Annotated in this window: 324 protein-coding genes, 1 tRNA gene, 1 pseudogene and 2 riboswitches (1 of these 328 running past the window's edge); of the genes and pseudogenes, 140 read left to right on the forward strand and 186 right to left on the reverse strand. The window is 42.9% G+C overall.

Annotation, left to right across the window (positions count from 1 at the left end):
- The 4 genes from BGP76_RS06790 to BGP76_RS06805 form a co-directional block, all read left to right on the forward strand.
- Window positions 1-125, forward strand: the final stretch of a protein-coding gene (locus BGP76_RS06790) for a hypothetical protein (RefSeq protein WP_255416071.1). It extends 451 nt beyond the left edge of the window; the window shows 125 of its 576 coding nt (coding positions 452-576); its start codon lies off the left edge, out of view; the stop codon is at window positions 123-125.
- Complete coding sequence (locus tag BGP76_RS06795; RefSeq protein ID WP_119844072.1) at window positions 122-958, forward strand: hypothetical protein; 837 nt, start codon at window positions 122-124, stop codon at window positions 956-958. Before BGP76_RS06790 ends, BGP76_RS06795 begins: the two co-directional genes overlap by 4 nt.
- Entirely contained in the window at window positions 945-3,368 is a 2,424-nt protein-coding gene (locus tag BGP76_RS06800; RefSeq protein ID WP_119844073.1) for a leucine-rich repeat domain-containing protein, read from the forward strand. The genes BGP76_RS06795 and BGP76_RS06800 overlap by 14 nt, the downstream gene beginning before the upstream one ends.
- A 253-nt stretch (window positions 3,369-3,621) precedes the next feature.
- The gene (locus BGP76_RS06805) at window positions 3,622-4,350 is read left to right on the forward strand and encodes a metallophosphoesterase (RefSeq protein ID WP_119844074.1); all 729 of its coding nucleotides are present in this window, start codon (window positions 3,622-3,624) and stop codon (window positions 4,348-4,350) included.
- 126 nt (window positions 4,351-4,476) lie between these two features.
- On the opposite strand, the gene BGP76_RS06810 is transcribed toward BGP76_RS06805, so the two are convergent.
- Genes BGP76_RS06810 through BGP76_RS06850 form a run of 9 tightly spaced genes read right to left on the reverse strand, consistent with a single transcriptional unit; the run spans window position 4,477 to window position 11,306 of the window.
- Window positions 4,477-4,848 (reverse strand): methylglyoxal synthase, encoded by a 372-nt coding sequence (locus BGP76_RS06810; RefSeq protein WP_073123167.1) that lies wholly within the window; start codon window positions 4,846-4,848, stop codon window positions 4,477-4,479.
- A 30-nt stretch (window positions 4,849-4,878) separates the two neighbouring features.
- The gene (pgi, locus tag BGP76_RS06815) at window positions 4,879-6,528 is read right to left on the reverse strand and encodes a glucose-6-phosphate isomerase (protein ID WP_073123169.1); all 1,650 of its coding nucleotides are present in this window, start codon (window positions 6,526-6,528) and stop codon (window positions 4,879-4,881) included.
- Window positions 6,529-6,566: 38 nt separating this feature from the next.
- Entirely contained in the window at window positions 6,567-7,226 is a 660-nt protein-coding gene (locus BGP76_RS06820; RefSeq protein ID WP_119844075.1) for an HAD family phosphatase, read from the reverse strand.
- Window positions 7,223-7,957 (reverse strand): hypothetical protein, encoded by a 735-nt coding sequence (locus BGP76_RS06825; protein WP_119844076.1) that lies wholly within the window; start codon window positions 7,955-7,957, stop codon window positions 7,223-7,225. The genes BGP76_RS06820 and BGP76_RS06825 overlap by 4 nt, the downstream gene beginning before the upstream one ends.
- 3 nt (window positions 7,958-7,960) lie before the next feature.
- Window positions 7,961-8,707 (reverse strand): LVIVD repeat-containing protein, encoded by a 747-nt coding sequence (locus BGP76_RS06830; RefSeq protein WP_119844077.1) that lies wholly within the window; start codon window positions 8,705-8,707, stop codon window positions 7,961-7,963.
- A gap of 1 nt (window position 8,708) precedes the next feature.
- Window positions 8,709-9,266 (reverse strand): hypothetical protein, encoded by a 558-nt coding sequence (locus BGP76_RS06835; RefSeq protein ID WP_147407397.1) that lies wholly within the window; start codon window positions 9,264-9,266, stop codon window positions 8,709-8,711.
- Window positions 9,267-9,325: 59 nt separating this feature from the next.
- Window positions 9,326-9,505: a hypothetical protein gene (locus BGP76_RS06840; RefSeq protein ID WP_073123180.1), complete on the reverse strand. Its 180-nt coding sequence runs from the start codon at window positions 9,503-9,505 to the stop codon at window positions 9,326-9,328.
- Entirely contained in the window at window positions 9,502-9,960 is a 459-nt protein-coding gene (locus BGP76_RS06845; RefSeq protein ID WP_119844078.1) for a nuclear transport factor 2 family protein, read from the reverse strand. Before BGP76_RS06845 ends, BGP76_RS06840 begins: the two co-directional genes overlap by 4 nt.
- Window positions 9,960-11,306 (reverse strand): nodulation protein NfeD, encoded by a 1,347-nt coding sequence (locus BGP76_RS06850; RefSeq protein WP_119844079.1) that lies wholly within the window; start codon window positions 11,304-11,306, stop codon window positions 9,960-9,962. The genes BGP76_RS06845 and BGP76_RS06850 overlap by 1 nt, the downstream gene beginning before the upstream one ends.
- A 94-nt stretch (window positions 11,307-11,400) precedes the next feature.
- Here BGP76_RS06850 and BGP76_RS06855 point away from each other — a divergent pair, with 94 nt between their 5' ends.
- From BGP76_RS06855 to BGP76_RS06865, 3 genes are read left to right on the forward strand one after another with little or no spacing between them, the layout of a single operon-like run.
- Entirely contained in the window at window positions 11,401-12,171 is a 771-nt protein-coding gene (locus tag BGP76_RS06855) for a hypothetical protein (protein ID WP_147407398.1), read from the forward strand.
- Window positions 12,155-13,429: a LysM peptidoglycan-binding domain-containing protein gene (locus BGP76_RS06860; protein WP_119844081.1), complete on the forward strand. Its 1,275-nt coding sequence runs from the start codon at window positions 12,155-12,157 to the stop codon at window positions 13,427-13,429. Before BGP76_RS06855 ends, BGP76_RS06860 begins: the two co-directional genes overlap by 17 nt.
- Before the next feature lie 7 nt (window positions 13,430-13,436).
- The gene (locus tag BGP76_RS06865; RefSeq protein WP_119844082.1) at window positions 13,437-14,201 is read left to right on the forward strand and encodes a TIGR02757 family protein; all 765 of its coding nucleotides are present in this window, start codon (window positions 13,437-13,439) and stop codon (window positions 14,199-14,201) included.
- Between the two features lie 66 nt (window positions 14,202-14,267).
- Here BGP76_RS06865 and pyrE read toward each other — a convergent pair whose 3' ends face one another.
- Window positions 14,268-14,918, reverse strand: coding sequence for an orotate phosphoribosyltransferase (gene pyrE, locus BGP76_RS06870; protein WP_073123192.1), 651 nt, complete (start codon window positions 14,916-14,918; stop codon window positions 14,268-14,270).
- A 92-nt stretch (window positions 14,919-15,010) separates the two neighbouring features.
- Here pyrE and BGP76_RS06875 point away from each other — a divergent pair, with 92 nt between their 5' ends.
- The gene (locus BGP76_RS06875; RefSeq protein WP_119844083.1) at window positions 15,011-15,694 is read left to right on the forward strand and encodes an NUDIX hydrolase; all 684 of its coding nucleotides are present in this window, start codon (window positions 15,011-15,013) and stop codon (window positions 15,692-15,694) included.
- A gap of 9 nt (window positions 15,695-15,703) precedes the next feature.
- Here the strand turns inward: BGP76_RS06875 and coaD are convergent, their stop codons facing one another.
- The 4 genes from coaD to BGP76_RS06895 all read right to left on the reverse strand — a co-directional run bounded on the left by coaD (window position 15,704) and on the right by BGP76_RS06895 (window position 18,216).
- On the reverse strand, window positions 15,704-16,162 hold the full coding sequence (gene coaD, locus BGP76_RS06880; protein WP_119844084.1) for a pantetheine-phosphate adenylyltransferase: 459 nt from the start codon (window positions 16,160-16,162) through the stop codon (window positions 15,704-15,706).
- Between the two features lie 11 nt (window positions 16,163-16,173).
- Window positions 16,174-17,061 (reverse strand): DUF3822 family protein, encoded by an 888-nt coding sequence (locus BGP76_RS06885; RefSeq protein ID WP_073123198.1) that lies wholly within the window; start codon window positions 17,059-17,061, stop codon window positions 16,174-16,176.
- Window positions 17,062-17,067: 6 nt separating this feature from the next.
- Entirely contained in the window at window positions 17,068-17,658 is a 591-nt protein-coding gene (locus BGP76_RS06890) for a hypothetical protein (RefSeq protein ID WP_073123200.1), read from the reverse strand.
- 66 nt (window positions 17,659-17,724) lie between these two features.
- Window positions 17,725-18,216, reverse strand: a complete 492-nt coding sequence (locus BGP76_RS06895; protein WP_119844085.1) for an NUDIX domain-containing protein — start codon at window positions 18,214-18,216, stop codon at window positions 17,725-17,727.
- A gap of 47 nt (window positions 18,217-18,263) precedes the next feature.
- Here BGP76_RS06895 and BGP76_RS06900 point away from each other — a divergent pair, with 47 nt between their 5' ends.
- From BGP76_RS06900 to BGP76_RS20250, 3 genes are all read left to right on the forward strand, one after another.
- Complete coding sequence (locus BGP76_RS06900) at window positions 18,264-19,661, forward strand: ATP-dependent RecD-like DNA helicase (protein WP_073123205.1); 1,398 nt, start codon at window positions 18,264-18,266, stop codon at window positions 19,659-19,661.
- 180 nt (window positions 19,662-19,841) lie between these two features.
- A complete protein-coding gene (locus BGP76_RS06905; RefSeq protein WP_073123207.1) occupies window positions 19,842-20,267 on the forward strand; it encodes a DUF1573 domain-containing protein in 426 nt (141 codons plus the stop codon).
- A gap of 171 nt (window positions 20,268-20,438) precedes the next feature.
- Window positions 20,439-20,615, forward strand: a complete 177-nt coding sequence (locus BGP76_RS20250; RefSeq protein WP_158584111.1) for a hypothetical protein — start codon at window positions 20,439-20,441, stop codon at window positions 20,613-20,615.
- 2 nt (window positions 20,616-20,617) lie between these two features.
- Here the strand turns inward: BGP76_RS20250 and BGP76_RS06910 are convergent, their stop codons facing one another.
- The 4 genes from BGP76_RS06910 to BGP76_RS06925 all read right to left on the reverse strand — a co-directional run bounded on the left by BGP76_RS06910 (window position 20,618) and on the right by BGP76_RS06925 (window position 22,200).
- On the reverse strand, window positions 20,618-20,881 hold the full coding sequence (locus BGP76_RS06910; RefSeq protein ID WP_073123209.1) for a hypothetical protein: 264 nt from the start codon (window positions 20,879-20,881) through the stop codon (window positions 20,618-20,620).
- Window positions 20,881-21,318 (reverse strand): VOC family protein, encoded by a 438-nt coding sequence (locus BGP76_RS06915; protein ID WP_119844086.1) that lies wholly within the window; start codon window positions 21,316-21,318, stop codon window positions 20,881-20,883. The genes BGP76_RS06910 and BGP76_RS06915 overlap by 1 nt, the downstream gene beginning before the upstream one ends.
- Window positions 21,319-21,416: 98 nt before the next feature.
- On the reverse strand, window positions 21,417-21,797 hold the full coding sequence (locus tag BGP76_RS06920; protein ID WP_119844087.1) for a nuclear transport factor 2 family protein: 381 nt from the start codon (window positions 21,795-21,797) through the stop codon (window positions 21,417-21,419).
- A gap of 16 nt (window positions 21,798-21,813) precedes the next feature.
- The gene (locus BGP76_RS06925) at window positions 21,814-22,200 is read right to left on the reverse strand and encodes a VOC family protein (protein ID WP_099600683.1); all 387 of its coding nucleotides are present in this window, start codon (window positions 22,198-22,200) and stop codon (window positions 21,814-21,816) included.
- A gap of 114 nt (window positions 22,201-22,314) precedes the next feature.
- Between BGP76_RS06925 and BGP76_RS06930 the strand changes: the two genes are divergently transcribed.
- Window positions 22,315-23,307 (forward strand): GlxA family transcriptional regulator, encoded by a 993-nt coding sequence (locus tag BGP76_RS06930; protein ID WP_119844088.1) that lies wholly within the window; start codon window positions 22,315-22,317, stop codon window positions 23,305-23,307.
- 200 nt (window positions 23,308-23,507) lie between these two features.
- On the opposite strand, the gene BGP76_RS06935 is transcribed toward BGP76_RS06930, so the two are convergent.
- The 7 genes from BGP76_RS06935 to BGP76_RS06965 form a co-directional block, all read right to left on the reverse strand.
- Entirely contained in the window at window positions 23,508-24,503 is a 996-nt protein-coding gene (locus tag BGP76_RS06935; protein ID WP_221409851.1) for a family 43 glycosylhydrolase, read from the reverse strand.
- Window positions 24,504-24,516: 13 nt separating this feature from the next.
- Window positions 24,517-26,655, reverse strand: a complete 2,139-nt coding sequence (locus tag BGP76_RS06940) for a family 43 glycosylhydrolase (protein ID WP_119844339.1) — start codon at window positions 26,653-26,655, stop codon at window positions 24,517-24,519.
- Window positions 26,656-26,681: 26 nt separating this feature from the next.
- A complete protein-coding gene (locus BGP76_RS06945) occupies window positions 26,682-28,271 on the reverse strand; it encodes a glycoside hydrolase family 30 protein (RefSeq protein WP_119844090.1) in 1,590 nt (529 codons plus the stop codon).
- Complete coding sequence (locus BGP76_RS06950; protein ID WP_119844091.1) at window positions 28,268-31,387, reverse strand: glycoside hydrolase family 2 TIM barrel-domain containing protein; 3,120 nt, start codon at window positions 31,385-31,387, stop codon at window positions 28,268-28,270. The genes BGP76_RS06945 and BGP76_RS06950 overlap by 4 nt, the downstream gene beginning before the upstream one ends.
- 185 nt (window positions 31,388-31,572) lie before the next feature.
- Window positions 31,573-33,132: a RagB/SusD family nutrient uptake outer membrane protein gene (locus tag BGP76_RS06955; RefSeq protein ID WP_119844092.1), complete on the reverse strand. Its 1,560-nt coding sequence runs from the start codon at window positions 33,130-33,132 to the stop codon at window positions 31,573-31,575.
- A 9-nt stretch (window positions 33,133-33,141) separates the two neighbouring features.
- A complete protein-coding gene (locus BGP76_RS06960) occupies window positions 33,142-36,234 on the reverse strand; it encodes a TonB-dependent receptor (protein WP_119844093.1) in 3,093 nt (1,030 codons plus the stop codon).
- Between the two features lie 267 nt (window positions 36,235-36,501).
- On the reverse strand, window positions 36,502-40,548 hold the full coding sequence (locus BGP76_RS06965; protein WP_119844094.1) for a hybrid sensor histidine kinase/response regulator transcription factor: 4,047 nt from the start codon (window positions 40,546-40,548) through the stop codon (window positions 36,502-36,504).
- A gap of 336 nt (window positions 40,549-40,884) precedes the next feature.
- On the opposite strand from BGP76_RS06965, the gene galB reads away from it, so the two are divergent.
- Together galB and BGP76_RS06975 are read left to right on the forward strand one after the other, a co-directional pair.
- Window positions 40,885-43,629 carry a beta-galactosidase GalB gene (gene galB / locus BGP76_RS06970; protein ID WP_119844340.1) on the forward strand — a complete coding sequence of 915 codons (2,745 nt, stop codon included), beginning with the start codon at window positions 40,885-40,887 and terminating at the stop codon, window positions 43,627-43,629.
- Window positions 43,630-43,649: 20 nt separating this feature from the next.
- Window positions 43,650-46,316, forward strand: coding sequence for a sialate O-acetylesterase (locus BGP76_RS06975; protein WP_370453778.1), 2,667 nt, complete (start codon window positions 43,650-43,652; stop codon window positions 46,314-46,316).
- Window positions 46,317-46,603: 287 nt separating this feature from the next.
- Here BGP76_RS06975 and BGP76_RS06980 read toward each other — a convergent pair whose 3' ends face one another.
- From BGP76_RS06980 to BGP76_RS07000, 5 genes are all read right to left on the reverse strand, one after another.
- Window positions 46,604-46,861, reverse strand: a complete 258-nt coding sequence (locus BGP76_RS06980; protein ID WP_119844095.1) for a Txe/YoeB family addiction module toxin — start codon at window positions 46,859-46,861, stop codon at window positions 46,604-46,606.
- Window positions 46,858-47,115, reverse strand: coding sequence for a type II toxin-antitoxin system Phd/YefM family antitoxin (locus tag BGP76_RS06985; RefSeq protein WP_119844096.1), 258 nt, complete (start codon window positions 47,113-47,115; stop codon window positions 46,858-46,860). Before BGP76_RS06985 ends, BGP76_RS06980 begins: the two co-directional genes overlap by 4 nt.
- Before the next feature lie 71 nt (window positions 47,116-47,186).
- Window positions 47,187-47,357, reverse strand: coding sequence for a carbohydrate porin (locus tag BGP76_RS20600; protein WP_119844097.1), 171 nt, complete (start codon window positions 47,355-47,357; stop codon window positions 47,187-47,189).
- Between the two features lie 18 nt (window positions 47,358-47,375).
- Window positions 47,376-47,639 carry a hypothetical protein gene (locus tag BGP76_RS06995; protein ID WP_147407399.1) on the reverse strand — a complete coding sequence of 88 codons (264 nt, stop codon included), beginning with the start codon at window positions 47,637-47,639 and terminating at the stop codon, window positions 47,376-47,378.
- An 88-nt stretch (window positions 47,640-47,727) separates the two neighbouring features.
- The gene (locus BGP76_RS07000; protein ID WP_073123240.1) at window positions 47,728-48,108 is read right to left on the reverse strand and encodes a response regulator; all 381 of its coding nucleotides are present in this window, start codon (window positions 48,106-48,108) and stop codon (window positions 47,728-47,730) included.
- Window positions 48,109-48,245: 137 nt separating this feature from the next.
- On the opposite strand from BGP76_RS07000, the gene BGP76_RS07005 reads away from it, so the two are divergent.
- The 19 genes from BGP76_RS07005 to BGP76_RS07095 all read left to right on the forward strand — a co-directional run bounded on the left by BGP76_RS07005 (window position 48,246) and on the right by BGP76_RS07095 (window position 65,165).
- Entirely contained in the window at window positions 48,246-48,683 is a 438-nt protein-coding gene (locus tag BGP76_RS07005) for a heme-binding protein (RefSeq protein ID WP_119844099.1), read from the forward strand.
- A gap of 34 nt (window positions 48,684-48,717) precedes the next feature.
- Window positions 48,718-49,545 carry a S1 RNA-binding domain-containing protein gene (locus BGP76_RS07010; RefSeq protein ID WP_119844100.1) on the forward strand — a complete coding sequence of 276 codons (828 nt, stop codon included), beginning with the start codon at window positions 48,718-48,720 and terminating at the stop codon, window positions 49,543-49,545.
- Window positions 49,546-49,640: 95 nt separating this feature from the next.
- A complete protein-coding gene (locus BGP76_RS07015) occupies window positions 49,641-50,252 on the forward strand; it encodes a response regulator transcription factor (RefSeq protein WP_119844101.1) in 612 nt (203 codons plus the stop codon).
- A 125-nt stretch (window positions 50,253-50,377) separates the two neighbouring features.
- Window positions 50,378-50,475: riboswitch (TPP riboswitch) on the forward strand.
- 29 nt (window positions 50,476-50,504) lie between these two features.
- On the forward strand, window positions 50,505-50,711 hold the full coding sequence (gene thiS, locus BGP76_RS07020; protein ID WP_073123248.1) for a sulfur carrier protein ThiS: 207 nt from the start codon (window positions 50,505-50,507) through the stop codon (window positions 50,709-50,711).
- 10 nt (window positions 50,712-50,721) lie between these two features.
- Complete coding sequence (gene thiC, locus BGP76_RS07025) at window positions 50,722-52,593, forward strand: phosphomethylpyrimidine synthase ThiC (protein ID WP_073123250.1); 1,872 nt, start codon at window positions 50,722-50,724, stop codon at window positions 52,591-52,593.
- 3 nt (window positions 52,594-52,596) lie between these two features.
- On the forward strand, window positions 52,597-53,184 hold the full coding sequence (locus BGP76_RS07030; protein WP_119844102.1) for a thiamine phosphate synthase: 588 nt from the start codon (window positions 52,597-52,599) through the stop codon (window positions 53,182-53,184).
- Window positions 53,165-53,914: a hydroxymethylpyrimidine/phosphomethylpyrimidine kinase gene (locus BGP76_RS07035; protein ID WP_119844103.1), complete on the forward strand. Its 750-nt coding sequence runs from the start codon at window positions 53,165-53,167 to the stop codon at window positions 53,912-53,914. The genes BGP76_RS07030 and BGP76_RS07035 overlap by 20 nt, the downstream gene beginning before the upstream one ends.
- Window positions 53,911-54,546 (forward strand): thiamine phosphate synthase, encoded by a 636-nt coding sequence (locus BGP76_RS07040; protein WP_073123254.1) that lies wholly within the window; start codon window positions 53,911-53,913, stop codon window positions 54,544-54,546. Before BGP76_RS07035 ends, BGP76_RS07040 begins: the two co-directional genes overlap by 4 nt.
- Window positions 54,533-55,306, forward strand: a complete 774-nt coding sequence (locus BGP76_RS07045) for a thiazole synthase (RefSeq protein WP_119844104.1) — start codon at window positions 54,533-54,535, stop codon at window positions 55,304-55,306. Before BGP76_RS07040 ends, BGP76_RS07045 begins: the two co-directional genes overlap by 14 nt.
- Window positions 55,296-56,411, forward strand: coding sequence for a 2-iminoacetate synthase ThiH (thiH, locus tag BGP76_RS07050; RefSeq protein ID WP_119844105.1), 1,116 nt, complete (start codon window positions 55,296-55,298; stop codon window positions 56,409-56,411). Before BGP76_RS07045 ends, thiH begins: the two co-directional genes overlap by 11 nt.
- 15 nt (window positions 56,412-56,426) lie before the next feature.
- Window positions 56,427-57,425, forward strand: a complete 999-nt coding sequence (locus BGP76_RS07055; RefSeq protein ID WP_119844106.1) for a glycosyltransferase family 2 protein — start codon at window positions 56,427-56,429, stop codon at window positions 57,423-57,425.
- A gap of 117 nt (window positions 57,426-57,542) precedes the next feature.
- Window positions 57,543-57,788, forward strand: a riboswitch (cobalamin riboswitch).
- 85 nt (window positions 57,789-57,873) lie between these two features.
- Window positions 57,874-59,769 (forward strand): TonB-dependent siderophore receptor, encoded by a 1,896-nt coding sequence (locus tag BGP76_RS07060; RefSeq protein ID WP_119844107.1) that lies wholly within the window; start codon window positions 57,874-57,876, stop codon window positions 59,767-59,769.
- A gap of 8 nt (window positions 59,770-59,777) precedes the next feature.
- The gene (locus tag BGP76_RS07065; RefSeq protein WP_119844108.1) at window positions 59,778-60,875 is read left to right on the forward strand and encodes a DUF5074 domain-containing protein; all 1,098 of its coding nucleotides are present in this window, start codon (window positions 59,778-59,780) and stop codon (window positions 60,873-60,875) included.
- Window positions 60,876-60,926: 51 nt separating this feature from the next.
- Complete coding sequence (locus tag BGP76_RS07070) at window positions 60,927-61,430, forward strand: bifunctional adenosylcobinamide kinase/adenosylcobinamide-phosphate guanylyltransferase (RefSeq protein WP_119844109.1); 504 nt, start codon at window positions 60,927-60,929, stop codon at window positions 61,428-61,430.
- Window position 61,431: 1 nt separating this feature from the next.
- Window positions 61,432-62,472, forward strand: a complete 1,041-nt coding sequence (gene cobT / locus BGP76_RS07075; protein WP_119844110.1) for a nicotinate-nucleotide--dimethylbenzimidazole phosphoribosyltransferase — start codon at window positions 61,432-61,434, stop codon at window positions 62,470-62,472.
- Window positions 62,472-63,245 (forward strand): adenosylcobinamide-GDP ribazoletransferase, encoded by a 774-nt coding sequence (locus BGP76_RS07080; RefSeq protein WP_119844111.1) that lies wholly within the window; start codon window positions 62,472-62,474, stop codon window positions 63,243-63,245. The genes cobT and BGP76_RS07080 overlap by 1 nt, the downstream gene beginning before the upstream one ends.
- A complete protein-coding gene (gene cobC, locus BGP76_RS07085) occupies window positions 63,230-63,790 on the forward strand; it encodes an alpha-ribazole phosphatase family protein (protein WP_158584113.1) in 561 nt (186 codons plus the stop codon). The genes BGP76_RS07080 and cobC overlap by 16 nt, the downstream gene beginning before the upstream one ends.
- Entirely contained in the window at window positions 63,787-64,503 is a 717-nt protein-coding gene (locus BGP76_RS07090; protein ID WP_119844113.1) for an ATP-binding protein, read from the forward strand. The genes cobC and BGP76_RS07090 overlap by 4 nt, the downstream gene beginning before the upstream one ends.
- 170 nt (window positions 64,504-64,673) lie before the next feature.
- Complete coding sequence (locus BGP76_RS07095; RefSeq protein WP_119844342.1) at window positions 64,674-65,165, forward strand: hypothetical protein; 492 nt, start codon at window positions 64,674-64,676, stop codon at window positions 65,163-65,165.
- Between the two features lie 57 nt (window positions 65,166-65,222).
- On the opposite strand, the gene BGP76_RS07100 is transcribed toward BGP76_RS07095, so the two are convergent.
- The 6 genes from BGP76_RS07100 to BGP76_RS07125 form a co-directional block, all read right to left on the reverse strand.
- Window positions 65,223-65,843: a response regulator gene (locus BGP76_RS07100; protein ID WP_073123280.1), complete on the reverse strand. Its 621-nt coding sequence runs from the start codon at window positions 65,841-65,843 to the stop codon at window positions 65,223-65,225.
- On the reverse strand, window positions 65,830-68,877 hold the full coding sequence (locus BGP76_RS07105; protein WP_147407400.1) for a two-component regulator propeller domain-containing protein: 3,048 nt from the start codon (window positions 68,875-68,877) through the stop codon (window positions 65,830-65,832). The genes BGP76_RS07100 and BGP76_RS07105 overlap by 14 nt, the downstream gene beginning before the upstream one ends.
- Before the next feature lie 590 nt (window positions 68,878-69,467).
- Window positions 69,468-70,772, reverse strand: a complete 1,305-nt coding sequence (locus tag BGP76_RS07110) for a sodium:proton antiporter (protein WP_073123284.1) — start codon at window positions 70,770-70,772, stop codon at window positions 69,468-69,470.
- 974 nt (window positions 70,773-71,746) lie between these two features.
- Window positions 71,747-72,061: a hypothetical protein gene (locus tag BGP76_RS07115; protein WP_073123286.1), complete on the reverse strand. Its 315-nt coding sequence runs from the start codon at window positions 72,059-72,061 to the stop codon at window positions 71,747-71,749.
- Window positions 72,062-72,200: 139 nt separating this feature from the next.
- The gene (locus tag BGP76_RS07120; protein ID WP_073123288.1) at window positions 72,201-72,830 is read right to left on the reverse strand and encodes a response regulator transcription factor; all 630 of its coding nucleotides are present in this window, start codon (window positions 72,828-72,830) and stop codon (window positions 72,201-72,203) included.
- Window positions 72,820-74,547, reverse strand: coding sequence for a sensor histidine kinase (locus BGP76_RS07125; protein WP_084190562.1), 1,728 nt, complete (start codon window positions 74,545-74,547; stop codon window positions 72,820-72,822). The genes BGP76_RS07120 and BGP76_RS07125 overlap by 11 nt, the downstream gene beginning before the upstream one ends.
- A 221-nt stretch (window positions 74,548-74,768) precedes the next feature.
- Between BGP76_RS07125 and BGP76_RS07130 the strand changes: the two genes are divergently transcribed.
- A complete protein-coding gene (locus BGP76_RS07130; protein WP_073123292.1) occupies window positions 74,769-76,079 on the forward strand; it encodes an ammonium transporter in 1,311 nt (436 codons plus the stop codon).
- 138 nt (window positions 76,080-76,217) lie between these two features.
- Here BGP76_RS07130 and BGP76_RS07135 read toward each other — a convergent pair whose 3' ends face one another.
- The 6 genes from BGP76_RS07135 to dnaG form a co-directional block, all read right to left on the reverse strand.
- Window positions 76,218-77,522 carry a hypothetical protein gene (locus tag BGP76_RS07135; RefSeq protein WP_073123294.1) on the reverse strand — a complete coding sequence of 435 codons (1,305 nt, stop codon included), beginning with the start codon at window positions 77,520-77,522 and terminating at the stop codon, window positions 76,218-76,220.
- Between the two features lies 1 nt (window position 77,523).
- Entirely contained in the window at window positions 77,524-78,342 is an 819-nt protein-coding gene (locus BGP76_RS07140) for a hypothetical protein (RefSeq protein ID WP_119844115.1), read from the reverse strand.
- On the reverse strand, window positions 78,332-78,937 hold the full coding sequence (locus BGP76_RS07145) for an RNA polymerase sigma factor (protein WP_073123298.1): 606 nt from the start codon (window positions 78,935-78,937) through the stop codon (window positions 78,332-78,334). Before BGP76_RS07145 ends, BGP76_RS07140 begins: the two co-directional genes overlap by 11 nt.
- A 110-nt stretch (window positions 78,938-79,047) precedes the next feature.
- Window positions 79,048-79,659, reverse strand: a complete 612-nt coding sequence (locus tag BGP76_RS07150; RefSeq protein ID WP_073123300.1) for a hypothetical protein — start codon at window positions 79,657-79,659, stop codon at window positions 79,048-79,050.
- On the reverse strand, window positions 79,656-80,858 hold the full coding sequence (locus BGP76_RS07155; RefSeq protein WP_119844116.1) for a bifunctional 3,4-dihydroxy-2-butanone-4-phosphate synthase/GTP cyclohydrolase II: 1,203 nt from the start codon (window positions 80,856-80,858) through the stop codon (window positions 79,656-79,658). The genes BGP76_RS07150 and BGP76_RS07155 overlap by 4 nt, the downstream gene beginning before the upstream one ends.
- 2 nt (window positions 80,859-80,860) lie before the next feature.
- A complete protein-coding gene (dnaG, locus tag BGP76_RS07160; RefSeq protein WP_119844117.1) occupies window positions 80,861-82,867 on the reverse strand; it encodes a DNA primase in 2,007 nt (668 codons plus the stop codon).
- A gap of 126 nt (window positions 82,868-82,993) precedes the next feature.
- On the opposite strand from dnaG, the gene BGP76_RS07165 reads away from it, so the two are divergent.
- From BGP76_RS07165 to BGP76_RS07175, 3 genes are all read left to right on the forward strand, one after another.
- Entirely contained in the window at window positions 82,994-84,082 is a 1,089-nt protein-coding gene (locus tag BGP76_RS07165; protein ID WP_119844118.1) for an Mrp/NBP35 family ATP-binding protein, read from the forward strand.
- A gap of 22 nt (window positions 84,083-84,104) precedes the next feature.
- Window positions 84,105-84,368 (forward strand): NifU family protein, encoded by a 264-nt coding sequence (locus tag BGP76_RS07170; RefSeq protein ID WP_073123308.1) that lies wholly within the window; start codon window positions 84,105-84,107, stop codon window positions 84,366-84,368.
- Between the two features lie 98 nt (window positions 84,369-84,466).
- A complete protein-coding gene (locus BGP76_RS07175) occupies window positions 84,467-87,433 on the forward strand; it encodes a T9SS-dependent choice-of-anchor J family protein (protein WP_147407401.1) in 2,967 nt (988 codons plus the stop codon).
- Window positions 87,434-87,732: 299 nt separating this feature from the next.
- On the opposite strand, the gene BGP76_RS07180 is transcribed toward BGP76_RS07175, so the two are convergent.
- A complete protein-coding gene (locus BGP76_RS07180; protein WP_073123312.1) occupies window positions 87,733-87,927 on the reverse strand; it encodes a cold-shock protein in 195 nt (64 codons plus the stop codon).
- A gap of 360 nt (window positions 87,928-88,287) precedes the next feature.
- On the opposite strand from BGP76_RS07180, the gene BGP76_RS07185 reads away from it, so the two are divergent.
- The 6 genes from BGP76_RS07185 (at window position 88,288) to BGP76_RS07210 (ending at window position 96,222) form a co-directional block, all read left to right on the forward strand.
- On the forward strand, window positions 88,288-92,637 hold the full coding sequence (locus tag BGP76_RS07185; RefSeq protein WP_119844120.1) for a PAS domain S-box protein: 4,350 nt from the start codon (window positions 88,288-88,290) through the stop codon (window positions 92,635-92,637).
- Window positions 92,638-92,730: 93 nt separating this feature from the next.
- On the forward strand, window positions 92,731-93,108 hold the full coding sequence (locus BGP76_RS07190; protein WP_073123314.1) for a response regulator: 378 nt from the start codon (window positions 92,731-92,733) through the stop codon (window positions 93,106-93,108).
- A complete protein-coding gene (locus BGP76_RS07195; protein WP_073123316.1) occupies window positions 93,101-93,373 on the forward strand; it encodes a hypothetical protein in 273 nt (90 codons plus the stop codon). Before BGP76_RS07190 ends, BGP76_RS07195 begins: the two co-directional genes overlap by 8 nt.
- A complete protein-coding gene (locus BGP76_RS07200) occupies window positions 93,370-94,131 on the forward strand; it encodes an MBL fold metallo-hydrolase (RefSeq protein WP_073123318.1) in 762 nt (253 codons plus the stop codon). Before BGP76_RS07195 ends, BGP76_RS07200 begins: the two co-directional genes overlap by 4 nt.
- Entirely contained in the window at window positions 94,131-95,693 is a 1,563-nt protein-coding gene (locus BGP76_RS07205; RefSeq protein ID WP_119844122.1) for an NFACT RNA binding domain-containing protein, read from the forward strand. Before BGP76_RS07200 ends, BGP76_RS07205 begins: the two co-directional genes overlap by 1 nt.
- 172 nt (window positions 95,694-95,865) lie before the next feature.
- Window positions 95,866-96,222: a DoxX family membrane protein gene (locus tag BGP76_RS07210; RefSeq protein WP_119844123.1), complete on the forward strand. Its 357-nt coding sequence runs from the start codon at window positions 95,866-95,868 to the stop codon at window positions 96,220-96,222.
- 23 nt (window positions 96,223-96,245) lie between these two features.
- On the opposite strand, the gene BGP76_RS07215 is transcribed toward BGP76_RS07210, so the two are convergent.
- From BGP76_RS07215 to BGP76_RS07245, 7 genes are all read right to left on the reverse strand, one after another.
- The gene (locus BGP76_RS07215) at window positions 96,246-97,502 is read right to left on the reverse strand and encodes a 4-vinyl reductase (protein ID WP_119844124.1); all 1,257 of its coding nucleotides are present in this window, start codon (window positions 97,500-97,502) and stop codon (window positions 96,246-96,248) included.
- A gap of 118 nt (window positions 97,503-97,620) precedes the next feature.
- Window positions 97,621-98,229, reverse strand: a complete 609-nt coding sequence (locus BGP76_RS07220) for a vancomycin high temperature exclusion protein (protein ID WP_073123326.1) — start codon at window positions 98,227-98,229, stop codon at window positions 97,621-97,623.
- Window positions 98,226-98,936, reverse strand: coding sequence for an RNA methyltransferase (locus BGP76_RS07225; protein ID WP_119844125.1), 711 nt, complete (start codon window positions 98,934-98,936; stop codon window positions 98,226-98,228). The genes BGP76_RS07220 and BGP76_RS07225 overlap by 4 nt, the downstream gene beginning before the upstream one ends.
- Window positions 98,908-101,595, reverse strand: a complete 2,688-nt coding sequence (locus tag BGP76_RS07230; protein ID WP_119844126.1) for a DNA gyrase/topoisomerase IV subunit A — start codon at window positions 101,593-101,595, stop codon at window positions 98,908-98,910. Before BGP76_RS07230 ends, BGP76_RS07225 begins: the two co-directional genes overlap by 29 nt.
- Before the next feature lie 3 nt (window positions 101,596-101,598).
- The gene (locus BGP76_RS07235; protein WP_099600723.1) at window positions 101,599-103,461 is read right to left on the reverse strand and encodes a DNA topoisomerase IV subunit B; all 1,863 of its coding nucleotides are present in this window, start codon (window positions 103,459-103,461) and stop codon (window positions 101,599-101,601) included.
- A gap of 189 nt (window positions 103,462-103,650) precedes the next feature.
- Window positions 103,651-104,115, reverse strand: coding sequence for a hypothetical protein (locus BGP76_RS07240; RefSeq protein WP_119844127.1), 465 nt, complete (start codon window positions 104,113-104,115; stop codon window positions 103,651-103,653).
- Between the two features lie 54 nt (window positions 104,116-104,169).
- Entirely contained in the window at window positions 104,170-104,991 is an 822-nt protein-coding gene (locus tag BGP76_RS07245; protein ID WP_119844128.1) for a DUF4197 domain-containing protein, read from the reverse strand.
- A 78-nt stretch (window positions 104,992-105,069) separates the two neighbouring features.
- Here BGP76_RS07245 and BGP76_RS07250 point away from each other — a divergent pair, with 78 nt between their 5' ends.
- On the forward strand, window positions 105,070-105,900 hold the full coding sequence (locus BGP76_RS07250) for a mechanosensitive ion channel family protein (RefSeq protein ID WP_073123337.1): 831 nt from the start codon (window positions 105,070-105,072) through the stop codon (window positions 105,898-105,900).
- 155 nt (window positions 105,901-106,055) lie between these two features.
- Here the strand turns inward: BGP76_RS07250 and BGP76_RS07255 are convergent, their stop codons facing one another.
- The gene (locus tag BGP76_RS07255; RefSeq protein ID WP_119844129.1) at window positions 106,056-108,296 is read right to left on the reverse strand and encodes an ATP-binding protein; all 2,241 of its coding nucleotides are present in this window, start codon (window positions 108,294-108,296) and stop codon (window positions 106,056-106,058) included.
- 61 nt (window positions 108,297-108,357) lie between these two features.
- A complete protein-coding gene (locus BGP76_RS20255) occupies window positions 108,358-108,528 on the reverse strand; it encodes a hypothetical protein (RefSeq protein WP_158584116.1) in 171 nt (56 codons plus the stop codon).
- Between the two features lie 450 nt (window positions 108,529-108,978).
- Between BGP76_RS20255 and BGP76_RS07260 the strand changes: the two genes are divergently transcribed.
- From BGP76_RS07260 to BGP76_RS07270, 3 genes are all read left to right on the forward strand, one after another.
- A complete protein-coding gene (locus BGP76_RS07260) occupies window positions 108,979-109,584 on the forward strand; it encodes a thioredoxin family protein (protein ID WP_119844130.1) in 606 nt (201 codons plus the stop codon).
- A gap of 67 nt (window positions 109,585-109,651) precedes the next feature.
- Window positions 109,652-110,221, forward strand: a complete 570-nt coding sequence (locus BGP76_RS07265) for a peroxiredoxin-like family protein (protein WP_119844131.1) — start codon at window positions 109,652-109,654, stop codon at window positions 110,219-110,221.
- A gap of 84 nt (window positions 110,222-110,305) precedes the next feature.
- Window positions 110,306-111,124 (forward strand): alpha/beta hydrolase, encoded by an 819-nt coding sequence (locus BGP76_RS07270; RefSeq protein ID WP_119844132.1) that lies wholly within the window; start codon window positions 110,306-110,308, stop codon window positions 111,122-111,124.
- Between the two features lies 1 nt (window position 111,125).
- Here the strand turns inward: BGP76_RS07270 and BGP76_RS07275 are convergent, their stop codons facing one another.
- On the reverse strand, window positions 111,126-112,289 hold the full coding sequence (locus BGP76_RS07275; RefSeq protein WP_119844133.1) for a DUF5009 domain-containing protein: 1,164 nt from the start codon (window positions 112,287-112,289) through the stop codon (window positions 111,126-111,128).
- Window positions 112,279-113,382, reverse strand: coding sequence for a family 20 glycosylhydrolase (locus BGP76_RS07280; protein ID WP_255416075.1), 1,104 nt, complete (start codon window positions 113,380-113,382; stop codon window positions 112,279-112,281). The genes BGP76_RS07275 and BGP76_RS07280 overlap by 11 nt, the downstream gene beginning before the upstream one ends.
- 290 nt (window positions 113,383-113,672) lie before the next feature.
- Here BGP76_RS07280 and BGP76_RS07285 point away from each other — a divergent pair, with 290 nt between their 5' ends.
- Entirely contained in the window at window positions 113,673-114,014 is a 342-nt protein-coding gene (locus tag BGP76_RS07285; RefSeq protein WP_147407402.1) for a T9SS type A sorting domain-containing protein, read from the forward strand.
- Window positions 114,015-114,962: 948 nt separating this feature from the next.
- Here the strand turns inward: BGP76_RS07285 and BGP76_RS07290 are convergent.
- The 4 genes from BGP76_RS07290 to BGP76_RS07305 form a co-directional block, all read right to left on the reverse strand.
- Window positions 114,963-115,433 (reverse strand): nucleoside triphosphate pyrophosphohydrolase family protein, encoded by a 471-nt coding sequence (locus BGP76_RS07290; RefSeq protein ID WP_073123353.1) that lies wholly within the window; start codon window positions 115,431-115,433, stop codon window positions 114,963-114,965.
- Window positions 115,434-115,507: 74 nt separating this feature from the next.
- Window positions 115,508-115,615, reverse strand: coding sequence for a MetS family NSS transporter small subunit (locus BGP76_RS07295; protein ID WP_119844136.1), 108 nt, complete (start codon window positions 115,613-115,615; stop codon window positions 115,508-115,510).
- Entirely contained in the window at window positions 115,612-117,105 is a 1,494-nt protein-coding gene (locus tag BGP76_RS07300) for a sodium-dependent transporter (protein WP_119844137.1), read from the reverse strand. The genes BGP76_RS07295 and BGP76_RS07300 overlap by 4 nt, the downstream gene beginning before the upstream one ends.
- Before the next feature lie 97 nt (window positions 117,106-117,202).
- Entirely contained in the window at window positions 117,203-117,796 is a 594-nt protein-coding gene (locus BGP76_RS07305; RefSeq protein WP_119844138.1) for a YceI family protein, read from the reverse strand.
- A gap of 107 nt (window positions 117,797-117,903) precedes the next feature.
- Here BGP76_RS07305 and BGP76_RS07310 point away from each other — a divergent pair, with 107 nt between their 5' ends.
- Complete coding sequence (locus BGP76_RS07310; protein WP_119844139.1) at window positions 117,904-119,373, forward strand: Na+/H+ antiporter NhaC family protein; 1,470 nt, start codon at window positions 117,904-117,906, stop codon at window positions 119,371-119,373.
- Window positions 119,374-119,434: 61 nt separating this feature from the next.
- Here the strand turns inward: BGP76_RS07310 and BGP76_RS07315 are convergent, their stop codons facing one another.
- On the reverse strand, window positions 119,435-119,869 hold the full coding sequence (locus tag BGP76_RS07315; RefSeq protein ID WP_119844140.1) for a hypothetical protein: 435 nt from the start codon (window positions 119,867-119,869) through the stop codon (window positions 119,435-119,437).
- A gap of 196 nt (window positions 119,870-120,065) precedes the next feature.
- Between BGP76_RS07315 and BGP76_RS07320 the strand changes: the two genes are divergently transcribed.
- Window positions 120,066-120,710 carry a hypothetical protein gene (locus BGP76_RS07320; protein WP_139281021.1) on the forward strand — a complete coding sequence of 215 codons (645 nt, stop codon included), beginning with the start codon at window positions 120,066-120,068 and terminating at the stop codon, window positions 120,708-120,710.
- Between the two features lie 26 nt (window positions 120,711-120,736).
- Here the strand turns inward: BGP76_RS07320 and BGP76_RS07325 are convergent, their stop codons facing one another.
- Window positions 120,737-121,513, reverse strand: a complete 777-nt coding sequence (locus BGP76_RS07325; protein ID WP_147407403.1) for a hypothetical protein — start codon at window positions 121,511-121,513, stop codon at window positions 120,737-120,739.
- A 302-nt stretch (window positions 121,514-121,815) separates the two neighbouring features.
- Between BGP76_RS07325 and BGP76_RS07330 the strand changes: the two genes are divergently transcribed.
- The 6 genes from BGP76_RS07330 (at window position 121,816) to BGP76_RS07355 (ending at window position 127,162) form a co-directional block, all read left to right on the forward strand.
- Complete coding sequence (locus BGP76_RS07330) at window positions 121,816-123,072, forward strand: asparagine synthetase B (RefSeq protein WP_073123364.1); 1,257 nt, start codon at window positions 121,816-121,818, stop codon at window positions 123,070-123,072.
- Window positions 123,073-123,150: 78 nt separating this feature from the next.
- A complete protein-coding gene (locus tag BGP76_RS07335; protein ID WP_073123368.1) occupies window positions 123,151-123,975 on the forward strand; it encodes a prohibitin family protein in 825 nt (274 codons plus the stop codon).
- Window positions 123,976-124,042: 67 nt separating this feature from the next.
- Window positions 124,043-125,329 (forward strand): citrate synthase, encoded by a 1,287-nt coding sequence (locus BGP76_RS07340; protein WP_119844141.1) that lies wholly within the window; start codon window positions 124,043-124,045, stop codon window positions 125,327-125,329.
- A gap of 115 nt (window positions 125,330-125,444) precedes the next feature.
- Window positions 125,445-125,894, forward strand: a complete 450-nt coding sequence (locus BGP76_RS07345) for a hypothetical protein (protein WP_119844142.1) — start codon at window positions 125,445-125,447, stop codon at window positions 125,892-125,894.
- 17 nt (window positions 125,895-125,911) lie between these two features.
- The gene (locus BGP76_RS07350; RefSeq protein WP_119844143.1) at window positions 125,912-126,499 is read left to right on the forward strand and encodes a hypothetical protein; all 588 of its coding nucleotides are present in this window, start codon (window positions 125,912-125,914) and stop codon (window positions 126,497-126,499) included.
- A gap of 3 nt (window positions 126,500-126,502) precedes the next feature.
- Window positions 126,503-127,162, forward strand: coding sequence for a DUF3575 domain-containing protein (locus BGP76_RS07355; RefSeq protein WP_119844144.1), 660 nt, complete (start codon window positions 126,503-126,505; stop codon window positions 127,160-127,162).
- On the opposite strand, the gene BGP76_RS07360 is transcribed toward BGP76_RS07355, so the two are convergent.
- A complete protein-coding gene (locus BGP76_RS07360; protein WP_073123384.1) occupies window positions 127,146-127,724 on the reverse strand; it encodes a Maf family nucleotide pyrophosphatase in 579 nt (192 codons plus the stop codon). The genes BGP76_RS07355 and BGP76_RS07360 overlap by 17 nt on opposite strands.
- A 13-nt stretch (window positions 127,725-127,737) precedes the next feature.
- Complete coding sequence (locus tag BGP76_RS07365; protein ID WP_119844145.1) at window positions 127,738-129,219, reverse strand: acetyl/propionyl/methylcrotonyl-CoA carboxylase subunit alpha; 1,482 nt, start codon at window positions 129,217-129,219, stop codon at window positions 127,738-127,740.
- Window positions 129,220-129,472: 253 nt separating this feature from the next.
- On the opposite strand from BGP76_RS07365, the gene BGP76_RS07370 reads away from it, so the two are divergent.
- From BGP76_RS07370 to bshB1, 14 genes are all read left to right on the forward strand, one after another.
- A complete protein-coding gene (locus tag BGP76_RS07370) occupies window positions 129,473-132,016 on the forward strand; it encodes a DUF5686 and carboxypeptidase regulatory-like domain-containing protein (RefSeq protein ID WP_158584118.1) in 2,544 nt (847 codons plus the stop codon).
- Window positions 132,017-132,258: 242 nt separating this feature from the next.
- Window positions 132,259-132,591, forward strand: a complete 333-nt coding sequence (locus tag BGP76_RS20155) for a hypothetical protein (RefSeq protein WP_147407404.1) — start codon at window positions 132,259-132,261, stop codon at window positions 132,589-132,591.
- A gap of 103 nt (window positions 132,592-132,694) precedes the next feature.
- Window positions 132,695-133,420, forward strand: coding sequence for a CPCC family cysteine-rich protein (locus tag BGP76_RS07375; protein ID WP_221409853.1), 726 nt, complete (start codon window positions 132,695-132,697; stop codon window positions 133,418-133,420).
- A 571-nt stretch (window positions 133,421-133,991) separates the two neighbouring features.
- The gene (locus tag BGP76_RS07380; protein ID WP_073123424.1) at window positions 133,992-134,177 is read left to right on the forward strand and encodes a hypothetical protein; all 186 of its coding nucleotides are present in this window, start codon (window positions 133,992-133,994) and stop codon (window positions 134,175-134,177) included.
- Window positions 134,165-134,470 carry a type II toxin-antitoxin system RelE/ParE family toxin gene (locus tag BGP76_RS20605; RefSeq protein ID WP_119844343.1) on the forward strand — a complete coding sequence of 102 codons (306 nt, stop codon included), beginning with the start codon at window positions 134,165-134,167 and terminating at the stop codon, window positions 134,468-134,470. Before BGP76_RS07380 ends, BGP76_RS20605 begins: the two co-directional genes overlap by 13 nt.
- Window positions 134,471-135,055: 585 nt before the next feature.
- Window positions 135,056-135,775, forward strand: a complete 720-nt coding sequence (locus BGP76_RS07390) for a hypothetical protein (RefSeq protein WP_073123404.1) — start codon at window positions 135,056-135,058, stop codon at window positions 135,773-135,775.
- Between the two features lie 623 nt (window positions 135,776-136,398).
- Window positions 136,399-136,584: a hypothetical protein gene (locus BGP76_RS07395; RefSeq protein WP_073123424.1), complete on the forward strand. Its 186-nt coding sequence runs from the start codon at window positions 136,399-136,401 to the stop codon at window positions 136,582-136,584.
- 619 nt (window positions 136,585-137,203) lie between these two features.
- The gene (locus BGP76_RS07400; RefSeq protein WP_119844148.1) at window positions 137,204-138,103 is read left to right on the forward strand and encodes an FkbM family methyltransferase; all 900 of its coding nucleotides are present in this window, start codon (window positions 137,204-137,206) and stop codon (window positions 138,101-138,103) included.
- A 464-nt stretch (window positions 138,104-138,567) separates the two neighbouring features.
- A complete protein-coding gene (locus BGP76_RS07405) occupies window positions 138,568-139,362 on the forward strand; it encodes an alpha/beta hydrolase (RefSeq protein WP_119844344.1) in 795 nt (264 codons plus the stop codon).
- Window positions 139,346-139,936, forward strand: a complete 591-nt coding sequence (locus tag BGP76_RS07410) for a hypothetical protein (RefSeq protein WP_119844149.1) — start codon at window positions 139,346-139,348, stop codon at window positions 139,934-139,936. Before BGP76_RS07405 ends, BGP76_RS07410 begins: the two co-directional genes overlap by 17 nt.
- A 312-nt stretch (window positions 139,937-140,248) precedes the next feature.
- Window positions 140,249-141,112: an RNA polymerase sigma factor RpoD/SigA gene (locus tag BGP76_RS07415; protein WP_073123453.1), complete on the forward strand. Its 864-nt coding sequence runs from the start codon at window positions 140,249-140,251 to the stop codon at window positions 141,110-141,112.
- A 117-nt stretch (window positions 141,113-141,229) separates the two neighbouring features.
- Complete coding sequence (gene trxB / locus BGP76_RS07420) at window positions 141,230-142,177, forward strand: thioredoxin-disulfide reductase (RefSeq protein ID WP_119844150.1); 948 nt, start codon at window positions 141,230-141,232, stop codon at window positions 142,175-142,177.
- Window positions 142,178-142,195: 18 nt separating this feature from the next.
- Window positions 142,196-143,218: a peptidoglycan DD-metalloendopeptidase family protein gene (locus BGP76_RS07425; RefSeq protein ID WP_255416076.1), complete on the forward strand. Its 1,023-nt coding sequence runs from the start codon at window positions 142,196-142,198 to the stop codon at window positions 143,216-143,218.
- A gap of 22 nt (window positions 143,219-143,240) precedes the next feature.
- Entirely contained in the window at window positions 143,241-143,957 is a 717-nt protein-coding gene (gene bshB1 / locus BGP76_RS07430) for a bacillithiol biosynthesis deacetylase BshB1 (protein WP_119844151.1), read from the forward strand.
- A gap of 398 nt (window positions 143,958-144,355) precedes the next feature.
- Here bshB1 and BGP76_RS07435 read toward each other — a convergent pair.
- Together BGP76_RS07435 and BGP76_RS07440 are read right to left on the reverse strand one after the other, a co-directional pair.
- Window positions 144,356-145,093: pseudogene (locus BGP76_RS07435) on the reverse strand (site-2 protease family protein); the annotation flags it as partial.
- A complete protein-coding gene (locus BGP76_RS07440; RefSeq protein WP_158584120.1) occupies window positions 145,086-145,703 on the reverse strand; it encodes an HAD family phosphatase in 618 nt (205 codons plus the stop codon). The pseudogene BGP76_RS07435 and the gene BGP76_RS07440, both read right to left, overlap by 8 nt.
- A gap of 79 nt (window positions 145,704-145,782) precedes the next feature.
- Between BGP76_RS07440 and BGP76_RS07445 the strand changes: the two genes are divergently transcribed.
- Window positions 145,783-145,856: transfer RNA gene (locus BGP76_RS07445), tRNA-Ile, on the forward strand.
- A 259-nt stretch (window positions 145,857-146,115) separates the two neighbouring features.
- Complete coding sequence (locus BGP76_RS07450) at window positions 146,116-149,613, forward strand: P-loop NTPase fold protein (protein ID WP_119844152.1); 3,498 nt, start codon at window positions 146,116-146,118, stop codon at window positions 149,611-149,613.
- Between the two features lie 689 nt (window positions 149,614-150,302).
- On the opposite strand, the gene BGP76_RS07460 is transcribed toward BGP76_RS07450, so the two are convergent.
- The 4 genes from BGP76_RS07460 to BGP76_RS07475 all read right to left on the reverse strand — a co-directional run bounded on the left by BGP76_RS07460 (window position 150,303) and on the right by BGP76_RS07475 (window position 153,329).
- Window positions 150,303-150,692, reverse strand: coding sequence for a hypothetical protein (locus BGP76_RS07460; protein ID WP_147407405.1), 390 nt, complete (start codon window positions 150,690-150,692; stop codon window positions 150,303-150,305).
- Window positions 150,693-151,136: 444 nt separating this feature from the next.
- On the reverse strand, window positions 151,137-151,712 hold the full coding sequence (locus BGP76_RS07465; RefSeq protein WP_073123463.1) for a DUF4136 domain-containing protein: 576 nt from the start codon (window positions 151,710-151,712) through the stop codon (window positions 151,137-151,139).
- Between the two features lie 51 nt (window positions 151,713-151,763).
- A complete protein-coding gene (locus tag BGP76_RS07470; RefSeq protein ID WP_119844155.1) occupies window positions 151,764-152,912 on the reverse strand; it encodes a BamA/TamA family outer membrane protein in 1,149 nt (382 codons plus the stop codon).
- A 207-nt stretch (window positions 152,913-153,119) separates the two neighbouring features.
- On the reverse strand, window positions 153,120-153,329 hold the full coding sequence (locus tag BGP76_RS07475; RefSeq protein ID WP_073123467.1) for a hypothetical protein: 210 nt from the start codon (window positions 153,327-153,329) through the stop codon (window positions 153,120-153,122).
- Between the two features lie 149 nt (window positions 153,330-153,478).
- Here BGP76_RS07475 and BGP76_RS07480 point away from each other — a divergent pair, with 149 nt between their 5' ends.
- The 3 genes from BGP76_RS07480 to BGP76_RS07490 all read left to right on the forward strand — a co-directional run bounded on the left by BGP76_RS07480 (window position 153,479) and on the right by BGP76_RS07490 (window position 156,467).
- Window positions 153,479-153,985, forward strand: a complete 507-nt coding sequence (locus BGP76_RS07480; RefSeq protein ID WP_073123469.1) for a peptidylprolyl isomerase — start codon at window positions 153,479-153,481, stop codon at window positions 153,983-153,985.
- 306 nt (window positions 153,986-154,291) lie between these two features.
- Entirely contained in the window at window positions 154,292-154,813 is a 522-nt protein-coding gene (locus BGP76_RS07485) for a lactoylglutathione lyase family protein (RefSeq protein ID WP_073123471.1), read from the forward strand.
- A gap of 253 nt (window positions 154,814-155,066) precedes the next feature.
- Window positions 155,067-156,467: a BspA family leucine-rich repeat surface protein gene (locus tag BGP76_RS07490; protein ID WP_119844156.1), complete on the forward strand. Its 1,401-nt coding sequence runs from the start codon at window positions 155,067-155,069 to the stop codon at window positions 156,465-156,467.
- A gap of 302 nt (window positions 156,468-156,769) precedes the next feature.
- Here the strand turns inward: BGP76_RS07490 and BGP76_RS07495 are convergent, their stop codons facing one another.
- Genes BGP76_RS07495 through BGP76_RS07505 form a run of 3 tightly spaced genes read right to left on the reverse strand, consistent with a single transcriptional unit; the run spans window position 156,770 to window position 160,820 of the window.
- Window positions 156,770-157,180 carry a bifunctional 2-polyprenyl-6-hydroxyphenol methylase/3-demethylubiquinol 3-O-methyltransferase UbiG gene (locus BGP76_RS07495; protein ID WP_221409855.1) on the reverse strand — a complete coding sequence of 137 codons (411 nt, stop codon included), beginning with the start codon at window positions 157,178-157,180 and terminating at the stop codon, window positions 156,770-156,772.
- Window positions 157,170-158,366, reverse strand: a complete 1,197-nt coding sequence (locus tag BGP76_RS07500) for a glycosyltransferase family 4 protein (protein WP_119844157.1) — start codon at window positions 158,364-158,366, stop codon at window positions 157,170-157,172. The genes BGP76_RS07495 and BGP76_RS07500 overlap by 11 nt, the downstream gene beginning before the upstream one ends.
- Before the next feature lie 9 nt (window positions 158,367-158,375).
- A complete protein-coding gene (locus BGP76_RS07505) occupies window positions 158,376-160,820 on the reverse strand; it encodes a YfhO family protein (RefSeq protein ID WP_158584122.1) in 2,445 nt (814 codons plus the stop codon).
- A gap of 237 nt (window positions 160,821-161,057) precedes the next feature.
- Between BGP76_RS07505 and BGP76_RS07510 the strand changes: the two genes are divergently transcribed.
- Complete coding sequence (locus BGP76_RS07510) at window positions 161,058-161,558, forward strand: hypothetical protein (protein WP_119844159.1); 501 nt, start codon at window positions 161,058-161,060, stop codon at window positions 161,556-161,558.
- A 549-nt stretch (window positions 161,559-162,107) separates the two neighbouring features.
- Here the strand turns inward: BGP76_RS07510 and rplT are convergent.
- The 3 genes from rplT to infC form a co-directional block, all read right to left on the reverse strand.
- Window positions 162,108-162,452 (reverse strand): 50S ribosomal protein L20, encoded by a 345-nt coding sequence (gene rplT, locus BGP76_RS07515; protein WP_073123482.1) that lies wholly within the window; start codon window positions 162,450-162,452, stop codon window positions 162,108-162,110.
- A gap of 97 nt (window positions 162,453-162,549) precedes the next feature.
- On the reverse strand, window positions 162,550-162,744 hold the full coding sequence (gene rpmI, locus BGP76_RS07520; protein ID WP_073123484.1) for a 50S ribosomal protein L35: 195 nt from the start codon (window positions 162,742-162,744) through the stop codon (window positions 162,550-162,552).
- Window positions 162,745-162,760: 16 nt separating this feature from the next.
- Complete coding sequence (gene infC, locus BGP76_RS07525; RefSeq protein ID WP_073123486.1) at window positions 162,761-163,321, reverse strand: translation initiation factor IF-3; 561 nt, start codon at window positions 163,319-163,321, stop codon at window positions 162,761-162,763.
- An 895-nt stretch (window positions 163,322-164,216) separates the two neighbouring features.
- On the opposite strand from infC, the gene BGP76_RS07530 reads away from it, so the two are divergent.
- From BGP76_RS07530 to nadE, 4 genes are read left to right on the forward strand one after another with little or no spacing between them, the layout of a single operon-like run.
- Window positions 164,217-164,453, forward strand: coding sequence for an acyl carrier protein (locus BGP76_RS07530; RefSeq protein WP_073123488.1), 237 nt, complete (start codon window positions 164,217-164,219; stop codon window positions 164,451-164,453).
- Window positions 164,454-164,487: 34 nt separating this feature from the next.
- Window positions 164,488-165,741 (forward strand): beta-ketoacyl-ACP synthase II, encoded by a 1,254-nt coding sequence (gene fabF / locus BGP76_RS07535; RefSeq protein WP_073123490.1) that lies wholly within the window; start codon window positions 164,488-164,490, stop codon window positions 165,739-165,741.
- A gap of 26 nt (window positions 165,742-165,767) precedes the next feature.
- Window positions 165,768-166,484 carry a ribonuclease III gene (gene rnc / locus BGP76_RS07540; protein ID WP_073123492.1) on the forward strand — a complete coding sequence of 239 codons (717 nt, stop codon included), beginning with the start codon at window positions 165,768-165,770 and terminating at the stop codon, window positions 166,482-166,484.
- Window positions 166,485-166,496: 12 nt separating this feature from the next.
- Entirely contained in the window at window positions 166,497-168,359 is a 1,863-nt protein-coding gene (gene nadE / locus BGP76_RS07545; protein ID WP_119844161.1) for an NAD(+) synthase, read from the forward strand.
- 13 nt (window positions 168,360-168,372) lie between these two features.
- On the opposite strand, the gene BGP76_RS07550 is transcribed toward nadE, so the two are convergent.
- From BGP76_RS07550 to BGP76_RS07590, 9 genes are all read right to left on the reverse strand, one after another.
- Entirely contained in the window at window positions 168,373-168,906 is a 534-nt protein-coding gene (locus tag BGP76_RS07550; protein WP_147407406.1) for a hypothetical protein, read from the reverse strand.
- A gap of 176 nt (window positions 168,907-169,082) precedes the next feature.
- Complete coding sequence (locus tag BGP76_RS07555) at window positions 169,083-169,808, reverse strand: YoaK family protein (protein ID WP_073123498.1); 726 nt, start codon at window positions 169,806-169,808, stop codon at window positions 169,083-169,085.
- Entirely contained in the window at window positions 169,792-170,280 is a 489-nt protein-coding gene (locus BGP76_RS07560) for a hypothetical protein (protein ID WP_147407407.1), read from the reverse strand. The genes BGP76_RS07555 and BGP76_RS07560 overlap by 17 nt, the downstream gene beginning before the upstream one ends.
- Window positions 170,281-170,288: 8 nt before the next feature.
- Window positions 170,289-170,813: a hypothetical protein gene (locus tag BGP76_RS07565; RefSeq protein WP_073123502.1), complete on the reverse strand. Its 525-nt coding sequence runs from the start codon at window positions 170,811-170,813 to the stop codon at window positions 170,289-170,291.
- Window positions 170,814-170,903: 90 nt separating this feature from the next.
- Window positions 170,904-172,274 carry a HAMP domain-containing sensor histidine kinase gene (locus BGP76_RS07570; protein ID WP_119844164.1) on the reverse strand — a complete coding sequence of 457 codons (1,371 nt, stop codon included), beginning with the start codon at window positions 172,272-172,274 and terminating at the stop codon, window positions 170,904-170,906.
- Entirely contained in the window at window positions 172,271-172,960 is a 690-nt protein-coding gene (locus BGP76_RS07575) for a response regulator transcription factor (protein WP_073123506.1), read from the reverse strand. The genes BGP76_RS07570 and BGP76_RS07575 overlap by 4 nt, the downstream gene beginning before the upstream one ends.
- Before the next feature lie 217 nt (window positions 172,961-173,177).
- On the reverse strand, window positions 173,178-174,167 hold the full coding sequence (mgrA, locus tag BGP76_RS07580; protein ID WP_119844165.1) for an L-glyceraldehyde 3-phosphate reductase: 990 nt from the start codon (window positions 174,165-174,167) through the stop codon (window positions 173,178-173,180).
- 20 nt (window positions 174,168-174,187) lie between these two features.
- A complete protein-coding gene (locus BGP76_RS07585) occupies window positions 174,188-174,694 on the reverse strand; it encodes a histidine phosphatase family protein (RefSeq protein ID WP_119844166.1) in 507 nt (168 codons plus the stop codon).
- 2 nt (window positions 174,695-174,696) lie between these two features.
- A complete protein-coding gene (locus BGP76_RS07590) occupies window positions 174,697-176,418 on the reverse strand; it encodes a DNA polymerase/3'-5' exonuclease PolX (RefSeq protein ID WP_119844167.1) in 1,722 nt (573 codons plus the stop codon).
- A gap of 84 nt (window positions 176,419-176,502) precedes the next feature.
- Between BGP76_RS07590 and BGP76_RS07595 the strand changes: the two genes are divergently transcribed.
- Window positions 176,503-177,990, forward strand: coding sequence for a lipopolysaccharide biosynthesis protein (locus tag BGP76_RS07595; RefSeq protein ID WP_158584124.1), 1,488 nt, complete (start codon window positions 176,503-176,505; stop codon window positions 177,988-177,990).
- A gap of 21 nt (window positions 177,991-178,011) precedes the next feature.
- Here BGP76_RS07595 and BGP76_RS07600 read toward each other — a convergent pair whose 3' ends face one another.
- Window positions 178,012-179,304 (reverse strand): glycosyltransferase, encoded by a 1,293-nt coding sequence (locus BGP76_RS07600; RefSeq protein ID WP_158584126.1) that lies wholly within the window; start codon window positions 179,302-179,304, stop codon window positions 178,012-178,014.
- Between the two features lie 221 nt (window positions 179,305-179,525).
- On the opposite strand from BGP76_RS07600, the gene pfkA reads away from it, so the two are divergent.
- Window positions 179,526-180,497, forward strand: coding sequence for a 6-phosphofructokinase (pfkA, locus tag BGP76_RS07605; protein ID WP_073123513.1), 972 nt, complete (start codon window positions 179,526-179,528; stop codon window positions 180,495-180,497).
- Between the two features lie 79 nt (window positions 180,498-180,576).
- Here pfkA and BGP76_RS07610 read toward each other — a convergent pair whose 3' ends face one another.
- From BGP76_RS07610 to BGP76_RS07620, 3 genes are all read right to left on the reverse strand, one after another.
- Window positions 180,577-181,191 (reverse strand): porin family protein, encoded by a 615-nt coding sequence (locus BGP76_RS07610; protein ID WP_119844170.1) that lies wholly within the window; start codon window positions 181,189-181,191, stop codon window positions 180,577-180,579.
- Window positions 181,192-181,285: 94 nt separating this feature from the next.
- Complete coding sequence (locus BGP76_RS07615) at window positions 181,286-181,816, reverse strand: porin family protein (RefSeq protein ID WP_119844171.1); 531 nt, start codon at window positions 181,814-181,816, stop codon at window positions 181,286-181,288.
- A gap of 180 nt (window positions 181,817-181,996) precedes the next feature.
- Window positions 181,997-182,953: a lipid A-modifier LpxR family protein gene (locus BGP76_RS07620; RefSeq protein WP_073123519.1), complete on the reverse strand. Its 957-nt coding sequence runs from the start codon at window positions 182,951-182,953 to the stop codon at window positions 181,997-181,999.
- A 76-nt stretch (window positions 182,954-183,029) separates the two neighbouring features.
- Here BGP76_RS07620 and BGP76_RS07625 point away from each other — a divergent pair, with 76 nt between their 5' ends.
- The 3 genes from BGP76_RS07625 to bioA are packed head-to-tail and all read left to right on the forward strand — an operon-like array spanning window position 183,030 to window position 186,048.
- A complete protein-coding gene (locus tag BGP76_RS07625; RefSeq protein WP_119844172.1) occupies window positions 183,030-184,166 on the forward strand; it encodes an 8-amino-7-oxononanoate synthase in 1,137 nt (378 codons plus the stop codon).
- Window positions 184,163-184,768 (forward strand): dethiobiotin synthase, encoded by a 606-nt coding sequence (gene bioD / locus BGP76_RS07630; RefSeq protein WP_119844173.1) that lies wholly within the window; start codon window positions 184,163-184,165, stop codon window positions 184,766-184,768. Before BGP76_RS07625 ends, bioD begins: the two co-directional genes overlap by 4 nt.
- Window positions 184,765-186,048, forward strand: a complete 1,284-nt coding sequence (gene bioA / locus BGP76_RS07635; protein WP_119844174.1) for an adenosylmethionine--8-amino-7-oxononanoate transaminase — start codon at window positions 184,765-184,767, stop codon at window positions 186,046-186,048. Before bioD ends, bioA begins: the two co-directional genes overlap by 4 nt.
- Before the next feature lie 176 nt (window positions 186,049-186,224).
- On the opposite strand, the gene BGP76_RS07640 is transcribed toward bioA, so the two are convergent.
- The 29 genes from BGP76_RS07640 to BGP76_RS07820 form a co-directional block, all read right to left on the reverse strand.
- Complete coding sequence (locus BGP76_RS07640) at window positions 186,225-186,695, reverse strand: hypothetical protein (RefSeq protein WP_073123527.1); 471 nt, start codon at window positions 186,693-186,695, stop codon at window positions 186,225-186,227.
- Window positions 186,696-187,617: 922 nt separating this feature from the next.
- Window positions 187,618-188,163: a hypothetical protein gene (locus tag BGP76_RS07645; RefSeq protein WP_119844175.1), complete on the reverse strand. Its 546-nt coding sequence runs from the start codon at window positions 188,161-188,163 to the stop codon at window positions 187,618-187,620.
- Window positions 188,163-188,495, reverse strand: coding sequence for a hypothetical protein (locus BGP76_RS07650; RefSeq protein ID WP_119844176.1), 333 nt, complete (start codon window positions 188,493-188,495; stop codon window positions 188,163-188,165). The genes BGP76_RS07645 and BGP76_RS07650 overlap by 1 nt, the downstream gene beginning before the upstream one ends.
- 429 nt (window positions 188,496-188,924) lie before the next feature.
- On the reverse strand, window positions 188,925-191,240 hold the full coding sequence (locus BGP76_RS07655) for a hypothetical protein (protein WP_119844177.1): 2,316 nt from the start codon (window positions 191,238-191,240) through the stop codon (window positions 188,925-188,927).
- Window positions 191,241-191,487: 247 nt separating this feature from the next.
- Window positions 191,488-192,129: a DUF3667 domain-containing protein gene (locus BGP76_RS20610; protein WP_147407408.1), complete on the reverse strand. Its 642-nt coding sequence runs from the start codon at window positions 192,127-192,129 to the stop codon at window positions 191,488-191,490.
- Between the two features lie 439 nt (window positions 192,130-192,568).
- Entirely contained in the window at window positions 192,569-192,868 is a 300-nt protein-coding gene (locus BGP76_RS07665; protein ID WP_119844179.1) for a hypothetical protein, read from the reverse strand.
- Window positions 192,869-193,433: 565 nt separating this feature from the next.
- Window positions 193,434-193,928 carry a transposase gene (locus BGP76_RS07675; RefSeq protein WP_370453782.1) on the reverse strand — a complete coding sequence of 165 codons (495 nt, stop codon included), beginning with the start codon at window positions 193,926-193,928 and terminating at the stop codon, window positions 193,434-193,436.
- Window positions 193,877-194,278 carry an IS3 family transposase gene (locus tag BGP76_RS20615; protein ID WP_119844182.1) on the reverse strand — a complete coding sequence of 134 codons (402 nt, stop codon included), beginning with the start codon at window positions 194,276-194,278 and terminating at the stop codon, window positions 193,877-193,879. Before BGP76_RS20615 ends, BGP76_RS07675 begins: the two co-directional genes overlap by 52 nt.
- Before the next feature lie 23 nt (window positions 194,279-194,301).
- Window positions 194,302-194,577: a transposase gene (locus BGP76_RS07685; RefSeq protein WP_119844183.1), complete on the reverse strand. Its 276-nt coding sequence runs from the start codon at window positions 194,575-194,577 to the stop codon at window positions 194,302-194,304.
- Between the two features lie 1,058 nt (window positions 194,578-195,635).
- Entirely contained in the window at window positions 195,636-196,448 is an 813-nt protein-coding gene (locus BGP76_RS07690; protein ID WP_119844184.1) for a hypothetical protein, read from the reverse strand.
- A complete protein-coding gene (locus BGP76_RS07695) occupies window positions 196,441-197,619 on the reverse strand; it encodes a DUF3696 domain-containing protein (protein WP_119844185.1) in 1,179 nt (392 codons plus the stop codon). The genes BGP76_RS07690 and BGP76_RS07695 overlap by 8 nt, the downstream gene beginning before the upstream one ends.
- On the reverse strand, window positions 197,619-198,986 hold the full coding sequence (locus BGP76_RS07700) for a DUF262 domain-containing protein (protein WP_119844186.1): 1,368 nt from the start codon (window positions 198,984-198,986) through the stop codon (window positions 197,619-197,621). The genes BGP76_RS07695 and BGP76_RS07700 overlap by 1 nt, the downstream gene beginning before the upstream one ends.
- A 58-nt stretch (window positions 198,987-199,044) precedes the next feature.
- Window positions 199,045-199,245 (reverse strand): helix-turn-helix transcriptional regulator, encoded by a 201-nt coding sequence (locus tag BGP76_RS07705; protein ID WP_119844187.1) that lies wholly within the window; start codon window positions 199,243-199,245, stop codon window positions 199,045-199,047.
- A 305-nt stretch (window positions 199,246-199,550) separates the two neighbouring features.
- Window positions 199,551-200,057 carry a hypothetical protein gene (locus tag BGP76_RS07710; RefSeq protein ID WP_119844188.1) on the reverse strand — a complete coding sequence of 169 codons (507 nt, stop codon included), beginning with the start codon at window positions 200,055-200,057 and terminating at the stop codon, window positions 199,551-199,553.
- A 211-nt stretch (window positions 200,058-200,268) separates the two neighbouring features.
- Complete coding sequence (locus tag BGP76_RS07715) at window positions 200,269-200,766, reverse strand: hypothetical protein (RefSeq protein WP_119844189.1); 498 nt, start codon at window positions 200,764-200,766, stop codon at window positions 200,269-200,271.
- A 9-nt stretch (window positions 200,767-200,775) separates the two neighbouring features.
- On the reverse strand, window positions 200,776-201,258 hold the full coding sequence (locus BGP76_RS07720) for a hypothetical protein (protein WP_119844190.1): 483 nt from the start codon (window positions 201,256-201,258) through the stop codon (window positions 200,776-200,778).
- Between the two features lie 1,350 nt (window positions 201,259-202,608).
- Window positions 202,609-203,391, reverse strand: a complete 783-nt coding sequence (locus tag BGP76_RS07730; protein WP_119844192.1) for a tetratricopeptide repeat protein — start codon at window positions 203,389-203,391, stop codon at window positions 202,609-202,611.
- A 617-nt stretch (window positions 203,392-204,008) separates the two neighbouring features.
- Window positions 204,009-204,512, reverse strand: coding sequence for a YcxB family protein (locus BGP76_RS07735; protein ID WP_147407409.1), 504 nt, complete (start codon window positions 204,510-204,512; stop codon window positions 204,009-204,011).
- Window positions 204,513-207,308: 2,796 nt separating this feature from the next.
- Window positions 207,309-208,049 carry a hypothetical protein gene (locus tag BGP76_RS07755; protein ID WP_119844197.1) on the reverse strand — a complete coding sequence of 247 codons (741 nt, stop codon included), beginning with the start codon at window positions 208,047-208,049 and terminating at the stop codon, window positions 207,309-207,311.
- A 1,003-nt stretch (window positions 208,050-209,052) separates the two neighbouring features.
- Window positions 209,053-209,526, reverse strand: coding sequence for an RDD family protein (locus BGP76_RS07765; RefSeq protein WP_119844199.1), 474 nt, complete (start codon window positions 209,524-209,526; stop codon window positions 209,053-209,055).
- A gap of 607 nt (window positions 209,527-210,133) precedes the next feature.
- Window positions 210,134-210,421, reverse strand: a complete 288-nt coding sequence (locus BGP76_RS07770) for a hypothetical protein (RefSeq protein ID WP_119844200.1) — start codon at window positions 210,419-210,421, stop codon at window positions 210,134-210,136.
- A 3-nt stretch (window positions 210,422-210,424) separates the two neighbouring features.
- Window positions 210,425-210,982, reverse strand: coding sequence for a hypothetical protein (locus tag BGP76_RS07775; protein ID WP_119844201.1), 558 nt, complete (start codon window positions 210,980-210,982; stop codon window positions 210,425-210,427).
- A gap of 60 nt (window positions 210,983-211,042) precedes the next feature.
- A complete protein-coding gene (locus BGP76_RS07780) occupies window positions 211,043-211,309 on the reverse strand; it encodes a tyrosine-type recombinase/integrase (RefSeq protein WP_119844202.1) in 267 nt (88 codons plus the stop codon).
- A 1,132-nt stretch (window positions 211,310-212,441) separates the two neighbouring features.
- Complete coding sequence (locus BGP76_RS07790) at window positions 212,442-212,921, reverse strand: hypothetical protein (protein ID WP_119844203.1); 480 nt, start codon at window positions 212,919-212,921, stop codon at window positions 212,442-212,444.
- A gap of 215 nt (window positions 212,922-213,136) precedes the next feature.
- Window positions 213,137-213,424: an addiction module antidote protein gene (locus BGP76_RS07795; protein WP_073124783.1), complete on the reverse strand. Its 288-nt coding sequence runs from the start codon at window positions 213,422-213,424 to the stop codon at window positions 213,137-213,139.
- Window positions 213,425-213,426: 2 nt separating this feature from the next.
- The gene (locus tag BGP76_RS07800) at window positions 213,427-213,705 is read right to left on the reverse strand and encodes a type II toxin-antitoxin system RelE/ParE family toxin (RefSeq protein ID WP_221409856.1); all 279 of its coding nucleotides are present in this window, start codon (window positions 213,703-213,705) and stop codon (window positions 213,427-213,429) included.
- Window positions 213,706-214,139: 434 nt separating this feature from the next.
- A complete protein-coding gene (locus BGP76_RS07810) occupies window positions 214,140-214,919 on the reverse strand; it encodes a SprB repeat-containing protein (RefSeq protein ID WP_119844205.1) in 780 nt (259 codons plus the stop codon).
- Between the two features lie 71 nt (window positions 214,920-214,990).
- A complete protein-coding gene (locus tag BGP76_RS07815; RefSeq protein ID WP_119844346.1) occupies window positions 214,991-216,241 on the reverse strand; it encodes a DUF819 domain-containing protein in 1,251 nt (416 codons plus the stop codon).
- Window positions 216,234-216,878 (reverse strand): CoA pyrophosphatase, encoded by a 645-nt coding sequence (locus BGP76_RS07820; protein WP_139281088.1) that lies wholly within the window; start codon window positions 216,876-216,878, stop codon window positions 216,234-216,236. The genes BGP76_RS07815 and BGP76_RS07820 overlap by 8 nt, the downstream gene beginning before the upstream one ends.
- Window positions 216,879-216,976: 98 nt before the next feature.
- Here BGP76_RS07820 and BGP76_RS07825 point away from each other — a divergent pair, with 98 nt between their 5' ends.
- From BGP76_RS07825 to BGP76_RS07835, 3 genes are all read left to right on the forward strand, one after another.
- Complete coding sequence (locus BGP76_RS07825) at window positions 216,977-217,690, forward strand: hypothetical protein (RefSeq protein ID WP_073124789.1); 714 nt, start codon at window positions 216,977-216,979, stop codon at window positions 217,688-217,690.
- A 16-nt stretch (window positions 217,691-217,706) separates the two neighbouring features.
- Window positions 217,707-219,200 carry a helix-turn-helix transcriptional regulator gene (locus tag BGP76_RS07830; RefSeq protein WP_119844206.1) on the forward strand — a complete coding sequence of 498 codons (1,494 nt, stop codon included), beginning with the start codon at window positions 217,707-217,709 and terminating at the stop codon, window positions 219,198-219,200.
- A gap of 82 nt (window positions 219,201-219,282) precedes the next feature.
- Entirely contained in the window at window positions 219,283-219,816 is a 534-nt protein-coding gene (locus BGP76_RS07835; RefSeq protein WP_119844207.1) for a mechanosensitive ion channel domain-containing protein, read from the forward strand.
- A 6-nt stretch (window positions 219,817-219,822) separates the two neighbouring features.
- Here the strand turns inward: BGP76_RS07835 and BGP76_RS07840 are convergent, their stop codons facing one another.
- The 7 genes from BGP76_RS07840 to BGP76_RS07870 form a co-directional block, all read right to left on the reverse strand.
- Window positions 219,823-220,866: a tetratricopeptide repeat protein gene (locus BGP76_RS07840; protein ID WP_147407411.1), complete on the reverse strand. Its 1,044-nt coding sequence runs from the start codon at window positions 220,864-220,866 to the stop codon at window positions 219,823-219,825.
- 99 nt (window positions 220,867-220,965) lie between these two features.
- Window positions 220,966-221,382 (reverse strand): CBS domain-containing protein, encoded by a 417-nt coding sequence (locus BGP76_RS07845; protein ID WP_119844209.1) that lies wholly within the window; start codon window positions 221,380-221,382, stop codon window positions 220,966-220,968.
- 102 nt (window positions 221,383-221,484) lie between these two features.
- Window positions 221,485-222,396, reverse strand: coding sequence for a flavin reductase family protein (locus BGP76_RS07850; RefSeq protein ID WP_119844210.1), 912 nt, complete (start codon window positions 222,394-222,396; stop codon window positions 221,485-221,487).
- Entirely contained in the window at window positions 222,397-223,629 is a 1,233-nt protein-coding gene (gene fahA, locus BGP76_RS07855; protein WP_119844348.1) for a fumarylacetoacetase, read from the reverse strand.
- Window positions 223,630-223,691: 62 nt separating this feature from the next.
- Window positions 223,692-224,345, reverse strand: coding sequence for a 3-oxoacid CoA-transferase subunit B (locus BGP76_RS07860; protein ID WP_073124801.1), 654 nt, complete (start codon window positions 224,343-224,345; stop codon window positions 223,692-223,694).
- 2 nt (window positions 224,346-224,347) lie between these two features.
- Window positions 224,348-225,043 (reverse strand): CoA transferase subunit A, encoded by a 696-nt coding sequence (locus BGP76_RS07865; RefSeq protein WP_119844349.1) that lies wholly within the window; start codon window positions 225,041-225,043, stop codon window positions 224,348-224,350.
- A gap of 20 nt (window positions 225,044-225,063) precedes the next feature.
- A complete protein-coding gene (locus BGP76_RS07870) occupies window positions 225,064-226,221 on the reverse strand; it encodes a homogentisate 1,2-dioxygenase (protein ID WP_119844350.1) in 1,158 nt (385 codons plus the stop codon).
- A gap of 286 nt (window positions 226,222-226,507) precedes the next feature.
- Here BGP76_RS07870 and BGP76_RS07875 point away from each other — a divergent pair, with 286 nt between their 5' ends.
- A complete protein-coding gene (locus tag BGP76_RS07875) occupies window positions 226,508-227,566 on the forward strand; it encodes a HAMP domain-containing sensor histidine kinase (RefSeq protein ID WP_119844211.1) in 1,059 nt (352 codons plus the stop codon).
- A 280-nt stretch (window positions 227,567-227,846) separates the two neighbouring features.
- Here the strand turns inward: BGP76_RS07875 and fabD are convergent, their stop codons facing one another.
- From fabD to BGP76_RS07890, 3 genes are read right to left on the reverse strand one after another with little or no spacing between them, the layout of a single operon-like run.
- Entirely contained in the window at window positions 227,847-228,716 is an 870-nt protein-coding gene (fabD, locus tag BGP76_RS07880) for an ACP S-malonyltransferase (protein ID WP_119844212.1), read from the reverse strand.
- A 43-nt stretch (window positions 228,717-228,759) separates the two neighbouring features.
- Window positions 228,760-229,182 carry a thiol-disulfide oxidoreductase DCC family protein gene (locus BGP76_RS07885; RefSeq protein WP_119844213.1) on the reverse strand — a complete coding sequence of 141 codons (423 nt, stop codon included), beginning with the start codon at window positions 229,180-229,182 and terminating at the stop codon, window positions 228,760-228,762.
- Window positions 229,161-232,055 (reverse strand): gliding motility-associated C-terminal domain-containing protein, encoded by a 2,895-nt coding sequence (locus tag BGP76_RS07890; protein ID WP_147407412.1) that lies wholly within the window; start codon window positions 232,053-232,055, stop codon window positions 229,161-229,163. The genes BGP76_RS07885 and BGP76_RS07890 overlap by 22 nt, the downstream gene beginning before the upstream one ends.
- Window positions 232,056-232,367: 312 nt before the next feature.
- Here BGP76_RS07890 and BGP76_RS07895 point away from each other — a divergent pair, with 312 nt between their 5' ends.
- From BGP76_RS07895 to BGP76_RS07920, 6 genes are all read left to right on the forward strand, one after another.
- The gene (locus tag BGP76_RS07895; protein WP_119844215.1) at window positions 232,368-233,048 is read left to right on the forward strand and encodes a succinate dehydrogenase cytochrome b subunit; all 681 of its coding nucleotides are present in this window, start codon (window positions 232,368-232,370) and stop codon (window positions 233,046-233,048) included.
- A 34-nt stretch (window positions 233,049-233,082) separates the two neighbouring features.
- Complete coding sequence (locus BGP76_RS07900; protein WP_119844216.1) at window positions 233,083-235,005, forward strand: fumarate reductase/succinate dehydrogenase flavoprotein subunit; 1,923 nt, start codon at window positions 233,083-233,085, stop codon at window positions 235,003-235,005.
- An 8-nt stretch (window positions 235,006-235,013) separates the two neighbouring features.
- Window positions 235,014-235,766: a succinate dehydrogenase/fumarate reductase iron-sulfur subunit gene (locus tag BGP76_RS07905; protein WP_073124813.1), complete on the forward strand. Its 753-nt coding sequence runs from the start codon at window positions 235,014-235,016 to the stop codon at window positions 235,764-235,766.
- 153 nt (window positions 235,767-235,919) lie between these two features.
- Window positions 235,920-236,195: a hypothetical protein gene (locus BGP76_RS07910; RefSeq protein ID WP_073124814.1), complete on the forward strand. Its 276-nt coding sequence runs from the start codon at window positions 235,920-235,922 to the stop codon at window positions 236,193-236,195.
- A gap of 1,141 nt (window positions 236,196-237,336) precedes the next feature.
- Entirely contained in the window at window positions 237,337-241,608 is a 4,272-nt protein-coding gene (dnaE, locus tag BGP76_RS07915; RefSeq protein WP_119844217.1) for a DNA polymerase III subunit alpha, read from the forward strand.
- A 159-nt stretch (window positions 241,609-241,767) separates the two neighbouring features.
- Window positions 241,768-243,366 carry an NAD(P)/FAD-dependent oxidoreductase gene (locus tag BGP76_RS07920; protein ID WP_119844218.1) on the forward strand — a complete coding sequence of 533 codons (1,599 nt, stop codon included), beginning with the start codon at window positions 241,768-241,770 and terminating at the stop codon, window positions 243,364-243,366.
- Between the two features lie 291 nt (window positions 243,367-243,657).
- Here BGP76_RS07920 and pnp read toward each other — a convergent pair whose 3' ends face one another.
- The 3 genes from pnp to BGP76_RS07935 form a co-directional block, all read right to left on the reverse strand.
- Complete coding sequence (gene pnp, locus BGP76_RS07925; protein WP_119844219.1) at window positions 243,658-245,799, reverse strand: polyribonucleotide nucleotidyltransferase; 2,142 nt, start codon at window positions 245,797-245,799, stop codon at window positions 243,658-243,660.
- Between the two features lie 119 nt (window positions 245,800-245,918).
- Window positions 245,919-246,194, reverse strand: a complete 276-nt coding sequence (rpsO, locus tag BGP76_RS07930) for a 30S ribosomal protein S15 (RefSeq protein ID WP_073124821.1) — start codon at window positions 246,192-246,194, stop codon at window positions 245,919-245,921.
- A gap of 57 nt (window positions 246,195-246,251) precedes the next feature.
- Window positions 246,252-248,051 carry an LptF/LptG family permease gene (locus BGP76_RS07935; RefSeq protein WP_119844220.1) on the reverse strand — a complete coding sequence of 600 codons (1,800 nt, stop codon included), beginning with the start codon at window positions 248,049-248,051 and terminating at the stop codon, window positions 246,252-246,254.
- A gap of 387 nt (window positions 248,052-248,438) precedes the next feature.
- On the opposite strand from BGP76_RS07935, the gene BGP76_RS07940 reads away from it, so the two are divergent.
- Window positions 248,439-250,178 (forward strand): tetratricopeptide repeat-containing sensor histidine kinase, encoded by a 1,740-nt coding sequence (locus tag BGP76_RS07940; protein ID WP_073124824.1) that lies wholly within the window; start codon window positions 248,439-248,441, stop codon window positions 250,176-250,178.
- Here the strand turns inward: BGP76_RS07940 and BGP76_RS07945 are convergent.
- A complete protein-coding gene (locus BGP76_RS07945) occupies window positions 250,172-250,816 on the reverse strand; it encodes a toxin-antitoxin system YwqK family antitoxin (protein WP_119844221.1) in 645 nt (214 codons plus the stop codon). The two genes, BGP76_RS07940 and BGP76_RS07945, sit on opposite strands and share 7 nt — an antisense overlap.
- A 142-nt stretch (window positions 250,817-250,958) precedes the next feature.
- Here BGP76_RS07945 and BGP76_RS07950 point away from each other — a divergent pair, with 142 nt between their 5' ends.
- From BGP76_RS07950 to BGP76_RS07960, 3 genes are all read left to right on the forward strand, one after another.
- Window positions 250,959-251,870: a hypothetical protein gene (locus BGP76_RS07950; RefSeq protein ID WP_073124827.1), complete on the forward strand. Its 912-nt coding sequence runs from the start codon at window positions 250,959-250,961 to the stop codon at window positions 251,868-251,870.
- 117 nt (window positions 251,871-251,987) lie between these two features.
- The gene (locus BGP76_RS07955; protein ID WP_119844222.1) at window positions 251,988-255,017 is read left to right on the forward strand and encodes an ATP-binding cassette domain-containing protein; all 3,030 of its coding nucleotides are present in this window, start codon (window positions 251,988-251,990) and stop codon (window positions 255,015-255,017) included.
- Window positions 255,018-255,194: 177 nt separating this feature from the next.
- The gene (locus BGP76_RS07960) at window positions 255,195-255,782 is read left to right on the forward strand and encodes a YdcF family protein (RefSeq protein WP_158584128.1); all 588 of its coding nucleotides are present in this window, start codon (window positions 255,195-255,197) and stop codon (window positions 255,780-255,782) included.
- A gap of 64 nt (window positions 255,783-255,846) precedes the next feature.
- On the opposite strand, the gene BGP76_RS07965 is transcribed toward BGP76_RS07960, so the two are convergent.
- From BGP76_RS07965 to BGP76_RS07995, 7 genes are all read right to left on the reverse strand, one after another.
- The gene (locus BGP76_RS07965) at window positions 255,847-256,647 is read right to left on the reverse strand and encodes an SDR family oxidoreductase (protein WP_073124833.1); all 801 of its coding nucleotides are present in this window, start codon (window positions 256,645-256,647) and stop codon (window positions 255,847-255,849) included.
- A 25-nt stretch (window positions 256,648-256,672) separates the two neighbouring features.
- A complete protein-coding gene (locus BGP76_RS07970; protein ID WP_119844224.1) occupies window positions 256,673-257,173 on the reverse strand; it encodes a dihydrofolate reductase in 501 nt (166 codons plus the stop codon).
- A 1-nt stretch (window position 257,174) separates the two neighbouring features.
- Window positions 257,175-258,092, reverse strand: coding sequence for a methionyl-tRNA formyltransferase (gene fmt, locus BGP76_RS07975; protein WP_073124836.1), 918 nt, complete (start codon window positions 258,090-258,092; stop codon window positions 257,175-257,177).
- Between the two features lie 14 nt (window positions 258,093-258,106).
- Complete coding sequence (locus BGP76_RS07980; RefSeq protein WP_073124838.1) at window positions 258,107-259,042, reverse strand: fatty acid desaturase; 936 nt, start codon at window positions 259,040-259,042, stop codon at window positions 258,107-258,109.
- A 76-nt stretch (window positions 259,043-259,118) separates the two neighbouring features.
- Window positions 259,119-259,340, reverse strand: a complete 222-nt coding sequence (gene yidD / locus BGP76_RS07985; protein ID WP_073124839.1) for a membrane protein insertion efficiency factor YidD — start codon at window positions 259,338-259,340, stop codon at window positions 259,119-259,121.
- A 59-nt stretch (window positions 259,341-259,399) separates the two neighbouring features.
- A complete protein-coding gene (locus BGP76_RS07990) occupies window positions 259,400-259,951 on the reverse strand; it encodes a 1-acyl-sn-glycerol-3-phosphate acyltransferase (protein ID WP_119844225.1) in 552 nt (183 codons plus the stop codon).
- A 3-nt stretch (window positions 259,952-259,954) separates the two neighbouring features.
- Complete coding sequence (locus BGP76_RS07995; RefSeq protein ID WP_073124843.1) at window positions 259,955-260,902, reverse strand: acetyl-CoA carboxylase carboxyltransferase subunit alpha; 948 nt, start codon at window positions 260,900-260,902, stop codon at window positions 259,955-259,957.
- Window positions 260,903-261,359: 457 nt separating this feature from the next.
- Here BGP76_RS07995 and BGP76_RS08005 point away from each other — a divergent pair, with 457 nt between their 5' ends.
- Window positions 261,360-263,138 (forward strand): OmpA family protein, encoded by a 1,779-nt coding sequence (locus tag BGP76_RS08005; RefSeq protein WP_119844226.1) that lies wholly within the window; start codon window positions 261,360-261,362, stop codon window positions 263,136-263,138.
- Window positions 263,139-263,328: 190 nt separating this feature from the next.
- Window positions 263,329-264,312, forward strand: a complete 984-nt coding sequence (locus BGP76_RS08010) for a pyruvate dehydrogenase complex E1 component subunit beta (RefSeq protein ID WP_073124849.1) — start codon at window positions 263,329-263,331, stop codon at window positions 264,310-264,312.
- A 1-nt stretch (window position 264,313) separates the two neighbouring features.
- On the opposite strand, the gene scpA is transcribed toward BGP76_RS08010, so the two are convergent.
- Window positions 264,314-266,455 (reverse strand): methylmalonyl-CoA mutase, encoded by a 2,142-nt coding sequence (scpA, locus tag BGP76_RS08015; RefSeq protein WP_119844227.1) that lies wholly within the window; start codon window positions 266,453-266,455, stop codon window positions 264,314-264,316.
- Window positions 266,452-267,537, reverse strand: coding sequence for a methylmalonyl-CoA mutase family protein (locus tag BGP76_RS08020; RefSeq protein WP_158584130.1), 1,086 nt, complete (start codon window positions 267,535-267,537; stop codon window positions 266,452-266,454). The genes scpA and BGP76_RS08020 overlap by 4 nt, the downstream gene beginning before the upstream one ends.
- Before the next feature lie 314 nt (window positions 267,538-267,851).
- Between BGP76_RS08020 and dnaA the strand changes: the two genes are divergently transcribed.
- On the forward strand, window positions 267,852-269,267 hold the full coding sequence (gene dnaA / locus BGP76_RS08025; RefSeq protein WP_073124854.1) for a chromosomal replication initiator protein DnaA: 1,416 nt from the start codon (window positions 267,852-267,854) through the stop codon (window positions 269,265-269,267).
- 38 nt (window positions 269,268-269,305) lie between these two features.
- On the opposite strand, the gene BGP76_RS08030 is transcribed toward dnaA, so the two are convergent.
- The 6 genes from BGP76_RS08030 to BGP76_RS08055 form a co-directional block, all read right to left on the reverse strand.
- On the reverse strand, window positions 269,306-270,229 hold the full coding sequence (locus BGP76_RS08030) for a glutaminase (RefSeq protein ID WP_119844229.1): 924 nt from the start codon (window positions 270,227-270,229) through the stop codon (window positions 269,306-269,308).
- 73 nt (window positions 270,230-270,302) lie between these two features.
- A complete protein-coding gene (locus BGP76_RS08035) occupies window positions 270,303-270,797 on the reverse strand; it encodes a hypothetical protein (protein WP_119844230.1) in 495 nt (164 codons plus the stop codon).
- A 51-nt stretch (window positions 270,798-270,848) separates the two neighbouring features.
- The gene (locus BGP76_RS08040; protein WP_119844231.1) at window positions 270,849-271,823 is read right to left on the reverse strand and encodes an NADPH:quinone oxidoreductase family protein; all 975 of its coding nucleotides are present in this window, start codon (window positions 271,821-271,823) and stop codon (window positions 270,849-270,851) included.
- Window positions 271,820-274,945 (reverse strand): exodeoxyribonuclease V subunit beta, encoded by a 3,126-nt coding sequence (locus tag BGP76_RS08045; RefSeq protein ID WP_221409857.1) that lies wholly within the window; start codon window positions 274,943-274,945, stop codon window positions 271,820-271,822. Before BGP76_RS08045 ends, BGP76_RS08040 begins: the two co-directional genes overlap by 4 nt.
- Before the next feature lie 673 nt (window positions 274,946-275,618).
- Window positions 275,619-276,284, reverse strand: coding sequence for an L-serine ammonia-lyase, iron-sulfur-dependent subunit beta (gene sdaAB, locus BGP76_RS08050; RefSeq protein WP_073124861.1), 666 nt, complete (start codon window positions 276,282-276,284; stop codon window positions 275,619-275,621).
- A gap of 177 nt (window positions 276,285-276,461) precedes the next feature.
- Entirely contained in the window at window positions 276,462-277,256 is a 795-nt protein-coding gene (locus BGP76_RS08055) for a thymidylate synthase (RefSeq protein WP_119844233.1), read from the reverse strand.
- Window positions 277,257-277,537: 281 nt separating this feature from the next.
- On the opposite strand from BGP76_RS08055, the gene BGP76_RS08060 reads away from it, so the two are divergent.
- The 7 genes from BGP76_RS08060 (at window position 277,538) to BGP76_RS08090 (ending at window position 289,237) form a co-directional block, all read left to right on the forward strand.
- Window positions 277,538-279,799: an RND family transporter gene (locus BGP76_RS08060; RefSeq protein ID WP_119844234.1), complete on the forward strand. Its 2,262-nt coding sequence runs from the start codon at window positions 277,538-277,540 to the stop codon at window positions 279,797-279,799.
- 347 nt (window positions 279,800-280,146) lie between these two features.
- Window positions 280,147-281,682, forward strand: a complete 1,536-nt coding sequence (locus BGP76_RS08065) for a bifunctional GNAT family N-acetyltransferase/carbon-nitrogen hydrolase family protein (RefSeq protein WP_073124867.1) — start codon at window positions 280,147-280,149, stop codon at window positions 281,680-281,682.
- Window positions 281,683-281,926: 244 nt separating this feature from the next.
- Entirely contained in the window at window positions 281,927-284,548 is a 2,622-nt protein-coding gene (locus BGP76_RS08070) for a PQQ-dependent sugar dehydrogenase (protein WP_119844235.1), read from the forward strand.
- The gene (locus tag BGP76_RS08075; protein WP_119844236.1) at window positions 284,538-285,443 is read left to right on the forward strand and encodes a sugar phosphate isomerase/epimerase; all 906 of its coding nucleotides are present in this window, start codon (window positions 284,538-284,540) and stop codon (window positions 285,441-285,443) included. Before BGP76_RS08070 ends, BGP76_RS08075 begins: the two co-directional genes overlap by 11 nt.
- 10 nt (window positions 285,444-285,453) lie before the next feature.
- Complete coding sequence (locus BGP76_RS08080; protein ID WP_119844237.1) at window positions 285,454-287,649, forward strand: TonB-dependent receptor; 2,196 nt, start codon at window positions 285,454-285,456, stop codon at window positions 287,647-287,649.
- On the forward strand, window positions 287,649-288,008 hold the full coding sequence (locus BGP76_RS08085) for a transmembrane 220 family protein (RefSeq protein ID WP_119844238.1): 360 nt from the start codon (window positions 287,649-287,651) through the stop codon (window positions 288,006-288,008). The genes BGP76_RS08080 and BGP76_RS08085 overlap by 1 nt, the downstream gene beginning before the upstream one ends.
- 65 nt (window positions 288,009-288,073) lie before the next feature.
- Window positions 288,074-289,237 carry a hypothetical protein gene (locus BGP76_RS08090; protein WP_119844239.1) on the forward strand — a complete coding sequence of 388 codons (1,164 nt, stop codon included), beginning with the start codon at window positions 288,074-288,076 and terminating at the stop codon, window positions 289,235-289,237.
- Between the two features lie 2 nt (window positions 289,238-289,239).
- On the opposite strand, the gene BGP76_RS08095 is transcribed toward BGP76_RS08090, so the two are convergent.
- The 4 genes from BGP76_RS08095 to mce all read right to left on the reverse strand — a co-directional run bounded on the left by BGP76_RS08095 (window position 289,240) and on the right by mce (window position 293,122).
- Window positions 289,240-291,042, reverse strand: a complete 1,803-nt coding sequence (locus tag BGP76_RS08095; RefSeq protein ID WP_119844240.1) for an ATP-binding protein — start codon at window positions 291,040-291,042, stop codon at window positions 289,240-289,242.
- A 117-nt stretch (window positions 291,043-291,159) separates the two neighbouring features.
- Window positions 291,160-291,588, reverse strand: a complete 429-nt coding sequence (locus tag BGP76_RS08100) for a hypothetical protein (RefSeq protein WP_119844241.1) — start codon at window positions 291,586-291,588, stop codon at window positions 291,160-291,162.
- Window positions 291,589-291,681: 93 nt separating this feature from the next.
- Window positions 291,682-292,719, reverse strand: coding sequence for a thiamine-phosphate kinase (gene thiL, locus BGP76_RS08105; RefSeq protein WP_073124881.1), 1,038 nt, complete (start codon window positions 292,717-292,719; stop codon window positions 291,682-291,684).
- A 1-nt stretch (window position 292,720) separates the two neighbouring features.
- The gene (gene mce, locus BGP76_RS08110) at window positions 292,721-293,122 is read right to left on the reverse strand and encodes a methylmalonyl-CoA epimerase (protein WP_119844242.1); all 402 of its coding nucleotides are present in this window, start codon (window positions 293,120-293,122) and stop codon (window positions 292,721-292,723) included.
- A 119-nt stretch (window positions 293,123-293,241) separates the two neighbouring features.
- Between mce and BGP76_RS08115 the strand changes: the two genes are divergently transcribed.
- The 4 genes from BGP76_RS08115 to BGP76_RS08130 all read left to right on the forward strand — a co-directional run bounded on the left by BGP76_RS08115 (window position 293,242) and on the right by BGP76_RS08130 (window position 302,502).
- Complete coding sequence (locus tag BGP76_RS08115; RefSeq protein WP_073124885.1) at window positions 293,242-293,568, forward strand: iron-sulfur cluster assembly accessory protein; 327 nt, start codon at window positions 293,242-293,244, stop codon at window positions 293,566-293,568.
- A 677-nt stretch (window positions 293,569-294,245) separates the two neighbouring features.
- Window positions 294,246-298,322 (forward strand): two-component regulator propeller domain-containing protein, encoded by a 4,077-nt coding sequence (locus BGP76_RS08120; RefSeq protein WP_158584134.1) that lies wholly within the window; start codon window positions 294,246-294,248, stop codon window positions 298,320-298,322.
- A 530-nt stretch (window positions 298,323-298,852) separates the two neighbouring features.
- Window positions 298,853-300,061, forward strand: coding sequence for a hypothetical protein (locus BGP76_RS08125; protein WP_119844244.1), 1,209 nt, complete (start codon window positions 298,853-298,855; stop codon window positions 300,059-300,061).
- Between the two features lie 77 nt (window positions 300,062-300,138).
- Window positions 300,139-302,502, forward strand: coding sequence for a TonB-dependent receptor (locus BGP76_RS08130; RefSeq protein WP_119844245.1), 2,364 nt, complete (start codon window positions 300,139-300,141; stop codon window positions 302,500-302,502).
- Between the two features lie 98 nt (window positions 302,503-302,600).
- On the opposite strand, the gene BGP76_RS08135 is transcribed toward BGP76_RS08130, so the two are convergent.
- The 3 genes from BGP76_RS08135 to BGP76_RS08145 form a co-directional block, all read right to left on the reverse strand.
- A complete protein-coding gene (locus BGP76_RS08135; protein WP_119844246.1) occupies window positions 302,601-302,876 on the reverse strand; it encodes a hypothetical protein in 276 nt (91 codons plus the stop codon).
- Between the two features lie 149 nt (window positions 302,877-303,025).
- The gene (locus tag BGP76_RS08140) at window positions 303,026-303,952 is read right to left on the reverse strand and encodes a hypothetical protein (RefSeq protein ID WP_147407413.1); all 927 of its coding nucleotides are present in this window, start codon (window positions 303,950-303,952) and stop codon (window positions 303,026-303,028) included.
- Window positions 303,953-304,091: 139 nt separating this feature from the next.
- Entirely contained in the window at window positions 304,092-305,096 is a 1,005-nt protein-coding gene (locus tag BGP76_RS08145) for a helix-turn-helix transcriptional regulator (protein ID WP_119844248.1), read from the reverse strand.
- 102 nt (window positions 305,097-305,198) lie between these two features.
- Between BGP76_RS08145 and BGP76_RS08150 the strand changes: the two genes are divergently transcribed.
- The 6 genes from BGP76_RS08150 to BGP76_RS20265 all read left to right on the forward strand — a co-directional run bounded on the left by BGP76_RS08150 (window position 305,199) and on the right by BGP76_RS20265 (window position 311,540).
- Complete coding sequence (locus tag BGP76_RS08150; protein WP_147407414.1) at window positions 305,199-307,595, forward strand: TonB-dependent receptor; 2,397 nt, start codon at window positions 305,199-305,201, stop codon at window positions 307,593-307,595.
- 39 nt (window positions 307,596-307,634) lie between these two features.
- The gene (locus BGP76_RS08155; protein ID WP_119844250.1) at window positions 307,635-308,927 is read left to right on the forward strand and encodes a hypothetical protein; all 1,293 of its coding nucleotides are present in this window, start codon (window positions 307,635-307,637) and stop codon (window positions 308,925-308,927) included.
- Between the two features lie 87 nt (window positions 308,928-309,014).
- The gene (locus BGP76_RS08160; RefSeq protein ID WP_073124898.1) at window positions 309,015-309,611 is read left to right on the forward strand and encodes a hypothetical protein; all 597 of its coding nucleotides are present in this window, start codon (window positions 309,015-309,017) and stop codon (window positions 309,609-309,611) included.
- Window positions 309,612-309,738: 127 nt separating this feature from the next.
- The gene (locus BGP76_RS08165) at window positions 309,739-310,926 is read left to right on the forward strand and encodes a PepSY domain-containing protein (RefSeq protein ID WP_119844251.1); all 1,188 of its coding nucleotides are present in this window, start codon (window positions 309,739-309,741) and stop codon (window positions 310,924-310,926) included.
- A gap of 179 nt (window positions 310,927-311,105) precedes the next feature.
- The gene (locus BGP76_RS20260; RefSeq protein WP_158584138.1) at window positions 311,106-311,249 is read left to right on the forward strand and encodes a hypothetical protein; all 144 of its coding nucleotides are present in this window, start codon (window positions 311,106-311,108) and stop codon (window positions 311,247-311,249) included.
- Between the two features lie 141 nt (window positions 311,250-311,390).
- Entirely contained in the window at window positions 311,391-311,540 is a 150-nt protein-coding gene (locus BGP76_RS20265; RefSeq protein WP_158584140.1) for a hypothetical protein, read from the forward strand.
- A gap of 47 nt (window positions 311,541-311,587) precedes the next feature.
- On the opposite strand, the gene BGP76_RS08175 is transcribed toward BGP76_RS20265, so the two are convergent.
- Window positions 311,588-312,508 carry an NAD(P)/FAD-dependent oxidoreductase gene (locus BGP76_RS08175; protein WP_370453781.1) on the reverse strand — a complete coding sequence of 307 codons (921 nt, stop codon included), beginning with the start codon at window positions 312,506-312,508 and terminating at the stop codon, window positions 311,588-311,590.
- Window positions 312,509-312,612: 104 nt separating this feature from the next.
- On the opposite strand from BGP76_RS08175, the gene BGP76_RS08180 reads away from it, so the two are divergent.
- On the forward strand, window positions 312,613-312,990 hold the full coding sequence (locus BGP76_RS08180) for a Fur family transcriptional regulator (RefSeq protein WP_073124905.1): 378 nt from the start codon (window positions 312,613-312,615) through the stop codon (window positions 312,988-312,990).
- 41 nt (window positions 312,991-313,031) lie between these two features.
- On the opposite strand, the gene BGP76_RS08185 is transcribed toward BGP76_RS08180, so the two are convergent.
- On the reverse strand, window positions 313,032-313,919 hold the full coding sequence (locus BGP76_RS08185) for a DUF808 domain-containing protein (RefSeq protein WP_119844252.1): 888 nt from the start codon (window positions 313,917-313,919) through the stop codon (window positions 313,032-313,034).
- A gap of 83 nt (window positions 313,920-314,002) precedes the next feature.
- Window positions 314,003-315,442 carry an aminotransferase class V-fold PLP-dependent enzyme gene (locus tag BGP76_RS08190; RefSeq protein ID WP_147407415.1) on the reverse strand — a complete coding sequence of 480 codons (1,440 nt, stop codon included), beginning with the start codon at window positions 315,440-315,442 and terminating at the stop codon, window positions 314,003-314,005.
- Between the two features lie 179 nt (window positions 315,443-315,621).
- Here BGP76_RS08190 and BGP76_RS08195 point away from each other — a divergent pair, with 179 nt between their 5' ends.
- Both BGP76_RS08195 and BGP76_RS08200 read left to right on the forward strand, forming a co-directional pair.
- Window positions 315,622-317,541, forward strand: a complete 1,920-nt coding sequence (locus BGP76_RS08195) for a tetratricopeptide repeat-containing sensor histidine kinase (protein ID WP_158584142.1) — start codon at window positions 315,622-315,624, stop codon at window positions 317,539-317,541.
- Between the two features lie 57 nt (window positions 317,542-317,598).
- A complete protein-coding gene (locus tag BGP76_RS08200) occupies window positions 317,599-317,799 on the forward strand; it encodes a YwbE family protein (protein WP_073124913.1) in 201 nt (66 codons plus the stop codon).
- 19 nt (window positions 317,800-317,818) lie between these two features.
- Here the strand turns inward: BGP76_RS08200 and BGP76_RS08205 are convergent, their stop codons facing one another.
- The 8 genes from BGP76_RS08205 to BGP76_RS08240 form a co-directional block, all read right to left on the reverse strand.
- The gene (locus BGP76_RS08205; RefSeq protein ID WP_119844255.1) at window positions 317,819-318,709 is read right to left on the reverse strand and encodes an RluA family pseudouridine synthase; all 891 of its coding nucleotides are present in this window, start codon (window positions 318,707-318,709) and stop codon (window positions 317,819-317,821) included.
- Window positions 318,710-318,785: 76 nt separating this feature from the next.
- Entirely contained in the window at window positions 318,786-319,355 is a 570-nt protein-coding gene (locus tag BGP76_RS08210; RefSeq protein WP_119844256.1) for a hypothetical protein, read from the reverse strand.
- 3 nt (window positions 319,356-319,358) lie between these two features.
- Window positions 319,359-320,162 (reverse strand): N-acetylmuramic acid 6-phosphate etherase, encoded by an 804-nt coding sequence (locus tag BGP76_RS08215; protein ID WP_073124919.1) that lies wholly within the window; start codon window positions 320,160-320,162, stop codon window positions 319,359-319,361.
- 114 nt (window positions 320,163-320,276) lie between these two features.
- Window positions 320,277-321,473, reverse strand: a complete 1,197-nt coding sequence (locus BGP76_RS08220) for a toxin-antitoxin system YwqK family antitoxin (RefSeq protein ID WP_147407416.1) — start codon at window positions 321,471-321,473, stop codon at window positions 320,277-320,279.
- A gap of 57 nt (window positions 321,474-321,530) precedes the next feature.
- A complete protein-coding gene (locus BGP76_RS08225) occupies window positions 321,531-322,373 on the reverse strand; it encodes a BadF/BadG/BcrA/BcrD ATPase family protein (RefSeq protein ID WP_119844258.1) in 843 nt (280 codons plus the stop codon).
- A gap of 14 nt (window positions 322,374-322,387) precedes the next feature.
- Entirely contained in the window at window positions 322,388-322,621 is a 234-nt protein-coding gene (locus BGP76_RS08230; protein ID WP_073124928.1) for a cytochrome b5 domain-containing protein, read from the reverse strand.
- Between the two features lie 119 nt (window positions 322,622-322,740).
- Window positions 322,741-325,134 (reverse strand): endonuclease MutS2, encoded by a 2,394-nt coding sequence (locus BGP76_RS08235; RefSeq protein ID WP_158584145.1) that lies wholly within the window; start codon window positions 325,132-325,134, stop codon window positions 322,741-322,743.
- A gap of 21 nt (window positions 325,135-325,155) precedes the next feature.
- Window positions 325,156-325,746, reverse strand: a complete 591-nt coding sequence (locus BGP76_RS08240) for a DUF4296 domain-containing protein (RefSeq protein ID WP_119844260.1) — start codon at window positions 325,744-325,746, stop codon at window positions 325,156-325,158.
- 47 nt (window positions 325,747-325,793) lie between these two features.
- On the opposite strand from BGP76_RS08240, the gene BGP76_RS08245 reads away from it, so the two are divergent.
- The 3 genes from BGP76_RS08245 to BGP76_RS08255 are packed head-to-tail and all read left to right on the forward strand — an operon-like array spanning window position 325,794 to window position 328,621.
- The gene (locus tag BGP76_RS08245; RefSeq protein ID WP_119844261.1) at window positions 325,794-326,672 is read left to right on the forward strand and encodes a DUF58 domain-containing protein; all 879 of its coding nucleotides are present in this window, start codon (window positions 325,794-325,796) and stop codon (window positions 326,670-326,672) included.
- A 31-nt stretch (window positions 326,673-326,703) separates the two neighbouring features.
- Entirely contained in the window at window positions 326,704-327,576 is an 873-nt protein-coding gene (locus tag BGP76_RS08250) for a hypothetical protein (RefSeq protein WP_073124939.1), read from the forward strand.
- On the forward strand, window positions 327,569-328,621 hold the full coding sequence (locus BGP76_RS08255) for a VWA domain-containing protein (RefSeq protein ID WP_073124943.1): 1,053 nt from the start codon (window positions 327,569-327,571) through the stop codon (window positions 328,619-328,621). Before BGP76_RS08250 ends, BGP76_RS08255 begins: the two co-directional genes overlap by 8 nt.
- A gap of 874 nt (window positions 328,622-329,495) precedes the next feature.
- Here BGP76_RS08255 and BGP76_RS08260 read toward each other — a convergent pair.
- The 4 genes from BGP76_RS08260 to BGP76_RS08275 all read right to left on the reverse strand — a co-directional run bounded on the left by BGP76_RS08260 (window position 329,496) and on the right by BGP76_RS08275 (window position 333,950).
- Window positions 329,496-329,948: a DUF1569 domain-containing protein gene (locus BGP76_RS08260; protein WP_119844262.1), complete on the reverse strand. Its 453-nt coding sequence runs from the start codon at window positions 329,946-329,948 to the stop codon at window positions 329,496-329,498.
- Between the two features lie 67 nt (window positions 329,949-330,015).
- Window positions 330,016-330,600, reverse strand: coding sequence for a Crp/Fnr family transcriptional regulator (locus BGP76_RS08265; RefSeq protein ID WP_099599186.1), 585 nt, complete (start codon window positions 330,598-330,600; stop codon window positions 330,016-330,018).
- A 1,115-nt stretch (window positions 330,601-331,715) separates the two neighbouring features.
- Window positions 331,716-332,732, reverse strand: a complete 1,017-nt coding sequence (locus BGP76_RS08270; protein WP_073124947.1) for a pirin family protein — start codon at window positions 332,730-332,732, stop codon at window positions 331,716-331,718.
- Window positions 332,733-332,792: 60 nt separating this feature from the next.
- The gene (locus BGP76_RS08275; RefSeq protein WP_119844263.1) at window positions 332,793-333,950 is read right to left on the reverse strand and encodes a twitch domain-containing radical SAM protein; all 1,158 of its coding nucleotides are present in this window, start codon (window positions 333,948-333,950) and stop codon (window positions 332,793-332,795) included.
- A 133-nt stretch (window positions 333,951-334,083) separates the two neighbouring features.
- Between BGP76_RS08275 and BGP76_RS08280 the strand changes: the two genes are divergently transcribed.
- Window positions 334,084-334,893, forward strand: coding sequence for a DUF3108 domain-containing protein (locus BGP76_RS08280; protein WP_073124951.1), 810 nt, complete (start codon window positions 334,084-334,086; stop codon window positions 334,891-334,893).
- 5 nt (window positions 334,894-334,898) lie between these two features.
- On the opposite strand, the gene BGP76_RS08285 is transcribed toward BGP76_RS08280, so the two are convergent.
- The 5 genes from BGP76_RS08285 to BGP76_RS08305 form a co-directional block, all read right to left on the reverse strand.
- Window positions 334,899-335,840 carry a transporter gene (locus BGP76_RS08285; protein ID WP_119844264.1) on the reverse strand — a complete coding sequence of 314 codons (942 nt, stop codon included), beginning with the start codon at window positions 335,838-335,840 and terminating at the stop codon, window positions 334,899-334,901.
- Window positions 335,837-336,859, reverse strand: a complete 1,023-nt coding sequence (locus BGP76_RS08290) for a cytochrome-c peroxidase (protein WP_119844265.1) — start codon at window positions 336,857-336,859, stop codon at window positions 335,837-335,839. The genes BGP76_RS08285 and BGP76_RS08290 overlap by 4 nt, the downstream gene beginning before the upstream one ends.
- Window positions 336,859-337,671 carry an MbnP family protein gene (locus BGP76_RS08295; RefSeq protein WP_147407417.1) on the reverse strand — a complete coding sequence of 271 codons (813 nt, stop codon included), beginning with the start codon at window positions 337,669-337,671 and terminating at the stop codon, window positions 336,859-336,861. Before BGP76_RS08295 ends, BGP76_RS08290 begins: the two co-directional genes overlap by 1 nt.
- Before the next feature lie 7 nt (window positions 337,672-337,678).
- On the reverse strand, window positions 337,679-338,536 hold the full coding sequence (locus tag BGP76_RS08300; RefSeq protein WP_119844267.1) for an MbnP family protein: 858 nt from the start codon (window positions 338,534-338,536) through the stop codon (window positions 337,679-337,681).
- A gap of 246 nt (window positions 338,537-338,782) precedes the next feature.
- Window positions 338,783-339,166, reverse strand: coding sequence for a hypothetical protein (locus tag BGP76_RS08305; RefSeq protein WP_147407418.1), 384 nt, complete (start codon window positions 339,164-339,166; stop codon window positions 338,783-338,785).
- Window positions 339,167-339,420: 254 nt separating this feature from the next.
- Between BGP76_RS08305 and BGP76_RS08310 the strand changes: the two genes are divergently transcribed.
- The 4 genes from BGP76_RS08310 (at window position 339,421) to cas2 (ending at window position 340,772) form a co-directional block, all read left to right on the forward strand.
- On the forward strand, window positions 339,421-339,663 hold the full coding sequence (locus BGP76_RS08310) for a hypothetical protein (protein WP_119844269.1): 243 nt from the start codon (window positions 339,421-339,423) through the stop codon (window positions 339,661-339,663).
- Between the two features lie 79 nt (window positions 339,664-339,742).
- Window positions 339,743-340,084, forward strand: a complete 342-nt coding sequence (locus BGP76_RS08315) for a hypothetical protein (protein ID WP_119844270.1) — start codon at window positions 339,743-339,745, stop codon at window positions 340,082-340,084.
- A gap of 48 nt (window positions 340,085-340,132) precedes the next feature.
- Entirely contained in the window at window positions 340,133-340,327 is a 195-nt protein-coding gene (locus BGP76_RS08320) for a hypothetical protein (protein WP_073124965.1), read from the forward strand.
- A complete protein-coding gene (gene cas2 / locus BGP76_RS20520; RefSeq protein WP_255416077.1) occupies window positions 340,275-340,772 on the forward strand; it encodes a CRISPR-associated endonuclease Cas2 in 498 nt (165 codons plus the stop codon). Before BGP76_RS08320 ends, cas2 begins: the two co-directional genes overlap by 53 nt.
- A 399-nt stretch (window positions 340,773-341,171) precedes the next feature.
- Here cas2 and BGP76_RS08330 read toward each other — a convergent pair whose 3' ends face one another.
- Window positions 341,172-342,971, reverse strand: coding sequence for an acyl-CoA dehydrogenase (locus BGP76_RS08330; protein WP_119844272.1), 1,800 nt, complete (start codon window positions 342,969-342,971; stop codon window positions 341,172-341,174).
- Between the two features lie 348 nt (window positions 342,972-343,319).
- Here BGP76_RS08330 and BGP76_RS08335 point away from each other — a divergent pair, with 348 nt between their 5' ends.
- The 4 genes from BGP76_RS08335 (at window position 343,320) to BGP76_RS08350 (ending at window position 346,517) form a co-directional block, all read left to right on the forward strand.
- Window positions 343,320-343,973, forward strand: coding sequence for a hypothetical protein (locus BGP76_RS08335; RefSeq protein WP_147407419.1), 654 nt, complete (start codon window positions 343,320-343,322; stop codon window positions 343,971-343,973).
- Window positions 343,974-344,170: 197 nt separating this feature from the next.
- The gene (locus BGP76_RS08340; RefSeq protein ID WP_119844273.1) at window positions 344,171-344,908 is read left to right on the forward strand and encodes an electron transfer flavoprotein subunit beta/FixA family protein; all 738 of its coding nucleotides are present in this window, start codon (window positions 344,171-344,173) and stop codon (window positions 344,906-344,908) included.
- A 43-nt stretch (window positions 344,909-344,951) separates the two neighbouring features.
- The gene (locus BGP76_RS08345) at window positions 344,952-345,908 is read left to right on the forward strand and encodes an electron transfer flavoprotein subunit alpha/FixB family protein (RefSeq protein ID WP_119844274.1); all 957 of its coding nucleotides are present in this window, start codon (window positions 344,952-344,954) and stop codon (window positions 345,906-345,908) included.
- Between the two features lie 6 nt (window positions 345,909-345,914).
- Entirely contained in the window at window positions 345,915-346,517 is a 603-nt protein-coding gene (locus tag BGP76_RS08350; RefSeq protein ID WP_073124974.1) for a bifunctional nuclease family protein, read from the forward strand.
- Window positions 346,518-346,773: 256 nt separating this feature from the next.
- Here BGP76_RS08350 and BGP76_RS08355 read toward each other — a convergent pair whose 3' ends face one another.
- Together BGP76_RS08355 and BGP76_RS08360 are read right to left on the reverse strand one after the other, a co-directional pair.
- Window positions 346,774-347,637 carry a zinc-dependent peptidase gene (locus BGP76_RS08355; RefSeq protein WP_119844275.1) on the reverse strand — a complete coding sequence of 288 codons (864 nt, stop codon included), beginning with the start codon at window positions 347,635-347,637 and terminating at the stop codon, window positions 346,774-346,776.
- 216 nt (window positions 347,638-347,853) lie between these two features.
- Complete coding sequence (locus BGP76_RS08360; protein WP_119844276.1) at window positions 347,854-349,080, reverse strand: ATP-binding cassette domain-containing protein; 1,227 nt, start codon at window positions 349,078-349,080, stop codon at window positions 347,854-347,856.
- 140 nt (window positions 349,081-349,220) lie between these two features.
- On the opposite strand from BGP76_RS08360, the gene BGP76_RS08365 reads away from it, so the two are divergent.
- Window positions 349,221-351,644, forward strand: coding sequence for an ABC transporter permease (locus tag BGP76_RS08365; protein WP_119844277.1), 2,424 nt, complete (start codon window positions 349,221-349,223; stop codon window positions 351,642-351,644).
- 131 nt (window positions 351,645-351,775) lie between these two features.
- A complete protein-coding gene (locus tag BGP76_RS08370) occupies window positions 351,776-352,345 on the forward strand; it encodes a carbonic anhydrase (RefSeq protein WP_119844278.1) in 570 nt (189 codons plus the stop codon).
- Between the two features lie 108 nt (window positions 352,346-352,453).
- On the opposite strand, the gene BGP76_RS08375 is transcribed toward BGP76_RS08370, so the two are convergent.
- From BGP76_RS08375 to BGP76_RS08420, 10 genes are all read right to left on the reverse strand, one after another.
- The gene (locus BGP76_RS08375; protein WP_119844279.1) at window positions 352,454-352,969 is read right to left on the reverse strand and encodes an outer membrane insertion C- signal; all 516 of its coding nucleotides are present in this window, start codon (window positions 352,967-352,969) and stop codon (window positions 352,454-352,456) included.
- Between the two features lie 80 nt (window positions 352,970-353,049).
- Window positions 353,050-354,546 carry a peptide MFS transporter gene (locus BGP76_RS08380; RefSeq protein ID WP_119844280.1) on the reverse strand — a complete coding sequence of 499 codons (1,497 nt, stop codon included), beginning with the start codon at window positions 354,544-354,546 and terminating at the stop codon, window positions 353,050-353,052.
- A 76-nt stretch (window positions 354,547-354,622) separates the two neighbouring features.
- Complete coding sequence (locus tag BGP76_RS08385; RefSeq protein ID WP_119844281.1) at window positions 354,623-356,044, reverse strand: HTTM domain-containing protein; 1,422 nt, start codon at window positions 356,042-356,044, stop codon at window positions 354,623-354,625.
- A gap of 129 nt (window positions 356,045-356,173) precedes the next feature.
- Window positions 356,174-356,944, reverse strand: coding sequence for a tryptophan synthase subunit alpha (gene trpA / locus BGP76_RS08390; RefSeq protein WP_119844282.1), 771 nt, complete (start codon window positions 356,942-356,944; stop codon window positions 356,174-356,176).
- A gap of 21 nt (window positions 356,945-356,965) precedes the next feature.
- Window positions 356,966-358,147, reverse strand: a complete 1,182-nt coding sequence (trpB, locus tag BGP76_RS08395) for a tryptophan synthase subunit beta (RefSeq protein ID WP_119844283.1) — start codon at window positions 358,145-358,147, stop codon at window positions 356,966-356,968.
- An 8-nt stretch (window positions 358,148-358,155) separates the two neighbouring features.
- A complete protein-coding gene (locus BGP76_RS08400; protein ID WP_073124992.1) occupies window positions 358,156-358,773 on the reverse strand; it encodes a phosphoribosylanthranilate isomerase in 618 nt (205 codons plus the stop codon).
- Window positions 358,773-359,561, reverse strand: coding sequence for an indole-3-glycerol phosphate synthase TrpC (trpC, locus tag BGP76_RS08405; protein ID WP_119844284.1), 789 nt, complete (start codon window positions 359,559-359,561; stop codon window positions 358,773-358,775). Before trpC ends, BGP76_RS08400 begins: the two co-directional genes overlap by 1 nt.
- A complete protein-coding gene (gene trpD, locus BGP76_RS08410) occupies window positions 359,558-360,553 on the reverse strand; it encodes an anthranilate phosphoribosyltransferase (protein ID WP_119844285.1) in 996 nt (331 codons plus the stop codon). The genes trpC and trpD overlap by 4 nt, the downstream gene beginning before the upstream one ends.
- A 12-nt stretch (window positions 360,554-360,565) precedes the next feature.
- On the reverse strand, window positions 360,566-361,132 hold the full coding sequence (locus BGP76_RS08415) for an aminodeoxychorismate/anthranilate synthase component II (RefSeq protein WP_119844286.1): 567 nt from the start codon (window positions 361,130-361,132) through the stop codon (window positions 360,566-360,568).
- A complete protein-coding gene (locus BGP76_RS08420) occupies window positions 361,129-362,562 on the reverse strand; it encodes an anthranilate synthase component I family protein (protein WP_119844287.1) in 1,434 nt (477 codons plus the stop codon). Before BGP76_RS08420 ends, BGP76_RS08415 begins: the two co-directional genes overlap by 4 nt.
- A gap of 537 nt (window positions 362,563-363,099) precedes the next feature.
- On the opposite strand from BGP76_RS08420, the gene BGP76_RS08425 reads away from it, so the two are divergent.
- Window positions 363,100-363,513, forward strand: coding sequence for a TerB family tellurite resistance protein (locus tag BGP76_RS08425; protein WP_119844288.1), 414 nt, complete (start codon window positions 363,100-363,102; stop codon window positions 363,511-363,513).
- 233 nt (window positions 363,514-363,746) lie between these two features.
- Here BGP76_RS08425 and BGP76_RS08430 read toward each other — a convergent pair whose 3' ends face one another.
- A complete protein-coding gene (locus tag BGP76_RS08430) occupies window positions 363,747-364,586 on the reverse strand; it encodes an outer membrane beta-barrel protein (RefSeq protein WP_073125004.1) in 840 nt (279 codons plus the stop codon).
- Between the two features lie 229 nt (window positions 364,587-364,815).
- Between BGP76_RS08430 and BGP76_RS08435 the strand changes: the two genes are divergently transcribed.
- From BGP76_RS08435 to BGP76_RS08445, 3 genes are all read left to right on the forward strand, one after another.
- Window positions 364,816-366,381 carry a type IX secretion system membrane protein PorP/SprF gene (locus BGP76_RS08435; RefSeq protein WP_073125006.1) on the forward strand — a complete coding sequence of 522 codons (1,566 nt, stop codon included), beginning with the start codon at window positions 364,816-364,818 and terminating at the stop codon, window positions 366,379-366,381.
- Between the two features lie 24 nt (window positions 366,382-366,405).
- Window positions 366,406-369,741 (forward strand): FG-GAP-like repeat-containing protein, encoded by a 3,336-nt coding sequence (locus BGP76_RS08440; protein WP_158584150.1) that lies wholly within the window; start codon window positions 366,406-366,408, stop codon window positions 369,739-369,741.
- Between the two features lie 228 nt (window positions 369,742-369,969).
- Window positions 369,970-377,831, forward strand: a 7,862-nt coding sequence (locus tag BGP76_RS08445) for a hypothetical protein (RefSeq protein WP_147407420.1), incomplete at its 3' end; no start/stop codon positions are given.

Below are 377,831 nucleotides of genomic sequence, written 5' to 3' on the forward strand. Positions count from 1 at the left end.
AAGACACCACCAAAAAGGACATCACGATCTATGTCAAAAAGAAAGAAACGCAGATCGCGGGTAGAATCATCGAATTTTGGGATGTACTCTTAGGAGACATCAAAGTAACAGAAACCACTGCATGAGAATCTTATTAGCATTCATCCTAGGGATATGCACTATACAGTCATCGGTGGGCCAAGGTAGGCTCACCGATGATATGCGTGAAACCCAGGAACAACTCAACGCCTCAACCAAACAAATCAACCAGTTTTTCAGACGCTTCAATGGTGAAGAAGACAAAAACGGCAAACGCTACTACGAAACGGACAAGCAATACCACAGTACCAACCTCCGTAATCAATACATGCCTGTCTTGTTTGACACACAGACGGGACAAATAGATCGAAAATTAGCCGAGAAATTCATCTCTACAATCACAGACAAAAAGTCTCCCGTCTTCTTAGATTTTCATCAAGACGATTGGCTCGCAGAGGTCAATACGACCTTTACTTACAAGGGGAAGAAAGTACCTGGCACCTTATATATGCGACTACAGCAACAAGGGCAGGGTTATGAGTGGATCATAGATAATGTCTCCTTTGATGTTTTTAGCAGTAAATTCGACAAGGATACCACGGAGAGTAAGAAATTTTTACATCCCATGAGTCACGAACTGGAGTTCATGACCCTGCGCAAAGCCTTTGCTGACAACCAGCACAATGAGCAGTTCACAGGAAGGGGTTTCGAAACAGACTACTTAAGTATTTTTCTCTACGAAATGAATATGGGTAATCTCAAATTCGTCACCGTAAAGGATGTGTCCTTTCACTTCTTTTCTGTAGAAGGCTATTACTTTTCACTCGCTAATTTTAACCGATCGGGCTACAACTCCGGCTGGCTCATTTCTAGTCTCGTTGCACTTGCTAACGAAGATGAAAAACAACAAATGAAGAATTACCTCTATGGCAAAAATTAATATACTGCGCTACACACTCATGCTCTTTGGTGCACTATTGACAACCTTCCCTTCAGCAATAGCTCAAGAAAATCAGCCTGTGGACTCTTCTCGCTACGATGAAGTCAGAAGTCTTGTTGGTTTCTACGAGTTCATGCTCAACTCCATCGGGTCTGCCACCAGTTCTACACGTGACAAGGAAGTCATCATTACGCAGAGTTACAAAAAAGTATTTGGCAATCCCGATGTACAGATCGAAGACGATTTAGTTCATGACCGAAAAGTCATCACTAACAAAAACGTAACCGCTTATCTGCGAGATGTAGATTTCTTCTTTCAAGGAATTCAATTTGATTTCGAGGATATCAAAATAGATAGAGTAGCGAAAGAAGGAGGAGACTTTTATTACCTCGTGGCTTTTGAAAACCGTATCAATGGCACCACTTTAGAAGGAGAAGACTACACGAGTATCAAGCAGCGTTTTATTGAAATCAACAGTGATATTGAATCTGGAGATCTCAAAATCGTCAGCGTCTACAGTACTAAAGTTAGCCGCGAAAAGGAACTGCAACTATGGTGGACAAGTCTATCTTATGGATGGGTCAAAATCTTTAAAAGCTATGTCCCATTCGAAGGAGATAGTGCCACCAATACTATCCTCAAAAGGATCGCTAACCTTGATAGTCTAGACCTCTCTGGCAACCAATTGATACAAAACATAGAACCGCTGGCTGCACTACGCAACCTGAGAACACTCAACATCAGTAACACCAAAATCAACGACCTTAGCCCTCTACGCTACGCCAGAAACCTACACACCCTCAAAGCAACCAACACCCCACTCCTAGATGTAGATGCGTTGGAGTACTTTGAGCAGCTGTATGAGCTGAATCTGTCCGAATCACAAGTCATGGACATCAGTGCATTGTCACGGTTAATGCAACTCAAAAGACTCAATCTGTCACAAACTCGGATTTATGATTTCAGTGTCTTCCAGCAAATGACATCACTCACCCATGTCAACCTAGCCAATAGCCTACTGACTGATCCAGAACTACTTTCAACTAATACGGCACTGATAGAGGCTGATATATCCAGCACGGCGATTGTAGATTTAGCTGCATTTAAAGCTATGTCGCAGCTCACCATGCTCAACGTATCTGAAACAAGCATCAGATCGCTAGAAGGACTGAAAGGACATCCAAGTTTAGAAACCTTATTCATTAATCAGACTCAAATAAAGAACCTAACACCTCTTTTGGGATTACCAAAACTAACTAAGGTCTATGCTGATCAAACCGGTATCACCGAACAAGCCGCCTCGACCTTCATGGCACAAAAATCCAATACCCTCGTCATCACCAATAGCGAGCAAATCATGAAGTGGTGGAAATCACTACCTGGCAACTGGCAAACCGTATTCAGCTCTATCATCAACCAAGAAAGCCCTAGCAAAGAACAAATCATTCAGTTGATCAACATAGACTCTTTAGACGTATCTGGTCAAAATCTACAGAATGCCAGCCCACTGCTGAAATTCAAAGGATTGAAAATGCTAGATATTAGCCAAAATCACTTCAGTGATTTTTCCTTTACTAAGGACATGAAAGAACTAACATACCTGCGTGGTGAGGAACTACCTGTCGAGTCAACTGATGGACTAGATCAAAACACGCAACTACAGTTTTTGATCTTAACACAAAGTGGGATACACGATATGAAAGCTCTCTCCTACCTCAATCAACTGGAGCTCGTTGACCTAGACCAAACTTTTGTAGACGAATCTCAAGTCAGTGAGTTCTTAAAATCAAACCCAAAAACAGTGGTCATCTATCAATCAGAAACACTCAAAAACTGGTGGGATAGTTTGACCGAAGATTGGAAAACTATATGGTCCTTGAAAAAAGTGGATACTTATCACCTACACGCCCTCATAGAGCAACAGGAAGTATCTATCAGCAATCTATCCGTCTCTACACTGTCTCCGTTGAATATATTCATCAACCTACAAAAGATAACCCTTGACCGTGTCAGCATGACGAGCCTAGACGAACTATATGTACATGTAGACCTGCGATCACTCACCTGTACCAACGGCCCCTTACAGAGCCTGAGTGGAATTACGCAGCTCAAAGAATTAACTTATCTCAACATCTCTAATACAGCCATCGAAGACTTAAAGGAACTTGATGGGTTAAAATCGCTCAAAGAGCTCAACTGCTCCGGAACAGGGATCTCCAAAATGAAAGGCATTGAAGCACTCTATGGGCTCACTACCCTCAATGTGAGCAATACCCGCATTTGGAGGCTGGACAGGCTCAGTGATTTGGAAAACCTCCAAAAATTAGTATGTAACAACACCCGATTGAGAGACTTTATCGTAGATCAATTCAAATCTGACTTCCCGAATTGTGAAGTAGTCTATTATTAACAACCTCATTTATAACAATTTGACCTTTATTAGAACTCCATGGTTTAAACCCTGCTTGCTAGTATGAAGGAAAGTAGGGTTTAAACCCTTTTAGTACTCTATCGCTCCCCTCACTACCCTTACTTATTTTCAGAAAACCCTTCGAAGTATATACTACCAATGGTAGGATGACAAATATTCAAATCGTATTATTGCAATAAAACAATACTGCATAACCAAAAAATCATCACCATCCACGCATAATAGCCATACCATGAAAATTGCCTTCTTCTCTGACATACATGCCAACTTACCAGCTCTTGAGGCCTTCTTTGAAGACCTAGATTCTGAAAATCCAGATGCCGTTTATTGTTTGGGGGACTTGGTGGGATACAACGTATGGCCCAATGAAGTCGTACATGAAATACGCAAAAGACGAATAGCCACGATTATGGGCAATCATGATGAAGCACTGTTGAGTTCCGAAATTCTGGAAGATCAGCCCTCAAACCGTGGATTGACTCGCGCATTGACAACCGAAGAGAACAGAAATTACTTGATCAACCTGCCTAGACAGTTCTCTCTGTCTTTTGCAAGAGACAATCACAACTTCAACTTTTTATTGGTTCATGGTAGCGTAAAATCCATCAATGACTACATGGTGATTGACTATCCCGAAAAAAAGGTATTGGAAATGATGGATCAAAACCAAACAGATGTTCTACTCTGTGGGCATACACATAAGCCTTTTTATCGAGTGATTGAACATGGGCAGCGATTCAAGCATGTTGTCAATATCGGGTCAGTAGGCAAACCAAAAGATGGTGACAATAGAGGATGTTACGCAATCATAGAACTGAATGATACTCTGGAAGCCAATAATCCTAACACCATTAAAGTCACCTTTCGAAGAATCGAGTACAACGTAGAAAGAGCCGCTACTGCAATAGAAGAAAGTGAATTTGACAACTCCTACGCCGAAGCGCTCAGAGAGGCTAGATAATGTAGAATCTAATTAGTACTAGATACTTCATTAAGTATCTCTATCCATTTTTGTGTAATCAATACAAGACAAACAAAAAAGGCTACTGATCATCGATCAGTAGCCTTTTTTACTTCTGGTTTGCTCTTACTTACTCTTCCCATACAATCCATCCAGCAACAACTGTGCTCCTGCAGGGTTGGTTGCCAGTGGGATATTATGCACATCACACAACCTCATCAGCATCTGAATATCCGGCTCATGTGCATGCTTTCCCAGTGGATCACGAAAGAATAGCACTAGATCGAGTTTCTTCTCCGCTACCAGCGTAGCAATCTGCGCATCACCCCCCATTGGGCCAGACAAAAATTTATGCACTTTCAAACCACCCTTTTCGGCATGTGAACCTGTGGTACCTGTAGCGACTAGCTCTGCGCCTACTAATTTATCTTCATTTTCACGTAGAAAACCAACCATTTCGGCTTTCATTCCATCGTGTGCTATCACTGCTATTTTCATTTCTATCTCGTTTAGTAGTTAATCAATAGGCTATCTCCAAGCCTTCCATTGGTTGATCAGTGCATTAGTAGATCCATCATGAGTATCAACAGTCGCATCATCTTGCAATTCTGGCAAGATTGCACCTGCCAATTGCTTTCCGAGTTCTACTCCCCACTGATCGAAACTAAACACGTTCCAGATCACACCTTGTACGAAGATTTTGTGCTCATACATTGCGATCATAGCTCCTAAGTTATAGGGAGTTAATTTCTTAATCAAAATAGAGTTAGTCGGTTGATTCCCTTCGAAAACCTTGAACGGCATCAATGCATCGATCTCTTCTTCAGTTTTGCCAGCAGCTAGTAGCTCTGCTACCACTTGCTCCTCTACTTTCCCCTTCATCAACGCTTCGGTCTGCGCAAAGAAGTTAGCCAATAATTTCGGATGATGATCCCCTACTGGGTTTTGGCTTTGAGCTGTAGCAATGAAGTCTGACGCGATCAACTTCGTCCCTTGGTGAATCAGTTGATAAAACGCATGCTGGCCATTGGTCCCAGGTTCTCCCCAGATCACTTGACCAGTTTGTATAGCGATCGGATCACCGTTTCTGTCTACGAATTTACCATTACTCTCCATATCACCTTGCTGCAAGTAGCTCGCAAATCGGTGCAAGTACTGGTCATAAGGAAGGATTGCATGTGATTCTGCTCCAAAGAAGTTGTTGTACCAAATTCCCAAAAGCGCCAAAATAACAGGCAGGTTTTCTCCGAATGCTGTCTCTCTAAAGTGAATATCCATCGCTTCTGCTCCGTCTAGCAACTCCTTGAAGTTATCAAAACCAATCGTCAAAGCAATAGATGCGCCTATAGATGACCACAGTGAGTATCGACCGCCTACCCAATCCCAAAACTCAAACATATTTTTCGCATCGATACCGAATGCCTCTACAGCAGTTTGGTTGGTAGATAGTGCGATGAAATGCTTCGCAATCTCAGTCTCCGATTTGGCATAGTCCAAAAACCAATCCTTCGCAGATTGTGCATTAGTCATGGTCTCCTGCGTCGTAAAAGTCTTAGAAGCCACGATAAACAGTGTTTCCTCTGGGTTGACTTTCTGCAGGACTTGGTGGATATGAGACCCATCTACGTTCGATACAAAATGGGCTGTAATACCCTCTACGGTGTAAGGCTTCAATGCTTCGGTGACCATATAAGGTCCCAAATCAGACCCTCCAATCCCGATATTGACAATGGTATTGAGTTTCTTTCCAGAGTAGCCCTTGAGTTCTCCCGCATGAAACTGTTTAGCGAATGCTTCTACTTTCTTTAGCTCCGTTTGGATCAAAGGTCGTACATCTACACCATCCACGAGCAACGGCTCAGTGCTGTTACTTCGAAGTGCTGTGTGCAGGACTGCACGGTTTTCTGTTTCATTGATTTTTTCGCCAGTGAACATCGCTTCTATGGCTTCTTTGAGTTGGCACTCCTCAGCTAACTTCAGCAACGCAGCGATGGTCTTCTCATCAATGATATTTTTGGAGTAATCCACTAAAAATTCTTTCCATTGGATAGAAAACTTAGAGAACCGTTCAGGATCATTGTTGAACATTTCTATGATAGGTTCTTTCGAGATCTCTTCGTACAGATCTTCTAAGTCAGCCCAAGAGTCCGTTTGTGCTGGATTTACTTTTGGAAACATATTCGTTATACTTTTTGATAAATTATTTTGCCCTTAAATCAGACGAGATCTATAATCTCCTCCAACGAATCAACAACTGTAACTGCCATGTGCAGATCCTGATTGCCAGAGTTAGGATTCTTAAAACCAATAGATGCCATCCCAGCCGCATTGGCTGCCAGAATACCACTATTTGAATCTTCAATCACCAAACATTTGTGGGGATCTACAGCTAGCTTTTGCGCTGCTAATAAAAAAATATCAGGATTGGGTTTTGCCTGTTTCACATCATCACTACTTACATAATCTTGAAAGTAGTTTGAGATGCCAAATTTATCTAAAACCAAACGAATATTATGCCCTGTAGCAGAAGAAGCTACGATCATTTTTTTATTAAGCTTTTCGAGATGACTGAGCAAATAGCGTAATCCATGGAGAGGTTCCATTTCTTCTTCTTGGATGTACATCAGGTACTGCTCGTCGGATGTCTTGGTCAGAGTTTCTACATCATCGTTCAGTGCAAAACGCTCGACAAAATACTTCCATTTGACTGAGGTCTTTCTACCTACAAACTCATTATGCAGCTCTGGTTCTACCCGATACCCTCTATCAAACATCATCTGATCCACGACATAGCGCGAAATAGGTTCACTATCTATGATCACCCCATCCATATCGAATATAACCGCATCGATACCCTCAAAATCTATTTTACTCATTTAGTAAATAACAGCACACCTAATTTTAAATCAAAGGAAATAGGTAATGGATATTTATCAATATTCTCGACCGTATTGATATTAGTCTGCACATCCTCTTCAGTATACACAAAGGCTGGTGTAATATCCTTGTCTACATAATTAAAGTTAACACCTGTCTCAAAGAACATTTTCTGATCAGCAAAAGTCAAGCGATACCCCAGCATGACGTAGTAGGTCATGACTGTAGCGCGATAGTCCTCTGTCACATTTCTATAATAGTATCGACCTGCCCCCTCATGAATAGACACCACGTAGGACGCACTATAATCTGACTGTAAATAAGAATACCCCGTTCCAAAGAAAGGTTTGTGTTTTCCTGTCAAGGCATAATATTTAAACTCACCAAAAGCCTTAAATCCTTGCTCATGATCTATAACATCATTGTCCCCTATATCTGAAAAAAATCTCACAATAGGAATCTCTATCTCGCCAGTTCGTCTATCCTCCATGGTCGCCCACATTTCTGATCCCATCAATGGACCTCCACCCACTTCGATACATATTTGATCTTTGAACAAGGCATGTGCAGAAAATAACACGGCTGGATAGTTGCTAAATATAGGTGCAAAATTGACTCCTATACCAGCATTAAAATCTTGAACATTATAATCCTGTGCTTGCATTGCTGTGCCACTGACACCTATCAATAAAGCAATAGCAAGAATGATCTTATTTAGTTTGGTTGGCATAGCTTAGTAGTTTATTTTGCTCAAAATACTCAATGTCCCATCATCACCTACCTTAGCCTGCACCAATCCAGTACGCGTAGTAATGATAAGGTTATCTCCATCTCTGATAAAGTCAATCGCTGTGATCTCATCATAAGACACCACCTCTGTCACGGCAGTTACATCTGTAATATCAAAGACTTTCATCCCGTTCAATCCCTGTCCCACATAGAGATAGTTGTCAAACAGCACCAAACCATAGGGAGAAGCCACATCATAGGAAGCCGTCAAACTAGGCGCTGATATATCTGATAAGTTGATAATATCCAACACGTCACTACCTCCCCCACAGGTATTTGAACTACGGAGCGTGGAATATGCATAGCTACCATCAGACACGACAGGATCACATGCAGTGATATGATCATACGAAGACACATAGCTCGGTTGATTCACATTCGTGATATCGTAGAACAAAACACCCGAAGTAGTCCCTAGGTAAAGTATATCTCCTAACCGGAACAACGTTTCTACTTCTCTATCGACATAGACCTTTGACAACTGGCTCAGTTGCTCAAAATCTGTCACATCATAGATAGACAAAGAGTTCTCCTCTACCACATAGAGGTATTTACTATCGATTTGAAATTTAGCAATCGATCCACTCGTAGAAGTGCCTTGATTATCAAACTCAAAGGCAGATTCACCATCCTCACATGACCACAAGGCAAATGCGAGAACTATCGTTAATATTAAGTTTAGTTTCTTCATCTTAGTAGTAGCATTGAGGGTCTAGTATAGTTTGTTTCTCCCATCCGATCACAGTTCCTTTTTCATCATCCACGCACTCGAAGTAAAACCCTGGCAATGGAGGCAAGTCACCAGTCACACCAATATCAAACATACCGACACTACGTCTAACATCCAGACTACCGTCTGACATGATCTTGATTGCTAATAGATCAAAACCTGAATCAGCATACACCACATTATCCTTGACGGCTATGTTGTTGTTTTTAGGGATATTGAAAAAGCCAGATTTGACGGGGCTACTTGGCGTGGAGTTGTCAATTATATGAAAGCCACGGCTCGCCTCGGAGATAAAAATATAATCTGCGTATTTATATATTTTACCCGGGTTGATAAATTCCTGCGCTTCGGTAATCTCTACTTCGGTAGATTCGTCTAACGAATAGATCGGTACATATGCTTCGATGTAGCCATTGTTAAAAACAGGCACATCATCATCCACACAGGCAAACATTACAGCAGCCAACGACACAGCATATATAAATGAGTGCCACCTGCTTAGTCTAGCAGTTGTTTTCATAGTTGGTTCATTTTTTATTAAAGTTAAGCATTATCAATACATAATTACTCACACTAGTACTAGTGATTTTTTAGTCGTTTGAGGTAATAATGCACCCCGTAAGCAGCTGCCCATACCCCTAGTGCGATTAGGGAATATTCCAGTTGCTGGGTTTTGGATCGTAAACTCACATAAAAAGCCCATATCGCTACTGCAAACATGATCCAATACACTACCGTCAACACTTTGATCTTATTCATTTCTTCTCTCTTGCTAAAATTTCCAAATAGGATTTAATATTCTCATTCGACACGAGTACGGCCAAATTATATTGTTTGATCTGCCATTGTGCTCCGTCATGCATCAGAACTCCAGAGCCTCGACACGGCCCCATCCATGTCTCGAGGACTTCCTCGAACCAAGCCATTTTTTGATCCTGACTCAGAAAAACTTTCCTTCTCTTCGGGTGAAAATCCCAAGTATTTTTTTGCGCAAAATAAGGTTCGCAGAAAGTCTGAAACTCCCCTTTTGTCCAGACTTCTGACTCATCCGTCCCCAGATAATAACCATCCTCAGCGATCACATCAAAGTAGCTTTCATAATCAGCATTAGCGGCTGCCTGATGCCAATCATCCATCAGCTGATTGATTTCAGCCTCTTGCGCTCGTATCTGCAATGAGGTAATCAACAAAACAACGACTAAAACTCTCTTCATTATGCTTTCATTTTCACTTTCAAGGAATTCCCTTCCTGGCCAATCACGACGATGGCACTATCCTTATCTATGTACTCTCCTCTACTATATGCGTCATGGATTTCTTCATCGATCATCACTTTACCACTCGGACGCAGGACAGTATAAGCCACACCTTCTTTACCGAGGAAAGATTCCTTTTTGAAGTTAGACGAATAGCCTTGTTTGGCATCCATGACCATGGGCAATGATACGCGCTTAAACATCTGAGAATCTATCAACCGAACACCCCCCACAAACATCAAGATAAATGCGCCGATCAGTCCCAAAAATGTCGTCAAAGCAGCAGTAGCGATAGTATCCGCTGGCACGAAAGAGAAATCAAACAGGTCATTGTTAATCATCACCAGTATCAACGAACCCGTAGACAAGAAAATCCCCGCAATCCCTGCAACCCCAAAACCGGGGATCACAAATATCTCCAGACCGATCAATACGATCCCTATAAAGAACAACGCCAACTCCCAGTACTCCGCCAGACCATTCATATAGTATGGAATGAAGTAGAGTACCAGTGCCACTAATGCAGCCAAAATCGGAAAACCTACTCCCGGAGACTGTAGCTCAAAATAGATTCCGCCCAGTATGATCAGTATAAGAATGCCACTCACGAAAGGATTGATAAACACTGCTATAATTTTCTCCGATAATCCCAACTCAAACTCATATAGCTCATAGTCTGCTACGCCTGATCTTTCCATGATTTGATCCAATCCATCCACCTGTGCCTCACAAAAACCGTGTTTAATTGCCTCTGAGGTCGAAAAAGTAATCACCTTGCCAGTAGCGGATATTCCATCCACCTCTATCGTCTCATCGACCATCGCCTCAGCAATCTGTGGGTTTCGACCTGTAGCCTCTGCAGTAGAACGCATGATAGAGCGCATATACGACTGATATTTGTCTGGCGCAGCAGAACCATCCTGCGTCACCACAGTGGCTGCTCCTATCGAAGCACCCTTTGCCATGAATATGCTATCACATGCAATCGAAATCAGCGCACCCGCCGAGGCGGCATCCTTGTTAATATAGACATACACGGGTTTTTCGAACTCCAAAACACGTGTACGAATATCATCTGCATCATTGAGTGCTCCGCCATAAGTATCCATTTCTATGACAACTATGTCAGCACCCACTTCGAGCGCTTTGTCTAGTGCTTGTTCAGTATAGCGGTTGGTTCGGGGATCTATCTCCGCGTCCAGTTTCATCAAGAACACTAAGGTGCTGTCGGTTTGTGTCCACCCCATGAGAGACATACACAGAAGACCAACGAAACAGAGGAAAAAATATAGTTTAGATTTCATTCAGACAGAATTGTAAATTAGAATCTTAGTTACTGGCAATTATATGGATTTCTATCCTAATTTGTGTTTTAAACCTCTAGCAACCGTACATAATTTGTCTACCGAATCACCACTCAGCCACCTAGAACTTACCACCGCTGGCCCCATTCTCTACATGCTCCCTGACCCCAGCGGCCAGCACTTGACTTTAGAGTATCTTGACGATAACATTCCTGCCTTCTACCTGGTCAATCTAACGACACAGGAAATCACAAAAGAGTTGTCTCTAGGTAATGATTATCAAAATGTAGTACTAAAATCATTCTCAAATGAATATGTTCTAACCCAGCGATTTTCGGATCAGAACAACCCCAACTCAGTAGAGATTTTCAGTTTTAGATGGGGAGACCCAAACCCAACCTTTGCACAGATTGACTCTCAAATATTGGATCATGGAGCAGGCTGGATCAAAACCCCTCACCCACACTTTCAGGGCAAGACCGTGCTGATGGATGTATTGACTGGTGAGGTTTTGTCACAAGTCAATGACAAGAATAAAACAACTGAAACTCGCTACCCAACAGCCTACTCCGATCAATCCAGTTATTTCACCTGGTTTGAAAAATTATTAAACCAGCAAGATTTGATGCCTGTCAAGTCCTGTGAATTCTTGAAAGAACAAAAAAAGCTTATTGTTTCTTATTATGTCATCGAAAACAAAAAAGTATCCAACTACTTATCCATCTTTGATGAACAGGGACAACATTTGGAGAAGTTTTTGTTAGCTGATGGTCTCAAAGGAATCGGTAAAGACACCTTCTTCGTTTGTAATAATCAACTCATTTTTGTCACAGGTAAATCCACATTGAATGTCATTCATCTATAAGTCACTATTCATTTTCATCTTGACAATTCCCGCTCTCTATCAGACACATGCGCATACGCTGGACAGTCTGCGTATGGAAAAGATCAATGGAAAGCGTTTCATCATACACCGAGCAGAACCACAAGAGACCCTCTATGCCATCTCGCGACGCTACAATGTCACTGTTGACGAGATACAAGAGTATAACCCCTCCCTCAGTGATGGATTAAAAATGTATACTGAGCTAAAAATCCCTTACAACAAAACGACGCAAAAGATAGATCAATCCTCTCCTAAAACTCATCAAATCAACTCAGACCAATCCCAAACACATATCGTAGCACAAGGAGAAACTCTCTTTGCTATATCTAGGTTATATAACATATCAGTAGACTCACTCAAAGCCTACAACCATCTCTACACCAATAGTCTTAGTGTCGGAGACACCCTCGTTTTAGGTCCTGCACCCAGTCCAGCTACACAAAAACAACCGTCTACACCTCTCACTGGATCGCGCTACCATGTAGTACAGCCTTCCGAAACCTTATTTGGGATATCCCGAACCTATGACATCAGTGTAGATTCACTGCGTAGCTACAACCAGCTCATGTCCAACAGTCTCAGTATTGGAGATACGCTAGATTTAGGTATGCAACCCCGCCCCAACCTCACGACTCCAACATCACCTCAAGAGTCAGCTGAGCCGATAGACAGCTCCCTCTACCACTTCGTCCAGCCATCAGAGACATTGTTCAGAATATCCAAGACATACGACGTAGACCTAGACACCTTGGTGGCTTGGAATCACCTAGAATCTTATAATCTCGACATTGGTCAAAAACTAATTATATCGGAAAGAGCCCCTTCCATGACCCAAGAAGAAGTCAAAGAAGAAGAAGAAACCAAACTGAAACCTAAAAAGAAAAAACAACCACTCGATACGATCTTCGTCAAGACAGACAACGCCCCCATCAAAACAAAAGCAAGTGTAAACAGCGATGGGAAAGTCGAAATCCAACAAGAAGGGTTCGCCATGGAAATACAAGACACCGACCATACCACTAAATATCTCGCACTACATAGAGATGCTGCCCCAGGCACCAAAATACGTGTAACCAACCAAATGAATGGCAACACGGTAGTAGTACGAGTCGTCGGTATCCTTCCAGAGACTGGACTCAACAAAAATGTAATGATTCGTATCTCTCATGCGGCTTTCGAGGGATTAGGAGGTATAGACATCAAAGTTCCCGTCAAGTCGAAGTACGTAGAGCAATAGCAGGACAATGATAGATCAACGTTTGATTGATTTTTTGGATGAAAAAGTGACGCTCTACAACCGCCCTGACTTCATCGCCGAAGATCCAATTTGTATCCCTCATGCTTTTCAAAAGCAGCAGGATATAGAAATCGCAGGACTATTTGCCGCGACTCTAGCGTGGGGATTGCGAAAAACCATTATCAACAAATGCCGAGAACTATTGGCCATGATGGACAATACACCTCATGATTTTGTACTGAACCACTCAGAAGATGATCTAAAACCTCTTCTGAACTTCAAGCACCGAACCTTCAACGCAACTGATACTTTATATTTCATCGCTTTTCTGAAGCATCACTACCAGCGACATGAATCGCTCGAAACGGCCTTCATCTCACCAACAGGCAATACGACCAAAGATGCTTTGACGCACTATCACAACTACTTCTTCAGTCTAGATTTTGCGCCAGACCGTACCAAAAAGCATGTCTCTACCCCTCAGCGAAAATCAGCCTGCAAACGCATCAACATGTTTCTAAGGTGGATGGTGAGGCAAGATAACCTCGGCGTAGATTTCGGGATTTGGAACACACTACAACCCTCACAACTCATCTGCCCACTAGATGTGCATGTACAGCGAACGGCTCTCAAACTCAACCTACTCTCTCGCACACAAAGCGACTGGCAAGCCGCCGAACAACTGACTCAGCAACTTCGACTCATGGATTTGAAAGACCCTGTCAAATATGACTTTGCACTGTTCGGACTAGGTGTGATTGAGAAGTTTTAAAAAGTGACCAAACAAAAAAGGTCTCGACCAAATCGAGACCTTCCTATTTCTTCAAAAAATAAACCCTTAAGCATTCCAGTTAGCAGGATCTTTCCTCCATGCCTCCAAAGATGCTTTGGCTTCTTCTTCAATGTAATTTTCTTGTTTTGCAATATCAAGTAGTACATCATAGCCTGATAGCGTAAAATAATCCACTTCCGCTTCACTCAAGTTCTTATCTGCATCAGGGAATCCATAGGTAAATATCGCTCCTAGTCCAAGTACCTTCATATTCGCCTCTCTGAGCGCCTCTATCGCTCGGATAGAACTACCACCTGTAGAGATCAAATCCTCTATCACTACTACATTTTTACCTTCCTGAATCCGTCCTTCGATTCTATTGGTCATCCCATGGGACTTGGCTTTGTCGCGCACATAGATGAATGGTAGATTCATCGCCTCTGCGATGATAGCACCCTGAGGTATCCCCGCAGTAGCCACACCAGCGATAACTTCCGCTTCTGGGTATCTCAATTTGATATCCTGTACGAAAGCATTTTTGATCATCGTACGCAGATCTGGATAAGACAGTGTCATACGGTTGTCACAATAGATGGGTGAGTTCCATCCCGAACTCCATTTGAAAGGCTCGTTCGGACTTAGTTTGATGGCTTTAATGCGTAGCAACTCTGATGCGATTCTCGATCGAAGCGCGACGTTATTTCCTTGATTACTCATGATGCGAAATTAGCAATTTTATAATCCATTTTGATAATTATATTCTCTAGACTTTTCTATTATTGTGCAACTAGTACTTTTTATTATTTTCTATGAAAATCTACATCAATGATATTCCAGTGCGCATTCGTGACGCGAGGAGAAAGGACATCAAGGAATATGATCTGAAACTGATAGATACCGAAAATATCATCCCGCTGGCAAAACTCAAAGGTCATGTTCTGATCCAAAACAAGAGTGACAGTGCGATCGATAAGTTGCTCAAAATCATGACGAACAAAAAGCATCACAAGCTAAAGAGTGTAGAAATAGTAGTCAAGAATAAACTCAAAGCCCAAGAGTATCTCATCTCTCACTTTAACCTTGTAGAAGCAGCTGGAGGGATTGTTGAAAAAGACGACAAAATACTCCTCATCCATAGAAACAACCTTTGGGACATCCCAAAAGGGAAACTAGAAAAAAAAGAGACAAAGAAAGACGGAGCAGAACGTGAAGTAGAGGAAGAAACGGGCGCAAAAGTTAAAATCATAGAAAAAATCTGTGCTACATGGCACACCTACCTCATGAATCACAAATATGTGATCAAAAAAACCCATTGGTATCGCATGGAATGTCTAGATGACAGCAATATCAAGCCACAGAAAGAAGAGAATATTGACAAAGCACTATTTATGACTAATTCAGAGGTAGATATAGCCATGCATCACTCCTACCGCACGATCGAGCAAGTCGTCAAAAAATACCGTGAGATTATCTCTAAGAATGTCGAAGTGTAACCTCAAAAATCACAAATCATAAGGAACAAAAGGACTAATATCCCCCTCGTACTTATGTACTTCACGAATGATGGTAGAGCTAATATGAGCGTACTCTGGCGAGGTGATCAAAAAGACAGTCTCCAGAGATGTGTTTAGGTAACGATTAACCTGCGAGATACTATTCTCATATTCGAAATCCGTCGTATTGCGTAATCCCCTAAGCAGATACCGTGCACCATGTTTTTTGGCTAGGGAAGCTGTGAGTTCATTGTAAGTTATGACTTTAACTTTGTCTGTATCTGCAAAAACAGACTCAATTCGCTCGATCATGAAATCGATTTCAAAGTAACGTTGCTTTTTAGAATTATGCCCGATAGCAACGATTACCTCATCAAAGAGCCCCATCGCCCGACGAATAATATCCTCATGTCCTCTTGTAAAGGGGTCAAATGAACCTGGAAATAAAGCGATTTTCTTGTCAGTCATGCTCTGAGACTTTAGTCGCAAAGATGCATACTGAACAGATCGATATGATGATGATCTGGAATCTCATCAAACATGTAATTGAACTTTAGGAAAGATGGTTTCTTGCCTAAGGAAACGTTGCGAATATACTTGCGCAACAGCACGAGCGATTCTCCCTTCTCAGAAAGCGTGCCCCAGAAAACTACAGGCTGTGTACGTTGATCGAGATTAAACTCTTTGAACACCAGCATGACATACTTTAATAGTTCTTGGCTCGACTTGATAGAAAACTGGTTGTAGTAGTGTAGTTGATTATCTTGAGAGACAAATACATGTAATACGTTTCTATCAAGAATGCAATAGACACCCTTACCCTCTTGCGCTCTCTGTCCCAATACTGCTTCTATCAGCGCACTACCTTGATGTAGTATAGTGATTTCTTTAGCTGGATATAGGGATTGTATCCAGTTGACCAAACGCTTGTCTGACGCAAATGCGTTGACAACATTGGACGATTTATGTTGGTAGTAATATTGCCCTTCTACATTAGGATTGACCACACAGTTCAGCTTCAGATATTCACTGATAGACTCAGGAATAAAATGAGAAGTTGGTACCAACGAAAATTTATGACTTTTGAGAGATAGCTTTATCGAATCCCAAAAACCTGCTTTGAGCAGGTGATGATTCTCAAACAAGCTCGCCAGCACTTTGAGTCGTGCATTGACGGTTTTGATATCCAACAACGAAAAGTCCTCTACCAACAGGCAAGAGTTATCCTTAGTGTCTGTGACACATATCTGAATATCTCTAATACCTATTTGCAGTAAAAGACAATAGTCGTGTAGTTTGTCTACATCGAACCTATTGTCTTTGACTCTTGATATTAGTTTGTATGACGTGGATTTTGCTGTCTCCAAAGTTGATTACTCCCAGTTACCTGCGGTTGTTATATTAGTTCTTGATCCGAATCTCAATGGCTTTCTTGTTCTAGCCTCATTCTTTTCGTTTCTTGCTGGGTTAGTCGGTGCAGTATCCCATACTTCAACTACATCTACTTTTACACCACCTTTTTCGATTTCGTCTGCCCACATACCAAACTCGGCATCTTTAGTACCTGGTATCTTAGATAAGGTTTCAAGATTAAATTTCGGGTACTTTTTAGCAGAGAAAAGAGAATCTTTAACCGAGACAGTTCCTAAAGTATCTAATTCTACGTAAACACTATCCGCACCATAGTCTAGGGTAATTATATGCTCGATTTTACTGATCAAATAGAACTCACCTGAATCGACAAAGCTTTTCAACTTACCCCAATCACTCGTGTAATTACCATTGACAGTTTGATAAGCGATCTGTGCCTCTCTAATCATAGACAATTTATTGATCACTCTATTCTCCATATTTTCTATTCTCTCCGTCTCAGTGATAGAAGTATATATGCTGCTTCCTAGGTAATATGCGATACCCAATGCGATGACAAGAAAGACGACTGATATGATTTTAGTTTTCTCCATTCGTAGTTCAATTTTTTGCAAGTATAAATATTTTTAGAGTAATTCTGGTTTTAACCAAATGCTATTTTAGATATTCTTTTCAAATTTAAAAAATCCTCGAATACCAAATAATTCGTCCATGTTTCGAAGCTTCTGAAACACAGGATGAAAGCAATCCAAATTATGATTTTGTATCTCTGAAACAGACCAAAAACGATAGTTTTGTAAGATTTGCTTCTCTGCCATTTCAGGATCACGACCAATTATAGGCTCTCCTATGAGCTGATCTATTTCGAAGAACAACTCGATAGCGTGCAAGGTATCATGCCTAAACTCATGCATAAACAAAAATGCTCCTGGCACTATATCAACTCCCAACTCCTCGCGAAACTCCTGAACCAATACATCCTCTAATCCCACCCCAAAATCAACCCCGCCACCTGGTGGCAACCATAGTTCATTCGCTGAGTTAAGACCACTATGATTTAGAAGTAAGATACTATCCCCCTCCCTGTACAACCCCATGACACGTACGCGCACTTGGTTTCCAAAAATACTTTTAATTTCCTCACTGCACATAGTAGACGATACTTATCATTGTGTTTACAAAACATAAACCTATCGAATTGCCCTTACCCTCCGAAATATTAAAGAACAAATTTGAACACGAACCTACCGCCAGTCAAGCCGCTATGTTCTTGCAGTTCGATCAATTCATCGCCTCTCGTGAGGAAAAACCTACTTTTGTACTCCAAGGCTATGCAGGAACTGGAAAAACAACCACCGTCGGTGCATTAGTCAAAACCCTACCGCTGTTCAATTACAAATTTGTTCTTCTAGCACCAACAGGTCGAGCAGCTAAGGTGATCAGCCAGTATTCCAAACGAACGGCCTTTACTATCCACAAGCGTATCTATAAAACCAAAACAGACAAGGAGGATTTAGGACCTGTCTTTAGCAAGACCAAAAACTACCAAAGCAATACGGTGTTCATTGTAGACGAAGCATCTATGATCAGTGCCGAATCAGACTACCAATCGGGTAGTCTGTTGAGCGATTTGATAGATTATGTTTTTGAGACACAAAACAACAAACTCATCTTGATTGGTGATACAGCACAGCTCCCGCCTGTGCATCAGTCCAAGAGTCTCGCACTGGACACGAGCTACCTTAGTGAGGTTTTTAATCTAAACGTATATGGTAGCACCTTGACTGAGATCACTCGCCAAGCCGCAGATAGCGGCATATTAGTCAATGCCACTTCTCTAAGAAATGCTCTCGGAACTAAGAGTCAAACACTCTCTTTACAAACCAAGTCCCATACGGATATATACCGCATGACTTCCGAAAAACTAGAAGATGGTCTGCGCTACGCTCATGACAAATACGGAATAGAAAACACACTCGTCATTTGTCGATCCAACAAGAACGCTGTGATGTACAACCATTACATCCGAAACCAACTCCTCTACAGAGAGGGAGAACTCGAAGCAGGCGACCTACTCATGATCGCGCGAAATAATTACAGCTTTGCGACGGACGAAGTGCCCTCAGGTTTTCTGGCCAATGGTGACTTCATGGAGGTTCTCAAAATTAAGCGTGATGAAGAGCTACATGGCCTACGCTTCGCAGACCTAGAGATACAGCTAGTAGACTACCCAGATGTCAAACCCTTTGAAGTTAAGGTACTGCTAGAAGGCCTACATAGCTACAGCCCTTCTATGTCTCGGGAAGACAACCAGGCTCTCTACCGAAGTGTCCTCGCAGATTATGCAGATCTCCCTAGAGCGAAGCAAAAAGAAGCCATGAAGCAAGATCCATACCTCAATGCACTACAAGTCAAATATGCTTATGCGCTCACTTGTCACAAGTCACAAGGTGGGCAGTGGGATGCGGTATTCGTGGATCAGGGCTATCTCGGTGAGGAATACGATGCAACGGATTTTATTCGATGGGCCTACACCGCCATGACTCGTGCTAAGACAGAATTGTTCTTGGTCAACTTTGACAAGAAGTTCTTTTAACGTCGAACGACGCATTTGTTAAGGAGGGTTAACATTTTTTCACATCTCTAATAAAGAGATTTATTGACCAATCAAAAGGAAAATTGGACAGAAATTGCTTCTTTCGTAGATACAATTGAAATATTGACAGACAACGGACGAGTTTATTTCTCGTTTGTATTCGAACAAAAATCTAATAAAATGAAAAGAAGCATATTCATACTCGCGTTGGTGCTCAGTACTATGACTACATGGGCTCAGGAAGGTGCAGAAGTAATCCCTGCAGGACCACACATCAGTTTCATCACCTCATCATATGATTTTGGGGACATCACACAAGGGGACAAAGTGAACTACACGTTTGAATTCACTAATGATGGCAATCAACCCCTACTCCTATCGAACGTCCAAACGACCTGCGGATGTACTGCCTCTAGCTGGCCAAGAGAAGCCATCGCTCCAGGAGAATCTAGCAAAATAGATGTAACGTTCAACAGCCGTGGTAAAATCGGTCACCAAAACAAAGTGATTACCATTACAAGCAACGCCAGTAACAATCCTGAGCGTGTAAAGATCGTGACCAACGTCCTCCCACCGGCTCCTATATCAGAAGAAGGAGATTCTTAATCTCTACACCAAAATTTCGCTAAAACGGCTATTTGATGATCTCTCAAGATCATCAAATAGCCGTTTTTTATTTAACACACACTCAAGATAAAACTTCTGTTACAGAATAAACCCCTTCGAAGATCGCTTCACAGGGGTTAAAATTATACATTCATTTTATCCCTTTTGGGGATGAATGAATCAAGAAGCAGATCAGATAGAAGAGGTGAAAATTCCTTTGCGATCTTTCAGGACAAACGTGGTGTACCTCGCTCCTACCAGACCCAGTCTCGCATAGCGACACATCGTCAAGGACTGATAAGATACCCACACCAGCCAACAGGTTACTCCAAGTTACCTGTTGGCTAACCTTAGTACAGCCTTTCGATCATATGATTGAACCCCTCCACAACTTTGATGATTTCTCGGATATCTACCTCACCCTCTGGACTCTCCACTCTCAAGATGCGGTCACAATCGCCCAAGTCGAAATTAATACTCAGGTCAGGCCACTTGGCTGATAAATACCCCAAAATGCTACTGGCCTGCCCTTCATCGGTGACGTTGGTTTTAAATACTTCTACCGTAGACAAAAGCGGGTCAGCCTGAGGGATCAAGGTATCGCTCTGGTTCATTATTTCTCTCCACAGTTGAACATCCACTGCACTCCAAACTGATCAATGCAGCTCCCATAATAGTCCCCCCAAAACATCTCCTGAAGCTCTTGGGTCACCTGTCCGTCTTTGGACAACCCATCAAACAAACGCTTGGTTTCTACACGGGTATCCGGCTGGAGATTGATATAGGCATTGTTTCCAAAATTCAATTGGAACCCCATCGACTCAGGAGCGTCTGTCCCCATGAGGTTGTGACAGCCCAATATTTTCAGTTCGATATGCATGATTAGATTCTTGTCCTCTTCAGCCATAGGAGGCACCCCTTCTTGTGGAGGAATATCTCCAAACCGCATAGGACCATCTCCGAAGAATTCCCCTCCAAAAATGGACTTATAAAAATTGAATGCTTCCTCTGTGTTTCGAGAAAAATTGAGATAGGTGCTTACTGCTGCCATGGTTATTGGATTTAGTTTAAACTGATATATTTATTTCGCCAAGTTGGCGCTTTGCTCCTCTACTGATGTGGGTATTGAGAGATGAATACCTAGAACCTTCATTGGGTAGTTTCTATCACGTAAGAATGCATTTCTTTGATGATGGAGCTACCAGCACTGGCAAAGCGATACACATCACAAAAAGCGTAGGTCTTATCCGTCATCTTCATCTCCCCTTGGAGTGAAGCATCTTTGCCATGGGTGATAATTGTATGTATGACCACTTCATCAGCTACATAGTTTTTCATGGCATTGATTGCTTTGGAGAACTGTTCCTTGCCTTGGATGGATCGGTCTCCGTAGATTTCCCAACGTATATCATCGCTGACGTGCTCGATGATGAAATCCACATCCCCTTTGGCAAATGCGATATTAAAGTCTTTGAGAAAGCCCTTCTTAGGAGCGTTTCCACAGTCTGGGGTTACAGTTATTTTAGTCATTGTATCATAGTTTTCATCAATGATCGCTCATGTATAAAAGATTCCACCGGTGCCCATCTAGATCAGCAAAGGCACAGCCGTACATCCATCCTTGAATGTCAGCCGGCGGTGAAAATACTTCACCGCCTAGCGCTGCTACTTTCACAGCCATATCATCTACATATTCCTTGTCTGGTGCCCCTACCGAGATGAGTACTTCCGTACTCTTAGAGGTATCTGTGATGGTTTGTATAGCATATTTTTCGAACTGTGCGTGAGTCACCATCATGACAGGCACACCTCCGATTCTGAATCCAATCATGTCGGGAGCATCACGCAAGGCTTCAAAGCCTAACTCACTAAAAAAGGCTTTCGTTTTCTCTAGGTCTTTTACCGGCAAATTGAGCCACAAATCTTGTTTCATCTTTTCTTGGTTTTTGATTGTATCAAAGTTCATAAAAATCATATTCAAACATGCAGTGTCAATACGACATTGTAAGGGGTTGATCACGACAAGGTTAATTCGTAGCTTGCTCATATGAAACACATCTCCATTCTCGTACCCGAAGGGGACACTAGCCTCAGCAACCTAGAAGCTACCCACAAGATGTTTACGATGGCCAATGGCCATTTGGAACGCACAGGGCAATGCCCTCTCTTTGATGTGCACTTGATCGGTCAGACCAAGGAAAGTCAAATCAGCAACGGTATATTCAGTATAAAGCCAGACCTAACGATCGACGAGGTGGATCATACTGACCTCATCATCATCCCCGCCATTCATGGGGATATTCGTACGGTTTTGAAGCTCAACCAGGCTTTCGTCCCTTGGATCATCGATCAGTATCAAAAAGGATCTGAAGTAGCAAGTCTCTGCATCGGAGCTTTCTTACTGGCCCAAACGGGGCTTTTGGATGGAAAAAACTGTGCGACGCACTGGCTGATGACAAGGGAGTTTCGAGAGATGTATCCTGATATCAATCTCGTGGATGATAAAATCATCACCGACCAACAGGGTGTCTACACGAGTGGTGGCGCTTACTCCTCATTGAACCTCAACCTCTACCTCATCGAGAAATTTGTCGGTAGAGACATGGCAGTACTCTCTTCCAAAATATTCGAAATCGACATCAACCGACACAGCCAATCCCCCTTCATTATCTTCAAAGGACAAAAGGATCATGACGATGATGTCGTAAAGAAAGCACAAGAATATCTGGAAACCCATTATGCTGAGAAAGTGATAATGGACGAACTCTGTGAGCGTTTCGCTGTAAGCCGAAGAACCTTTGAACGAAGGTTCAAAAAAGCGACCACAAACACAGTCATCGAATATATGCAGCGCATACGAGTCGAGGCGGCCAAAAGAGACTTAGAAATAGGCAAAAAGAATATCACCGAGGTGATGTACAACACAGGCTACAATGACGCCAAGGCTTTTAGAGAGGTATTTAAGAAACACGTAGGGATCAGTCCATTAGAGTACCGGCAGAAGTACATGAGAGGATATGCTGAGCAAAATCATCCATAATATGATTCAGCCATAGATGCAGAAGCTACTCAAGCCAGCAACGCAAGTGATGCGAAAACTTATCCTATCGAACCATTCGATAAAAATTCCACCGCAATCACCTATTAGAAAATATTCAAAATACCACAAAAAAATAGTCCGCAATTGTATTGCGGACTATTCATTCTCTATATCCAAAACTGTCAGGTTTGTTTCCTCCCTTAAAAGGCCACTACCCCCGCATTCGCCTTTACCGTTTTCATCTGACCCACTGGATCAAAATTCAAGCTGTCGATGGCTAGCTCTCTGAGTAGTGTGCCGTTATTGTCCCGAATGCGGTGATAGAGGATGTAATCTTGCCCTCCCTGTTGGAATACCGTGTGATGACCAGGCCCCAAAGTAGTAGAGTCTACGCTCGTGGATACAATAGGACTGCTCTCCTCTTCGACCCACGGTCCATAGGGTGTATCACCTACTGCGCTTCTGATCATATAGGTACGATCCACACATTTGCCCTGAGAGTACATGAGGTGGTACTTGCCATCCTTCTTGAGCATGTAGGGCGCTTCGAAGTAGTTGGGTGGTGTCACGTCTCTAATCTCTGCAGCATCAAAAGTCACCATATCCTCCGCCAGCGGCACCACAAAGCAATGTCCATTCTCCCAATTGAGTCCCGATCCCCAGTAGAGATAGGCCTGTCCATCTGTATCGACGAAGGCTTCCGCATCGATCATGTGATACTCTGGAAACATGTCTCCTTTGATCAACGGCGTACCATCCTCTTTGGCATTGCGCCATGGCCCGAGTGGGTGATCACTCTCTCCTACCCAGATTTCGTTGTGCACGGTGACATACATGTAGAAACGACCGTCTTTGCCCTGAGTCACTCCTGGTGCCCACACGCGATCACGACCCGAAGTAGGGCTGCTACAATCCTTCAGGTTTGGCCACTGGATGTGCTTGCGCTCCCAGTGCAGAAAATCATCGGACTCCAAGACGACCAACTCCTCGCCTCCCCAGGGATCGACCGTCGCATAGATGTAATACTTCCCTTCGTATTGCACGATAGAAGGATCGGCACAGGCAATCTCCGATATGGGATTAGCAATTCGCTTTTCATTCTTGACTTCATCACCCTTCTTTTGACAAGAAAGAATAGATCCCATGAGTGTCAAAAGAAAGAATGATGTAAATGTGGTAATTGTGATTGCTTTCATAGGGTATGATTAGTTATTTGATAGGCTCGATACCTTTCAGCGTAGGTGTCACTTGAGTGATTTTTCCTTCCGAATCAAACTCCATCGCATCGATGCATACTTCCCGATGAAAACCAGCCGCTCCGCCCATTTCCTTTCCGTTGGGGTGATTGAATCGGTGGTAGACGATGTACCACTCGTCTTTGCCCGGTACTTGAATCACCGAGTTGTGTCCTGTCGCATAGATTTCGTTTGCCTCGTCTTTTTGGATCACTAGGTTGTCTTTCGAGAAGGTAAGCGGGCCCAATGGTGAGTCAGCAGTCGCATAGCGCACACGATAGTTTGGACTCCTCGTATCGTCCTCAGACCAAAGAAAATAGTACTTCCCCTCTCTGTAAAACACCTCTGCTCCCTCTCTGAAGGTCTCGTCTGGGGTCATCACTTGCATGGTCGATCGATCGACCGACACCATGTCCTCGTTCAACTCCACGACAGCTAGGTATCCATTGCCCCAATAGAGGTAGGTCTTCCCTGACACAGGGTCGGCAAACACGTCGGGATCAATCTCCTGACCTCCATCCACACCCTCTGGTTTGAAATCGATGAGTGGCTGACCAGAATCCTCAAAAGGCCCAGACGGGGAATCCGAAACCGCCACGCCGATGCGCTGTGCTGCGGTGAAATAGTAGTAATATTTGTAACTGCCATCCTTTTGCTTCTTTTCTATCGCCGTAGGTGCCCAAGCGTTGCGATCCGTCCATGACACGTCTTTTTTCAAGTCTACAATCACACCTTCGTTCGTCCAATGTACCAAGTCAGGTGACGAAAAGGTCTCAAAGTAACTCCCCGACCAGCCGTTGAAACCATCGGAAGTTGGATAGAGATAATACTTCCCTTCTTTCTCTGAATATATAATCTCTGGATCTGCATAGTAGCCCTCTAGCACTGGATTGTGATCTACGCTTAGACTCACTGCGTAAGTCTTGCTTTCCCCATCCGCTAGAGAGAGTGTATAGTTCACTGCCCCTTTGCTAAAATCTTGCGGTCCGGTAGTCTCCATTTTCACCCATGGCACCACCTCAAATGCGGGATCGAAAGAGGCTGCATTCACTTCGTCTTGGATCGGCAAGTAAATCGTGGCATTCTCCTCATCCACGACTACATTCATGGCTTTGACCCCTTCGCCAGTAGCAGTTTGAATCGCTCCGTCCAAACCTCCCCATATGTTGATCAAAGCTCGTTTTTCTGCGGCTGTGATAGGAATCACAGTACCATGTCGGGGATGAAAATTCATAGACACATTCTCATCGATCACACGAAAGTTCTCCAAGTCCGTCGATTCACAGAATTGATACTTCCCCGATGTGTACATATCGTACATCAGGATGTACTTGTCCGTGTCAATCAATGGAAAAACACCTGACCCCTCTACAGGAGAGTCTGTCTGATCCATGTATTCTGTCCCGACGACATAGCTTTCGTTGATTTTGTCTGATACTGCTTTGAGTATCCCTTTGGCTCCTTCTTCTTCATTCTTGAAGAACATGTGGTACTTGCCCTGATGATAGATGATGTCCCCATCGATGCACGCCCCTGTTTTAAATAGGAGTTGTTTGGGTTCGGCTTCCAACCCTGTAAAATCTTCGTTGGCATAGGCGTAGTAGATGATATCCGCGTCATAGTTGTGACGCATAGACCAGTAAATCATGTACTTGCCGTTGGCTTGGTCATAGATCGTCTGTGGTGCCCACACACGGTTCACCGCTCCAAAGTTCTCCGGATAGGTCTTAGGGATATCTATGACAGTATGGGTCCAATCGATCAAATCCGCTGACTTCATCAACACCATGGCGGTGTTTTCCCAACCCATCTCAGGGACGTATAGATCGGTGACAACCATGTAGAAAAATCCGTCTTCGCCTCGCAAGATATGTGGATCACGCACACCACCAGAGACACTGATATCCTTGGAGTCTACGATAGGCTGGTTACCGTTCATGGCATAATAGTTAAAGCCGTTTTCACTCAAAGCATAGTGAATCGACTCCTCATCGGGACCATTCCCTACGAAATAGGTAAACAAATAAGCGTCATATTTTGGTTCGTTTTGGCATGAGCCAAAAACCAAGATCGTCAAACACCCCAGTAGAATTTCTTTCAAATATTTAAACATGCTTTTGTCGTTGTAATAGTTACAGTTTAGTTCATCACGCAAGTGACGATCGACCTTGCAGGTAAGGTAATTGTCCCATATACATCTTTTGTTTTAATCAAGCTTAGGTTTTCATGATCCAATGAAGAGGTCCGATAGATGGAAGTTTGCTTTAATCTCTTTGGTATTCCTGCCATTCGTATCGTCTTAGGTTGATCCAATGCATTGCTCAGTACGAGCGTCAGTTGCTTCCCATCTGCCGACTGAAACGCCGAGACGAGCAATTCGTCAAGAGAATCGTGGATGGTCTTGTTGTCAGATCGTGTCACCTTGACCCGTACAGAACCCGGTCTCACGAAACGCGAGTAGTGCCCCAAAGTCCAAAGCATTTTGGATTCATAAACCTCCCCATCCTGTTTGTCATCATCGATATATACCAATCCATCTTTGTAGTCATAGGGGCTAATCGCCAACCACCAATGCCAAGCACTGGCCTGCGCCACGACCAAGTCCGCATAAATCACCTTGGCGATATACAAGGCGGCATCCATACCCAAATCTCTGCCACTGCCCTTGATTTGTTCATTGTTCTCTAGAATACAGTACTCGGACATCCAGTACTCCAGCTGTGGATCAATGTCCTGCATTGTCTGACGAAGCGATTCCCGTTTGCCAATCAAAACACTAGAATCCCACGTGGAGAAATAACTGTGTCCAGCAATCTTCTTTCCGACAGTAGAGAGCCCCCCTACATAGTTGGGCGAACTGGGAGAGAAAAATTCTTCAACTTGATTTCCTCGCAAAGAATTGTTCTTGTTGTCATAGAGGTAATCTATCTGGCCCGATTCGGTCAATTCAATTTTGGTATCTAAACTTGCTTTTCGAATCTCACGATCAAGTACGTGCGTCATGGCAGCTATTTCGTCGTTGTTCCATGGCGTCCCCTCCTGTCCACAGCATTTCCACTCCCACTGCGGCTCGTTGAAGGGACTGATATAATCAAACTGCACGCCCGAAGTTTGGGAAAGCCCTTGTAATGTCTGCACCAAAAACTGAGCATAGTCAGGATAGCGATCTGGGCTCATGTTAGCAGCCAGCCCATCGTCTGACCAAGCTTTGCCATTGGAAGTCATCGAAACAGGTGGGCTGTTGACAAAGGCGATAAAATCAGTGACCCCTCTGTCTTTGGCAGCCTTCAAAAACCATTGTTGTCCAGCCTGTTTGCTCCAGTCATAGGAGCCGTCCGCTTGCAGCAAGCACTCGGCCCGTCTCCATGCGTCTGTGATCCCACTGGCATCTCCTTGTTCGGAACTTCCCGCTCCGATGTTGAACCGCCAAGTTGATAGACCAATACCCGTTGGACTACCATCCTTTTTGGTCTCAAGGCTAAATAGCAAGTCTGCTATTTGCTCCCTTTTGGCTATCGGCCAGTTAGCCCCCACATACTGGGTAGTCCAAGCATCCGAAGCGCCAAAATTGTGAATCGTTTGGTACGTAGAGTCACAGTCGAGCTGAAATACTACATCTATGAGTTGTTCTGTTTGTGCGTGCTCTGCCTTTTCGTTGGGGCTTGCACAGCTCCAGAGCAAAAGCAAGACTGCTCCTACCCCCAACAATTGAATTTGAATTCTGATCATTGTACTGAACTACTATCCTTATCCGTCAGTCTGATCACATAGCTGTAGCTATACTTATCCGCGTTCAGCAAATACGGTGCATGAGGCAAGTAGCCCCAGCTGTTGTCACCTCCCACACCCCGCTGTGCCAGATCGATATGCAAGGTGATATTCTGGCTGTACCTCAAATCTGTCGGGTGCTGCTGCTTTTTGGTCATACCTGGATCGAGATCTTCTGTCTTGATATTCAAAGCACTAAAGTTCAAGGGTTGTCTACCTGCAATCATGATCGACTGCCCTTCATCATTCGACAATCGAACCCATCGAGTATCAGTGTGGTTACCATACTCCTGAGGTCGGATATAGGGCATCTTTTGCTCGCTGACTTTGTGCTCCCAACCCCCCAGAAAGCTTGCTGTACTACGATCGCTGTAGTTTTCTCCTGGTCCACGACCATAATAAGTCACTTGATCAAAGCTTCCTGGCACATCCATGCGCATCCCAAACCTTGGAAGCTCCGGCAGTTCCTTTCCACTCACATCTATAGAAGAAGTGACTGCTATGGAACCGTCGTTTTGAATCAAATACTCAACTGTATAGGGCACGTCAACATCCGTCAGCTGATAGTACACTCGTATGGATAACCCTTCCTTGTTTGGCTCGCCTGCCTCTACACTTTTGAGCGTTTTGTTGCTATGTGCTGTTCTCCATACCCCCGACTGCTCAGGCATGTGATTACCAAAATCATTGTCAATAGGAGCTCTCCAAAAATATGGGCTCGGCAAATTTCCAAGGCTCACTTCTCCATTGGTGTAGGACGAAAACTGACCCCATTTTTTATTGAACGTACCAGCAACACTACCTGACTCAAATTTGATTTGATCTCCATCTTCTTGCACCGTCAGCTGTCCTTTGACCAGTCTCTGATCAAAGGATGCTTCTTGGAGTATAAACTGCTCCCTTGCTATTTCATACCCTACAGGAATAATTTCCGTCCCAGACTTGGTATAGGCAAACACATTGAGATAATATTCTTCATCACCAGAGTACTTTGGCAGTTTGATTCTCACCTCAGCTACACTATGAGGAGCTGCTTTCACTTTGAACTCCTTTGAAACCTGTAGTTCACCATTCTTGTACAACTCCCAAGTGAATTGATATTGGTTCAAATCCGTGAAATCATACAGGTTCTCAACACTCAAAGTACTCTTCTTTTCGTCCCAATCAAAAAGGATGTTTTGGTAGACCTTCTTGACCTCTGACAGTCCAGGATGTGGCGTCCTATCTGAAGACACGAGACCATTGGCACAGAAATTTTCGTCATTTTGGAAATTCAATCCACCCAAATCACCTCCATATGCCCAATAAGTACCATTATCATCTTCGGCTTTCAATCCCTGATCTACCCAATCCCAAATGAAGCCTCCTTGCATCTGTGGACTACTCATGATGATGTCCCAGTACTCTTGGAAATTACCGCTGCTGTTGCCCATCGCATGTGCATACTCGCACATGATGAAAGGACGCGTCTTGTCGGTCGCTGCAGCATACTTCTTCATGTGGTCTATGCTTGGGTACATCGGACATACGATATCCGTATTTTCATTTTCACCCGCTTGCTCAAACTGCACCAATCGGGTATTGTCTCGCTCCTTGATCCATTGATAGCCCTCATGAAAAACTGGCCCATTGCCACACTCATTGCCCAGAGACCAAATGATGACTGACGGGTGATTTTTGTCCCGTTCGACCAGTCGCTGCATACGATCCAGATGTGCAGGCGCCCATTCGGGCAAATAGGCAGGATGACGAGTCTTGTCAAACCAACTCTGCCACTCTGCACCCATACCGTGGGTTTCGATATTAGCCTCGTCTACCAAATACAACCCATACTGATCACAAAGCTTGTACCATAGTGGATTCTGGGGATAGTGGCTGGTACGAACTGCATTGATATTGTTTTGTTTCATCAGACGGATGTCCTTCATCATGATTTCATGTGTCGGCACGTGTCCCTTCACATCGTCGTGGATATGGAGATTGACCCCTTTGACCAGCACAGGTACGCCATTGACTAGCAATTGCGCATTTTTGATTTCGACCGTTCGGAATCCAATCTGCTCACTAGTGATCATCGACACTTTTCCTTTGGTGTCTTGGAGTGTGATCACACAGTCATACAAGTTGGGCGACTCAGCACTCCACTTGGACACATTTTTGATTTGAGAGGAAAAGGTGATCGGATCATCTGTAGACCTAAATTGTTTTTCTTCCGAAAAAACGGCTTGGTTTGATCCTACCGGAAAAAGTTCAACCTTGACTCCTCCAGAAGAATTGATCTTCTGATCAAAAGTCCTAAGATCTAGCTCAGCGGAGAAAACTCCATCTTGGTATTTGGCGTCCAACCCTGCTTTGAGAAAGAAGTCCCATACTGCTACTTTGGGCAAAGCATACAAATACACATCCTGTTCTAGTCCGCTCAAACGCCAAAAATCTTGGTCTTCTAGATAGCTACCGTCGTGCCATCTGAACACCTGGATAGCTATGACATTTTCACCTTTTTTCAAGAAAGGTGTCACCTCAAACTCCGAAGGGGATTTGGCGACTTTGGTCATTCCGACTTCCTCTCCATTGACGAAGATTCTAGCATAACCAGAAACCGACGACAGGTTGAGGATGACTGCTTTATCACCCCAGTTGGCGGGGAGTTCGAAAATCCTTCTATAGGTCCCTACGGGGTTGTAATCATGGTCCAGAAAAGGTGGGTTGGCTGGAAAGGGATAGGCCACATTGGTATAGATGGGGAGATCAAACCCCTCAATTTCCCAATTGGCAGGAACTGTTATGTTTTCCCACGCAGAATCATCAAACGAGCTTTCGAAGAAATCCATCGGTCGGTCTGATGGCTTCTGAACCAAGTTGAACTTCCAAGTCCCATTGAGAGAAAAGAAGTTGGGAGATCGGCTAAAATCGTCAACTCTGGCAGCTTGCATCTGCTCATAAGCGATGAAATCAACATGACCGGCTTCTTTGTTTCGTTCATAGATACTTGGGTTTTCCCACTCATTCTTCTCCTGCCCCAACAGCGGCAAATGAAGGATAATGGCAATCAGAAAGGATGTGATGTTTTTTGTCATTGATATATATTTATTCCCCATTCAATTTCTTCTTAACAGGTAGGTTGATCTTTTGTGTTTATTGCTGCTTCCGAATCCATGCTATACTGGACCAACAGTAGTAATTCTTTCTTAAAAAAACCTTTTTTCTGTGCTATTAGAAAAGAATCTCCCTCAGAAAGAGGGAGATTCTTTTACTCTTCCAATTAATACCCTGGATTTTGCGGTCTCAAATTTTCATTGTTTTGAATCTCTCTTGACGGAAGTGGCCATAGCCATCCTTTTTCCGCATCAAAATTCCTTTCAGCTGCCGTCACTTCTTGAAATTCCCAAGTCGCTGCATCTGATGGATCTGACAGTTTGGCCTTGTCATAGCCAATGACATTGTGTACCAAAGATTCGTCCTTCCATCTCAGCATATCTAGATAACGAAGACCTTCGATAGCAAACTCCACGCGTCGCTCATGACGAACAATATCACGCAACTCATCTGTAGTTAACCCAGCTCCCTCGGCATCCTCTACCTTAGGCATATTGACGCGAGCCCTGACCTCATTGACTAAATCATAGATCTCTTGAGAAGTACTACCTGACTCGGTCAATGCTTCCGCTTTCATCAAGAGTACATCCGCATAGCGCATCGTGATCGTATTGATTCCACAGTTGTTTCTATTGGTATTCGATAGATCTGCGTACTTGCGTGGTCTCACACCTGTCAAAGTCTCATCATTGGCAGGGATCAAAGTCCGGTCAGGCCCCATATCCGTCCCTGGCAAAATGAGAGTTGCGGCCAATCGTGGGTCTCTGTTCAAGAATGGATCCTGAGCATCGAATCCCGAAGCGACATCATCTATGGCCATCCCGTTTTGCATATGGTACTCATTGATAAGATCTACACTGATATTAGGTGTAGGCCACTCTCCAAAAGACAGTGCCGAACTTGGCCAAGGCTGCTCATTTAGGTTTTGCATATACTGGATATCAAAGATTACTTCAATGTTGTTTTCATTCTCTTCTTTGAAAACCCCCTCATAATCACCGAACAAATCATATACCCCAAGGTCGATCACTTCTTGCGCTGCATCTGCAGCTTCATCCCACATTTCACTGTAAAGATAAAACCTAGCCTTATAGGCCAGTGCAGCCCCAGCGGTAGCTCGCCCTATATTCTCTCCTGTATAAGAAGTTGGAAGATTCGCCGAAGCATAATCCAAATCCTCCATGACAGCAGTTAACACTTCGCTTTTGGGCGTACGAGACACCAAAGCATTGTCGACTATCTGCTCTTCAAGTATCAACGGAACATCCCCATAGAAATGAATCAAGTCTCCATACATATAAGCCCTCAAAAAACGCGCCTCTCCAGCCATCTGTGCCTTCACTTCATCAGCTACAGGAGCCTCTTCGATAGACTTCAAAAAACCATTGACCCGAACAATAAGTTGGTAAGCTCGTGCCCATTTGGCATCAGCTGCCCAACTGTTACTATTGTGTTGCCAGTTACCAAACTCTAGCGAACCCTGCCATGCATGGTGACATACACCATCATCCGACATGAAATCAAATTGAAACCAGTGAATTGGCGTTTCATACTGCTTTATATTTTCATATACTCCTGTCAATCCCATGGAAAGCTCTTCTTCATTTTGATAAAATGTATCTGGGGACAGTCTATCCAAAGGGCTCTTGTCCAGTACGTCATCCGAACAACCAAACACCAAAAGGATGGATAAAAAAATTGATATTGTATTTCTAGTCTTCATCATTTCAATATTTTAAAAGTTCACATTTAATCCTGCAGTCATTACTCTTACTTGAGGATAGGCTTGCGCTCTGGTTTCTCCCACGGTTTGTTCTGGATCAAACCCTTTATAGTTGGTGATGGTAAAGGCATTTTGAATATTGCCAAATACCCTTAATGAACGGACACCTATTTTAGATAGCACCTTATCAGGAAGGGAATAGCCGATCTCCAGATTTTTCAACCTGAAATAAGAAGCATCTTCCATATAGAAAGTAGAAGCTATCGCGGTTCTGTTGTCTAGCGTCACTCTAGGGTACTCAGTAGACGTATTATCTGGCGTCCATCTGTCCATCCACCAATCTCCCATGTTAGAAAACGCTCCGCTAAAGGGTTCAGCAATTTCTGAAGAGGTATAGCCATCAATTCCATGTAACCCTTGAAAAAAGATTCCCATATCAAACCCTTTCCAATTAAAATTCAACTGTAAGGAGTAAGAAAGATCTGGATACTGATCTCCAATAACTTTTCGATCATCTTCCACCGTCACTACATTATCTCCGTTTTGATCTTTAAACTTCAAATCACCAGGTTGTGCACTATAATTCGATACTGATACCACTCCATCTTTCAACACATACGCTCTGTCTTCATGAGGTATGGATGCATCATTGTTGTTTTGCCAGTTAAAATCATCGATCTGATACAGGCCGATATTTTCATAGCCATAAAAGGAATGTACAGCAGATCCCTCGACCAATGCTGTCGCACCATTTATAATTGGACTTCTACCGTATAGATCTGTGATCTCATTTTTGATACTAGCCAACGCTAATGTCGTACTAAACTTGAAATCGCTGTTCACTACTTTCCGATAAGTCCCAGTAAACTCAACCCCCTTGTTGACAACCTCTCCGACATTTTGATATGGAGGAGCTAGATTACCCATAGTTACAGGTATAGGCACCTGCATCAGGATATCACTAGTTGTCTTATTGAAATAATCAACAGTCAAATCAATATTTTGATTGATCGTAATGTCTGTCCCTACATTGATTTGCTGGGTAGTTTCCCAGGTAGTTTGCTTATTAGACAAACTGTTGATCGCTACGCCAGAATTAAGCGCACCACCAAAACTGTAATTGACTCCCGAAGAAAGAATATCACTCGCTGCATAGTATGTATTAATACCTTGATTACCCAACTTGCCCCATGACGCACGAACTTTAAACAGATCTAACCAAGAAAGACCAGAAAGGAACTGTTCTTCGGATATAATCCATCCTGCTGAGAAAGAAGGAAAAGTACCCCATCGATAATCTTCAGCAAACCTCGATGATCCATCTCTACGAATGTTTGCCTCCAAAAGGTATTTGTTATCAAAAACATAATTGATTCGACCAAAATAAGACTGTAACCCAAGATCCCATGCTCCAGCATCATTCTGCATAGTGGAAGGGTCACCTAGATTCATATAGCGTTGAGAATTATTGATAAATCCGCTTCTATAGGCGCTATTCCACTGGTAACTGAACTCTTCCTCTTGATATCCCACTAGTAAATTCACTTCATGTTTACCAAAATTCTTGTTATACTTTAATAATGAGGTAAAAATAGTTTGGGTGTCCCCATAATCATTCTCGCTCAGGTCGGATGTTAATGTCCTCGTGCTCCCATCCAAGTTAGCAAGCAAAACATTGGCATGGAATGCATTTGTATTTTCACTGACGACATTGAAACCACCTGTAACCTGTGCAGAAAACCCATCAAAAAATTCATACTCAGCCTCAACCTGCCCTTTAAAAGTGTATCGCTTTACTTTTCGCGTACTACCATCCTCTATTTCTCCATAGATATTCCTCTCTCCTATAACAGCAACCCATTGATCTTGCTCATTTTTCAAAGGCCATATTGGTGAATTAGTCGCATATCTTTTTGCCTCCCACTCATCGGTAGGTTCGTTACGTTCCCCTTTATTTCCAGAAAGACGAGTCGTTAGACGAAGCTTATTATCTTTGAGCAAATAAGCGTCGACATTGGTTCGAAAATCAACCTTCTTGTAATCGGTCGCTTTCAGAATTCCATCTTGATCTAAGTATCCAGCCATAAAGGCATATTTCAATCTATCACTTCCTCCTGTCAAACTAACTCTATGGTTCTGAATCTTAGCCTTATCATAGTACGTGTCAAAATAATTGACACTGGGATACATGGGATCAGTACCCGCTGCATAAAGTGCTATTTCCTCCTGAGTATACTGTGGAGCTAAACCTGTGTTGAGAGATGCCTCATTATGCAAAGTAGTGTACTGCTCTGAATTGAGAACGCTTGGTAATGATGTCGCCTCTTGAATCCCAAAATAGTTGTTATAAGAAACGGATATACCATTTCTAGATCCCGTTTTGGTAGTAATTACAATCACACCATTAGCAGCTCTATTGCCATAAATGGCTGCCGAAGAGGCATCCTTGAGCACTGACATAGATTCTATATCCTGAGGGTTCACATCATTGATATTGGATGGAAAGCCATCTACCAAGACCAAAGGATCATTGTTATTAAGTGTACCGATACCTCGAATATTGATTACTGCATTGTCTCCTCCTGGTTTTCCAGAATTTTGGAGCACATATACACCTGCCACTTTCCCTTGCAAGGCAGCACTAGAACTGGTCACAGGACGTGAATCCAAATCTGCTAGGTCTGGAGCGCTCACAGCACCTGTAAGGTTTTCCTTTTTCTGAGTACCGTACCCGATTACCACGACATCCTCTAGACTAGTCATATCCAATTCTAGATTTACATCTAAAACAGATCGACCACCTACAGTAACTTCCTGAGTTTTATAACCCAAGAAGGAAACTACTAATACGGCATCTTCTGATACCGTCACAGAAAACTTGCCATCCAAATTAGTCACTGTACCGTTGGTTGTGCCACGTTCTACCACAGTTGCACCAGGCAGAGGCTGTCCCATTTCATCAAGTACGACACCCGAGACCGTCAAATCGGCTACCCCGGCACGGGAACTGGACCATGCGGTCGTTCCCACCGAGCATATCATCAGTACACCCATGAGTGTTCTAATGATTACACTCCACTTTCTCTTTAGTAAATTGTCTTTCATACGTTGTGTTTTTAAAATTCAAATCATGCAATCGACAAGCTGCGTATCATGCTAAACCCAGCATTTGTCTTAGCCAAAAGAAGAAAAATAGCCTCAACTCATAGGGGGGTACATCATCCCATGATAGGGGATTGATTGGTATTTGTTCTCAAAACCACCCATACGATGTGCTAGACCGAGTTTTGTACGAATAAAAACGCACGACGCTGATTGATGCAAAACATAGGTAGAAGAATCGTTCGTCCTACTGCTTGTTCTGTCCCCTACCTAGAGGTTGTTGATATTGACCGTCTGTGGTTTGATGGCATGATCGTTTTTATACTCAGAGGGAGTTTGATCAAATTGCTCTTTGAAGCACTTTCTAAAATACTTCAAGTCCGAAAAATTAAGTGCAATAGCTACTTCGGTCACAGTCATATCTTCTGCTACCAACATATGAGCTGCACGCTTAATCTTAATTTTCCTAATGAATATCTGAATAGAATCATCGGTCAAAGATTTGATTTTGCGATAGAGTGAAGTCTGGCTCATGCCCAATTCCTTGCATAGATCTGGCACATTGAATTCCGCACTATCCAACATGGCGATGATAGTGGCCTCCACTTGTAGTATAAACTCCTTCTCTTTGGACACTTGCTCATTTTGCTCTACCAAATCTCCTGAGGTATACTTGAGTGCCAGCAACTTTCGCCTACTGAGAATGTTGGCCACTCTCACCTTCAACAGGTCTGAGTTGAAGGGTTTGGTCATATAATCATCTGCACCTACTCCATATCCGTCCATTTTGGACTCATTGGAGTTTTTGGCTGTCAGTAGTATAATCGGCACATGACTGGTGGCAATGTTTGATTTTAGCTTTTTGCATAACTCCAGACCATCCATCTCTGGCATCATCATGTCTGAGATAATGATATCAGGCATACTGTTGATCGATTTGTCAAAAGCATCCTGTCCATTATCCGCCTGAATCACCTTAAAATCAGCAGAAAAAATAGAACTGATATATGCGGCTATGTCTCTGTTGTCATCCACTACCAACATCACCTTGTCGGCATCACTAATTACCTCTGGCTTACCATCTATCACAAACGACTCAGTCAACGATTCGATCTCCAGCGATTCTGTTTGACCCGAAGCAATAAAACGGACATTATCCTTCCCCAATAGGTGCTCTTTGCCCAAGGGAATCCCCACTCTAAACACCGAGCCTGCCGAGCTACTATCCACAGTGATCTCGCCACCATGCGCCTCTACAAAATTCTTGCTCAAAGCCAAGCCGATACCAGTCCCCCCTGACCCGGCTGAATTGCTCGCTTGATAAAAGGGAGAAAAAATATTACCCAGCTCTTCTGGTTTTATTCCTTCGCCTTGATCTTTTACTTCTATGATGACACTGCTGCCTTCTTGGAATACGCCAAACTGGACTTTCTCACCGGGTGACGAAAATTTGATTGCATTGGAGAGCAAGTTGTTGATCACAATTTGAACCTTTTCGATATCCACCCAGACGTTCAAATTACTCTCTGAATAAAACCCAAATGGTATGTCTTTCTCTTTCGCTAGATAGGTAAAGCTTTCTGCCTCCTCTTGAGCCAGGATGTTCAAATCGTAGCAACCTACGTTCAAATAGCCCTGGTTCATCTCCACTTTTCTAAACTCGAGCATCCGTCCAATAAACTTGAGTAAAATGGATGTATTCTTTTTGATCAATTGTAAATAATAGAAATGCTGTGGGTCTTGCTCTTTCTTGATCAGGTCATTGACCGGACCTTGGATCAAGGTCAAGGGTGTCTTGAGCTCATGAGAAAAATTGGTATAAAAACGTAGCTTCTCCTGCATCAAATGATGATCCTTTTCACGGAGTTCTTGTTCAAATTTCAATTGTTGCCTGAGAGTGATCCTGACGTTGTTGAACTTGACAAACCTCCAGAGCACGATTGCTAGGGATACTATCATCAATAGATATGCCTCCCATGTCCTCCAAAACGGTGCAGAAATCGAAACTTTAAGCGCATTGCTGACTTTGTCATCATATATACTCTTGACCCTAAAGGTGTAGTTGCCATACGGTACATTTCTATACGTGGCTTCATTGACCCCATTATTGACCTGCCAGGCTGCATCATAGCCTTCCAACATGTACTCAAACTTGTTTTGTTTCCCTTTGTTAAATCCAGGAATGGAGTAGCTAATAGAAAAAACATTATCTGTATGATTCAACTTGATCTCCTTTGTCAAAAATATACTCTCCCCCGTGACAAACACCTCGGAATTAATAGGCGTCATTTTCTCATTTAGCACCTTCAGTTCGTTGAATATCACAGGCAGTTGTGGCAACTCCTGCAATACCTGACCGGGGTAGAACAAATTCATCCCATGAATCCCTCCTGCGACCAAATACCCCTCTGACGACAACAAAATAGAGCCGTAATTGAAATGCCCCGGCTGGATACCATCCATCGTATCAAAAACCGTAACTTCCTCTGATCGGACGTTATAGGAGTAGATGCCCGAATTGGTCGTCAACCATAGATTGCCCTTTTGATCCGACACCAGCCCAGAGACCGCTACATTTCTCAAAATAGCTTGGTCTTCAAAAAAATGATACTTGCGAGCCAATACATCATACCTGACCAGTCCGTTTTCTCTGGTAGCAAGCCACAGGTTGTTGTCCAGTGCACAAATATCACTGACGACCAAACGCTCGTCAGTGCCCTCTCCTTTGACCTCTTCTATCCGCCAAACATCCCCTAAGAGTTCGGCCCTCATCAACCCGCTGCTAAAAGATCCCAAATAAAAGATCCTTTCATTCACACGCTCGATACTCCTAACATCCAGCCAAGATGATCCCTCGACGAGTAGAACACGCTCGCTGTGCTCATCAAACCAATACAGACCACCATAATTGGTACCTATGAGGATCTTTCCATTGTCCATCTGATGAATCACCCGAATATCATCCACTAGCAATTCAGACATAGCTCCACCTTTCCGATAGTTCTTAACCTGATTGGACTTGAGATCGATCAGGTACAACCCATCCTCATAGGTACCCGCCCACAACCTAGATTGATCATCCTCCAATAGCGACAATATGGCTTTATTGGCCAATTGCTCTTGAAACCTGACGGAGACTTCTCCAGTCTTCGGATTGAGTGTATTCAGTCCCTTTCCATCTGTACCTACCCAATACTCCCCATCACTGGATGGAGCCAGTCCCCAGATATTTTCATAACTCAGCGTTTGGCTATTGGATTGGCTATGGGTCAAATAGCGTACCTCTTCGCCCTCGGAGTTAAAAACATTGACGCCACCGTTGTGAGTACCTAACCACATCAGACCGCTATCGTCACAAAAAATCTTACTAATCGTACGGTGAGAGATCCCACTATCGTCAGGCTGAGGTTCAAAATGCTCCAAACTACCGACAAGCCTATGTGCCTGGTCCAACTCAAAAGCATACATGCCGTGTTGGCGAGTCCCTAACCAAGTCTTTCCATTATCATCTTGATGAATGCTCAAATAATCATCAACAGGCAATTGCCCCTCAAGGATATTATCCAAATCATAAGCTCCCGTCGAATCTGATTTGATACCTACCAGTCCTCGATTGGTAGCAACCCATGCCATACGCTTAGCATCTATTAGAAAATCTATGATTTCAAACCTTGCGCCGTGATGAAAAAGATCTGGGTGAAAGTACACCACTTCACCAGTATTCAAATCATATTTAACCATACCCTGTGATCGAAAAGCTACCCACAACGTTTGATTGCATATTTTAAGCTGTGAAATCTGTTCTTGAGATAAATCCTGACCTGTCTTAGAATCTATCATTTGTAGATGCGTCAAACTGTCACGACCTACCCAAACGCCCCCACTATACCCTCCGAAATAATACTTTTTATCTTCATCCATCGCCATCGCAGTGATTCCTACAGAAATCTCTTCTGGCTTAAATCTCGTCACCTTATCCTCGTGATAACTATACTTGGCGACTCCCTGATCTGTCAGTGCCCAGATTTGATTTTTATCATCCACATAAACTCTGTAGACAAGGTTGTGAGGAAGGGAAAGCACATTCGTTCTATCCTTTTGGTAGGTTTTGAATTTGAATCCTTGATACCGCAAGAGGCCTCCCTCAGTGGCTACCCATATATACCCTAGCGAATCTTGCGCGATATCATTGATGATATTGTTAGTGAGATCCTGTGACTCGTCTAGCCTATGAAATTTATGTTGGGTAAATAAATTTTGCGACTGCACAGATGCACAGCTACACAGGAGTATAAATAAAATTAATCTAGTCTTCATTAGTTATTAGAAAGTAGCTATTTGAAAAATCAATACCTAAGTCATCCTACAAAACTAACCCATGACAACTCTAAAACTGAGAACTATCATGCAATGAAAGGGGGCTGATCAACCAGAGTTTTGGTCTCCAAGTACTCCATGCAATTCAACCCAAATTCAAAAAGTAAAAAGAAACTTCATCAAGAGCTAGACCGACTTCATTCTAGCGATCCAATGACCGTAAAGTTTGAACATATTTTTTCTTTCCCTCTGCAAATTATCGTAATATTACGCAATCGGTTGTTTGACTACCAGTCGATATATCAACGCTGTGCCTAAAAAGCCAAAATCATGACTATGAAGACGAAAAAAGACAAAGCCTCCTGGTATCCACTGCTAGTGATCACTCTCCTGCTATCATCTCTATGGAGCTGCCAATCCTCCCCTCAGTCTCCACCACGAGAGCGAATCTCCATCAATGACAATTGGCGATTCTACAAATATGAAAACATAGAGAAGACGGATAATCTCATCTACGATGTACGCCCTGAGATCACTGACACCAACGACGACAAACAGGCTGACTCTAAACCAACAGAAGCCGTCGAGGTAGAAGCCACCCAAGAAACGCTCAAAGCGTGGATCATGCCAACAGGCAATCGCTTCATCAAAGACCCCACGAAACACTACGCCAGACCAAAAGGCAATCCCGGAAAAGACTTTCCCTTCGTTCAAAGTGACTTTGACGATCAAGATTGGCGAGCCGTGGAGCTACCTCATGACTGGGCCATCGAAGAGCCCTTCTACGCAGGATGGGACACTCCCGTAGGTGGTGGTATGGGACGACTCCCTAGTCCAGGCGTAGCATGGTACCGCCGAACCCTCGACATCTCTACTGCCGACCAAGGCAAATCCATCTTCTTGGATATAGATGGTGCCATGTCCTACGCTATGGTCTGGATCAACGGCCAACTGGCAGGTGGCTGGCCCTATGGGTACTCCTCATGGAGACTGGACTTGACTCCCTACCTCCACTACGGCGGACCGAACCAACTCGCGATACGCATCGACAACCCCGCACACTCCTCACGGTGGTATCCTGGTGGTGGCATCTACCGCAATGTATGGCTCGTCAAAACAGAGCCTATCCACATCGCACAGTGGGGTACAAGCATCCGAACCAAAGACGTATCTGCATCCCAAGCGACCATTCTCCTAGACGTGACGATTGACCATGATGGGAATGAAAACCAAAACATAGCTATTCAAACAGACATCTTTGTACTCAACGAAGATGGGTCGATTGGAGACAAAACTGTCGCGGCATTCGCCAAAAAAGCAATCAGCATGACTGCTCAAAACAGCAGTACCATCCAATCGACACTGACGCTCGACAACCCTCGACTATGGGGACCTCCTCCTACCCAATCCCCCAACCGATACGTAGCGATCACTACTCTCACCAGCGAGGGACAAACCATCGATGAGTACCGCACGCCATTTGGGATACGGGCCATTTCCTACGATGCAGACAAGGGCTTCTTCGTCAATGGCGAAAAAGTCTACCTCAAAGGTGTGAACCAACACCACGATCTTGGAGCTTTGGGAGCGGCTTTCAATGCCCGTGCGGCAGAGCGACAGCTCGAAATGCTCAAAGAACTAGGCTGCAATGCCATTCGTATGGCGCACAATCCTCCTGCTCCCGAACTACTGGAGATGACCGATCGCATGGGTTTCTTGGTCATCGACGAGATGTACGATTGCTGGGCGCGAAAAAAGACCCCGCATGATTTTCACTTGATCTTCCCAGAATGGCACGAGCAAGACCTCCGCGCACTGGTGCGACGTGACCGCAACCACCCCTCTATCATCCTATGGAGTACGGGCAATGAAGTCGGTGAGCAATACACAGGAGAAGAAGGGGCAAAAATTGCCATGCGCTTACGAGAAATCGTCAATGAGGAAGACCCCACACGCCCTACTTCCGCGTCGATGAACTATGCCAAGCCCGGCATGCCACTGCCAGAAACTATGGAAGTCCTCAACCTCAACTACCAAGGTGAAGGCATCCGAAATGCCCCTGCCTATGCCCACCTCAAAGGCATCAACACTTCGCCGCTTTACCCTCGCTTTCATCAAGCCTTCCCAGACAAAGTCATCATCAGCAGCGAAAACGCCGCTGCACTCAGCAGCCGTGGTACCTACCTCTTCCCTGTCAATGAAGGTATCAGCGCCCCTATCAGCGACGGTCTAGGTGGTGACCCCAAAACTGGCTATGTTAGTTCGTATGAGCTGTACACGGCAGACTTTGGTTCATCGGCGGATAAGGTGTTTGCTACTATCGACCAGCACCCCTATGTGGCAGGTGGATTCGTCTGGAGCGGATGGGACTATCTGGGAGAACCTACACCCTACTACCTCTCAAGTAGCTCGTATTTTGGACTGATTGATCTCGCAGGATTCAAAAAAGACCGGTTCTACCTCTACCAATCTCGATGGAGACCCGAACTACCGATGGCGCATATCCTACCCCACTGGAACTGGTCAAATCGCTTGGGCAAAATCACTCCCGTGCATGTCTTTACTTCGGGAGACGAAGCAGAGCTCTTCCTCAACGGAGAATCTCTCGGACGCAAAAAGAAAGGAGCATACGAATACCGTCTGCGCTGGGATGATGTCGTCTACGAACCGGGCGAACTCAAAGTCATCGCCTACAGGGATGGGAAAGAATGGGCTGAGGAGACGATCAAAACCACAGACTCACCTACTCAACTGACGCTCACAGCAGACAGACAAAGCATCCTAGGCGATGGCAAAGACTTGGCGTTTGTCACGGTAGCGGTCACCGACCAAAACGGGCTCACAGTACCCAATGCCATGAACGACATCACCTTCTCCATAGAGGGCCCTGGAGAGATAGTCGCTACGGACAACGGCGACCCGACGAGCTTGGTAGCTTTCCCATCCCTAGAACGCAAAGCCTTCAACGGAGTAGCACTAGCAATTGTAAAACCCAACAAAGGGCAAGCTGGGACGATTACTATCAAAGCAGTATCTTCTGGTTTGAAAAACGCAGAGGTCACGATTGAAGTCATTCAATAATTATCAATTTCAAAAGCATCATGATGAAAAAGCATTTTATTCTAAGTCTCCTATTACTATTTATACTATTTGGGGTATCCCAAGCGGAGATCCGTCTACCCAAACTCGTGAGCAATGGCATGGTACTCCAGCGCGATACGCCCCTCAAAATCTGGGGATGGGCAGACCCTAGCGAAGACATCACCGTCCGATTCAAGGGTAAGAAATATACCACTACCACCAGTGCTACAGGAGAATGGTCCGTCACGATGCGCGTAACCAAAGCAGGTGGTCCCTACACCATGCAAATCCAAGGAAAAGACGACTCCATCACACTCTCCAACCTCCTCGTAGGAGATGTATGGATGTGTGCAGGACAATCCAACATGGTGCACTACCTCGGCATACATCAGCAACGATACCGACAGGAGATCGCGGAAGCTAACTACCCCGAAATCCGTCAATTCCTCGTCCCTACCAACCCTCAGTTGCAGGGCACAGCGACGGATATTCCACAAGGAGAATGGAAAGAAGCCAATCCCGAAAATGTATTGAAATTCTCTGTGGTGGCCTACTTCTTTGCCAAGAATCTTTACGATCAGTACCAAGTACCTATCGGTCTGATCAACGCCAGTGTGGGCGGTACTCCGATTGAGGCATGGATCAGCGAAGAGGGGTTCAAGCCCTTCCCTTCCATCACCAAGACGCTCACCCAAAACAAAGACACAGCCTACGTCAATCAGAAAAATCGTATCGCACAAAAATACCGAGCAGCAGCCCCTCCACAACCACAGGACGATGGGCTCACCGCCTCTACACCATGGTATGACCTTAGCTACAAGCCCACCCATTGGCACAACATCAACATCCCCGGCTACTGGGAAGACCAAGGCATCCGCAACCTAGACGGTGCGGTATGGTACCGTCGAGAGATCGATATCCCTGCCTCGATGACAGGCGTAGCGACCAAAATATTCATGGGCAGAATCATCGATGCGGATCAGATCTACATCAATGGTACCCAAGTAGGTGGCAAGACCTACAAATACCCTCAACGCATCTACGATATTCCTGTGGGACTACTAAAGACGGGCAAAAACCTCATCACGATCCGAGTCGTGAACTATGGTGGCAAAGGCGGTTTCGTACCTGACAAGCCCTACTACCTCGCTACCGAAAACGACACCCTAGACCTCAAAGGCACATGGCAGTACAAAGTCAGTCAGGTGTTTCGTCCAAAAGCTCCTCAACCCTCTGGGGTATCCGCACAGCACCAGCCCACTGCCCTCTACAATGGCATGGTGGCTCCCTTCACCCAGAGCCCTATCAAGGGAATCGTCTGGTACCAAGGAGAAAGCAATGGCGGCAATCCCCAAGCCTACGAAAAACTCATGGAGACGCTGATCCAAGATTGGAGAACCAAATGGAACGACAGCAACCTGCCCTTCCTCTATGCGCAGCTCCCCGATTACATGGATGTAGACTACCTCCCTACCGAGAGCAACTGGGCTGAACTAAGAGAAGCACAGCGACTGGCTCTCGATGTACCCAATACCGCCATGGCTGTCACGCTAGGCTTAGGCGAATGGAACGACGTACATCCAGACAACAAGAAACCGGTCGGAGACCGTCTCGCTCTAGCCGCCAAAGCACTAGCTTATGATGACAAAAAAGTCGTCTACTCAGGACCGATGTTTCGGTCTGCGTCAGTAGAGGGCAGTCAGGTCACGCTTTCCTTTGATCATGTCGGCAGTGGATTGATCTCTCAGGATGGCGAAGCGCTAAGGTGGTTTGCACTGGCTGGGGTTGATCAAAACTATGTTTGGGTGGATGCTAAAATAGAAAGCAATCAGATCGTCCTGTCTAGCGATGAGATCAATCAGCCCATCTATGTCCGCTATGCGTGGCAGGACAACCCTATGGACGTCAACTTCTACAACCAAGAAGGGCTACCTGCCTCCCCCTTCCAGACCCAACTGACCGATGCGCTATGGTTTGGCAAGAAAGCCACCGTCGTACTGACCTACGACGATGCACTCAACGTCCACCTCGACAATGCCCTACCCGTACTGGATTCGCTGGGGCTCAAAGCTACCTTCTACATCTCTGCTGATGCGCCTGGCTTCAAGTACAGAACCTACGAATGGAAGAAAGCTGCGCAAAACGGACACGAACTAGGCAACCACACCCTCTACCACCCTTGCCTCGGTGGAGACGGACGCGCGTGGGTATCGGATGACAATGACCTCAGAAACTACTCCGTGCCTCAGATGGTGCGGGAGATCGACATGACCAACCTCATGCTCCAGACGTTAGATGGGAAGTCAAAACGCACCTATGCGTACACCTGTGGTGACAAGGAGACAGGTGAAGGTTCATTTGTGAAGGAAATAGAAGGAAAGTTCGTGGCGCTACGTGGTGTCCAGTCCGGGCTCAACCACCTCGGCACCTTAGACATGACTGACCTCCGGTGCAACTCCATCGTCGATACCCCTGCATCAGATATGATTGCCTGGGCGGAGCAAGCCAAGAAAGAAAATGCCATGCTCATCCTCCTCTTTCATGGGGTCGGTGGAGAGCATTCGCTCAATGCTGCACTAGCTGATCATAAGGAGTTCCTAGAGTACCTCCAGGCCAATAAAGACGACCTATGGATCACCACTCTAGAAGATGCTGCAGAGCACATTCTCGAACAACAGAAGAAGTAGTGTGAAGCTTTTGAGAACACCGAGAGACAAGATATTGAGAGACTAGATGGATAGAAAATTCAAAGCCTCGGCACGAGACCGAGGCTTTTAGTTTATACCTTCCTTCTTAACTAAACCAGTATAAACACTTATCCTCCTAGGAGTGATACAGGTTGGCAACAATATTAATTTTTCCGTAACAAATGCCAAACATACAACTGTAGAAATGATTAGAGATTGTAATATTTTCAACTAGAACTCAATCTTGAGACAGATTCTCTAGAAAATCATTCATAAAACCGCCAATATCAATAGTTCATTTTGCACTGAAGGATTTGAACAACATCACCTTTGATGCGATACACCAGCCGATGTTCAAAATTGATACGCCGTGACCAGACGTCCTTGAGTTCATAGCACAAGGGCTGTGGATACCCTAGCCCTTCGTAGGGTGTTTCTTTGATGGACAAACACAGTTCATCGATTAGGCGCTTCATAGACTGATCGGTTTTCTGCCAATGGATATACTCTAACCACGCATGGGACGAAAATTTAAGCAAAGTCATGAGAGCTTTTGGATTGTTTTTTCAAATCCCCCTCCATCGTTCATCTCTCCTATTGATTCAAAAATACGCTGTGCATTTCTGGGATTCTTAAGTAAGAAGAAAGTCTCGTGTATGCTATCATAGTCTGACTTGGATAGTACCACTACATCTTTACCATGCGTACGTGTGACGAGCAGTGGCATACGATGGTTCATTACCCGATCCATAAATGATTTTAGATTTTGCCGAAAGTTGGTGTAGGTCGTATGTTCCATATTAAGTGTTTGGAACAAATATAAGTAGTTGTACAGAATCAAGTACCATACAAGACACTGAATTTAAAGCACTACCAAGTCCACCACTCTGCTTTCACTCCGAAATAATGACCCCACCTCTCTTTCCCAACAAGGTCAAGATAAGGAGAATACTGATTGTCACGAGCGGTATCATTGTATCTCGCAACTGAATACACGAAACGCAAATGTGGGCGTGACCAAACCGATCGTTGTCCGCGCAGGAATCAGACTCAGCTTCGTCATAGTATAACCCATCCATCCTCACCAGGAAACGAGTAGAGTCCGGAAGAATCATTTTCGCTGATCTCTGTATCTGTCGGGTCTCCCATGTGATGATACTCTCCCAGTAGGGTAATCAATTTGTTGTCCCCGAGACGGAAATCTTGCTCCACGGCCAACAACAACCTTTGCCGCAATTCCAAACTAGGCGTTCCCGATTTGATATTCAAAAAGAAATAAGGTGGTACCGTAGAGGTCGTATCTGATGAGGATACAAAATTCATCGACATTCTAGTTCCTTTGTACTCTAGCCCGAACCATTGGCCAGAATGATCATAAAAGGGATTCACTGCAAGAGACTACAACTGCATACTATAGCTCTCTCTGACAGATTTCTATCAGCTTGTCTTTTCTAAGGGGCTTGACCAAGTAATCTTTGATCAAATCAATATTTTCCGCTTTAGTAATATCTCTATAATCAATGGATGAAGACAATATGTATATCGGAACAAGTGCTATACCTAAGGATTGATAACTCTCTATAAAATCCCAAGCATCCATGATGGGCATGTTGATATCTAGAAATATTAGGTCAGGTAATTGATCATCAGATTTCAAATGAGCAATAGCTTCTTCCCCATGCAAAAAGGTCTCTATAACTAACTCATCATCAAAATTGACAAGCATCTTCTTCATGATTCTTTGCAAAATAGGGTCATCATCTATGACGTACACTTTACGTTTCTCTGTCATCCAATTTTTCGTTCTAAATAATGCATTCCAAGATACGCATGCCAAGTAGTTCGATGCAAGAATTCATCTATTTAATATGAAATTAGTTAGTTGAATTCTTAATCGAGATATTTGCGCCTCGCTCATTTATATCACGGATGGAATTAAAGGCAGGAATCAAAATCATCAACACAGTCATACACGAATGTCTCAAAACGAAAAAGGACGCTATCGTAGCTGTAGTAGACCAAAATGGAGAGTTAGTCACCTTTGCGCGCACCGACGGTGCTCCGTTGAGTTCTCTACAGCTCGCCATCAACATGGCCTATACTGCTACTAGACTCCAGCAAGAGACGCAAACCTTCTCAACACAACTCGCACAAAAAAATCCTGAAGACCTCCGCTTTTACAACGATCCCAAAATTGTCACTTGGCCAGGAGGCATCCCCGTCTATGATCCAGCTGGCAAACTCATAGGAGGAATAGGTATCAGTGGTATGAGTGACGAAGAAAACATTGCGTTTGCGTATCAAGCACGCGAAGCAATCAAACCCACTCCACCCAAACCAGACAACAGCCTAAAGCTGTATTCGTAACCATTCAACATTCACTAGCATAGCAACGATCACCATGGAAATAGGCGAAAATAACCTACTCAAAGTCAATAGATTCACAGATAATGGAGCATACCTCATCGACGCAGATCACACCGAGGTTCTCTTACCCAACAAGTACGTTTCCGAGGACCTCACCATAGGAGATGAGATCGATGTATTCGTATACACCGACTCTCAGGATCGCAATGTAGCCACCACCCTGACACCACTCGCCAAACGAAATCAATTCGCCTGCCTACAGGTCAAGGATGTCAGTCAATACGGTGCTTTTATGGACTGGGGATTAGAGAAAGATCTTTTTGTACCTTTTAGCGAGCAAGATCGACGACTAAAACCAGGACAATGGAACCTTGTCTACTTGTATCTCGACTCGATCACCAAACGCGTCGCAGCAAGTACACGTATCCACCTATTCGTAGCTCGAGACATTATGGATATCGAGGAAGGAGACGAAGCGGACATCATCATAGGCGAAACCACCATCAACGGAATCAAAACCATTATAAACCAAAAATACCTTGGTCTGATATACGAGAACGAAACTTTCGAAGAACTCAACAAAGGAGAAAAACGAAAAGGATACATCAAAACCATTCGCCCAGATGGAAAAATTGACGTTTCACTCCGAAAATCAGGAATTGAAATTCTAGAAGAAGGAGCTGAAAAAATCATAAGCTACCTCAACAGTCACGACGGCCAACTGTCTCTTCATGACAAAAGTTCTCCTGAAGAAATCCAGTCCGTTCTCCAAATGAGTAAAAAGAATTTCAAACGCTCAATTGGTATACTATACAAGAAAAAAATGATAGTTATCAAAGATGAAGAAATTGTACTAGCCTAACATTTTTACGTTTATTTAGATTTAATACAAATAAGACTTGGATAAACCATTCCGAGTCTTATTTTTGCATAGAATGAATCTAAATAGATAACACAGTGCCTATAACTCAATCCGTCATCATCGCTGACTCCAACTACCTAAGCATGCAAGGATTGCAAAACATTGTCACCAACAACAGCGCCTTAGAGCTCATTGAGTCTATATCCGATATCGCTGAGCGGGCTCAATTTCAATACGATCAAGCAGACATCTATATCATCAATACCAGCCGAAACACAAAGGTGCTAACAGAACTCGCAATGAACGTATCTTCTTCTAAGCGTGTACTGGCCATTGCCAATACTTCAGAAGTCGCTGGAATAAAAAAACTCTGGAAACATGGTATCCAAAGCATCGTCACAGACCACTGTAGTGAACAAGAAATTTCTCAAGCCATCGAACACCTCGCCAACAAAGAAAATTTCTACTGCAATACGATCTTAGATTTAATCAAACGTAAAAGTAAGACCTCTCCCCGATTTGGGCTTACTAAAAGAGAATATGAAATCCTGCTCCTAATCACCAAAGGCAAGAGTTCGAAAGACATCTCAGAACAGCTTTTCTTAAGCCCCCACACAGTTAATTCGCATCGCAAAAACATCCTCAAAAAGCTCAACCTAAAATCACCCGCCGAACTCATCATCTTTGCTTTGGACAACAATATCTAGACACGTTCATTGCTTATTTTAAACCTCCTGCTATTTATCCCAACTAGTCGTTTGTCATTACTTCACGGATAACACTAATATCTTGTTGATTGTTTTATACTTCTAATATTTCCTCTTAGCTTTGGCACATACTTTAGGGGTGCCCACAGATGCTGTGGCTGAGACAATACCCTCAATACCTGATACTGGTAATTCAGTCGAAGGGAAAAGTCAGGCACTTCACGTGGCTCCTAAAGGTAAAACCGATTCAATATGAAATTCAAATTGAACAACGAGGAGCAAATTCTTCAGGACGATCACACACAACTAACATCAGTATTAAAGGAAAAAAACCTTTATATTGAAAGAGGAATTGCTGTGGCGATCAATGACGAAATTCTTCCCAAATCAAATTGGGAAGAATACCTCATACAAGAAAACGACAATATTCTGATCATCACCGCCACACAAGGTGGATAATTGAAACATTATGGCTAAAGACGAACAAATCCCAAGAGAGGAGAAAATCACAAGAGACCCATTCCCTGCTTCCAAAAAAATCTATGTCAAAGGAGAAATCCATGACATCAAAGTGGCGATGCGTGAGATCACATTGAACGACACAGTGCTGAAATTCAACCCTTCTGCACCCAAAGAAAAAAACCCAGCAGTGACCGTCTATGACACCAGTGGACCATTCACTGATCCAGATATAGCCATCGATGTAAGAAAAGGGATTCCAAAGCTAAGAGAGCAATGGATCAAAGACCGTGGCGATGTAGAGCAACTGGACAGTATCTCTTCTAACTATGGTCAAGAGCGACTCGACGATTCTAGTCTTGATGACCTTCGGTTCGAATACATTGCTAAGCCTTACAAAGCAAAAAAAGGCGCGAATGTGTCTCAACTGCACTATGCCAAAAAAGGCATCATCACTGCAGAAATGGAGTACATCGCGATCAGAGAAAATCAAAAAATCGATGAGTGGAACCATCTCAACGTCCAGCATCCAGGCGAAAGCTTTGGTGCCAATACTCCAAAAGGTAAAATCACGCCTGAGTTCGTCCGAGATGAAATCGCTGCAGGTCGTGCAATTATCCCTAACAACATCAACCACCCTGAGTCTGAACCTATGATCATTGGTCGTAACTTCCTCGTGAAGATCAACGCCAATATCGGTAACTCAGCGGTCTCCTCCTCTATCGAAGAAGAAGTAGAGAAAGCAGTGTGGGCGTGCCACTGGGGTGCAGACACTATCATGGATTTGTCTACTGGTAAGAACATCCATGAGACAAGAGAATGGATACTAAGAAACTCTCCTGTGCCAATCGGAACCGTGCCAATCTATCAAGCATTGGAGAAAGTAAACGGAAAGTCTGAAGACCTCACATGGGAAATATTCAGAGACACGTTGATCGAGCAAGCTGAGCAAGGTGTAGATTACTTCACCATACATGCCGGTGTACTCCTAAGATATGTACCACTGACGGCTAAACGTGTCACCGGTATCGTATCACGTGGCGGGTCTATCATGGCCAAATGGTGTCTAGCACACCACAAAGAAAGCTTCCTCTACACACACTTCGAAGAAATTTGTGAAATCATGAAAGCTTACGATGTGGCCTTCTCTTTAGGAGATGGATTAAGACCTGGTTCACTGGCAGATGCCAACGATGAAGCGCAGTTTGGAGAATTAGAAACACTCGGTGAGCTGACTAAAATCGCTTGGAAACATGATGTACAAGTGATGATCGAAGGACCTGGTCATGTACCAATGCACATGATCAAAGAAAACATGGAAAAGCAACTCGAAGCGTGTGACGAAGCACCATTCTACACACTCGGGCCATTGACGACTGATATAGCTCCAGGTTATGATCATATCACCTCTGGTATCGGAGCAGCGATGATTGGTTGGTATGGTTGTGCTATGCTATGCTATGTGACGCCTAAAGAGCATTTGGGACTCCCAAACAAGAAAGATGTAAAAGATGGTGTGATCACTTACAAGATCGCAGCACATGCCGCGGATTTGGCCAAAGGTCACCCAGGATCACAATATAGAGACAACGCACTCTCGAAAGCTAGATTCGAGTTTAGATGGGAAGATCAATTCAACCTATCTCTCGACCCAGATACCGCAAGAGAGTTTCATGACGAGACCTTACCAGCAGAAGGAGCCAAAGTAGCGCACTTCTGTTCAATGTGTGGACCGAATTTCTGTTCGATGAAAATCACGCAGGATGTACGTGAGTTTGCAGCAGCCAACGAACTAACCGAGCAAGATGCTCTCGGAAAAGGAATGGCTGAAAAAGCCAAGGAATTTACTGAGAAAGGAAGCGAAATATATCTAGAGCAATAGCGATTGAAAATCGTCATCATTACACCAGAGACGCTGGTGGATCAAGAGCTTGAGACCTGCAACGAACTGCTGCAACATGACGTTCGTTTGCATATCCGAAAGCCGCATGGATCAAAAGATGAATTAACAAGATATTTAGATCAGATAGATCCGTTACATTATGAAAAAATCAGCCTCCATCAGCATCATAGTCTGGTGGAGGAATTGAAACTGGGAGGTAAACACTGGAAGTCAGACCAAATAATAGACAACCAATGCTTAACAATCCGTTCCAAGTCATTTCATAATTGGGAAGACCTAGTACAGGAAACAGCTGCAATAGATTATGGCTTTTTAAGTCCCATATACGATAGTATCTCCAAACGGGGATATACATCAGGATTTGATGAGACCAAGCTAAAAAAGTGGGTAACACATAGCAAGCCCTTTCCCGTATACGCTTTGGGTGGTGTCACATTTGACAAACTGGAAGCACTACAGGACTTAGGTTTCGATGGGGCGGCACTACTGGGAGCTTTTTGGAATTTATCGGATATTAAATTACGCTTGAAAACACTTAAACAAATAACTCATGGCAATAGCAAAAGATAATCTAGTATTAAGTATCGCAGGGTTTGACCCCTGTGGTGGTGCAGGCATATTGGCCGACATACAGACCATGCATCAGCTCAAAGTGCAAGGAATGGCAGTAGTGACTGCTCTAACCTATCAAAACGAGGACGACCTGTGGGGTATAGAGTGGAAAGATTTTGACCCCATCAAATCACAAATTGATGCACTACTAGCAGATTACAGTTTTAGTGTTGTCAAAATAGGGATTATCAACGGACTAGACCTGCTCAACAAACTACTCCAGTATCTTGAAAAAAGAATTCCTAACGCTAGGATCATTTGGGATCCCGTTTTAAAATCTTCATCAGGATTTGATTTCGTCAAAAAAGTCGAGTCGGATGAGTTTCAAAACATCCTGAAACGTGTACACCTGATTACACCCAACCGATGGGAATTCGATAAGATTTCGGCTGCATTAGGTTCAGAAACCTGGCCTACCAACGTACTCAAAAAAGGAGGACACAGTGACACCTCTGACACCAGTGATATTTTGATTAAACCAGACGGTAGCCAAGTCAAAATAGAAGGAAAACGCATCGAAGGAAAAGACAAACACGGCACTGGATGTGTACTTTCTTCGGCAGTAGCTGCCAGCATCAACAAAGGTATGTCACTAGAAGACGCCTGTAAAGCAGCCAAAGAGTACACGGAAAAATATCTACAAACAGGAACAGCCAAATTAGGAAGACATTTTGAAATCAACGCATGATCAGTAGGTTACATTACATATCCCAAGAAACAGCAGACAAGTCTCATCTTCAAAACATAGAAGAGGCATGTCAAGCTGGCGTGGACTGGGTACAATTAAGAGTAAAGAACAAAAGTGATAATGAAGTGCTAGCAATAGCAACTGAAGCGAAAGAAATTTGCAAGAAGTACAAAGCTAAGCTCATCATCAATGACCATGTGGCCATTGCCAAAAAGGTGAAAGCCAATGGCGTACACCTTGGAAAAGAAGACATGGATCCCGCTGAGGCAAGAGAAATCCTTGGTGACAGACCTTATATTGGTGGTACAGCCAATACTTGGGAGGATGTAGAACGACTCGCTATGGCGGGGGTAGACTATATCGGACTAGGACCATTTAGAGATACCAGTACCAAAGAAAACCTCAGTCCTATCTTAGGGATCAAGGGTATTTCGGCGATATTAAACAACATGATCATTGGTGATATTCAAGTACCTATTATTGCTATTGGTGGGATACAAACAGAGGATATTTTTGATCTACAGCTATCCGGATGCCACGGTGTGGCAGTCGCCTCCCTCATCAACCTCTCTGACAACAAAAAAGAAACTGTAAACGACATCAATTACTGCTTGCCCGATGGAGAATTTTAAAATAGCCAACAAGGAATTTAAGTCTCGCTTGTTTACAGGCACTGGCAAATTCAAAAACAGCCAGTTGATGAAAGAAGCGTTAGAAGCATCAGAATCTGAACTGGCTACTGTAGCACTGAAACGTGTAGATGCAGGAGATGCGCATGACCAGATCCTCACACATCTTAACCATGACCGCATCAGTCTACTACCGAACACGTCTGGTGTTCGTACGGCGAAGGAGGCTGTATTTGCAGCGCAGTTGGCTCGGGAAGCATTGGAGACCAACTGGATCAAACTGGAGATCCATCCAGATCCTAAGTACCTGATGCCAGACCCCATAGAGACACTCAAGGCAACCGAAGAACTAGCCAAATTAGGTTTCATTGTCTTACCTTATATTCACGCTGACCCTGTGCTATGCAAACGTCTAGAAGATGCAGGTACATCAGCGGTCATGCCGCTCGGTTCTCCTATCGGCAGCAACAAAGGGTTGAAAACGATTGACTTTCTAGAAATCATCATCGAACAAGCCAATGTGCCCGTAGTGGTAGATGCAGGTATCGGTGCGCCTTCGGATGCTGCTAAAGCAATGGAGCTCGGAGCAGATGCATGTTTGGTCAACACGGCCATCGCCGTATCAGACAATCCAGTACAAATGGCAATCGCTTTCAAAATGGCTATCGAAGCAGGCCGCATGGCCTATGAAGCCAAACTCGCGTCACCCGTCAACAACGCCATGGCAAGCAGTCCACTAACAGCATTTTTAGATGAGCTTTAAGGAAGTATTCGATAAGTATTCATGGGATACGGTCAAAGAATCGATCTATGGCAAAACCAGCACGGATGTAGAACGTGCCCTGAGTAACCCTGAAAGGACACTAGAAGATTTCAAGGCGCTCATCTCTCCTGCTGCTGCGCCCTATCTGGAGCAAATGGCAAGGCTCAGTCATGAGATGACTTTGAAACGCTTTGGCAATACCATGCAGCTATATGCCCCACTCTACCTATCCAACGAGTGCCAAAACATCTGTACCTATTGTGGTTTTAGTCTGGACAACAAACTAAAACGCAAAACGCTCAACGACATAGAAATCGCCAAAGAAGTGAAGGCCATCAAAGCGATGGGTTTTCAACATGTGCTTTTGGTAACTGGAGAGGCAAACCAAACCGTAGGAGTCGACTACATCGAGCATGCCATACAGCAGATACGACCACACTTTGCGAATCTCAGTATGGAAGTGCAACCGATGGATCAGGACGAGTATGAACGATTGATACCACAGGGATTACACGCTGTACTGGTCTATCAAGAAACTTATCACAAGGAAGATTACAAAAAGCATCACCCAAAAGGCAAAAAGTCGAACTTCGACTACAGACTAGAAACACCAGATCGCCTCGGTAAAGCAGGTGTTCACAAAATGGGACTGGGTGCGCTCATCGGTCTAGAGGATTGGCGTGTGGACAGTTTCTTCGTCGCGTTACATCTAAGCTACCTAGAGCGTCAGTACTGGCAAACCAAATACAGCATTTCATTTCCTAGACTAAGACCGTTTTCTGGCGGACTAGAGCCTAAGGTAGAAATGGTGGATAGAGAACTGGTACAACTCATCTGTGCCTATAGAATCTTTAATCAGGAAATAGAACTATCCCTATCCACACGCGAGATGGAGACCTTTCGAAATCACGCTATTAGACTGGGCATTACAAGTATGAGTGCTGGATCCAAAACAAACCCAGGAGGCTATGCAGTAGAACCTCAGTCTCTAGAGCAGTTCGAGATATCTGACGAAAGAAGTCCTGAAACCATCAAACAGATGCTGGAGCAAAATGGGTACGAACCTGTTTGGAAAGATTGGGACATCACGCTGGAGCACTCCTAAACCCAACTAGTGTCTATGCCTCCATTGGTTTCGGTAATACTACCCTACTACAACGCTGAAGCCACTTTAGAAACCGCAGTTCAAAGCATACTCAGCCAATATTACGTGCATTTAGAACTGCTGCTGATTGACAACAATTCGTCAGATTCAGGAATGCAAATCGCACAACGATATGCTGCCAAAGACACAAGAGTACGGTTGATCCATGAGCCTAGACAAGGAGTGGTTTATGCAGCTAATACTGGGATTCGTTTAGCCAGAGGAGCGTACATCGCACGCATGGATGCTGATGACACTTGCAGCCCAAACCGTATCAGCAGTCAAGTGGAACAACTGACCAATGATGCTACACTCAGCATCTCTGCTACTCAGATAACCTACGGCTCCTCTAATCGCACCAATGACTTTCAGCATTTCATAGACTGGAGCAATAGTCTACTGAGCCACGAACAAATATTCCTCAATCGATTTGTAGAATTCCCAGTGGTCAACCCTACGCTGATGGTAAAAAAGGAGGTTTTTAACCAGATAGGATTATTTAGAGAAGGTGATTTTCCAGAAGATTATGAATGGTTTTTGAGAGCTATGGAGGCTGGATACCACATCGAAAAACTCGCTGAACCATTACTGATATGGCAGGACAGTGAAACGCGACTCACGCGCACAGACACGCGCTACGAGACAGAAGCATTCTTTCAGATCAAAACACAGTATTTGGCGAATGTCTTACAACAAAACAATCAAAAGTCCGTCTGGGTTTGGGGAGCGGGTAAACTCGCTTTGCGACGTAGCAAATGGCTCGAAGACCACCACATCCGCATCGCTGGCTATATAGATATCAAGAAGAACAAGCACCTAGCAGACTATTCATGTGTACACTTCGAGGACATCAACCCTACTGACCAGCCATTCATCATCAGTTATATTACCAACAGAGGACGCAGAGATGAAATCCGGGCATTTCTAAATCAAAAAGGATACAAAGAAGGTCATAACTATATTATAGCTGGATGACACAAATAAGTTGAGAACCTGAAATCCAATAATGATAGATAGGTTTTCAACCCTGATCTTTAAACACATATAAAAAATAATAAGAACGCCCTGTTCAACTATATCTCAAATTCATTTAACATTGCAGTGATTATTGGTTCAGCGAATGATTGCATCATTGGTTGATTAAAAGGGAATTCGGTTCACTATTACTTCTAAGTAGAACGATATAAAATCCGAAGCTGTCCCCGCAACTGTAGTCCTGAATACTGTCTAATCAGTATTATATTTTTGATCCACAACACCACTGGTGTGCACAGCACGCTGGGAAGGTAATCAAAAATCAGGAAAGCCAGGAGACCTGCCATTAATCTTAGTATTACGGAGCTTTCGGGTGAAAAGTCTTGGGATTCAGAGGGAGTATATTCTCATCTTGTCTACATAGCAGCTCTGTATAAACAAACGAACTATGCGGAGATTCTCCATCCTTTTGATGTATATGTGTACTGGGTATTGGACATGGGCACAGCAGGATTCTATCCTTTTAGAATCTGTACAAATACAATCCTCTCGGCTGGAGGTATTCGCTAGTGCGGATAGAACGACACGCATAGACAGCAACCAGCTTGCGCTCAATGATGGCAACTCCATAGCTATGCTTCTCACCAAATTCGCCCCGCTGAATATCCGCGCCTATGGTATCGGGGGATTGTCTACCGCATCCATGCGTGGCACGGGCAGCAACCAAACCGCAGTGCTCTGGGAAGGCATCAATCTCCAGAGTCAGATGAACGGCAGCCTCGATCTCAACCTAGTCCCGGCCTTCATGGTCGATGATGTGACAATACAAAGTGGTGGTGGTGCCTCGATGTTTGGATCTGGTGCGATGGGCGGCACGATACTATTGGGCAACCAAACACCAGTATTCAATCGTGGGCTAAACCTATCCCTACATGAGCAAATCGGTAGTTTTGGACTACAAAACCATGGGTTGAAACTAGGATTTTCTTCCAAAAAACTCAGCCTAGGTATTCGTGGATTCTATCGAAAAGCCGACAATGACTTTAGCTTCTACAATGATTTCACCCAATCCGAGGAGACCCAAAAAAACGCAAACATAGAACAGTACGGATTGCTAACAGAACTAGCCTATAGAGCCAACGACCACCAACTGATACAGATCAAACATTGGTATCAAAACAATGACACGCACATCCCAAAGACAGCCTCTGCAGGTCTACCCTCTCAGGCAGTTCAACAGGATGCCTTTCACCGAGGACTGGTCAAGTGGCAACAGTCCTTTTCCAACAAACTACAACTAGACTACAAACTCGGACTACTAGATCATATATTGGAGTACGATGACAAAATCAACACCCACTCCCACAACCATGCGCAGTCTGTCATCAATGAGGCACAACTACGCTATGCCGCAACCCAAAATATAGCTCTAGAACTAGGCATCAACCATACCTATGAAAACTCAACTGCAGACAACTACACAGACAAAGTCACCCGAAACAGAACCGCAATATTCCTATCGACACACTTCCTACTCTGGAACAAACTAGACCTAAACCTACTCGGTAGACAGAGTGTCATCGATGGCAATGCAGCCCCTTTCTTGCCCACACTGGGACTAAACTATCACGCCACAAACTGGCTAGACATCAAAGCCAAAGCAGCCAAAAGCTACCGCATACCGACATTCAACGATCTCTACTGGTCTGGCTCCTCTATGGGCAATCCCGATTTAGTTCCAGAGGAAGGGGTCAGTCTAGAGGCTGGCTATGTTCTGACTACTGATCAGCGGTTTTGGAGGGGCACCTACGAAGGCACAGTATTCTACAACAACATACAGGATTGGATACTATGGACACCTACAGGCAGTGTTTGGTCTCCCGAAAACAAAGAAGAGCTGTGGTCCTACGGCATAGAACAAAGCCTTAAGCTCACCGCACAATTCAACGACAACCAGCACGTATCTCTTAACGCCAATTATCAATACGTCTTGTCTACACTCAAACAACCCACAACTTTCATCCCAGAGATACAGACGACCTATACGCCCACTCATCAGGGCAATCTCTATGTGAGTTATGAATGGAAAAAAGCAAACATCGGTATCAACAACACCTACACAGGCAAACAGTATAGCGATGAGAGTAACGTAGAAATTCGGGCACTTGATCCTTACCTACTGACTGACATCAGCTGCGGCTATCGCTTTGTACTCAACAGAAAACATCAATTAGCTATCAGCCTACAAGTAAAAAACATCTTTGATATCGACTATGAAGTCAGGCGCGCCTACTACATGCCCGGTATCAACTATCAATTCAATCTTGTTTATAAGTTCAATTAACATATCACATGAAAACAAATACCATTTTTAACACACTCATTAGAGTATCCTTCATTGCAGTCACTGTATTTTTCGCAGCATGTAGCAGCGATGACGGGATCAAATTCACTCCAGGACAAGACGGTTTTTTCATCGTCAATGAAGGCGGTTTTGGCAATGGAAATGCTAGCCTTTCCTTCTATGATAAAACTAGTACTTCTGTCACCAACAACTTGTTCGAATCTACTACTGGCAAACCCTTAGGAGATCAAGCTCAGTCTATGACAGTCTACAATGATTTCGGATATATCGTCGTACAAAATTCTGCTAAAATAGAAGTCATCAGTACTGACGACTATGCTTTGGTCGCTACGATATCAGAAGGTCTTCCTTCTCCACGATACTTCTTAGGCATCAATGCTAGCAAAGGATATGTCTCTGACTGGGGTGCAGATGGATCAACGGGCACAATCAAAGTCATCGACCTAACCACCAATACAGTGACAAAAACTATTAGTACAGGATCTGGCACAAATCAGCTTGTACTCGTAGGAAACCACGTCTTTGCCGCCAACTCTGGTGGATGGAGCAATGACAACTCCGTAGTAGTCATAGATGCTGATACAGATGAGATCATCGAAACAATCACTGTAGGAGACAACCCGTCTACTCTAGTGGTAGACGAAGACAATGACGTATGGACAACAGGTGCTGGGCAGACAGTCTACAACGCAGACTGGTCTGTCAACACAGAAGAATCTACACCAGCATTCCTTGCTAAAATAGACCATGAGGATTTCGAAGTAGCACTAAAAATCGATGCACCTAGCGTAGGCATGGGACCTGCAGGTCTCAAGGTTGATTCTAATGGTAGCACATTGGTATTCAAATACGATGGCGCGATCTTCAGTACCGATACCGAGACTGTCTCTAGCACAGATGACTTCACGAAGATTATCGAAACGGACTTCATATATGGCCTCAGTATCGACGCTTCTGAAAACCACATCATCCTCGGTATAGCACCTGACTACACGAACCCTGGGTCTATCAAGCGATACGATATCACAGGCTCTTTCATAGACGAACACACCGTAGGTATCGGACCGAACGGCATAGCATACTAACCCTAATCCACCCTGACTTGATACTCCGCCGAGGCGGAGTATCTTTACCCTATGATCACCTATATCTCAGGAGGCGAAAGATCAGGAAAATCCTCCTTCGCACAACAAACAGCTCTTAATCACTCGGACACCCCTATTTATTTGGCAACTGCCAAAAAATGGGACGAGGATTTCGAAGAGCGTATCCATAGACACCAGCAGGATCGAAACCAGCAATGGACGACCATCGAAGCGCAAATCGAGCTATCAACCGCACTCTCTCCTAACCAAACTGTCGTCATAGACTGTGTCACACTATGGCTCACCAATATATTCTCCGCCAACCAATATGACCGAGATCGTTCGTTTGCCCAGACACAGACAGAATTCGAAAAGCTGACACACTACGATGGACACCTCATCATCATCTCCAACGAAATCGGCATGGGACTCCACGCCGAATCCAAGATGGGACGTGACTTTGTTGAACTCCAAGGCTGGACCAACCAGCTGATTGCCAAAACTGCCGACCAAGCCTATTTCATGGTCTCAGGACTTCCGCTCCAAACTAAATAAAATGAAAAATTACTTCATCGAGAAGCCTAGCCAAACCATACTGGATCAGGTTAAACACAAAATAGATCTCAAAACCAAACCCCTCGGTTCGCTGGGTCAATTGGAATCCATCGCAAAGAAAATTTGCCTCATACAACAAACACGCTCACCTAAACTCAACTATCCTGCTATGTTAGTCTTTGCGGGAGATCACGGACTCACCGATGAGAACATCAGTGCATTTCCTCAGGAAGTCACGCACCAGATGGTGCTCAACTTTCTATCTGGAGGCGCTGCAATCAACGTATTTTGCCAACAAAACCAAATCAACCTCAGCGTAGTAGACGCTGGCGTCAACCATACCTTTGCACATCACCCTGATCTAATTGATAGAAAAATAGGCTTTGGCACTACCAACTCACTACACGAAGAAGCCATGACCGACAAGGAATTTAACCAAGCCATGGCAGCTGGCGCACAACTCGTCGATAGGAAGTTCACCAAGGGCTGCAACATCATCGGTTTCGGTGAGATGGGAATTGGCAATACATCCGCTTCTAGTCTACTTATGAGTGCCTTCACAGACTGTAGCCTAGAGGACTGTGTTGGTCGTGGCACAGGAATAGATGATCAAGGACTCCACCACAAAATCGATGTACTCCAAAAAGTCTATGCGCAACACAAGGCAAAACTCAATGATCCATTGACCTTCTTCCGCTGTGTCGCAGGATTCGAAATGGCCATGATGCTAGGCGCGATGGTACAGGCTGCCGAAAACAAAATGATCCTGCTCATAGATGGTTTCATTGCCAGTGCGGTGTTCTTGGCAGCTTATCAGCAATACCCTAACCTAATGTGCTACGCACTCTTTTGCCATCAATCCGACGAACATGGCCACCAATCTCTACTAGACCATCTGGGACAAGAGCCCATACTCAAGATGAACCTAAGACTAGGAGAAGGTACGGGATGCGCACTCGCCTACCCTATCATCCAATCTAGTGTAGCTTTCATCAACCAAATGGCTAGTTTTGAGTCAGCATCTATCACCAATAAACCCTAATGCGCAAAGAATTACAGATTTTCCTCACTGCCATCATGTTCTACACCCGGATCCCCTGTCCACGATGGGTGGATCATTCTGCAGATCATCTCAACCAAGCCACACGCTATTTTCCACTAATAGGATGGGTCGTCGGAGGTGCTAGTGCGCTGGTATTATATGGTGCAGGGCAAGTACTTCCTATCAGTCTAGCCGTTTTGATCTCCATGGTGGTTAGTATTTTAATCACAGGTGGCTTCCATGAAGATGGCTTTGCGGATGTCTGTGATGGTTTCGGAGGAGGATGGACCAAAGAAAAAATACTGACGATCATGAAAGACAGTGTACTCGGTGCCTATGGGGTCATTGGGGTCATGCTCGTCTTGATGATCAAATTCTTTTCGCTCAGCGAACTCGTACAGCAGGTTGACCTTTGGACTGCATGCATGGTACTATTCGTCGCACATAGCCTTAGTCGCACGGTATCGGTATGGATGATATTCACCGATAGCTATGTCCGCGAAAATGAGGACGCCAAAGCCAAGCCCATCGCCAAACAGATGTCCAAAGCGACCTTTCTAGTTGCCAATCTATTTGGGTTCATCCCTTTGGTTTTGATTCCTAAAATAGAAATATTGCTTTTGATCCCCGTACTACTCATGGTCAAGTGGTACTTTTCTCGCTACTTCAAAAAATGGATAGGTGGCTATACTGGCGACTGTCTAGGTGCAGTGCAGCAAGTCGCCGAGCTCATCATTTACCTCACGATACTCATACTATGGAAATATATCTAGTCCGCCACACCACCCCTGACATAGCCAAAGGCATCTGCTATGGCCAGTCCAACATCCCACTCGCCAAAGGCTACCAGCAGGAACTCGCACGTACTGCCACGCTACTCCCAGAACATATCGATGTATGCTACACCAGTCCGCTACTACGCTGCAAGGCTCTCGCCACCGAACTATCAGACGAGATACACGTAGACAAACGCCTCTTGGAGCTCAACTTTGGTACATGGGAACTCTCAGCATGGGACGACATCCCCGCAGACCAGCTCACTCCATGGATGGCAAACTACATCAACACACCTCCACCCAAAGGAGAAACCTATCAGCAGCTCGCCGACCGTATCGGTACTTTCTGGACAGAACTAGTAGCGACATCCGCAGACACCGTACTGATCGTGTCTCATGCCGGAGCGATGCGCGCCATCCTCGCCCAACTGCTACATCTCGACCTAGCCGATAGTTTCAAACTACAACTAGACTATGGTAGCGTCACCAAAATAAAAGCCGATGGAGACCAAACCACACTCTGCTACACCAATAGGACATGAACAAAATCCCGATTACAGTCAGCTGGAGTGGTGGCAAAGACTCAGCCTACATGCTATACCTCCTACTACAGGACGACCGCTATCAGGTCGTAGAACTACACACGGCACTATCCGCTACGAACGATCGAGTATCCATGCACGGCGTGTCCAAAACACTCATGGAGGCACAGGCAGAGGCCATCGGACTGCCCATCACCTTTCTCTCCATCCCTGTTGATCAAACCAACGACAGCTACGAAGAGGCACTAGCTACCTACTACACCAATCTCAAGCGCCGCAACATCCATCATGTCGCCTCTGGTGATATATTTTTGGAGGATCTTCAAACCTACAGAGAAGGCATCTTTGCCAGTCACGGTATCACAGGCATCTACCCCCTATGGAATAAAGATACCACCACTTTGATCCAGGACATATTGGGTGTGGGATTCCAAACGATACTCTGCTGCACCAAGCAATCGCTATTCAGCACTTCGATCTGTGGTCAAGTACTGACACCCGAGCTCATACAAACCTTCCCGTCCAGTGTAGACCCATGCGGGGAAAACGGAGAGTTCCACTCCTATGTATTCGACGGCCCTATCTTTCGTTATCCAATAGACTATATCAAAAAAGACATCACTCAAAAAAGCTACCAACACCAACTCGACAATGGTGACACACTAGAAACCCTATTCGAATTCGCAGATTTAGACTTGGCCTCCCACAGTTAATCATAGCCAATGGTTACGAACACATCGTGATGAAGTAACTTATGTTCCTTCCCAAGACAGGTTACCCCTCTTTATACAGTACAAATAATTTATTCTATATCTCGAAGGATTCGTTGTGCTATTTTGCTTCTGATTGCTTTCTTTTGGCCTCAAAAAAAGAGTAAATGAACATGAAAATGAGAATATACCACCGCTACTTGGGATTCTTCCTTGCAGGAATCATGGCGGTGTATGCCCTAAGTGGAATCATATTAATATTTAGGGATACAGACACTTTCCACATTGTCGAAACCGTAGAAAAGGTTTTGCCAGAAGGTACGGAACTAGAAAACCTAGGCAAAGAACTAGGTATCAAGCGTTTTCGCATCGACCGTGTCGAATCAGATGTGGCGTATTTCAGAGACGGCACTTATGATATCGAGACCCGTACGGCGGTCTATACTAAAAAGGAAATGCCCTATTTGCTGGACAAGATGACACATCTGCACAAAGCCACTAGCAGTCGACCCCTCGCCTTCCTCAATATCTTTTTCGGCGTATCACTGTTCTTTTTTGTCATGTCTTCCTTCTGGATGTTTGTACCAGGAACGAGCGTATTCAAAAAAGGACTCTACTTTGCATTGGCAGGTTTAGCCTTGACGCTACTGGTACTCTTCGTCTAGTTAACCTTCAGAAAGGTTTAAACTGGTCGGTGTATGGACTACACCTATGACGGAGATCTAGTCCATACTAATGGTCTTCGTCGATACAGCAAAATTGATCAATTCGCCTAACGTCGTTAGAGACAGCTTTTCCTTGATGTTCTGTTTGTGTTTTTCCACGGTAGCAGTGGCGATATTGAGGATATCAGCGACTTCCTTACTCATTTTTCCAGAAGCCAGCGAAAACAAAATTTCCCTTTCTCTGCGAGTAAGACTTTCTAATAATTCTACATTCTTCTCATTGTAGCGCACGTTTTGACTCTCTTTCTCAGCATTGAGCATGGCAAGATTGATCGTCAGCTTCAGCTGATTAACATTGTAAGGTTTTAACAGATAAGCAAAAGGCAATGAGCCCTCAGCCTTGCGAACGGTACTCTCGTCAGTATATGCCGTTAGATAAACTATAGGTACTTTGTAACTAGTACACAGCTCCTGCACTAGATCTATCCCATCTATGTCAGCATTGAGATTAATATCCGAAATAATTAAGTCAAAAGTCTGTGAGACGAAAAACTTACGCGCCTCATCTGGCCCCAATGCTATCGTCACCGAAGCATAATCTCCCTTCTCCAAGGTGGCCTTAATTTCCTTGGCGATTATCATCACATCTTCTATAAGTAGTATACTAAGCCTCTCCATAGCTCACCGGTATTTTAATTATATTCTTTGCCCCATCATGACTATCAACGGTCATCTCGCCTTTCAATTGTTTCACCATATCCTTTACTAGATCAAGCCCTATTGAACCCTGTTTGATATCCTCCTGACGGTAGCCCTTGCCATTGTCTGCTATCACGAGCACCAGCCAGTCACCTCCTACCTTGCAACTGATCGACAGGCGGTTGGTGTCCTCATAGTTGTCAAAGGCATATTTGCTCACATTGGTCAACAGCTCATTGATCAATAAGCCATAAAAGGTAATATTGAAATTAGTCACCTCCGCAGGTTCCAGATCATAGATTGTTTCAAACGTCGGGCTTTCGTCCGAAGCAATCAGCCGCAGTACATTCTCACATATATCCCGAGTAAACTTATCCACATGAATATGTTCACTCTCAGAATCCATAATGTTTTCCAAATAGGAAATCGTCAAGATACGGTTCCTCGCTACCTGTAACGTGTGAATGGCATCTAAATTATCCAAATGCAAAGCCTGTAGACTCAGTAGACTGGATATAATTTGTAGATTATTTTTGACGCGGTGCTTCATCTCCCGCATCAAAAACTGAATACTCTCCTGTCTCGATTCGGATACTTCGAGTGCCTGCCGCAACTCCCCTGTACTCTCCTTGACCATTAGTTCTAAACGTTCTTTGTTTCGCCGATAGGTGTGAGATTTATAAAGGTAGAACCCTACTGCTAATAGTAGAGTCGCCAAAACAGCTGTCAACTTGAACCAAAACTGATCATACCACGGAGGGATAACTGTGAGCGATACCTGACGCCCCATCTCACTCCAAGCCCCATTATCATTGGTTGCTTTGATGTGAAAAGTATAATCTCCTGGAGACAAATTCGTATAGGTAATACTTTGGCTTTTCGTGACGGGCCTCCATTCCTTGTCAAATCCATCCATCCAATAACTGTAGTTCACTTTGGATGGGTTCAGAAAGTTAATCGCAGCATACTTGAAAGTAAGTACATTTTCGTCGCTACCGAAGGCGTAGCGATCTTGGTAGATCGCATTGGTAGGCAAAGGCTGATTGAACAATTCGATGGATTCCAGATGTACCTTGGACTCGTAAGGATTGATACGAATATCCTCTGGATGAAAGACATTGATCCCATCGACTCCTCCAAAGTAAAAATTACCATACCCATCTTGGTAAGCAGCCTTACCGTTGAACTCATCGTTTTGAAGGCCATCCCTGTGAGAGTAGTGAACAAAGCGATCTGTCGAAGGATCGAGTACTGCGATCCCCTTGTTGGTTCCCACCCATACTCTATCCTGGGCATCTATCAGTACACTGTACACAAAATCATTGGGAAATCCCTCTTGTCGATAATAGCGATGAACATCCTCAGTTTTCAGGTTCAACATGGTCAGCCCGGTGCTTGTACCCAACCAAATATTGCCGTTTCCATCTTCGTTGATCGCAAAGATTCTATCACTATTGATTGCTTGGGGATGCGTCCCTTCGGTGTAGTGATGTACTACTCCCTCTCCTAACTCCGCTATCCGGTATGCTCCTTGATCAGACCCTATCCATAAGTTGTCCTGACTATCTACAAAGCTAATTCGGGCACGATTGAGCGCTTGCCCGTCTACCAAATAGCCCTCAAATTTCTTTTGGGTCAAATCATAGATATACATCCCGCTGGACCAAGTAGACACCAGTAGCTTCTCTGACGTGAGTGGCCGTATATCGATGACGGATTTATCGTTGGGAATATCTCCTGTCACTTCAGCCTTTTCGAAACGGTCCTGTGCAGCGTTGTAATGCAACAAACCTGTCCCATCAAAGCCTCCACACCATACATCACCGTTATGATCACGCACCAGCGCATAGATGAGCGACTTAGGAAAATCGTCCTTGTAATGTTTGAACTCCCTCGTGAGGTAATCATATTTGAGGACGTTGTACGTACTACCGAGCCACAGGGCAGAGTCCTCTCCCTCAGCAGGCAAAAACTGAAAAGTACTCAGCTTGGTATCTCTCGTGTACCCCTCCATCTCCAAACTAATAGACGTAAATTTCTTCTGGTACTTGTTGTAGTGGTGGAGCCCTTCGCCCGCCGTACCCATCCATACATTCCCCTTGCCATCCCCATAGATCGTCATGATCTCAACGGGAAAATACACCTTACCCGATTGATCCTTAGAGACGCATTGGGTCACAGATTTTGAGACAGGATCATAGATCACTAACCCCTCATTGGTTCCCAGCCATAGTTCACCGTTTTCGTAGGGGTAAATACAGTTGATCGACTGATCAGGCACAATCGAGTCTGCCACTCCACTGGACAAATCTAGCGTATATAGTCCCTGTTCTGTACCCACATAGAGCTGTTCCTGATGCAGTAGCAGGGCATTGTGCGCAGATGGATCTAGACGCTGCTGCCCTACCACGGACAGTGTTTTCAAATCTAACACCAACAAACCTCCATTCAATGTCGCTAGTACGGCCTGACCTTCACTCATTCGTACTAGAGCAGTGACATGGTTCTCCGAGCCTTGTTCTTCGTGAACAACTTTCTTGAGCGTCTTGATACTCCTATCGTAGATATGAAAGGCATTGGATGACGAAAAAAGAAGATATTGATCGTTTAGGCGGAAGACCTTATAGGAGATTACATTAGATAGTTCGTCAAAGGGACGGATGAAGGTTTCGCTACGCAGATCAAGCGCAAATATCCCTTTGCTATTGGAGGCAATCCAGAGCGTATCATCCACGATCAGTAGACCTCTGTTATGATCATCCGGGATACTCATACTGTCGAGCGGATTGCCTGAAAAAACCTTCATTTTCAGTCCGTTGAACCGGTGCAGACCGTCCTCAGTAGAGAACCAAAGATAGTCCATATCGTCCTGCACGACATCCTGCACATTGAGCTGGGTCATCCCCTCTTCCTGTCCGATGTAGTTGATCTGTAGTGTATCTAGCTGCGCCCCAGCGACCGCTCCTAGACACGTGCCTAACATACATATCCAAGTAACAACAAATACTTTCAATCCTCTTTCTTAATGTTGAATGGTAGGTTAAGGCTAGGTTAGAGCCTAAATCTAATCAGACCGCACTACTGTACCAAATAAATGAGAATTTGCTCCACACAAAGACATGTCAGAGGAGGCGTTTCTACTTGGGTAAAAGCTATTCTTTGAAAAAGGTTCTAGCACCGATTAAAAAAGAGTGTACGACAAACACCCCAAGCTTGCGCAACCACAGACCTCAGCTTGCGCAACCAAAGACCTTAGCTTGCGCAACCAAAGACCTTAGCTTGCACAACAAAGGAGTGGAGGTTGCGCAACCGAATAGCCAACCTTGCGCAACCTTTGGGTGAAGCTACTAATCGACCTAAAAATCTAATCGGTTTTCTGTATCTAGACAACCCCATAGACGAGTGGATCAAAGGCTAAAATGGAGGCAATCTTAATGTAGTAACATTGACTGAATAAGAGGACTATGAGATTAAATAACGCTCCTACAATCAAGACTACCCCCTACTTTAGAACTGAACTAATTTGTAAAGCATACTACCTCACAACTCATTAAAACAAACGATTACTCAACCCCTTATCGATAACACCACTATGTTTCGAATTTAGGAAAAATGCTTTTTCATACCTCTCCCACCGGTAGTACGGCGAACAGCACCAGTGAGAAACTTCTCTTTCATCATGATTGGCAAGGTAAATCCTTGGAACAAAATAGAACACACAACTACCACATAGGTCATCGTAATCATCAACTCCTTACCTGCAAAAGGATCCAAAGCTAGTATTAATGCTATGGGAAGACCTCCTTTAAATGCTCCCCAAGTCATCACAGAGACCGTATCCTTATCGAAAGAAACCGTCATAGACATGATTTTCACAGGGATGTAAATGCTGAGCCATCTACCGAACCATACCAAATTGACTGCTATAAAACCGACAGAAAAATAATCCATGCGCCATTCAAGCACCAATATCTCCAAGCCCATGAGCACAAACAGCAATACTGCCATAGTCTGCTCCATCAGCTTCCAAAACTTATAAACATACCCATTGACTACTCCCCGCTCGTCAGGGTTCTTTTGATCGACCCTTCCTAGATTACCTATCATGAGCCCCATGATCAGTGCCACGAGCTTAGAGTAGATATTAAAGTACTCGGAGATGAATGATCCCACCATCACCAAAGCAATAGTGATGAGCACCTCTATATGCATGTCTTCATTATCAATATAATTCAAGATCAAATACCCAATATACCCCATACCTATTCCGATAGCCACGCCACCAAGTATCTCTATTGACACGACGCGTGTCACCTCCATCAGGATCATTTCGTGACCTTCTGACACCATCATTACATGATACAGTACAAACGCCAGCACGACTGAAAAAGCACCGTTAAACAGTGATTCTCCTTCTACTTTAATAGATAGTTTTTTAGGAATAGAAAAGTTACCTGTGATATTGGCAGCAGAGATAGGGTCGGTAGATGAAATCACAGCACCAAACACCAAACTGTAGAGGTAACTCACCTCTAGATTAACCAAATGAAGCACGCCATAGATCAACGATCCAATCACAACTGTCGATAAGATCGCACTAAAAATGGACAACAGAATAACTGTCAGTTTCAGGTCACCTAGTTTTTTCATGTTCATCTGTAACCCTCCAGCAAACAGAATGACACTGATCACGACTTGGTTGAGGACATCACGAAAGTCAAAAGCTTTGACATGTTCCGCAATGTGGAATCTTGGGAACATGTGTCCAATAATCATGACAGTAAATGAGAGTAACATCGTCAGAATCATCAACCCAAGAGAAGTGGGCATCTTCAGATAAAATGTATTGACGAATATGAAAAGACCAGACAGGAAGATCAAAAAAGCAACAACGTCAAATAAGTGCATAGCATATTGATTTTAAGTACGCTACAATGATAAATGCTCCTCAAACCAAATGTAATCTAAGAATAACGGTAAATTATCCTCCGTATTAATACCTACCTACCCCAACTACTCCCCAAAAACTGCCCTACTTTCAGGTCACTCCTTATTTCTGGGGAGAGATCTAGGATTACTTTGTGATTCAAGATTCATTGTTCGAAATTCATTATTGTTTTTTGTGAATAACCATCTCCTATATATCCTTGAGGTTAATTTGAATGATTGGAATAATAAACACCAAATACCAATGACGCTTTACCCCGAATGATGCTATTGCATCATCAGAGTTAATAGCCTACCTGATTCGACAGACAGAAAAAAAGAAAATTAGTTGATAAGGGTTGAACTTTTTTAGGAACCGAATCTCAGCTATCGCTCAACCAAATAAGGAAAACATTAGTTTTAGAAAAAGGCTGTCATAGCGATAGGATACAAAATACTCGCTGTCTCCTACCACATATTTAGAGATAAAGTCGAGTACAAAAAGCCTAAGATGACTAAAGAAGTGATCATACAAAGAAACAAAATGCAAATCGAACAGCTTCAAAAGCGGCTTAATAAGCTAAAAATACCGGCATCCAGCAATTTAAAGGTCGGCTTTTTTTGGTGGATTACGCCCGAGCACAAAACCGACAATAGACACTAAGCAACCACATTAGTACTTGAGCATGTAGAAAAAAATCTCTTAGAGCAAGCAGCTGAGATCAATCAGTTATACAGGCAACTCATGTCTCGCTAGTAGGGCTTTCAAAAAAAAGCACTCAGCCATCACCGTTGTGTATGGTACTGAGTACTTAACTATTGGATAACTCCTATTACGCTATCAATCCCTCCAAGGACTGTTCTTAAATATTTTACAACCAAGTTTTAAATTAACTCCGCATGCTGTCGGGGCATGCAGAGTTAAGCCGAGGAATGGTTATCTCCTCCATGTGTTATTAGTCATTGTCCTTGTTAGCCCAAACCTTCTGGTTTTTGGCCGCTGGACCCTTGAGATCATTCTTTCTAGATACCAATGCTACTTCTTGGAAGTCTGCTTTTGAATCTTGATCCCAAGCCTTCTGATTTTTTGCTGCTGGACCTTGTACACGGTCAGCGTCAGTAGACTTCATCACGATAGAAACTTCCGTCTTATTTTTATCTTTCCAAGGCTTGTAGTTCTTAGCCGCTGGACCTTTGAGGTCGTTTCTTGATTGGGCGAAACTCATAGTGGCCGCTAGTGTAAAGGCGAATGCAATTATGATAGTTTTCATAGCTCTATAATTTATGTGATGTTTTCAATTAACTTCTACACAATTATACGCGCTATATGAGGGCGGTTTTCTCTAAGAAATCTGGTAAATATTTATACGAACATTTCGGTAACCCAAACATCCGTATTTATACGGATGTTTATATAATACTCAGCTTTGTAGCCTTTTTGATCAATTCAGCGGTGTTTTTTACATCTAATTTCTTCATCATATTGACCCTATGCGTCTCTACAGTCCGTGTACTGATGATGAGTTTCTCTGCAATTTCTTTGGTCGTGAGTCCATTGGAAATCATTTCTAATATTTCTGATTCCTTTGCTGACAGTTTTTTCGGTTGGTTTCCTTCCATAGCCATGATATTGATCATGCGCTCAGATATGGTAGGATTAAAATACTTTTGCCCAGAAAAAACGGTATTAATAGCCTGCACCAATTCCTCTTCGTCCGTATTCTTAAGTAGATAACTATAAGCACCACTACGCACACACTTGACGATATAGTTACCATCGTCGTGCATGGATATAGCAATGGTCTTGATTTGAGGATATTCCTTTTTAAGTTTTTTGAGTGCCTCGAAACCATTCATCTCAGGCATCGTCAAATCTAGTAGCAGTACATGAGGAATCTCTCCCTTCTCTAAGAACTCGAACAGTTCCACTCCATTATTCAACCCTCCCAGTACTTCAAAATCCTCGTTGGAGGACAACAACGCCGACATACCATCACGAAACAGCTGATGGTCATCCACTATAGCCAATTTAATTTTCATCTATTCTCTCTCCTATTGGTAATTCTACTTCTACTTCGGTCCCCTCTGCATCTGAATGAATCGTAAAGTATCCTTTGAATACTTCTATGCGCTCACGAATATTTCGTAAACCCGACCCCAATTTAGCTTCATCGACGACAAACCCCTTCCCATTGTCAAAATAGTAAAGACTAAGTTTATCCTCAAATTCAGTGAGGGACATTCTCACCCGAGTGGCTTCCGCATGTTTTAAAGTATTGTTAATCAACTCTTGACAAACTCTAAAAACACAGATATTCAACTCTGGAGTAAGCTTTTCCTCATCATGAGTTGTCGTATTGACATACTGAATATCCAAACTAGAAGACTTACGCATCATTTCTACAAAGTTCTCTAAAGCCTTGCCCACCCCGAAATCAATCAGTGAATGAGGCATCAGATTATAAGACATCCCTCTGATCGCAACGATGGTATCATCTACGATCTTCTTGATCCTATACTTATCCTCACCTTCAAGATTAGCAGATTGCACACTCATCTTGAGCGTAGTGAGCATAGGACCTAACCCATCATGCAACTCTCTTGACAGACGTTTTCGCTCGTTTTCTTGCCCCGTGATCAATGATTGTTTGGACAGTAGACGGTTTTGCTCTTCCATCTTTTTGAACTCTATCAATCGTTTCTGCATCAGGATCAATGATTTTCCTAACACATCACTTTCACCCGAGAGTTTATGATTCGCCCCCAAATTCATTCTTCCTATTTCATGAGAAAACTGTATAGCTCCATTGATCGAGTTTTTAAGTTCATCTAGTGCGATAAACATCTGATTAATTTCTAATGCTGGATAATACTTATTGAAGGTAACATCATACTCACCTTTAGACATCCCATTAAGCAGATTTCGCATTTTGATCAATGGTTTAGAAAATATATCGGTGAGAAAAAATGAAAGTGCAATAGACATGATGGATACCAAAATGGTAATCATAAGCAGTTTGATACGTAAGGACTGTAACGGCTGATTCACTTCCCGAAGATCGATTTCGGACAATATACCCCAATTGAGATTCGACACCTCTATCTTTTGATACGCACTATATACTTCCACACCACGATAGTCTTTGAAAACTCCCGTACTGTCTTTGCCCGCTAGAGAACTTACAACTCCTTGCGTGTGTGCATGGATATCAGGAGGTCTTTCGCCAGGAAAAAAACGTGAAACCGAACGCAATGAAGAATCCACTCCTACCAGATAAGTCTCACCACTCTGCCCCATTCCTGTTCTTTCGAGCAAAATTTCCTGTATGCGAGGGATCTTTCTAGCATCTAAAATATAGCCCCCATCATCTAGCTTTTTGACAAACGCCAGTTTGATCTCACCATCTTCATCACACCGACTCACATCGTAAATGCCTGAAACCACATCCTGCTGCCCAAAACTAAACTCCTCGCACAGGTAGCCCTCGGGATCTCTCGTGTAGGTATGATTCTTGCGCTCTAACCCCAACAAAAGCTCATTTGAAATCTCCTCCTCGAACCGATCCCACTCCCCATTGAGGTAATGTTCGATCTGTACACATTTTAGATTCTTAATAGATGCCAAATGAAGCAAAACTCTATCATTGAGAGCTTGCTGAAACTGCATATAAAAAAATATAGATACAGCACTGACTGTCAACAAGATGAGCATGTTGATCATAATAGTCGTCCAAAGCCGTATACTTATACTTTTCATGTTGCAATAACCTTATAAGAAACAATTAATGAATTTCTGATTCTTTCATTAATCCTCTAAATCCAATTCGCATACAAACATAAAATATCATGTTTCAAATCATGTTTTTAACTGCGTGAATTATAAAATGATTATTCTTGCAATTGAGTTTAAATAGAATCCCTCCAAATCAAACTATTTAATATCAGAAACTTAAACATTGGATAAATCAATTATTACAAATGAATCAAAAATCAATTGTACTGCTTCTTTTGGCACTTTCAGTGCCTTTTTTGAGCCATGCAGAAGCCTCCGCTTTCGACACAGGTGATACGGCATGGATGCTGATCGCAACTGCCCTCGTCATGCTCATGACTCCAGCTGGTCTAACCTTGTTCTATGGTGGCCTCACCCGCCGAAAAAGTGTACTCAACACCATCGGAATGAGTTACACAGCCTTTTGCACCGCGACCGTAGTGTGGGTTGTAATAGGCTATAGTTTAGCCTTTAGTGAAGGCAATGGCTTTATAGGAGGCTTAGACTATTTCATGCTACACGGTATCAAAATCGACGATCTAGTAGGCTCTATTCCGCATTTACTGTTCATTATGTTTCAGGGCACCTTTGCTGCGATCGCTGTGGCGCTCGTCAGTGGATCCATCATCGAGCGAGTCAAATACTCTACTTGGTTCATATTCTCCATCCTCTGGGTGATGTTCATCTATTCACCTATCGCACACATGGTATGGGGTGGTGGTATTTTGAGTGACCATGGCGAACTGGACTTTGCAGGCGGTACGGTCATCCATATCAATGCAGGGATATCAGGTCTCGTACTTGTGTACTTGATCGGAAACAGAAAAGGCCATAAGGAAATGGAACACCGGCCATCCTCGACCAAACTGATGCTACTCGGCAGCTCACTCCTATGGTTTGGATGGTTTGGATTCAATGGTGGCAGTGCTCTCGCAGCTGATTTCATCGCAGCGAATGCCTTGCTCGTGACCAACGTAGCTGCTGCAGCAGGTGGTCTGGCCTGGCTAATCGTCGAATGGGTGTCGACAGACAAGCGACCTACACTGCTCGGTTCAGCCTCAGGAGTAGTCTCGGGACTAGTAGGTATCACTCCCGCATCTGGTTATGTAGATGTCACGGGAGCATTAGTTATCGGTGCTATCGCTGGACTAATAGGCTACTTCGGGGTAGTCAAACTCAAAGTACTCCTCGGATATGATGACACCTTGGATGTATTTGGGATACATGGGCTAGTCGGCATATTCGGCGCAATCGCCACGGGCTTCTTTGCCAATCCAGAAATTAACGGAGAAGCGGGCCTGTTGTATGGCAATCCGTCACAAGTCATCCCTCAACTCATAGCTGTAGGAGCTACAGTTGTGTATTCAGGGCTAGGGTCCTATATACTATTTAAGATTACAGGTTTTCTAACAGGCGGTGGTCGTGTAGAAGACACTCTAGAAGACCAAGGAATGGATTTAGGCTACCACGGAGAGGAAAGCTTTGACACGGAGGACTATGTGGAATCAGTGAAGTAAAATAACAATAAAGGAAGCCAGACATAAATTCTTGCCTGGCTTCTTGATATAAATAACACACCTATTTCATCCGGTTTCATAAGTTCCCAATACGCCTAGATGAAAAACGCAGCTATTTATTCTAGTTCTTTCATAGCATCAATGACCTGTATCTATGCTGATTTTTGACAATGCCTCATCACGCTTTATCTTACCTTGATTGTAATTATCTAACACAGACTGCTGTACGGTCACTTTTAAGTCTTTGGGAATTGCACACCCGTTACACTGGGTCAGTTTGATTTGAAACACTAAATATTCATCCGATCTCAAAGATTTTACCGTTTTCCCGTAATCCAATACGTTCTCGATCAACTCATATTCAAACTGTGGATATAATTCACTCACAATTTGATTCCTCTCTGACTCAGTCAAACCCGTCTTGCCATTCGCTACGACTTTATAATTATCCTTACCATACTGCACAGACGAATACATCTTCATCTTAAAAACCGCTCCAAAATGATCAAGCATCTCATACTGCACTCTTTCTGAAGTGTAATATGTAGTGGCCAAATCAGACTTATACAGACGCTGAAAAATACTTGCTAAAAGCTCCAAGTCTGCCATTTTTTTATGGCTAATCTCCGTTTCCGAAAAGACAATCTTCTCTTGAAATTTCTCAACAGACAGTTTACCACTATTCTTAGCCATTATATCATCTACCAGCACATAGGCACTAATCTTAAATCTTGGATCACTGGATTTATTTAAGCCTACTTCTGTGGTGAGTAGCACTTTGTCTTCTGGCCGCAACTGACTCATCAAATTTGCATAGTCAGCCAAATACACCCTTATCACTTCATGGAATAAGTTTTGGTATTCTTCTTGACCACCATCAGTTGATTCATTAGTTCTTCGAACCACTACTACACCATGTTCGACACCTTCAGGACTCTCAGGTGTCTCTATGACCGTATATCTCTCACCTCTATTATCCTCAATAATTATTTCTATGTCATCGCTTTCCTTCCGCTCATCTTTCTCTCGTACCCTCTCACTCTTTCGTCTAGTTCTCTCGTATTCTCTCATCGCAATCTCTTCCTGATGATGCGCCTCCATCTCCATTTCAGCGGCGATTCTCTCAGCATTTGCTTGCATTTCATCCAGGTTCATCTGCCATTCTTCATCATTAAACTGCCAATGAAAATCAAAATCCGAATGGATGTTTGAAGAAGAGAAGTGCCCCAGTCTATCTATCTTTATCATCACACCAAAATTAGGCACATAGTTGGCACTGACTTTTACCGAAAAATACTCTCCTTCTTCTGATTCTGATTTAACAAGTGAACCGATTACATCCTCAGAGATTCTAAGATCTCTCTCCATTTTTTTAGGATCTATATCCTGCGCCACTAGGTGATTGACCGTCACCATTAGCAGCATTACCATTACCTTCTTCATTCTATTTACTTTGAGTTTTAACAATATTGTACAGGCTAGCCAACATATTCTCTTGTTCTAGCTGTCGTGTACTGTAGGAATTTTCTAGCATACCTAAGTTGGACTGTATCATCTCTAGGTCATAGCTTCGCTGCTTCTGATAAAAATCACTGAAATCAGCCAAAACTCTATTCATGTATTTTTTTTGTGTCTGATTCGAAACCAAAAAGAAATCTTCTATCATCTTCTTATTGCTATCATTGAGTTGAGCGACATAGAGTTGCATAATCTCTTCCTGCTTGACATACTGTTTGCTCAACGCTTTATTCCAGGCCTGTTCTTGCACTTTCTCACTTTCTCCTAGCCGTGTTTCTAGATCAGTCTGTAGCGTCAAAATCGCTCCAGACGTTTCTTTCTGTTGTTGGTCTACAGCTCTAGCAATCCACTGCTTCACTTCCAACTCTGACAGCTCTGGCTTCACATTCATTTCCCCGAACCCTATCATGGTGCTTTCCTTTGTTTTTATAATTTTGAAATCCATGAGATAGCCTGCTACCATGAGTATAAGCAATGATGCAGCGATAGAAAGTCCCCATCGAAAAGCACCATGCGAGAACACTCCCTTTGCTTTAGGAGCCGACCTACGAATCATTACTGGTGGAATTACAACTTCTCGGTCCTTTACCATATCTAAATGTCCCGACACTCCGGACACATCGTCCAGTTGTCTCTTCAGCTCACTATTCACGGCAAGTTCCTTTTTGAACATAGCCAGATCAGTTGTGGACATTTCTCCATATAGATAGTCTATGATTCTCTCCTCGTTCGCTTTATTTTCCATAACCATATGATTCATTAAATGCGCGATTCTTAACTAATATTTTTTTCATATTACCAAGTCCATAGTAAAGCCTTGACTTCACCGTATTTTCCGAAACATTGAGTACTTCTGCTATCTCCCTAAATTTAAGTCCCTCGTATTCCTTCATGAGGATAACCTCCTTTTGCTCATCTGAAAGAATATTCAGTGAATCAATCACGATTTGTGACAGTTCAGCTTGTTCCAACGTGTGCGCTACCGAGTCTACCATCTCGGTTTGCTGTGGACTGTTAGATTCATCATTTTCGGAGACAAACATCTTCGCTACTCGACTTTTCTTTCTCCCCTCTTCCCTACATACATTCAGTGCTATGATGTATAGCCAAGATTTAAACTTCGAATTATCTTCCAAATCAGACAGTTTATCATACATTTTGATAAAGGTTCGCTGAGAGACCTCAGTAGCCATGTCATGATCAACAAAATACTTATAGGAAAAATTATAAATCCGCTTGTACCACACCCCTACTAGGGCATTGAAGGAGAGTTCATCTCCCAATTTAGCGCGCATGAGCATTTGTTCCGAATGATGGCTGGCTAGGTCAGGCAAACTCATTAATCTGTTTAGTATACATCATAGTTTCAAACTTGTACCTATAGGATGACAATGCTCGAAGGATAGTTCTACCCAAACAGAATTTAACGAAAGAAAACTAAGAAAAAGTTCTAAATAGAATTGTAAAACGCCATCACACGGATGAGATCACGCACGTCATTGAGGTCCAGACGGTTCTTTTTGATGTAGGACTTTAGTGCATCGCCATGCTCTGGTAGCAAGGTGAATATCTCTCCCTTTTTGCCTGTGTACATTTTGATTTCACCTGATTTGAAGGCGAAATAATACGTTCTTGAGACACTTTCACGGCTGGATCCTGGCCCGGTGTAGTAGTAGGATTGACTATAGGGATCCATTTCAATCACGATTTTTTCTCGGGAGAGCAATGTAGTAGGCCCCTCGTATAGCACCTCAAACAGAATAGGTGCCCGGTAATCATAGGATACATTATAAGGAATAGAATAAAACTGACGGTAATTCTTCAGTACACTATCAAAAAACTCGACATACATGATCTTCTTACTACTAAAGGTATAGATTCTATCCTCTCGCATGACCTGTATAGAGTTGGCTTCCATATCATATTTGAGTTCTCCACGTAGCGTATCTCCCTCAACAGTCACCATCCATCCAGTATGCCAGACACGGGATGAAAATTCTTGACTATAAGTAACGCTCACCGCACCTACCATCAATAATATGAAAGCCAATCTTTTTATCATTTCTTCAAAATACTATGTCCCATTTTATCTCTCTTGGTCTCCAGGTATTTTTGATTGTGTTTATTAGGGATTACCTCTATCGGAATATTGTTTACTATTTCCAATCCATACCCCATCAACCCCACTCTCTTGGTTGGATTATTGGTAATCAAATTAATTTTGCTCACCCCTAGATCATGAAGAATCTGCGCGCCAACACCATAGTCTCTATGGTCTCCTTGAAATCCTAGTTTTTCATTGGCCTCTACTGTGTCTAGTCCATCTTCTTGGAGCTTGTAAGCTTTGAGCTTGTTGAGTAAGCCAATGCCACGACCTTCTTGATTCATGTACAGTACTACTCCAGTCCCTTCGGTCTGCACCATTTCCATGGCTTTGTGTAGCTGTGTCCCACAGTCACATCGGCACGAGCCAAATATATCACCTGTCACACATGAGGAGTGTACCCGCACCATTACTGGCTCATCTGGTTTCCACTCCCCTTTGACCAAAGCTAAATGCGTCTCTCCTGTACTGAGCTGCTTGTATGAGGTCAATTTAAAATCTCCCCATTCGGTGGGCATATCCACGGTGATCTGCTTTTCGATCAGAGACTCTTTTTCCATTCGGTAGCTGATCAGATCTTTGATAGAGATGAGTAGTAGATTGAATTTCTCTGCTACTTTCCTTAAATCTGGAAGACGAGCCATCGTCCCGTCCTCGTTCATGATCTCTACCAATACACCTGCAGGCTGCATTCCCGCTAAACGTGCCAAATCTATGGCTGCCTCGGTATGTCCAGCTCTTCTCAGTACGCCACCTTTTTTAGCTCTGAGAGGGAAAATGTGACCCGGCTTTCCTAATTCTTCTGGTTTGATCGTAGGATCTACCAATGCTTTGATCGTCTTAGCACGATCGCTGGCAGATATACCTGTGGTGCATCCATGCCCGATCAAATCGATCGATACCGTAAAGGGTGTCTCATAAGCAGCTGTGTTTTTACCCACCATCAGCTCTAACTCTAACTCGTCGCATTTCTCTTCCACCAAGGGGGCACAGATCAAACCACGACCATGAGTCGCCATGAAATTGATAATTTCTGGTGTGACACTTTCCGCAGCACAAACAAAATCACCTTCGTTTTCTCTATCTTCATCATCTACTACGATGATAATTTCTCCCCTTTTGATCGCTGCTATAGCGTCTGATACTTTATCTAACATTTCTATTTTACGGTAACGTTTCCTAACTCTTTGGCGATGGCCATTTCCATCTCCTTTAAATCTTTCTGAATGGATAGAAACCCATCTATTTCATTGTCATCGGTAGCTGTCTTCATTTTTTCCATGTTTTCAGCTATCATTTTTTGTATAATCCTAAACTTCAGCCGCAGGATATTGCCCATGGCAGAGGTACGTAATGAGTCGCGCTCATGCGCCACTGATATCTGAAACTTGTCGGACCAGTTGTGACTCAACTCATATCGCTCTGTAGACAAGTTCACTGCTTCTCTTTTTATTTCATCGTCATCATGATTCAGCAGATCTTTCAAGTTCAGCACTTGTCCATCAACGAGTTTTTCTTTGAATAAATTCAATATTCGCTCATAAATTGATGTAGTAAACTCAATATCCTCACATTCAGTCAATATATAATTGGCCAAGTGTGTTTCCGTACCCTCAAACCCATCAATCATTTCCTCACCATAGTTGATCAACATACGGATACTCTCCCGCTCTTGGTTACGAATAACTTCGTTTGGGCTGACTTTTTCTTCTAATAAGTCCTGAGGATCTGCAAATAAATCTGGAGGTGGCTCCATCCCAAAAGGTGGCATCCCTCCTTGAAAATCTGGTGGAAAGAACCCTCCACTCGGTGCAGGATTACTTCCCTGTGACCTACCTGAATTAGAAGAGTAACTGTTTTTTTGACTTTCCTTGATTAACAGTTTGTTGAGCTCAGAAATCAAAGTCCCCTCTTCTATTCCTAGTTTATTGCTACATTGCTGGACATACACCGTTCTTTTGATCGGGTCGGGAATCAGCGAGATACTATGTACAATCTCCCGAATAGCCTCTGCTCGCTTGATCGGATCATTAGTCCCCGTGATATACAGCTCTGTCTTGAAGGATATAAAATCCAGACTATTTTCATCGAGGTATGCCTTAAAAGCGGTTCCTCCTAGTTGCTTCGAATAACTATCTGGATCCTCACCCTCGGGAAAACGCACCGCTTTGACATTGAGTCCACCTGAGAGCATCATGTCTATCCCACGCATAGACGCTTTGATACCCGCTTTATCCCCGTCGAAGAGCACAGTCACATTCTCTGTGTATCGCTTGATTAGTTTGATCTGATCCTCGGTCAGAGAAGTCCCCGAGGATGCCACTACATTCTTGATACCACCCTGATAGAGCGATATCACATCTGTATAGCCTTCTACCAGGTAGCAGTTGGCTTGGTTTCTTATTTCGTTCTTCGCCTGAAATATCCCATAGAGTATTTTACTCTTGGTATAGAGTTCTGTTTCAGGACTGTTTAGATACTTAGGGCCTTTTTCGTTGCTTTTGAGCGTACGCGCTCCGAATGCAATGACCTTTCCTGATACATTATGAATCGGAAAAGTCACTCTTCCTCTGAATCGATCGTAAGCCTTATCTTCTTTGACGATCTTCAGTCCAGCACGCGCTAAATAAGTCTCGTTATACCCTTTTTTGGCAGAAGCATCCATGAGGCCTTGCCACTGATCTAGCGCATAGCCCAGTTCGAAAGTCTTGATCGTCTCTTCGCTAAAACTCCGCTCTTTGAAATACGTCAGCCCTATATTTCTCCCCTCTTCACTCTCCCATAGATTGGACACAAAGTGATCCTTGGCATAGTTGAGCGTAATAAACAGACTCTCTCTTTCATTTTGGGCATTGACCTGCTCCTCGGTCTGCACCTCTTCTTCTAGCTCTATTCCATACTTCTGCGCCAGAAACCTTAGCGCTTCCATATAGCTAAGGCCGTCCAGTTCCATCAAGAAAGTAATCGGATCACCTCCCTTTCCAGTACTAAAGCATTTGAATATATTCTTAGATGGCGACACCATAAACGAAGGTGTCTTTTCGTCAGTAAAAGGGCTGAGAGCCTTATAACTAGACCCGGACTTTTTGAGATCTACAAACTCACTGATCACTTCATAGATATCCATACGGTTTTTAATTTCCTCTATGGTATGATTACTGATCACGGATATAAAATAGTTTTTGGGGTCTTTAGAAATACAAATCTAGCACGAAATTAACTCATTCTATGATACAAAAACGGTATATCGTTTAACTTGCACCAAAATTGAAATAATAGACATTTTTAAGATTTGAAAGTAACAGATAAAGACGTACTCAAAGCACTTGGCACGGTTCAAGACCCAGATCTCAAACAAGATTTGGTCACGCTCAACATGATCAAAGACATTGAGATCAGTGATACAACCATCAGCTTCACCGTAGAGTTAACCACGCCAGCATGTCCCCTCAAAGAAAAGATCAAAAATGACTGCCTAGCCGCACTAGAGCCAATAGCAAACGGTTTAGAGATCAAAATTGAGATAAGTGCTCAGGTAACTTCTACCAGAGGACAATCTTTCACCCTTCCTAATGTCAAGAACATCATAGCAGTATCGTCTGGTAAAGGTGGAGTAGGTAAATCTACGGTGACTGCCAACTTAGCCGTAGCACTGGCAAAAAGTGGTGCAGAAGTAGGTATTATCGATGCGGATATATTTGGTCCATCCATCCCTACCATGTTCAACTGCGAATATGAGCAACCAGAGATGGTCAAAGAAGGAGATAGAAATTTGATCATCCCGATCACCCAATATGGAGTAAAACTTGTATCGATCGGTTTCTTAACGCCTAAAGATAACGCCATTGTATGGAGAGGCCCTATGGCCAGTTCAGCATTGAAGCAATTCATCTCAGATGTAAAATGGGGAGATCTAGATTACCTATTGATTGATCTCCCTCCAGGGACAAGTGACATTCACCTAACGCTTGTACAATCGGTACCCGTGACAGGTGCTCTCATCGTAACGACTCCTCAGAAAGTAGCCATAGCGGATGCTAAAAAAGGACTATCGATGTTCAAACTACCACAAATCAATGTACCTGTACTAGGCGTCATCGAAAACATGGCCTACTTCACACCAGAAGAACTGCCTGACAACAAGTACTATCTCTTTGGAGAAAATGGTGGAAGAACGCTCGCGGAAAAAGAAGAAGTACCCTTCCTCGGACAGATCCCTATCGTACAGTCTATCAGAGAAAGTGGAGACAGTGGTTTCCCTGCGGTGATGAAAGATGGCATCACAGAAGATGCCTTTATGGAGCTATCACAGTCGGTAGCCAGACAGATCGCTATCAGAAATGCCACACAAGACAAAACAAACGTCGTACAAATGAGTTAACTTTGGTAACACAAAATCAATTATGGACAGCAATAAAAAAGAAGAGCTATTAGTACGTATCAATCAGGCCATTGCCAATATCAGACCCTATCTGGAGGCTGATGGTGGTGATGTCAGAGTACTAGATGTAGATGATGATTTCGTCGTACACGTGGAGCTATTGGGTGCATGTGAATCATGCCCTATGTCTCCTATGACCATGAAAGCAGGTATCGAAGAAGCCATCAAACGTATGGCTCCCGAGGTGACTGCTATCAAAGCTAAGAACGCTCAGGCTGCACTATAGTCCTTGATTCAAAAATTTCCTCTTTGGGATCTTTGAAACATTGATTAGCTTCAAGGGAATAAATAGCCGTGCAAAAATCCATTCTAATTCTACTATTGATGCTATCAACATCTGTCTTCGCGCAAGACAGATGTGGTACTGTCCCCTTCAACAAACTCCAGCACCCCGAATCAACTGAACAATTCGAGAACTGGATTGAGCAAAAAATAGCCAACAGAAAACGTTCAAGGATTTCTGGCATCCAAAACAACACTGTATATACAATCCCTGTTGTTATACACGTCATACATCAGGGCGAACCTATCGGCACGGGGACTAATATCCCAGATGAACAAATTCTCTCCCAAATAACCACACTCAACGAAGATCTACGACGGCTTAACACAGACGCTTCAGACACTCCAACAGACTTTCTCTCTGTAGCGGCAGATATACAAATAGAATTTGTACTCGCCAAAAGAGACCCCGAGGGCCTACCTACCACAGGTATAGATCGTGTCCAAGGCAGTCAAGACGGATACAGTATCAACAACTTAGACGTACTCGCAGCAGAGAGTTATTGGGATGCAAACCAATACTGCAATATCTGGGTCAGCGACCTGAGTGCAGATTATCTGGGCTATGCCTACATGCCACTATCTAACCTAGCAGGGTTAGATATAGACCGCAATAACAACGCGCTGATCGATGGAGCATTTATTGATTACCAATACTTCGGTACAGGCTACAACGCCGATGATTTCTCTCGTGGCAGAACCGTCACACACGAACTCGGTCATTGGCTGGGTCTTCGACATATCTGGGGAGATAATTCTAGCTGCACTGTAGACGACTACTGCGACGACACCCCCCCACAGAGCAGCAGCACCAATAGCAACCTTAGCTGTACAGACGTAGCGGACGCTTTCTCCTGCGGCACACAAGACATGGCACAAAACTACATGGACTACACCGCAGACAAGTGCATGAATATATTCACGGTGGATCAAAAAGAGCGTATGCGTACGGTCATAGAGAACAGCCCTCGCAGAAAAAGCCTACTAACTAGTCCAGCACTCCTAGAAGCCATACAAGTCGCCAATGATCTCGGCATATACCGAATCATCTCGCCAGGAACTGGTAGTTGTGATGAGATGCTGAATCCATCCATCACCGTTAGAAACTATGGCAACAATGATATCTCTTCGTTTAGCATCTCTCTATTGATAGATCAAGTCGTCGTGGAACAAATTCAGTATTCCAATACATTGCCCCCCCTAGCCACAGCAGACATCACCTTTAATAGTTTATTCTTAACAGAAAAAAACACACAATTCACGTTCCTTATCGATCAGGTCAACAACACAGCAGATGCCAATCCTAGCAATGATAGCAAAACCATACAAACCTATCTGCCATCACATGAGGTCATGCCAGTCTATGAGAACTTCACACAAAGCACCACCCGCTTCACCTCATCGTGGCACATCCCCGACGGTTCATTATGGAGTTTCGAAACCGCACCGAACCTCACAGTAGACAATGAAGCCATCGCTCTGCGCTATGGAGAAAGTTCCAACGATACTTTTGGATCGATCGATTATCTGCTCAGCCCATTGATCAGCATGGTAGGGATTGCAGCAGCCAATCTTCGATTCAACTACGCCTACGCCCCAACAGCAGGCATCATTGCCGAAGGTTTAGAAATACGAATATCTACCGATTGTGGAGAGACCTTTCCATTAGACAATAGCCTAATGCTATCCTGGGCTCCTAATTTGGGAACTACAGCCTACCAATCCGCACCATTCGTACCCACAGGACCTGGAGACTGGACGAGCGTAGATCTTAATCTCAGTGAGTACAATACTGAAGACGAAATTATGATTGCCTTCATAGGCTACAATGGCAATGGAAACAACCTCTACCTAGACGACATCCAGATCGTAAGTTCTAGCACTCATAACTATGATGCCAGCATCTATGCGCTCACGAATATTCCTATCGTGAGCTGTATCAATAGTTTTCGCGCAGATGTCACCATAAGAAACAACGGCTTCCTACCCATGACATCCTTTGATCTAACTGCCACCGTAAATGAAGAGAAGCAAAGTCAGTCCGTCAACGGAATCAGTTTGAATCCAGGCGAATTCACCACCGTTGACATGGCCTTTACCGACCTTCCTATTGGAGAAAACCAAATTTCCTTTGAGGTATCCAACCCCAATAATGAAACCGACGAAAATCCAGACAACAACAACTGGATCAGCCAGTTTATAGTCGATGATTCGCAAGAATACATCCCTCTTAAAATAGACTTTCTCACCACTGATCCTTACGAAAACTGGCAATACTACAGTGGCAATGATTTGCAGTTTTGGGAGATCTATATAGATGACCGAGACTTCACTAACCGCAGCCTCTTCTACAACGCCTATAGCAATATCAATACGGGACTTCAAAACATGTTTGTAAGTCCACTGTTAGATTTATCAGAATTTGAGCAAGCAGCAATTCGTTTTGACTACTCTTATGCCTATCGTAGTGGCAAAAACGACCGACTACAGGTACTGTTATCGACAGATTGCGGTCGCAACTTTGACCAAGTGTTATATGATCAAAATGGACTTGGCCTAGCCGTTACAGAAACCAATTCTGAGTGGTATCCCTCAGAAGAAACAGACTGGAAAACTATGACAATAGACCTCAGCGACTATACAGGCCAAAATGATATTCGTTTGGCTTTTGCCTTCACCAATCAAAACGGAAACAACCTATTCGTAGACAACATTGAGTTCTATGATGTGGCAGAGCCAGACACCTTAGACCTAACTGAGAAAATAAGAATCTACCCCAACCCAGCATACGATTATTTCAACGTCAAACTAAACTTCAACACCAAGCAAGATGCAACGCTGAGACTACTCAGCCTGAATGGAGAAGTTTTACTAGAACAGCGTATAGAAAACACGCTCAATCAAGTCTACCTCATCGATAATCTTCAACTTCGATCTGGTATCTACATCCTCCAAGTCCTAGGAGAAAATGATCACATCTCTAGTCGAGTGATGATTAGCAGGCAATAAGGGATCACTCCGTATTTCTGAGGGAGAGGTGGTAGATCACTTCGTCATTCAATAGTCATTGTTCGAAATTCGTTATTATCTATTATAAATCTTTGAGGTAATATTTAAATGATTGGAATTATGAATCTCGAATGCTCAATGTCGGATATTGATTTTTACCCCCAGAAATACCGACCGATCTGTAATCTGTACCCTATTAGCATTGATAAAAAAAAGGTGACCATGCTGTGCAAGATCACCTTTTTTTATTTTTTATATGGCACTAATACATGACTAGTACCAAATCAATCACACGACACTTAGTCTATGCGCTCTACGTTTACAGCGTTCAAGCCTCTTTTTCCTTCTTCTACTTCGAATGACACTTTATCATTCTCCATGATCTCGTGGATCAATCCACTCATGTGTACAAAAACATCCTTTTTAGAGTTGTCTGGCGTAATAAATCCAAATCCTTTTTCGCTGTTGAAAAACTTTACCGTTCCTTCTTGCATTTTAATCTACTTGTATTGTTATTATTTTCTTCAATAATGAAGGAAAGACGTTTGAATCTGACATCTTGTGTCAAACCAACTTGAGTGGATACCTCTTAGGAGAAAATTCTTAATGGAAATTACTTCTTACCGATACTACTTACTGTTTGGAACAGCGTATTTACTTAATTATTGACTCAAATATTATTGAGTATTGCAAAGCTAAACCTTTTATTTGACAATTCATATATAGATATTATAGCACTCATGTCTATTAGAAGAAATATCTACTCGATTGATTAATGGTACTTTCAGGCGATAGTGTTTTAGTATTAATATTTCTTATTAGTTTTAGACTTACGCTTAATACTGCTAGATAGAATGGCGATCCTAAACCAAGAGAGATCCGAACTTGTCAATGAAATCAAAAAGCTCAGAAACGAATTAAAGGAGCTGCACAACAAGTATGACCTCTTGTTAGAATCCTCTGCGAGTTTCTTTTTCATTTTCGAGGCGGATCAGGTGATCGAGTTCAGCCCAAAAGCTGAAGAGAAATTCGTCTTTGCCAATGACTTTGAGGACAAATCAGTAGAAGAAATACTCCCGATCTATCAGGTAGATGGAGAAGAAAGCAAGAAGAACTGGCTCTATCAGCTCAAAAAAGCAAGCTATGGAAAAAGTGAACCTTTTGAGTTTGAATTCATTGACAAAAATGGAAACTCCTTTCCCGTTATCTGTACACTTAGCAAAATCAAGGACGAGCGTTTTCTCGCCCATCTAGACCTAGTAGAAGAAACTGCTAATACCGCCAGCAATGCCAACTCCCTATCAGACAATGCGCCAGTTTTCATCCGTATCACCGATGAGTCTAACAAAGTCACTTACTTCAACAAAGGCTGGCAAAAACTACTAGGTGATAGGCACGGCGAGAAACATACCAACTGGAGTGAGCTGATACACCCAGATGACCAAGCACAGTACACGAGTGCATTAGATTTTGCGATTAGCAAAAAGAAGAAATTCGAATTCTCGTTTCGAATCAAAGACACAGATGACAACTATCACTGGTTGTTGGACTCTGGCATCCCTCGATATTCCAAGAATAACAAGTATCTCGGCTATGTGTTTGCCGCAGTTGACACTACGGAGAGAAAAAACTTAGAGCTGGAGACTACCAAGGATCAAGCCATCGCATCCGCAGAGATCACACTACAAGAGTCTCTCGACACCTCAGAAGTCGTCGCATTGACTACTGATACAGAAGGTACGATTCGCTTCTGCAACAGCAAGTTACTCAAGTATCTCAAGCGTGAGCTCAAGGATCTCGTAGGGATGAACCTGTTCGATGCGTTCATACCCGATGGGACGACCCAAATCAACCAAAAAAAATACGCCCAGCTAGCAGTCAAAGGCAAATTCACCAATCAACTTCAGGGTAAATTTTTCTCCCAAGATGAGCAAGAAATTCAGGTTAGGTTCAACGTCATCTTCCTAAAAGATGCCCTCAATGAGGTCTCAGGGATTAACCTCATCGGCGAGAACATTACAGAAAGACAGCTCGTCAAACGTCAGCTCGAACGCACCAACGATCAACTCAAAGAACTATTTGACAACTCCTACGATCTAATACAGATCTTTGATCAAGATGGCAGCTTCCAGTTCGTGAATCAGGCTTGGTCAGAAAAACTGGGTTATCATCAGCTCATCGACCAACTCAAATTCAAAGATATTGTAAGTCCAGATGAATGGAACAAAACCGTTGAAAACCTTGACAAGGTTATCAAAGGAGATCAATTGGATAGATTCGAGAGCGTGTTCCTATCCGATCAAGGCAAAAAAATATTTGTATCAGGTAGAGTCAATTGTTCGTTTGACGCAAACGGCAGAGCCCAATTTAGAGGAATATTCTATGACATTACCGAAAGAATCCGTACCGAAAAAGCGCAATCCCTTTACTTTAAAATAGCCAGCTACAATGTAGAAGGCATGCAGCTCAACGAGCTATATGAGAACCTATTCAATGAACTAAATAACATCCTCATCATCCGAAACATCTCTATATTGATTTCGTCGGATGACAAAGAGAAAAGTATCCCCTACTTTAAGACTGCACTAACCGATAAAAACGATATCGAGAAGCAGAAGAAGATCAATGAGCTGCTAAGTGACTACATCATGAAAAGCACACAGGCCAAGATGCTCTATCGTGAAGAGATAGAGGCCTATTTACAAAGTGTAGAAGAAGATTTTGGTGGCTATATCCCACAGGTATGGCTGGGTGTACCGATCACGGTAGGTAGCAAAAATATAGGATTGTTGACCATCCATTCCTTCGAGGACAGATCCGACTATAGTTACAAAGATTTAGAGCTTCTTTTTTTTGTATCCAGCCAAATATCATTGGCCATCGAACGAAAGCAAAACGAAGACAAAATCACCGATCAAGATGCACGGTTACGAGCTATTTTCCAGAGTAGTAGTCATCAAATTTGGTCGGTCAACAAAGACTATCAACTGACTTCATACAATGACAATTTCGCCAATAACCTCTCTCATAATTTTGGGGTAAATATAAAACTAGGGCAACTCATCAATCCAGAAGATAAAGAAGTCCAATCCAGATGGGAACAATACTACCAAGAAGCTTTTAAGGGAGATCCTATCAACTTTCAAAACAAGGAAACCACCAAAAATCAAGAGGTTAACTGGACTGAAGTATTTATTAACCCTATCGTCAAAACAGACGGACACATAGAAGAGGTGTCGGTCATCTCCAATGACATCACCGAAAAGAAAAACGCAGAGATTGCTCTATCCGAGAGCGAATCGAAGTTTAGAGAAATCTTCGAATCTATACAAGATATCTATATACGCTGCGATATGACGGGACGAATCAACATGATTAGTCCATCTGTAAGTACGCTTCAATTGACAGATGATGAGGTTATCGGTCGCAATATCATGAGCTTTTTTGTCTCAGACATTCCTCCAGAACAAATCATCAGCGAACTAGTCACCAAAGACACACTCCAAAACCTAGAAGCTAGACTCAAACGCCCAGTTGGTGAACAAATGGATTTCATATGTAACATTCGCTTGCTGCATAGAGATGGCCGTACCATTGGATTTGAAGGTGTAGCGAGGGATATATCTGTTCTCAAACGAACCAATATTGAACTACTAGAGGCCAAGGAGTTTGCAGAAAACTCATTAGCGATCAAGGAACGATTTCTAGCCAACATGAGTCATGAGATACGCACGCCGATGAATGGCATCATTGGAATGATAGACCTCTTGGGCAGTACAGAACTAGATCAGGAGCAGTTTGATTACGTGAAGACGATCAAAAAATCCTCTGAAACGCTCATGGTGATTCTCAATGACATTTTGGATCTCTCCAAAATCGAAGCAGGAAAAATGCAACTGAGAGAAAAACCAGTTCGTCTCATCAATACTTTCGAAAAACTCTATGACCTATTTTCTCAGCAGGCTCAACTCAACAACTCCTGCATATACTACCACTTAGACCAAAATACACCAGAGCGTATCATGGTTGATGAGACCAGATTATTTCAAATCCTATCCAACCTCACAAGCAACGCCATCAAGTTCTCCGAAGCAAAAGGCACGATCAACATAAGTCTAGTCCTCAAACAGACTGAGAACAACAAGCATCAATTCAAAGTCCAAGTCAAAGACGAAGGCATAGGAATACAAAAAAGCGAACTGGATAAGCTTTTCATCAATTTTAACCAACTCGACAATACCAGCACCAAATCTTATGGAGGTACTGGCCTGGGTCTCGCCATCTCCAAAGAACTCGTCAAGTCTATGGGAGGCAGAATCGGAGTAGCCTCTACCCCTGGACTCGGAAGCACCTTCTGGTTCACTTTTGAAGCAGGCATCATAGAAGATACGGAGGTTGAAACCAAAGAATCAGAGCCAGAGTCAAGTATCAACGTCCCCGAAGAATTTGCGCAGCGCGCTCCTAAAATCCTCGTCGTAGATGACAACAAAGTAAATCGCACAGTCGCCAGTCAAATACTAATCAAAGCAGGCTGTATTGTAGAGACCGCCGAGAGCGGGCAGATAGCCATCGACAAAGCCAGCACGATGGGGTTTGATCTTATATTCATGGATATACAAATGCCAGAGATGGATGGAGTCCAGACAACAGTCAAACTAAAATCGATGAATATCCCTAAACTCCCTCCTATAGTCGCAATGACCGCCTACTCTATGGAGGATGACGAACGAAAATTCCTAGAGGCAGGCCTTGACGACTATGTTGCCAAACCCATCAAAGCACAGGTCGTCATCAACAAAGTCAAAGATCATGTACACTTCGAACCTAAAGAAATCAAACAAGCTCTCAATGATGAAAAATTGGGTTTGGTGATCAATCAAAACACGCTCAATCAACTGTCTAAATATGGAGGTAAGGAATTGTTAGAATCAGTACTGTCTGACTTTGAGCTAGAGGCTAAAGAACTAATAGACAACTGCTTCACATTCTACACACAAAACGAAATAGAAGAGATTCGAAAAGAGCTTCACACACTCAAAGGAAGTGCAGGAACCCTCGGTATAGAGATACTAGAAAGTAAAGTGATTACACTAGAAAGACAACTCAAAACTGGAGATACCAAAGACCTAAAAACACAACTAAATTCCATTTTAGAATCATATTTTGAGTTCAAGGAAAATTACAAAAATATCCTTCAAAACTGATAGATTGTTTATAAATTGTGCTTCTTTTGGTTAGTTATAGAAGCCTAAAGTATTGCAAGTGCCTAGCACAACTATTGGTTAAAATGTCTGATAATGAAAAAAATAATAATTGCAGAAGACAGCTCAGTTATTCAAAATTTAACGAAGAAAATCTTACAGATTCAAAATTTCAGTATCACTTCAGTTAAAAATGGCCAAGAAGTTCTGAAAAAATTAGATGCTGAAGATTACGATCTAATCCTGATGGATATCAACATGCCCAAAATGGATGGAATGGAGTGTGCCAAACAAATCAGACAACTCAGCGACCCTATCAAATCCAAGATACCTATACTAGCGATCACTGGCAATGCAAGAAATTACTCTATCAGTGATTTCAATGAAGTCGGTATAAATGAATACATTCCTAAACCACTTAATTTCGATTTACTCGTAGACAAAGTAAAACTCTACACGGAAAAGGATGATTAAATACTCAAAACATTTTCTGAACAAACTGGAAGACCTCTTCTCTGAGTCAGATTATATTTTGAGATACGAAAAAGGGAATTTCCAATCGGGCTACTGCATCCTGAACGAATCTAAAGTCATTATTATCAATAAGTTCTATTCATTAGACGGAAAAATAAACTGTCTACTCGAAATCCTAAAGGAGGTGAAAATCTCTCACGAAAGATTGAGTGATAAGAATAAGAGCTTTTTGCACGAACTCACCAATAAGCAACTCGAACTTTGAAAATCACCTTCCTCGGCACAGGTACATCACAGGGCATACCCGTTATTGCATGTCAATGTGAGGTATGTAGCAGTGTGGATTTTAGAAATCAGCGCTTGAGATCATCTATCCTCATAGAACAAGAGGACACATGTATAGTCGTTGATACAGGCCCTGATTTTCGCCAGCAGATGCTTACTAGCCGTGTCAATCATTTGGATGCAGTCGTATTCACACATGAACACAAAGACCATGTAGCGGGCCTTGATGACATTCGCAGTTTCAACTTCAAACAAAAACGAGACATGCCGATTTATGGCCGTCCCACTGTGATCGATAGACTCAAAGTAGAATTTGGCTATGCTTTCTCTGAGGTAAAATACCCTGGCGTACCCACTTTTGAAGTTCGTGAAATAGAAAATGAGCCGTTTCAAATTGGTAAAATTAAGCTAACCCCTGTGGAAGTCATGCATTACAAACTACCCGTCTATGGTTTTAGAGTCGGGAAATTTGCCTACATCACAGATGCAAAAACTATTTCCGAGACTGAAAAAGACAAACTCAGAAACCTAGATGTATTGGTGCTCAATGCGCTTCAGGTCAAAGAGCATATCTCACACCTCACACTAGAAGAAGCTTTGGAATGGATAAAAGAACTACAACCCAAGAAAGCTTACTTTACTCACATTAGCCATTACCTAGGACTACATAGCGAGGTGCAAGAACAATTGCCTGATCACGTCTCCCTAGCCTATGATGGGTTGAGCATTTCACTCTGATGCAATTCAACTACTACTTTCTGCGATTTCTCAGCGAGGATCTCAAAGATCACTTGATTGGCAAACGACTTACTACATGTTTTAGCCAGAACAAAAATGAACTGGTCTTAGCATTCGAGGACGATCAAAGCACGTTTTATATCAAAGCAAACCTAGATGGCGAGGCGTCCCTCCTGTCCTTTCCCGAACAATTTGCACGGGCCAAAAGAAATTCAGCAGATCTGTTTGAAGACATCATCGATGAGACCGTCACGGGCATCAGACAATACGTGAATGAACGCTGCCTGACCATAGGGTTCGGTACATACAGTCTACTCTTCAAGCTACACGGCCGTCGTGCCAATGTGGTCTTATTCCATGACGAAGCATATGTAGCAATGTTTAAAAATGATCTAGTTGCAGACAAGCAGATTGACTTAATAGCTTTAGATCGCCCCATAGACCAAAGTCATGAGGCTATTCGGGCAGCAGACTTTGCATGGAAATCGATCTTCCCCACTTTCGATAAGAACCTAAAAAAGTATTTAGAAAGCAAAGGGTATCACGAGAGCGCTGATGATGAAAAGTTAGGACTGCTAGATCAGCTATTGGATCAGTTACTAGATCGGACTTTTTACCTCTATGAGACAGAAGCCCTCCCAAAAATGAGACTCATAACTGACCCTAGCTTAGGTGAAGTAACCGTGTTTACAGACACTATTGCCATTAGCAATGCTTATGCACGGGCATTTTTTCAAGAGTATCACTTCAACCGAGACAAGGAAAGAGCCATACGGCAAATCGAAAAGGAACTCCAAAAATCACAAAACTACCTCGAACACACCCAGACCAAAATTGATGCAATAGAGCAAGGTAGAAAATATGATGAGCTGGCCAATATACTTATGGCCAATCTGCATGTCCCTCTTGCTACAGAACAACGGAGCATTACACTTTTTGATTTCTATACCAATCAAGAGCTTGAGATCAAAATCAAACCCAAGATGAGCTTGCAAAAAAATGCAGAGGTCTACTATCGAAAATCTAAAAATCAAAATATAGAACTAGATACAGCCATCAAGAATCTACGTAAGAAAGAGAAACATGCACTACAACTCATGAAGGAGCTAGAAGCACTCAAAACCACAGTCAACTATCGGGATTTGAAAAAGCTTCTCAAGGATCAATCAAGTGCGGCACAAACCAACAAAGTCGTAGTTCCTTTCTACTCCTGTATGATTGATGGTTTTGAAGTTTATTTAGGAAAAAATGCTCGCAACAACGATCTGCTAACGCAAAAATATGCCAAGAAAAATGACACTTGGTTACATGCTAAAGATGTATCTGGCTCCCATGCTATCATTCGCAATCCCAACAACCAAATCATCGCCAAGCACATCATCGAAGAAGTAGCAGCCCTTGCTGCCTGGTATTCTAAAAGACAGCACGATACGCTCTGCCCTGTTCTATATACCCAAAAGAAATATGTTCGTAAACCCAAAGGAAGCCTACCTGGTCAAGTCATGGTGGATAGAGAACAAGTCGTATTAGTGAAGCCTAGCAGATCACTTCTGGAGGAATAGACAGCTTCTGTCATTGACAATTCGCTCCGTTATACTTACATTCATTTATGAACAATGAATTGAGATTACCAACAGCCTTAGTTCGTCACCTTCCTAACCGACCGCTAGCCCATCACACGTTCATAGTCATGAGGCTATCAATTTTATTATGTAACTAAACACAATTAACTATATGAAAGCATTACCGACATTAGGCAAATTTATCTATTCAATTCCAATGATGATCTTTGGACTGTTCCATTTTATGGGAGCTAAAGGCATGACAGGTATGATCCCCTCATACATACCCGGAGGCGTTTTTTGGGTTTATCTAACAGGTGTAGCGTTGATTGCAGCAGGATTAGGCATCCTTATTGGCAAAAAAGGTAGATTAGCGGCTCAGTTACTAGGTCTCATGCTGGTGCTATTTGCACTAATGATACACCTACCTGGTGCTACTAGTGGTGATCAAGCAGCTACTGCGATGTTTCTTAAGGATATTGCTCTGGGTGGTGGCGCTTGGGTGCTTTCAGGTCAGTTACGCAGCTAGATTCACATCACTGGTCGTTAACGTTAAGTTCTACTAACGATCAGTGTGTCAATATTTCCTCCTACCATGCGGCAGTTCTTTTGGATATATTCGTAGTGATGACCTCCCTTAATCAGTTTGTTGACAAAGTTTAAGTCTATCCCTTCCCCACCTGTTTTGGCTCCTTTGTCCAGCATATTGATCGTACCCATCACGACCCCACCCGCATAAAACCCAAGAGGTGATTTGGTATTACCTACTAGTTTAAGGAAAGCATTTGTTTCTGGGTTATTCTTAATACTGATCTGAAATTGTCCAGTGGTTTTGGCAGCAAGTTGCCATTTGCCACACCCGAAGGCTGTCCATATATCAAGACAAGCATATAGTTCGCTACTCTCATCCTTACCAACAGAACCTGCAATATATTCTGCCCAATAATCAGAGTTGATCATCTTACCTATCGTAAAGTAAGCGTTGCTTTCTCCTAATTTTTCTAAGAACTTTTTGATCGTTTTGATTCCACCTGGCCCCAACCTCTTTTTGGCTTGCATAAGGAGTTTGATCTCGATCATCGCCATATAGTTAGAAAAATGTTTGGTGATAGTCATATCAAATTGATCGATAAGACCTTTTTTTGAATCCAAACCACTCAAATTGAGCCCATTGATAGCCTCTACGACGCTATTGCCATTAGGAACGAATACATCGTCTACTTCGCCAACTTCATGCTGTAGCTTACCTAGACCAGGTGATTTATTGATCTTGCGTTTGAATCCTCTGAAGATTTCAAACCTACAGATACTATCACCTTGAGAGAGACACTGGATTTGTTTGCCTCGGAATGTGCCAGGCTCTACTTCGAATATTGCCTCTATCGCACCACACAAAAAACCCAAAGTAAAATAACTCACTCCTGATAACCCCTTGCTTCTTAACCCAAAATGACGTTTCCATGCCATGGCATAATGCTCTGATGTAGCGTCTATATAACCACCTTTGGGCTGTATACTCTCTAGATGAATCCTACCAAAGCCACAATGGGCGAAGTACTTTTCTACTGCTTCTTTCCGCCTCTCGATTTTAATAAAGCGTTCGTTGTCTTTGAAGTATCTGCTAAAGGAAGTAAAGGCAATCTCTTGCGAAGTAGTCACAAGCAAGTCTACGATATCGAATTTATTCCCCATATCCTCTATTCCCTTCTGAAGGTATAGGTTCAAGTACTCACTCTGGAAGTTCAGGGGTTCGTTAGCAAAGTAGTAAACACTTTTGTCCTCGAAATAAGTATCAAAAGATATTTCCATAGATACAGGTAAGATTTATAATCCAGTAGTTAATTGATCATTAAAGATTGGGCAATTTAATGCGAAATTATGATTTGCACCTACATTTTACCAATTCAGGGTAGAAAGATAGAATATCCTATTTGTTATTCTGGGGATAGAGTAGATAAAGATCAATCACTGCTTTAGTTCGAGCGAACAATTCTCTAAGAATGGCTTTTTTATGTTCGAATATCTCTGGAGTATCAGCCTGATAGCATTCTGCATTCATTCCTAACTTGTCTGCGATAAAAAGACACCTATAAGCATGGTACTCTTGGGTGACCATTACACACTGCTCGTACCCATAGACATCTCTGAGTCTAGCGACAGAGGCTAATGTTCTATCTCCATTGTCATCTAAAATAAGACTAGACTGTGGTATACCGTGCTCCATGAGGTACTCTTCCATCATTTGTGCTTCATTGTAATAGATAGAGTCACGCGAACCACTGAGCACCAGTTTTTCTACTTTTCCCGACTTATATAATTCCACTGCTGCCTCCATTCGATTAACGAAAAACGGATTATCAGCCCCTCCTATTAGTTTGCTACTCGTACCAAACACCAAGGCTACTTCAGCTCCTAGCACCTGTCTAGAGTCGTCGTAGATGCGGCCAGAAGTCTCGCCAATGATCCATACGTTACAGAATACCAGAAAGCCAAGAACTAGTAAAAATCCTCCGAAGAGGTAGCGAAAAAACTTCATTCAAATTTGGTTTGGTTTTGCTCGAAATACTTTAGGTGCATATCGATTTTGGGCACCACTTTCTGATACCACTCTAGCAACAAAGAAAACTTTTCTTCCGAAGAAAGTTGCCATCCTTCAGTCTTTCTTATCGCATGATTGTAAAATTCTAGCACGATAGCAGCACTGACCGAGATGTTAAAGCTCTCTGTAAAGCCTGCCATCGGAATAGTGATCAACTGGTCTGCATGCTCCTTCACATAGTTACTGATCCCTGTTTCCTCTGCTCCAAAGACCACTGCAGTCTTTTTGGTCAAATCCACCTCTCGGTAATCTACGGCCTCTCGCGGTGATGTCGCTAGAATTTGATACCCTTGCTCACGCAACATGGCAAAACAGGTTTTCACGTTTTGCTCTTGATCTTTATGATGATGGACAGTGAGCCACTTACCCGAGCCACGCAGGACATAAGGGTTGAAGTCGAACTTATTATTCTGCTCGACTACATGTACATCTTGTAGTCCTAGACATTCAGCCGTACGCATCACAGCACTGGCATTGTGCGATTTGAAGATATCCTCCACCACAAAAGTCAAATGACGAGTACGCTGATTCAGTACTTGTTCGAATTTTCTCTTCTTGTTATCCGTGACGTATTGATCCAGATAACGCAGTAGTTTCTGATCGTACGCTTGTTTATCAAAAGAGTCCAAGTTGATCTTTTTCATCCTTGTCACCCTTCTTCTTAGTATCCAGATCGACAGACGATCCTACATCATAGCCTTCTCCCGTTTTCTCTTCCTTCTTGACTTCTGCTTTGATGCTCTCCTTGAGCGCATCGAGTTCCGCTGTAGACGAAGAGTCAGGTATCGATTGCTCGACCACTATTTCCGTCACTGATAGGATGTTTTGGACAGGGAACTTGTTTCCTATGGCCTTCCAGCCTTTTTTGTCAATGATCTCAGAGAGTTCAAATTCTTTGACGGACTTGCTTCGTTCTCCCTTCTTGCGGTAGCCTATTTCTACTTTTGGGTTGGTCGTAGAGGTCAAGAAAAGCAACTTCGAGTTTTTAGTATCATTGATCAAATTGTAAGTCTTGTCAATACTCGTAGCTTCTATCGCAAACCGCTTGATGTAGGAAATCTTCGACTCACCATCTTGATGAATAGCTGTGACAATCCCATTCGGATCGAACTTTTCGATCTTATAAATTTGGTTCTGGTTGTAGTGATTAGAAAGCTCAAATGAGGTCAATTCACAGTTTCCATCTTTGAAAAAAACGATAATTTTATCATCCGCATTGAAGTTACCCAACAATACACCTCGTTCATCGCGGTTCAGTCGGCCAATGGTTTCGTCATACCAAATATCTGTCCCAGAGAGTGTTGACTTTCCTTCAGATTTAAGTACAACTTTACGTACAGGGTATTTGGTCAGTGTATTCCCTCCTGCCGCACGTCCTTTGATTTCTATATCCGCGAAATCAAAGTCAAAAACCTTTTTGCGTGCAGAAGAACCTGCCGTCAGGTATACCGTCACTAGCTCAGCTTCTCCATTTGGGTTGGCAGTGAAGTAGTGTACCTTAGATCCCTTGTCGCTTTTGGTCAGGTTATAGATACGGTCTCTGGTGATGGAGGTCACGCTGAAGCGCTTGACCATTGATCGTCCAGACTTACCATCCACATAGGCCATGTTGTAGACCATTCGCTCGTCGTTCTTGTTGAAGACCGCCGCATGGATGATATCCTTGCCTACAAAGACTTTATCTTGGATTTTGACTACTGAGAAGGTTCCGTTTTTGTGAAATACAATGATGTCATCCAAATCCGAACAGTCCGAAATGAATTCATCCTTCTTCATACCATAGCCTACAAATCCTTCTTTGAAATTGGCATACAACTTGGCATTGTTGGCCGCCACTGTCGTGGCAGTGATCGTTTCGATGGATGAGATTTCTGTCTTACGTTCTTTGCCCTCTCCGTATTTTTTGAGCAGGTTTTCGAAATAAGCCACGGCATAGTCTACCAGATTGGCCAAGTGATGCTCTACTTCCGCCAACTCCTCTTGCAGGCGCTTCATGAGCTCATCAGCCTTGAACTTGTCAAATTTAGAGATGCGCTTGATTTTGATCTCTGTCAATCGGATGATGTCGTCCTGCGTGATCTCACGGTAAAACTGCTCCTTGAACGGTTCCAGCCCCTGATCGATCGTTTCGAGTACGGCTTCCCACGTTTCGCATTCTTCTATGTCACGATAGATGCGGTTCTCTATAAATATTTTTTCAAGAGACGAAAACAGGATTTTCTCCAGCAATTCTCCTCTCTTGATTTCCAACTCTTGCTTGAGCAACTTGACCGTCTGATCTGTATTGATACGGAGGATCTCATCCACATTGGTGAATATAGGCTTCTCATCCACGATCACGCAGGCATTTGGCGAGATCGATACTTGACAATCCGTGAAAGCATACAATGCATCCATGGTAATGTCTGGAGAGACACCATTGGCCAGCTCCACCAAAATCTCAATATCCTTGGCAGTATTGTCTACCACCTTTTTGATTTTGATTTTCCCTTTGTCGTTGGCTTTAATAATAGACTCTATCACACTGGTGGTGGTGGTACCAAAAGGAATGTCCTTGATGACGAGTGTTTTCTTGTCATACTCTTCGATTTTCGCACGCACCTTTACTTTTCCGCCACGTCCCCCTTTGTTGTACTCCTCTATATCGATGACTCCACCCGTCTGAAAATCAGGATAAAGCTTGAAGGGTTTGCCTCTCAGGTGTTTGATAGATGCCTCGATCAACTCGCAGAAATTGTGCGGCAGGATTTTGGTAGATAGACCCACCGCGATCCCTTCTACCCCCTGAGCCAGTAGCAAGGGGAATTTTACAGGAAGTGTCACGGGCTCCTTCTTACGACCATCATAGGAGAGCTGCCAGTCTGTCGTCTGTGGGTTGTACAGGATATCCAGCGCCAGCTTGGAGGGCCGAGCTTCAATATACCTAGATGCTGCCGCACGATCCCCCGTGCGCACATCTCCCCAGTTGCCCTGCATATCGATGAGCAGTTCTTTTTGCCCGAGGTTGACCATGGCGTCACCGATGGACATGTCTCCGTGCGGGTGATACTGCATGGTAGATCCGATGATATTGGCAACCTTGTTGTACCTCCCGTCATCCATCTCCTTCATCGCATGGAGAATTCGTCGCTGCACAGGCTTCAAACCATCATTGATGGCAGGTACCGCGCGCTCTAGGATTACATAAGAGGCATAATCCAAAAACCAGTTTTCGTACAGCCCCGATACGGGCAGCACATTGTGGATTGGCTCGTTAGACTCGTTATTTAATTCTTCGTTTGGTTCTTGTCCGTTTTCTTCCATTTGTTACGCTACTTCCTCTACTAGGTCCTTTTCTACTCTTAATTTTTCGATGATAAAATTCTGTCGATCAGGCGTGTTTTTGCCCATATAAAATTTCAGAAGCTGTTCTACTTTCGTGTCTTTGTTGAGAATGACGGGTTCGAGACGAATGTCCTCTCCGATAAACTCTCCAAACTCCTCCGGTGAGATCTCTCCCAGTCCTTTGAACCGTGTGATCTCTGGCTTGTTACCTAGCTTGGCAATGGCCTTTTGACGCTCTTCATCTGAGTAGCAATAGATCGTTTCTTTCTTGTTTCTCACTCGAAACAATGGCGTCTCAAGAATGAACAAATGACCATTTTTGACCACTTCTGGGAAGAACTGTAAGAAGTAAGTCATCAATAGCAGGCGAATGTGCATCCCATCCACATCGGCATCCGTAGCAATGACAATTTTGCGGTAGCGCAACCCCTCTATCCCGTCCTCAATATTGAGTGCATGTTGGAGTAGGTTGAACTCTTCGTTTTCATACACGACCTTCTTTGTACTCCCAAAGCAGTTAAACGGCTTGCCTCTCAAACTGAAAACCGCCTGCGTCTGTACATCGCGTGATTTAGTGATGGATCCACTAGCAGAGTCTCCTTCTGTGATGAAAAGCATCGTCCCATTCTTCTTGTCCTCGTCTCCTTTTTTGTCATCAAAATGGAGACGACAGTCTCTTAGTTTTTTGTTGTGTAGATTGGCTTTTTTCGCACGCTCATTGGCAAGTTTTTTGATACCAGCGATGTCTTTGCGCTCACGCTCAGACTGAAGGATACGCTTGAGTAGAGCATCTGCTGTCTCTGGGTTTTTGTGCAAATAGTCGTCGAGACTCTTTCGGAGAAAATCCAATACGAAAGTCCGCATGGTCGCTCCCTCTGGCACCACGGTCAACGAACCTAGCTTGGTCTTGGTCTGAGACTCAAATACGGGCTCCTGTACCCGAACAGCGATCGCTCCGACGATACTGGCTCGGATATCAGCTGCATCATAGTCCTTCTTGTAGAAATCCCTGACCACTTTGACTACTGCCTCTCTGAATGCTGCGAGGTGTGTTCCTCCCTGCGTCGTGTTTTGCCCATTGACAAATGAATAGTACTCTTCTCCATACTGATTGGAGTGTGTCAGAGCAATTTCTATATCTTCACCTTTGAGGTGTATGATTGGATAGCGTTGGCTTTCTACATCTGTCTTCTTCGCCAAAAGGTCTTTGAGACCGTTTTCGCTATGGTATTTCTGCCCGTTGAAATTGATCGTCAATCCTGCGTTGAGGAAGGCGTAATTCCATATCAGGTTGTCGAGATATTCTGGAATAAAATGGTAGTTTTTGAATACTGACGCATCTGGCTCGAAGGTTATCTTGGTCCCATTGCGCTGCTCTGACTTTTCTACTGGCGAGTCGAGCGTGATGTTGCCCGCATTGAACTCTGCCATTTTGGTTTCTCCATCACGGAAGGACTGCACGCGAAAATAGGTCGAGAGAGCGTTGACCGCTTTTGTACCCACGCCATTTAGCCCTACCGATTTTTGAAAGGCTGAAGAGTCGTATTTTCCACCCGTATTGATTTTGGAAACACAGTCCACGACCTTACCCAGCGGAATACCACGTCCATAGTCTCTCACCTCTACGCGATGATCACCGACCTTGACCTGGATAGTCTTGCCATATCCCATCATGTGCTCATCGATACAGTTGTCCATGACTTCTTTGACGAGTACATAGATCCCATCGTCATGTGCAGAACCATCACCAAGTTTACCGATATACATACCAGGACGGAGACGGATATGCTCTTTCCAATCGAGGGATTTGATACTATCTTCCGTGTATTCAACTTTTTCAGCCATAATATCTTTTGATCAATCTAGTCGATGTGCCAAAACAGACACATCAGTCGTGCGAAACAGACCGTGAATATAGCCGATTTGATATGAAAAAATAAAGTCATTTTTCCGCTCAAAAAATCAATTCATATCTAAGTCATTGGAGAATTTATTGAATCAAATAGCGATAACTATCTGATAAGCAATATGTTTTTACTTCTTGGTGATTTGTAGATACAAAAACCAAAAAATCCACAAGATGATAAATATCGGCCCTAAGTACACCAATACTGTGTAGTCGGTGATATCCAAGTTTTTTCTGGACTGGAAGAGGCCAAGATAAATAATGGAAAGGATGTAAGTAACATTGAACATCAGCGAAAGTCCATTGATCCAATGGTACATACTTTCGGATTTGGTCATCTGACCAAAATCGATCAAGTCCATATCCACTTCGCTTTGTTTCAAACGTCTATACAAGAAGATAAGCCCATTAGTCACCACAAAAACGCCTATCGCCAGATAAAACAACATACTCTTATCCACACTATGCGTAGCTAAACCGCTCGCATTAAAATACACATCGATCTGCGCTGGGAACAGTGCGTAATAATAGAGCAATACGATTAAAAAAATAGGAACAGAAATGAGATAGCAGAACTTGATTGCCTTTACCATAATGGAATTAAATTTCAGATTGCAAAACTAAGCAAAGTGCGAGCAAGAAAAAACTCAATTCGTCTGTGCTTCGTCACTACCAAACACTTTTTGGATGATGGCACTGGCATAGTCGAGTGGGTTAGCTCTGATCTTCTTCTCTTCCTCCCCTATCAGGTAAAACAAGCCTTCAACTGCTCGCTCCGTAGCATACCCATCTATTGATTCGGGCAGCTCCTGATTGATATAATCCTTGACGGCAATGGTTTGAGTGGTCACTACCAAATTAACCTCATACTCGTAAGCCAAAAAACCCTGGATGCTAGCATAAAGGGTAGTCGCCTGTGTCTGATCTAGTGCAGATTTGATATCTGGCTGAAAACTATCAATCAGCTGACTCCTCGTCTTGCTGATGAAATACTCAGTAGCAGAGGTTTCGCCTCCCTGCAGGATCGCCAAGGCATCTGTAATACTCATACTCGTGATCGCATCGACGAATATAGGCGATGCTTTCTGTGCTGCGGATTCTGCGCCGCGATTCATAGCGGTAATCAACTCTTCGAAAGGATCCTGATCAATATCAGGGGTAGCAGCGATGTACACATCCATGATGGTGCTATACTTCACTCCCACTACAGGCACAGAGCCATTCGCTATGGTCTCTTGAAGTGCGGCTACTTCGGTGGGTAAAAATATCTTGATCAATTCATTTTTAAGGTAACCATCTGTGGCAGACGCCGAAGTAGTCGATTCGTCCACTCCTTCGTTGAGCGCTGCTTTGAGTCCCTCAGCGATTTCTTGTTCGGACAGGGGCAGGTCAAAGAACTTTTCAGCTTCTTCGCAACTACACATCAGCAACAATATCAGGCACGGAATCAATAACAATGTTTTTCTCATAGCGGTAATTTCTTATCTGGCTCAAATGTAACATTGTCTAAAAGAATATATCTTAGTTTTTCAAAGATCATCTGTATTATGAAAGAATTCTTACACATCGAGTTATTGCATATAGGCGACTATCAAATCATGGTGTATCATATATTGGCTCTGGCTGGCATATTTATTGGCACCAAACTGATACTCTTTATCACCTACAGGATCTTTCTTCGCCAAATCAAAACGAAGAGTTATGACGAAGGGCGCAGCTTGGCTTTTTATCAAATCATCAAGTATGTTCTGATCGTAGCAGCGATAGCCGCAGGACTAGAGACCATGGGAATCAAATTGACGCTCCTCTTGGCGGGCTCTGCCGCATTGCTGGTGGGCTTAGGTTTGGGGATTCAGCAGTTCTTCAATGATCTGGTCTCAGGATTGGTACTCCTCATAGAGGGTACAGTGACTGTCGGGGATATTGTAGAGCTCGATGGGCTCGTAGGCAAAATCACCGAGATCAATATGCGTACATCCAGCGTCGCTACACGTGACAACATCATGATCATAGTCCCAAACTCCAAACTGGTCGGAGACAATGTGATCAATTGGTCGCACAATCGTGAAGCCACCCGGTTTCATGTAGAAGTCGGCGTAGCGTATGGTACAGACCTCAATCATGCCGAACGGCTCATCCTGCAGTCAGCCTTGAAGAATAGCTACGTCGCAAAAAAACCTGAACCCTTTACTCGGTTTATAGAATTTGGAGACTCCTCTTTGAACCTTGAAGTATACTTCTGGACGAGAAACATGTGGGAAATAGAATTCGTCAAAAGTGAGATTCGAAAAGAAATATACGCTGCATTTAACCGTGAAAATATCACGATACCATTTCCGCAACGAGACATTCATGTACATTCGAACCAAAAAAATTAAACGCACAACATGACTACAATAGATATCGGATTAACAAGGAGGCCATTTCATCAGCTGCACTTCTATTTATTATAATCTCTCTATTCCTACAAATCGATAAAAATAACACGCGTAACCCAACAATAGAATTTCTTCACGGTGACACAACCCTTCCACTATGCTGTACGGAAAGATACGATGAAGGTACTTCCCTCTCCTATGACACTCTCACATTGGATGGTAGCTCCCATAGCATCTACGAACTTCTTAACGATAGATAGCCCTAGACCAATGGACTCTTCATTACCTGTAGGCCGTGCACTCAGCTGCTGATATTTAGTAAAGAGTAGTTCTTGATCCTCTTCTGTTATCCCTTGTCCTTCATCTCTCAGACGAACGATCACAGTCCTACCTGTACGCTCCAGTGAGAGGTAAATATTCGTGTCTCTATCGCTATATTTAATCGCATTGGACATCAAGTTGTCAAAAACCTGCATAGTATACTTGGAATCGATTAGTGCCTGATAGACTTGATCGTCATAGTTCTTATGTATGACGATATTCTTTTTGGAAGCTACATATTCATAGTTATCGGCTACTTTGTTCACGAGAGTGGCTACATCACATGGTGTCATATCCAAATTAATCTTCATATCCTCAACAGCACTCATATCCATCACTCGATCAATCATATCACGCATATTATCTACGCTATCGTTGAGCATACGCGTATAATTGCGCTGCTCCTGACTGCTCACATGATCTAAATTGACTAGTGACATCACTCCCTTGATATTGTTCAGGGGACTCCTCAGATCATGAGCAACCATACCCATGAGGGTATTTTTCTCTTCATTGATTTGTACCAGTTTCTGATTGTGCCGCTGCATAAGGTAATAAGACCTCCCTAAGCTAATTCCAAGAATCAAGATCAGTGCTAGAATAAGATAGAGATTGTTGGTGTTAGATACTTGCTTGTCCAACCGAGCCCTTAACGCAAGGTTTTCGGCTTTTTCCTTGAATGCTAATAGATGTAGCTTCTTTTCAAATTCATAATTAGCAGTTACTTTAGACACCTCTGACCTCTCTTGATCCGACAGTAGTAGGTCTCTCGACCTCTGATAAGCCTCGAAATAGCGAAGAGCAGTTCCTAAATCTCCAACCTTCTTATATATTTTATAGAGTGAGAAATTAGACTTGACACGTTCTTCAATAAGTTGAAAACGTTCGCAAAGTGCCAAGCTCTCTTTTAGATGCTTCAATCCTTTGGACAAAGCGTGTGTTTCAATTTGAATCTCACCCAAATGCCTGAGCGCACTTGCCACAAGCATATGATTCTGGCAGCGCTTGGCTAACAAAATAGCTTGATCATAATACCAACTTGCAGAGTCATATTCCTTTTTAATTCCATAGAGCTCTGCCATCCCTTCATAGGGATAAGCCAAATCACAACCTCTTCCTGCTTTTTTGGTCAAAGTAAGTGAACGCATCAGAACCGCTTGCGCTCTTATCGTATCCTTTTCCTCTAGAAAAATACAGCCAATGTTCCCCAGCAAGTAAGCTTCATCCTCATCCAATCCTAAAACATGTGCTTTTTCAATGGCTGACCAGTACAGCTCTTTAGCCTCAGCACTCTTTCCTATTAGCTCATACAAAATGGCTAAATTATTCGATACTATAATTTCAGCGTTAGTATCTGTACTTCGTTTGGCAACTTCCAGTGCACGATAGTAATACTCAAAAGCCTTGCTTTGATCCGATAGTTCATCATAGATAATCCCCAGCAAGTTCCATATGTGCCAAGCATTCTGATTAGTTCCTAGCTCCTCATAGTACTTTTTTGCCTTTAGGATATGCTGCATCGCTAACACATTATTTCCCAAAGAATTAGCAATACTACTAATCCCATAGTGAGCCTCCGCAGCTCTATAAGAGTACTCCATCGAGTCAGCTAATGTCAAAGACTGAACATAATAATACATCGCAGAATCCAAACTATCCAAATCGTTCATATTCTCCCCATAGGCAAAGAGCACATCTGAAATCAATTTAGTATCTGCAATTTCCTCTGCCAAAGTTTGGGCTACCTCAAGATTCTTAAAACTGTTTGCAAAATTACGGGTTTTGTTTAGGCACTCTCCTATATGGTAAGAGCTCTTCGCCTGTCCCCATAGGTAGTTCAGTGAAGCGGAAATATAATAAGCCTGCTCGGCAAGTTCGAGTCGGTGCTCTCGGTCGTCAATCGCACCAAGCACTTCAAATAGCATATTGACTTTTTGGGTATCCGCAGGCATCAAGGCTAGTTTTTCGAGCATACTCTTCTGATCCAGCTTTTGGGATAAAGCGGAGAAAGAACAAAAAATAAGTAAAATGGAAAATTTAAACATGTATTTCCATTCACTGGTTGAACCAATCATGACCTATCATTTTATTTTTTCTCGAAAATGATACTGCTGCTATTCAGTTAGTCCTTGGTTATCAATCTTCAGAGCTCATAGACTCTTCAAGTCCTTCTATGTCTAAATCATCCAGATCAATCTTTTGATCCGCATGATCTAGTCCCCCTATTCCCGTAGGGTCAATACTTTCCATGCCCTCATCAATTTTTTGTTGCTCCAAATCATCATCCTGACGTGTACTATCTTTCATTTCGATCGGATTTTTTAATTATCAACTAGCCATGTTTTACTATAGTTTCTACTCCCACATACATGTAGAGAATGATTTACTTGTCTGAGTTATATTCAAACAAACACCGCAACAATATAGAAAACTATTTTAGCGCAGATATTGAACAACGGTATGAACCATGACATGTCAACGCTACTGACGAGAGGAATAAACCACACACCTCTCACATTCTAAGCTTAAAGTTCGGGTAGTAAAGAAACGAATCCAAGGATTCGTCAATTAATTCTCGAAATATACCAATTATCAAGTAGAGAAGCGATTTGACTTTAAATGTATCCTTCCATTATAAACATAGATCAAGGCCTCCCTTTTAAAACTTATACTATTAATCTCTATCCCCCACGGAACTAAAGCCTAGAAAGGTGCGTTGGGTACACACTAAATCAAACAGTGTTCAAAAAGAATATCATGACCAAAGAAGAAACGATCCAATCGGCGGTAAAAGACGCCTATACTTTCGAGCAGTACATCGCCCGCATCGAGCAACTACACACCGAAGAGAAAGCCACCAGTTTTCCTGACAATAAGATGTACTACGACTACTCCGTACTGGGTCTGGCACGCATGCAGCGTGTCTACAAAAAGGCAGAATTAAATCCCGAAATCACCCAAGCTGTCGCAACGATCCAAAGCCCCCAGCACTGGGTACTGATCAGCGAATCATGGTGCGGAGACGCTTCTCAGACCGTCCCCGTCATAGCTCGAATCGCGGAGCAAAACCCTAATATCACACTGCACATCGTCCTAAGAGACTCCAACCCCGATCTCATGGAGTACTACAAGACCAACGGTGCGACCTCCATCCCGATCCTAGCGATTCTAGATGAGAACTGGTCAGAGCTCACCGTATGGGGACCTAGACCTGCTGTCGCTCAACAAAAAGTCATGAACTACAAATCTACCCCCGAAGCAGAACGCCCTGCCTACGAAGAGCTATCCAAAGAAATACAGAAGTGGTACAATGCAGATAAAGGCATCAGTACACAAAATGAATTGGCAAAACTCATTAAATAGACAGAAATCCAATAACTTATGGAGTCTCGTATCTATCACATACAGACTCCATAAATAGAACAAACAAATGTCCGAAAGCCTGACCCTCGCAATCAACACCCTCGCTCCTACATTCGATCTCACTGATATCTTTGGCAGGCGGATCAACCTCAAAAACTACCGTGGTAAGCGCGTCATGGTCGGCTTCTTTCGTCATGCAGGTTGCCCGTTTTGCAACATACGTATCCATCGGTTACAAAAAAAACATGCGGCGTTCAAAGCGTTAGGCTTAGAGATGATCTTCTTCTTTGAATCCGAAGAAAAAGTACTTAAGAACCACGAGTTTCATGTAGATGTGAATCCTATTCCTTTAATATCAGACCCAGACAAAATCTGGTATCAGAAGTATGGCATAGAATCCTCTGGTGTCAAATCAGCAGTAAGTCACGTGACTAGTTTTTTTCAAACCGTCGTAGAGGCCAAAATGAAAGGACTGCCTGTACACATGATGGAGGGCAACGAGTCTATCAAAACAATCCCTGCCGAGTTTCTCATCGACGACAAAGGCATGGTACGAAAGGTACACTATGCCCGCAGTCTGACCGACCGCATGAAATTAGAGACTATTTCGAAGTTTGCCGAAACTGGTAATGTATAAATAAGGACTAAAAATCATCTCTGTTTTTGAGATAGCTGGTGTGAAATGGGTTAATTAGCGAACCGAATCAAACAAGCACACGAGATGAAAAATTACTTCCTGTCCATAGTACTAACCCTAACGATGGTACTGCCACTTGTGGGACAATCAGACAAGTACCAAACTAAAAGTGACCTAGCATACTACAGCAAAAAGCTCCAAAAAACAGATAGCTATATAGCTGAGCGGTGCAAACTAGACCTCTACTACCCTACAGACTCCGCTAACTTTGCAACCATCGTATGGTTTCATGGCGGTGGACTCACTAGCGGCAACAAAGAACTCCCTGCACGTCTCAAACAACAAGGGGTAGCCATCGTAGGAGTAAACTATCGCCTCTACCCCAACGTAAAAGCACCCGTCTACATCGAAGATGCCGCTGCTGCCATCGCATGGGTATTTGAACACATCGAAGAGTTCGGTGGAGATCCTAACAAAATATTTCTGTCCGGGCACTCTGCGGGTGGCTATCTCGCAAGTATGGTCGGAATGGACAAACGCTGGCTAGCCACTCATAACATAGATGCCAACCGTATTGCAGGGTTGATTCCTTTTAGTGGTCATACAATTACACATTTCACTGTTCGAGAAGAAAGAGGTATCGCAGGAACACAACCAGTGATCGATGATCTAGCACCACTCTACCACGTGAGAGCAGATGCACCACCACTCCTACTCATCACTGGTGATCGTGAGATGGAGCTACTCGGTCGCTATGAAGAAAATGCCTTTATGATGCGCATGATGAAGGTCGCAGGACATCAGGACACACGCATCTATGAGATGGATGGCTATGGACATGGCATGACTGAGCCGGCATTCCCCCTACTCCTCAAAGAAGTCGAACGCATTGTTTCACAGTGAATTAGATTTTTAATCTAATCTGAAAACGATCAATCCATGCTGTGATCTGTATCACCAATACAGCAAACAGTATGGATTTGACTAACCCCAATGCTCCTGTTGTAAACATATCTGGCAAGTCCCAACCCACCAGAGTCAATATGGGATAGACAAAATACGGAATCAAATAACACGTGAGCGTACTATAGCCTGCCGCTGCAATCGGTTTTGACCAACCCGTCATTCCCTTTTGGTCTGTCAGCACAAATAGAATGACAAAAACAAGGGTCGTGATCCCAGCACAGATAGTCGTCCAAGAAGGGGTTGCAAGAATTTTGGAAATCCCCCACTCTGGTCGTGTCAAAAACCCAAAGGCCAACAAGACACCAGACAAACCTAACAAGACCGGCACGAGGTATTTGGACTTACCCTTCTTGATCATATAGGAGTACATCACCGTCACCCAGACACCCAGCATGACACTGGCGTGATTAGAAGCACTCACAACCAGAGTGAAGTCTACTCCACCGAGGTGCAAAAACTCATTTACGTTCATGAATACCAATACAATACAGGCCGAAGATATCGCTAGTATGCTATCTCCTATCCATATATAAAGCACTGCACATAGAAGGTAAGCCCAACCAATCAGCCCCAGTATTCCCCACCAGTGAATCAACATCCAGTCTCCACTCGCACTCTGATAGATCACTGCCAAAAAGAGTAAAATGCTCCATCCGGCTAGTTTCATCACCACGGTCGGTATGGTATTCCACACCTTAGGGTTTCGGTAGTTATTCCAAATCAGTACAAAGGCCAGTGCCATCAAAATCTGCCAGAAAGGCTTACTCACTATCATCTGACCATCATCGATACTTTCCATGTTGACCATGAACAGTCCCATGACTACCAAGGCAACCGTTCGACTCAGGATATGCAACAGTACTTTAGGTTTGGATTCTCCTTTCTTTATGCGGGCCTTGAGAGCATGAGGAATAGATAGTCCTACGATGAACAAAAATGCTGGAAAGACGACATCAGCTAGTCCCATACCATCTACATCTGCTGCCTTATGTTCGAGCCATTCAGGTATCTCGGTCAGAGACCATAGGTCATTGACGAAAATCATAAGCAACATCGTCAGTGCTCTAATTATATCTATCGAGGCAAGTCTATTACTTTTCATTCTGACCAAGATAATTAATCATGGCTTTAAAACTAGCAACTTGATCCATAGCAGATTGGTTGGTACTCTTGCCATAGTAGGCATCCAAGAACGAACCAGCGGGACTCCATACCGTCTGCATTGTCCCTAGATATCTCGAACGCATACGTGGATTGCTATTTTCTTGAAAGAACCCCATCATCTCCATGTGTGCAGTCGTAACCATTGCTTTGTTCCAAAAACAAGAAATCACTGACAGTCCCTTCGTTGCAAAGAGTGCAGGAGTAGGCTCTGCTACATCATAGTGCCAGTCACATATCACCACATCTTTAGGGATTAGGTCAACAGCTGCTTCTGTACTATTGTAGCTACCCTCCCACATACCTAAACCACTCGTTTTTCCTTCGAGTAATCGATCTCCCCAAATCCAAAGCTTACGATCTGAAGTTGCTAGATGATCTCTAATGCGTCCGACCTCTGCTGCATATAGTTCAGCTTTGTCTTGCCCACCACATCTGAGGCATTGATCATCACCTATGTAAAACACCTCGTCCATTCCTGCATGAAATGCCGATGCTTCGAAAACTTCCATGATCTCATCCACCAATGCAAATACTACTTCGTGCACCTGAGGATGAAGCGTGCAATAGCTCTTGCAGTAGAGACTGTCCTCGTTCGGCCACTCGTACTTCTTGGGCATCTTCACATGTGGTGTTTCGTCAAATTCGGGATATTCTTGTAGCAGTTTCTCCAATCCTGAAGCCCAAGACTGGTGTCCTAGCAAATTGATCTGTGGGACCAATGCTATATTTTGAGATTGCGCTGACTTGACTAGCTTCTTGATTTGTGCTTTCGTGAGTGGGTCTTCATTTCTTAATTTTGGATAAGACTCATAAGAATAATTATAATCCACACGTAGCACTAAAGTATTGATCCCATTGGGCCCGAGTTCTTCTTCCATAAAAGAGATGAATTCATCCAGACGATCCGGAGTAGGTGCAGCTATCGCAAAACCATATAACGTAGGCATAGCCAATGTATCATTGGTCACAGACTGTCCCCATACCCCAGTGTACAAGACAGACATCCACAAAATCAATATCATTTTTCTCATGAGTCTAATATACACTTCTCATGCTACCTAGTCACATATAATCGCTAAACCGATTCACATCATAGCCTAACAGCACTTGCCTTTCGATTGGTTTATTCAAACTCCTCTTTCATTTCAAAAATCTAACTATGAAATCACTTCATGTTACTTTTCTCAGGAAAAGGCTCAAATATTTTATTCTTTATTTCACCTGAAAAAATATACAGCTCACCGATTTCCACTTTAGTAGTATCAGAGCTTGCCCTATCCTTGCATCGTAATCAATTTCAAAAAACGATAAAATTACGAACATGAAAACGACACTAAAAACAATCGCCCTGACTCTATTGGTAACTATGACTTCACTAGCATACGCTGGAGAAAAGTCTGAAAAAATGGTTAGTCCAGAACTAAATGTTCAAATCACGGCTATGTCTCAGTCGAAAGTATTGGTAGCCTTCAACAAGCTAGAAGGAGAAGTAGTAAAAGTAAAAATATATGACGCTACTGGATCATTGATCTACCAAGATAAAGATGTCAACAACGCAAAGTATGCCAAAAGATTTGACCTATCTGCTTATCCTGCTGGTGAGTATGTATATGCAGTATCTAACGATGTATACAGTGTCTCCAAAACTGTGGAGTTAAAATAAAGAAACTGAATAAGAATAAGTTTATAACTTTTTGGAATCCCAGACGTGACACGTCTGGGATTTTTTTGTTTATACACAGGCATTTTCGCACAACCTATGGGTCAGTCGGTATGTCTGGGGATAAAAATCAATATTCGAGATTCATTATTTCAATCATTTAAATATTACCTCAAAGACTCATAATAGGTGATTATTTTATAAAAAAAAAACAATAATGAATTTCGAACAATGAATCTTGAATAACGAAGTGATCTACTACCTCTACCCCAGAAATACGGAGTGATCCCAACCTATGTGCTTGCCAAAACATAGCTTCACCTCACCCGAAGCACTCACCAGAGACATGCTAACCACCTAAATAGTTAGATTAAAAACAACCTATAAAAATTATTTCATCTCACAACTAATCATATTGGCAGAATAATGAACAGATCTGGCAGTATTAAAAATTCAACCCTAGAGACTTTTACAATGGTAATAAGTTGTGTCCCCCTGAATCAACCCATACAAATTTAACCTAACCGAAAAGGGTAGCTGAATGGCTACCCTTTTATCATACTGCCTTTCTTATAATATTCAACCACTCCTTGAGTTACACTCTCACTTTACCACAGTAGTATCTCTATCGAATGGCGCATTTCAATTCACCATATACCCCCATATTAAACTGGGATTATGTATTAGAAACTCTCCATGAAAGCATCCTTTAAAACACAGTCCTATCCTAAAAAAAAATAGACCTAAAGCCCATTTTCAAGCAATTATCACTAATAATGACAGGATTTTGAACTGGTTTGGCAGGAATAGAAACTCACATTAGTTGACTTTTACAACTGTAATAAGTCGATACCCCTGAATCAACCAGCATAAAACTTAACCTAACCAAAAAAGGGTAGCCAAATGGCTACCCTTTTATATTTTCATCCAACCTAAAATCAAATCAACCTACTATTTATTCAATATAGATTTAAGGTCCGCCGGTGAGTAATCGATAGACTTCAGTGTTTTGTCATCTTCCTTTCTATAGACCAGAAATAGGCCATCCTCTTCTTTGATATAGCTCTCAGTATTTTTATTTTCTCGATAGTGTTTCACCGTTGCTTCCGCTTCTTCGAGAGACTTGCATGCTTTGCTCATGTTAGAGCGTTGCACTTCATCGAACAGTTCTACGAACTTGTCCCCCAAACCAAATTCCAACACCGCACCAGATAACACATACTGTATATCACAGAGCGCGTCAGCGATCTCTACCAGGTCTTTGTCCTTGATCGCTTGATCGAGTTCTTTTAGCTCCTCTGATATCAGTTCCACACGCAGTGCACATCGCTTTGCATCTGGGATCGCAGGAGTGGTAACGATAGGGTGTTTAAATGTCTTATGAAATTCTGCTACTTGATTGAGCGCGTCTATTTTTTCCATGGGTATATATTAAGATTCGAAATTAGGGATTCATCCTGAGATGGCACAGCCTATCATCAACAAACTGAGCAACTCTATCTATGCTTGTCTTCTTTGCGCATAGCTATTGTCAAACAGTAGATAAAACCACCTATCACTACCCCTAGGATAGTCACCATACTGATGATTGCTTGTACGCTCATTGTTTGATTGCAAATTTCCTGTATAAAAAACTATTGAGAACAACACCCACGAGGATCACAATCCCCCACTGGGTGATAATAGATGCATTGCTATAGGTATCGAACATATTCCACTGTCCTGCTTCGTCCCACCATGGATGACTGCTAAAACCCTGTGACATCCACCAGTAGATCAGTACGCACCCCAGCACCAGGTTACAAACGACTGCTCCCTGAAAATACCGTGTAGAAATCTGAAGATCTGAATGCTCATCGATATAAGTCTCCTTGAACCGTTTCAATCCAAAAACAGCCAAACCGAATAATATAAACATCCCAGATAGAATTAATCCAAGCCCCCAGACCCAGTCCTGATTATTGAAAAAATCCAGTGAATATGCAGAAGGAAATCCAAAAAAGATAAAGAACCCCGCCACCCATAGCATCACCTGCTTGCGCTGTAGCCCAAGGTCTTGAAGGTTTCGCCCCATCAACTCTAGCATAGGTAGCAGCGAACTAAAAGCCGCCATAGATAGCGCAGCAAAGAACAATACAGATAAAATCCCGCCCCCTGGCACATGCGCAAATAGTTCTGGTATGACCGTAAAAGTCAGTGCTTGGTTACCTTGCTGCAGATATGTAATTGCATCTGCTTCTGAGCTTGCCAATGCAAACACCGCTGGCAAAATCGCCATACCAGCCACCAAAGAAGCCGTATTATTACCCAGAGCCCCTATAAATGTATTGAGTGCTACGTCTTCTTTCTGACGAGAATAAGAAGATATCGTAATCATCAGTCCCCACCCTGCACCTGTCGACCAAGCCGACTGTGACAGGGCTTCTATCCAGACCTTACCGTTAGAAAAGTGATTTATATCGATTGCAAACATGTATTCCAAGCCTCTTACTCCTCCATCCATACTAAGAGACACGAACACAATAACCAACAGCAAAACAAACAAGCTCGGAATCAGCACTTTGTTGGTTCGTTCAAGTCCCTTTTGTACTCCTTTGGACAGCACCCATACGCCTGCCATCACGCAACCAATATAAAGGACTAGTGTCACAAGACTACCATGAGACACCTCGGCCCAGTAGTCCTGCATATAATTAGGCTGAACTGCCAGTTGCCCCAAAAGAGATGTATCACGAAACAACTGATCCACAGAAAAAGTCAAATACCTAAGTGACCATGCTGTCACTACTGAGTAATAGAATGCAATCCCTAAAGTACAGAGTGTGATAAAAAAGCCCATCCAAGTGTAGCGTTTGCCTGCCAGGTGTGCAAAAGAGCCAATGACTCCTTTTCTAAAATTTTTACCCATAGAGAACTCCGCCAGTAGTAATGGAATCGACCATATAAACAAAAATACGATCCATAGGATAATGAATGCCCCACCATACTGTCCTGCCAGTCGAGGAAAACGCCAGAGATTCCCTGCCCCTATCGCCATCCCTAAAGAAGCGAGTATAATTCCCCAACGGTTACTAAAATTTTCGGTATTGCTCATGTAATGCCGAAACTACACAAAAAGAGGCGGTCTCAAAAGCATATATGGACATTGCCTGAGACCGCCCCTAGTATTCAACCTACCTTAATTGTAATTCTTAAATCTTGATCAGCTCCAGATTCATCTTAACATTGACATCTTCCCCTACCACAAGACTCCCTGTATCCAGCGTATCGTTCCATGTAAGGTTGTAATCGAACCGATTGATGACAAAATTGGCTTTAAAAGCACTAATCGTTTTATCACCCAGTTTCGCCATTCCACTATATTCTGCTGGGAACGAAACCTTTTTGGTCACATCCCTAATCGTCAACCAACCCGTGATCACATACTCTTTGTCACTTTTTTTGACGAATGATTCACTTCTAAAAGTCATCACAGGATACTTTTCTGCATTGAAGAAATCGTCTTCCTTGAGATGTTTATCTCTCGTTAGGTTCTTTGTCGACAAGCTACTGACTTGGACGACAGCCTCTATTTTAGCTCCTTCAAAGCTATTTCGTTTGGATTCCACATCACACACAAACTCAGAGAAGTTACCTGTCACGGTCGATATGGCCAGATGGTCTACTTCGAACTGAATGTTGGAATGAACAGGATCACTCTTCCACTTGGTCTGTGCGTGGCTCATCGGTGACACCAAAAACAGCACGCACAACATGGCGGCAAATAGGTAATTTGTCTTTCTCATAATCTTAGGTTTTGCTTGATTTAATATAATCAATTTTGCAGACAATTCCCATAGCTCTTTGACCTAGATTGATATTGAACTAGATTCGAGATTCAATTTTAGATTCTATGAGTGAGTACGGTTTTTGGTCATTGGTACCATCTATATTGGCTATCTTTTTAGCCCTGCGAACAAAACAAGTTTTTCTATCTCTGACTCTCGGTATATGGGTCGGCTGGGTCATCCTGAATGGCGGCAACCCACTCACTGGCACGATGGACACTCTAGCAGCTTTCGTGGAGGTGTTCAAAGACGGTGGCAATACACGTACGGTTATTTTTACGCTACTTGTTGGATCGTTGATCGCATTGATTCAGCGCTCAGGAGGTGTAGCAGGCTTTATACAGTGGGTATCCATCCGCCTAGAGAAAAAAGCCAATGATACCAAGAGTAGAAAAATGATTCAACTTTATGCAGCACTAACTGGCATGATCATCTTCGTTGAATCTAACATCTCCATCCTAACCGTAGGCACTTTGTACCGTCCTATCTTTGACAAGATGAAAATCCCGAGGGAAAAACTAGCATACTTAGCAGACTCCAGTTCAGCTCCCTCATGCATCATTTTCCCTTTCAATGCCTGGGGGGCTTTCATCATGAGCCTATTGCTGGCTCAGGGATTTGACTCTCCTTTCAGGTTACTATTCAGTTCTCTGGCATACAATTTCTATCCATTTCTGGCTATCGCCATAGTACTCTATGTCATTCTGAGCGGCAAAGATTTTGGGCCTATGAAAAAAGCCGAAGAGCGCACACGTACGACAGGACGAGTAATTGCCGAAGGCTCTACTCCCATGATCTCTGACGAAATTGCTCTGATTGAAGCGAAGCACGAGAACAAACTTCGGGCGTACAATATGACGATTCCCATCCTCGTCATGATCCTATTCATGCCTACTATGCTCGTCTATACAGGATGGCAAAATGGTATGACAGGCTCTTGGATCGAACAGATTTTCACAGCTATCGGCAATGGATCGGGCTCTACAGCCGTAATGTACTCCATCACCGCCTCCATCGTCAGTGCCATGCTCCTATACAAATCACAAAAGATCATGGGACTCAAAGAAATGATAGACCTAGCCATCAAAGGTATGTCTGGCATGGTATCACTGGCACTATTGATGGTATTCGCCTTCACGATCGGTGCGCTATGCAAGGAACTCGGTACAGGGCTATACGTCGCCCACATCACCGAGGCATGGTTATCTCCCAAACTAGTCCCAGCCATCGTATTTGCGACGAGTTGCTTTATCGCATTTAGTACAGGGACCTCATGGGGTACTTTTGCCATCATGATCTCTATAGCGGTCCCTATGGCACAAAACATGGACAGCAATGTCAGCATGGCGATCGCAGCTGCCATAGGCGGTGGTGTATTTGGAGATCATTGCTCACCCATCTCAGACACAACCATCATCTCATCGATGGCCTCTGCCAGTGACCACATCGATCATGTAAATACGCAGCTTCCCTATGCCGCGATAGCGGGCATAGCTACTTTCACATTATACTTGGCCATGGCTTGGATTATGTAGTGATGTTTATAATAAGAGATAAAAACACAAGCTATCTTTAGAGATGTTATAAGTAAATGCATCATGCCCAACCTCTCTTCTGGGCATATCCTGCCAACCAGACTAAAAACACCGCAACCAACACCACCATAATTGGCATCACCACAGCTCCTGGCCCATACACCTCCGTGGACTTGGCGATAAACAAACTGTGGTACATCTGAACAACAATCGCCACCAAGGAAACTAACAACACCATCCGAGACCAACTTGCACGCAGCAGCAAACCAATACTCCCTAAGGTACCTCCGAGTACTGCCAGTGCAAACGCCACATAAGTCCATGCGGGATACTTGGCATACAAATCTCGTTCAGCCTCTGGCATAGCCTGTAGTGCTTCGTCTGATATCAATGCATGATACAAAAATGAGCCTACACCCATCAAATTCCATAGTAGCATCAGAATCATCACGACCCAAAACCAAATCGGGATTTTCACATTCTCAGAAGTTTCCATTTTTCGTTCGTTTAGGTTTTACCAAATACCTTTCTCCTCATTATTAGACATTTGTGATTCCTAAAATAATTGATCTTCGCATCAAAAGCCAAAAGCCCACCTAGGCACTCACAAGCTTGATCCCAAAACACCATACCCGTTTCCAACCAAAATGTATTCTCTGGGGTCTTACTAGTCAAGCATCAAAACCTACACCATGAAAAGCTTTTCTTATCTATGGGTCATTACCACTATTCTAATGGTAGCCTGCGAACATGACAGTCCAGAACTCTATTACACGCCCAACCCTGTCGACCTATCTCTCCCAGCCGATGGGCAAGCCTCTCATTATATACGCTATACCACGACCTGCGAAGACCTAACAGGAGAACTAGAATACAGAGGAGACACGCTGACATTAGCCATATCAGAAAGGAATGACAGTCTATTCTTTCAAGAATACTACACCCAGCTGTCCACAGCCTATACAGAGGATAAAATACAAGACACTATAATGCACCACTTTGAAATAGTCGAAAACGACCTATTGATTCGAGACCGCTTGATGTCTCAGTTATTCTATTTTTATGGCAATGACACCATCCACCTCACCCCATCGGGCAGATCGGTAATGCGCCAAAAAGGCTGTCGAGTATTTTTGAAAGACGTTGTATTCGTGGGTGATGAAATTGGTCAACTCGATCATTTTTTGATGGCAGGTAAAAGCATCCATCATCAAACCGTCGTATCCTGTGTTCCTGATTTCTTTGCACTAGAAGGTTATTTACTCTATTCCCCCAATGGACTACAGCTCAGCCACACGATCATCAATGATAGAATCACTGGATGGATTAAACTCTAGTCCCGAACACCTCACATATATAGCTTTCACTTCTTTACGAAAGTATCCAGATCTCCTTCGAGTAATATAGTGTAGTCTCCAGGGTTCAGTCTTTTAAGAGGTATTTTCTTAGCCGTCCCCTGCAAAATCACTTCACCATTGGCATTCATGATTTCGAACCGTGCCTCGCGAGAGAGATACATATAGTCCGTGACAACTTTGGGAGAGAAAGTCACCCCATCTGGATAGTGGTAATACTCTAGTTCCTCAGAGTATAGATAACGACCGTTAGGAAGTTCATAGCGAATACGATATTTGTTACCTCCATCATTGTGTTCTGGAAAATACACATACGCTGCCCCATCAAACCTCCCCTTGGCTCTTACCGTCATCACTTCATCCCATCGATCGGTCTTGAGTTGTTCGATGATGAACTGTCCTTCTCGTCTATCCCCCTTGGTGTACCAGTGCAGTATCGAATCATTCATCACCAGACTGTCGAACTTAAAGGATGAGTAGTAAAGGATCGCTTCTGGGTTCACGATCTTTGGTTGACAGCTATCGGCATGATTGATCTTTATGTTGACGGGAGCATATTCTTTGACTCCATCAAAATGTAAGCTTATTGCTGTCAATTTTAGGTTGGCCTTAGACTCTTGTCCATTCACATGGATGGATTGGATACAAAAAGAATTGGTAGCGACCACATATGGGTTTTTGATGTAGAGACTCTCCCCCTTGTAGACTCCCGTCATGTGCAACTGCTGAGCCCAACTCAACTGCGCTATCAAAACAAACCAAATGATGCTAAGGTACTTCATCAACTCTCCACAAGATTTTAATCCTAATTACTAATATGCTATCACAACTGGTCTGCAACTCCATGACCGACTGTATCGATCAAGGTTGATCTGACCTTAAAATTATACACATATACATAGAATACAACGCCGACCTAGTATATAAAAGAAATCAGACAGCAAACGACCTAAACATGACTCTAGTACATTGACCGAACCCTCATCACCTCTGGTCATGATCTAACCTGACCGCAACATTAATCGTCAATATTCGATAGAACTTTGACGGGAGTTCATAAATTTGATCCCAAACAAAGATAATCTGCATGAAGCGCATCGTACTCCTACTATTGATTCTCATCTCAGTACAAGCCAAAGCTTCCTATCTATTCCTACCGATGGACAATACCCAGTCCAATCACCTCAAAGCCTATGGTATTTCTTTTTGGGTACTACAAAATGATATTACGGTAGACTGGCTACTCAACTACAAAGGCGGTTCATTCCTATTCAAATACTACCAGACCTTCGAAAACGAACTGATCATCAGAGGCGTGAGCTATCAGGTCATTTCTGACGCACAAGCCAACAGCATCTTATCCGAAATCGCCAGCCCTTCCTCTAATATGGATGCCATGACCTTAGATAAAGTACCCAAAATAGCAGTTTATTCTCCAAAAAGTAAACAGCCTTGGGACGATGCAGTCACCCTCGTTCTGACCTATGCCGAGATACCCTATGATGTAGTGTTCGATGACGAACTGATGTACGACGAACTACCCAAGTACGATTGGCTGCACCTCCATCATGAAGACTTCACGGGACAGTATGGCAAGTTTTACCGAGTCTACCAGCACTATCCGTGGTATCAAGAACAGCAGCGAGAGTATGAAGCATCGGCACGAAAACATGGCTTCAACAAAGTCTCCCACCTCAAACTCGCCGTAGTAAAAAAGATTCAATCTTATGTCGCCAGCGGTGGATTCCTCTTTGCGATGTGCTCTGCGACTGACACCTATGATATTGCACTATCCGCTGAGGGCGTAGACATCTGCGAATCGATGTTTGACGGAGACCCCATGGATCCCAATGCCCAGTCGAAGCTCGATTACAACAAAACCTTCGCTTTTGAGAATTTCATTTTGGAAAGAAATCCCTATCAATATGAGTTCTCCAGTATAGACACCTCGCCTGCACAGCGTGGATTGCGTGAGGAACAGGACTACTTTTCGCTTTTTGAGTTCTCTGCCAAATGGGATCCAGTACCCACCATGCTCACCCAAAACCATGAGCACACCATCAAAGGCTTCATGGGACAAACGACTTCATTCAAAAAGAAGCTCGTCAAATCAGATGTCGTAGTACTGGGAGAAACCCCCTCTATCAAAGAAACCAAGTACATTCACGGTATCTTTGGCAAGGGATTTTGGACCTTCTATGGAGGACATGATCCCGAAGACTACCAGCACATGGTCAGCGAAGAACCGACCGACCTGAACCTACACCCCAATTCGCCAGGCTATCGGTTGATCTTGAACAACATTCTCTTCCCCGCAGCAAAAAAGAAGAAGCAAAAAACATGATCCCCATATATACCCGTATCTCTACTGGTTTTGCCCTAACTTCGACACCTCAAACAATCCACCAATAAGCATATCATTATGGACAATAGAAAACTCTTACCTTTTGTATTCATCGGTGCGATCGCACTCATCGTAGTAGTCAGCCTTTCGTCAAGCCTGTTTTTCAAAGTAGAACCTGCTGAGCGCGCCGTGGCATTCTATACCCTGACCGGTAAACTAGACAAAGACAACATCATCAGGCCAGGATGGCACTTCAAAGCACCCTGGACCAGCATCTACACCTTTGATGTCTCAGAGAGCAAAGTCGAAGAGAGCATGGATGTTTTGGACAAAAATGGTCTATCCATCAATGTAGACGTATCGGTACGATTCACGCCAATGAAGGACAAAATCGGTGAGATACAAGAAAACTTCAAAAGTAACTACATCAACGTTTTGGTGATCCCCGAAGTGAGATCATCAGTAAGACAAGTGATGGGTCGCTATACTGCAGAAGAAATCTACTCTACCAAGAGAGCGGAAGTGGAAACCTCCATCAAGACAGAAACCGAAAAAACGCTCGCTGCACCACAAAACAATGTGATCATGAAGGCGCTCCTGATCAGGTCAATCAACCTACCGGCTCAGATCAAACAAGCTATCGAAAACAAACTCCAGCAAGAGCAAGAAGCCCTCGCCTACCAGTTTAGATTAGACAAAGAGAAAAGTGAAGCTGAGAGAAAGCGAATTGCCGCAGAAGGCGAAGCGCAGGCCAACAAAATTGTCAACTCCAGTTTGACCCCAGAACTACTCAAAATGCGCGGTATTGAAGCTACGCAAATGCTCGCCAACTCACCGAATGCAAAAGTGGTCGTAATTGGCAATGCAAAAGATGGTCTACCTCTCATATTAGGTAATAATTAGACTTCTTTTTGAAGCAAATTATTTTAAATTCGCAATAATTAAATGTCGTAAACATATTCAGTAAATAATGTCAGAAATAGCAGAAATAAAGGTAGGAGATAAAGTAATAGAACTGCCAGTCGAAGTAGGTACCGAAAATGAAAAAGCAATCAACATAGGTGCTCTGCGAGCGCAATCTGGACTGACAACATTAGATCCGGGATACAAAAACACCGGAGCAACCAAAAGTGCTATCACCTTCTTGAACGGTGAAAAAGGAATCCTAAAACATAGAGGCTATACCATCGAAGAGTTGGCAGAGAAATCTACCTTCATCGAAGTAGCTTATCTCTTGATCTATGGAGACCTACCGACTCAGGCTGAGTTGGACAAGTTCAGAGGTGAAATCACTACACACACGTTGGTACATGAGGACATCAAAAAGATCCTAGAAGGTTTTCCTTCTACAGCACACCCGATGGGCGTACTATCTTCTTTGGTTACTTCGCAGACCGCATTCTATCCAGAATCTTTGGATCCTAACAGATCTGTAGAGGAAGTGAATCTGAGCATCATTCGTATCATTGCGAAAATGCCAACATTTGCAGCTTGGGCTTACAAAAATCAGATGGGACACCCTGTAGTATATCCAGACAATAGTCTTGATTACTGTGGCAACTTCCTCAAGATGATGTTTGCACTACCTACAGAAGATTACAAAATCGATCCAGTAGTCGCGAAAGCACTCGACACGCTATTGATCTTGCATGCAGACCATGAGCAAAACTGCTCTACCTCTACAGTAAGAATCGTAGGTTCGTCTCAGGCTAGCTTGTACGCTTCGCTTTCTGCAGGTATCAATGCACTATGGGGACCTCTACATGGTGGCGCTAACCAAGCAGTGATCGAAATGCTAGAAGCAATCAAAGCAGATGGTGGAGATGCTGACAAGTACCTCGAGAAGGCTAAGGACAAAAACGATCCATTTAGATTGATGGGCTTTGGACACAGAGTGTACAAGAGCTTTGATCCTCGTGCTAGAATCATCAAAAAAGCTGCGGACGATGTCCTAGACAAACTAGGAGTCAATGATCCTGTATTGGATATCGCTAGAAAACTAGAAGAGAAAGCATTGAAAGACGAATATTTCGTACAGCGTTCTTTGTATCCAAACGTAGACTTCTACAGCGGTATCATCTACAGAGCTCTCGGCATCCCTACAGAGATGTTCACCGTGATGTTCGCTCTAGGTAGACTACCAGGCTGGATCGCTCAGTGGAAAGAAATGAGAGAAAACAACGAGCCTATCGGTAGACCAAGACAAGTATACGTCGGCGAAACAGATAGAACCTACGTGGATATCAACAAGAGATAATCCTCGTCTCAGACACTATACAAAACCCTGTCTTTCTTTGAAAGATCAGGGTTTTTTTATAGCCAATTTCAAACTAATTTAGCTTTCAAATTCAACGACAAAATAAGATACGATTATGTACGAAATACTACTCTACACACACTCCTGGCTCAGATGGGTCATCTTGATCCTAGCCGTCATCACGATATACAAATCCTTCGTGGGCAGCAAAGGCAACATCCCCTACTCAAAGGGAGACAATGCTATTGCATCTGCATTCGTAGGCTGTATTCATTTGATGTTCTTGCTCGGACTCGGACTATATTTCACTAGCCCATATGCTTTCAATGCCTTTGGTGGTGACGTATCTGTGATGAAAAATGCTACGCTGAGATATTGGGCAGTAGAACACATCTTCGTCATGATCGCTGCGGTTGCTGTGATCACCATCGGAAAAGCCAAAGCCAAAAGAGCTGCTACAGATCAGGAAAAATTCAAGAAGCAACTGATCTTTTTTGCAATCGGTCTTGCACTGATACTCTCTAGAATCCCGTGGGGGGAGACTGCCAGACTTTTTAGATTCTAAACCATAAACATATACCAATGAAAACCAATCTTTTGCTACTCGTCTTCATGCTATGGGGATTCGTGTCACGTGCGCAGACAGATGTAAATCTCAACATCGTCAACCTACTACTATTCGAAGCATCTGGATCCATAGATAAAGGCATCAATGAAAACCTGAGTTTTGGTGGCTTTATGGGCTATTACTATGGTCTACCAGATCTCTCAACAGAGGATGGATACAACAATTTTTTCTACATCGGCCCAGAATTGAAGTACTATGTACTCCCAAAAAATGGTTTGGATCGTTTCTTTGTCAGTGTCTATGCCAAATACAGCAATGGTGAGGCAAAAGCCGCCGACTGGGATTATTATGGAAATGGCGCTCTAAACCAACCCGTGTCGAAATACAACAAATTTGCCTTTGGCATAGGCTTGGGGTCCAAATGGGTGACAAAGAGTAACATTATTTTCGGATTCTTTGGTGGTGTAGACAGAAATCTTGTCTCTAACTATGACAACCAAGCCTATTTAGACCAAGAACCAGGAGACACTGACGATGAGCACTTTGGATTTAAGATTGGCGCACACGTAGGCTATAGATTTGGCACGAACAAAAACGACTAAACGATGAAAAAACACCTGTACACATTACTCTTAGTGCTCACGATGACCACTATCAGTCACTGGGCATCTGCCCAGCATGATTTCCAAATCAACCTGAGTAATCTGATTTTGTATGAAATCAATGTCAATTACGAATTCTTAGAACTTAATGAAAACACGACACTAGGAGCATTCGGGGGCTATGTCTATGGTTTTCCTGATCAGGACGATCATCGCTACTATTATTTCGGACCAGAACTAAGATTCTATCCCTTCCCCATCAAAGGAGCGGATTTATTCTTTATCGGGATATATAGTAGATATAAAAATGGCTATACCGATATGGAAATCACGGAAAATGGCTATAACTCAGCAAATAACGAATCCTTTTACAACACGGAAATTGTACAATCTGACTACCAAAAGGTTGCCGTAGGTTTCAACCTCGGCATGAAATGGGTCACGGATTCTAACATCATTTTTGGATTCAATACTGCTTTAGGGAGAAATGCCTACTTCCACTACGAAACACCGCAATACCAGAGTTCTATCAAAGACCAGTCAGACTCAGACTCCTATAATAAGGACGAGTACATCGATAGCAATGACAGTAAATATTGGGATTTTCGTATTGGCGTACACGTAGGCTACCGTTTCGGGCGCACTGCTAAAGCATCGGAGTAATCCCAAAATCAGATTTCAGGCTCTGATACACCTTGTGAATCGGCAATCCCATGACCGAGTAAAAAGAGCCTGAAATCTGCTCAATGCCTACCATACCTATCCACTCTTGGATACCGTAGGCTCCCGCCTTGTCCATCGGTTGGTACTTCTTTACATAGAATTGAATTTCCTCATCTGATAGTGCGACCATCTTGACCGCTACATGGTCGCTAAAGCTAACTTTTCGCTGGTCATCAGAGATGCAAACGGCTGAGATCACCGCATGACTACCACCAGACATCGCACGTATCATCTCTACAGCCTCCTGTTCAGAGGCTGGTTTACCCAACACTATGCCAGCATTGACGACTATTGTATCAGCAGTCACCACGATTTCATCCTTGAGCACTTTACGGTACGCATCATTCTTTTTGATGGCGAGGTACTCGGCAACTTCCTCCGCAGGCATCTCACCATAATCCTCCGCGACCTCCATCGTTTTCACTTCAAAATCAAAACCTACCTCCTGCATCAACTGCTGTCTTCGTGGCGAATTAGACGCCAATATCAATTTATTACGCATTGTACTTTATGATTTATGATCTCCGAGACTGCCATGCCGATGACTTTTGATTGTTGGGGAGCTGGGTAGATTTAGCTTGATCCAAAACATGCACCGCCATGATCGCCGCGACTTCTTGTGTCTTTTCATCTATGGGATTCAAAAGCGCAGGATCGAAATATTTGCTTACAAACCCAGTATCAAAATTTCCTGACTTGAATGCCTCATGATTGATCGCAAACTTACAAAACTGTAGTGTGGTTTCTACCCCACCGATTCGAAATTCATCGATGGCACGGCTCATTCGCTCGATCGCTTCTGCTCTATCTTTTCCCTTGCAAATCAGCTTCCCTATCATGGGATCATAGTGTGTGTCTATTTTCATCCCCTGCTCAAACCCATCATCCACTCTCACACCTACTCCTTGTGGTCGCTGGTATAAGCTCAGCGTCCCCGTCGAGGGGAGAAATCCATTCGTAGGGTCTTCAGCATACACCCGAATCTCTAAGGCATGCCCATTGATGTTTAGGTCATCCTGCCCAAAAGACAGCGATTCACCCTGCGCTATTTTGATTTGCTCTTTGACCAAATCTAACCCTGTGATCTCCTCCGTTACACAGTGCTCTACTTGCAGACGGGTGTTCATCTCTAGGAAGAAAAAATTAAGGTCACCATCGACCATGAACTCTACCGTACCAGCCCCTACATAGTCACATGCCTCTGCCGCACGTACTGCTGCTGCCCCCATCTCCTGTCGTTTGGTCTCCGTGAGAACCGACGAAGGAGCTTCTTCGATCACCTTCTGGTGTCGGCGCTGTACACTGCACTCTCGCTCGAACAGATGCACGGTATGTCCATGCTGGTCTGCCAAAACCTGTATCTCGATGTGCCGTGGGTTCGTGACATACTTTTCAATGAAAACGGCATCATTGCCAAAAGCAGAAGCAGCCTCGCTAACTGCACGTGCCATCATCGACTCTAGTTCCGCTTCATTCTCAATGATCCGCATTCCCTTGCCTCCGCCACCCGCTGAAGCCTTGATCATCACAGGATAAGACACCTCGCTTGCTATGCGTTTGGCTTCTTCTACGTCACGAACAGCCTTATTGACGCCAGGTACCATAGGCACTTGATGCTCGGCCATGAGGTTTTTAGAAGTTAATTTATCCCCCATCAACTCCATGGATTTGGCACTCGGCCCTATCAATACAATGCCATGATCTGAAAGTGCTCGTGCAAACAAAGGGTTCTCGGACAGAAAACCATAACCTGGATGTACGGCATCAACATGCAAATCCTTACAAACCTGAATCACTTTATCGATATTGAGATACGAATCACTCGCCACTGCATCCCCAATACACACCGCCTCGTCCGCAAAACTCACATGAGGCGAACCACGGTCTACTTTGCTATACACTGCGACAGTAGCGATGTTCATTTCACGTACTGTACGCATAATCCGAAGGGCTATTTCACCGCGGTTAGCAACTAATATCTTCTTGAATTTCATCATGTTATGGGCTATTAGTGGATTAAGATCATCAAATTTCATTCATTCCATCCCCTGTTGAGAGCATAGAAACAAACCATTAGCGTCTCCTTTTTCAATATCTCCATTTTTTCACACAATCCATAATCTGTTCATACGGGTTTATATTATTCATGCTACTTAGTATAATGAATGTTTTTCAGTCCATTTCAATTCCAAATTGATCCATTATCTTTAGCCTTCAATTAATTACACCATCAGCCTAACTGCTTCATCCTTGTTCAGAAAACACCGCTTACATTTCATCCTCTCAATTGGCTGCTGGGTCAGCTTCCTGCTAGGGGCTCAGCTCGCTCATGCGGCTCAAGTCAAAGGAAAGGTCACAGATGAAAACGACAACCCACTCTCCTATGCCACGCTCTATGTGGAAGGCACTACCCTCGGCACCACGACCAATATCGAAGGGGATTACGCCCTGAACCTAAACCCTGGCAACTACAACTTGGTATTTCAGTATGTCGGTTACCTCAAACAAAAACGGTCGATCACCGTGGGGCAAGCCAACGTCCAACTCAATATCCAACTCCAACCTGAGACCCTACAACTCAGAGAGGTCATCGTCAATGCCCAGTCCAAAGACCCGGCCTATGCCATCGTCCAACAAACGATCGATCACAAAAAGCAATTTAGAGAAGAGATCAACGCCTACCAGTGTCAAGTCTATATGAAAGGACTGCAAAGACTCGACGAACGCCCTGACCGCATACTGGGCGTGGAAGTCCCCATCGACACGGGGATCGTTTACTTATCCGAATCTGTATCCGAACTGACTTTTCATCGTCCCGACAAAGTCAAAGAACGAATGATCTCCTCCAAAGTCAGTGGCAACCAGTCAAGCTTTAGCTTTAATCAAGCCTCTCAGACATTGTATTCTATCTATGATGACCTCTTGAAGGTCGAAGGCATCACCGAGCGGGGCTATGTATCGCCACTGGCCAAGAACGCACTGTTTTTCTATGATTATAAACTGGAAGGTGTCATCACAGAAGGCAACTACCTCATCAACAAAATCCGTGTCTATCCCAAGCGAAAAACTGACCCAACCTTTGAGGGGCATCTATACATCCTCGAAGACCTATGGAGAGTCACCAGTTTTGATCTGACCCTGACCAAGGATCACCAGCTCGAATTTCTAGACGAACTCACCGTGACGCAGGTTCATGCGCCCGTCGCAGACAGTACATGGGTGATGCTGTCTCAGAATTTTGAGTTCTATCTCAACACGTTTGGATTCAAAGGATCGGGTTACTTCTCCGCGACCTATTCCGATTACCTGATCGAACTCAATCCCGAGTACTACGACCTCACCTCATCTAACACAGAGACTATCGATACCTCTGGCGTCAAAGCACCCAATCCACAGCTCTCCTACACGTCCATTGACAAAAAAGACATCAAAAACGAAATACTCAAAATAGAAGAAGGCTCTAACGAACGCAGCGATGCATACTGGGACAAAATGCGCCCTATCCCACTGACTACCATCGAGAAAAAAGACTACTATATCAAAGACAGCATAGCTGTCATCAAAAACGCCAAAGCCTACAAAGACTCCACAGACCAAATCCAAAACAAAATAAGTATCGGCAACATCCTCTACTCTGGCTATCAGTATCAAAATAGCTATCAAGAATATACGCTCTCCATCCCGTCTATCATCCAGACCTTGCAGTACAACACCGTAGAAGGCTTACTCTTTAACCTCGGCATACAATACACTCAGTCACACGATGACAACAAGGTCAACCGGGTCACGACACACCTACGCTATGGCATAGCCAGCCATCGGTTTTATGGACAGATGGAATACAGGCACTACCTAAACCACCGCAATTTTGAAACAGTGACTATCAGCGGCGGACAGTTCGTCAAGCAGTTCAACCCTGATGACCCGATCAGTCCTTTCATCAATACACTAGAGACCCTACTGGACAGGCGTAACTACATGAAGCTGTATGAAAGAACCTACCTCGCCCTGGGCTACCAACGGGAAATCACCAATGGCATCATGCTAAAACCTGCCCTGAGTTACAGTCATCGTCACCAGCTCCACAATGAGACAGATTATTCTTTCTTTTACAGAGACAGCAGAGATTTCACCTCGAACACACCCGACCATATCAAAGTGGTAGATACGAGTTTCGAAGACCACAGTGCATTGCAGATTCAACTAGGGGCAGCCATACGTTTTGGACAGAAATATATCTCTCTGCCAGACAAAAAGATCATCGTAGAGAACAAGTATCCCAAACTCAACATCACCTACACCAAAGGCATAGCGACACTAGGTGCAGATATAGACTATGACAAACTAGAACTAGAAGTGGAAGATGACATATCCATGGGACTGTTCGGAACCAGTACCTATCGACTGGGAGCGGGAGCATTCCTGAATCGTAAAAACATGGAATTCATGGATTATCAACACTTCAACACCAATGCCTCGGTACTGGCACGGTATGACGAGGGGTATTTCCAGTTGCTAGACTACTACTACTACAGTACAGATCAGCACTGGGCAGAAGGACATCTGGTGCACCATTTCAACGGATTCATGTTTAACAAACTACCCCTCATCAGGAAAACGAAAGTGCAGGCCGTAGCCTCACTGCACTATCTATACACAGACGCTATCGACAACTATCTCGAAATGGGCTTTGGCGTAGAACATATCTTCAAACTCATGCGCATAGACTACTTTAGCTCCTTCATCGACGGCCATCACGAAGCACATGGCATTCGTCTAGGCTTTGGGTTCTGATTCCCTAGGTCAATGATTAGCCCCCATAGAGAAACAATCCGTTTGCCCCGCTTTTATCAAGCGGACTATTTTCCCTACCGCATTGACTACCTAAGCGTATAATATCATCTCCGATTTTTATAGATACGCCTCACTTTGATCTGTCTGCGCAGACTTTGTCCCAAACCTACTGAAGCTTTACCAAAAACCTACTGATACTTTGCCACAAACCTGCTGTGACTTTATGCTAAACCTGTACAGGTTTGCTAGAAAACCCGCGCAGACTTTGCTCTGAACCTGCGCAGATTTTGCTCCGAACCCGCGCAGACTTTAGATCAAACCTGCGCAGACTTTGCTCCGAATCTGCGCAGACTTTAGGTCAAACCCGTGCAGACTTTGAGTCAAACCTGCGCGGGTTTTTGAAAAGACAAAACCAGCCCCTTTCTGCAGCCTGCAGGACAGTATTTAGCATCACGGTTTCCTTCCCGATGACATCAGGAACAAATCCCGACACACTGCACTGCCCCCTGTATCTAGGTATATACAGGCTGCACTTTGATCTTAGAGACCCGCTTGCTTGTATCTATCAGGGCTAAGGGGTATTCTTGGGGATATCAATGACTGACATAGTGTTGATACCAATAATATATATACGCAATTGCGTATAGCGAAGTGTTACAGCACATTAAATAAAAAGAATTGCGAATAGAAAAAGACGAATATTGCCCATGCTGTGGATTCTCAACATTCATCTCAAAGGAGAGAATGGAATATTCAATTTGTCCTATTTGCTACTGGGAAGACGACCCAGTACAATTTGAAGAACCATATTATGAAGGAGGTGCGAATAGAGTGTCATTGATTCAAGCAAGAATTAATTATAATGAATTTGGTGCTTGTGAGCTGGATATGAAGAAGTATGTTCGATCAGCTTTTAAAACTGATAAAAGAAAACAGTATTCTCATGAATATCTCTTCCAAAATAAATTGATTCCTTATTGGTATCAATTACTAAAGCAATATTTAAGAAATGCTAATAAATCAGGATTGACAATTCCATATTTGTATGGAGGACAAAATGAAATAAATTGTGAATCAGTCGACTTTGAAAATTTCCTAGAATCACTTATTACTTACAATGCACCTAAAAACTTAACAATTCAAAATTGTAAAAACATAGGCGAATATGTAATTGGTTTAGATCAAGACGGATATTTATCGAAAAATCCGAACATAAATAGAATAGGTCAAATTATAATTCTCGATCAATCTTGGAATGAAATTGAAGTTTCAACATGGATTAAATCGATAATAAATCATTACTCTGAAAAAGTCGCAAAAGGCAACTATTCAAAAAATGATGGAATATGGGGACCGTTTAATGAAGAAGACAAAAATTTATTAAGAAGAACAAATGAAAACTAAGCACAATCGAGTAGACGGCTGACGGTCAAATGACCGCCAGTGCGCCTCTCACACCACCCATCGTACGGTTCTTCCCGTATCAAGTACGGGACAGGCTGTACTGGGCGGTTCATCCAATCAGACTTTCTGTCTTGTCTCCCTAAATGAAGGCTATCCCAATATTGGGATCCTTCACGGATTTAGACGTGATTAAATCGCCTGCCCGTTTCAGAACGGGGGTCGGTCAACACCTCACAGTATCCGACCTTGCGACTTGCTAACGATTCGGGCTACGAACCCGCTCGTAAGAGATTTTCACCCGCTGGAACTTTCGTGTTAACTTTGTTAACACATGCACATACTGGGCACACACAAACGCTATGAATGAATGGAGTTTCATCGGTCAGGATATTTTCGTGGGGATTGGAAAGTCCGCCACAAGTAATATATTTGATAAAAGCTGCTGTGGCGGTGAGGAACTCGAAAGGTTAGTACTTTCTAATCCCCACTCATCATAGCTGGTCGTTATATTCCACTCGTCCAGTCGCAAAATGTCGTGGGAATTAACAAGCAGATTTGCTAAATTTGATATATGGACAATCTCAAGGAACATCTGAACACCATAGCGGGGCAACTGACTCCTGACTCAACATTAGAAGACGTGTACGAACAACTTGCTTTGCTGGCAGACATTGAAAAGTCCGAACAAGATGAGCAAGCGAATAGGGTATTCACAACTTCGGAGGTCAAGGAACGACTCAACCAATGGGTAAAGTAGTTTGGACTAAGACCTCTCTCGACCAATTCGAAAGAATCGTTAAATACATCTCTGAAGAACGTGGGAACTCATATGCCAAAATCGTTGGAGCTCGAATAATTGAGCGAACTGAACAACTTGAGGACTTTCCTGAACTTGGATCCAAGGAACCTTTACTTCAACACAAGAAATCTGAATACAGATTTCTTGTGGCTTGGAGCTACAAGATCATTTATCGACTTTCAAAGGACAAAATAACCATCTCTCGTATCTTTCACACTGCTCAGAACCCGAACAAACTGAAAGGAATATAACAGGCGCTAAGCCCAACTCGTGCTCGTTTGTAACGAGGACGCTTTTTTTAAGCATTTGCAATGCGCTTTTCTACATTCAGCATGAGGCACTTTTAGGGTAGTTAAAAGCAGGAAGATTATCAATCCCTACCCTACAGGCCGGCTCCTCGCTAAAAATAGCTAACAGACATTTTCTTTACGCTCCGCCCCAGTTCATCCAATCAGACTTGCTGTCTTGTCTTCCTAAATGAAGGCTATCCCTATATTGGGATTCCTTCACGAATTCAGATGTGATTAAATAGCCTGCCCGTTTCAGAACGGGGGTCGGTCAACACCTCACAGTATCCGACCTTGCGACTTGCTAACGATTCGAGCTACGAACCCGCTCGTAAGGGACTTTCACCCTCTGGAACTTTCGTGTTAACTTTGCTAACACATGCACATACTGGGCACATACATTCTGTGATCAAATCATGGCGATTCAGTTGTGAATGAAAGTTCTCTGCATTCTGAAACTCCGCCATATCTCAGATTTGCCCTATGAATCAAAAGGGATAGCGCAAATCAGAGATTTGTCTATCTTGTAACCGAAACTGAATCACAAAATTGAAATTTGATCCTCCCATAGCCTCTCGAAGTACGGACGAACTAATTGAAATCGCCAACTTTCCCGAAGACTGGAATGCATCTGCCGTTGAACAGGCTCAATGTGAACTTTCGAACAGAGGTGTTTCGGAGGAACTGCAACAGAAAAAGGTAACCGAGTGGAAGAAACAATTACACGCTGAACATAAAATCGAAATGGCCACAAGAGCCATAGAGAGTTTTGGTTGGTACGATCTTTTTTGGATGGCTATCAGATGGCCGTACACAATTGTATTTGGAGGTTGGAGTCTAAAAAAGGAAGGTTTTCTGAGGATGCATAAGGAACGGCTTTATTCAATAGTCGTTGGCATATTACTCTGGGTTTTGATGCTTGTCTGGGTTGATTGGAGTTATAACCGCTCCCAGCGTAAGTTTCAGAACGAGGTTAACAACGCTGACATCTACGAATGGGAAAATGATAACTACTCCGACGAGGAAATTATTGAATTTCGTAAGAAGTCAATCGAACAGCTCATCGAAACCGTTCGATCGAACGAAACCAACGGAACTCCAACGTATGTGATTGTTGACCAAGACACCATTCCAAACTCAGAGGTAGAACAACTCAGAAATATGAACATGCTGAACATTCGTAATGTGGTCTTCGAAGGGGATTTTGAACCCGAACCACATGAATGGATAACAATAAAACTGGTAAAACCAACTCGTCCTCGTTTGTAACGAGGACGCTTTTTTTAAGCATTTGCAATGCGCTTTTCTACATTCAGCATGAGGCACTTTTAGGGTAGTTAAAAGCAGGAAGATTATCAATCCCTACCCTACAGGCCGGCTCCTCGCTAAAAATAGCTAACAGACATTTTCTTTACGCTCCGCCCCAGTTCATCCAATCAGACTTGCTATCTTGTCTTCCTAAATGAAGGCTATCCCAATCTTGGGATTCCTACACGAATTCAGACGTGATTAAATCGCTTGCCCCGTTGCAGAATGGGGTGCGGTCAACACCTCACGGCATCCAACCTTGCGACTTGCTAACGATTCGGGCTACGAACCCGCTCGTAAGGAACTTCCACCCGCTGGAACTTTCGTGTTAACTTTGTTAACACATGCACATACTGGGCACACACAAACGCTATGAATGAATGGAGTTTCATCGGTCAGGATTCTATTGTGGGGATTGGAAAGTCCGCCACAAGTAATATATTTGATAAAAGCTGCTGTGGCGGTGAGGAACTCGAAAGGTTAGTACTTTCTAATCCCCACTCATCATAGCTGGTCGTTATATTCCACTCGTCCAGTCGCAAAATGTCGTGGGAATTAACAAGCAGATTTGCTAAATTTGATATATGGACAATCTCAAGGAACATCTGAACACCATAGCGGGGCAACTGACTCCTGACTCAACATTAGAAGACGTGTACGAACAACTTGCTTTGCTGGCAGACATTGAAAAGTCCGAACAAGATGAGCAAGCGAATAGGGTATTCACAACTTCGGAGGTCAAGGAACGACTCAACCAATGGGTAAAGTAGTTTGGACTAAGACCTCTCTCGACCAATTCGAAAGAATCGTTAAATACATCTCTGAAGAACGTGGGAACTCATATGCCAAAATCGTTGGAGCTACAAGATCATTTATCGACTTTCAAAGGACAAAATAACCATCTCTCGTATCTTTCACACTGCTCAGAACCCGAACAAACTGAAAGGAATATAACAGGCGCTAAGCCCAACTCGTCCTCGTTTGTAACGAGGACGCTTTTTTTAAGCATTTGCTATGCGCTTTTCTACATTCAGCATGAGGCACTTTTAGGTTAGTTAAAAGCAGGAAGATTATCAATCCCTACCCTACAGGCCGGCTCCTCGCTAAAAATGTCTAACAGACATTTTCTTTACGCTCCGCCCCAGTTCATCCAATCAGACTTGCTATCTTGTCTTCCTAAATGAAGACTATCCCAAGATTGGGATTCCTTCACGAATTCAGACGTGATTAAATAGCCTGCCCGTTACAGAACGGGGTTCGGTCAACACCTCACGGTTAATGGCTAAACAAGCTTTTGTGGTTGTGCACGGATCGGCTATCTTTCTGCCTTAATCAAGCTGTGAGGGCACATCGTCCTACACAGACGTTAGCAAAAATTGAAAATACGATATGAGACAAATATTCTACAAAGTAATATATCATCCAACTGTTAATTCAGTATTAAGAAATATAAATAAGGCTTTTTACCCAGTATTTCCTGAAAAAATAAAAATTCCACCCTCAGGAATTTTAACGTTAAAAAATAAAGAGGGAAAAAATTTAAAGATTAAAACAAATCAGACGAATTATCTTACCCAACTAATATTTTGGGAAGATTATCTAAATTTTGAATACACAGATATCTTCATAGAACTCATAAAGAAAATAGGTGTTTTTTATGATATTGGTTCAAATATTGGCTATTATTCATTGCTTGCCGAAATGGAAAACCCAAATATTAAAGTGGTTGCATTTGAACCAGCAAGTGGTCCATTATACTATTTGAAAAAGAACGTTGACATTAACAATTTTAAAAATATAACAGTAGAAGATATAGCTTTATCTGATAAGAATGGAAGTATAACATTCTTCGAAATTAAAAATAAGAAATACACTTACCTTGAACACAATTTAGCGGGAGAAAGCAATGCTGGCAGCAAGACCGAAGGACGTAACTTTGTTCCTGTAAATGTAAAGACACAGACTTTTAATAAATATGTTTCCAATAACAATCATGGAAATATTGATTTGGTGAAGATGGATACTGAGGGGACAGAACATTTAATTTTAAATCATGCAGATGTTATCTTAAAACAAATGAAACCCATAATTATTTGTGAAACCCTTTTTGATACTATTGAACCTGAACTTGAATCTATATTTAATCAGTATAATTATGATTTCTATAATCATACTGAATCAGGATTAAAAAAAGTAACATCTATAACTAGAGACAAAGACAATGGGGTTAGGAATTGTTTCTTCGTTCACCCAAGTAAACATCATCTAATCGAAGAATTTATCCAATAACTTTTGCTAATCGAGTAGACGGCTGACGGTCAAATGACCGCCAGTGCGCCTCTCACACCACCAGATCCTTTCTTCGTCAGACAAGCGGTTCTCAATCCCTACCCTACAGGCTGGCTATCTTGTCTTCCTAAATGAAGGCTATCCCAAGATTGGGATTCCTTCACGAATTCAGACGTGATTAAATCGCCTACCCCATTGCAGAACGGGGTGCGGTCAACACCTCACGGTATCCAACCTTGCGACTTGCTAACGATTCGAGCGACGAACCCGCTCGTAAGGGACTTCCACCCGCTGGAACTTTCGTGTTAACTTTGTTAACTCATGCACATACTGAGTCCATACAAATGATAGGCTCAATGAGCAAATTTTAGTGCAAAACAGTAACTTTAGAAGCATTTGGAAAAGATATGCTCACTGAGCTTATCTGGTCGTTAGCAAAAACTCAAAAACGTCAATTAAACAAAATGAGAGCTCTTTTTTTAATGATAACTTGTTCTTTTTCACTTTTTAGCTGTGAGAAAGAAGAATTAGATATTTCAGGTAAAACAGAAGAATTCACAATGAAGTCATCAATTATAAATGATGATTATCCAATTTTTGTTTTTTTACCCTCGAATTATAATCCCTACGAGCCAAATGAACTAATAATAGCGCTTGATGGTGAGTTTAGGTTTGACGATATAGCAAATATTATTTCTGAAAAGTCGCAGAATGGAAGTATTCCCCCCTGTATTTTTATAGCTATTGGGAATTCAGGAGAAAGAAATCGGGACTATACCCCTACAAAATATGAACATGGCAAAGGAGGGGCTGAAAATTTTTATGCTTTTTTAAAAAATGAACTAATACCAGAGCTTGAGTCCAGATACAGCATAGATACATTAAACACAAAAACCTTAATTGGAAATTCCTTTGGAGGGCTTTTTACCAATTATGTGATGTTTCAAAACAGAATTGACAATCCTTTCAATAAATTCATTTCTGTTGGTTGTTCCTTTTGGTTTGATTCAGGAGTTATTTTTGAATACGAAGAGAATTATTCCCTAAATCATTCTGACTTAGATGTAAAATACTATTCAGGAATGGGAACATTGGAAGGCGGCATTAACCTTGGCTCATTTGATGAAATGAATGATAGATTAAAAAACAGGTCTTATTCTCATCTTCTAATGAACACGGAATTTATAGAAAAACATGGGCATTCGGGTACCGCTACAATTGGATTTAAGAATGGATTAAATTATGTATTTACAAATTAAAACGTACAGTATATTTTTGGCATTATGCACATTAGTATTGAGTAATGTATATGCACAAAAAGAAATTCAAAATTCTAATTCAATTGAAATAGGATTTATTGTTGCGGGTAATGAAACTGTTTATTATGGTGGCTATGGTGAATTTACAGTGCCTTTATCACAAAGAAAAAACTACTTCACTTTAGGAGCTTCTCTAACCAGTTATTTTGACTTCAAAGGGGAATCAACTAGTGAAGCTTATCTTAAAAATGATGTGGATATGAGAGTATTGCCAAATTTAGTCGCAGGTTATTCTTTAAATTTCAACAAGTTTCAGTTTAATCTTGAAATACCCATTGGTTTGAGCATTGCTATAACAAAGGGAACTTTAGTCAATGAAAAAATAGGATTTGAACGAGAATATTCAAACAAGGAAATATTTTTTAATTACGGCATTGCATTTTCTCCTAAGTATAGAATTAATAATACTAACCAAATTGGTTTAAATGCCTTTCTGTCCTTAGTTCAAGATAAAGCACAGTCAGGTTATCAATTTGGCATTAATTGGACAAAATATATTTTGAAAAAACAATAGTCACACAGGCAAATACAATTCGTGGGCAAATCTCTTCCAACGGTTCACAAATATTTCTAACAATCTCTACCATCCTACGCCCAATCCGTTTTGAACACAGCTGCCCTGACCAACATTGGGTTGATATGCGATTTTGCATCATTTCAATATCTAATCTAACCTCTTTTCTCTGTCTACACACAGATAATTTATTGAACTTCCTTCTATCGATTATAATTTATTAAAACTCATACATTTACGCCTGAGAGAATTTATTATATTACGAAGAGAATTGTTTGGTCAATAAGTTTCAAATCATCAAAACCAGCATAGATGCGTCAACTTAAAATCACAAAGCAAATCACCAACCGTGAGAGTCCCTCTCTAGAAAAGTACCTCCATGAAATCAGTAAGGTAGAGCTCATCACTGCCGAACAGGAAGTATTACTGGCCCAAAAGATCAAGGCAGGCGATCAGATCGCATTAGAACGCCTGATCAAAGCCAACCTCAGGTTCGTCATTTCTGTAGCCAAACAGTACCAAAACCAAGGGCTAACACTCAGTGATCTAATCAATGAAGGCAACCTAGGATTGATCAAAGCAGCTCAGCGATTTGATGAAACACGTGGGTTCAAATTCATCTCCTATGCCGTCTGGTGGATACGTCAATCCGTACTACAGGCACTGGCCGAGCAAGCGCGAATCGTGCGCCTTCCGCAAAACCGTGTCGGCTCCATCTCCAAAATCACCAAAGCATTTGCGGTACTAGAGCAGCAGTTCGAACGAGAGCCTACGCACGAAGAGATAGCAGACATGCTAGAGATCACACTCGATGAGGTGATCTTAGCCACCAAAAATTCCAGTAGACACATTTCCATGGATGCCCCCTTCTCTCAAGGCGAAGAAGGCAGCCTACTAGATGTGATGCCAGATACTGCCAGCAAAGAACCAGACGATGAACTAGAAAACGACTCGTTGAAGAGTGAAGTAAAGCGCGTCCTCTCTACCCTCACACATAGAGAATCTCAGGTCATCAAATACTATTTCGGGTTAGAAGACGGGCATCCCTTGACACTGGACGAGATAGGCTACCGAATAGAGCTGACCCGTGAACGTGTGAGGCAAATCAAAGAAAAAGCCATCAGAAGACTACGTCACACGACCAAAACACAAAACCTTAAAGTTTTCCTTGGGTAGGCTCATCAAATTTTTCGATCTCCTCTAAACTATTTTTGATGAGAATTGTTCTGCATATGGTGAACACCCATTCTATATTTGCGTTCATCACAAACGGACAATTCAAGATTTGTAAAAATGACAGAGGAAAAAATAAAAGTACTAATCATAGGATCAGGACCTGCAGGATATACAGCAGCCATATATGCATCTAGAGCAGGTTTAAATCCAGTATTGTATACAGGAGGCGAGCCAGGTGGACAGCTCACTACGACCAACGATGTGGAGAACTTCCCAGGATACCCAGACGGAATCAATGGCCCAGCTATGATGACCGACTTGCAAAAGCAAGCGGAACGTTTCGGAACTGATATCAGATTCGGACTAGCGACATCAGTAGATTTCTCATCCTACCCGCACAAAGTGATCGTGGACGAGAAGCACGAAATCACAGCTGAAGCAGTTATTATCTCTACAGGAGCAAGTGCGCAGTACCTCGGTCTACCCTCTGAGAAAAGACTCATGAACGTAGGTGTATCTGCATGTGCCGTATGTGATGGCTTCTTCTACAAAGGAAAAGAAGTAGCCGTAGTAGGTGGTGGAGACACTGCTGCAGAAGAAGCAACTTACCTCGCTAATATCTGTCCAAAAGTCTACCTACTCGTGCGTAGAGACGAAATGAGAGCGTCACAGATCATGCAAGAGCGTGTCAAAAACACCCCAAACATCGAGATCCTCTGGAACACCTCTACAGACGAAATCTTAGGAAAAGACGAAGTAGAAGGCATGCGTGTGGTTAACAATATCACAGGAGAGAAAAAGGAAATTCCACTTAGCGGATTTTTTGTCGCTATCGGACATAAACCTAATACTGACATATTCAAAGAATACCTCGATACGGACGAAGCAGGCTATCTGATTGTCGAGCCAGGTACGAGCAAAACCAAAATCGAAGGAGTATTCGTAACAGGTGATGCAGCGGACAAGGTTTATAGACAAGCAGTTACAGCAGCAGGTACAGGCTGTATGGGTGCCCTAGATGCTGAGCGCTTCTTGGCGGCCAAAGAATTTGAACTAGCAAAATAGTCTTAGTACATTCGCAGCATGAAGAGAAGTATAGCAATAGGCTTCTTTCTATTCTTAATGATACCATCTAAATCCTTTAGTCAAGAAAAAAGACTAAAGGATTTTTTTCATTTCAAGAATAAAAAGATAGAAAGCGCAGTAGCACCCGACACCATTCAGGTCATCGATGACAACATGTTTACCATCGATGACTCCTACCTAGACAGTCTCGCATGGGAAGAACAGCGCATATTAGAAGAAGAGATGAGGGCTGATATAGATACTGGACAAATCATCCTCTTCTATGATTCACCAGTGGAGGTCTCAGAGCAACTCTACATCGACTCAGTCTGGGTTACGATCCGTGAATATTACAGCATCTGGAGCTCTAACAAAATCAACCCTTACGATCTCGATGGAGAGAATTTCTCCGATACAGTCAAACTACCTCTCACCTATGCCAATCCATCACTGGACTGGTCTATGCCACTAGAGCAAATGACCATCACCTCCCCATTCGGTCTACGCAGATGGAAATGGCACTATGGGGACGATATCCGGCTCAATGTTGGCGACTCAGTACATGTGGCTTTTGACGGAATCGTCAGACTGGCGCGCTACGATCGCTATGGCTATGGCTACTATATCCTCGTCCGTCACTACAACGGCCTAGAGACCCTGTACGGTCACCTCAGCAAACAACTCGTAGAACCCGGTGACATTCTCAAAGCAGGTGATGTGCTCGGCCTAGGTGGTAGTACAGGACGCAGCTCTGGCCCTCACCTTCACTTCGAGGTACGCTACCAAGGCAATGCCATCAAGCCTACAGACGTCTTTGATTTTGACAACAATGCTTTGATCAGTCCAGAGTTAGAAATCAACGCTTCAACCTTTTCCTATCTCAAAGAAGCCAGAAAAGTAAGGTATCACCGCGTACGCAGTGGAGATACACTGAGCTATATCAGCTATCGCTACGGTGTATCGATCAGCACGATCTGTAGGCTTAACGGAATTCGTAGAAATTCAATTCTACGTATCGGACAAAGAATCCGAATCACCTAACTTGTACACATAACTTAGTCTTATGAAATTAGACGTATTAGCATTCGCTGCCCACCCAGACGATATCGAACTCTCTTGCGGTGGCACCCTCCTATCATTAGCCGCACAAGGTAAGAAGACTGGTATCGTTGATTTTACCAGAGGGGAAATGGGTACTCGAGGTACCCCCGAGATCAGAGACCAAGAAGCCGCCGCTGCTGCACAGATATTGCACCTGACTGCCAGAGAGAACCTAGGTTTCAAAGATGTGTATTTTGAGAATAACGATGCGCATGTGCTTGAAGTAGTCAAAATGATACGCAAGTACCAACCGAGTATCATTCTCGCCAACTCGATATCGGATAGACATCCTGATCATGGCAAAGCTGCTGCTATCGTCAAGAAAGCCCTGTTCATCGCAGGACTAAAAAAAGTAGAAACGATACTTGAAGGTGAAACTCAAGAGATTTGGCGTGCAGATAACCTCTACCACTACATCCAGACGGACTACCATCACCCGGACTTTGTCGTAGATGTATCAAACTACTGGACCAAAAGAATGGAAGCAGTACGTGCGTACCAATCTCAGTTTTTTAATCCATCGGCCGGAGCATCCAACACGCTCATTTCTTCTCCTGAGTTCATGGAACTGCTCGAAGCACGAGCAAGAGAGTATGGAATGGCCATTCGTGTCAAATACGGAGAAGGATTCGTCAAAGACAGAATGCTCGGTGTGTCTGACTTGACCTCCTTGCGCTGAGGTTCGATGATATCGAATGGTTTTGGACTAAAACACAATATAAACACCAAGATAGCTATCCAGCCTAGTATTTTGCGTTTCACATCCAAAGGCCGATCAATCAATACAGGTGGATGATAGATCCCAATCACTCGCCCTAAGACAAATGAAAACAACAACCAACCCGCATAGCCTTCTACCATAGGGTAGAAATATACGGTCAGTAGCTGTGCCGCAAACACCCCAAGTGCATACATCACACGATCTGTTTTCCTCTCGGTAAACTTGTGCAAACACAGATATAAAAACCCGAAATAGATCAGCTCATCGATCATCCAAGCTGACACATCAAAGGGGCTCATCAACCCCAGTCCTGCGTAATACACAAAGCACAAAAAGAAGATTTTGGAAAAAAGACGATGATTTTTAGACCCGATCAACCCATACATGATATGTCCACCATCGAGCTGACCTATAGGCAAAAGGTTCAACGCGGTAAAAAACAGTGCCAAATAACCCGCAAACAAAAACGGATAATGAATCAACTCGTAACTGTGAGGGATCAAACTCACATCTGACACGACATACTCCTCAAAAAAGGAAAACAACAAATTCGGTCCCAAGACCATGACCATCATCCCTTCTTCCTGATAGGCATGTGCTGGGTAATCAGCCCCCCACTGCTCATACTCGGGATGAATATCATAGAGATAATCCATACTTGGTAGATTCGAGAACCCATACCATAGCACAAAAAATGCAACCACAAAACCGGCCAATGGCCCAGCAATTCCTATATCGAAATACTTCTTTCGACTTTCTACCCGCTCCTTGATCTTGATAAATGCCCCCATCGTACCAATGGATGGACTCCCCATGAACCCCAACCAAAACGGTATATAATAAGGCAGCGTTACTTTCACTTTGTGATACTGCGCCATAAAATAATGTCCAAACTCATGTACCGACAGTATCAGTAGAAAGGTCAAAGAGAACGAAAAACCATCCATAAACTCAGCCCATCCTACAGTCTCTTCTCCATAGAGTAGCGACTTGCCACTCATCCACTCCGCACCTGATATTGTCGTGGTGATTAGTGTCAGAACAAAGAGTCCAATCTGAATATAAGTTTGCTTCTTGCCTTCTGTATTAAACATGGTCGGTAAGTTGAAAAATATGATCTGGAGTAGTGATATGCATCGTATGAATCCCTACAGAGGCTGCCCCCTTCAGATTCTCAGGTTTGTCGTCTAAGAAGATACATTCATTCGCTGATTTGCCTGACTGCCGCAGTACCTCTTCATAAATATCAGCATTGGGCTTGCGTAGATGGAGACGGTGCGAAAAGTACACTTCATGGGCAAAGTCATGCAAAGACGCCTTCCCACTCACCTCAGCAAGTATCTGGTTAAACGCCGTCTCATGTATCTCGTTGGTATTACTGAGGATCAACACGCTATATTCTTTTTGCAACTGCAGCATAAAATCTAACCTCGCCATAGGGATCTCCCCTAACATGGCATTCCATGCCTGATCGATCACATCGTCAGTCGCATCCGTCTCCATCAGTTGGCGGATAGCAGTTCTAAACTCCACACTGGAGATCAGCCCCATCTCGTAGCGTTTGAACACATCAGAGACCTGATACATCTCGACTACCTGCGCTATCGGCTTACCAGATAGTTCTGCAAAAGCCCGGACAGTGGCTTGTTCATCTAGATTGATGATAACGCCACCCAAATCGAAAATAATTGTATTGATATTCAAAGGAAATGTTTGTGATATAAACGGCAAATATGTAACATTGCACTCCCAAATTCAAGGCAGTCGCAAAGACTATTTTGAAGGGCCTATAGCTCAGTTGGTTAGAGCACCTGACTCATAATCAGGTGGTCCCTGGTTCGAGCCCAGGTGGGCCCACAACATATACTGAATATCAGTTACTTGCATGTAAAGGTAACGATAAAGGTATCAAAACAGCACCCTTTGTTCTACTTGAGCAAAGGGTGTTTTGCTTTAAGGTCAAAAAGTTGGATGATTTTATATTTCATACATCTATTTGAATATTCCTCTCCGCTGTCACTCAGAATTCAAATTGTTATCCTCAAAAAAAATAGTCAAATTGAATAATAAATATTTGGGTAATTAGCCTTTCTAATAAACTATTCCTATTTCAACAATGCCAGATAATCAACCGTTAAAGAAAAGCCGATCACAGCTCTTGAAGCAATTAAAGACCAATCCATTTACAAAAAGGAATAGAGGTACATATTTAGCAACCAGAAAGGTTGGAGGGAAAGATATGGCCAAAACTTTCATTCAACATAAAAGATGGGATAATGGTCTGAGAAATTTAAATGATTCTGATATCGCAGAAACTGAGTTGGGCGATATCGTATTTATGTTTCGAAATATCAGCTCAGGATCTTCAGGCAAGAAGAATGTTGGAATTTCATTTTTTGGATTTGTAACTGGAAATATAAAAGATGGTCATAATCTAGACATTGATTGGACTACTCTATCTAAAGAAATTGTAGTATCAAATTTATCAATGACAAACAAGGGGTTTCAAAAAATTGACATCAATGAAATTGATAACATACTTAATGTAGTTATTGATCAAAATCCAGATATCGTAGATAAGATAATTGGATCTGATATGGCTATTGATGGTAAAAACAAAAATAAAACGACTCCACTTTTGGATACAAATGGAGCACAAGCTCTAATCGAAAAAGGATTTCAACAAAATCAGAATTTCTGGTGGGCATCATATGCGCAAGTAGGAATAGGGCAAGTACCATCAGATTCTCCAGAAATTTTGCCATTTCCAAAGGATACTAAAATAGAACCCAAGAAAGGTGAATTGATAGTAGCGGCAAGTAAGCAGGACTCATGTATTCATTCTTTGCTTAGAATTGTGGATGTGATAGGATCTAGTGTATATGCTTATAAGGTTTATAGTCTAGATAGAAAAACTCATTTTAGTGAGCTATTGAACAATTCTACATTGTTAAAATACGGATTTCAGCATAAAATAGATTCTTTGCTCACTAAAATAGAACCTGAAGAATTTAATGCAATTATTATCTCAGCAGAACTTGGATCAAAAAGAGAAATTCAATTTTTAACACTTGAGGATACAAGGGCAGAACTATATCCAATAATTGAAGAAAGTGATTTTTTTTGGATTACAAGTACGTATAAGGAAGATTTAAACTTCGACTTGTTTGATATTTCATTCCAAAAAAGCAATCAAGACTTAAACGATATTAGTATAAATCAATACGGTTTGATTTGTCAAAGAGAGCACCCTAGATCTATTATTGGAATATTTAAGGTAGTTGACGTTTCGTTTATTGATTTTCCGAAGGCCAAAATTCAGAGGGTTTATAATTTAAAATCTCCTTTACCACTAGAGTCATTAAAAGATGTAGATTTATCAGGTAATGAGCATACAATTATTAAAAAACTTAGCAAAGAGGTTTTTTTAACATTACTTAAGAGTACGGAGATATGGCCGATTATTGATGACCAAATTAGTGCGAGCCTTAGTTTATCGGGATTTAGTTGCGATTCACCAAACGGGGATAAAGACCTTTTGAATATTGAAAATGATGTTAGGTCACTGGCATTGCTTCTTGCATATAAAAACGTTAATCCTCCAATAGCTGTGGGCTTGTTTGGCAAGTGGGGATCAGGCAAAAGCTTTTTTATGAAGCAATTAGAAAGAAGAATAAAGTCTCTTTCAAAATATCAGACATTTTGGGATGGAAAAGGTAGTCCTATTTCAGGAGATCATATAGCTAAAGAATATTGTGAGGGTATTGCGCATATATGGTTCAACGCCTGGTCATACCTTGACTCTAATTTATGGGCAGGATTAGCACATAGTTTATTTGAAAAACTTAATGAGTATATAACTAATCAAACAAAGGGCGAAATTGAAAAATTGAAAGTTCAGGTTCGACTTTCTAAAAGGTTACAGTTACTTCATAGTGATTTAAGCAACTACAGAGAAAAGAAGTATTACTTAGAAGGAATAAAGACTGAGCTAGAAGAAGAGAAAAACCATAAAATTGCTAAGTATTTTCTTTCACAGTACACAAAAAAAACAATTCAGTTTTTAACAAATAATGGACTATCAGAAGATCTTTTAGCTACACTCACTCCCATAACTATTAAGAGAAAAATTGAAAGTGAAATAAGTGTTTGGAGCTACTTAAAAAGAAACGTAGAGATTGTAATTAAATCAATAATAGTTGTTTTAGTAGTTTTCCTAGCAAAGTATGGAATCTCAGAATTTTGGTTAGATGTTTCGGAATATCTTAGATCTGCTTGGGCAAATATTACCAGTATTGTTATCCCAACAGGGGTAATAACATTCAAAGATTTTTTTTATAAAAAACAACAGGTGATAAAAGATTTGGTTGATGCTATGGCAAAATTGAAGAGTGAAAAGCCAGAAGATGAAGAGTTGCAAGAAATTAAGAAAGAGATTAATGAGATTGATCCAATAATTAATGAGATAGAGGAAAGTATTAAAAGAGAGTATTCCTTTTCAACAGATATTACTCAAGTTGCTATAGCAAACTTTCTTTCATCAAAAATCAATCAACAGGACTATATAGATCGACTGGGTATTGTTTCAATAATTCGAAAGGATTTTGAAACACTTAGTGATTTGTTTTATCCAATAAATTCCAATTCTGATCTATCTGAATATCAAAAACAACTGAATGCAGATAGAGTATTTATTCAAGATCAATTTGAGAAACCAAATAGACTTGAAAGGATAGTTTTATACATAGATGACCTTGATAGGTGTAGTGACGAAAAGGTACTTGAAGTAATTCAAGCAGTACATTTATTAATGGCCTTTCCATTGTTTAATGTGGTCGTAGGTGTTGATGATAAATGTATAATGAATGCTATTAGTTCAAGATATAAAGCGCTAGGTAATGGAGCAAATGGTACGACAGAAAACTATTTTGAAAAGATCTTTCAGATACCATTTAAACTAAAGGAACCTTCATCTAATGATGTTGAAAACTTAATAGAAGATTTACTTGAAGGACAAATCGATAATTTGGAGGCAGAGTATTCAGATGATTATTTGTCAGAGGTTGATATTAATAGTGAAAAGCCAAACCAAAATGATGACAAAATAAGTTCCAATAAAGAAAAAAAACTTAACACAGAAATAGAAAAGAGTATTGTTCAGGAGCCAAAAGTTAAAGATAAATCAACAGGGGAAATCCACGTTCCAGCTTATAATTTGAGAATGTCGAAAACGGAATTGGAGTATATAAAAGCAATGACATTTTTAATTGGCAATACCCCAAGAACAATAAAGCGTTTTATTAATATTTATAGAATTATTAGATCCCATGAGCAATTGGTTTACAAAGAAGACAACAAGGATAAACACTTCTTAACGGTGATCTTTTTATTGTCACTTATTACTGGTGTCCATAAGAACGTTTACAAAAATTACCTTAAGGAAGTTAAGGATACCCCAGCAGCTACGGTTAAGGATTACAATTTAAAATTTGAAGAACTAAAGTCTCATGAAAGTAATATTTCGTCTAATCAAAAAATAAGAATCTTATTAGATATAGATGGAAATATGCTACTGAAGCATAGTCCTTTTGTAAGCCGATTTTCATTTAGATAAAATGATTTTTTTTTTCTAATAGTATAGAAACAAGTCATCTTAAATAGGAAATAATTTTTTCTATACTCTTTCATAAGTACCTGAAATCAGCCTTAATTGTCTCCATTCGTTGATTTTTAACCGATTTCAAGAAATCTGTATACCAAAATTAAAAGTGGTATACAACGACTTTTAAATACTCAATGATTGAAAAGTCCAATCACTCGCTACAAGTCAACGCCAGTGGGGTTTTCACATTCCATTAAAACGCTATTCAATGAATCTATTTCGGAATAAAGTATAAAAATTGAATCTACTTTCTCCCTTCGTCCTGGGATTGAATTAACAGCCAAACTATCAAGTTCTTCCATTTTTTTAAAATACGATATATATGTTCTTTTAGAAGAATAAATAAAGCTCAGTTGCATTACACAAACTATTAAAAGAAAGTAGAACAATACCTTATTTAATTTCATACTACTATTATTTACAAGAGTCAATCCTTATAAGATATTTAGATTTCAGCTCTACCAATGACTTCACGGTATCACTTGGAAAAGTTTGATTCCCAATCATAAATTCTAACCCAGGTGACATCATATCGTGAACATAAAGTATCTGATTCAATTGATCTCTTGTTCTAAAACCCCATACCAAAAGGAAAAGGTTCAGTAATAATAAAACCCATAGAACAATACTATTTTTCATAACTATTCAATTATTAAACCTTTCGCACGTATTTTATTGGGATGCCCATAACTAGAATAATCTCCTCTCATCAATCCTTTTAGTACTTCTTGCTTCGCAAAATCCGACCCGTTAGTATAATTTTGAACTTCATTCGTGTTGCCAAATGCTTCAATCATATTCAAATTTGGAGCCCCCATAAGTTCATGAAGATAGAGTACTGGATAACCAGCAGCTAAAGCCAAACCATCCATAGCATCAAGTATAAGATATTTGTTATTCATTGCATTTTCAGAAAATGAAGTATATCTCTTGTCCGCATTATAACCTGCCATTATTAACCTATCCAATTCACTAGAATAGCTTATACCAAGTTCTAATGCTAACCTTTTAGCTAATATATATAATTCCATATCACCAACTGCCAACATATCACCACCCCCAAATTTACCAACTGATCCATCAAACTGGGGTTATGTAAAAATGTTGTACAACAAACACTCCATGGTTGTACAACAAAGAGGTCAAGCTTGCGCAACTAAAGACCAAACATCGTACAACCAACAAGCAAAGGTTGCGCAAGCTTTTGAAAAAGCTACCCATTGACGTGAGAACTGGATCACCCCTGATGCAGGATAATAGATCATGTTGACATGACTATTTGCCTGAGTTCGATTTGTACTCCACTCCAAAACCACAGTATTATCAGAGATCAACTTTTGAAAGGCTTGATCACAATAAAGGGCAAACTAAACAGTTGATAGCTGGTTAGTTTGCCCTTCTTCTAACACTTCTAAACACCTCCTGTACTACCAGCTTGAAGCTAGTAGCAGTTTGAACACAATAGAATTAGAAGTCTACTTAGACGCAGCTATTGGAAACTGCTTCATCATTTTACTTATCTTCTTTTTGATATCCTTCTCACGCTTAGCAGGTTTGGTTTTGACCACAGCAGTGACGACTCCTTGCCATACGAGAGATTTGCTTTCGCTATCGTACATATCGAGTACGAGTGTCCCCTCATTGTAATCCACCTCCGAATAAGTCGTCGTAGAGCTCCCTCCACCATATCCATATCCGTAACCATACCCCCATCTACCACCATAGCCTAGACCACCATTGTAGTCGGTATAGGCAGTCTTACTGGTTTTCTGATCTACAGAGACAAACAGTGTGATCGTCGCATCGGCATCCGTATCTACTTTGGTCATGCCTCTAGCATCCAGTTCAGCTTTGAAGGCCGACAGGATACGTTTCTGGTCTATGTCATTGACACTATCGTCGCTACCTTCTGCCCATCCTGCGAAGGTATAGGTCTTGTACTTGGAGAAATCTGCGTCTTTGTCATAGTCACTCTTTACCTGTGCGGATGCGATCTGACTGGTCAAAACAATGACCAAAATGAGACTTAAAAATTTGATTGTTGTTTTCATTTTTTGATAATATTATGTGGAAAATTATTTTTTAAATTAGTTACACACCGACTACCCTCTGTTGTTCCATGCTGAGCCAAACACGATGTAGTATCCAAAGTCGTCATTGGAAGCGGCAACATCTACCCCCATTCTCAGACCGAATTTTCGAGCAATCAAATAACGGAATCCTGTCCCGTAATTGTACACCAATGTCGCATCCGAAAAGCTCGTTTCCTTGGGTACAGCCTTGGCCATTCCTGTAAAAACGACCCCACTCCACCGCATCGTAAAATCATAGCGCTGTTCAGTCTCTAGCAGGTAAACCGACTGCCCCTGATACCTCGCCATAGGAACACCTCGAAGGTTAACTCCGGGATTAAGATAAAATGGTGCTTTGCCATATTGCAGTTGGCTCTCGAACCGAAAACCACTCACCAGTGAGGGTGTTGTTTGAAAGTACTGTAGCGCTTTGAAGTCCAAATTTGTAAATTCAAAATCGCTACCTGTCCATGCTGCGTTGATTCGGAAATTAGAAGACAACATCGTCCCCTTGTTCGGGGTGAAGCTATTATCCCGCATATCGTACTCGACCAGCACACCGGGGCTGCTCACATGACTTTTCAAAGATTTTTCACTCACAAAATCTGGCAAACTCGTAAAACCAAACTCAGGTGACAAATCGGTATCCATATAAAAATACTCTATCCCAGCATATATATTCGTTTTGCCAATTTCTTTGGTCAAAGAACCAAAAATGGGGATCGACCTAAAATTAAAGGAGAATTTCTTATCGCCCAGCCCTCCTACATTTCTATAAAAATCCATATTCACCGACCCATACCCAGCTCCTATCCTGTATTTCAGTCCATACTTAGGCAATGATGCGATACGCATCGCTCCCAGCATCCAGCTTTGGTTGGCAGTATAGGCTACAAATGCGACTGTGATATTCGGCGGGACATACCGTCCTTTTTCTTGGTACTTATTAGGATGTATAAAAATAGGAGAAAATGCCAACCCAAAGCTCCCTAATGACGGCTCGGTGATGAATTGGAGCAAAGGAATAAAGCCGTTTGCAGTCATTAGAAAATCACTGGCATCCAATTTATGATCCAAGGAATCTCGTAATGCACTCTTTTTGTCAACTCGCTGCGAATAGCTTGAAAAACTCGCTGCAAGAACCAGAGAAAGCAAGACAACTCTTTTGATAAAAAACATAAATCTAGGTGGCATCAATTCTATAAGCAAACTACATAATCGTTGTTCGAATAGAGAACGAATCTATACAAAAAATCAGTACTATATTGATTTACCTTCTCTCGTAAGGAGTATAAAAAAAGTGCGTCCGTCTACCCTATTAGGGAAAGACAAACGCACTTTATTCTCCTAGAGTGACTACATGTGTGATGTCAGTAATCTTGTAACTTAGTGCACTACCGAATTCATCAACATCTGCTGAGCCACATATTGCTCATCAGGGTTGAGTCTTTGACCTTTGGCATTTTCTAATAACGCCAACATTTCATCCTGATTTCCTAACGGCAAAATCTCTTCTCTTTGATCGATTTCTTCTACCCACTGCACGATGTTGTGAATGGCCGTTCTTTGTATTTCTCTATTTGCTAAAACATTCATTTTATTATCTTTTTTAAGTTAGTTCCTTGTACGAAACATGTATAACAAGAGATGTACCAGAAGGCGTAGGTAAAACACCCATTTTGTAATCTAGGACACAAATCCCCGTTTTTTCTGCATATTGAAGATAAAGCTCCTAACTTCGCGGCATGAAGATTTCAAAAAATTCGGTGGTATCTATCACCTATCACCTCAGAGAAAGCAACAAAGAAGGTGAAACCATACAAGAAGTAGACAACAAAGAGCCATTCGTATTCCTTTTCGGAGCGAACCAAGTCCTACCCCAATTCGAAGAAAACCTCATCGACAAAGAAGTCGGTGCAACATTCGAATTTGGTATCAAAAGCGAAGAAGGATACGGCGAGCCTAACCCTGATGCGATCGTAGACCTACCGATCAACATCTTCCAAGGCGAAGACGGCAAAATTGCAGACGCGGTACAAGTCGGAACTTTCCTACCGATGAACGACCAAGAAGGCAATCCTATGCAAGGTCTCGTGCTTGAAATCGGCGAAGAAAGTGTCAAAATGGACTTTAACCACCCGATGGCTGGTGTTGACCTTTACTTCGCAGGAGAGGTTATCGAAGTGAGAGAAGCTACTGCCGAAGAACTAGATCACGGTCATGTACACGGCGAAGGCGGACACCAACACTAAGGCCAAAAATCAAAACGATATTTCATCTAACGCCACTTCTACCGAGTGGCTTTTTTTGTTTTAGTAGTTACTAAAAACTGACACCCTCATAAAGTTTAATATCACTAAACTTTTCATACATAATTCGTTAAACCCCACTATAACACACATCTATGTAACTATATGCACCTAATATATCCTATTGTTAACCAACCCATTACACTCTTATTTTATACAAAAAACAATAGATAATAAAAACAATATTTGCATTAGTTGGTTAACATATTGATGTGTCCAACTTTGGGCTATTCACAAACTAATAATACTATGAGTAACTTAGATGAATCTGTAAAAACATACCCTAGAACCTTTTCGCATATTGGCATTACAGTTCCTGACCTTGAGGCTGCTGTTAAATTTTATACAGAAGTAATGGGTTTTTATGTAATCATGGAACCTACCCTGATTAAGAAAGAGAATGAAACTGCCATCGGTGTGATGTGCATTGATGTATTTGGTGATGATTGGGAGACCTTTAAGATCGCTCATCTATCGACAGGAGACAGAATCGGTATCGAATTATTTGAGTTCCCCGTCAGCAAAGACTTAAAACCTACTTTTGAACCTTTTAAAACTGGCTTGTTTCATTTTTCTGTTCAAGATCCTGATGTAGAGGGGTTAATTGAGAAAATAATAGCTGCTGGAGGAAAACAAAGAATGCCTATCAGAGAATATTACCCTGGTGAAAAGCCATTCCGTATGTGCTATGTAGAGGATCCATTTGGAAACGTATTTGAAATATACTCGCACTCATACGAGCTAAATTATTCGGCTGGAGCCTATAAGTAATGGCCGTATACTTAACTCCATTTAGTTCAAGGAATCATGATGGAGTTAAGTTTTAACCTGTCGAAGAGGTATTATCAAAACGCTCACACAACAATGCTGATAGCGTGTATATCTCGTTTTCCCCACTAAGTCACAGATACCAATATGGAATAGTTAATAACGAATTATCAATAGACCGCTGCGAATAAACAAGCGACCGATATGGCTATAGTAGCTAACCTAGCTTTGTTGGAAACAACAAATATTGATAACAATGAAAACAATACTATATCTATCTACATTATCCCTCTCACTATTCTTGACACTTACAAGCTGTAATGATGATGAAAATCAAAAGCAAAACGAAGCTCCTACAATCGATGCGCAATCTTTCAATGTGTCTGAGGAATTGGCCGCTGGGGACATCATTGGTATCGTCAATGCGATAGATCCTGAGGAAGACGAACTCTCTTTTAGCATAGTCACCAATGATGATGCGGACTTATTTGAGATCAGTACTACAGGCATACTAAGTATTGCACTAGGTCAAAGATTTGAGGTTGAATCTACTACGGTCTACGTCATAGAAGTGATGGTAAGTGACGGAGAACTCTTTTCTGTAGCAGAAGTAACCATTACGGTGACTAATGTAAACAAAGCACCAGCATTTTCGGATGCTAGCGATTTAGATGATGTCTCTGAAGGCATAGCGGATGATGTGGTTATTGGGACTATCGTGGCATCTGATCCTGATGGAGATAACATTACTTTCTCTTTAAGTAGCAATCCCAATAGCCTATTTGAAATTAACGCTGGTGGTGAAATAAGTCTAGCCACTGGCAAAAGCCTAGATTATGCTGTGGCGACAAGTCACACGATTGGCGTACAAATAACTGATGGCGACCTAACAGTTTCAGCGGACTTCTCTTTTGATGTAATCAAAATTACAGGGGATATACCCTTCATTACTTCGTGGGAAATCACCATTGCAAATGATATCATTACCATCCCTACGCATCCTAGCTATGACTACAACTACACAATCACATGGGGAGATGATACTCAAGATGACAATGTAACAGGAAATATTGACCATGAGTACGCTACTGCTGGCACTTACACCGTCTCTATTACAGGAGTTTTTCCAGCGATCTACTTCAACAAATCAGGAGATGATCGAAACAAAATAAAGGATGTCCAACAATGGGGAAATATAGAATGGAAGTCTATGGTCTCTGCCTTTAGGTATTGTGGTCTGCTAGATATATCTGCCACGGATGCTCCAGACCTTTCTCAAGTAACCGAGATGGACTTTATGTTTGACAATGCCTACGCACTAGAAGCCTCTCTAAACCACTGGGATGTAAGCAACATCGCGCAAATGAGTTATGTTTTTGCTGGAGCAACCAATTTTAACCAACCCCTTGATCAATGGGACGTCAGCCATGTCACCACTATGAGTAATATGTTTTTATCAGCCTATAAATTTAATCAAGACATTTCTGCATGGGACGTTAGCAAAGTCACGAATATGCAATATATGTTTTACAACGCGTCGGCTTTCAGTCAAGACTTGTCGGGCTGGGACACTTCGAGTGTCATCTATTGTAACACCTTTGGTGATAACTCTTCACTTACGCCAGAACAAGCCCCTACTGCAGGCGACTGTTTTTAAACTGAACGCATAATTTTTATTAAGCCCAATTGTGTCGCACAATTGGGCTTTTTTATTGAACTAATACTATGCGCAAAACCATGATAGAAAACATATTCGAACCCGCTGAAGATCTGACATGGAGATGTAAAACCGGAATAGACTCTACGACAGTCAACGACTCAAACTTATAACTAACCAATACGCTCGCAGGATACAATATAATATCTCGGTGTAAATCTTCTCAATAGAGGTCTCACACCGATTTTATATATCGGTGTGATCCATTTTTCAGCAGCTACTATTTTCCAGCCAGCCTTCTCCTACAACATATCAAACTGCCGGGGTTCGAACTCATGGTAGTGCCTATCCCAAGGATCTTTTTCATTCCAATAGGCATTAGCGAACCAAAGCTTGAGTGGTATCGAAGCAATCAACTTATCTGCTTTAATCTCTCGTAGCAAATTAAACGGAGCAACCATGTGTTTGAATATTTCAAAAGCTGTCACCACATCATATTGCTCATCTTTGACGACATCATAATCCAAATCAAGGTCTACGCCTAGCGCAGTATTCGTCACATCAAAGCCCTCTTCTTTCATGATTTCCCCAAACGGGTTTCCTGGTCCCAAATCTAAGATCTTGGCTGGTGCTATAACACTGCGCTTTAGAAATGAAAGCGTACGCGCGAACCTTATCTGGTGCGTTTTGCTGTATTTTTGATCAAATGACATCTGTTTCTATTTGATTGTAGTACTTAATTAACTCCTGAGAAGTTCGCTCCCAGTTGTAGTCCTGACTGACAAAAGCCTTTCCGTTCGCTCCCAGTTCCTGACGTAGATCAGTATCCTCGTAAAGCTTCAAAACCTGCTGCTGATAGTCCTCCACAGACTCAGCCTGATATACCAAACCACTGTTGGCACGACGAATCACCGTCTCCTGTGCCAAACAATCACTAACAATCAGCGGCTTGGCAAAGGCCATATACTGGAAAATCTTATTAGCATAGGTCGTATCGTGATGAACGTTTCTATGCAATGGGCTAATGCAGACATCACTCACCGCGATATAAGACTGAAACAAAGTAAAGTCCTGCCAGCCTTCAAAATCCACATAATCATGAACTCGTAGCTCCTCTACCTTGGCTTTCAAAACCCCGTCGGTTTTATTGCTCCCCACGATCACGAGTTTGACATCAGGAATATGTTTCGACAACTCAGGCATAGCCTCTATTGCTGTCAATAGCCCCCTCCTCAGTCCTGTATCTCCGACATACAAGATGACAAATTTATTCGCCAAACGATCCACAATCGTGGCATCATGCTTCGCTTCTTTTTCAAACACTGCCCGCACTGTATTGGGTACAACGATCAACTGATCAGGTGACAATCCCAGTTTTTTGATATAATACTCCTTGGCCTCCTCTGTCACAACCACCGTGCGATCTGCCATCTGGATGTACTTACTTTCATACTTTCCCCACTCGGACGGAAAAATAGTTTGCTTGCCAGGAAACTTCTGTAAATGCCCGTAGAACTTCATGATCTCTGGTCTATTCTCATGAAGATCCAATACCACTGGGATATCCAACTTGAGATTAAAAACTGATCGGGCTATTTGAATATCATGTATATGGATAGCATCTACGGGATTGTCTGATAAAAAAGCAGCGATCCATCGTTTAAGTATCCAATGATAAAATGGAAACGTATAAGCCCATGCTGACAACTTGTACACCCAACTACCACAGTAAAAACGCCTGACCTGTATCCCTTTGATCTCTTCGGCAGGTTGAGCCCCCCCCTTGTAATCCAAACAAAAAAGATACACCTCAAAGCCCGCCTCGATCAGCGTCACGGCCTCATTTTCTACCCGAGGATCTGGGGGAAAATCCGTATCCAATATCATCCCTATTCGCATAGAATCGTTCTATTTCTCCTCCCTAAAACTCACCCCCACAAAAGCCAAGCATCCAATGACCAAAAGGACATTAAAAATCCAAGTGATGGTGTTACCCGTATAGTAGGACTCTGGCTTGAACTCAAATATGATCTCGTGCGTCCCTGCTGGCACTTCGAGTGCACGCAGTACATAGTTGGCTCGAAGGATACTCACTTCTTCACCATCTATGGTCGCGGCCCAACCTACAGGATAGTAGATCTCTGAGAACACTGCTAGTCCATCAGCACGACTGCTCGACTGATACACCAGACGATTCGGTGCATACGCTGTCAGCATCACCTGTGCCGCTGAGTCATAGGCTATCGTACCCAACTCAAACTTTGCCATATCTACTACAGCTTCCGTCTTTGTTTCTAGAGACATCATAGTCATCAACTCATCATCGGCATTGTTCACCTCCACGACCTCTTTGACAAACCACGCATTGCCATTAGCGGCTGGATTAGGAATCACAGCGCGTGCTTCCTCTCCTGCTTTGAAATACTTGGTATTGAGCATATTGAGCACCTGTGCTTGTTCAAAGTTGAACTTACCAGCCTGCAAATCTTGGATCACCTGAGACAGCTCCGGTGACAGACTCGTTTCTACCAAATCCTGATAGCGACGCATCTTAGCTCCATGGTAGCCCCCGATAGATTTATGATAGTAAGATGTCTTGGCATCATTGAATGGGTTCATGAGGTTGAGTACACGGTAATCAGGATCGCTGTCCTGCAGGATACGCTTGTCTGCCTCGCTCATAGCCCATTCGCCTTTACCTGCTTTTCTGGCAAAACTGTCCCCGTTGAGATAGCGCTTCGCAACGCCGAACATGTCTATCAAAACTAAGGCGATGATCAGACCATAAGCCAGTCCTTTGGATAGTTTTTGCTTTTGGGATAGCCAAATCACAGCCGCAGCAGCGATGACGAAAAACAAAGTTCGAAACGCATCCACACGCAAAAGTGAGGCACGATCCGCACGCAGTGCCTCTAGATACCACGCTGGATAAGAAGCCAACCGCTCATCTATCGCGCCACGATAAGACCCCATCCCTGCCAACAGTGCTGCCAGTAGCGCAAAACCACCTGCTATGGCTACCGAGAGTATAAATTTCTTTTGCATCGCCTGATCCCACTCCTCGGAGAGTACTTTTTCCAATCCCATGAAACCCGACAACACCATCGTTAAAATCGCGATGATGATCACGAAGGTTACTGACCGAAACTTGTTGTAGCCTGGCAAGTAATCAAAGATCAGATAGTTGAAGGTCTCAAAGTTATCTCCCCAACTGAGCACGATAGACAGAATCACCAGTACCGCCACCCATCGGGTATATTTTCGATCCAAAACCAACAAACTAAGTACAAACAAAAACACCACGATCGCTCCGGCGTAATAAGGTGCCGTGAGTGGCTGATCGCCCCAGTAGGCAGGTGCGGCTTGAACAGACTGTTGGATCTGCTGGCGACTCGCACCTTGTTTTTTCAAAGCTTGCTCTAGGTTAGAGTTCTTGCCGAGATCTTCCTGCGCAGTACCACCAAAGAAATTCGGAATAAAGAGCACCAAAGGCTCCATGATGCCATTGCTGTACTGAAATGCATAATCTTTTTCTAACCCACTCTTTTCATTCACTCCATCTACGGTCAGTTCTGACTTGCCTCGCATGGAGTATGGACTGTATTCCATGATCGTCCATAAACGTCCAAAGTTAGCTCCTACTGCGATCAGTACCGCTACCAACAGCAAGCCCACCGTCTTGGCAAACTCAGGCAGCGTCTTCTCTTTTACACTCTGAATCAATTGAAACAAACCAAAAACCAACACCATCAGCATCAAATAATAGGTAATCTGTAGGTGATTGACACGCAACTGCAGCGCCAGTCCTAATGCCGTCAAAACAAAACCCATGAGGCGCTTCTGATGAAAGGCTGCATACACTCCAGCGATCACCAAAGGCATATAAGCTACCGCAGTGACTTTCGAGTTGTGTCCCGCTCCGATAGAAATAATATTGAAAGAGGTCAAACCAAAAGCCAAAGCCCCTGCTATCGCAATCCAAGGACGTACCCCGAAGACGAGCAACATGATGTAGCAGGATAGAAATGCAATGAGAATAATCCCCGTCGGGTGAGGAAGAAACAGACTCAGCACCTGATGTATATCTTTGGTCAACTCACCCGAGAACTCTACATTGATCAGGTAACCTGGCATCCCGCCAAACATCGAATTGGTCCACAGGCCCTCTTCCCCTGTTTGGTCTCTGAAAGACGTTAACTCCTGCGCACTACCCTCCCACTGGGTGATATCGTGCTGAGGCAGTTCTTTGTTGTCAAAAAATACTGGGGCATAAAAAACCACCGTAACTATCAAAAACACCAATACAGCGATGAGGTGAGGAAGGATATCCTTTTTAAGATCGAATTTCTTCATGAGATGAAACTGGAATTGAAAATTTTCAAGTCGTAATATTATACAAAACATGGCTGAATAGATTCTCCGAAAACAAATATCTGAGTGATTGTACCAAATAACAGGCACTATGAATTGGGCAGCTCTGGTTTGTCGTTTGACCTGACGTTTCTACCCTTGATCCTAGACAAAAAACCACGAGACATGCAACTAAGTCTATAGACGGAGCATCCTATAATTAAACGATTCTACTATACTATGAAACCTTCACTAGACCCCAACCGAGAATTTGTGATCGGTATCAAAACAGATGCTGGCTTCTCAGGTCGACGCGTAGTACAGATCGATACGCTCACGGAGGCAGCACAGTGTATCGCTCTCCTAGCCATCACTCCCCAGAGTCAAGCTACCCTGTACAGCAAACATGACCTCCCTGCCGTCTCCCAACTCGTCTCACAGCAACTCCGTATCCCACTCGATCAAGTCACCCTCGTTAGAGACTATGCGACCTGCCACTCCAGTACAGCCTGTACCCAAGCCATCCTAGCCCTCAGTGCCACCACACGCGCTATGCTCATCAACGCAGCAGCCAATCGATGGAACATCTGCCCCACCCACTGCAAAATGGAATCTGGTAAAGTAATACAGAAGGAAAAATCCTTTGATTTTGAACTGGGCGAACTGATCACAGAGGCCAAACAAGGAGACATCCCCCTCATTCCCGAACTCTACCTCCAACACCGACAACCCAAACCCTAAAGAGAGTCCCTCAGCGAAAGATTGGTTGACTTAACCAGTGGATAGGTAGACTTAGTGAAATAATCCGTTTGCCTCACTTATATTAAGCTGGCTCATTACCGAATCACATTAAAAATGCTATACATAATTGAGCTCGCTTTGCAAAAGCACAAAATGGAAAAATCATCACATGTCAGACAGATTTCAAAATGCTAAATTTTGAAAAACGAAGCAATCTGAGCATCTCTAAAACACAGACTAAAACTAGATCAGTGGCAGTTTCACAGGATCAGTAGGTATTTCTGGGGATAAAAATCAATATTCGACATTGAGCATTCGAGATTCATTATTTTAATCATTTAAATATTACCTCAAAGACTCATAATAGGTGATTATTTCATAAAATAAACAATCACGAATTTCGCACAATGAATCTTGAATAACGAAGTGATCTACTACCTCTCCCCCAGAAATACAGGGTGATCCGTTTCACACGAAGATGATCAAAATCTGGACATAAAAAAAACCCCAGCCATTGACCGAGGTTCTTGATATTATATGAGTTGTCGATTATTTGATTTGATCAACAACTGCTTTGAAAGCTTCTGGGTGATTCATTGCTAAATCAGCCAATACTTTTCTATTCAATTCAATCTGAGCAGCCGAAACTTTACCCATAAACTGAGAATAAGAAAGACCGTGCTCTCTTGCACCTGCGTTGATTCTCTGAATCCACAACTTTCTAAACTCTCTTTTCTTTACTTTTCTATCTCTGTATGAGTAGCCTAAACCTTTCTCAACGGCATTTTTGGCAACTGTCCATACATTTTTTCTTCTTCCGAAGTAACCCTTGGCTAACTTCAGAACCTTTCTTCTACGAGCTCTACTCGCTACTGTGTTTACCGATCTTGGCATAATTTTTAACTTTTTTGATTATTGGCGTCAGTGATTAAACCGAACTTAGTACCAATCATCTGGTGAAAATTTGAACCTAATCTCGCCCTAGGCGTGATTAAATATGAAGCATGTCTTTAACATTGTTGACATCTGACTTATGGACTTGACCCATTTTTGTCAAATTTCTCTTCTGCTTCGTTTCCTTCTTGGTCAGGATGTGGCTTTTGAAAGCGTGCTTTCTTTTGATCTTACCACTGCCTGTCAATTTGAAACGCTTCTTCGCTCCAGCTTTAGTTTTAACTTTTGGCATTTTATTTATTTACTATTTATTTCTTCTTTAAAGCTTTAGGTGACAGCATCAGGAACATTCTCTTTCCTTCTAGCTTAGGCAACTGCTCCACCTTGGCGTACTCTTCTAGAGCTTGCGCAAATTTCAATAACAAAATTTCCCCTCTTTCCTTAAAGACAATGGTTCTACCCACAAAGTGAACATAAGCTTTCACTTTAGCGCCTTCTTCCAAGAACTTAACGGCATGTTTCAATTTGAACTGAAAGTCATGATCATCCGTGTTAGGACCGAATCGGATTTCCTTCAAAACTGCTTTGTGCGCTTTTGATTTGATCTCCTTTTGCTTCTTCTTTTGTTCGTACTTGAATTTAGAATAATCCGTTATTTTACAAACAGGAGGCTCAGCTTTTGGAGAAATCTCAACAAGATCCAGACCTTGCTCTTTAGCAAGCTTCAATGCCTCGTTCAACGAATACACGTCCACGGTTACATTTTCACCCACGACTCTAACTTCTCGAGCGGTTATTTTATCATTTACTTTATAGGGCTCTTCTACTCTACCTCGAAAACCCCTTCTCTGATATCTTTGTTTAGCGATTTGTTTTAAAGTTTATGGTTTAAAAATTTCGAACTGCAAATATCGACTTTTATAAAACAAAACCAATACTTCCATTCAGTATTAAATCAATTATAGACAATTATTATAGAACAACAATACTCTTCAATCTTATCGATACAAATTATTCATCCTCACAATATACTCTATGACCTCAAGCAAGGACATTTCAAGAAAGCAAAAAGACAGCAAATATCATAGGCCAACACGCAAAAGATGGCACATCTCATTCCCTCGTCTCAGACTAAAGCATCTCCACGCCCCAATGGATCATCGTAGGTTTCTAACTCTTGACTTAAGAATACACAGTTCTACAAGCATCATGTTTGCTAATGACCTATTAGATGGATTTAGCCATTTCTTCCGCGTAAACTAATGGAAACCAACGGCTAAAAACTAGACAGCCATCATAAACAGACCTTTGAGACTATCTACACTTTACTTCACCCGAGGACTTTATTTCCAGCACACCTTATATAATAAGTGTATACCCACCTAATTTACATCGGGATTACGGCTGACAGGAAAAAGCATTATAGCTAAAAGGGGTTTGGGCTTTTTTTTTGGAACTGAAGACCTACAATAGCTTACGTTCTTAACCCTATTAGATTAAAATTTTACGTTTAGTAAAATTCTAATCGGCACATTGACCATCTATCCTTTTAACGGTCTGCTTTTCAACCTTTAATTCCTCAATTGCATAATTAAGACTGAAACGCCATTCACAATCAACGCTCTTAAGCAACTCATTATAGGGGAGTTACAAACACCCCTGCATTGCCACAAATAGAGCGTTTTAAGATTGAATAAATTTGTTTGGCATTAATGCTTTTAATTCATTTCTTTGCACAGATTTTTAAACCAAAAAACAATAATAATGTCTGATATAGCACAAAAAGTAAAATCAATTATTATCGACAAGTTAGGCGTAGAGGAGTCTGAAGTTAATGCTGAAGCAAGCTTCACGAACGATCTTGGTGCAGACTCACTAGACACAGTAGAGTTAATTATGGAATTCGAAAAAGAATTCAACATCTCTATTCCAGACGATCAAGCTGAAAACATCGGTACTGTTGGTCAGGCTATCACATACTTGGAAGAGAACGCAAAGTAATTTTTAATTATACCTAAATAGGGAACTCACAAAGATGCAATTAAAGCGAGTTGTAGTTACCGGCCTTGGAGCTCTTACACCAATAGGTAACAATCCTGACGAATATTGGCAGGGATTATCTACTGGTGTAAGCGGCGCTGCGCCTATCACGCGTTTCGACGCAGAAAAATTCAAAACACGATTTGCATGCGAAATCAAGAATTATGATCCATTGGATCATTTTGACAGAAAAGAAGCACGCAAGATGGATCCATTCACTCAGTATGCCCATATCGTGGCAGAACAAGCAGTGCAGGATTCTGGAATCGACTTGGACAAGATAGACGTAGATAGAGCTGGTGTGATCTGGGGAGCTGGTATCGGTGGACTAAAAACCTTCCAAGACGAAGTAATGAACTTCGCTGCAGGAGATGGCACACCTAAGTACAACCCATTTTTCATCCCTAAAATGATTGCAGACATTGCACCAGGCATGATCTCAATCAAATACGGTTTCCGTGGACCGAATTTCACTACGGTGAGTGCATGTGCCTCTGGTACCAATGCACTACTGGACTCCTTTAATTATATTAGACTAGGCATGGCTGATATGTTTATCTCAGGTGGATCAGAAGCAGCAGTGACCGAATCAGGAGTCGGCGGGTTCAATGCCATGAAAGCATTGTCCGAGAGAAATGATTCTCCAGAAACTGCATCAAGACCTTTCGACAAAGACAGAGATGGATTTGTCCTAGGAGAAGGTGCCGCTTGTTTGATTCTAGAAGAACTAGAGCATGCCAAGGCAAGAGGTGCAAAAATATATGCCGAGTTGATCGGTGGTGGTATGTCTGCAGATGCTCACCACATGACCGCCCCTCACCCAGAGGGAATAGGTGCTACCAATGTGATGAAAAATGCCATCAAAGATGCCAACATATCGCCCGAAGAAGTGGACTATATCAACGTGCACGGGACCTCTACTCCACTAGGAGACTTGAGCGAATCTTCGGCAATCAAAAACGTATTTGGAGCGCATGCTTATGACCTCAACATATCTTCGACCAAGTCGATGACAGGTCACTTATTAGGTGCCGCTGGAGCCATCGAAGCTGCAGCATGTATCATGGCGATCCAGAACCAAGTAGCCCCGCCGACCATCAACCACTTCACTGATGATGAAGCATTTGATGCCAAGCTAAACTTTACATTCAACAAAGCCCAAAATAGAGATATTAAAGTTGCCTTGAGCAACACATTTGGATTTGGTGGACACAATACGTCTATCATATTCCGTAAATTTGAAGGGTAATAGTTGATAACTAAAGTTGAACTAATCTGTTTCTATTTAAAAAATCTAAGAATCGCAGTTATTCTAACTATGTAAAACGAATCATTGGAGGAAGTCCCTCCAATATTGATTTGTATTACTTAGCCATGAGACACACGTCTGCTGCACAGGAGAAACGCAAGGGTTTCTTGGAGTCTAACGAGCGCTTAGAGTACCTAGGGGATGCTGTGCTCGGTGTTGTCGTGGCAGAGTATCTATTCAACAAGTATCCCTTCAAAGACGAAGGGTTCCTCACTGAAGTACGGTCTCGTATCGTCAACCGTGAGAACCTCAATCAACTCTCAAAAAAAATAGGCCTAGAGGAAATTTTAGAATACAACGGCCACCTGAAGGGTAACAAACAATCCTTCAAATCCATCTATGGTGATGCACTAGAAGCGCTAGTCGGTGCAGTATATCTAGACAAAGGACATCAATTCACCAAAAATTTCATCCTCAAAAAACTAATCATTCCTCATGTAGATATTGACATGGTGATTAGTACCGATACAAATTTCAAGAGTAAAGTGATCGAATGGTCACAGAAGGAAAATAAAAAGCTATCCTTCGAAGTAGTAGAACTAGACAGTCAAAAGCACTTCAAAAAATTTGAAGCAAAGCTTTTCGTCGGCAAAAAAGAAATCAGTACAGGCTATGGACTCAGCAAGAAAAAAGCTGAACAAGCAGCTGCCGAAAAATGCTGCCAAGTACTCAAAATCGAATAAACCAGTCAGCCCATGACGCAAATGAGAATCGGCGGTGCTTGCCTCAACCAAACCCCCATAGATTGGAAAGGTAACATAGACCACATCAAAACGGCCATAGATGATGCCAGAAACAATCAAGTTGATCTGCTGTGCCTACCCGAGCTATGTATCACCTCCTATGGCTGCCAAGATTTATTCTTAGCGGAGTGGGTCTTAGAAGAAGCCCTTTCTCAACTCTTAAAACTGCTAGATCACTGCTATGACATCACCGTGGTAGTCGGGTTGCCACTCATACTAGAAGGACAGACCTACAACACATGCTGCGTAATCAAAGACCAACAGATTCAAGGTTTCTACGCCAAACAAGCACTAGCCAACGATGGCATACACTATGAGAAAAGATGGTTTAGCCCTTGGCCTAAGAACACAAGTAAAACCATCAGTATTCAAGAAAATGACTACCCCATTGGTGACATTACGTTTGACATCAGCGGGCTTCAGGTAGGTTTTGAAATATGTGAAGATGCCTGGAGCAAAGACAGACCCGCACAACGCCTGAAAGAAAAAAATATTGACCTTATACTCAATCCGAGTGCCAGTCATTTTTCATTCAACAAGAAACAGTTGAGAGATCATCTCGTCCAAAGTAGTAGTTCCGAGTTTGACTGTTACTACCTTTATGTCAATCAATTGGGCAATGAATCTGGTCGTGTAGTATATGATGGAGACATTCTGCTGGCGCACAATGATCAGTTTTTACTCAAAAACAGACGTCTCTCCTTTTCAGACTACCAACTACGATACTTCGATATTAATACCATTGATCCTGACTATCTACCTCAGCTAGACGAGGACTTCTCTACCCCTAATGAAGAGTTTGCTCAGGCAGGTGCATTGGCACTGTTTGATTACATGCAAAAGACCTTTATCAAGGGCTATGTGCTATCACTGAGTGGTGGGGCCGACTCTTCATCCATTGCCATACTCGTCGCGCACATGATACGAGTCGGTATAGCAGAATTAGGGATACATACACTGGCTACCAAACTGCATATAGCAGAGGGAAGCTATGAGGCAAACAACCCGCACACTGCTGCGGAGCAAATCACCGAAAAGGTGTTGTTCACAGCCTACCAAGGAACAGATAACTCATCCAATGAGACTTTGGCATCCGCCAAAAACCTAGCAGGATCATTGGGTGCAACATTCAGATCATGGACCATAGATTCGTCAGTGGAAGCCGCCCACCAGATCGCCGAAGAAGCAATAGGAAGGAAACTGTCTTGGGACACAGATGATATCGCACTCCAAAACATCCAGGCGAGAACTAGATCACCACTGATCTGGATGATCGCCAACATAGAAAACAAAATTTTGCTCACAACCTCCAACCGGAGTGAAGGAGATGTAGGCTATACAACCATGGATGGAGATACCAGCGGGAGTCTAGCACCTATAGCAGGAGTAGACAAGGCGTTCATCCTCCAATGGCTACAGTATGCCGAAAAAGAACTCGGATACACTGGACTCCAGTACGTCAACAACCTGACTCCTACTGCCGAGTTGAGACCCAAAGCGTATTCACAAACGGACGAGGATGATTTGATGCCCTACGCGATCATGGTAGCGATCGAACGACTGGCGATATTCCAAAGGCAATCGCCTATCCAAGTATTTGACGTACTGATAGACCAGCTGAAAATAGACAAAGAACTACTAAAAGGCTACATCGCCAAATTCCATAGACTGTGGTCGATCAATCAATGGAAACGTGAGCGGTTGGCACCTTCGTTCCACTTAGATGATTTCAATGTAGACCCTAAGACTTGGTGTAGATTCCCCATTATTTCGAGTGGATTCAAAAAGGAATTAGAAGACCTTAAAAAACGCTAATCATAAGCATCCATTACTCTTTTAGAGTATCAACGCGCATTCGGATAGAAAACTGAATCGTAATTTCATCATTTACCTTCACCATACCCATATACTTCGTAGGTGGCTCTATCCCAAAGTCACTGATTTTCATGAGACGGCTCCCTTCAAAAATCAATTCATTCTCAGATTTGTTAATCACTCTTCCATCCTTGACAATAAACTGACGTCTCTCACCAGCTATCTGAACAATAACATTGGAATAAACGTGCAACCGTTCTATCTCCTTGTTGGTATTTGGAATTTGAATGCTTTGAACCTTGAGGACGAGGCGAGGATACTGATCGGCATGCAAGATCTCTCTAAAGTCCTGATTCATCACCTGCATTCCACAGTCAAAATCAACTACTTTATAATTCAACTCTAGCCCTTCAAAATTGAGTTGAGAAGTAGTCCATCTGCTATCTACTTTTAACACATCATGTCCTGCATTCTGCTCTAACCCACATTCAAATGAGTTGACATTTGTACTCCCTGCGATGGTGATCTCACTAGACAAAATAGTCACTCGATGATTTTTTTGTCCAAATACTAGATCACTAGAACCAATAAGAACAAGAAGAATTAATAATCGAATCAAATTAAAAAAGGGTTAAAATCCACGTAAAACGAAGATAATGATTCCCTTATTCTTCAGCAATCTAAATCTCTATACTAGGTACTGACTTAACTTTACCAAACCGATTAAGCCCGCTTTTTGGCCAAAGAGGTCAAGCGAAGTTGGTAATAATCATACCCTATGATAAACAACAGGAAGAGACACACGATGTAGAACACATTGTATGAAACCTGTAAATAGATATACCCAGCACTAATCCCTCCTACCATATAAGACACCATGATAGACACCTGTATTTTTGCCTTGTCTCTTAACTGCTGATTCGCACGAAACTCATGCTGCGTAAACATGGAAAACAATATACCTAAATCTGTCGTCAAGCCTGTAAGGTGAGTGGTTTTCACTGCAAAGTTGGAAATACTAGCCGTCAAACCATTTTGGATTCCCATCGCAAAAAGCATAAAGCCTACCATTACCTCAGTTTCTAACAAAGTCTCTTTGTAGAAAAACTGTATATAGCTCCCCACGATCAATAGACATATAATTTCCAAAACTAGAGGTAGCGCATGTGCCAGATAGGCATTGATACGATTGACATTGATGACAATGAAATTGGCCATAAAGCTCCCGAAGAAGAACAGCAAAATCCAAGTCCCCACTACCCCCGCCTGATACCAGTTTCCCTTAGCGATCTCCTCCGCTAGGATGGCGTAGTGCCCCGTCACGTTAGAGGTAAATGCAAAAAACAATGTCACCGATATCACGTTGACCATACCTGCCGAGATGGCAGTTAACACACCTAATTTGATATTGTCACTTAGTGCTCGGTCATTACTAAATCTTTTCAGCATACTGTTCCCCTATCTTGTTAAAAGTCATCTTCACTACCCCACGGGCTCCTATATCTGTGCTAAAATGTATTTCTAGCTTGTCTTCTGTCAGCACTTTGATTTGATAATGCTCTGCTGGATTTTTTTCATCAATGAACTTAAGAATATTTCCTCTGCCCTTAAGCCTCCAATTCATATGACGTTCGTTTCCTTTACTGCTATGTAGTTTTACCCCTCCTTCAGGACTAAACTCCCATATCTCTGCTTCATGAATCACCAAATCCTCACTGATTTCGTGCTTCATCTGGCGATCAATTTCTGAAGAGATTACTGAGCTATGCTCGTCCATATAATCCAATTTCTCATAGGTCCACGAAACCTCTTGCCACTGACCGATTAAATGCGTACCTGGGGTAGTCGCATTAGCAAATGCGAAACATACTAGTCCGATCATCGCCATAAAACCTGCTGTATAAATAATTCCAATTTTCATATCTATTTTTAGTTATCAGTTGAAGGAACAACGTGTCCACGAGAAAAAAACAACTCTACCATATCTTGGTAAGCGTCTACTGTTGTGCTGGGTTCTGAATCCAGCTTCACGATGATTTTATTGACCTTATTCGTATTTCGAACAAATGTGTTCAGATCAAAACTGCGCGAATGACATGACTTTGATTTCCACGACCCCATATAGATCTCATCGATCTGCTCTTTGACGAGGTATTCATCAAATGACCGCTGGCTCAAACCAGAGAACAAATCAGTCGTCATGATGTTTAAAGTAGATTGGTACTTGTTTTTAATCAAATGACAAGCTGACGTGAATTCTGAACCAGTCAGTTCCTTAATCAAGGTACGTTTGGAATAGAAAAGTAAGTCTATTGATGAGTCTGGTAAGAATATACCATGTACGAGCACTACGTCCACGGTCTCACCTTTCGTATGACTTGTCGTCAAGGCTTCTTTGAGTAGATTCAGTGAACGAACGGTAAAGTCCGTTACGATAAGTATTCTTTTTTTCATCTGCTAAACGCTTTGTTCCACTTTGATAAAAACAAATCTAGGGGTCAAGCATTAAGATGAAATAAGTACGAGATTAAGATAAGATTAGAGCTATGAACCAATGGGAATCACTACCCTAGCCACTGTTCCTTTACCCGTCTCAGAAGAGACGTACAATTGCCCCTTGTGCATTCTAATTATGTTGCGGGCTAGTGGAAGCCCTATCCCATATCCTTCGTGATTTTTAGTATTAGAAGCTCGGAAATAAGGGTCATATATAAACTGAAGTTCGTTCTGAGGTATCCCTATCCCTTGATCTTTGACCAGTATTATTACTTGCGTATCGGTCACCCCGAAAGCCACTTGGACAGGTTTATGGTTAGAATATTTACACCCATTGATTATCAGATTGGACATAGCCAAATGCATCAACGGTTCGATCGCATCAATCTTGAGCAAGCTTGGGTTCTCTGGTAGTAGACCAAAATCAATCTGAACTTGATTCTTTGGGTTGATCTTTTCGACAGTACCTTTCACATCCATGATCAACTGATCGACACGTAATTTCTCAAACTTCTGTTTCTTCCCATCAAAGCCCGTCTGTGCCAGTAAAAGCAGAGCACTTGTCTTTTTACTCAACTTTTCGGCATCCTCTAGGATCGTCATCAATGTCTCTATATAGTAGGCTGGCTCTCTTAATTTGCTTAGTGCTACGTCTGCCTCTCCTATGATAGACGTCAACGGTGTATTGAGTTCATGAGAGGCATTACTGATAAAATTCTTTTGGCTTTCAAATGAGGTCTCTAAACGATTTAGCATATCGTTGAACGTGCGGGTCAACTTGCTAATCGCGTCATCATTATCTGATTGCTCTGGGAGGCGCTTGTGTAGATTACCTGTACTGATTTCATTGACACGATGAATAATCTGATTGATGGGTTCTATGATCTTGCGCGAGAATAGAAAGGAAATCAAAAGGATAATCAAAAAAGCAACACCCAATGAAATGAATAGCAAATTGCGAAAATACGAGATATGGTGGGTGATAAAATAGTTCTCCGCTGAAATCAAAACAAGGTAATCTTTCTGATCACTTGATCTATAAACCACACCATAGTAAAAAGTCTTTTGGTCGTTGAAAGTAGCTGTTCCACTTGTTACTACCTCTTCCACGAACCCTGAGTTATATTCCTCTATCCCGTCTATGGCTTTCCAGCTTCTATCACTAGAGAGTGGGTATAAATTTATTTTCTCATCCTGTAGCGTTTCTAAATGCTCTTGTCTCAGTTCACGAATGACCTCTGCATCCTCTTTCTCCTCCAGTTGAAACTTAGCCGTAGTGATCGCACGTATCTCTAGTCGCTTATAAAAATCCGCAAAAGCATAATTCGAGATGTTATAATAAATAAAGACACTGAAGATTATGGTATACCCCACAAACACCCCTATTAGCACAAAGATTATTTTGTTCTGAGTTTTCATTCGGCCTCCTTTAGTACATACCCCATACCGATCACGGTATGGATGATACGGTCACTGTTGTGCTTTTCTATTTTCTTGCGCAGGTAGTTGACATAGACATCTACCACATTGGTTCCCAAATCAAAATCTACACCCCACACTTGCTCCATAATAGATATTCTAGACAGCACCCGACGAGGGTTCTGCACGAACATCAGTAACAGTTTATATTCAGTAGAGGTAAGAGAAACGTCCACTCCGTTGCGCTGTACGACCTTAGTGTCGTCGTTAATTGTCAAGTCTGAAAACTGATAGACAGTCTCTTGTGCAGATTCCGAAACCTTTTGTCTCCGTCTGAGCAAGGTACGCATACGCGCCAGCAGCTCCATAAACTTAAATGGCTTAGCCAAATAATCATCCCCTCCTGAGTCTAGCCCCATCACAACATTTTCGGTACTACCCAGTGCCGTCAAAAACAAGATCGGCACCTCCATCTTACTCGCACGAATACCCTTGCAAACATCGATACCGTTCATCGTCGGGAGCATCACATCCAAGATGATCAGGTCATAAGTCGATGCTATCGCTAGCTCCAGTCCCTGCTGACCATCCATCGCCACCGTGACTTCATATCCCTCCTCTATCAATCCTTTGTTGATAAAAGAGCACACATGGTTATCATCTTCTACTAATAATATCTTCTTCAAGTTGCTTCTCTTTTGATTTTAGCTCTGCTAAGTAATACTAGGGGATTTAAAGTAAAAACTAAAATCGAAAAGATGGGATTTGAAATAATACTACATTGCGATTGTAGTCAAAGTATCCAAGCAGTAACAACTAACTCACACACCCCTAGTTGTTTCTGGATAAAAATCCGAAACAACTAGGGGTGTGTGAGTTAGTATGACCTATTCTTCATAAAGATTACTTCAGTATCTCTTCAATCTTAGCCAGTTCGTCTGCCGTGAAGGCCGTGTTCTCTACCGTATCCAAGTTCTGCTGGAGCTGACGAACACTGCTCGCTCCGAGCAGGACAGAGGTCACCACCTCATGTCTCAGCAACCAAGCAATCGCCATCTGCGCGATAGACTGTCCACGTTCGTCGGCCAGTATTTTCAATTTTCTAACTTGATTGATTTTCTCCTCAGTGACTGCATCCTGCTGTAGATGTCCTGTCTCACGTGCGGCACGCGAATCCTTCGGTATCCCATCTAGGTAGCGATCTGTCAGCATTCCTTGCGCCAAAGGTGAAAATACGATTGTCCCCTTACCGAGCTTCTTCAAGGTCTCCAGCAACCCATCCTCTACCCATCGATCAAACATCGAATAGCGAGGTTGATGAATGATAAATGGCGTGCGCAATTCTTTGAAAATTTTCTCTATAGCCTCTGTCTGCTGGGGTTTGTAGTTAGAGATCCCTACATAGAGTGCCTTGCCTTGCTTCACCAACTGATCCAATGCCAGCGCCGTCTCCTCCACTGGTGTCTCGGGATCAGGGCGATGGGTATAGAAGATATCGACATACTCTAGTCCCATGCGCTTGAGCGACTGATCGCAAGACGAGATGATATACTTGCGGCTGCCCCAGTCACCATAGGGGCCGTCCCACATCGTATAGCCTGCCTTGGACGAAATAACCATTTCATCCCTCAAGCCACCAAAATCCTGCTTGAGTATCTTTCCAAAGTTCTCTTCGGCCGACCCTGGAGGGGGGCCATAGTTGTTGGCCAAATCAAAATGTGTAATACCTTGATCAAAGGCGAACTTGAGCATTTCACGGCAGTTTTCATAGTCATCTACATGACCAAAGTTGTGCCATAGCCCGAGTGATATCTCGGGCAAAAACAGACCTGAATCGCCACATCGGCGATATTTCATCTTGTCGTATCGGTTGGTATTGGGTACGTAAGTCATCTCCTAAAATTATTGATGTTTCAAATTCCTTTTGGATAAAAATAGTGTTCTAGCTGTCCGGTTGCACTACGGACATCCTGCCAGTCACCAAGCTGCAAACTAATCACAGCTACCCCACATGTGGGAATATTCTCTATGTTTTCTGCGGTCAGTTGGTTGACAAAATCGGTAAAGCCCGGATTATGTCCAAAGAGCATGACGGATTGGGTACTAGGGGGCAACTGGGACAACACGGCTGATATCTCGCTCGGCCCTGCATGAAACAGTGCACTCGTCTCTCGTACCTGATGAGGCAGCGTACCCAGTGCTTGGGTAAAGTAATCTGCTGTCTGCCGCGCGCGTATAGCCGTACTCGTCAGCACCATGTCAGGACGATCCAGGTATCTACAGAGATACTCCGCCATCCTTGGAGCATCCCGCATCCCACGTTTGGCCAATGGCCGGTCGTGATCCGTGAGGCTAGCATCGTCCCAGCTTGACTTGGCATGACGTACGATGATGAGTCGCTTGATGGACTGCCCTACCATGTTTACTTCTTCTTTTTCTTCTGCTCAAAAAAGGCCGTAATCTCAGGCAAACTCATGCTGTTGAGGTTGTCTTTGGCCGTCAATCCACCTTTACGTGCCACTTGCAGCCCGTAGTACATGTCTTGGTAGCCATCCATGCGGTGTGCATCGGGATTGATGCTCAGTTTGACACCCTTTTCCAAGGCATAGTCGATCCATCGCCAATCCATGTCCAAGCGATAGGGACTCGCATTGATCTCTATGACCACTCTTGTCTCTGCACAAGCTTCAATGATGGCTTTGTGATCGACAGGATAGCCTTCGCGCTGCACCAGCAAGCGACCTGTCATGTGACCGAGAATAGTCGTGTGTGGATTATATATGGCTTTGAGCAAACGATCGGTAGCCTTTTTAACATCCATATTGAGGCCTGAGTGTACAGACGCCACGATGAAATCAAATGACGACAAAATCTCCTCCGAGTAATCGAGCGAGCCATCTGCCAAGATATCCGACTCGATCCCCGAAAAAATCTTGAAAGGAGCCAACTCCTCGTTGAGTTGTTTGATTTCCTCCTGCTGGCGCGCTACATCAGCATCCTGAAGGCCTCCAGCATAGACCGCTGTCTGGCTGTGATCCGAAATCCCCAGATACTCATACCCCAACTGCCGGCAGTGCTCTGCCATCTGGCGCAGCGTGTGTTTGCCGTCACTGTAGGTCGAGTGGTTGTGCAATATCCCCTTGAGATCTGACATCTCAATCAACGCAGGGATTTGGTCATTTTTGGCCCATTCTATTTCCTTCAAGCCTTCTCTCAATTCGGGTACGATATACTTCATTCCCAACGATTGATACAACTCTTCTTCACTTTCGAAAGGCCTAATCAAAGACGATTTGATTGTTACTTGATCCGCGATGGGCATATTGATGTGACGAACAGACCCAGTCGTCTCGACCAGCCTCTGGACGAACTTGTCCGGACTCGTCAAGTGTAGTTTGAGAGGGGCTTTGATCCCAACATGACGACCATACCATGTCGTAGGTCCTGATTTTTTTTCTTCTTCACTCAATACCTGTAGGGCATTGAGTGAAGCACGTAGCGCATCGAGATCCTCTGCCGCCACGACGATCTCCACCAAGTCGATGACTTCCATCCTGCGACGCATCTGTCCCGATTCGGAACAAGACTGTACTTCCTTGAGTCCATCTATCGCTGACACCAAATTTGCGATCGCTTGATCGATGTTCCCATATTTTTCTTTGTATTGATTCGAAATCAAAAACGCCACTGCGGCCTTGAGTGTTTCTTGGGATTTTTCTGCAAACCCCTTGAGACTAGCGACTTTGCCTTGGAGACAAAGCTCCATGAGCTGCTCTAGGGTTTCGGCTCCCCCCTCTTGCCAGAGAACGGCGACCTTTTTGGGTCCAAACCCCGAAATCCCCAACATCTCAACCACTCCGGCTGGTGTCATTTCCATGTACTTGTCGAGGTTATCAAACGACCCTCGCTCTAGCAAACCAGAAATATTGGTGGCCATGCCTTTGCCAATACCATCTATGGCGAGGATTTCGTCGGTACTCAGCGTACTGAGCTCCGCGTCCAAACCTCCCACCACGTCGGCAGCAGATACGTACGATCTAGTTTTGAATGGATTCTCCCCGTGCAGCTCCATGAGTTGAGCGGCCAGTTTTAGACTGTTTTTTATCTCTGAATTGTTCAAATCGACGATTTTAATTGAAGGCATAAAGCTACGAATTGCCCAAGGCAATTACTTAAAATATGACGGTAATAATTATCATTGTGCCCACACATCAAAACAACAAACCCCTTGGGAGTAGTCATCAAGCAAAGCAGTATTTCTGGAATCGTCACCTACCTCGGTGCCTTCATTGGCTTTGTCAACTCCGTGTTATTATTCCCCGCATTTCTATCTACCGAAGAACTAGGGTTGATTCGTGTCCTGCCCAACATCGCCTTCATGCTGCTCCCATTGGTACAGCTAGGTACCTCACAGGCTTTACTCAAGTTTTCTCCCGAAATCAAAAAACAGCAAAACGGTCTTCCGCAATTACTCGGCCTGATCACTTTGAGTACGCTACTGGGCGCAATACTCATGAGCCTTGGTATCGTCTTGTTCAAAGCAGATTTCGTGGCACTATTCGAAACCAAATCTCCACTCGTCAATAACTACATCCCTGTCATTGTTGCGCTTATATTTATCGTTGCGATTTACTCGTTAGTGGAAACCTATAGCCGCATTCTACTCAAGATCATTGCTATGAACCTGATCAGAGAGATCCTACTACGTATTCTCACAGGGATAGCAGTACTACTCTATTTCTATGAACTGATTGATTTGGACACCTTAGTGTATGGTCTTATTTTGATCTATGGATTTTGCCTCATGGCACTGATCGTCTACCTGATGTATTTGGGTGAGCTGCGGTTTTCCTTCCGGTTCTCTTCCGTCAGTAGAGAGCTGATGTACCGCATGGCTAACTTCAGTCTGTATAGTATCATTGGGGCAAGTGGTGCGTACATTGTCCTCAACATCGATCAAGTGATGGTTACCTCACTATTGGGGTTGGATGAAAATGGCATCTATAGTACCTCTTTCTATTTCGCAGTGATGATCGAACTATCGAAACGCCCAATTCTACAAATCACTACACCACTGATTTCACAGGCTTTTGAAAATAATCGCCTTGCGGATGTCCAAAAAATGCACCGCCAGCTATCTATCAACCTCATGATCATAGCTTCGCTGTTTTTCGTGGGGATCGTAGCGAACCTCGACAACATCTACGCACTCATGCCCAACGGCAGTGACTACAGCCTCGGGCGAAACGTCATCATCATCATCGGGATATCCAAACTAATAGACATGACCTTTGCCAACAACAGCGAGATCATCGTCATGTCTCGCTACTATCGATTCAATGTAGTCTCCATTTTTTGCCTGTCTATGATCATGGTCGTACTAAACAGTTATTTAATTCCCATCTATGGAATGGATGGGGCAGCTATGGCGACATTGCTGTCCATTTCAGTCTTCAACCTTGTCAAAATGACCTTCCTAAGATGGAAACTGAACATCACTCCCTTTTCCATCAGTACACTCAAAATGCTAGGGATATTTGGCGTTGTACTGTTTATGGGATTATCCCTACCCTACTGCTACAACACCTATATAGATCTCATGGCTCGCTCAGGCATTATCACATTTACCTTAGGGGTACTTGTCCTTGGTTTGCGAATATCACCTGAGGCCAATGGCATCTATAATAAACGCATCAAACCTAAACTCCCTTGGTGACAATAAATCACGATGCAATCATCAGTCAGTGATCTGATCGAGTATGCTTGCTAGCCCTTGTGTCAAGTTGCGTCGTTCCCACTGCGTTTTGTTAGATACAGGCACATGTAATCTACCCGATTTGTATCGCTGATAGGCAGTCTTTACCCGCGTTTTGATTTGCTCTTGATTAGAGTAATTCACCACACCTTCCAATCCCGAATCAGTCAAAATCTGATGCACATCTGACTGCTCAGTCCCAAATGCCAATACATCACGCTCTGCATACAGGTATTCGAATAGCTTTCCAGGGATCAACAAATCCGCATTATCAGACTGATTCATGAGCAACAACAGTAAACCAGACCGCTCGTACTGCTCGACAACCTGATCATGCGACAAGTACTCTTCATAACACAGGCACTTTGACAACTCGCTAGAACTCTCCAACTGTTGGAGTACTCCATCGCTGATCATTCCGGATAGGAAAACCTGTAAGTCTTCCGCAAACCCTTGCTCCTCCGCGCACAGTTGAGTCAAAGCAACCCATAGCTCACGCGGGTCACGCATGTCATTGAGCAGTCCCATGTGACTAATAATAAACTTCCCAGAAGACGAAGCATCGGACTGATAGTTTAAAAAATCTCGTCCATCAACTCCATTGGTGATCATTTCTACACGATATTGATTATTCTTGGCGCGAAAGAGGTCTGCCATGGCTGGCGTACAAGCCAGTACACGGTCTGCCATTCGCATCACTTGACGTTCGAGTCTACGGTGGAGTTTCTTTACCACCGCACTTGTTTTTAGCTCATCCAGTATATCCCAGTCTGACCATGGATCCCGAAAATCTGCAATCCATTTGATCCCTGTTTTCTTCTTCAATTCCAACCCAATCAAATGGAGACTATGAGGAGGCCCTGTGGTAACCACAGCATCGATCTGGTTCTGCTCTATATAACTTTGTAAGAATCCCACTGAAGGCTTCACCCAAAAACGTTTCGGGTCAGGCACGATCAAATTACCTCTGAGCCAAATCATCAGTTTGCCTAGAGTGGTCAACTGTTGATCGCTAGCGACTACTCCCTGCTTCGTCTTGGCTGACTTCAGTTTTTGGGTGGGCTCCCAGATGGGAAACCGTATTACTTCAGTCGTATGGGGTACATCCAGCTCCAAGGACTCATCTTGAATACCAAAATCAGGATCTTCTGGCGTGAATACAATAGGCTCCCAACCATAATCTGGCAAGTACTTAACGAATTTGAGCCATCGCTGTACTCCTCCTCCAGCACTAGGAGGCCAATAATATGTGATAACCAGAACTTTTTTGGACATAACCATAGTGTTAATGCATAGCGAAATAAACTAAAAATTATGGCGTGATCACCAAAATATGAAATTTTGAAAAATACGCAGAAAAATAATTACGTAGTAGGGCAATTGAGCATTGTTATTGATGATTTTGTAGCAAAATATGGTTTACTTTGGGCGCCAAACAACGCAACCCAAGCGATATATTATTTAATTAAGGGCAGAACTGTATAAGTTTTAATTCTATGAAAAAAATTGCTGTATTTACTTCTGGTGGTGACTCACCAGGAATGAACGCCTGCATCAGATCAGTGGTACGTAGTGCCATCTATCTCGATCTAGATGTATATGGTATCAAATATGGATACGACGGAATGATCAGAGGTGAAATCACCAAAATGGAATCTCACTCCGTAAGTAACATTGTACAAACTGGTGGCACGATCCTAAAGTCAGCCAGAAGTGAAGAATTCAGAACCAAAGAAGGAAGAAAAAAAGCCTACGAGAATCTCAAAAAACATGGAATAGAGGGCATTATCGCCATTGGTGGTGATGGTACATTTACAGGTGCCAACTTGTTCTACGACGAGTACGGCATTCCTGTCATAGGTGCACCAGGTACGATTGACAATGATCTATACGGATCAGATTATACGATTGGTTTCGATACGGCTGTCAATACAGCTCTTGATGCTATCGACAAAATCCGAGACACTGCGGCCTCTCACGACAGAGTATTCTTCGTCGAAGTAATGGGACGTCACAGTGGCTATATCGCCATCCAATCTGGTATTGGTGGAGGTGCGGAGATGGTCATGGTACCTGAAACAAGCACAACCATCGACGATGTGATCGCTAAACTGCGAGAAGGTAGAGACAACAAAAAAGGTTCATCGATCATCGTAGTAGCAGAAGGAGATGCACAAGGTAGTGCGCACGAAATCGCCGAAAGAGTAAAAATCCACACTCCTAATATGGATATCAAAGTGACCAACCTTGGTCACATCCAGCGTGGTGGTGGCCCTACTGCGTTTGATAGAATCCTAGCTTCACGTCTAGGTCTAGCTGCGGTAGAAGGACTAATGAATGGACAAAAAGGAGTAATGGTCGGTGTGATTGACAACAAAATCACCTATACCAACTTGAAACTTGCTATTTCTAAATCAAAACCATTGAACCAAGAGTTGGTTCGATTGACAAAGATTCTCAGTATCTAATCAAGAACATCCAAAGACAACAAAAAAGGGGAGCATCAGTGATGCTCCCCTTTTTTGTTGTCTTTACTTTTACACAGGATTATCTACCGATCAAGGCATAACCTACAGAGATTTGGAACATTGCATTTTTCATTGATTCGATATCTGATGCTTGGGCATCTTCTACTACATCAGTGAATCCGTTGACGTATCTAGCAGTAACGTTAAGGTTGAAAGGTAGATCAACACCCACACCTGCTGCGATAGAAAAATCACTGTTAGCCGTTTGCCCTTCTAAGTCCTCTGCTACACCATCAAAATCATCCGATACGACAAATCCAAACTGTGGTCCAACGTGAACATTGAACATCTTGAGAAAATTAAATCTCACCAAGATCGGTACCTGAACGTAGTTAGAATTAATGGCTCCTTTAGCTCCATCCACAGTAATATCCGCCCCCTGAACAGAGTAATAAACTTCAGGCTGAATCCCCAATGGTCCTAGTTTGATATGTGCATATCCCCCAAAGTGATAGCCCGTTCTTGTATCTGCTACATCATTGTATGACTGACCCGCCTGAGCTGCATCTACAGATGCTGAATTAAAATTCAAACCAGCTTTAACCCCTAACTCCAATTGAGCCTTTGACTCGAGTGATACCAAGGCAACCAACAACAGTACGACTAGCGCGGAGAATTGTATTTTATTTTTCATGTCTATGATTTTTGTTTAAGTAATTCTTTTCAAAGTGAAAACGCTCACACTACAAATATTACTAAATCACAGACATTATATTGCATCGTAAGACCTAATAAATGTCAAAACCTATGGATAACTGAAAGGAAGGCTGATTAAAGACAGATGCTGTAATAGGATGAAGGTAACGTAGCGACAAGTCAAAACCACTAGGCAGATTAAACCCCACTCCTCCGAGATAAGTGTATTCAGTATGCAATCCTTTGGACTCCCACACCTGGCTCTCCGTGGCAATAGTAGCCGCTTTGGTTAGAATTTCTCCTTGCAGCCCTCCTTGTAGATACAGTGGCTTGAGTATAAAGTATTTGAATAAGAGAGGGATTTGAAACTCGGTAACCTGATAAGGTTCTCCTTCAGATCGGGTTCGATTCAGGGAATACAAACACTCCAGTTGCAGTGTGGTTTTCTTGCTGGCGTCATATTTGACAAATAACCCCGCATGATAATTGTTCGATACATGCGCCACCTCGGACGACAACTCCTCTACATTCAAACCGCCTTTCACCCCCACATTCATTTGCTGTGCCCTTAGTTCTACCTCCAACAAACACAGTACTACAATCCCCACACATACTTTAATCATACCGACATCTTCTATATCATAAAACCCACTAGTATGAGGTAGTTTACAAATAGAATGCCATAATCTGAATCACTACAAAAAGCGGCTAAACCTGTCTTTAAATAGCAAGACAAAGCCCCCTAGCCGTCCAGCGAGTGATCAAGTGGGGTATGACGGAAAAGGAATATGCGGTAAGAAATTCTAAAAGCGTTTGGCGATCACCAATGTCCCGTACTTGTGCGGACGACCACCGACCACTTCCCTGCCTAAAAATGACCACAATGCTTGGAGATCAAAAGTCTTCATACTGAGCATGACTCCTACGCTTTGCATCCACACCCATGGTTCAGCAGATTTGACAAATGGACTGGGCTCACCTATGATATTCCCCTCAATCGTCGCATCATAGAAGACATGCATCAGCTGCGTCTTGGTGACAAAAAATAGCTCCTTGCACTTTCGGTCATTGGCTATCCGCTCTCCTGTTCGCGCATGTGTGAGGACACTTGCATCCAAAGGCTGACTCCTGCCTAACCTCATGGTTATGGCTGCTGCGGCATTGGTATTGATGGTTCCTACACGCACATCTACATCACTAATTAGCGATAGAGGGCCTATAGATACGATCTCTCTGGATAGCCCTGTATAAAGGTGTGCTATGGGCGTATCATGGATCTGATAATCACGCCAGCCTCTAGGCCTCACCCATCCAAATGTGGTGTGTAGATTCGTCTGAATGTCATCGCTCCGTGTTTTAGTCCCTAACCAACCCAGATCTACTCCGACCGCTAACCTATTCTGACCCCAATAACTGGTGTACAATCCATCCACATACAATTCCCCTGCATACGGTCGATCGATCTCCTCGGCTTTTTCCCCTTTCAAGTTATAGGGATTGAAAATCTTCGATACAAATGCAACATGAAATATAGACTTATGTAAAGACTGAAAACCAAATAGATTCGACCAACTCCTATCCTCCTTTATTTTTTGTCTGTAGGTAAAAAACAGACCATTGGTATAGTAGCGATCCCCGGCATCAAAAAACAGCAAGTCATTGTCGAATTGAAAACTAAGTTCGTGGTTGATCGGGGCAGATTCCTGTCCGAAGAGATGGAACGTGTTCAACAACAAAAATGTGGCAAAAATATACTTCAATGCAATTTGGTTCTGCTAGACAAAATGGTAGCTGGATTCCCAATGATAAAGCAAATTCTGTAGTAAAATTGTATCGATGAAGCAGGATTTCATAAAAAAACTAAGAGACAGAGAGAGTCAAGGCAACCTCCGAAGGTTAACTACCCCGACGAAAAGTCTGGTAGATTTCGTCTCCAATGACTACCTCGGACTGAGTCGCTCCCGTACGCTATTCGATAAGATCAACAACTACTCCTACGAAGGCATCACACATCTGAACGGATCGGCTGGTTCGCGACTGCTCGCAGGCAACACGAGTCATGCCGAAACCTTGGAGCGTAAGTTGGCCAAAATCTTTCGCGCAGAAGCCTGCTTGCTATTCAACTCCGGCTATGTCGCCAACCTGGCACTGATCTCCAGCCTACCACAGCGTCAGGACACCATTATCTATGATAGCCTGGCACATGTTTGCATCAAGGAGGGAGCAAAACTAAGCTCAGCCAAAAGCTACTCCTTTCGACACAATGATCCCGAGGATCTAGAAAAGAAGATCAAAAACAGTCAAGGACAAGTGTACATCGTGATCGAATCAGTCTATTCGATGGACGGAGACATGGCTTGTTTTGATGAGCTATTGGCAGTAGCCAAAAAGCACGATGCACAACTCCTAGTCGATGAAGCCCACGGCACGGGACTTTATGGCGAGCAAGGTAACGGACTCGTTTGCCACTTAGGAATCGAGGATCAGTTTATAGGTCGGGTTTACACCTTTGGAAAAGCGATGGGCGTACATGGTGCCTGTATCGCAGGTTCGCAGGAGTTGATCGACTACCTGACCAACTTTGCACGATCATTCATCTACACGACTGCCCTACCCATCCACAGCATCTTTGCGATAGATGCAGCATTTGATTACCTAGATGAGCACATACATCTACAGCAAGCGATTCAAGACAAAATAAGCTTTTTCAATCAGTACTATCAAGAGACTATAGGCAACAAAGACCGCTGCTATAAGCCCGAGAGCCTCACGCCAATCCAGCCCCTCATCGTACCTGGTAATCAGACGGTCAAACAACTCTCGGATATTCTTCTGCAAGAAGGTTTTGATGTCCGAGCTATTCTCTCTCCTACTGTCCCGGTGGGCTCAGAGCGTCTCAGGATATGCCTACATCAGCATAATACGACCACAGAGATCAGGGCTATGGTTGATTTATTATCTTCGCATCTATGAGTCAAAACAAAAGATATTTCGTGACAGGTATCGACACAGATGCAGGCAAAACCCTAGCCAGTGCAATACTAACACAGCAGCTCAAGGCAGACTACTGGAAACCCATACAGGCAGGAGAACCTACCGATAGTGACCAGATACGACAGCTCATAGATTCGAGTCTAGTCGTCCATCCAGAAGGAGTCATGCTACAGCACCCGATGTCTCCGCATGCCGCTGCACGAAGAGAAAACGTACAAATAACCGCAGATCAATTTACGCTCCCTGAGACGAGTAACACACTAATCATCGAAGGAGCTGGTGGACTGATGGTACCATTCAATGTCCAAGGTCTAGTCATCGATCTTGCGAAGCAATTTGAGGCAGAAGTGATTCTAGTCTCACGCAATTACCTAGGGAGTATCAACCATACCCTACTATCAGTAGCCTATCTACAAACACACAACTACCCCATCAAGGGCATCATCTTCAACGGAGATCCCAATGAAGACACAGAAAGCTTCATTCTCCAATACACTGGATTGAAATGCCTCGGGCGAATCCCTATGATGGACACCATCACTGCTGATACAGTGAACAAACAAAAAATCACAAATCTATGACTACCGAACAACTACGTCAGAAAGACAAAGACCTAATATGGCACCCTTTTGCTCCGCTCATCACTCCTTTCGAGTATATCCCCCTAGAGTCCGCCAAAGGCATGTATCTCCATACCACAGATGGTAAAAAAATCATAGACACGGTCTCCTCTTGGTGGGTCAACATCCACGGTCACGCCGATGAGACGCTCGCCAAAGCGCTCTACGACCAAGCCCTGACGATGGAGCATGCGATCTTTGCGGGATTCACACACAAGCCAGCCATTAAGCTCTCTGAAAATCTCATGAAGCTCCTTCCGGATAGTTTTAGCAAGATATTCTTTTCGGACAATGGCAGCTCGGCCATTGAAGTTGCACTGAAAATGGCTTTTCAGTACTGGTACAACCGAGACGAAAAACAACGAACCAAAGTAGTCGCAATCAATGGCGCCTATCACGGAGACACCTTTGGGGCTATGTCTGTCGGTGAGCGTGGTGGCTTTACTGCCCCATTCTTTCCCTTTCTATTCGATGTAGATTTTATCGATTTCCCTGACGCAGACAATCAAGCGGAAGTCCTTAGTACATTCGAAACGCTGGTCTCGGATGATAAGTGCAGTACTTTCATCTTTGAGCCTTTAGTACAGGGATCAGGTGGGATGCGTATGTATTCCGCCGAGCTACTGGACCAACTGATCGCTATTGCCCAAAAGTATGGCGTGATATGTATCGCAGATGAAGTAATGACGGGCTTTGGACGTACGGGCAAGCCATTGGCTACCGACTACTGTATCCACAAGCCTGACCTTATCTGCCTCTCCAAAGGCATCACAGGAGGAACTATGGCACTGGGCATCACCGCCTGCAACGAAAAGATCGAAGAAGCATTCCAGAGTGACTCCTATGCCAAGGCACTTCTACATGGGCACTCCTACACAGGCAATCCGCTGGCCTGTGCTGTCGCCAATGCCAGCTTCGAGATATTCATGAGCGACACGTGCCAAAACAACATCGCTCGCATCCAAGCCAAGCATGAGGCATTCGCCAAAACCTTAGAAAAGCAATCGCAGATAGAAAAGGTAAGAGTACAAGGCACTATAGTCGCTTTTGATTTGAAGGGCTTTGGGGAGACCGGCTATGAAAGTACTGCGAGACAAAAGATATACCCCTACTTCCTCGAACGTGGCATCCTTATTCGACCCCTCGGCAATGTCATCTATCTCCTTCCTCCCTACATCATCACGGACGAGGAGTTAGATTTCGTCTATAAAGAAATCCTTACCTTCTTAGAGCAACTCTAAGAAGATAAGGATTCATTATTCTAGTCAGGGCAATTGCATTCAAACCACTGCGAAGAACCCTCCAAGGGTTTAGCAATAAGATCAAGGCTACCGTTCGAACTCGTACTGTCCTTTATGAATACGTGACCCTTGGAGGACGTATTCATAAAGGACAGTTGCTGTGCCACCTATAATTATCAGTCGATTCTGACCAAATAGACGTGTGCATCTTCTTCTAGAATTTCACCATCTTCCATAGCGATCAGGATATCGTCCTCCATCATCCAGTACTCATCTCCATCAGACTGATAGGAATCAGTATCGGAGATCAACAGTTGCCCCTTTTTGTTAATAGACCATTTACCTGTCTCTATCTCGGGATCAGAACCAAATGCAGACACATATATCTTGCACTCTCCGCCATCCAAAAATTCAAAACGAATATCTACTTCATCCAAAATCCCATCTACAAAGGATTCTGTCGCCTGCATGATGACACGCGCCATGGCGTTGTCTTCATCATCAATCTCTTCTTCTAGAAAATCATCTCCTAGATCAATCTTCAATTGCCAAACACCATCTAGATCCTTTTCTCTAACTTTTCCAGGTTGAGCTTGGATCAAATTGACGGTCAACATCAATACTACGATTCCTAATACACTTTTCATAAGCTATGTTTTTTGAGTTTAAACTGTACCTTTCACTACTATGTATCACAAGGTACATAACAAACTACAATACTCTATCTATTTACAAAAGGTTTCAACTGAACCAATAAATAGTAAGCATCACGAGGACGAGTTGGTGAAAGTCCCTTACGAGCGGGTTCGTAGCTCGAATCGTTAGCAAGTTACAAACTTGGCTAGAACAGCAGTGCTTGAACTTTGACCTTCTCTAATGTTAGTGTTACCATCCGGGTCATTTATTTTTCCTACCTCTTGGGCAGTTCCAGGCAAGTTCAGAAGAACCAATCCAAGGGAATATTATCTGAGAAAGTAGTTTCATTAATCTTGCAGGGATTATCGATAACGTCGACTGTATGTTTAGCTTTAGCGTCGTTGATTATTTGTAAGCTGACCATTTAGTCATCTAATTAAAACAGCTTACAAGTTAATCAATGAAATATACGCAGTGTTATTGTTCGTTTGAAAATTGGAATCTACCGCTGCATTTCGCTGTTTTGTTCTGAAAAAATATGAGTTATAGACGGGGCTATGAATCGTCTTTTTGAAGAAGAGAGGTGCCTTTTTAACTGCTTATCCTTTGAAATTGTGGTGATTTTCGTCTAACTTCAATCTCAAGTTTTGTCAACGTGTCCACGTTTTGAAAGACTGCTTTCAACGAGTCCTGACGAGCAAAACTTAATCCTTCGGATAAACCACACTTTCAGCCAATATCATTCGACTTCAATCCTCTCTAAAAGCACCGAAATGTCCTCGCCAATTTTCTTATGAACTCTAACGGTTAGTATATGAAAAGTAGGCGATTTCGAAGCCCCAAACTTTCTGTTAAACTAAAAGTTTGATACGAGCCGAAAGCCTTGATTTTACTGATATATCGCCTATTTTTTATATACATTGTTGTATGCAGTTATTTCATCCGATTTTCTAAGGTATTTACGATAGTTCTCAGAATTCCAATTATCGGTTCCATTAAAAGCCTTTGATATTCTTGAAAGTCTTTGTGTCCGTGAACTATGTTACATCTTACATTATAAACTAAGCCTAATATGGCTTTACTTTTAATTTCCGCATCTTCACTTAATAGATTTGTAGCTAATTCTATATCAGTCTTTTCTTGTCCTTTTCCATCTTGTAAATTAATGTGAAATACTTTTTTATTAATTAAATCGGCAATCTCAATTACTGATTTAATCTGCTTGTCTTTTTTTAAATTATCAATAATATTTTCAGCACCAACATAATCTCTGACAAAAAAGGTTGCTCTTTTATAATCTCCAAATCCTTTTAATTTTTGGTCATTAATTGCCTCTTCTCTCAATGCGTCATTATATAGACGATTAAACATTGGATAAAGCGTATTAAATTTCTCAAAAAGTGAAGCTAAATCATCTTTTTTGATTTCACTAAACTTCAGATTGTAGTTGGCGATATATTCTTTAGTTTCTTCCGTCATTATTTTTGTTCGAGATATTCTTTAAGGTCTTTAGCTAATACTCCGCCTGTTATTAATTTTCCAATTAAATCATCTGGTAGAATAAACCACGTAGAATAACCTCTTGAATTTGGTTCTCCTAAACACACCTTTTTGCCGCTAATTTTATCTTTATCGTGAACTTCGTTTTCCGTAATGTTCCATCTTACGCCAATTACATCATTTCCATTCCATTTGAGTTTTGCCACGGAATATTCGCCAGGAACTGCTCCGCCATTATAAAGTACTGTAACGTTTTTGACATTTTTCCTTGGACTCAAAACAGTCGATGGATGATTAATTCGGTATGGCATTTTTATATTTTTATGGTTAGCAGAATGTTTGTTTTAATTGCATACAACGTCGACTGTATGTTTAGCTTTAGCGTCGTTGATTATTTGTAAGCTGACCATTTAGTCATCTAATTAAAACAGCTTACAAGTTAATCAATGAAATATACGCAGTGTTATTGTTCGTTTGAAAATTGGAATCTACCGCTGCATTTCGCTGTTTTGTTCTGAAAAAATATGAGTTTTAGACGGGGCTATGAATCGTCTTTTGAAGAAGAGAGGTGCCTTTTTAACTGCTTATCCCTTGAAATTGTGGTGATTTTCATATGAACTCTAACGACCAACTAAAATGAGTATGCGCCCCAGTTGCTAGAAGCACCGAATTGTTTGGTTCGCAATGTCCTTTCAAATGGCTCAGTTCGCATATTCATTTTAGTGTCTGTTAGATACAGCTTATTTCACGGACGACTTTGTTGATTCTACAATAATTTTATCCATATCGCTAAAAAGGGAATCAGCAACAAATCCGGTTTTAGAGGTCAAATTGATCTCTTTCTCTAGCAGGGCAAAAACATCATCAAATAGTTCCTGTTTAGTAAATACTGCTTTCAATGAATCAAAAATACCTTCCTCTTCTTTGGAGATATAATTCAAGAATAGTTTATGGAAAACTAAATCAACTGGATTAGAGTCAACTGAGCCATCTGGTACGCCATCAGGTTTATGATCAATTTGTACAATTTCTGATTTTCGTAATTCCGCAAGTTTATTCGTATACTGTAGTCCAACTCCGTTTTTGGGATTTACAATTGTTAACATGGAATCAAGTAGAGATTGTGTTTTCTGTTGAAAATTAAAGTCTTCTTCTAAAATTGATAAAACTTCATTCGAGAGAGTCCCATTTTGGATTTGTAGGTTCATCATTGAAAAATGGTCCATTAATCGAGTTGGTGTAAACATTAACCATTCTGTGCAATTTGGGAACTCCTCAAAGAATAACTTTCTCACTCTGATTAATGACATGTCCCAAGTACAAAAAATTGGGTCAATAGGATTAACATCAACATCCTCATCACCTAATCGCATCAGCATTATTGCATCGTTATTAACTGCGAAATTGGATTTAGATTTAATGTTTGCCGTAAGATCCTTGTAAATGAGCTCCTTGGCCTTAGTTAAATCATATTTTGGAGGAAGTTCAATATCAACTCCCATTGAATTCATGAGAAACTCGACCTGAGGATAGTAATGATAGTCTGGCTCTCCACTCTTTGTTTCAAATTTAAATTCTTTGAGAAACTCTTCGAATGATTCAGTGCCTTCATGAAGCTGATCCCAATCTTTCAAGTGAATATAGAAGTCATAAAGAATATTCTTGCTTCCTCCTAATAATTCGAATACGGCTAATTTGGTAAAAGGTAATATTGCGAGGGCTTCTTTAAAAATGTTAGCAGTTTCTACCGCATAGCTTTTCAATGTAACAAGATCAAGTTCATGCTCATTAGCAAAATTGAGGAACTGCTTGGCTACTTTGAAATGATACCTATCGTAGTTCGCCTCCGATTCATAATGAACACAAAGGGCATTTATGATCAAATTAGTATCAAGAAATATACTCTTATTGTTATTGTGCCTTGTAATGTATTCTTGAAGCCTGTCTGGGTTGCTAACTTTGGAATAAACCTGCCCTGCCGCAATTCGTGAAAGTATTTCATTGTTATCAGCGATGGAAAAAATCTCTTTTGCTATTGACTCAGAAACAGATTGATCTATCAGCTTTGATTTTAAAAAGTCGTGAAACTTAGTTGTTGCTGTATGCAGATCATGAATGTTGGAACGTCGACTGGTGAATTCACCAAGATTGATTGAATAATTGCTTTCATACAACTCACACAGTTTTATTATTATCTCGTCTAGGCTAGATCCTAAATCATGTTTATCCAGCACATGTAATAGTGCTTTTTTGAGCAAAGCCTCTTCCGTCGAATAAGTGTCTATGAGCTCCTTTATCCTAGACTTCTCACTTTCTGTTAATTTTATCTTCTCGTTATCAGCTTTGTTGAGAAAAATCTTTCTTTCAGTGCTTAGTCTCCTGAGAATCCCTTCAAAATAATCTGCGTTAAATTCCGCTGAGAAATGTTTATTTACTTCTTTTAAAATCTCTGCAGTTGACGATTCTTCTTGATCATACAAAAAGTTAATGACGTAGGATTTAACAATATTATATTTAATGTCCGTAGATGATCCAAAAGACATCAAATCATAGAAAGACTTTACTTGTGGATCATCGAAATACGCACTGTCACCTTTGTAATTTTCTATCTCTGATAAATCATATATCAAAGATTTAATTGAATCATACTGAGCAGCAATTCCCGCGATGGTTTTTCCCTCAATTAGATTCAGTACAAGACCGTATTGATCCTTTGCTTCCTTTTTAAATGAAAATACTTGATCATTGGAAAGTGGATATGAATAGAAGTACTGGACTTTTTTCGGCAAGCCATGTTCATCGACGTTCTTTTTTGCCTTAGTTAAATCTTCATGGAGCTTGACTTCAAATCGTTTTTCTCGTGTAGTAATCTGATACTGCACTTCAATATCACTGGTGTTGGCATTCCTTATATCTAAACCTGAGTCATAAGGACTGTTACAATTAAAAATGTTCTCAACTCCTTCCACTTCTCTTAGATACAAAATTGCTAGCTGATCGAATTCAGGATCTTCTAAGGATTTTGTAAGTTGAATAAGCAGTTTGTTTTGAGACATTTCGATCTTTTGTTTCTAAATATAAGCATTACGTGCCATTGATTAGCGCACCAGAAGTTGTATCTAACGCCTGTCTATATCATGTGGCGTTGGTGTAATTTAAAGCGTCGGATTCAAAGTAGGAAAAATCTCCGATTTTTCATCATACCTTTTTCATCCAATGTGAAAAATCGGAGATTTTTCCGGAGCTGACAGAAAGCAGAAAAGCCAAATCAACCTCTTAACTGCCATGGGATATCAGACCTTGTTAGGGCTCTGTTGGTATAAAGTAAAACATCATTGCTACTAAGTTGAGTGCAATAAAGATTGTTAGTGTAGCCTTTAGAAAAGTTGAAATGAAGGATCGTTGAAAAGATATATATGAAAAAACGATCAAGTTCACATAGATTATTCCGACGTAAATGAACATCTGAGTCATTGGTTCATTAAGTATTTTAAAGTTCTCGATTATTAAAAAATAAATCGTTAGATAAATGATCGTTTGCCCTTCAATATAGGTTGCAATTATAAGGTTCGTTAAAAAATTAACCTTAGATCTTCGATAAAAGAATCGGTTGAACGATGCGATGATTAAAATGAACGGAATCGTAATAAGGTATTGCAAGTATTCTTCAGATTCACCTGCGGTCACATCTCTTGTTTCTGGAAATATAAGTTGGTTCAAATATGTTAATATGAACAGAAATACCAATGAAGACAGAAAGTAAGATAAGGGATTTAAAAAAGTCTTATTTCCTTCGAGAAAGTCGCTTACAACCTTCTTTGGCTTAGTAGTAAGTTTAAATGATGTTACAAAGAATTCAGGTGTGATTGCATGAATTAAAACATCCGCCACACTTCTAAATGACAACTTATTTCCTAAATATTCCCAAGTATAAACTGATTGCATAATTTTAATGAGCCCTAACGCCTGTGTAGGACGATGTGCCCTCACAGTTTGATTAAAGTAGAAAGATAGCCGATCCGCGCACAACCACAAAAGTCTGTTTAGCCATTAGCCTTGATTTGGACTGCTGCGGAACCTACGAATGCGTTATCGGTATTCTAGAGATTCCGCGAGGAGCGGTGGTACTGATTCTGGCATTGATTCGGAAAGCTCGTAAGGGCATTCGTGCCTACACCATGTTATCTCGAGTATTTTTTCATTCTCAGTTCTTTCATCAAATGTTCTATTACTCTATTGGTGACATGATTGTATACAATAATTGGAAATGCTGCAAACAGTGAAAACAGGACTGACCCTGCTAAAATCCTTCTGAGTAAAAATGTTAATGAGTTATCCTCCTGAATGATGATGCCTGTAATAATGGCATATGAAATTACGAGACCTAGTATAGTAATAAATATTGTTCCAGTTCACTCATCTTACGTTTGATGACAAGGACAGTTCCTTTAGTACTCTGTTCAAATTGTCCATAAAGGATTGGAAAAATGATACTTGTCATATAGTAGTCAAATGCCCATATAACAAATGATTTAGCCTTGATTTCACCAACTAAGTCAGCCTCAAAGTCGGAGTTTAGAAATTGACCAAGCCGAGTTTTGAAGCTGTTAGTCTTTTTAGTGGTTAATACCTGCAATTTTTCATGGAATTCAACAGATGTGAGTTCGCTTAGGTAATATTTCATATTTACAGGTTAGTCCATTCGAGATAACGCCTGTCTATATCATGTGGCGTTGGTGTAATTTAAGGTGTCGGCTTCAAAGTAGGAAAAATCTCCGATTTTTCCGGTGCTGACAGAAAGCAGAAAAGCTAAATTCACCGCCAAACTGCCATGGGATTATAGACCATGTTGGGCACATTTATTTTCTTGACTTGATCCAAAAGTAAATTAACAAGCCTCCTGATACAACTGTTAAAAGATTCAGTAGTTGGTCTATGACTTGATAAATAGTGTAATTCCGTCCTAGTCGAATCCTGTCTTCGTACAGAATTTCAATTTCCATAATTGTCTCTTGAGCTTCCTCCTTGTTGTTGGATATGGCGCTATCGAGTTCAAACCTAGTGAATTTTGAACCGAGTGTTTTTATTCGAAATTCTGAGTTGTAGATCAATGAATCCTCAAATGTTTCTATTCGTTTCGTCTTATGATCATACCCCAATAGTTAGGACAGGGTTTGTTCGGTTTTAAGTTCTACAATAGTGTTTAATATTCCTTTCATTAACAATAAAACCCAAAAATGATCTGCTCATTAGGCGGCCTGTTTTTGGGTGATTTGATAGAGATCAAACGGTCTCTGATCCTCGATACTTGTATGCCTTCTTTCCATGTTGTAGTAGTTGAAGTATTCTGCCACTAGTAGGTACAGATCCATACCGTCCTTTGGTGGATTAAGGTAGAGCTTTTCATACTTCACGCTTCTCCATAGCCGTTCGATAAAGGCATTGTCAATAGCCCTTCCTTTTCCGTCCATACTCAATTTGATGTCTTGACTCAATACAAAGTTGGAGAAGACTTCTGATGTAAACTGTGAGCCTTGATCGGTATTGAGAATCTCTGGCTTCCCATGTGTTTCTACAGCCTCTTCTAGGCAGTTTCTGCACCAATCCGCATCCATTGAGTTAGATACTGACCAATTGACCACATACCTGCTGTAGAGGTCAATAATGGCTGTCAAATACATAAACCCTTTCTTCATGGGGATGTAGGTGATGTCCCTGCCTGTCGGCAGACAGGCATTGCCCAGACCTGATTGGGACGTTTCACAGTCAGGTTACGAAGCAGATAAGGGTATACTTTATGGGCTTTATGACGTCTGGACGTGTGTTTCCCAGGTTGGGTGGCCCTAAGCCCCATCACCCGATAGTAAAGCCGTTCGATACGGTTTTTGCTTACCTGTAGTCCCTTGTCTTTGGTCAGCCAGGTATGCATACTACGTGCACCCTTAAAAGAATGGTGCAGATAATGCTCGTCCATTATGCGCATGAGCTTTAAGTTCAATTCAGATTCTCCTTTGGGCTTATAATAGATTCCTGAACGGTGTAGTGACAGCAGTTTGCACTGCTTTGACATACTCAATTGACCCTTGCTTATCATTGATCGTCGTTCAGGCAATGGCTTTACCGCAAGGCGTCGTTTAAAAAATCTACTTCCACTTTAAGTTGACCAATCACTTTAAGCAGCTGATCACGTTCATCTTCGACTTGAGACTTCTTGCTCTTGCCTTTTTTCTCGAAAACGCCTTCTGCATTGGCTAAAAACTCCCTTTTCCACATATTGATTTGCTGTGGAGCCAGCTCATATTTCTGTGCTAACTCGGCTACTGTGGATTGCTCTTTGATGGTTTCTAATACCACCTTCGTCTTGAATTTGGATGTGTACTTTTTACGTGTCATATCAGTAAATTTAGTTGTCATTTCTGAACTAAACCCACTGTCCCATTTTTTGGGGTATGATCATTATTCCGCATGTCAGCATATCGAATTTCCATTGAGTTAATTTGTTGCCGTAATTCGTTGATTGGATATAGGGCTCCTAATTTTAAAGTTGAAATAACTATTAGTGAATAGGCTGATATCTTAAGTTTGTTCACAATGAAGCTAGGTTAAAGTAATTCATATTTAGTTCAGAATAATTTCAGATCCGATCTGGACCATTGTGCCCAACGTCGACTGTATGTTTAGCTTTAGCGTCGTTGATTATTTGTAAGCTGACCATTTAGTCATCTAATTAAAACAGCTTACAAGTTAATCAATGAAATATACGCAGTGTTATTGTTCGTTTGAAAATTGGAATCTACCGCTGCATTTCGCTGTTTTGTTCTGAAAAAATATGAGTTTTAGACGGGGCTATGAATCGTCTTTTGAAGAAGAGAGGTGCCTTTTTAACTGCTTATCCCTTGAAATTGTGGTGATTTTCGCCTAACTTCAATCTCAAGTTTTGTCAACGTGTCCACGTTTTGAAAGACTGCTTTCAACGAGTCCTGACGAGCAAAACTTAATCCTTCGGATAAACCACACTTTCAGCCAATATCATTCGACTTCAATCCTCTCTAAAAGCACCGAAATGTCCTCGCCAATTTTCATATGAACTCTAACGACTGGCTAAGAAACGTAGGGGAATTTGAAATGCTGCCCTTACGGTTTGCTCATAAGCCAAGCCAAATATTTTTATAATTCAATTTACTTAATCATTATCAAAATTTTGGATTGGCGGACTATCCAAAAGCTCTGAACTTCTGAATACCACCGAACCCCTATGTTTTCTTAGCCCATGTTGTATGCCGTGCCATTTTTTCTTTTGTAACTGGCTGTTTCGGTTTGCCACCGTGCCGAGGGCAGACATACTCTTTGACGAGTTTTGGTTTGTGTGGCTGCCTTGAGCGACTTGGCAATGTGTATGTCTGAGAAGGGATAGTATTAATTTATCTGTATGCATACTTATCCATCAGTTTCTAATTGAATTTATCCGTGTCAAGATGTTTACCAATGTAGCCTATATAAATTTTTCCGTTTTCTGGATAAAAATGAAATCTTAGATTACCTGTTTTTATATGTAGTTCAAAGCATAATCTTCTTCCATCTGGCGTTGAGAATAAGCGTTGATTATAATATTTTTCTTGTTCCATTGTTTTTTTGGACTCTGGAGATATGTTCAAAGCGGAACTTGAATTAGCATCTTTATAACTGAACTCTCCACTTTTCCAATGAAGGTTTATGTATTGATCTAATTCTACAATTTTCTGTTTTATTTGAGATAAATATGTACTGCCAATAAGCTTTATGTCAAATTCAACTGATGGACAAAAAATAACCTTTGAAAACAATAGTTCTCTTCTTTCCCAAAAAGTATCTGGTGTTAATTCCCATAAATACTTATCTCTAAAATTCCGATATTCTGTTTTGTTACATATATGTCTCTCGTTAGGGTCGGTATGAAAACATGCCCCATAAAAGGCATTATAGATTTTATAAGATGAATTATCAAATTCATCTAAAGTCCTAAATTCTTCTTTAATTGATTTAACAGATTCTATGAGTTTGGGTAAAACTGTGGAACTAAATTGAATATCATTAAATTTCGAAAAAACTACTTCCCCAAAGGAGCCTTCGGGTGTCTCAAAATCCCATATAGATTCATTTTTTAAAAATGAATCTTCACCTTTTGAGTCTTCAATTACTAATTGATTTAATAAAACTAGGCAGTTTTCAATTTGATTAGACGAAGCATTTGAAAACCCTATTCTGGATAAATAGTAATTAAACATTTCTTCTCAGTTTTACTAGATTAGCATAGTCTAGTTGTGTCTGATCAAAGAAACCAGAAGGCCACTCAGATAATTCACCTTTTTCATTAAGATTTATAGTTTTTACTAGTGGCTGTTGTTGAATCTTATTGACTTTGTCGGTATCCAACTCTTTTTGAGTTTTATTTTCCTTTGAAAAATAATTTATGGATATGTCTTGATGCTTTATAGCATTTTTAGCTGTAGCCAATTGAATTCCGTTGATCACATGATCACTATGTGTCTCTACAATGATGTTAATACCTGAATTTGCCATTACTCCCAAGAAATGACCCATTTTGGATTGAGCAGATGGATGTAAGTGGGCTTCTGGGTTTTCAACAATCATAAACCTACCTTCCTTAGCAATCAATCCGGTTACTAGAATGGGCAATACATAACTAATTCCAAAACCAATATTTGGGGCAGTAATTGAGTTACCTTTAGTAAAGTGATTCTCAACTCTGATTTGAGCCGTTCCTGTTGAGGTGTCATATTTAGCGGATATAGATACGCTAGGCATTAAGTAATCAAGCCAAGCATTTACTTGTTGTTCAAGGCGGGGACTATTAAATCCTTCACACCTTCTTGTGCTGGGAACCTGATATTTGTAAGAAAATTCAGTGTCGCCAATTAATTGAGCCACAAATTCCCCTTGATAGCCTGTGTTTGGATAGTCATAGAATTGGATCTTTTGACTAATTCTTGGGCCAATTCTCTCAGCATTCAAGTAATAAAATTCCTGAAAGAATAATCCTGAACCTTCGAAGTAATCACTTCCCTCTACTGCTGTTGGTTCAAGCCAAAGTTTTGAAGGTTCAATTTCATAGGTGACTTGAAATTGGCCAGAATCATTCTGAATCCCCAATTGCGTAATGATTTCTTCCGTTCCCCGATTACTGATGCTAGAACTGTCCCCAAAAGCCAAACAATACGACCCGTTCAGTTCAACCTTAAGACCGTTAGTTTCAGAGTAATCATATCTGTTATTTACCCATTTTGAACAGTGCTCAATGGTTCTTCTTAAAAAAAGTAAAGCTTGGATGGCCGTGCTTTTTCCATTACCATTTGCGCCAGCAAATACGGTAAGTCGGTTTAAATTAACTTCGACTCCCTGAAAACATTTGAAATTACGTATTAGCAGCTTTTCCATTATTGAAGTGTGAGGTTATTGCTAACTAATTGTTGAACTTTTTCAAAAGCATATATAATATTACTTCGTCCATTCGTTCCGTATGATAGATAATTTAGAAATGTTTTATCATCTTCTATCTCACTTGCCAAGGGCTCCAACAGCTTTAACTCCTCGTTTTTTGATCGTATCAAAGCATGATTGTAGGGCGAAAGAATTACAGATAGGGAAACAAAAAGTGCTTTATTGATGAGTTGCTTATAAGCATCTGGCTCGATGTCAACTCGTCTAATTTTTCGAAAGGCATGCTTCTCTCCCAATAAGTATTTGGCATTTAGCATAGACGTTCTAAACAGGTCCACATAGTGTTCTAATTCTGACTGAGGTGTTTTATACAATGTTTCTGTTAAAGAATCAAGAGCATTGTCCATTGAGCCATTATAATCCGAAATGTTATCTTGTTCCAAATACTTACTGAATAGAATGAAACGAAGTGCCACCTCTTGATCTTCCATTCGGGTTGATCTGATACTATAGTCGGTAGCAGAACGAAATTCTTCCAGTTCTGTCATTTTTCTCAAGGTATCTCTAAGCCCAGTTCCAGCAAGACAATTCCTAATTTCCTGATTGTTTAGTGGTTTGCCACCAGTGTTAATCCGTCTAAAAATGTCATATTTGACTTTTGATGGAGAGGAAGGGTCAATAACATTAACAGAAAATTGAGTTTGATTAAACCAACGCAAATATTTAGCATCAAGTCCTTTCTTGCTCCCCTCATCTTTGAAATAGCGGCCGTCACAACTGTCTTGCAAATATTCCAAGTTTCTTAAGCGAAACTTATTGTCCATAAAGTCTTTGATGGTAGAAATTCTTTGAAGACCATCCACTATTGTAATTCGACCTTCATCATCTTCAGAAAAGTAGAACATGGGTAACGGAATTCTCAAAAGGATAGACTCAATTAATCGTGACTTTTGAAAATTGTTCCACACTAAGTTTCGTTGAAAATCTGGAGAAAGATCAATGTCCTTGTCATCTATCATATCAGATATTAACCTTAAACTGAACTGCTTTGCGTGAACCTTGATATCTTCAGGATCAAAAGGTTGAATCGTTTGAAGTGAGTCTGTTGCGTTAATGTCCGTGCCTGACTGCTCCGCCTCAATTACCTCAAGTACTAATTGATTTAGTTTAGTTCGAGTATCTTCTTCCGTTTCCTTAATACGTTCATCCTGTCTTTGAATAACAAATGAGTTATTCTCCAAAATCAATTCCATCCATGACTCATTTTCTTCAGTCATTAATTCAAAATGATCTTCTCCTGAGGTTTTTCGAAATACAGTTAGTAGAACGAATTCATTCTCTCCTGTTTTGAATTCTATTTTCATAATCTGTTTTTACTTATTGGTCATTAAAAGCAACTTCAATTTGACGCTATCAATCGGTTTATTCATGACCTTTGGTGCTTATAATCAAATCTTTTATATCGACATCTAGTATTTGAGCTATTTCACTTAATGTTTCAAGTCTTGGTTGTTGTCTGTTCTGCACATAGGCGTTCACCATATTATAGCTTTTGCTTATCTGATTAGCTAACCATTTCTGACTTCTTCCTTGTTCTTCTAATACTTCCTTGATGCGATTCATTCTGTTTTCGTTTCAAAAATATAAATGTAGAATAAATGTGAGAGTATTCACTGAAAAACGAGATATATTATCACATTGCACTGAGCATGGGAAGATTTTAGCTCTTTTGGTTTTTTGGGGTAGGGTTGTGCCGTGGCAAAAACCGAATGTGCTAAAATGTGCGGTGGGTTTTTACGCTACACACATGGCATACAACGTTTCGGCTATGACACGTTGTGTCCTGCCGTAACGAAATTAAATTATTAAACCAATGTAGTGGAGGCAGGGCATTATGTGTTATAGCTTATGTTGTGTGTAGTTATTTTTTATTCATTTTTTAATTCTAATAATTTCAATTCTTTGTGGTAGTTCTCAATTCTTGATTGTGCGTTTCCGTCAATTAATAAAATGACAATGAACATTGAAAGGGCTGTAACACTAATTGCTCTCCAAGTTGGTGTGTTAACAAACAGTATTATCAATGCTGCTACGATAATTAATAATGGAACTACTTTAAAAACAACTATAAATTGCTTTACGGTACTTTCAGAACGTTCAACTTCGGATTTATAAAAGGCAATATTGTCGGTATTATAATCCTTTTCAAATTGTTTAACTCTTTGAATATTAGTGTAGTTAGTCCCGATACCAATTATTAATAGTAATATACCTGCCACTAACGTTGGAATGACATATGCCTTTGCTAAATCTGTTTTTCCTAGTTGCCAAAATCCAACACTTGCGATTAAAAATCCAATCGAGAAGAAAATAAAGAATCGTGTTGAGAATACTTCAGCTTTTGCCCATTCGATTGATAGTTTTAGTAGGTCCATAGTTTCATTTTCTAATTACACACAACGCTTCTTGTATGTGATCGTAGCGTTTTTATTGTAATATAGTTAACGTTTGTCTACATAGTCAATCCTGCGGATTGACTTGCTAAATTTTTCCAGAGAAGCTAGTCAGTCCGCAGGATTGACGGGGCGTCCGAGTAGTACCGAAGCTATGATAACATTCGAACTAGCTATGACATCATACAACATGTTAGCTACTTTTTTCATTTAGTTTTGCTACGATTTCATCGTATGTTGTTCCCTTCCTAATAAAGAATGATTCATACGGGTTAATGATGTACATGGAACCACAATATCTAGTTAGTTGTGTTACTAGTTTAATTAGTATTCTAGAGTGCGTTTTTACTCCACCGATACTAGTTACCGAAGAGCCTTTAGAGTGACTTTCATATTTAACTGTTAAATCTTCAGGGTATTCCGATTCTGCATCCTCAATTTCTAAACTGTGAATCGTAATATCATTTCCTTCTCTTTCCGCTATTTCATCTTTAGAAGTTCTTTCGTGAATTATTCTAATTCCAGATTCTTTACAACTATTGTAGATTTCATCAAGGGTTGGGTTTCTTGAATTCTCTTCTCTATAGGTAGGATTAGGAATTTCAAAAGAATCCAGTGTGGCTAAATAAGAGATAAAACTTTCGTCATCCTGAACTTGAGCTATTGAGAGAATGGTATTACTTGTTCCCATAGGTTAATATTAGTTTAAAAAGAATTCTGTTGGATTATCCTTTATGTAGCCCGCTAGATTTTCAATAGCTAAATGAAGAGGTACGCTGTAATCAGAACCAGATATAGGTTTGTCCAAGTTAATGTATGTTGTATGAAGTGATTCATATACCTGTTCGAAATCTTGCGGAGCATTTCTTAAATACTCGAACTGTTCTTTGTTCTCTTCATAAAAGTTAATTGTTCTTTTGATAGTTTGAATAATTTCCACTTCGTTGAACTCTTCTAATAAAGATAAAAGCCGTTTTAAATCACTTATTTCATCACCATAGTCGATAAAGAAATTGATGACGCCATAATTTTCAAAAGTGAATTCGATCCTGTTAATAATTTCACAAAGTTCATATCGTTTTGCTATGGTTTTATTACTGGTAATCGTTTCAGGGTTGTTCTTTTCTATAACAGAAAGAACTATATCGTAATTACTTAAGCCTTCAAAATCCTTTTTTGTCATCCTTTGTTGTAGCTAACGTCGACTGTATGTTTAGCTTTAGCGTCGTTGATTATTTGTAAGCTGACCATTTAGTCATCTAATTAAAACAGCTTACAAGTTAATCAATGAAATATACGCAGTGTTATTGTTCGTTTGAAAATTGGAATCTACCGCTGCATTTCGCTGTTTTGTTCTGAAAAAATATGAGTTTTAGACGGGGCTATGAATCGTCTTTTGAAGAAGAGAGGTGCCTTTTTAACTGCTTATCCCTTGAAATTGTGGTGATTTTCGCCTAACTTCAATCTCAAGTTTTGTCAACGTGTCCACGTTTTGAAAGACTGCTTTCAACGAGTCCTGACGAGCAAAACTTAATCCTTCGGATAAACCACACTTTCAGCCAATATCATTCGACTTCAATCCTCTCTAAAAGCACCGAAATGTCCTCGCCGATTTTCATATGAACTCTAACGCCTGTGTAGGACGATGTGCCCTCACAGCTTGATTAAAGTAGAAAGATAGCCGATCCGCGCACAACCACAAAAGCTTGTTTAGCCATTAGCCCAAGTTTAGATCGCCAAGGAAACCACGAATGCGTTATCGGTATGCTGGAGATTCCGCGAGGAGCGGTGGTGCTGATTCTGGCATTGATTCGGAAAGCTCGCATGGGCATTCGTGCCTACACTATGTTGTGCGTCTATTACATCTAGCTAGTCTGTTCGTTCACAATCGCAGTTGTTAGAAAAATCTGAAGGAAGTATCAATCACCTTAAAGTCTATTGGCCTAGTTAAACTGTAGATATCATCAGGACTAGCAATAGCCCAATAAACTGCAAGAATAGCGGTTAACCCCGAAAGGCTTAGAAGTAGTCCAGTTAACCAGTTGTTCATCGTGAGATTGGTGAGTCTATTCACAGCGAATATCAGAAGATACCAGGCAAAGAAGATTATTAAAAAATTGGCCAGAAATGGAAGAATATAAACTTGAGAACAAAGCGAAGTGTGAAGGCAATCTTCGTGAAAGGGTAAAGGAAATCCACTTAAAACATAGTTAAACCCTTCGGAAGTCTTAATATTCCAATCTAAAGTGAAGGTTGGGAATGAAAGTATTGTTAGTGGGATTATAAGTTTCCAAGTGAGTTCTTTCATGAAATGTTTCGTTCAGGCGCTCATGACGCACAACGTCTCGCTATCCGCTGTGGTGCTTGACGTGTAGTTTTGTTTCGGTTACAATGTAGGAAAATCTTCGATTTTGATCGCTACCTTTTTTTGATTCAGTGAGGAAAATCGAAGATTTTCCGGTGCAGGTAGAAAGCAGAGCCGTTTAAACTAGCAGAATGCACCATGGCGTAATTAGCGTTTGTTAGCTACATTTCATTCGCATGTTGATTCGTAATATTTTATCCCCTCGGGATGACCTGCTTCATAGGCTTTTTTAAGGTCTTTACATGCCAAATTCATATTTCTCATATTGCGATGTATGTTGTAACGAAGTAAATAGCTTTCAATGTAATTCGGTTTGATATCGATACATATGTCTGCATGAATAAGAGCCTTTTCATTTTCGTTTAGTTTTTTATACATGCTTGCGATATTGTAATGGGCTTTATAATTTTCACTGTTTGCTTCGATCGCTCGAAGATGATATTGAACTGCAGCGTGAATATTTCCATTTCTGAACTGAGCGTTGCCAAGGTTATCTAATGCTTGATCATTTGAAGGATTATACAATAGCGCTGATTCACAAAGTACTTGTGCTGAATCTAGTTGATTTTGATGCGTTTTTATAACACTCCAGTTAACAAGAACCGCCGAAAACCCAATCGAATCATGTTTGTCAACATTTTTAAGAATATCCTTAATATCATTTTCTGCAAGTTCAAACTTTGAAAAAAATGTATAAGCCATGCTACGAGCCATTAAGAAACTTTTATTGTTTGGTTCTTCAGATAAGGCTATCGTAAACTTATTTATCGCAAGTTCAAAATCATTCCTTTCAAAAGCCTCTATTCCTTCAAGATAGGATTCGTTTTCGAAGCTGCATGATACTAGCAATAGAAATATGAGGGGGTAAATTAGACGCATAGATTGGATATTGTAGCTAACGTCGACTGTATGTTTAGCTTTAGCGTCGTTGATTATTTGTAAGCTGGCCATTCAGTCATCTAATTAAAACAGCTTACAAGTTAATCAATGAAATATACGCAGTGTTATTGTTCGTTTGAAAATTGGAATCTACCGCTGCATTTCGCTGTTTTGTTCTGAAAAATATGAGTTATAGACAGGGCTATGAATCGTCTTTTTGAAGAAGAGAGGTGCCTTTTTAACTGCTTATACCTTGAAATTGTGGTGATTTTCGCCTAACTTCAATCTCAAGTTTTGTCAACGTGTCCACGTTTTGAAAGACTGCTTTCAACGAGTCCTGACGAGCAAAACTTAATCCTTCGGACAAACCACACTTTCAGCCAATATCATTCGACTTCAATCCTCTCTAAAAGCACCGAAATGTCCTCGCCGATTTTCATATGAACTCTAACGTCTGTGTAGGACGATGTGCCCTCACAGTTTGATTAAAGCAGAAAGATAGCCGATCCGCGCACAACCACAAAAGCTTGTTTAGCCATTAGCCCAGATTTGGACTGCTACGGAAACCACGAATGCCAGCCTGTCGGCTGACAGGCGTTCTCGGTATTCTAGAGATTCCGCGTGGAGCGGTGGTGCTGATTCTGGCATTGATTCGGAAAGCTCACATGGGCATTCGTGCCTACACCTTGTTATCGAGATTTTTCGATTGTCTCCTTAAATTCTTCGTATTGACTTACTGTTTCAAATGCAGTTCTTGGAATAATTACTGCTGTCATTTCACCGTTGAAAAGGTATAAATGTTCATCTGATTCTTCAAGTCGAATGAATGATGATATTGCATGTTTAGATTCAATTGTTGGCGTTGCATAAATTAGTTCTATGGGGGTAAGTTCTATGGCTCGACTACCAATTAACTCTGGGTTGTTCTTTATAGAATTCTTTACAGCTGTTCCAATTGGGTTTCTGATCTTTCGTGTTACAAAAAATGAAAGCAACATTACAAATGCCATTAAACCAACAAATTGAACTGACATGCCCTGTTGAAATTGGTCATAAATAAAAGACAGTATAAAAATTCCGAGTATTCCCAAAATCACAAACGTTGCGATTCTATTTTTCTTAGATCGTGCTTTGTTGATGTATAGATTGTAATTCAACAAATCACCTTCTTTAAGCTCAAATTCTATTTTCATCTTTGTAAAGGCATTCTCGATAACGCCACTTGTATGATACGTAGCGTATTTGATGCCAATGTAATATCGATTTACCACAAAGCCAAATCTGTGATTTGGCTTGTAACTTACCTCGTAGCAAGACAGAGCACAGGTTTGGCGTTTTATCAGATACCTACCACACTTTCCTAACCGCTGCAGCAGCTATGGATTCATACAACTTGTTGGGCTACGTTTTATTCATGGTACAAACCATTGACTTTACATTAGTATTGATCTTACATTAACAAATTGTCCACGTAAGTAGGAATGATTCAGATACAGAATTCACATGAGCCACAACTGTCATTCGGAATCGCCCACGCGAGAGAAGAAGTAGCCACAAAGTGGGAGGGGTGCAAAGAGTGAAGAACGTAAATGGAGCACCACTAACCTTTCAAAACTTTCCATCCAAGTGACAATCAAATATTAAACAGCCACAGCCTTGAGCTCAACCTCGGCTGGAAGCAGGGGGGATATTAGAAAGCGTAAAAGTTTTGAAAGGAACAAGTACCAAAGAGAATTCGGATAAGCGGACACTATCGTTTCAGATTCAGAAGTGGTTATCGATCAATTGACAAAACAATGATTGTCTTAAATGCAATTGGTAATTCTTAGAAGTATAAGATTATTCACGCTTTTCGGATCAATCTTTTACAAACCATTGATCAATCTTTCTAGCCAAAATGATGGTAACATTATTCATGAAACAAAAAATATTTGGACATGGAGCCCAACGACTCTGTATGGGTTTGTGCCCCTAGAGTCTCTTAAAAGCACTAAAGTAACCGATACGATCTACACAGCCAACCTCGGCCTTCTGGAATTCTGTTCATCCGAGAATGCTTCGGCTACAGTCTGCCCATTCCTCGGTATTCTACTGCTTCCGATCGAATCGGTGGAGCGCCTTCTTGCATTGACTCGGTAAGTCATCATGGGCATAACCTATACAGCTTGTTATGCATCTCTTTCGTTTTGTTACCAGTTTAAGGGTTGATCTAAAATGAGTGGGTAAAGTATTGATACGATTATAAATGGTAAAGCTCCAGATCCAATTTGAATGAGAGTTAAGGTTACTGTGTCAAGGTTAGATTTTGCAGGGTCCTGATTTAGTTGGTTGATAGTTTCGATGTATTTATTTCTAAAATTGATAGCCAATACTGAGGTTAGTCCGCCGATGATAAGGAATGTGGAGTTAAGGATTGTTGTTCCAATGTTAATGCCTGTTAGATGAACAATATAGTACAGAATAAAAAGCGTCATTGTAGACCAGGCAAAGATGGTTATGAAGCAATTGGTAAATGATAAGTTCTTTGCATAGTCTTTGTAGGTGCCCTTTGCTGTTCGTTTGTTCGTTGTTAAGAAAAAAGAGTAAAGTTTGAGATAGTGTTCAAACAGCTTATCCATGGAGACAATTGTTAGTTAACTGATGCATAACGCACAGCTATCGGGCGTATGTCCGCAGCTTGTGAATAGCACGAATCTAGTGAAATCTGCCGAAGCTCACAACGGTTCCAAATGGCACTGCGTTCTGAAAGTCTAAAAAATCCTGCGAGCAGAAGTAAGTAGAAAGCACTGCCATTTCTCAGCGGCAGATTCACGGTCGAGTTGCACTGAAACCAGCCAGAAAGCACTAAAACATATGCCCGATCAGCGTCTGTTGAGCGCAGTTTTAATCGTTAACCCAACAGGATTACGGTTAGGATTGGGGCTACAAATATTCCAATTGTAAAGAATCCGTCCCCATACGTTATTCTCCGTTCGTTCAAAATGTCCATGCTCTTGGTTGTTGCTCCAGGCCAAGTGATTGATGGTTCCTGTTTATAGAACACTTTGTAAACGGCTCGAAATATTTGCCAATAGAGGAGCATTAGTATGGGTAAGTAAAAGTAATTACTGGCGTGACCTCTTGTTTGTTGAAGTTCGGGGTTCAGTCGTTCAGTATATCCATAGTAAGCAAGTCCAATCGCAATCAGCAGAAAAGTAACATACTTAAAATTGTTGTATCGAAGCAGTAGGAATGCAAAGGTTAGAATTAACCCGAAGTTAATGACAAGAGATAAAGTTGGATAGTTCATAATAAGATTCGAGTTGCGCCAATTGCGCTCAACGTCGACTGTATGTTTAGCTTTAGCGTCGTTGATTATTTGTAAGCTGACCATTTAGTCATCTAATTAAAACAGCTTACAAGTTAATCAATGAAATATACGCAGTGTTATTGTTCGTTTGAAAATTGGAATCTACCGCTGCATTTCGCTGTTTTGTTCTGAAAAAATATGAGTTTTAGACGGGGCTATGAATCGTCTTTTGAAGAAGAGAGGTGCCTTTTTAACTGCTTATCCCTTGAAATTGTGGTGATTTTCGCCTAACTTCAATCTCAAGTTTTGTCAACGTGTCCACGTTTTGAAAGACTGCTTTCAACGAGTCCTGACGAGCAAAACTTAATCCTTCGGATAAACCACACTTTCAGCCAATATCATTCGACTTCAATCCTCTCTAAAAGCACCGAAATGTCCTCGCCAATTTTCATATGAACTCTAACGCTCTGGCTATGCACCGTGGCGTGTTTAAGTTCGTATTTCGTTTCGTTTATCTAAGTAGCGAATTCTTTGAATTCGCATAGTAATTTCTTTTTCACACTAGGCGAATTCAGAGAATTCGCGGGCTATCAGGTAACTACAAATCTATCGTAACCCACCGACACGACATGGTGTTATAGCCCTTGTTAGCTGTGTTTTTACTTTTAATAGCTTCCAACTTTCTAGTTGTATTGTCATTTTAGTTATCTGCAACAATTTGACGTTCGCCCATTTTATCGAAATCGATTGGATCATTACAAGAATTGATCTCGATAAATTTCATATCCTTAAACAATCGTAGAAATTTATGCTTTTCAATTGAATCGTAGAATTCAAAATGAAGGACTCCATTCTTACAGATATTTAATATCGTTTTACTTTTTTCAAAAGACATCATGAATTGAGGTAAACTAGCATTACACCTTGTTAACCAAAAGAGGTGTGGAATGAATTCTTTAATTTCATGTTGAGTCAAATAGAAACCGCCGTTGAAATCAAAATCTATTTTCGTTTTTAGAAAATTCAGGGCTTCTAATACAGGAGGGTAATCATTGTTTTGATTTAACCATGGAGTGTTCCAATCTCCCATGATAATTAGATTTCCATGTTCTTTTGTTATTTCGATTAGTGCAAAACTTATGTCATAAAAGTAGTCTTTAATAGTCTGCTTAGATGAAATTAATGTCGTTTGACTATCCCAGTCATGAAGTTTTTCAACTGTGATATCGTCCCTGTTTTTTAGGTAATGCTCTAGGTCTTCTTGATTGAGGTTATCAGCTTGTTCTTTGGTTAGAACTGTAGGTTTATCTGAATCATCGAGTATAACTGTGTCACCTTCATTCCATTCTTCAGAAGGTTCATGTTTTGCTTTTTGAACACTAAGTAAATGCTCTGCGAAACAGTTGTTCAGTTTTAATATGTCATTTCTCGATTTTATCATACATCATTACAGCTAACGTCGACTGTATGTTTAGCTTTAGCGTCGTTGATTATTTGTAAGCTGACCATTTAGTCATCTAATTAAAACAGTTTACAAGTTAATCAATGAAATATACGCAGTGTTATTGTTCGTTTGAAAATTGGAATCTACCGCTGCATTTCGCTGTTTTGTTCTGAAAAAATATGAGTTATAGACGGGGCTATGAATCGTCTTTTTGAAGAAGAGAGGTGCCTTTTTAACTGCTTATCCCTTGAAATTGTGGTGATTTTCGCCTAACTTCAATCTCAAGTTTTGTCAACGTGTCCACGTTTTGAAAGACTGCTTTCAACGAGTCCTGACGAGCAAAACTTAATCCTTCGGATAAACCACACTTTCAGCCAATATCATTCGACTTCAATCCTCTCTAAAAGCACCGAAATGTCCTCGCCGATTTTCATATGAACTCTAACGCCTAGCTATATCCTGTGGCGTTGGTGCAATATAACCTGTAGGACTCAAAGCAGGAAAAATCTCCGATTTTTCATCATATCTTTTTCATCCAATGTGAAAAATCGGAGATTTTTCCGGTGCTGGCAGAAAGCAGAGAACTCAAATCTACCGCTAAACCGCCATGGGATATAGATCATGTTGTAGATCGTTTATTCCCTTAATGTAGCCCTAACAGGATTAACGGAATCAATAAAATGAGTCCAACAGTTACTAGAACTTGAAGTGTTAGGATTGTCAACAATGAAGAGCGTAAATACTTCTTCCTGTACGTTAATTGTTTATATGGAAACAATGCGACAATTGCTCCTAAAATAAAACCGACAATGTTAAAGCCTATTAGATTGGCGTGTAAGGAAGTCCAGAATCTGTCGGACATGGTTCTTCCGTCGTTAACAAGAACGGCAAATCCAATTGTGTTGATTACAATAAGAATTGCGATTCGGATTAAATACTTTCGTTTCTGTGTATTAATTAGTTCTTCGTTGGTCTGCGTCATTAGATTTAAGTGGTAAGATTAGTCTAGTATTTCAATTGGGTCAGATGTGACATGTGGAACTACTTTCGTTCGGGCTAAAAAATCACCGATTCGATATTCAGGAGTTCCTAAAATCAAAAGTGCTTCTAATGGCCATAAGATAAAGGTTAAGTTTCTAATTATGCATTGAGTTGAATTAGCCACTTTGTTTGATTTGGAATCAACTACTTGAAACCCTCTTAATCTCTTTCCAATACTTCTTCCATCCTTGTAATCTTTTGTCAATGCACCAACAACGAAAACTGTTGGAATTAAAAATCGAGCTGTATAATCACTATACAATATCGAGTTTTCTATAAATGATAGAGGAACCAGAGGAATAATTAAGAACATGTTCATTGCAAAGTCATAGGCCATGCTTTTCAAACGGTTACTTAATGGAAACCTAGTGTCTATCCTTTCAAGAAAGAGCCTACTTATTGAATTGTACCTGAGGTGAAAAATGAACTTCATTAAGTTTTTGCGAATGATCTACAACGTCGACTGTATGTTTAGCTTTAGCGTCGTTGATTATTTGTAAGCTGACCATTTAGTCATCTAATTAAAACAGCTTACAAGTTAATCAATGAAATATACGCAGTGTTATTGTTCGTTTGAAAATTGGAATCTACCCCTGCTTTTCGCTGTTTTGTCCTGAAAAAATATGAGTTATAGACAGGGCTATGAATCGTCTTTTTGAAGAAGAGAGGTCCTTTTTAACTGCTTAACCCTTGAAATTGTGGTGATTTTCGCCTAACTTCAATCTCAAGTTTTGTCAACATGTCCACGTTTTAAAAGACTGCTTTCAACGAGTCCTGACGAGCAAAACTTAATCCTTCGGATAAACCACACTTTCAGCCAATATCATTCGACTTCAATCCTCTCTAAAAGCACCGAAATGTCCTCGCCGATTTTCATATGAACTCTAACGTTTACTGTATGTTTTCGTGGCTGAATTAAAGGTAGTGAAATTTCGGTTTACCACTGAGTCAATCTTGCAGATTGACGGGATTTCTACGAAGAACCAAAGCCTCGAAAACCACTAACCAGCCATGAAATATACAGCGTGTTGTATGCTTTTCTAATCTTTTGTCATCCAGTCGCTAAGTGCATTTTTTGTTTGTTCTGGGGCTAGTTTTACCTCAGAATATTTTGAACTAAATGTTTTTGGGTCTTTGAGATATTCCTTCCTTAAATTCTCAATTTCTGTTATCGTTAGGTTTATATCTGTCATGTCGGTTAATTCGACCTGAAAACAAAAGTCATAAACGCCAAATCCACTTTCTCTAGTTAGGTTCAAAAATGTCTTACTTGAATCGTCTTGATAGAGTATGTATTTGTAATTAGCTAAGAGTAATATATCCAGCATGGGTTATTCTTCTTTGAATTTAAACTGTTTACCGTAGTAATCTGTATTATCGTATTCTCCAGTTATTGTAATTGCCCCACTCTCGATTTTTGTTTTTATATTTTCTAATTCGCTGAAGAAATTAGGTTCTCGATTTAAAAGAGTTTCCCACTTTTGTTCTTCTGTCATTGTATTTTCAATCGAGTGGATTATTGACTTACCTTGTTCATTAAAATTAGCTAGAGCATCAATTTTACTTAAGAAAAGATAACCCATATTCATCCATTCGTACAATTGAATAATCGATTCCTTAAATGGTAATTCCCTTTTACAAACTTTAGATATCAGCTGTAATAGTTCGCCTTTATGAAAATCAGAATAGTTGATTTTATTCTCGAAAATCCTCTGAACATCGATTCGGTTACTTTTGTCTTTAAAGTCAAGAGAAATTAATTCAGTATACAATTCAACTCCCAATTCAATCTCTAAGTTTTCAAATGAATACACCCAATTCTCGAATTCATCTGCTCTGAGCTTCTTGTTTATGTAATTGGATAATATTTTACTGACTTCTAAATTCATTGGCTGAATTGCATACAACAATTCAATAAACACACCTTTGTGGTGTTTATTTCGGTTGTATCAAAGCGAATCTAATGGATTTTTGATATCTCGCAAACTTGAGGTGGCAACATAGGTATACATTTGGTTGGTTTCTAGAGAGTTGTGTCCCAATAATGTTTGAATAGTGCGTAAATCTGTGCCTGCTTCTAACAGATGTGTTGCAAAACTGTGACGCAGCATATGTGGTGTAACGACCTTTAATATTTTTGCATTTCTTGCAGCGACTTTTATAATTTTAGCCAGGCTAGTAGCGCTGTATTGAATAAACAACAATCTTAAAGACAACTGATTTCAGATTCTAATCCACGCAAATAGTGCATTAATATTTTCTTAGGAAGTACCCATAGGATACCTAAAAACCCCTCCAATATCTATCGATTATGAGGCACCAAAAAAAGCCTGTTTTTGTCTTTTCAAAAACCCGTGCAGGCTTGTCTCAAAGTCTGCACGGGTTTGACCTAAAGTCTGCACGGGTTTGACCTAAAGTCTGCGCAGATTCGGAGCAAAGTCTGCGCGGGTTTTCTAGCAAACCTGTACAGGTTTAGCATAAAGTCACAGCAGGTTTGTGTCAAAGTATCAGTAGGTTTTTGGTAAAGCTTCAGTAGGTTTGGGACAAAGTCTGCGCAGACAGATCAAAAAAGGTGTAACTATAAAAATCTGAAATCCATATTATACGTAGATGCCCGTCTTGAGCTCAACGAATTTAACAGTATGTATGCCGCCCCTCTGACTCCTCTGGTCGTAGCGGACGCTACGACCCTTTTATAAAGTAGAGCGTCTGCTCGATTATAAGTAGCTGAACACCAAGTCCCCTTCCTCTCCTGCATACTGTCTGGCAACCCACTTTCTGCATTTACTTTATCCTGCAAGGTCTCCTTGATCTATCTAGATCTGAAACGCATAAAATCTCTAATCACATCTGACAGCTCTCCCTCAGACACACTAATAATCAAATGATCATAACAATGCTTCAGACTTGACAATAGGCTTTCTTTGAATCGTCTCGTATAAATATATCTACCCAATTCACAACAGTAAAAGTCACACTGTGAACCGGTGATCACTGATCACGAATTGCATATTGTCTATCCATCAATACAAGATAAATGCATTCTACAAAACGCCAACAACGGGCGGACGCCCTTGGCTGTATTGGGTCCTAGCGGACGCATTATTAGGTTTGTTCGGAAAGCAATGGATTATAACTCCTCCAATTAGTCTGTAATGATGAGTTTCGAATAATGATGTCCAAAACCCAAATGATTGTTCAGATATGACCTTTCCTGAAGAAAGAGAAGCTTATAGTTGATATTATACTTTTTAAGTATTTGTTCTATTCGTTCAAAGGTGGAAGCAAATTCACCCTCCTGAAGTTTTTTTTTGGAAAAGTAGACAGTGTTATTTTCTTTGCCAGTAATCATCTAAGTCTGTTTTTCCAGATTCCCTTAATTACTTTTCCGACTTCTAAAAATTCCTCTTTAGTAAAAGTATCCGTTTTAGCGTTGTTACACCAGTAACAGGAATAAACTAGATTCGATATATTTGAATATGGAAGATTAGGCTCTAAACGTTCAATTTCTAGCTTTCTACCTCTGTTTCTTTTTGTCAGTTGTGGGTGTTTATTCCATAAATGTTCAATCTCTTTTTCCGAAATTTCGCAGTAATAGCACTTTTTGTCTGTGGACTCATGCCAGTTTCGGAAGTCTTTAAAATCAACTTCTTTACATTTTTTTAGCCACTTATCACGGATTGAGGTTAGGTAGGTTCGTTTGTCTTTTAATTCATCCCACCATGGTGCAAATTCGCTTCGAGAGATTTCCATTCGTTTTTCAATTTCGGAATAGGTGAGTCGGTCAATAACCGCTAACTGTAAAAACTCTTTTTGCTTATCTGTCATTTAAAAAAAATTATTCACCACAACGCCCCTGTATCAATCGTGGCGTGTGATTTAGTTTAAGTTTTGGCTACAAGATGGCCAAATCTCTGATTTGCGCTATCCCTTTTTGATTCCATAGTGCTAATCTGAGATATGGCGGAGCTTCTAGAATGCAGAGAGTTTTCATTTACAGCTGAACCACCATGATTTGATCACAGCATGTTGTGAGTCGTTTTTTAGGCTGTTCCAACATGAAGATTACTTCCAATAGCTCTCAAAACTTTTAGAACAGTTTCGAACTGTGGTTTAGCTCCTTTTGAAAGAGCTTTATAGAGGCTTGGTCTGCTTAATCCCGTTTCTGCAGCTATTTTAGACATTCCTTGCGCCTTCGCAATATGGCCGATCGCAGTTAATATATCTGCGGAATCGCCATCTTCCAGAACGGAGTTAAGGTATTCAGCAATCATTTCGTTATCGTCTAAATACTCTGCAATATCGAATTTTGATATTTTGTTAGTCGCCATGATTATTCAATTTCGTTTTTGTAATCCAACCAAAGTTGTTTCGCTTTATCAATGTCCTTTTGTTGGGATGATTTTTCACCACCGTTCAAAAGAAACACAATTCTACCGTTCACATCTTTTAAATACACTCGGTATCCCTTTGCATAGTGAATTCGAAGTTCACTAATTCCTTGTCCAACTGGTTCACAGTCTCCAAAGTTGCCATGTTCTTGTATTCGCTGAATTCTGAAAAGTATTTTAGCCTTGGCTCGTTTGTCTTTGAGCTTTCTTAGCCATTCCATTTATCGAATTCACCCGTCTTTTCTATAGAACACATACGCAAATGTATTCACTTGGATACAGCTATGCAATTGATTTATTGAAATGTAACGAATGAAAATCGATGACTCACCACACCCTAGTATGTGACACCATGTCGCATATCCGCAATGTATCTTTAACTAATCTAGTAGATTTTTAATGGTTGCCAAACCTTTGACTGCTGCATGGGTGTGAATTTCTGTGGTTCGTAACGAATTATGCCCCAGCAAGGTCTGAATGTAGCGCAAGCCTGTGCCAGACTCTAGCAAATGCCTGAAGAAGGGGGGAAAGTATGGGGCGCGAATTCTAGCTATTGAAGCTGCTCTTGCCAACTGCCAACTCCCCCACCGCGCTCAATGTCGAATATTATTGATTTGTATCCCCAAACCTACACACTAAGAGACTCCCCTATTTGCTAATTGTCCAAAGCCCCGTCATCTACCCAGCAGGCAAGCATGGCGATCTCTTCGTCTGATATTTCGCCATTGCGTGGCATGGTCTTGCTCTGTGTGAGGCTTTTGATATCCGCTGCTTTTTCCTGAATGTTGTCAAACTGCCCAAAGTCTACGATCCCCGTACCTGCTACATGACAACCACTGATCGCACAGTTGTTTTGGATGATCGCGCTGATACTCGTCGCATAACTAATCCCCGAGGGGACGTAGACACTTTGTTCGGTGCTGCAGCCCGCTGCATCTGTGACACCCAGTATGTGTTCGCCATTGGCTAAGCCAGTCAGTTGGGGATCGATCCCTCTGTCCACGCCATCCCATGCGTACGTCAGCTGACCCGTACCTCCACTAGCTGTGACCGAGATCGCTCCGTCACTCCCTCCACAGCCTGCATTTTGTGCTACTGTCATGGATATCTCAAATGAAGGCAGGTCAGAGGCCACAGTCAGGGACAGCGTCTTGGTGCATTGGTTGTCATCACGGACGATGGCGGTGTATACTCCTGCGCTCAGCCCAGTAAAATCTGTCGTCTCTCTAAAAGACACGCCATCCAGACTGTATTCGTATGGAGCACTCCCTCCACTCGCGAGTAGCGAGACAGTCCCTGCCTCCGTACAGCTCACTGCGCGCTGTGATACTACGGCTAGACCTAAGTCAGATACGGCACAGTCCACAGCTTCCTCCTCTTTGTCGCATGCGCTAAAAAGCACTGCAAGAACTGGAACTAAAAATCTTAATTTCATAGGTATCGATTCTAGTATAATTAATCAATATAGGTATTCAACTTTTGTCATTCATGATGCCAACAGCAGTGCTATTGGCCAGACACCAACTGCATCAGTACACCACAGGTATAGGCACCATAGGTACCCAGTGCATAGCCCAGTACGGCCAGTAACACCCCCACTGGCGCCAGCGACGGATGAAAAGCCGACGCTACGACGGGTGCAGAAGCTGCGCCACCGACATTGGCCTGACTCCCCACTGCCACGAAAAAGAAGGGGGCTTTGATGAGTTTAGCTACGACCAGTAGCAATAGGATATGCACCAGCATCCAAACAATCCCTACGAGGAATAGCCCCGGGGAGTCTACGATCGCGATGACATTCATTTGCATCCCGATAGTCGCCACCAATATATAGATAAACAAACTCCCTACTTTGGAAGCGCCTACCCCTTCGAGCTGTCTACATTTGGTAAAAGACAAGCCCAAACCTATGGTGGTCGCAATCACTACCAGCCAAAAGAAGCTACTCGTCAAACTATACTTTGCCAACTCAGGAAAGTTAGCCCCGATCCATGGTCCTATCCAATCCGCCAAAGCATGCGAGATACCCGTCACGCCAAACCCTACTGCCAAAACGATCATCAGATCCGTCATGGTAGGGATTTTGGATATACTAAGTTGATAATCCTCGATTTTATTTTTCACCCCCTCGATCGCCGAAGCATCAGCCTTCAAAAAGGCATCTATCTGCTTAGACTTACCTGCCCCGATCAATAGTACTGCCAGCCACAGGTTCGCTACGATCACATCCACAGTCACCATCTTAGAGAACAACTCCTCGTCTACCTGAAAAACCTCAATCATCGCTGCCTGATTGGCACTACCACCGATCCAGCTCCCCGCGATGGTGGTCATGCCACGCCAGATGTCATGAATATCACCTCCCACTACATCGGGGGCTACCCACGCAAAAAACATGATAGACAAAGGGCCACCTATCATAATACCCACGGTTCCTGTCAAGAACATAATGATCGCCTTGCTACCCAGTTTCATCACCTCTTTGAAGTCCGTGCTCAGTGTCAGCAATACCAAACTCGCTGGCAACAGATAGCGTGATGCCACAAAATACAACTGAGAGTCCTCTCCCGATATGATGCCCATGGAATTAAAAATGGAAGGCAAAAAGTAGCACAGCAGTACCGACGGTACGTAGGTGTAGAACTTTTTCCAAAAGGGAGTTTTCGAGTTGTTTGTCACAAAAATAACTCCCAATAATATCATTAGTAAGCCAAAGACCACTGCGTCATTGGTGATCAAAGGTTGCGTATCATTCATTTCCATAAGTTGTTTTCTTTATTAATTCGGACAGTTCACTTAGTATCATCGCCGTAGCGCCCCACACCACTCGTTCTTGGATATCAAAATAGGGTGCTTCGATCTGTACCCCCTCATAAGGCTTGATCCACATTTTCTTTCTCAAATCGGCATTCTGAATATCAGCCAGATCCACTTCTAGTATCTCCTCCACCTCTATTTGATCCTTGACGAAAACGGGTTTTTCGGTCACATAACCTAGATAAGGTTCGATGTTAAAATTGCTCGGAGGGATGTAGTGACGGCTCAGTTTGCCAATCATCTTGACCTGCTGTGCAGGTACGCCTATCTCCTCGTGGGTTTCTCGCAGTGCCGTCACCGCTAGGTCGCCATCTTCCTCCTCTTGCTTGCCTCCGGGCAGTGCGATCTGCCCGCTATGGACTCCCTGGTAGACTGGACGGACGATCAGCGGGAACTTGACCTGCCCATCCTCTGGGTAGAACAGGATCAAAACAGCACTCTCTCTCGGCGGTGTCTTGTGTGCAAAAGTCCGCTTGACCTCTGACATCCGCGCAGGTGCCATGATATGCTGTGCCTTTATCCCCGGCAGCCCTACTTCCAATACTTCACGTAACGAACTAACAAATCTCTCGATCAAACTAGACTCCTTTTTGGGTTATTGCTACTCTTTTATGAGTGGTGAGAACAAACCTATTAAATATAATTATTAAATTAGGTCGGGCTACCTTCAAAAACATGTCAGACCATCTCCCCTACTACATCTATATCGTCTTTCTACTGACGACTCTCGCGACCTTTGCCTTCCTTCACTTCGGTTTTAAAAGTGCCGAACCAAAAAAATCTAATGTCGCACTGATCATTTCCATTTGTCTGGTTGTGTGGCTATTTATCATTGGTACCTTGTCGCTCAATGCGTTTTTTGTGGATTATGAAACGATCCCGCCCAAATTCGTACTGGCGATAATGCCTCCCAACTTGTTCGTGATGCTGCTCTTTATCAGTAGGAGAAGTCGAAACTTCATTCGCCAAATCCCCATCACCACGCTCACTTACCTGCATCTGGTCAGAGTCCCCGTCGAGATCGTCCTATGGTGGCTGGCACTCGAACACTGGCTACCGATGCTCATGACTTTCGAAGGTAGCAACTATGATATCCTGTCTGGTATCACTGCACCGTTCGTCGCGATATTCATGGTTGGTCTCCGTAGCAAGGTCAAAATCGGTGCTATTATTTGGAACTTTCTCGCACTAGGACTCCTCGTCACCATCGTCTACCATGCTTTGTTTTCTACGCCATTCCCTTTTCAGAAATTCGCGTTCGACCAGCCCAACATTGCGGTATTCTACTTTCCGTTTATTTGGCTACCTGCCTTTATAGTACCTGCAGTTTTATTTTCTCATCTCGCAGCGCTATACCAATTGTTTTCTAAAAGCGAAGAGTCAATATAAATGCATAATTTTCCGCATGGCGCTTGACAAACAATATATCAAACTCATTTTTGGGATCAAACTAAAACAGTACCGTCAGAGACTAAGCATGTCCCTGCAAAACCTGTCTGACCTTTCAGGTGTTTCGGTCTCCTATCTCAACGAAATAGAGAAAGGGAAAAAGTACCCCAAAACAGATAAAATCCTTTCGCTCGCTCAGGCGTTAAAAGTTCATCCTGTAGACCTAAAGTCTGAAAACCTAGACAAGACCCTCGCGCCTATCACGCAGCTGATTCACTCGGGTATCCTATCTGAGCTACCGCTAGAACTCTTTGGGCTAGAAGCATCCCGCCTCTTGGACCTCCTATCTAATGCCCCCTCCAAGCTCAATGCCTTCATAGGTACGCTACTAGAGGTCAGCAGAAACTATGACGTACGTGTGGAGACCTTCTACTTCTCCGTACTCCGTTCGTATCAGGAAATCCACGAGAACTACTTCGAAGCGATCGAGCAAAAAGCGGAAGAGTTCATCAAAGAGGTTAGTGCCATTCGCCAAAAGCACTTTCAGGCGAAATTATTCGAAGACTACCTCACCGAAGAATACAACTACAAGATCGTGATGGATGACTTTGACTCCCACGAATCCCTCAAAGACATGCGGACGCTGACAGTCGTCAAACGCAGGAAAAAGCACTTTATCCTCAACAGTAAATTAAGCTCAAGACAACAAGCCTTTTACCTAGCCAAAGAAGTGGGTTACAACTATCTAGGCTATAAAGAAAGAAACCATGCCATGCCTTGGGTCAAAATTGACTCCTTTGATCAGGTTCTCAATGACTTTCGCGCATCCTACTTCGCCACTGCAGTACTCATCAACAAGCATGACTTCACACGAGATTTGAAAACATTCTTTGAGAGCGAATCATGGAACCAAAACATCCTCATCGACACCATGAGAGAGTACAATGCAACGCCCGAGATGGTCATGCAGCGTATGACCAATCTGCTACCAGCGTCTTTCGGACTCAAAGAATTGTTCTTTTTCAAGTTCAATCACCGACCAGATACAGACAACTACCACCTCAGCAAAGAGCTACATCTGTCTAGGCAACATCAGCCACGTGGCACGGTGCTACAGGAGCACTTCTGCCGCAGATGGGAATTTATCCAAATGCTGCAAGACCTCTCCGACATACATAAGGAAAAACCTGACCACATCATCGGAGGAGCACACATCGCCCAATACCTCGATACCAAAGATGAGTTTCTACTGCTATCGCTGGCAAAACCCTTTAATCCTACCCCGGGTATCAACAACAGTCTGTCCCTTGGTATCCGCATCAACAACAAGACACGCGAAACGATCAAGTTCCTCCAAGACCCTAGCATCAAAACACGACTCGTACATGACACCTGCGAGCGCTGCCCCGCGACCAATTGCAAAAAACGTGTAGCTCCAGCTATCATATTCGAGCGTACCAAAAAAGAAGGAGAGCGCATCGAACTACTCCGAGAATATGGCCTAGACTAATCGCTTAATTCGCTTTTCTGTATAGTTTTGCATTCTGCTAGTAGCAGCCAAATGGATAAAATAAAACTTACATTTTCACACTATGTTCTCAGACTGGTTCGGTCATTTCAGCAATTACACCCTCATACAGATCGTAGGGTCAGTGCTCATTATCATCTTCTATTTAATACTGAAGGCTATCTTACAAAAAACGATACTCAATCGTTCTATTCAGCAAAATTTTGACCCTGCCCGATCGATCTATGTCCGTAAGCTCGTAGGCTTCATCACCTTGATTCTTTGCTTAGTACTCGCTGGGGTAGTCTGGGAGGTATCTCTCAAAGGACTCTCTGTCTACATCGCATCAGTTCTGACGGTCGTTGGTGTTGGCTTGTTTGCGACTTGGTCTATTGTCAGCAACATCACCGCATCCTTGATTCTTTTCTTTTTCTTCCCGCTCAAAATCGGGTCTAAAGTCAAGATCGTAGATGGCGCCAACTCGATAGAAGGCGAAGTGCTCAACCTCTCCCTCTTCTCTATCAAAATTTTGGTCGCAGAAGGCCAACATGCCTACTACCCGAACAACCTAGCCATACAACGCTATATCATCCACCTAGACGGAGGCTCTACCAAATAACCTAAACTACTGGCAGGGAGAAGCTACGTCGAGCAACTCGGCGTGGCGTTGATAGAGTTTACACGCATCTTCTCTCTGTCCATTGGCTATATAAGCTTTGATCAATGCTTGATAACTCTCATAATTAGTAGAATCCAAGGCAATCGACTGGTGAAATGCGGCTATGCCAGCCTCCCTTTGATCCACGGTAGTTTTGAGACGCCCTAGATTGAGATAAGCATAAGTATTCTCCGCATCGAGCTGAATGCTCTTAGCGATCAATGAATCAGCCATCTCGTATTCCTCCTGTAGCAGTTTGATATAGCCCGCATTGTTGATAAAGTAGGGCTGGCCCCCTACCATGTTCATCGCCACAGAGATCACAGAATCTGCTTGCTCTAACTCTCCCTGCTCTGCTAAAACCAAAGCCAAAGAGTTGAGTGCATAAGGTTCATTTTGATGAATCACCAAGGCTTGTTCCAGATCAGACTGAGCAGATGGATAGTTTCCTAAATTGTAATGCATAATCCCACGGTTAGAGTACGCGTCGAAATTATCCCCATCCTTGGCTATAGCTGCTGAAAAACTCTCCAATGCTTTGGCGTAATCTCTTTGCTTTTCGAATACCAATCCACTCACCACATCCACCAAAGCAGTATCTGGATAGAGCTTACGAAGGTATGACAGATCCTCAAAGGCATTGTCCATCCGCTCTAGTTCTAGATACGCATAGGCACGGTTAAAAAGCACATCATGGTAATCTGGTTTTAGGCGATAGACTTCATTGTAATCAGCCAGAGCGAGTACATACTTACCCATTTCATAGTATGCCACGCCACGGTTGAGATAGGCGTCCGTGATTTCAGCATCCTTTTCGAGTACTTGCGAGTACAGTACGACAGCATCTGAATAATACCCCTCATTGAGTTTCTTGTTGGCAGTTTCGAAAGTGTATTTGATGCGGTTCTTACGATTAGCAGGACTACAAGCCACTATGAGAACCAATAAAGAAAGAAATATCAACCATGATTTTTGCATGGCGCAAATCTCATCAGATGCGCGGATAATCAAAAGCGAATGTTAGAATTCTAGTACATGATCATTCTCATGATAAGCAATACGTGCTCAGATCTACTTCGAGTGTACAAGTATTCAATAACTACATTAACTTCAACCCGCCTTCTTCACCATGTACTTAATCAAATCAGTAGTCGTCACGATACCGATCAGCTCATTATTTTCGGTCACTGGCAAAGCATGAAAGTGCCCTTGCAGAAAGATATCTGCTGCTTGTTTGATCGTATGACTCACGGGTACTGTCACAGGATTGGCCTTCATCAATTGCTTGACGGTCATCACATCGAGGAGTGAGTCACTACCCGAAGAATCCTTAAATTTCGCACATTGTTTTACACCATTGATATCCGTCAAACTGATAATCCCAACCAATGTACTATCTGCCAATACAGGAATATGCCGAATCTTGATTTGTTCGAATACATTGAATACATCTCTAATGGTATCTGATACATCTACTGTGATAATATCTCGGGTCATGATGGTTGATATGGGCTCGTTTATGGACATAGCGTGTATTGAGTAGTGTTTAACATGCTAAAACTAAAGCATTATGAATTGTCGCCTCTGTTTTTTGTACAAAAGATGAGTTTTCAGACCATAAGACCAGCCCTATTTATGAAAAAAAACGTCCCCCGCAAATACTAATGCGAGTGCTTCTCGGTCTTGACCTGCCTCCAACAAAGCTTGCACTTCGTGATGCATGGCCTTGAGTCTCGCCTCTCTAGTCGTGTGCTTTGCGAGCGCTGATTGTACTGATGCAGTACGCTGAGAATCCTCGATCTCCGCTGCATTCGGGAGTCTCTCTTGGTTGCCCAGTCTCCCCAGATTGTTGCCGGTCAGCACCGTACTGTCCCGCGCACTACCAGGCAATTGATCTACACCTATCCCTTGTCGCTGCAGTGGTTTGGGGATTTCGAAGAGCGCTTCTGGGCTCATACGCCCATACCAACTGCCTCCCATCCGAGCCACCAGATCCAATCTGGGTGTGTCAAGTTGACGGTTTTCATCCAAGTACTCTTCCCTTACATGCACATGTACCACTTCCGCAAAAACGAGGTTTCCAGCACCGGGACCATCACCCAGCGCCTTGACCTCCGTCACACGACACTCGAATGCCACAGGAGCCTCTCCCACTCTCGGTGGCTGGACCTGCACGCTAGGCCGCTGCGTCAACCCCGCCTTGACGAACTCATTGACTCCCTCGGCATACTCTGTGCTCGACAGAGACATCTGCTCCACGATGGGGTGATTGACAATATTGATCACTACCTCTGGTACATCGAGCACATTCTCCAGCGTGTGCTTGGTCGTATTGTCTCGTCCTCTCCTAGACGGAGAAAAAATCATAACGGGCGGGTTGGAACTAAACACATTGAAAAAACTAAAAGGACTCAGATTGACTCGCCCCGTTGCATCCACCGTGCTGGCAAAACAGATCGGTCGTGGCGCCACGGCCGACAGCAAATAGTGGTGCAATTCGGCCTGTGACAAATCCTTAGGGTCAAAACTCAAATCAGCCATCTAATACACTTTAGCAGGTAAAATCTGTGCAGACACTTCCCCAAAACCAACACGTACACCGTCCTTGTCCGCATATCCACGCATCGTGACGGTATCTCCATCCTCGACGAAGCGACGCACCGTGCCGTCTCGCATTTCTAGGGGTTTCGTTCCTGCCCATGCCAATTCCAACATGGATCCATAAGCATCTGGTGTAGGACCTGAGATCGTCCCAGACGCCATCATATCACCGACATGCACGTCACAGCCATTCACCGTATGGTGCGCAAGCTGCTGCGCCATGTTCCAGTACATGTGTTTGAAATTGGATCGACTGACTACCTGCTCTTCGCTCCCTTCGGGGCTAATCGCCACTTCCAACTGGATATCGAAGTTGCGATCACCCGTCGCTTCAAGATACGGCAGAACTTTCGTTTCTTGCTTCGGCCCAGCCACCCGAAATGGCTCCAGTGCTTCCATCGTCACTACCCAAGGCGAAACAGACGAGCCAAAATTCTTTGCCAAAAATGGCCCCAGCGGCACGTACTCCCATTTCTGTATGTCACGCGCCGACCAGTCGTTGAATAGCACCTTCCCAAAAATATACTCCTCTGCCTCAGCAGTCGACACCCGATCTCCCAGCGACGTATCTTTCCCGATGATGTAGCCCATCTCTAATTCAAAATCCACTCGTGACGATGCGGCAAACACCGGTTCGGTAGCATCCTTGGGCAGCACCTGCCCCATCGGTCTGTGGATCGGCACCCCGCTCACCATGATGGATGAGGCCCTGCCGTGATAGCCCACCGGAATGTGCTTCCAATTGGGCAGCAAAGCATGCTCAGGATCACGAAACATCACCCCGACATTGGTAGCATGTTCGATGCTAGAGTAGAAGTCCGTATAGTCACCTATGCGCACTGGCAAGTGCATCTGCACCTCCGATTGATCAATCAGCAACTCTGGAGATGCTCGCAATGGAGAGTCCTCCTCACACAGCAAGCGCTGTACATCAAGACGCACTTTCCTTGTTACGTTTTTTCCTAGTCGGATAAAATCGTTGAGATAGTCTTGCGCAAAAAAAGCAGATGCTACATCCAGCATCTGATTTTCGGACAGACCGAATAGGTTCACCACTTTGTCTCCTATGGCAATTCCTACATGCTTTTTCCCTCCTTTCTGAGAGTAGATCCCGAAAGGTAAATTGTATATACTAAAATCTGACTCTGCCGCTATCGGCAACCAGCTTTTCATTTCTATCATATGGTATTGTTGTTTTTCATTCGAGTTAAACCTAATAGCCTATCGGCTTCCGATTAAATGTTCATCTCGGGGATGTCTCCTGTCACAATCAACTTGCCTGCTGTAGCAGCCTCGATCTCTGCGACTGTCACTCCAGGTGCTCGTTCGATCAGTACAAAGCCCTCTCCTGTCACCTCTAGCACCGCTAGATTCGTCACGATTCGCTTCACACAACCTACTCCCGTGAGTGGCAGACTACACTGCGGCAAGAGTTTCGATTCCCCTGACTTACTCGTGTGCATCATTGCGACGATGATGTTTTCGGCCGATGCGACGAGATCCATTGCTCCGCCCATCCCCTTGACCATCTTGCCGGGGATCTTCCAGTTGGCAATATCTCCCGTCTCGGACACCTCCATCGCACCTAGTACCGTCAACTGCACGTGTCTCCCGCGTATCATAGCAAAAGATGTCGCTGAGTCAAACAATACCGCTCCCGGCTTCAGCGTCACGGTTTGCTTGCCAGCATTGATGAGGTCGGCATCTTCTTCGCCCTCGTAGGGGAAATTACCCATCCCCAAGATTCCATTCTCGGACTGAAACTCCACCGCAATATCATCTGGCACATAGTTGGCGACTAACGTTGGGATACCGATCCCGAGATTGACATACCACCCGTCTTGCAGTTCTTGCGCGATGCGCTTGGCTATTCCATGTTTGTCTAGCATACCTATCGGGTTCTAATGGTTCGTTGTTCGATTCTTTTTTCATAGTCCTTGCCCTCAAATATCCGCTGCACGAATATCCCCGGCGTATGAATGTAATTCGGGTCTAGTTCGCCCGGCTCGACCAGATGTTCGACCTCTGCGATTGTGACCCGTCCAGCCATCGCCATTGGCGGGTTGAAGTTTCGCGCTGTGCCTTTGTAGATCAGGTTGCCCAGTCTATCCCCCTTCCACGCCTTGACAATTGCAAAATCAGCCGTCAGTGCCGTCTCCAAGATATGCGGCTTCCCGTCGAAGACACGGACTTCCTTGCCTTCTCCCACCTCTGTCCCATAGCCAGCGGGCGTATAAAATGCCGGTATGCCTGCTCCTCCTGCTCTACAGCGCTCGGCCAGCGAACCTTGAGGGATCAGGTCTACTTCGAGTTCTCCATTGAGAAGCTGCCGTTCGAATTCCGCATTTTCCCCGACGTAGGAGGAGATCATCTTTTTAATTTGTTTTTGCTGCAAAAGCAGCCCCAGGCCAAAGTCATCCACTCCAGCGTTGTTGGAGATGCAGGTCAGCTCCTTGACTCCTGACTTCACCAGAGCGGCAATCGCATTTTCGGGTATCCCACACAGTCCAAACCCTCCAAGCATGAGCGTCATCCCGTCATGGATATCTGCGATGGCTTCCTGCGCATTGTTTACTATTTTATTCATCGTCTTTCGGTGTTCATCTGCTATTCTATCCAAGATTTATAATACTGCCTGTCATCGATACGCATGGCATTTTCGGTGAGCATCAGTGGCCGAAACGTATCGATCATGACTGCCAATTCTAGCGTTTCTTTTTGTCCGATACTCTTCTCGTAGGTACCCGGATGAGGCCCATGCGGTATCCCTGCAGGGTGCAGGCTGATGTTGCCAGGCGCGACTCCCGTACGACTCATAAAATCTCCATCCACATAGTAGAGCATCTCATCCGAGTCGATGTTGGAGTGATTGTAAGGCGCAGGGATGGCCTGTGGGTGGTAGTCGTAGAGTCGCGGACAAAACGAGCACACCACAAAAGCCGAGGTCTCAAAAGTCTCATGCACTGGCGGGGGCTGATGCACCCGCCCCGTGATCGGTTCGAAGTTGTGAATCGAAAACCCGTACGGGTAATTGTAACCATCCCAACCTACCACATCGAATGGATGCGCTTGATAATGCAAGTGATGCAACATGCCCTGCTTTTTGATTTTGAGAAGGAAGTCTCCCGTCTCGTCATGTGTCTCCAGATCCTGTGGCAATTTGTAATCTCGCTCACAGTAGGGTGAGTGCTCCAGTAGCTGCCCAAACCAATTGCGGTATTTCTTCGGAGTATAAATCGGCGTGAAGGACTCAACGTAGAGCAGCCGGTTGTCGGTCGTATCAAATTCGATCTGATAGATCATTCCCCGAGGGATCACCAAATAATCCCCATACTCAAAAGGAATATTCCCTACGAGCGTACGCAGCGTACCCGATCCTCGGTGCACAAACAGCAGTTCGTCTGCCGAAGCATTCTTGTAGAAATAGTCACGCATCGACTGTTGTGGAGCAGCTACTCCGATGATCAAATCACTATTGACCATCAGTGGTTCGCGTGCCTCTAGATAGTCCCCTTTCGGAGCGACATCAAAAGTCAACAACTTTTTGGAGTGAATGTTTTTGTCCACAGCGATCCGTGGACTTGCATCGATGGACTCAGCAATATCCGTCACCATCGTAGGTCGACGGTGGTGGTAGAGCAGCGAGGACATACCGTCAAATCCGATCGTCCCAAACAACTGCTCATAAAACAGCGAATCATCGGGCTTTCGAAATTGGGTATGCCGCTTAGGAGGTATCCTACCAAGTTTATGATAAATGGGCATATGTCTGTTGTTTTGGGTGTACACCTCTAGCCCTACTAGCATGAAGTGTAGCTAATTCTAATCATTTTTTCTGACAATATAAATGGCAACCGGACGCTTATCACAGTCCAGTAGTCTCAAGACATGATGCTATTTAGAGTAGTCGGTATATCTGACTCATGACGCTATATTCTCCAAAGAATCAACAAGCGAATTTTCGTTCACATGACAGGGCATTTATATAATTAGGCTTTGAGTGTCCTACTCAGTTGAAAATATTTATATTGATGCCAACAACCACGCATGTATGAAATTTTACGAATCCCTCAACTTCTCTGCTCTCAAGCATTCTTATATCTATAAGTTCCTATTCATTGCCTTTATAGGTACACATATTCCATTGGTAGCCAGTATCGCCTACATACTATACAGTCCAGTAGACCAAATCAACAAGTACCTGATGCTCCTTTTGATCTTAGGGTTTACAGTTGTGGCATTGATAGTCACGGTCATCTTGGGCAAGAAACTCCTAAAGCCCGTCAAACTTGCTTCAATGGCAATGGATCAATTCAAAGAAACACTTCAGATCATGCCATTACCCATCCATTATCAAGATGAAATAGGACAGCTACTACTCAACATCGATTTAACCCTCAATCAAGTCAAGCAACTCTCAGAGGAAAAACAAAATTATGCCAGTCTCATCACGCATGACCTGAGAAGTCCCATCACTTCTATAGTCGGCATTGCTGAACTAATCAAAGAGAGTGATGAACTCGACGAAATCTATGAGTTCACTGATATGATCTCTAATTCTGGAAATCAATCTTTGACGCTCATCAATGAGACCATGCAACTCATCAAGTCGACGCACTTCAACATAGAAGTGGGAGAGAAAAAAAGCACCAATGCTAAAAAATTCATAGCGGGTGAAATTGCTTCGTTGGCCGGAAGCAACCTGCTTAAAAAAATTAATTTCTCCATCGCAATCGATCCTGAACTAAGTATATGGGTTCAACCAAGATTGTTTTCGCATGTCGCGCAAAACTTACTAAACAATGCCATCAAGTACTCTCATGAAAATGGCTTGGTAAAAATATCGGCCATAGAAAAGGAAGAATACTGTGAAATAAGCATCAAGGACCAAGGCATAGGTTTCGATCCAGAAAAAGAAGATATACTATTCGACAAATTCACAAGTGCAAAAAGAAAGGGTACACAAAATGAACCAACTACAGGACTCGGACTCTATCTAACCAAACTACTCATAGAAAAGCATCAGGGACAAATCAAAGCACATAGCGAAGGGAAAGATAAAGGAGCAATCTTCACCATCCATATTCCGAAAGAGAAAACAATAGGTTAATTGGGTAATTCAGGGGATAAAAATCAATATTCGACATTGAGCATTCGACATTCATTATTCCAATCATTTAAATATTACCTCCAAGACTCATAATAGGTGACTGTTTTTTTATAAAACAATCACAAATTTCGAACAATGAATCTTGAATCACGAAGGGATCTACTACCTCTCCCCCAGAAATACAGGACGATCCTAATTCAGGAGTTAAGCACCCTAATAAAAACACAAAGTCCCGTCTAAACTAGACGGGACTTTGTGTTTTATCGCATCGAAACGTGCCTTACAACCCGCTTACTTCTGCTTCTCTGTGTATTTTTTTAACCAATCCCTGAAGCACTTTTCCAGGACCACACTCTACGAATGAAGCTCCACCATCAGCTACCATAGCTTGAACCGATTGTGTCCAGCGCACAGGTGCCGTCAACTGAGAGATCAGATTACTTTTGATCTCTATGATATCACTATGCGGCTTAGCATCGTAGTTTTGATACACCGGGCAGATAGGACTACTAAAAGTAGTCGCTTCGATAGCTGAGGCTAACTCTTCTCTAGCAGGCTCCATGAGTGGACTATGAAACGCCCCTCCTACTGGCAGTGGCAATGCTCGTTTAGCTCCTGCTTCTTTCATCTTTTCGCAAGCTGCTTCTATGCCGTCGTTGGTTCCTGAAATTACCAATTGCCCTGGACAATTGTAGTTCGCTGGAACGACTCCCTCAATCGACTGACATATCTCCTCTACGACCGAATCCTCTAATCCCAAAATAGCTGCCATAGTTGATGGATTCATTTCACAGGCTTTTTGCATCGCTAGGGCACGTTGTGAGACCAATCTTAATGCATCCTCAAAGCTTAGCGCTTTGTTAGCAACCAAAGCAGAAAACTCACCCAAAGAGTGACCCGCCACCATATCTGGCTTGAAATCCGCACTAACTAATGCTGTGACCGCAGAATGAATAAATACCGCTGGCTGTGTCACCTTGGTTTCTTTCAATTCTTCCGCACTACCCTCGAACATCACTTTGGTGATATCGAACCCGAGTATATCGTTGGCACTATCAAAATATGATTTGGCTGCTGCAGAACTATCGTATAAGTCCTTGCCCATACCTGAAAATTGAGCTCCCTGACCTGGGAATACGTATGCTTTCATTTACTTTTTTAATTTGCGAGGCGCAAACTTAAAGCAATTCCCTTCATTCTAAAAACCGCTCCTTGTGATTCGCAGGTGGTAGCATACAAGCATCCGTCATCCCAAACCACTTGTATCGATTCTTAGCGATGACATCATAAAAGACATTAGAAACAAAGGAAGGCACAATCAAAAACACCTGTCCTAGTGACCATGGTGCTTTCAAAAATTTGGAAATCTTAAACGCCGCCTTAGATTTCGCATACAGCTTATCTTTAGACAAAAACAAAATACTATCCGTATAATCCTTAGGTAGACCATGCTCAGACAGTATCTTTTCTCCTAGTGGAGATTGGAGCGGTGTAAACTTCAGCTGATCATTCTTTTCATGATCCAGTACAAAACTCACAGAACTGTTACAGAACTTACAAACCCCATCATAAAGCACCAAATTATCCAACTGACTTATCTTATTATGTTCACCCATCCTTTGTAATTCTTCACCGATTCATCTGGGTCAAGTGCATCAAATGTCACCTCTAGACTAAAATAATACACACCAGACTCAAGCATACGGCCATTTTTATTTTTCCCATCCCACATGATCAATATACCTGGATCACTCTCTGCGGGTCTGTCGTCTTCGGAGTTGTACGTGAACAATACTCCTCCTGTTCTGTCAAAAACAGTAAAATTAACTGCCAATACAAAGCGAGGGCAATCCGCATTATCAAAATCTGGAACACCACCACTGCCACCTTCTGAACCTCCCGTTAAAACCTGATCCCAGAACGGGGTAAACGTGTCGTTGACGCCATCACCATTTGGCGTAAACACGTTAGGCATTTTGATGAATGGGCAGTTGTCATGGCATATACGTGCAGAACGCTCGCTTTCATTGCCTGATCGATCCACAGATGTAATTTCGTAGCAGCCCTTGAAAGAAGACAAACCTTCATGTAAGTATGAAGTGCCTTCTACATTGGCCAAAAACGGCAACTCTTCTGCAGTATCTTCATCTGAGAAATAGATGTTATAACTATTGATATCATTGTCACATTGAGATGCTCCATCTTGATTCCATTCGAGCAAATTCTCGAACTGATCAAAGTCACACCCCCGTGTCGACAAGAACGTCTGACAATCAAAGCTGTCATCAAAGGCAAAATCAACTGGTGTACAAGGCGGTATGGTATCGTTCGGCTGGGCTGACAGAATCTGTGACTTGTTCAATAACGGGTCATAACTACTCAACGAAGGATTCCCATAGCTTCCTTTGGTCTCCACATAGTAGCGGTACATCGTCTCATCGCTCAGCGCTACACCGTTGTGCGATCCGTCATCTATATAGCGAAACCCATCTACTGTCACCTCTACTGAATCGATCAACATCAACTGATCGGGAAAGAAATCATCGACATTGTCTCGCCACACACGATGATAGGGCAAAGAATCCATCACATTAGACCATGGCACGAGTGCTTCCCATTCTATCATAATAGATTTCACATCTGTCGTTGCTTTGAGGCGTACTGATGAGGCGGGAAAAGAGGAATCAATGTAGGTACCATCATTTTGATATGCATGAATCAAATAATGATAAGGGAGCTGATCAGTATTCAATCCAGTATCTGTAAACTCTCTATTGGTAATCCCCAGCGCAACCGTATCTCCATTCGCTAAGCCCGAAAGTCCCTCATAACGAACCACATCGTAAGTATAAGGCCCTGGAAACAAAACAGGATCCAAGTCAAATGGTTCTTCCCACCTTACATAGATTTCACCATTGGCTTCACTCGTTTGTAACACATCTACATTGAGCACTACAGGTGCTTCTACTCCTATTTGAGCACAAGCCTCTTCAGAGACATAGCTCTCTCCTCCTGCTGGTGCAGGAAACTGTGCTACAATACGATAACAATAATTAGCACCTGGTGCTAACCCAGTTCCTTCATTATCATCTATATAATTTGTCACTTGTTGACCTGCAAGACTGCTATTATTGACTACATCAATGAGTTCATAGCCTGCATTGGCGGGCATACCCACCACACAGTCTTCTGCTACGATATCAAAGCTATCCACCCTTCGCCAAATCTCAATCTTATCAGCATTGCCGCAAGTGTACATGTCCCAATTAAGTTCTACCCGTCTTCCTGACAACTTATTGGTCACTAGTCCTGTGGGCGCTGGAGCTACTACACGTATCAGCCATGTTTTAAAATCTACCAGTCGAGTTCCTAGCGGTGGTTCATCCTTCGCTTTGATCTGCACTTCATACGGCCTCTCACGAATATGATCACAGGTAGTCTCCCATCTAAAAGCAATTTGCGCAGGCGTCGGCTGTACCGTTGGTGGATCGGGACTAAACGTTGCGGGGTTAATAAATGACTGCAAAGGACCACCAAACACTTCCAAAGTCAATGGGTCTCCATCAGGATCCGTCGCAATGATTATCTCTTCTATCGTTTCCCCCGCCTCTACACATATCTCCATGGGTTGGATAATTTCTGGTGGATTGTTATCTGTTTCCTCTATAATGATCTGCATGTCACGAGTTACAGAACCTATATTAAACCATTGATCATCAAGCTTTCTCCATTCCCTTACTTCAAAGGCTACATTATACTCTCCCATCAACCCAGGTGCATCCCATGTCAAATCTCCGTTGATAGAGTCAATAGAGAAAGTAGGTGGCCCATCTCGTTCTTGATTTCCTTCTAAGTAGTTCGTATAAAAGCTTGGGTCATTAGGCTCTTTATATCCGTTGACTTCACGATCAAAAAACTGCTGAGGAATTTTTAAATGATAAGACAAACTATCCCCGTCCGAATCGTAAGCTCCAGGGTTGTGCAAAAAAGTAGCGCCTTCTGCTCCTTTATCGATTGGCGGGACTAGAAAAACAGGTGTATTGTTGATTCCAAAAATAGGGTCGATGGATATCTCAGTTTCTATATAAAATGGCGTGTCCACCGAACTAGACATATTGACCACTCCAGCATTTCTATTCTGTTCGTTATATCTGACCACATAGCGACCATTCCCTTGAAAAGTATGTGTGATAGTGAAGACGTTATAGGCTACTTCATCACCGAGCAGTATGGTTTGGTTGCTTTCGGCATTCTCTCCTAAATTGACATTCACTCCATCCCCGAAATCAATATCTCCACTACCAAACAAAACAGTAGAACCCGTGTCGGTATAGCCAATCACGGAGAACCGATAGGTCAACGTAGAACTAGAAATACGTCGTGCGACGATTTCTCCTGCACGTATATGTGTCGCCTGTGATACCACCACCGATAACATCATGAGTGTGGCTATCAATAAAAGAACCTTTTTGTCGAGCAATCTAATCATCGCGTGTCTACTTGTGTGTGATCATCGAGTAGCTAGTCGGAAAACTACCGCATAGCAACTGTCAAATATAAACTGATTGTAATTCAAATATAGGGTTATTGATAAAGCAACGATTCTCTATAAGAGGAAAATTCGCGGGCATCTTTGCTCCTAAATGACAATCACACCAATAAAACTGCTTAAGCCTCACTCAAATCAACAATCCCTATTCATGCTAATTTATACCCAGTATAAATACTTATTGTCATTGTCAGATTAGCCCCCCGAATATATCTTTACAGAAATTTATTCTACTTATTCAAAAACTAAATCATGAGTTGGTTTACACAATCGATTTCCGGCACGATAGGCAAAAAACTGCTAATGTCGCTGACTGGATTATTTCTAATTCTATTCCTGGTGATTCATCTCGCTGGAAACCTACAGTTGCTCGCTGGTGATGGAGGCAAAGCCTTTAACATCTATGCGTACAACATGGCGCACAATCCATTGATCAAGTTCGTCTCGTATGGAAACTTCTTTTTCATATTGGTACACATCATCGATGGGATCATCCTGACCAGACAAAACAAGTCTGCCAGGAAAGTAAAGTATGCTGTTAGCACCAATGACTCCAAGAGTAGCTGGGCCTCTAAAAACATGGCACTACTAGGGATCATCATTTTGGTCTTTATCATCGCTCACCTCAAGGGGTTTTGGTATGAGTTCAAAAATGGTTCGCTAGAAGACGTAGTTTATGATGGAGTTTCTTATCCAAATGGGTATGAAATAATAGCATACGCTTTTTCACAACCGTTGTACGTAGGTTTCTATGTCATTTGCATGGTCTTCTTAGGCTTTCACTTGTCACACGGGTTTTCTAGTGCATTTCAGACTTTGGGTTTGAATCACAAGAAATACACCCCTTTCATCAAAAAACTGGGCGTGCTCTACTCTATTTTGGTAGCCGCTGGTTTCGCAATCATACCGATTGTTATGTACCTGAAAGGATAATTTAAAGAATTAAGAAAACTAAGAAATTAAAGAAATGGCTTTAGATTCAAAAATACCTGAGGGACCGTTAGCAGATAAGTGGACTAGCCACAAATTCAAAAGCAAACTGGTCAACCCAGCCAACAAAAGAAAATACGACATCATCGTAGTAGGGACTGGACTAGCAGGCGCATCAGCTGCCGCTTCGTTTGGCGAACTGGGCTACAATGTCAAGTCGTTTTGCTTTCAAGATAGCCCTCGTCGTGCACACAGTATCGCGGCGCAAGGTGGTATCAACGCGGCAAAAAACTATCAAAACGATGGAGATTCGGTCTTCCGTCTCTTCTATGACACCATCAAAGGTGGTGACTACAGAGGTAGAGAAGCCAACATCCACCGTCTCGCAGAAGTATCTGTCAACATCATCGACCAGTGCGTCGCGCAAGGTGTACCCTTCGCCCGTGACTATGGTGGGCTACTAGACAACCGATCGTTCGGGGGCGCGCAAGTATCGCGTACCTTCTACGCGAGAGGCCAAACGGGACAGCAGTTACTACTCGGTGCCTACTCTGCACTCAGCAGACAAGTCGCTACGGGCAAAGTAAAACTCTACGCTAGAACAGAAATGCTCGACGTAGTGATCATCGATGGTCAGGCCAGAGGTATCGTCACCAGAAACCTCATTACAGGCGAGATCGAATCACACGCTGCACATGCCGTAGTATTGGCGACTGGCGGATACGGTAACGTATTCTTCCTCTCTACCAATGCCATGGGTTCGAACGTGACGGCCGCTTGGAGAGCACACAAGAAGGGGGCGTTCTTTGGTAACCCATGTTACACGCAGATTCACCCGACATGTATCCCTGTATCAGGCGACCACCAGTCCAAACTGACCCTCATGTCAGAGTCACTCAGAAACGACGGACGTATCTGGGTACCTAAAGAGGCAGTCAAAGGATTGAAAGCAGCAGATGCTGCCAAAATCGCTGAAGAAGACAGGGATTACTACTTGGAAAGAAAATACCCTGCATTTGGTAACCTCGTCCCTCGTGATGTGGCTTCTCGAAATGCCAAGCAAATGTGTGATGCTGGCAAAGGTGTCGGCGCAACAGGCTTAGCGGTATTCCTAGATTTCTCTGACGCGATCAAAAGAGACGGACTAGAAACCATCAAAGGGAAATACGGCAACTTGTTTGACATGTATCAGCAGATCACGGGTGACAATCCCTACGAAATGCCGATGATGATCTATCCAGCCGTACACTATACCATGGGTGGTCTATGGGTAGATTACAACTTGATGACTTCTGTCCCTGGGCTATATGCTGCAGGTGAGGCCAACTTCTCAGATCACGGAGCAAACCGTCTCGGAGCAAGTGCCTTGATGCAAGGGCTAGCGGATGGATACTTCGTCTTGCCGTATACGATTGGTGACTACCTCGCCAACATGCCATACGACAAGATCCCTACGGATCATGAGGCATTCCAAACGGCAGAAAAAGAAGTCAAAGACAGGATTCAAAAACTTCTCAGCATCAACGGAACCAAAACCGTAGATGACTTCCACAAGGAGCTCGGACACATCATGTGGGAACACTGTGGTATGGCCAGAAATGCGGAAGGGCTGAAACTCGCCAAGGAGAAGATCAAAGCACTCCGCGAAGAGTTCTGGAAAAACGTCAAAGTGCTCGGAGACAACGAGGAGATGAACATGTCTCTCGAAAAAGCCAATAGAGTGGCTGACTTCATCGAACTCGGCGAATTGATGGTCGATGATGCCTTCAACAGAAGAGAATCATGTGGCGGTCACTTCAGAGAGGAATCTCAAACTCCAGAGGGAGAAGCACTCCGTATCGATGATGAATTTTCTTATGTAGCGGCTTGGGAATACCAAGGAGAAGGCCAAGATGCCAAACTACACAAGGAAGAGCTAGAATTCGAAAATGTTAAATTGACACAACGTAGTTATAAATAAGAATTGACATGAATCTGAAATTAAAAATCTGGAGACAGAAAAACGCTAACGACAAAGGTGCTTTCGAATCATACGATGTTTCGGACGTATCCCCAGACATGTCATTTCTTGAAATGCTTGACGTGTTGAACGAAGACCTATCGAGAGATGGCAAAGACCCTGTACACTTCGATCATGACTGTAGAGAAGGTATCTGTGGCATGTGCTCGCTGTATATCAACGGCAAACCACACGGACCAAAGGATGCTGTCACGACGTGTCAGCTACACATGAGATCGTTCAAGGATGGTGACATCATCGTGATCGAGCCTTGGAGAGCGTCTGCTTTCCCAGTGCACAAAGATTTGGTGGTAGACAGAAGTTCTTTTGATCGAATCATCCAAGCGGGTGGCTATGTCAATGTCAACACTGGAGGTGTACCAGACGCCAACGAAATCGCGATCCCTAAAACGATCGCTGATCAGGCCATGGATGCTGCCCAGTGTATCGGTTGTGGTGCTTGTGTTGCAGCGTGCAAAAACGCTTCTGCTATGCTATTCACCGCGGCGAAGGTTTCTCAACTGGCCTTGTTGCCACAGGGACAAACCGAGAGACATACACGCGTCGAAAGAATGGTCGCGCAGATGGAAGAAGAAGGTTTTGGTAACTGTACCAATACTGGCGCTTGTTCTGCAGTCTGTCCAAAGGAAATCGGTCAAGAGCACATCGCTCGCTTGAACAGAGAATACATCGGAGCAAAAGCAGCTTCTGATAACGTATAGTCTAGCGCTATCTTAAATATTCAAAGCCACTCGAAAAAGAGTGGCTTTTTTTATGCTTAACCGACCATTTTATAACTTTTATGCTATCTTCAAACTTTTAAGAAATAGCACGTAACGCTACTTCATTTAACTAACCATTTTTAAATATTAATTATGAATTTAATTTCAAAATCATTCCTATCTGCAGCTCTTTTAGCTTCTGTTCTTTTTGTTTCTTCTTGTGACAAAGACGATGACGGTGGATCCTCTACTTGGACGGATGCGCAAATTGCTGAATTAAGAGAGGAATCTTGTGAAGGGACTAGCGACGATGCTTGCGACTGTTATGTAGATAAAATAACTGAAGAGTACAGTTACAAAGAATATTCAAATCTAGGATTTGACGATTTAGAAAAACTCATTGAAATTTCTACAAGCTGTGCAGGATAAGATTTAAATACATTTAAAAACAAAAAGAGCGGCTCTCAGGAGTGGCTCTTTTTGTTTTTAACCATCCACTCCTAAACCACTACACCCCTCTAAATCTGTTTAAAAGGGGGCAATCCGTATTTCTGGGGAGAGATCGAGGATTACTTCGTGATTCAAGATTCATTGTTCGAAATTTATGATTGTTTTTCGTGAATAACCATCTCTTATAAGTCTTTGAGGTTAATTTGAATGATTGGAATAAAAATATCGAACCTGTCTACCGAGTCCCCTCCAACTTTACAGACTGATCCTTTAAAAGGAGCTAAATACGCCTTGTATTTTTTATTCTACGCTCCGAGGAAGGTGTCGTGTAATTCCGATTGCAACTAATAGTATTACCGTCATAAGACTAGGCTCTCCGCAAGTGAGGAAGCTAAGATTGACTGTGGTGAGTATTCTGCCAGAACTGAGAGATCGCTCCTCCTCCCAAATGATGTAAAAAGGGTTCTCACAAGTACAATTCACAGTACTACCCCTGCTGTAGCAGGTAGCAATGATCATCCCTCCAAACATAGTCTATGCGTATGAATAATTAAGACAATATGTCAGCATTATATCACAAAAAGCTCAATTTAACTCCTGTCAAGATGAAAAAGAAAGGGCTTCAAATGAACGTCAAAACAAACACGTGTGTTTGAACGTCGAAACACGTGTCTTTGGCGCTCGAAACACCTGTGTTTGTCGCCCGAAACACCTGTAGTTCCAGCGCCAAAGACACGTGTTTAAAAAAGACAACTAAAAACCCCCTTCAGGCCATCAAAATAGCACTTTTAATAAAAACTCTGACTACCAATCACAAGGTATAAGACGCTCAATTATTGTATATTCTCTATCGATTGAGAGAAATCAAAAAAGAAGACATTTTGTCTGAGTGAAGCGAATTTAAAAAAACACCTCGAACGATTTACCCCCACCCCTATAGCACTCCAGGTCGCACCCAAGCGATACTTACACACCATCTCGGTCTTGTGTGGAAAACTTCCCCTTCACTCCTCTCCTTTCCATCCACATAAATCACTAATTTTAAGGCGCGCTTTTCAAAGTGCAAAGCCAGACGTGTAACTACCTAAAGCTTTGTACTTTTCACTTTCAACTCGACAGTATGTACCTGATTTTTGATACCGAGACCACGGGTTTACCCAAGAACTACAATGCACCGCTCGAAGACCTAGACAACTGGCCTAGACTGGTACAGCTCGCATGGCAACTCCACGCCAACGACGGTTCGCTGATCGATAGACAAAATTTCATCGTCAAGCCAGAAGGGTACACGATTCCCTTCAATGCGCAAAAAGTACACGGTATCTCTACGGAGCGTGCCGAAGCGGAAGGACACGATCTCAATGAAGTCCTCAGTATCTTCAGCGAAGACCTCAAAAGAACAGAATCAGTCGTCGGTCACAACGTCGAGTTTGACCTGAACATCGTCGGCGCAGAATATCTGCGCAAAGAACGAAACAATGACCTCAATGGCATCAAAGCCATCGATACCAAGGACGAATCCACAGACTATGTCGCCATACCCGGTCGTGGCGGTCGCTTCAAGTGGCCCACCCTGACCGAGCTGCACACCAAGCTCTTTGGCGAAGGCTTTGATGATGCCCATGATGCGGCTTATGATGTAGATGCGACAGCCAAGTGTTTCTTTGGACTAATCACCGAGGGGGTCATCCCTCCCTTGGACGATACGGCCAAGGAGCAGGTCATCTACGAAGCACCTAAACTCGAAGCGGCCAATTTCGCTGCAACAGAAGAGCAAAGCATCGAGATGCCGCCCAAAGCTACTGCCGAAGAAATCAAGGCACTCGAGGACCTCCCCTTCTCCCACCTTCACGTCCACTCGCAGTACTCCGTACTACAGGCAGTCTCCGAAGTAGACTCCATCGTACAGACAGCCAAACAACACAACATGCCCGCCATTGCCCTGACAGACCATGGCAACATGATGGCGGCTTTCCATTTCGTGCGTGCAGCGCTGGCTGCTGATATCAAACCTATCCTAGGTTGTGAGTTCAACGTCACCGATGATCGCACCTCGAAGAGCAAACAAAACAACGGCTACCAACAGGTACTCATCGCCAAGAACAAAAAAGGCTACCACAACCTCGCCAAGATGGCCTCCATTGCGTTCGTCGAGGGATTCTACTATGTGCCTCGTATAGACAAGTCAGTCATCGAGCAATACAAGGAAGACATCATCGCAACGACGGGTGGGCTTTGGGGGGAGATTCCATTTACGATCCTAAACATCGGCGAAGAACAAGCCGAAGAAGTGTTCCTCTGGTACAAGGAACTGTTTGGAGAGGACTTCTATGTCGAACTGACGCGTCACGGTGTGGAAGAAGAAGAAGTCGTCAACCAAGTGTTGCTGCGCTTCGCTGAGAAACATGGCGTCAAGTACTTCGCCTCCAACAACACCTACTACACCGACAAGTCACAGGCCAATGCCCATGACATCCTGCTCTGTGTCAAAGATGGCGAACAGCAATCCAAACCAAAAAAATACATCGGCAAACGAGGCAGAGAGTTTCGCTACGGCTTCCCCAACGACGAATTCTACATCAAGTCACCGGCAGAGATGAAAAAACTCTTTGCGGATCTGCCAGACGCCATCAGTACCACCAACGAGATCGTAGACAAAATCGAGAGCTACGTACTCGAGCGCGACATTCTCCTCCCAGCCTTTGACATACCAGAGGAGTTTCAAGACGAACGAGACAAAGACGATGCTTCCCTCAAACTGGGCGAAAACAATCTGCTGCGCCACCTCACCTACGAAGGTGCCAAAAAGCGCTACGACGAGATCACCCCAGACATCGAGGAGCGACTGGACTTTGAACTGAGTGTCATCCGAAACACTGGATACCCTGGTTACTTCTTGATTGTACAGGACTTTTGCCAAGCGGCACGTGACATGGGCGTATCGGTAGGCCCAGGCCGTGGGTCAGCCGCTGGATCAGCAGTCGCCTACTGCATCGGGATCACCAACGTAGACCCGATCAAGTACGATCTACTTTTTGAGCGTTTCTTGAATCCAGAAAGGGTGTCCATGCCCGATATCGATATTGACTTTGACGATGAGGGTCGTCAGAGCGTGATTGACTATGTGATCAACAAATACGGAGCAAACCAAGTCGCCCAGATCATCACCTACGGTACGATGGCAGCCAAGTCAGCCATCCGGGACACCTCCCGTGTACTGGAGCTCAATTTGGCAGATGCCGACCGACTCGCCAAATTGGTCCCAGACATTAAACTCAAGAAGCTGTTTAGCCTCAGCGATAAAGACCTAGCGGACAAACTCAAAAACAACCCCGAAGCGATCACACAAGCCAACGAACTGAAACGTATCGCGACAGAATCTACGCCAGAATCCAAGGTCGTCAACCAAGCCAAAATGCTCGAAGGATCGGTGCGAAACACGGGTATTCATGCCTGTGGGGTCATCATCACACCAGACGACATCACCAAGTTCGTCCCTGTAGCACTGGCCAAGGATTCGGAGATGTACTGTACGCAGTTTGACAACTCCGTCGTAGAAGATGCTGGTCTACTCAAGATGGATTTTTTGGGTCTCAAAACCCTCACCTTGATCAAAGATGCTTGCCGTCTGGTCAAGCAACGACACGACATCACGCTCGACCCTGATGAGTTCCCCATCGACGATCAAGCGACCTACGAGCTCTTCCAGCGTGGAGAAACCGTCGGAATATTCCAATATGAATCCCCCGGTATGCAGAAGTATATGCGGGAGCTCAAGCCTACGGTATTTGCCGATTTGATTGCAATGAACGCACTCTATCGTCCGGGACCGATCGAGTACATCCCCTCATTTATCAAGCGTAAGCATGGCGATGAAGAGATCCAGTATGATCTGGACGACATGCAAGAGTACCTAGAGGAAACCTACGGAATCACCGTCTATCAGGAGCAGGTTATGCGACTTTCTCAGAAACTGGCGGACTTCACCAAGGGGGAAGCCGATGTACTGCGTAAGGCCATGGGTAAAAAGCAAATGGCAGTACTGGATAAGATGAAACCTAAATTCATCGAACAAGCTTCCGCCAAAGGACACAATGCCAAGACCCTCGAAAAAGTATGGAAGGACTGGGAAGCTTTTGCATCCTATGCCTTCAACAAGTCTCACTCGACGTGCTACGCATGGGTGGCCTACCAGACGGCCTACCTCAAAGCCAACTACCCTGCCGAGTACATGGCTGCCGTACTCTCCAACAACATGAACGATATCAAGCAGGTGAGCTTCTTCATGGAAGAATGCCAGCGGATGGGACTCGAAGTGCTCGGGCCAGATGTCAACGAATCAATCACGAAGTTCAACGTGAACGACCAAGGACAGGTACGATTTGGACTCGCAGCGATGAAGGGTGCAGGTGATGCAGCAGTGAAGGCACTCATCGAAGAGAGAGAAGCCAACGGGATATACAAAGACATCTTCGATCTAGCGATACGTGTCAACCTGCGTCAGGTCAACAAGAAAACACTGGAAGTCATGGCACAGGCGGGGGCATTTGACTGCTTCGAGTCCTACCACAGACGACAGTACCTCGCAGCAGTAGGCAATGAGACCAACCTCATCGACAAGGTCGTCAAATATGCCAACCGCATGGAAGCACAAGCGGCCAGTGCACAGGCATCCCTCTTCGGTGGAGACTCAGGCGTGTCTGAACCCATCCCTACCGTCGCGGATGTAGAGCCGTTTACGAACTTGGAACAGCTCCGACTGGAAAAAGAAGTCGTCGGGCTATACATCTCTGGTCATCCATTGGATCAGTTCAAGTTCGAGATCGATAAGTTCTGCAACACCTCCGTCGGTGAACTCAACAACATGCCCGAACTGCAAAAGAAAGGAGCCAACATCCGCATGGCCGGCATGGTCACGGCAGTAGGCCATCGGCAAACCAAAAATGGAAAACCATTTGGAACACTGGAGATCCAAGACTACACAGACACCTATACCTTCTTCTTGTTTTCGGAGGACTATGTCAAGTTCAAGGAGTACTTCGAAGTGGGGTGGTTTCTCTACCTCCAAGGCGCAATCAAGCTCAAATGGCAAGGCCCTGATCTAGAGTTCAAAATCAACTCCGTGTCCCTACTCACCGACATCCGTGCAGAGAAGACCAAAGGCATCACGCTCAACCTGAGGCTCCAAGACATCTCCGACGAGCTGATCAAAGACATCAACGAGCTGACTGCAGCCCATGAAGGGGACGGACTACTCAAAGTCAACATCTTCGATCCCGAAGCAGGCATGAAAGTCAACCTCATGTCTCGCAAGATCAAAGTCAGTCCCGATGACGAACTCATCAAAAAACTAGACACCTACGAGCACATCAAATATGATGTGATTGTATAATTCTATACCAAAAAATCGAACTAACAATGACCACCAGTCATACTACTATAGCGGTTTTCTTAACAACTATTCTGCATAAATGTAGCATATCGATAAGCTAGGCTATATCTTGGATTTCAACTTCTGAGATCAAACCTCTGCTCGAAGTTCAGACAACCTATGCAAAACAAGCCATACGCTTCCTTCTCCACCACTGACAATCACGCGGGGTTCGACCATGTCATCATCGGCTCGGGTATGGGAGCCATGACCCTAGGCACTTGGCTCGCCAAGGCAGGTAAAAAAGTCGCCCTCTTCGAGCAACACTATGTACCGGGTGGGTTCACCCACTCATTCAAACGGAAAGATGGCATGAAATGGGACGTGGGTGTCCACTACATGGGCAACATGCAGGAAGGACACGGTCTACGCAAACTCATGGATTTCCTCACCAACCATGAACTGGATTGGGCTTATATGGGAGAGGTCTACGATGTGGTCATGATCGGCAAAGACCGCTACGAAATCCCCGCAGGAGAAGAGAACTTTAGGCAACAAATGAAGCATTACTTCCCTGACGATCATCAAGCCATCGATGACTATCTGACCTTACTCAAGAAAACCAACAAATGGGGCAGTGCTTTCTTCTTTGAGAAAAGCTTTGAACCCTTCTTGAGCCAAACACTAGGCAGATTGATTCGACGGGCATACGCCAAATACTACCGCACTACGACGCTAGAGACACTTCAAACCCTCACGACAAACCGGCAGCTCATCGCAGTACTCTGTGGGCAATGTGGCAATTATGGCCTACCTCCGAAGGAAAGTAGTTTTGCAGCACATGCCATGGTGATCGGGCATTTCATGGAAGGAGGGTACTACCCTCATGGAGGCAGTGAACAGATCGCCAATCGCACTTTAGATACTTTTCGTCGACTAGGAGGCAAAACCTACATCAACGCCCCCGTCTCTGAAATCGTCACTAAAAAAGGGAAAGTCACAGGCATCCGTATCAAAGGAAAATTCATCCCCTGTCGCAGTGTCATCAGCAACATAGGCATCAAAAACACTTTCGGAAAACTCCTCGATGAAACGGCTCGAAAACGACAAGCCATGTCACCAAACGACACCAAACCATCGAGTGCTCATCTGTGTCTCTATGTTGGACTCGATCGATCCGACGAGCAACTGAAACTGCCCAAACACAACATCTGGAGTTACGAAACGGAAGATTACTCAGTGGATATCAATAGTATCACCGAACATAATACGGCAAATAAGTTTTCCTATGTGTCTTTCCCCTCTGCCAAAGACGCACTATGGGCCAAGCAGCACCCTAACAGATCAACAATCCAAGCCATCTCCGTAGGCCGATACGAATGGTACGAATCATATGCTGAGCAGCCCTGGCGCAACAGAGAAACTGCCTACCAACAAAAGAAGGAACATTTCAAAAACACCATGCTGGAAAAACTCTACGAACTCGTTCCTCAGATCAAAGGGCACGTGATCTATGCAGAAGTCAGCACACCACTATCTACACGTCATTTCACAGACTACCAAACTGGAGAGATCTACGGACTAGCACACACGCCAAAACGATTTGCCCTACCCTACCTCAGACCTCAGACCAAAATCAAAGGACTCAAACTCGTCGGCCAAGACATCACCCTCGTCGGCGTAGCAGGCGCCATGCTTTCGGGTATGCTATGTGCCATCGTCATTCTCAAATTTCGCGTTTGGAAAATATTCAAAGACATGAATAACCCTGTAGGGTGATAATGACCTTTGAAATGATTACTTGATACAATCAAACAATCCATTTAGAATTGTTCTTTGTCTTCAAGCCAGACAGGCCATGCTTCCAGCAGGTAAACGCTTCTTTTTCACCGCCAAAAAAGGAAGCAAAAAGGCTAGAAAATCATAAACTCGCTATCGCTCAGACAGTATAATTTATATCCTTTATTAATCGAACTCAGGTAACTACGTTATAGCGAAAAGACTTTCAAAAATAAAAGGTCATTCCTCTTGCGAAGAATGACCTTTTGTATTTTCATAAGTGATCTAACCTTAGTCCTTTTTCTCAGGCTTAGGCAGAATCGCTTTTCTAGACAATCTAAATTTGCCAGTCTTCTTGTCGATCTCGATCAATTTGACTTTCACTTGCTCTCCTACTTCCATGACGCCATCCATTTTCTCGACGCGTTCCCATTTGATCTCAGAGATGTGTAGCAATCCGTCTTTGCCAGGCATGAATTCGATGAATGCACCGAAAGGCTGAATCGACTTCACTTTACCGACATAGATTTCGCCTTCTTCTGGCATTGCTACGATGTTGTTGACACGTCTAACCGCATCCTCCATCGCATTGCCATCTGTAGCGAATATGCTCACGATACCATTCTTGTCATCCTCGTCCACTACGATGGTCGCACCAGATTCTTTTTGGATTTCCTGAATGATCTTACCGCCAGGTCCGATCACAGCACCGATCAATTCTTTCGGTATTCTGATGACCTTAGATCTAGGCGCGTGAGATTTCAAGTCCGCTCTAGGCTCAGACAATGTCTCGGTAATTTTGCCCAAGATATGCTCTCTACCCGCTTTGGCTTGCATCAACGCTTCGGTCAATACTTCGTAAGACAACCCGTCTACTTTGATATCCATCTGACAAGCAGTGATACCATCCGCAGTACCGGTTACTTTGAAGTCCATGTCACCCAAGTGATCTTCATCACCCAAGATATCCGATAGGATGGCATACTTTCCAGTCACAGGATCAGAAATCATACCCATCGCGATACCTGATACAGGCTTCTTCAACGGCACACCAGCATCCATGAGTGCCAACGCACCCGCACATACAGTCGCCATAGATGACGAACCGTTTGATTCCAAGATATCAGAAACTACACGGATCGTGTATGGATTTTCATCGTCTGGTGGCAACATTGGCTTCAATGCTCTCCAAGCGAGGTTACCATGACCTACTTCTCTACGTCCAGGACCTCTATTAGGTCTTACTTCACCCGTTGAGAAACCAGGGAAGTTGTAGTGTAGGATGAATTTGTTGTATCCAGAGTGTACCGCTCCATCGATCATTTGCTGATCCATCTTGGTACCCAATGTCACAGATGTCAACGACTGGGTTTCCCCTCTCGTAAACACCGCAGAACCATGCGCTGACGGCAAGTAATCTACTTCACTCCAGATCGGTCTGATCTCGTCCAATTGACGACCATCGAGACGTACTCTAGTGTCTAGCACTACGTTTCTGATGGCTTCTTTTTCCACATCGTGGTAATATTTCTTTAGCAAGAACTTGCTGTACTCTTCGCCTTCTGGCAATTCTGGAAGCGCCTCTACATACTCGTCATAGATTGCTCCGAATTTTTGCTTTCTCAAGTTTTTGTCCGCCAGACCTTCTTTAGCTACAGCATATACTGCATCGTAAGTCTTCGCTTTGATATCTGCAGCTAGTGCTTCATCATGCGTTTCGTGGTTGTATTCTCTTTTGACAGATGCTCCGACCGCCTCAGCCAACTCTGACTGCAATGCACACTGGTCTTTGATCGCCTCGTGCCCTGCTTTGATCGCTCCGATCATCACGTCTTCAGACACCTCTTGCAATTCGCCCTCCACCATCATGATCTCTGTAGCAGAACCTGCTATAATCATGTCTAGCTCAGCGCCTTCCATTTGTGTTTTCGTTGGGTTGATGTGGTAATCTCCGTCTTTGAAGATCACGCGTACTTCTGAAATAGGCCCGTTGAACGGAATGTCAGAAACAGCGATCGCGGCAGAAGCAGCAAATGCAGCCAATGCATCTGGAAGATCATCCTCTCCCAAAGAGATCAACTGGATGAAAACTTGTGTATCCGCGTGATAATCACCTGGGAACAAAGGTCTCAAAGCTCTATCTACCAATCTACAAATCAATACTTCTTGGTCAGAAAGTCTACCTTCTCTTTTCAAAAATCCTCCTGGGATTTTACCAGCAGAAGCAAACTTCTCCTGATAATCTACAGACAATGGGAGGAAATCCACGTCTTCTTTAGCGTCTGGAGCAGACACTACAGTTGCGAGCAACATGGTGTTGCCCATTTTCAAAACTACAGAACCATCAGCCTGCTTGGCCAATTTACCGGTTTCAATCGTAATTTCTCTGCCGTCCTTTAACTTAACGGACTTGTTTACTACGTTTAATGACATAAAATATGTTTTAAATTTTGACTAATGATTGAGTGTGAGTGATGTCAAAATTTCAATTAACATGGAGTGAGAAAGAACAAGAAAGGGAATCCGTAAGAATTCCCTTTTTGCGCATAATATTATTTTCTAATGCCTAGATCAGCAATTGTTGCTCTATAGCGTTCGATATCGTTTTTCATAAGGTAATCTAAAAGTTTTCTTCTCTTACCTACCAACTTCAAAAGACCTTTTCTAGTAGAGTGATCTTTTTTGTGCGTTTTCAAGTGCTCCGTCAAATGTGTGATTCGGTAAGTGAAGAGCGCTACTTGTGATTCTGGAGAGCCAGTATCTGTTTTCGCTTTCAACCGACCATGATTTGCAAACAACTCTTGTTTCTTTTCTGTTTCTAAATACATGACTAGTAAAATTTTAATAAACTAAGCGGCAAAGTTAGACAAATATACCCCAATAACCTACCGTCTTTTCAAAGTAAATTTGGCCATCAGCTCTTGCCTATTACCCCAAACACGCATGGCTCTCTCTATGATCACGTTGTAGAAATCGGTATCAAATAGTTTAGCATCTTTCCACGCCTGTATCAAAAAGAACACGCCAAAGGGCAACAGTACTGCGTCAGCCATCCATGCAGCATATAACCCATCGACTATACCTCCCTTGGCCCACTTGTCGCTAGCACTCGTGAACACATAGAAAATGATAAAAAATACCACCCCGACGATGACAGGCATCCCCAGCCCTCCTCGCTTGATAATCGCACCAAGTGGAGCACCTATCAAAAACATAACAATACAGGCAAACGACTGAGCATACTTCTTATATCGCTCCACAGTATGAGAGTCTATCGCTCGTTTGAAATAAGTCGTTCGGTTGATTGAACTATTGATAGAGGATTTGATCCCTCTAGCTATACTCAACGCCTTGGTTGCCAATTGCTTATTTTTCGTGACGGGCAAGAAAAAAGTATCTACACGAGCCTTGACTGTATCCAATTCGGCCATAGTCAGCATTAGCGAATCATTCTTGAGTTTCTTTTCTTTTTTGTTCTCCAAAAAACTCATAACACTACTGATACTCTGCTCTTTGTTCATCTCCCGTTCTTGAACAACACTACCTCCAGCCGCCACAGAAGGCCGTGCAACATATTTCTTTGGTGCTTTTTTCCCTTTGAGAGAGTCTAACTCTGTCGTATCTAAGGCTACTCTACCAATAGTAGAATCTACATTTGGCGCCTCCGACACCTCAGGCAACTCGGCTACTTTGGACAAACTATCCCGCTCAGTCCGCAAACGCGACAGAGAATCTTTTTTGTACTGCATGGCTACCAACTCCTCTGATGGTGGTATATACCCGCCCATAATCAACCGATAACTTGTCGCTACGGAGCTGTATAGCTTAAAATGCACTTCTGACTGATCAATCTTCATCGAGTCTATACTCTGCCCCAGCTCCTTAACACTCTTCATATATCTATTCCCCGAAAATAAATCCATGTCCGTTCTGTCCAAGTCAAAGGAAGACAAACTGAATACAATATCCATCCGGTCAAATTTGGTTCGAACCAACTGAGGAATATCTGACTGGCGGGACGATTTGGTTTCCTCCTCGACATAGTGGTTGCCCCGGTAGAGTTCCATCATTAGGTACCGATCGTTGATGAAAGTGTACATCCGGCAAGAGTCCGCCAAAATCACTTTCTTATTTCCATTCGAATTGGTATGATCATAAATCACCACGTCAGACATGGCGATTCCATCTTTGTGCTTCTCACGAATCTTGATACTGTAATCTGGGATACCCGCATAGAACTGACCTTCTTTTAGATCAAGAGCCGGCTTTTGCTGCTTAATATCATAGAGCAAACTATAAGCGCGCAAATTAGCATGTGGCACGAGGTAGTTGTTGAGGAAAAATGCTCCAATAGAAATAAAAATGACCAAAATAAATGTTGGAAGCAGTACTCTCGGTAAAGAAATTCCTGCACTCTTTATTGCAGTGAGTTCAAAGTGTTCACCGAGCTTACCATAGGTCATCAATGAAGAAATCAATATCGCCAGTGGCAGTGCCATCGGCACCATATTGATACTGAAATACATCATTAGCTCTCCAAAAACCCCAAAACCTAAATCCTTTCCTATGAAGTCATCAAAGTACTTGAGCATATATTGGATTAGCAGTATAAATACAGCGACCAAAAACGTCAGGATAAAAGGTCCAATAAAGGATTGTAATATGAGCTTGTCCAGCTTTTTCATGTACAGAGACTTATTGCGTCAAAGAAATCAAACTAGTAGCCCGTCTAAAGGTTGTCCGTTTGGCAAAATCCATCACAAAAAAGATTAGAATAATCAAAAAGAGCAGTGCGATTAGCAAAAATATTTTCTTTGAACGATTCATTCAGTTTCCAAATGGTCTACGCTGCAAAGCTCACATTAAATCCTTGAAATCAAAACATCCCGCTGGCATTTGCATTCACCAGTAACTCTCCCACCCTTCCCTCAATTGTATTTTTCTTTTAAAACCTTGGGGTATAACTAGATGAAAGCAATGCTTTCAATCAATAATAGTTCAAAATTCAAATAGCTGATTATATTTGAGACTGTTATTAGCCTAATTCGAGAAAAATTAACTTTTGTATCTGAATGACTGCCATTTCTTTAAATAAGAAACTAGACACGTTATTAAAAAAATCATTTGAGCAACGCGTCAGTGATTTGCCTGGAGCTATTCAGATAGCGCACAAAGTCATCAATAGATGTGCGCTCAACTACGACGACTATCACCAAGCGTTTGCCAATTGCTACCTAGGATACTACTACATGATCCTAAGCGACAACCTACAAAGTGATATCTACACACAAAAGGCCCTTAAGTATTTTGAGAAAAACCATATCGACGGAGGCATGGCGATGTGCTACTATACCCTCGGTAGCACACTATACAAGACGGATAACTACCATAAAGCTCTCAAATACCTATTAGAAAGCTATGAATTGTTCAAGAAAGAAGAAGACCTATTTGGACAATCCAGATCGCTGCGAGCCATCGCCTCGATCTATGAATTATTCAACGATTACACCAAGGCTGAAGAGACCTACCTAAAGTGTATTGAAATCTCTAAACTCAACAAAGATGATAATGGCATGTCAAATGCCTACAATCCACTGTCGGGGATTTATCTCAAAAGAGGTGATATTGGTTTAGCAGAAAAAACGATCCTTAAAAGCATCCGTCTTAAAAAGAAAACAAAGGACAAGCGAGGACTGGCATTTGCCTACTACGGAGAAGGAAAAGTCGCTCTAGCCAAAAATGAATATGAACGTACGGAGACATTGCTCCTACAAAGCAAGGAGATTCATATTGAGATAGGCGATCAGCTAGGGCAGATGATGACGCTCAACAAGTTGGGTATATTGTACTTTCGTCTCGGCAACAATGAACAAGCCAAATCTATACTGCAAGAAAGCTTGCAAATCGGAAAATCTCACAAACACTACCTCCTACTATACAAAGCCTACAATGTCCTCTATCAGATCGCTAAATCTGAAGGAAAACCTGAAGATGCACTCTCCTATTTGGAATCCTACACCGAGTTCAAAAATTTAGTTGAGAGCAAAGAGACCCAAAATGTAATCAGCAGCATCAAGTCACTATCCGAAATGGAACTCCTTGAAAAAGAAGCTGGTTGGCAAAAAGCTATCAATGAAAATATAGAAAAGAAGAATCAGGAACTAGACACCTTTGTTTATAAGGTAGCACATGACCTGAGGGGGCCTATTTCTTCGCTGATGGGGCTATTTACTATCGTAGAGCATGACATCAAAGACCCCAAACCACTGGAGTACTTTGAAATCTACAATAAAGAAATCAATCGCCTCAATAACATCGTACTGGACTTTATCAATGTCACACAGATCAAGGAAAAAAGACTGGAAAAGATTAGAATCAATTTCGAAGCAATCCTAGCAGATGTAATTGATTCGTATCGCTACATGGAGAACTTCTCTGAGTTAGATGTTCAAATCAAAATCGATGAAAACTTAGATATGTACTCTGATGTAAGTACAATCACAACCATCATCCAAAACCTGATAGAAAATGCCATCAAGTACTCCAAACCACAAGAAAGCGGTCGAGTCAATATCAAAATCTATGGCAGAAAGCGTGACATGGTCATCCAGGTACATGACACAGGAATAGGAATCGAAGAAAGAAATCAAGCCAAAATATTCGATATGTTCTTCCGAGCCAATAACGAAACCAAAGGCACCGGTCTCGGACTCTACCTTTTGAAATCAGCCGTAGAAAAACTAGGTGGTAAAATCTCCTTTGAAAGCTTCCTTAATATCGGCACTACTTTCAAAGTCATTATCCCCTACTGATAACCTTTGTATTGCTTTTTCTTACCCCTCCTGTTGTATTGATACCACACGCCCGTTTCCTTTCCTGATTGGTAGTTTCCCTCAAAACTAAGATTACCCTCCCCGTCATAAAACTGCCAAAACCCGTCTTCCTTGCCTTGACGATAATAACCCGTCTGTAGCAAAGACCCATCGTCTTCATAGACTTCCCAGTAGCCATGTGGGAGTCCCAAATGATACATACCGCTACTTTTGAGGTTAGCATTCTCATGATAGGTCAACCACTCTCCTTCGTACAACCCTGATTCAAACCGCCCCTTTCTTCTGAGTTGTCCATTATCATAATAGTAATAGCCACTATCTACTGGGACGTCTCGTTCATACCTCTCTTGACTTAACATTTCACCCGACGGGTAATAGAGGATCACCTCTCCATCTAGCATTCCGTCTTTGTAATTTTCCACAGCATTTAATTGTCCATCGGGATAGTAAAAACGCCACTCTCCTTGTTTTTTCTGATCATTCCAATCCCCTTGAGACTTCAATTGATTATTGGAATAATAAACCTTTTGCATCTGAGCGGTCCCCTCCTCAGTTACCAAAAAACACACGCCTAACACAATCAACCAAACACTCCTACTCCATATATTTTGTATCATATCAATCACTAGTTGTCCAAAGAAGAAATCCCACTATTCATCCACAAAAAAGCGTAAGAACTCCACCAAATAAAACATGCCAGTACTTTATTACTTTACAAAAATGCGTTAAAATTGGAGCTAGGAAAATTCATAACTAACAATGATCAACATAAGACACATACTGAACATTTCTGCAGTAGGCGCTATCGCTATATTAGCTACTGCCTGTGGAGGTGAAAAGAAAAAATCACAAGGAGAGCTAGACGCACAAGCTGAGGTTTTCGAAAAAGCAGAGCACGAACTCATCGAAGAGATCGACAAAGTAGTGCACGATATGCCACCTCCATCTGAAGTGCCTTATTTACTCATGGCAACAGGTGCAGATTTCAACGGAGACATCATCAACTCTACTGACAATGCCTCTAAATACTTTAACTCCGCTGACAAAGCGGCAATGAACCTAGGTGCTTATGCAACAGACATTGGGTACCTTTCTTCTTATGATCAGGTTCAGGATGCATTGACCTACATGGAAACTAGCCAAAAACTAGCAGATCAAATTGGTATTTCTTCAGCGTTCGAATTGGACCTAATGGAAAGGTTTGAAAAAAATCTTGGCAACAAGGATTCACTAGCGAACCTCATCAACTACTCTATGGAAGTCGCTGAGAAAAAACTAGAAGAAACCGATAGATTGCAAATGGTTGCTTTGGTATTGTCTGGTAGCTACATCGAAGGCCTATACCTTTCTGTGATGGTGCTAGACACTTATCCTGAAGACCTACTACCTGCAGCACAAAGAGATTTGATCCTAGAGCCCATCGTAAGAGTGATTATAGATCAAAAGAAATCTTTGGATGATATCATTCACTTGCTCAAAGACCTAGAAAGTGACCCGATCATTGCAGATGTAATCGCTGAGTTTGACATCTTAAAGGAACTTTATAAAGAAGACGTAGGTGATATCGATCAAAGAATTGCAGATCAAGATCCTACCTTAAAGCTTGACAAAGCACTACTTATAGACATCATTACAGAAGTAAAAAGAATTAGAGGTGACATGGTGAAATAAGCCACATCATTTTCGTCCTAAAAAAGCATTGGATTCTTATTCAATGCTTTTTTTATATGCAGATCATAATAACTTATCTTTAGCCTTAATATCCTACACCAATACTACGCCTAGATTATGAGTGAACAACTACTAAGAGCCATCATCCACCTATTAGCTATAGTAGCAAAAGAAGACGATGTAACGGCTGATGAGCGAAAAGCCATCGAAGACTTTCTATTAGAAAATCTCAACCAGAAAGATAGCCTTCGCTTTTTGAGATTATTCGATGAAATGACTACTAACATGGCCAATGGTCGAAATGTATCATTCAGTGAAGAGAAAGAAATAAGCATCCTTGCCAAGCAGGTTAATCAGGAGTTCACCCAGCAACAAAAGATCGTAGTAGTACTCAAAGTAATCGAGCTAATCGTAGCAGATGGAGAAGTCTCAGAAAGAGAGACAATCCTGCTCAATCAAATCGGTATAGCCTTTCATTTTACACATGAAGAAATCGACGACATCAAATCTTACGTGATGAGTCGTGAACGGGCAGACCTAGATCGTGACAACATCCTACTCATCGACCATGAAACCAAAGACGATCTCACGCATGCCAAGCACCTCTACAGAGAGAACCTGAGCGCCCCCATAGCATTCTATAGGATACCAAAATTAGACATCTATTTTGCCAAGGCACTAGGAGACGACCCTTTGACCAACAATGGTGTCCCTATCCGAACCAACAAAACCATAGTATTCTCAGCAGGCAGCTCTATTAGAGGTACGAAAATCACTCCAATTTTCTACAGTGACATCATCTCACACTACCGAAAGGAAACCAACGAGACAAAAATCTCATTCGTTGCTGAAAAAGTAGAATTCGAATTCCCCAATGGACACAAGGGACTAAGAGGCATAGACATAGCCGAATCATCAGGCAAGCTCATCGGGCTCATGGGAGGCAGTGGTGCAGGAAAATCCACCCTACTCAATGTCCTCAATGGCAATGACGCCCCCTCTTCTGGCTCTGTCCGTATCAACGGAATTGATATCCATCGAGAACACGAAAAAATAGAAGGAATCATCGGTTATGTCCCACAGGATGACCTACTCATCGAGGAACTCACCGTCTATGACAATCTACACTACGCTGCACAACTATGCTTCAAGGATAGAAGCCCAGAAGAACTAAATGAACTCGTAGAAGGGACACTATCCTCTCTCGGCCTCTTGGCTACTCGCAACCTCAAAGTAGGCTCTGTCCTAGAAAAAACCATCAGTGGCGGACAGCGCAAAAGACTCAACATTGGACTAGAACTCCTTCGTGAACCTTCGGTCATGTTCGTAGATGAACCTACTTCTGGCCTATCATCACGAGACTCAGAAAACATCATGGATCTGCTCAAAGAGCTTTCCCTCCGTGGAAAAATGATCTTCGTCGTGATCCACCAGCCCTCATCGGATATCTTCAAGATGTTTGACAAACTGGTCATTCTGGATGTCGGCGGTTATCAAATCTACTATGGTAATCCTGTAGAGGGAGTCATCTATTTCAAGAAGATCGTAAAACTCATGGACAAAGATGATGGGTCCTGCGTGGAATGTGGCAATGTCAACTCCGAGCAGATTTTCAACATCATCGAAACCAAAGTCGTCGATGAATACGGTCAGCTCACGGACACCCGAAAACTAAGTCCAAAGGACTGGAACATGCTCTTCAACGTGAAGATCAAAGTACCAAAGGCAGAAGAAGCTACAGAAAAGCCAGAAAAAACACTCAATATTCCGAACAAGATTAAGCAGCTGATGATCTTCTCCAAACGAGATCTAGCCGCTAAATTGAGCAACAAACAATATCTGATTATCAACCTTTTAGAAGCACCTATACTTGCGCTTCTATTGGCATTCATCATTCGGTATTCTGCCAAAGGCCAAGATTACTCCTTTGCGCAAAATCCAAACATTCCTGCGTTCTTTTTCATGTCCATCATCGTGGCACTGTTCATGGGACTAACCGTCAGTGCTGAGGAGATATTCAAGGACAGAAAAATTCTGAAACGAGAATCCTTCCTCAACCTCAGTCGCAGCAGTTATCTAGTTTCTAAGATGTCCATACTCTTTGTACTATCCGCTGTGCAGACTTTGATGTTTGTCATTATAGGTGACTGGGTATTAGAGATACAAAGCATGTCCATCTCATTTTGGCTAGTATTATTCTCCATTTCATGCTTTGCCAACATACTAGGACTCAATATATCGTCTGCCTTCAACTCTGCCGTCACGATCTATATTTTGATCCCCTTATTATTGATTCCTCAGTTGATTCTGAGTGGTGTGGTAGTCAACTTCGACAAACTCAACCCTCTACTGAGCAATGACAACAAAGTACCGATCATCGGAGAAATGATGGCTTCTAAATGGGGCTATGAAGCACTCGTAGTGAGCCAGTTCAAAGACAATGCTTTCGAAAAACACTTTTTCGAATACGATCAAACTATTGCCAATTCAGAATTTAAGAGTGTGTATTTCTACCCTGCCATCGAAAATGCTGTGGACTATGCACTGAAAAATCACAAAACTGAAGACAAAGACATACAGAACAAAGTCAGTCAACAACTAGCTCTCGCTCAAAAAGAGCTTTCTCAAGAAATGAAAGCCTTTAACGTCCCTGATGGAAAATTCAAAGCCATTGATGGTTTGACCATAGACAGGTTTGATCAAGACGTATATGACGAAACGATACACTTCATCAAAATCATGAAAAAAGTGCATAACCAACATATGAAAACAGCGTCACAAGAGAGAGATGGACTGTCTCAATCCATGTCCGATACGCCAGAGAAAGCCAAAGCTTTGATCAAACTGCGTAGCGAAAATGAAAATGAGTCTATCAGTTTCTTTCTCAAAAACACCACGACTAAAAATAGACTCTTGGTCACTGACGATGCACTCATCCAAAAAATCTACCCTATCTACAAACGCCCTTCCGCCAATGGGCCATTGGATTTCAGATCTCACTTTTACGCACCTGAAAAGCACTTTATGGGACAGTACTACGACACATTACCTTTCAATGTAATTATCATCTGGATTATGTCACTTATTCTCTTTTTGACGCTATATTTCGATGTATTGAAGAAAATCGTCAACAGTTTCGGTAGATAAGCTCGTATGCTTTTTGTCTTATCCAAAATCGTGTACTGGCTCATCATGCCCTTGAGTATTAGCATGATACTCTTGCTTAGCTCATGGTGCGTTAGGAATACAAAAATAAAAAAGAGACTGTTCCTGTTAGGGATAGTCTCTTTACTATTCTTCTCTAATCCACTCCTCTCCAAATGGATGATCAATCTCTGGGAACCCAACCCAGTGTTGTACACCGAAATTACGGAGCACTACGACTGGGCTATCGTACTGGCAGGCATCACCGAGCCCAATCGTCCGCCCTATGATCGAGTGCAGTTCAACAAAGGTGCTGACCGTATCGTACATGCGATCCAACTCTACAAACTTGGAAAAGTAAAAAAGATTTTAATATCTGGTGGCTCAGGAGTGGTGGGCTATGATGGTAAAAAGGAAAGTCATGCTCTGGCAGGTTTTGCTCAGATGTGCGGTGTAGATAGTACGGCCATTTTCATCGAGGATCAATCTCGAAACACCCATGAAAATGCACTCTACTCGACCCAACAAATAACTACAAACGAAACCGCAATACTCTTCACCTCAGCCTTTCATATCAGACGAGCAAAAGGATGCTTTCAAAAATTAGGTATCACCGCAGATACCTTCCCTACAGACTATTACGGTGGGGAGATTCATTGGACTCCTGATGCGCTTTTCATCCCAAAAACCGAAAGTATTCAAACTTGGTCTATGCTCATCAAAGAATGGGTTGGATTGGGTTCGTATAAACTACTAGGGTATATCTAACCTTTCACTGGACAGTTCAACTGAGGGTATAAATCATTACCCAATGTATCTACTTTGCCCCAAATTAAGTCACTGCAATCTTTCTTACGATGCGAGAAAATAAACCTGGAAAAAAACGCTTGACGTAGATACCCATCACTTCTTTGAATCCTCCTATATAGACCTCTTCCTTTTCAGCTGCAATGGCCTTGGTAGCGATCTCACAAAACTGCTCTACCGACAGACCATTGGCTTGCGCATTATCCAGTTTCTGCTGCTGAGATCCATCACCCATAAGCGCATTATAAGAAATATTGGTGTGCACATACCCAGGGCAGAGCAATGTAACTTTAACATTATTTTGATGTTGTTCTGCTCGTAGTGCATCATAGAATCCATGGAGGGCGTGTTTAGAAGCAGAATACCCTGACCGGAACGGCGTGCTAATGATCCCGACAGCACTAGTCACGACGACATGCATCCCTGACTGGCGCTCGACCATCTTAGGCAAGACAGCTCTGGATAGGTGTATCGCACCAAAGTAGTTGACCTCCATGATCTGGCGCTGTACCTCCATCGATGTATTGAGTACCGTATCACGCTGACTAATCCCGCCACTCTGAATCATGATATCAATGTAGCCAATCTGTTCTTCTACTTCTGCAACGCACTGATCAATCCTTTCTGGTTGGGCCAGATCTAACGGAGCTATGACGAACTTCGCCTTTTTATCTTTGTTGGCCTCCCGCACACGGATCAACTCTTCTTCTCTCCGTGCTGACAACACCAAAGTACAATCTACATCACTCAAAAAATGAGTTAATCCTTCACCTAAGCCGCTAGATGCTCCTACGATCCAGATATGTTTTCCTTCAAAGTATTTCATGTGAACCAGTTATTATAGTGCTCAATCAGCCTCTTTCGTAGGTTACAAAATCAAAAGCGTATTTGTGTCGCTCATCTGCTGCATGATGTGTTCGAGATTGCTCCACCCAGTCCTTAGTCAATTCAGGAAAGAATACCTCTCCCCCCTCGATATGTGCATCTATCTCCGTCAGATATATCTTATCGGCCAGTGGCTGACCCAATTCATAGATCTGTCCACCTCCGATGATGAACAACTCTTCTTCGCCTGCCTTTCGGGCATACTCCACAGCAGCCTCTATACTATCAAATCGCTCACAACCTGGTGCACTGTATTCATCTTGTCGGGTCACGACGAGATTGGTACGGTCTGGCAATGGACGAAATTTTGGAGGCAAAGACTCATAATTTTTTCGTCCCATGATGACACAATGATGCTTAGTCGTCTCCATAAAATATTTCATATCATCTGGTAGATACCAAGGTAAATCATTGTTGATGCCAATCACTCGATTTCTCGACATGGCTGCTATCATCGAAATCTTCATACTATTCGAATTTATATCCTCGGAGTAAATCTGCAGTTTCCATTCGCTTCTTACCCTCCATTTGCAATTCCACTATATCCAAAAATCCATCTTGTGTTTTGACGCTTAAATACTTCTTACCATCCGTTATGTACGCCCCAACCTCTACATCTCCATGCTCACGCTCTTCTGCATGAACCGTTTTATAGATCTTAAACACTTTATCATTCCACATCGTCCAGGCAGCTGGATATGGAGAGAGCCCTCTAATAAAATTGCGTACTGATTCCGCTGATTGACTCCAGTTGATCTGACACGTTTCCTTATGAATTTTGGGAGCTGATTTCAACTCAGAAGAGTCCTCTTGCGGTTTAGTAACTACCGTATCTGCATCGATTTTCTTCACCGTATCCAAAACCAACTGAGCACCGTTGTTCATCAGTCTACCATAGACATCTCCTACATTATCATCAGTATGTATCGGTTCATGAATTTGATCGATGATATGACCTGTATCGATTTCATGCTGTAAAAAAAAAGTGGTAGCACCCGTCTCGGTCTCTCCGTTCATAATCGCCCAGTTGATTGGCGCTGCACCTCTATATTGTGGCAAAAGAGATGCATGGAGATTAAAGGTTCCTCCAGCCGGCATATTCCACACGATCTCTGGCAGCATACGAAAGGCTACCACGATCTGTAGATCTGCCTGTAGCGCCTGTAGCTCTGTGATGAATTCTGTAGATTTCAGATTGGTAGGTTGAAGCACATTCAAGCCTACGCTCACCGCATAATCCTTGATAGGAGTGCCTTGAAGCTTCTTACCACGTCCCTTAGGCTTATCAGGTGCTGTAACTACTCCGACGACATCCCAGCCATTCTCCACCAATATTTGCAAACTAGGCACCGCAAACTCTGGTGTACCCATAAAAATTATCTTCATATCTATTCGGAGGATTATCTGTGTCTTTTCACTCGACTCCCTAAACTAATCTTAGGGTTGGCGATGAACTGAATAATAACCTTTGACCAGGACTTATGTGTAAACAAATGGTCATAAAAATCAGGTGCAGTTTTCTTTAGTTCAGGTAGTCGTGTCCCTGGTACATTAGGAAAATCATGGTGTTCGTTGTGATAGCCTACATTCAGAGCAAGTACATTGAGCGGCCCATAATAAGAATAAGTCTCCTGTCCTTCCTTAAACACATAGTGCTCTGCAATGAAGTGTCCTGCCAATGGATGCAAACTACCCGCTAAAAACACGCTCAAAAGCAAATACAAAACAGCTCCTGTACCTACAAAATACCAATAGATAGCTAATGCAGACAGTTGAAATACGATATTAATCTTGTGCCACTTCTCATACTTGATAGGATAGACAAACATGGGTCTCAATGCGTAAAACAAGATTTGGTTAGTAGCCCAAAGCAGCTTACCAAGAAAGCCTTGGAATATGCGACGCTCTCCATCAGTAGGTAGGTCAGTATCGTGTTTCACATCACCTTGCTCCCAGTGGTGCTTGAGGTGATAGGTCCGAAAAGACATAGCATATGGGAACAAAATTGGAATATTCGCCACCAGTGCCAACCAGTTGTTCGACACGCGGTTCTTAAATGCCAAATCATGACTAATCTCATGGATAGCCAAAAACAAGGTATGACTCACAGAAGCTCCAAAAATGTAAGCCAAAGGTATATACCAATACCAAGCCAGTTCAGCGATAAATGGCGCAGTAGCCAATTGAAACACAACCAGAGCCAAAGTCTTAAATTTCAACCCCTTATCAATACCAAACAAGTCTCGTACCTGAGGGTATTTAGCCAGTATATCCTTCCGTCTATTAAAATGCGGTTCACGCTCGTCAGACCAATAAAAACCGTTTTTCTTTTCCACAGTATTTCCCGTTTTATTCAGCCGCAAAGATAGGTTGTAAATGGCAGCTTACGAAAAGGGGTAAGGCAATTATTGCCTAGGGGACAGGATCATAGCCACTACCTCCCCATGGGTGACATTTCCCTATTCTTTTCAATCCCAATCTCACCCCTCGCCAAACTCCATGTTTCATAATGGCCTCTTTCATATACTGCGAGCATGTCGGCGAATAGCGACATGAAGATGGAAACATCGGAGAAATACTGTATTGATAAATCAGGATTGGAAATATGGCAATTTTCTTTAAAAACTTCTTCATAGGCTGATCATGGTAACAATGAAATCAAAAAACTAATTCCCATAAACTGGCCACAAAATCTAGTACACGCCTTTTTCGGGGTACTTGCCTTTCACATCCTTATAGAGAGACTTTATGTATGCAATATCCTCCTCCATCTGCCCAGTAGGGGCAAATTCCTCTATGAACTTGACTAGTCTCTTCGAGTAATCAAACCCTACAATAACGATCGGAACTTTAGCTCGGAGTGCTATTCTGTAAAAACCTGTTTTCCATTCTTTTACATGAGACCGTGTCCCCTCTGGAGTAATCGTGAGCACCAGTGAGTCACGAGAATTGAACTTCTCTACCACTCCACCAACCACATCGATTTTTTTACTCTTACGATCAACGGGGATACCTCCCGTAAAATCAAAGAACCAAGCCAAAGCTCGGTTCTTAAAAAACTCTTTCTTAATGAGATAGTTGGCTTGAAAGCCACAAATCCTTCTAGAAACTACTCCTATTACAAAGTCCCAGTTACTGGTATGTGGCGCGATAATCAGCACACATTTCTTTAGACCTTCGGATATATTACCTTCTATCCGCCAGTCCAACAACTTGAAAACAAATATAAATAAGACACGAAGCATAATCTAAGAGGCGTATGCACCCATAGCACTAAACTTCTCAATACGCTGATCTATACGATCTTCAACAGAGACTTTATTCAAGTCCTTGATATATTTAAGTATCTCCTTTTTCAATTCCTTGGACGCTCCTTTCATGTCAGTATGCGCACCACCCAAAGGTTCTTTGATGATCCCGTCGATCAACTTGTTCCCTATCATATCGTTAGCCGTAAGTTTGAGTGCCTCTGCAGCTTGCTCCTTATACTCCCAGCTTCTCCACAGAATAGACGAACAAGATTCTGGTGAAATCACAGAATACCAAGTATTCTCCATCATCAACACCCTATCTCCAATACCAATACCGATCGCACCTCCTGAAGCACCTTCACCAATGATCACACAGATCACAGGTACTTTCAACATAAACATCTCTTTGATATTTCGCGCAATCGCTTCACCTTGACCTCTCTCTTCAGCTTCTAGCCCTGGATAAGCACCTGGTGTATCTATCAGACAAACGATAGGCTTATTAAACTTTTCGGCCATTCTCATCAAACGTAGGGCTTTTCGGTATCCTTCTGGATTGGCCATTCCGAAGTTTCGTGTTTGGCGTTGTTTCGTATTACGACCCTTCTGTTGACCGATCATCATGACAGTTTGCCCATCTATAGATGCAAAACCACCCACCATAGCTTTATCGTCCTTTACATTTCGATCTCCGTGAATTTCGATAAACTCATCTGTGATCTCGTAAATATAATCGAGCGTATAAGGTCTCTCTGGATGACGTGAGAGCTGTACCCTCTGCCACCTCGTCAGATTCTGGAAAGTTTCTTTTTTTAATTTTTCGATTTTCTGCTGCAATGATTTTACAGTTTCAGATACGTCCACGTCATTGGTCTGAGCAAGTTGCTTCATATCGTGCAACTTTTCTTCCAGCTCAGCAATAGGTTTTTCGAATTCTAATAGCATAAATCTTATGTGAATTGAACTGCAAACCTAAGAATAAAAATGATTTAGAATAGAAAAAAAAGTAGAGATATCTCAGGCAACTACTACAGCCTACAATCACCTAATAGTACCAAAGAGAATGGCGCCTCCGGAGGTGCTTCCTAAAATTCATCACAAAAGCCAGACTAAGATAAACAATCAAAGGACTGCCAAAGGCCAAAAAAGACGCATATATAAAAAACAAACGAATGCTCGAAGAAGGCAACCTCAGCTTCTCCCCTAGCCTAGCACAAACGCCAAATGCATGTTTCTCAAAATAATCCTGTATTCCTTTCATAGCATCGCAAATTTAAGCGAATTCAACCAATTTAATTGTTTTTATTAATCTTAGGATATATTTATTTTTTCCGTATTATTGCACTTATTTCGAAGATAAGTACAAAAAGTTATATCAATTTTCAAAAAAACAATTTTTCAAATGAGAAAATCGAATATTGTGATAGCCCTTGTTTTAGGCTTGACTGTATTTTCAGCATGTAGTTCATTGAACAACATGGTCAAACTTGCAGAAAACCAACAAGTGGATATAGTTCCCAATCCATTAGAATTACACGGTGATTCAGTAAAGTATGACATGGCGGTAGTATTGCCTGCCAAAATGCTCCCAGAAAAGTATCAGTATAAAATGACTTCATTTTATAAAGCTGGTGAATCAGATGTTGAAGTCGGTACAATGACTTTTGATGCGGCTGACTTCCCAGATAGCAAAACAACTACATCAAGAAAATCAGAATCTTTTGCATTCCTTTATGATCCATCAATGGATCAAGGCAACCTAGAAGTAATAGGTACTGCAGTAGATGAGAAAGGTGAAAACAAGTCAACTCCAAGAGTAGCAGTGGCGCAAGGTCTTATCACAACTTCTACATTGGTAGAGGACGTATACTACACTGCATTCGCAGATCCAGGGTACACAGATGAAGAAGAATTGACTCCTACTAATGTGAGTATCTTTTTCGATAGAGGTAGCTCTGTATTGAAAAGATCAGAAACTAGAAGTTCTAAAGGAAAAGAATTCTCTGCTTTCATCGCGGACAAAAACGTAACCAAAACTGTAACAATCACTGGTACTCACTCACCAGAAGGTTTGGAAACTGTAAACTCTAAATTATCAGAGAACAGAGCCAAAGCGATCGAAGATTTCTACAGAGGTCAAATGAGAAAGTACGACTACAAGGACATGGCTGACTCAATCAAGTTCATCTTGAAGCCAGTTGTAGAAGATTGGACTGAGTTCAAAGACTCTCTAGATGTATACGAAGGCGTAACTGCTGATCAAAAGTCAGAGATTCTAAAGATCGTAAACGGAGCTGGTACTTTCGAAGACAAAGAGAAAGCGCTACAGAAGCTAGATTCATACAGTGCCATCTTCAAAGATATCTATCCAGGTTTAAGAGCTGCTAGAACTGAAGCACTTACTGTGAAAGAGAAAAAATCAAACGCAGAAATCACTGTCATTGCTAAGCAAATTGTAGATCAAGATTCTACTGCAACAGATTCATTGTCTATCAATGAACTATTATTTGCTGCTACATTAACTCCTTCTTTGGAAGAAAAAGAAGCGATTTATCTCGCTGCTACTAAGCAAGAAGGTATCTGGCAAGCACACAACAACTTGGGTGCAACTTATTTGGCACAAGCAATCGAAGCTGAAGGTGATGCGAAAAACCAAAAAATTGAATTGGCACTAACGCAATTGGAAATCGCAGCAAACAAGAAAAATGCTGCTGAAGTACAAGCAAACATGGCTACTGCTTATGCATTGCAAGGAAACGCTGCTCAAGCATTTGATGCTGCCACAGCTGCCTTGGCTAACAACCCTGGAAACCATAAAGGTGGAATCTACGGTGTAAAAGGAGCTATTGAAGTAAAGAAAGGCGATTATGAGGCTGCTGTTGCTAGCTTAGGATCTGCTGACGAAACTACTGCTGTAGCTTTCGATAAAGGTTTATCTCTATTGCTTCTAAAAGAATTCGAAAATGCAGAAACTGGTTTCGATAGCGCGATCGAGCTAGATGCGGATTTTGCTAAAGCTCACTACGCTTTAGCTATAACTGCAGCTAGACAAGGTAATGCTGACGATGTATTGTCTAACTTGAAAACTGCTGTTGAGAAAGATCCTTCATTGAAGGAGAAAGCATTAGCAGACCTAGAATTCAGAACTTTCGCTACTCAGGTAACAGAAGCTTTGAACTAAGAAAAAATCACATTTGAAAAGAGACCCTGACTTAGTAAGTCAGGGTTTTTTTTATGTCCTGCCGCATAGAACTAAGTATCTATTTATGTGAAATAGATTGGGATATTGGCAGTCATGACATAATTTAGCAGCTTTAAAATCATAGGACAATACACCCTCCCTTTGGAAGTAATTATTAAATAAGAAAAGAATGAAAGTTTTACAATTTAGAGAAGCCCTCAGAGAAGCGATGAACGAAGAGATGCGTAGAGACGAATCTGTTTATCTCATGGGTGAAGAAGTTGCAGAATACAATGGCGCATATAAAGTAAGCCAAGGCATGCTTGACGAATTCGGCGCAAAAAGAGTAATCGATACGCCTATTGCTGAGCTTGGTTTTGCGGGTGTAGGTGTAGGGTCTGCTATGAACGGTCTACGTCCTATCATTGAATTCATGACTTTCAATTTTTCATTGGTAGCTATCGATCAGGTAATCAACGGAGCTGCTAAAGTGATGTCTATGTCTGGGGGACAATTTACTGTACCTATCGTATTTAGAGGTCCAACAGGTAACGCTGGACAGCTTAGCTCTCAGCACTCTCAAAATTTCGAAAACTGGTATGCTAACGTCCCAGGATTAAAAGTAGTGGTACCTTCTAATCCTGCTGATGCCAAAGGTCTATTGAAAGCTTCTATTAGAGACAATGACCCTACTATATTCATGGAGTCAGAATTGATGTATGGAGACAAAGGTGAGGTACCAGAAGGTGAATACATCATCCCAATCGGCGTAGCTGATGTTGTCAGAAAAGGATCAGATGTAACCATCGTATCTTTCGGTAAATTTATGAAAGTCGCTAATGAGTCCGCTGACGAACTAGCAAAAGAAGGAATCAATGCTGAGGTCATAGACCTAAGAACTGTGAGACCTATCGATTACGCTACAGTCATCGAATCTGTCAAAAAAACAAACAGACTGGTAATCGTAGAAGAAGCATGGCCACTAGCGTCTATCTCTTCTGAAATCAGTCACTACGTACAAAGAGTTGCTTTTGACTATCTAGATGCTCCTATCCATAGAATCACCAACAGAGATGTGCCGCTACCTTATGCGCCTACTTTGATTCAAGAGATTCTACCTAACGTAGAGCGTACCGTCAAAGCAGTCAAAGAAATCATGTACGTGCAGAAGTAATCTACTCCTCACGTAATTTCGATATCAATATTTCTAAAATCCCCGAAGCAGCTTCGGGGATTTTTGTTCCAGGCCCAAAAACACCTGAGACGCCAGCTTCATACAAGAAATCATAGTCCTGAGGTGGAATCACTCCACCAACCACAACCAACACATCTCCTCGACCAACGTCCTTCAAAGCCGCTATTAGCTCAGGAATTAACGTTTTATGTCCGCCAGCCAAACTAGACACTCCTACCATGTGAACATCATTGTCTGCGGCCTGACGAGCTACTTCATACGGTACTCGAAACAATGGCCCTATGTCTACATCAAAGCCTAAATCTGCAAAACTGGTAGCGATAATTTTGGCTCCACGGTCGTGCCCATCTTGCCCCATTTTAGTGACTAAAATACGAGGGTTTCGACCATCCAATTGGCGTACCTCCTCTACAAGGTTCATTACCTCCTTCATTTCATTCTTTTTCATATACGCTTTCGAATAAACCCCAGACACCGCAGTAGTCTTCGCAGTATATCTACCAAAAACCTCCTCTAACACGGAGGAAATTTCACCTAAAGTGGCACGTACTCTTGCTGCCACCACACAGCACTCCAACAAGTTGCTAGACTTACTTTCAGCTACTTTTTTGAGCTCAATCAATGCTTGCCTTACCTCTTCACTGCTACGTTCTTCTCGTACTCTCTTCAGTCGCTCTATTTGCTGCGAACGAACCTGATGGTTATCTACTTCTAATAGATCTATATCTATATCCTCATCAGACTGATAACGGTTCACACCGACAATCACATCTTCTCTGGCATCTATCCTTGCCTGCTTTTGAGTGGCAGAAGCTTCGATTTTCAATTTGGGCAGTCCCAGCTCGATCGCTTTGGCCATCCCTCCCATCTTCTCGATAGATTGAATTTCAGCCCAAGCTTTTCGTGCTAGCTGATCCGTGAGATACTCTACATAATAGGATCCACCATACGGATCAACAACAGACGTAATTTTACTCTCCGTCTGCAAAAACAACTGCGTATCTCGAGCTACTCCTGCGGCATAGGTACTCGGTAGAGCCAATGCCTCATCCATAGAATTCGTATGCAATGATTGAGTATGTCCCATCACTGCCGACATAGCCTCCACACAGGTTCTTACTATATTGTTTCGAGGGTTTTGAGCCGTCAGACTCCATCCTGACGTTTGGCAATGCGCACGCAATGCCATAGACTTAGCGTTCTTAGGGTCAAACGACTTCACTAGTTTAGCCCATAAGAGACGGGCAGCACGCATCTTAGCCACTTCCATGAAGTGATTCATCCCGATACCCCAGAAAAAAGAAATTCTAGGAGCAAAATCATCGATCGCTATCCCCGCCTTTACGCCCGTCCGTAAGTATTCCAAACCATCCGCTAATGTATAAGCCAATTCCAGATCAGCACTAGCCCCCGCTTCGTGCATGTGATAACCACTGATGCTAATCGCGTTGAACTTCGGCATTCGTCGTGAAGCATACTCCATGATATCTCCTACTATTCGCATAGACTCCTTTGGTGGGTAGATATAAGTATTTCGGACCATATACTCCTTTAAGATATCATTCTGAATCGTTCCAGTCAATAGTTCTGGAGCAAACCCTTGCTCCTCCGCAGCGACTATATAAAACGCCATAACTGGCAATACGGCACCATTCATCGTCATGGACACTGACATTTCACCCAAAGGAATTTGATCAAACAGTATCTTCATATCCTCTACAGAATCTATCGCTACACCCGCTTTTCCCACATCTCCAGACACTCTTGGGTGATCTGAGTCATACCCTCTGTGTGTTGCCAAATCAAACGCAACTGACAACCCTGTCTGCCCTGATTTTAAATTCTCCTTGTAAAAGTGGTTCGATTCCTCGGCCGTAGAGAATCCCGCATACTGACGTACCGTCCATGGTCGATTGACATACATGGTACTATAGGGTCCTCGTAGATAGGGAGGTTTCCCCGGACCAAAGCTCAAATGAGTAACTGACTGTATATCAATGGATCGATACCTCGACTGCAAGGATATTCCTTCGACAGAACGCCCTCTATCCTCTACCTCTAAAACTCGCTTGGTTTCAATCAGCCTTTCAAATGCTATTGTTGACAGATCAATTCTCTTCATGACTGAGTGATTTGAATGAACCGATCATAATCCCCCTGAAGCCAGACTAAACCACCTTTATCTTTAATACGCTGAAAAAACAACCAAGATTTTCGCATCATCTCATGCGTTATCTTCTCTATAAAATAGCTCCCGCTGAGAGGGTCTACCACCATAGAAAGCATGGCTTCTTCACGCAATAAATTGGAAATGTCTCGATAACGAGATATTGACTTATTATTAGATTCCAAAACCACCTCAATATCACTCGCACCACCCAAAACGGCAGACAAAAACACAGAAGTCAAGCGAATCAACTGTTGATCCAAAGCCATCGCTTCTAAACCTGAACCAATAGCTACATAGATTGGAATATTTATACTTGGCTGTCTTTCTTCTCTAACGAGCGAAATCACAGATTGTAACAGCAACGAAACACTCCGCAACTTGACGACCTCTGACAAGAAATGTACAGATAACTGCATCCTAACAAATAACCGAGAACATAGCTCATCCAAAGCTTCCCCTTCAGAAACACTGGTCAGCATTTCGTCCAAATAAAGCAGCACCATCACGACTTCAAAAACAGGATCTTGTTTAGCGCCGTACCCACTAACATCTATCTCTAAATCATAAACTAAGGAAGTACCCTCCTTTTGTATTTCAGAATATTTACCACCAAAAACAAAGCCTCCACATTTCTTACTATCAGGTAGGTTTTTCTCAAAACCTACCTTAAAACTGTCAAAAGACAGTTTTTTAAACACCTTCGTGCTTTGCGCAGAATATTTCAACAATTGCTCTTCTGTCAAAATCAAGCCCTGGACTCCCGATTGAGCCAATGCTTCAAGTTCTAGCGGTGACATACTTTCATCGTCTCTGATTCGTTCGTGATAGCACCAATCAGCAGACACCCTATTCGTAAACCAACTAGGCTCGGAGGCTATATCTGATTTGTCATAGTAACTAAATACACCTAAATGTGGTATAAGCTGGGGGTGATACAATGCAGTAAAAGTCTCCTCTCCCAAGGTGGCTAAACTGGTATTGATCCAGTCCTCCTTAGTCATAGACGAAAACTCACTGAAGTGATAGTTTTCCATAATCATTCTTTTGGGTTGTTACTAGTAATATAAATTCTTCTTGACAAGAATAAAAACAGAATCAGATACCCTATGCAAAGCCCAACAATCTTGTTTAGCTTTGCCAAAAGAACTTCAATCAAAAGGTACAAAAGACCAATTGTACTATTCAAAGAATTTAAAATAAATGATTTCCATTATACAGGATGGAAGAACTATTTAAAAAGTCAACACGTTTTTGATTTTTTAATTCATTTTTTTTTGATCAAATTTGAAATTCTGAAAAGAGAAAAATTGCCTTTTTTAATTATAAACCTCCAATTGCCAAGATTCCAATGCATACACGAATATGGGATAACTGTCTGAAATACATTGGGAATAGAATTCCTGAACAAAGCTTCAAAACTTGGTTTACTCCTATTATTCCGTTAAAATTCTCAGCTCCAGTTTTAACAATACAGGTTCCTTCTCAGTTTTTCTACGAATGGCTAGAGGACAATTATGTACAGTTACTTAAGGAGGCTATTCAATCCGAAATCGGCTCTGAGGGCAAATTAGAATATTCAGTCATTGTAGATAAAGGCAATGCCAAAAACCAACCCTATACGGTCAATCTAGCTCAAAAGAAAGAGTTTGCTAGATATGGACAAAACGGAGGCTATAACAACCAAGCATCCACCAGTCCCTTTGCTCTGCGTGAAGTTGAAAATGCACAGCAAAGGTCAAATCTAAATTCTGAAAATACATTTGATACATATATAGAAGGTGACTGTAACAGGCTTGCTAGATCAGCAGGACTCGCAGTGGCTTCCAAGCCTGGTATCACTTCGTTCAATCCGCTCATGATATATGGTGGTGTTGGTCTAGGTAAAACACATTTAGCACAAGCTATTGGTAATCGAATCAAAAGAGAACATCCAGAGCAATTTGTGCTGTATGTGGCTTCTGAAAAATTCGCCAGCCAATTTATCGAGGCACTCAAGAACAATAGCTTACAAGAATTTCAAAATTTCTACTTGAACGTAGATACCTTGATTATCGATGATGTTCAGTTCTTCAAAGACAAGGTGAAAACGCAAGAGATTTTCTTCCATATTTTCAATCATCTACATCAAAACGGTAAGCAGATCATCATGTCTAGTGATCGTCCACCTACGGAATTGAAGGGGTTGCAAGAAAGATTGGTCTCTAGGTTCAAGTGGGGGCTGACTGCAGATCTACAGCAGCCCGATTTCGAAACTAGACTCGCAATCATACAGCGCAAGCTACAAGATGATGGGCTAGAGATCGATGACAAAGTACTAGAATACCTTGCCTACAGTGTCGATACGAATATCAGAGAGCTGGAAGGCGTACTGATTTCACTCGTCGCACATGCTTCGCTCACACGATCAGAAATTGATCTAGAGCTCGCCAAGCAGACACTCAAATCGATAGTAAAAAATATCGAGTCTGAAGTAGGTATTGACTACATCCAGAAAACCGTTTCAGAATACTTCAATGTATCCTCAGACGATTTAAAAGCAAAGACTAGAAAAAAAGAAATCGTAATAGCGAGACAGCTAGCCATGTACTTTTCAAAAGACTACACCAACCATTCGCTAAAAAGCATTGGGAGCCATTTTGGAGGTAGAGATCACAGTACGGTGATACACGCGCTACAGTCGGTCAACGACATGCTCGATACAGATGCACGGTTTAGGTCATCCTTCACCGAGCTCAAAAAGAAATTTAAAATGAAGGCTATCTAACGATAGCCTTTTTCTTTGGTAGATATAGAAGAGGTATACTAGAATATAGAACCTTCAATTTTGGTAGTGAGCCGCTCTAATGCCATCATACCCATGTAAGAGTTCCCCTTCTTATTGAGCGGTGGACTCCATACGCTAACACAGTACTTCTCTGGCAGCAATGCTACAATAGCACCTCCCACCCCACTTTTACCCGGCAACCCTACCTCAAAAGCAAACTCACCAGACTCATCATAGAATCCGCATGTCATCATCAAAGCATTGACTCGTCTGGCCTGACTCGATGTTAAAAAATAAGCTCCATGACCAAATGGAACACCCGTATCTCCGAAGTTTCTAAAAGCATCCACTAGCTCTACGCAGGTCATCTCTAGCGAGCACTGCAGATAATAAAAATCCAGCACCTCATCCACTTCATTGATTAGGTTCCCCTTATCTTTCATCATGTAGGCAAGAGAGGCATTCATATACCCTACGCTTTTTTCAGACTGTGCCACTTGACGGTTGTAATTGATATCAGGGTTATTACACAACCCTCTGACATAGGCGAGAAACTCTTGCTTAGGATGCTGTAGTTGACTCACCAGTATATCTGCGATCACAATAGCTCCTGCGTTGATAAAAGGATTGCGTGGAATCCCATTTTCATATTCCAACTGAACAATAGAGTTGAAAGGGTTGCCAGAGGGTTCTACCCCTACTCTTTTCCAGAGACTTTCCTGCCCTTGTAAACTAATCGCCATCGTCAGTGAAAGCACTTTCGAGATACTTTGTATCGAAAATTTAACATTAGAATCCCCATACATATACCTATCTCCTTCTATCGTCGTGAGACATATCCCAAACCTATTCCTATCCACTTTGGCCAGTTCAGGAATGTAACTAGGCACCTTCCCATGATTGGTCTTTTCTGCTAACTCCTGCGCTATCTCAGCTATCGTCGCACCGTAATCTATCGTCATATAATTCCTTGTCTATAAAAAAACCTCTGACAGAAACTATCAGAGGTTTTCACAATCCAAAATTACGGATTTTCTACTCAATACCTGTGCAGCTCATCGCCCATTCTAAATATTGATCTTGATATTTTTCATAACTCGCAGGAGTTGCCAAAGCATAGAACATGTAGTACACTTCGTTGTAGGCATTTTTAGCCACTACGGCATACATAATTTTCTTTCCAACTTCAGCTTCGTACACTTCCCACCACGCAAAACCATTTTCAGTTTCGCCATTATCTATGGCTATCCAACTTTCCTTAGCGATACCTGATTCTTTAGCTCCAAACTGATAGATTTTAGCTTTCTCAATATTACCTACGTAAGCATAAGCATTGATTTTAGTATCCGACTCCAAATTGTAACCTTCGATCTTAGTAAAGCCATCTTTCTCAGACTGCTTAAACCCGTACCCCTCAGGGATCACCATATCAAACTTGTACTTTTTGGTATCAATATTACTTCCTTGAGCAAATGCTCGTTCTTGTGCGACAAGCGCAAACAAAGTCACGATTAGGAGGATTCTTTTCATATCTGTTGATTGTTTATACTTTGTAAGATTCAATAAAAATATAGAATAAAATCAAGTCACCAAAACAATCTTCCCCTTCACTACCTTATCACGAAGTAGATTTAAAGCTTGTTCATAATCTTTCAGTTCGAAAACTCGATCAATTACAGGTTTCAACTGTCCCGAAGCGAACCACTTTATGAGTTGATCTACATTCTGCGCATTTCGTTCTGGATTATTTCTAAAAAACGAACCCCAAAACACGCCCACTATAGATGCACTTTTGAGAAGAGGTAAGTTAAGCGGTAGTTTGGGAATTTCACCTGCTGCAAAGCCTACGACTAGATACCTACCAAAACGAGCTATCGAACGAAAAGCGGGCTCGGCAAAGTCTCCTCCTACTGGATCAACTACTACATCCACACCCGTTCCTTTGGTGATTTCTTTGACAGTCGCTTTTATATCTGTGGATGTGTAGTTGATGACATGATCTGCCCCTACTGCTTTGCACAGTTCTAGTTTTTCGTCTGTAGATGCACAGGCGATCACTGTCGCTCCATGTAACTTAGCCAGTTGGATAGCAGAGACTCCTATACCCCCCGCAGCACCTAACACCAAAACAGTCTCTCCAGGCTGCAACTGCGCTCGGTCAAATAACGCATGATAGGATGTGCCATAGGTCATCAGAGAAGCTGCTGCGGATTCAAAAGCCATCTCTTTAGGAATTTTAAAAGCATTGGTCGCCAAGGATCGCACTTCCTCAGCCAATCCACCCCAGCTCGTCCCAGCCATGACACGATCACCTACCTGTAAACTGGTCACTTTCGCACCCACCGACTTGACTACCCCAGAGACTTCACCTCCTGGTGAGAAAGGGAAATCTGGCTGAAACTGATACTTGCCACGGATAATCAGATTGTCTGGAAAATTAAGTCCACAGGCTTTCACAGATATAATCACCTCATTGGCTTCTGGCATGGGAGACGGCACTTCCACCAGCTTCAACAACTCTGCCCCACCATGGGTGCTACATAGTATTGCTTTCATACGGCTACTAGTTCTGGTTCTGAAAAATATATCAAATAGCCAGCAACCTCACCATAGCCCATCTTGGATAGAATAAATTTATATTCTTCTACCTGTCGGATGTGTCCTGCTGATTTAGCACCGGTTTTGTAATCAATAATGAGTGCCTTGTTGTCACGGATCACTACCCGATCTGGGCGTTTCATTTTTCCATCAGAAAGCAAAATAGACGCTTCATTCTTGACCTCCCAGTCATCGGTAAACCACTGCGATACGCCTGGCAAATCCCAAATCTGCCTGAGTCTATCTTTGATTTCCTGCACTTCATCTGGATTGAGCCCAAACTTCATGACGGCCAAATCTATCGCCTCGCCAAACTCACTTCGCTTCGTTATCTTAGAGAAAATCCAGTGCACAATATCTCCATAGTTGATCGATTCGATCTGGGTCTCTTCGAGAATTCTTGATTTGTACCGGAGTGCAACATGTTCTCCTAGATCAGTCGTAATCTTTCGCGGATGGATAGTAAATGCGGGCATGAGATCATGCTGGTACTCGCTCAACGCTGGCAACTCTCCTATCCGATGAAGAGATTCCTCCTCTGTAATCCACCTCTGCTCTAATGCAAAATGATATATCAGATGTCCTGCGGTCTTGAGTAAGGCAGGCTTGTAACCATCTACCGGAGCAGTGATCAACAAGGCCTCCTCTGCCCGTGTCATCGCCACATAGAGCATATTGAGATTATCCAGATGAATATCGTGCATCTCCGCTTGATAGTCTTCTGAGAAAACTGTACCACCCAATGCCGCTGAATACTTCACCGGTACGAGAGGCATTCCCAGCATCTCAGTACTCTTGGCTTGCTCACTCCAGATCAACTGCTCCCTAAAACCACCAGAGTGATCCAGTGACCAACTACAATAGGGCAGCAACACCGCCTTGAACTGTAGCCCCTTGGACTGGTGTATGGTCATGATGGTGATGGCGTCTTGGTCTCCCGATACTTGGATCGACCGTTTGTCATGGTCACTCCACCAGTTCATAAAATCTAAAATCGTATCTGGTTCATACTCCAAAAAATCCTCTACCGCATCCTGTATCGCCAGCACATAAGGCAAATCTTCTTCTACATCCATCAGATCAAACTGCCTCACCATCGTATTGACCAGCTCGGATAGGCGAAGAGACTTCCAGTACAAACGTTGCGCTTCGATCTGTTGCATGTGCATCGCCACATCCTCCGCAGCATAACACGAAGACAGTGCATACTCTACCTGTTTTTCGGCCAGACGCTCGCTTGGATACTGCAAATAGTGTAAGACCTGCAAAATCAAATGCACAGACTTATTGTTCTTGATAAACAGCGATTCGTTGGACAACACATCGTAGCGATAGCCATCTTTAGGGTTGGCGCGCTGATGATTCATCAGTGCCTCCGCTACTTGACGCCCTTCATTGTTTTTTCGCACTAGGATCGCGATATCGCTCAAACCATATTTGGCATCCTGTAGTGACTGCACGTCTGAAATCAACTTCGTGAGAGGAAAATCCTCTTCCTCTTCGGACTTGTCATAGAACTGGAGCTGTATCAAACCAGTCGCCGACTCGTCGAACAATTCTTGACTACTCGCTTGATAGGCCTCTTGTATCCGTAGCTGTTTTGCCCCTATTTTTGACTCCAATGTAGACTCTAACAAAACCGGAGCATGCTCAAAAAACAGGTTATTGAACTCGACTATATTTTGTTTGCTTCTGCGGTTGGTTTTGAGGCTTTGCTCATCTAGCAGTGCTGGATCCACGCCTTGCTTCACCTTCGAAAGCAAGATATCCCAATCTCCACCACGCCATCGGTAGATAGACTGCTTGACATCCCCCACGATCATGTTGAAATTGCCACTCGCCAAACTATCCTGTACCAATGGTCTGAAGTTGTCCCAATGCAGACTACTCGTATCCTGAAACTCGTCTATCAAATAATGATTGTAGCGTGTACCTATTTTTTCGTAGACATACGGCGAGTCACTATCGCTGATAATATCATGCAAGAACAACTGAAAATCAGAGATCAACAGCATGTCATTTTCTTCTTTGTAGCGAGCGATCTCCTGTGAAACCCTAGACAATAGCCCAAAAGCATACAGCCGTTTAGACACTTGCTCGAATGAACGGTAGGTTCTGATGTTCTCTTCATAAAAAGTCACCATAGAAGCCACCAAGCCTCGCAGACCTCCTTCCACAGCCTGCATCACCACCTCTTTTTCCTTTGATGTCTTAGCAACCCAGGCATCATCAGATACCGCCTTCTTGACGCGGGTACCGGGTTCTTTGATCTCTCCTTCGGCTACTTTATAAAAATACCCGCCAACACCCGCCGCTCCATAGGTAAAACTCGTCATCTCCAGTCCATACTGCTTGCACAAAAACACTGCCTCTTCTCCCAATTGACGGTACTCTTTTTCAAAAGCGTGCAATTGCTCCCGCACACGACTCAGTACCTGGTCCATAAAAGTCGCATCCTCCAGTTTCTCAAACACCTCGGTTTTCTTGGCTACCAGCTCATCCTTGAACAATTCTCCTGATAGCGACAGTATGCTCTTGTTGGTATCCCATGACTTGCCTTCATTGATCTCGCTAATCGCAAAATCGGTAAGCCAGCGCAGCAGCTGCGGATCCTCTGAGATACCCTGTATCATCTCATTGATCACTTCTGTGAGTACCTTGCCTTGGTTCAGTTCGATCTTGAAACCAGTATGCATTCCGATTTCCTTCGCAAAGGAACGCACCACACGCTGAAAAAATGCGTCGATCGTCGTGATCGCAAAAAAGGAATAATTGTGCAGGATGGTATTGAGCACCAAAGCGGCTCTGTTCTGCAACTGCACATCAGTCATCGCCAAATCCCGCATGAGATCTGAGGACATACTATGTGCACCCTTGCTCAGTTCCGTCAGGGTCTCGACGATACGTGACTTCATCTCCTGGGTCGCTTTGTTGGTGAAGGTCACCGCTAAGATAGACTTGAAATAATCTGGGTATTTGAGTGCTAATCGTAGGTAATTATAGGTCAGCGTATAAGTCTTGCCCGATCCCGCCGAGGCACGGTAGATACTAAAGATCTTGGGTATTTCCTCTTGATTCATTGTTTGCATGGTATGTGAGACTAGGGCTAGCATTCACTACTTGATCGTCAAGCAAGCTTAGGCTATTTCATTATCTTTTTTGGGATGTCTCAAAAAACTAAAATTAAGTAATATCGGTCAGATATCGCCCTCTAATCACGCCATCTATAAGATTACAACTACTAAAATGGTCTATTGTTTGGGTTTTGGCGAGAGTAAGAAGCTTATATGCGTTCGTTTAAATCTCGCAAATCCCTATCCATCGTCTTCAAGCCAGCCAGGCCATGCCTACGGCAGATAAACTCTTGGAGAATTTACTAAGATAGCCTTGACCTTCAAGGAAACTGTTATTTAGAATCTAACTCAGGTTAGCAATAGGGCACAAGAGGGTATAGATCTAAGGTGATGCTGTATGACTCCACAGCATCATACAACAAAAAGATATATATCTAAATGTAAAATGGTATATATCTAAACTTAATAAGATATATATCAAAAATGGTTTAGATATATATCAAAACGCTACAAGCTAACGAGGTTTGATACACTTTGTGCTTATGTCTCATGCTCATCTACCTTTTAACCTGAGTTCGATTAAAAATGAATCATGCTCTATCCGGCTTGAAGACAAAGTGTGATTGATGCATTTCCGACAAGGGTTTAATGAAAGTTGAAATCGAACTCAGGTTATTACCTAAATCACAGGTATATAAATCACGTCATGCACCCACTTGATATGGCGGATGTACTGGAGGGTGATGTCGTTGATACCCGAATCCATCTCAATGATCTGACAGGCAACATCATTCTTTCCCTTTCGGGAAACGGTCATCGTGGCGATGTTGCAATCGTCGTGTGAGATGATGTCAGAAATGAATGCGATGCTGCCTTGAGCATCGTCAGTAGTCACTACCAGAGTATGTAGGTTGGCAGTAAATCCTGATGCAAAACCATTGAAATTGGAGATTCGGATCACTCCACCTCCTCGACTCTCTCCTTCGAGCTCGATTTTCTTATCTCCCTTTTTGAGTCGCAAAAAAACCGTGTTGGGATGTTTGGTGGAGGCATTGCCGACAGAACGAAACTTGTAGGTCAGTTTGTCTTTGGCATGATCAAATGCGTCTTTGATACGCGCATCGTCGGTATCAAAATCCATTAGCCCAGCTACAATCGCCCGGTCACTACCGTGTCCTTCATAGGTCTGGGCAAATGAATTGTAAAAGATAATCTCAGCCTCGTCCGGGACACCACCTAACAGCTTCACGCCGACACGTCCTATACGTACGACACCAGCAGTATGCGAACTCGAAGGACCTATCATCACAGGCCCTATCATATCAAAGACACTACTTCTTTCCATCTATTTATTGGGGGTTGTTGTTGCACACTAAGGAAGCGAATATTTAGGACAATTCCATCCATCTAACGGATAGCCATGGCAATCACTTTCAAAACCTATATACAGCTCCCTATTCAAAGAGTCAGTCTTGGTTCTAAGCATCTTGATTCTTGGCTCTAGCGATCTTGGTTCTCTCCCTTATACCGCTACTGCCCCTTTGATGTGCGGATGTGGGTCATAGCCGACGAGTTCAAAATCCTCGAACTTGAAGTCGAAGATATCCTTTACCTCTGGATTGATCTTCAAGGTTGGCAAGGATCTGCACTCACGAGACAGCTGCAATTCGGTCTGCTCCATGTGGTTAGAATACAGGTGCGCATCGCCCAGTGTATGCACAAAATCGCCCGCCTCTAATCCGCAGACCTGCGCCACCATCATGGTGAGTAGTGCATAAGACGCTATATTGAACGGCACACCTAAAAACACATCAGCACTACGCTGATAGAGCTGGCAGCTCAGTTTGCCCTCTGCGACATAAAACTGAAAAAATGCATGACAGGGAGGCAAAGCCATATTGGGCACATCGGCGACATTCCACGCACTCACGATCAGTCGTCGAGAGTTAGGATTGGTCTTGATATCATGGATCAGCTGTGCGATCTGATCGATCGTCTGTCCATCGGCAGTCGGCCAGCTTCGCCATTGTACCCCATAGACAGGCCCCAGCTTTCCATCCTCGTCCGCCCATTCGTCCCAGATAGAGACGCCATTTTCTTTGAGGTACTGGATATTGTCATCCCCTCTCAAGAACCACAGTAACTCATGGATGATCGACCTGAGATGCAGTTTCTTAGTCGTCACGACAGGAAAACCTTGAGACAAATCAAACCGCATCTGATGACCAAAGACACTTTTCGTCCCAGTGCCAGTACGGTCACCTTTTTGAACGCCTTCGTCTAAAATTCGCTGCATCAGTTCGTGGTATTGCTTCATCTTATTTGGTCTTTTGTCTTAAAAAAATGGTTTTCCAAAAGTAGTCGATTTATGCAAAATGGACGATAGATACAGGCATAAATGGCCTCAATTGACAGAGCGCACTCAACAGACTCAAAGAGACTACCTCCTTATATGATAGAGAAAGAAATCAGCTGAGGGTAGGTCGGGACAAATCAGCCTCGCTAGACTCTTCATGTTATGCTGAAGACTTATGGGTTTTCGGGTGCTGAGATTAACCAATCTACATTAATATTGCGGCATGACATATCGCTTGCCCTATGATCAATAAGAAGTCCTCCATTCTATCGCTCGTCATCACTTTTGCGGTGATACTCGGGATGGGTAGTCAGCTGGTTCACCTGCGGTTCAACAATGATCTGGATGCCTTTTTCCCTCTCGACGATCCAGACCTGATCTACTACAAATCCTTCACCGAAAAGTTCGGTCATGACAATGACTACATCCTCGTCGGACTGGAAAACAATGCTGGCGTATTCGAACAGGATTTTCTACTCCGCAGCGATTCTGTACTGTCAGACCTAGAAGCCATCGATGGTGTCAAAAGTGTGATCTCACTGATCAATCTCAAAAAGCTGGTCAAGAGCCCGATGGGTTACATCGAACTCCCCTACCTCCACCTAACCGATCCCAGTCAGCTAACGAAGGATAGCCTCAAGATCACCAAAGAACCGCACGTGCAGGATCAGTTTCTATCCTCAGACCACCGATCTACCAAACTGATCATCACACACAGTAAGTTCAAAGACAAGAAGCTGGCAGATGCATTTGTCTCCCAAATCGATCAGACCTTAGCCAACTATCCGTTTGACAAAGTTCGACTCGCGGGACGCCCTATCGGCGAACGTGCCTATGTCTGGGCCGTACAGCAGGATTTTACCTTTTTTGTAATCTTCAGCGGTCTCACGATACTGATCATGCTGATCATTTTCATCCGAAGGCCTTCTATGGTGATCGCTTCGTTACTGGTCTCGGTGCTCTCTGTGGTGATGACACTCAGTTTCATGACCATCGTCGGCAAGGAGATCGACATACTCTCTACACTGATCCCCTCCATCCTATTGGTCGTCTCCATGTCGGACATTATCCACCTCTACGCCCATGCACAGGACGAGTATTCGAAGGGAGCCAGCATGTCAGATGCCATCAATCAGGCCGTGAAGAAAGTGGGTTTAGCTACCCTACTCACCTCCATCACTACCGCAGTAGGCTTCATTACTTTGATCTCCATCCGTGTACAACCTATCATCGATCTGGGGCTATACAGTGCCGTGGGGATCATGTTTGCTTTCGGGCTGACCTACTTGCTGTTCCCTCAACTCATGTTCCTCGTCGAACCCAGACTCAAAAGAAAGAGAAGCAACCCCATACTCAAGCGATTTCTTGATACCCTCTACCATGCCGTGATCCAAAGGCAAAAACTCATACTCACCCTATTCGCCATCGCGTCAGTACTCATTGGGATTGGGATCACCAAACTAGAAATCAATGCCTACCTGATCGATGACCTGCCCAAGGACGATCCCGTCAAAGAAGATTTCACTTATTTTGATACGCAGTATGGTGGCTCAAAACCCTTTACGATGACGGTATGGACACCCGATAGTGCAGAGCTATACTCGAAGGAAATCATCACGCTGATCGACTCCATCGCTACCCTCGCACATCAAACCCTCAATGCCAACAACCTCGTATCTCCTGCCTCCCTCGTCAAATCCGTGTATCAGATGCAGCACAGTGGTTTGGCCAAAAACTACAAACTACCAGAGACAGACCGAGAATGGCGTCAGGTCTTTTCGACCATCCAGAAAGGAAAAATAGAAGAGCGATTCTTCAAAGTCACCAGTGGCAACTTAGCCCGCATCAGTGGGTTTTCTAAAGATTTCGGATCCAAAGATGGAACCGATCGCGCCAAGGCATTCAAGGCTGATCTAGATCAATGGCTAGACAAATCCGTCCTAGACTATCGCATCACAGGCTCTACCCAACTAATCGAAAAGAGCCACGAGACCCTATCCATGAACCTAATGAAAGGGCTCTTCGCCGCAGTGATCATCGTCAGCATCATCGCTGGCTATATGTTCAAATCATGGCGAATGATCTTAATCACACTGATTCCTAACCTATTCCCTATCCTAGCCATAGCTGCAGTGATGGGCTTCTTTGGTATCCCTATCAATCTAGGGACGTCTATCATTTTTGCGATCTCCTTTGGAATCGTGGTGGATGACACGATACACTTTCTCAGCAAAATGCGCGAAGAGCGACTCGCAGGGCGATCCATGCCCTATGCGATCAAACGCACCCTCTTCGCGACAGGAGAACCTATTATCGTCACGACGATCATTTTGACCTCTGGTTTTATCATCTTCTGCTTTTCTCAGTTTGCCGCGACCTTCAATACAGGGTTATTCGTCAGCGTCTCGTTCATCGTAGCATTGATTGCCGACTTGACGCTGCTGCCCATATTGATCCTGTATTTCCTTCCACGCCGAACATTAAAAAAATCAGACAATACCTAAATCACACCCCTCTAATTTTTTGGTTCTACATGGAATTGAGTGGAAACTAAGAAAATGATAAGTGTTCAGGATGTACATTTTCTTCACAGTTCTAGATTTTCGCTTGCTTTTCATCAATGAAAAAGTAAGAGTCTGTCTGGCTTGTAGACATATACATGAAAAATAATCAACCTTTTCAGCCTAAGGCAGGTTTCCACTATCAATCACATAGACTCAAATTTTCTCTATTTACCACGCATTCATCCTAGTTTTTATTCATTATTTCTTTACCCTTTTCACTAACTTCATCCCCACAAAACTGAGTTATGGTTCATGCCATGACTCTAACCATTAGCCATCATACATATATGTTAGAGAGCATAGAAAATATTGAGTTACAGTACCTGACGCTGAGTGATTATCAGGAGTTAAAATCTGCCATGATTGAGGCTTATTCGAACCTCCCTAATTCCTATTGGGACGAGATTCATATCAAGACCTTGATAGAAAAATTTCAAGAAGGACAAGTAGTCATCAAAGTCAACGGTCAGTTGGCTGGGTGTGCCTTGTCTATCGTCGTAGATCATCACAAGTCTGACAACTCCCATACTTATAAGAGTATCACTGGGAATTTCTCGTTCGACACCCATACCGATGATGGAGACATCCTCTACGGGATCGATGTATTTGTCAAATCCGAATACCGCGGACTCAGACTAGGACGTAGACTCTATGACTACCGCAAGGAACTCTGCGAACGACTCAATCTTCGCGGTATCGCCTTCGGTGGGCGTATCCCTAACTACCACCTGCATGCTGATAAACTCAGCCCAAAAGAATATATCGAGAAAGTCAAACGAAAGGAAATACACGACCCTGTTTTCAACTTCCAGATATCCAATGATTTTCACCCATCGAAAATACTCAAAGGCTATCTAGAAGGAGACGCAGCGTCCAATGAATTTGCCGTACTGCTCAAGTGGGACAACATCTACTATGAGAAGGAAACCCAAACGGCAGTCAACAAAAAGAAGATCGTGCGTCTAGGACTGATCCAGTGGCAGATGCGTCTATACAAATCCCTGGACGAAGTGATGCAACAGGCCGAATACTTCATCGATGCGGTATCTGGCTATAGGTCTGACTTTGCGCTATTCCCAGAGTTCTTCAACGCACCGTTGATGGCCGAAAACAACCATCTCTCTGAGTCCGCTGCGATCAGAGAACTCGCCAAACACACCGAAGAAATCGTACAGCGTTTCTCAGAGCTCGCCATCAGTTACAACATCAACGTGATCACAGGCAGTATGCCAGAGATCAAAAACGATCTACTCTATAACGTGGGCTATCTATGCAAGCGTGACGGAACGGCAGAGCGTTATGAGAAGCTACACGTCACCCCTGATGAGGCCAAAGTATGGGGAATGCAGGGAGGGTCAGAGCTCAAGACCTTTGATACCGACTGTGGCAAGATCGGCATCTTGATTTGTTATGACACAGAGTTCCCCGAACTGGGTCGCGTATTGGCGGATCAGGGGATGGACATCCTGTTCGTTCCTTTCCTGACCGATACCCAAAATGGCTACTCTCGTGTGAGACACTGTGCACAGGCTCGCGCCATCGAGAATGAATGCTATGTAGCCATCGCAGGTAGTGTGGGCAACTTACCCAAGGTACACAACATGGACATTCAGTTTGCCCAGTCAATGGTTTTCACGCCATGTGACTTCTCTTTTCCCGCCAATGGTATCAAAGCAGAAGCCACAGCCAACTCCGAGATGATCCTCATCGCAGATGTAGATATTGATCTGCTCCGAGAGCTCAATCAGTTCGGCAGTGTCAACAACCTCCGAGACCGTCGCAAAGATCTCTTTGAGATCAAACAAAAGAAGCCGACTAAGTAGTCAAACGACTCATTTTAAAAGGTCATTGATTTTTGAAAACCAATGACCTTTTATTTCTTCCTGTTTCACCTACAAGAACTACCTACATCATTACCACGTCACCTTTATATCATACATAGAGACATGTAACATCACTAATGGTAATTCCCCCATTTTTCGTTCAGAGCCAGACAAAACCGCCAAGAAGCTCTGAATTACCTAGGTATTGGTTTATGTTTGGGATAGGAAATCTGAAAGATAAATTATGTTAAAGTACCCATTCATACTCGTACTCTTAGGTGCGTGGATCGTAGCATGTGACGCTACCCAATACGATGAAAACTCCATCCCTGACGAACACCGATTCACCCAAGAAGTGTTTCTCAACTATCTCAATGAACCTGTAGAACTAGAAGTCCTGCCCAATGGACAAATACTCTACATAGAACGAAAAGGAGGGATCAAACTTTATGATCCCAAAAAGATGAGCATGGTACTTACCGATAGTCTCTCTGTATTTTACGGAATGGAAGATGGGCTCATGGGTATGGCACTAGACCCTAATTTTAGCCAGAACAAATGGATCTATCTATACTACTCCCCTATTGGAGACGAACCCAAACAACATCTATCACGCTTTACCTTTGATCAAAATGGCATCTCTGATGAGAAGATCATGCTCGTAGTACCTACACAGCGTGACGAATGCTGCCATACAGGTGGATCAATCGAATTTAGTGCTGACGGGCTACTATATCTATCAACTGGAGACGACACCAACCCTTTCAAATCGAATGGCTATGCTCCTATCGACGATGATCGAGAAGGTTTCAAACCTTTCGATGCACGCAGAACCTCTTCCAACACCAATGACCTAAGAGGAAAAATCCTCAGAATCAAACCCGAAGCTGATGGCAGCTATTCCATCCCAGAAGGCAACCTATTCGAAGACGATGACCCTAAAACCAGACCAGAGATATATGTCATGGGGTGTAGAAACCCCTACAGAATCACTGTCGACCAAAAAAGAGGATGGCTATTTTGGGGAGATGTAGGGCCTGATGCGGGAAACAATCATGCCGTACGAGGACCTAGAGGACACGACGAAATGAATGTCGCCATGCGTGCTGGCTACTACGGCTGGCCGATGTTTATCGGAGACAACAAACCCTATGCCGATTGGAATTTTGTCACGAACGAGAGTGAAGGAACTTTCGATCCAAAAAACCCAATCAACACCTCTAGGTATAACACAGGTATAGAGAAACTACCTCTCCCTGTGCCTGCGATGATCTACTACCCCTACTCTCCTAGTGAAGAGTTTCCCCAACTCACCAACGGGGGACGGACTGCGATGACAGGTCCCGTTTTCTATCAAGAGAAAGGGATGGACAAAAAACATGGTTTCCCCGACTATTTCGATGGACGACTTTTCATCTATGACTGGATGCGAGACTGGATATTCACGATCAAAGTAGACTCTACAGGTACTCCGTCAGATTTCGAGCCTTTCACGCCATCCGCAGACTATCGCAATATTATAGACATGGACTTTGGCCCAGATGGCACATTATATATGTTAGAATATGGCACGGCATGGTTCAAACAAAATGAAGATGCAAAGCTAAGCCGCATCGTATTTGACCGAGGCAACCGTGTCCCTGAGATGAAAGTAGACATCTCTCAATCCTTCGGTAGCAGTCCACTAACCGTCACGCTAGATGCTAGCAAATCTCGTGACTATGACGAAGATGAACTGAGTTACACTTGGAAAATAGGAAACGAAACCTTCGAAGGTGCAGCGGTGACTTACACTTTCAATGAAACAGGTGTGTTTTACCCTAGGCTAACGCTACGAGATGAAGCAGGGCACACACTCATGGAGCAGTTCAAAATAGAAGTAGGTAATGATGCGCCTAAGATAGATATCAACATCCAAGGCAACACGAGCTTCTACTGGCCAGGACGCAACATCACATACGAAGTAGCCATCAACGATGCGCAAGACGGGACGATAGGCAAGGGTATCAACCGGGATGAGGTCAATTTCGACATCCTATATATGGATGGTTTTGACCAGTCACAGATACTAGGGCATCAAATGCCAGTCACCTCTGGAGAAGCCCTGATCAGTAAATCGGATTGCATGTCTTGCCACAAGGTCAATGACAAGTCCGTAGGTCCTTCGTTCACCGAAGTAGCCAAACGCTACAAAAATGACAAATCGGCTATGGAGTACCTCAGTATCAAAATCATCAAAGGAGGTAGTGGTGCATGGGGAGACCACTCCATGTCGGCCCATCCTGATTTCACACAGGGAGAAGTCAAAAGTATGGTAGAGTATATTCTCTCCCTCAGCGAGGAAAAACCAGTTCTCAAAGCTTTAAAAGGAATTTACTCAGCTGATCCAGTTGAGGACTCCAAGCAATTAGTATTCAGTGCGCAGTATACAGACAAAGGGTCTAATGGTCTCACGCCTATCTCAGAGATCAAATCCTTAGCATTAAAACCCAACATGATAGATGCGGGATTGGCTGACAGCATATTCAATGCTGAAATCAATCGAAATGGCAGTATCAACCGAGTGTACGGAGGAGCATGGATTAAATATGAACAAATAGACTTAACTGATATCTCATCCATCTCATTGATGATCAAACATGTAGCAGATGTCCCAGTAGCACTTTCTATCCGAACAGAAAGTCCAAAAGGAACAGAAATAGGCTCATTCACTGTAGAGGGAGACAACCATGATTTTACACCTACAGTAGTAGATATAAACCCTACACAGGGTATTCAGAATCTCTATTTTGTATTCTCTAGCGAAACTAAAGACATCAACTTGGCACAAGTCAAAACAGTTAAATTCAATTCAAATGAAAAATAAGACATATCGAATCTCAACATTGATGATCTTAACATGGGTCTGTGTTGGACTTACTTTTTGCTCACCCAAATCAGAAAGTCAGGAAACAAAAAAACAAGATTCACCATTAGACGAAACACCAGTCGAAACTGTTCAAATAGGTCTTCAACTCTACACAGTTCGTGATTCTATGGCAGTCAGACCCAAAGAAACGCTAGAGCGAGTCGCTCAGCTGGGCTATACCCAAATCGAATTGGCTGGGTATGATCAAGGGCATTTTTATGGTTTTGAACCGAAAGAATTTGCAGAGATCGCCAAAGGCTATGGACTCTCACCAGTCAGTGCACACATCAGCATCGATGCACTACGTGACAACCCACAGTTGGCCATCGCATCATCGAAAGCGGCAGGCTTGAGCTATATCGTACTACCTTGGCTCAGTGACGATCAAAGGAAAACCATCGCGCAATACCAAGACCATGTAGAATTGATGAATCAGGTAGGACGAATGTGTACTGACCAAGGTCTAAAATTCGCCTATCACAACCATGCTTTTGAATTCAAAGAGATCGACGGACAGATCCCCATGGACATCATCATGAAAGGTACAGACCCTGCACATGTCAAAATGGAGCTAGACCTCTATTGGATTTCCAAAGCAGGCTTTGATCCCGTGGCTTACCTTCAGAAATATCCTGAAAGGTTTACCATGTGGCATGTCAAAGACATGGACGACACAGCTGATCAAAATTTCGCAGAAGTCGGTAATGGCACCATAGATTACAAAGCGATCTTCGCACTTCGTGAAACTTCGCCAATTGATTATTTCTTCGTCGAACAAGATCAATCTGACGATCCATTCAAGAGTATAGAAACATCCATTAGATACGTCAAAGAAGTATTACTAGCAGAATAGAATTTAGAAGATGAGGGCATTAGGGGCGGCAGTTTTGGTACTACTATGTACTACATTAATTTATGGGCAAAATATCGAAGGCAAGGTTACCGATCAGATCAGCGGAGAAGTTCTGATCGGTGCTGCCATCGAACTCAATCATCAGACAAAAGGTAGTATCACGACCGAAAAAGGGCTATTTCAGTTTCAGAACCTCGTCCCTGGACTCTACGAAATCCAGGTTAGCTACCTCGGGTACGAGCGCTATATCGAAAAAAACATCTGGGTAAAAACTGGAAAAACTGTCTACCTTAATATTCAGCTCGCTCGTAGCAACAACGAAATGGATGAAGTAGTCGTCACGGCGAACACCGAGCCTTTGCGTGACGAAACAGGTAACATTTCCATCACAGAAGAGAAAATCAATCGCTACGCCGCGACCTATTACGACCCAGCACGACTAGTACTCAGTAGCCCAGACGTGATGGTCACCAACGATCAAAACAACCAGATCTCCGTACGTGGACTCTCTCCTGAACTCAACGTCTGGCGACTAGAAGGCGTAGAAATCGTCAATCCTAACCATCTATCCAATGCAGGGACCTTCAACGACCAACCCGCTGCGACTGGAGGTGGCGTCAACATCCTTAGTGCTCAGATGCTCGACAGATCCCAGTTCCACATCGGAGCGATGGACAACAGCAACAACAACGCCGTAGCAGGGCTATTCGACATGGATTTTAGAGATGGCTATGCAGGAGATCATCAGTTCACCGCACAAGCCTCGTTGATCGGACTAGACTTCAGCGCCGAAGGGCCACTCAAAAAAGGTAGTCAAGCCAGTTATCTCGCCAACTACCGCTATTCGTTCACTGGACTACTCGGACTCATGGGCGTAGATTTCGGTGGAGAGGTCATTGGGTTTCAAGATTTAAGTTTCAACGTACACCTACCTCTCAAAAACAAAGCATCTTTAAACGTCTTTGCCCTTGGAGGATTGAGTTCTAATGAATTTAAGGCAAAAAGCCCTGCAGATGTTGAAATCGAAAAAGATAAATCCGACATCTCCTATCGCGAAAAAATGGGAGGTATAGGAAGTAAATACAACTTACCCCTCTCCAATGGGTACAGCATACAACTCACCTCTCTATTCTCGTCCAATTCTCAAACCAGAAACCAAACAACTTTCAGAGACTTGGTCAATGTAGAAAGTCGCTACAATACCGAAAACCAAGTCGCTATCTGGTCCAACAGAGTAGAAGTCAAGCGTAATCTTGGTCACAACACCTTTCAATTAGGTAGCAATTTCAATCACTATGACCATCAATACCAATCGACAGGTACTCAGGTTATCGATTTTTCGAATCAGCAGTCGCTCCTAGCGCCTTACCTACTATGGGAGTATCAGCCAACTACCATTTTGTCAATCACTACTGGTGGCACTTACTATCTACTTAACGCCAACTCCACAATGTACAATTATGACTACCGAGCAGCTGTGAGTTATAAATTAGGAATGATGAAAATGAGTGTTTCTGCAGGCAAATACTCACAAGTCAAACAAGCTTATAGCAATTTCACTCCACGGCAAGCAGAAGCTCAATACAACTTCTACACCAATGGTTTCATCGAAAGCTATCGCTACCTAGCCTCGACCGAGACTACCATCAAAAAGGTAAATATACAAGTAGAGGGGTTCTATTACTATTTCCCATCGGTGAGTGTCATCAAACGTATGACTCCTCCAGATTACATCATCTATACAGACAAACAATCTCAGGCACAAACCTCTGGCGTCAGCCTTAGACTTCAGGGAATGACACCTCTGTTTTACTATGACATAGGAGGATCCTTGTTCAACTCCACTTACGAAGGAGAAGACTTACCCTACAACCTTGGACACTCTTTCAGCGCATCAGTTGGAGAGAAATGGTTTTTCAATCGCGAGGGTGAAAACAGAGTACTTTCAGCAAACTTGAAAGGAATGTATCAAGGAGGCATGTATCAACCCGAAAACGACAGACTATCTCCTTATGGACGAATTGATATAAGAATCTCTTGGGCAAAGAACAAGAAAAACACTGTTCGAACATGGTCTTTGGATATCCAAAACCTAACCAACCGACAAAATGAAGCCTTCCAATACTATGATTCGGTTACAGGTCAGATAGAAATGAACTACCAACTCGGTCTACTCCCCATACTCACTTATAGAATCGAATTCTGATGAAAACAAAACTAATCAGCATACTCTACTTCCTTATTTTCGGAGCGTTCGCTTACCTGCAGCTCAATGATCCCGATCCTTTATTTTGGGTCGCAATCTATGGTCTAGTAGCCGTAGTGTCTGCAATGCGGCTGTTCGGGTTTTCTCACCCGAGGGTATTCCTAGGTATCACTATCTTGTTGGTCGGGATCGCTTGTTTTTACATTCCGGGGTTCGTCGAGTACCTAGTCCAGCCCAACAAAAATGAGATCGTCGGCGAAATGGTCTACAAAAAACCATACATAGAAGAAACCAGAGAGTTTATCGGATTACTCATCGCTGCAGCTTCTACTTTTCATCAATATAAAATCAAAAGCTAAATCAGTTTATATTTTGAATCCTGTGATTATCTTAGTTGCCGATTCCAACTAACGCTATCACTAGAATGCTCAAAACATACGCATGGGTCTGTCTATTGCTGACCTTGACTACTGTCAGCTATGCCCAAGACAAGCCTGAACTCCATGTCGGTGGAGCGCTACGATTCAACTACAACCTCTCGACTTGGAAAGATGCCCAAAAGAAGCGTGGCGGAGATTTCGGGTATGACGTATTCCGTATCAACGCCAAGGCCAAATACAAAGGCGTAAAACTGAACGCCGAATACAGGCTCTATTCACCCGATTTCGGTGGTGGCATGCTCAAACAAGGATGGTTTGGCTATGACTTCAACGATAAAAACAATCTACAATTGGGCTTGACGCAGGTTCCTTTTGGCATCACGCAATACAACTCTCACACTTGGTTTTTTAGCATCAACTACTACGTCGGGCTGGAAGACGACCATGACATGGGCCTCAAATACACTCATATCGGCGAACAGTGGGAATACGCACTGGCCTTTTTCAAAAATGCAGAAGAGCTGCGCTTTGGCAACAATAGCGACATAGACGATGGCAGATACTCCTACGACATAGCTTCCAAAGACTGGGACGGAGATGGCGAATTAGACCTTCGCAACAAAGAAATCAATCAAGTCAATGGAAAGCTAAGTTACAAATTTGGTTCAGAGACCCGAAAAAACAAATTAGGTATCTCAGCAGAATACGGAGGAGTTTACAACCTCGATACCGAGTCGATTAGCCCTAGGTATGCCTTCGCTATTCACTATGAACTCACCGCAGGACCACTCAATCTCAAAGCCCAAATATCCACCTACAAAATCACGACAGATGGTCTAATTGGCGAACCGACAGACATCATCGCGATGACTGCCTATGGTTATCCGTATTTCGTAGCAGCAGCAGCTACCTCCTACACCTTGGGGATCAGCTACGACATTCCCGTTTCTTGGGGGCCTGTCTCCAACTTACAGTTATACAATGATTTTGGTTTTTTAGACAAGACCGTCACAAGATTCGAAGACACCTTCATGAATGTTACTGGTGTACTCGTCACTGCGGGGAATATATATTCCTATTTTGATTTTGCAGCTGGTAAGAACCAACCATGGCTCAACCCTGATTTTGATCACTCATTAGCAGAAGGATCCAGCGTCACGAACCAATGGGAGGCTCGTTTCAACATCAATTTTGGTTACTATTTTTAGGGCTAAACAGGCAAACTAACATGAAATATGCTCCCCTGTCCTATTGTAGATTCCAACCACATCTTCCCGCCTAAATCAGTTACGTATTTCTTAACGATAGATAGTCCAAGCCCCGTGGAAGTCTCTCCTCCTGTAGGTTGCGCACTGAGTTTTTGGAATCTTCCAAACATTACTTCTTTGTCTTCTTCTGTAAAGCCAGGCCCTTCATCCTGTACCGAAAAGACAATGACTTTTTCGTCATAAGCAACATTTAAGCTCACAGTAGTTTCATGACTAGAAAACTTCAAAGCATTCGACAATAGATTTTCCAAAACAAGAAAGAGTAGTAGGTGATCTGTTTGAAGTGAACGAGGAATACCTGTTTCATTTACATTTAGACTTATCGATTTCATAGCAGCTGTCGGTTGGTAGCGACTACTGACCTCCTGCAATAGATTACTCACATCCACCTGCTCTTTGAGTACAACACTCTGGTTTTGTTCCAGCGCATTTACATCCAGTATTTTGGTGATCATATCACTCATACGCTGAGCTGAACTATCCATGAGCGTGACAAACTCTCGGTCTTCCTCGGTCATTTTAGAGTCACTCACTCTAAGGAGATTTGATATCCCGATGATATGATTCAGCGGTGATCTCAGATCATGCGCCAGTATGCTCACCAGATTATTCTTCTCCTCATTCAATGCCAGCAACTGAACATTTCTATTCAGTAGTTGTTCATTCTTTCGACTAATATCAGTCTGTTGTTTCTCTATCTGCACTTTTTGAACCATCAAGGTCTTGGTGCTCTTGTTGTTATTATAGTATAGTACAACAATCACTATCAAAAACAGTACGACAATTACGAAACCTAGCACCAAAATCTTGCGATAGTTTTTCTCCTCTTCCAATCTAATATTTGCATTTTTAACCATAGCTAACTGCATCTCCTTCTCTTTGGTGAGAATGATAGTTCCCAATTGATCATATTCGTACAAGTTGTCTATGAATTGAAACACCTCCTGCCCCATGTACTTAGAGGTCAGTTCAGCAATCAATGAAGTAGCTAGAGAATCTGTCAAAAACTCATTTAGTGGCTCATCCCAATCACTCTGGAGTGGCATGATATATCCATATCCCGTTCCTTTAACTGTGAAAAAATTTTGGCGAGTCAACTCCCCTCCGTTTTTCAATAACATGAGATAAATCGGTAAATCGATAAAACCAAAACGATTGTCGTGACTACTAATCTCATCCAAAATATTTTGATCGCTTGGGATAAAGTGTGTTTTGAAATCAATATTAAGACGCCGTTTCAAGTCCGCTAGCATATTTTCATACACCGTACCTTTGATCGTTACAGCTTCCATCTGACTCATCATCTCAAATATCTCGTCATAGCCATGTATGATAGGAGTTCCTTTACTAGACACCAATACAGTGATATCGGTCAGATAGGACTCTGAGAACTTCAAAAACTGCTTTCTCTCCTCTGTAATCGAAAAAGCCGAAACACCTAAGGTACTTGGATTTTTCGCATCTCTAGTTTGGACGATAATACTGCTAAAATCCTTGGCCTCTATCCAGTTTAGTTTCAACTCAATACCATGTTTCTCCTTTACATAAGATTGAAATCCCTCTAAAACCTCACACTCTAAACCATGGAATTTCCCCTTTTCATCTTGATAGATAAAAGGTTTAGAAACATACCAGTGTAAATCCAGTGTAGCTACACCCGTACGTTGCGCCTCCTGCCAAGAGTCAGCAAGGGACTTAAAAGAAATAGAAACCAGTAATAAGCAGAAAAGAATAATTCTACGCATATATAATTATATCAGATGACATGCAGTTGTATGGACTGATCACATCATGCCATTAGTATTACAATGCTGGTTGTATACTTGAAAGCAATATAATTGGGAAAATGCGTTGTTAAAAGTCTATTTGTGTTTTAACCAGTTAAAGGCATTAGATATAGACTGGAAATAGGTCACATTTGATATTCTTCGTTCTTGAATATCTCTTTGTATATCATCAATTGAAAATTTGGCAAAAATATCATCAGGAAAAACCGCTGCAGCGAATTTCACCCCCGAACTGATCATTTCCTGAGTAAAAGTACCAGAAATGTATCGTTGAGAATTGTCATCCAGTACTTCTATCTGTCTAGCATCATAGAGGACTTTTTGTGCACCTTCAAAGGTTACTGCATCTAAGATGCGATCTCCCACTGCTTTGATCTCTTCGAAAGTACAAAAACCCGACCATTTACTCATCAATATACTATCCTCTGGGCTCCAAAAAACCTTTACGTAGGGTTTGTCTAAATAGACTCTTGACTTGTTAGAAATGACTGGCTCTGAATCCATAGAATATCAAATAGTTTCAAAATGATACTCAAAAGTAATTTTTAATCCTTTAAAAAAACAGAGTAAAAACGCATAAATAAATAAGCATTTTTCCTAAAAATGTTTCCATCCTTGCGCCTGTAGAGGCACTGTATTCCCACCTTTGGTGACTAGTTTATGGCCATTTTCTTTCTTATCGATATAGCCTATAGCTGATACATCTGGCAAGTTTTTGATCTTTTCAAAATCTGTCTGACTGATCGTAAACAGAAGTTCATAATCTTCACCTCCATTGAGTACACAGGTCACAGGATCCATTTTAAATTCCACAGCTGTATTATACGTTACCTCATCTATTGGTAGCTTATCCTCATAAATGGTAATTCCCACTTCAGACTGTTTAGCGATATGAAACAACTCGGAAGCCAATCCGTCCGAAACATCAATCATCGACGTAGGTACGACTCCTGCCTCTTCTAATTCGAAAATCACATCCATTCTTGCACTCGGTTTGAGCTGCCTTTTGACAATATACTCATAAGCAGAGATATCAGGCTGCATCTCAGGATTCGTTTTGAAGACTTCCTTCTCTCGCTCTAGCACTGTCAGTCCCATCAGTGCACCTCCCAAATCACCCGTAACACAGATAATATCATTCTCCTCAGCATTTTTTCTATAAGAAACTTGCTCCTTACTGGCCTCTCCTATCGCCGTGACCGATATGATCAACCCTGTCGGAGACGATGTTGTATCACCTCCGATCAAATCCACAGCATAATCTTCACAGGCGAACTTTACTCCTTCATAAAACGACTCCACCGCTTCTACCGAAAAACGATTGCTAAGCCCCAGGCTCACCGTTATTTGTTTAGGCTTGCCGTTCATCGCGGCGATATCAGAGACATTGACAGCCACGGACTTGTATCCGAGATGTTGCAGCGGGATATATGATAAGTCAAAATGCACCCCTTCCACTAGCATATCGGTGGTCACCAGTTTCACCTTTGCCCCACTCTCTATCACAGCCGCATCATCACCTATCCCTACCAAAGTCTCAGGGTTCTTGTGTCCAAAAGACTTACTGATACGATCTATTAGACCAAACTCACCAATCTCTCCTATTTCTGTTCTTTTTTCTTTCTCCTGTGACATGTTATTCTTTGATTTCTTGACATAGCTCTATCAACACCCCGTTGGTAGATTTTGGATGTAAAAAGCAGATACGTTTGTTATCAGCGCCCTCCTTGGGTCTCTCTTGAACAAACTCAAAACCCTCTGACTGAAGACGCTCAATCTCGTATTGTATATCCTCTACCTCAAACGCCAAGTGATGTATTCCTTCTCCCCGCTTATTTATAAACTTAGCAATCGCCCCTTGTGGGTCATTCCCTTCGAGTAGCTCTACCTTCGTCTCTCCCAATTGAAAAAATGAAGTTTCCACCCCCTCCGATGCAACGAACTCAGACTTGTATACTGCCTGTCCAAACAGCTTCTTAAAAAGAAGATTACTCTGTTCCAGATTCTTAACAGCAATACCTACATGTTCTAATTTCATCCGAGTTGAGAGGTTAATTATTTAAATTAATTCTAATTAAATCCTTACTTTTGCAAAGAGAATGAAACTTTTCATCAAGCTGAAGAGTTCTATCTAAATAATATTGAATAGTAAAATTTATGCTAAAGGTATCAGAAAAAGCGTTGACGAGAATTGTAGAATTGAAAAAGACAGAAGGTCACCCTGAGTCACACAATCTACGTGTGGCAGTAAAAGGAGGCGGTTGTTCCGGATTGATGTACGATCTTTCGTTTGATGATCAAATCACGGACAAAGATGACGTGTTTGAAGATAAAGGTGTAAAAGTGATCGTAGACAAAAAAAGTCTCTTCTATTTACTAGACACCACTTTGGACTTCTCAGATGGATTGAACGGCAAAGGATTTCAGTTCGTAAACCCAAATGCCACACGTACGTGCGGATGCGGTGAGAGTTTTGCTGTATAATTAGGTAATATCTACAGTAAACCATAACATAAAGCTATCACCTAAAATTAGGGGATTCCCTTAAATTTTGTTAAAAAGAGATAATATAGAAGTCATAAGTTTGCAATTTGGTATGCATGTCATACTTTTGTCAAACAATAACAGAGAAACAAAGAGATAAAAAATATTTGATCTTAATTTCAGTTTGGCACGGTGTTAGCAATAACATTAACAATTAAAAGTTAAGATTATAAAGGTAAGTTTAGGTTAGGTTGGTTTAGGGGTTGCACCGCAAGGGCAGCCCCTTCTTTTTTTGGAATAAATCCGTAAAACACACACATATTTAAAATCAGTCTATAAAGTTTTTTTTGGATCAGTCGGTATTTCTGGGGTTAAAAATCAATACTTCTATATTCATTATTCCCACCATTCAAATATTACATACAGATTTCATCTTGTATCTGTACTATTCATAGATTTCTGAAGTTTATAAAAAAGTTCCTTTCCGTTTCATTTCATGCTCAATTAGAATTTATTAGTTGAATAGGGGCACTAGAACAATCTTTAGTCTTTCTACATACGTCAGAGGCAACTCACTTCGGGTTCACGTCACGCATCACTATGCTTAACTACCAAATTATATTACTCACTCATTAATTTAGCGTTAAATTTGCCCGTGCATGATTAGCCAGACAGTAATGAACAGGATTTTTTCTCATATCACCAGACTATTCGTTACTCTCTTTTTGTTTTTAGTAATCAGTCCTACCTACAGCCAACGTGCCCAGCTTTTTACTACAGATTCTGAGTTGCCTAGTAGTTTGATTTTTGATCTTCATCAAGACAATAAAGGTCAAATATGGATGGCAACCGAAGATGGGCTATGCAGGTATGATGGTGCAAAAATCACCACCTACAAGACCAACAATAGCAACATACTTAACAACTATTCAAAATTCATTTTTGAAGACAGCAAGGGTCACTTATTTTTTGGCTTTTTCAATGGTCTACAAGTTTATGATCACAATACGGATAGATTTACTACTATCCCCTTGTTGCTTGAAAACGGCACTCCTTTTTACGCCCACACTATGGCCATACTAGAGCGAAAAAATGGAGATATATTGATAGGCAGTTCAGGGCTTGGCATTTTCAAACTAAACGAGGACAGCACGCAATTGGTAGGCAAGCAAATGCCTAACCTAATTTCGGGCAACCTGATCCGATACCTTTTCGAAGACCAAAACCAAAACTTATGGATTGCTACCAATGACGAAGGTCTTTATAAAGTCACTATGGATGGACGGTCTTTCAACTACTTTGCCAGTGACTCTAGAGATTTCAAAGAAGTTTCTGCTATTGTTCAAAACAACAAGAGGCAAATATTCATTGGTACGACTTACAATGGTTTTTATGAATACCTTTCTCAATCAGATAGTTTTAATCATATCAACAGCATGCCTTCAAACATGCCCATAGTCACGCTTAATATCCGAAAACAAGACGACAAAATACTGATAGGGACGGATGGTTACGGAATAAAGTACTTTGACCCAATAACCCGAAAAATATCCAATCTCAATTTCGAAATCTCTAACCTAGATTTATCCAAATCTAAAGTACATTCTATATTAGAAGATATGTCAGGAAATACTTGGCTTGGCTTATTTCAAAAAGGAGTCGCACTGATTCCTTCAAACGAAAATAATTTTGACTACATAGGTAATCAATCCATCAAAAGTAATTTAATCGGAACCAAGTATATCATGTCCTTGTGGAAAGACCATGCAGGAGATCTCTGGGTTGGAAGTGACGGTGATGGTGTTTATAAACTTAGTAAAGATAATAACGAACAATACACAGTCTCTAAAACGTACGACAGTTCTCCCTCTACAGTATTGAGCGTTTTCGAAGACTCTAATCACAATTTATGGTTGGGATCATACGGAGAAGGCTTGTATCTATACAACAGAAAAAGCAAAGTATTTGAAAAGTTCAAACTACTTTTAGATCACTTGTCCAAGCCAATAGAAAATGTCACCTTCATAACAGAAGATAATCACGGAAAGCTATGGCTAGGAACACTTGGTGGAGGAATATTTTCTATCCAACTCAATTCAATGAAAGTGACACAACTGAGCTCCTTTACTCCAAACCCTACGAACAATGACAACAGTGTGCTGCACAATAATTGGGTTAGTTCGCTATATACCTCCCGAGATGACAAGCTCTACATTGGCACCTATGACGGTGTTAGCTGCCTGGATTTAAACTCTGGTCATTTCTCGCTATTGAACAATATTCGAGACGAATTCAAAGGAAAGATTATTTATTCCCTGCACGAAGACTCGTTTGGCCAAATGTGGTTTGGCACGTCTCAAGGTTTGATATCATTTAACCCAACGACTAATGAACTGGTTAGTTATACTATAGAAGATGGTCTGCCAAGCAACGTAATATGTGGTATTAGAGCTAATGGGGATAAACTTTGGATCAGTACTAATTACGGAATATCTCAATTTGACACCTCGACAGGCATCTTTTTCAATTACTACTATAACGATGGCCTACAGGGCAACGAATTTGCAAAAAGCTGCTCATTCAAGGATAAAAAAGGCAATATTTATTACGGAGGTATCAATGGGATCACCATATTTAAGCCAAATGAGATAAAAACTAAAGTCAGAGAACCAGAAATTAATATAACCGCCCTTTACCTTGGCAATCAACCTGTCAATACAAACACTAAATCAGGCAGCTATCAGGTAACTCAACAGTCTATACTAGAAACAAATCACATCGATCTATCTCATGACGACAATTCCTTCACTATCGAATTTACTGCCATGGAATTCAGTAACCCTCAAAGGATCAACTACTATTACTCCATGGACAACAGCAAATGGATCGGGCTTCAACCAGGCACCAACACAGTTACCTTTAGTAATCTGAGTCCCGGCTCCTACCAGTTTAGAGTTAGATCTAAAGACTACAATACCTTATCAGAGCCGAAGACACTAAGTATCCAAATCCACCCTGCCTGGTACCTGTCTGGATGGGCCAAAATCCTATATTCTATTACCACAGCTTTGATACTCTGGATTATCTATTTCTTGCTTCGCCAACGGCTGGAAATACGAAAAAAAATGAAAGCTCAACAACAGGATCAAAAAATAAACCAAGCCAAGCTAGAGTTTTTCATCAATATATCACACGAGATCAGAACCCCTATTACTCTAATTATCAATCCTCTCCGAAAACTCATTAAACAAGATACCGATGAGAAAAGACACCGTGATTATTTTATAATGCAGCGCAGTGCCGAACGAATCCTGAAGCTCGTTAACCAGTTGTTAGATATCAGAAAAATTGACAAAGGGCAACTGAAAATGAAATTTCAGGAAACAGATATTATTCAATTTTTACAAGAGACCAGTTTGATATTTGATGAGCAAATACATGGAAAGGACATTAAGTTTAGTATCAATGCTTCAAAAAACACTTTGGTATATCTCGACCCAAACCATTTTGATAAAGTAATCCAAAACATTCTTTCTAACGCCATCAAATATACGCCACATCAGGGTGAGATAGATATTTATGTCAAACAAGGAACAGATGAAACGCACAAACCCTCCTACATATCCATCGAAGTTTATGACACAGGATCTGGGATCAATGAAGAAGAAATAGAACGGATTTTTGATCGTTTTTACCAATCCTCCGACGACAAGTCGTCTAACCCAGAAGGAACTGGAATTGGTCTACACCTCACTCGATCAATTGTAGAACTCCATCATGGTACGATCAGAGCAGGGCTCAACCCGTCTGGGCAAGGGACTAGCTTCCTGATCCACCTGCCGCTGGGGCGGCAACACTTAAATGAAGAAGAAATAACAGAACCCGACAGCAATAAATCAAACGGTAATACTCCGAGATACTATATACCTATAGTGCCCATAGTAGAACAAGCAAAATCCAAAAGCAAACTCAATGTCTTGATAGTAGATGACGATGATGAGATCAGAAACTATCTCGTTAGCGAATTTTCCGAAGACTACCATACAGCTGCAAGTATGAATGGTGAAAAGGCTTACGCTGAAATCCTTAAAAAATCACCTGACCTCATCATCAGTGATGTAGTCATGCCCAAAATGGATGGGGTTACGCTATGTAAAAAAATTAAACACAACGTCAATGTTAATCATATCCCAGTTATTCTTCTCACCGCAAAAACCACCGAAGAAGACAAACTTCGAGGGCTGGACACAGGTGCAGATGCTTACATAGCCAAACCCTTTAATATTGATATTCTGAAGAAAACCGTAGCAAACCTGATAAAAAACCGTCAGCTACTCAAAAACAACTACAACGGTAATCAGCTGCAGAATGATAAAATCAAGAAAATAGAAGTACAATCTACCGACGACATCCTGATGCAAAAAATCATGACGGTGATCAATGAAAACATTGCTAACTCCGAACTCAATGTAGAGATGATCGCTTCTGAAATCGGCTTTAGCCGCGTACACCTTCATCGAAAACTCAAAGAAATCACAAGCCAATCCGCGAGAGATTTGATCAAAAATACTCGATTAAAACAAGCAGGTGACCTTCTCAACCAAAAGCAGATCAGCATCTCAGAAGTCGCATATGCTACTGGCTTTTCATCCCCTGCCAAATTCTCCACGAGCTTCAAGGAGTTCTATGGTATTGCTCCTTCTAGATATGTGGAACAAAAACAGCAAGATAAAAAAACAAGAGTTCAAAAATAGAAAGTCATTGAAATATGGCAAGAGTAACAATTACTAACAAATCATACTAATAACCCCATGTGTCAGTACCCCATACTTCTCTATCTATAAATGAAGCCAATCAAGAGCAAGTGAAAGTGCTTCAATGACACTCCAGATATCCCCGAACTTTGCGAACATATCGCCATTAACTAACTTCCAAATTAAAAGTTATCTCTGACGAAGGAGTATAAATTAAACTCTGTCTGATTACTATTAATTGCCTATTGACTCAGCCCCATTTGGGGATTGGGTTCGACGCTGACGTTTTTGTCTCAGTAATGTGAGAGTTCTCTATTTGGCGGGTTAACAAAGACGTAAGTTTTCACTGTGAGCTTTTACATCAGGAAACTTGAAAAGGACAATTTCTAAAAAGAATTGACCTCTTCGCTCAGAGCGAGAACGCCAACTCCCCTTTTTTAAAAAAAATCAAAAAAACTTTATAAAGTCTGTCAGGGTAAAACCCTCCTCGCCTTTCTCATAACCAAAGAACAACACCTTAGTTATTAGTTATGAAAAGGAATATCAAAATCATCAGCATCATAGTTTTCTTCCTCATCGGTAGCAACTACCTCCTGCGAGCACAAGGCAACACACGTATCGGCCAGGTCTCATTTATTCCTGGATTCAGTACCAGCATCGGGTCATCTGAGAGAACCAACATTATCTCTCTCAATATCCTAGGAGGATATCAATACGCACTAAAAGGTGCAGAAATTGGTTCATTGTTTAACCTCAACCGCCAGAACGTATCTGGCGCACAACTAGCAGGATTGTTAAACTACACCGGCGGTCAGACAATCGGTGCACAGGTCAGTGGACTAATCAACCTCAACCGAAACCATATACAAGGCTTACAGTTAGCAGGAATGATCAATACAGTGCAAGGATCGGTCACTGGTGTTCAGATCGGTGGACTACTCAACTACAGTACCGAAGTAGTACAAGGCGTTCAAGTTGCTGGGCTCAGCAACCTTAGTCAAGAGACTATCGGTATGCAACTCAGTGGGCTACACAACCACTCCCTCCGTACCAAAGGTCTGCAACTCGCAGGACTATCTAATCAATCTACGCTACTACAAGGAACGCAGATCAGTGCTATTGCCAACGTCTCTGTACAAAACCAAGGGCTACAACTATCTGGCATATATAACCAGACAAGCGAGCTCAATGGTATTCAAATTGGTTTGGTCAACATCGCAGATTCGGTCTCTAGCGGCATGCAGGTTGGGTTAATCAATATCGTCAAAAAGAACGGTCTCTTCGAATTAGGAGTGGAATATGGGGGTGTGACTCTTTGGAACCTCAACCTTCGTACGGGGCGAGATCACTTCTACTCCATTCTTACAGTAGGCACACAGTTCGAACAGTCCAACGAGGACAAAATCTGGTCATACGGTATCGGTTTCGGATCAAAAATGTATATCAAAGACAAACTATTCGCCAATGTAGAGCTCTCCACACACCAACTCAGAAAACACCAAGACAATGTAGAATCACTCAACCTACTCAACAGGTTCCAGATCAATATGGGATACCAATTGTTCAAACATCTGTCGGTGACTGCTGGTCCAGTCCTCAATATCTACGTCGCGCAAACAGAGCTAACACCTTCGGATCAGCCCACGATAGATATCGCCAAAAGCCCTTTCTATGAGGAGCAAGAAGGCAACTACAAAATCCAAGCTTGGGTAGGTTACTCAGTTGGTATCAGGTTTTAATTCTCAAAACACAATAGGTCATCGCCTATAAAACCAGCGATGACCAACCACTAATCCTTCAAAAAACAAACAAAATAATGACAACCAAACACCACACTATATATCTAGTATTGATCGTACTATTCATGATCAGCACTACAGTTCTAGGCCAACCAATTACTCAAACGATCAGAGGCACGATCATAGATCAGGACTCTAAATCTCCCGCTATAGGCGCCAATATCGTTATACTCGGTACAGACCCTATCAAGGGAGCCGTTACTGATGTAGAAGGACAGTTTCGTATCGATGGCGTGGCAATCGGACGCATAAACCTCCGCATCACCATGATAGGATATGAAACCAAAACGATCCCTAACCTACTGGTGAGTTCTGCGAAAGAACTGATCCTTGACATCCCTATGGAAGAGTCCTTCGAAAAACTCGATGAAGTAGTTGTCACCGCCAAAAAGGATAAATCAGAAGTACTCAACGAGATGTCACTCGTCAGTGCGCGTACTTTTTCGGTGGAAGAGACCGGTCGCTTTGCAGGCTCATTTGGTGACCCTGCCCGAATGGTATCAGGATTCGCAGGAGTGACCAACTCGCCCGATGGCAACAACGACATCATCGTCCGTGGCAACTCCCCCAAAGGCATCCTTTGGCGACTCGAAGGGATTGAAATACCCAATCCTAACCACTTTGCCAATGATGGCGCTACTGGTGGCCCTATCAATGCCCTGAACAGCAATATGCTCAGTGATTCGGATTTCATGAGTGGTGCTTTTGCGCCTGAGTATGGCAATGCCCTCTCTGGTGTCTTTGATATGAAACTTAAAAAAGGAAACAATGAGCAGCGGGAATATACCGCTGGTATCAGTACGCTTGGACTGGACTTTACATTGGAGGGACCTTTCAAACCAAACTATAATGGATCCTACCTCATGAACTACCGCTACTCATCGCTGGCGCTGATTGACAAGACTGGGTTGATTGATTTTGGGGGAGTCCCAAAATACCAAGATATGTCTTTCAACATCAACCTACCCGTGAATCAAAAGCATAGTTTCTCTGTGTTTGGGCTCGGAGGCATCAGCTCGATTAGTACCGAAGAAACCATAGACGACAGTGACGAGATCGTAGGCAAAGCCATCATGCAGAGCAACATGGGGACTATAGGTGTGATCTACAACTACCTAATCGATCCACGCTCCTATCTGCGTGCCAGTGTATCCGTATCTGGGACACTACTCCAAAACACCTATGACATTCCTGAAAACAACGATCCGACGGATTTTTACCGCGTCTATGACACGGACTACAGCAAGACATTTATCCGTTCGGCAGTCACCTATGGTTTCAAATGGAATGCGCAGCACAAATTTGAGATCGGTGTGATCAACAACAGTCACTACTACAACATGACACAAAATGCCTATAACTATGATCAGGATAGACTCGAAAATGTACTAGATGACGATGGCAACACCAACCGCACACAGGGGTTCCTCACATGGAAATACCGCATCACCGAAGACCTCACCATGACGAGCGGACTCCATGGGCAACATTTCGCACTCAACAACAGCTACAGCATAGAACCACGTGCTGCGCTAAAATGGGAAACCTCACCACGCAACTCCGTCAGTATCGGAGCAGGTATTCATAGCCGCATGGAGAGTGCAGCTGTCTACCTGTGGAAGTTTCAGCAAAGCGATGGCAGCTACACCCAGCCCAACAAATCCTTAGAAGTATCAAAAGCAGCACACTTGGTACTCGGATATGATCAACTCATCGGTCAGCGCACTCACTTCAAAACGGAACTCTACTACCAATACCTCTATGATACCCCTGTAGAAAACGATCCCAATAGCACAATCTCCATGATCAATATCAGTGACTTATACACCCAGTTCGACCTAGTCAACGAGGGGACTGGTCAAAACTATGGTCTAGAAATGACGCTCGAGCAGTATCTGCATCAGGGTTTTTACTACCTGAGCTCTGCGTCGATATTTCAGTCACTATACACTCCAATGGATGGCGTGGAGCGTGAGACTGCTTTTGCGAATCAATACATTTTTAATGTCCTAGCCGGGAAAGAGTTTAAAATCGGACAAGCCAACAAGAAGCGTGTGCTTTTCGTCAATGGCAAGGTTACACTCATGGGAGGCAAACGCTATACGCCCATCGATCTGGCGGCTTCTATAGCCACAGGTGAAGAAGTGCGTATGGATGACAAACCCTTTTCTGAGCGTTCTGATGATCTCTTCATCGCGAACATTGCCATAGGTACGAGACGCAACAAAGGCCGAACGACACGTGAGCTGAAATTTGATGTGCAAAACGTTACCAACAGTCAAGCAGTCGTCAATGAATACTTCGTCCAAGCCACCAATGAGATATACAAAGTGACCCAACTGGCACTATTCCCGACCATCTCCTACTCGATCAGCTTCTAAACTAGTCAGGCAATGATATGATGTATTAATGTTTAGCAGCGCAGGCGAAAGCTTGTGCTGCTTTCTTGTTTAGTAGATTCGAATAGTTTTGCTTTCGTCTATGGCCAAACTCTATCGGGTATCAGTCTACAGCTAAAACCATGACTACCAATCATCGATATGATTTCGTCGACATCAATAACGCTTGCCTCAAAGCGAAGAATCTTATCACAATCGCTCAGATCAAAATTGATCTCCGCTTCAGGATACGAATCAGCCAGATGCGCCAAGAGAATTTTTGCATCCCTATCTAGCAAACATCCAGAATGTAGAATCGGCACACTGCCCCCATCCACGTTTCCACAATAATCCAATGGTGGTATATCATCACTCAAATAAACAGATAATTGATATCCAAAAAAATTAAAGTCAATCCACGTTTCGCCCCCCTCCGCTCAGTCCAAAATATTCATATAGAACTGTCGAGTTCTGGAAATATCTATTACTTTGAAAGCGTAACAAAATGTACTGACGAATTTGTAATTTATTGATTTAACATCCACTCGATCAAGTCAGGCTTATCTACAATCGACCAACTATGTGGGTGTCGTTCGCCATTGGATCGATATCCCTTATTTTCAGACGTGATATACTGTACCGTGGCGCGAGGCAATTCGTCTTGGATCTGACTCGCAAGCTTTTCTAGTCCATAAGCATTCAAATCCATAGGGTCATTTTGTCTATTCTCCTTCCACCAAATGATATCAGGCTCTGCATAGAGTCTAATTTTCAGTCCATCCAGATGGATCAAATTATGCATATCATGAGTCTCAGCGGTATAGGGAGACTGGGACTCAAATCCAGCTATCCCCTCTTCGGGATCACCCAAAGAACGTTCTAATAAATCAGTCAACCAGATCGCCTCCCTTACAGATACCTCTGAAAAATTGCGCCCAATATTCTTTTGAGACACTTGATAAAGTGCCAACAAATCCACTGGCGAATCTACAACAAACAGTCCCGCAGGCGCCACTACAGAATTCACAGACCGCAAATAATCTGCTAAGAGCAAAGTGACATTTCCACCACTAGAAAACCCACCAAAGAAGATTTGATCAGGCACCAAATCATAGTTATCGAGAACAGTTTCCAATAACAGGGTCAGCTGCACTTTATCCTCTGTCTCTAACCATAGTTTTCGGTTAGAGTTCATATAGAGCACCGCGATCTCATTAGCCTTAGCGACTTCTAGGATAGAAAACTCTCTTTCAATACTTTCAGCATCTTCGGGAAACCCACCAAATAGAATCAACAAGGTGTCTACACCCTTTAGCGGATAATACAATATATATTGTTCGTTCATGACTTTCTGATACGACGTATTACTCGATTGATTCTTCGGTGCCTGACCAGAAAGGGTCATTGCGCCGAGTAGATAAATAACGGTGGTGTATAGCGGTAAAAATTTCATCTGACTCATCAGTTAATAAATATTTACATAAAACAATAGAAGCTCTATTGACAACTATTACTATAATAATAGAGCACGACAATAAAAGACCTACACAAAAACAAAAGGTTAAATGTAGTACACTCGACTGCACATGAGATTATTTGATCAGTTCGCTGGGCAGTAGACCGTATATTTTTTTGAAGGCAACGGTGAAGTGCTGTGGGTTCTTGTAACCTACACGATAAGATGCCTCGGTGATGTTGCAGATACGCCCCTCGATGAGGGATTTGGCGGATTTCATCCGTTGTTCGGTGATGTACTTGAATAGCGTCGTGCCATGAGTCACCTTGAAACTCTCTTTGAGTTTGGAGGCGTTCATTCCTACCAATGCTGCCAAGGACGCAATGGATAGCGGGTCGTTAAGATGAGTTGAGATGTGCTGAACGACTCGTTCCAGCTTTTCGTGGGTGCTAGGGGATAGCTGAGTAGTGGTGGAGCGAGACGAACGTTGGTCCCAGGAGGCGAAAATCATCACCAAGAGTTCCAATACCTTGGCTTCCAAAAAAGGCTTTTTGAGTGAGTCGGCATATTGACAGTCGAGGATGTCCTGGATGTGGCGTTTGAGGACAGGGGTGATTTTCTGACTTCTATTCCAAAACAGGAAAGGTCGCTTGCTCTCAATAGCCGTCCCAAATTCTTTCAGTACCTCCTTGAAGTTTTGACCAATAGCTTTCTTGATAAAAGCCTTGGTAAACTGTATCTCTAGGGTCTGACGATGGGGTGGGGTGAAATGCAAAATACCATTGACTCTGGGGAAATAAAACAAATTGAACTGACCAGATTGAATTTCGACAGGCATGCTGTATTCGTCTTGGGGTTCATAGTGATTGTAGCCTTCGATCTCAAAATGCAGTTTGAACAAAGGGAAATCATGAGACACCTCCACCTCATAGGGTGACTTGACGGTGACGTTTCGATTGACCAAAATGATCCCATCTACTTGTACCTCATGTACTTGTCCCGTCACGCCATTTTGATCAATACTCGTGTTCTCCTCCTTGATGGATTGTGTGGTGAAGTTTTTAGAGTACTGCTTGGTTTGCGTACCACCTTCGAATATCTGGCTTTTGAGAATTGTTTTCATTTCATCTTTTTGCGGCATTTAAAAAACCTTTTGCGTTGGTGCAAATGATGGCTTCTATAGCACATTTGCACAAAAATACACTATTTAGAACTGGTCTTAATAAATGCAGCTTTTTTTCTCTTGAGAATAATCTACTTCCATATTCTATCCTTGTCTCTAGCACTATGCCTGTGCCTCAGCGCAACACTCGCTATGTCACAGCGACAGGAGACTGGGGGGATTTCTGGTGCAGTATCGTCCTCGGATGGAGAAGCCCTCCCTATGGTGCCTATTCGGATTCTAGAGACAGGCGTAGGAGTAGTAGCCGATGATCAAGGACATTTTGTGTTTTCAGACTTGCCTTTTGGGGAGTATCGGCTCAGTGTTACCTTCCTCGGGTTTGAGGATCGCCAAATTACCGTCACACTGGATGACCAACACCCTCACGTATCGCTAAACCTTACCTTGACTCACGATAGCGAAATGCTAGAGGAGGTGACGATCTCTCACGATGCAGAAAAGGAACAGCAAACCCAAGGGTTTGCGGTAGAGGCTGTGGGAACCAAGCAGTTTCAAGCCCAATCGATCGAAATCAATCAAGTATTGGATCAAACTGCGGGGGTCAAAGTACGTCAATCCGGAGGACTGGGCTCTAGAGTCAACTATAGCATGAACGGCCTGAGTGGTCAATCCATTCGTTTCTTTATGGATGGGGTGCCCATGGATTATTTTGGGTCGTCCTACTCGATCAATACCATCCCTATTTCGCTCGTAGACCGTGTGGAAGTCTACAAGGGTGTAGTGCCTGTCGAACTAGGCAATGATGCATTAGGTGGCGCAATCAACCTCGTGACCAAATCCAGTTTCAACGAGTTCGTAGAGGCTTCTTACTCCTACGGATCATTCAATACCCATCGAGCAGCGATACAAGGCAGCTGGCGAGCGAAACAATCCGGCTTGACGATGAAGCTGTCTGCATTCTACAATTACTCGGACAACAACTACTACGTATGGGGCGAAGATGTACCCGTCACCGATGTGAATACCGCCAATGTCACCCGTGGGAAGAAAGTCAGGCGTTTTCATGACGGGTATGAATCCAAGTCTGTCAAAGCTGACTTTGGCTTTACGCAAAAAAAATGGGCAGATAAGTTACTCCTTGGTGTTCTGTACTCTGAGATGGACAAAGATATCCAGCACGGCCCTACGATGGAAGTGGTGTTTGGGGAAGCTCGATATCACCAACGTGTGGTGATGCCCAACATGACTTATCAGAAGTTTGATTTCTTAGTCAAAGGGCTGGATGTGAATTGGTTTGCATCGTACTCGTACCTAGTGCGTGACCGCATCGACACGACAACCAACATGTACAATTGGGATGGAAGTATTCTGGATGCAAATTCAGATCGAGGGGAGCAGCTTTGGACGTTGAATACGCTGGATCAGAAAGTCTGGCTCAACCGCCTCAACCTCGTCTATCAGCTCAATCCTCACCACAAACTGGGCTACAACTATGTCTTCAGTGACCTGACACGAACAGATAGTGATCCAGTCGTGACACAAAAGACCGACGGCTATTGGGCACCACAGACGTTTCGAAGGCACAGCATGGGATGGGTGTTGCAGAGTCAGTTCTTGGAGCAAAGACTCCATACTTCGCTGTTTGTCAAATGGTTTGGCTACCGTGCTGCGATCAAAACAGCTACCACCGAAAACAGCGTCACCAGTTACCAGACCGAACAAGCCAGTGCATCGGATTGGGGCTATGGGGTGGCGGGTTCATATCAGCTCAGACCTAGCGTGATGTTGAGTCTGTCGGTAGAGCAAGCCTATCGACTACCAGCCGCCAACGAAGTGCTAGGGGATGGTCTCAATGTTGTCAGCACTACTGCGCTTCGTTCTGAGTCCAGTCTCAATGCCAATTTGGGTTTTAGGGTCACTACTGCGACGGAGCGCAAAAACCGATTCACCTTTTCAGGCAATGTCTTCTATCGGGATGTCACAGATTTGATCCAGCAGTACTCGTACGATCCTGGAGCCTTTGTCAACATCAATTTTGACCAGGTAAGAATGCAGGGAGTGGATGGCAAAATCAAATTCGCGCATAGTCATTGGTTGACCGTCAATCAGACGGTGTCCTATTTGAGTCCTATCGTCAAGTCGGATACCGATGAGTTGGGCAACAACAATGTGACAAAAAATTCGCGACTAGCCAATACGCCCTTTTTCCAAACCAATACCGAGCTACGAACTCAATTCAAGAATCTGATCCAGGAAGGTGCTGCTACCTTCTTCTATTGGAGTGTATCGTATGTGGGTGAGTTTCATCGTCACTCAGAGATCATAGGTCGGTACAACAAGGACGTGATTCCTGCTCAGTTGGTCAATAGCTGCGGGATAGGTTATACGTTTCCCAAAGAAAAACTCAGCCTCAGCGTGGACGTGAGCAACCTGTTCGATGAGCAGATATTCGACAATTATGCGATTCAAAAACCCGGTAGAGCGGCCTATATCAAAGCTACCTATCGATTATTATAAAACCATTTAACATTCAAAATCATACAAAATAAGAAGTATATGAAACAGATTTTTAAAATAGCAATGGCCATGTACATGGCGATGTTCTTGATCGCTTGTAGCGAAGACGATGACTCTAATGAAGATGTCATCGCTGCAGATGGTATCTACAACTTCCTAGGAACTATCGACGGTGCTTACTACCTAGCAGCCTCCGAAACGCTCACCGAAGGTAGCCTGACTTTTGTCAACAATGGTACGCAGATCGATGCAGACCAAGCGGCCCGTATCATCGCTTCTGGTGATTACTTGTATTCGTTGGATTACGGGACGGGGTTGTTGTCTCAGTTGCAGCCTACAGCTACAGGGGAGTATGTCAAGATCAAAGAAATCAACGCAGGGCTGTCAGTCGGGACCAATACGCCACGCTATGCACTAGCAGACGAAAGCACCATCATCGTGATGAACGTGGAGACGACTCCCGTGACTGATGATGCAGGTGACGTGACAGACTACATTTGTACACTGAGGTTGTCTTCTGTGGCTATTCCAGAGATGACCATTGGCAATTTGACGGAGTTTGTGATCCCACAAACAGAGAATGCCAAAAAAGGAGCAACCATTGGGTACCATCCTATGAGAGCGAGTTCTCCGGTGATTTCAGGAGACAAGATCTATTTTGGTTTGATGCACACAGATATTTTTGATCCGACTGTACCTCCTCCATTCAGAGCACCTAAGCAGTCTGGTTTAGAGACTTTGGTGTTTGACTACCCATCGATGACCAATGGGACAATCACCGAATCGAGTGCTGCGACGGGACACACGGGTGGATACCGCGCACCTGCGATGCATGTGGACGAAAACGGTGACGTATACCAAAACAACTGGTTCATGAGTGCCACTGGATTTGATCTATCGAATGGGGATAAAACAGTCATCATGAGGTTGAGAGATGGAGCGTATGATTCGAGCTACGAGTTTGACGTGTCGGCAGCTTTAGGGCTGGAAAGCAATGTCGCTGCAGTAGGTTGGTTCTATGTAGGCAATGGGATCGGATACATGCCTATCCAGCTCGAAGACGAGGGCAACTACTATACAGACAACTCATGGAGTGTAGCCAGAATCGACATCTACAACCAAACGGCTGTCAAGCTTGATGTACCGCTATCTCAGCTATTCACCTACGAAAACGGCATCACAGTAGACGACAATTTCTACATGGCTATCAGTCCAACGGGTGGTGATGCAGCTGTTTACGAGTTTGACGCGACCTCTGCTGCTGCTGACGCAGTGACTGAGGGGCTTGGCTTGGATGGCAACAACATCCACGTAGAAGGTATCTATCACTAATCCAGATCAATCAAAATACGGAAACAGACCTTGTTATTTTCGACCAGAAGAAAACAAGGTCTGTTTACATACAAAACCCAAACAACTATGAAAGTAAATATCCTATCGGTATTCGTGTTGGCACTCGTGCTGTCGCTGCTTGCGAGCTGTGGTCATCAAGAGGAGCGGTTCAATTATACTTTGGTCAAGTCAAAACTAAGCTTGACAGAGGAGCAAACCCGTCAGTTTGACCTCATCAAAGATGAGTACAGCACCAAAGCCAGAGCGGCCTATGAAGCCAGCAAGCCAGACCGTCAAAAAGTAAAAGAGGCTGTAGGGGAAGTATTTGCTCAGCAAGACGCAGCGATGCAGGACATCCTATCTCCTGAGCAATTCGATATCTACGTGGCGGAGATGAAAATCGAGCGCGATGGACGCGAAAAACACAACATGCAATTGATCAAGTCTGAGCTGGCCCTAGACAGTGCCCAAAGCGTACAATATGATCTCGCCAATGAGGCTTTCTACAAGACACTGATTGACAACCATGACAACTACCATGGCAAGCCCGATGTATACCTACAATACTATCAGGAGCTAGACCTGAGCAGAAGACAAGCCTTTGAGGGCTTCATGTCTCCTGCCCAATACACGCAGTATGTGGAATTGGCGACCGAATACAACATCGGCAAGTCCGAACATTAAAAGAACCAGGTCCACCTGTTGCAATACAAGCCCTGAGGTTTGGGACGAAAAAGGTGTTCTTTTTCATCCCAAACCTCAGGGCTATTAACCCAATACCGGTAAAACGTTTTGCCCATCTGGGAAACAAATGATTCAAAAAAGAAATCCACTACTGAGGAAACGAAGAAAAAAGGAGAGCGTTTTCAAGTACAGCATGGCACTACTGCACCTGTGGTTGGGGCTTTTGTCTTCTGTCGTGGTTTTTATCGTTTGTCTATCGGGCAGTATCTACGCATTCAAACAACAGATCGAAGATTGGATCAATAGCGAGTCTCTCCATGTTGCCCATCCGTATGAGGACCGGGTCATCAGCAGCGATACACTACTGCTCAGGTTCGAGAAGCGCTTTGGTCGTCCGACGACTATGTGGGTCTATCCTGAGTCAGACCGAACCGTCCTCATCTCCTCTTTGAGTCGAGAGGGCGCAGGAGTATCAGCCTATTTCGACCCCTATACGGGCAATCTCGTGGGAGTGAAAAACCAAAACGCATCGGCTTTCTTTGCTTGGGTATTGGATCTGCACCGCTTCTTATTGGCAGGGGATGTTGGCAAGTTCGTCAACGGTACAGCGGTACTGATGATGGTGCTCATGTTGGTGTCTGGCTTGGTGCTTTGGATACCCAAAAACCTCAAACAACTCAAGAAAAGCCTGCTGATCAAGTGGCGTGCAAAGCTACTGCGTGTCAACTATGATCTTCACAAGGTATTAGGATTCTATGCCGCGCTATTGCTGTTGTTCATGGCGATTACAGGGCTGTATGTGTCTTTCACATGGGTGAAAAATGCAGTGATAGTGGGGTTGGGAGGTGATTCTATCATTATCTCTGAGAGCAACCTGGCTATCAAAGCACAACTGGCGCAATCTTTTGAATCCGTGATGGGGTCACTCGTCACCGAACAGCAATCCGCCGGGGACTCAGTAGCCTCGCTGTCTTATGTACTCACCCAAGCCCAGAGCCACTTCTCCAGTACAGGTCTACTCACTATCAACCTCCCCAACGAAAACATCAACAACTATACCCTCACACACCTGAGTGCGGAGGGGGTATTGGGCTTTTACACACCTGATGTGTTAGAATTTTCCCCAAGTGGGGACTTGAGGAAGCTTGTCCATTTTAGCGATCTGCCTCTACATGAGCAATTCAAGGCCATCGCCAAACCCCTCCACACGGGAGAGATCATGGGACTGCCCAGTATCATATTCTACTTCATAGCCAGTTTGATTGGATGCTCACTACCTGTCACAGGCTTCATCATTTGGTGGAGGCGGGTATAACGAATTACTACGAAACCGTATACAAAGCTCTAGAACGATATCAGAGAGTATTGGAAATAAATGATGAAAGAAATCAGTATTGTGAACGACCCCAATAGCACGATCTCCATGATCAATATCAGTAACTTATACACCTAGTTCGACCTGGTCAACGAGGGAACTGGTCAAAAGGTCTAGAAATGACGCTAGAACAATTTGACGTGCAAAACGTCACCAACAGTCAAGCAGTCGTCAACGAGTACTTCATTCAAGCCACCAACGAGATATACAAAGTACCCCAACTGGCACTATTCCCGACCATCTCCTACTCGATCAGCTTCTAAGCGAGTCAGACAATGACATGATGTAGTTAATGTTTAGCAACGCAGGCGAAAGCTTGTGTTGCTTTCTTGTTTAGTAGATTCGAATAGTTTTGCTTTCGCCTATGGGCAAACTCTATCGGGTATCAGTCTACAGCTAAAACCATGACTACCAATCATCGATATGATTTCGTCGACATCAATAACGCTCGCCTCAAAACGAAGTATTTTATCGCAATCATTCAGATCAAAATTGATCTCCGCATCAGGATAGAAATCAGCCAGATGCGCCAAGAGAACTTTTGCATCACTTAGCTCTTGAACATTTGTTTTAAAAATCTCTGTTCTCATAGTTACCAGTGCTAAAACTGTTCTTCCACGAATTCTTTATTGACCATCGCTCCAGCCACATTTCCACTGTAAACAGCGGTCGCCACCGAACGCATCATCGAGGAGTTATCACCGCTTGCAAACACGCCATCAACCGTAGTTTTTTGAAAACCATCTACCTCTATAAATCCTGACTCAGTAATCGTACATCCCAGCGAAGCAGGAATATCCGAATGCTGCGTAAACGGAAGTGCAGCATATACACCATCAAAAGGCATCTTGTCCCCATTCTCGAAGACTACATGCTTGACATAGCCTTCATCGTGTATTATTTCAGATATTTCAGTTTCGATGACTTCAATATTTCTACTCTTGAACTTCTCGATTTGATCAGGTTCAAAATCGGCTTTCCCTGATGTGAGAATGGTAAGTTGGTCCGTCAAGTTACTGACCAATGATGCAAGATGAAAAGCTCTTTCTCCATTGGCAATGATGCCCGTTTTCTGTTTTCTGAATTCATAGCCATGACAATACGGACAGTGCACCATCGAAATCCCCCAGCACGCTGCAAAGCCTTTGATGTCAGGCATAGTATCCGATACCCCTGTCGAAAAAATGAGCTTCTTCGCTTGATATTTCCTGTCCGATTGTGTCGCAATTACGAATCCATTTTCAACTTTCTCACCACTGACAGCTAGATCATTTACGAACTGTACCGTCTCGTATTTCAACACCTGCGCTTTAGCCTCTGTAGCTATTGCACTCGGTGCTACCCCATCTTGCGTGATAAAGTTATGCGAATGAGGTGTCTGACGATTACAGGGCAGCCCACTATCAATAATGAGAACCTCACGAAGCGAACGCCCCAAGGCCATTGCAGCAGAGAGTCCTGCGTAACTTCCTCCAATGATGATCACATCAAAATTCATATTGTCAGTCATACTATTCTTCAATCTTTATGGTTTTTCTACAACTCACTATCGCAACAAAGTCGCATTAGCAAGTGTTTGCAAATGTATGATCTTTTTACAATATTGCAACATTGTCGCATTAATAAATGAAAAGAAGAAACACACAATCCAAAGAAGCTGTACTCTCTGCATTGGCTAATTCTAGTAAAGCCATGAGCCAAGATGCTATCGAAAAGAAAATGACGGTAAACGTAGACAGAGCTACGATCTACAGAATATTAAATCGATTTTGTGATGATGGGGTAATCCATAAGATAATCGCAGATGATGGCAAACAGTATTTTGCCCTCTGTGTCAAATGTGATGATAGTGAAAAAATGCCTGACAACCACTTTCACTTCCGCTGCATTAACTGTCAAACCATAGAATGTCTCCCATCAATAGTAAATTTTTCTTTACCAGCAGGCTATCAAGTAGACCGTCTCAATTGTGTCTTGGTAGGGACTTGCAAAGACTGTGCTTAGGGTGATAGGTATTTGATAGTACTTTATCAAAAACACTTTCATCAAGCATCTGCCTCTCCTTTCATACCTACCCATAGTTTCTTCACGAGCGAAACGATCAGAAACACTACAAAACCCAACACCAAACCAACTAATATCTCTCGAACGATACCGGGGAGTATTGGAAATAAATGATGGAAGAAATCAATATTGTGAACGAAAATACCGCCTGATACAGTGATCAACGCAATCGTACCAATGACACCCATGCTTTTGACAATCACGGGGAGTGACTTCACAAGTACGCGACCTACTTTATCAGAGAAACTATCGTCCTGCGTATTGAGCGCAATCAGCTTGTAACCAAATTCGTCCATTCGCACAATCAATGCCACAATACCATACACTCCTACTGTAGCTAAGAGTGCAATGAAAGATACGATCACTATCTGAGTCAAAAGTGATGACTCCACGACAGCCCCCAGTGCAATAATGACAATCTCCACTGAGAGGATGAAATCGGTCACGATAGCGGACTTTATCTTTTGCTTCTCCAGCGACAAGACCTCCACTTCGTTCAGCTGCTCTAACACTTCCAGCGTATCGTCATGAGCATGTGGAACAAAAAACTCATAAATCTTTTCCGCCGCTTCGTATGCCAAGTACAGCCCTCCAAGAACCAGTATGATGGTAATCGCCTTGGGAACAAATGCACTCAGCAAAAAAGCAAAGGGGAGAATGATCACCTTATTGAGCAAGGAACCTTTTGCAATCGCCCAAAGGACAGGAATTTCCCTATCAGAGACAAAGCCTGATGCTTTCTCAGCATTGACAGCAAGGTCATCACCCAATATACCTGCAGTTTTTTTGGCTGCTACTTTGCTCATCACAGCCATGTCATCCATGAGTGTAGCGATATCGTCTAATAGTGCAAATAATCCAGATGCCATTCTTTAGCTATTTATTATACTTTTATTAATCTTCAATTTTACCCATAATACTTGTAACGCCAAGGTAGTATTGCATTTCATCACTACAATTCAAACCATGAATCTACCTGCTGCTGATCTACTGCCTCACTCCCCTTCAGTGCAAAATCATTCGTCTTTTGATCGTAGACATAGTCCTGAATGAGCGTTTCTTTGTGTGTCGCGATATAGGCGACTCCTTCGAGCACCTTTGCCAGCTCCTGATCAGTCATCGTAGGGTGCAGTGACAATCGTACGAAACCCGGCTTATCCGTGAGGTTGCGCTGATCTATCTGTCCAGTCATCACATCAGATTGCTTTTGGTCTATCCCAAACAAGTAATGCACATAAGTACTGGCACATGCCCAGCCGCCTCTGACTTGCACCCCAAATCGATCATTGAGCATACGTACGACTGCATTGTAGTGAATCCCTAATAAATTAAACGAAACCACCCCTATCCGCTCTGCAGTCAGTCCACCTATGATCTGTACTCCTGTTATGGCTTGGAGTCCTGAGATAGCATCTTTCAACAGCTCTTTCTCTCTCGCTTCTATTCGTTTCACATCCATTTTTTCCTTGAGACGAATGGCTAGTGCAGCTCGGATGGTTTGGAGAAATGCTGGCGTACCTCCATCTTCTTTGGTTTCAGGATCGGTACTAATACCATACCCTCCTGCAGGTTTAGTCCAAGTGACATTCCCTCCTCCTGGCACACTAGACACACCGTGATATAGTTTTTCATCCATTAGCAAGACTCCACATGCACCGGGACCACCAAGGAACTTGTGAGGAGAAAAATAGATTGCATCCAATTTCTCTTCCTCATGGCTCGGATGCATATTCATCTCAACATAAGGCGCAGTAGCTGCATAGTCCACAAAACACTGTCCTCCATACCGATGTATCAGTCTAGCCAACGCATGTACTGGAGTCAGTATCCCCGTGACATTCGATCCAGCAGTAAATGCACCGATGAGTGTCTTGCAGCCTTCATAATTTTTGAGGGCAGACTCCCATTGTATCAGATCTATCTCTGCTTGATCATTAGGTGCTACGATCACCACCTCAGCACCTGCAGCGATCCACGCCACCTGATGCGAATGATGCTCCATGTGCGACATCAGTATGACTGGCTGCTCATCGAGCTGATCCAACTTCATAATCTGTATCAAGCGGTGAACAGCCCCAGTCATCCCACTACCCGTCGTGACGAGCATGTCTGTATCCTTAGCACCTACATGACTCTTGATGTGTTTTCGCGCGTCTTGATAGGCGGCAGTCATCTGACTACCAGTCCTGTTAGAATAGGAATGTGTATTGGCAACCCACGGCCCTACCTGCTCCACCATGATGTCCTCGATCGGACGATAGAGCCTACCTCCTGCCACCCAGTCGGCATAGATCATCTGCTGGCGACCATAGGCCGTATCGAAGCATTGATCCCAACCGACGATGTTTTTCCTTATTTCATCGAATATCATTTGTGTTAAAGTTGTTGTCAAGCAAATTTGGTCAAGTGCGTGTTAAGAACCATACATCAGTACTGTTTTTACACTCGCGGTTTCACCTGTATATATTTGAGTTATTTTCAAAAACTATTTATTCCTTCAAAAGGGAGTTTTTTGGTATTTTGCAGCTAAATAAGATCATGATCAACATGATTAAGGAGAGATATATACACATGACAAAACTTGCATTAGTTCTATGGATGGTCATCGCTAGCCAGTCACTTTTTGGACAAGGGAGTTCTCCTTTAGAAAAAATTGACAGTCTGCATGTTCTCCTTCAGTCTTCGTCTCATAAGGATCTCGTCGATATATACAACGAGGTTAGCTGGAACTATCGCAATATCCACATAGACTCCACGATCTATTATGCAGACAAAGCTTATGAGCTATCTACCTCCCTAAACTATCCGCTGGGCCTCAGCAAAAGCTTAAATTTCAAAGGAGTGGCTTACCGAAATCAAAGCAATTTCCTCAAGGCACTCTCCTGCTTCTTCGACGCACTCAAACATGCAGAGCAAAGCAGAAATCTTGTTCAGATAAGTTATACGCTGATTAACATCGGTAACATCTATGTCTTCCAGACCAACTACGAAGGAGCTATCGACTACTTCGAAAAAGCGCTCATCAATGCCAACAAACTAGAGGACATAGACCTAATTGCCTATTGCCACGTCAACTTAGGAAGATCCTACGTAGGACTAAAGAATTACATAGATGGCGAAATACACCTAAAGCATGCGCTCGAGCTTCGTAGAAAACAAAAAAACGATGAAGGCATAACAATCACTCGGGTAGACCTGGCCAACTTATATATTTTGGATGAAAAATATGACCGAGCGGAATCCCTGCTACTACAAAATCTAAAAAATGTCAAATCGCTATCTCATCAAACTACGCTGGCTTATTCGTATCTAAACTTAGCCAAGATCGCTTTGCACAAAAACGATTTGAACAAAGCCAAAAAGTACGCAAAACAAAGTCTCAGTGTTTGTGAAGCCAACCGCATAAAAAAAGTAGAAAGTGATATACTGAATCTACTCTCTTCGATCTATGAGGCAGATGGCAATGCTACACAATCCCTTTACTATCTACAGCAGTTCATTATCCAAAAAGACTCCATATTCAACGAAGAGAGTACTCGAAAAATAGAGTCGCTGCATGCCAGCTACGCAGCAGAAAAGAAAGAAGCGGAGACCAAGTTTCTCAAGCAGCAAACAGAGCTCAATCTACTCGTCATCCACAGACAAAAGATCATTATATGGCTAGCCGTCATCATATCGATATTGTTTCTCGGCCTAGCAATCACTGCACTCAAAGCAGCAAAGGACAGGAAGAAAATGACTTTTCAGATCGAAAAACAAAAAGAAGATGCCTTCAAGCACAACAACAGCCTCATCGATCTCAATCATGAAAAAAACAACCTCATTCGGATTCTGTCACATGACCTGAGAGCACCTATCAACAATATCAAAGGACTAACGATGGTACACATGGCCAATCACAACTTTGACAAAGAAGACCGTGACATGCTAGATCATATCGTCACCGAATCAGATCGATTATTGAATATGATCACAAAAATTCTGAATGTAGAAGCCCTCGAAGAAGAAACCAAAAACTATCGTTCGGACAAAATCAATGTCGCTTTTGTAGCGGAGCAGGTGATAGACAACTATCGTTCAGCCGGCAAACAAAAAAACATTCAGTTCACATATGACCTAGGCAAAAAAGCTCGCCATATACTAGGTGATCAGCTAAAGCTGCACCAAACCATGGAAAACTTGATGTCCAATGCGATCAAATTTTCTCCAAAAAACACGACAATTCACGTTCAAATCACGTCATTTGAGAATGATAAAAAGTTGCGTATCTCTTTTAAAGATCAAGGACCTGGCCTCACGGATGAAGACAAGAGTAAAATATTCAAGAAGTTTCAAACCCTAAGTGCTAAACCAACAGGGGATGAACAATCCACAGGACTAGGGCTCTCTATTGCCAAGCAATATGTAGAGCAAATGGAAGGAGCAATCTGGGTAGAAAGTACGTATGGAGAAGGTACCACTTTCCATATCGAGTTTACCCAAGTTCAATAACGATAGCTTATCCAGCGAATATAGTCTAATTTTGATCTCTCAACATACAATCAAGATATGCCTGACGGTAGAAACAGAAAAGATGTACAAGTAGGACTAGCTGTAGATATAGTTCTCAAACAGGACCAACGCAACGGCACACTCACCCGAGGTATCGTACAAAAACTACTCACCAAATCTTCCAATCACCCGCATGGCATCAAAGTCATGCTCGATGATGGTCAGGTGGGTCGTGTCAAACACATTCTGGAAGAATAGGATTTAAATCACGCCTACCTTAACTGGCAGCACGTCTTGCCTCACGATCCATAATCCCTGTAAATTTGTTAGGGATAGGTATTTCTACCTTAACCTCTTTGTTAGTTATAGGATGCACAAACACTAAGCGGTCTGAACACAATAACAACCCCTTGCCATACAGTACATCTATCTGCCCAGAATACAACTTGTCCCCCACTATGGGATGCCCCAAATTAGCCATGTGGATACGCAGCTGATGCGTCCTGCCTGTCACAGGGTACAAATGAACCAATGACAAATAATCATACTTTTGGGAAGGTGAAACACGTATCACCTCATAATCACTCCTCGAGGGCTTATCATCCACTATATCCGTCAGTATCCCTGATGACTCGGCCACCTGTCCAACCACTACTGCTTGATAGCGCTTCCGAATTTCTTTGTACTCAAACTGATGTCCCATCGCTACTTGTGCTCTTTCGGTTTTGGCAACCATAACCAATCCACAGGTGGGGCTATCCAATCTATGAAGCGGACGCATGATCTCCAATGCATCAGGCTCATGTGACGGCTTGAGATTGATCGTCAGGGTGTTTTCTAGCGTTTTGAACATATTACCATTGACAGGTAGTCCCCCTGGCTTATTGAGTACGGCTAAATGATCATCTTCATAGACAACAGGAATAGTTTGCTTGAATACCTTTCTACGTGGTGCACGAACTTCCACCTGACTAGCCACATAGCTAATCACATCTCCGACTACTACCCGCACATCGGTAGACACCGTTTTTCCATTAACCCTAAGTGCCCCAGACTGTATGGACTTGCGAGCCTTTGCCTTAGAGGCTATCCATTGAAACACCTCAGGTGCCAACACATTCAGATAAGGTGACGATTCATTTCCTAATACGGTATAGGTTTCTTGCATACCGCAAAACTATTTAATTCTAACTTTTTCTCCTTGTTTGTCCAGTAGACACTCTGATGTGGGAGCAAAGAAAAAGCTATACGCCTAGACGCTTTTGGATCAAACCATCGATGAGCTGACAAAGAAGTTGGGGCTTCATCGTGCGCCAGTTGATTACCTCAAGATTTCCTCCAGAGTTGATATAAGTATCGATATTAAATTGGTTCATTTCAGCTAGAACAAAATCTCTAAAACCTATGGCTGTCACCCACCCTTCTTCCACATCCTCGAACCACTCTTCGTAGTAGCTATCATCAGACCCATGGAAATTGAGAATATTTTCCCCCACTAGAACAAACTTGGTAATCTCAGCGGCCAGCAACTCATCGACAATGTTTCGTTTGAGATGCATGATATCATTATTTAGGGCATCATTCCACTCGCCTATAAACTCAATCACTGCATAGCCCTGATCATAATCTAAGTACAGAATCTTTACATAGAGAGTTTCTGACCCCATAAAATCCCATCCGGGATCTATATAGTATCCATAAATTGTATCTGAATAAGTATCGTAATTATACTCCTTGCCATGAAATGGCGAATACTCATCTTTGCTAGAATCGTAATATTTCAACCAACCATAAAATGGCTCAATTACATGCATATATCACCCTTTGTATTGATCTATTGCTTCTCGTACAGACCCGTGATCTCCGATGAGACGTTCTGCAATTTTTCTATCTACCTCTATCTCACCCATGAGCATATTGATTGCTCGATCGATCAACTTGGCATTACTGAGTTGCATATCTACCATTTTGTTTCCTTTGACATGACCTAATTTGATCATCACCGATGTAGAAATCATGTTGAGAACGAGTTTGGTCGCTGTACCGGCTTTCATCCGCGTACTGCCTGTGACGAACTCAGGGCCTACCACTACCTCTATTGGGTACTTGACAGCATGAGCAATTGGAGACGCTTGGTTACATACGACACATGCGGTGGTTAAACCTTGGGTCATGGCTTTTTGCACGCCACCTAATACATAAGGAGTTCTACCTGAAGCTGCCACTCCTATTAATACATCTCCCTCAGTAGCGCCGTGTTTTTCTAAATCCTTCCACGCCTGAAACTTGTCATCCTCAGCATTCTCTACTGATTTTCGAATAGCATCATCTCCACCAGCCATGATACCGATCACTCGATCATGTGGCAACCCATAGGTCGGAGGAATCTCCGAAGCATCTACCACGCCCAATCGACCGCTCGTTCCTGCTCCAATATAGAACAGTCGTCCACCAAGATTCATTTTTTGAGCGATCTCTTCTACCAGTGGCACTATGGCGGGTATCGCCTTTGCCACTGCTTGTGGTACACTTTGGTCTTCTTTGTTCATCGAACAAAGAAGTGCCTCCACTGTCATTTCTTGGAGGTCATCGTAGTTTGAGGTTGCTTCGGTTGTAGTCATGGTTCAAAGGTTTGTTATATCCATCATTTTAAGAAATTTTTGAATTAAATTCTTGTTAAGAATTTAGCACGAAACGGTTTTAAATGAATTTCCCCCTCAAATTCAAAATATCCGCTACTGACTGTAACGCTCAGAGGACTGCATGAGTCCCTTGTCATAAGTCTTCCACTCCCCAATGCGTTTCCCCTTTTTATAACCTCCTACCGATAGAAGCAGCCGCTTTTGATCCGTATAATATTCAAACTCCATCCACGCTCCATCTTTATTCCCTCGCTTGTAACTTCCTTGTTCAAAAGCCAACTCTCCGTTGTAGATCCCCTTAAGTTCTTGGTATTCTCCATGCAGGATTCCTTTCTTGTAGTGCTCGATCTTGACTGTATCGGTACGCTGAACTTTATCAGATAAATTAGCCTCACAGCACTGTGCGTAATAGACCCACTGCCCATGTCTCTCGTTTCGCTTCAGCGTCCCTAGCCCAATCACATCATGAAACTGACTCCACAAATCTTCGGGATCATAAAACACCCTGCCCTGAAAAGTAGTCTTCCAAACTGGCGGTTCAGTCTCGCTATCACTTTGGATCAGCATCTCTGCTCCATCCATCCGAAAAACCACTATCCCGGACTCGTCCAAATACGGGTTAAATATCCTGCCTGCAGTTAGCTTTCCTTTATCAAACTTCAATTCGTAAGGAATCGCAAATACTCGAACCTTACCCTCCTCGCGCACGAAATAATCCCGCTGGCTGCTACGATCCACACTGCCGTCAACGGAGACATAGCCCCTATCGTACACCTGCGTGGTATCTTCGCCAGTACCTCTGTGTCTCCATTTCCCCTGACGAAAACCATTCGAAATCCGCCCTTCATTGGTCCAAATTAAAGTAGGCTTACTCTTTGGCATATCCGGCATTGGGATCATAAAAGCAGACTCCTTAATGATCCAATCTCTACCCGCACTATTGATCACCTCATATTTTAACTCCACATGCCCAAAACCATCATCTACCGGTAAGTATTCTCGCTCATCGGACGACCGAAAAGCATAAAAATCACCTTGTAGGTTTTGATTCTCTCTAGCTCCAGCCACCATCAATGTATCATATCGAGGCACAAACGAAGACTCTCCATCATAGCCCATCTGCTCTAGCGAATCCTCTAGCACCACTAGAAGCACTTCATCATTCAGTGCTTCTGCATAAGTCATATCCTTTTGGTACAAGGCGACAATCATGTCTGTATCTACCTGAGTGGATTGCGCTTGTACATTCAGCGCAGCGAGCAACGACAAAACAACTAATCTGTATTTCATAACTTTCAATGTTTTAGGGTTCAAACAAGAACATAGTACAACCCTACAAAAACCATACTAACCCTCTGCCCTGTGATACAAAGCCAATCCTGCCACAGGATCTTCGCTAATCACTCCTACAGCTACTCCCATATCTGTCCCTACCTTTCGAAGAATATTGCTAAAATAGAAAGCCACCGAACCCGTAAAATGCACTGGCACCTCTTGATACCCCGTGTACTTACATACATTCTGCTCAAAAAAATCTTGAAAACAATCGTACGCCATCTGATAAAAGTACGGATGCTGGATATGCTGAAAAATAAATTTAGCAAAGCTTGCTAAAAAGCGAATCGGCATCTCAGATTGATAAATCTGCTCTAAGACTTGATCTCTCGTCAACTGAAACCTAGCATCGAACTTCGCTTTTAAATCCTCTGGAAGTTCGTGCTTAAAATAGCGTTTGATCAACATACGTCCAAGCATATTACCACTCCCTTCATCACCTAGCAAATACCCCAATGAAGTGACATTCTCTACGATGGATTTCCCATCATATAGACAAGAATTAGAGCCTGTACCAAGGATGCAAGCAATCCCCTGTTCTCTACCACACAAAGCACGAGCAGCTGCCATCAGGTCATGGTCCACTGACACTACCGTCTCTGGATACAGCCCAGAGAGCGCATCAGCAATAAGCGCCTTGTTCTTATCCGAAGAACAACCCGAACCATAAAAATGTATAGCGGTCATCTTTGTGTCCTGATGCTCGATGAGTCCCTCACTAATGGCAGATTGAATTTCCTCCTTTTTCATATAATAAGGATTGATCCCTCCCGATTTGGCTTGAGAGATATTCCCTTGTTCGTCAATCAATCTCCAAGCTGTCTTGGTCGATCCACTATCTGCTATTAGTATCATGCTTTGAATTTTATTTAGGATAATATACCCACTACTTCGAACTTGTCAAACACCTTGTCGGTATGTGGTGCATCGCGCAGTTCCTCTGTCAAATCCTGTCCTGCCCAATGTTCGTAGTGTTTGCCATCACGCCACAGCCGCGAACTGCCCACATCGTAGATTTTACCATCATAGGCCACCCAGATTTCTTCACGATCCTGTCCATTGCGAAGCGCTAGTTGTTGTCTGGTGTATGGTTTTAGATTCAATGTTAAAGCGTTTAATTAGAAAGTGAAAAGTTATAAAGTTGACAGAAGTACTGAACCATGTCGTATTGATCTAACGTCCTTTTTCATCTTGGTTCTTGGTTCTAGTCTCCTAATTATAATCAATCTTCCAAAGTCACGACAGTGATCCCCATCCCTCCTCTTTCGACATGTTCATCTGCAGTTTTAATCACTTTGCGATTCTCTCGTAGGACATTCCTGACCAAATCTCTCAATATCCCATGACCTTTGCCATGTAGAATCTTGACCTCTGGATGCCCCAGTAGCAAAGCTTCATCTATATAGTCCTCTACTTTGCCAATAGCCTCTTCTGCTCTGACACCACGGATATCCAGCGTCATATTAAAATTGGCCATTTTGAAGTTCAGATCTATACCTGTCATTTGCTTGACACGATCATCAGTGGTCTGTTTAAATTGCTTACTGGATATCTTTTCCAAATCCTTTAGTTTGACACGAGAGGTCAAGCCTCCCAATGTCAGTTCCACCTGATTGCCTTTGATCGCAACGACCTCACCTGCAGCCCCTGAGCTCACCATTTTCACTTTATCTCCTACTTCTATCTTTTGCTCTTTAGCACTCAATGGCTTGGCGACTTTAGTCACAGCCTCCTTGGCAAGCTGGTCTCGGTGCGTGTGGAGTTGCTCCCTAGCGAGCTGTACCCGTTTCTTATCTGCTTTAGCTTCTTGGATTTGCTTGATGGTCGATTCCACGCGCTTGTTCGAAGACTCGATCACGCGAGCCGCCTCACGCTTGGCATCTTTGAGTACTTCATCCTTTTTCTTATCTAAAAACTTCTTGAGGTCTTGATAATCCTTGATCGAGTCGCTGAGACGCTTATTTTTTGCCTCTATCTCCTTTTTTTGTTTATCAAGATTATTCTTCTCTGCTTCCAGTTCGCTGAGCATGCGGTCGAACTGCACATGAGACACACCAGCCTTCTTCTTGGCTCTTTCGAGCATTTTGGGATCCAAACCTATCTTACCCGCGATCTCTAACGCAAACGAACTACCCGGTTTGCCGATTTCCAACTCATAGAGCGGTTCCAGTTTCTTGACATCATACTTCATCGCTGCATTGACGATCCCGTTGACCTGATCTGCCATTTTCTTGAGATTACCATAGTGCGTGGTGATTGCACCATAGGCTTTGGACTTAGCCAATTCGTACAGTACCACCTCTGCGATCGCTCCGCCAAACTGCGGCTCTGTCCCTGTCCCGAACTCATCGATCAGAAACAAAGTCTTGCTATCGGTATGCTCTAAAAAGAACTTCATATTCGTCAAATGCGAACTGTAGGTACTGAGGTCATTTTCGATAGACTGTTCATCACCTATATCCATGAATATGGACGAGAACATCCCAAACTTAGACTCCTCATCTACCGCCACTGGTACCCCACACTGCACCATATACTGAATCAAACCAATGGTTTTGAGACACACAGATTTACCTCCAGCATTTGGGCCAGACACAAGCAATATGCGTTCAGAAGGCGAGAGCACAATATCCAACGCCTTAATCTCTCGTCCCTGTTCATGGAGAGCATGTTCGAGGATGGGATGGCGTGCTTGCTTCCACGCTATCTTTTGTGTCTTTTCTACCACGGGACAGATACACTCGAAAGTAATCGCAAAACGTGCCTTGGCTTGGATAAAGTCCAACACGCCTAGCATCCGTAATCCACGCTCAATATCTCCCTGATGCATCCTGACCATATCGGTGAGTTCGGTCAGGATACGGATGATTTCACGACGCTCTGCATATTTCAGTTCACGCAGTTCATTGTTGATTTCTAACGCCTCAGCTGGCTCCAGATACACGGTCTGGCCAGTCGCTGACTCATCATGGACAAATCCACGCACGTGCCTTTTGTGCTCCGCTAGTACGGGGATCACCAGTCGACCATCTCGCACCGTGAGCGATGCTCCATCAGGCGTATAGCCATGCTGATCAGCTTGCTTTAGTATCTTATTAACAGCTGTACGCGCACGCACTTGACTCTTAGATATCGCCGAACGTATGCGCATCAATTCCTTACTGGCATCATCACGGAGCTGCCCTTTCTCATCAATTTTGGACTCCAAAGCATGAAGCAACAATGCATCCACTGCGATAGCGCCTAACCTGTCGAACAAGACCGGGTATTCGATTTCGTGCGTAGTAAAGAACAAATGAACCTTCCCTAGTGTATCGACCACCGCTTTGATCTCATGCAGCTGCTCCTCGTCTAGAAAACTACCTGGTACTTGCGCTTGTTTGAGATAGGGAAATATGTCTGTATAAGCAGCAGCAGGAAAACCACCACCACTTGTCAAGATAGACATGAATTCACGGGTCTGTCCCAGCCATTCGTTTACTTTGTCTACACGGGTAGAAAACACCAATCGATCCACAAAATCTTGACCCAGTGGACCGAGACAATTGTCAGAGATGATTTCTTTTACTTTGTCAAAGCTCAGTTTGACTTCTATTTCTTTCGGGTATAAATTCAATGAATATATGAATTAGGCAACTTATAACTTATTCTGTTTGGGCGCAGCAATCTTACGAAGCTTTGGGTCTCTGAGTGAGTCGGTACGGGTCAGCGGCTTTTCCTGCTCTTCTGCTACCGAATCTTCTTTCACCTCTAGAGCCAAAGAGTCGCTCAAACTAACCGTCAGCGAATCTTTCCCTATGTTGGCTATGGAATCCTTGATGGCTTGCTTCCTTTTCTTCTTTTCCTCCGCCAGTCTCTTTTTCTCTTTCTCCTCTTCCTCTTCTAACACCGCTGCATGTTGATCGTTGACATTGAGGCTATCTACTACGACCTCATAGATCTCGTCCAGCAACTCAGGTTTTGATATATAATACTGGTAGCTCTTTTCATACATCGCTTTGTCTACCCCATACTTTTCGAAAATCTCTTGCTCCAGCGAATTGTAGACCTTATTGGTAGAGTCTGTTCTGACTTTCAACAACAATACTTTCGCTTCTAAGAGATGTTGTTCTATCAATATCTCGGTCATCTTGCTTTTTGAGATCACATCTTCTGGTCTATCCCGCTTACAAGCGTTAAGAAATGTTAATGTTAGCACTGCGAGCAAAAAAATAAATTTGTGTCTCATATAAATTTTAAGATTCTCTTAATTTTAAGCTCCCAAAAGTACAATGAATGAAGGACATCCTCAAGAAGCTTAGGAAATACGAGATTAGAATTAGGAAGGCCTTAAACTCCCACATGCAAGGGGACTATCACTCCATCTTCAAAGGATCGGGATTAGAGTATGATGACGTTCGCGCCTACCAATATGGAGATGATGTGCGTACCATCGACTGGAACGTCTCAGCTAAGGGACACGGTACGTTTGTCAAGACCTTTAGAGAGGAAAAAGAGCAAAATGTCTTTTTGATTCTAGACGTCAGTGCCTCCCAAGAGATCGGCACTAAGGGACGTCAAAAAATGGATATCAGCAAAGAGATCTCTGCCCTACTCGCCATGTCTGCTATCAAAGAAAACAGCCAAGTCGGACTTATCTGTTTTTCAGATCAAAAAGAAAAGTATGTAAAACCAGGCAAAGGCATGAAGCACTCCTTTAGCCTAGTCAACGAGATATTCAAACTCGTCCCTCAATCCAAAAAAACAGCTCTCAGCAAGGCGTTTCGTTTCACGAATCAACTGCTAAAAAAGAAAAGTATCGTCATCTTGATCTCAGATTTCATAGATGAAGATTACCAGCATGATCTCAAGGGACTGGCACACAAACACGACCTAATAGCCATACATATCTCAGACATCCGTGAGACGAGATTCCCTAACCTGGGCATCATCCCGATAGAAGACAAAGAATCAGGCCGTACACTATGGAGAAACACCTCTTCGCGAGAATTCAGAAAGATACTAGACCAAACCCATGGACAAAAACAAGCCGATTTGGAGCAATTCTGCAAACGAAACCAAACCGACTACATCAAGATACAAACGGATGAAGACTATGTACCCAAGCTCATCAAAATGTTCAAGGTCAGAAATAAAGCTGGAAAAAGTGGTTAAAAAATTCGTATTCATCTTAGTATCAATCGCTATGTATCAGCCCCTTTGGGCGCAAGACATCGCACCCAAAGGCGTATTCCTAACCGACAGCATCATGATCGGGGAAGAGATCTCCTATACGCTATCGGTGAAGTACCCCAAAGGCTGGCAAATCGTATTCCCAGACTCGACCTACGACTATGCACCGTTCGAGTTCAATAGAAAAACCTACATCTCTACGGTATCAGATAGTACATGGGCCTTTGATAGTGTGACCTATGTACTGAGCAGTTTTGAGATCGACCCCATACAGCAGCTACAGCTGCCTATATACGTTCTTCAAAAAAATGACAGTATAGAAATCTTGTCTGATCCAGACTCTGTCTACTTCCATGACATGATCACGCAGCTACCCGATAGCATTGTGCTCAAAAACAACGTGGCATTTCGCGAACTCATCTATTCGTACAATTATCTATACATAGGAATCGGGACAGCTGTCATATTACTGATACTCGTAGGCGGCTATTTCCTATTCAGGAAAACCATCCACGCCAAGTACCAACTCTACTTCCTACAGCGAGACTACCGACGTTTCGTGCAGCAATACGAAGCAGACATGCAGCGCATCCAAAACGGTAAAGACAACACAGCAGCCATCGAAGGACTCGTACTGAGCTGGAAGACCTTCATGGAGCGAATGGAAAACCGTCCCTTCACCAAATACACCACACGTGAAATCATCGCTGCGGGCTATGGCGGTGAAGAACTAAATGGAACTTTGCGAAAAATTGATCAATCCATCTACGGCAAGGTCGCCATAGAGGATATGCACCAAAACCTAAGTGCACTGAGCCAATTCACAAGCAATCAGTTCGAAATAAAAAAGCAGGAAATCAAAAAACAGGAGACAAACAATGGGTGATCAGGTAGCTAATTCTTCACAATGGCTTTCGTCGCATTGGTTTCAGTGGGAGACCTTGCAAAGCTTCAACTGGGAGCTATCCGTGGTGCTGTACGCATTCTATGTACTCCCGCTCGTGATATTGATATGGTTCGCCATCGATATCATGAAAAAGCAGAGCCTCTCCATCGCCCTGACGGATCGTGACATCAAATGGAGCCCCACTAGCCTACTGCGTCTGATCCCGCACCTGATCATGCTCTTGATCCTAAGTCTACTGCTACTCGCTCTGGCCAGACCACAAAAGACCAACGAAAAAGTAGAGCAATGGACCGAAGGAATAGATATCATGATGCTCATTGATATCTCCGAATCCATGCAAATCGAAGACTTCAAACCCAACAGGCTAGAGGCAGCCAAAGATGTAGCGCGCAAGTTCGTCTTAGGTAGATTTCAAGACCGAATCGGATTAGTGGTTTTCTCTGGTGAAGCCTATTCTCGCTCTCCGCTCACGACGGATTACGACCTACTCAATACCTACATCGATGACATAGATTTCAATCTGATAGAGAAAAGTGGGACAGCCATCGGGAGTGCACTTGCAGTGGGAACCAACCGCATGAGAGAGTCCGAGAGCAAGTCAAAGGTCATGATCCTGATCAGTGACGGAGACAACACCGCCGGAAACATCGACCCCATCATCGCAGCAGAGCTGGCAGATGCCTACGACATCAAAATCTATACAATCGCCATCGGCAAGGAAGGCAAAGTACCCTTCGGAAAGGACTTCTTTGGTCGTACGCGCTACGTCGAGAACACGCTCAATGAAACAACCCTCCGTGAGATCGCCAAAATCGGAAACGGCAAGTTCTACCGCGTCTCCGACAACCAAGCACTGGAGGATGTGTTCATGCTGATAGACAAATATGAAAAAGCGGAGATCAAAGAAAACCGATTCAAGGACACGACAGACTTCTACCCCATCTACCTCAAATGGGCCATCGTCCTCTTCCTCCTTTGGATGCTCCTCAAGTCCACCTTCATCAGCAACATCCTACAGGATTGATAAATAGTGAGTCTTAGTCTCTCCCTACCCGTCTTAGGATCACGTGTGCTTATCTAATGCGACCGGGCAGAATAGAGTGGTTGAAATAAGTGCGTTGCATATAGACCCAAGCCTACCAAACCAAACGTGCCGTCATTGCCCGACTAGGACGAGGTACGAGGACGCAGATCGGTGCAATCCCCCACTACGAGCTGTACAGCTATTACACCTCCTGCAAAACACCAACAACGGGCGGACATCCTTCTATCTGATCAAGTGCCAAATGGTATCTGTCTCTGCTCAATGATTGATTAGGCTACTTCTCCGCTCTCCGATGGGGATAGCCTGGTCTATCGCCAGGCTATGACGGGTAAACATAGAGTAGTGTGAAAGAAGCCCTTTGCATTTGAGCCAAACCTAGCAAACCAAACGTACCGTCATTGCCCGACAAGGACGAGGTACGAGGACGCAGATCGGCGCATTCCCCCACTACGAGCTGCACAGCCGTTACACTTCCTGCAAAACACCAACAACGGGCGGAAATCCTTCTATCTGAGCAAGTGCCAAATGGTATCTGTCTCTGCTCAATGATTGATTAGCCTACTTCTCCGCTCTCCGATGGGGATAACCTGGTCTATCGCCAGGCTATGACGGTTAAAATAGAGCGGTTGAACGCTTTGCATATAGACCCAAGTCTACCAAACCAAACGTACCGTCATTGCCCGACTAGGACGAGGTACGAGGACGCAGATCGGCGCAATCCCCCACTACAAGCTGCACAGCCGTTACACCTCCTGCAAAACACCAACACTTCTACATTTTTGGTCTTAGGATCGCTCGCGCTTAACCTAAGACCAGAGAAATTACCTAGACCAGTAAGAGGGAATTTGTATCACTAGGCCTTAAACTGTCGGAGATGATGATCTGTATGCTTATAGACATACTGCCCGATTTGGTCGCGTGTCATCACTCCAAAAAACGGATGCAAAAACCCAGCGAGTTCGTCGGGACTGATCGTCGAGTATCTCTCCAGTAGTGTCTTCCAGTTGTTCTTCAAAGGCACTATGTCTCCTTCGCCCGTTATTTTGAACGCTGGATGAGTAGGTTGATTTTCTTTCAGAGGATTGTCATTTTTAAGAACCCCTTTCAAGGCTACTTTCCCAAAAAGCCTACCTATAAAAAGTCTCTTGTATTGATTGTCCCCTAGAAACATTCGCTCACTCAAAATACAATGCCTTAGCATCTGATAAGTATTCATTTTGCCCCACGCCGCTGTTGCTTGTGGTGAGAGATTGTCGATTCTGAGCTGTAGTTCGCTCAAGACGTTTTGATCAAAGATTGTTTTCATGATTCAATGGTTAATTAAATGATGAAACAAAATTGGGCATTCGTTCGCTTCCAAATCTTGTCATATGTCAAGAAACAGAACCGCTGGCCATTTCTTTTCTAATCCTACTCAAAGAAGTATCTGTAATGCCCAGCAAAGTTGCGATATGTTTGAGCGATGCATTTTTGATAACCTCAGGATGCTGTCTAAAAAGTGCTTCATACCTTTCTTTAGCAGATTTAGTAATCATTTCAATGTTGCGATTTTTCATCACAAAGTAGCTCCCTACCAACCGCGTACGCCCCGCTTCTCTAAAGTCAGCGATCGAATGAAAGAGCTCTTGAAACCTGTCAAAGCCTAGTCGCCAAGCAGAGCATTTTGTCATCGCTTGGTAGTACTCTGAGGTCTTTTGATGCATGAAGAAAGCAGGCCAGTCTATGACTATTTCTCCCTTCGAAAAAAAGTGAGTGGTAATATCATTGCCCTTTGTATCGATGGCAAAGGACCTCACAAACCCTTCTTCTAAAATGTAATAGTGGTCAATGGTCGAACCGGCATTGAAGAGGTAATCGTTCTTGTCAATGACAACATGCTCAAAAGCATTGACTACCTCCTCCACATCTTTAGACAAGGATAGGTCCTGTTCAAAATATTCTCTAAGTTTTTCTCTCACTGCTATAGGTTGTTTGTGATAGGTATAGTTATAATGGGTGGAAATTAGCAAGCAATAGCCGATCTATCTACGGAGAGGCACACTTTATTTACTAACTTCTCTACAAGGTGATCGAATAGGCATTACCTATCACACTGGGCAGACGTCCTTCTTTGGCATTACAAATACCAAGAAGATTTCAGTCGCATTGGGAAATGCGACCGGTCAGAATAGGGTGGTTGAAATAAGCGCGTTGCATATAGACCCAAGCCTAGCAAACCAATAGTACCGTCATTGCCCGACTAGGACGAGGTACGAGGACGCAGATCAGCGCAGTCCTCCGCTACGAGCTGTACAGCTGTTACACCTCCTGCAAAACACCAACACTTCTACATTTTGGTTCTTAGGATCGCGAACGCTTAACCTAAGACCAGATTTTTTTGCTTGACCAGTCTCGTCACTTAGACAAAGCATAATTATCCTATTGGTAAGCCCCGGACGAGAATCCCAGCTCAGCAAAAACCCCCTTTACAAAGCCTGAAGGCGGTTTTCACTCCCCCTTTTTCAAACACGTGTGTTTGGAGCCTGAAACACGTGTGTTTGGGGCTTGAAACACACGTGTTTGAAAGGTCGAACACACGTGTTTGGAAGACCGAACACACGTGTTTGTTTTGAGGGGCATTTGACTTGCTTTTATGGGGCTCTTTGAGAGAGTAAATACTAGAGAGGGAAACCATTTCCCGCTAAACTTTCGGGTGGTCTTAATAAACTAAAACAAGGAATAACCCACAGATATATCTGGGGGCTAATTGCTTTAGCTCTTACCTTTGGTGTACTTTGTTCAATTACACTCAATGAATCTATGCATTGGTTCTGAGCAATACTTTTAGAAAATTTTGCTTTTTCCTTCTCCGGCTTGATCATCCCAGTTGTTATCTCTTTTTTCGTTCTATCGTTTTATTGCTTTTCCTATGTTCTGAATCTTTTGAAAATAAGTCCATTGGCTTGGGTTTTAGATAGAAAGAGAGTGAATACAATTGTGAATCCTCATTATCAACGCAGATAAGCCTCTCAAAAGCAATCCGACCAACCTAGAATCTTTGGAAAGCCATAACACGCTGTTCTGGTAGAGATTTCTACGAAGGACTCTCCTCTCTCCCATCAGCATGTAGTGCGAATCTACCACGTTTTGGATCGTGTACTTGTTCGGACTTAGGCCATGGCCATCCACCAAACTGCGTACGACCATACTCCTGCATCGTTTGATGGATTTGCTCATGGGTATTCATCACGAAGGGGCCATGTTGTACGACGGGTTCATTGAGTGGTTTGCCTTGCAGCACCAACACATAACAGTCCGTACCTCCTCCCACTAGTGAGAGTTCGGCAGTACTATCCACATCCATGAGGTGATAGTCGCTGATCTCTTGACCTTCCACTTTCAGCCCCGTTCCTTGGTAGAAATACAAGGTGCGGTTCGCTTCGGTACTTTTGGCAGCAGGAATGGACACCTTCGCACCCGGCTCTAGTTTGATCGTCCAGATCGCTACCTCATGAGCATCGTCCGCAGCCCAAGAATCTGGCGCAGGGCGCAATGCTTGCTGCTCCCCAAATGCACCCGCGATCACACTCACTTTGCTCTTTGCTCCATCTGTGCTTTGTTCGACGACAGGGATTTTTTCATGCCATAGCATGGAGAAGTAGGGCTCCACCATTTTGCTCTTCGCAGGTAGGTTGAGCCAGATCTGAAAAATCTCCAGTGTATTTTCTTTGTCCTGATTGAGCAACGGAAACATCTCCGAATGCTGTACGCCTTTGCCAGCAGTCATCCACTGCACATCTCCCTCTCCAAATCGTCCAGCTGCACCCAAAGAATCTGAATGGTCTACCATGCCCTCTTTGGCGATGGTAACGGTCTCAAAACCACGATGTGGGTGGGACGGAAAACCTGGCACGGTCATGCCATGATACATTCTAAACCCATCCTTGATCGTAAAATCTGACCCCATATTGCGCCCTGATAGACTCGTCGCTGGACCGAACTGCTCATTCCCTTTTGGGTAGAGGTCTCTATGATGTGCACAAAACAAAAATGGATCTTGGGTTCGCCATGGAAAAACCATCGGCTCGATGTTTAGAATCTTATCAGACATGATCTTGACTATTCAAATTATATGTTACAACATATATACAGAATCATTGGGTGTTGGTTGCTATTTCTGGAAGCTTTTTTCAAAAATGGCAGTATAATCCTCCTTTCGCATCCCGTCCAACTGCTGCGTCATCTGGGCAAAGTGCTGCTGAAACTTTGGGTTAGCGACGCGGGCGTACATGTATTCGATCAGAGATTTAAACTCGTCTATCAGTGTCACATCTGCATCCACAGACGCTAACCAAGCGATATGTGCCGTCAGGTGTTCTTTGGCTTCTCTTTTAGCCTCTTCATCCAAATGTACAATGTTGTAGGCACTGGGTCGATCTAGGACATTGAGGTAGATATTGGATACAGCTATGATCTGGCGATCCACAAAATATCGATGCACCTCTCCCAGTCTCGCTACATTGAAGACACTCACAGTTGGGGCTATTTCGATCGCTACGTGTGGACACTTAACCTGAATCTGTTCGATATTCTTCAGCAACAGCTCCCACTTCAGCCCTTTGCGGACATACTCTCCTCGCTCCTCCAGTTCATCGATACTCACCGACACTTTCACGCGATCAAACTGCCGCCAATAGTCACAGGCATCATAGGCTTTGCGCTGGAGCAGGCTTAGGTTGGTATTGTATCGAATCAGCGGCTGTTGCTTTGTAGCCAGCAAGCTATCCAACAGTTGATAATGCTCCTCCATCATGAGTGGCTCACCTCCAGCAAAATACACCTCGTCGATTGCCTCACAGTAGTTCATCACGTCGGTGACCAATTGACGATTGTTGGTCGTAGCACGAATAATAGCCTGATTACCTGCCGTATTATTCAGCTGTTTGCCCTCTTCGAACCAACTCGAACTGGCACCATGCCAGCACGTCCGGCACCTGAGGTTGCACACGTTAGAAAACCGAATATCCAGATACACAGGCTTTAACTGACTGGCAACAGTCTGCTCATTCACGATTTGTCTAGACAACTCGGGATACTTGGCGATCGTTTCGGTACGCATACTCTCCTTGCCCGCTTGCTCCCTATGTAGACAACTCGAACACCTCCTATCCACTCCCTGGACTAATACCTGCTGACGAAAAGCCTTAATTGATTCGCCCTCCCATATATCAGACACAGACTGATGCGCCAAATCCCCATAGGTGACAGACGTGCTACAGCATGCCTTTACCTTACCCGTCGTATCGGCATGTAGATGCACCCAAGGCATAGGACAAAATTTATGGTCTGGTATTTGATCTTTCTCTGTCAATTTGGATTAAAGATTTGGAACATTTAGATTCAAAACAAGTTTAAGGTATCCGAAGCAATTTGATTATTTTGAATGGTAATTTAATAGCAATATGAAGTCGAATATACTCAAGTCATTTATCATACTTCTCTTTATTTTCGGTGGCTCCATCATGGCGCAATCTCATGTGCACCCAGACGGTGAACTGACCAAAATGAAGGTCAACAAACTCAGTTATAAATTCAAAATAGGCTGGTTCACGCTCGGGGGTGGTGATCTCGTATTTGAAGAAAACAACATGATAATCCAGGATCAATACCACCATGTCGTAAAGGCTTACGCCTATACCGATGGCATGGCTGCCTTTTTCACTGAGATGGATGACAACTATATGTCAGTCATCAATAGCCGTACACTACACCCCTACCTCTCAGAGAAACACGTTACGATCAAAAACGGATTTTGGGATCAATGGAACTCGTTTGACTATGACAAGAATGAGATCACTGTCAAGGCTAAAAAAACCAAGAAAGGAGAAAAATCAGACCGCAACTGGGTGGTCAACATGACCCCAGACAGCTATGATATCGTCAGTACCTTCGTGTATTTCATGGATGTAGACTGGTCCAAGCATAAAAAAAATGATACCGTCACCGTGATGACTCACTACAAAAAGAAGGTCTACCCTGTATCACTGATTTATAAAGGCAAAGACAAAATCAAATACAACGATGAGAAAGTCGACACTTACCTCACACAGATATACCTACCCGCAGATACAGAGTACACCTACGGGAGGCCTGTACACGCTTGGGTATCTAGTGATGGTCGCAACATCCCCTTGGCCATCCAGTGCAAACTAGCCTTTGGGAATGCCCGATGCGAACTCACTGAGGTCAATGGTGGCACACCAGATTTTTAGGACTCTTAAAGCATGATCTCACGGCTACTTTTGGATGGGATGTTAAAAACCACACCTAACTGAAAACGCTGCTGCGACTCGATCGTACTACGCTGATCTGTATTGTAATCCTGTGTGATCGGTATGGAGTAGCTGGCCATCAACATGATGCGTGATACGAAAGCTTGCATGCCCAAAGTCCCCAATAATGCATTTCCACCAGTATTAACTTGTTTGAACCCCTCGTCCGTATGTATCTCGGACTGCTCATAGGTCATACCAACGTAGGGCAACAGACTGTAGCTGGGTTGGATCAGTGCATAGTATGCCTTAGCGGATACACCGAGCTGATTTCCAAAACGATAGTGAAGGTCGTTTTCCGTATTCATCTTATATGACCCTTCGAGATTCAGTCCAAAACTTTTATACTTCACCGTATAAATCCCTGAGAGGATATAGTCCAGACTACCCGACCCCAACTGAAAGTTTCTGTTGATCAACACATCATTCTCCGCAGCGTCATAAGTCCCTACTGGAAACTTGAGCCCCGCCCCCACTAGCAACGAATGGTTCAAATCACGAAAATTCTCCGACGAAGTGTTGAGTACATTGAAATATCCCATCAAGATCGGATCACCTATGCCATTCACTTCGGTCTTTTGACTATTTCCATCCATACTGTTGATGCTATAGGGGACAATCGCCGAAAGCTGCCACCGTTTGCTAATCACATAGCGTCCCATCAACTCCATCGTCCGATAGGTATCATCCGAGTATTCATCGGGTATAGATTGATTATCTATGTGCGCTTCGAAATGCGATTGGTTGTAGCGTATCCCTATAAAATGTGTCGGGTTCTGGGACAATATCCCAAACGAATACCCGCCCAATTGGCATCCGCAGATATCACAGGCCCATGCACTGGATGCGAATAGAGACAGGAAAAGTATGATGCTTAGTTTTCTCATGGAGCAAAAAATAATGGATTGGACACGAACTCCTCGTCGGTCAATGTCTCTAAAAATGTAATAATGTCTGACTGCTGTGCGTCACTCAGTGGGATTCCCAAAATCCCCCCTGCTTGCAGTAATGGATCGAGTGTAGCAGACTGTTGTACCCCACTGCTGTAGTGGATCAGCACCTCATCCAGCGTCTCGAATCGTCCGTCATGCATGTAGGGAGCCGTCAAAGCGATATTTCGAAGGCTCGGCACTTTGAACTTCGCCAAGTCCCCGTCCTCCTCTGTGATCAAGTAGCGACCTATGTCAGTCACCTCAGCATCCAAACCGTTGTTTCTAAAACTACCGTCTGTGAAGAGGTTACCCTCATGACAGGTGGCACAGTTCTCCTCGAACAACGCCAAACCCCGCAACGCAGACTCGCTCAGTGCCGCCCCTTCGAGCAAGTACTGATCGTAACTAGAATTAGCAGATACCATCATCACCATGAACTGAGAGAGTGCATGCAGCATACGCGCACTGTTGATCTCTGTTCCCTCACCGAATGCAGTGGCAAACTTCTGCTGATACAAAGCACTAGCCCGCATCTTCTCGATGACAACTGCTATGTCCTGATCCATCTCGACGGGATTGGCGATGGGATTGAGCGGAATAAAATCCACGTGTGTCACGCCCCCGTCCCAAAAGAACGCATTGACAAAGGCCAAATTGAATATTGGAGGTGCGTTTCGCGCACCGACCTGTGCGTCTATCCCGATACTCAGTCTATGCTGAGGGTCTGCAAAGGCGACCCGTTGGTCATGGCACGAAGCGCAGGACACGGTACTGTCTCTTGACAAAAGAGGATCATTGAAGATGAACTTACCCAGTTCGAATCCCTCTTTTGATATAGGGTTGTTGTCAAATGTATAAGTCGCTGCTGGAAAATGCTCCGGCTGTACAAAGCCAAAGGGAATCTCACCTTTGTCTCCCTCACAGGCCATCAATAGCCATCCCATGACCAGTAGAAACCCTAATTTCTTTCTCATCACAAGGGGTTGTTGTGCACATGATCAAAGCGAAACATACCGGGAATATTGTCCGCATAGTCTGCGCCTGTTGCTGCGTCATGGATGCTGTTGCGCTTCGAAAAATCAAAGGTCAACCCTCCATCCAAAAACTTCGCTATATCTATCACCAGATGAATCTCTGGTTTGTAATCTGGCGTGATGCGTATCTCATCCATCGCGATCGTCACCTCTCTGACATTATTAGGAGACTTCCATCCTCCGATGTGATAGCCAAATCCATGTGGATTAGTCTCCTCGATCGTATCACCAAAGGACTCTCCTGCAGAGGACGAAGACTGCCCCTCTACTTTCATCCCGATGTATCCTGAGCTCCACGCCCAAAACATCCCATCCAAGATGATACTGGCACCTTGATCTACCCCTTCTTCTTCTATCCCTATCTTAAACGATATCTGATCATACACCCCCGGAGCGATCTGATCCACCGTCAAGGTCTGACTACTCAGGTTAGACTCATCTATCAAGTAGTAGCCATTGACATCATCGCCTGCTATAGACAGCTCATCCGCATAGTAGGCTCCATCAGGGCCTTCCAGTACGATTTCACTGACGATGTATTTGACCAAAGTCAAATTGTACTGCTGCCCCAAGACAGTCGTGTAAGGATAGTCCTCGTTACCAGGGTTGGCCAGTAGCCCTGCTTGTATGTCTCCGACGACATTGTCAAATTTGATCTCTACTGTCCCAGTGCTCACACCATTGTCCTCTTCAGTACATTGGCTGAAGAGGATGATAGTGGATAATAAAAGCGTATACACTGCTTTTTTCATTCGGTTGCTATTCATGTTCGTGTGTGCATTCTGCGTCGTTTTCAACTGATTCGACAGCAAAAGCACTCATCAAATTGTTTCCTATTGGCTGGCTCTGAGCGGGAGCGTGAGCAGTCGCCAAAGTCGTAAAATCAATGTCCGTCTCTCCTGTCAGAGCTTTCAACACATCCGACGTGATCGTCACCATGGATGTAGATGCACTGCTGATCATCACATGTGTACCTAGATCCAACGTGATCGTCTTGATGTTACTAAAATCCTCCCCTTCTCCACCGAGGTGATAGGCGAGTGACGCTGCTTCGTTTTGTCTTCCGTGGTGTTCGCTGGCTGCACCGTGTTCTGCGGCTCCTTCGAGTTTGTATCCAATGTAGCCAGAGTTCCAGCTCCATACATACCCGTTGGACTCACTCAATGCACCACCTTGTGCGCCCTCAGAAAGGTAATCCATACTGACTCCCAGCGTGAAAGTCACCGATGTGTAGTGTCCCATAGGCACGTCTTTGAGTGTGATCATGTGCCCAGAAATACCATCTACGGTCTCCTCCACGAGATAAAACCCTAAGGGCTCTTCCGCACTATACACAACTTCGTCGGCATAGTCTGCTGTTCCTTCCATGCCTGTCAGTTTGATCTCAGAGATATAATATCCCAGCAGATCCACGTTGAACGCCTGATCTAATTCGTTGGTCAAGTTATAGTTGGTCGATGCGTCTGCTTCCAATACCAAATCAGCATCTCCTGCGACATTGTCAAACATCAGTGTGACAGTACCAGGCATGTCCATTTCGCCACCTTCGTCCTCATCGTCACACGCACTAAAAAACACGATCGCAGCAAGTGCAATCACCATATTGTAATATTTCATTATTTCGAATTGATTAAAATCTATTAATAAACTAATTGAGCCAAATGACTCGGGTGGGACGATGCTAGAGCCTAGACTTTAAGAAACAAGACATTAGATCTAGATGTTAGACTTTAGACAATAACTGTAGTTCAAGCCCGTGGTCTGTGACACACAGATCATACAATGTGACTAAAGAACCAAACTAAAACCGTCAGCCGTTATCACTAAGCCAACAATCCTTCCCACAAAAAATAAATAATCAATTCAACCCCGAGGTGGAGTAAAGATTTGCTGTAGATAAGCCGTATAGTTCAAGATGCCGGGCAGCACTTGATAAGTGTTCTGGAGTAGGCCGATGTGCTTGTCAAAAGCAATTGCCTCCTGTATCTGAGCAAAGAAAACAGGCGCAGACTTGATGTTGATCGTTTCGTTCTCTTGCTCCTGTTGCTCCTGCGCAGCTTGTAGTTTTTTGGCGAGGTAGCATTTTCCATCACAGTTGAGCATAGGCTTGTCTCGATTGATACAGAGCACCTCTGCGATGTAGTCCTGACGCATCCCAAAATCCATATAGATCAACGGCACAGCCAGTGTACTCGCCAGCGTATTGAGCGCCAGTAGATAGATCAATATGTGTTTGATGATATGCATCGCCGCAAAAATGCTGCTGAAAAAAACCAAAGACAAGACAAGACTCAGAAATAGTTTCTCAGTTAGTCGTCCTAAATCGCCCACCATCTTTTACAAAGTAGTCCATAGCAGCCAACCCAAAAGACTCAAGATCTCGAGAGACAGATGATCGGACTTTAGAAAAGTCACAACATCAAAACACACGCCTATCCTGTCTAAAATGGCTTTACAATTTTTGATTCACCACTTTTAGCATTAGTTTAACTGTCCGATCCATGCAACCCGAAACCTACTACCATGTCTACAACCACGCCAACGGCTCGGAAAACCTCTTCCGCTCAGACGAAAACTATCGTTACTTTCTGCGCCAGTGGGTCAAGTATATAGAACCCATCGCTAGCACCTACAGCTATTGCCTGATGCCCAATCATTTTCATGCTTTGGTTCGGGTTTATGATGAGAATAAGGTGCTACACCTTATCCATACCAAGCAGCCAACCCAACCCTCCAAGGGTTGAAACCCTTGGAGGGTTCTCTAACACCATCAGCAGACAGTTCTCTCACCTATTCAACAGCTATACGCAAGCCTATAATAAAATGTACAACCGCCGAGGCAGCTTGTTCATACCCAATTTCAAAAGAATAGAAATCACCAGCAACGACTACCTCACCAAGGTCATTCACTACCTGTCCGTCCGGAAGGCGGGCATCCATCACAATCCTATTCACCATCGATTTGGCAAGCAGTACGACGACTGGCCTCACTCCTCCTATAACGCACTAATTAGTAACCAGCCCACACGCCTACAGCGACAGGAGATTATCGAATGGTTTGGTAGCACAGAAGCTTTCAGATCTTTTCATCAACAAAACATCATCTATCCCGACCAGATCAAATTAGAATCGTCAACGAAAACCCCTAACCCTCCAAGGGTTTAGAACCCTTGGAGGGTTACTATATAAAACAATAACCAAGACCCTAAACCCATGATCAAACGAACCCTATACTTTGGCAATCCCGCCTACCTCAGCACCAAAGACCAGCAGCTGGTCATACGGTTTCCCGAAGGGGAAAAAGAGAACGTCACCATCCCTATAGAAGACGTAGGCGTAGCGATACTCGACCACTATGGCATCACGATCTCAAAAAACACCTGCTCCAGCTCCCCACCATCGATGTGATGCTGGGCAAAGAAAGACGCCCACTTATGATCGCCATGCAGTACACGACTGCCAGCCTGGCGGACTGCCTGATGGGCAAACGAGACAAGCTCAAACTCCCCGAGAGATACAAACCCATCGTCTAAATCAATACAGAATCATGTGGGTAATGGTGTTTTTTGATCTCCCGACCGATACCAAAAAGGACAGACGCAATGCGGCCAGCTTCCGAAAAAAGTTATTGAAAGACGGATTTAGGATGTTTCAGTTTTCGATCTACCTGCGCCACTGTCCCAGTAGAGAAAACGCAGCAGTACACATCAAACGTGTCAAGATGAACCTGCCTCCCGATGGCTATGTGGGCATTATGGTGATCACCGACAAACAGTTCGGCAACATGGAACTCTACTTTGGCAAAAAGGAAAAGGAATTGCCTGCCGTACCGCAGCAACTGTCCCTTTTTTGATCATTGTCCTAGGTCAATCGATCAGATTGAGAGATATTCAATGCCTCCCTAAATTCGGCAGACAGCTTTGACACGGATTGATCCCTTGTCCTCGCTGCGAGCGAGAACAAGGGACACAAATCAATAAAAAACCCGACAGGCTTTTGAAAATCTGTCGGGTTTTAGCAGCCTTTTTCACCGCCCAACTACCCCTTAAAACACAACAGCACAGATAGTTACACCTACCTGTGCTGTTAAAAATACCAATCTGTTAGCCAATCACAACGACGTGTTAAACCGTCTACATTCTCATCAAGCTGTTAAAAATACCAATTCGTTAACCAATCACAACCGTCTTTGTCGAAACCACTATGCGCGCGGAGCTGTTAAAAATACCAATTCGTTAACCAATCACAACGGCTAAATCAAATGTTCATCTTGCACCTCTACCAAAAGGTTATCAGAACTGTTGAGTCTGGTAATAATCGATTCTGTTTTGGGTAATTCGTATTCGAAGTAGTAACGCATGGTGTAGAGCTTGCTCTCGTAGAATTCGTCTCCACGGTTTTCGTTGACAGCTATCTGACTAGGGATCGCTTGTAACAGCCACTGCCAACCCACTGCTACCAAACCAAATAGTTCCAAGTAGAGTGTAGCGTCGGCCATAAAGACTTCCTTTTTCTCCTTCATCGCCATGGTCGAGAGACGCATCGTTACGTTCTGCAACCTAAACAAAGCATCTCCTAGTCTTTCCCCATACTTATTCAACTCCAGAATCTCCAGTTTTACCTTCTTGATCGTCTTCGTCACCTCTTCGGTAAATGCCCTAAAGGCGATCCCTCCTCCCATGATAATTTTACGACCTAACAAGTCCAATCCATGGATCCCTGTAGTTCCCTCATGCAGTGTGTGAATTTTGATATCTCTGTAATATTGCTCTACTGGAAAATCCTTGCAGTACCCTGCCCCTCCAAAAATCTGAATTGCATTGGCGGTACATTGTACCCCATACTCACTCGGAAAGGTTTTAGCTACAGGCGTCAAAAGATCCAGCGTCAATTGATAAATTTCTTTGCTTTCTACCCCCCCTCCTTTGATGATATCAGCATATCTCGCACAATTCATCAATAGTGACAAAGAGCCTTCCGAGATCGCTTTTTGCTGTAGCAGCATGCGCTTCACATCGGCGTGTTTGATAATGGGCACTTGGGGTTTGGATACATCTTTTTCATCAGGGAGACGGCCTTGCAGTCTTTCCTTCGCATAGTTGAGAGAAGTATAATAGGCAGCTGAAGCTATCGCAGCGGCACTCAGCCCTACACCTATCCTAGCTTCATTCATCATCTGAAACATCTGCGCTAGTCCTTGATTCGCTTCACCTAACAGATAGCCATAGCATCTATCTTCGTCACCAAACGACAAATGAACTATCGGGGTACCCTTATAGCCCATCTTGTGATAGATACCAGATGTCTTGATGTCGTTAAGTACAATTTTATCCTCTTCGTTGGTCATCTTCTGCGGCACCAAAAACAAAGACAAGCCTTTGGTACCCTCTGGAGCATCCTGTATTCGTGCTAACACGAGATGGATGACGTTCCCTACGCCATCGTGATCTCCAGCAGAGATAAATATCTTTTGACCTTTGATCCTAAAAATCTCATTCTCTTCATTGATCGGCACAGCCTTCGTTTTCAGATCAGACAGCGAACTGCCAGCATCCGGCTCGGTCATCGCCATGGTCCCTTGCCATGCACCGTTGTAGAGGTTGGGCACATAGGTATGCTTTAGGAAGTCAGAGCCATAATGCTCTATCAACCTAGCTACACCAGTCGACAACTGTGGAAAGACACTCGCAGAAAAATTAGCCGCCCCAAAAATATAATTCGCCGCTGAGCTAATCATTATGGGTAAATCCATCCCTCCAAACGCAGGTCCTGAACTGGCAGAAATCCACCCACCTTCTCCGAATTTTTTCATCATGCTGCGCACTTGAGGGTGTACCTTCACCTTCCCTCCTTCGAGCCTAGGTTCCTGTTGGTCCATTTCCTTAAAGTAAGGGTGTAATTCATTTTGAGCCAACTGATCAGCAGCATCCAGCATCATTCGGATACTATCCAAATCATGTTTTTTGTAAACCCCCAACTTGAGTACACCCTCAATGTCAAAGACTTCTGTCAATAAAAACTCAAGATTTCTACGAGAATAGTGTTCTGCCATTGTACTGCGTTTAATAAAAAAAGATATGAAGAATGAAGTTAACAAATCAGCACATAAAACTGCCATTCTCCTTTGCATATTCTAGCTAAAAACTAAACCACTATGGGTTGAAAGTACCATAGGTTTAGGAGAGAGTGAAATTCTCTACATCCCGAATCAAGACCTTAGATCGCTAGACACTAGCTTCTAGAAGCTAAAGCGAGATGCTCTAAAGCACATAGCTTTAACGCCAACTCTGACCAATAAACAAGGCTCCTTCTCAAAAAAACAACTTTATAATAAATAAGGTTTCTTTTAAATTAAAGCTCCTCGTCATATATTGAATCTGAATAATCAAACCCTAAGACTTTGTCAAAAGACTCAACCATCATTCAACTCTCGTTGCTCATTTGTCTCTCCATGTACGGGTGTACGAGTTCGAAAGAACTCGTGCTAGATGCAGTATGGGAGCAAGATCAATTTGAATCCAGAAAATTTCGGAAAATAGCCGTATTTGGCCTCACAGACTCTACACGCGCTAACATCCGATTTGAAGAAAATGCCGTTCGTAACTTCAAAAGCAAAGGCATAAGAGCAATAGCCGGACATGAGGTATACAACATAGCGCTAGAAGGTCCTATAGACCCAGATCACCTCAAGAGATACTTATTTTCTTTGGGGTTTGATGGTATCCTTACTACCGCACTGATAGACAATATCTCCACAGATAATGAAGACATCAGTGATGACGAGCTCCAGCAATATACAGAGGGCATTTACAAATTCGGGCAGTACTTTCAAATCAGATACGAAGAATCCCAAAAGCCCTCCCATGACATATATGGTGTACTGGAAGCCAACTTCTACTACATCATGGACTATAACGAGTTCGATGGTAGTGGTCTAGTTTGGATATCTCACTATCAGATCGACCCTGAGTACAGAGCGACCTTTGAGGTAAGTGAATACTCAAAACGAATCGTCAACAGTCTATTCGAAGACCAAGTGATCCTTCGAAAGTGATCACACCCTTTTGCTTTCCGTATACTTCGAGTATCCTAGCCATTCTAAGCATTTGTCTCTGACCAATTGGACTAGATTTTTCTTAGAATTACTATATTAGAGGTATAGAGAGATGGAATCAATACGCAGACTGTAAAGGAACTTTTGATTCTTGAAAACTAAATTATTCAACAACAATAACATCAAAACAAAATAGCATGAAAATACTGGTTTGCATCACACACGTACCTGATACGACTTCCAAAATCGCATTCACGGACAACAACACCCAGTTTGACAAAACAGGTGTACAATACATCATCGGACCTTATGACGACTATGCACTGGCTCGCGCCGTGGAGCTCAAAGAGCAGAGCAGTGGCACCATCACTGTCATCAACGTAGGAGAAGCCGAAACAGAACCAACGCTTCGCAAAGCACTAGCGATAGGAGCAGATGACGCCATTCGTGTCAATGCAGCCCCGAAGGATTCATTCTTTGTAGCGAACCAAATCGCTGCGATTGCCAAAGAAGGGAATTACGACCTAATCATGATGGGGAGAGAATCCATAGATTTCAACAGTGGCGTAGTACACGGCATGGTCGCGGAGCTTTTGGGTATCCCGTGTCTATCGCCTGTGATGACACTGGATATAGACGGAACTACTGCTAAAATGACCCGTGAAATCGAAGGAGGTAAGGAATCCCTAGAGGCAGAACTACCGCTTGTACTGGGGTGTCAAGAGCCTATAGCTGAGTGGAAAATCCCAAACATGCGCGGTATCATGACGGCCAGGTCCAAACCACTCCATGTAGTCGAGCCTTCTGACGATAGCGCACGAACGAAACTGAATAACTATGAACTACCCGCTGCTAAAGGTGCGGTAAAAATGATCGATGCGAACAAGGTATCCGAACTCGTTGATCTACTAAAAAACGAGGCGAAGGTCATTTGATCCATCCTTTAGAATCATTGTTAAACATAGAACCAAAAAAGAAATGTCAGTATTAGTATTTATAGAAATATCAGAAGGAGCCGTTAAGAAAACTTCACTCGAAGCAGTCAGTTATGCCTCAGGCATAGACTCAGCAGTGACGGCCATTGCGTTTGGACAAGCAGACGAAGCAGCACTACAGTCTGCAGGTGCAGCAGGCGCAACGAAGATTTTGCATGTCAGTGATGCCAAATACAACGAAGGCAATATCCAAGCCTATGCCTCTGCAATCGCCAAAGCAGCAGCCAACGAATCAGCAGACACAGTCGTGCTGGCCAACTCCTCACTGGGTGATCCAGTAGCAGCTAGACTCGCCATCAAAATGAACGCCTCCCTAGCGAGTCAAGTGGTAGAGTTGCCTGATACCTCCAATGGATTCACGGTAAAGAGAAGCATCTATACAGGTAAGGCTTTTGCTCATGTCGACCTCACAGAAGGTAAACGTGTGATAGGTATCAAAAAAAATGCAGCAAGCATCAAAGAAGATGGTGGTACAGCTACGATAGAAGCCTTCACGCCAGATGATCAAGCGGGTGATTTCAAAGTCAAAATCCTCTCGCAGGAAAAGGCAACAGGAGATGTACTACTGCCAGAAGCAGAGATCGTAGTATCAGGAGGTAGAGGCCTCAAAGGCCCCGAAAACTGGGGCATGATCGAAGACCTAGCCAAGACACTCGGTGCGGCTACTGCATGCAGCAAGCCTGTCTCGGACATGGATTGGAGACCTCATCACGAACATGTTGGTCAAACGGGTATTAAAGTGGCTCCTTCTTTGTACATTGCGGTCGGAATTTCAGGGGCGATCCAACATCTCGCTGGAGTCAATGCTTCGAAGGTCATCGTTGTGATCAACAAAGACGAAGAAGCACCGTTTTTTAAAGCGGCAGACTACGGTATAGTAGGAGATGCTTTTGAAGTAGTACCAAAATTGACGGAAGCATTAAAAGCGATAAATAGTTAATACAGTTTGGAGAAAATTAAGTTAGATATCATCGGCCTCTCATCTAGTCACGCGCAATCGGGTTCGTTTGCGCTCGTGCTAGGCGAGAGCCATGGAAAAAGAAGGTTGCCGATAATTATAGGGATGTTCGAGGCACAGGCCATTGCCATCGAAATAGAAAAGATCACACCCAACAGACCCATGACCCATGACTTGTTTAAGTCATTTGCGGGGAATTTTAATATCAGCATCAAACAAATTTTAATTTCTGACTTACGCGAAGGAGTCTTTTTTGCACGGATCATCTGCGAAGATGCCCAAGGGAAAACCGTAGAAATCGACTCTCGTCCCTCTGACGCCATCGCGATAGGCATACGGTTCAATGCTGAAATCTATACCCACGTATCGGTCATAGAAGAAGCCGGAATCGTCGTGACAGATGAGTTCGAAGAAGAACTCGACACGATGGTCACTACCGACGAGGAGGAAGAGGATGCGCCTATAGGATCTCCAGAGTATCTCAAAAACCAAAGCATAGATGGTCTCCAAAAGTTGCTAGATCAATCCCTGAGTGAAGAGGATTATGAAAAAGCCGCTAAAATAAGAGACGAACTCAACCGCAGGAATTAACGTTCCTGTTGATACAAAAAATAAAAAGCCATTTATCACTGATAAATGGCTTTTTTGTTTCTCGCTGTTATTTAGTAAACCCGGACTTCACGGATCAATCCGTATTTCTGGTGAGAGATCGAGGATTACTTCGTGATTCAAGATTCATTATTCATTGTTCGAAATTCATGATTGTTTTTCGTGAATAACCATCTCTTATAAGCCCTTGAGGTTAATTTGAATGATTGGAATAAAGCATCGAACCTGTCTACCGAGTTTACCCCTCAACAATCTGCGGGTGATAGATCATCTGAAGCATCTTGAATAGATCAGGGTGTTTTTTCTCTAACAGATGAGGACGCTTATGATAGTACTCTGAGATCACTGCAAAAAATTCAGCATCCGAGGTGGCTCCATAGGGATTAATATCTGATTCATCGGCCTTGATCCGGCCAATCTCACGATGCACCAGTTTAGTCCACGGATTCACCATTTCCTTTGGCAGAAAGAGCTCTGGGATTCCATCTACATCACCATCCGACTTGTCAAGCAAGTGTGCAAACTCATGAAAGCCGACATGATTTTTGTTGGTTTTATTGTCAAAGCCTGAATACAAAGCAGGTTTGGACAGCAGCATCACATGATCCATATTGCCCCCACTACCAACCATACCTAATATATGATGATCTTCACTGATCTGATAGTTCTCATCAAAGTGCCCCGAGTACACAATCACTTCCTGTAACGCCCCATACTGCCACCGGGGCAAATCCCAAAAAGGCACAATAGAACTAGCCGCCACCAAAAGGCGACACTCATCATCCAACTCAAAATCTACAGCCGTGATTTTAATAGTAGAGAAAAAAACAGCAACTCGCTCTTCGAAAACCGCCTGATCTGAACGATCCAAATCTTGATAAAAACTAACTTTGTAAGCTAATACCTCACGCCACTGGGGATTGAAAGCAACGGCTGCACTACGTGCTATACGGTAAGACCGAAAGAGCAAGCCAGCCATCATACCTAATACGACCAAGAACCAAACGATACCCAAAGCATCTTGGTACACGCCAATCCCCATGATGATCCCCACAAAAAAGAGTATCCCTAAAAACAGTCGTGTAGTAAATGAAGTCTGCATAAATCAAATTTTATCCGAAATTGTACAATTCAAAATTAAACTCTACCATACTATGGACTGAAAATTCGATAGGCTTAATGGGACATAAAAATCTCTACATCACCGAATCAAGACCTTAGATGACTAGACACTAGGTTTTAGACATAAGAGCATCACGTTTTTGTCTAAATACTCGTATGTGATTCGGCTCTTTAAGTAAAACCTGAACAACACCCATCAAGCCTCCTCGCTACCAACAGAACCGGTCTCACTCGGGAGCAAATGATAGACTTTGTCAGGAGTGAGTCCTAGCTCATCCTGATGCGATACGTAGAGAATGGCCGTATTACTCTCTTTAGCGATCTTATTGATCAGAGCAGTCATTAGCCCTGTATTGGCATCATCCAAATCAGAGGTCGGTTCATCTAATATCAACAGTGGCGGGTGCTTGACCATCGCCCGAACGATGAGTACGAGTCGCCTCCATCCTATCGGTAAATCTACGAATGGCTTATCTTTCTTTTCTTTGAGACCGATCAAATCCAGCCAAGCCTCTGTGCGTTTGCGCTGCAGCTCTGTAGGTCTATCATAGAGTCCCACAGAATCATAGTACCCTGATATGATCATATACTCGATACTCTGGTTTCGCCAAAACTCATAGGTCATCGTAGAAGTATAGTATCCAATATTTCGTTTGATATCCCAAACAGACTCCCCGCTTCCCTTCTGATAGCCAAACAAACGAATATCCTGACCAAATGCTTTTGGGTTATCGCCCGTGATCATCGTAAGTAACGTCGTCTTACCTGCGCCATTGGGACCTTTGAGTTGCCAAAACTCTCCTCTCTTGATCTCCCAACTGATATGTTTCAAAATACAACGGTCACCATAGGAGACTTTCACATCTTTCATGTAGATAAGCACCTCTTCGTTCAATACCACTGGACTGATCGGCGCAGGGATTTCTTGGTCAAAATTAACTTCTACGCTACCCTCCGTATTAGCGACGAGAGGAATCAGTTGCCCATTCTCATAACACAAACTCTCATCAGCAAAGGTTAGAAAATCACGCCTACGACTGACAACATTGATCATAGATACAGTATCAGACTGCACCTCTATCTGCACCATCAACGCTTCTCTTCCTGCTATGTCAAGACTATCTAGCGGGTTGTCCAGTACGATAGCCTTAGGCTTACTTTTGAGGATATGTGCCAACAAAGCACGCTTTCGCTCACCGCTAGACATAGACTTGAGCGTCTGCCCTCTATCATTGGTTACTTCATATATATCATGCACTTCTTCCTCCCTGATATATTTGGCAAGTGCTATGGCAGAATAAAGTACGGTCTCTTTGCCATTGACATCAGGTAAGATCACTGACTGACTGCTCAGTTTCTTGATCAACTCTTCTTTCCCTGCTCCATTCGGAACTAAGATATTCCAGTGTTTTGTTTTGCTCATCTAATCGCTAAGATAGAATCCCTTCCATTAATTTTTAACTCCTCTTGTAATAAAAGCTAGGTCAACTTCGTCCAATGAACAAAATAGGATTTTAAACGCCAGCAACGAAGAACTGGCTATCCAGCTAAAACGCAAACAACATGCTCAAAAACTACTACATCACCGCGATAAGAAACCTCCAGAAGCACCAGAGCTACTTCATCCTCAACATCAGTGGTCTTGCCATCGGTATCGCCAGTTTCATTTTTATATCCTTGTACATATACAATGAACTAAGCTATGACACCTTCCATAGCAACGCTCAAAACACCTACCGTGTGCATGTCGCTGGACAAGCCATGGGACAAAGCATGGACATGGCTGTCTCCGCCTCTCCTATGTCAAAGGCGCTCGTCAACGACTACCCAGAAGTCGACAAAGTAACTCGGGTCAAAGAAAGTGGTGCCTGGTATATCGGCTATGGAGACAAAAAATTCAACGAAGACGGCGTACTATTTGCGGACTCCAGCTTTTTCGATGTATTTGATTTCAACTTACTAGCGGGAGACCAAAAAACGGCTTTGGTTCATCCCAGGTCCATGATACTAACCGAATCCTATGCGAAAAAGTACTTTGGGGATGAAAACCCCATGGGTAAAAAAATCACCGTAGAACAAGACACTATCTTCTATACCGTCACAGGTGTCCTAGCAGACATTCCTGATCACTCTCATATGCATTTTGACATGCTAGGCTCGATTAGCACCTATAAATTTTGGGACAACAATCAATGGGTATCACATAACTTCTACACATACCTCACACTGAACCCGAATGCAGATCGAGCGCACTTTGAATCCAAAATGCAAACTATGGTCACCAAATACATGGGGCCTCAAATAGAACAGTTCTTAGGAATCACGATGGATGAGTTCGGCGCGTCAGGCAATTCGTTTCGTTATTACCTCATGCCCCTAGAAGACATTCACCTTTACTCTGACTCAGACAGTGAGTTGGAGGCCAACAGTGACATCTCATATATCTACATCTATAGCCTGATCGCTATCATTCTACTATTCATTGCTGTGATTAACTTCGTCAACCTAGCCACAGCACAGTCCTCCTCGCGTGCCAAGGAAGTCGGGGTTCGCAAAGTATCGGGTTCGTCTAGACAAGGGTTAATTTTTCAATTTATTTTCGAGTCCATCATCCTATCCTTACTCTCAACTGCTGTAGCTTATATATTGATCGTGTTCCTCATGCCCTACTTTACAGCCCTCATTGGCAAAGAGCTGTCGATAGACATGACGACTAACTATATCGCATGGCTCATCATGTTCGGATTGGCAGTTGTCATCGGTATACTGGCAGGATTCTATCCAGCATTTGTATTGGCAGCATTCAAACCAGCACAAGTACTCAAAGGCAGCTACCGTTCAGGAGTCAAATCAGGCTGGCTGAGAAACCTGTTGGTGATCGTGCAGTTCACAGCATCCATCGTGATTATCATCGGTACGGTGGTCGTCTACAGCCAAACCAACTATATGATGACTAAAAACCTTGGTTTTGATAAAGAACAAGTAGTCGTCATCAGGCGTCCAGATGTGCTACGAGCCAATCTCGAACTCTTTAAAACGCGTATACTCCAAAACCCAAACGTCAGTGCAGTAGCCAACTCCGTCTCTATACCAGGCAAGGATCGCTACAACAACAATGCATTCATCAAAGAAGAAGAGCCTGAGCTACCCTATATTTTATATCAAAACAATGTGAGTTATGGCTATGGGGAATTGATGGGGCTGAAATTGACACAGGGGCGGTTCTTCTCTAGAGACTATCCCAGCGACTCGAATGCAGTAGTGATCAACGAAGCGACTGTCAAATCACTAGGATATGATGAGCCACTTGGCAAACGTTTTATCAACAAAAACCGGGATGGTAGCATAGACTACTTGACGATAATTGGAGTCGTAGAAGACTACCACATTGAATCACTACATCGACAGATTCCTCCTACTATACTGACACTGATGCCTGGCAACCTCGAAGGTTATGCTATTGTCAAAATCAACACGACAAACAACGTAAATGAGACAATTAGTTACATAGAATCGACTTGGTATGACCACAGTTATGGCAAGCCCTTTCAGTATTTTTTCTTTGATGAGGACTATCAAAAACTATATAAATCTGAATCTACCACAGGCCAAGTCTTTTTGGTATTTGCTGTGCTATCAATATTCATTGCATGTTTGGGGTTAATAGGTCTCATCACCTACACCTTGGCGATTCGCAAAAAAGAGATAGGTATCCGCAAAGTCCTAGGAGCAAGCACCCAATCTCTCGTTCAACTACTATCTACGGAAATCATTAAACTGATTGCGGTTTCCACACTGATCGCTTGGCCTTTGGCCTACTTTGCTACAGACTACTGGCTACAGAATTTTGCGAGTCGTCTCAGCGTCAGTCCTTGGACCTATATACTCGCCACTCTAGTCGTCTTCTTGATCGGTTCGGTTGCCATTAGTTTTCAAACCATCCGTGCTTCATTGAAAAATCCAGTCGAAGCGTTAAGACAAGATTAGAACTACACTGTCATGAGTCTCACAATATTAGAATATCATTAGACTTCAATTAATTAACTCAAACAGACAAATTTTTTGCGACCTTTGAGTTAATTTCCTACGTAGTTAACAGCAAATAAAATATTAGACCAATGAATTCACAAGAAGCACTTAGTAGACTAAAAGACGGTAACACCAGATTCGTATCAGGTAAACCAACGGCCACCACACAAAACCAAGATGCAAGACAGCCCCTGACTCAAGGTCAAAGCCCTTATGCAATCATCCTGTCATGCGCAGACAGCCGTGTTGCACCAGAGCTCGCATTCGATACAGGACTAGGAGAACTCTTCGTCCTCAGAGTAGCTGGTAATGTAGCCAACACTTCGACTATTGCTAGTATAGAATACGCAGTAGCGCATTTGGGGACTAAACTAATCGTATCTATGGGACATGAAAGTTGTGGTGCAGTCGGTGCAGCAGTTGCTGGCGGAGACAATGGCCCCAACTTAAACAAACTCGTGAGTTACATCCAGCCTTCGGTTGACAAACTCGGCAAAGATGCTCCTGTAACGGATATAATCAAAGAAAATGCAAATCACTCGATCGCGACTTTGCTTGAAAAATCAGACATTATCAAAAATGCGGTAAAAAATGATGGCTTGGAATTAGTCTCTGGCTACTACAGCCTATCGACTGGCGAAGTAGAGTTTGGATTCTAAAACTCCTATTTCACAGTAAAACAAAAAGAGGCTTCCCTGAAGGGGAGCCTCTTTTTGTTTTATCAATATTTGCATCTACTGAATGAGTTCAGTAGGTACTTGTCATTCTTAGTTCTGTCCGAATACATATCTCGCCATTACTCCAGCACCAAACGGCTCAATGAATGTATCTTCTACTATCCAAAAAGTGGGTCTAACATCTACACCTACTGCCAATGGAAAATCAAAATGATACTCTAATCCAAACTCAGCACTAACACCAAATAAGAATACACTATCATCATAATCATCATAGTGATAGAAACCACCATTACCACCAGCAAACATAGATGGTCCAGCACCAATGTACCAATTAAATCCATCCTCTCCACCAATAGTCAATGGCTTATAAAAGAAGTCCCAAAGTAAATCTGCACCAAAACCAAAACTATCATTGTAGCCAGGGTGTCTGTCTACTCCAAAAGAAACATTACCATGTAGTCTGCTAAATTCGCCTAAAGAGAATATCGCATCAACTGCAACATTATTCCCTCCAACATCACCTACTCTACCACCTATCTCTTGTGCTCGTAAGCCTGCTCCTGTCGTTATTATTAAAGCTATTGCTACTAATATTTTTTTCATGATTGAATTTTATTAAGTGAATTAATTAGTAGCAAAACTAGTCATCTCACAGGATTAAACTATAAACAATCCAATAGAAATTAGGATTCTAAGGCAATATCTTCAGCCCCATGAGTGAGTTTTTTGAGTTTCCTCAAGAAGACGACCAATAGCAGACCAAACACTACCGAGAAGATTCCAATCCCAGCAAAAACCTCATACTCCCCAAAGTGTGAAGCTGATTCTCCCAGTAGACCTGCAACCTTGTTACCTAGACCTGTCATCGCAAAATAAAGGCCCATCATGATCGACCCATATTTGACAGGAGCCAACTTCGTCACAAAAGAAAGCGATACTGGAGACAAACATAATTCGCCTACTGTATGAAGTAAGTAAGCCCCTACGATCCACCACATACTCGCCAGACTCCCTCCCGACGCTTGGATCGTAGCGCCGACCATGAGTACAAAACCTAACCCCATGATCATGTTGCCAGTAGCCATTTTGAATAGTGCAGAATCTTCCTTGCCTTTGTTACTCATCCATGCCCAAAAACCAGCCACAGGAATACCAAACAAAAGAATAAAGCCTGGATTGAAAAACTGGAACTGCGCAGCTGTCATCTCAAACCACCCAAACACACTTTTGTCCGTCTTTTGATCTGTGTAGAGATTCATCAAACCACCTGCTTGTTCAAATGCACCAAAAAATGCAATCACCATGAGAAAGGATATCAATAACACCACTACTCTATCTCTCTCTACCTTATTGAGCTCATATTTATAAATATTGATCCCAACACCCAAAAACACCGATGCGATAATAATCATCACCCCAAAGAGATAACTCACATCCACAAAAATATAAGCTCCGAGCATTGCGACCAATGCAATCACGATTATAGACAAAGGGTTTTGTTTAAGCCGTGCAAGGTGAACCGATTGATCGGGCAAAGCCTCCTCTATTGATTCTGATTTTTTCAACTCTCCTATACCTTCGAGATATTTTCCACCCAACATAAATTGAATTTGACCAAAAAGCATCCCTATACCAGCCAATCCAAATCCCCAGTGCCAACCATATACCTGACCTACATATCCGACGATCAGCGAAGACAACGCTGAACCTAGATTGATCCCCATATAAAATATCGTAAAGCCTTTGTCACGGCGTGGATCCCCTTGCTTATACAATTGTCCCACCATAGTCGAGATATTGGCCTTGAGTGCGCCGACTCCCAGAACTATCAATGTGATCGCGGCATAGAACACCATCTCACCAGGCAGCGCCATGACACCATGACCGAGCACCAATAGTCCACCACCTATCATGACGGCTTTCTTTTGACCTACAAATTTATCGGCGAGTATTCCTCCTGGAATCCCCATGATGTAGACCATCATTGTATATGTACCATAAAGAGACAGCGCCTCTACTTGGCTCCACCCAAACCCTCCGTTGGCTATATCATCTACCAAGTAGAGCACGAGCAATCCGCGCATTCCGTAGTAACTGAAACGCTCCCACATTTCCGTAAAGAACAATACAGTCAATCCCCTCGGGTGACCAAACAATTTCTTTTCTCTCAAATCTTCCATCTTATCTTTTTGGGTTGTAATCGATCGCCAAAATAGTAAGAATTTACCTGAAATAATAAAAGCTTTTTATAATCGGTCAATCAACGCTTTTGACCTTTCGATATGCTAGGCGTTTCTTCTGTACTGGTGTAAAATTACCGCCAGGCAGTATCTCCTCACTCATGTAATATATCGCAGCATCTTTAACAGGATTTTCTCTATGATTTTCGTTCCATGACTGCATCGCCCAGTCCAAATATTTCGTGCGAGAAACGCCTCTTCCAGTTCGTAGATTCTTATAGAACTTTCTCTGTCTGTGATTAGGATACATAGCCGAACAGACTGCTGGTTTTTTCCAAGTGACCGAATCTCCACCCTGCAAGAAATCAACCCAAGTCCCATCCGAAAGTTGTGCTTCGATCACTAGCCATCCGTCAGATTTCTTAGGACCACCAAACAAATTCCAGCTTTGGTTAAGACGAGATTGGCGAACAAATTGAGACAAATGTGTCTGATACGGAATGACCTTTTTAGACCTCATCCCACTATAGATCATCACAAACAAAAACAGGCTTGCCGCGATCAAACTCCAGCGTCCCCTCCAGTGAGACTGAAATCCAATATTGTACTTACCCCATATTTTACTCGATCTATCTCTTCGAGTAAACCACTCCCAAAATTCAGAAGGAATAACCGCCACCCATAAGATCATCCCTAGCCAAGGAAACATTCCAAGCTCCATAAACCAGAACAAACCAAAATGAAAAAGCACATAAGAGATCACCAATACAGCCCTCATAACACCACGATACTTGGGAATCAAAAGTCCCCACCAGAGGAAGCGTTCAAGAAAAAGGGTGGCATAATTCAACAACCACATCAACCATGAATAATCCAATAAAAATAAAGCACTCTTCTTGGCATAGGTATGAAGATTCATACTATAAAAAATTCCAAGCCCATCGAAATTCCAAGTTCCATTATTCTTGGACATTCCCGCCATCGAGTACATCAAAATCAACTGAAGGAGAAACAAAAAAGTCCATGGAGAACTAAAGCCGAATTGAGATTCTAAGTCAGTCGGTTTTCTGCGAGCATCCATAGACCAAACCTTGGCGATAGGAAGAAAGATAGACAAGCAAAGCACGCAAGCCAAGAGCAAATCTCCAGCATTGTTAACCGCTGGATTTCGCAGCTGCAATGACACTATCAAAACATAAGTAGCAACAGTCGCCCACTTGGTAAAAAAACCCAGTGCAATCATCAAAGAAAAAAGTGCAGTAAGCCCAAACAAAAAGTACTGCCAATCAGCAGTACCATACCATGCATGAATAGACCCATACATTTTCAAAACATCGGCCGACTGCAACACTCCATCGTCTGTATAAAACATCTCTAAATCCTCGAATCTCACCCAAAGATCTAGTAACACAAAAACGCCTAGCAACATCCTAAATACGGCCAAAGACCGTAGATCCATGATCGAAATCCTCTCTAGATATTTACAAAAACGCTTCATTTTTAGCTTATTTCACAACACTTCCCGAAGAGACACAGCATCTAAAACCTATTATACCAATAGATACTTATAACTATCTGAATAATAGATTTTAAAATCATAATTTTTAGATTAGGCTAAATTGAATAATCATGCGAATTCACGCATAAATTTAGCCGTCGAAGCGACAGCATCATCTCCCTCTGCTACAGCCTTTACAAAAGCACTCCCTATGATCCCTCCTTTCGAAAATTTCGTCACTTGATCAAAGGATTCCTTATCCTTGATCCCGAAACCAGTCACCAGAGGATTCTTCAAATTCATCGCTTGGAGTCGTTTAGCAAAGGCTTCAAAATCTTGGCTAAAATTCTTATTCACACCTGTCGTAGCAGCGGACGAAACCATGTAAATAAAGCTATCCGTATGTTCGTCAATCAACCTGATCCTGGCATCTGTAGATGAAGGAGTGATCAGGATAATATTACGCAAACCATAGCGCTCCACGACATCCTTATACTCGCTGATATACTCCTCCACTGGGAGATCAGGAATGATCAACCCATCCGCTCCTACTTCTTGGCATTTCTGACAAAACTGTTCAAAGCCATATTGAATAATCGGATTCAAGGAACTCATCATAATCAACGGCAAAGACACCTTATCTCTCACGCCTGACAACTGATCAAAAAGCAACTGAACCGACATGCCATTATCTAAAGCTACCGTATTACTATGTTGTATCGTTGGCCCATCTGCGATCGGGTCTGAAAACGGCACCCCTACTTCGATCATATCCGCTCCACTACGCTCCAACTCTACCAGTACTTTCACGGTATCATCCAATTTTGGATATCCTGCGGTAAAGTAGATAGATAAGATATTATCCTGTGATTCCAGTACTGTATTTATTCTATTACTCATCTTCTCTAAGCTTATGATCGATTACAAATATTTCAAATAGGTCTCTAAATCTTTGTCCCCTCGACCTGACAAATTCACAACGACATGTTCATCTTCACCAAACTTCGTCTTGTCCAAAACTGCCAAGGCATGTGAGGATTCTACTGCAGGAATAATCCCTTCCAATTTGCACAATTCCAAGCCAGACTGCATAGCATCTTCATCTGTGATTGCTTGATACTCCACACGTCCCGTCTCAAACCAGTGTGCCAGCGCTGGACCAATACCTGGGTAATCCAAGCCCGCAGATATCGAATGTGGCTCTACCACTTGACCATCATCGGTCTGCATAAACAAGGTCTTGCTACCATGCAATATCCCACTCACTCCCTTGAAGGTTGCTGCTGCAGTGAAGCCCGATTCGAGCCCTTTACCAGCTGCCTCTGCGGCGATCAGTCGTACCTTTTCTTCCTCCAGGAAATGGTAGAATGCACCCGTTGCATTGCTCCCTCCGCCGACACATGCAATCACCACATCAGGCAGTTCTGAGCCTGTCTTTTCTTTGAGCTGTTTTCTAATTTCTTCGCTGATCACAGACTGGAACTTAGCAACCATATCTGGGTACGGATGAGGCCCCACGACAGAGCCTATGATGTAGTGTGTATCGAAAGGATTTGCAATCCAATACCGCATCGCTTCGTTGGTCGCATCCTTGAGTGTTTTCGATCCCGAAGACACCGGTACTACCTGCGCACCGAGCATCTTCATTCTACCGACATTCGGAGCTTGGCGTTTCACATCTAACTCCCCCATAAAGACCGTACATTCCAAGCCCATCAAAGCACAAGCCGTAGCAGTCGCTACCCCATGTTGTCCTGCACCCGTCTCGGCGATAATACGCTTCTTCCCTAGCTTTTTCGCCAAGATAATCTGACCCAGTGAGTTGTTAATTTTGTGCGCTCCAGTATGGTTCAAATCCTCCCTTTTGAGATAAACATTGGTTTCATACTTCTCTGACAGGCGAGTCGCCAAATACAAAGGACTCGGTCTACCGACGTAGTCTCTGAGTAAAACATCGAACTCATCCTTAAACTCCTGAGTCCCGATAATATCCAAATATTTCTCTTGCAGCTCAGCTACATTGGCTTGCATCATCTCGGGGATAAACGCCCCGCCAAAACTCCCATAATACCCACGTTCGTCGGGGTTCAGACTAGTTTTCATATCTTCTACTACTTCTTCGTTTCGCTTATAAATTTCTTGAGCACATCCACGTCTTTTAGCCCTGGTTCGATCTCGAAACGGCTATTGACATCAATGGCTATCAACTGTTCTATACCCAAGGCACGGACTCTTTCTACATCCTCTGGGCCAATCCCTCCACTAAGAATCAGTGGCACAGTCATTTGGTATTGTTCTAGCACAGACCAGTCAAACTTGACGCCATTCCCGCCATGGTCTACCCCTTTGGTATCGAACAAAAACGCATCCACATACTCGGTATATTCGTCCAATTTCTTTGGCAAATGATCATAGACTGGAAAAGCCTTCCAGACCTGATATCCAGCCGCTCTGAGCACTGCACAGTCACGGGAGGATTCGTCTCCATGCAACTGTAATACGTCTAAGTGATATTCCTTGGCGATGGTCAGAACCTCTTCTACCTGCTCGTTAACAAACACGCCTACCTTTTCCTTGTCCAAAGCTCGCAGGTCATTCGACGACAAGCTACCATCCAAAAAGAAACGTTTGGACTTAGGGTAGAAAATAAAACCAATGTAATCCACCGATGAATCGATCAATTGATCCAAATTCTCCTTGTGTCGTATACCACATACTTTGATCTGCATCACACAAGCTCTTCTGTCATGAATTTCTTAAGCTCTGCGGCTGGATCATCGTGCTTCATGAACTGCTCACCGATCAAAAAGCCCTTATACCCTACTGCTATGAGTTCGGCCATATCCTTCGTCGTGGAGATGCCACTTTCGGATATTTTGAGTTGCTCCTTGGGTAGAACCTCCGACAGATCGATAGAGTTCTGAATCGTCGTTTTGAATCGTTTCAAATCCCTATTATTCACTCCCAAAATGTCTACTTCTGGAATATACCCCTGACGAAACTCCTCTTCGTTGTGAATCTCTAACAACACCTCTAACCCCAGATCATGTGCCACTTTGGTAAAGTGCGCTATCTCCTCTTTGGTCAGAATAGCAGCAATCAGCAGCATCAAGTCCGCTCCAATCGCCTTGGTTTTATAGATCTGATACTCATCGATGATAAAATCCTTTCGGAGTATCGGGCAAGTAACATGCGGTCTCGCTCGTTGCAAATCCTCTATCGTCCCACCAAAGAAAGGCTCATCGGTAAGGATAGAGACCGCAGAAGCACCTGCTTCACAGTAGCCCTTAGCCACTTTCATCACATCCACACGGTCGTTAATCACCCCTTTGGATGGAGACTGGCGTTTAAACTCCGAGATAATCCCCGGCAATACTGAGCTTTTCAACCGCTGAGCCGTAGAGATACCTGACCTATCAAAATCTGGCATCTTAGTCAATTGATCGATGGAGAACAAAGCCTTTTGCGCTGCAACTTCCTTTCGCTTTTCAGCTACTATTTTATCTAAAACATTCATTTTCCTACTTGGATAAACTTCTTAAAACACTGATACGCTGCACCCGAGTCGATAGACTCTTTGGCTTTCGCTATCCCTTCTTCAAAACTCCCTAATCCTTGCCCCATATAGAGCGCTAGGCCTGCATTGGCAAGCACCACGTCTGTTTGAGCTGCTGTAGCCTCACCTTTGAGCACTTGTTCAAATATCTTGGCTGAATCCGCTACGGTCTCTCCCCCATAAATCGCGGCTGGAGAGATTCGCTTCAATCCAACATCTTCTGGAGAAAAAGTCAGTATTTCGTCTTTGGTGTACACCTTAAAACCACCAGTCAAGGAAATCTCATCATACCCATCCACGGCATGTACGATAGCACAATCACGACCTTCTTCGCGGTGCAGATCTTGGTACAGCTGTGCAACCTCTAGACTGTACACTCCCATCAACTGCTTGGCTGGCATGCTCGGGTTAACCAAAGGGCCTAGCATATTAAAAAATGTCTTGATTCCTAAATCTCTACGCACTGGAGCTACATTTTTCATCGCGGGATGGAAAAGTGGCGCATGCAAGAAGCATATCCCTGCTGTCTCCATACTCCTCTGCAAAACGGACTCCTCCGCAGTAAACTCGTACCCAAAATGGCTCAACAAGTTAGATGAACCACAGTTAGAAGACACACTATTATTGCCATGCTTGGACACCATCTGCCCTGCCCCAGCCACCACAAAAGACGAAGTGGTCGATATATTAAAAGTATCCTTACCGTCACCTCCTGTACCACACATATCCATGGCGTCATAGGCACTCAAATCGATCGCATCACATAGCGCCAACATCGCATCTTTGAAGCCCGACAACTCATGTGCTTGAATCCCTCGCATGCGATAGATCGTCAGAAAGGCTGCCAACTGGCTAGGATTATACTCTCCCTGCGCCAGCTTCATCAGTGTCTCTTGTGCTTCTGCCTTGGGCAAGACATAGCCTCCTGTTAGTTTCTCTAATAATTCTTTCATCTCTAAGACCTCTTATAGTTTCATCCAATTATCCATCATCTGGATACCATGCTCTGTAAGTATCGACTCTGGGTGAAATTGTACGCCACGAAGACTATATTCTTTGTGCGCCAGTGCCATCACCTCATTATTATCATCGACAGCCGTGACCATAATATCCCCTGTCTGATTAGGGTCTACTGCCCAACTGTGGTAACGGCAAATCTTGAACTGCTCAGGCAACCCCTTGAAAAGCGCATCCTCAGCTTTGACATGGACATTGGTCGCAATACCGTGCAGTACGTCAGGCAGATTATAGAGCGCACCACCAAAGCACTCCGCAATCGCTTGGTGTCCTAGGCATACGCCCAAAATATTCTTATCTGGTGCATAGGTACGGATCGTATCCATGAGTATACCGCTGTCTTTGGGCAACCCTGGCCCAGGAGATAGTAGTATCCGGTCATATTTGGCCACCTCAGCCAAGGCTATCTGGTCATTTCTAAATACATCGAGGTTTTCATCTCCTTCGAGTTCACGGATGATATGAACCAGATTATAGGTGAACGAATCGTAATTATCTAATACTAAGGTCTTCATTTCGCTTTTCTTTGGGCTTGATTCAAACTATTGGCTTTCTCTATAGCGGTCTTCAATGCCCCTATTTTGTTGTACACTTCCTGCACCTCGCTATCTGGGTCAGATTTGGCTACCACTCCCGCACCAGCTCTGAAGTGCAACTGATTATCTTGACTCAAAAACGAACGGATCAGAATGGCATGGTTAAAATTACCATAGAAATCCATCAACCCTATCATCCCACCATAATAGCCACGCACGGTTGCATCATATTGATCGATCAGCCCCATGGCTTTGTATTTCGGTGCTCCAGACAAGGTCCCCGCCGGAAACGTATCCGCTGCTAAATCAATGGCTGATTTACCTCCTCTCAGAATAGTAGTCACCTTAGATACAAGATGAATCACGTGAGAGAAAAACTGAATCTCTTTGAACTTCTCTACCGTGACTTGATCCCCAGAGATACTCAAGTCATTGCGGGCTAGATCGACGAGCATCACATGCTCAGCAGTTTCTTTCTCATCTTCGGAGAGTGCCTTAGCTGCTTTGGTATCTTCTTCGTCACTACCTGTACGTCTGTAGGTCCCCGCGATAGGAAAGATAGCTGCTTTGCCCTCATTGACCTCTAGCTGAGCCTCTGGCGAAGAGCCAAAGATGCGAAACTTACCATAATCGAAATAGAACAAATAAGGCGAAGGATTGACACTACGAAGTGCCCGATAGAGGAAGAAATCGTCCCCCTCATAACTTGTCTTAAAACTGCGCGACAACACCATCTGAAAGGTATCCCCCAACTGACTATGCTTGATGGCTTTGAGCACGTTTTCCCTAAATTCACCATCTGTCATATCCGACTCGATCTCTCCATCAGACGAAAAGTCAAACTGAGGAGTTTTAGACGAAAAGATGAGATCTTCCACGTTTTCGATTCCCTGATAACTCTCCACTGGATCACCACTATTTTCAGTGATAAATATCTTGTTACGGAAGTGATCAAAAGCGATGACGTACTTGAAGCAAAAGTACTGCATCAGCGGTATCTCAAAATTCTTTGGCTTGGAAGGGTTAAAAGTGATATCCTCAAAATACTGTACTGCTTCATAACTCGTAAAGCCAAATAAGCCAGATTTGGTATAGTACTGTTTATCATCCTGTGGCTTGAAACACTCCGAAAAAGACACAAACTGCTCTCGAAGATCTACCCCCGCCAAGGCTTCACTCGTCTCTTCTTCCTCTGGAAACCTCTTAAACAACCTATCCTCCTCGACTCTAAATTCCGCAACAGGCTGAAAACCTATATAGGATATACTTCCTTCTTTGGCATGATAGTCAGAACTCTCTAGCAGAAAAGAATTCGGATACTTTTCTCTTACTCTTAGGTAGATACTGACTGGAGTGATTAAATCCCCTAGTATCTCCTTGGTCTTAGAATATATTTTAACTTCTTTCATTGATTTTTAGCAAAAAAAAAGCCCTGACTGTGAACGTCAAGGCTAATGTTATATTTTTATAAAATACACACAGGTCGTGTTCACTTCTGATTAGAAATGCACCACCACCAAGTCATATTTTTGTTTATCATTTTCATTGTTGCAATTATATCCTAGTCCGACGAAAGTGCAAAACTTTCGTCTAAATTTTTATAGATCAAGTTCAATCATCTAGCTCAACATTCATTAAACCTCATCTTAATAGGTCTAGCTTTTCCAAAGTACTCCCTCTCAAAACCTGAGAGACCCAACCCTTTATAAACCACTAGAAATAGCAGCTATGGAAAGTTAAAACATTATTTAAATACGATTATCCCATACTGCCATTCATGGATCATCTAATTTATTTCATCCACAATACACTAGATTTTTAAGAAGTTGTATAAATTCGTAAAGGCATAGGATGTTGATTTCATACACTATCCATACTCTATCCATGCCTTATCTATACTTTTGCAGCAGCATAGTTCGAGATAACCAAACGCTAAACCGAAACCCATGTCCAAAGTCACTGAACATCTCAGCCTGCTCGTTCGTCTATCAAAAGTAGACAATTTCATAGCAGAGCCCGAAGCGAAGATGATACACTACATCGGTTCTCTACACGGAATGGAGAGCAACGAAATCGAGCTAATCATAGACAACCCACTCCCTATTGCCGATCTACATGACCTACAACCTGAGACTAAGTTTGAATACCTCTTTAATGTCGTGCAATTGATGAAGGTAGACGGCAAAGTCTTCCAATCCGAAATAGACTTCTGCGAGAAAATCGCTATGAAACTGGGTTACAAACCAAGTGTAATCGCTGATCTATCAGCCTACATCTACAGTGACCCCAACATCAGTACCAACAGAGATTTCTTAAGAAGCATCGCCGACGAACACCTAGTCCCTATGAGGGGCAACTAAAACATTATGGGCTGAAAGCACCATCGGTTTATAGGAGAATGAAATTCTCTACATTCCGAATCAAGACCTTAGATCGCTAGAAACTAGATTGTAGACAAAAAAGTATCAAATCTCTATCTAAATACTAGTTTTCCTATTGAGGTTGGTAGAAACTAAAGCGAGATGCACTAAAGTCCATAGTTTTCAACTCCAACTCTGACCAATAAAACTAGTTTGTATAGAAAACCAAAAGGCTATCTCCTTTTGGTTTTCACTTTAGAAGTACTTCTTCCTTTTCTTCTTAGCATCACATCATAACCATACATATATGACACGGACAGTACCAGCATATTGGTATGGTACTCTGTATCCTCTTCGTAGATAAAAGCATCCGACAGTACGTTTCCCTCATTGAAAGCCAAGAATGAGTGACCAAAGCTATATTTGAGATCTACGATAGCTCTACTGGTAGGAGAAAATTCAAAAATAGCTCCAAAACCAAAATCCAGTGCATACTGTAGTCTATTGGGTTTAGACACGATAAACTTCCCTGGAATATCTGTATTGGCTAATTCTTCTTCAGTGAGGTCCATAAACTTCACATTATAATTAGCTTCCTCATCCCCAAACCCATATATCTCATCGGTACGCAACGTACCTGTACCTCCTAACCAATAACTCAGTCGTGGCCCGAGCTGTGCCAGCAACTTAATTTTACTATCCTTAAAAAACACGAGTCGTGCCATCAGTGGAGCCGATATGTAATGATTAATTGTTCTGCTATCTACAAACTGTCCACCATATCCCCCTTCGCTTAAAGGTGTTTCATAGGCTTCTGTACTACGGCTTCTGTTATTGACCCGCATGTACACTAGCTCCGTATGCACTTCAAAATTACTTTTGGTAGAGTAATCAAACGCTATCCCAGCATGCCAATTTACTTTGGACGAAGTATTAAAACTATCTAACCTCGCCTCATTATGATACCTAGGCGTCATCAACTGCCCTCCCACTTTAGGTCCTACCCAAAACTGCGCTTTGGCAGACACAGCACACAACATCACCCAAACCACTAACACCAGTTTCTCTTTCATTCTTATCAGATCAATCTAATTCAAAGTAAAGTACAAAAAAATATATAATATCTCATATTTCATCTATGAGTCATTACTTTTGTAATATTAATAATAATTTCAAGACTTTCGATTTATTGTATCAAGGAACAACTTCTGTTCTTTCGCAATTTTAATATAGTTTTGGCATAAGTATATAAGAGCCTAACATATCCCGTTATGTTATGAAATTATTGATAGGTGGATTTGTATGAAAAAAATAACATTATCATTTTTACTACTCTCCTTTTTAGTAGTTGGTAAAATCAGTGCCCAAGATCAACGCGTTTACAGCCAGTTTTTCATGAACCCATATGTACTAAACTCAGGCTATGTCGGATCGACAGGCTACAGTACATTATTTGGTTCTTACCGCCAGCAATGGATAGGACTCGATGGAGCCCCCGCTTATGCTCACGTAAGTTTTCACACGCCTCTACAAAACAACCTATCTATCGGAGGGATGGCCTACAACGATCAAGTTGGCGCCATTACTACCTCTGGTGCAAAAGTAACGGGAGGTTATTTATTACAACTAGAGAGAAAACAATTTATTCGATTTGGACTCTCTCTGGGGGGAGGCTACACGGGCTATGACGTAGAAGCTGGCAATGACCCTACCCTAGCCAAGTATGCAGGTACAGGTACTTCATATGTCACGGCAGATTTAGGAGTTGTTTACTATTACAACGACTTGAATATCGGACTGTCCGTTCCCAACTTAATCGGAAGAGACATGGTCAGCCCTGATGGCTTCAGCGAAATACAACTCAAGCCTTATGAAAATCTATTGATACAAGCGAGCTATCGTTATTTGCTCAACAAGAATCTAGCGATCGAACCACATGTCCTCTATAGGTTCTCTACAGTGAACATGCCACAATTTGAAGTAGCAGCCATTGCTCATATCGGTCACGTAGTCTGGGCAGGGTTAAATTACCGACAAGAATATGGAATTGCAGCACTGGCTGGTTTCAAAATCCAAGAACAATGGGCTATAGGTTTCTCCTATGAATACGGCAACACAGAACTGGCAGGCTACTCTTCAGGAACTGCCGAGGTAAGTATTGGGTACAACCTAGGAGACAAAAAGAAGTCGCAAAAGCAAGCACAATCTTTCATACAGAATTTCAGAAGAACCAAAGCACAAGAAGACCGTGCTGCACAGCGACGACAGCAACTCGCTCAGCAACGAGCACAACAACAGCGTGAAGAAGAGGCTGTAGCCGTTACAACCCCTGCTCCTACGCCAGCCACAGAAGAACCTGTAGAAACGCCTGTACAGACCGAAGCAGAAGAGGCAACTCCTGCGGCAGAAATCGCTATAGTTAGTGAGACCATTGATCATTCTATCCCCTTAAAACATCGCACCAACACCGCGGGAGAATGGGAAATCGGAGCGACTTACACACAGGTTCGTGTAGACAGCTCAAAAATCTCAACCGTAAAATGGACAGACGCATTGACCGCTACACCAGCTACATCTGCCGAACTCCCTCCTAGTACAGTGAGAAAAGGCGGCCACTTCTTAGAATTACCAGCAGGTCACCACGTCGTAGCAGGTGAGTTCGATGACTTCCAGGCCGCAGAAGACTACAGTGATGAAATATTCGAAATGGGCTATCATGGCGCAATCGTAGGGTATGTCTCTAAGATGAAGCAATATGTAGTCGTGGTACACAAAGGAGCCACTATGAGACAAGCCGAAGAAGAGCAGAAAGTATGGAGTTCTAGACACAACCTAGATCACGTATATATCTTAAATGTATTGAACTAATCAGCTATGTTGAAGCAAACGATAATGAAACTCAAGCACCTTGTTATAATCGCCATCAGCCTGATCAGTTCTTCCGCTGTGGCTCAAGTTCCCTATATCAACAAAATCAGTCCTAACTCAGCAGCAGTAGGAGAAACTATCAATATCATTGGTAGTGATTTCCCTACTAGTAATGTGACCGTATTCTTTGGAGGCGTAGCAGCGACTACCGTAGACGCCAGTGCATCCCTACTCATCGCAACAGTGCCTTATGGTGCTACTTTTGAGCAAATCTCAGTAGTCAATACGCTCACTGGAGATATCGCCTACTCTAATCAAAAGTTCTTCAATACTTTTGAAGCAGCTGACTTAGGGACCGATGAAATCAATGACCATCTCAGTAGTCAAGTCACTAACAACACCAATGAATTCCAAACCCAAGACTTATGCACCTGTGACTTGGACAAAGATGGTGATTTGGACATTATCCTTTCGAATGTCGGTAGCAATAACATTACGGTATTCACCAATACGAGTACAGCACCAGGTAGTAGTAATGCATCCTTCGTAAAATCGTCCATCAGTAATACGCAAAAAGTCACCAATGTAATCTGTGGTGATCTCGATGGAGATGGCTATGCGGATCTAGTTGCTAACGAGTTAGGAGGATCAGGACTATTATATATCTATAGAAATACAACTGCAGCAGATGGCAGTGTGGACGCACCTGTTTTTGCCGCAAAGCAGACCGTACAAATCCCAAACCTCTCTAATGGAGACATTAGAAAACCAGGTAAAATAGCCATTGCAGATTTAGATTTAGATGGTCATCCAGAATTGGTCGCGTTGGCAGAAGATGACAACAGCGTATTCATCTATCAAAACAGCAGTACGCCAGGAACGATCACTCTTAATGCTACCCCAGTCATCTTGACAGCTTCGGAAAATTCAGGGACTGCTGGATTAGGAGGACTAGAAATAGCAGACATGAACAACGATGGTTTCCCCGAAATTATCACTTCCAATTTTACAGACAGGGGATTATATGTATTCGAAAACCATAGCAACCCAGGCAACTTTAGTTTTAACAGTCCTCAGTTCGTTGATTCAGGTGCTAGTATACGAACGATCAAAGTAGGTGACCTAGATCAAAATGGCTTTGCAGATATCGTCTTGAGTAACTCGGATGTCAGTATTCACCTCGTCGAAATTATTGCTAACACTTCTACGACTGTGGGATCCACGCCTACTTTTGCCAACTCTTTTGAAATCCAAGACATCCAACGAAGCTGGGGTTTAGATCTAGGAGACATAGACGGAGATGGTGATCTGGATATCGTCTTTGCATCCGTAGGTACTAACAACTTTTACGTGCTAACCAATGACAACCCTACCAGTATCGCTGCAGCCAGCTATAGCGTGAGCAATGTACCGCTCACCAACAATAGTAGAAATATAAAAATTGCAGACCTAGACAATGATGGTAGACCCGATTTCGTCTTTACTAACAATTCTACAGCAGCTGCTCAAGGTGCCATGGGTATCAAGTATAACGAAGTTTGTTTTGATCCTGAAATCACCGTAGATGGGAGCACTAAACTCTGTACAGGTGAAACCGTAGACCTGATCGCTCCAGAAACAGGTTTATCCTATATCTGGAAGAAAAACGGTACAATCATCGCTGCGACTAGCAGCACCCTTACTGTAACGGAATCAGATGCAGGCAACTACACAGTTGCCATAGCAGATGCCTGCTCTAATGATTCACCAGCTATCACAGTCCAGTCACTAAGTGCCAGCTATACGACCCCATCTTTCACCTTTAACACCAACACACCATGTGTAGGAGAAGACTTGAGTGTCAACATCATCTCAGATCCTAGCACATCTAACTTTAAACTCACTGGACCAAATAATTTTGAAGTAGAAGGTACTGACGTCACTGCGATCACTGTATCTTCAGTTGACATCAACAGTTCGGGTTCATACGTACTCACTACCACTTCTAGCAGTAGTGGTTGCGAGATTAATTCTGCACCTGTCACTTTAGAAGTTGTCGTACTCCCTACTGTCACCGTTAACAACGAAGAAGCGGACCAAATCTGCGATGGATCTAGTCTCACCCTTACCACAAGTACTTTTTCGGGGTACACCTACGACTGGAAATTAAATGGATCGAGCTTTACCCCCGCGCAAACGGATCCAGCTGGACTCACTATTACTGACGAAGGAGACTACAGTGTCACGATCTTGAAATCTGGATGTGCTGAAACGAGCGAAGAGCGAACCATCACCAAAAACACTCCACCTGTGGCTTCTTTCACTCCTTCAGCTACAACACTTTGCGAAGGAGCTGACATCAGCTATACAGCGACTTCTACTGGTGATACAGGATTGACTCTGGTCAATACTTGGGATTTCGGAGACGGCAGTACTGCTACTGGTAATACCGTTAGTCATGCACATGCATCGGCAGGTACTTACACCGTCAGCCTCACAACCAGCTATGCTGGTGTAACCAACTGTACCTATACACCAACTACCCAAGAGATTACAATCACAGCGACCCCTAGCGGTTCAGCATTAAATTTGATTCGGTCAGACAACTCAGACCCCGTCAACTATGAAAAATGTAAAGAGTCTAACCTGCTTCTCAGAGTACAAGACCCTTATACGAGTTACAATTGGAAAACAATAAGCGGGACAGACACTACCACTGTATCACAAACCTCTACTGCACAGATCAGTGGTGAGTCACGAACCACAGTTCTACTCAGAGATGACCTTCAATGCTCTTTCTATGCTAGTGAAGTACAAGTGAGTAACTACATCAATGGTGGTATTTCAATTTTACCAACAGGTAGCAACCAAATCGTGAGCGACCCGACTTTAGGACAGATTATTAATCTAGAAGAAGATCAATACACAATCAACCTGAGTACTGACGCGACCTCTCCCATGTGGACGCCTGAAGACATAATAGACAACCCTACCGCCATCGATGTATTGGTGACACCAAGCAGTGCCCGTGAGCAAGTTTTTTTATCAGGTATCGATCTACAAGACTGCCAAGCTACAGACAGTGTATTACTCATCACCCCAGGAGTGAGAGCAGACAAGAGCTTCACACCCAATGGTGACGGCATCAATGACTGCTGGCAAATATCTAACGTCAGCGGAACAGACTGTGAGATCACTATATTTGATGCTAAAGGCCGAAAAGTAAAGGACATTAGCTTCTCTCCCGACAACAGTTTCGATGATTGTGTATGGGATGGCAGAGCCAATGGACAGGAAATGCCTAACGGAACTTACTATTTTAGAATGTCCTGTTCAGACAGTGAAAATGAGAGTGGAGGAGCGATTTTTATGGCTCGATAAGTTAATTACGCAAATCACCTAGTTGGTACGCAAAAACCGTAAATTCATCGAAAACACACCTTCTATTTGTCATATTCTATATAAAAAAAGTACACAATGCTTACTTTAGCCTAGTGATAGTCTTACATTATACATATAATGGTGATTCTCTAGTAGAATTAGAACAAAACCGAGCTGGTTACTTTATGCCTTGCTCACGCATAAAAAGTATAACTTTTTTCAACTCCTATGAATAGCTATAGAAAGATAATCTTTATCCTTCCTTTTTTGTTAACTGCATTGTTGACCTCTTTCATGGTCTCTGCACAAGAGATCTGTGATGATGGAATCGACAATGACAATGACGGATTCATTGACTGTTACGATGGTCAGTGCTCTGGGGATGCACAGTGTCTCGAGTTTTATTTTGGAAACTCAGTCAAATGTAGTGATGCCGCTACGCAGAACCCTGCGTTCACGGTCAAGCTACAGTGGGCATCAGCAGACGAAACGGCATTTAACTCTGTCACCCCAGCCATAGGAGATATAGATGGTGATGGCACACCAGAGGTAGTCTCTACCAATCGTGAGCTCAATACGGTCACTATCCTAGATGGTGCTACAGGTGCCACTCAAGAAGGACCTCTCAATGTAGGTTTTGATATAGCCAAAACCGTAGCGATTGCCAACCTAAACGATGACGACTGTGGCGAAATATTTGTTCGAGGATTCAAGAACAAAAACATCAAAATGTACGACTGTGAGTTGAATCAAATATGGAGTAAGCAGACAAACACAGGAGACAAAGTCGGGATCATATCCCTTGCAGATTTCAACGGAGATGGAGTGGTTGAACTATTGCATGGTAATGAAATTAGAAATGCACATACAGGAGATGTAATCATAGCAGGTACGGGTAATTTCCGAACAGAAGTACCTCACGGTACGCTAGCTGTAGATATTTTACCTGATGCGGCCTGTGCCGCTTGTTCTGGTTTAGAGATTGTAACGGGAGGTAAAATCTATAGCGTAGACATCCCTGCACAAAGTGACCCTAACGTAACCGTAACGGGAACAAGAAATTTAGAGATGGACATCAATGACATCCTACCTTCGGATGGTCAATATGACATCAAATATGATAGCTGGAACTTCAATGCCGCTGCAGTAGCCGATTACAACCTAGATGGAAACATCGATGTACTCTTCAGTGGTGGACAATATGTAAGTGGTTCATTGGTCACGACGGCCTTTTTCTGGGATCCTACAAACAACAACACACTGACTTTCAATGTCCCGCAAAACCATAAAAATGCAACTGGACGTATCAACATCGCGGATATCGATGGAGACGGAAAACTCAACTGTACGTTCGTATCCAAACAAAGACTCTATGCGCTAGACGAAAACATGGATGAGCTATGGTACAAGGACATCAATGAAGGGTCATCTGGCTTTACCGGGTGTACCGTATTTGACTTTAACGATGACAAAGCCGCTGAAATCATCTACCGTGGGGAGAAGTACGTCCATATCATAGATGGTAAAACTGCGGTCTCATTGAAACAAATCAAATGTACCTCAAGAACCTTTGAAGAATATCCCGTCGTGGCGGATGTAGATGGTGATGGCGCGAGTGAAATATGTGTAGCCTGTTCTACCGATGACAACACGCCTTTCTCTCCATACTCAAATGGTAAATGGAGTCAAATCAGAGTCTTCGAAGCAGATGGCGGTGAAAACTGGCAACCCTCTAGAGCTGTATGGAATCAGCATGGTTACTTTAACGTCAACGTCAATGATGATTTGACTATCCCTGCAATACAACAAGACCCAACCAAAGTGTTTTCTAGTAATGTATGTACCTCTGGCCCCAACCGTCCTCTCAATGGATTCTTGAACCAAGCGCCTTACCTCAACGAAGATGGCTGCCCATCCTATGTAACGCCAGACATCGATATCGTGAGTATTACCAATATCGGTATGGCGGCATGTCCCGACGTATCGTTCAGTGTCACCGTCAACATCCAAAATTCTGGGGATGTAGTCCTTTCTGGTATTCTACCAATCACCTTCTACGATGGTTCTCCGCTAGAAGATGGATCTACCAAACTAAACACCGTTACTACCTCTATGTCAGGCTTCAATGTCGGTAGTAGCATGGCTATCACTGCTGAAGTTATCGGTGGTGGTGGAGATTTTGATCTCTATGTATCCGTCAACGACGATGGAACCCAAAACCCAGCCGTCACGAACTTCATTAGACCCATCCCTGAGTGTAATGATGACAACAATATAGAATTCTCCGCAGTTACTTCTGAGGCTTTTGATCTGGAACATGAGATTGTCAGTCATAACGAACTATGTAACCCTGCCCTACCAGACAATGGTGATGCCAGAGTATATTATTTTGGTACAATCAACGAAACAATCGAAGAGGTATGGGACGAAGATTTTGATGATCTAACAGCAGGTGTAGAAGTAGACAATGGTGCAACCGCATGGTCATTTACGACAACCCCTTCAGGCGCAGATGACCTTAAAGTATCCTTCACAGGAGCTACCAACGAACTATTCTTTGCAGATACTGATGGTGAGGCGGTTTGGAAATCAGAATCCATTGATATTTCGGCTCATCAGTCAGTACGTGTATCTGTAGACCTACGCTCTAGCCCTAAAACGGACAACAGTAATGACTACCTCCGACTCTACTATTCGCTTGATGGTGGGTCAGAAATCGGATTTACTAACGGTATACATTCAGGAAACTTCGGATCAATCACTGCTACTGCATCAGAAGTGGGTAATACGTTACAAATTATCGCTAGAGTTAATACTACAGAAGATGATGAATTCTACTATCTAGATAATATTTTGGTAGAAGGTGTAACTGACGCGCAAACGGGTGAAATCACTGCTGGGTTTGATTTTCACTGGTTTCAAAACAACAACTATTCAGATACAATCTACACAGGTAACAGAATCGCAACACTCGAAGACGGTACCTATCAAGTCATCGCGAGTTCACAAAGCAACTCCTGTCAGTCAGCACCAGAAGAAATCATCATCGATAGAATCGAGGACAGACCTGTCGTAGGTATAGACAAGACTCAAGACCTCACCAACTGTTCTTCACCTGATGGGGTATTGACAGCCTACGTCATTGACGGAACAGACCACATCACTGCAGGCTATGATTTCAAATGGTACATTGGTAATGATCTAACCACAGTACAAAGTACAGGAGCAGTAGCTTCTAACCTACAAGCACGTACCTATACAGTAGTAGTAACCGACAACCTATCGGGTTGTGAAGAAACCTTGTCAGAAGATGTGAGTACTTCTATCACTAGACCTACCGTCTCTGAAGTAAGCACTGTTGACGTAACAGACTGTACGGATACCTCATCAGGAGTCATTACTGTCACTGCGGGTGCAGACGAATCGGATTTCACCTTTAACTGGTATAATGGCACAGGTATCAAAGCCAGTCCTGACTGGAGTGAAACTGGTACCAATAATGGGCATATCTATAGTGGATTAGAACCAGGGTTCTACACAGTAGAGGCTGAAGTGAACGCTACAGGCTGTATTTCGGATTTTATCACGCTCGAAGTTGAGGATCTCTCTGCTTCTCCTGTCGTAAGTGTCGATACTCGTGACAACCAGTCCTGTAGTGACAATGGTAGTGGCAGTGCAACCTCAACCGTCGTAGGAGGTGTCAGTTCAGACTATCTATTCACTTATTATAGCGGTTCTAGCGTCATCGCAGCGAACAAAATCACCACCGTATCAGGAGGAAATGGACAAAGTGCTCTCCTACTAAGTGCCGGTCAATATTTGGTAACAGCCAAAGAAATATCAACAGGTTGTACGGGAAGACAACAATTCACTATCGTAGATAACATTACCAACCCTACAAGCCCTAGTAATCCATTAGATCATATTGTCATTGAGCATGCTACCTCATGTAATGGTACTTCTGTGGCTTCTGGTTCTATAGATGCCTCTGGTCTGGCACTAGACGTTGTAGACACCGATGAGTATGAAGTAGTAGAGAATGGTAGCTTTGAAGTTCCTGACACGAGATTAGCCAGCAATGCACCTTATGTAGTCGCTGGAGGACCTATTGGTTCTAACAGATGGTTCTATATCGATCAAAGTAACACCGATGGATGGAGCACCTACAATGACCATGCGGGAGAAACCTATAGCAACGTAATCGAAATCCACCCAGCGGGATTCGAAGGCAAGCAACCGTATGAAGGATATCAGTGGGCAGAACTCAATGCTCACTACCCTAGTACGCTGTACTTTGACGTGGTAACCAAGCCTGGTATTCGTATGAAATGGGGCTTTGCTCACAGATCACGTGTAAATGGTACCGACTGTATTGCACTCAAAATAGACGATATTTCTGAAGGGGAAAATGGACTAGTCATTAGTAACCAATGTTCTGAACTCAACAACTCTGGACTAAACGGTTGGGCATATTATGAAGGAGATTATGTAATCCCTGCGGGACAAACTGCTACTCGTTTTGCATTTGAAGCTGTTTCTTCAGAAAACGGAAGTAACGTAGTAGGTAATCTACTTGATGGGATCGTGTTCGAAGTAGCTCAATACTACTATCAACTCTATGAAGGTAGCAACACCAGCGACCCAAGCAAATTAGTAGCAGAAAACACTACCGCTGTATTTGATGATCTACCAGCTGGCACATATACCATTTCTATAGTCAACAACATCACGGGTTGTCCTACCGATGACATCACTGTAGTAGTCCAAGAAGCCGATCAGCAGCCAGTGGTTATCAGACAACTTAAGACCTCTGATGATTTCTGTGTGAACGGAAATGGCTCACAAAGAGTCGCTTCATCTACTAACACCACTTTGGGAGAACCCGCAGCTGGTTATGAGTACAATATCTACACTGGTACTAATACAGGGGCTACACCATACGATGGCCCTTATATTGACGCTGATGGAGATTATACTTTCACAGGATTAGAAAATGGCACTTACACCGTAGAAGTTATCAACCTTGATAACCTGTGTTCAAGTACTACACCTGTCACAATTACTGACAATTCGGACTCTCCTAGTTATGCAGGCCCGATCATTTCACCCAATACTACATGTAGTGGCACGCCTAATGGTTTTGTGTCTATCAACGTATTTGGCGATTCGAAAACCGAATATACTTGGACATGGTTTGACGCCAGTGGAACCCCTATTGATGACAAAGAAGACTTGGACGGAAATGTTCATAGTACTGCCAACAATCTTATTGATTATCCAGCAGGAGACTATTCTGTAATAGCCGTACATACACTGACAGGCTGTAGCCCTGGTTCACTTAGTGTAACCATTCCTAACCAACCTGCATCACCGCAAATCAAGCTCGAAGAAGTTGCCTCAAATACTGGCTGTACGATAGCCAATGGTTCATTGACTGCTAGTAGATATGTAGCAGCAACAGACACCTATACTACAGATGACACGACTTTTGAATGGTTCATCGGTACCGATGACTCAGGCACTGCTCTCACAGCAGGTGACGATGCAGGCAACGGGTCTATTGTAGCTTTCTCAGGCACAAACAATCAAACTATCACAGGACTCAATGCTCCTGTATCAAACGCAACTTATACCGTTCGTATAACAGATGATGGCGGTTGTGTCAATACCGCAACCATTACCTTAACGAATAACCCTACGGATCCTACGATAGACGAAACCACTGCTAACGTGACAAACTTGTCAGTTTGTGAAGGCAGTGCCAATTTCGCAGATGGAGAGATTGAGTTAGTGACGGTGAGCGATGCGGTTAGTTCTGCCCCTGCTGATTTCGTTTATACTTGGTATTTCGGTTCTTCGGTAGATGCAACTAAACTCATCTCTAACGGTGATGACATAGCGACCTTGAAAGGCAACAGCCCTGCAGCTGCTCAAGTGATCTCAGGTGCTACTACCCATCACATCACAGGGCTAGATGACGGCTTTTACACCGTGATAGCTAGTAGAACTGCTACAGGTTGTGCGTCTGATCCAGTCACGATAGAGGTAGAAGCTACCCCTATCACATTCAATGCAACATTGGATGCAGCCAACACTTTAACGAACAGTGTCTGTGACATCACAGTCAACACCACGTCAGCACATGACGGTAAAATCACGATTGACCCTACTTCACTCCCTACGGGCACAGCAATAAGTGACTACACATGGGAATGGTTCTCAGGGACGGATGCCACTGCGGGACAAGAAATTGCCACAGTACTCACATCAGCTACCGAATCAGACAATGTACTAGAAGACATCCCAGGTGGGGACTATGCGGTACGTGTCACAAATACTACCACAGGTTGTGTAGCAGTCGAGACTTATAGCATAGCAGACGATGTGACATCTGTTAATATAGATAACTCCGTTGGGGGAGATGTTACCTCTACTCCTCTTACAGTCTGCGAGGGTGCTGCGACGTATCCAAATGGGGCAATAGAATTGAACAACATCGAAGTAGACGGTTCACCAGCCGCATCTGGAGATGTATCCTTTACTTGGTTCTATGGTTCTAATGTGGATGACACCAAAGAAATCGAAGATGGTGATGACATCTTTGTCACCAAAGGTTTGACTAATACGGCTTCTGTAACAGTCACAGGCGCTACAACGGAGCATATCCAAAATCTCAACAACGGTATTTACACGGTCGTAATGACTGATTTAGCCTCTGGCTGTGTGTCTGATCCTATTTCCGTCACCATCAACAACAACCCTCCGGCTGCTTATACAGCTACAGAGGATGCAACCCCAGGTGCTACGATCAACAACTCCGTCTGTAATCTCGCAGAAACTATCTCTGGTAAATACAATGGTCAGATTACCATCACGCTGGACAATGGTGATCCTTTCACAAACTATACACTAGAGTGGTTCTCTGGATTGAATGACAATACTGGTCAAGAAATCGCTACCACTGTACCTGGAGCTGACGCGACTGTCAAAGGCGTACTAAGCAATATCCCTGGTGGGGACTACACTGTCAGAATCACAAATACGGTAACAGGATGTTCTAACCTACAGTCCTTCGAAATCACCGATGAAGAAACTACAGTTGAAGTCAACAATGATGTAGCCGCTGATGTTACCAAAACACACCTCACTGTTTGTGAAGGTGGTACTGGATATCCTAACGGTGCTATCGAATTGAACAACATCACTGTAGCGGGTGCCGCTGCTACCACGAACCTCGAGTACACTTGGTACTATGGCTCCTCAGTTGATGCAGCTAAAGTAATCACAGATGGTACTAGCATTTTTGCACAAAAAGGTATCACAGGCATAACGGCGGTTAATGTTGCTGGAGCAATTACTGAGAATATCCAAAACCTAAACAACGGTATATATACCGTAGTGGTATTGGATCAAAACTCAGGATGTGAAGCGGATCCTATTTCCGTCACCATCAACAACAACCCTCCGGCGGCTTATACTGCGACAGAGGATGCAACCCCAGGTGCTACGATCAACAACTCCGTCTGTAATCTCGCAGAAACTATCTCTGGTAAATACAATGGTCAGATTACCATCACGCTTGACAATGGTGATCCTTTCACTGATTACACCTTCGAATGGTTCACTGGACTAAACGATAACACAGGGCAAGAAATCGCTACTACTGTACCTGGAGCTGATGCGACTGTCAAAGGCGTGCTAAGCGAAATCCCTGGTGGGGACTACACTGTCAGAATCACAAATACGGTAACAGGTTGTTCTAACCTACAGTCCTTCGAAATCACCGATGAAGAAACTACAGTTGAAGTCAACAATGATGTAGCCGCTGATGTTACCAAAACACACCTCACTGTTTGTGAAGGTGGTACTGGATATCCTAACGGTGCTATCGAATTGAACAACATCACTGTAGCGGGTGCCGCTGCTACCACGAACCTCGAGTACACTTGGTACTATGGCTCCTCAGTTGATGCAGCTAAAGTAATCACAGATGGTACTAGCATTTTTGCACAAAAAGGTATCACAGGCATAACGGCGGTTAATGTTGCTGGAGCAATTACTGAGAATATCCAAAACCTAAACAACGGTAT

The sequence above is a fragment of the Reichenbachiella sp. MSK19-1 genome (assembly GCF_003590315.1).
Classification (GTDB): domain Bacteria; phylum Bacteroidota; class Bacteroidia; order Cytophagales; family Cyclobacteriaceae; genus Reichenbachiella; species Reichenbachiella agariperforans.

Excerpts from the sequence above, each read along its gene's own strand:
- BGP76_RS07410 (WP_119844149.1), top strand. The coding sequence starts at position 139,346 with ATGTATTTACAAATTAAAACGTACAGTATATTTTTGGCATTATGCACA.
- BGP76_RS07345 (WP_119844142.1), top strand. The coding sequence starts at position 125,445 with ATGTACGAAATACTACTCTACACACACTCCTGGCTCAGATGGGTCATC.
- BGP76_RS07895 (WP_119844215.1), top strand. The coding sequence starts at position 232,368 with ATGAGTTGGTTTACACAATCGATTTCCGGCACGATAGGCAAAAAACTG.
- BGP76_RS07360 (WP_073123384.1), bottom strand. The coding sequence starts at position 127,724 with ATGCGTAATAAATTGATATTGGCGTCTAATTCGCCACGAAGACAGCAG.
- BGP76_RS07610 (WP_119844170.1), bottom strand. The coding sequence starts at position 181,191 with ATGAAAAATAAAATACAATTCTCCGCGCTAGTCGTACTGTTGTTGGTT.
- BGP76_RS07140 (WP_119844115.1), bottom strand. The coding sequence starts at position 78,342 with ATGGAAAATAAAGCGAACGAGGAGAGAATCATAGACTATCTATATGGA.
- BGP76_RS07565 (WP_073123502.1), bottom strand. The coding sequence starts at position 170,813 with ATGAAAAAAAGAATACTTATCGTAACGGACTTTACCGTTCGTTCACTG.
- BGP76_RS08130 (WP_119844245.1), top strand. The coding sequence starts at position 300,139 with ATGACAACCAAACACCACACTATATATCTAGTATTGATCGTACTATTC.
- BGP76_RS08070 (WP_119844235.1), top strand. The coding sequence starts at position 281,927 with ATGTTAAAGTACCCATTCATACTCGTACTCTTAGGTGCGTGGATCGTA.
- BGP76_RS07040 (WP_073123254.1), top strand. The coding sequence starts at position 53,911 with ATGATCAGTAGGTTACATTACATATCCCAAGAAACAGCAGACAAGTCT.
- BGP76_RS07835 (WP_119844207.1), top strand. The coding sequence starts at position 219,283 with ATGTTCTCAGACTGGTTCGGTCATTTCAGCAATTACACCCTCATACAG.
- BGP76_RS08185 (WP_119844252.1), bottom strand. The coding sequence starts at position 313,919 with ATGGCATCTGGATTATTTGCACTATTAGACGATATCGCTACACTCATG.
- BGP76_RS08345 (WP_119844274.1), top strand. The coding sequence starts at position 344,952 with ATGTCAGTATTAGTATTTATAGAAATATCAGAAGGAGCCGTTAAGAAA.
- BGP76_RS07935 (WP_119844220.1), bottom strand. The coding sequence starts at position 248,051 with ATGAAAAAGCTGGACAAGCTCATATTACAATCCTTTATTGGACCTTTT.
- BGP76_RS07280 (WP_255416075.1), bottom strand. The coding sequence starts at position 113,382 with ATGAGAAAAATGATATTGATTTTGTGGATGTCTGTCTTGTACACTGGG.
- BGP76_RS07845 (WP_119844209.1), bottom strand. The coding sequence starts at position 221,382 with ATGTCCATAAACGAGCCCATATCAACCATCATGACCCGAGATATTATC.
- BGP76_RS06850 (WP_119844079.1), bottom strand. The coding sequence starts at position 11,306 with ATGAAATCTAAACTATATTTTTTCCTCTGTTTCGTTGGTCTTCTGTGT.
- fabF (WP_073123490.1), top strand. The coding sequence starts at position 164,488 with ATGCAATTAAAGCGAGTTGTAGTTACCGGCCTTGGAGCTCTTACACCA.
- galB (WP_119844340.1), top strand. The coding sequence starts at position 40,885 with ATGAAGACGAAAAAAGACAAAGCCTCCTGGTATCCACTGCTAGTGATC.
- thiC (WP_073123250.1), top strand. The coding sequence starts at position 50,722 with ATGGCTAAAGACGAACAAATCCCAAGAGAGGAGAAAATCACAAGAGAC.
- BGP76_RS07690 (WP_119844184.1), bottom strand. The coding sequence starts at position 196,448 with ATGTTTAATTACTATTTATCCAGAATAGGGTTTTCAAATGCTTCGTCT.
- BGP76_RS20610 (WP_147407408.1), bottom strand. The coding sequence starts at position 192,129 with ATGCAATCAGTTTATACTTGGGAATATTTAGGAAATAAGTTGTCATTT.
- BGP76_RS07530 (WP_073123488.1), top strand. The coding sequence starts at position 164,217 with ATGTCTGATATAGCACAAAAAGTAAAATCAATTATTATCGACAAGTTA.
- BGP76_RS07600 (WP_158584126.1), bottom strand. The coding sequence starts at position 179,304 with ATGTCCAAAAAAGTTCTGGTTATCACATATTATTGGCCTCCTAGTGCT.
- BGP76_RS07070 (WP_119844109.1), top strand. The coding sequence starts at position 60,927 with ATGATCACCTATATCTCAGGAGGCGAAAGATCAGGAAAATCCTCCTTC.
- BGP76_RS07625 (WP_119844172.1), top strand. The coding sequence starts at position 183,030 with ATGAAGCAGGATTTCATAAAAAAACTAAGAGACAGAGAGAGTCAAGGC.
- BGP76_RS07555 (WP_073123498.1), bottom strand. The coding sequence starts at position 169,808 with ATGCTGAAAAGATTTAGTAATGACCGAGCACTAAGTGACAATATCAAA.
- BGP76_RS07650 (WP_119844176.1), bottom strand. The coding sequence starts at position 188,495 with ATGCCATACCGAATTAATCATCCATCGACTGTTTTGAGTCCAAGGAAA.
- BGP76_RS08140 (WP_147407413.1), bottom strand. The coding sequence starts at position 303,952 with ATGAAATTTTTACCGCTATACACCACCGTTATTTATCTACTCGGCGCA.
- BGP76_RS06935 (WP_221409851.1), bottom strand. The coding sequence starts at position 24,503 with ATGAAAGCAATCACAATTACCACATTTACATCATTCTTTCTTTTGACA.
- BGP76_RS08020 (WP_158584130.1), bottom strand. The coding sequence starts at position 267,537 with ATGGAAAACTATCACTTCAGTGAGTTTTCGTCTATGACTAAGGAGGAC.
- BGP76_RS07900 (WP_119844216.1), top strand. The coding sequence starts at position 233,083 with ATGGCTTTAGATTCAAAAATACCTGAGGGACCGTTAGCAGATAAGTGG.
- BGP76_RS07235 (WP_099600723.1), bottom strand. The coding sequence starts at position 103,461 with ATGGCTGAAAAAGTTGAATACACGGAAGATAGTATCAAATCCCTCGAT.
- rpsO (WP_073124821.1), bottom strand. The coding sequence starts at position 246,194 with ATGTATTTAGAAACAGAAAAGAAACAAGAGTTGTTTGCAAATCATGGT.
- BGP76_RS07120 (WP_073123288.1), bottom strand. The coding sequence starts at position 72,830 with ATGAAAATTAAATTGGCTATAGTGGATGACCATCAGCTGTTTCGTGAT.
- BGP76_RS08260 (WP_119844262.1), bottom strand. The coding sequence starts at position 329,948 with ATGAAAACAATCTTTGATCAAAACGTCTTGAGCGAACTACAGCTCAGA.
- BGP76_RS07790 (WP_119844203.1), bottom strand. The coding sequence starts at position 212,921 with ATGACAGATAAGCAAAAAGAGTTTTTACAGTTAGCGGTTATTGACCGA.
- BGP76_RS07335 (WP_073123368.1), top strand. The coding sequence starts at position 123,151 with ATGGACAATAGAAAACTCTTACCTTTTGTATTCATCGGTGCGATCGCA.
- BGP76_RS07310 (WP_119844139.1), top strand. The coding sequence starts at position 117,904 with ATGAGTGAGTACGGTTTTTGGTCATTGGTACCATCTATATTGGCTATC.
- BGP76_RS08205 (WP_119844255.1), bottom strand. The coding sequence starts at position 318,709 with ATGCAAGAAACCTATACCGTATTAGGAAATGAATCGTCACCTTATCTG.
- BGP76_RS08245 (WP_119844261.1), top strand. The coding sequence starts at position 325,794 with ATGAAGGACATCCTCAAGAAGCTTAGGAAATACGAGATTAGAATTAGG.
- BGP76_RS07225 (WP_119844125.1), bottom strand. The coding sequence starts at position 98,936 with ATGAAAAAGATCAACTTGGACTCTTTTGATAAACAAGCGTACGATCAG.
- BGP76_RS08075 (WP_119844236.1), top strand. The coding sequence starts at position 284,538 with ATGAAAAATAAGACATATCGAATCTCAACATTGATGATCTTAACATGG.
- mgrA (WP_119844165.1), bottom strand. The coding sequence starts at position 174,167 with ATGACTTACGTACCCAATACCAACCGATACGACAAGATGAAATATCGC.
- BGP76_RS06820 (WP_119844075.1), bottom strand. The coding sequence starts at position 7,226 with ATGAGTAAAATAGATTTTGAGGGTATCGATGCGGTTATATTCGATATG.
- mce (WP_119844242.1), bottom strand. The coding sequence starts at position 293,122 with ATGAAATTAGAACATGTAGGTATTGCTGTTAAGAATCTGGAACAGAGT.
- cobC (WP_158584113.1), top strand. The coding sequence starts at position 63,230 with ATGGAAATATATCTAGTCCGCCACACCACCCCTGACATAGCCAAAGGC.
- thiH (WP_119844105.1), top strand. The coding sequence starts at position 55,296 with ATGAGCTTTAAGGAAGTATTCGATAAGTATTCATGGGATACGGTCAAA.
- BGP76_RS06920 (WP_119844087.1), bottom strand. The coding sequence starts at position 21,797 with ATGACTAAAATAACTGTAACCCCAGACTGTGGAAACGCTCCTAAGAAG.
- BGP76_RS08180 (WP_073124905.1), top strand. The coding sequence starts at position 312,613 with ATGAAAAGAAGAAACACACAATCCAAAGAAGCTGTACTCTCTGCATTG.
- BGP76_RS07500 (WP_119844157.1), bottom strand. The coding sequence starts at position 158,366 with ATGCGAATAGGGATGATATTGGATACGGATTTTCCCCCAGATCCTCGG.
- BGP76_RS06980 (WP_119844095.1), bottom strand. The coding sequence starts at position 46,861 with ATGACTTTGCTTAAATTTTCGTCCCATGCGTGGTTAGAGTATATCCAT.
- BGP76_RS08300 (WP_119844267.1), bottom strand. The coding sequence starts at position 338,536 with ATGAAATATTACAATATGGTGATTGCACTTGCTGCGATCGTGTTTTTT.
- BGP76_RS08100 (WP_119844241.1), bottom strand. The coding sequence starts at position 291,588 with ATGGATTCAGAGCCAGTCATTTCTAACAAGTCAAGAGTCTATTTAGAC.
- BGP76_RS07130 (WP_073123292.1), top strand. The coding sequence starts at position 74,769 with ATGAATCAAAAATCAATTGTACTGCTTCTTTTGGCACTTTCAGTGCCT.
- BGP76_RS07180 (WP_073123312.1), bottom strand. The coding sequence starts at position 87,927 with ATGCAAGAAGGAACGGTAAAGTTTTTCAACAGCGAAAAAGGATTTGGA.
- BGP76_RS08085 (WP_119844238.1), top strand. The coding sequence starts at position 287,649 with ATGAAAACAAAACTAATCAGCATACTCTACTTCCTTATTTTCGGAGCG.
- nadE (WP_119844161.1), top strand. The coding sequence starts at position 166,497 with ATGACGCAAATGAGAATCGGCGGTGCTTGCCTCAACCAAACCCCCATA.
- BGP76_RS07730 (WP_119844192.1), bottom strand. The coding sequence starts at position 203,391 with ATGGCCAGCTTACAAATAATCAACGACGCTAAAGCTAAACATACAGTC.
- BGP76_RS07155 (WP_119844116.1), bottom strand. The coding sequence starts at position 80,858 with ATGTTAGATAAAGTATCAGACGCTATAGCAGCGATCAAAAGGGGAGAA.
- BGP76_RS06835 (WP_147407397.1), bottom strand. The coding sequence starts at position 9,266 with ATGAAAACAACTGCTAGACTAAGCAGGTGGCACTCATTTATATATGCT.
- BGP76_RS07405 (WP_119844344.1), top strand. The coding sequence starts at position 138,568 with ATGAGAGCTCTTTTTTTAATGATAACTTGTTCTTTTTCACTTTTTAGC.
- BGP76_RS08045 (WP_221409857.1), bottom strand. The coding sequence starts at position 274,945 with ATGAATCAAGAGGAAATACCCAAGATCTTTAGTATCTACCGTGCCTCG.
- BGP76_RS07705 (WP_119844187.1), bottom strand. The coding sequence starts at position 199,245 with ATGAATCGCATCAAGGAAGTATTAGAAGAACAAGGAAGAAGTCAGAAA.
- BGP76_RS08095 (WP_119844240.1), bottom strand. The coding sequence starts at position 291,042 with ATGCGTAGAATTATTCTTTTCTGCTTATTACTGGTTTCTATTTCTTTT.
- BGP76_RS08440 (WP_158584150.1), top strand. The coding sequence starts at position 366,406 with ATGAAACTCAAGCACCTTGTTATAATCGCCATCAGCCTGATCAGTTCT.
- bshB1 (WP_119844151.1), top strand. The coding sequence starts at position 143,241 with ATGAAATTAGACGTATTAGCATTCGCTGCCCACCCAGACGATATCGAA.
- rplT (WP_073123482.1), bottom strand. The coding sequence starts at position 162,452 with ATGCCAAGATCGGTAAACACAGTAGCGAGTAGAGCTCGTAGAAGAAAG.
- BGP76_RS08090 (WP_119844239.1), top strand. The coding sequence starts at position 288,074 with ATGCTCAAAACATACGCATGGGTCTGTCTATTGCTGACCTTGACTACT.
- BGP76_RS07775 (WP_119844201.1), bottom strand. The coding sequence starts at position 210,982 with ATGAATTTAGAAGTCAGTAAAATATTATCCAATTACATAAACAAGAAG.
- BGP76_RS07305 (WP_119844138.1), bottom strand. The coding sequence starts at position 117,796 with ATGAGAAAGACAAATTACCTATTTGCCGCCATGTTGTGCGTGCTGTTT.
- BGP76_RS07145 (WP_073123298.1), bottom strand. The coding sequence starts at position 78,937 with ATGAGTTTGCCTGACCTAGCCAGCCATCATTCGGAACAAATGCTCATG.
- BGP76_RS07330 (WP_073123364.1), top strand. The coding sequence starts at position 121,816 with ATGAAGCGCATCGTACTCCTACTATTGATTCTCATCTCAGTACAAGCC.
- BGP76_RS08065 (WP_073124867.1), top strand. The coding sequence starts at position 280,147 with ATGTTAGAGAGCATAGAAAATATTGAGTTACAGTACCTGACGCTGAGT.
- BGP76_RS06985 (WP_119844096.1), bottom strand. The coding sequence starts at position 47,115 with ATGGAACATACGACCTACACCAACTTTCGGCAAAATCTAAAATCATTT.
- BGP76_RS07415 (WP_073123453.1), top strand. The coding sequence starts at position 140,249 with ATGCGTCAACTTAAAATCACAAAGCAAATCACCAACCGTGAGAGTCCC.
- BGP76_RS06810 (WP_073123167.1), bottom strand. The coding sequence starts at position 4,848 with ATGAAAATAGCAGTGATAGCACACGATGGAATGAAAGCCGAAATGGTT.
- bioD (WP_119844173.1), top strand. The coding sequence starts at position 184,163 with ATGAGTCAAAACAAAAGATATTTCGTGACAGGTATCGACACAGATGCA.
- BGP76_RS20260 (WP_158584138.1), top strand. The coding sequence starts at position 311,106 with ATGACGCTAGAACAATTTGACGTGCAAAACGTCACCAACAGTCAAGCA.
- BGP76_RS07060 (WP_119844107.1), top strand. The coding sequence starts at position 57,874 with ATGCGGAGATTCTCCATCCTTTTGATGTATATGTGTACTGGGTATTGG.
- BGP76_RS08145 (WP_119844248.1), bottom strand. The coding sequence starts at position 305,096 with ATGCCGCAAAAAGATGAAATGAAAACAATTCTCAAAAGCCAGATATTC.
- BGP76_RS07300 (WP_119844137.1), bottom strand. The coding sequence starts at position 117,105 with ATGAGCAATACCGAAAATTTTAGTAACCGTTGGGGAATTATACTCGCT.
- BGP76_RS08375 (WP_119844279.1), bottom strand. The coding sequence starts at position 352,969 with ATGAAAAAAATATTAGTAGCAATAGCTTTAATAATAACGACAGGAGCA.
- BGP76_RS08275 (WP_119844263.1), bottom strand. The coding sequence starts at position 333,950 with ATGCCTTGGGTGCATCTACATGCCGATACGACGGGTAAGGTAAAGGCA.
- BGP76_RS07640 (WP_073123527.1), bottom strand. The coding sequence starts at position 186,695 with ATGAAAAGTGTATTAGGAATCGTAGTATTGATGTTGACCGTCAATTTG.
- BGP76_RS07950 (WP_073124827.1), top strand. The coding sequence starts at position 250,959 with ATGATCAACATAAGACACATACTGAACATTTCTGCAGTAGGCGCTATC.
- BGP76_RS07170 (WP_073123308.1), top strand. The coding sequence starts at position 84,105 with ATGGACAGCAATAAAAAAGAAGAGCTATTAGTACGTATCAATCAGGCC.
- BGP76_RS07265 (WP_119844131.1), top strand. The coding sequence starts at position 109,652 with ATGTCCGAAAGCCTGACCCTCGCAATCAACACCCTCGCTCCTACATTC.
- BGP76_RS08285 (WP_119844264.1), bottom strand. The coding sequence starts at position 335,840 with ATGAGAAAACTAAGCATCATACTTTTCCTGTCTCTATTCGCATCCAGT.
- BGP76_RS07965 (WP_073124833.1), bottom strand. The coding sequence starts at position 256,647 with ATGAAATACTTTGAAGGAAAACATATCTGGATCGTAGGAGCATCTAGC.
- BGP76_RS07655 (WP_119844177.1), bottom strand. The coding sequence starts at position 191,240 with ATGTCTCAAAACAAACTGCTTATTCAACTTACAAAATCCTTAGAAGAT.
- BGP76_RS07090 (WP_119844113.1), top strand. The coding sequence starts at position 63,787 with ATGAACAAAATCCCGATTACAGTCAGCTGGAGTGGTGGCAAAGACTCA.
- BGP76_RS07255 (WP_119844129.1), bottom strand. The coding sequence starts at position 108,296 with ATGATTGGTTCAACCAGTGAATGGAAATACATGTTTAAATTTTCCATT.
- BGP76_RS07485 (WP_073123471.1), top strand. The coding sequence starts at position 154,292 with ATGAGTAACTTAGATGAATCTGTAAAAACATACCCTAGAACCTTTTCG.
- BGP76_RS07395 (WP_073123424.1), top strand. The coding sequence starts at position 136,399 with ATGGACAATCTCAAGGAACATCTGAACACCATAGCGGGGCAACTGACT.
- BGP76_RS07125 (WP_084190562.1), bottom strand. The coding sequence starts at position 74,547 with ATGAAAAGTATAAGTATACGGCTTTGGACGACTATTATGATCAACATG.
- BGP76_RS07560 (WP_147407407.1), bottom strand. The coding sequence starts at position 170,280 with ATGAAAATTGGAATTATTTATACAGCAGGTTTTATGGCGATGATCGGA.
- BGP76_RS06845 (WP_119844078.1), bottom strand. The coding sequence starts at position 9,960 with ATGAAGAGAGTTTTAGTCGTTGTTTTGTTGATTACCTCATTGCAGATA.
- BGP76_RS07240 (WP_119844127.1), bottom strand. The coding sequence starts at position 104,115 with ATGGTAAAGGCAATCAAGTTCTGCTATCTCATTTCTGTTCCTATTTTT.
- BGP76_RS08330 (WP_119844272.1), bottom strand. The coding sequence starts at position 342,971 with ATGGCAGAACACTATTCTCGTAGAAATCTTGAGTTTTTATTGACAGAA.
- BGP76_RS20250 (WP_158584111.1), top strand. The coding sequence starts at position 20,439 with ATGAATGAATCAAGAAGCAGATCAGATAGAAGAGGTGAAAATTCCTTT.
- BGP76_RS07905 (WP_073124813.1), top strand. The coding sequence starts at position 235,014 with ATGAATCTGAAATTAAAAATCTGGAGACAGAAAAACGCTAACGACAAA.
- BGP76_RS08055 (WP_119844233.1), bottom strand. The coding sequence starts at position 277,256 with ATGAAGCAATACCACGAACTGATGCAGCGAATTTTAGACGAAGGCGTT.
- BGP76_RS07830 (WP_119844206.1), top strand. The coding sequence starts at position 217,707 with ATGGCGCTTGACAAACAATATATCAAACTCATTTTTGGGATCAAACTA.
- BGP76_RS08290 (WP_119844265.1), bottom strand. The coding sequence starts at position 336,859 with ATGAGAAAGAAATTAGGGTTTCTACTGGTCATGGGATGGCTATTGATG.
- BGP76_RS07000 (WP_073123240.1), bottom strand. The coding sequence starts at position 48,108 with ATGACAGAGAAACGTAAAGTGTACGTCATAGATGATGACCCTATTTTG.
- BGP76_RS08270 (WP_073124947.1), bottom strand. The coding sequence starts at position 332,732 with ATGTCTGATAAGATTCTAAACATCGAGCCGATGGTTTTTCCATGGCGA.
- BGP76_RS07475 (WP_073123467.1), bottom strand. The coding sequence starts at position 153,329 with ATGAATGTTTTAGCAAATAGAGAAATACAAAGAACGGCCATTCACAAC.
- BGP76_RS08255 (WP_073124943.1), top strand. The coding sequence starts at position 327,569 with ATGGGTGATCAGGTAGCTAATTCTTCACAATGGCTTTCGTCGCATTGG.
- BGP76_RS06830 (WP_119844077.1), bottom strand. The coding sequence starts at position 8,707 with ATGAAGAAACTAAACTTAATATTAACGATAGTTCTCGCATTTGCCTTG.
- BGP76_RS07910 (WP_073124814.1), top strand. The coding sequence starts at position 235,920 with ATGAATTTAATTTCAAAATCATTCCTATCTGCAGCTCTTTTAGCTTCT.
- BGP76_RS08040 (WP_119844231.1), bottom strand. The coding sequence starts at position 271,823 with ATGAAAGCAATACTATGTAGCACCCATGGTGGGGCAGAGTTGTTGAAG.
- BGP76_RS07995 (WP_073124843.1), bottom strand. The coding sequence starts at position 260,902 with ATGCTATTAGAATTCGAAAAACCTATTGCTGAGCTGGAAGAAAAGTTG.
- rpmI (WP_073123484.1), bottom strand. The coding sequence starts at position 162,744 with ATGCCAAAAGTTAAAACTAAAGCTGGAGCGAAGAAGCGTTTCAAATTG.
- cas2 (WP_255416077.1), top strand. The coding sequence starts at position 340,275 with ATGGCATCACGATCTCAAAAAACACCTGCTCCAGCTCCCCACCATCGA.
- BGP76_RS07890 (WP_147407412.1), bottom strand. The coding sequence starts at position 232,055 with ATGATTAGATTGCTCGACAAAAAGGTTCTTTTATTGATAGCCACACTC.
- BGP76_RS07945 (WP_119844221.1), bottom strand. The coding sequence starts at position 250,816 with ATGATACAAAATATATGGAGTAGGAGTGTTTGGTTGATTGTGTTAGGC.
- BGP76_RS07645 (WP_119844175.1), bottom strand. The coding sequence starts at position 188,163 with ATGACGGAAGAAACTAAAGAATATATCGCCAACTACAATCTGAAGTTT.
- BGP76_RS07425 (WP_255416076.1), top strand. The coding sequence starts at position 142,196 with ATGAAGAGAAGTATAGCAATAGGCTTCTTTCTATTCTTAATGATACCA.
- BGP76_RS08365 (WP_119844277.1), top strand. The coding sequence starts at position 349,221 with ATGCTCAAAAACTACTACATCACCGCGATAAGAAACCTCCAGAAGCAC.
- BGP76_RS07765 (WP_119844199.1), bottom strand. The coding sequence starts at position 209,526 with ATGAAGTTCATTTTTCACCTCAGGTACAATTCAATAAGTAGGCTCTTT.
- thiS (WP_073123248.1), top strand. The coding sequence starts at position 50,505 with ATGAAATTCAAATTGAACAACGAGGAGCAAATTCTTCAGGACGATCAC.
- BGP76_RS07570 (WP_119844164.1), bottom strand. The coding sequence starts at position 172,274 with ATGAAAACTCAGAACAAAATAATCTTTGTGCTAATAGGGGTGTTTGTG.
- BGP76_RS07770 (WP_119844200.1), bottom strand. The coding sequence starts at position 210,421 with ATGCTGGATATATTACTCTTAGCTAATTACAAATACATACTCTATCAA.
- BGP76_RS06925 (WP_099600683.1), bottom strand. The coding sequence starts at position 22,200 with ATGAAACAAGATTTGTGGCTCAATTTGCCGGTAAAAGACCTAGAGAAA.
- BGP76_RS07095 (WP_119844342.1), top strand. The coding sequence starts at position 64,674 with ATGAAAATGAGAATATACCACCGCTACTTGGGATTCTTCCTTGCAGGA.
- BGP76_RS07210 (WP_119844123.1), top strand. The coding sequence starts at position 95,866 with ATGAAAGCATTACCGACATTAGGCAAATTTATCTATTCAATTCCAATG.
- BGP76_RS07220 (WP_073123326.1), bottom strand. The coding sequence starts at position 98,229 with ATGAAGTTTTTTCGCTACCTCTTCGGAGGATTTTTACTAGTTCTTGGC.
- BGP76_RS07470 (WP_119844155.1), bottom strand. The coding sequence starts at position 152,912 with ATGTTTTTTATCAAAAGAGTTGTCTTGCTTTCTCTGGTTCTTGCAGCG.
- BGP76_RS07245 (WP_119844128.1), bottom strand. The coding sequence starts at position 104,991 with ATGAGAAAAACATTGTTATTGATTCCGTGCCTGATATTGTTGCTGATG.
- BGP76_RS08420 (WP_119844287.1), bottom strand. The coding sequence starts at position 362,562 with ATGAAAGAAGTTAAAATATATTCTAAGACCAAGGAGATACTAGGGGAT.
- BGP76_RS07460 (WP_147407405.1), bottom strand. The coding sequence starts at position 150,692 with ATGGAATTATATATATTAGCTAAAAGGTTAGCATTAGAACTTGGTATA.
- BGP76_RS07990 (WP_119844225.1), bottom strand. The coding sequence starts at position 259,951 with ATGCTTCGTGTCTTATTTATATTTGTTTTCAAGTTGTTGGACTGGCGG.
- BGP76_RS06915 (WP_119844086.1), bottom strand. The coding sequence starts at position 21,318 with ATGGCAGCAGTAAGCACCTATCTCAATTTTTCTCGAAACACAGAGGAA.
- BGP76_RS08010 (WP_073124849.1), top strand. The coding sequence starts at position 263,329 with ATGAAAGTTTTACAATTTAGAGAAGCCCTCAGAGAAGCGATGAACGAA.
- BGP76_RS07115 (WP_073123286.1), bottom strand. The coding sequence starts at position 72,061 with ATGAAAACTATCATAATTGCATTCGCCTTTACACTAGCGGCCACTATG.
- BGP76_RS20265 (WP_158584140.1), top strand. The coding sequence starts at position 311,391 with ATGACTACCAATCATCGATATGATTTCGTCGACATCAATAACGCTCGC.
- BGP76_RS07450 (WP_119844152.1), top strand. The coding sequence starts at position 146,116 with ATGCCAGATAATCAACCGTTAAAGAAAAGCCGATCACAGCTCTTGAAG.
- BGP76_RS08355 (WP_119844275.1), bottom strand. The coding sequence starts at position 347,637 with ATGCAGACTTCATTTACTACACGACTGTTTTTAGGGATACTCTTTTTT.
- BGP76_RS08370 (WP_119844278.1), top strand. The coding sequence starts at position 351,776 with ATGAATTCACAAGAAGCACTTAGTAGACTAAAAGACGGTAACACCAGA.
- BGP76_RS08305 (WP_147407418.1), bottom strand. The coding sequence starts at position 339,166 with ATGCATATCATCAAACACATATTGATCTATCTACTGGCGCTCAATACG.
- BGP76_RS08005 (WP_119844226.1), top strand. The coding sequence starts at position 261,360 with ATGAGAAAATCGAATATTGTGATAGCCCTTGTTTTAGGCTTGACTGTA.
- sdaAB (WP_073124861.1), bottom strand. The coding sequence starts at position 276,284 with ATGGAAAGAAGTAGTGTCTTTGATATGATAGGGCCTGTGATGATAGGT.
- BGP76_RS08380 (WP_119844280.1), bottom strand. The coding sequence starts at position 354,546 with ATGGAAGATTTGAGAGAAAAGAAATTGTTTGGTCACCCGAGGGGATTG.
- BGP76_RS07100 (WP_073123280.1), bottom strand. The coding sequence starts at position 65,843 with ATGGAGAGGCTTAGTATACTACTTATAGAAGATGTGATGATAATCGCC.
- BGP76_RS07045 (WP_119844104.1), top strand. The coding sequence starts at position 54,533 with ATGGAGAATTTTAAAATAGCCAACAAGGAATTTAAGTCTCGCTTGTTT.
- pyrE (WP_073123192.1), bottom strand. The coding sequence starts at position 14,918 with ATGAGTAATCAAGGAAATAACGTCGCGCTTCGATCGAGAATCGCATCA.
- dnaE (WP_119844217.1), top strand. The coding sequence starts at position 237,337 with ATGTACCTGATTTTTGATACCGAGACCACGGGTTTACCCAAGAACTAC.
- BGP76_RS07195 (WP_073123316.1), top strand. The coding sequence starts at position 93,101 with ATGATTAAATACTCAAAACATTTTCTGAACAAACTGGAAGACCTCTTC.
- BGP76_RS07110 (WP_073123284.1), bottom strand. The coding sequence starts at position 70,772 with ATGCACTTATTTGACGTTGTTGCTTTTTTGATCTTCCTGTCTGGTCTT.
- BGP76_RS08200 (WP_073124913.1), top strand. The coding sequence starts at position 317,599 with ATGCCTGACGGTAGAAACAGAAAAGATGTACAAGTAGGACTAGCTGTA.
- BGP76_RS07615 (WP_119844171.1), bottom strand. The coding sequence starts at position 181,816 with ATGATTAAAGTATGTGTGGGGATTGTAGTACTGTGTTTGTTGGAGGTA.
- BGP76_RS08360 (WP_119844276.1), bottom strand. The coding sequence starts at position 349,080 with ATGAGCAAAACAAAACACTGGAATATCTTAGTTCCGAATGGAGCAGGG.
- BGP76_RS07365 (WP_119844145.1), bottom strand. The coding sequence starts at position 129,219 with ATGATGAAATTCAAGAAGATATTAGTTGCTAACCGCGGTGAAATAGCC.
- fabD (WP_119844212.1), bottom strand. The coding sequence starts at position 228,716 with ATGAAAGCATACGTATTCCCAGGTCAGGGAGCTCAATTTTCAGGTATG.
- BGP76_RS08210 (WP_119844256.1), bottom strand. The coding sequence starts at position 319,355 with ATGCATGTAATTGAGCCATTTTATGGTTGGTTGAAATATTACGATTCT.
- BGP76_RS07230 (WP_119844126.1), bottom strand. The coding sequence starts at position 101,595 with ATGGAAGAAAACGGACAAGAACCAAACGAAGAATTAAATAACGAGTCT.
- BGP76_RS07400 (WP_119844148.1), top strand. The coding sequence starts at position 137,204 with ATGAGACAAATATTCTACAAAGTAATATATCATCCAACTGTTAATTCA.
- BGP76_RS06865 (WP_119844082.1), top strand. The coding sequence starts at position 13,437 with ATGATAGATCAACGTTTGATTGATTTTTTGGATGAAAAAGTGACGCTC.
- BGP76_RS20255 (WP_158584116.1), bottom strand. The coding sequence starts at position 108,528 with ATGAAAGATAGTACACGTCAGGATGATGATTTGGAGCAACAAAAAATT.
- BGP76_RS07175 (WP_147407401.1), top strand. The coding sequence starts at position 84,467 with ATGCTATCAACATCTGTCTTCGCGCAAGACAGATGTGGTACTGTCCCC.
- BGP76_RS20605 (WP_119844343.1), top strand. The coding sequence starts at position 134,165 with ATGGGTAAAGTAGTTTGGACTAAGACCTCTCTCGACCAATTCGAAAGA.
- BGP76_RS07190 (WP_073123314.1), top strand. The coding sequence starts at position 92,731 with ATGAAAAAAATAATAATTGCAGAAGACAGCTCAGTTATTCAAAATTTA.
- BGP76_RS07260 (WP_119844130.1), top strand. The coding sequence starts at position 108,979 with ATGACCAAAGAAGAAACGATCCAATCGGCGGTAAAAGACGCCTATACT.
- bioA (WP_119844174.1), top strand. The coding sequence starts at position 184,765 with ATGACTACCGAACAACTACGTCAGAAAGACAAAGACCTAATATGGCAC.
- BGP76_RS08225 (WP_119844258.1), bottom strand. The coding sequence starts at position 322,373 with ATGATACTAATAGCAGATAGTGGATCGACCAAGACAGCTTGGAGATTG.
- BGP76_RS06905 (WP_073123207.1), top strand. The coding sequence starts at position 19,842 with ATGAAAAGAAGCATATTCATACTCGCGTTGGTGCTCAGTACTATGACT.
- BGP76_RS07865 (WP_119844349.1), bottom strand. The coding sequence starts at position 225,043 with ATGAATAAAATAGTAAACAATGCGCAGGAAGCCATCGCAGATATCCAT.
- BGP76_RS07505 (WP_158584122.1), bottom strand. The coding sequence starts at position 160,820 with ATGAAGAAATTCGATCTTAAAAAGGATATCCTTCCTCACCTCATCGCT.
- BGP76_RS06910 (WP_073123209.1), bottom strand. The coding sequence starts at position 20,881 with ATGAACCAGAGCGATACCTTGATCCCTCAGGCTGACCCGCTTTTGTCT.
- BGP76_RS06840 (WP_073123180.1), bottom strand. The coding sequence starts at position 9,505 with ATGAATAAGATCAAAGTGTTGACGGTAGTGTATTGGATCATGTTTGCA.
- BGP76_RS07135 (WP_073123294.1), bottom strand. The coding sequence starts at position 77,522 with ATGAAGAAGGTAATGGTAATGCTGCTAATGGTGACGGTCAATCACCTA.
- BGP76_RS06805 (WP_119844074.1), top strand. The coding sequence starts at position 3,622 with ATGAAAATTGCCTTCTTCTCTGACATACATGCCAACTTACCAGCTCTT.
- BGP76_RS07960 (WP_158584128.1), top strand. The coding sequence starts at position 255,195 with ATGATCAATCTCTGGGAACCCAACCCAGTGTTGTACACCGAAATTACG.
- BGP76_RS07720 (WP_119844190.1), bottom strand. The coding sequence starts at position 201,258 with ATGACAAAAAAGGATTTTGAAGGCTTAAGTAATTACGATATAGTTCTT.
- BGP76_RS08415 (WP_119844286.1), bottom strand. The coding sequence starts at position 361,132 with ATGAAGACCTTAGTATTAGATAATTACGATTCGTTCACCTATAATCTG.
- BGP76_RS08160 (WP_073124898.1), top strand. The coding sequence starts at position 309,015 with ATGAAAGTAAATATCCTATCGGTATTCGTGTTGGCACTCGTGCTGTCG.
- BGP76_RS06895 (WP_119844085.1), bottom strand. The coding sequence starts at position 18,216 with ATGTGCAGTGAGGAAATTAAAAGTATTTTTGGAAACCAAGTGCGCGTA.
- BGP76_RS08400 (WP_073124992.1), bottom strand. The coding sequence starts at position 358,773 with ATGCAGATCAAAGTATGTGGTATACGACACAAGGAGAATTTGGATCAA.
- BGP76_RS06955 (WP_119844092.1), bottom strand. The coding sequence starts at position 33,132 with ATGATGAAGACTAGAAATACAATATCAATTTTTTTATCCATCCTTTTG.
- BGP76_RS06930 (WP_119844088.1), top strand. The coding sequence starts at position 22,315 with ATGAAACACATCTCCATTCTCGTACCCGAAGGGGACACTAGCCTCAGC.
- BGP76_RS07810 (WP_119844205.1), bottom strand. The coding sequence starts at position 214,919 with ATGAAATTAAGATTTTTAGTTCCAGTTCTTGCAGTGCTTTTTAGCGCA.
- BGP76_RS07715 (WP_119844189.1), bottom strand. The coding sequence starts at position 200,766 with ATGGGAACAAGTAATACCATTCTCTCAATAGCTCAAGTTCAGGATGAC.
- BGP76_RS08165 (WP_119844251.1), top strand. The coding sequence starts at position 309,739 with ATGATTCAAAAAAGAAATCCACTACTGAGGAAACGAAGAAAAAAGGAG.
- BGP76_RS08425 (WP_119844288.1), top strand. The coding sequence starts at position 363,100 with ATGTCCAAAGTCACTGAACATCTCAGCCTGCTCGTTCGTCTATCAAAA.
- BGP76_RS07590 (WP_119844167.1), bottom strand. The coding sequence starts at position 176,418 with ATGCCTTCAATTAAAATCGTCGATTTGAACAATTCAGAGATAAAAAAC.
- scpA (WP_119844227.1), bottom strand. The coding sequence starts at position 266,455 with ATGAAGAGAATTGATCTGTCAACAATAGCATTTGAAAGGCTGATTGAA.
- BGP76_RS07885 (WP_119844213.1), bottom strand. The coding sequence starts at position 229,182 with ATGGGTGAACATAATAAGATAAGTCAGTTGGATAATTTGGTGCTTTAT.
- BGP76_RS07275 (WP_119844133.1), bottom strand. The coding sequence starts at position 112,289 with ATGAAAAGTAATAGACTTGCCTCGATAGATATAATTAGAGCACTGACG.
- BGP76_RS07735 (WP_147407409.1), bottom strand. The coding sequence starts at position 204,512 with ATGAAAATAGAATTTGAGCTTAAAGAAGGTGATTTGTTGAATTACAAT.
- BGP76_RS07215 (WP_119844124.1), bottom strand. The coding sequence starts at position 97,502 with ATGGAAATATCTTTTGATACTTATTTCGAGGACAAAAGTGTTTACTAC.
- BGP76_RS06965 (WP_119844094.1), bottom strand. The coding sequence starts at position 40,548 with ATGAAGACTAGATTAATTTTATTTATACTCCTGTGTAGCTGTGCATCT.
- pgi (WP_073123169.1), bottom strand. The coding sequence starts at position 6,528 with ATGTTTCCAAAAGTAAATCCAGCACAAACGGACTCTTGGGCTGACTTA.
- BGP76_RS06975 (WP_370453778.1), top strand. The coding sequence starts at position 43,650 with ATGATGAAAAAGCATTTTATTCTAAGTCTCCTATTACTATTTATACTA.
- BGP76_RS07065 (WP_119844108.1), top strand. The coding sequence starts at position 59,778 with ATGAAAACAAATACCATTTTTAACACACTCATTAGAGTATCCTTCATT.
- BGP76_RS06940 (WP_119844339.1), bottom strand. The coding sequence starts at position 26,655 with ATGTTTAAATATTTGAAAGAAATTCTACTGGGGTGTTTGACGATCTTG.
- BGP76_RS07270 (WP_119844132.1), top strand. The coding sequence starts at position 110,306 with ATGAAAAATTACTTCCTGTCCATAGTACTAACCCTAACGATGGTACTG.
- BGP76_RS07695 (WP_119844185.1), bottom strand. The coding sequence starts at position 197,619 with ATGGAAAAGCTGCTAATACGTAATTTCAAATGTTTTCAGGGAGTCGAA.
- BGP76_RS08115 (WP_073124885.1), top strand. The coding sequence starts at position 293,242 with ATGCTAAAGGTATCAGAAAAAGCGTTGACGAGAATTGTAGAATTGAAA.
- BGP76_RS07970 (WP_119844224.1), bottom strand. The coding sequence starts at position 257,173 with ATGAAGATTTCGATGATAGCAGCCATGTCGAGAAATCGAGTGATTGGC.
- BGP76_RS07315 (WP_119844140.1), bottom strand. The coding sequence starts at position 119,869 with ATGGAAACTTCTGAGAATGTGAAAATCCCGATTTGGTTTTGGGTCGTG.
- BGP76_RS06875 (WP_119844083.1), top strand. The coding sequence starts at position 15,011 with ATGAAAATCTACATCAATGATATTCCAGTGCGCATTCGTGACGCGAGG.
- BGP76_RS07150 (WP_073123300.1), bottom strand. The coding sequence starts at position 79,659 with ATGATAAAAAGATTGGCTTTCATATTATTGATGGTAGGTGCGGTGAGC.
- BGP76_RS08435 (WP_073125006.1), top strand. The coding sequence starts at position 364,816 with ATGAAAAAAATAACATTATCATTTTTACTACTCTCCTTTTTAGTAGTT.
- BGP76_RS07860 (WP_073124801.1), bottom strand. The coding sequence starts at position 224,345 with ATGCTAGACAAACATGGAATAGCCAAGCGCATCGCGCAAGAACTGCAA.
- BGP76_RS07465 (WP_073123463.1), bottom strand. The coding sequence starts at position 151,712 with ATGAAAACAACAATCAAATTTTTAAGTCTCATTTTGGTCATTGTTTTG.
- BGP76_RS07480 (WP_073123469.1), top strand. The coding sequence starts at position 153,479 with ATGAAGATTTCAAAAAATTCGGTGGTATCTATCACCTATCACCTCAGA.
- BGP76_RS08315 (WP_119844270.1), top strand. The coding sequence starts at position 339,743 with ATGTACAACCGCCGAGGCAGCTTGTTCATACCCAATTTCAAAAGAATA.
- coaD (WP_119844084.1), bottom strand. The coding sequence starts at position 16,162 with ATGACTGACAAGAAAATCGCTTTATTTCCAGGTTCATTTGACCCCTTT.
- trpB (WP_119844283.1), bottom strand. The coding sequence starts at position 358,147 with ATGAAAACTAGTCTGAACCCCGACGAACGTGGGTATTATGGGAGTTTT.
- BGP76_RS07755 (WP_119844197.1), bottom strand. The coding sequence starts at position 208,049 with ATGATAAAATCGAGAAATGACATATTAAAACTGAACAACTGTTTCGCA.
- BGP76_RS08295 (WP_147407417.1), bottom strand. The coding sequence starts at position 337,671 with ATGAAAAAAGCAGTGTATACGCTTTTATTATCCACTATCATCCTCTTC.
- BGP76_RS07005 (WP_119844099.1), top strand. The coding sequence starts at position 48,246 with ATGGAATTAAAGGCAGGAATCAAAATCATCAACACAGTCATACACGAA.
- BGP76_RS07355 (WP_119844144.1), top strand. The coding sequence starts at position 126,503 with ATGAAAAAACACCTGTACACATTACTCTTAGTGCTCACGATGACCACT.
- BGP76_RS07685 (WP_119844183.1), bottom strand. The coding sequence starts at position 194,577 with ATGACACGTAAAAAGTACACATCCAAATTCAAGACGAAGGTGGTATTA.
- BGP76_RS07795 (WP_073124783.1), bottom strand. The coding sequence starts at position 213,424 with ATGGCGACTAACAAAATATCAAAATTCGATATTGCAGAGTATTTAGAC.
- trpA (WP_119844282.1), bottom strand. The coding sequence starts at position 356,944 with ATGAGTAATAGAATAAATACAGTACTGGAATCACAGGATAATATCTTA.
- dnaA (WP_073124854.1), top strand. The coding sequence starts at position 267,852 with ATGCATACACGAATATGGGATAACTGTCTGAAATACATTGGGAATAGA.
- BGP76_RS06950 (WP_119844091.1), bottom strand. The coding sequence starts at position 31,387 with ATGACAAAAAACATCACATCCTTTCTGATTGCCATTATCCTTCATTTG.
- BGP76_RS06960 (WP_119844093.1), bottom strand. The coding sequence starts at position 36,234 with ATGAAAGACAATTTACTAAAGAGAAAGTGGAGTGTAATCATTAGAACA.
- BGP76_RS08120 (WP_158584134.1), top strand. The coding sequence starts at position 294,246 with ATGAACAGGATTTTTTCTCATATCACCAGACTATTCGTTACTCTCTTT.
- BGP76_RS08080 (WP_119844237.1), top strand. The coding sequence starts at position 285,454 with ATGAGGGCATTAGGGGCGGCAGTTTTGGTACTACTATGTACTACATTA.
- trxB (WP_119844150.1), top strand. The coding sequence starts at position 141,230 with ATGACAGAGGAAAAAATAAAAGTACTAATCATAGGATCAGGACCTGCA.
- BGP76_RS07285 (WP_147407402.1), top strand. The coding sequence starts at position 113,673 with ATGAAAACGACACTAAAAACAATCGCCCTGACTCTATTGGTAACTATG.
- BGP76_RS06995 (WP_147407399.1), bottom strand. The coding sequence starts at position 47,639 with ATGAATTTTGTATCCTCATCAGATACGACCTCTACGGTACCACCTTAT.
- BGP76_RS07290 (WP_073123353.1), bottom strand. The coding sequence starts at position 115,433 with ATGGAAAAAATAGACGCGCTCAATCAAGTAGCAGAATTTCATAAGACA.
- BGP76_RS07875 (WP_119844211.1), top strand. The coding sequence starts at position 226,508 with ATGAAATTTTACGAATCCCTCAACTTCTCTGCTCTCAAGCATTCTTAT.
- BGP76_RS08030 (WP_119844229.1), bottom strand. The coding sequence starts at position 270,229 with ATGACGATAGATTACGGTGCGACGATAGCTGAGATAGCGCAGGAGTTA.
- BGP76_RS08035 (WP_119844230.1), bottom strand. The coding sequence starts at position 270,797 with ATGAAAAGAATCCTCCTAATCGTGACTTTGTTTGCGCTTGTCGCACAA.
- BGP76_RS07710 (WP_119844188.1), bottom strand. The coding sequence starts at position 200,057 with ATGGACCTACTAAAACTATCAATCGAATGGGCAAAAGCTGAAGTATTC.
- fahA (WP_119844348.1), bottom strand. The coding sequence starts at position 223,629 with ATGAAAAGCTGGTTGCCGATAGCGGCAGAGTCAGATTTTAGTATATAC.
- BGP76_RS07055 (WP_119844106.1), top strand. The coding sequence starts at position 56,427 with ATGCCTCCATTGGTTTCGGTAATACTACCCTACTACAACGCTGAAGCC.
- BGP76_RS07350 (WP_119844143.1), top strand. The coding sequence starts at position 125,912 with ATGAAAACCAATCTTTTGCTACTCGTCTTCATGCTATGGGGATTCGTG.
- BGP76_RS07035 (WP_119844103.1), top strand. The coding sequence starts at position 53,165 with ATGGCAATAGCAAAAGATAATCTAGTATTAAGTATCGCAGGGTTTGAC.
- BGP76_RS07955 (WP_119844222.1), top strand. The coding sequence starts at position 251,988 with ATGAGTGAACAACTACTAAGAGCCATCATCCACCTATTAGCTATAGTA.
- BGP76_RS08195 (WP_158584142.1), top strand. The coding sequence starts at position 315,622 with ATGACAAAACTTGCATTAGTTCTATGGATGGTCATCGCTAGCCAGTCA.
- BGP76_RS07495 (WP_221409855.1), bottom strand. The coding sequence starts at position 157,180 with ATGTCATTTGATCAAAAATACAGCAAAACGCACCAGATAAGGTTCGCG.
- BGP76_RS06795 (WP_119844072.1), top strand. The coding sequence starts at position 122 with ATGAGAATCTTATTAGCATTCATCCTAGGGATATGCACTATACAGTCA.
- BGP76_RS07250 (WP_073123337.1), top strand. The coding sequence starts at position 105,070 with ATGAAAGAATTCTTACACATCGAGTTATTGCATATAGGCGACTATCAA.
- BGP76_RS08310 (WP_119844269.1), top strand. The coding sequence starts at position 339,421 with ATGCAACCCGAAACCTACTACCATGTCTACAACCACGCCAACGGCTCG.
- BGP76_RS07585 (WP_119844166.1), bottom strand. The coding sequence starts at position 174,694 with ATGGTAGGGCAGTCCATCAAGCGACTCATCATCGTACGTCATGCCAAG.
- BGP76_RS08215 (WP_073124919.1), bottom strand. The coding sequence starts at position 320,162 with ATGACTACAACCGAAGCAACCTCAAACTACGATGACCTCCAAGAAATG.
- BGP76_RS07815 (WP_119844346.1), bottom strand. The coding sequence starts at position 216,241 with ATGAATGATACGCAACCTTTGATCACCAATGACGCAGTGGTCTTTGGC.
- BGP76_RS06890 (WP_073123200.1), bottom strand. The coding sequence starts at position 17,658 with ATGGAGAAAACTAAAATCATATCAGTCGTCTTTCTTGTCATCGCATTG.
- yidD (WP_073124839.1), bottom strand. The coding sequence starts at position 259,340 with ATGAAGAAGTTTTTAAAGAAAATTGCCATATTTCCAATCCTGATTTAT.
- BGP76_RS07295 (WP_119844136.1), bottom strand. The coding sequence starts at position 115,615 with ATGAGCGTACAAGCAATCATCAGTATGGTGACTATCCTAGGGGTAGTG.
- BGP76_RS07080 (WP_119844111.1), top strand. The coding sequence starts at position 62,472 with ATGCGCAAAGAATTACAGATTTTCCTCACTGCCATCATGTTCTACACC.
- BGP76_RS08125 (WP_119844244.1), top strand. The coding sequence starts at position 298,853 with ATGAAAAGGAATATCAAAATCATCAGCATCATAGTTTTCTTCCTCATC.
- BGP76_RS08385 (WP_119844281.1), bottom strand. The coding sequence starts at position 356,044 with ATGAAGCGTTTTTGTAAATATCTAGAGAGGATTTCGATCATGGATCTA.
- BGP76_RS06860 (WP_119844081.1), top strand. The coding sequence starts at position 12,155 with ATGTCATTCATCTATAAGTCACTATTCATTTTCATCTTGACAATTCCC.
- BGP76_RS08430 (WP_073125004.1), bottom strand. The coding sequence starts at position 364,586 with ATGAAAGAGAAACTGGTGTTAGTGGTTTGGGTGATGTTGTGTGCTGTG.
- BGP76_RS06800 (WP_119844073.1), top strand. The coding sequence starts at position 945 with ATGGCAAAAATTAATATACTGCGCTACACACTCATGCTCTTTGGTGCA.
- BGP76_RS07920 (WP_119844218.1), top strand. The coding sequence starts at position 241,768 with ATGCAAAACAAGCCATACGCTTCCTTCTCCACCACTGACAATCACGCG.
- BGP76_RS07850 (WP_119844210.1), bottom strand. The coding sequence starts at position 222,396 with ATGGCTGATTTGAGTTTTGACCCTAAGGATTTGTCACAGGCCGAATTG.
- BGP76_RS07800 (WP_221409856.1), bottom strand. The coding sequence starts at position 213,705 with ATGGAATGGCTAAGAAAGCTCAAAGACAAACGAGCCAAGGCTAAAATA.
- BGP76_RS07320 (WP_139281021.1), top strand. The coding sequence starts at position 120,066 with ATGAAAAGCTTTTCTTATCTATGGGTCATTACCACTATTCTAATGGTA.
- BGP76_RS08280 (WP_073124951.1), top strand. The coding sequence starts at position 334,084 with ATGAAGTCGAATATACTCAAGTCATTTATCATACTTCTCTTTATTTTC.
- pfkA (WP_073123513.1), top strand. The coding sequence starts at position 179,526 with ATGAAAAAAATTGCTGTATTTACTTCTGGTGGTGACTCACCAGGAATG.
- BGP76_RS07700 (WP_119844186.1), bottom strand. The coding sequence starts at position 198,986 with ATGAAAATAGAATTCAAAACAGGAGAGAATGAATTCGTTCTACTAACT.
- BGP76_RS06825 (WP_119844076.1), bottom strand. The coding sequence starts at position 7,957 with ATGCCAACCAAACTAAATAAGATCATTCTTGCTATTGCTTTATTGATA.
- BGP76_RS20615 (WP_119844182.1), bottom strand. The coding sequence starts at position 194,278 with ATGATAAGCAAGGGTCAATTGAGTATGTCAAAGCAGTGCAAACTGCTG.
- BGP76_RS08240 (WP_119844260.1), bottom strand. The coding sequence starts at position 325,746 with ATGAGACACAAATTTATTTTTTTGCTCGCAGTGCTAACATTAACATTT.
- BGP76_RS08320 (WP_073124965.1), top strand. The coding sequence starts at position 340,133 with ATGATCAAACGAACCCTATACTTTGGCAATCCCGCCTACCTCAGCACC.
- BGP76_RS08340 (WP_119844273.1), top strand. The coding sequence starts at position 344,171 with ATGAAAATACTGGTTTGCATCACACACGTACCTGATACGACTTCCAAA.
- trpC (WP_119844284.1), bottom strand. The coding sequence starts at position 359,561 with ATGAATGTTTTAGATAAAATAGTAGCTGAAAAGCGAAAGGAAGTTGCA.
- BGP76_RS07510 (WP_119844159.1), top strand. The coding sequence starts at position 161,058 with ATGAAACCTTCACTAGACCCCAACCGAGAATTTGTGATCGGTATCAAA.
- pnp (WP_119844219.1), bottom strand. The coding sequence starts at position 245,799 with ATGTCATTAAACGTAGTAAACAAGTCCGTTAAGTTAAAGGACGGCAGA.
- thiL (WP_073124881.1), bottom strand. The coding sequence starts at position 292,719 with ATGTCACAGGAGAAAGAAAAAAGAACAGAAATAGGAGAGATTGGTGAG.
- BGP76_RS07185 (WP_119844120.1), top strand. The coding sequence starts at position 88,288 with ATGGCGATCCTAAACCAAGAGAGATCCGAACTTGTCAATGAAATCAAA.
- BGP76_RS08060 (WP_119844234.1), top strand. The coding sequence starts at position 277,538 with ATGATCAATAAGAAGTCCTCCATTCTATCGCTCGTCATCACTTTTGCG.
- BGP76_RS07205 (WP_119844122.1), top strand. The coding sequence starts at position 94,131 with ATGCAATTCAACTACTACTTTCTGCGATTTCTCAGCGAGGATCTCAAA.
- trpD (WP_119844285.1), bottom strand. The coding sequence starts at position 360,553 with ATGAAAGAATTATTAGAGAAACTAACAGGAGGCTATGTCTTGCCCAAG.
- BGP76_RS07380 (WP_073123424.1), top strand. The coding sequence starts at position 133,992 with ATGGACAATCTCAAGGAACATCTGAACACCATAGCGGGGCAACTGACT.
- BGP76_RS07490 (WP_119844156.1), top strand. The coding sequence starts at position 155,067 with ATGAAAACAATACTATATCTATCTACATTATCCCTCTCACTATTCTTG.
- BGP76_RS07010 (WP_119844100.1), top strand. The coding sequence starts at position 48,718 with ATGGAAATAGGCGAAAATAACCTACTCAAAGTCAATAGATTCACAGAT.
- BGP76_RS06945 (WP_119844090.1), bottom strand. The coding sequence starts at position 28,271 with ATGATCAGAATTCAAATTCAATTGTTGGGGGTAGGAGCAGTCTTGCTT.
- BGP76_RS08155 (WP_119844250.1), top strand. The coding sequence starts at position 307,635 with ATGAAACAGATTTTTAAAATAGCAATGGCCATGTACATGGCGATGTTC.
- BGP76_RS08220 (WP_147407416.1), bottom strand. The coding sequence starts at position 321,473 with ATGAAATACAGATTAGTTGTTTTGTCGTTGCTCGCTGCGCTGAATGTA.
- BGP76_RS07940 (WP_073124824.1), top strand. The coding sequence starts at position 248,439 with ATGACTGCCATTTCTTTAAATAAGAAACTAGACACGTTATTAAAAAAA.
- cobT (WP_119844110.1), top strand. The coding sequence starts at position 61,432 with ATGAAAAATTACTTCATCGAGAAGCCTAGCCAAACCATACTGGATCAG.
- BGP76_RS08250 (WP_073124939.1), top strand. The coding sequence starts at position 326,704 with ATGTATCAGCCCCTTTGGGCGCAAGACATCGCACCCAAAGGCGTATTC.
- BGP76_RS07870 (WP_119844350.1), bottom strand. The coding sequence starts at position 226,221 with ATGCCCATTTATCATAAACTTGGTAGGATACCTCCTAAGCGGCATACC.
- BGP76_RS07340 (WP_119844141.1), top strand. The coding sequence starts at position 124,043 with ATGTCAGAAATAGCAGAAATAAAGGTAGGAGATAAAGTAATAGAACTG.
- BGP76_RS07665 (WP_119844179.1), bottom strand. The coding sequence starts at position 192,868 with ATGAAATATTACCTAAGCGAACTCACATCTGTTGAATTCCATGAAAAA.
- fmt (WP_073124836.1), bottom strand. The coding sequence starts at position 258,092 with ATGAAGATAATTTTTATGGGTACACCAGAGTTTGCGGTGCCTAGTTTG.
- BGP76_RS07825 (WP_073124789.1), top strand. The coding sequence starts at position 216,977 with ATGTCAGACCATCTCCCCTACTACATCTATATCGTCTTTCTACTGACG.